General features: G+C 66.4%; 349 protein-coding genes, 1 tRNA gene and 1 pseudogene. 170 read left to right on the top strand and 181 right to left on the bottom strand.

Annotated features, from left to right (window positions below; genetic code table 11):
• Window positions 1-107: 107 nt before the first annotated feature.
• From ACFV4R_RS06800 to ACFV4R_RS06780, 5 genes are all read right to left on the bottom strand, one after another.
• The gene (locus ACFV4R_RS06800) at window positions 108-1,319 is read right to left on the bottom strand and encodes a hypothetical protein (RefSeq protein WP_377201341.1); all 1,212 of its coding nucleotides are present in this window, start codon (window positions 1,317-1,319) and stop codon (window positions 108-110) included.
• Window positions 1,320-1,408: 89 nt separating this feature from the next.
• Entirely contained in the window at window positions 1,409-2,386 is a 978-nt protein-coding gene (locus ACFV4R_RS06795; protein ID WP_377201342.1) for a polysaccharide pyruvyl transferase family protein, read from the bottom strand.
• 265 nt (window positions 2,387-2,651) lie between these two features.
• Window positions 2,652-3,674, bottom strand: a complete 1,023-nt coding sequence (locus tag ACFV4R_RS06790) for a hypothetical protein (RefSeq protein WP_377201343.1) — start codon at window positions 3,672-3,674, stop codon at window positions 2,652-2,654.
• 9 nt (window positions 3,675-3,683) lie between these two features.
• Complete coding sequence (locus ACFV4R_RS06785; RefSeq protein ID WP_377201344.1) at window positions 3,684-4,841, bottom strand: glycosyltransferase; 1,158 nt, start codon at window positions 4,839-4,841, stop codon at window positions 3,684-3,686.
• Window positions 4,842-4,977: 136 nt separating this feature from the next.
• The gene (locus ACFV4R_RS06780; RefSeq protein ID WP_377201345.1) at window positions 4,978-6,600 is read right to left on the bottom strand and encodes a polysaccharide biosynthesis tyrosine autokinase; all 1,623 of its coding nucleotides are present in this window, start codon (window positions 6,598-6,600) and stop codon (window positions 4,978-4,980) included.
• A gap of 224 nt (window positions 6,601-6,824) precedes the next feature.
• On the opposite strand from ACFV4R_RS06780, the gene ACFV4R_RS06775 reads away from it, so the two are divergent.
• Entirely contained in the window at window positions 6,825-8,201 is a 1,377-nt protein-coding gene (locus ACFV4R_RS06775) for a sugar transferase (protein WP_377201346.1), read from the top strand.
• On the opposite strand, the gene ACFV4R_RS06770 is transcribed toward ACFV4R_RS06775, so the two are convergent.
• The 3 genes from ACFV4R_RS06770 to ACFV4R_RS06760 form a co-directional block, all read right to left on the bottom strand.
• Window positions 8,195-9,100 (bottom strand): nucleotidyltransferase family protein, encoded by a 906-nt coding sequence (locus ACFV4R_RS06770; RefSeq protein ID WP_377201639.1) that lies wholly within the window; start codon window positions 9,098-9,100, stop codon window positions 8,195-8,197. The two genes, ACFV4R_RS06775 and ACFV4R_RS06770, sit on opposite strands and share 7 nt — an antisense overlap.
• A gap of 24 nt (window positions 9,101-9,124) precedes the next feature.
• Entirely contained in the window at window positions 9,125-10,699 is a 1,575-nt protein-coding gene (locus tag ACFV4R_RS06765; protein ID WP_377201347.1) for a polysaccharide biosynthesis tyrosine autokinase, read from the bottom strand.
• A 206-nt stretch (window positions 10,700-10,905) separates the two neighbouring features.
• Window positions 10,906-11,349, bottom strand: a complete 444-nt coding sequence (locus ACFV4R_RS06760) for a PqqD family protein (RefSeq protein WP_377201348.1) — start codon at window positions 11,347-11,349, stop codon at window positions 10,906-10,908.
• On the opposite strand from ACFV4R_RS06760, the gene ACFV4R_RS06755 reads away from it, so the two are divergent.
• Together ACFV4R_RS06755 and ACFV4R_RS06750 are read left to right on the top strand one after the other, a co-directional pair.
• Window positions 11,348-12,424: an LCP family protein gene (locus ACFV4R_RS06755; protein WP_377201349.1), complete on the top strand. Its 1,077-nt coding sequence runs from the start codon at window positions 11,348-11,350 to the stop codon at window positions 12,422-12,424. The genes ACFV4R_RS06760 and ACFV4R_RS06755 overlap by 2 nt on opposite strands.
• Window positions 12,425-12,452: 28 nt before the next feature.
• A complete protein-coding gene (locus tag ACFV4R_RS06750; RefSeq protein ID WP_377201350.1) occupies window positions 12,453-12,890 on the top strand; it encodes a VanZ family protein in 438 nt (145 codons plus the stop codon).
• 17 nt (window positions 12,891-12,907) lie between these two features.
• Here ACFV4R_RS06750 and galU read toward each other — a convergent pair whose 3' ends face one another.
• The 3 genes from galU to ACFV4R_RS06735 all read right to left on the bottom strand — a co-directional run bounded on the left by galU (window position 12,908) and on the right by ACFV4R_RS06735 (window position 15,679).
• Window positions 12,908-13,798, bottom strand: coding sequence for a UTP--glucose-1-phosphate uridylyltransferase GalU (gene galU, locus ACFV4R_RS06745; RefSeq protein ID WP_377201351.1), 891 nt, complete (start codon window positions 13,796-13,798; stop codon window positions 12,908-12,910).
• A gap of 89 nt (window positions 13,799-13,887) precedes the next feature.
• Window positions 13,888-15,060 (bottom strand): PqqD family protein, encoded by a 1,173-nt coding sequence (locus tag ACFV4R_RS06740; RefSeq protein WP_377201352.1) that lies wholly within the window; start codon window positions 15,058-15,060, stop codon window positions 13,888-13,890.
• 247 nt (window positions 15,061-15,307) lie between these two features.
• The gene (locus ACFV4R_RS06735; RefSeq protein WP_377201353.1) at window positions 15,308-15,679 is read right to left on the bottom strand and encodes an Hpt domain-containing protein; all 372 of its coding nucleotides are present in this window, start codon (window positions 15,677-15,679) and stop codon (window positions 15,308-15,310) included.
• Between the two features lie 247 nt (window positions 15,680-15,926).
• Here ACFV4R_RS06735 and ACFV4R_RS06730 point away from each other — a divergent pair, with 247 nt between their 5' ends.
• Window positions 15,927-17,156, top strand: a complete 1,230-nt coding sequence (locus tag ACFV4R_RS06730) for a glycosyl hydrolase (protein WP_377201354.1) — start codon at window positions 15,927-15,929, stop codon at window positions 17,154-17,156.
• 65 nt (window positions 17,157-17,221) lie between these two features.
• On the opposite strand, the gene ACFV4R_RS06725 is transcribed toward ACFV4R_RS06730, so the two are convergent.
• The 8 genes from ACFV4R_RS06725 to paaA form a co-directional block, all read right to left on the bottom strand.
• Window positions 17,222-17,371, bottom strand: a complete 150-nt coding sequence (locus ACFV4R_RS06725; protein WP_377201355.1) for an LPXTG cell wall anchor domain-containing protein — start codon at window positions 17,369-17,371, stop codon at window positions 17,222-17,224.
• A gap of 14 nt (window positions 17,372-17,385) precedes the next feature.
• Window positions 17,386-18,573 carry a glycosyltransferase gene (locus tag ACFV4R_RS06720; RefSeq protein WP_377201356.1) on the bottom strand — a complete coding sequence of 396 codons (1,188 nt, stop codon included), beginning with the start codon at window positions 18,571-18,573 and terminating at the stop codon, window positions 17,386-17,388.
• Between the two features lie 269 nt (window positions 18,574-18,842).
• Entirely contained in the window at window positions 18,843-19,625 is a 783-nt protein-coding gene (locus ACFV4R_RS06715; RefSeq protein ID WP_377201357.1) for an enoyl-CoA hydratase/isomerase family protein, read from the bottom strand.
• Window positions 19,626-19,645: 20 nt separating this feature from the next.
• Window positions 19,646-20,884: a 1,2-phenylacetyl-CoA epoxidase subunit PaaE gene (gene paaE, locus ACFV4R_RS06710; RefSeq protein WP_377201358.1), complete on the bottom strand. Its 1,239-nt coding sequence runs from the start codon at window positions 20,882-20,884 to the stop codon at window positions 19,646-19,648.
• Between the two features lie 9 nt (window positions 20,885-20,893).
• Window positions 20,894-21,424 (bottom strand): 1,2-phenylacetyl-CoA epoxidase subunit PaaD, encoded by a 531-nt coding sequence (gene paaD / locus ACFV4R_RS06705; protein WP_377201359.1) that lies wholly within the window; start codon window positions 21,422-21,424, stop codon window positions 20,894-20,896.
• Entirely contained in the window at window positions 21,421-22,344 is a 924-nt protein-coding gene (gene paaC, locus ACFV4R_RS06700) for a 1,2-phenylacetyl-CoA epoxidase subunit PaaC (protein ID WP_377201360.1), read from the bottom strand. The genes paaD and paaC overlap by 4 nt, the downstream gene beginning before the upstream one ends.
• Window positions 22,341-22,736 carry a 1,2-phenylacetyl-CoA epoxidase subunit PaaB gene (gene paaB / locus ACFV4R_RS06695; protein WP_377201640.1) on the bottom strand — a complete coding sequence of 132 codons (396 nt, stop codon included), beginning with the start codon at window positions 22,734-22,736 and terminating at the stop codon, window positions 22,341-22,343. The genes paaC and paaB overlap by 4 nt, the downstream gene beginning before the upstream one ends.
• A gap of 5 nt (window positions 22,737-22,741) precedes the next feature.
• Complete coding sequence (gene paaA, locus ACFV4R_RS06690) at window positions 22,742-23,764, bottom strand: 1,2-phenylacetyl-CoA epoxidase subunit PaaA (protein ID WP_377201361.1); 1,023 nt, start codon at window positions 23,762-23,764, stop codon at window positions 22,742-22,744.
• A 526-nt stretch (window positions 23,765-24,290) separates the two neighbouring features.
• On the opposite strand from paaA, the gene ACFV4R_RS06685 reads away from it, so the two are divergent.
• From ACFV4R_RS06685 to ACFV4R_RS06665, 5 genes are all read left to right on the top strand, one after another.
• Window positions 24,291-25,268, top strand: a complete 978-nt coding sequence (locus ACFV4R_RS06685) for a hypothetical protein (RefSeq protein WP_377201362.1) — start codon at window positions 24,291-24,293, stop codon at window positions 25,266-25,268.
• A gap of 651 nt (window positions 25,269-25,919) precedes the next feature.
• Entirely contained in the window at window positions 25,920-26,681 is a 762-nt protein-coding gene (locus ACFV4R_RS06680) for a phosphatase PAP2 family protein (protein WP_377201363.1), read from the top strand.
• 10 nt (window positions 26,682-26,691) lie between these two features.
• On the top strand, window positions 26,692-27,402 hold the full coding sequence (locus tag ACFV4R_RS06675) for a DedA family protein (RefSeq protein ID WP_377201364.1): 711 nt from the start codon (window positions 26,692-26,694) through the stop codon (window positions 27,400-27,402).
• A 4-nt stretch (window positions 27,403-27,406) separates the two neighbouring features.
• Window positions 27,407-28,078: a response regulator transcription factor gene (locus tag ACFV4R_RS06670; protein ID WP_377201365.1), complete on the top strand. Its 672-nt coding sequence runs from the start codon at window positions 27,407-27,409 to the stop codon at window positions 28,076-28,078.
• Window positions 28,075-29,061 carry a sensor histidine kinase gene (locus ACFV4R_RS06665; protein WP_377201366.1) on the top strand — a complete coding sequence of 329 codons (987 nt, stop codon included), beginning with the start codon at window positions 28,075-28,077 and terminating at the stop codon, window positions 29,059-29,061. Before ACFV4R_RS06670 ends, ACFV4R_RS06665 begins: the two co-directional genes overlap by 4 nt.
• A 118-nt stretch (window positions 29,062-29,179) precedes the next feature.
• Here ACFV4R_RS06665 and ACFV4R_RS06660 read toward each other — a convergent pair whose 3' ends face one another.
• The 3 genes from ACFV4R_RS06660 to ACFV4R_RS06650 all read right to left on the bottom strand — a co-directional run bounded on the left by ACFV4R_RS06660 (window position 29,180) and on the right by ACFV4R_RS06650 (window position 30,989).
• Window positions 29,180-29,524 carry a YciI family protein gene (locus ACFV4R_RS06660; protein ID WP_091722576.1) on the bottom strand — a complete coding sequence of 115 codons (345 nt, stop codon included), beginning with the start codon at window positions 29,522-29,524 and terminating at the stop codon, window positions 29,180-29,182.
• Between the two features lie 120 nt (window positions 29,525-29,644).
• Window positions 29,645-30,403: a phosphotransferase gene (locus ACFV4R_RS06655; RefSeq protein WP_377201367.1), complete on the bottom strand. Its 759-nt coding sequence runs from the start codon at window positions 30,401-30,403 to the stop codon at window positions 29,645-29,647.
• Between the two features lie 169 nt (window positions 30,404-30,572).
• Window positions 30,573-30,989, bottom strand: coding sequence for an MmcQ/YjbR family DNA-binding protein (locus tag ACFV4R_RS06650; RefSeq protein ID WP_377201368.1), 417 nt, complete (start codon window positions 30,987-30,989; stop codon window positions 30,573-30,575).
• 98 nt (window positions 30,990-31,087) lie between these two features.
• Between ACFV4R_RS06650 and ACFV4R_RS06645 the strand changes: the two genes are divergently transcribed.
• Together ACFV4R_RS06645 and ACFV4R_RS06640 are read left to right on the top strand one after the other, a co-directional pair.
• A complete protein-coding gene (locus ACFV4R_RS06645; RefSeq protein ID WP_377201369.1) occupies window positions 31,088-31,345 on the top strand; it encodes a hypothetical protein in 258 nt (85 codons plus the stop codon).
• Window positions 31,342-31,833, top strand: coding sequence for a hypothetical protein (locus ACFV4R_RS06640; protein ID WP_377201370.1), 492 nt, complete (start codon window positions 31,342-31,344; stop codon window positions 31,831-31,833). Before ACFV4R_RS06645 ends, ACFV4R_RS06640 begins: the two co-directional genes overlap by 4 nt.
• A 37-nt stretch (window positions 31,834-31,870) precedes the next feature.
• On the opposite strand, the gene ACFV4R_RS06635 is transcribed toward ACFV4R_RS06640, so the two are convergent.
• Window positions 31,871-32,251: a hypothetical protein gene (locus tag ACFV4R_RS06635; protein ID WP_377201371.1), complete on the bottom strand. Its 381-nt coding sequence runs from the start codon at window positions 32,249-32,251 to the stop codon at window positions 31,871-31,873.
• 236 nt (window positions 32,252-32,487) lie between these two features.
• A complete protein-coding gene (locus ACFV4R_RS06630) occupies window positions 32,488-33,390 on the bottom strand; it encodes a helix-turn-helix transcriptional regulator (RefSeq protein ID WP_377201372.1) in 903 nt (300 codons plus the stop codon).
• Window positions 33,391-33,492: 102 nt separating this feature from the next.
• Here ACFV4R_RS06630 and ACFV4R_RS06625 point away from each other — a divergent pair, with 102 nt between their 5' ends.
• The 4 genes from ACFV4R_RS06625 to ACFV4R_RS06610 all read left to right on the top strand — a co-directional run bounded on the left by ACFV4R_RS06625 (window position 33,493) and on the right by ACFV4R_RS06610 (window position 37,361).
• The gene (locus ACFV4R_RS06625) at window positions 33,493-34,956 is read left to right on the top strand and encodes an MFS transporter (protein ID WP_377201373.1); all 1,464 of its coding nucleotides are present in this window, start codon (window positions 33,493-33,495) and stop codon (window positions 34,954-34,956) included.
• A gap of 74 nt (window positions 34,957-35,030) precedes the next feature.
• On the top strand, window positions 35,031-35,915 hold the full coding sequence (locus tag ACFV4R_RS06620) for an aldo/keto reductase (RefSeq protein WP_377201641.1): 885 nt from the start codon (window positions 35,031-35,033) through the stop codon (window positions 35,913-35,915).
• 42 nt (window positions 35,916-35,957) lie between these two features.
• Window positions 35,958-36,788, top strand: coding sequence for an oxidoreductase (locus ACFV4R_RS06615; RefSeq protein ID WP_377201374.1), 831 nt, complete (start codon window positions 35,958-35,960; stop codon window positions 36,786-36,788).
• 192 nt (window positions 36,789-36,980) lie between these two features.
• On the top strand, window positions 36,981-37,361 hold the full coding sequence (locus ACFV4R_RS06610; protein WP_377201375.1) for a hypothetical protein: 381 nt from the start codon (window positions 36,981-36,983) through the stop codon (window positions 37,359-37,361).
• A 19-nt stretch (window positions 37,362-37,380) separates the two neighbouring features.
• Here ACFV4R_RS06610 and ACFV4R_RS06605 read toward each other — a convergent pair whose 3' ends face one another.
• From ACFV4R_RS06605 to ACFV4R_RS06595, 3 genes are all read right to left on the bottom strand, one after another.
• Window positions 37,381-37,734 carry a hypothetical protein gene (locus ACFV4R_RS06605; protein WP_377201376.1) on the bottom strand — a complete coding sequence of 118 codons (354 nt, stop codon included), beginning with the start codon at window positions 37,732-37,734 and terminating at the stop codon, window positions 37,381-37,383.
• 244 nt (window positions 37,735-37,978) lie between these two features.
• Window positions 37,979-38,413, bottom strand: a complete 435-nt coding sequence (locus tag ACFV4R_RS06600; protein WP_377201377.1) for a hypothetical protein — start codon at window positions 38,411-38,413, stop codon at window positions 37,979-37,981.
• A gap of 229 nt (window positions 38,414-38,642) precedes the next feature.
• Window positions 38,643-38,795, bottom strand: coding sequence for a hypothetical protein (locus ACFV4R_RS06595; protein WP_377201378.1), 153 nt, complete (start codon window positions 38,793-38,795; stop codon window positions 38,643-38,645).
• A gap of 99 nt (window positions 38,796-38,894) precedes the next feature.
• On the opposite strand from ACFV4R_RS06595, the gene ACFV4R_RS06590 reads away from it, so the two are divergent.
• From ACFV4R_RS06590 to ACFV4R_RS06580, 3 genes are all read left to right on the top strand, one after another.
• Window positions 38,895-39,065: a hypothetical protein gene (locus ACFV4R_RS06590; RefSeq protein WP_377201379.1), complete on the top strand. Its 171-nt coding sequence runs from the start codon at window positions 38,895-38,897 to the stop codon at window positions 39,063-39,065.
• 208 nt (window positions 39,066-39,273) lie between these two features.
• Window positions 39,274-40,800: a glycosyltransferase family 39 protein gene (locus ACFV4R_RS06585; RefSeq protein WP_377201380.1), complete on the top strand. Its 1,527-nt coding sequence runs from the start codon at window positions 39,274-39,276 to the stop codon at window positions 40,798-40,800.
• Window positions 40,801-40,902: 102 nt separating this feature from the next.
• Window positions 40,903-41,649: an ABC transporter permease gene (locus ACFV4R_RS06580; RefSeq protein WP_377201381.1), complete on the top strand. Its 747-nt coding sequence runs from the start codon at window positions 40,903-40,905 to the stop codon at window positions 41,647-41,649.
• A 90-nt stretch (window positions 41,650-41,739) separates the two neighbouring features.
• On the opposite strand, the gene ACFV4R_RS06575 is transcribed toward ACFV4R_RS06580, so the two are convergent.
• Entirely contained in the window at window positions 41,740-42,096 is a 357-nt protein-coding gene (locus ACFV4R_RS06575) for an SPW repeat protein (RefSeq protein ID WP_377201382.1), read from the bottom strand.
• 206 nt (window positions 42,097-42,302) lie between these two features.
• Between ACFV4R_RS06575 and ACFV4R_RS06570 the strand changes: the two genes are divergently transcribed.
• The 6 genes from ACFV4R_RS06570 to ACFV4R_RS06545 all read left to right on the top strand — a co-directional run bounded on the left by ACFV4R_RS06570 (window position 42,303) and on the right by ACFV4R_RS06545 (window position 45,702).
• A complete protein-coding gene (locus ACFV4R_RS06570) occupies window positions 42,303-42,632 on the top strand; it encodes a PadR family transcriptional regulator (RefSeq protein WP_377201383.1) in 330 nt (109 codons plus the stop codon).
• Between the two features lies 1 nt (window position 42,633).
• Window positions 42,634-43,005, top strand: a complete 372-nt coding sequence (locus ACFV4R_RS06565; RefSeq protein WP_377201384.1) for a DUF1048 domain-containing protein — start codon at window positions 42,634-42,636, stop codon at window positions 43,003-43,005.
• Window positions 43,002-43,772 (top strand): ABC transporter ATP-binding protein, encoded by a 771-nt coding sequence (locus tag ACFV4R_RS06560; RefSeq protein ID WP_377201385.1) that lies wholly within the window; start codon window positions 43,002-43,004, stop codon window positions 43,770-43,772. The genes ACFV4R_RS06565 and ACFV4R_RS06560 overlap by 4 nt, the downstream gene beginning before the upstream one ends.
• Window positions 43,772-44,536, top strand: a complete 765-nt coding sequence (locus ACFV4R_RS06555; protein ID WP_377201386.1) for an ABC transporter permease — start codon at window positions 43,772-43,774, stop codon at window positions 44,534-44,536. Before ACFV4R_RS06560 ends, ACFV4R_RS06555 begins: the two co-directional genes overlap by 1 nt.
• Before the next feature lie 110 nt (window positions 44,537-44,646).
• Window positions 44,647-45,069, top strand: a complete 423-nt coding sequence (locus tag ACFV4R_RS06550) for a hypothetical protein (protein ID WP_377201387.1) — start codon at window positions 44,647-44,649, stop codon at window positions 45,067-45,069.
• Between the two features lie 3 nt (window positions 45,070-45,072).
• Window positions 45,073-45,702 (top strand): CDP-alcohol phosphatidyltransferase family protein, encoded by a 630-nt coding sequence (locus ACFV4R_RS06545; protein ID WP_377201388.1) that lies wholly within the window; start codon window positions 45,073-45,075, stop codon window positions 45,700-45,702.
• 44 nt (window positions 45,703-45,746) lie between these two features.
• Here the strand turns inward: ACFV4R_RS06545 and ACFV4R_RS06540 are convergent, their stop codons facing one another.
• From ACFV4R_RS06540 to ACFV4R_RS06530, 3 genes are all read right to left on the bottom strand, one after another.
• On the bottom strand, window positions 45,747-46,736 hold the full coding sequence (locus tag ACFV4R_RS06540; RefSeq protein WP_377201389.1) for an alpha/beta fold hydrolase: 990 nt from the start codon (window positions 46,734-46,736) through the stop codon (window positions 45,747-45,749).
• A gap of 41 nt (window positions 46,737-46,777) precedes the next feature.
• A complete protein-coding gene (locus ACFV4R_RS06535) occupies window positions 46,778-47,152 on the bottom strand; it encodes a cupin domain-containing protein (protein WP_377201390.1) in 375 nt (124 codons plus the stop codon).
• 209 nt (window positions 47,153-47,361) lie between these two features.
• Window positions 47,362-48,591, bottom strand: a complete 1,230-nt coding sequence (locus tag ACFV4R_RS06530) for a glutamate--cysteine ligase (protein ID WP_377201391.1) — start codon at window positions 48,589-48,591, stop codon at window positions 47,362-47,364.
• 233 nt (window positions 48,592-48,824) lie between these two features.
• On the opposite strand from ACFV4R_RS06530, the gene ACFV4R_RS06525 reads away from it, so the two are divergent.
• Both ACFV4R_RS06525 and ACFV4R_RS06520 read left to right on the top strand, forming a co-directional pair.
• Window positions 48,825-49,109, top strand: coding sequence for a DUF1540 domain-containing protein (locus ACFV4R_RS06525; protein ID WP_377201392.1), 285 nt, complete (start codon window positions 48,825-48,827; stop codon window positions 49,107-49,109).
• A 222-nt stretch (window positions 49,110-49,331) separates the two neighbouring features.
• Window positions 49,332-50,066 carry a GAF and ANTAR domain-containing protein gene (locus tag ACFV4R_RS06520; protein WP_377201393.1) on the top strand — a complete coding sequence of 245 codons (735 nt, stop codon included), beginning with the start codon at window positions 49,332-49,334 and terminating at the stop codon, window positions 50,064-50,066.
• A gap of 66 nt (window positions 50,067-50,132) precedes the next feature.
• Here the strand turns inward: ACFV4R_RS06520 and ACFV4R_RS06515 are convergent, their stop codons facing one another.
• Both ACFV4R_RS06515 and chrA read right to left on the bottom strand, forming a co-directional pair.
• On the bottom strand, window positions 50,133-50,870 hold the full coding sequence (locus ACFV4R_RS06515) for a GAF and ANTAR domain-containing protein (RefSeq protein ID WP_377201394.1): 738 nt from the start codon (window positions 50,868-50,870) through the stop codon (window positions 50,133-50,135).
• A gap of 132 nt (window positions 50,871-51,002) precedes the next feature.
• Entirely contained in the window at window positions 51,003-52,226 is a 1,224-nt protein-coding gene (chrA, locus tag ACFV4R_RS06510; protein WP_377201395.1) for a chromate efflux transporter, read from the bottom strand.
• 128 nt (window positions 52,227-52,354) lie between these two features.
• Between chrA and trxB the strand changes: the two genes are divergently transcribed.
• The 3 genes from trxB (at window position 52,355) to ACFV4R_RS06495 (ending at window position 54,038) form a co-directional block, all read left to right on the top strand.
• Entirely contained in the window at window positions 52,355-53,332 is a 978-nt protein-coding gene (gene trxB / locus ACFV4R_RS06505; RefSeq protein WP_045729353.1) for a thioredoxin-disulfide reductase, read from the top strand.
• 158 nt (window positions 53,333-53,490) lie between these two features.
• On the top strand, window positions 53,491-53,715 hold the full coding sequence (locus tag ACFV4R_RS06500; RefSeq protein WP_377201396.1) for a hypothetical protein: 225 nt from the start codon (window positions 53,491-53,493) through the stop codon (window positions 53,713-53,715).
• A gap of 89 nt (window positions 53,716-53,804) precedes the next feature.
• The gene (locus ACFV4R_RS06495; protein WP_377201397.1) at window positions 53,805-54,038 is read left to right on the top strand and encodes a hypothetical protein; all 234 of its coding nucleotides are present in this window, start codon (window positions 53,805-53,807) and stop codon (window positions 54,036-54,038) included.
• Window positions 54,039-54,108: 70 nt separating this feature from the next.
• On the opposite strand, the gene nhaA is transcribed toward ACFV4R_RS06495, so the two are convergent.
• Entirely contained in the window at window positions 54,109-55,470 is a 1,362-nt protein-coding gene (gene nhaA, locus ACFV4R_RS06490; RefSeq protein ID WP_377201398.1) for a Na+/H+ antiporter NhaA, read from the bottom strand.
• 144 nt (window positions 55,471-55,614) lie between these two features.
• Between nhaA and ACFV4R_RS06485 the strand changes: the two genes are divergently transcribed.
• Complete coding sequence (locus ACFV4R_RS06485; RefSeq protein WP_377201399.1) at window positions 55,615-55,962, top strand: hypothetical protein; 348 nt, start codon at window positions 55,615-55,617, stop codon at window positions 55,960-55,962.
• A gap of 5 nt (window positions 55,963-55,967) precedes the next feature.
• Here the strand turns inward: ACFV4R_RS06485 and ACFV4R_RS06480 are convergent, their stop codons facing one another.
• On the bottom strand, window positions 55,968-56,804 hold the full coding sequence (locus ACFV4R_RS06480; protein WP_377201400.1) for an alpha/beta fold hydrolase: 837 nt from the start codon (window positions 56,802-56,804) through the stop codon (window positions 55,968-55,970).
• Window positions 56,805-56,995: 191 nt separating this feature from the next.
• Window positions 56,996-57,868: an ANTAR domain-containing protein gene (locus tag ACFV4R_RS06475; RefSeq protein ID WP_377201401.1), complete on the bottom strand. Its 873-nt coding sequence runs from the start codon at window positions 57,866-57,868 to the stop codon at window positions 56,996-56,998.
• A gap of 487 nt (window positions 57,869-58,355) precedes the next feature.
• Between ACFV4R_RS06475 and ACFV4R_RS06470 the strand changes: the two genes are divergently transcribed.
• The 7 genes from ACFV4R_RS06470 to ACFV4R_RS06440 all read left to right on the top strand — a co-directional run bounded on the left by ACFV4R_RS06470 (window position 58,356) and on the right by ACFV4R_RS06440 (window position 67,309).
• A complete protein-coding gene (locus ACFV4R_RS06470; protein WP_377201402.1) occupies window positions 58,356-60,536 on the top strand; it encodes a copper-translocating P-type ATPase in 2,181 nt (726 codons plus the stop codon).
• Window positions 60,537-60,592: 56 nt separating this feature from the next.
• Window positions 60,593-61,213 (top strand): DUF305 domain-containing protein, encoded by a 621-nt coding sequence (locus ACFV4R_RS06465; RefSeq protein WP_377201403.1) that lies wholly within the window; start codon window positions 60,593-60,595, stop codon window positions 61,211-61,213.
• 274 nt (window positions 61,214-61,487) lie between these two features.
• The gene (locus tag ACFV4R_RS06460; RefSeq protein ID WP_377201404.1) at window positions 61,488-62,135 is read left to right on the top strand and encodes a low molecular weight phosphatase family protein; all 648 of its coding nucleotides are present in this window, start codon (window positions 61,488-61,490) and stop codon (window positions 62,133-62,135) included.
• 176 nt (window positions 62,136-62,311) lie between these two features.
• Window positions 62,312-63,451, top strand: a complete 1,140-nt coding sequence (locus ACFV4R_RS06455; RefSeq protein ID WP_377201405.1) for an LCP family protein — start codon at window positions 62,312-62,314, stop codon at window positions 63,449-63,451.
• A gap of 270 nt (window positions 63,452-63,721) precedes the next feature.
• Window positions 63,722-65,419 (top strand): alkaline phosphatase D family protein, encoded by a 1,698-nt coding sequence (locus tag ACFV4R_RS06450; RefSeq protein WP_377201406.1) that lies wholly within the window; start codon window positions 63,722-63,724, stop codon window positions 65,417-65,419.
• 140 nt (window positions 65,420-65,559) lie between these two features.
• Window positions 65,560-66,336 carry a histidine phosphatase family protein gene (locus tag ACFV4R_RS06445; protein WP_377201642.1) on the top strand — a complete coding sequence of 259 codons (777 nt, stop codon included), beginning with the start codon at window positions 65,560-65,562 and terminating at the stop codon, window positions 66,334-66,336.
• Window positions 66,314-67,309 carry an NAD(P)H-hydrate dehydratase gene (locus ACFV4R_RS06440; RefSeq protein WP_377201407.1) on the top strand — a complete coding sequence of 332 codons (996 nt, stop codon included), beginning with the start codon at window positions 66,314-66,316 and terminating at the stop codon, window positions 67,307-67,309. The genes ACFV4R_RS06445 and ACFV4R_RS06440 overlap by 23 nt, the downstream gene beginning before the upstream one ends.
• Before the next feature lie 367 nt (window positions 67,310-67,676).
• On the opposite strand, the gene ACFV4R_RS06435 is transcribed toward ACFV4R_RS06440, so the two are convergent.
• Entirely contained in the window at window positions 67,677-68,099 is a 423-nt protein-coding gene (locus ACFV4R_RS06435) for an Hsp20/alpha crystallin family protein (protein ID WP_056076127.1), read from the bottom strand.
• A gap of 876 nt (window positions 68,100-68,975) precedes the next feature.
• Between ACFV4R_RS06435 and ACFV4R_RS06430 the strand changes: the two genes are divergently transcribed.
• The 3 genes from ACFV4R_RS06430 to ACFV4R_RS06420 all read left to right on the top strand — a co-directional run bounded on the left by ACFV4R_RS06430 (window position 68,976) and on the right by ACFV4R_RS06420 (window position 72,787).
• Window positions 68,976-71,213, top strand: a complete 2,238-nt coding sequence (locus tag ACFV4R_RS06430; protein WP_377201408.1) for a S9 family peptidase — start codon at window positions 68,976-68,978, stop codon at window positions 71,211-71,213.
• A 166-nt stretch (window positions 71,214-71,379) separates the two neighbouring features.
• Window positions 71,380-71,586 carry a DUF2945 domain-containing protein gene (locus tag ACFV4R_RS06425; protein ID WP_377201409.1) on the top strand — a complete coding sequence of 69 codons (207 nt, stop codon included), beginning with the start codon at window positions 71,380-71,382 and terminating at the stop codon, window positions 71,584-71,586.
• A gap of 4 nt (window positions 71,587-71,590) precedes the next feature.
• Complete coding sequence (locus ACFV4R_RS06420; protein ID WP_377201410.1) at window positions 71,591-72,787, top strand: NAD(P)/FAD-dependent oxidoreductase; 1,197 nt, start codon at window positions 71,591-71,593, stop codon at window positions 72,785-72,787.
• A gap of 23 nt (window positions 72,788-72,810) precedes the next feature.
• Here ACFV4R_RS06420 and ACFV4R_RS06415 read toward each other — a convergent pair whose 3' ends face one another.
• Both ACFV4R_RS06415 and ACFV4R_RS06410 read right to left on the bottom strand, forming a co-directional pair.
• The gene (locus ACFV4R_RS06415) at window positions 72,811-73,395 is read right to left on the bottom strand and encodes a GNAT family N-acetyltransferase (RefSeq protein WP_377201411.1); all 585 of its coding nucleotides are present in this window, start codon (window positions 73,393-73,395) and stop codon (window positions 72,811-72,813) included.
• Window positions 73,396-73,402: 7 nt separating this feature from the next.
• Window positions 73,403-74,563, bottom strand: a complete 1,161-nt coding sequence (locus ACFV4R_RS06410; protein ID WP_377201412.1) for an acetate kinase — start codon at window positions 74,561-74,563, stop codon at window positions 73,403-73,405.
• A 111-nt stretch (window positions 74,564-74,674) separates the two neighbouring features.
• On the opposite strand from ACFV4R_RS06410, the gene ACFV4R_RS06405 reads away from it, so the two are divergent.
• The 3 genes from ACFV4R_RS06405 (at window position 74,675) to ACFV4R_RS06395 (ending at window position 76,358) form a co-directional block, all read left to right on the top strand.
• Complete coding sequence (locus ACFV4R_RS06405) at window positions 74,675-75,847, top strand: GTP-binding protein (RefSeq protein ID WP_377201413.1); 1,173 nt, start codon at window positions 74,675-74,677, stop codon at window positions 75,845-75,847.
• Complete coding sequence (gene ykgO / locus ACFV4R_RS06400) at window positions 75,844-75,966, top strand: type B 50S ribosomal protein L36 (protein ID WP_021810741.1); 123 nt, start codon at window positions 75,844-75,846, stop codon at window positions 75,964-75,966. The genes ACFV4R_RS06405 and ykgO overlap by 4 nt, the downstream gene beginning before the upstream one ends.
• 95 nt (window positions 75,967-76,061) lie before the next feature.
• On the top strand, window positions 76,062-76,358 hold the full coding sequence (locus ACFV4R_RS06395) for a hypothetical protein (RefSeq protein WP_377201414.1): 297 nt from the start codon (window positions 76,062-76,064) through the stop codon (window positions 76,356-76,358).
• 70 nt (window positions 76,359-76,428) lie between these two features.
• Here ACFV4R_RS06395 and pta read toward each other — a convergent pair whose 3' ends face one another.
• Window positions 76,429-78,498: a phosphate acetyltransferase gene (gene pta / locus ACFV4R_RS06390; protein ID WP_377201415.1), complete on the bottom strand. Its 2,070-nt coding sequence runs from the start codon at window positions 78,496-78,498 to the stop codon at window positions 76,429-76,431.
• 282 nt (window positions 78,499-78,780) lie between these two features.
• Between pta and ACFV4R_RS06385 the strand changes: the two genes are divergently transcribed.
• The 5 genes from ACFV4R_RS06385 to ACFV4R_RS06365 all read left to right on the top strand — a co-directional run bounded on the left by ACFV4R_RS06385 (window position 78,781) and on the right by ACFV4R_RS06365 (window position 82,716).
• Complete coding sequence (locus tag ACFV4R_RS06385) at window positions 78,781-79,251, top strand: hotdog fold thioesterase (RefSeq protein WP_377201416.1); 471 nt, start codon at window positions 78,781-78,783, stop codon at window positions 79,249-79,251.
• A gap of 7 nt (window positions 79,252-79,258) precedes the next feature.
• Window positions 79,259-80,632, top strand: coding sequence for a phenylacetate--CoA ligase PaaK (paaK, locus tag ACFV4R_RS06380; RefSeq protein WP_377201417.1), 1,374 nt, complete (start codon window positions 79,259-79,261; stop codon window positions 80,630-80,632).
• A gap of 63 nt (window positions 80,633-80,695) precedes the next feature.
• Window positions 80,696-81,340: a TetR/AcrR family transcriptional regulator gene (locus tag ACFV4R_RS06375; protein ID WP_377201418.1), complete on the top strand. Its 645-nt coding sequence runs from the start codon at window positions 80,696-80,698 to the stop codon at window positions 81,338-81,340.
• A 115-nt stretch (window positions 81,341-81,455) separates the two neighbouring features.
• Window positions 81,456-81,761, top strand: coding sequence for a hypothetical protein (locus ACFV4R_RS06370; RefSeq protein WP_377201419.1), 306 nt, complete (start codon window positions 81,456-81,458; stop codon window positions 81,759-81,761).
• A 205-nt stretch (window positions 81,762-81,966) separates the two neighbouring features.
• Window positions 81,967-82,716 (top strand): hypothetical protein, encoded by a 750-nt coding sequence (locus ACFV4R_RS06365; RefSeq protein WP_377201420.1) that lies wholly within the window; start codon window positions 81,967-81,969, stop codon window positions 82,714-82,716.
• 90 nt (window positions 82,717-82,806) lie between these two features.
• Here ACFV4R_RS06365 and ACFV4R_RS06360 read toward each other — a convergent pair whose 3' ends face one another.
• Window positions 82,807-83,214, bottom strand: coding sequence for a VOC family protein (locus ACFV4R_RS06360; RefSeq protein ID WP_377201421.1), 408 nt, complete (start codon window positions 83,212-83,214; stop codon window positions 82,807-82,809).
• 289 nt (window positions 83,215-83,503) lie between these two features.
• Entirely contained in the window at window positions 83,504-85,612 is a 2,109-nt protein-coding gene (gene paaZ / locus ACFV4R_RS06355) for a phenylacetic acid degradation bifunctional protein PaaZ (protein ID WP_377201422.1), read from the bottom strand.
• 114 nt (window positions 85,613-85,726) lie between these two features.
• Here paaZ and ACFV4R_RS06350 point away from each other — a divergent pair, with 114 nt between their 5' ends.
• The gene (locus tag ACFV4R_RS06350) at window positions 85,727-86,164 is read left to right on the top strand and encodes a PaaI family thioesterase (RefSeq protein WP_377201423.1); all 438 of its coding nucleotides are present in this window, start codon (window positions 85,727-85,729) and stop codon (window positions 86,162-86,164) included.
• A 102-nt stretch (window positions 86,165-86,266) separates the two neighbouring features.
• Window positions 86,267-86,974: a DUF4397 domain-containing protein gene (locus ACFV4R_RS06345; RefSeq protein WP_377201424.1), complete on the top strand. Its 708-nt coding sequence runs from the start codon at window positions 86,267-86,269 to the stop codon at window positions 86,972-86,974.
• 65 nt (window positions 86,975-87,039) lie between these two features.
• On the opposite strand, the gene ACFV4R_RS06340 is transcribed toward ACFV4R_RS06345, so the two are convergent.
• Window positions 87,040-89,193 carry a S1 family peptidase gene (locus ACFV4R_RS06340; protein WP_377201425.1) on the bottom strand — a complete coding sequence of 718 codons (2,154 nt, stop codon included), beginning with the start codon at window positions 89,191-89,193 and terminating at the stop codon, window positions 87,040-87,042.
• Complete coding sequence (locus ACFV4R_RS06335; RefSeq protein WP_377201426.1) at window positions 89,190-89,909, bottom strand: tyrosine-protein phosphatase; 720 nt, start codon at window positions 89,907-89,909, stop codon at window positions 89,190-89,192. Before ACFV4R_RS06335 ends, ACFV4R_RS06340 begins: the two co-directional genes overlap by 4 nt.
• Window positions 89,910-90,067: 158 nt before the next feature.
• On the opposite strand from ACFV4R_RS06335, the gene ACFV4R_RS06330 reads away from it, so the two are divergent.
• The gene (locus tag ACFV4R_RS06330) at window positions 90,068-90,955 is read left to right on the top strand and encodes an SGNH/GDSL hydrolase family protein (protein WP_377201427.1); all 888 of its coding nucleotides are present in this window, start codon (window positions 90,068-90,070) and stop codon (window positions 90,953-90,955) included.
• A 26-nt stretch (window positions 90,956-90,981) separates the two neighbouring features.
• Here ACFV4R_RS06330 and ACFV4R_RS06325 read toward each other — a convergent pair whose 3' ends face one another.
• Window positions 90,982-91,590, bottom strand: a complete 609-nt coding sequence (locus ACFV4R_RS06325; RefSeq protein WP_377201428.1) for a GNAT family N-acetyltransferase — start codon at window positions 91,588-91,590, stop codon at window positions 90,982-90,984.
• A gap of 74 nt (window positions 91,591-91,664) precedes the next feature.
• On the opposite strand from ACFV4R_RS06325, the gene ACFV4R_RS06320 reads away from it, so the two are divergent.
• Window positions 91,665-91,898 carry a DUF6480 family protein gene (locus tag ACFV4R_RS06320; RefSeq protein WP_056076498.1) on the top strand — a complete coding sequence of 78 codons (234 nt, stop codon included), beginning with the start codon at window positions 91,665-91,667 and terminating at the stop codon, window positions 91,896-91,898.
• Window positions 91,899-91,922: 24 nt separating this feature from the next.
• Here ACFV4R_RS06320 and ACFV4R_RS06315 read toward each other — a convergent pair whose 3' ends face one another.
• The 5 genes from ACFV4R_RS06315 to ACFV4R_RS06295 form a co-directional block, all read right to left on the bottom strand.
• Window positions 91,923-92,819, bottom strand: coding sequence for a 3-hydroxyacyl-CoA dehydrogenase family protein (locus tag ACFV4R_RS06315; protein ID WP_377201429.1), 897 nt, complete (start codon window positions 92,817-92,819; stop codon window positions 91,923-91,925).
• 6 nt (window positions 92,820-92,825) lie between these two features.
• Window positions 92,826-93,629 carry an enoyl-CoA hydratase/isomerase family protein gene (locus ACFV4R_RS06310; protein ID WP_377201430.1) on the bottom strand — a complete coding sequence of 268 codons (804 nt, stop codon included), beginning with the start codon at window positions 93,627-93,629 and terminating at the stop codon, window positions 92,826-92,828.
• A complete protein-coding gene (locus ACFV4R_RS06305; protein WP_377201431.1) occupies window positions 93,629-94,855 on the bottom strand; it encodes a thiolase family protein in 1,227 nt (408 codons plus the stop codon). The genes ACFV4R_RS06310 and ACFV4R_RS06305 overlap by 1 nt, the downstream gene beginning before the upstream one ends.
• Window positions 94,856-94,976: 121 nt before the next feature.
• Complete coding sequence (locus tag ACFV4R_RS06300) at window positions 94,977-95,651, bottom strand: pentapeptide repeat-containing protein (protein ID WP_377201432.1); 675 nt, start codon at window positions 95,649-95,651, stop codon at window positions 94,977-94,979.
• Window positions 95,648-96,109, bottom strand: coding sequence for an SRPBCC family protein (locus tag ACFV4R_RS06295; RefSeq protein WP_377201433.1), 462 nt, complete (start codon window positions 96,107-96,109; stop codon window positions 95,648-95,650). Before ACFV4R_RS06295 ends, ACFV4R_RS06300 begins: the two co-directional genes overlap by 4 nt.
• A gap of 151 nt (window positions 96,110-96,260) precedes the next feature.
• On the opposite strand from ACFV4R_RS06295, the gene ACFV4R_RS06290 reads away from it, so the two are divergent.
• A complete protein-coding gene (locus ACFV4R_RS06290; RefSeq protein ID WP_045729318.1) occupies window positions 96,261-96,437 on the top strand; it encodes a CsbD family protein in 177 nt (58 codons plus the stop codon).
• Window positions 96,438-96,549: 112 nt separating this feature from the next.
• Here the strand turns inward: ACFV4R_RS06290 and ACFV4R_RS06285 are convergent, their stop codons facing one another.
• Complete coding sequence (locus tag ACFV4R_RS06285) at window positions 96,550-97,605, bottom strand: DNA polymerase IV (protein ID WP_377201643.1); 1,056 nt, start codon at window positions 97,603-97,605, stop codon at window positions 96,550-96,552.
• Between the two features lie 81 nt (window positions 97,606-97,686).
• Between ACFV4R_RS06285 and ACFV4R_RS06280 the strand changes: the two genes are divergently transcribed.
• Complete coding sequence (locus ACFV4R_RS06280) at window positions 97,687-98,445, top strand: dienelactone hydrolase family protein (protein ID WP_377201434.1); 759 nt, start codon at window positions 97,687-97,689, stop codon at window positions 98,443-98,445.
• A 68-nt stretch (window positions 98,446-98,513) separates the two neighbouring features.
• Here the strand turns inward: ACFV4R_RS06280 and ACFV4R_RS06275 are convergent, their stop codons facing one another.
• Entirely contained in the window at window positions 98,514-99,974 is a 1,461-nt protein-coding gene (locus tag ACFV4R_RS06275; RefSeq protein ID WP_056076194.1) for an amino acid permease, read from the bottom strand.
• A 271-nt stretch (window positions 99,975-100,245) separates the two neighbouring features.
• On the opposite strand from ACFV4R_RS06275, the gene ACFV4R_RS06270 reads away from it, so the two are divergent.
• Both ACFV4R_RS06270 and ACFV4R_RS06265 read left to right on the top strand, forming a co-directional pair.
• Window positions 100,246-101,496, top strand: a complete 1,251-nt coding sequence (locus tag ACFV4R_RS06270) for an Nramp family divalent metal transporter (protein WP_268156235.1) — start codon at window positions 100,246-100,248, stop codon at window positions 101,494-101,496.
• A 51-nt stretch (window positions 101,497-101,547) separates the two neighbouring features.
• A complete protein-coding gene (locus ACFV4R_RS06265; protein WP_377201435.1) occupies window positions 101,548-102,309 on the top strand; it encodes a CPBP family intramembrane glutamic endopeptidase in 762 nt (253 codons plus the stop codon).
• Window positions 102,310-102,312: 3 nt separating this feature from the next.
• Here ACFV4R_RS06265 and ACFV4R_RS06260 read toward each other — a convergent pair whose 3' ends face one another.
• From ACFV4R_RS06260 to ACFV4R_RS06245, 4 genes are read right to left on the bottom strand one after another with little or no spacing between them, the layout of a single operon-like run.
• Window positions 102,313-104,133 (bottom strand): hypothetical protein, encoded by a 1,821-nt coding sequence (locus tag ACFV4R_RS06260; protein WP_377201436.1) that lies wholly within the window; start codon window positions 104,131-104,133, stop codon window positions 102,313-102,315.
• A 4-nt stretch (window positions 104,134-104,137) separates the two neighbouring features.
• Window positions 104,138-105,073: a carbohydrate ABC transporter permease gene (locus ACFV4R_RS06255; protein ID WP_377201437.1), complete on the bottom strand. Its 936-nt coding sequence runs from the start codon at window positions 105,071-105,073 to the stop codon at window positions 104,138-104,140.
• A 3-nt stretch (window positions 105,074-105,076) separates the two neighbouring features.
• The gene (locus tag ACFV4R_RS06250) at window positions 105,077-106,021 is read right to left on the bottom strand and encodes a carbohydrate ABC transporter permease (RefSeq protein WP_377201438.1); all 945 of its coding nucleotides are present in this window, start codon (window positions 106,019-106,021) and stop codon (window positions 105,077-105,079) included.
• A 4-nt stretch (window positions 106,022-106,025) separates the two neighbouring features.
• Window positions 106,026-107,297: an ABC transporter substrate-binding protein gene (locus ACFV4R_RS06245; protein WP_377201439.1), complete on the bottom strand. Its 1,272-nt coding sequence runs from the start codon at window positions 107,295-107,297 to the stop codon at window positions 106,026-106,028.
• 228 nt (window positions 107,298-107,525) lie between these two features.
• Here ACFV4R_RS06245 and ACFV4R_RS06240 point away from each other — a divergent pair, with 228 nt between their 5' ends.
• The 4 genes from ACFV4R_RS06240 (at window position 107,526) to ACFV4R_RS06225 (ending at window position 111,104) form a co-directional block, all read left to right on the top strand.
• On the top strand, window positions 107,526-107,966 hold the full coding sequence (locus ACFV4R_RS06240) for a VOC family protein (protein ID WP_377201440.1): 441 nt from the start codon (window positions 107,526-107,528) through the stop codon (window positions 107,964-107,966).
• Window positions 107,967-107,988: 22 nt separating this feature from the next.
• Window positions 107,989-108,942 carry a 1,4-dihydroxy-2-naphthoyl-CoA synthase gene (locus ACFV4R_RS06235; protein ID WP_268156223.1) on the top strand — a complete coding sequence of 318 codons (954 nt, stop codon included), beginning with the start codon at window positions 107,989-107,991 and terminating at the stop codon, window positions 108,940-108,942.
• Window positions 108,943-108,956: 14 nt separating this feature from the next.
• Window positions 108,957-110,147: an AMP-binding protein gene (locus ACFV4R_RS06230; RefSeq protein ID WP_377201441.1), complete on the top strand. Its 1,191-nt coding sequence runs from the start codon at window positions 108,957-108,959 to the stop codon at window positions 110,145-110,147.
• Window positions 110,148-110,222: 75 nt separating this feature from the next.
• Window positions 110,223-111,104 carry a 1,4-dihydroxy-2-naphthoate polyprenyltransferase gene (locus ACFV4R_RS06225; protein ID WP_056076218.1) on the top strand — a complete coding sequence of 294 codons (882 nt, stop codon included), beginning with the start codon at window positions 110,223-110,225 and terminating at the stop codon, window positions 111,102-111,104.
• Window positions 111,105-111,152: 48 nt separating this feature from the next.
• On the opposite strand, the gene ACFV4R_RS06220 is transcribed toward ACFV4R_RS06225, so the two are convergent.
• Entirely contained in the window at window positions 111,153-111,467 is a 315-nt protein-coding gene (locus ACFV4R_RS06220) for a DUF4229 domain-containing protein (protein WP_377201442.1), read from the bottom strand.
• Window positions 111,468-111,529: 62 nt separating this feature from the next.
• Here ACFV4R_RS06220 and ACFV4R_RS06215 point away from each other — a divergent pair, with 62 nt between their 5' ends.
• Window positions 111,530-111,919 (top strand): PLD nuclease N-terminal domain-containing protein, encoded by a 390-nt coding sequence (locus ACFV4R_RS06215; protein WP_377201443.1) that lies wholly within the window; start codon window positions 111,530-111,532, stop codon window positions 111,917-111,919.
• A 5-nt stretch (window positions 111,920-111,924) separates the two neighbouring features.
• Window positions 111,925-112,542, top strand: a complete 618-nt coding sequence (locus ACFV4R_RS06210; RefSeq protein ID WP_377201444.1) for a hypothetical protein — start codon at window positions 111,925-111,927, stop codon at window positions 112,540-112,542.
• Here ACFV4R_RS06210 and ACFV4R_RS06205 read toward each other — a convergent pair.
• The 10 genes from ACFV4R_RS06205 to ACFV4R_RS06160 all read right to left on the bottom strand — a co-directional run bounded on the left by ACFV4R_RS06205 (window position 112,539) and on the right by ACFV4R_RS06160 (window position 126,575).
• Complete coding sequence (locus ACFV4R_RS06205; RefSeq protein ID WP_377201445.1) at window positions 112,539-114,029, bottom strand: dynamin family protein; 1,491 nt, start codon at window positions 114,027-114,029, stop codon at window positions 112,539-112,541. The genes ACFV4R_RS06210 and ACFV4R_RS06205 overlap by 4 nt on opposite strands.
• Window positions 114,026-115,876: a dynamin family protein gene (locus ACFV4R_RS06200; protein WP_377201644.1), complete on the bottom strand. Its 1,851-nt coding sequence runs from the start codon at window positions 115,874-115,876 to the stop codon at window positions 114,026-114,028. The genes ACFV4R_RS06205 and ACFV4R_RS06200 overlap by 4 nt, the downstream gene beginning before the upstream one ends.
• 136 nt (window positions 115,877-116,012) lie before the next feature.
• A complete protein-coding gene (locus ACFV4R_RS06195; protein ID WP_377201446.1) occupies window positions 116,013-117,158 on the bottom strand; it encodes an IniB N-terminal domain-containing protein in 1,146 nt (381 codons plus the stop codon).
• A gap of 163 nt (window positions 117,159-117,321) precedes the next feature.
• Window positions 117,322-119,340 carry a LuxR C-terminal-related transcriptional regulator gene (locus tag ACFV4R_RS06190; protein ID WP_377201447.1) on the bottom strand — a complete coding sequence of 673 codons (2,019 nt, stop codon included), beginning with the start codon at window positions 119,338-119,340 and terminating at the stop codon, window positions 117,322-117,324.
• Between the two features lie 70 nt (window positions 119,341-119,410).
• Window positions 119,411-121,459, bottom strand: coding sequence for an Hsp70 family protein (locus ACFV4R_RS06185; protein ID WP_377201448.1), 2,049 nt, complete (start codon window positions 121,457-121,459; stop codon window positions 119,411-119,413).
• A 201-nt stretch (window positions 121,460-121,660) separates the two neighbouring features.
• Window positions 121,661-122,743, bottom strand: a complete 1,083-nt coding sequence (gene ccsB, locus ACFV4R_RS06180; protein ID WP_377201449.1) for a c-type cytochrome biogenesis protein CcsB — start codon at window positions 122,741-122,743, stop codon at window positions 121,661-121,663.
• Window positions 122,743-124,509 (bottom strand): cytochrome c biogenesis protein ResB, encoded by a 1,767-nt coding sequence (locus ACFV4R_RS06175; RefSeq protein WP_377201450.1) that lies wholly within the window; start codon window positions 124,507-124,509, stop codon window positions 122,743-122,745. The genes ccsB and ACFV4R_RS06175 overlap by 1 nt, the downstream gene beginning before the upstream one ends.
• Window positions 124,509-125,264, bottom strand: coding sequence for a cytochrome c biogenesis CcdA family protein (locus ACFV4R_RS06170; protein WP_015938247.1), 756 nt, complete (start codon window positions 125,262-125,264; stop codon window positions 124,509-124,511). Before ACFV4R_RS06170 ends, ACFV4R_RS06175 begins: the two co-directional genes overlap by 1 nt.
• Before the next feature lie 15 nt (window positions 125,265-125,279).
• Window positions 125,280-125,858, bottom strand: coding sequence for a TlpA family protein disulfide reductase (locus ACFV4R_RS06165; protein WP_377201645.1), 579 nt, complete (start codon window positions 125,856-125,858; stop codon window positions 125,280-125,282).
• A 36-nt stretch (window positions 125,859-125,894) separates the two neighbouring features.
• Complete coding sequence (locus tag ACFV4R_RS06160) at window positions 125,895-126,575, bottom strand: histidine phosphatase family protein (RefSeq protein WP_377201451.1); 681 nt, start codon at window positions 126,573-126,575, stop codon at window positions 125,895-125,897.
• Between the two features lie 202 nt (window positions 126,576-126,777).
• Between ACFV4R_RS06160 and ACFV4R_RS06155 the strand changes: the two genes are divergently transcribed.
• The 3 genes from ACFV4R_RS06155 (at window position 126,778) to ACFV4R_RS06145 (ending at window position 128,958) form a co-directional block, all read left to right on the top strand.
• Window positions 126,778-127,326 carry a YceI family protein gene (locus tag ACFV4R_RS06155; protein WP_015938250.1) on the top strand — a complete coding sequence of 183 codons (549 nt, stop codon included), beginning with the start codon at window positions 126,778-126,780 and terminating at the stop codon, window positions 127,324-127,326.
• 155 nt (window positions 127,327-127,481) lie between these two features.
• Window positions 127,482-127,946: a hypothetical protein gene (locus ACFV4R_RS06150; RefSeq protein WP_377201452.1), complete on the top strand. Its 465-nt coding sequence runs from the start codon at window positions 127,482-127,484 to the stop codon at window positions 127,944-127,946.
• Window positions 127,947-128,058: 112 nt separating this feature from the next.
• Window positions 128,059-128,958 carry a hypothetical protein gene (locus ACFV4R_RS06145; protein ID WP_377201453.1) on the top strand — a complete coding sequence of 300 codons (900 nt, stop codon included), beginning with the start codon at window positions 128,059-128,061 and terminating at the stop codon, window positions 128,956-128,958.
• Window positions 128,959-129,005: 47 nt separating this feature from the next.
• On the opposite strand, the gene ACFV4R_RS06140 is transcribed toward ACFV4R_RS06145, so the two are convergent.
• Entirely contained in the window at window positions 129,006-129,710 is a 705-nt protein-coding gene (locus tag ACFV4R_RS06140; RefSeq protein WP_056076263.1) for a redox-sensing transcriptional repressor Rex, read from the bottom strand.
• 90 nt (window positions 129,711-129,800) lie between these two features.
• Window positions 129,801-130,055, bottom strand: a complete 255-nt coding sequence (locus tag ACFV4R_RS06135) for a glutaredoxin family protein (protein WP_015938254.1) — start codon at window positions 130,053-130,055, stop codon at window positions 129,801-129,803.
• A gap of 88 nt (window positions 130,056-130,143) precedes the next feature.
• Here ACFV4R_RS06135 and ACFV4R_RS06130 point away from each other — a divergent pair, with 88 nt between their 5' ends.
• A complete protein-coding gene (locus ACFV4R_RS06130) occupies window positions 130,144-130,962 on the top strand; it encodes an HAD family phosphatase (RefSeq protein ID WP_015938255.1) in 819 nt (272 codons plus the stop codon).
• Between the two features lie 77 nt (window positions 130,963-131,039).
• Here ACFV4R_RS06130 and ACFV4R_RS06125 read toward each other — a convergent pair whose 3' ends face one another.
• The 11 genes from ACFV4R_RS06125 to ACFV4R_RS06075 form a co-directional block, all read right to left on the bottom strand.
• Window positions 131,040-131,138: a 30S ribosomal protein bS22 gene (locus ACFV4R_RS06125; protein ID WP_003792170.1), complete on the bottom strand. Its 99-nt coding sequence runs from the start codon at window positions 131,136-131,138 to the stop codon at window positions 131,040-131,042.
• Window positions 131,139-131,330: 192 nt separating this feature from the next.
• Window positions 131,331-131,543, bottom strand: coding sequence for a helix-turn-helix domain-containing protein (locus ACFV4R_RS06120; protein ID WP_377201454.1), 213 nt, complete (start codon window positions 131,541-131,543; stop codon window positions 131,331-131,333).
• A 182-nt stretch (window positions 131,544-131,725) separates the two neighbouring features.
• The gene (locus ACFV4R_RS06115; RefSeq protein WP_015938257.1) at window positions 131,726-132,829 is read right to left on the bottom strand and encodes a 3-deoxy-7-phosphoheptulonate synthase; all 1,104 of its coding nucleotides are present in this window, start codon (window positions 132,827-132,829) and stop codon (window positions 131,726-131,728) included.
• Window positions 132,830-133,083: 254 nt separating this feature from the next.
• Window positions 133,084-134,103 carry an acetylxylan esterase gene (locus ACFV4R_RS06110; RefSeq protein ID WP_377201455.1) on the bottom strand — a complete coding sequence of 340 codons (1,020 nt, stop codon included), beginning with the start codon at window positions 134,101-134,103 and terminating at the stop codon, window positions 133,084-133,086.
• 9 nt (window positions 134,104-134,112) lie between these two features.
• Window positions 134,113-134,766 (bottom strand): lactate utilization protein C, encoded by a 654-nt coding sequence (locus ACFV4R_RS06105; RefSeq protein WP_377201456.1) that lies wholly within the window; start codon window positions 134,764-134,766, stop codon window positions 134,113-134,115.
• Complete coding sequence (locus ACFV4R_RS06100) at window positions 134,763-136,235, bottom strand: LutB/LldF family L-lactate oxidation iron-sulfur protein (RefSeq protein ID WP_377201457.1); 1,473 nt, start codon at window positions 136,233-136,235, stop codon at window positions 134,763-134,765. Before ACFV4R_RS06100 ends, ACFV4R_RS06105 begins: the two co-directional genes overlap by 4 nt.
• Window positions 136,235-137,038, bottom strand: a complete 804-nt coding sequence (locus ACFV4R_RS06095) for a (Fe-S)-binding protein (RefSeq protein ID WP_377201458.1) — start codon at window positions 137,036-137,038, stop codon at window positions 136,235-136,237. Before ACFV4R_RS06095 ends, ACFV4R_RS06100 begins: the two co-directional genes overlap by 1 nt.
• A gap of 4 nt (window positions 137,039-137,042) precedes the next feature.
• Window positions 137,043-138,527 carry a rhamnulokinase family protein gene (locus ACFV4R_RS06090; RefSeq protein ID WP_377201459.1) on the bottom strand — a complete coding sequence of 495 codons (1,485 nt, stop codon included), beginning with the start codon at window positions 138,525-138,527 and terminating at the stop codon, window positions 137,043-137,045.
• The gene (locus ACFV4R_RS06085) at window positions 138,524-140,560 is read right to left on the bottom strand and encodes a bifunctional aldolase/short-chain dehydrogenase (RefSeq protein ID WP_377201460.1); all 2,037 of its coding nucleotides are present in this window, start codon (window positions 140,558-140,560) and stop codon (window positions 138,524-138,526) included. Before ACFV4R_RS06085 ends, ACFV4R_RS06090 begins: the two co-directional genes overlap by 4 nt.
• Window positions 140,561-140,565: 5 nt before the next feature.
• Window positions 140,566-141,732 (bottom strand): L-rhamnose isomerase, encoded by a 1,167-nt coding sequence (gene rhaI / locus ACFV4R_RS06080; protein ID WP_377201461.1) that lies wholly within the window; start codon window positions 141,730-141,732, stop codon window positions 140,566-140,568.
• A 93-nt stretch (window positions 141,733-141,825) separates the two neighbouring features.
• Window positions 141,826-142,173: an L-rhamnose mutarotase gene (locus ACFV4R_RS06075; protein ID WP_377201462.1), complete on the bottom strand. Its 348-nt coding sequence runs from the start codon at window positions 142,171-142,173 to the stop codon at window positions 141,826-141,828.
• Window positions 142,174-142,324: 151 nt separating this feature from the next.
• Between ACFV4R_RS06075 and ACFV4R_RS06070 the strand changes: the two genes are divergently transcribed.
• Window positions 142,325-143,338 (top strand): LacI family DNA-binding transcriptional regulator, encoded by a 1,014-nt coding sequence (locus ACFV4R_RS06070; protein ID WP_377201463.1) that lies wholly within the window; start codon window positions 142,325-142,327, stop codon window positions 143,336-143,338.
• Window positions 143,339-143,344: 6 nt separating this feature from the next.
• On the opposite strand, the gene ACFV4R_RS06065 is transcribed toward ACFV4R_RS06070, so the two are convergent.
• From ACFV4R_RS06065 to ACFV4R_RS06040, 6 genes are all read right to left on the bottom strand, one after another.
• On the bottom strand, window positions 143,345-144,019 hold the full coding sequence (locus tag ACFV4R_RS06065; RefSeq protein WP_377201464.1) for a DUF1961 family protein: 675 nt from the start codon (window positions 144,017-144,019) through the stop codon (window positions 143,345-143,347).
• A complete protein-coding gene (locus ACFV4R_RS06060) occupies window positions 144,020-144,721 on the bottom strand; it encodes a rhamnogalacturonan acetylesterase (RefSeq protein ID WP_377201465.1) in 702 nt (233 codons plus the stop codon). It abuts the gene before it with no gap.
• 27 nt (window positions 144,722-144,748) lie between these two features.
• Window positions 144,749-145,621 carry a carbohydrate ABC transporter permease gene (locus ACFV4R_RS06055; RefSeq protein WP_377201466.1) on the bottom strand — a complete coding sequence of 291 codons (873 nt, stop codon included), beginning with the start codon at window positions 145,619-145,621 and terminating at the stop codon, window positions 144,749-144,751.
• The gene (locus tag ACFV4R_RS06050) at window positions 145,621-146,598 is read right to left on the bottom strand and encodes an ABC transporter permease (RefSeq protein WP_377201467.1); all 978 of its coding nucleotides are present in this window, start codon (window positions 146,596-146,598) and stop codon (window positions 145,621-145,623) included. Before ACFV4R_RS06050 ends, ACFV4R_RS06055 begins: the two co-directional genes overlap by 1 nt.
• Entirely contained in the window at window positions 146,599-148,131 is a 1,533-nt protein-coding gene (locus ACFV4R_RS06045) for an extracellular solute-binding protein (protein ID WP_377201468.1), read from the bottom strand. It abuts the gene before it with no gap.
• A 184-nt stretch (window positions 148,132-148,315) separates the two neighbouring features.
• The gene (locus ACFV4R_RS06040) at window positions 148,316-148,987 is read right to left on the bottom strand and encodes a YesL family protein (protein ID WP_377201469.1); all 672 of its coding nucleotides are present in this window, start codon (window positions 148,985-148,987) and stop codon (window positions 148,316-148,318) included.
• Window positions 148,988-149,226: 239 nt separating this feature from the next.
• Here ACFV4R_RS06040 and ACFV4R_RS06035 point away from each other — a divergent pair, with 239 nt between their 5' ends.
• Complete coding sequence (locus ACFV4R_RS06035; RefSeq protein WP_377201470.1) at window positions 149,227-150,504, top strand: Gfo/Idh/MocA family protein; 1,278 nt, start codon at window positions 149,227-149,229, stop codon at window positions 150,502-150,504.
• Entirely contained in the window at window positions 150,504-153,845 is a 3,342-nt protein-coding gene (locus tag ACFV4R_RS06030) for a family 78 glycoside hydrolase catalytic domain (RefSeq protein ID WP_377201471.1), read from the top strand. Before ACFV4R_RS06035 ends, ACFV4R_RS06030 begins: the two co-directional genes overlap by 1 nt.
• A 46-nt stretch (window positions 153,846-153,891) precedes the next feature.
• Here the strand turns inward: ACFV4R_RS06030 and ACFV4R_RS06025 are convergent, their stop codons facing one another.
• The 6 genes from ACFV4R_RS06025 to ACFV4R_RS06000 form a co-directional block, all read right to left on the bottom strand.
• Window positions 153,892-155,178, bottom strand: coding sequence for an ABC transporter substrate-binding protein (locus ACFV4R_RS06025; protein ID WP_377201472.1), 1,287 nt, complete (start codon window positions 155,176-155,178; stop codon window positions 153,892-153,894).
• A gap of 90 nt (window positions 155,179-155,268) precedes the next feature.
• The gene (locus tag ACFV4R_RS06020) at window positions 155,269-156,555 is read right to left on the bottom strand and encodes an MFS transporter (protein ID WP_377201473.1); all 1,287 of its coding nucleotides are present in this window, start codon (window positions 156,553-156,555) and stop codon (window positions 155,269-155,271) included.
• 62 nt (window positions 156,556-156,617) lie between these two features.
• On the bottom strand, window positions 156,618-157,250 hold the full coding sequence (locus ACFV4R_RS06015) for a Poxvirus protein I5 (protein WP_377201474.1): 633 nt from the start codon (window positions 157,248-157,250) through the stop codon (window positions 156,618-156,620).
• A 23-nt stretch (window positions 157,251-157,273) separates the two neighbouring features.
• Window positions 157,274-158,191 carry a carbohydrate ABC transporter permease gene (locus tag ACFV4R_RS06010; RefSeq protein ID WP_377201475.1) on the bottom strand — a complete coding sequence of 306 codons (918 nt, stop codon included), beginning with the start codon at window positions 158,189-158,191 and terminating at the stop codon, window positions 157,274-157,276.
• A complete protein-coding gene (locus tag ACFV4R_RS06005) occupies window positions 158,188-159,141 on the bottom strand; it encodes a carbohydrate ABC transporter permease (RefSeq protein WP_377201476.1) in 954 nt (317 codons plus the stop codon). The genes ACFV4R_RS06010 and ACFV4R_RS06005 overlap by 4 nt, the downstream gene beginning before the upstream one ends.
• 30 nt (window positions 159,142-159,171) lie before the next feature.
• Window positions 159,172-160,461 (bottom strand): ABC transporter substrate-binding protein, encoded by a 1,290-nt coding sequence (locus ACFV4R_RS06000; protein WP_377201477.1) that lies wholly within the window; start codon window positions 160,459-160,461, stop codon window positions 159,172-159,174.
• A 176-nt stretch (window positions 160,462-160,637) separates the two neighbouring features.
• On the opposite strand from ACFV4R_RS06000, the gene ACFV4R_RS05995 reads away from it, so the two are divergent.
• Complete coding sequence (locus ACFV4R_RS05995) at window positions 160,638-162,653, top strand: beta-galactosidase (protein WP_377201478.1); 2,016 nt, start codon at window positions 160,638-160,640, stop codon at window positions 162,651-162,653.
• A gap of 68 nt (window positions 162,654-162,721) precedes the next feature.
• Here ACFV4R_RS05995 and ACFV4R_RS05990 read toward each other — a convergent pair whose 3' ends face one another.
• Window positions 162,722-162,946 carry a hypothetical protein gene (locus tag ACFV4R_RS05990; RefSeq protein ID WP_377201479.1) on the bottom strand — a complete coding sequence of 75 codons (225 nt, stop codon included), beginning with the start codon at window positions 162,944-162,946 and terminating at the stop codon, window positions 162,722-162,724.
• A gap of 414 nt (window positions 162,947-163,360) precedes the next feature.
• On the opposite strand from ACFV4R_RS05990, the gene ACFV4R_RS05985 reads away from it, so the two are divergent.
• A complete protein-coding gene (locus tag ACFV4R_RS05985) occupies window positions 163,361-164,665 on the top strand; it encodes an HNH endonuclease (RefSeq protein WP_377201480.1) in 1,305 nt (434 codons plus the stop codon).
• A 206-nt stretch (window positions 164,666-164,871) separates the two neighbouring features.
• Here the strand turns inward: ACFV4R_RS05985 and ACFV4R_RS05980 are convergent, their stop codons facing one another.
• The 3 genes from ACFV4R_RS05980 to ACFV4R_RS05970 form a co-directional block, all read right to left on the bottom strand.
• A complete protein-coding gene (locus tag ACFV4R_RS05980) occupies window positions 164,872-166,227 on the bottom strand; it encodes an ABC transporter substrate-binding protein (protein WP_377201481.1) in 1,356 nt (451 codons plus the stop codon).
• Window positions 166,228-166,491: 264 nt separating this feature from the next.
• Window positions 166,492-167,433 carry a carbohydrate ABC transporter permease gene (locus tag ACFV4R_RS05975; RefSeq protein WP_377201482.1) on the bottom strand — a complete coding sequence of 314 codons (942 nt, stop codon included), beginning with the start codon at window positions 167,431-167,433 and terminating at the stop codon, window positions 166,492-166,494.
• On the bottom strand, window positions 167,423-168,367 hold the full coding sequence (locus ACFV4R_RS05970) for a carbohydrate ABC transporter permease (protein ID WP_268156156.1): 945 nt from the start codon (window positions 168,365-168,367) through the stop codon (window positions 167,423-167,425). Before ACFV4R_RS05970 ends, ACFV4R_RS05975 begins: the two co-directional genes overlap by 11 nt.
• Window positions 168,368-168,733: 366 nt before the next feature.
• Here ACFV4R_RS05970 and ACFV4R_RS05965 point away from each other — a divergent pair, with 366 nt between their 5' ends.
• From ACFV4R_RS05965 to ACFV4R_RS05950, 4 genes are all read left to right on the top strand, one after another.
• Complete coding sequence (locus tag ACFV4R_RS05965) at window positions 168,734-170,002, top strand: ABC transporter substrate-binding protein (protein ID WP_377201483.1); 1,269 nt, start codon at window positions 168,734-168,736, stop codon at window positions 170,000-170,002.
• A gap of 81 nt (window positions 170,003-170,083) precedes the next feature.
• Complete coding sequence (locus tag ACFV4R_RS05960; protein WP_377201484.1) at window positions 170,084-171,226, top strand: acetylxylan esterase; 1,143 nt, start codon at window positions 170,084-170,086, stop codon at window positions 171,224-171,226.
• A gap of 27 nt (window positions 171,227-171,253) precedes the next feature.
• Window positions 171,254-173,320, top strand: a complete 2,067-nt coding sequence (locus tag ACFV4R_RS05955) for a DUF6807 family protein (RefSeq protein ID WP_377201485.1) — start codon at window positions 171,254-171,256, stop codon at window positions 173,318-173,320.
• Entirely contained in the window at window positions 173,317-174,429 is a 1,113-nt protein-coding gene (locus tag ACFV4R_RS05950; RefSeq protein ID WP_377201486.1) for a M24 family metallopeptidase, read from the top strand. Before ACFV4R_RS05955 ends, ACFV4R_RS05950 begins: the two co-directional genes overlap by 4 nt.
• 276 nt (window positions 174,430-174,705) lie before the next feature.
• Here ACFV4R_RS05950 and ACFV4R_RS05945 read toward each other — a convergent pair whose 3' ends face one another.
• From ACFV4R_RS05945 to ACFV4R_RS05925, 5 genes are read right to left on the bottom strand one after another with little or no spacing between them, the layout of a single operon-like run.
• Entirely contained in the window at window positions 174,706-176,157 is a 1,452-nt protein-coding gene (locus ACFV4R_RS05945) for an aldehyde dehydrogenase (NADP(+)) (RefSeq protein ID WP_377201487.1), read from the bottom strand.
• 58 nt (window positions 176,158-176,215) lie between these two features.
• Window positions 176,216-177,319, bottom strand: coding sequence for a mandelate racemase/muconate lactonizing enzyme family protein (locus ACFV4R_RS05940; RefSeq protein WP_377201488.1), 1,104 nt, complete (start codon window positions 177,317-177,319; stop codon window positions 176,216-176,218).
• Window positions 177,319-178,221: a 5-dehydro-4-deoxyglucarate dehydratase gene (locus tag ACFV4R_RS05935; protein WP_377201489.1), complete on the bottom strand. Its 903-nt coding sequence runs from the start codon at window positions 178,219-178,221 to the stop codon at window positions 177,319-177,321. The genes ACFV4R_RS05940 and ACFV4R_RS05935 overlap by 1 nt, the downstream gene beginning before the upstream one ends.
• Entirely contained in the window at window positions 178,218-179,183 is a 966-nt protein-coding gene (locus tag ACFV4R_RS05930; protein WP_377201490.1) for an NAD-dependent epimerase/dehydratase family protein, read from the bottom strand. The genes ACFV4R_RS05935 and ACFV4R_RS05930 overlap by 4 nt, the downstream gene beginning before the upstream one ends.
• 38 nt (window positions 179,184-179,221) lie before the next feature.
• The gene (locus tag ACFV4R_RS05925) at window positions 179,222-180,634 is read right to left on the bottom strand and encodes a Gfo/Idh/MocA family protein (RefSeq protein ID WP_377201491.1); all 1,413 of its coding nucleotides are present in this window, start codon (window positions 180,632-180,634) and stop codon (window positions 179,222-179,224) included.
• 358 nt (window positions 180,635-180,992) lie between these two features.
• On the opposite strand from ACFV4R_RS05925, the gene ACFV4R_RS05920 reads away from it, so the two are divergent.
• On the top strand, window positions 180,993-182,027 hold the full coding sequence (locus ACFV4R_RS05920; RefSeq protein ID WP_377201492.1) for a LacI family DNA-binding transcriptional regulator: 1,035 nt from the start codon (window positions 180,993-180,995) through the stop codon (window positions 182,025-182,027).
• Window positions 182,028-182,033: 6 nt separating this feature from the next.
• Here ACFV4R_RS05920 and ACFV4R_RS05915 read toward each other — a convergent pair whose 3' ends face one another.
• On the bottom strand, window positions 182,034-182,726 hold the full coding sequence (locus tag ACFV4R_RS05915) for a FadR/GntR family transcriptional regulator (RefSeq protein WP_377201493.1): 693 nt from the start codon (window positions 182,724-182,726) through the stop codon (window positions 182,034-182,036).
• Window positions 182,727-182,793: 67 nt separating this feature from the next.
• On the opposite strand from ACFV4R_RS05915, the gene ACFV4R_RS05910 reads away from it, so the two are divergent.
• Window positions 182,794-184,155, top strand: coding sequence for an alpha-hydroxy-acid oxidizing protein (locus tag ACFV4R_RS05910; protein WP_377201494.1), 1,362 nt, complete (start codon window positions 182,794-182,796; stop codon window positions 184,153-184,155).
• 3 nt (window positions 184,156-184,158) lie between these two features.
• On the opposite strand, the gene ACFV4R_RS05905 is transcribed toward ACFV4R_RS05910, so the two are convergent.
• Together ACFV4R_RS05905 and ACFV4R_RS05900 are read right to left on the bottom strand one after the other, a co-directional pair.
• Window positions 184,159-184,830: an ArsR/SmtB family transcription factor gene (locus ACFV4R_RS05905; RefSeq protein WP_377201495.1), complete on the bottom strand. Its 672-nt coding sequence runs from the start codon at window positions 184,828-184,830 to the stop codon at window positions 184,159-184,161.
• Between the two features lie 77 nt (window positions 184,831-184,907).
• Window positions 184,908-186,119, bottom strand: a complete 1,212-nt coding sequence (locus tag ACFV4R_RS05900; RefSeq protein WP_377201496.1) for an acetoin utilization protein AcuC — start codon at window positions 186,117-186,119, stop codon at window positions 184,908-184,910.
• A gap of 105 nt (window positions 186,120-186,224) precedes the next feature.
• Here ACFV4R_RS05900 and ACFV4R_RS05895 point away from each other — a divergent pair, with 105 nt between their 5' ends.
• Both ACFV4R_RS05895 and ACFV4R_RS05890 read left to right on the top strand, forming a co-directional pair.
• Entirely contained in the window at window positions 186,225-187,658 is a 1,434-nt protein-coding gene (locus ACFV4R_RS05895) for a TrkH family potassium uptake protein (protein WP_377201497.1), read from the top strand.
• A gap of 40 nt (window positions 187,659-187,698) precedes the next feature.
• Window positions 187,699-188,337, top strand: a complete 639-nt coding sequence (locus ACFV4R_RS05890; protein ID WP_171059109.1) for a TrkA family potassium uptake protein — start codon at window positions 187,699-187,701, stop codon at window positions 188,335-188,337.
• 13 nt (window positions 188,338-188,350) lie between these two features.
• On the opposite strand, the gene proC is transcribed toward ACFV4R_RS05890, so the two are convergent.
• The 5 genes from proC to ACFV4R_RS05865 form a co-directional block, all read right to left on the bottom strand.
• Window positions 188,351-189,184 (bottom strand): pyrroline-5-carboxylate reductase, encoded by an 834-nt coding sequence (gene proC, locus ACFV4R_RS05885; RefSeq protein ID WP_377201498.1) that lies wholly within the window; start codon window positions 189,182-189,184, stop codon window positions 188,351-188,353.
• A gap of 213 nt (window positions 189,185-189,397) precedes the next feature.
• Window positions 189,398-190,387: a Ppx/GppA phosphatase family protein gene (locus tag ACFV4R_RS05880; protein WP_377201499.1), complete on the bottom strand. Its 990-nt coding sequence runs from the start codon at window positions 190,385-190,387 to the stop codon at window positions 189,398-189,400.
• A gap of 7 nt (window positions 190,388-190,394) precedes the next feature.
• Window positions 190,395-190,814: an SseB family protein gene (locus tag ACFV4R_RS05875; protein ID WP_377201500.1), complete on the bottom strand. Its 420-nt coding sequence runs from the start codon at window positions 190,812-190,814 to the stop codon at window positions 190,395-190,397.
• A gap of 52 nt (window positions 190,815-190,866) precedes the next feature.
• Window positions 190,867-193,605 (bottom strand): type I DNA topoisomerase, encoded by a 2,739-nt coding sequence (gene topA, locus ACFV4R_RS05870; protein ID WP_377201501.1) that lies wholly within the window; start codon window positions 193,603-193,605, stop codon window positions 190,867-190,869.
• Between the two features lie 134 nt (window positions 193,606-193,739).
• Window positions 193,740-195,389: a methyltransferase gene (locus ACFV4R_RS05865; RefSeq protein WP_377201502.1), complete on the bottom strand. Its 1,650-nt coding sequence runs from the start codon at window positions 195,387-195,389 to the stop codon at window positions 193,740-193,742.
• A gap of 44 nt (window positions 195,390-195,433) precedes the next feature.
• Between ACFV4R_RS05865 and ACFV4R_RS05860 the strand changes: the two genes are divergently transcribed.
• Window positions 195,434-195,937, top strand: a complete 504-nt coding sequence (locus tag ACFV4R_RS05860; RefSeq protein ID WP_377201503.1) for a hypothetical protein — start codon at window positions 195,434-195,436, stop codon at window positions 195,935-195,937.
• A gap of 76 nt (window positions 195,938-196,013) precedes the next feature.
• Complete coding sequence (locus ACFV4R_RS05855; RefSeq protein WP_377201504.1) at window positions 196,014-196,583, top strand: hypothetical protein; 570 nt, start codon at window positions 196,014-196,016, stop codon at window positions 196,581-196,583.
• Window positions 196,584-196,612: 29 nt separating this feature from the next.
• Here the strand turns inward: ACFV4R_RS05855 and ACFV4R_RS05850 are convergent, their stop codons facing one another.
• Entirely contained in the window at window positions 196,613-197,506 is an 894-nt protein-coding gene (locus tag ACFV4R_RS05850; RefSeq protein WP_377201505.1) for a rhodanese-related sulfurtransferase, read from the bottom strand.
• Between the two features lie 116 nt (window positions 197,507-197,622).
• Between ACFV4R_RS05850 and ACFV4R_RS05845 the strand changes: the two genes are divergently transcribed.
• Complete coding sequence (locus tag ACFV4R_RS05845; protein WP_377201506.1) at window positions 197,623-198,315, top strand: GNAT family N-acetyltransferase; 693 nt, start codon at window positions 197,623-197,625, stop codon at window positions 198,313-198,315.
• 84 nt (window positions 198,316-198,399) lie between these two features.
• On the top strand, window positions 198,400-200,787 hold the full coding sequence (locus ACFV4R_RS05840; RefSeq protein WP_377201507.1) for a DEAD/DEAH box helicase: 2,388 nt from the start codon (window positions 198,400-198,402) through the stop codon (window positions 200,785-200,787).
• A 25-nt stretch (window positions 200,788-200,812) separates the two neighbouring features.
• Here ACFV4R_RS05840 and ACFV4R_RS05835 read toward each other — a convergent pair whose 3' ends face one another.
• The 7 genes from ACFV4R_RS05835 to ssd form a co-directional block, all read right to left on the bottom strand.
• The gene (locus ACFV4R_RS05835) at window positions 200,813-201,178 is read right to left on the bottom strand and encodes an Rv3654c family TadE-like protein (RefSeq protein WP_377201508.1); all 366 of its coding nucleotides are present in this window, start codon (window positions 201,176-201,178) and stop codon (window positions 200,813-200,815) included.
• Complete coding sequence (locus ACFV4R_RS05830; RefSeq protein ID WP_377201509.1) at window positions 201,175-201,636, bottom strand: TadE family type IV pilus minor pilin; 462 nt, start codon at window positions 201,634-201,636, stop codon at window positions 201,175-201,177. The genes ACFV4R_RS05835 and ACFV4R_RS05830 overlap by 4 nt, the downstream gene beginning before the upstream one ends.
• Window positions 201,633-201,977, bottom strand: a complete 345-nt coding sequence (locus ACFV4R_RS05825; protein WP_377201510.1) for a DUF4244 domain-containing protein — start codon at window positions 201,975-201,977, stop codon at window positions 201,633-201,635. Before ACFV4R_RS05825 ends, ACFV4R_RS05830 begins: the two co-directional genes overlap by 4 nt.
• A gap of 176 nt (window positions 201,978-202,153) precedes the next feature.
• A complete protein-coding gene (locus ACFV4R_RS05820) occupies window positions 202,154-202,762 on the bottom strand; it encodes a type II secretion system F family protein (RefSeq protein ID WP_377201511.1) in 609 nt (202 codons plus the stop codon).
• Window positions 202,759-203,574, bottom strand: coding sequence for a hypothetical protein (locus ACFV4R_RS05815; protein WP_377201512.1), 816 nt, complete (start codon window positions 203,572-203,574; stop codon window positions 202,759-202,761). Before ACFV4R_RS05815 ends, ACFV4R_RS05820 begins: the two co-directional genes overlap by 4 nt.
• Window positions 203,571-204,869 (bottom strand): TadA family conjugal transfer-associated ATPase, encoded by a 1,299-nt coding sequence (locus ACFV4R_RS05810; protein ID WP_377201513.1) that lies wholly within the window; start codon window positions 204,867-204,869, stop codon window positions 203,571-203,573. Before ACFV4R_RS05810 ends, ACFV4R_RS05815 begins: the two co-directional genes overlap by 4 nt.
• Window positions 204,866-206,065, bottom strand: a complete 1,200-nt coding sequence (gene ssd, locus ACFV4R_RS05805) for a septum site-determining protein Ssd (RefSeq protein WP_377201514.1) — start codon at window positions 206,063-206,065, stop codon at window positions 204,866-204,868. Before ssd ends, ACFV4R_RS05810 begins: the two co-directional genes overlap by 4 nt.
• 129 nt (window positions 206,066-206,194) lie before the next feature.
• On the opposite strand from ssd, the gene ACFV4R_RS05800 reads away from it, so the two are divergent.
• Complete coding sequence (locus ACFV4R_RS05800; RefSeq protein ID WP_377201515.1) at window positions 206,195-207,922, top strand: bifunctional 3'-5' exonuclease/DNA polymerase; 1,728 nt, start codon at window positions 206,195-206,197, stop codon at window positions 207,920-207,922.
• A 169-nt stretch (window positions 207,923-208,091) separates the two neighbouring features.
• A complete protein-coding gene (locus ACFV4R_RS05795; RefSeq protein WP_056078207.1) occupies window positions 208,092-208,283 on the top strand; it encodes a DUF1508 domain-containing protein in 192 nt (63 codons plus the stop codon).
• Between the two features lie 74 nt (window positions 208,284-208,357).
• Here the strand turns inward: ACFV4R_RS05795 and ACFV4R_RS05790 are convergent, their stop codons facing one another.
• The 3 genes from ACFV4R_RS05790 to ACFV4R_RS05780 all read right to left on the bottom strand — a co-directional run bounded on the left by ACFV4R_RS05790 (window position 208,358) and on the right by ACFV4R_RS05780 (window position 211,318).
• Entirely contained in the window at window positions 208,358-209,035 is a 678-nt protein-coding gene (locus ACFV4R_RS05790) for an NUDIX hydrolase (RefSeq protein ID WP_377201516.1), read from the bottom strand.
• 16 nt (window positions 209,036-209,051) lie between these two features.
• A complete protein-coding gene (nth, locus tag ACFV4R_RS05785; protein ID WP_377201517.1) occupies window positions 209,052-209,846 on the bottom strand; it encodes an endonuclease III in 795 nt (264 codons plus the stop codon).
• A gap of 68 nt (window positions 209,847-209,914) precedes the next feature.
• Complete coding sequence (locus ACFV4R_RS05780) at window positions 209,915-211,318, bottom strand: hypothetical protein (protein ID WP_377201518.1); 1,404 nt, start codon at window positions 211,316-211,318, stop codon at window positions 209,915-209,917.
• A gap of 402 nt (window positions 211,319-211,720) precedes the next feature.
• Here ACFV4R_RS05780 and acs point away from each other — a divergent pair, with 402 nt between their 5' ends.
• The 5 genes from acs to ACFV4R_RS05755 all read left to right on the top strand — a co-directional run bounded on the left by acs (window position 211,721) and on the right by ACFV4R_RS05755 (window position 218,153).
• Window positions 211,721-213,745: an acetate--CoA ligase gene (gene acs, locus ACFV4R_RS05775; RefSeq protein ID WP_377201519.1), complete on the top strand. Its 2,025-nt coding sequence runs from the start codon at window positions 211,721-211,723 to the stop codon at window positions 213,743-213,745.
• A gap of 207 nt (window positions 213,746-213,952) precedes the next feature.
• Entirely contained in the window at window positions 213,953-215,263 is a 1,311-nt protein-coding gene (locus ACFV4R_RS05770) for an ABC transporter substrate-binding protein (RefSeq protein WP_172830004.1), read from the top strand.
• Between the two features lie 137 nt (window positions 215,264-215,400).
• Complete coding sequence (locus tag ACFV4R_RS05765; protein ID WP_377201520.1) at window positions 215,401-216,372, top strand: carbohydrate ABC transporter permease; 972 nt, start codon at window positions 215,401-215,403, stop codon at window positions 216,370-216,372.
• A complete protein-coding gene (locus tag ACFV4R_RS05760) occupies window positions 216,369-217,292 on the top strand; it encodes a carbohydrate ABC transporter permease (protein WP_377201521.1) in 924 nt (307 codons plus the stop codon). Before ACFV4R_RS05765 ends, ACFV4R_RS05760 begins: the two co-directional genes overlap by 4 nt.
• A 57-nt stretch (window positions 217,293-217,349) precedes the next feature.
• A complete protein-coding gene (locus ACFV4R_RS05755) occupies window positions 217,350-218,153 on the top strand; it encodes a DeoR/GlpR family DNA-binding transcription regulator (RefSeq protein WP_377201522.1) in 804 nt (267 codons plus the stop codon).
• Between the two features lie 9 nt (window positions 218,154-218,162).
• Here the strand turns inward: ACFV4R_RS05755 and ACFV4R_RS05750 are convergent, their stop codons facing one another.
• Window positions 218,163-219,191: a LacI family DNA-binding transcriptional regulator gene (locus tag ACFV4R_RS05750; RefSeq protein ID WP_377201523.1), complete on the bottom strand. Its 1,029-nt coding sequence runs from the start codon at window positions 219,189-219,191 to the stop codon at window positions 218,163-218,165.
• A gap of 74 nt (window positions 219,192-219,265) precedes the next feature.
• Between ACFV4R_RS05750 and aroQ the strand changes: the two genes are divergently transcribed.
• Complete coding sequence (aroQ, locus tag ACFV4R_RS05745; protein ID WP_377201524.1) at window positions 219,266-219,727, top strand: type II 3-dehydroquinate dehydratase; 462 nt, start codon at window positions 219,266-219,268, stop codon at window positions 219,725-219,727.
• Between the two features lie 16 nt (window positions 219,728-219,743).
• Here the strand turns inward: aroQ and ACFV4R_RS05740 are convergent, their stop codons facing one another.
• A complete protein-coding gene (locus ACFV4R_RS05740) occupies window positions 219,744-220,928 on the bottom strand; it encodes a MarP family serine protease (protein ID WP_377201525.1) in 1,185 nt (394 codons plus the stop codon).
• Between the two features lie 220 nt (window positions 220,929-221,148).
• Between ACFV4R_RS05740 and ACFV4R_RS05735 the strand changes: the two genes are divergently transcribed.
• The gene (locus ACFV4R_RS05735) at window positions 221,149-221,826 is read left to right on the top strand and encodes a Crp/Fnr family transcriptional regulator (RefSeq protein ID WP_009359192.1); all 678 of its coding nucleotides are present in this window, start codon (window positions 221,149-221,151) and stop codon (window positions 221,824-221,826) included.
• A 372-nt stretch (window positions 221,827-222,198) separates the two neighbouring features.
• Here the strand turns inward: ACFV4R_RS05735 and ACFV4R_RS05730 are convergent, their stop codons facing one another.
• From ACFV4R_RS05730 to ACFV4R_RS05720, 3 genes are read right to left on the bottom strand one after another with little or no spacing between them, the layout of a single operon-like run.
• The gene (locus ACFV4R_RS05730) at window positions 222,199-223,110 is read right to left on the bottom strand and encodes an NUDIX hydrolase (RefSeq protein WP_377201526.1); all 912 of its coding nucleotides are present in this window, start codon (window positions 223,108-223,110) and stop codon (window positions 222,199-222,201) included.
• A gap of 14 nt (window positions 223,111-223,124) precedes the next feature.
• A complete protein-coding gene (locus ACFV4R_RS05725) occupies window positions 223,125-223,658 on the bottom strand; it encodes a RidA family protein (RefSeq protein ID WP_015938334.1) in 534 nt (177 codons plus the stop codon).
• A 1-nt stretch (window position 223,659) separates the two neighbouring features.
• Window positions 223,660-223,815, bottom strand: a complete 156-nt coding sequence (locus ACFV4R_RS05720; protein WP_011693223.1) for a DUF4177 domain-containing protein — start codon at window positions 223,813-223,815, stop codon at window positions 223,660-223,662.
• 37 nt (window positions 223,816-223,852) lie between these two features.
• Here ACFV4R_RS05720 and ACFV4R_RS05715 point away from each other — a divergent pair, with 37 nt between their 5' ends.
• The 5 genes from ACFV4R_RS05715 (at window position 223,853) to ACFV4R_RS05695 (ending at window position 231,089) form a co-directional block, all read left to right on the top strand.
• Window positions 223,853-226,168, top strand: coding sequence for a transglycosylase domain-containing protein (locus ACFV4R_RS05715; protein WP_377201527.1), 2,316 nt, complete (start codon window positions 223,853-223,855; stop codon window positions 226,166-226,168).
• Window positions 226,169-226,174: 6 nt separating this feature from the next.
• Window positions 226,175-227,119, top strand: coding sequence for a metallophosphoesterase (locus tag ACFV4R_RS05710; RefSeq protein WP_377201528.1), 945 nt, complete (start codon window positions 226,175-226,177; stop codon window positions 227,117-227,119).
• A 192-nt stretch (window positions 227,120-227,311) separates the two neighbouring features.
• The gene (locus ACFV4R_RS05705) at window positions 227,312-229,120 is read left to right on the top strand and encodes an ABC transporter ATP-binding protein (RefSeq protein WP_377201529.1); all 1,809 of its coding nucleotides are present in this window, start codon (window positions 227,312-227,314) and stop codon (window positions 229,118-229,120) included.
• Window positions 229,117-230,943, top strand: coding sequence for an ABC transporter ATP-binding protein (locus ACFV4R_RS05700; protein ID WP_377201530.1), 1,827 nt, complete (start codon window positions 229,117-229,119; stop codon window positions 230,941-230,943). Before ACFV4R_RS05705 ends, ACFV4R_RS05700 begins: the two co-directional genes overlap by 4 nt.
• Before the next feature lie 69 nt (window positions 230,944-231,012).
• Window positions 231,013-231,089 (top strand) — tRNA-Pro (locus tag ACFV4R_RS05695).
• A gap of 166 nt (window positions 231,090-231,255) precedes the next feature.
• Here the strand turns inward: ACFV4R_RS05695 and ACFV4R_RS05690 are convergent.
• Entirely contained in the window at window positions 231,256-231,480 is a 225-nt protein-coding gene (locus ACFV4R_RS05690; RefSeq protein ID WP_015938339.1) for a hypothetical protein, read from the bottom strand.
• A gap of 133 nt (window positions 231,481-231,613) precedes the next feature.
• On the opposite strand from ACFV4R_RS05690, the gene ACFV4R_RS05685 reads away from it, so the two are divergent.
• Entirely contained in the window at window positions 231,614-232,879 is a 1,266-nt protein-coding gene (locus tag ACFV4R_RS05685) for a helix-turn-helix domain-containing protein (RefSeq protein WP_377201531.1), read from the top strand.
• A gap of 39 nt (window positions 232,880-232,918) precedes the next feature.
• Here ACFV4R_RS05685 and ACFV4R_RS05680 read toward each other — a convergent pair whose 3' ends face one another.
• Window positions 232,919-233,860 carry a phosphoribosylaminoimidazolesuccinocarboxamide synthase gene (locus tag ACFV4R_RS05680; RefSeq protein ID WP_377201532.1) on the bottom strand — a complete coding sequence of 314 codons (942 nt, stop codon included), beginning with the start codon at window positions 233,858-233,860 and terminating at the stop codon, window positions 232,919-232,921.
• Between the two features lies 1 nt (window position 233,861).
• The gene (gene purD / locus ACFV4R_RS05675) at window positions 233,862-235,178 is read right to left on the bottom strand and encodes a phosphoribosylamine--glycine ligase (protein WP_377201646.1); all 1,317 of its coding nucleotides are present in this window, start codon (window positions 235,176-235,178) and stop codon (window positions 233,862-233,864) included.
• Window positions 235,179-235,275: 97 nt separating this feature from the next.
• On the opposite strand from purD, the gene ACFV4R_RS05670 reads away from it, so the two are divergent.
• Genes ACFV4R_RS05670 through ACFV4R_RS05660 form a run of 3 tightly spaced genes read left to right on the top strand, consistent with a single transcriptional unit; the run spans window position 235,276 to window position 238,350 of the window.
• Window positions 235,276-236,862, top strand: coding sequence for a molybdopterin-dependent oxidoreductase (locus ACFV4R_RS05670; RefSeq protein WP_377201533.1), 1,587 nt, complete (start codon window positions 235,276-235,278; stop codon window positions 236,860-236,862).
• 47 nt (window positions 236,863-236,909) lie between these two features.
• Window positions 236,910-237,926: an asparaginase gene (locus ACFV4R_RS05665; RefSeq protein ID WP_377201534.1), complete on the top strand. Its 1,017-nt coding sequence runs from the start codon at window positions 236,910-236,912 to the stop codon at window positions 237,924-237,926.
• 46 nt (window positions 237,927-237,972) lie between these two features.
• A complete protein-coding gene (locus tag ACFV4R_RS05660) occupies window positions 237,973-238,350 on the top strand; it encodes a sterol carrier family protein (RefSeq protein ID WP_377201535.1) in 378 nt (125 codons plus the stop codon).
• On the opposite strand, the gene ACFV4R_RS05655 is transcribed toward ACFV4R_RS05660, so the two are convergent.
• The 4 genes and pseudogenes from ACFV4R_RS05655 to ACFV4R_RS05640 form a co-directional block, all read right to left on the bottom strand.
• Window positions 238,309-239,007 carry a Pr6Pr family membrane protein gene (locus tag ACFV4R_RS05655; protein WP_377201536.1) on the bottom strand — a complete coding sequence of 233 codons (699 nt, stop codon included), beginning with the start codon at window positions 239,005-239,007 and terminating at the stop codon, window positions 238,309-238,311. The two genes, ACFV4R_RS05660 and ACFV4R_RS05655, sit on opposite strands and share 42 nt — an antisense overlap.
• Before the next feature lie 34 nt (window positions 239,008-239,041).
• Window positions 239,042-239,803 carry an SDR family oxidoreductase gene (locus tag ACFV4R_RS05650; protein WP_377201537.1) on the bottom strand — a complete coding sequence of 254 codons (762 nt, stop codon included), beginning with the start codon at window positions 239,801-239,803 and terminating at the stop codon, window positions 239,042-239,044.
• Window positions 239,804-239,847: 44 nt separating this feature from the next.
• Window positions 239,848-240,597 (bottom strand): aspartate/glutamate racemase family protein, encoded by a 750-nt coding sequence (locus ACFV4R_RS05645; RefSeq protein WP_377201538.1) that lies wholly within the window; start codon window positions 240,595-240,597, stop codon window positions 239,848-239,850.
• Between the two features lie 64 nt (window positions 240,598-240,661).
• Window positions 240,662-242,231: pseudogene (locus ACFV4R_RS05640) on the bottom strand (NCS1 family nucleobase:cation symporter-1).
• A gap of 330 nt (window positions 242,232-242,561) precedes the next feature.
• Here ACFV4R_RS05640 and aceE point away from each other — a divergent pair.
• Window positions 242,562-245,327 (top strand): pyruvate dehydrogenase (acetyl-transferring), homodimeric type, encoded by a 2,766-nt coding sequence (gene aceE / locus ACFV4R_RS05635; RefSeq protein ID WP_377201539.1) that lies wholly within the window; start codon window positions 242,562-242,564, stop codon window positions 245,325-245,327.
• A 77-nt stretch (window positions 245,328-245,404) separates the two neighbouring features.
• The gene (gene nboR, locus ACFV4R_RS05630; RefSeq protein ID WP_377201540.1) at window positions 245,405-246,055 is read left to right on the top strand and encodes a nicotine blue oxidoreductase; all 651 of its coding nucleotides are present in this window, start codon (window positions 245,405-245,407) and stop codon (window positions 246,053-246,055) included.
• Here nboR and ACFV4R_RS05625 read toward each other — a convergent pair.
• From ACFV4R_RS05625 to ACFV4R_RS05595, 7 genes are all read right to left on the bottom strand, one after another.
• Window positions 246,044-246,685 (bottom strand): uracil-DNA glycosylase, encoded by a 642-nt coding sequence (locus tag ACFV4R_RS05625; RefSeq protein WP_377201541.1) that lies wholly within the window; start codon window positions 246,683-246,685, stop codon window positions 246,044-246,046. The two genes, nboR and ACFV4R_RS05625, sit on opposite strands and share 12 nt — an antisense overlap.
• A 26-nt stretch (window positions 246,686-246,711) precedes the next feature.
• Window positions 246,712-247,692: an aldo/keto reductase gene (locus ACFV4R_RS05620; RefSeq protein WP_377201542.1), complete on the bottom strand. Its 981-nt coding sequence runs from the start codon at window positions 247,690-247,692 to the stop codon at window positions 246,712-246,714.
• Window positions 247,693-247,745: 53 nt separating this feature from the next.
• The gene (locus ACFV4R_RS05615) at window positions 247,746-250,586 is read right to left on the bottom strand and encodes a molybdopterin-dependent oxidoreductase (protein WP_377201543.1); all 2,841 of its coding nucleotides are present in this window, start codon (window positions 250,584-250,586) and stop codon (window positions 247,746-247,748) included.
• A 2-nt stretch (window positions 250,587-250,588) separates the two neighbouring features.
• Window positions 250,589-251,524: an FAD binding domain-containing protein gene (locus ACFV4R_RS05610; RefSeq protein WP_377201544.1), complete on the bottom strand. Its 936-nt coding sequence runs from the start codon at window positions 251,522-251,524 to the stop codon at window positions 250,589-250,591.
• On the bottom strand, window positions 251,515-252,795 hold the full coding sequence (locus ACFV4R_RS05605; protein WP_377201545.1) for an XdhC family protein: 1,281 nt from the start codon (window positions 252,793-252,795) through the stop codon (window positions 251,515-251,517). Before ACFV4R_RS05605 ends, ACFV4R_RS05610 begins: the two co-directional genes overlap by 10 nt.
• A 97-nt stretch (window positions 252,796-252,892) precedes the next feature.
• Window positions 252,893-254,467, bottom strand: coding sequence for an NCS2 family permease (locus tag ACFV4R_RS05600; protein WP_377201546.1), 1,575 nt, complete (start codon window positions 254,465-254,467; stop codon window positions 252,893-252,895).
• Window positions 254,468-254,473: 6 nt separating this feature from the next.
• Complete coding sequence (locus tag ACFV4R_RS05595) at window positions 254,474-254,968, bottom strand: nucleoside deaminase (RefSeq protein ID WP_045732180.1); 495 nt, start codon at window positions 254,966-254,968, stop codon at window positions 254,474-254,476.
• A 417-nt stretch (window positions 254,969-255,385) separates the two neighbouring features.
• Between ACFV4R_RS05595 and ACFV4R_RS05590 the strand changes: the two genes are divergently transcribed.
• Both ACFV4R_RS05590 and ligD read left to right on the top strand, forming a co-directional pair.
• A complete protein-coding gene (locus ACFV4R_RS05590; RefSeq protein WP_377201547.1) occupies window positions 255,386-256,771 on the top strand; it encodes an 8-oxoguanine deaminase in 1,386 nt (461 codons plus the stop codon).
• A 31-nt stretch (window positions 256,772-256,802) separates the two neighbouring features.
• Window positions 256,803-258,047: a non-homologous end-joining DNA ligase gene (gene ligD / locus ACFV4R_RS05585; RefSeq protein WP_377201548.1), complete on the top strand. Its 1,245-nt coding sequence runs from the start codon at window positions 256,803-256,805 to the stop codon at window positions 258,045-258,047.
• Here ligD and ACFV4R_RS05580 read toward each other — a convergent pair.
• The gene (locus ACFV4R_RS05580) at window positions 258,044-258,229 is read right to left on the bottom strand and encodes a hypothetical protein (protein ID WP_377201647.1); all 186 of its coding nucleotides are present in this window, start codon (window positions 258,227-258,229) and stop codon (window positions 258,044-258,046) included. The two genes, ligD and ACFV4R_RS05580, sit on opposite strands and share 4 nt — an antisense overlap.
• A gap of 355 nt (window positions 258,230-258,584) precedes the next feature.
• Here ACFV4R_RS05580 and pucL point away from each other — a divergent pair, with 355 nt between their 5' ends.
• Both pucL and ACFV4R_RS05570 read left to right on the top strand, forming a co-directional pair.
• Window positions 258,585-259,493, top strand: a complete 909-nt coding sequence (gene pucL, locus ACFV4R_RS05575) for a factor-independent urate hydroxylase (protein WP_377201549.1) — start codon at window positions 258,585-258,587, stop codon at window positions 259,491-259,493.
• Window positions 259,494-259,627: 134 nt separating this feature from the next.
• Window positions 259,628-261,133, top strand: coding sequence for a nucleobase:cation symporter-2 family protein (locus ACFV4R_RS05570; protein ID WP_377201550.1), 1,506 nt, complete (start codon window positions 259,628-259,630; stop codon window positions 261,131-261,133).
• A 92-nt stretch (window positions 261,134-261,225) separates the two neighbouring features.
• Here ACFV4R_RS05570 and ACFV4R_RS05565 read toward each other — a convergent pair whose 3' ends face one another.
• Window positions 261,226-261,981 (bottom strand): IclR family transcriptional regulator, encoded by a 756-nt coding sequence (locus ACFV4R_RS05565; RefSeq protein WP_015938365.1) that lies wholly within the window; start codon window positions 261,979-261,981, stop codon window positions 261,226-261,228.
• Window positions 261,982-262,224: 243 nt separating this feature from the next.
• On the opposite strand from ACFV4R_RS05565, the gene ACFV4R_RS05560 reads away from it, so the two are divergent.
• From ACFV4R_RS05560 to ACFV4R_RS05540, 5 genes are read left to right on the top strand one after another with little or no spacing between them, the layout of a single operon-like run.
• Complete coding sequence (locus tag ACFV4R_RS05560; protein ID WP_377201551.1) at window positions 262,225-263,670, top strand: NAD-dependent malic enzyme; 1,446 nt, start codon at window positions 262,225-262,227, stop codon at window positions 263,668-263,670.
• Window positions 263,671-263,720: 50 nt separating this feature from the next.
• Entirely contained in the window at window positions 263,721-265,319 is a 1,599-nt protein-coding gene (aceB, locus tag ACFV4R_RS05555; RefSeq protein ID WP_377201552.1) for a malate synthase A, read from the top strand.
• A 3-nt stretch (window positions 265,320-265,322) separates the two neighbouring features.
• Window positions 265,323-266,621 (top strand): DUF6986 family protein, encoded by a 1,299-nt coding sequence (locus tag ACFV4R_RS05550; RefSeq protein WP_377201553.1) that lies wholly within the window; start codon window positions 265,323-265,325, stop codon window positions 266,619-266,621.
• Complete coding sequence (locus tag ACFV4R_RS05545; RefSeq protein ID WP_377201554.1) at window positions 266,614-267,426, top strand: bifunctional allantoicase/(S)-ureidoglycine aminohydrolase; 813 nt, start codon at window positions 266,614-266,616, stop codon at window positions 267,424-267,426. Before ACFV4R_RS05550 ends, ACFV4R_RS05545 begins: the two co-directional genes overlap by 8 nt.
• Window positions 267,427-267,453: 27 nt before the next feature.
• Complete coding sequence (locus ACFV4R_RS05540) at window positions 267,454-268,611, top strand: serine hydrolase domain-containing protein (RefSeq protein WP_377201555.1); 1,158 nt, start codon at window positions 267,454-267,456, stop codon at window positions 268,609-268,611.
• Window positions 268,612-268,629: 18 nt separating this feature from the next.
• Here ACFV4R_RS05540 and ACFV4R_RS05535 read toward each other — a convergent pair whose 3' ends face one another.
• The gene (locus ACFV4R_RS05535; protein WP_377201556.1) at window positions 268,630-269,811 is read right to left on the bottom strand and encodes a zinc-dependent alcohol dehydrogenase; all 1,182 of its coding nucleotides are present in this window, start codon (window positions 269,809-269,811) and stop codon (window positions 268,630-268,632) included.
• A 158-nt stretch (window positions 269,812-269,969) separates the two neighbouring features.
• On the opposite strand from ACFV4R_RS05535, the gene ACFV4R_RS05530 reads away from it, so the two are divergent.
• Window positions 269,970-270,557, top strand: a complete 588-nt coding sequence (locus ACFV4R_RS05530; RefSeq protein ID WP_377201557.1) for a hypothetical protein — start codon at window positions 269,970-269,972, stop codon at window positions 270,555-270,557.
• A gap of 59 nt (window positions 270,558-270,616) precedes the next feature.
• Window positions 270,617-270,877: a hypothetical protein gene (locus ACFV4R_RS05525; protein ID WP_377201558.1), complete on the top strand. Its 261-nt coding sequence runs from the start codon at window positions 270,617-270,619 to the stop codon at window positions 270,875-270,877.
• Here the strand turns inward: ACFV4R_RS05525 and ACFV4R_RS05520 are convergent.
• From ACFV4R_RS05520 to ACFV4R_RS05510, 3 genes are all read right to left on the bottom strand, one after another.
• Window positions 270,874-271,581 carry an HAD family hydrolase gene (locus ACFV4R_RS05520; RefSeq protein ID WP_377201559.1) on the bottom strand — a complete coding sequence of 236 codons (708 nt, stop codon included), beginning with the start codon at window positions 271,579-271,581 and terminating at the stop codon, window positions 270,874-270,876. The genes ACFV4R_RS05525 and ACFV4R_RS05520 overlap by 4 nt on opposite strands.
• Window positions 271,581-271,871: a hypothetical protein gene (locus ACFV4R_RS05515; RefSeq protein WP_056078112.1), complete on the bottom strand. Its 291-nt coding sequence runs from the start codon at window positions 271,869-271,871 to the stop codon at window positions 271,581-271,583. Before ACFV4R_RS05515 ends, ACFV4R_RS05520 begins: the two co-directional genes overlap by 1 nt.
• Window positions 271,872-271,989: 118 nt before the next feature.
• On the bottom strand, window positions 271,990-273,798 hold the full coding sequence (locus ACFV4R_RS05510; protein WP_377201560.1) for a glycoside hydrolase family 15 protein: 1,809 nt from the start codon (window positions 273,796-273,798) through the stop codon (window positions 271,990-271,992).
• 70 nt (window positions 273,799-273,868) lie between these two features.
• Here ACFV4R_RS05510 and ACFV4R_RS05505 point away from each other — a divergent pair, with 70 nt between their 5' ends.
• Together ACFV4R_RS05505 and ACFV4R_RS05500 are read left to right on the top strand one after the other, a co-directional pair.
• A complete protein-coding gene (locus tag ACFV4R_RS05505; protein WP_377201561.1) occupies window positions 273,869-274,597 on the top strand; it encodes a DUF72 domain-containing protein in 729 nt (242 codons plus the stop codon).
• Window positions 274,598-274,664: 67 nt separating this feature from the next.
• Window positions 274,665-275,783 carry an App1 family protein gene (locus tag ACFV4R_RS05500; protein ID WP_377201562.1) on the top strand — a complete coding sequence of 373 codons (1,119 nt, stop codon included), beginning with the start codon at window positions 274,665-274,667 and terminating at the stop codon, window positions 275,781-275,783.
• Between the two features lie 26 nt (window positions 275,784-275,809).
• Here the strand turns inward: ACFV4R_RS05500 and ACFV4R_RS05495 are convergent, their stop codons facing one another.
• From ACFV4R_RS05495 to ACFV4R_RS05485, 3 genes are all read right to left on the bottom strand, one after another.
• Window positions 275,810-277,312 carry a glycoside hydrolase family 1 protein gene (locus ACFV4R_RS05495; RefSeq protein WP_377201563.1) on the bottom strand — a complete coding sequence of 501 codons (1,503 nt, stop codon included), beginning with the start codon at window positions 277,310-277,312 and terminating at the stop codon, window positions 275,810-275,812.
• 109 nt (window positions 277,313-277,421) lie between these two features.
• Entirely contained in the window at window positions 277,422-277,799 is a 378-nt protein-coding gene (locus ACFV4R_RS05490) for a hypothetical protein (RefSeq protein WP_377201564.1), read from the bottom strand.
• Between the two features lie 67 nt (window positions 277,800-277,866).
• The gene (locus ACFV4R_RS05485; RefSeq protein WP_377201565.1) at window positions 277,867-278,241 is read right to left on the bottom strand and encodes a J domain-containing protein; all 375 of its coding nucleotides are present in this window, start codon (window positions 278,239-278,241) and stop codon (window positions 277,867-277,869) included.
• Between the two features lie 142 nt (window positions 278,242-278,383).
• On the opposite strand from ACFV4R_RS05485, the gene ACFV4R_RS05480 reads away from it, so the two are divergent.
• The gene (locus ACFV4R_RS05480) at window positions 278,384-278,701 is read left to right on the top strand and encodes a MerR family transcriptional regulator (protein WP_377201566.1); all 318 of its coding nucleotides are present in this window, start codon (window positions 278,384-278,386) and stop codon (window positions 278,699-278,701) included.
• A 6-nt stretch (window positions 278,702-278,707) separates the two neighbouring features.
• On the opposite strand, the gene ACFV4R_RS05475 is transcribed toward ACFV4R_RS05480, so the two are convergent.
• The 3 genes from ACFV4R_RS05475 to ACFV4R_RS05465 are packed head-to-tail and all read right to left on the bottom strand — an operon-like array spanning window position 278,708 to window position 281,049.
• Window positions 278,708-279,520, bottom strand: coding sequence for a phosphatase PAP2 family protein (locus ACFV4R_RS05475; RefSeq protein WP_377201567.1), 813 nt, complete (start codon window positions 279,518-279,520; stop codon window positions 278,708-278,710).
• Between the two features lie 59 nt (window positions 279,521-279,579).
• On the bottom strand, window positions 279,580-280,428 hold the full coding sequence (locus tag ACFV4R_RS05470; RefSeq protein WP_377201568.1) for an NAD-dependent epimerase/dehydratase family protein: 849 nt from the start codon (window positions 280,426-280,428) through the stop codon (window positions 279,580-279,582).
• A 27-nt stretch (window positions 280,429-280,455) separates the two neighbouring features.
• A complete protein-coding gene (locus ACFV4R_RS05465; RefSeq protein WP_377201569.1) occupies window positions 280,456-281,049 on the bottom strand; it encodes an adenylate kinase in 594 nt (197 codons plus the stop codon).
• A 281-nt stretch (window positions 281,050-281,330) separates the two neighbouring features.
• Between ACFV4R_RS05465 and ACFV4R_RS05460 the strand changes: the two genes are divergently transcribed.
• The 7 genes from ACFV4R_RS05460 to ACFV4R_RS05430 all read left to right on the top strand — a co-directional run bounded on the left by ACFV4R_RS05460 (window position 281,331) and on the right by ACFV4R_RS05430 (window position 287,967).
• A complete protein-coding gene (locus tag ACFV4R_RS05460; RefSeq protein ID WP_377201570.1) occupies window positions 281,331-282,074 on the top strand; it encodes an ANTAR domain-containing protein in 744 nt (247 codons plus the stop codon).
• 46 nt (window positions 282,075-282,120) lie between these two features.
• Complete coding sequence (locus ACFV4R_RS05455; protein ID WP_377201571.1) at window positions 282,121-282,564, top strand: response regulator transcription factor; 444 nt, start codon at window positions 282,121-282,123, stop codon at window positions 282,562-282,564.
• Between the two features lie 22 nt (window positions 282,565-282,586).
• Entirely contained in the window at window positions 282,587-283,591 is a 1,005-nt protein-coding gene (locus ACFV4R_RS05450; protein ID WP_377201572.1) for a phosphodiester glycosidase family protein, read from the top strand.
• Between the two features lie 6 nt (window positions 283,592-283,597).
• On the top strand, window positions 283,598-284,722 hold the full coding sequence (locus ACFV4R_RS05445; RefSeq protein ID WP_377201573.1) for a GtrA family protein: 1,125 nt from the start codon (window positions 283,598-283,600) through the stop codon (window positions 284,720-284,722).
• 76 nt (window positions 284,723-284,798) lie between these two features.
• The gene (locus tag ACFV4R_RS05440; protein ID WP_377201574.1) at window positions 284,799-285,482 is read left to right on the top strand and encodes a DUF4956 domain-containing protein; all 684 of its coding nucleotides are present in this window, start codon (window positions 284,799-284,801) and stop codon (window positions 285,480-285,482) included.
• On the top strand, window positions 285,479-286,261 hold the full coding sequence (locus tag ACFV4R_RS05435) for a polyphosphate polymerase domain-containing protein (protein ID WP_377201575.1): 783 nt from the start codon (window positions 285,479-285,481) through the stop codon (window positions 286,259-286,261). Before ACFV4R_RS05440 ends, ACFV4R_RS05435 begins: the two co-directional genes overlap by 4 nt.
• 119 nt (window positions 286,262-286,380) lie before the next feature.
• A complete protein-coding gene (locus tag ACFV4R_RS05430; RefSeq protein ID WP_377201576.1) occupies window positions 286,381-287,967 on the top strand; it encodes a carbohydrate-binding domain-containing protein in 1,587 nt (528 codons plus the stop codon).
• A gap of 80 nt (window positions 287,968-288,047) precedes the next feature.
• On the opposite strand, the gene ACFV4R_RS05425 is transcribed toward ACFV4R_RS05430, so the two are convergent.
• Both ACFV4R_RS05425 and ACFV4R_RS05420 read right to left on the bottom strand, forming a co-directional pair.
• Window positions 288,048-288,890 (bottom strand): alpha/beta fold hydrolase, encoded by an 843-nt coding sequence (locus ACFV4R_RS05425; protein ID WP_377201577.1) that lies wholly within the window; start codon window positions 288,888-288,890, stop codon window positions 288,048-288,050.
• Window positions 288,891-289,009: 119 nt separating this feature from the next.
• Window positions 289,010-289,207: a hypothetical protein gene (locus ACFV4R_RS05420; protein WP_091723105.1), complete on the bottom strand. Its 198-nt coding sequence runs from the start codon at window positions 289,205-289,207 to the stop codon at window positions 289,010-289,012.
• A gap of 99 nt (window positions 289,208-289,306) precedes the next feature.
• Between ACFV4R_RS05420 and ACFV4R_RS05415 the strand changes: the two genes are divergently transcribed.
• Both ACFV4R_RS05415 and ACFV4R_RS05410 read left to right on the top strand, forming a co-directional pair.
• Entirely contained in the window at window positions 289,307-289,684 is a 378-nt protein-coding gene (locus ACFV4R_RS05415) for an ArsR/SmtB family transcription factor (protein ID WP_377201578.1), read from the top strand.
• Between the two features lie 122 nt (window positions 289,685-289,806).
• Complete coding sequence (locus tag ACFV4R_RS05410) at window positions 289,807-290,718, top strand: cation diffusion facilitator family transporter (RefSeq protein ID WP_377201648.1); 912 nt, start codon at window positions 289,807-289,809, stop codon at window positions 290,716-290,718.
• A 20-nt stretch (window positions 290,719-290,738) separates the two neighbouring features.
• On the opposite strand, the gene ACFV4R_RS05405 is transcribed toward ACFV4R_RS05410, so the two are convergent.
• The 3 genes from ACFV4R_RS05405 to ACFV4R_RS05395 all read right to left on the bottom strand — a co-directional run bounded on the left by ACFV4R_RS05405 (window position 290,739) and on the right by ACFV4R_RS05395 (window position 294,208).
• Window positions 290,739-291,923, bottom strand: coding sequence for a fatty acid desaturase family protein (locus tag ACFV4R_RS05405; RefSeq protein WP_377201579.1), 1,185 nt, complete (start codon window positions 291,921-291,923; stop codon window positions 290,739-290,741).
• Between the two features lie 11 nt (window positions 291,924-291,934).
• On the bottom strand, window positions 291,935-293,032 hold the full coding sequence (locus ACFV4R_RS05400; RefSeq protein ID WP_377201580.1) for a ferredoxin reductase: 1,098 nt from the start codon (window positions 293,030-293,032) through the stop codon (window positions 291,935-291,937).
• 141 nt (window positions 293,033-293,173) lie between these two features.
• Window positions 293,174-294,208, bottom strand: a complete 1,035-nt coding sequence (locus tag ACFV4R_RS05395; RefSeq protein ID WP_377201581.1) for an LLM class flavin-dependent oxidoreductase — start codon at window positions 294,206-294,208, stop codon at window positions 293,174-293,176.
• 71 nt (window positions 294,209-294,279) lie between these two features.
• Between ACFV4R_RS05395 and ACFV4R_RS05390 the strand changes: the two genes are divergently transcribed.
• The 4 genes from ACFV4R_RS05390 to ACFV4R_RS05375 are packed head-to-tail and all read left to right on the top strand — an operon-like array spanning window position 294,280 to window position 296,508.
• Window positions 294,280-294,639 (top strand): YnfA family protein, encoded by a 360-nt coding sequence (locus tag ACFV4R_RS05390; protein WP_377201582.1) that lies wholly within the window; start codon window positions 294,280-294,282, stop codon window positions 294,637-294,639.
• Window positions 294,564-295,709, top strand: coding sequence for an L-2-hydroxyglutarate oxidase (gene lhgO, locus ACFV4R_RS05385; RefSeq protein WP_377201583.1), 1,146 nt, complete (start codon window positions 294,564-294,566; stop codon window positions 295,707-295,709). The genes ACFV4R_RS05390 and lhgO overlap by 76 nt, the downstream gene beginning before the upstream one ends.
• A 50-nt stretch (window positions 295,710-295,759) precedes the next feature.
• Window positions 295,760-296,164 carry a YidH family protein gene (locus ACFV4R_RS05380; RefSeq protein WP_377201584.1) on the top strand — a complete coding sequence of 135 codons (405 nt, stop codon included), beginning with the start codon at window positions 295,760-295,762 and terminating at the stop codon, window positions 296,162-296,164.
• A gap of 5 nt (window positions 296,165-296,169) precedes the next feature.
• A complete protein-coding gene (locus ACFV4R_RS05375; protein ID WP_377201585.1) occupies window positions 296,170-296,508 on the top strand; it encodes a DUF202 domain-containing protein in 339 nt (112 codons plus the stop codon).
• 18 nt (window positions 296,509-296,526) lie between these two features.
• Here ACFV4R_RS05375 and ACFV4R_RS05370 read toward each other — a convergent pair whose 3' ends face one another.
• Window positions 296,527-296,925 carry a hypothetical protein gene (locus ACFV4R_RS05370; protein ID WP_377201586.1) on the bottom strand — a complete coding sequence of 133 codons (399 nt, stop codon included), beginning with the start codon at window positions 296,923-296,925 and terminating at the stop codon, window positions 296,527-296,529.
• An 84-nt stretch (window positions 296,926-297,009) separates the two neighbouring features.
• Here ACFV4R_RS05370 and ACFV4R_RS05365 point away from each other — a divergent pair, with 84 nt between their 5' ends.
• Window positions 297,010-297,246, top strand: a complete 237-nt coding sequence (locus ACFV4R_RS05365; RefSeq protein ID WP_045732239.1) for a DUF2630 family protein — start codon at window positions 297,010-297,012, stop codon at window positions 297,244-297,246.
• Window positions 297,247-297,270: 24 nt separating this feature from the next.
• Here ACFV4R_RS05365 and ACFV4R_RS05360 read toward each other — a convergent pair whose 3' ends face one another.
• Window positions 297,271-297,957, bottom strand: a complete 687-nt coding sequence (locus ACFV4R_RS05360) for a DUF2848 domain-containing protein (protein ID WP_377201587.1) — start codon at window positions 297,955-297,957, stop codon at window positions 297,271-297,273.
• A 144-nt stretch (window positions 297,958-298,101) separates the two neighbouring features.
• Here ACFV4R_RS05360 and ACFV4R_RS05355 point away from each other — a divergent pair, with 144 nt between their 5' ends.
• Window positions 298,102-299,490 carry an MFS transporter gene (locus tag ACFV4R_RS05355; RefSeq protein ID WP_377201588.1) on the top strand — a complete coding sequence of 463 codons (1,389 nt, stop codon included), beginning with the start codon at window positions 298,102-298,104 and terminating at the stop codon, window positions 299,488-299,490.
• Window positions 299,491-299,504: 14 nt separating this feature from the next.
• Here ACFV4R_RS05355 and ACFV4R_RS05350 read toward each other — a convergent pair whose 3' ends face one another.
• On the bottom strand, window positions 299,505-300,161 hold the full coding sequence (locus ACFV4R_RS05350) for a GntR family transcriptional regulator (RefSeq protein WP_377201589.1): 657 nt from the start codon (window positions 300,159-300,161) through the stop codon (window positions 299,505-299,507).
• A 32-nt stretch (window positions 300,162-300,193) separates the two neighbouring features.
• Here ACFV4R_RS05350 and ACFV4R_RS05345 point away from each other — a divergent pair, with 32 nt between their 5' ends.
• Entirely contained in the window at window positions 300,194-301,036 is an 843-nt protein-coding gene (locus ACFV4R_RS05345) for a carbon-nitrogen hydrolase family protein (RefSeq protein WP_377201590.1), read from the top strand.
• A gap of 421 nt (window positions 301,037-301,457) precedes the next feature.
• Entirely contained in the window at window positions 301,458-302,831 is a 1,374-nt protein-coding gene (locus ACFV4R_RS05340; RefSeq protein ID WP_377201591.1) for an ammonium transporter, read from the top strand.
• 29 nt (window positions 302,832-302,860) lie between these two features.
• Here the strand turns inward: ACFV4R_RS05340 and ACFV4R_RS05335 are convergent, their stop codons facing one another.
• Complete coding sequence (locus ACFV4R_RS05335; RefSeq protein WP_377201592.1) at window positions 302,861-303,478, bottom strand: PadR family transcriptional regulator; 618 nt, start codon at window positions 303,476-303,478, stop codon at window positions 302,861-302,863.
• A gap of 179 nt (window positions 303,479-303,657) precedes the next feature.
• Here ACFV4R_RS05335 and ACFV4R_RS05330 point away from each other — a divergent pair, with 179 nt between their 5' ends.
• A complete protein-coding gene (locus ACFV4R_RS05330) occupies window positions 303,658-305,841 on the top strand; it encodes a transglycosylase domain-containing protein (RefSeq protein ID WP_377201593.1) in 2,184 nt (727 codons plus the stop codon).
• A gap of 29 nt (window positions 305,842-305,870) precedes the next feature.
• Here ACFV4R_RS05330 and ACFV4R_RS05325 read toward each other — a convergent pair whose 3' ends face one another.
• A complete protein-coding gene (locus tag ACFV4R_RS05325; RefSeq protein WP_377201594.1) occupies window positions 305,871-307,274 on the bottom strand; it encodes an HNH endonuclease in 1,404 nt (467 codons plus the stop codon).
• 395 nt (window positions 307,275-307,669) lie between these two features.
• Between ACFV4R_RS05325 and ACFV4R_RS05320 the strand changes: the two genes are divergently transcribed.
• Entirely contained in the window at window positions 307,670-308,278 is a 609-nt protein-coding gene (locus tag ACFV4R_RS05320) for a GNAT family N-acetyltransferase (RefSeq protein ID WP_377201595.1), read from the top strand.
• Here the strand turns inward: ACFV4R_RS05320 and ACFV4R_RS05315 are convergent.
• Window positions 308,275-308,865: a DUF1992 domain-containing protein gene (locus ACFV4R_RS05315; protein WP_377201649.1), complete on the bottom strand. Its 591-nt coding sequence runs from the start codon at window positions 308,863-308,865 to the stop codon at window positions 308,275-308,277. The genes ACFV4R_RS05320 and ACFV4R_RS05315 overlap by 4 nt on opposite strands.
• 123 nt (window positions 308,866-308,988) lie before the next feature.
• Here ACFV4R_RS05315 and ACFV4R_RS05310 point away from each other — a divergent pair, with 123 nt between their 5' ends.
• Window positions 308,989-311,418, top strand: coding sequence for a beta-galactosidase (locus ACFV4R_RS05310; protein ID WP_377201596.1), 2,430 nt, complete (start codon window positions 308,989-308,991; stop codon window positions 311,416-311,418).
• 99 nt (window positions 311,419-311,517) lie between these two features.
• Here the strand turns inward: ACFV4R_RS05310 and ACFV4R_RS05305 are convergent, their stop codons facing one another.
• On the bottom strand, window positions 311,518-312,015 hold the full coding sequence (locus ACFV4R_RS05305) for an SRPBCC domain-containing protein (protein ID WP_377201597.1): 498 nt from the start codon (window positions 312,013-312,015) through the stop codon (window positions 311,518-311,520).
• A 12-nt stretch (window positions 312,016-312,027) separates the two neighbouring features.
• Entirely contained in the window at window positions 312,028-312,360 is a 333-nt protein-coding gene (locus tag ACFV4R_RS05300) for an ArsR/SmtB family transcription factor (protein WP_377201598.1), read from the bottom strand.
• Window positions 312,361-312,418: 58 nt separating this feature from the next.
• Between ACFV4R_RS05300 and ACFV4R_RS05295 the strand changes: the two genes are divergently transcribed.
• The gene (locus tag ACFV4R_RS05295) at window positions 312,419-313,183 is read left to right on the top strand and encodes a Type 1 glutamine amidotransferase-like domain-containing protein (protein WP_377201599.1); all 765 of its coding nucleotides are present in this window, start codon (window positions 312,419-312,421) and stop codon (window positions 313,181-313,183) included.
• A 54-nt stretch (window positions 313,184-313,237) separates the two neighbouring features.
• Here the strand turns inward: ACFV4R_RS05295 and ACFV4R_RS05290 are convergent, their stop codons facing one another.
• Window positions 313,238-313,969, bottom strand: coding sequence for an ANTAR domain-containing protein (locus ACFV4R_RS05290; RefSeq protein WP_377201600.1), 732 nt, complete (start codon window positions 313,967-313,969; stop codon window positions 313,238-313,240).
• A 73-nt stretch (window positions 313,970-314,042) separates the two neighbouring features.
• On the opposite strand from ACFV4R_RS05290, the gene ACFV4R_RS05285 reads away from it, so the two are divergent.
• The 3 genes from ACFV4R_RS05285 to ACFV4R_RS05275 all read left to right on the top strand — a co-directional run bounded on the left by ACFV4R_RS05285 (window position 314,043) and on the right by ACFV4R_RS05275 (window position 316,027).
• Window positions 314,043-314,762, top strand: a complete 720-nt coding sequence (locus ACFV4R_RS05285; protein ID WP_377201601.1) for a GAF and ANTAR domain-containing protein — start codon at window positions 314,043-314,045, stop codon at window positions 314,760-314,762.
• Between the two features lie 7 nt (window positions 314,763-314,769).
• On the top strand, window positions 314,770-315,132 hold the full coding sequence (locus tag ACFV4R_RS05280) for a hypothetical protein (RefSeq protein WP_377201602.1): 363 nt from the start codon (window positions 314,770-314,772) through the stop codon (window positions 315,130-315,132).
• 175 nt (window positions 315,133-315,307) lie between these two features.
• Window positions 315,308-316,027, top strand: a complete 720-nt coding sequence (locus ACFV4R_RS05275; protein WP_377201603.1) for a GAF and ANTAR domain-containing protein — start codon at window positions 315,308-315,310, stop codon at window positions 316,025-316,027.
• Window positions 316,028-316,183: 156 nt separating this feature from the next.
• Here ACFV4R_RS05275 and ACFV4R_RS05270 read toward each other — a convergent pair whose 3' ends face one another.
• Window positions 316,184-316,447, bottom strand: a complete 264-nt coding sequence (locus ACFV4R_RS05270; RefSeq protein ID WP_377201604.1) for a hypothetical protein — start codon at window positions 316,445-316,447, stop codon at window positions 316,184-316,186.
• Here ACFV4R_RS05270 and ACFV4R_RS05265 point away from each other — a divergent pair.
• The 12 genes from ACFV4R_RS05265 (at window position 316,431) to ACFV4R_RS05210 (ending at window position 323,333) form a co-directional block, all read left to right on the top strand.
• Window positions 316,431-316,625, top strand: coding sequence for a hypothetical protein (locus ACFV4R_RS05265; protein WP_015938411.1), 195 nt, complete (start codon window positions 316,431-316,433; stop codon window positions 316,623-316,625). The two genes, ACFV4R_RS05270 and ACFV4R_RS05265, sit on opposite strands and share 17 nt — an antisense overlap.
• Window positions 316,626-316,874: 249 nt before the next feature.
• The gene (locus tag ACFV4R_RS05260; protein WP_377201650.1) at window positions 316,875-317,630 is read left to right on the top strand and encodes a type II CAAX prenyl endopeptidase Rce1 family protein; all 756 of its coding nucleotides are present in this window, start codon (window positions 316,875-316,877) and stop codon (window positions 317,628-317,630) included.
• A 130-nt stretch (window positions 317,631-317,760) separates the two neighbouring features.
• Window positions 317,761-318,312, top strand: coding sequence for an Asp23/Gls24 family envelope stress response protein (locus ACFV4R_RS05255; protein WP_377201605.1), 552 nt, complete (start codon window positions 317,761-317,763; stop codon window positions 318,310-318,312).
• Window positions 318,309-318,500 (top strand): DUF2273 domain-containing protein, encoded by a 192-nt coding sequence (locus tag ACFV4R_RS05250; protein ID WP_015938414.1) that lies wholly within the window; start codon window positions 318,309-318,311, stop codon window positions 318,498-318,500. Before ACFV4R_RS05255 ends, ACFV4R_RS05250 begins: the two co-directional genes overlap by 4 nt.
• On the top strand, window positions 318,497-318,802 hold the full coding sequence (locus tag ACFV4R_RS05245) for a hypothetical protein (protein WP_377201606.1): 306 nt from the start codon (window positions 318,497-318,499) through the stop codon (window positions 318,800-318,802). Before ACFV4R_RS05250 ends, ACFV4R_RS05245 begins: the two co-directional genes overlap by 4 nt.
• A 96-nt stretch (window positions 318,803-318,898) precedes the next feature.
• Complete coding sequence (locus ACFV4R_RS05240) at window positions 318,899-319,480, top strand: hypothetical protein (protein ID WP_377201607.1); 582 nt, start codon at window positions 318,899-318,901, stop codon at window positions 319,478-319,480.
• Window positions 319,477-320,097: a hypothetical protein gene (locus ACFV4R_RS05235; protein ID WP_377201608.1), complete on the top strand. Its 621-nt coding sequence runs from the start codon at window positions 319,477-319,479 to the stop codon at window positions 320,095-320,097. Before ACFV4R_RS05240 ends, ACFV4R_RS05235 begins: the two co-directional genes overlap by 4 nt.
• 63 nt (window positions 320,098-320,160) lie before the next feature.
• Window positions 320,161-320,391 carry a CsbD family protein gene (locus ACFV4R_RS05230; RefSeq protein WP_045731032.1) on the top strand — a complete coding sequence of 77 codons (231 nt, stop codon included), beginning with the start codon at window positions 320,161-320,163 and terminating at the stop codon, window positions 320,389-320,391.
• Between the two features lie 132 nt (window positions 320,392-320,523).
• Window positions 320,524-321,111 carry an RNA polymerase sigma factor gene (locus ACFV4R_RS05225; protein ID WP_377201609.1) on the top strand — a complete coding sequence of 196 codons (588 nt, stop codon included), beginning with the start codon at window positions 320,524-320,526 and terminating at the stop codon, window positions 321,109-321,111.
• A complete protein-coding gene (locus ACFV4R_RS05220) occupies window positions 321,108-321,689 on the top strand; it encodes an anti-sigma factor family protein (RefSeq protein WP_377201610.1) in 582 nt (193 codons plus the stop codon). Before ACFV4R_RS05225 ends, ACFV4R_RS05220 begins: the two co-directional genes overlap by 4 nt.
• On the top strand, window positions 321,686-322,135 hold the full coding sequence (locus ACFV4R_RS05215) for a hypothetical protein (RefSeq protein ID WP_377201611.1): 450 nt from the start codon (window positions 321,686-321,688) through the stop codon (window positions 322,133-322,135). Before ACFV4R_RS05220 ends, ACFV4R_RS05215 begins: the two co-directional genes overlap by 4 nt.
• Before the next feature lie 88 nt (window positions 322,136-322,223).
• Entirely contained in the window at window positions 322,224-323,333 is a 1,110-nt protein-coding gene (locus tag ACFV4R_RS05210; RefSeq protein WP_377201612.1) for a LacI family DNA-binding transcriptional regulator, read from the top strand.
• A 9-nt stretch (window positions 323,334-323,342) separates the two neighbouring features.
• Here ACFV4R_RS05210 and ACFV4R_RS05205 read toward each other — a convergent pair whose 3' ends face one another.
• Genes ACFV4R_RS05205 through ACFV4R_RS05190 form a run of 4 tightly spaced genes read right to left on the bottom strand, consistent with a single transcriptional unit; the run spans window position 323,343 to window position 328,090 of the window.
• Window positions 323,343-324,737, bottom strand: a complete 1,395-nt coding sequence (locus ACFV4R_RS05205; RefSeq protein ID WP_377201651.1) for a glycoside hydrolase family 32 protein — start codon at window positions 324,735-324,737, stop codon at window positions 323,343-323,345.
• Window positions 324,738-324,789: 52 nt separating this feature from the next.
• The gene (locus tag ACFV4R_RS05200; RefSeq protein ID WP_045731038.1) at window positions 324,790-325,695 is read right to left on the bottom strand and encodes a carbohydrate ABC transporter permease; all 906 of its coding nucleotides are present in this window, start codon (window positions 325,693-325,695) and stop codon (window positions 324,790-324,792) included.
• Between the two features lie 8 nt (window positions 325,696-325,703).
• Entirely contained in the window at window positions 325,704-326,672 is a 969-nt protein-coding gene (locus tag ACFV4R_RS05195; protein ID WP_377201613.1) for a carbohydrate ABC transporter permease, read from the bottom strand.
• Window positions 326,669-328,090, bottom strand: coding sequence for an extracellular solute-binding protein (locus tag ACFV4R_RS05190; protein ID WP_377201614.1), 1,422 nt, complete (start codon window positions 328,088-328,090; stop codon window positions 326,669-326,671). The genes ACFV4R_RS05195 and ACFV4R_RS05190 overlap by 4 nt, the downstream gene beginning before the upstream one ends.
• Window positions 328,091-328,245: 155 nt before the next feature.
• Here ACFV4R_RS05190 and ACFV4R_RS05185 point away from each other — a divergent pair, with 155 nt between their 5' ends.
• On the top strand, window positions 328,246-330,342 hold the full coding sequence (locus tag ACFV4R_RS05185; RefSeq protein WP_377201615.1) for a penicillin acylase family protein: 2,097 nt from the start codon (window positions 328,246-328,248) through the stop codon (window positions 330,340-330,342).
• Window positions 330,339-330,929 (top strand): GNAT family N-acetyltransferase, encoded by a 591-nt coding sequence (locus ACFV4R_RS05180; RefSeq protein ID WP_377201616.1) that lies wholly within the window; start codon window positions 330,339-330,341, stop codon window positions 330,927-330,929. The genes ACFV4R_RS05185 and ACFV4R_RS05180 overlap by 4 nt, the downstream gene beginning before the upstream one ends.
• Window positions 330,930-330,960: 31 nt before the next feature.
• On the opposite strand, the gene ACFV4R_RS05175 is transcribed toward ACFV4R_RS05180, so the two are convergent.
• From ACFV4R_RS05175 to ACFV4R_RS05165, 3 genes are all read right to left on the bottom strand, one after another.
• Complete coding sequence (locus ACFV4R_RS05175; RefSeq protein WP_377201617.1) at window positions 330,961-331,704, bottom strand: hypothetical protein; 744 nt, start codon at window positions 331,702-331,704, stop codon at window positions 330,961-330,963.
• 196 nt (window positions 331,705-331,900) lie between these two features.
• Window positions 331,901-332,941, bottom strand: coding sequence for an NAD(P)-dependent alcohol dehydrogenase (locus tag ACFV4R_RS05170; protein WP_377201618.1), 1,041 nt, complete (start codon window positions 332,939-332,941; stop codon window positions 331,901-331,903).
• Window positions 332,942-333,058: 117 nt separating this feature from the next.
• Window positions 333,059-333,460, bottom strand: a complete 402-nt coding sequence (locus ACFV4R_RS05165) for a cupin domain-containing protein (RefSeq protein WP_377201619.1) — start codon at window positions 333,458-333,460, stop codon at window positions 333,059-333,061.
• A gap of 139 nt (window positions 333,461-333,599) precedes the next feature.
• Between ACFV4R_RS05165 and ACFV4R_RS05160 the strand changes: the two genes are divergently transcribed.
• Window positions 333,600-334,493, top strand: a complete 894-nt coding sequence (locus ACFV4R_RS05160) for a helix-turn-helix transcriptional regulator (protein ID WP_377201620.1) — start codon at window positions 333,600-333,602, stop codon at window positions 334,491-334,493.
• 94 nt (window positions 334,494-334,587) lie between these two features.
• Here ACFV4R_RS05160 and ACFV4R_RS05155 read toward each other — a convergent pair whose 3' ends face one another.
• A complete protein-coding gene (locus tag ACFV4R_RS05155) occupies window positions 334,588-335,718 on the bottom strand; it encodes a PQQ-dependent sugar dehydrogenase (RefSeq protein WP_377201652.1) in 1,131 nt (376 codons plus the stop codon).
• Window positions 335,719-335,858: 140 nt separating this feature from the next.
• On the opposite strand from ACFV4R_RS05155, the gene ACFV4R_RS05150 reads away from it, so the two are divergent.
• The 7 genes from ACFV4R_RS05150 to ACFV4R_RS05120 all read left to right on the top strand — a co-directional run bounded on the left by ACFV4R_RS05150 (window position 335,859) and on the right by ACFV4R_RS05120 (window position 343,354).
• Window positions 335,859-336,746, top strand: a complete 888-nt coding sequence (locus ACFV4R_RS05150) for a hypothetical protein (protein WP_377201621.1) — start codon at window positions 335,859-335,861, stop codon at window positions 336,744-336,746.
• A gap of 519 nt (window positions 336,747-337,265) precedes the next feature.
• Window positions 337,266-338,366 (top strand): ABC transporter substrate-binding protein, encoded by a 1,101-nt coding sequence (locus tag ACFV4R_RS05145; RefSeq protein ID WP_377201622.1) that lies wholly within the window; start codon window positions 337,266-337,268, stop codon window positions 338,364-338,366.
• Window positions 338,363-339,220 (top strand): ABC transporter permease, encoded by an 858-nt coding sequence (locus ACFV4R_RS05140; RefSeq protein WP_377201623.1) that lies wholly within the window; start codon window positions 338,363-338,365, stop codon window positions 339,218-339,220. The genes ACFV4R_RS05145 and ACFV4R_RS05140 overlap by 4 nt, the downstream gene beginning before the upstream one ends.
• Window positions 339,196-340,032, top strand: coding sequence for an ABC transporter ATP-binding protein (locus ACFV4R_RS05135; RefSeq protein ID WP_377201624.1), 837 nt, complete (start codon window positions 339,196-339,198; stop codon window positions 340,030-340,032). The genes ACFV4R_RS05140 and ACFV4R_RS05135 overlap by 25 nt, the downstream gene beginning before the upstream one ends.
• Before the next feature lie 24 nt (window positions 340,033-340,056).
• The gene (locus ACFV4R_RS05130) at window positions 340,057-341,436 is read left to right on the top strand and encodes an LLM class flavin-dependent oxidoreductase (protein ID WP_377201625.1); all 1,380 of its coding nucleotides are present in this window, start codon (window positions 340,057-340,059) and stop codon (window positions 341,434-341,436) included.
• Window positions 341,436-342,830 carry an LLM class flavin-dependent oxidoreductase gene (locus ACFV4R_RS05125; RefSeq protein WP_377201626.1) on the top strand — a complete coding sequence of 465 codons (1,395 nt, stop codon included), beginning with the start codon at window positions 341,436-341,438 and terminating at the stop codon, window positions 342,828-342,830. The genes ACFV4R_RS05130 and ACFV4R_RS05125 overlap by 1 nt, the downstream gene beginning before the upstream one ends.
• Window positions 342,831-342,931: 101 nt before the next feature.
• Window positions 342,932-343,354, top strand: coding sequence for a universal stress protein (locus ACFV4R_RS05120; protein WP_056077786.1), 423 nt, complete (start codon window positions 342,932-342,934; stop codon window positions 343,352-343,354).
• Between the two features lie 157 nt (window positions 343,355-343,511).
• Here ACFV4R_RS05120 and ACFV4R_RS05115 read toward each other — a convergent pair whose 3' ends face one another.
• From ACFV4R_RS05115 to ACFV4R_RS05105, 3 genes are all read right to left on the bottom strand, one after another.
• Window positions 343,512-344,747 (bottom strand): MFS transporter, encoded by a 1,236-nt coding sequence (locus ACFV4R_RS05115; protein ID WP_377201627.1) that lies wholly within the window; start codon window positions 344,745-344,747, stop codon window positions 343,512-343,514.
• Between the two features lie 84 nt (window positions 344,748-344,831).
• Window positions 344,832-345,731: a DUF817 domain-containing protein gene (locus ACFV4R_RS05110; RefSeq protein WP_377201628.1), complete on the bottom strand. Its 900-nt coding sequence runs from the start codon at window positions 345,729-345,731 to the stop codon at window positions 344,832-344,834.
• Complete coding sequence (locus tag ACFV4R_RS05105; RefSeq protein ID WP_377201629.1) at window positions 345,724-346,530, bottom strand: oxygenase MpaB family protein; 807 nt, start codon at window positions 346,528-346,530, stop codon at window positions 345,724-345,726. The genes ACFV4R_RS05110 and ACFV4R_RS05105 overlap by 8 nt, the downstream gene beginning before the upstream one ends.
• 206 nt (window positions 346,531-346,736) lie before the next feature.
• Here ACFV4R_RS05105 and ACFV4R_RS05100 point away from each other — a divergent pair, with 206 nt between their 5' ends.
• Window positions 346,737-347,150 carry an Hpt domain-containing protein gene (locus ACFV4R_RS05100; RefSeq protein WP_377201630.1) on the top strand — a complete coding sequence of 138 codons (414 nt, stop codon included), beginning with the start codon at window positions 346,737-346,739 and terminating at the stop codon, window positions 347,148-347,150.
• On the opposite strand, the gene ACFV4R_RS05095 is transcribed toward ACFV4R_RS05100, so the two are convergent.
• Complete coding sequence (locus ACFV4R_RS05095) at window positions 347,144-347,560, bottom strand: SRPBCC domain-containing protein (protein WP_377201631.1); 417 nt, start codon at window positions 347,558-347,560, stop codon at window positions 347,144-347,146. The genes ACFV4R_RS05100 and ACFV4R_RS05095 overlap by 7 nt on opposite strands.
• 373 nt (window positions 347,561-347,933) lie before the next feature.
• On the opposite strand from ACFV4R_RS05095, the gene ACFV4R_RS05090 reads away from it, so the two are divergent.
• Window positions 347,934-348,536 (top strand): GNAT family N-acetyltransferase, encoded by a 603-nt coding sequence (locus ACFV4R_RS05090; protein ID WP_377201632.1) that lies wholly within the window; start codon window positions 347,934-347,936, stop codon window positions 348,534-348,536.
• 162 nt (window positions 348,537-348,698) lie between these two features.
• Here ACFV4R_RS05090 and ACFV4R_RS05085 read toward each other — a convergent pair whose 3' ends face one another.
• Window positions 348,699-348,968, bottom strand: a complete 270-nt coding sequence (locus tag ACFV4R_RS05085) for a DNA gyrase subunit A (RefSeq protein WP_377201633.1) — start codon at window positions 348,966-348,968, stop codon at window positions 348,699-348,701.
• A gap of 1,361 nt (window positions 348,969-350,329) precedes the next feature.
• Window positions 350,330-351,229, bottom strand: coding sequence for a MerR family transcriptional regulator (locus tag ACFV4R_RS05080; protein WP_377201634.1), 900 nt, complete (start codon window positions 351,227-351,229; stop codon window positions 350,330-350,332).
• A 507-nt stretch (window positions 351,230-351,736) separates the two neighbouring features.
• Between ACFV4R_RS05080 and ACFV4R_RS05075 the strand changes: the two genes are divergently transcribed.
• Window positions 351,737-352,075, top strand: a complete 339-nt coding sequence (locus tag ACFV4R_RS05075; RefSeq protein WP_377201635.1) for a hypothetical protein — start codon at window positions 351,737-351,739, stop codon at window positions 352,073-352,075.
• Window positions 352,076-352,289: 214 nt separating this feature from the next.
• Here the strand turns inward: ACFV4R_RS05075 and ACFV4R_RS05070 are convergent, their stop codons facing one another.
• Window positions 352,290-352,946 carry an alpha/beta hydrolase gene (locus ACFV4R_RS05070; RefSeq protein ID WP_377201636.1) on the bottom strand — a complete coding sequence of 219 codons (657 nt, stop codon included), beginning with the start codon at window positions 352,944-352,946 and terminating at the stop codon, window positions 352,290-352,292.
• Between the two features lie 228 nt (window positions 352,947-353,174).
• Here ACFV4R_RS05070 and ACFV4R_RS05065 point away from each other — a divergent pair, with 228 nt between their 5' ends.
• The 4 genes from ACFV4R_RS05065 (at window position 353,175) to ACFV4R_RS05050 (ending at window position 355,505) form a co-directional block, all read left to right on the top strand.
• Complete coding sequence (locus ACFV4R_RS05065) at window positions 353,175-353,510, top strand: PadR family transcriptional regulator (protein ID WP_377201637.1); 336 nt, start codon at window positions 353,175-353,177, stop codon at window positions 353,508-353,510.
• Between the two features lie 104 nt (window positions 353,511-353,614).
• Window positions 353,615-354,400 carry a hypothetical protein gene (locus tag ACFV4R_RS05060; protein ID WP_377201638.1) on the top strand — a complete coding sequence of 262 codons (786 nt, stop codon included), beginning with the start codon at window positions 353,615-353,617 and terminating at the stop codon, window positions 354,398-354,400.
• A gap of 168 nt (window positions 354,401-354,568) precedes the next feature.
• A complete protein-coding gene (locus ACFV4R_RS05055) occupies window positions 354,569-354,985 on the top strand; it encodes a PASTA domain-containing protein (protein ID WP_377227105.1) in 417 nt (138 codons plus the stop codon).
• Window positions 354,948-355,505 (top strand): GrpB family protein, encoded by a 558-nt coding sequence (locus tag ACFV4R_RS05050; RefSeq protein WP_377201654.1) that lies wholly within the window; start codon window positions 354,948-354,950, stop codon window positions 355,503-355,505. The genes ACFV4R_RS05055 and ACFV4R_RS05050 overlap by 38 nt, the downstream gene beginning before the upstream one ends.
• Window positions 355,506-355,778 lie beyond the last annotated feature (273 nt).

Raw genomic sequence — 355,778 nt, 5'->3', positions numbered from 1 at the left:
CAATTACAAATCGGTTATTCTCATGAGAAGTGCCGTCCGGACGGCGGCATGACACTCATCCGGGAATCCATTTCCCCACGAACCGTGAAGAGCCGCTTTAGGTCCGTTTATGGCTGGCATACCTCTTTGCTGTCCGCTTCCTCCGAAACTCTACTCTTAAGCCAAGACGCCGCCCAGGCCCAACCCCAGATGGCCCGAGCTGCCTCGCCCACGGCTAACCCAACTTGGCTGCCCGCAGCACCAGCAATGACCGACAAGGTCACTACGCCCCCGACGGAAAGCGGTAGTGCCACGACCTTTCCAGTAAACGCGGTCCTAACTCGCCCTGCCGCCTTCAAAATGATGTTGGGACCGGCCGCAAGCCCTGCGGCGGCCGTAGCTATAGCGACGAACGGGAAGACATCGGCAGCCCCCTGCGCGGAATCTCCGAGAAGGAACTCCATCCAGCTAATCGGTATGAGCCAAACAATTGGTATCCAAAGAAGCGTGATGCCTACTGAAGCGCCAGACAGCGCTAGTCCAATATTTCTCACCGATTTATATTTTCTCGCCGCGACTAGTCTATTAGTTTCAGATGCAACTGTGAGGATAAGGCCTCGCGTGAGTAGAAGCACGGGAAGTATCAACATCGAGGCCGCTCGTATCTGTCCAGCCGCAACAGCGCCAAGCATTATAGCGATGAAATAGACGGCACCGGTGGAGACCGCATTTGTCAGCATAAAGTCGCTAGCGAAGAACTTTGACTCATGCCATGCCATTTTATGCCACGCTCTCAGATTTCGCATCCGTAGCCGAGGCTTGAGGAGTGCAAATCCGACCAGGCCGGCGATCCATGAAGCACTGCCCCACGCCAACAGAAATGCAGTGAGCTCCCCGTATACCGATGCAGCAAGCAGAAGAGCGACCGATGCAATAAGGGCAATACCATCTAGAATTGTTGCTAGCTTAGACTTTCCATGTGCCATTAATACGAAGCGAAAATTATCCTGCACAACGAGGCCCAGGAGAGCGAAGGCAAATGCAATCCAAAAGGAATCATTGAGGACTATTCCTGCTACTACAGCAATGATAGAAAACACTGCACCGTAAGCTGCGCTGGCACTCAAACAGGCAGACGTCAGGGCATCTCGATCTTCACCCTCCGCAGCCGAGTGTCGAAAGACGAGAACCTCGGACGTAAGAGCCCGTATCAATCCTTGAATGAAGTAAGCCGAAGTCAAGGCGACGGCGAAGACTCCATAAGCCTCAGCGCTTACTTCCCTAGCAGTGAATATGGTCAAGACCAGGCTTATTGCGCTAGCCAATCCCTGGGAAGCCACTCCCCACACTATACGGGCTACGCGATTATTGGGAGCAGCCTTATCTGCATTACCTGAGCCCTTGTAATGTCGCCCTGCCGAACGTGATTTCATTCTCGAAGACCCGAAAAGTTTACGCTTGATGAGCCAACTACTTCTGGCAGGCGACTTCGAATCGGGCCTTTTGCCGATTCGGGATTGGCAATTAAACCCTTTATTGCCTCCACACATTCAGAAGAAAATCCCGGTCTTGGCTCAAGACAAAGGTGCTTTATTCCCAAAAGATCGTAGAGTCCCTCGACCTTACCCTGTGTTCCTAATGTGATCGTCGGCACTTCAGAACTCAACGCAATCACAGCCAAGTGCATACGACCTGTCACGACAAGTGACGATTGGGTTGCCAGTCGCCTTATCTGCTGTGGGCGCAGAGTCGACTTCACCACATAGACATGGCCCAAAGGAGCGGAAAGTGATTCGGTAAATTTCTCAGTTGCGAGAAGATCATCATCGCCATCTCGAATGACATGTGGAAGGAGCACTACACTGTAGTTTGCACTCAGCAGGAATTCTAGAATCCTTGAATAGTCAGTGCTCAGATCAATTCTTGCAGCAATAAGCCCACTAATATTTAGAAGGGCTATATTGCGACCACCCGCAAGCTCAGTGCGTATCCAGTCGTCCGTCTCAGGAACATCCATTTCACCGCGAAGACTAAAGACCGTGTCGGACGTAGCTTCGAGGCCAGAAACACCGTCACTATCCAGTCGCTCCAAGCTTTGGGGGTCCCGGGCAAGAATTCGGGCGTGTCCACCAATTCGCCGCATGGCAATTTTGGCCGTGTGCTTCGAGTTTGGCGACCAACTGAAGCCAAGGATACGTGCAGGGACGTCCATTAAGATGGCACAGTTAACGGAACTCATCCGGCTAATCGATTGGTCCGGACTATAAACCCCATCCATAATATCGGCGCCAATTACTGAGTAGGACTTTGCTCGCCGCAGTTGCTTACAAAGTTCGATCGTAGCCTTTATGCGTATACCGGGCAATCCGGAGATCAAAGCGGGCACTTCGACAATCTCCAACCTCATTCTGGACTCCTCCGGAATAATTAGACTGCTGGCCGAGGATGTTAGGACGACCACAGGTCCGTCCACGTTTTGAAGATACGTTTCGAACATCGCTTGGTCACCAATATTGCCGCCACCACTTGCCGACAGGAGTACGTGGTGGGTCGGGATAGGTCTCGCTAACCTTGCCACGAGCCCGGCAACTAGCTGATCTGGTTGCCAAATGGCTTCCATGTACGTTCTCGAGGACCGAATCCTTCGAACTAGGTTTCGAATCATCATTCTCCTAAATAAATCGCGGCGGGTCGGCCGGTAGTTTACTGCTCGGCACTGACGGGTTGGGACCAGCTTCGGAATTCAGTGCAGCGGTCCACGACGAATCGACGCGCTGTTTATAGCCAGAGAAGATCTTCTCGGGGGCATCGGGAGCCGCAGCCACTGCCAAGAGGCATTCAAGAACCATTTCGGGCTTGGCATCAGGACGGTAAGTGGCAGCCGCGTACTCTCCGAATACATCTTTTGCGAATGAATTCTCAGGCGAAACACTGATACGCCCGCGTTCAAGCGCCCGTATTGCTATGCCGCTCTGAAAGTAGTTCCTGTACGGAATCAAGACGACGGCGGATCGATCAACCGCCGCATCAAGTTCTGGCTCCGAAAGAAAGCGGCTATCAACTGACCAGCCAGGTATGTCGGTTGGCCACCCGCGACCGTAGATCTTCGGTTCAAGGCCTTTGGCTTTCAGCATCGGCCCCAGCCTTACAAGAAGTTCTACATTGCGCTCAGGCTTGAACTGGCCAGCGACAACCACCTCTCCGCCAAGCGTCGGGTGATTAACTTGCTGGCTAAGTATCGGATGCAGTGCCTTGACCACGGTTAAGCGGGGAAAAAGCTGCGAAGCAACTCGAAACGCATCGTCGGAGTGGACAAGAACTTCCGGTGCCCCCCGACGAGCCCAACTTGCTGCGATAGAGCGACTGATCCGGTCGAATCCAACCTGCTTTCGAATAGGCACCGGGTCATGGAATATTATGAGACTTCGACCTCTTCGAGCGGTCCAGACGATGGGCTCCAGCAGACCCAAGCTTGGCCAGCAATGAATAGTGACAGATCCCGAAGCCGAGCCCTGTCTGGAATTGCGAATTGCGTTTCCCAGCTTCGTTAGTTGCCCGAAAAGTCCAGACTTATCTTCTACGGCGTGCGTGGGCATCACGCTGTGAGCGAGACTGACCCGAGCTAGTGTCTCTGAAAGCTCCAACTCAAAGTGTCGCAGTGCGGCAGGCAGTGGATTACTTATCAAGATCTCCATGTGCCGGTGCTATCCGCGACCGGAGGGTAGGTTGCTGACGCGATTTTCGGAGCCGAGGTTAGGGCCAACCATCGCGGACAACCGGGCGAGCACGTTGTCGTAGCCGGTGCACACAAGTTCCCAACTATAGTGAGTGCGCGCCCTCGCTTCGTTCTTTTCAGCGAACTCCGCCTGGGATGTTGGATTTGCCAGCAGCTCCACGATGCCCGTCGAAATTGCCTCGGGTTGGGGCGTTACATAGAGGGCGCCGTCAGATAGGACTTCCCTGTTGTACACAGTGTCTCTGGCTACGACTGGTGCACCACACGCCATGGCCTGGACAAGTGCGGGGTTTGTGCCCCCTACGCTGTGTCCATGAAAGTAGACGCCGCAGTGTTGCCATAGGGACAGCAGGCGTTGGTCATCGCTGACGTGTCCCAACCACCGAACGTTCTCATAATTCTCAGCTAGTCGTTGAGCTTGTTCGTCGAGCTCGCCGGCATATCCGGATGAACCCACGATGACCACCGGGGACACGCGCTGGAGGGCCTCAACTGCCGCAAAGAACTCGGGGACGGTATTCTCTGGAACGAACCTCGCCACAACGAGCACGTATTTGCCAGCGGTCAGACCAGGCTCGATGCTTAGAGGTTGTGGTATGTCTCCCCCGTAGGGAATCACGACACTGTCGCGCCTAAAGTCAACCTGCCATCGCCGTTGGATCTCCGAAGCATCGGCCACAAGCTCAGTGGCAAAAACCGCCGTCAGCTTGGCAGAAAGTCTAAAGATCGCTTTAGCGAAACGTCCCCACTTGGCACGCTCCCATTCAATGCCATCAACATTAACCACTACAGGTATTCCTCGAAGACGCAATAGCGGCAGCCAGAACCCGTTCGCTACGTTCATGACCAAAGCCACATCGGGTTTTTTCCATGCGGCATGGATACATGCCGTAAGGCCGTAGCTCAGAGTGCTCAGCGATTTACTCTCCACACCCGCGGTTTCGACACTGATGACGCGCGCGTCGCGTTCACTATCATCCGGCGAGGTTGTGTCTTTACGTCCGTAAACGGTGACATCCCAGCCATGGTCGGCAAGAAAGGGCGCCAGTTTCCGCACGGCTGTTTCGAATCCACCGTAGTAACTCGGATACCCTCGGGTTCCAATAATTGCGACTGACTTGGGCATGCTTACCTTTCCATTGAACGAGACTTTGAGCGTGCCAGAAGCAGCCACAAGCCATCTTTGGTATATCTAAGAGCGTCTTATGGGCCTTGAACTTATTTTAGAGGCCTGTTACTGGGTGTAGAGGCACCGCGTTTTCCTACTCAACGCGGGTAGGCTGCCGCCGTAGCCTCGTCGGGTTTCGGTACTGGCCTGGGTTATCCAATGGGGTCCGGTTCATAACGGAGCCTAGTACGCGTGCTCGCACCCTCTCCAGACGATAAATCGCTTGTTCGAGTTGGGCGTACGTAGTGCGACCCGCCGAAACAACAACGACGTAGCCATCGGAGATTGAAGAGAAAACTGCTGCGTCTGTGAAAGGTAGGACCGACGGGGCATCGATAACGACAAAATGGTCAGTTGCCAAACCGCTGATTAGATCAGACATTGACTGCGATCCCAGTAACTCGCTGGGATTGGGGGGAATTCTTCCAGGGCCAAGAGCGCGAAGGTTCGGCTCACTACTCCAGGGTTGCAGTACGTCCTCAACATTGGCTTGACCGCTCAAGACTTCGCTAAGTCCTGGGAGTGAAGCCATTCGGGGCTTGGCTGTGGTCCGACTACGCAAATCGGCGTCTACCAGCACCACGCGTCGCCCGTCCGCAGCAATGGCGCTTGCAAGGTTGGCGGCCACCGAAGATTTTCCTTCCCCAGGGACCGCACTTGTGATAGTCACAACACGAACCGGGCTATCAATGCTTGCAAAGATTATGTTCGTCCTTAACTCCCGAAATACATCAGCAGTTCGATCACGCACCACCCCAAAACCCCCCTCGCCACGCTTACGCCGACGTCCACCACCGTGCACATCCAGAAACGCACGATTCATCGGGATGTTTGCTAATACGGGGAACTCAAATCGTTGCTCAACATCCACCGCATGACGTATCTTACGATCGGTGTGCAGCCTGCAAAGAGACAAAATCATCCCGAGCAGGACGCCCAAAATAGTCGATCCAACCAGCAGCCAGATTAAATGCCTAGGCTCACTTGAGGTGGGCAACATCGCCGGGGAAAGTGGGACGATGGCCACTGAATTTCCTACAGCCCTAGACGAAGAGCCGTCCTCGATCTGTTTCAATTGATCCGTCAGTACATCCAGGTAGGTGTCGGCTAGATTTTTAGCATTCGAAGCGGTGCCGGCCTCGGCAGTAACCTCCAGGATCGTCTCGCTGTCAGCTACCTCGACGTGCACTGCGTCGATTAGCGCCTTCGACGGCCCTTGCAAATTCAGCCGGCTGCTTACCGCCTCGACAACAGCGGGAGATCCAGCCAAGGAAGCATAGAATCTGGCCTTAGATTTTGCCAGGACTTCTCCGGAAACGGCTTGCACTTCGTTCTGTGTCAGTTCTGGCATCACAACGGCTTGGGCCGTGGCCTTGAAGCTCGCCGGTTGTACTGCAGCGTAAGACATTGTCGCAGCAACGCAGACCACGGCTGTCGCAGCCAAACGCCGCCACGACGCAGAAAAGAGCCGGGCATAGTCCGCAACTCTCATTTGAAACCGCGGGTTCGACACAGCGTGTTTCAAGTATTGACTCACGCCTCCCCCATCTGTGCGCGCCCCCCAGCGGTGCGCTTCATCGAAAATTTTACACGCAGCCCGAGGGCGAGCTTTTACTTTGAAGGCCTGTACGATCGGAAAGCCGTTAAACGCTGTGACGCCGCTCATCTGGGCACCAACCGCGCGGAAGGCGTTCCGGCCGGCTGCCTCAGTGAACACGGTAAGAACCCGCCAAGTTAACCGGGCAGTCGGACGTGTTCGAGCGCAGCTTCTCTCCTATATCATTTTCATATTCTTAGCGGCATATTGGGGGCGAGTTGGAAACTTCGGCGGATACGCAGCGTCTTACAGGGGACCGGACCACGGAGGACCCATTATTAGGGAGTCGGCCTTATGACTGGCGGACCAAGGTACGTCGACGAATAGTCGTTTCAGATGCCCTCGTGGTGCTTGTCACTGTCGTTGCCGCCCGATGGCTCCGATTTGGAACCGATGCGGACTTGCCGGATTTCGAATTTTCCGCCTATGGCGCCGTGACGACCTTGCTGGCGGTCGCCTGGATTTCTGCTCTGACAACTACCCAGAGCAGAGCTACATCGATCTTAGGTATCGGCAGTGAAGAGTACCGCAGAGTCGCCAGCGCCACTTTTGGGGTGTTCGGTCTATTGGCCATCATTTCAATGGTTCTTAAATTCGACGTAGCAAGAGGGTACATCGCAATCGCTTTGCCACTCGGCCTGATTGCTCTGTTGGTTTCGCGCAGGCTATGGAGAGCTTGGCTCGTTCGACAGCGTGTGAAGGGACAGTATTGCGATAGGGCGCTGCTGATCGGTCACCGAGTGGAGGTTGGTTACGTAGCGGATCAGATACGTAAACAACCCTCCGCCGGATATCAGGTGATTGGAGCTGTGATAGCCGGCGACGAGAAGCCCAGTGCAGGTGATGCCCACGTCGTGACACCCTCGGGATTGCAAGTCCCAAGTGTAGGGTCGCTGACACGAGTAGTCGACACAGTGAAATCGACTGGTGCCTCGGCAGTGATAGTCGCGGGTCATGTCGGAGACCGAACTTTCCTAAAGTCCTTGGGATGGGAACTGGAGCCCACAGGCGCGTCGTTAGTGTTGGCTAGCCGACTCACCGACATTGCCGGCCCCCGGATCCATTGGCGACCCATTGACGGGTTGCCACTAATGCGAGTGGAACTCCCCCAATACCGAGGAACGAAACACTCCATGAAACGACTGATGGACGTTGTGCTGTCTGCCTTCGGTCTCCTCGTACTCGCTCCGGTATTCGTTGTGGTTGCCCTCCTAATACGAGCAGAAGACAAAGGCCCCATTTTTTTCCGTCAGCCGCGGGTTGGTATCAATGGGCAAGAGTTCCTCATGCACAAATTTAGATCCATGCGCGTCGATGCAGACAGCATGGTTGGTGAACTTGCAGCGCTAAACGACGGAAACGGAAAACTCTTCAAAATTCGGAATGATCCGAGGGTAACCAAAGTGGGAGCTTTCATCCGAAAGTATTCGATTGACGAGCTCCCCCAGCTCTGGGACGTCCTTCGAGGCGCTATGAGCGTCGTCGGCCCGCGCCCTCCGCTTCCGCGCGAAGTGGCCACCTACGAGGATCATATTCACCGACGACTTAACGTTCGGCCCGGAATCACAGGCCTGTGGCAGGTAAGTGGACGATCTGACCTTTCCTGGGCAGAGAGCATACGACTGGATCTCTACTACGTGGAAAACTGGTCACCTGCAGGAGATATCTTGATCCTTATCAAAACGGTTCGAGCTGTCTTGGCTAAAGAGGGAGCCTACTGACGAGGAGGGAGCGGGCCGCGGCCTGACAAGTAAGATGCAACATCTTGGATGAGTGTTGGTCCTCCCTTGATCAGGAACTTCCATCTGTCCCTTTGCATTTCAAACCGTGCACCCCAACTCACGTCGGCTTTAGAGTTGCGCGCCAATATCCCGTCCCGGTGGGGCATCAAAGACCTCCACAGGAGCAGGGGCCTCTGCTTCAGCGGCACAGCCAAGATAGCGAGTATTCGTGCTGCACCCGGTGACCTGGAGAGGATGCGGCGTCTCCACTCGTCTGATGGCAGTGGAATGCTCCCAACCACAGACTCGCCAAAGTGGCGACGGAGAAAGGGAGCCAAAGCGGGTATGGCGCCCATAGCACGAGCCAATTCAAGAATTTCTGCACGATGCGATGACAGATCCATCGAATGAAGGAACTCTAGTTCGTCCTTGCTCCTTTTCGTCCACGGCGTCCTCAATGCGTGCAGAGCTGTTATACATACAGCCAAGGGCATTTTTGGCACTCTAATGGCCCTACCGGCCATCGTTGTCTGATCTGAAGCAGACCACATGGCGTCGAAGACCTTGTAAACATCCGCCTCTAAACCTGGATACCTGAAATGCAAATCGATATCGTTCGGCCAGTTTGGGTGAAATAGCGTGACCGAGTGTTTCGGAAAGGCAACTTCGTCGGGATCCGACGGCCTCAAATCCCAGCCTTTGGCTCGTAGTTCGCGCGTAAATAGCGTAATAGTTTCAGGAAGCACTATGACATCTACATCTGCAGACTCCCGCGACCGACGGACCCCAAGACGCTCACTGTAAGGGCCCTTAATGAAGATGGCTCGAACGTTCGCTGTCTCGGCTATATGACTGACCAGGGCGTGAGCCAACCTAACTGCCTCGTACAAACGAAGCACGCCGCTTTGATCCAACCCACAGACCTAAATTGAACGCCTGTGTCGATCTGGCGCAAAAGTGTGTGGCTCTGCCGTCATAGGAGCTCCTGAGGACGAAATCAGGCGGTCGAACTCGGACAAAGCTGGATTGCTCGGGGTGGGCACCACAGCTAATTCTGGGTCATGTGAACTGTAGGACCCGTAGTAGGAGTATGAATCGGCACCGGACAGCGGAACGCAATTCAAGATCGTTCCCAGTACACGTCCCTTAGCACGCCGCAGATTGCCGATCGAGCGGGTCAATTCATCCTGAGTCGTCTTGCCCGACCTCACAACCACAATTGCACCGTCAGAAAGTCGGGAGAGAATTGCTGCGTCGGTAACCGGAAGCAAGGGCGGCGCGTCGATCAAAACAGTAGAGCTATCACCTAGCAGTTGGAGCAGGGCAGCCATTGCGTTAGAGCCTAGAAGCTCGCTGGGGTTGGGAGGAATGGGCCCGGATCCGAGAACACTCAGGTTATCGAGAGCACCCCACTGCTGCATAACGTCGGATACTTCTGCGCGGCCGCTGAGCACGTCGGTAACACCGACGCCGGGTACTAATTGAAATACGTTCGCCACTGTAGGCCGCCGAAGATCGCCGTCAACTACTACAACGTTTTCTCCTGCTGACGCCATGGCGACTGCGAGGTTGGCTGTTACCGTCGATTTGCCTTCGGAGGGCACCGAGCTAGTTACGACTATTACGCGCGGAGGCCTGTCCACATTGACAAACTTGAGGTTGGTTCTCAGTTCACGAAGTGCCTCGGATATCGCGTTGTTTCCCTTACCACCGTCATGTCCACCGAGGGTCGCAGCGTCGATGACGAAACTTCCGCCGTCCAATCGGTGATCGACGGGGATCGTTCCTATCACCGACACCCCAACCAACCGCTCAACGTCATCTATAGTCTTGATCCGCCTGTCCAGGTGGTTGCGCAAGAAGGCCAGCACAAGCCCCGCAATTAAGCCAGCCATAAATCCCCCGGCCACGTAAATTGGTACGTTCGGAGCAACGGGGGTAGTGGGAACTACTGCCTGACCTAGGGGAACAACTCGAACTGCAGGCTGAATGGGTGCTCCGCCCTCAACTGTCCCCGTCGACTCCAATTCAGCGACTTGTTGAGTTATGCCCCTGACCCAGGCATCAGCAATGCGCTGAGCATCCTCAGGAACGGTGGACTTAGCCGTCACCTTGATCTCAGCACTATCCTGCGGGACGGCGACCGTGATGGATGACAAGAGCGCGTCAGCCGTTGAATCGATCCCCAAGTCCGCGATGACTCGATCAGCAACCAACCTCGATTGCCCCACCGACTTGAAGTTCTTCGCCTTCGACTTTGCTAAGTTGTCTCCCGCCAAGGACAAGCTGAGGTTATCCGCGCCGCCGGCGACCACGATGCCGCTGGAATCCGAAGCGTAAACCCGCGGCTGCAAGATTACCCAGACTGAAGCAGCGAGGGTGCCCATAAGCGCGCATGCCACTATCGACTTCCAGTACGAACGAGCGACCCGCAAGTAATCGGCCAAAGTCAACCCCTGCGTTTGAGTGTCATCCGCCGTTAGCTCCGTACCAATCACGCTGTCGTCCTCCCCCGCTTCGGGCACCCACGGCCCAAGGCAATTACTAATTTTACGTCATGTCGCGGGATCGTTCGTTACGCGCTCAACCGCATCTTCACTTACCACGTATCCTAGCGACGCTTCGGAGGCGTAAAGTAATCGCGGTAAGGTCTGGCAAGCGTTTGACTGGGTGACCTCTGATTACTCGCAAGCACTTGGGGCGGTCACGAGTAGGTTATGTCATCCAAAAATCGCCTTGCAGAAGAGAATTGCTGGCCATAGCCTGAATCATAAGGTTTAATGAATCCGTTTGCCGACAAGTCTTGGAGGAATTCCCGAACTGACTGCCTCACGTCGTCCGCATTGGTTCGGTATAGGGCAGCGGTGCCCTCAACTATCTCCTCCACCGTCGCGGCGCCGTCAATAGAGTTCCATATCACGGCAGCACTCCCTTCGAGAACCACAGGCTGATCGCCTTCCAGGTGGAGCAAAGCAACGCGGGAATCGTGCTCTGACCGAACTTCAGCCACCAGGCAGTTGCGAATCCAAACCGAACTATCCGTCAAAATAACTCCCCAAGTCAGATAATGGCGTCGATATTCACTGAATGTAGGCCGCCGTGGGTTGATATTATCCATCACACCCAACGCCACGATAAAGGAAGTCATGACGCTCCCCAAAACCTTCGTCGAATCAGAACCGAAGTCAACGCGCCAGTCCCGCCAGAAGCCGAAAAGGCCTCGCAAGGGCAGGACAGCACTTGTTGTGATCGCCGTACTAGTGGTGGCCGCGGCCGTGCTCGCTGGAGGTTACCTGTGGAGCTTGGCGAGCGCTTTTGATTCAGCCTCTCAAAAAATAGAGTCTGCCTTCCCCGCAGAGTCTTCCCGACCGCAAAAAGCAGAGCCGCCAGCGGGACAGAAGAGCGCGATCAACATTCTGATTCTGGGCAGCGACAGCCGTGGATCTGCCGAGTTTGACTCGGTGCAAGGCTCTGCGACGGATCAGCGAGCAGATACGCTGATGCTCCTAAACATCCCGGCTGACCGCAAGAACGTCTACACCATGTCAATCATGCGAGATCTATGGGTCCCCATCCCCGGAAAAGGGGAAGCGAAGGTGAACGCCGCTTTGGCTTTGGGAGGGGTACCACTCATGGTGCAAACCGTAGAATCACTTTTCGATCAAAGAATTGATCATGTGGCAATGGTCGACTTTCAGGGCTTCAAAGGTCTAACAGACGCCTTGGGTGGGGTACAAATCAGCGTTTCTACTCCGTTCACATCGACTCACGGGGGATATACATTCACGGCTGGCCCTAACACGATGAATGGTGAACAAGCCCTTGGCTTCGTCCGCGAGCGGTACGCTTTTGCTGACGGCGACTATCAGCGTGTCCGCAATCAGCAGCAGTTCCTGAAGGCTGTGGTCGACAAGACTGCCAGCGCAGACACCCTCACCAACCCCGCGAAGATTTCAGGCGTGGTCTCTTCCCTATCCCCTTACGTAAGCGTAGACAGGGACTTCAACTCCAGTGCCGTGGCGGCACTGGGGCTTGAGCTGAACGGAGTGCGCCAGCAGGACATATCCATGTTCACGCTTCCCACGGCCGGTATCGGAACTTCCACGGACGGGCAATCCATCGTTCTTCCGGACACAGCTGCCATTGCGGACATTTCCGCTGCCCTCGCGCAGGACAAACTCCGCGACTACATCGCAGCCAACAAGCTAGAAAAGGGCAACTGACAGCCCGCGAAACAGGTACGGGGCCTGGATGAATAAAGTACTGTGGCGCTCAGTGCTGGCAGCCATGCTGGCGTTCCTGGCCGTGGTTGCCTATTGGCCCTCCCCGGTGGATCAGCCGGTGCGGAGCCAACTCAACGATGCGCTGGGCTTCCTGCACCGGCATGGTCTGCCGGGATGGTTCAACTATGGCTTCCTAGAGGCATCAGCGAACGTTGTACTCTTCGTTCCCCTGGGCTTCGCGACAGGCCTGGCATTTACCGGGCCCCGTTGGTGGCAGACGGGTGCACTGGGGCTGCTGGTGTCCGGCTGCATCGAGCTAGGGCAGTTGCTGTTCCTCCACGGCCGCTTCGCCAGTCCGGTGGATATTGCAACTAACAGCACCGGTGCCGTGCTTGGCGCGCTGGGAGCTCTCCTGGTACTACGAAGAGCGGGGGCCCGCTGCCTGCTGGCAGCGGATCCCCGCTAGGTCACGAATACAGTCGTTCAGCCCACGAAGTTCTTCATCCAGCTTCTCAGGTCCTCGCCGAACTCCACCCGTTCGGACGCGAGTGTGATGATTGCCTTGAGGTAGCTCAGCTTGTCGCCGGTGTCGAAGCGCCGGCCCTTGAAGACCACACCATAGACGCCTGAACCTTCGCCGTCACCGGCGGCCAGCGTCTGCAGTGCATCCGTCAGCTGGATCTCATTGCCACGGCCGGGCTCAGTCTCTTCGAGAACAGCGAAAACGGAGGGGTGCAGAACGTAGCGCCCGATTACGGCCAGGTTGGACGGGGCCTCCCCCACGGCGGGCTTCTCAACCAAGCTGTTCACCCGCACATACTCCTCACCGTCAACAGCGGCAACGTCCGCGCAGCCATACGCGCTGATCTGGGAGGGATCGACCTCGATGAGAGCGATGACGGATCCTCCGGTTTTCTGCTGAACGTCCATCATGGTGCTCAGGAGGGCTTCGGCCTCGTCAATGAGATCATCACCCAGCAAGACGGCAAACGGCTCCTTGCCGACGTGCTGCTTCGCGCACAGCACCGCGTGGCCCAGCCCCTTCGCCTCTCCCTGACGCACATAGTGAATGGGGCCCAGGTCTGATGCGTATTGAACGGACTCAAGACGCTCCTTGTCCCCCTTAACTTCCAGCACCCGTTCAAGTCCCGGTGCCCGATCGAAGTGGTCTTCCAGGGCCCTCTTGCTTCGCCCCGTGATCATCAGGACGTCATCCAAGCCGGACCGGACCGCTTCCTCCACTACGTACTGGATGGCCGGGCGGTCGACCACCGGCAGCATCTCCTTCGGCATCGCCTTGGTGGCCGGCAGGAAACGAGTTCCCAATCCAGCAGCAGGAATGACGGCCTTGGTAATTGCGTTCCCCTTAGTCATAGCTGAACCATACAAATCAGCGACAAAATAATGCAATCCAGCCCCTCCCGGCAAGCCCCCAAACCTACCGGCTTTCGTCAAACAAATCGTCAGCTACCAACATTGATAAGCCCCAAGGCAGTACGCCCCTCCCAAAACGACGCACCCGGGCCACGGGAAATCAATTCGCGGGACTTCAACTCCTCCAAGACGTCCTCCAGGACTCCTCCGGAGTCCCGCGGGAGACCAAACTCTGCTTCCAGCAACTGCAAGAGCTCTCCTTCGGTAAGGGCCTGCGCGGAGTGCCGCCAAATCGCAGGGCCGATTCCCGTCAGCCGTGTTACGCCCAGGCCGTTCAGGATCAGCAGGTCGCCCTCGCACTCCACCGCATCAATGGCGGGTTTCCGGCGCAACCAGCCTTTGGGGACGTGGTCATCACTTCCAGCGATGTCCGCCGGGGTCCATTTAGCGGCGGCGCACTGTTCGCCAGGCTCTACTGCGAAGAACTCGTCCGATAACGCGACTTCCAGGTCCGCAGCCTCCGAATAGGTGATCCTTCTGACTCCTCCAATCTTTAGGATCAGCTCGCAAAGAGACTGAAGCGGTTTTTCGATAGCCGACTGCGATGACGTCTGAGGAATCAGCTCCACCACGGCGTCCAGCAGCGGTACCCTCGCAATTTCGGGCGTCCGCATTTCCTCCACCCGATCCAAAAGACCGATGGCACGGATGCGCAGATGTCCCCTCACAGGCTTTAGTCCCAACTCGTCGGGGCCTACCTGCCGTTTTGGTTCGCCGCGGCCCCCGGCCACTACAGATAGCGGCTTTGGGTAAGGCAACACGGCGCCGTCGGCCTTGATAGCCACGGTCTCATCTGTCACGTAACCGAAGGTCTGTGCCAGATGAGAGGCTGCCGTAGTTTTCCCTGTCCCCGATTCAGCAACCAGGGCAAGAACCGCGCCGCTGTCATCGGCGACACCGCAAGCGTGCAGCATTGTCATGGCCCCCGCACGCATCTCAATGGCGATCAGGGTGACCTGGGACGTGATCCGCTCGCAGAGGGACGCAAAAGAAGCGGCACGCACCTGCCTGGTATCAGTTCCGACGCCGTGGCGGTTGAAACTGAGTGCAGCTGTAAACGGGAGCCCGTCGAAAGCGTTTTCCACCCGGCCCGGCGGGATCGAGTTGTTGTGCAAGCAGCGCGACCAGGAAGCGGCCCACTGCTGCTGCTGATCCGCCGTGACTGCGTCACTGAAGCTGACAACAAGCGAAATCCCTAACACCTGCAGTCCTACGTGGTTACCCAACGCTACCCCAATCTACGTTCGCGGCGTTCTGTCCGCAGCGAAGGACAGCCTACCGGCATCCCGTCCTGGTGAACACGCACCCGGACAGCGGGACAAAAGATCCACAGCTCGAAACCGCGGATCCCACTTCTCCCGACGTCCGCAGACAATGCGCATTCTAGCGCTCGCTACGAGCCGCCAATTCCGAGAACAAAGATGGTTGGCCTGGGCCAAGGGCACTGCGCTATCGAGGGGGCTGCCGCTGAACTTCTTGAGCGAATCTGGCTCTCAAGACTGCGGCAGTCTGTCCGGCACAGACGCTGGCTTTGTTGAGGAAGTGCTCAAATTCAACGGATCGGGTCGAAGGCCAGCTCACCACTGCAGGGCTGTCGAGGTAGCCCTGGAGTTCCGCTGCCAGGCCAGCAAGGCATTCAGCGCCCACCATCTGGGAAGAGATCTTAAGGCTAAGAACGGCGTCCATGCACGCCTCGTAGTCTGCTGTGAAGACTCCACTGCGCAGTTTTTCGATCCTGCGGGGAAGGTGGGAAAGGAAGTTTTCCAAGAACAGGAGCCAGCCCACATCGTCGTCCAGCTCAAGCCGCAGACGATCAAGCACAGCCGGATCCACCACGCATGGCTCTAGGCCGACAGGCCAGACGCCAACGTCTCTATTCACTGGTTCCTCCTTCCAGATTTGATGGTGACACGCCAAGCCCTCGGGCCGGGCACGCCAAGTTTTTCCGCAGACTTTGATCAAGATCCCATCAATATGCGCGCAGCGGCTCTACGATCAGCGTGTGCCGCCCGGCACATGTGACCGGCAGCGAGCGTTGCTGCCATGACGATTCTGGGGATCGATCGCCGTGTTCAACTTCAAAGCGTTCCTCTCAGCCGGGGCCGCCGCCCTTGGCCTGGCCCTTGCCCTCACCGCGGTCCAGCCGGCGGCAGCGCAGGCTGCCGCGGGCCAGATTTCCCTGAGCCCGGCCACCGGGCCCGCAGGGTCCTCCATCACCGTGACAGGCAGCGGCTTCAAAGCCTCAGCTAGCGGAACGGTGATCATCGGATCCACAACCTTTCCCCTGAAGACCACGGCAGCCGGCACGTTCAGCGCCCCGGCCACCATCCCGGGAACAGCCACGGGCAAGGTCACCGTGACAGCCAAGACCTCGTCCGTGCAGGCTTCCGCCGCATTCACCGTGGCCGCCGCCGCTCCCACGCCGCCGCCGGTCAGCACGGCCAGGCTCCGCTTCGGAGCTGCCACCAACGGCGGCCCCCTGGCCTCGGCCGAACTCAACGAGGTGGCTGCCCTCGCCGGTGAGGCTCCGTCCAGCGTGCTGTTCTACAAGGACTTCCTTCAGCCCGCCCCCATCACCGAGATGAACGCGGTCCGTGCGCGCGGCGCCGTGCCGCTGGTGACCTGGGAGCCCTGGGCCTGGGGCGGTGGCGTCAGCCAGCCCGCGTACAGCCTGGACAGGATCGCTGCCGGCGACTTCGACGCCCACATCGCCCAGTGGGGCCAGGCGCTTGCCGCCTGGGGCTACCCGGTCCAGCTGCGGTTCGCCCACGAAATGAACGGCGACTGGTACCCGTGGGCTGAAAGCGTCAACGGCAACCAGCCCGGCGACTACGCGCAGGCGTGGCGGCACGTCCACGACGTGGTCGAAGCCCAGGGAGCCACCAACGTGTCCTGGGTGTGGAGCCCCAACGTCCCCTACTGGGGATCCACCGACCTCGCGGGCCTCTACCCGGGCGCCGGCTACGTGGACATCGTGGCCCTGGACGGCTACAACTGGGGCACGTCCGCGTCCTGGAGCGGCTGGATCTCCCCGCAGGACCTGTTCGCCCCCGGCATCGCCGAGCTGCGGGCCCTGGCTCCGGGCCTGCCCATCCTCATCGCAGAAACCGCGTCCAGCGAAGCCGGCGGCGACAAAGCCGCCTGGAACACGCAGCTCATCTCCTACCTCAACGCACAGCCGGACGTCATGGGATTTGTCTGGTTCCACATCCAAAAAGAAGCTGACTGGAGGATCAACAGCAGCGCTGCCTCCGCCACTGCCTTCAAAAACGCACTGCAGGCACGCCGCACCTCCTGACGGGTTGCCCGCTGAGAAGGCCACTGGCCCGGCCGGAGTGACCGGCCGGGCCAGTGGCCTGTGCATCAGGGCCTGACTTTGCTGTTCTTGCGCAGCAGCGAGAGCAGGGCCACGCCGATGAGCATCACGCCCAGGGCCGTCAGCAACGAAGAGCCAACGTTCAGGCCGGTGTAGGCCAGGGCTGCTGCTCCGGAGGCGGGAAGGGCTGCATTCATTCCGTACATTGTTTCTAGATATCCTCTGCTGTGTATTGGGCTTCCCAGCGGTCGATTCGCTGCCGGGTGATCTTGGTTTTCAGGACTGCGCACCACGAGGCCAGGAACCAGCCCGAGCGCAGCCACATGAACAGTTCCTGGGGGAAGAAGGCTGCGGCCAGCACAATGTCCTTCCAGTCCCGGTGCGGGATCCGCAGGGCGCGCTTGATGTCCAGCGCCACGAAGAGCACGGGCACCAGCCACCAGAACAGGATGAACTTGAAGACGCCCAGGGCGAGCGAGAGGACCATGACGGCGATCCACAGGGCCTTCAGGAACACTCCCAGCAAACCCATGGCCTGCTGCCCCCAGTCGCGCAGGGTGAGCCGGTTGATGCCCAGGTCCAGCAGGTCCTCCACGGTGCCCACCTGCCACTTCATCCGCTGGCCCCAGAGCGCCTTGATGGTTTTCATCGAGTCGGTGTAGGCGCGGACGTCCGGGGATACCTGGCAGATGTAGCCCAGTTCCCGGATGCGGTACGTCAGTTCGAAATCCTCCACCTGCGAGGTGTACACCCAGGGGCCTTCACGGTCGTCGCGGGCCGCGATCTCCCGCAGGACCGCATTGTTAATGGCGCACCCCGTCCCTGCGAGGACGCTGGTCTGCCGGCGCCGGAGCGCCGTGTCAGTCCAGGTGGCGAATTCCGCTTTCTGCAGCCGGCTCAGGAAGCCGGGGTCCTGCATCGTGAATTTCGACGACGATCCCCCCAGCCGTGCCGAGCGCCGCCCGGCGAACTCCCGCTCCCAGGCCTCGAGGGCGTTGGGCGGCAGCACCGTGTCCGCGTCCAAACAAACCACCACGTCGGCGTCGTACGCGTACTCCGCCCACGCCCGGTTCAGCGCCTCGGACTTGCGGTGCTCCAGCCGCGGCAGCTCCATGACGGTCACCGGGTACTTCCGGGCCTCCTCCGCGGTGCCATCCGTGCACCCGTTGGGCACCACCACCACGAGGTCCGCCGGACGGGACTGAAGCATCAGGCCGTCCAGGGTGGCCCCGATGGAGGCGGCCTCGTTGTACGCCGGCACCAGCACGACTACCCGGAGCAGCCCCTGAACCGGGGCAAGAGCTGAGGCTTCACCCGTGGCGGGGACTGCGGCCTGGTACGCATCCTGGGCAGCGTGGCCGGACGTTCCGGCGGGGTGTGGGAGCAGGGTGGACTGCATGGAGGTCTCCTCGAATGTTGTAAGGCCCCCCATTGGGCCGCACGTTCATTCTTCAAAGGGCCTCTCAACTTTCGCCCCGCCATTCAGTCAAGGTTTTACCAAGGTCTCCTCTGTTTCTTGAGGTTTCAACAAGGCCCTGACCTGCGCAAACATCCGCTATGCCTCATCCTGCCGCCTTCAGGCCCATGCCCTGCCGCCTGTTTTCGGGCAAGAAGATGGCCCCGTGGGAGCTACCCACGGGGCCATGCTTCAGCAGTTACTTGCTCACATCAGCGGCCGTTGAACGTCGGCTCCCGCTTCTCCTGGAACGCCCGGAAACCCTCGGCGTAGTCGTCGGTCTTGCAGAGGCGCGCCTGCTCCCCGTTCTCCTCCTGCATGGACGCCCACAGGCCCAGCCGCTGGTCCCGGATGTGTGCCACCAGCTCCTTGGACGCCACGAACGCGCCCGTGGCCCCGGCAGCCACCCGCGACACAATCTCCCGGGTGGACTCCAACAACGACGCAGCAGGCATGGCCCGGCTGAACATCCCCTGCGCCACCGCCTCGGTGCCCGAGATCAGGTCCGCCGTGTAGATCAGGTCCAACGTGCGGTGCATGCCCAGCCGTTCCGTGAAGTACCAGTGCCCGCCGGAATCCAGTGTGGCCCCCAGCTTGGCGAACGGCGAGCCAAACTTCGCGTTCTCCGCCACGTACACCACGTCCGTGGCCAGCAGCAGTCCCAGTCCCACCCCCAGGCAGGCACCCTGCGCGGCGGCAAACGTCGGTGCCGGGAACGCCGCCATCTTCTTCAGCAGCGGCTCCACCAGACCGCCCAGGTACGCGGCGGCGTCGTCGCTCTCCGGCGTCACCCCGGCAATGTCCCGGCCAGCGCAGAAGGCGCGGCCCTCTCCCCTGAGCAGGAGCGCCCGCACCTCACCGCGTGAGGCGGCGGCAGCAGCGTCGTCGTACGCCTGGGTTAAATCCCGCAGTGCCTGCTCGTCCAGCGAGTTCAGCTTGTGCGGGGCGTTGAGGACAACCTCGGCGATGCCGTTGCTGATGGAAAGGGAAATCATGGGGCTCCTTTAGTAAAGACTTACACGTCGAAGTCGACGGTGACTTCCTTGGACGTGGGGTGGCTCTGGCAGGTCAGCACGTAGCCCTTGTCCAGCTCATCCTGCTCCAGCGCGTAGTTCTCGTCCATGGTCACGGTGCCGGTGACCACCTTGGCCCGGCACGTGCCGCACACTCCCCCGGCGCACGCGAACGGCACATCCGGCCGCACCCGCAGCGCCGCGTTCAGGATCGATTCGCGCGCATGCGTGGGGCTGGCCACGTCGCCCTGCAGGCCGTCCAGCTTGAACGTGATCTTGTACGTCTCCTGGCTCTCATCCACAATGACCGGGCGGCCGGCATTCCCCTCCGGACGGTCCGGCTTGCCGGAGGTGAACAGCTCGAACCGGACGTTCTCCGGCTTCACGCCGCGCTGGGCCAGGGTGTCCCGGCACAGCTGCACCAGCTCGAACGGCCCGCACAGGAACCACTCATCCACATCGTCCGCGTGGATGGCGGTGCCCAGCAGCTGCTGCAGCTTCTCCGCATCGATCCTGCCGGACAGCAGCGGCGCGATCCGCTGCTCACGGCTCAGCACGTGGTGGATGGCCAGCCGCTGCGGGTACTTGTCCTTCAGGTCCGCCAGCTCCTCCAGGAACATCACGTCCATGGCGGCCTTGTTGGCGTAGATCAGGTCGAACCGGGTGTCCGGGTTGGCGGCCAGCAGCGTCCGGGCGATCGCGATCACCGGGGTGATGCCGGAGCCCGCGGCGATGGCCACGAAGCTGCCCGCCTCCCCCGCCAGCTCGGTGGCCATGTCCTGCGGACGGTTCATGGAGTTCATGACGTTCTGCTCAACGGCTTTGCCGTCGCGGCCGTGCTTGGACACGAACGCGCCCATGGGGCTCATCACGTCCAACTCGTCGCCCGCCTTCAGCTCCGCGTTGGCCCACGTGGAGAACAGCCCGCCCAGGTCCTTCTTCACGGCCACGCGGATCTCACTGCTGCCGTCCTCAAAGCTGCGCGGCTCCGCGCAGATGGAGTAGCTGCGGCGCACCTCGTGCGGCTCGCCGTCGGCGTCCGGCAGGGTGGTGCGCAGCGCCACGTACTGGCCGGGCAGGTAGTCGAACTGGCCGGCGAGCTCCGGCGGCACCCCGAAGCTGACCTCGATGGCATCGTCGGTGAGCCGGCGCACCTCCTTCACCGCAAGGGTATGGAAGGACGGACGACGGCGGCCGGTGGCCTGCGCCTCCTCGGCGGCGGTCTGGCGGACAACAGTCATGGCGGTTCCTTAGAGGACTTTGAAGTAGTCGAACGGTTCCTTGCAGTCCTGGCACACATACAGGGCCTTGCAGGACGTGGAGCCGAAGCGGGTGAGTTCCTTGGTGTGCAGGCTGGAGCACTGCGGGCACTTCACGGCCATCTGCAGCCGGATGGGCCCGGCATGCCGCGCTGCATCACTCTTGCCGGTGGGCGGGGCGATGCCGTACTCCCGCAGCTTCGCCTTGCCGGACTCTGTCATCCAGTCGGTGGTCCAGGCCGGGGCGAGGACCAGGTCCACGGTGACGTCCGCGATGCCCTCTTTGGCAAACGCTGTTTTTACGTCATCCCGGATGGCGTCCATGGCCGGGCAGCCCGAGTACGTGGGCGTGATGGTGACGGTGACCTTGTTGTTTGCCACCTGCACGTCCCGCAGGATGCCCAGGTCCTCGATGGTGAGCACGGGGATTTCCGGATCGCACACCGTGGCGGCGATGTCCCACGCGTTCTGCCGCGGGGTCCGGGTCCGGGTTTCGAAGTCCGAAATGTACACGGCTGTCACCAGCTCGCACCGGGATGCTCGCGCGCCAGCACCTGCATCTCGGCCAGGAGGTAGCCCAGATGCTCCGAGTGCCGGCCCTCACGGCCGCCGCCGGGGGCCGCCGGAACGTCCGGCACCTCCAGTTCGGCTTCATTTAGGACTTCGCCCGTGAGGCGGTCAAAGTCCTCTTTCAGGCTGGAAGGCGCGACGGCGGCACCCGCCTGGGCGAGCCTTTCGGTCAGTTCGTCGTCACGGAACAGTTCGGCGACGTACGGCCACATGGTGCGGAGGCCGTGGATCATCCTCTTGCGTGATTCCTCGGTGCCGCCGGCCAGGCGCAGCACCCACTGGGCGCTGTGGTCCCGGTGGTAATCCACTTCCTTCACGGCCTTCGCGGCGATGGCTGCCAGGGTGGCGTCCGTGGATGCGGTGAGGCGGCGGTACAGCTCAAACTGGTAGTAGCTCACCACGAACTGCCGGGCGATGGTGGCCGCGAAGTCCCCGTTGGGCTGCTCGAACAGCTGGACGGACCGGAACTCGTGTTCGCGGCGGAAGTAGGCCAGGTCATCCTCTGTTGTGGGCGAGCCGTCCTCCTTGGTGAGGGCGCCGCCGGCGTAGGTGAGGAAGCTGCGGGCGTGGCCCAGCTGGTCCAGGGCGATGTTGCCCAGGGCGATGTCCTCTTCCAGCTCCGGGGCGCGGGAGATCCAGTGGCCCAGGCGCTGGGCGAGGATCAGGGCGTCGTCGCCGATGCGCAGGGCGTACTCCGCCACGTCCTCGGTGGGCTTGGCCAGGCCGGTTTTGACCTCGAGGGCGATGTCCTCCGGGCGGAGGGCGTTGCCCGGGGTGATCCTGGTGGCGGAGGCGTTGGAGTCGCCGCCGGCTACACCGGTCGAGATGTCGCCGTGGCCTGTTGTCTGTGTGTTCGCTTCGGGGGTGCTCACAGGTGCTTTACCCCTTCGCTCTTGGTGTAGTACGTGGCGTGCCGGTAATCCTTGCCCTGCGGGGACTCGAAGAAGGAACCCTTGGAATCGGGGTCACTGGCGGCGATGGCGTCGGCCGGGACAACCCAGATGGAGACGCCCTCGTTGCGGCGGGTATAGAGGTCGCGTGCATTTCTCAGGGCCATCGCGGCATCCGGGGCGTGCAGGGATCCGGCGTGCACGTGGCTCAGGCCGCGGCTGGACCGGACGAAGACCTCCCAGAGGCCCCAGGCGCTCCTGTCATGGTGCTCCTGTGGTGCCGACTGCTCGGGTGCGGGGCTGACCTTGGGGGCTTCGCGGTTGATTTCTGCGGCGCCGCTTGCGGGGGCTTCCGGGTTGCCGTGGGGGGCCATGGGGCTCATGCTGCGTATTCCTTCTGCTTGTTAACCTGCTTGGCTGCATAAGCCGCGGCTGCCTCGCGGACCCAGGCGCCGTCGTCGTGCGCTTCCCGCCTGCGTTCCAACCGCTGGGCGTTGCAGGGACCGCGGCCGGCGAGCACTTCCTGGAACTCGTGCCAGTCCAGCGGGCCGTGCTCCCACTTTTTGGTGTCCTCGTTGTAGCGGACCTTCTCATCCGGGAGGGTGAGGCCCAGGACCCGGACCTGCTCCACCATCATGCCCACGAAGCGGCTGCGGAGCTCGTCATTGCTGAACCGCTTGATGTTCCAGGCCATGGACTGCTTGGAGTTGGGCGAATCGTCATCCGGCGGGCCGAACATCATCAGCGCCGGGGCATACCAGCGGTTCACGGCGTCCTGCGCCATCTGCTTCTGCGCTGCCGTTCCGTTGGAAAGCTCCAGGAGTATCTCGAACCCCTGGCGCTGGTGGAAGGACTCTTCCTTGCAGATGCGGACCATGGCGCGGCCGTAGGGGCCGTAGGAGGCGCGGCAGAGCGGGACCTGGTTGCAGATGGCTGCGCCGTCCACCAGCCAGCCGATGGCGCCCATGTCCGCCCAGGTGAGGGCGGGGTAGTTGAAGATGCTGGAGTAGCGGGCCTTGCCGGCGATGAGGTCGTCCATCATCTTGTCCCGGCTCTGGCCGAGGGTCTCGGCGGCGCTGTAGAGGTAGAGCCCGTGGCCGGCCTCGTCCTGGACCTTGGCCATCAGGATGGACTTGCGCTTCAGGCTGGGGGCCCGCGAGATCCAGTTGGCTTCCGGCTGCATGCCGATGATCTCCGAGTGGGCGTGCTGGGACACCTGGCGCAGCAGCGTCCTGCGGTAGGCCGCCGGCATCCAGTCCTTGGGCTCAATGCGTGAATCTTCGGCGATGACGCGGTCGAAGTGGGCCTGGCCGGCTGCGTCCGCTTCTTGCTGGGCCGCCTGGGCCTGGGTCTGATCGGCTGTGGGCTCAGCGGGCACTGACTGCAGGTTCTGCGCTGCCATGGTTGCTCCTATGCAATGACCTTCCGGGACGGCGCGGATTTATTTACCGACCGTTCGTTCAGGATATGCGGAAGCGTTTGGGGGCGTCAAGCGTGCCCGGCCTCCCCCCCCCCCCCCCTGCGACGCGCGCTCACTCGTGGCGGCTCCCCCTCCGACGCGCGCTCACTCGTGGCGGCTCCCCCTCCAACGCGCGCTCACTCGTGGCGGCTCCCCCTCCAACGCGCGCTCACTCGTGGCGGCTCCCCCTCCGACGCGCGCTCACTCGTGGCGGCTCCCCCCTGCTATGCGCGCCCCTGCTATGTGCGCTCACTCGTGGCGGCTCCCCCTCCGACGCGCGCTCACTTAGCCGCGCGCCGCCGTCGACCCCCGAATCCGGTTTCGACGCGCATCTTCGTCAGCGCGGACCAAATAGCCGGTGCGTCATCGAGCATGCGTGGCCCTGCCGATTTTGCGCGTCGCCAGCACTTCTCCACATAGCGGCCTGCTCCCATGTTTCCGGGTGCGTTGGGGCTGGCAACCTCGAACCATGCCCGATTTGCCTCCGCTCCTCCTGTCCCGTGACCTCCCGTTCCATGGGCTGTCCCCTGACGATCTGTCCAAACGGGTACGGTCCGGGAGTCTTGTCCGGGTGCGGCACGGTGTGTACACGGATGGGCCTGCCTGGCGCGACCTGGAGGAGTGGGAGCAGTACCGTCTCCGCATCCAGGCCGCGGCCGAGACGTTCCAGAAGCCCGCCGTCTTTTCGAGGCATTCGGCCGCCAGCGTGTGGGGCGTCCCCACCATCGGGGTGCAGCACCCGGTCCAGGCCCTCACATTCAAGAACGACGGCGGCAGGTCGCGTTCCGGAGTTAGCCGCCACTTTGTGCCGCTGGCTGGGCTGAAGATCGTCAGCCGCGATGGCCTGCTGGTCACGGACCGCGTCCGTACCGTGCTGGACTTGGCGGCGTCTGTGCCGTTCACGCACGCCGTGGCACCCATGGACCATGTGCTGCGTCCTGACAAGGGACGCCGGTTGCCGGCCTTGACCAAAGCTGAGCTGGAGGCCGGCATCGGTTCGAACTACTCTGCGGCCGCGGGCAGGAGGATCCGGGCGGTCATCAGTTTTGCGGACCCTGCATCGGGCTCGGCGGGGGAATCGCTTAGCCGGGCTCTGATGCAAGTGGCGGGGTTCGAGGCACCGGTCCTGCGGGCGCCACTTTATGATGCCGCGGGCAAGCTGCTGGGTTACGCCGACTTTTACTGGAAGGGCGCGAAGGTTGTTGGTGAGTTCGATGGCGTGGCGAAGTACGTCAAGGCCGAGTTCCTTGAGGGGCGGACAGCGTCCGAGGCCGTCGTGGCGGAAAAGAACCGGGAGAACCGGATCCGTGCCACCGGGCTGCATGTGGTGCGCTGGGACTGGGCCGAACTCATGAAGCCGGGAGTCCTCGAAGGAAAGCTGGTAGCGGCAGGGGTGCCCCGTCGTCGTACGCGTTCCGGCGCACTTGAGAGGCTGTCCAGGCCATGACCCGCAGCCCCGTTATCGACGCGCATCCTCGTATTCGACGCGCATCCTCGACCGCGCAGGCGGCATATCCGGTGCGCTGACGAATATGCGCGTCGAAAACTCATTTGCGCAGCGGCAGGCGTGCTCCGACGTCGTACGCGTTCCGGCGCCCTCGAGAAACTGACCCGGCCGTGATGCGGATCCCCGTTTTCGACGCGCATCCTCGAGGGCGCACGCGATATATCCGGTGCGCTGACGAAATTGCGGGTCGAAAACTCATATGCGCGGCGGCAGGCGGGCTCCGCCGTCGTACGCGTTCCGGCGCCCTCGAGCCGCTGACCCGCCCACGACGCGCACTCCTGCTTTCGAGACGCATCTCCAAATCCGACCCGCGGCCCTGTTTTCGACGCACACCCTCGTATTCGACCCGCATCCTCGAGGGCGCAGGGGGTATATCCGGTGCGCTGACAAAATTGCGGGTCGAAAACTCATTTGAGCAGCGGAGCCGGGCTCGGGGCTGGCGGACCGGCGGTACCCGGGTCGGCGAAGGAGCCTGCCTCGCCCGAACCCGTCCCGCGGCGGGCACAGGAGTTCTTAAGCCTTTCTTAAGGACGCATTGGGAGGGTTGAACGTGGGCCGGGCAACGGCCTGATCCCCTCCCCAAGGAAGCCAATGCACCAGCCACCAAACAACTCACGCGGTCAACAGCATCCCGCACCCACGGCTTCCCCGGCCGTCGGCACCCGGTTCCGGGCACTCCCCCAGCCCCGCCACTGGCTGCCGGTGGGAGCGCTGCTGTGCGCCGCCGTCGTGATGATTGGCGTGGCGGTGCAGCTGCTGCCCGGAGATACCGCAGCGGAACTGGGCGTCGACCAGACCCTCAGCCTGCACCACGCCGCCGCTCTGACTGCCGTGGCCATGGGGATCAACCTGCTGTTCGGCCCGGTGGCGGGGCTGCTGCTCATCGCCGCAGCCGCACTGGCCATCTGGGTGTTCCGGCGGGACCTGGTCGGCGCAGTGGCGTTCGGCCTCACGGCGTGCTCGGGCTGGGTGGCCAGCGAGGCCTTCAAGCTGATCTTCGCCCGGCAGCGGCCCAACCCGGCGCTGCTGTTCGACCCCCTCGCCCCGGAGACCGGCTCCAACAGCTTCCCCAGCGGCCACACCTGCTTCGCCGTCGCCCTGGCATTCGCGCTGTACTTCATCTTCCGCGGCACCCGCTGGGCAAAGCCTGTGGCCGTGGCCGGTGCGCTGATGGCCGTGGTGGTGGCCTGGTCCCGGCTCTACATCGGCGTGCATTACCCCTCTGATGTGGCGGCGTCCTTCCTGGCCGCGAGCGCCGCTGCAGTCCTGCTCGCCGGGCTCTGGAACCGCTACGCCCCGCAGCTCCTGGAACGCCTGCCCGCCGCCACTATGCGCCCCTCGGGCCGGATCTAAGGGAATAGACATGCACAACATTCTTGCTTTAGGCGTGGTTCACGCCGCCGGTTCACCGTCCCTGTTGGACCCGGCGAGCCTCCTGGAAGGCCTCGGGCCGGCGGCGCTGGGCGTGATCGCGGCGATGGTATTCATCGAATCCGGCGTCCTGTTCCCGTTCCTGCCGGGCGACTCGCTGCTCTTCACAGCCGGGCTCCTCCACCAGCAGCTGCAGCTGGCGCTGCCCGTGCTGATCGGCGTGATCACCGCGGCCGCCATCGCCGGCGACCAGGTGGGCTACATCATCGGGCGGAAGTTCGGCCGCCGCTGGTTCAAGGACGATGCCCGCATCCTGAAAACGGCTCACCTGACCGCCACCGAAGACTTCTTCCGCCGCCATGGAGGCGCCGCCGTCGTCCTCGCCCGTTTTGTGCCCATGGTCCGCACGTTCGCGCCGCTCACCGCAGGGGCCGCCCGCTACCATTACCGGTCCTTCGCGCTGTGGAACATTGTGGGCGCGGCAGTCTGGGCTACGTCCGTGACGCTCCTGGGCACGTGGCTGGGGCACTACGAGATCGTGGCGAAGAACATCGACGTCATTGCCGTGGTGATGGTGCTGGTCTCCGTGGTGCCGTGGGTGGTGGAGTTCCTGAAGCGCCGCCGCAAGGCCGCCGACGCGGACAGCGCCGCTCCTGGCACCGCCACCGCTGACCCCACCGCCGGGCCGGCTGCGAAAGAATAGGCTCATGACAACCGCGGAACGGCTGGCCCTGCTGCTCGTTGAGGACGATCCTGTGCTGGGTCCGCTGATTGCCGAGCTGCTGGATCCGGACTACGCGGTCCGGCTGGCCGCCAACGGGCAGGAAGGCTTGCACCTGGGGCTGACGCAGCCGTGGGATGTGATGGTGATTGACCGCGGCCTGCCCGTGATGGACGGGGTCAGCGTGATCGCGGCCCTGCGGTCCAAGGGTGTGGCTGCACCCATCCTCATCCTCACCGCGCTGGGCGACACGGACCAGAAGGTGCAGGGCCTGGACGCGGGCGCTAACGATTACATGACCAAGCCGTTCGACGCCGGCGAGCTGGCCGCGCGGCTGCGCGCCCTGACGCGGACCTACAGTTCGCCCGGCGGGACGGTGGGCATCGGCACCTGGGAGCTCGATCCGGCGTCGCGCGCTGTACGGTCGGTGTACGGCGACACGGTGTCGCTCACCGCGAAAGAGGCCGAGGTTCTGGCGGCCCTCGCGGCCGAACCGGGCCGGGTGTTCACCCGCGACGAACTGCTGGCGGAGCACTTCCACCCCACGGACCAGCCCGGGGTGATCGACACCTACGTCCACCACCTGCGGCGGAAGATTGACCGGGCGGTGGTGCGCACCGTGCACGGCGTGGGCTACCAGATCGGCGACCCGTCATGACGCCTGCTCCCGCATCCGGCGACGCCGAGACGCTCCGGCGGGCCTCGCTGAAGGTGGCCCTGCGGATCACGGCAGCGTGCGCGGTGCTGGTGCTCTGCCTCCTCGCGGCCGCCACCGCCTTCCTGGTGTACAAGCTCGCCAACCCCGTGCTGCCGGGGTCCACGGCGCCCGGGAAGGCCTACACGTACCTCGATTCGAAGGACCTGATCGAGGGCATGATCCTGGCCGGGCTGGCAGGCGTTGTGCTGGCCGGGGTGGTGGGGTGGCTCAGCGCCCGCAGCGCCATCCGGCCCCTCGGCGAAGCGCTGGCCCGCCAACGGCAGTTCGTGCAGGACGCCAGCCATGAACTGCGCACGCCCCTCACCATCCTGGACACCCGGATCCAGCTCGCCCAGCGCAAGGCCGACCCCGGATCCGAAACCGGGCAGGCGCTGGCGCGGATCAGGGAGGATGCCGGCACCATGACCGGGATTGTGAACGAACTCCTCTTGGCGGCCACCGGGGGTGCTGCCGGGGCTGCCGATCCCGTGGACGTGGCCTCCGTGGCCCGGTCCGTGACCGCTGATCTGCAGGACCTGGCGGAGCAGCAGGGGGTTCGGCTGGGTTTTACCTCCAGCGGTGCACCCTCTGCACGGATTGATCCCGGTTCCCTGCGCCGCGCGGTGCTGGCGTTGGCGGACAACGCGCTCACGCACACGCCCGACGGCGGGAGCATCACCATCAGCGCCTCGGCGGAGGGCCCGTTCGCGGTGCTCCAGGTAACGGACACCGGAACGGGGATTACCGGCGTTGACCCGGACCGGATTTTCGACCGTTTTGTCCGTGCGCCCGGTCCCGGCAACTCCCCGGGCAAGCGGAGCTTCGGGATCGGCCTGGCCCTGGTCCGCGAGATCGCCTCCGGGGCAGGGGGCACGGTGAAAGTGGCCCGGACCGGGCCGGACGGGACCACCATGCGGCTGGCCCTTCCGCTGGCCCGGGACTGAGGTTTGGGCCTTTCCCGACACTCAGGTTCGATTTCGACGCGCATCCTCGACGGCGCACCGGATATAGCCGGGGCGCCGACGAATGTGCGCGTCGAAAATGAAGGTGCGTAGGGGGGTGTCAGCTGGCGGGGTCGTACATGAACTCGCGCAGCTCCTGGGCACACCGGCAGGCCGCCGCAATCTTCGCAGCCCACTGCTCGGCCTCCGCCCGGGTGGGCACTTCCAGCACGGTGAACCCGCCGGTGATGTCCGAGCCCGGGTAGATGTCCGTGCCCGCGGAGCCGTCGGCCTGCACCAGCACGGGCGCGATGTCCTCCGCGATGCCGCCGCCGAAGACGTAGACGCCGGCAGCCTTGGCCTCCTCGATCACAGCGTGGGATTCGGCCACCACAATGGGGAACTCCTCTTCAGTGAGGTTCATGGCTTGGCCCTTGCCCGGAAAGGAAATCAGGTACTTGGTCATGGGTCGATAGTGCCACGCGGCCCCTCACCCGGGAAGGCCCCGATTCTGGCTCCACACGATGGCATCCATGCATGGCCGCCGAAGCACCGCTCCGGGTGTTACGGACACGGACGACGGCGGTCAGTCGCCTGGTGCGAGCGCGTCCGCCCAGGCCTTTTGGTTCCGTTCGACATACTGTGCGGCCGCCCGCCAGTGGGCTCCGTGTCCGTTGACGAACATGTCCGCCCAGGGCTGGAAGCCGGACTGGTGCGAGGACTCCAGGAGCTGGTGCATGGCCGCCGCCCGCCGCGCCATCGCAGCCGGAAGCGCCGCCCGCAAGGAGGCATCGGCGTCGTACCCGTCCACCAAAGCGCGAAGCCTGAGCGCCGCGTCCTGCACCGGCTCGCCTTCGACCAGGAGGCCGAACGACTGCGCCGAATACGCCAGGTCCCACAGCCGGGTGCTCGGGCCGGCACCGTCCCAGTCGATGAACACCCAGCGCTCGCCCATGATGAGGTTCCAGGGCGCGAGGTCATTATGGCACATTAGGTCCGGCTTCTCGGCGGGCAGCAGCATCTCCCAGGAATCCGGGGTGGGGATGGCAAAGGCCTCGCTGGCGTCGTGGATCCTCCGGATCATGCCGCCCACCCGGGCCAGGTCCTCCCTGGCCAGCGGCAGCAGGTCCATGGCCGACTGGCCGTTGATGAACTCGACCACGGCCCGGCCCACTTCGTCGCAGCCCAGCGGCTGGGGAACGTCCACCCCGGCGGTCCGCAGCGCTGCCAGGTAGCCCTGAACTGCGGACGAGGTATCCAGCCAGGGCTTCCGGACGGTGTTTCCTACCCGCACGACGCCTGCGGATGCGTTCCCGCCGGTCAGCTCCTGCTCGTCAGCGCTCACCCGGCCACCCTACCCGGGTGAGGTCGTCCGGAAGGTGCCGGCCGCCGTCGTGCACTCCTGCCCAGTTGCTGGATCCTCACCATTGCGACACGCCCTCAACGGCGGCGCGTTGGACGTGCCGAGCCCGGGTCCCTGCAAGTAAGTGGGCGGGAGTGCACGCCATAACCGCCTATCGGCCGGCGAAGAACTCCGCGGACAGCTTCTTCGGCGCCCGGGTGGCCCAGGCTTCCACGAGGATCTCGGCCAGCTCGTCCCGGGGGATCTCGCCGAGGCGGGATTCCTGCACCAGGACGGCGTTGTACCCGTCGAAGTGCGGGATGGTGAAGAACGGAACGGACGGGTCCTCCACCAGGGCGGCCTTGGCGGCCTCGTCCGGGACCACGATCACCAGCAGGTCCCGGTACTGCTCCCCAGTCTCCGGGTCTATGGCCGTCTTGTGCGGTGCCCGGTACAGCACGAAGCCCCGCCCCTTGGGCCCACGCGGCACCTTGTAGGTGGGCCGGTCACCCCAGGAAATCCCGAGCTCCACCTCCGGCAGGCCGCTGCAGATGGCATCGATGTCTTCGGGTGCGGCCATGCGTTCCATGGCCACAAGGTAGCCCGCCCCGGGGAGGGCGGCAATACCCGCAGCCGCCGATCCCGGTCCTGTAGGCTCGGGGAACCAACGCCTGAGGGGGCAGACGCATGGAACAGGAACGCTTTAGCGACGACACCAAACCACCGGCCCGTGCTAAAAGCTTGGACGAGCAGGTCAACATCAAGTTCACAGCCTGGGCCGCCAGTGTCGTGGCCCTTCTGGTCATGGCGCCGTCCGTCTACCGCCTTGCCAGAGGTGCTTTCGCCGGGTGGGATCTGGCGTTCATCGCTGCAGGCATCGGGCTCATCGCCTTCCACATGGTGCGTTTGAAGCGGCTCCGCAACGGACAGGGCCGCACACAGTGAGCGCTTCACGGACTGCAGGCAAGACCCTGAAGGTACCGCTCATCATCATTCTCTCGATCATCGCGGCCCTGGCCCTTGGGGTGCTGCTGAACCCGCTTCCCAAGCCCGCCAAATTGGCCGTTCTGGACCGTCCTGCCACGTCAGCGGATACCCTCCCGGAGGGTGTGACTCCCGTCCCCGAGGGCGAGCACACGTTACGGCTCGTGGCGGACGCCGACGACATCCGGTACTTCGTCAGCCAGAACACAGACGGAACCACGTCCTGCCTGACGGTGTTCCCGGACAACCACCCCCGCCAGTGGGTCGCCGGCTGCGGCACTGGGACCAACAGCAAGCAGGAAATCGTGCGGATCGGGTCCAATGGCATCGTCAGCGCCGTCCTGGTGCCGGACGGCTACAACACCGCCGAGCTCGAGCAGGGCGGGTTCAAGAAAGTCCACCAGAACGTTTACGCCGCCCGCACTCCGCGCGTTCCGGGCTCGCGCTGAGGAAGCACGACGGCGGCGCGGGACTTTTGAGGTTCCGTTACCGCAGGTAGCTCCCCGGGCCCGGGTAGGCCGCCCAATATTGCGCCTTGCTCACGGCCTCGTCCCCGAGGTACCAGCTGACAACGAAGGGCACCAAGGCCAGCACCGAAACCAGTCCGCCGGCAATGATGCGAACAGGACGGCGGGGCAGGGCGAACATCGAAGCAGCCGCGGTTGCCATTGAGGCAGCGGGTACGGCGACTCCGATAGCCATGATCCATTGGCGCTTGGGAATCTCAGCCTCCCAGTACTCCACCGGGTAGTCGTCGGGGTCCCAGTCGAATCCCGACCCGAACACCATGAACGTCGACAACACCGACAGGAACAGCAAGGTGACGGCAAAAACCATCAGCACGCCGCCATCCAACCGTTTCCCCATGCCAACCATCCAACCACGGCACTGGCCACGCTCCTGACCCGCACCTGACCGGGCGGGACCGCGAAACTGGCCGCCCGCCGTCGTACGCGGTCTTCCGTTGGCGACGCGCACATCCGACCATGACGCGCACATTCGCTGTCGCCCCGGAGATATGGCCTGCGTGGTCGAAGATGCGCCTCGAAATCGAACAGGCGCAGCGAAAACGACCCACCGCAGCGCCGCCGGGACCACTGGGCTCAGGGCCGAAGCTGCTCCTGCGCCCCAAGGGCAGGCCGGGCAGCCCCGTCCAGGCTCCGCTGCGTCGCCGCCCAGCTGGCCAGCATCTTCAGCGCGTCCTCCGACGGCGAGGCGGGCTCGGCCGTGTAGACGTTGATGCGCAGACCGGGATCGGCAGGGAGCTCAAGCGCCTCGTAGGTCAGGTCCAGGTCCCCCACGGCCGAGTGGTGCAGGCGCTTGCGGCCGGTGCGGTGGTATTTGACGTCGTGCTTGGCCCAGCGGGTGCGGAACTCCTCGCTGCGGGTGGAGAGCTCGCCGATCAGGTCCGTGAGGTCCTTGTCGAACGGGTTCCTCCCGGCCGTGGAGCGCAGCACGGCCACGATGTCGTCGGCGCTGCGCTCCCAGTCACGGAAGAAGGACCGCGCTTTCGGGTTCAGGAAGGTGAACCGGGCGCTGTTGGGCGGCGTGACTTCCTCGGCCATCATGTCCTGGTACAGCGCCCGGCCCAGCTCGTTGGAGGCCAGGACATCGCCGCGGTCGTTGCGGACCCAGGCGGGCGCCGTCGTAATGGCATCCAGGATGCGCTGCACGCTGGGCCGCACCGTCTGCGGGCTCCGCTTGCGCCGCACCCGGGGCGCCGCCGCGGACGCCCGGGCCAGGTCGAACAGGTGGGCCGTCTCGGCGTCGTCCAGCTGCAACGCCCGTGCCAACGCCTCCAGGACGCTGTCCGATGCGCCCGACAGGTTCCCGCGCTCCAGCCGGATGTAGTAATCGATGCTCATCCCGGCGAGCATGGCCACCTCCTCGCGGCGCAGCCCCGCCACCCGCCGGTTCCCGCCGTACGCAGGCAGCCCGGCCTCCTCCGGCGTGATCCGGGCACGGCGGGAGGTCAGGAACTTCCGCACGTCGTCGCTGTGTGTCATGGCCTCCACGGTACGCGCCGGCCCCGCCCCGCAAACAGGTACCGGCGCACCCGGAACAACAGGCACTCCCCGCCGCCGCATCATCGCTGTTGCATGGAAAGCATGAATCCCTCTCCCACCGCAACGCGGCCGGCAGCGATCCTGGCGATCATCCTGGCCAGCTACTTCATGATCCTGCTGGACAACTCGGTCATCTTCACGGCGCTTCCCAGCCTGCAGGCAGAGCTGCAGCTCAGCGCCGGTGAACTCTCCTGGATCCAGGACGCGTACACACTGGTCTTCGGCGGCCTCCTGCTCCTCGGCGCCAGGGCCGGTGACCTGCTGGGCCGGCGCCGGGTTTTCGTGGCCGGGCTGGCGGTATTCTCCGTGGCTTCCCTGTTGATCGGACTGGCGCCGACCGCCGGGTGGGCCATCGCGGGCCGTGCCATCCAAGGCGTCGGGGCTGCGATCGTTGCCCCCACGTCGCTGTCGCTCCTGACCGCCAGTTTCGCCGAGGGCCGCGAGCGCACCCGGGCGGTTGCCCTGTACGGTGCCACTGCGGGAATCGGTTCCAGCCTGGGCCTGGTCCTCGGAGGTGCCTTGGCACACTGGATCTCGTGGCGGGCCGGGTTCTTCGTGAACGTGCCCATCGGTGCCGCCATGATCGCACTGGCCCCGCGTTTCATCCCCGAAGCCCCACGGATCCGGGGTCGATTTGATATTGCTGGCGCGCTGACCGCCACCCTGGGCGTCGGCACCCTGGTGTTCGGCATCATCCACACCGCCGAGGCCAGCTGGAACTCGCCCGTCACGCTCACGGCCGTGGGCACCGGCGTCGGACTCCTGCTCGCCTTCGTGCTGATCGAACGCAGGGCCGCGCAGCCCATCATGCCGCTGCGGCTGTTCGCCAGCCGTTCCCGCACTGGCGCGTACCTGGCCCGTTTCCTCTATATGGGCGCCATGATCGGGTTCTTCTACTTCACCACCCAGTTCATGCAGGGCGTTCTGGGCTTCGACCCGCTACAGGCCGGGCTGGGATTCCTGCCGATGACAGCAGTCAACTTCGTGGTGGCCATGGCCATCCCCCGCCTGGTGCACCGCATGCCAGGCTCGGTTCCGTTGCTGGCCGGCATCCTCCTCACGGTCGCCGGAATGTTCTGGCTTAGCCAGGCCACCCCAGGCTCCGGATACGCCGCCGGCGTGGCCCTGCCGATGATCCTCCTCGGCGCCGGGCAAGGCCTGGCCTTCGCTCCACTGACCTCCTTCGGTATTGCCGGCGCACCCGCCTCCGACGCCGGCGCGGCCTCCGGCTTGGTAAACACCTTCCACCAGATCGGCATGTGCCTGGGCCTGGGACTTGCGGTGGCCACTGCCGCCGCGGTTCCCGCAGGGCCCGCGCCCGCGTTCCTTGCCGCCCAGGTCAGCGCCGCCCTAACAGCCGGCAGTATCCTCCTGCTCCTGGGCCTGGCCATCGCGGCTGCGCTTATCGTCCCCGCTGACCTTGCGGCACGGCGGCAGGCGCAACGGACGACGCCGGAGGGCACCGCCCAGCGCGGGGCCGCGTCGCCGGCCGTCCCCGTCCGTTGAACTATGACCCGCAAACAGGTACCGGCGCACCCTCCCACAACCGCACAAACCGAAATACCGTGAAAGGCATGACCATGGAACTAACCCTCAACAACGGCGTCACCATGCCCGCCCTGGGCCTTGGCGTCTTCCAAAGCCCACCGGAACAGACGACGGCGGCAGTCCAGTCCGCGCTCGACGCCGGCTACCGGCACATTGACACCGCCGCCGCGTACGGCAACGAGCGGGAGGTGGGCGAAGGCATCCGCCGCTCCGGCCTGGACCGCTCCGACGTGTTCATCGAAACCAAGGTGTGGGTCAGCGATTACGGCTACGACGAAACCCTGCACGCCTGGGACAAGGCCGTGGGGAAGCTCGGTGTGGAACAGCTGGACCTGCTCATCCTGCACCAGCCCGCACCGGACCGGTTCGCCAAGACCATCGCCGCCTACAAGGCCCTGGAAACCCTGCTCCGGGACGGGCGTGTGCGGGCCATCGGCGTCAGCAACTTCATGCCGCACCACCTCAAGCAGCTGCTGGCCGAAACGGACGTGGTCCCCGCCGTCAACCAGATCGAACTGCACCCCTACTTCGCCCAGCCGGACGTCCAGGCAGCCGATGCGGCCAGCGGGATCCTCACCCAGGCGTGGTCGCCCATCGGCGGCATCACGTTTTACCCCGGCTGGGGTGATGAGAACCGGCGCAACGTCATGGAAGATCCGGCGATTGCCGCCGTCGGGCAAGCGCACGGCAAGTCCCCCGCCCAGGTGATGCTCCGTTGGCACCTGCAGCAGGGCCGCTCAGCCATTCCCAAGTCCACCAACCCGGGGCGCATCGCCGAGAACTTTGACGTGTTCGACTTCGAGCTGAGCGCCGAGCAGCTCGCCGCGATCGACGCGCTGGACTCCGGCGTGCGCAACGGGCCGGACCCGGACGAAGCGCGCCTGGACCGGTTCGCGATGCCCGTCCCCGAAGCCTGATCCCACCCGACACCCCCCGACAAACCCCCGAAAGGAAAACCCATGACAACGTGGCTCATCACAGGATGCTCCACCGGACTTGGCCGCGCCCTGGCCCAGGCCGTGCTCGAAGCCGGGCACAACGCCGTCGTCACCGCCCGTAATGCCGCCTCGGTGGAGGACATCGCGGCGGCCCACCCGGACACCAGCCTGGTCCTCCCCCTGGACGTGACCGACACCGCCCAGGTGGCGGACGCTGTGCAGCAGGCTGAGGCGCGCTTCGGCAGCGTGGACGTGCTGGTAAACAACGCCGGCTACGGGTACCGCGCAGCCGTTGAAGAAGCGGACGACGGCGACATCCGGAGTTTGTTCGACACGAACTTTTTCGGCGCGGTGGACATGATCAAAGCGGTCCTGCCGGGCATGCGCGCTCGGAAATCGGGGGCGATCTTCAACATCTCCTCCATCGGCGCCCGCATCACCCCGGCCGGCTCCGGCTACTACTCCGCTACCAAGGCCGCGCTTGAGGGCCTGTCCGGCTCGCTCCGCAACGAGGTGCAGCCGCTGGGCATCAGCGTCACTGCAGTGGAACCGGGCGCCTTCCGCACCGACTTCGCCGGACGCTCGCTCACACAGTCGGCGACGCCGATCGGAGACTACGCGGACACGGCAGGGAAGCGGCGCAAGGAGAACGACACGATGGACGGCAACCAGGCGGGTGATCCGGTGAAAGCGGCCCAGGCGATCGTCTCGGTGGCGGAATCCGGGAACCCGCCGGCGCTGCTGCTCCTGGGCACTGACGCGTACGGCGCCTTCGGCATGGTGGCCGACGCCCAGCTGGCCGAGCGGGAGCAGTGGAAGGACCTCAGCACCAGCACGGACATTACCGGCTAGGCCCTTAAGTTCCGCCCGCCCCACCCAACTAGGTAGCGCCAAGTGCCGTTTTGAGCCCTCAAAAGGACACTTAGCGCTACCTAGTTGCCGGGGTGCGTCAAGAACCCGTCAAAATCACCGGCAAACTGGCCCCTTTTCCGGCCCCCGGGCGTGTGATGGAGTGCAGGGTTGGCACGGGCAAAGGCAGGGCACATGCGCTGGGACGATCTTCCCCAACACGACAGCGGGGTCCGGTTCGCCGCCCCTCCTGAAGAGGTGGAGGGGTACGGCGGCCGCGGCGTGAACGCCATCGCCCTCCACCCGACGGGCGGATACGTTTTCCTGGACACAGGCGGCGCCGGCTGGTGGGTGGTCTTCCAGCCCGACGATGGTCCGGGACCGCACTGGCAGCAGGGCTCGGGAGACATCCTGGCCTGCAGCGCCGCGTTCGATGAGGTGGTCCACGTGGTGGTGCTGGCCTCGCATATCCGGGGAGCCGACGCCCTGGCTGCCTTCCACTCCGCCATGCCCTCCACCCTCGAAGAAGCCGTGGAAGTGGCCGCCGCGCTCACCACCCCAGCTGGGCCCACATAGTTCCAGGATGACGCCAGGTTCAGCTCGTCCAGCGGAGTGGGAGTGACGCGTTCACCAACAGGAACCCCAGGAGCAACCAGCCAGCGCACAGGAGACTCAGGTCCGGTATGAGGACGTTGTAGTCGATGCCGTTCTCACTGCCAACCTGCCGAACCTTCATCTGGAATCCTGCCACCACCAGGCCGACGGCGATAGCGGCTAGGCCGGCATAAGCTCTGGCGTTGCCTGCCCACCGGCGGTTGACCCACGGTATGAGGCGAACGGGCAGGCCAAGCACAACGAGTGAGACGATAGCGACCGCTGCCACCACGAGACCGCTCAGAGCCAGGCCGACCAAACTCAACAACCCGTCATAGGCGACCGTCAGGGACATCTGGATAATGCACCAGCTTGGCGCCATTACAGCCAAGGCCAGAGTCAGCTGACTGAGCGGCGCCAAACCGGCGCTTCCGTAACGTTGCCTAGGAAGGTCTCCCAGCGTTTGGGATCTCGGCGGTGGTGCCACGAAGTACTGCCAGTTCGCATCCCGGTACTGCGTTTCTGGGCTGACTGGGTAGCGTGGAGGTCCTGGTGGAACACCCCTGTCAGGGTCGTCAGCCTGGCCGTCCATGTCAGCCTTACGCCACTCGGCCTGGGCCACTCCGGCCGCCTAACCGAAACGACGCGTTTACCGCGAGGAAAGTAAGGGCGAAGCATCCTGCGGTGAGCAACCCTGGATGAGGCGTAGTTACATCAAACGGAATGCCGTCTACTTCGCCAACTTGGCGCGCCGAAATGTTAAATCCGGCAAGCAGGAGCCCTGCACCGGCTGCAGCGATAAGAACGTAGAGTCCCCAGTTCCCAAGCCACCAGCTGCTCAGCCGGCGGTTCAGGCGAAGAGGGAGTCCAAGCGCGATGCCTGCCCCCATGACGAAAATGGGCCCAAAGAGGAGCAGGATGATGGCGCCCAAGAACTCATATCCAGCGCTCGCTGGCATCAGGCAGACGAACAAGAGGACGGAAACAAAGGGATAAGCGATCGCCAGTTGCCTGATCGGGGCGATGTCAGGCATGTCTGGAGGTCTCACCCAGACGCCTTGTGCCTGGGCTCTTACGTCAACGTGCACTCGTGTCGGTGCAGGTGAGTCCGCTTGTTCCCCCATCCCGCCATTATGCCGGAGTTGTTTGTCTCGTAGACGGATCGTTCACGGCGCACCGGCTGCCGGTCTTTTGTCCGCTAATGACGGATGCTCCGAACCGGCGTCGATTTCCCGGTGCTTTCTACCCGGAGAGGTGCCCTTGTCAGTCCTCCCCCAAGGGCTCGAGCAAAACGAACTCGACCAGCTCGGGCCCGTCGCCCCAGGTGGCGATTATTTGTCGTGCAGTGTCGTAGTGCTCCTTGAGTGGTGCCTGCTGCTCAACTAGCTGGGACAGGTCGATGATGAAATCCAACATCGGGACGAGTCCACCTCTCTGATTGAATCAACGCATGCTTCTGACACGAAAACTACCTGGTGATCGCCAATGATGTCGCCGTCACCCTTTGACGAATTCATGACTGGGGAGTTAAACGACTTCATCCGTGCCCAGCTCCCCACGGCACTGGAGCATCTGAAGACCGGGCGGCGGCACTTCACGTACAACTCCATCAACGTGCTGCTCGACGCAGATGCAGGCACAGCGACAGTTGAAGACGTGTTGCCGTTGACCGCCAGAGCACAGTGATGCTCGAAGAGCTCCGAACTCCCTTGCGGACAGCTGAAGACTCATAAGCTGCTTGCATACGGAGGCAACACCGCGGCACGCCACAACAGCCGCGCTGACCACCCAACTGGGTAGCAGTTGATGCCGTTTTGAGGGCTCATAACGGCATCAACTGCTACTTAGGTGGGGAACGGGAATCTGCGCGTGCTGCCCCGTGTAGGGTCAACGGGTGGAAACTCAGAGGACTGCGACGCACACGGGCACACCGGATGGATTCAGGAACCGCCGGCAACTGCCGGACTCGGTCGCAGGACCGAACGGGTGGAAGCTCCCGGCCGCACTGGGGCTCCTCGCCTTCTGTGTCGCCTTCGTGGGCCTGTGGATCCCCTCCTTCTGGGACGACGAGATCGCCACCATCTCCGCAGCGCGCCGTTCACCCGGCGAGCTGTTGCTGCTCCTGCAGTCCGTGGACGCGGTGCACGGGCTGTACTACCTGTTCATGCACTTCTGGACGTCAGTGTTCGGATTCTCGGAGGTCGCCATGCGGATCCCGTCGGCCCTTGCCGTGGGGCTGGCGTGCGCCGGAACAACTGTCATCGGCAGCAAGCTGGGCTCACCTACCACGGGCATCGCCGCCGGCCTGGTCCTGGCGTTCCTGCCCCGCATGGTCTGGGCCGGCACCGAGGCACGCCAGTCTGCCTTCACGGCCGTGCTGGCAGTGGCCCTCACCCTTCTTCTGATCCGGGCCTGGGAGTCCAACCGCGTCCTCGACTGGGTGCTGTACGGCCTGTGCGCGGTGGTAGGTGTGTGGATGTTCATGTTCTTCGTCCTCGCCGTGATGGCACATGCAGCGGCAGCCATAATCCTGCGGCGGCGGGTCATCGGCACACTGGTGGCCTCCGCCCTGGCCGGGGCCACGGTGCTGCCGTTCATCCTCCATGCGCTGGGGCAGAAGGCGCAGGTGGACTGGATCCAGAACCGGTCCCTCGCCCAGACCCTCATGACTGCCGCCGTGAAGCAGTTCTTCTACGGTGACGACAGGCCCACCAACAACGCACCGCCGCAGTGGGTCCTGGGGGCCATGCTGGTGCTCGGCGTGCTCGAGCTGGGGCTGGTGGCGTGGGGTATCTGGGCATCCAGGCGCAACGGCCGGCACGGGACGCTCATCGTTCTGGGCCTCTCCATCATCGTGCTCCCGGCCCTGGGGCTCCTGCTGGTCAGCGTGGTGGCCCAGCCGGTCTACGTAGCCCGGTACCTGACCTTCACGGCCCCGGCCTTCGCCCTGCTGGTGGGCCTGGGCATCTCCCAATTGCCCGCCCGGAAAGCCTGGCTGCGCCCGGTGGCGCTGGCCGCCGTCGTCCTCTGCAGCCTGGTTCCCCAGCTGACCATCAAGAGCGTGGTCAACGAACCCGCCGACACCGAGCGCCGCATCGCCGGCATGCTGGACGGGGCACTCCCCCGGCCTGCCGCCGTCGTGTTCGGGGAGCCCTACCTGCGGGACCTCGCGCTCGCCTATCCGGATCGCTTCAACGGCGTGGCAGACCTCTCGCTGGAGGAAAGCCCTGCGGAGTCCGGAACGCTGTGGGGCGTGAACTCACCCGTGCAGGCCGGTGAACTGGCCGGCAGCGGAAATGTCCTCTTCGTTGGCCAGGACGGGGCGCCGGCGGACCTCGCCGCCTTCGCGGAAGCGGGCTGCCGGGAAACGGGCAACCAGCCGTTCGAGCGCATGGTCCTGATTTCCTTCACCTGCTCCTGACCAGCCGCGCTCACCACCCCAACTGGGTAGCGCCAAGCGCCGTTTTGAGCCCTCAAAAGGACACTTAGCGCTACCTAGTTGGGGGCGGGATACGCTGGCCTGATGCCCCACCTCAGCGACCTGCTGCCCACCCTGACGGCGCTCGCCATCCTGGTGGCACTCACGGTGGGCGTCCTCTGGGGCTCACGCACGCCGTCGTACCTCGCCCCCGCTGTGGCCATCCTCCGCGGCGCCGCCCAGCTGGCGCTCATCAGCCTGATCCTGGGCGGCATCATCAGCGACCCGCTGTGGGTGGGCGCGGCGTTGCTGGTCATGTTCAGCGTGGCGGCCACGACGGCGGCGCGCCGGCTGGGCTGGTCGTGGCACCGGTTCGCCGTGGTCGCCGGAACAATGGCGCTGGGCATCACCGCGACCCTCGGCGTCGTGTTCGCAACCGGCGCGATCGACTTCACGCCGCGGTACGTGCTGGCGGTGGGAGGCATCGTCATCGGCAACTGCATGACCATCGCCGTGCTGGCCGGGCGCCGGTTCTACGAGGCCGTCAATGAGCAGTGGGACCAGGTGGAGGGATGGCTGGCGCTGGGTGCCACCGCCGGGGTGGCCACTCTGGCGCAGGCCCGGCAGTCAGTGCATTCGGCCCTGATCCCCTCCACGGACCAGACCAAAACCACCGGCCTGGTCACCCTGCCTGGCGCGTTCGTGGGTGCCATCTTCGGCGGCGCCTCACCGCTGGAGGCGGGCCGGTTCCAGGTGGTGGTGCTCGCGTCCATCATGGCGGCGGGGTCCATCACCGCCGTCGTGCTTCTCCGCTCGCTGCGCGGCGTAAAGGTGCGGCCGGCAGTTCCCTAGGCCCCCGCACATAGCTCCGCCACGGCGTCGGCTGCTGGTGGCGGGCCCAACCCCGCTCCGCGGCGCCCCGGCCATGGCGGAGTGTTTTTGCTAATGCGAGACGCGGTAGGTGTGGCGGACATCGGTGCTGGGCTTGATGGCGGCTGCTGTAACCACCAGCGCCACTCCGCCTGCGATCCACGATGTCAGCGCCGCTCCCGTGGCGCCTGTGTAGGTCCCCAGCCAGGGCGAGAGGACCAGTCCTGCGGCCAGGATTGCCTGGACGTATTCCATGGCCGGCATTCCGGGCATGGCCAGGTTGATGAGGCCGCTGACCACCAGCAGCCCGCCGAAGGCGAGCATCAGGGCCGTGGACATGTTCAGCTGCCGGGTCCACAAGACCGCGACGGCGGTGAAGAGTCCGGCGGCAACCGTTGCCCAGTCCTGCCACCGATACCACTTAGTCACTGAATTTCCTTTCTGTCCGGAACGGCCAGGCCCGCTGCCTGTCCGCCCCGCGGACACTGCTGCCCGCAACTTAAGTCAACGCTTCACGGACGCCATCTTCAAGGGCAGAAAGGCCCGCCGCAAGGGCCCGAATAACCCCTTGCGCCACCGGTACCCAGTGTTACTATGTAGTGGTAGTCAGCAACACTAAGTAGCAGGAGCAGCACATGGGCAAACAGATGACGGAGATGCTCAAAGGCACGCTGGAAGGCATCGTCCTGGCAATCCTGGCCACCCGGCCCGCCTACGGCTACGAGATCACCACGCGGCTGCGGGATCAGGGCTTCGCGGACATCGCTGAGGGCACGGTGTACGCACTGCTGGTCCGCATCGAACAGCGCGGCCTGGTGGACGTGGAAAAGGTCCCGTCCGAGAAGGGCCCGCCGCGCAAGGTGTACTCGCTGAACGCAACCGGCACGCAGGAACTTGCAGAGTTCTGGAGGACGTGGAGCTTCCTCGCAGAACGTATCGAACAGCTCCACCAGGAAGGTTACTGACATGGCCGCCAAATGGATCGAAGCACTCACCGGCCCGCTCGAGCAGAAGAAGCAGTACAAGCAGGCCAAGGCACGCCTCGATGCGCTGCCCGAGCCCTACCTCACCGCCGCCGCGGCCTTCAACAGGTACCTCATGTACTACGGCGGAGTCACCGAAGGCGACACCATGGTGCAGATGATCTCCGACCTCGCCGACCTCTGGGAACGCGCCGCCATCGACGGCACGCCGGTGGGTGACATCGTGGGCAGCGATCCCGTGGAGTTCGCCGAATCGTTCGCCCAGGCCTACGGCGGCAAGCGCTGGATCGACAAGGAACGCGCCCGGCTGATCGAGGCCGTTGACGATGCGAAGAGGAAGGAATCCCGGCCATGACCGCAGCAGCCGTCCCGGAACCCGCCATCCGGGTGCGGGGCCTCGAAAAGTCGTTCAAGGACCTGCAGGTCCTGCGGGGCGTCGACTTTGACGTGGCGCCCGGGACCATTTTCGCGCTCCTCGGCTCCAACGGTGCCGGCAAAACCACCCTGGTGCGCATCCTGTCCACGCTGCTGGCGGCGGACGCGGGCACCGCCACGGTGAACGCGTACGACGTCGGCGCGGAGCCGGCGGAGGTGCGCGGGTCCATCAGCCTGACGGGCCAGTTCGCCGCGGTGGACGAGGTGCTCACCGGGCGGGAGAACCTGGTGCTGGTGGCACGGCTGCGCCACCTGCCCGACCCTGGTGGCATCGCGGACGGACTCCTGGCCAGATTTGCCCTCACCGACGCCGGCAACCGCAGGGCCGCCACCTACTCGGGCGGCATGCGGCGCCGGCTGGACATCGCCATGAGCCTGATCGGCAACCCGCCCGTCATCTTCCTCGACGAACCCACCACCGGCCTGGACCCGCAGGCACGCCTGGAGGTGTGGCAGACCGTCCGGCAGCTTGCGGGCCAGGGCACCACCGTGCTGCTCACCACGCAGTACCTTGACGAGGCCGAGCAGCTGGCAGACCGGATCGCCATCCTGCACCAGGGCACCATCATCCGGAACGGAACCCTCGCCGAACTCAAGAAACTCCTGCCACCGGCGACGGTGGAGTACGTCGAGAAGCAGCCCTCCCTCGAGGACGTCTTCCTGGCCCTCGTTGGAAAGGAACTGTGATGACCGCCCACGTCTTCAGCGACACCCGCGTTCTCACCGGCCGCTCGCTTCGCCACATCCTCCGCAGCCCGGATACCATCATCACCACGGCGGTGACCCCGGTGGCCATGATGCTGCTGTTCGTCTACGTGTTCGGCGGGGCCATCAGCACCGGCACGGGCGGTCCGTACGTCAACTACCTGCTGCCCGGCATCCTGCTGATCACCATTTCCTCCGGCGTGGCCTACACCGCGTACCGGCTGTTCCTTGACCTGCAGGGCGGCATCTTCGAACGGTTCCGGTCCATGCCCGTGGCCCGGCCCAGCGTCCTCTGGGCCCACGTGCTCACCTCGCTTGCCGCCAACTTCGCCGCCGTGGCGATCGTGGTGGGCGTGGCCCTGGTGATGGGTTTCCGGTCCGGGGCGTCCGTGGCGGCGTGGCTCGCCGTCGTCGGGATCCTGGCGCTGTTCACCCTGGCGCTGACGTGGATCGCGGTGATCGCGGGCCTGCTGGCGAAGAGCGTGGACGGGGCAAGCGGCTTCAGCTACCCGCTGATCTTCCTGCCGTTCATCAGCTCGGCGTTCGTCCCCACCGGCTCCATGCCCGGACCGGTGGCCTGGTTCGCCGAAAACCAGCCGGTCACCTCCATTGTGGACACCCTCCGCGCGCTCCTCGCCCAGGAACCGGTGGGCAGCGGCATCTGGGTCGCGCCGGCCTGGCTGGTGGGCATCCTGGCCGTCGCCTACGGGTTCGCGGCGGCCATCTACCGCCGGAAGTCCGCCTGAACCGTGCCGTTGAGATGGTGCCGGTTGAACTGGTTCACCGCGCGGCCCGCAGTGAACCAGTTCGTCGTTTTGGACGTTTTATCAGTGTGGTCCTCCGAATACTGACGGCAGTGGCATTGTTCATCGACGCCGGGGTGCACCTCTTCCTCGCCCCGGGCCATCAGGACGCGCCGCCCGGCGTGATCAGCCAGGGCACCCTGTTCCTGCTCGAGGCCGCCGCCGCCGTCCTGGTGGGGCTGTGGGTGCTGGTCCGCGGCAGGCGCGCCTCCTATGCCGCGGCCCTGGTGGTGGCTTTCAGCGCGTTCGCCGCCGTGGTGCTCTACCGGTACGTTGATGTCCCGGCGTTCGGCCCGTTCCCGGCTATGTACGATCCTGTGTGGTTCTTCTCGAAGACCCTTAGCGCCGTGGCCGAGGGGGCCGGAACCATCCTGGCCGCTGCGGGCCTGGCCCGCAGCAGCCGGCGCCGGCACGGCAGCAACAGAAGCAGTATCCCGGGGGCCGCGCGTCCGGATACTCCACGCCGGGATACTTAGATGGTGGAGACCATCGCAACCTGGCGTCCGACGCCGGCCGACCGGATCACCCTGGTCCGCGCCGCCCTCGCCGCCGCCTGCGCCGTGCTGGCCGTCCCGCCGCTGTTCACGGGGATCGTTCCAGGCGCGGATACCGCCCTGCTCCTGGTGGTCCTGGGCAGCACGGCACTCCTGCTCGACGCCGTGGACGGCCGTGTGGCCCGGCGGACCGGGACCGCGTCGGAGGCGGGAGCCCGGTTCGATTCCGCCACGGACGCCTTCCTGGTGCTGGTCCTGTCCGTGGCCACGGTGACAGTGGTGGGCCTGTGGACGCTGGCTATCGGGGCGATGTACTACGTGGTGGCGGCAGCCGGGCTTGTCCGGCCGCACCTGCGCCAGCCGCTGCCGCGGAGCGCTGCCCGCAAGGTGATCGGCGCCGTCCAGCCGCTGGCCCTGCTCCTTGCCTTGGCTACGGCCCTGATCCCGGGCATGCCGCCCGCCCTTGCTGCCGCGGCGCCGGCCGTGGCACTCCCGCTGCTCCTGTTCTCCTTCGGCCGTGACGTCGTCGCGCTTGAACGGCGCCACCGTGCGTCCGAGAATGCGGTTCCAAAAACGGCCGCGCAGCCGGCACCCGCAGGCGGCCCCGCCACCTGAACCAGAGCTCCAGGCTCTCGGGCCAAAAATTGTCCGTTCGGGACTTATCCGTTCGGGCCGAGGAACGCCCGGATAGCCCCGGCCATCCGCGGCGCCTGCGTCCAGTGCAGGTAATGCCCGCCCTCGAGCGGCAGCACCTGGTGCCGCGCCACGTTACTGAGCAGGTTCTCCGCTGCCGAGACCTTCTCCGCCGTCCGGGCAGTCTTTTCGTCGGCGATGAAGGCCAGGACCGGCAGGTCGTCCGGGTACCTGACGCCCCGCAGCGCCGCGGCGTTGTTGGCGATCCGGGCGGTCTCGTCCTGCACGGCCGGGTTGCCGAAGTTCCAGGACCACATCATGCGCATGCGCTTCAGTTCGTCGTCGGTGAAGGCGCTGCTGTCCGGGTCCACGACGGCGGGGGCCACCGATGCCACGGCCCGCAGCAGCCCGGTGGAGGACAGGGCCTTTGCCCAGTTGATGCCCGGCTGCGGCTCATCGACGGGCCCGTCCCCGGGTTTGGGGATGCTGGCGTCGATGCCGATCACCGCCGCCACCTCGCTGCGGTACCGGTTGGCGTAGTCCAGCAGGTAGAACCCGGAGATGGAGTGGCCGGCCAGGACGTACGGCCGCGGAACGTGCAGCGATGTCAGCGCTTCATGGAGTTCGTTGCTGATGTTCTCGTTGCTCCGCGGGCCGGCCTCCGCATCGCTGTAGCCGTAGCCGAACCCCTCCACCACCATGACGTCAAAGCCGTTGAGCTCGCGGACCAGCGGCTGGAAGTCGAGGCCGGGGGCCGGGGTTCCCAGCCCGCTGAGCAGCACAATTGCCTGGCCCTGCTGTCCGTTCCGCACCACGTTCAGGGTGCCGCCGGCCAACGCCACCCGCTCCCCATATGGCTGGACGGTGGCGCGCTCCCGGGACTCCAGGAACAGGTTCAGCAGCGTGGAGGCCAGGACCAGGCCCACCACGGCGAGCAGGACCAAGCCGGCCCGGCGCAGCCCGCGCCGGGGCTTCTTCCGAAGCCCGGCGTCGGTGGCCTCCCTGAGGGGGAACATTCGCGGACCGGCCGGTGGGCGGGATCAGGCAGTCACCGTCATCAGGCGGGCTTGGCGAACGCGGCGGCGCTCAGGATCTCATAGCCCACGAACGTCTCATCGCCTTCCACCCAGGCGTCATGGCCGGGCGGAATCGCGTAAGCGTGGCCTGCGCTGACGGTAGTCCGGGTGCCGTCGTCCATCTGGACGGTCAGTGTTCCCGAGGTGCAGATGCCCACGTGGTTGACCTCGCAGCTGTCCGTATGGACCACGGTCTTCACCGTCTCGGACCAGCGCCAACCGCGTTCAAAGGTGAGCCGGGCCAAGGTGGTTCCTCCGACGTGCACCACATCCACCACGGTGTTTGGCGGCCGGCGCTTCTCGTCGGGTTCATCGAAGGATTTCGCTTCAAGCGCTGTGGCGGTTTCTCCGGCCATTTCATTCTCCAGACAGGTTCTCCGGTGGGAGCATATTCAACTGTTCGTCCGGGGCGCCGGGGCAGCTCCGGGGATGGCTGGCCCCGGAAGGTTCGACGCCGAGGGTTCAACGCCGGTTTCCACGCCGGGCTTTCAACAGCCGCGCCGGCATCCAGGCCGCACCAATGCAGGCCCCAGCGGTATCAGCGTGCGCCCGGGAGGGGCCACTGTCAATCCCCCGGCAGCCCCCGCCGTGCACCCTGGATTTGGGACCCTACGGTGCAGTTGGCGGCGTCGTCCACCACGTCCTCCAGGTCGCCGGTCCGGTGCAGCACCTCGAGCTGGCGGACGGCTCCGGTGCCGGTGTGCAGGAGCTGGTCCGTCAGGTCTTCCACCCGCTGCAGGTCGCCCATGTCCTCCAACGCCGCGCGGATATGGTGCAGGAGGGAATTGACGACGCCGAGGGCCGGCCCGGGCCTGCTGGTCACCGGATCCAGGAGTTCCCCGCGCAGCCCCCAGCGGCTGGCCTTCCATCCGGCCAGCCGGAGCAGCGAGGTGGGCACCGGCGCGGGGTCGGTTCCGGCCTTCCATTCGCGGGCGGCCGTTTCCACCAGCCCGCGGACAATCCCGGCCAGCAGCACGGTATTCTCCGGCATCATGCAGGCGTCCGCGATCCGCACCTCCACGGTGGGATAGTGCCGGGACAGCCGGGCGTCGAAGTAGATCATGCCCTCATCCATGGCCACTCCGGTGCTCACCATGTCGTGTACCAGCTGGTGGTAGGCGTCCGGGGTGCCCAGGATGTCCAGCGGCCCGGCCGACGGCCACCGGCTCCACACCTGGGACCGGTAGCTGGCGTAGCCGGTGTCCTCACCATGCCAGAACGGGGAGTTGGCGCTGAGGGCTACCAGCACCGGCAGCCAGTTCCGGATCCGATCCAGCACCCCAACCGCCTCGTCGTCAGACTCCACGGACACGTGGATGTGGGTGCCGCAGGTCAGCTGTTCCCGGGCGGTGAGCCCGTACTCCTCCACCATGGCCGCGAACCGGCGCAGCCGCACCGGGTGCGGATCGCTCGGCAGCGGCGAGGTGCCCAGCGCCGCCACCCGGACGCCCACGTCCTCTGCGGCCTGCCGGGCAATGTCCCTCCCCGCCACGATGTCCGCCTGCAGACCGGCGAGGGTGGCGTGCGGCGGGGTGACCACTTCGATCATTTCCTGCTGGAACTCGGCCGTGAGCACCGGCCCGGCACTGGATTCGAACGGTCTGACGTACAAATCCAGCAGCGCGCCCGCCATGGGCACCGCGTCGCCCCGGCCGGGGTCCACCAGCAGCAGCTCCTCCTCTACCCCGAACGTCCTGGGCCCGGGCCGCCCGGCGCCGTTATTCCGGACGCTGCCCGCCGCCGTCGTGCTGCCTTGCCGCCGAAGGTCCTGCCCTGCTGATTCCTGCCCGTCCATGCCAGCCCTCCCGTTGGCCACGCCGTGGGTATCTGCTGGCGGTCGCTGCTTGCCGCCGAGGATTACAGGATAGGCACGCCGTTCAGCCTGCGGGAAGGGGCCGTGCGCTGAAGGGGACAGGCCGGCTGCACGCAATTAGGCAAGACAATTGGGTCTTTTTGATTGGCTCCGGCGGGTCTACGGTGGACAAACGGAGCTGCCCGCCCGGGGTGGCCGGCCAAGGAGGACTTTCCATGACAACGCACGTCGCGGACTGCAGCGTAACGAACTGTTCCTTTAACGACCACACGAACTGTAACGCCGCCGCCATCACCGTGGGCGGGGATGAAAACCACGCCCACTGCGCCACATTCATCGAGGTGGGCGTGCACGGCGGCCTGCCCAAGGTGCTCGCCGACGTTGGAGCCTGCCAGCGCAGCGAATGCGTCCACAACGACCACCTGATGTGCAAGGCATCCGAGGTCCATGTTGGCCCGGGCCGGGACAACGCGGACTGCCTCACCTACGCACACGCCTAGGCCCAACCTTTCGGGCCCACGCACCCGGGGCGGTTCCGCCCCGGGTGCACTGCTGTCCGCCGTCTGCCTCCCGCTGTACTTCCCCCGTGAACGCAGGTACATTCTGGACAGTGACGGGCACCAGGGCCTGTCCTCTCCGGCCCCTTCTGCACAGGCCGGCTCGAGTGGCCGCTGCAGTCCACCGGCGGCAATGGATGCAGACGCGGAACAGGCCTGCAGAGCATGAAGCGCCTACCCCTGGACGACCTCTCGGACACCATCGCACGCATCCGCGGACTGCTGCTGACCGAGGAAAAAGCAAGCCACGCCGTCGCCCTGATGGCCCGGGCCATCAAGGAAACCCTGCCCGGCCACCCGGAGGCGGGGGTGTCCATCCTGGACGCCGGCGGCAACCGGATCAGCAGCGCCGCCACCCACCCCCTCGTGGAGCAGCTGGACGCCGTCCAGTACGAACTCGACGAAGGCCCGTGCCTCACCGCATGGTCCGCGGAGGAGGTGGTGATCGTTGACGACGTCCGCACGGACCAGCGGTGGCCGAACTGGCGCGACGCGGTCCTGGACACAGCAGTCCGTTCCGTTGCCAGCGCTCCGCTGATGGCCGGCGGCCAGGCGCTGGGGGCCCTCAACGTCTACTCCCCACTGCCGGGCCAGTACGGCGGATCCACGGGCCGGATACTCCCCCTGTTCGCCGGAACTGCCGCCACGTTGCTGGCGCACATCCAGGGCACCGAGGTTCCGCTGCGGATGGCCGGCGACCTCAAAACCACCCTCGCCACCCGGGACACCATCAACATGGCCTGCGGGATGCTGATGGAGCGGCACGGCATCGGCCACGATGATGCCCTGGGCCGGCTGATCACCAACGCCCGGAAGTCCGGCACCACCCTGGCGGAGGTCAGCGCTCGATTGGTGGCCGGGGCTGCCGCTCCCTCGTCGCCCGGGAACAACGGCGAGTAAGGCACCGTGGCGGCAGGCCGGCGTCGTACGTTCTGCCGTGCACTATGAGCGCTATGACGTACGACGTCAGGCGTCGAAGTGCGTGCTGACCGTATCGTCGGCGGACACCGAGGCGATCACCCGGGCGGCAACATCGCGGAGCTTGACGTTGCGGGTGCTGGAGGCGGTCTTGAGGATGGCCATGGCCGTTTCCTGGTTGCACCGGTTCTGGCCCATGATGGCTCCGGCCGCGAGGTCGATGGTGGTGCGGGAGGCCATGGCGGCGGCAAGGTCGTCGCGCGCATCCGTCAGATGGGCGATCCGCAGCGCCAGCCGCAGGGACTGGCTGGCTTCCCGGGCAAACCGTTCGGCCAGTGCCACCGAGTGGGCAGGGAACGCATCCTTGCCGTCGGAATAGAGGTTCAGGGCCGCCCGCGCGTCATTGTCCACCGGGATGGGTACCGCCAGAATGGATTTGAGGGTTCCTTCGTTCACCGCCGCCAAGTACTCCGGCCAGCGGCTCTCGTGGTGCAGGTCCGGCACGTGGATGGTGGTGGCCAGGCGGATGGCCGACAGGCACGGGCCGTCATTGAAGGTGTACTGCACTTCATCCATGGCCCTTGCGCGTCCATCGCTGCTGGCCGCCGTTGCAGCCTTCTTCCGCCGCACCACGGTGACGGAACAGGACACCTGCTGCCCTGTCGAGGAGAGTTCCGCTGCGGCCTCAACGGCCAGGTCGTGGAGGAATTCCTCAACATGGGAACTGGTGAGGACCAGTTCGCCGAGGCGCTTGGCTACCGGCTCGTCGGTTCTGTCGTTGGCCATGGAGGGCTTCCTGGTGCTGCCCGGCACAGCCTCCCACGGACCAAACCGGGACCCGAGCCGCCCAGGACCGGACGGCAATTCCAGCCTACTCCCACGGCAACGCTTCGCGGCGGCCCCGCCGGCACCACGGTGTCAGCCGGCCAATGCCAGCAGCACTCCCCCGGCCGCACCCACCAGGACCACTGCCCACGGCGGCGCCTTCCACGCGATGAGCAGCACGAAGCACACCAGGCCCAGGCAGAACGGCCCCGGCCCCGTGATGGCGGTGGTGAACAGCGGGTTGTACAGGGCGGCGGCCAGGACGCCCACCACGGCGGCGTTGGCGCCACGCATCAGGGCCTGCACCCCGGGCCGGGACCGCCACGAGTTCCAGAACGGCAGCACACCGGTGAGCAGCAGGAACCCGGGCAGGAAGATACCGGCGAGCGCGACGGCGGCACCCGCCACGCCGCCCGGACCGTATCCGGACGCCGTGCCCAGGTAGGCCGCGAAAGTGAAGAGAGGTCCCGGCACCGCCTGCGCGGCCCCGTAACCGGCCAGGAATTGCTGGCTGGTGACCCAGCCGGGCTCCACCACGCCGGCCTGCAGCAGGGGCAGGACCACGTGGCCGCCGCCGAACACCAGCGCCCCGGCCCGGTAGAACGCCTCAAACAGGGTGACCCCGGCCGAACCCGTGGCCAGCGCCAGCACCGGCAGGCCCAGCAGCAGCAGTACGAACAGGGCCAGGCAGATGATGCCCGCGGTCCGGCTGACGGGGAAACGCATCTGGCCGGTCAGGTCTGCGGTGCCGCGACGGCAGACCAGCAGCCCGGCCAGTGCACCGATCAGGATGGCCGAAACCTGGCCGAGCGACCCGGCAAGCAGGGTGGCGGACAGGGCCGCGACGACGGCGATCGCCGCCCGTTCCCGGTCCGGGGTGAGGGCCCTGGCCATCCCCCACACGGCCTGGGCCACGATGGCCACTGCCACGATCTTCAGCCCGGTGAGGATCCCGGATCCCACGGCACCCTGGAATAGTGAGGCCCCCAGGGCGAACGCGACCAGCAATGCCGCGGACGGGAGGGTGAAGGCGAGGAACGCGGCCAGTGCGCCGAGGGGGCCGGCGCGGTGCAGACCCATGCCGAAGCCCACCTGGCTGGACGCGGGCCCGGGAAGGAACTGGCATAGTGCCACCAGGTCCGCATATTCCTTGTCGTCCACCCACTTGCGCCGCCGGACCAGTTCGTCGCGGAAGTAGCCCAGGTGCGCGATGGGGCCGCCGAACGAGGTGACACCCAGTTTGAGGAAGACCCGGACGACCTCCCAGGCCGATCCGCGGTCCGTGGTTGACGCCCCGCCTGGCGCCTCGCCGGTCATGGGGCTGCCACGGGAAGCTGCGGTGGGGTCATGGGCCCATTATGCAGCGGATTGACAGGGGCCAATGACCATTGCTCCACTGGAAGGGCGCACGCCCGCGCCGCCCACGCCTGCCAAGGAGAACCCCCATGAGCAACGAACAGCTGATCATCATTGGCTCCGGCCCCGCGGGCTACACCGCCGCCATTTACGCGGCCCGGGCGGGCCTGGCCCCGCTGGTGCTGGCCGGTTCCGTCACCGCGGGCGGTGCGCTGATGAACACCACCGAGGTGGAAAACTTCCCCGGCTTCCCCGGCGGCATCCAGGGCCCCGAACTGATGGACGGGTTGCAGCAGCAGGCCGAGAAGTTCGGCGCAAAGGTGGTGTTCGACGACGTCACGTCCGTGGACCTGAAGGGTTCCGTCAAGCGCGTGGTCACCGGAGCCGGGGAGACCCACGAGGCACCCGCGGTCATCCTGGCCACCGGCTCCGCGTACAAGGAGCTGGGCCTGCCGGAGGAAAAGAAGCTCAGCGGCCACGGGGTGTCCTGGTGCGCCACGTGCGACGGGTTCTTCTTCCGCGAACAGGACATCATCGTGGTGGGCGGCGGCGACTCCGCCATGGAGGAAGCAACCTTCCTGACCCGCTTCGGGAAGTCCGTGACCGTCGTCGTCCGGAAAGGCGAACTCCGCGCCTCCCGCATCATGGCGCAGCGGGCCAAGGACAACCCCAAGATCCGGTTCGAATGGAACTCCGCCATCACCGCCATCCACGGCGACACCAAGGTCACCGGCGTCACCCTGGCGGACACCCGCTCCGGCGAGACCAGGGAACTCGGCGCCACGGGGATCTTCGTGGCGATCGGCCACCTGCCTCGCACCGAGCTGTTGACCGGCCAGGTGGACCTGGATGACGAGGGCTACATCAAGGTGGACTCCCCCACCACGTGCACCAACCTCTCCGGCGTCTTCGCCTGCGGCGACGCCGTGGACCACCGCTACCGCCAGGCCATCACCGCCGCCGGCACCGGCTGCGCCGCGGCCCTCGATGCGGAGCGGTACCTGGCCGCCCTGGACGACGCCTCAAGCATCGCCACCGCCCTCGTGGAGGAACCCACCCACAGCTGACCCGCCCCGGGTCAGGCGGGTCAGCCCGGAAAGTGGTAATAGGAACTCCTTGCCTTCCCAGCATCCATAAGTACACTTAGTACATTCATTCGATGGGCCTGGGAGAGGCGGTCGCTGCTCCCCGGGGAGGGCTCCCACTACAGAGGCGGCAAACCCCTATGTCCGGAAATCCCAAGACCCCACTGTCCATCAATGAGGAAGTGGCGCTCCTGGACCTCCAGCTCCAGGCACTGGAAATCATTGAGGAAATCCTCAGCGGCACAGACCCGCGCGAGGCCGGCGCCCGCGCTTCCCTGGGCCTGTTCGTGGACCGCAATCCGGGCCAGCCGCAGCGCGCGCTGCTTCTGCACATGCTGAGCATCCGGCGCACCAATCCCAACTGACACAGAAATAACACCCCGCGGAAACACTCCTGCAACCTCCCGACGGCAAGCTGTCCTTACGGGGACACAACCAACAGGAGGCAGCCCGCATGGAGGCACAGGGAGTCAGTACCGCTCAGCTCCGCATTGGAGACAACATCGAGGCGTGGCACCGGGGCAAGCTGTTCCACAGCGGCCGGGTGACCGGAGTCGTGCCGGCCCTGGATCTGTTCTGGATCCTGGACGCACGGACCGGCGCGCGCAAGCTGCTGGACCCGGAGGCCCTGGAAATCCGGCACCTGGAGGTACCCGCGGAACCCTTGCTGGGACTCTCCCCGGCCTAGCCGGCCACAGATAAACCGCGACGCCGGCACTCACTCGTGTGCCGGCGTCGTGCGTCCCCGAGGGATTTGACTAGGTGCGGTCCTGGTAGACGTCCGGGATGCCGTCGTGGTCAGAATCCACCGTCTCCAGGTCCTCGGCCTGCCGGTATTGCCGGTTCCGGGTCCGGAGCACCGCGGTGGCCAGCAGCGCGGCAAGCAGTGATGCCGTGAGGATGCCCACCTTGGCGTGGTCGTCGTGCAGGCTGCCCTGCCCGAAGCTCAGCTCGGCCACCAGCAGCGACACCGTGAACCCGATGCCGGCCAACAGGGACACGCCAAAAATGTCCACCCACCGGTAGGAGTCGTCCAGCTTCGCCTTCGTGGTTTTGGTCAGGAGCCAGGTGGTGCCCAGGATGCCGACGGGCTTGCCCAGCACCAGCGCCAGGATGATGCCCAGGGCCACGGGGTCAGCGAGCGCCGAAACGAGCCCATCCCATCCGCCGATGGCGACGCCCGCGGAGAAGAAGGCGAACACGGGCACGGCAATGCCTGCGGAGATGGGCCGGAACCGGTGCTCGAAGATTTCCGCGAGCCCGGGGCCGGCCTCCGGTCCGCCGCTGGCCTGCGACCGGAGCACCGGCACCGCGAAGCCCAGCAGCACGCCGGCAACGGTGGCGTGGATCCCGGAAGCGTGCACCAGTGCCCAGGCCGCGAACCCCAGCGGGAGCAGGATCAGCCAGGCCGCAGCGGCGTGGGTGCCGAAGAACCGGCGGTACTTCTGGACCAGGAACGTGAAGATGCCCAGCGGGACCAGCGCTAGGAGCAGCGGCGCCACTTGGAGGTCGCTGGAGTAGAAGAACGCGATGATGCTGATGGCGATCAGGTCGTCCACCACGGCCAGGGTCAGCAGGAAGATCCGCAGGGCGCTGGGCAGGTGTGACCCGATCACTGCCAGCACTGCCACGGCGAAGGCGATGTCCGTGGCGGTGGGGATGGCCCAGCCGCGGAGCGTGTCCGGGTTGGCGGCATTCACGACGCCGTAGATCACCGCCGGGACCAGCACCCCGCCGGCGGCGGCCAGCACCGGGACGATGGACGTGCTGATCTGGCGCAGGTCACCGGCCACGAATTCGCGCTTGAGTTCCAGTCCCACCAGGAAGAAGAAGACCGCGAGGAGTCCGTCGGCCGCCCAGGCGCCGAGGCTTAGTTCGAGATGCCAAGGTGCATAGCCCACCGTGATGTCCCTGAGGGCGAAGTAGCTGTCCGACGCCGGGGAGTTGGCCCAGATGAGGGCGATCAACGCGGCGGCCACCAGGAGGGCGCCGCCCACGGTTTCCTTGCGGAGGATCTCGCCGATCCGCAGGGCTTCAGCGTAGGAGCCGCGGGCCAGGAAGGGACGGCGGGGCTTGGGTGGGGCCTGGTGCTTATGCGGCGGCTGCGGGGTGGAGGTCACGGCAGGGTCCTGACTTTCGGGGGTCGACGAAACTATGCCGACCAGACTTCCCGGCGCACCTTCGTCCATCCTACCGGCCGGCAACGTCCCCTTCGACGCACGCGGCCCCGCGCTGCAGCCGGAACGCGGGGCGCGTGCCTCCATATGACAAGACCTGCCGGCCCTGAGGATGCGTTCCCGTACGATGCCAACTTCCTGGAACAGGTCGATCCCACCACCCTGCGTTTCCTCGTGGAAGATGCGGGCCGGAAGTTCTATGCAGTGCAGAGTACCGATGGCGCGCAGGCCTGCCTGGCCGTGGTCAACGTGAATCAGCAAGTCAGCGACTACGCAGGATGCGCCGCGGCAGCCGGCAGCTCCAGCAACAGGATCGTGACCGTCAGCGGAACCGACAAAAGACCCGCCGTCCTGGTGCCGGACTATGCCGACGCCGTCCAGCTGGAGTCTGAAGGCCTGAGGCGGATCCACCAGAACGTGTACTTAGGCCAGTAACCGCCCTACTTCGCCAGGAACCGGATCACCACGCTGTTCCACTCCTCCGCGTGGCTCACGTTGCAGCCGTGCGGCGCATCCTTGATGACGTGGACCTCGCTGTCCGCCAGCGCGGCGTGCGTCCGCTGGCCGGACCCCTCGAACGGCACCGTTGCATCGCCGTCGCCATGGATCACCAAGGCCGGGACTGTGACTTCGGCGAGATCGCCCCGGAAGTCGGTCCCGCCGAAGGCCGCCATGCAGGCCAGCGCCGCGTTCTTGTTGGCCTGCCCGCACATGGCGCCGGCTTCCTTACGCTGCACCTCGCTGACCTTGAGGACGCCGTCCACGGAGAAGAAGTCGCGGGTGAACGAATCGTAGAAAGCTGCCTCGTCCTTGACGAGGTCCTCGGCCATACCGTCCGCCTGCTCCGGGGTCAGGGGACCATCCGGGTTGTCGTCCGTCCGCATGAGGTAGGGCGTGACGGCGGAGGCGAAGACCACGCTGCGGATCCTCCCCGGCCCGTACAAGCCGAGGTAACGAGCCACCTCGCCGCCGCCCATGGAGAACCCCACCAGGGTCACGTCCGTCAGGTCCAGTTCCACCAGGACCTTCTGCAGGTCCTCGGCCAAAACATCGTAGTTGTAGCCTGCCGGCGGCTTGCTGCTCAGGCCGAACCCCCTGCGGTCATAAGTAATGGGACGGTAACCCGCCTCCTGCAGCGCCGGGATCTGCTCCTCGAAGGACTTCCCGGAGAGCGGCCATCCGTGGATGAGGACCACCGGGCGGCCCGCTCCGCCGGCATCGTCAACATGCAGATTGGTGTCCTTGAACAGCCCATGATGGGCAGTAACTTCGGTCATGGCTGACCTTCCGATATGCGGTTTCCGGGCCTCGGTTGATGCCCGGACACCAGTCATTCGGCAGCATGCTGACTTTTGGATGGGTGCGGAGGGTAGCCAGGGAACGCACGCCTGTCCGGCGGCGGATTGCCAGGCAGTTCGTCGTTATGGGCTCGTCTGGTGTCAGCCTGTTGGTCTGGGCCCGCTTGAAATCAGCCTGCCTGGCGGCCGGGACCAGGGCGTCCCGCCACAGGACGCGGCGAAGGTCCGGGGACGGCGGGGCGTCCGGCAACTACAGGGGACGGTCCGGGGGCGGCCCGGCGTTCCGGTGCCGCCCGGTGGTCGGGCGCTGCCCGGTGGTCGGGTGCTGCCCCGCGGCCCTTGGCGGCCTGATGTTCCCGGGACTTGTCCCGGTCCCCCAAAGCTGCCGGCGCCCGGTCCGCTATGGCCCTGACGGCCTTGACCAGGTACTCCCGGGCGTCCTCGGAGTTGGCCAGCTGCACCAGTTCCGCCGCCACTGCCACCAGCTTGACGTTGCGGTAGCTGCTGGTGGCCACCAGCAGCTGGAAAGCTTCATCGGAGCCAATGCCGAGCAGGCCCATGAGGATTCCCCTCGCCTGGTCGATCACGGTGCGGGATGCGGTTGCGCCAGCCACCGCATCACGGGCGGTCTGCTCGGTTTCGCGCTGCAGGGTTGAAGTGAGGTCCACCATCACGCCCTCAATCACGCTGACTTTGCCGTCCGGTCCCACGATGCCCTCGCCGGAGGACAGCACCCGCTTGGTTTTGCCCCTGGAGTCGATGATCCGGTGGTACATGCAGAAATACCCGCCGGTCTGGGCTACCTGGGCCACGATGGCCTCGCAGCGCTGCCGGTCCTTGGGATGCTTGTGCGCGAACAGCAGATCCAGGGTGGGGACCACGTCGCCGCGGCGGTATCCGTGGAGTTGGTACATTCCATCGGACCATTCGATAGCCCAGCCATCCACCACGGCCTTGTACGTTCCCGCGACACAGTCGTCGTCCCCCAGCGCACTCGAGTAGGTGTATGGGCCGCGCACGTCCTTCACAAGGGCCACCTCCATGTAGCATCCGGCTCCGCCTGCACAGGCATGCTCTGCCCGTGTGGGCTTTTATACCAGTATGACGGGCGCCAGATTAACTTGATAGGCCGCGCCGGTACTTCCCTCGGTCACAAGCCGCCCGGAAGACCCAACGCGCGCTCACTTGCGGCGGCTCCCACCCCAACGCGCGCTCACTCCCGGCGGCTCCCACCCCAACGCGCGCTCACTCCCGGCGGCTCCCACCCCAACGCGCGCTCACTCCCGGCGGCTCCCACCCCAACGCGCGCTCACTTGCGGCGGCTCCCACCGAGCCCGCTCACCATACCAGCGCAGGGTGATAGCACTCGGGATCCTTTGACACAGATACCCCCTAGGGGTATCCTCGAACTGTTGTCAGTGAAGTGGTATGTCCCGGCCGGCGCCCCCGAGCGCCCCGCTTTCACAGCCGTTCAACCCCAGCGCCTGCTTGTCCACAAGGATTCTTCCTTCGCCAAGAAACGGACCTGACATGCAAGACCATTTCCATCACCATCACGACGGTGGCCGCCAGTCCGCCGGTGCGGTCACCGACGCCCGGGCTGCCGCAGCCCCTGCCGGGCATGGTCCCGGCCACGGGCAAGCTCCCGGCCACGCGCACGCGGCCGTACCCAGGCAGCACGGCACCCACACAGACCACGATGACGCCCACACCGTCCACACGTCCGGCCAGCACGCTGGCCACAGCACAGCCATGTTCCGGAACAGGTTCTGGCTCACGCTGGCCCTGTCGGTTCCCGTGGTCTACTTCAGCCCCATGGTGGGCCACCTCCTGGGCTACATGGCGCCCATGTTCCCGGGCTCGGCCTGGATTCCGCCGGTCCTGGGAACCCTTATCTTCCTCTACGGCGGCCAGCCGTTCCTCAAGGGCGGCCTGCAGGAGCTGAAGGATCGCCAGCCCGGCATGATGCTGCTGATCGCCATGGCCATCTCCGTGGCTTTCGCCGCCTCCTGGGTCACCAGCCTGGGCCTGGGCGGCTTCGACCTCGATTTCTGGTGGGAGCTGGCGCTTCTGGTGGCCATCATGCTGCTGGGGCACTGGATCGAGATGCGCGCCCTCGGATCGGCGCAGGGAGCGTTGGATGCCCTTGCCGCGCTGCTGCCGGACGACGCCGAGCGGGTCACAGCATTCGGTACCGAGACGGTGGCCGTGTCCGAGCTGCTGCCCGGCGACCTGGTCCTGGTCCGCCCCGGTGCCCGGATGCCCGCCGACGGCACGGTTGCGGAGGGCCGCGCCGAGTTCGACGAATCCATGATCACCGGCGAATCCAAGACCGTTCCCCGCGGACCCGGTGACGCCGTGGTGGCCGGAACCGTGGCCACGGACTCCGGTGTTCGCGTCCGCGTCACAGCGGTGGGCGACGATACCGCCCTGGCCGGCATCCAGCGTCTGGTGGCCGAGGCTCAGGCATCATCCTCCCGCGCCCAGGCGCTGGCCGACCGCGCCGCCGCCTTCCTTTTTTACTTCGCCGCCGGAGCGGGTGTGCTCACGTTCATCGCCTGGACCCTGCTGGGCAGCGTGCCGGAAGCGGTCACCCGGACGGTGACAGTTCTGGTGATTGCCTGCCCGCACGCCCTGGGACTGGCCATTCCGCTGGTGATCGCAATCTCCACCGAACAGGCCGCCCGCGCGGGGGTGCTGATCAAGAGCAGGATGGCGCTGGAGCGCATGCGGACCATCGATGTGGTCCTCTTCGACAAGACCGGCACCCTCACCAGGGGCGAACCCGAGCTCCGGGACACCGCCACAACAGGGGCCCTGGATGCCGACGGCCTGCTGTCCCTGGCCGCCGCGGTGGAATCCGACAGCGAGCATCCCGCCGCCCGGGCCATTGTCCGTGCTGCGCGGAGCCGTGGCATCACAGTCCCTGCCGCGTCCGGATTTTCGGCGCTGGCGGGCCGCGGGGTGCAGGCAACCGTGGACGGCCGCACGCTGCACGTGGGCGGACCCGCGCTCCTGCGCGAGCTTGGCGCCGTCGAACCTTCCGGCCTGGCTGAGGCCACGCGCAGCTGGCGGGAGCGTGGCGCATCCGTGCTGCACGTGCTCGACGGCGGACGTGTCCTGGGTGCCGTGAGCCTGGAGGATGCGGTGCGGCCGGAGTCCCGGCAGGCGGTGGCGGCCCTGCAAAACCGCGGCGTCAAGGTTGCCATGATCACCGGTGATGCGCGCCAGGTGGCGCAGGCTGTGGCCGCGGACCTGAACATCGACGAGGTGTTTGCCGAGGTGCTGCCGGCGGACAAGGACAAGAAGGTGGCGCAGCTGCAGGCCCGCGGGCTGAAGGTGGCCATGGTGGGCGACGGCGTGAACGACTCCCCAGCGCTGGCCCGGGCCGAGGTGGGCATCGCCATCGGCGCCGGGACGGATGTGGCGATGGAATCGGCGGGCGTGGTGCTGGCGGGCAACGATCCCCGTGCGGTGCTGTCGATGGTGGACCTCTCCCGGGCAAGCTACCGCAAGATGTGGCAGAACCTGGTGTGGGCCACCGGCTACAACGTCCTGTCCGTTCCGCTGGCCGCCGGTGTGCTCGCCTTCGCCGGTGTGGTCCTCTCGCCGGCCGCCGGCGCCGTGCTGATGAGCGCCTCCACGATCGTGGTGGCGCTGAACGCCCAGCTGCTGCGGCGGCTCAAGCTCAACCCCGCCGAGGTGCGCTGACGCCGCCACCTCCACAAACACTCCCGTTCACTGACTTTCCTGAAGGACGTTCAACCATGACTACGAAAACCAAAACCCTGATGCTCGCCGCAGCCCTCGCAGCTTCCCTGGGCCTGGCAGGCTGCGCCGCCGGTTCCGGAAGCTCCGGCGGAAACACCATGCCCATGAACCACGGCAGCTCGGCTCCTATGTCCAGCATGATGCCGGACGCCAACTCGGACCATAACCAGGCGGACATCATGTTCAACCAGATGATGATCCCGCACCACCAGCAGGCCGTGGAGATGAGCGGCATCATGCTGGCCAAGCCTGGCATTCCGGCGCCGGTGGCCTCCCTGGCTACCCGCATCAGGGACGCGCAGTCGCCGGAGATCAAGCAGATGACCGTCTGGCTGGAGGGCTGGAACGTGCCCACCATGATGGACGACCACTCCGGCCACGGGATGGGCGGCATGGTGGACGACGACGGCATCGCCAAACTCAAGGCCGCCCAAGGCACCGAAGCAGCCCAGCTCTTCCTTGAACAGATGACCGGGCACCACGAGGGCGCCATCGTCATGGCCCGGCAGGAGATCGGCTCCGGCAAATACCCGCAGACCATCCAGCTGGCCCGCGACATCATCAAAGCCCAGGAAGCCGAGATCACCGAGATGAAGGAGCTTCTGGCCGGCCTCTGACCCCGACCCACCGAAACGCCCGCTCACTTCTGGCGGCTCCCACCGAAACGCCCGCTCACCATTCCAACGGGAGGTGAGCGCGCGTTTGCTCCAAAGCAACCAAAGGTGAGCGCGCGTTTGCTCCAAAGCAACCAAAGGTGAGCGCGCGTTTGCTCCAAAGCAACCAAAGGTGAGCGGGCGTGCGGGGTGGGGCGGCCGCCGTCGGGCGTGTGCGTGTTAAGTTGAGATGCACGGACTGTATGGTCCCGGCACCGGCTGGAAAGAGTAACTTCCCTTGGATATCCCCGCACCAGTAAGAATCCTGACCGTCTGCACGGGCAACATCTGCCGCTCGCCCGTCGCTGAACGGCTGCTGCAGACAGGACTCAACCAGGTGGTGCCCGGCGGGTTCGAGGTGGCCAGCGCCGGAACCCGGGCCATGGTGGGCGATCCCATGCAGCCGATTTCGGCGGATATTGTGCGGACCTACGGCGGGAATCCGGACGGTTTTGAGGCCCGGCAGCTGAACTCCAGGATCCTTCGCGGCGTGCACCTGGTGCTCACCATGACCTCCGGCCACCGCGGCGAGGTGCTGCAACAGGACGCGTCGATGCTGAAGCGGACGTTCACCATCCGCGAGTTCGCCCGGATGCTCGACGTACTGGACGGCCGCGCCACGGAAGCCCCCGCCGAGGATCACGGTGACGCAGACGCGCTGGCCGCGAACACCGCGTACTGGCGGAGCCTCCCGGCCCGTGCCGCAGGTGTCCGGCACCTGGCCCTGCCGGCGGATTCCGCGGAGAACGACATCATTGACCCGTACCGGCGCTCCCCCGAGGTGTACCGGCAGATGGAGGACGAACTGGCCCCCGCCATTGTTTCCATCCTGCGGCACGCCCGCCTCAACTCCCCGGCCCGCGGGAACGTCCCGAACTCGCTGTAGCGTCCCGGCGAGCGCTGACAGGCTCCGGCTAGACCGCTGCCAGCACGACGGCGGTACCCGGCTGTGTCCGGCCCGTAACCACCGTGCAGGTGACAGTTTGGCCACGGCTGTAGCCAACCGGGCACCGGCGGGCGGACACTGATCCCACCACAGTCACGGTGAGGTGAGGGGGCACTATGAGCACACCAGGCGGTTCGGACCCATCCGGTCCCGCGGGACCCACGAACCCGGGCACCTCACAGCACGGCCACTGGATGGTGGCGCACGGCCGCCGCCGCTGGATCGCCGCCCTGCTGGCCCTGGTCCTGGTGGCTGCCGCCGTCGTGGCCGTTATCAGCCTCAACCGCGCCGGCAACGTCACGCCGCCGGCCGCCCAGGGCACCGCCACCCCAACCGAAACCACCACCCCCACCCCGTCGGCGACCCCGTCCGAAACACCCCCGCCACCGGCACCGGCGGCTCCTCCGCCGCCCCCGCCCATCGCGGAACTGCCTCCCGGGGCCATGAACGTCCTGGTGATCGGCAGCGACATCCGCGGCGGCACACCGGCAAAAGATGCCGCCGCGCACACGGCAGCCACCGGCGAAGCGCAGGACCACCGGGCGGACACCCTGATGGTGGTCCACGTCCCGGCCGACCGCAGCACGCTCTACCTCATCTCCATCAACCGCGACACGTGGGTGAACATCCCCGGCTACGGCGGCGCCAAGATCAACGCCGGGCTGGAATACGGCGGCATCGACATGCAGACCGCCGCCGTCCAGGAACTGCTGGGCATCACCATCAACCACACCCTGATGCTGGACTTCGGCGGGTTTAAGCTTTTGGTGGACGGCCTGGGCGGCGTCGACGTCAATGTGCCCATCGCGTTCCAGTCCACCATCGAGACCCAGCATGTGTTCCCCGCCGGCATGAACCACCTGGACGGCCAGGCGGCGCTGGAGTTCTCCCGGGAGCGGTACGCCTTCGCCGACGGCGACTTCCAGCGGGTCCGCGACCAGCAGATCATGCTCCGCGCCATCCTGGCCCGCCTCACCGCGGGCGGGGCGCTGAACGACGTCACAGCCGTGCGGTCCCTCGTGGACTTCGCATCCTGCTGCCTCACTGTGGACAAGGGCTTCGACCCCATTCAGGCCGCCATCCTGGCCTATAGCCTGCGGAACCTGGATGCCGGCGCGATCCGCAGCATGACGCTTCCGACGGCGGGGTCCGGGTTCGTTGCCGGGCAGTCGGTGCTGTTCCCGGATTACGGCGGCATTGCAGCGGTGGGCGCAGCCCTGCGGGAGGGCCGGATCGGCGAGCTCGCGAGGGAGTAGGGTCAGGCGCTTCCCGCCGGGCCAGCTTTCGGCGCTGCGCAGATCCGTCACCGACGCGCAGATTCGAGTGCGCGGCCCGTATACAGGGTGCGCCACCGGACTTGCGCGTCGACGCTGAGGGTCCGCGTCGAAGCTGAGGGTGCGCGTCGCAGTCGAATATGGGCGTCGCTCGCGATGATGCGCGTCGATCCGGTGCTGTTCAGCCCGGGCTTACCCGCCGTTCACCTTGCGGAAAAGACCTGTGTGCACGGCGCCGGAAGGGTGGAGGGCATGACTGACATCCCGCGCCGCACCATCGTCAAGGGCTCCGTGCTCGCCGCCGCACTTGCCTCCGCCCCGGCCGCAGCAAATGCCGCAAACGCCGCCACGACGGCCACACCCACCCGGTCACCGGCCGGTGTCGCGTTAGTCCGCAACCGGCTCACGCTTCCCAGCGGCATCGCCACCGGGGACGTCACCTCGGATTCGGCGCTCCTGTGGTCCCGTTCCTCGGAGGCCGGCCGCATGAGGGCGGTGCTCCGGGCAGTGGACGACGGCGGCGCGGTCCTTCGCGGGCGGGGCGCCTTCGAGCGGGTCATCCGCGGGCCCCGGGCCACCCAGGCGTCCGACTTCACCGCGAAGATCCACGCGGGCAACCTCCCCTCTAACACCCACTTCGCCCTGGAGATCAGTTTCGAGGACGACGGCGGCGCCACCGGTGAGACGGTCAACGGCACCTTCCGCACGGCACCGGACAGGGGCGCGGTCAACGGCAAGGGCCGCACCGGTGACACAAGCAACGGAGGCTACGTCCCGGCGTCGTACGCGCAAAGCTTCGTCTGGACCGGCGACACCGCGGGCCAGGGCTGGGGCATCAACGAGGAGATCGGCGGCATGCGGGGCTACCGGGCCATGCACCAGACCCGGCCGGACTTCTTCATCCACTCCGGAGACACCGTGTACGCGGACGGCCCGCTCACCGAAACCGTGGTGGAAAAGGACGGGCAGGTGTGGCGGAACCTGGTCACCGAGGAGGTGTCCAAGGTGGCCGAGACGCTTACCGAGTACCGCGGCAGGCACCGGTACAACATGATGGACGCCAACATGCGGGCCATGTTCGCGGACGTCCCCGTGATCGCCAACTGGGACGACCACGAAACCACCAACAACTGGTACCCCGGCGAAATCCTGGACGACCCCCGCTACACCGTCCGGGACGTCAACACCCTCGCCGCCCGCGGCCGTCAGGCCTGGCAGGAAAACATGCCCATCGCGGACAGCAGCACGTTGTGGCGGCCGGGCACGTTCGACGACGGCGGCCAGTACCAGCCGGCCCGCATCTACCGGAAGATCTCCCGCGGCCCGCAGCTGGACATCTTCTGCCTGGACATGCGCACCTTCAAATCCCCCAACACGGACGGCAAGGAGCAGTACACCACCAACATCCTGGGCCAGGAGCAGGTGGACTGGCTGATCCGGGAGGTCTCGAAGTCCAAGGCGACGTGGAAGGTCATTGCCGCGGACCTGCCCCTGGGCATCATCGTGCCGGACGGTGCCGTGAACCAGGAGAGCCTGGCCAACCGCGACGACGGCGCTCCCCTGGGCCGCGAGCTCGAGATCGCCGGAGTGCTGAGCGCCTTCAAGAGGAACCGCGTGAAGAACGTGGTGTGGCTGACCGCCGATGTGCATTACTGCGCGGCGCACCACTACTCCCCCGAGCGCGCAGCGTTCACCGATTTCGACCCGTTCTGGGAGTTCGTGGCCGGGCCCATCGCCGCGGGCTCGTTCGGACCTAACGCGATGGACGGCACGTTCGGCCCCGAGGTGGTGTTCGCCAAGGCGGGCCGCTTCCCGGGCGAATCACCGCGCGACGGCGAAAACCAGTTCTTCGGGCACGTCCAGCTGGGCGAGGACAACAGTTTCACCGCCAGCCTCCGGAACGCCAACGGCGCCACGGTGTTCTCCAAGGTGCTGGCGCCGGAGCGGTAGGTGCCCGGGGCGGGCATCCCGGCCTTCGACTCCGGCACCGGGGTGCCCCGCCGCCGTCGTCCGTTATCTTTCCGGCCCTGTGGGTACGGCCGCTGGTAGTGTTCCGGATTCGGCGCGGACGCGGACGGGGAGTGACTTTCATGAACGACGACGGACTGACGGAAGCGGTGCAGGAGGCCGGCGCGGTGGAGCTGCTGCTGATCCGGCACGGCGAAAGCGAAGGGAACGTGGCCGCCACCGAGGCACACTTGGCGGGCGCGGAGATCATCGAGGTGCCGGCACGCGATGCCGATGTGAACCTCTCCGATGTGGGCCAGGAACAGGCTGCCGCACTGGGGACGGCCTTGGCGCGGATCGCCGAGGACTGCCGGCCGGACGCCGTGGTGTCCTCCCCCTATGCGCGGGCGCACCAGACGGCAGAAATCGCTGTCGGGACCGCCGGCTGGTCCGTGCAGGTGCAGGTGGACGAGCGGCTGCGTGACCGTGAGCTGGGCATCCTGGACCGGCTGACCCGGGTGGGCGTGGAGACGCGGTACCCGGAGGAGGCCGAACGGCGGTCCTGGCAGGGGAAGCTGTATTACCGTCCGCCGGGCGGGGAGTCATGGGCTGATGTGGCGCTGCGGCTCCGTTCCGTGCTGGCCGAACTGAACAACCTCGGCACCGGACACCGGGTGATGCTGGTCTGCCACGACGCCGTCATCCTGCTGTTCCGCTACCTGCTTGAGGGCATGTCCGAGCAGGAGCTGCTGGACCTCGCGGCCAGCACGTCGGTGCTGAACGCGTCGATGACCCGGTATGTGCGGCCGTCCGGTGCGGGGCCGTGGACGCTGGAGAGCTTCAACGTGGCTGACCACCTGGCCGAGCAGGGCGTCGAAGTCACCGAACATGCCGGGGATGCCAGTGTCCGCCCGCGGTGACACCGGCCCGCAGCTGGTGACGCCCTCGCTGCTGCGGGACTGGCGGCTGCCTGCCCCTGGCGAGGACAAGTATTCGCGCGGCTCCGTACTGGTGGTGGGCGGTGCGCGGAACACCCCGGGGGCTGCGCTCCTGGCAGGTACCGCAGCACTACGGGCCGGTGCAGGGAAGCTGACGCTCGCCGTGGCCGAATCCGTGGCGGTCCACGTGGGTGTCGCCCTGCCGGAGTGTGGTGCCATCGGACTGCCGGAAACCGCTGACGGCTCCGTCACCGCTGAGGGCGTGGACCGGATTTCGGCCAACCTGGACTCGGCTGACGCCATCCTGGTGGGCCCAGGGCTCGACGATCCGGACCTGGCACGGGAGCTTCTTGAGGCGCTCCTGTCCCGCGAAGAGGAAGCCGGTTCTTCAGGGGACGCTGCCGGTGGCGGGCAAGACGGCGGGAAGCACGACGACGGCGGCGCAGGCTCCGGCGCGTCGGGCCGGGAAGGAGGACCCGCCGTCGTCCTTGACGCGTTTGCGCTGGCCGCGCTCGCGGAGCTGGAGGACCGGGTGGCGCCGTGGCGGGGGCGGCTGATCCTGACTCCGAACCCCACCGAGGCCGGCATCCTGCTGGGCCGGGACACTGAGGACCTGGAAACGGACGTGGCCGAAATCGCCCGCAGGTTCGGCGCGGTGGTGAGCTGCCAGGGGCTGATCGCGCGGCCGCCGGGCGTTGGCCCGGAGGAGCCCGGGCTGTGGAAGATCACCACGGGGTACGGCGGGCTGGGGACCTCGGGCAGCGGGGATGTCCTGGCCGGAGCGATCGCCGGTGTGCGGGCCCGCGGAACCACCAGCGCGCAGGCGGCCTGCTGGGGCACGCACCTGCACGCGGCGGCGGCCGACCGGTTGGCCAGCAGGATGGGGCCACTCGGTTTCCTGGCCCGCGAACTCGCCGACGAGCTCCCGGCACTGATGCTGGAGCTGGGCACCTAGATTCTGCCCAGGGCAAGCGATGGCCCCCCGCGTTATCGCGGAGGGCCACCGTATTCGGAGGGGATCACTCGCAACTGCCGATGCGCTACCGGCGCTGTGGCGTTCCTTAACGGCAAACCGCCCAAAACTGGCAGATACAACGCGTTCGGATCCTCCCGGTCCATTCGTTCTACACCGGCGGGCCCGTCACCACAAGGCATCCCCGCCGGTAACTTGGACGGCCCCCGGCCGGAGCCGGAGGCCGCCGCCTCGGGACATCGGTGCACATGCTGCCGGTGCGCTGTCTGGCGCGGTGGCGTGCACAGAGTGGCGAAACGCCCATAGAGGCAGTCAACACAAAGGCCCCAACGTCCCGATCCTGGAAAAACTAGGCTGCGATTTCCTGCTTGGCCCCCTTCATCTCGATTTCGATCTTGCGCGGCTTGGCCTTCTCGGCAACCGGGATCCGCAACGTCAGGACTCCGGCGTCGTAGCTGGCTTTCACGTTTTCCGTGTCCAGGGTGTCGCCGAGGATCAACTGGCGGCTGAAGACACCGCGCGGCCGTTCGGAGGCGATCAGTTCGGTGTTGTTGGCGGCGGGGTCCGGGCGTTCGGCGCGCACTGTCAGCACGTTGCGTTCCACGTCCAGGTCTACGGATTCGGGCGAAACTCCGGGAAGGTCGAAGGCGACCACAAAGTCATGGTCCTCCCGCCAGGCGTCCATCGGCATGGCTGCCGGACGGGCGGCTGTGCCGAGGACCTGCTGGGCCAGCCTGTCCAGCTCGCGGAACGGATCGGTTCGCATCAACATGGCTTCCTCCTCATAAGGGTGGTCCAACACTGTTTAGTTTTTCAGCCGATCTATGGTGGCTGATATAGATTTTTTAGCACCGGTGACACAGGTACGCAAGCCCGTCCGGTGAGTTTTTTTTGGCGGCCAGCGCACGTTCCGGGGCAAGCCGAAGGGGCCCTCCGCAGATCTGCGGAGGGCCCCTTCGACGGGTTGGTTCTGGGGCCTAATCCCGTGTGGGATCAGGGCGGAGAGGTGCCGGCCCCGGGTCGGGAACAGGGAGCGGACCGGGTGGCTCGGGAGTGGGAAACGGGCTGGGCGCCGGCGGGCCGGGGTGGCCGGGCTGCGTGGGATCGGGCGATGTGGGATCCGGGCCGGGCTCCGGCGGGAACGGCGACGGTTCGTGCACTGGCGGGATGGTCATGGATCTTCCCCTCTCACGCTGGGCGGCGCCTGTACCGAGCTAGGTGCCTTGGACTGAACACGATACGCCTGCCTCCTCCGGCCGGACAGGCCGCTCCCCCGCAACGCCCGCTCACATCATGCGGCTCTAACCCCAACGCCCGCTCACATCATGCGGCTCTAACCCCAACGCCCGCTCACATCATGCGGCTCTAACCCCAACGCCCGCTCACTCTCTTCAGAAGAGTGAGCGGGCGTTGGGGTCATAAGCACCACAAGTGAGCGGGCGTTGGGGTTTTAAGCACCACAAGTGAGCGGGGGTTCCAAACCTCAACGCGCGCTGACTCTCCGCCCTCCCCACGTTCCCCCTCCCCACATTCCCCCTCCCCACATTCCCCGGCGCCCAGGAACCCCCGCTGGGTGGAAACGAGAGGGGTTTCTTCCCCGGTAGCGAACGCCGGCCACGGCGGGGTGCCCGATCTATATATTGAGTCCATGACCTCCACTCCGCTGCAGAACTCCGCCAGCACGCCAGCGTCCGCCGCCACCCCGCCCGTGGCCAAGAAGGTGCCCACCGAAAGAACGCACCACGGGGACACCTATGTGGACAACTATGAGTGGCTGCGGGACAAGGAGTCCGCCGAGGTGGTGGAGCACCTGAAGGCCGAGAACGCCTACCAGGAAGCGGTCACCGCCCACCAGGAGCCGCTGCGCGAAGCCATCTTCCAGGAGATCAAGGGCCGCACCCAGGAAACCGACCTCTCGGTTCCGCACCGCAAGGACGGCTGGTGGTACTTCAGCCGCTCGGTGGAGGGCAAGGAGTACGGCATCCAGTGCCGTGTCCGCGCCAATGACACCGATGACAGGATCGCCGACTGGACCCCGCCGGCCGTGGAGCCCGGCGTCGAAATCCCCGGCGAAGAAGTCCTGCTGGACGGCAACGTCGAGGCCGAGGGCCAGCCGTTCTTCTCCGTGGGCGGCACCGCCGTGACGGTGGATGGCACCCTCTACGCCTACGCCGTGGACAACTCCGGCGACGAACGCTTCACCCTCCGGATCAAGGACCTCCGCACCGGCGAACTGCTGCCGGACGTCATTGAAAACATCTTCTACGGAGTGTCCTTCTCCCCCGACGGCAGCCGCCTCTTCTACACCGTGGTGGATGACTCCTGGCGCCCGTACCAGGTGAAGGCGCACGTCCTGGGCACCCCGGTCAGCGAGGACGCGGTGATCTACCAGGAGGACGACACCGCCATGTGGCTCGGTTTCGAGCTCTCCTCGGACCGGCGCTACCTGGTCCTGGGCATCGGATGTTCCGAGTACAGCGAAACCCGGCTGCTCCGCTTCGACGACCCCGCACAGGAAATCACCACCGTCATTTCGCGGGACGAACGCGTCCTGTACGAGGCGGAGCCGTTCCTCCTCGAAGGCCCGGACGGCGTCAAGGCCGAGAAGATCCTCCTCACCCACAACCGCGGCGCCATCAACTCCATGGTGTCCCTGGCGGACCCCGCCGAGCTGGCAAAGCCGCTGGCTGAGCAGGCCTGGCAGACCGTCGTCGAGCATTCCGACGACGTCCGCGTCAACGGTGCCAGCGTCACCTCCACGCACCTCATCGCCTCCATCCGCAAGGACACCATCGAGCGCGTCCAGGTGATGGGGCTGGCCGGGCTGGGCACGCCGGCGCAGCAGGCCCCGGTGGAACCCGCGTTTGACGAGGAGCTCTACACGGCAGGGGTGGGCGGCTCGGACTACGAGGCACCCGTCATCCGGCTGGGCTACACGACCTACTTCACGCCGTCGCGCATTTACGACTTCGTCCTGCCCACCGCGGAGCAGCCCGCCGGCGAGCTGCTGCTGCGCAAGGAAAGCCCCGTCCTGGGCGGTTACGACGGCAGCGACTACGTGGCCACCCGCGAATGGGCGACGGCGGCGGACGGCACACGCATCCCGCTGTCCGTCCTGCGGCACAAGGACATCAGGCAGGATTCGACGGCGGCCGGCCTGGTCTACGGGTACGGCTCCTACGAGCTGAGCATGGACCCCGGGTTCGGGATCGCGCGGCTCTCGCTGCTGGACCGCGGCGTGGTGTTCGTGATCGCCCATATCCGCGGCGGCGGTGAGTTGGGCCGGCACTGGTACGAGGACGGCAAGAAGCTCACCAAGAAGAACACCTTCACGGACTTCGTGGATGCCACGGACTGGCTGGCCGGTTCGGGATGGGTGGACCCTGCACGGATCGCGGCGCTGGGCGGCTCGGCGGGCGGCCTGCTGATGGGCGCCATCGCCAACATGGCACCGGAAAAGTACAAGGCCGTGGTGGCCCAGGTGCCGTTCGTGGACCCGCTCACCAGCATCCTGGACCCGGACCTGCCCCTCTCCGCCCTCGAGTGGGAGGAATGGGGCAACCCGATTACCGACGCTGACGTGTACGCGTACATGAAGTCCTACTCGCCCTACGAAAACGTGCGCGACGTGGCCTACCCCAAGATCGCCGCCGTGACGTCCTTCAACGACACCCGCGTCCTCTACGTCGAGCCCGCCAAGTGGGTGCAGGAACTGCGGAACCGCACCACCGGATCCGAGCCGATCCTCATGAAGATCGAGATGGACGGCGGGCACGGCGGCGCCTCCGGCCGGTACGTGCAGTGGCGCGAACGGGCGTGGGATTACGCGTTCATCGCCGACTCCCTGGGCGCCACGGAACTGCTGCCGGGGGCCGGGCTGAAGTAGGCCCTCCTTAAGTGGAGCGTACGACGGCGGTGCCGCGCCGCCGTCGTACGCCCGCCTTTCGTCCCCGCGCCCGGATGCCGTCCCCTCCACGGGTATCCAGAAATGATCACCATGCTTACTATTGTTGGGCAGTTGTTTTCCGCCGCACGAAGCCGAAGGAGCAGCAATGTCACTCAGCAAGGGAACGCACGTGGAGTGGAACACCTCCCAGGGCAAGACGCACGGCAAGATCGTGGAGAAGAAAACCAGCGACTTCGAACTGGACGGCAACACCCACCGTGCCAGCCAGGATGAACCGCAGTACGTGGTGGAGTCGGACAAGACCGGCGCCCGGGCAGCGCACAAGGCGTCGGCACTGACCGAGAAGAAGTAGCGCCGTGGCCGCTTTGCATGAAGTGGTCATCATTGGCGGCGGCAACGCGGGAGTGTCGCTGGCGGCGCGGCTGGAGCGGTACGGGGTCCGGGACGTGGCGCTCATCGAGCCCAAGGACCACCACTTCTACCAGCCGTTGTTTTCCCACATTGCCGGCGGCCGCGCACAGGCGAAGGAGGCCGTCCGGAGCCAGGCCGCGGTGACCCCGCCCGGCGTGGAATGGATCCGGGATGCCGCCGTGGACGTGGACGCGAATACCAACACGGTCACGCTGGCATCCGGCTCAACTGTCGGGTACGGGCAGCTGGTGGTTTGCCCTGGGCTGCAGTACGACTGGGACGCCGTGCCGGGCCTTGCTGATGCCGTCCATTCACCGCACGGCGCCACCCACTACGAGTTCGAGCTGGCGTCGAAGGCCTGGACCCTCCTCAGCGGCCTTACGTCGGGCACGGCCGTGTTCACCATGCCTTCCGGGCCCATCAAGTGCGGCGGAGCCAGCCAGAAGCCCATGTACCTGGCCTGCGACTACTGGCGGCAACAGGGCGTCCTGGACAAGATCCGGGTGGTGATGGTGCAGCCCTACCCCACCGTGTTCGGCGTGCCGGAGGTGGACCGCGAACTGGACCGGAAGATCGCCGAATACGGCATTGAGCTGCGGACGGACAGCGAACTGGTGTCCGTGAATGCAGCACGCCGGGAGGCGACCATCCGCAACCTCGGCTCAGGCAGCCAGGACACCCTGCAGTACGACGTCCTCAACGCGGTGCCGCCGCAGTCCGCGCCGGACTGGCTGAAAGCCACCGACCTCCCGGCCCCCGCGGACAAGGGCGGTTTCGTGGAGGTGGACCGGCAGACCCTCCGCCACCTGCGGTACCCCAACATCTGGTCCCTGGGTGACGCCGCCGGGACCACCAACTCGAAGTCCGGCGGGGCGCTGCGCAAGCAGACCAAGGTGCTGGCCAAGAACCTGGTGGCCGCCCGGAAAGGAAAGCCGCCCACGCAGAAGTACAACGGCTATTCGGTCTGCCCGTTCACCGTCTCACGCGACACCGTGGTGTTCGCCGAGTTCGACGACAGGTACCGGCCCATGCCCACCATCCCCCGGATCTCCACCTGGAACGAAAGCAAGGCGTCCTGGGTGGTGGACCGCGACGTCTTCCCGCAGGTCTACTGGAACCTCATCCTCAAGGGCCGGGCCTAGGGACCCCCGCGGACGCGGCAGGCCTACCCGGCCGGCCCGTCGGCGGACACCGGCACATCGCCGGCCCGCCACTCGTCGGCGAGGACTGCGTAGATCATCTCCGTGGCCCACTGGTCCTTGTAGAACCACTTGTCCACGTGGCGGCCCTCCAGCCGCATGCCCAGGCGTTGGCAGAGCGCGGCGGAGGCGGTGTTGAGTTCGTCCAGCCGCGCTTCGATCCGGCGCAGGCCAAGCTTCCCGAAACCATAGTCCAGGACCGCTGCCGCCGCTTCGGTGGCGTAGCCCTTGCCGCGTGCCTGCGGTGCCATGGACCAGCCCACTTCCGCCTGGCCGCGGCCCGGGAGCCACTTGAGTACCACTTCCCCCAGCAGGCCCGGCTCCCCTGCGGCTTCTATGGCCAGGCAGAGCCAGTCGCCTTCCTTCTCGTAAACGAAGTTGGCGTATTTCCCCACGTACTCCATGGATTTGGTGTAGCTTTTGGCCGGCCCGGGCAGGAACCGGGCGGTCTCCGCGAGCGAGTGGTAGGCGTGGAAGGCCTCCAGGTCTCCGGCTTCGAAGCGCCGCAGGACCAGGCGGCCGGTACGGATGGGCAGTGCGATGTCCGGCATCGGGGCGCTACCGGCCGGAACCAACGACGGCGGCAGTCGCCTCGGCGATGGCGCGCTCCTCGTCGGTGGGAACCACCAGGACGGGGATGGCGGACTGCGGCGTGGAAATAACGCGCGGTTCCTTGGACCGGGCAGCATTCAGGCCGGCGTCGACCTCTATGCCCAGCGCACCCAGGCGGTCCGCGACCAGCGCGCGGAACTGGTGGGAGTTCTCGCCGATGCCCGCCGTGAACACCAGCGCCTTGGCCCCGCCGACGGCCACGTGGTAGCCGCCGATGTACTTGGCCAGCCGGTAGGACGTGACGGCGAGCGCCATGGTTGCTTTGGCGTCGCCGGCCTCGGAGGCCTCCACCACGGAGCGCATGTCATTGTTGCCGGCCAGGCCCTTGAGCCCGGACTCGCGGTTGAGCATGGAGTCCAGGTCCTCGGGGGTCCAGCCGGCGCGGCCCAGGAACACCATGATGGACGGGTCCAGGTCGCCGGAGCGGGTCCCCATCACCAGGCCTTCAAGCGGGGTGAATCCCATGGACGTATCCACGGAGTGGCCGCCCTGGATCGCCGTGACGGAGGCGCCGTTGCCCAGGTGGGCGATGACGGCGTCGAACTCCTCCACGGGCAGGTCCAGCAACGCGGCAGCACGGCGGGCAACATACTCGTGCGAGGTGCCATGGAAGCCGTACCGGCGGATGCCGTGGTTGGTGTAGAGCTCGTCCGGGACAGCGTAGCGCCAGGCGTGTTCGGGAAGGGTCCGGTGGAAGGCGGTGTCGAACACGGCCACCTGCGGCATGTCCGGCCATTTCCTGGTGATGGCCCGGATGCCCAGGACGTTGGCGGGGTTGTGCAGGGGCGCCAGCGGGTTAAGCCGCTCGATGGCGCGGGTGATCTCGTTGTCGATCAATACCGGCTCGGCGAACCGCTCCCCGCCGTGCACCACCCGGTGGCCCACGGCGCCGAGCTCCAGGTCGCCCAGCTCCTCATGGATGGCGGCTTCCACCTGCTCCAGCGCCTCCGCATGGTCCCGAGGGCCCACGATTTCGCCGTCGCCGTCACCGCCGTTGCCCATGCCGATCTTCTCGACCAGCCCCTCGGTCAGCACCGTCCCGGCGCCCACATCGCGCACCTGGTATTTGAGCGAGGACGAACCGGAGTTGATGACGAGCACGAGCATGCGGGGCCTCCTGGGGCTTGCTTCTGCAGTTCAACCCCCACTATAGGTGGCGGTACTGGGCACCCGACGACAAACTTGTATATGAGAACCATTCTCATTAGAGTCATGACCATGCAACTCACATTGATCAGTTCCCTGGACGCCCTGTGCCGCCAGCAGGCCTGCGAAGCCGCAGCCGCGCAGAACCCTGGCGCTGTCATGGTCCTCCACGACCTGCTGGAAGACGGACTGGTGCTCCGAAGGCTGATCCGCGACCGGGAAATCCTCGAACGCATGGAAACCCACCTTGAGCACGGCTGCCTCAGCTGCACGGTCCGGCTGGATGTTGTTCCCACGGTGGAACGGCTGCTGGAACGCGGCGAGCGGACGGCCATCATCGGCCTCCCGCCGGGAGTATCCCTGGAATCCGCCGTTGGAGCATTGCAGCGCGGGCTTCCCAACGGCGCCGCTATCGCCAATGCCGTCCTGGCGTGCGCCCCGGATGCACTTGAGGACCACATCTGGGACCGCCACACGCTGTTCGAGTCCGGTTTCACCGCCGCCCCGGACGACCACCGCACGCCGGGCGAGTTCCTGCTGGGTGAACTGTGCTTCAGCGACACCGTCCTGTTGGCCGAACCCGACGTGGTTCCCGCCAGCCCTGCGATGCGCCGCCGTGGCCTCCAGCTCATCCCGGAACTGGCACCGCACGCCCACATTGCGGCCGGACCCCGCGACATCCACCCGGGCAGCCATGACTGCCGGGAAGCGCTGGGACGCTCAAACCCCGGCGCGGTGCGCATCCCGGCGTCGTCCGGCGCGTCACCCTTCACCACCGTGGTCCATCGATCAGCACGGCCACTCCACCCGCGCAGGTTCCAGGAGGCGCTGCCGTCCCTTGCGGAAGGATGCACCTGGCTGCGCGGCAGGCTGTGGATCGCCTCCGCACCCAAGCGCCGGATCGCCATCCAGGGCATTGGCCCCCGCGTCTGGCTCGAGAACACAGGCCCCTGGCTGGCGGACCGGAGCCCGGAGGCCCGTGCTCCACTCGAGGATGTGGACGGGCACCTGGACTGGCACCCCGTCCACGGAGACCGATGCACCGTCATCGCCGCAACCGGCGCCGGACTCGACGCCACAGAAATCGCCGCCTTGCTGAGCAAATGCGAATTGACCGACGCGGAGATGGCGGCAGGCTTCGGCAACCTCCCGGACCCGTTCCATCTCGACCCCGAACCGGGCCTGGACCCGCCAGGCCAGCAGGACGAAAACCCGCTAACCCACACCCCAAGGAGTACTCCATGAAAGTAAGAAATTCCCTTAAGGCCCTGAAGAAGATCCCGGGAGCGCAGATAGTCCGGCGGCGCGGCAGAACATTTGTGATTAACAAAAAGAACCCGCGGATGAAGGCCCGCCAGGGGTAAGGCCGCCCCGGATCGCTCCGGCTCTCATTGCCACCCGGGGCGGCGGGGGCCTAGAGTCGGCGGACAGGCTGGACCACGTCGAGAGGACTCTCCGAATGACGAACGACCCCACTTCCAACGAAGAAAACGATCCCACCAACACCGGCTCCAGCAGCACCGCGCCGCTTCAGCCGGGCGAATCCGAAGGGGGCTCGAGTTCCAAGGACCCTGCGGGCGTGGAGGGCGCCAACCCGGCGCTGGACGATACCGGAGACCTCAAGGCTGCCGAAACCGGGGATGCCCCCGAAGCGCCCGAGGACCGTGAGGGCCTGGACCTGACCCCGCAGGGGCTGTCCGATGAGCCGGCCAAGGAAGAGGACGACGACAGCCTCGCCAAGCCGGACAACAGCTAGGCACAACGAACACTCCCGACGGCGGCACCCGGCTTTTTCACCAAAGCCGGGTGCCGCCGTCGTACTTTCCCTAGGCCTGGGCCTGGATGGCCGTGATGGCCACCGTGTTGACGATGTCCTCCACCGTGCAGCCGCGGGAGAGGTCGTTGACCGGCTTCCGCAAGCCCTGCAGTACGGGCCCGACGGCGACGGCCCCGGAGCTCTGCTGCACCGCCTTGTACGTGTTGTTGCCGGTGTTCAGGTCAGGGAAGATGAAGACGGTGGCCTGCCCTGCCACGGACGAACCGGGCATCTTGGATTCCGCGATGGACGCGTCCACGGCGGCGTCATACTGGATGGGCCCTTCGACGGCGAGGTCCGGCCGGCGCTCCCGCACCAGCTCGGTGGCCTGCCGTACCTCATCCACGGCCTCGCCCGAGCCGGAGCCGCCGGTGGAGTAGGACAGCATGGCCACCCTGGGCTCCACGCCGAACTGGGCCGCCGTCTCCGCTGATGCGAGCGCGATGTCCGCCAGCTGCTCCACGTTGGGGTCCGGGTTCACGGCGCAGTCGCCGTACACCAGCACCCGGTCCGGCATGAGCATCAGGAACACCGAGGAGACGATCTTCACGCCCTCCCGGGTCTTCACGAACTCCAGGGCCGGCCGGATGGTGTGCGCGGTGGTGTGCGCTGCGCCGGAGACCATCCCGTCCACCACGCCCAGCTGGACCATCATGGTGCCGAAGTAGCTGACGTCCTGCATGATTTCGAGCGCCTTGGGCAGGTCGACACCCTTGTGGGCGCGGAGTTCGGCGTACTTTTCGGCGAACTGCTGCCGCAGCTCAGAGGTTGCCGGGTCCACGATGTTGATTCCGGTGAGGTCGATGCCGCGGGAGGCCGCCAGCTCGCGCACGTCCGTTTCGGGGCCGAGGACCGTGAGGTCGCAGACGTCGCGGCGGTGCAGGATCTCGGCGGCGCGCAGGATGCGAACGTCGGTTCCCTCCGGCAACACCACGTGGCGGCGCTGGGCGCGGGCACGTTCGATCAGGTCGTGCAGGAACCGCAGCGGAGTCATGCGTTCCGGCCGGGGCAGGTGCAGCCGCTCCATCAGCTCGGCCTCGTCCACGCGCCTCGACCACAGGCCAAGCGCGGAGGCCACCTTGCGGCGGTGCCCGGACCAGATCTCGCTGCGGACCTCGGACACGCGCCGGGCGGTGGTGTAAGTGTCCGCGCTGGCGGCGAAGACCGGGAAGGGTGCCTGGGCCAGGAGCGGGTAGATGTTGGCGTCCGGGGCGAGCCCGCCGGTGAGGATGAGGGCGGAAGCCACTGGGAATTCCGGCGAGAACGACGAGGCCAGGCAGGCCACCATTACATCGGCCCGGTCCCCCGGCACGATCACCAGGGCTCCCTCGTCCAGGACGTTGAGGAAGTTGCCCACGTTCATGGCGGCCACCTTGATGTCCTTCACGTCGCGCTCCATGTCGGCCCGGCCGGCGATCTGCCGGACGCCCAGTGCGGCGGCCACTTCACCGGTGGTGGGGCGGGCGATCTCTTCCAGCTCGGGCAGGACGTAGACGGGACGCTTGGAGGCGCCGGGCTTGATGGCGGCGGCGATGGCCTCGACGTCGTCCGGGTCCGCCCGGTTGACCAGGATGGCCAGCAGCGAGCATTTTTCGGCGGCGAGTTCCTTGCGGGCAACCTCGACGGCGGCGGCGGCCTCCGCGACGGTCCGCCCCTTGGCGCCCACCACGGCCACGATGGGGGCAGCGAGGTTGTTGGCCAGGCGCGCATTGAGGTCGAACTCGACGGCGGCGTCCTGGCCCGTGAGGTCCGTTCCCTCCACGATCACCACGTCGCAGTGCCGGGCAATGTCGGCGAAGATTTCCACGCAGCGGGCGTCGATCTCTTCGCGCTGCCCCTCGGCCAGCAGCGTCCGGACCTCCTCGAAGGTGAGGCCGCCGCGGCAGCGTTCATCCTCCAGGGCGAACCGGGATTTCATCAGGGTGACCATGGGGTCCTCGCTGGCCACAGGGCCCTGGACCACGGGCTTGAAGAAGCCGATCCGGTCCGCGTGCCGGTGCAGGGTGTCCGCCAGGCCGAGAGCCACAAGTGACTTGCCCGAGCCCGGGGTGGTTGCGCTGACGTAGATGCCTTTGGCCATGGTCCGCCCTTTGCTGTTCTTGCTGGTGCCGGTCCTCCCATCCTTGCACCTCCGGCGCCCCAACGAACAAAGATGCGCGCCGCCGTCGTGCGTTCCTGCCCGGCTGCTTTCCTTCCCACCGTGCGGCGCGCCGCGGACGACGGCGTGTCCCCCGCTTTGGCGCCTGGAGCGGCTCAGTAAGTGGGCAGGAAGGCCGTGCCCGGCGGCGCCACCCTTGACACCGGACCCCCTCATGGGATTACCTAATGAACATTCGGTAAATAAAGCTGGAGGCAATGACGCATGGCTGAAGCAACACTCTCCGGGGCCACCCACCCCATCCTGGAAAATGACTACGCCTCCGAGTGGATGGGCATCGAGGTCCTGGCGCTCAGCGACGGCCACGCCACCATCCGGATGACCCTCCGGCAGGAAATGCTCAACGGCTTCGGCATGGCCCACGGCGGAATGATCTTCGCCTTCGGCGACACCGCCTTCGCCCTCGCGTGCAACCCGATCAGCCCCGCACCCGGAGAGGGAAACACCATCACCGTTGCCTCCGGCGTCGACATCAATTTCCTCAAGCCGGCGTTCCGCGGCCAGGTCCTCACCGCCGTGGCAGACCGCCGGTCCAGCGCCGGCCGCAGCGGCCTCTACGACATCCAGATCTTCGCCACCGATGCCCACACCCCCGGCGCGGACCCCGGCACCAGCACCCCGGGCGAGCTCATCGCCGAGTTCCGCGGACGCAGCCGCACCATCCCCAAGAAGTAGGAAAACCATGACCCTGCATGCCCCCGAAACCCCTGCCGCCGCGTCCGTGGACACCGCCGCCACCGGCACCGACGCCGTCCTGGACCGGGAGGAGACCATCTCCCGCGACGAACTCGAGGCGCTCCAGCTCAGCCGCCTCCAGCACACCGTCTCCTACGCCTACGAGCGCGTGCCGCTGTACAAGCGCAAGTTCGACGAAGCCGGCATCCACCCGAACGACCTCCGCGAACTGGCCGACCTCGGCAACTTCCCCTTCACCACCAAGGACGACCTGCGCGCCGAATACCCGTTTGGCATGTTCGCCGTGCCGCAGAACGAAGTAGCCCGCATCCACGCCAGCTCGGGCACCACCGGCCGGCCCACCGTCGTCGGCTACACCAAGCAGGACCTGGCCGACTGGGCCAAGCTGGTGGCCCGCAGCTTCCGTGCCGCCGGCATCCGCCCGGGCATGAAGGTCCACAACGCCTACGGCTACGGCCTGTTCACCGGCGGCCTGGGCGCGCACGCCGGCGCCGAGGCCCTGGGCTGCACCGTGATCCCGATGTCCGGCGGCCAGACCGAACGGCAGATCCAGCTGATCCAGGACTTCAAGCCGGACGCCATCCTGGCCACGCCCACCTACCTGCTCACCATCGCCGATGCCATGGCGCACATGGGCATCGACCCCGCCTCCACCTCTTTGAAGTTCGCCGTTTTGGGCGCCGAGCCGTGGACGCAGGAGATGCGGCACGAGCTCGAGGTCATGATGAACATCAAGGCGTGCGACATCTACGGCCTGTCCGAGGTGATGGGCCCGGGTGTTGCCGGCGAGGCAGTAGAGACGCAGGACGGCAGCCACATCTGGGAGGACCACTTCCGCCCCGAAATCATCGATCCCTTCAACCCCCTGGCGGGCAAGGATAACGTCCTGCGCGACGGTGAACACGGCGAACTCGTCTTCACCTCACTCACCAAGGAAGCCCTGCCGATCATCCGCTACCGCACCAAGGACCTCACCCGGCTCCTGCCCGGCACCGCCCGCCCGGCTCACCGCCGGATGGGCCGCATCACCGGCCGCAGCGACGACATGATCATCCTGCGCGGCGTGAACCTCTTCCCGTCCCAGATCGAGGAAATTGCCCTCCGCATCCCCGAGCTCAGCCCGCACTTCCAGCTCGAGCTCACCCGCCCGGAAGGGCAGCGGATGGACCAGCTGACCGTCCGGATCGAACGGCGGGACGCCGTCACCATTGAGCAGAGCACGACGGCGGCACGCGCCTTGAAAGAGCAGATCAAGATCCACGTGGGTTCTTCGTGCACGGTGGACGTGGTGGATCCCGGATCGCTTGAGCGCTCCAACGGCAAGCTCCGCCGCATCTACGACATGCGGCCCAAGGGATAAACGGAGCCGGCAGGCCCGGGCCCCGGTCCGGGCCGACCGACCGTTCATGAGAAACTAGCCACTATGCCCAGCCAGACCACCAGCACCAACGGCGCAGCCGCCAACGGATCAGCCAAGCGCGGCCGCCCCGGCTACGACCAGCAATCGGTGCTGCGCATCGCCGTCGACGTCTTCAACCGCCATGGCTACGACGCGACGTCCATGGGGATCCTCGCGGACAACCTCGGCATCTCCAAGTCGGCCATTTACCACCACGTGCCGTCCAAGGGCGATCTGCTGAAGCTTGCCCTTGACCATGCGCTGGGCGGGCTGGAGTCCATCCTGGAACAGCCCGAGGCCACCGCAGGTGCCGCCGATGCCCGGCTGGAATTCGTGCTGCGCCGCACCGTGGCGGTCCTTGTGGAGCGCCTGCCGTTCGTCACCCTGCTGCTGCGGTTGCGGGGCAACACCGAGATCGAGCGGGACGCGCTGGAACGCCGACGCACGTTCGACCACAAGGTGGCGGCACTGATTTCCGCCGCCCGGGATGAGGGTTCGCTGCGCCAGGACATCGATCCGCGCACGGTTACCCGCCTCCTGTTCGGCATGATCAACTCCATCGTGGAGTGGTACAAGCCCGGCGGTTCCCTGAGCCCGGAGAAGCTCGCGGACGACGTCATCACCATGGCCTTCGACGGCCTGCACGGGCACGCGACCCCCACCACCTGACCTCGCCGGGCCTTCACTATCACCGGGCACTCCGCAAGTAATAAGGGTGCTTGGTATTTTCCCTGCTTCGAGGCTACGGTGGTAGAAAGCCACTGATTACAGGGAGGTAGGGAAGATGAGCACCCACAAAGAAGAGCCCGAGGCAGGATTCATCATTCCGGATCCGTCCAAGATCCGGGAGGACATCCCCGGGGATGCCGCCGACGAAGCAAACGTCATCCGCTTCAGCGAGGAGCAGGCCCTGATCGAGGAGCAGTCGCACGGCATCCGGCCGGACACCTACAGCGTCCCCGCCGGCGGCCCCACCATGGAAGAGGCCCGCGGCAACATGGACCTCTCCGACCAGAGCGAGTCCGGCAAGGGCACCGGCCGCGAGGATGACAGCAGCGACGACGGGCTGCACGGCGGCGCGGAATCCTGACACTCCCGCACTAAACCCCGGGCGGCAGTCAGCCCGGGCGCACTAACTTCCAGGCCCGGCGATGGGCAGCCCTGCCCATCGCCGGGCCTGTTTTTGCGCCGTAAACTTGGAACACCAACCACGGAAAAGGCCTTGGCATCTCTGCGGCCTAATAAATCCATACGTTATAGTTACTCGTGTTCGCATCACATCATCAGGGGGAATCATGATCAGGAACCGCACTTTTTCGCGCCCATTTACCGTCTTGGGCGTTGCCGCCGTCCTGGGGCTGGGCCTGTCCGCTTGCGCAGCTGAGGCGCCTGCCGCCTCCGAAACCCAGCCCTCAACCGAAGCGACTACTGCAGCGTCGGCGTCACCCAGCAGCTCCGCCAGCGCGTCAGCCAGCGCTTCTGCTGCCGCCCCGGCCGGTGCTTCCGGAACCGCGAAGGACCTTACGGCTCCCGGGACAAAGCTCGGCCTGGGCGAAAAGGCAGTCACCCACACCAACACGGGCAAGGACAAGGCTGACGCCAAGTACACGGAGGCCACCTACACCACCAGCGTCACCAAGATCACCGCTGGTGCCGAGGCCGATCTCGCCGCCCTGAAGGATGCGGCGAAGTTCGCCGGGCAGACGCCGTACTACGTGTTCACCGAACACACCCTGGACAGCCTGAGCAAGCCCTCCGCCGGCATCAGCGAACCCCGCTTGAACGCCCAGCTGAAGGACGGGACGGATGCGCAAAAGCTGATCATCCTCGGCTCCCTGGACCAGTGCCCCACCAAGAGGTTTGAGACCACCGGTTCGAGTGACACCCTGAGCTACAAGGTGGGCAGCACCATGACCTCGTGCCAGGTCTTCCTCGCACCCGCTGGCGACGAGATCGTCTCGGCGGACTACGCCGATTCCGGCTTCAGCTACGCAAGCTCCAGCGACAACCCGTACCGCAAAAACCCGATCGTCTGGTCCAAGTAGGGAGCGGCCCGGCCACCAGCAGGCCGGGCCGTAAACCGACGCAGGGGCGCCCCGATCCGACCGGAGCGCCCCTGCTGCTGTTTATGCTTCCTAGACCTGGTAGTCCGGCTGCCCGTTCAGCCGCTCGTGGACGCAGAGGATGTTGTGCTCGGTGTCCATGAACCACGCGCACTTCTCCGAGTCGGTGGTGCAGATGTGGTTTTCGGTCCGAAGGTTGGGCAGGTCGTAATCCTGGAACCGCACGCCCATGGCTTCCATCTCCCGGACGGTCCGTTCGATGTCCGTCACTTCGAAGCTGAGGGCCGTGTGCTCGGAGTGCTTGCCGTCCGAGACGGGCATCAGCTGCAGCATCGGGCCGCCGTCGGTGCCGAGTAATTCGCTCCCATCGTCTGTCATTCCGCGGTGCGGGAGTCCGAGTTTCCCGGTGTAGAAACTGCGGGCGCGGGCTGCGTCATCGACAGGCAGGATGGTTGTGGCTGTGCTCATTTTAAGGGTCATGTGGCCACCTCCTACGAGGCAGAATCTTACGCCGGGGAGCTGCGAAACACCCTCCCCCTTTTTGCCCAGCACCCCCGCACCCCGCCCAAACCCCCGCTCACTCGTGGCGCCCAAAAACCAAACGCCAGCTCACTTCTGGCGCTTAAGAACCAAACGCCAGCTCACTTCTGGCGCCTAAAAACCAAACGCCAGCTCACCTGGGTGAGCTGGCGTCCGGCGGTAAGACACCACAAGTGAGCCCGCGTCGGAACGAAAGCGACCACAAGTGAGCGCGCGTCGGGGAGGGGGGCTACTTTTCGACGAGGGTAAGGACGTCGTAGGTGGCCACGATCTCGTCGTCCTGGTTGGTGAGGACGGCGTCCCAGGCCACCTCTCCGTATTCGTCCGTTTCCCGCGGCGTGATCTTCTTCGCGGTGAGGGTCACCCGGATGGAGTCGCCGGCGGCAACAGGGGTGATGAAGCGCAGGTTCTCCAGCCCGTAGTTGGCCAGGACGGGGCCCGGCGCAGGCTCCACGAACAGTCCGGCGCCCCAGGCCAGCAGGAGGTAGCCGTGCGCCACGATGCCGGGGAAGAACGGGTTGGCCTCGGCGGCTTCCTGGTTGGTGTGGGCGTAGAAGGTGTCCCCGGTGGTGTTGGCGAAGGCCGTGATGTCCTCCAGGGTGACCTGCCGCAGGTCCGAGCGGACTGCATCGCCGATGTGCAGGGTCGCCAGGTGCTTGCGGAACGGGTGCGTCCCCTCGGTATCCACCGTGAAGTTGCGGTCCGCCCCGGTGTGCCAAACGCCTGTGACGGCCGTGAGCATGTTGGGCGAACCCTGGATGGCGGTGCGCTGCATATGGTGCAGGACGGAGCGGATGCCGCCGAGCTCTTCGCCGCCGCCGGCGCGGCCGGGGCCGCCGTGCACCAGGTGCGGGACGGGTGAGCCGTGGCCGGTTGAGGTGCGGGCGTCTTCGCGGTTCAGCATGAGGACGCGGCCGTGGTGCGCGGCAATGCCGGTAACCAGTTCACGCGCCACGTCGGGATCGTTGGTGCACACGGATGCCACCAGCGAGCCGCCGCCGCGGGCTGCCAGCCGGACGGCGTCGGCGAGGTCCGTGTAGCCCACCACGGAGGAGACGGGGCCGAAGGCTTCCAGCGAGTGCAGCGCCTCGGCTTCGGGGTTGTCCCAGTTGAGGACCACGGGGGCCATGAAGGCGCCGGCGTCCACCACGCCGGTGGTTCCGTCGGCGGAGGTGACCGACGGCGAATCAAGGGTTCCGTACGCGAGCTCACCGCCGGCGTCGAGCATGGACTGCACGGCTGCCCGGACGTCCTCAAGCTGTTCCACGGACGCCAGCGCACCCATGGTGACGCCCTCGGCGCGCGGATCGCCCACCACCACGCGCTCCTGGATGCGCTTGCCGATGGCGGCGGAAACCGCAGCCACCAGCTCCTGCGGCACGATGGCGCGACGGATGGCGGTGCACTTCTGGCCGGCTTTGACGGTCATCTCGGTGACCACGGATTTGACGAAGGCTTCGAATTCCGGGGTGCCCTCCACCGCGTCGGGGCCGAGGATGGCGGCGTTGAGGGAGTCGGTTTCGGAGGTGAACCGGACGCCGCCCTCCACTACGTTCGGGTGCGCCTTCAGGGACTTGGCGGTGGCGGCGGACCCGGTGAAGGACACCAGGTCCCGGTAGTCGAGCACGTCCAGCAGCCCGCGGACGGAGCCGGAGACCAGCTGCAGCGACCCCTTGGGCAGGATGTTGGACTCCACAATGGCCTTCACCACGGCGGCGGCAACGTAGCCGGTGGGGGTGGCGGGCTTGACGATGGTGGGCACGCCGGCGATGAACGCGGGGGCGAACTTTTCCAGCATGCCCCACACCGGGAAGTTGAAGGCGTTGATTTGCACTGCGACGCCGGGGATGCGGGTGTAGATGTGTTCGCCTGCGAAGGATCCGTCCTTGGACAGCACCTCCATGGGCCCGTCCACCACCACCTGCGAGTTGGGCAGTTCGCGCCGGCCCTTGGAACCGAAAGTGAAGAGCACGCCGATGCCGCCGTCGATGTCCACCATGGAATCGATCTTGGTGGCGCCGGTCTGGTAGGAGAAGCCGTAGAAGTGTTCACGGCGGGCGTTCAGGTACTGCGCCAGCTCCTTGAGCTTGAGGGCGCGCTGGTGGAAGGTCAGCCTGCCCAGCTCGGCCTGGCCGGTGGTCCGGCCGAATTCCACGGCCGCCGCAAGGTCCAACCCCTCGGTGCTCACCTTGGCCAGGAGCTCGCCCGTGCTGGCGTCGCGGACCGGGGTGCCAGCGGCGGAGCCGGTTTCGGGCGTCCACCAGGAGTCCATAATGAAGCTGGGCACCGTCTCCACGGTATCGAGCGTGGCGTGGGGCGCTGTGGCAGTGGTGGTCATCGTTGACGGGTCCTTCCAACAAAAGGGGCAGACAAACGGTGAATCATTACTGACCGTCCGTTCGGTAATATAAGTACCATACAGGAATGTCCCCGCAGCGCACTAGGAGAGCACATGAGCGACGCCGCCCCGCACCACTCCCCCACAGAGCATGAACTGTGGAAGATCACCCTCGGTGAGCTCGACGAGAAGATGGGGGTGAAGATCCTGGAGGAGTCCGTGGAGCGGGTGGTCGCCACCATGCCCGTGGAGGGAAACCGGCAGTCGTTCGGCCTGCTGCACGGCGGTGCTTCGCTGGCGGTGGGTGAGGCCGTGGGGTCCTGGGCGGCGGTCATCCACGCGAGCACCATGGGCAAGACGGCGGTGGGTATCGACGTCTCCGCGACACACCACCGCTCCGCCAGGGAAGGCCAGATCACCATCACGGCCACACCCATCCACCTGGGCGGAACGCTGACCACGCATGAAGTGCTCATCACCAACGAGGCCGGCCAGCGGCTCTGCACCCTGCGTATCACCAACCTGATCAGGAAGCACAAACACCAGGCATAAATAAAATGTTCCCCGGACCTGCATCCGTGGACCCAGTTCCCGCGGTATTAAGCGCGTAAGCACAAACAGCCCGGCCACCGGGCATCCTTCAAGGAGTTTGATATGCGCAAAATCAGCTACGCCGCCGGAGCACTTTCACTCGCCGCCTCACTGGCGTTCGCCGCTCCCGCCCAGGCCGGAGGATGGCACCATGATGACGACCCCGCGCTGCTGTCCGTACTTCATGGCGTTCCCGGCCTGACCGTGGATGTGTGGGTCAACGGCGCCCTCACGCTGGATGACTTCAAGCCCGGCACCCTGGCAGGGCCGCTGGAACTGGCCGCCGGCGACTACCAGATCGCCATCACCGCCGCCGACGCCACCAGCGCCGACAATCCTGTCATCGGACCCGTGGACGTGGAGCTCGAAGAAGGCGGCAACTACACCGCCGTGGCCCACCTCAATGCCGACGGGGCCCCCACCGCCACGCTCTTCACCAACGACACCAAGGCTCCCCGCAACGACCGCAAGGGCAAGCTGACGGTCCGGCACGTAGCGGCCGCTCCCGCCGTCGACGTGCTGGCCGGCGGAAAAGCGATCATCGAAGGCCTGAGCAACCCGGACGAGGCCACGCTGAAGCTCAAGGCCGGCACCTACTCGGCGTCGGTGGCTGCAGCCGGCACCACCGATCCGGTGATCGGCCCGGCGGACGTCACCGTCGAGGGCGGGAAGAACACCATCGTTTACGCGTGGGGCAGCCTGTCTGACGGCACCCTGGGCGTGGCAGTGCAGGTGGTTGACGGCACGAACAGGTGGCACGGCCACCACTGACCGCCAGCCAAACCCGCTTTGACGCCGGAGGGGCGGGACGCTTCACGCGTCCCGCCCTTCCGCTGCTATTTGGGGGAACGCTGGCCCCTGCGCCGCACCAGAACTGTCAGGATGATTCCGACGGCGAGCGCGGCGGCCGCTGCGAGGGCCGCGGGCACCAGCCCCGACGGTCCGGTGTTCGCCAGGTTGGCGGGGGACGTACCGGCATCAAAAGGTACGACGACGAGACCGGCGTCCGCTGGCGGTTGCGGTGCCGCGGGGGCGGGCACAGCCGGGGCCGGGTCAGCAGGGACGGCTGGTACGGGTGCCGGGTCCGCGGGAACGACGGGCTGGGGCTGTTCCGGTGCTGGCGGTTCCGCGGGCGGCTCGAGGGCAGGAACACCGGGAACCGGGTTGCCCGGGGAAGGCTGCTCCGGCGCGGGGGGCTCCGCAGCTGCCCGGGCAAACTCAAAATCGACGGCGCCCGAGGTACTGAAGCCGTTGACCGTCTCGGCCGTAAAGCGGAGGGGACCGCTGCCTTCCGGTGCGGTAAAGCTCCAGTTGCCCGCGGCGTCGACAGGGACCTCCACCGGGTCCTTGCCCTCCACCGTGACCTTGACCGTGGAGCCCGCGGCGACAGCGGAGGCGGGGGCTGCCGGGACGTTTCCGCTGATGGCCTGCCCCGATTCATAGGTTCCGCCGGGGACGGGCGAGCTGACCGCCGGCTTGTTAAGGAACAGTTCCAGCTGGTAACCGGGAAGGACAGCCAGGCTTTCCGAGAGGGTGGCGCCGACGGCGAAGTTTGCGGGCACCGGCTCGCCTGGCGCGGGCGGCGCGTCACCGGCGGCGTGCGTTCCCACGGCGTAGTTGCCGCTGACGTAGGGGCCTCCGGAGTCACCGCCGCTGGACTGAACGCCATAGGACAGGAATCCGTGGAAGGCGCGGAGGTCGGTGGGGTCTGCGGCAAAGTCTGGGCCAGGCACCACGTAGATTCCCACGGCGTCCACTGTTCCGCAGGACCAGGCCGAAGTCCGGCCGGAGCGGCAGATGGGCATGCCCAGGACCGGATCGGAGGTGCCGATGATCTTCACATCCGGGCCGGGCTGGGAAGGATCACCCCAGGTGCTGGCGGCGGGCAGCGGATCCAGGCCCTCTGGAATGTTGTGGATCACCGATATGTCGGTGCCCACGTTTCCGGGGTTCTCGGGATCCACGGGGTTCTCGATGATGCGGGAGTTGCCGGGGCCGCCGAACTGACTGAACCCGAACTCGCCCAGCTGGTCCTTCCGGACGAACTGGAACTCCAAGGTTGCCGTTGCCGCCTGCCCGTCCGAGGCGCAGTGCCCTGCGCTGAGGACGGCAGGCAGTCCTGCGGGGTCGAAGGCGGAGAACCCGGTGGAGCAGATCCAGCCGGTATCGGCGATGTAGCCGACGCCGCCGGGAACATCAGCCTCGGGCCTGAGGGGGGCGCCGCCGTCGAGCTCCACGTTGGCGTACCGGGCCACGAAGTCGGCTGGCGAGACCTTGCCGGAGCCGCCGGCCGCCGTCGTTCCGGCAGCAGTTGTTGCGTCAGCCGCCACCGCACCGGACGGCTTGGCCGACTCGGGCGAGTTCAGCGCCCCGGTGCGGATGACGAACTTCCCGTCCGCGGCCATGACTGCCTGCAGGCCTTCGGGGCCGACGTCGCGCACGTATGCCTGGAAGAGCTGCTCTGTGCTGACCGCCAGCTGTGAGCCATCTGTTGTTCCCCCGCCGGACGGTGCTGCACCGCCGTCGGCACGCCGGGCCTGAGAGGCCTCCACGGCGAGGTCCGGAAGGGTCCCGGCCAGCGCTGCCACTTTGGCAAGGAATTCCGGACCGGATCCGGTGACCACTACGTGGCCGTCGGCCAGCCGGATCCCGGCGTAACCGGGGACGTCGCGCAACTGGGCGGCCGCGGCTGCTGCCTGGGCGCCAAGCTCACCGGCCGCGGCGAACTGCTCCCGGGTGAGCCCGAGGTCCCGCTCGACAGCATCATCGAGGGCAGCCTCCGACAGCCCGGAGCCCTGCGGCCCGGCGGCGGGGGTTCCGGCCCCAGGTGTTCCAGCTGCCGGTGTTCCAGCGGCGGGTGCTTCGGGGGACGCCGTGGCTGCGGCCTGGCCATCGGCCGCCCAGGCCGGTGCAGCCACGTAAGCCGACGACGCCAGGATGCCTGCAATGGCACCCAGGGAGAGGTACCTGAGCACTGACGCCGGGGTCATCGGGCCACACCCGCTCCACACAGGGACAGCACTGCGTCGAGTTCGGCGCCGCTGAGTCCGTTCTTCAGGAGGTAGCCACGGCTGTCCAGGGTCCGTACGAAGTCCACCACGGCTTTCCCGCGCTGGTCCAGCAGCGGCGCCAGTTCGTCGTCGGCCAGGTAGCGTTCCCTGTCATGCGGCGGCCCATGGGTCCGGTACCGCTCATTGATGCCGCGCGCTGCCCGCCGGTAGCCCTCGGCGATCTGGTGGTCCGAGTCCCCCGCGAGGTCCTGCACCATGGCCGCCACCAGGCCGCTGCGGTCGCGTCCCGCGGCGCAGTGCAGCACCACCGCTCCCCGGTCTGCGGCCGTTGCAAGGGCGCGAAAGACTGCCACGATCCTGTCCGGGAACAGGCGGGCGTTATCCGCGTAGTAGGCAGGATCGTTCAGGTAGGGCCCGGTCAGCGCGGCGAACTGCTTGTGGTTGGCTTCCTCCGTGGGAGCCGACACCACGGCCAAGCCGTGCAGCGCGGCCGCAGGCACTACCGGATCGGTGTCCCGGCGCCGGGCTTCCGCGGCGTTGCGGAGATCCACTACCGTGCGGACGCCGTCGTCGTAGGCCTGCCGCCAGCCGGCTTCCGTGAGCCATTCCCGCCGGCCCATTCGGTACACGCCGCCGGCAACATGCCAGGCATTGACAGCACCATCCCAGTCTATGGACCCGCCCGCTTTCTCCATCCGCACAGCTAACCACAAGCACGTGAACCCCGCATGTCACAGACGGGTAGAGGGACGGCGAAAGCCGGGTACCGGGCACCGGTGAAACGGGCCGCCGCGTGGCGTACCCTCACAGGTGTCTGTCCCCGGTCCGGGGCCATGTTCAAGGGAGATCAGCGATGGGTACTACAGCATTACGACGGCGGCGCGCGGCTTTCGCGGCAGGCCTCGCCACCCTGGCGATGGCACTCGGCTCCACGGCCCTTCCCGCCGGAGCGGCGCCGCCGATCAAAGACGTTGACCTTGTGGCGGTCGGTGACTCCTACACCGCGGGGATAGGGGCCGGGACCACAACACTCTCGTCTTGCACCCAGACCAACGGCGGGTACGTAAACCTGCTCAGGGCCCTGCCGATCGTGGACGGCAACAGCACGAACGCCGCATGCGCCGGGGCGGTGATCGTGGACAGGGCGTCCGACATTGCACCCAGCGTCACAGAGCAAATTGGGAGTCTGGCGGCCTCCGGAACACTTTCCGTCCGGACCGAACTGGTCACCGTGACCGCGGGCGCTAACGACATCGACTTCACCATGCCGTTGAAGGCCTGCGCAGGATCAACGCCCGACGTCTGTGCGCAGGCAGTACAAGCAGTGCAAGCCAAGTTTCCTGCCATGCGGGCCGACCTGGTGGAAGCCCTGACTGCCATTCGTAAGGCAGCGCCGCACGCCACCATAGCGGTCTTCGGCTATCCGCTTCTCTTCGACCCTGACGGCCTGCCGACGCTGCTGGGCAGGGACGCCCAAAGGCTGGTCAACGCGGGCACTCAAGCCCTCAATGGCGCCATTGCCCAAGCCGCGAATTCCCCGAGGGTGAAGGCCAAGGCTGTGTACGTCGACGTCACGGACGCGTTCGCGGGGCACGCCGTGAACTCCCCATATCCGTGGATCAATTTCGATCCGAGAGACCCCTTCGCCCTGCAGAATTTCCACCCTAGCGGGGCCGGGCATCAGGCCTACGCGGATACCCTTCAAGAAGCTGTCAACCTTAACAAGCTGGCACGGCCTTAGCCGCCACCTCGGCCGTAATCTGGCGCCTACCCGCGCCGGTCCAGGCGGTATTCCAGGCCGGCGCGGACCATGGGCCATTCGTGTTCCAGGATGGAGAACACCACGGTGTCACGCAGCAGGCCGTCGCTGGTCCGGGAGTGGCTGCGGAGGACGCCGTCCTGCTTGGCTCCCAGCCGGGCGATTGCCTCGCGGGACTGGTGGTTCAGCCAGTGCGTGCGGAACTCCACGGCCGGGCAGCCCAGCGTCTCGAACGCGTGCTGCAGCAGCAGGAGCTTGGAATCCGGATTGGTTCCGCTGCCCTGTACTGACGCCGCGTTCCATGTAGAACCGATCTCCACGCGGGGAGTGCCGGCGTCGACATTCATATAGGTGGTCATCCCGATGACCCGGCCCGGACCGCCGGTTTCCGGGTCGATAAGCCGCGTGGTGAACGGCAGCATGGAACCCTGCTCCTGCAACGCCAGGCGGCGCCGGATCTCGGCTGCCATCCCGGCGGGAGACGGTACTGAGGTGTACCAGAGTTTCCAGAGCTCTCCGTCCTCCGCCGCCTGCACCAGCCCGTCATGGTGGGCTGGGTCGAGGGGCTCGAGGATTACGTACCGGCCGGTAAGGGTAAGGGGCTCAAGGAAAGTCACTGCACCAGCCTAGGACCAAACACCGGGGCCGGTTACGCTGGGGAAAGCCCCAGACCGCGAGCAAGGGAGTTAACGTGTCAGGAACCAATCCGGACCCGGAAGACGACAAGATCACAGGCCTGGAACCCGGCGGCGGAGTTCCGCCGGGCGAAACCCCGCCCGGAGAAGGCTCGGTAGCGGGCACTCAGGAACCCCGGCAACCTGGTTCCGGGAGGGGCCAGCAGATTTTTTGGCTTGGAGCCATCGGCGCAGGCGTCCTGCTGTTCCTGCTGTATTTCATCGGGTACATCGTCGGGTTCTTCGACTAGGCGCCGCACCGCTCCAGGGCTGTTCTAGTTGGGCCAGTCGAAGAAACCCTTGCCGGTTTTGCGGCCGAGTTCGCCGCGGGCCACCTTGTCGCGGAGGATCTGCGGCGGGGCGAACCGGTCACCGAGCGTGGACTGCAGGTATTCGGCGATACCCAGCCGCACATCCAGGCCCACGATGTCCGTGGTCCGCAGCGGGCCGGTGGGGTGCTTGTAGCCCAGGACCATGGCGTTATCGATGTCCTCCGCCGAGGCAACGCCTTCTTCGACCATCCGCATCGCCTCCAGCGCGATTGCCACGCCCAGCCGGGAGGACGCAAAGCCCGGTGCATCGTTGACGACGACGGCGGTCTTTCCGAGTGCCGCCACCCACCTTTTCGCCGCGTCGGCGAGTCCGGGTGCGGTGTGTTCGCCGAGCACCACTTCGATCAGGGTGGATGCGGGGACGGGGTTGAAGAAATGCAGCCCCAGGAAATTACCGGGCCGCTGCAGCTCCTTCGCCAGCCCGTTCACGGACAGCGATGACGTGTTGGACGCCAGATACGCCTCCGGCTCCAGCCGTTCCTCGATCCCGCGCAGCGAAGCCACTTTCAAATCCCAGTCCTCGGGTACGGCTTCGACCACCAGCTGCCGGTCCTTGAACGCGTCGTAGTCCACGTCCACGGTCAGCCTGGACGCCATCTCATCCAGGTTCGCGTCCACCACACCGCGCTCGATGCTCTTGGCCGCCGCTGACTCCACGCGTTCGCGGGCAGCCTCGGCGGACTGCTCGTCACGCTCCACCACCAGCACGTCCGCGCCCTTGATCAGGAACGCATGCGCGATGCCCGCACCCATCCGGCCACCACCCAGGACGCCCACGAAATGCGGCAGGTCAGTGGATAGGTCTGCGGGAAGGCCAGAAGGAATTGCAGTGTTGCTCATGGGTTTCTACTTTCCGTCTGCGGTGTCGGAGGATGCAGCCTTCTTGGCCGCGTTGCGGTCCAGGAATTTCTGCATGCGGTCGAACTTGGCCTGCGATTCGAAGAGGATGCCCTGGGCCAGCTGGTCGATCAGCGGGTGCGCTTCAGCCGGGGCATGGAACACGGACTTGGTGATCCGGACAGCGAGTGGGTCCTGCCGGGCGATGCGGTCCGCAAGGCTGTGGGCCGCACCCAGGAGCTCCGCGGAGCTGTGAATCTCGGTGATGAGGCTGACGGCCAATGCCTCGTCGGCGCCCAGCACTTTGCCCGCAAGGAGGATCTGCTTGGCCACCGGCTCCCCCACCAGCTCCTTGAGCCGCCAGCTTGCCCCGGCGGCGGCCAGGATCCCCAGCCCGGTCTCCGGGTTGCCGATCTTCACGTCCGGGGTCCCGATCCGGAAGTCGGCCGCGTAGGCCAACTCGGCGCCGCCGCCCAGGCAGTACCCGTCCACGGCTGCGATGACGGGCATGGGCAGTTTGGCGATCCGTACGAAAATGGTGGAGTTGATCCCCTGCAGGGCATCGTCCCGCCGCCGCTCACGGAGCTGGGCGATGTCGGCGCCGGAAGCGAACACCCCGTCCACGCCGGCGATGATCAGGATTTTGGGATTCTGTTCCAGCGCAGCACAGACGTTGTGCAGCTCATCCACCATCTGCTGGTCGATGGCGTTGCGCACCTCGGGGCGGTTCAACTGGACCACCACACGGTCACCCTGTTCCTCCACCAGGAGCGCGGAGAACTTCCCGGCCGCCAGATCCACTGCGCCCGGCATCAGATCTTCTCCAGCAGCATGGCCGTGCCCTGGCCGACGCCCACGCACATGGTGGCAAGGCCCATCTTGGCGTCCTCGCGTTCCATGCGGCCGAGCAAGGTGATGGCAATCCGTGAGCCGCTGGAACCGAGCGGGTGGCCCAAAGCGATGGCGCCGCCGTCGTTATTCACAATGTCCGGGTCCAGGCCCAGCCGGCGGATGCAGGCAAGGGACTGCGTGGCGAAGGCTTCGTTAAGTTCGACGGCGGACAGGTCACCGATGCTCAGGCCGGACCGCTTCAGGATCTTCTGCGTGGCCGGGACCGGGCCGATGCCCATGATCTCGGGCTCGCATCCGGCTGACGCGCCGTCGATAATCCGGGCACGCGGTGTCAGGCCGAGCCGCTCGATGGCCGCTTCGGACGCGATGATGATCGCGGAGGCGCCGTCGTTCAGCGACGAGGAGTTCCCGGCGGTGACCACCGACCCGCCATGCGCCACGGGCTTGAGCTTCGCCAGCACCTCGGTGGTGGTGCCGGCGCGGGGACCCTCATCGGTGTCCACCACGGTTTCGGCCTTGCGGGTCTTGACGGTGACCGGGACGATCTCGTCCCTGAACCGGCCGGCGCCGATGGCGGCGAGCGCACGTTCGTGCGAGCGGACGGCAAAGGCGTCGGCGTCCTCGCGGGAGATGCCGTCCACCCGCGCCACTTCCTCGGCGGTTTCAGGCATGGCATAGGTCATCTTGCCGTCCCGGGACAATGCGCCGTGCTGGAACCGGGGGTTGGTGAAGCGCCACCCGATGGAGGTGTCGAAGATCTGCCCGGGCTTGGCGAAGGCGGCGCTCGGCTTCTCCTGCACCCACGGCGCCCGGCTCATCGACTCGACGCCGCCTGCGATCACTATGTCCGCGGCGCCGGCTTTGATCATGTGGCTGGCCTGGATGATGGCGCTCAACCCGGACGCGCAGAGCCTGTTGACGGTAATTCCCGGGATGTGCATCGGCAACCCGGCCAGGAGGACGGCCATCCGCGCGACGTTGCGGTTCTCTTCACCCGCGCCGTTCGCGTTGCCAAGGATCACCTCGTCGATGCTGTCCGGATCCAGGCCGGCGCGTTGCACAGCTTCACGGACCACCAGCGCGGCCAGGTCATCGGGCCGGACCGCCGAGAGCGCACCTCCGTACCTGCCCACCGGAGTCCGGACTCCGCCTACCAGGAAAGCCTGGGGACCTGCGCTTGCAGCCATGGAAACACCCTTCACGCGATTAACAGCACTGTCACCGGCGGCCGGCGTGGCGACCTGCGCTACTTACCGACCGTTCGTTCTGTAAATAGTACACGGCAGGCCCGGCCACGCGTAGCCCCACTCAGAGGACGGTGATGCCCAGGTGTGCGGCCAGGAGCGGCGCGAGCAGTCCCAGCTGGTATTCGTCCATGACGACGCCGGCCATGTTGCCGATGCCGCTGACGCTGCGGAAGTCTGCGCCGCGGAGGTCGAAGTCCTTGAGCCTGGCGCCGGTAAGGTCCAGGGCTCCGATGGTGCAGCCCTTCAGCGCCACCCTCGTTGCCGCTGCCGAGCCAAGGTCCAGTTCGTTGATGATGCAGTCGGTGATGAGCACGTCCGTCAGCTTCGCCCCGCGCAGGTTCAGGTAGTCCAGCTTGCCGCCTTCGATCCGGACGGACTGCCACCCTGATTCGTAGAGTTCGGCCGAACCGAGCCGGGGGTTGCTGATCTCAACGTCCCGCCACGTGCTGCGGGCGGCCCGGAAAACGGGAGCGTACAGCTCGCTGATGACAGTGTCGCGGAATCCGGCGCCGCGGAGTTGGGCTTCGTTGAAGGAAACGCCCTGGAGTTCGCACTCTGAGAAGTCGGCGCCGGAGAGCTCCAGCCCGTCGGCGTCCAGGCGGTTGTAGCGGGCACCCTCGTGGCGCCCGCCACGGCGGAAGTCCAGGGTGCGTTCCTCGAGGTCCTCAAGCCGGACCGGCGAAAGCCGCGGGGCGGTGACGGCAGCCTTGGGCCGCCTGGTTCCGGACCCGGTCACTGGGCGGATTCCGCTTTGGCGGCGATGTCCGCCAGGTCCTTGGCGAGTGCTTTGCGGCTTGCCGCCATCCCCAGCCTGCCGAACACCGCGGCGAGGACCCGGCTGACTGCCGTGGGTTTGGACATTTTGGCACCAAAGGTCAGTGTCAGGTCCGTTCCGCCGTCGCGGTGGGCCAGGCTGAACCTGGTGGTGTAATCCGCCCCGCCCTGGGCGGCCTTAATTGTGGTGGTGCGGGGCGGTTCCGCGTTGTCTACCCACATCTCCACGGTTTCAGACCTGCCGAACATCTTCCGTGTCTCCTTCCAGCGGGTGCCCTCGGCGTAGGTACCGTTCGTCAGGAGCTGCACCGCCTCCACCCCGGACAGCGTCCCGGGTGCGTTCCGGATATCCGTGATCACGGCCCACACCGTTTCCGGTGAAGCATGGATGTGCTGGGTCAGGCTGAGGCTTTGGTCCATGACGTCGAGCCTATCGCCGCGGGCGGACAAAGGCAGGGCGGCCGACCGCCCGCGGCGTTCACGCGGCCTGCCGGGCTTGAACTAGTAAGCATGCTTCGTGTTAGTGTGAAAGGGCATTGTTTGGTCGACGGAAACGAAAGGAGGCCACACCATGGGCCTCGGAGACAAGATCAGTAACGCAGCAGAAGATATGGGCGGTAAGGCCAAGGAAGCTGCTGGCAACGCAACCGACAACGACCGCCTGAAGGCAGAAGGCCAGACCGACCAGGTCAAGGCTGATGCAAAGAAGGTCGGCGAAAATGTCAAGGACGAATTCAAGCGCAACTAGTCCTTTACCGGGGCGGCCGCAGCGAACGGCGTGCTGAACCGGTAGACAATGGCGGCGGATCCCCCGGATTCGCCGCCATTTTGCTGCCCCGTCCACATCGACACCTCGTTGTTTACCAGCCACTGCGGGTTGGCGTATGCCCCTGCCTCGAGCCGTCCGGCATGGTCATTTCAGCCCGCAGCCCCAGCAGCCGGATGGGCCGGTCCGGTTCAATCTTGCCCCTGAGGTCGAGGGCTCGGGCCAGCACCTCCCCGGGGTCCGCCGTTTCGGGAATCTTGCGGGCATAGGTCTTGGTGGTGAACGGGGCGTACCGGACCTTGAGCGTCAGCCCCACCACCGGCCGCCCTTCAGCGGAAACATCCTCCAGCACAGCCGCCACCAGTTCCCGGACAGCGTCATCCACCTGCGCCGGTTCTGAGAGGTCGCGCTGGAACGTGGTCTCCCGGCTGTGGCCGCGCGCCACCCACGGCGTGTCATCCACCACCGAGGAACCGTCACCCCGCCCAAGCTGCGCGTACCAAAGCCCCATTTTGGGGCCGAACTCGGGGACCAGAAACTCAGGGTCCACCGCAGCCAGCTGGGAAACCGAGGTGATCCCCAGCGTCGCCAGCCGGCGCGATACCTTGGTTCCCACTCCCCACAGGTCGATGGTGGGACGGTTTCCCATAACGTCCAGCCAGTTCTCCGCCGTGAGCCGGAAAACACCGGCCGGTTTGCCGAATGTTGTCGCCACCTTGGCGCGGACCAGGGTGTCGCCGATGCCCACGCTGCAGTGCAGCCTGGTGGCCTCAAGTACCGCGTCCTGGAGTTGACGGGCGTAGGCCTCGGGATCACTGGACTTTACGCCGACGAACGCTTCGTCCCAGCCGAGCACCTGGACGACGGCGCCGGGCCGGGAGCGCAGCACGCCCATCACTTCCGCCGAGGCCTGGAGGTAGGCTTCCTGGTCCACGGGCAGGATGACTGCGTCAGGAACTTTCCGTGCAGCGATGCGCAGCGGCATCCCGGATCCGACGCCATAGGCCCGGGCTTCGTAGGAGGCGGTGGAGACGACGGCCCGTTCGGTGGGATCGCCACGGCCGCCCACGATCACGGGCTTGCCGGCAAGCTCAGGGCGGCGGAGCACTTCCACGGCAGCGATGAACTGGTCCAGATCCACATGCAGCACCCAGGGTTCGCCCACATGCCCCAGTCTGCCCCGCGCCGGCGCCCGGCACCAGCATTCCCCGCGTGCGGCTAGCCTTGGGCCATGACGAACGTGGACCTGAGCACCGAGAGCATGGCCGCCGGCGGATCGCCCTCGCTGGGTGGCTACCTGGCTGTACCCGAGGGCGAGGGCCCCTTTCCCGCCGTCGTCGTGATCCATGAAGCCTTCGGCCTGGATGACCAGACCCGCCGGCACGCGGACCGGCTGGCGCGGGCCGGCTATCTTGCCCTGGCGCTGGACCTGTACAGCGACGGCGGGGCACGGCGGTGCCTTGTGGGAACCATGCGCGCCATGGCAGCCCGCACGGGCCGGCCCTTCACCGACATCTCCACGGCCCGCACCTGGCTTGCGGAATCACACCTCAGCAACGGCAGGACCGGGGTGATCGGCTTCTGCATGGGCGGCGGCTTCGCTCTGTTGGCCGCCAAGGACGGGTTCCAGGCCGCGGCAGTCAACTACGGACGGCTCCCCAAGGAGCAGGAGGACCTTGTGGATGCCCTGCGCGGCGCCTGCCCCGTCGTGGCAAACTACGGCGGTGCGGACAGGTCCCTGAGAGGAGCGGCAGGGCGGCTCGATTCAGCCCTCGACCAGCTGGGCATCGAGCACAGCGTGCAGGAGTTTCCCGGCGCCGGCCACAGCTTCCTCAATGATGAAGAGATGGGCCCGGCACTCCTGCGGCCACTGATGCGCGTCATGGGCGTGGGCCCGGACCCGGACTCCGCCCCGGAGGCATGGCGGCGGATTGAGGACTACTTCGCGCAGTACTTGAAGGAAGAGGGCCCCGCCACCCCATCGAGTTAACCGGCGGCGGCGGCCCATCCCAGCGAGGGACGGGCCGCCGTCGAACGCTGCTCACAACGTGGGCAAGATCAGCTGAAGAGCTCGCTCTTGGGTGCGTTGTTCTTGACCTTCTGCCAGCCCAGCCAGAGGACCACGGCGAAGAACGGAATGGTGGCCAGGGTCCACAGCCCCAGGTAGAACACCTCGCCGTCCTTGCTGGTCATGGTGTCGAAGCCGATGAGGACCGTGATGACGAGCAGGGCGATGAGTCCGGCCCAGCTGGTCCACGGCGAGCCGGGCATGGGGAGGGTGGAGACGCTCCCCTTCTTCTTCCGCAGCGCGATCTGGCTGGCGAAAATGGAGCCCCAGGTGAAGATCACGCCGATGGAGGCGGTGTTCAGGGCGAGGTCGAACGCGTGCGAACCGCCCAGCCAGATGTTCAGCAGGATGCCCACCAGGTAGACGGTACCGATGGCGAGAATGGCCATGTACGGGACCCGTCGGGTGGACATGCGGGTCAGCCATTGCGGTGCATGGCCGTTGTTGGCCATGGTGCGGAAGATTCGGCCGATCGAGTAAAGGCCCGAATTGCAGGAGGACAGGGCGGCGGTAATGACGATCATGTTCATGACGTCACCCATCCAGCCCAGGCCCATCTGGCCGAAGACTGTGACGAACGGGGATGTCCCGGCCTTGTACTGGTCCGAGGGCAGCAGCATGGCCAGCAGGGAGACGGAACCGACGTAGAAGACGACGATGCGGAATACGACGGCGCGGATCGCCTTGGGAACTTCGCGTTCCGGGTTCTGCATCTCGCCGGCGGTGATGCCCACCAGTTCGATGGCGTTGTAGGCGAAGATGACGGCGTTCAGCACGAGGATCATGACCAGCGCGCCCTTGGGGAACATGCCGCCTTCATCGTGGAACAGGTTGGCCACGGAGGCGTGTCCATCGCCCACCTTGGCGTTGGTGACCACCATGAAGGTGCCCACGGCCAGGAAGATGACAATCGCGGCCACCTTGAGGCAGGAGGCCCAGAATTCGAACTCCCCGAAGGCCTTAACGCTGAAGAGGTTCACAGCCACCAGCAGCACCAGCGCGGCGATGGCGGAGAGTTCAACGGGGACGTTGGGGAAGAAGAACTGGAAGTAGAGGCCGATCGCAATGAGTTCGGCGATGCCGGTCATGGCCCAGTTGATGAAGTACATCCAGCCGGACAGGTAGGCGCCCTTGCGGCCGAACATTTCACCGGCGTAGCTGACGAACGAGCCCGAGGTTTGGCGGTACATGATGAGTTCGCCCAAGGCCCGCATCAGCAGGTAGGCGATGACGCCGGCAATGGCGTAAGAGAAGATAAGGGCCGGGCCGGTGGAGGCGAGGCGGCCGCCGGCTCCCATGAAGAGGCCGACGCCGATGGCGCCGCCCATGGCGATCATGGTGACGTGGCGCCTGCCCAGCGTTTTGCTGTAGCCCTCGGCGCTGAGGGACGGGTCGACGGCGGTGGATGCTGCCGTGCTGTTCTTGATTTCGGGCGGGGTACTTTGAGGCACAACGGTTCCTTGTGGGTTGGGGGTTGGCCGCATCCGGAAGCGAATGATCCAGCTCACATAATTCGGCCTTCAGCCGTTGGGGCGGCCGTTTGTGAGCGTAAGTCTTCGTCTTGCCGAAGCTTCGCGCGGCCTATCCATCGTACAAGATCCATTCGGGTGCCACGTGACGCGCACTACACCAGCTTTGCTACGGCATCCCGTAAAGATACTTTTCGGTATGCCTAAATTTGCTGTATTCTCGTGTCAGTACCGCAACGGCGAGGAGATGATCATGGCAGCACCCACCCTGCAAGTACGCCCGGCCGCAGGCAAGCTGTGGTCACGGCTCCTGCTGCTGGGCCCGGCGTTCGTCGCCGCCATCGCCTACGTGGATCCCGGAAATGTCGCCGCCAACCTCACCGCCGGCGCAAACTACGGCTACCTGCTGGTCTGGGTGCTGGTAATGGCCAACGCCATGGCGGTCCTGGTGCAGTACCAATCCGCGAAACTGGGCCTTGCCACCGGCCTGAGCCTGCCGGAAATCCTTGGCAAGCGGCTGGGAACCCGCTCCCGGCGCCTCTACTGGGTGCAGGCCGAGGTGGTCGCCGGGGCCACCGACATGGCCGAAGTCATTGGCGGTGCCGTGGCCCTGAACCTGTTGTTCGGGCTGCCGCTGCTGCTGGGCGGGGTCATTATCGGCATCGCCTCCATGCTGCTGCTGGCGCTGCAGACGGCCCGCGGACAACGGTCCTTCGAGTACGCCGTCCTGGTGCTCCTTGGAGTGATCGCCGTCGGCTTCATGTCCGGCCTGTTCGTCAACCCGCCCGACGCCGGCAGCGCCCTGGGCGGACTGGTTCCGCGTTTCGAGGGAACGGACACCGTCCTGCTCGCCGCCAGCATGCTCGGCGCCACGGTGATGCCGCACGCCATCTACCTCCACTCCGCGCTGGCACGTGACCGGTTCGGCTTTTCCCCGGACCCGGCCGTGCGGACCCGCCTGATCCGAGCCACCCGGTTCGATGTGCTGGGTGCGCTGCTGCTGGCCGGCGTAGTGAACATCTCGATGCTGCTGCTGGCTGCATCCAGCCTGCGCGGCATCGAGGGAACGGACACCATTGCCGGGGCCCACGCCGCCGTCTCCGCTGCTTTGGGACCAGCCATCGGCGTTGTGTTCGCTGTGGGGCTCCTGGCGTCCGGCCTGGCCTCCACCTCGGTGGGCTGCTACGCCGGCGCAACCATCATGGGCGGCCTGCTGAAAGTCCGGATTCCGCTGCTGGTCCGCCGGGTCATCACCCTCATCCCCGCCCTGGTAATCCTCGGGGCAGGAATCGAGCCGACACTCGCCCTGGTCCTCAGCCAGGTGCTGCTCAGCTTCGGCATTCCGTTTGCACTGATCCCGCTGATCCGGCTCACCGGCAAACGCGAGATCATGGGCATCCACGTAGACTCCCGGGCACTGAAGATCGCCGGCTGGACCAGCGCCACGCTGATCGTGGGACTGAACTGCGTACTGATCGCCCTGACCATCGCCGGGCAATCCTGAAGCCTGATCCCGAAAACGCTCCCGGGGGCGTCCGGAAGCTAGGCTGAAACCATGGCCACCACGCACCGCCGCCCGCCCGCACCACAGCCGGAGCTGTACCGGTTCGCTCCCCTGGACTTCGCCGCGCTGGCCACCTATGTGGCCATTGCCGGCATCTTCACCGTGGCCGGCGAGCTCCTGGCACCGGCGCTTCAGCAACTGGCGCCCTCCCCGGCGGCGGCGTCCTACCTGGTCAACCTGATCTTCTACGGATCCGTGGCAGTCCTGGCGTTCCTGGCCGCCCGGCGGGTAGTCGTAAGGGATCTGAAGGTCCTGGCCACCCGCCCGTGGTTCACACTGCTGATGGTCCCGGCCGCGGTGATCGTGATGATGATCCTCACGGCCGTGGTGGTGGCTGCCGGCGGGGAGGCTCAGACCTCCGCCAACCAGGCCGGCCTGCAGTCGCTGATGCAGCAGGTCCCGGCCTGGCTGATTGTGCCTGTGCTGGTGGTGGTGGGCCCGTTCGTGGAGGAGTACATCTTCCGGCACCTCCTGATCGGCAAGCTCAGCAGGCGGCTGAACATCTGGCTGTGCTGTGCCCTGTCCGTGGTGGTATTCGCCGGCATCCACATCGCCGGCCAGGAGGCCATCACCCTGACGGCGCTGCTGCCCTACCTGGCCATGGGCGCCACCCTGGTGTTCGTCTACGTCTGGACCGGCCGGAACGTGATGTTCTCCTATTTCGTCCACGCTGCCAAGAACCTGCTGGCGGTGGTCTTTATCTATGCCATCCCGCCGGAGCTGTTTGAACAGCTCCAGCAGGCGCAGGCCTGATTCCTAGGGCGCTCCGGCGCTCCCCCGCAGGACCAGGCGGTGGCTGCCGGCGGTCCGTCCCGTGATGAACACCTTGACCCCCTCCGAGGCGTTGGTCCCCGCCAGGTAGCGGTAGTTTTCGCCCGGGTTGTACGCGGGCGGAGTGTCGGGATCAGCCGGCAGGCCCGGCCCGAACTCGATGGTGTCAGCGCCCACCCGGTAACTGCCGGTCCCCTCCACGAGCTGGAAGGCTTCCGGCGTGCCTGACGCCGGGACCACGCCGTCGAGTACTCCCCCGGGCCGGAACGTCAGTTCCAGTGCAAAGGCGGTGTCCGCACCGTCGAAATCCAGCTCCAGGACGGTCTGCCCCGGCCCGGTCCGGACGGTTATGTCCGTGCCCAGCCGGTGGACCACCGTGGGCCTGCCGGGAAAGTCCATGCTGGCGCTGAACCGGCCCTCGTGGCCCAGCGCGTAAACGCCGTCCTCCCGCCTGCGGGCGGCGGGCAGCGGCAGGTAGAAGTTCGCTGAAAGTTCCTCGGACAGCCGGACCGCGGCGCCGTTCCGTACCGTGTGCTGGCTGCGGAACGGGCCCAGGTCGAAGAAGCTGCGGGACAGCCGCACCCCGGAGAGGACTGCTGCTCCCTGTGCGAACCGCAGGAACGTGGGGTTGCTGGCCAGCCCGGACACCACGCCCGGGACCAGGTTGTCGCAGCCGCCGTACACGGTGGTCACCGCGCCCCCGGCCCGGAAACGGTAGGCGCCGCAGGCTTCCAGTGCGGCGTCGGCCGGAGTGAGGGGAACGGGCAGGGTGCTGTCCGGTGCCGCCGCTGCTGCCGTCCCTTCCGGGAGGGCGGCGTGCAGCCAGGGGTCCAGCCGCAGCAGCGCCAGCAGTTTGCCGGGTTCGTGCAGCGGGAGCGTCCCCAGCCACGCGGCCGCCGCGGCAAAGTCCGGGTTGGCATCCTGGTTGGCCAGGCGCCGGTAGAGCGGAAGGAAGGGGGCGGCGTCGAAGTCCATCCACTGGTCCTGCCGGCGGGAGAACACGGACTCCAAAGTTCCGTCCGGGTTGAACCAGGGCAGGAACGCCGTGAGGTTCCGGCGGACATGGTCCAGCAGTTCAGGGCGGCCCGCATGGTCAGCGATGGCCAGCATGGACGGGTTGGTCACGGCCGAGGCGTACAGTGCGCTGCGTTCGGAGTACATGCCGTCCGGCAGCTGGTCGATGCCTTCGGCCAGCCATTCGGTGATCCTGTCCGCGATGTCCTGCCGCGGCTGCAGCGCGTTGATCCTGGCCAGGGCGGCGCTCAGTTCCCAGCGGTGGTTGGGGGTGTGGACTCCCCCGGACACCAGTGCGCCGGTGGCGCGGGAGATGATGCCGGCCAGCCTGGCCTCCGCGTCTGCGAGCGCCTGCCCGGGCGTCTCCAGGTCGCGGATGATGCCCAGTGCGATGCACGCATCGTTGAGGGTGAAGGCGGAATCCGGTGGCGAACAGAGGTTGGTGCCGTCGAACAGGCCGGTGGGGCCCTGCAGCTGTTCGAGCCGGTCCAGGCACCGGCGCATCGCATCACCGGTGCCTGTTGCGGGGGACGTTCCCCCGGCAACGCCCCCGCCGGAGACGACACCGCCGTCCCCGCCGGAGCCGTCTCCGGTGGCAACATCCCCACCGGCGCAGTAGAAGGCGGAGCCGGGCTCCATGGTGACCGCTGCCAAAGCCAGCAGCCTGCCCATGGCGGCGCGGTGTGGAAGGCCTGCGGCGTCGTCGTGCGTGGCCAGGAACGCTGCCACGCTCCTGTCTGCCGCCTCCAGTACCCGGGCGCGGAAAGCCGTGTCAGTTGTTGTTGTTTCCACGGCCCTAGTCCTTCAGTCCGGCGCTGACATCGGCGTTGAGCACGTACTTCTGGAACACGAAGAACACGAACACCAGCGGCAGGAGGGAAATTACCGAGGCACCCAGCAGCACCGGCCAGTCGATGTTCTCCGCGCCAACGATGCTGCGCAGCGCCACCTGCAGCGTGTACCACTTGGGGTCGTTGAGCACGATCAGCGGCCAGATGTAGTCGTTCCAGCGCCATTGGAAGGAGAAGATGGCCAGCGTGAACAGGATGGGCTTGGACAGCGGGAGCATGATCCGGAAGAAGATGGCCAGCTCACTGGCGCCGTCGATTCGGGCGGAGTGCAGCAGGTCGTCGGGGACCGTCAGGAAGAACTGCCGGAACATGAAGACGCCGGTGGCCGTCAGCACGGAGGGCACGATGATGCCTGCCAGCGAGTTGTACAGCCCCAGGTCCCGGATGACCGAGAACGTGGGATTCAGGATGACCTCGGTGGGCAGCATGGTGGTGGCGAGGATGCACACGAAGAACAGCCGGGTGCCCTTGTTGTTGTACTTGGCCAGGGCATATCCCGTGCAGGCGCTGAAGAAGACCGTGAGGACCGTGGTGACGATGGAAACCGTCGCCGTGTTCAGGAAGTACTGGGCGAAGTCCACCCTTTCCCAGGCGTCCACGAACCCCTGGAAGGTCCATTCGCGCGGAATCATGGACAGCGGGTAGCTGAAGAGTTCGCTGCCTGGCTTGAAGGAGCTGAGCAGGAACCAGAGCAGCGGGAACGCATAGATGGCGGCGATCAGCCACGTCACCACGGTGAGCGGGACGGAAGCCTTGGCCCGGGCCTCCCGGTTTCCCCGCGGTTTCCTCCGAGTGTTGGCGGGCGGCGAAGCAGGGGTGTTTCCCGCCCCGATGGCCGCTTCCTCGGCGACGGCGGGAGGCAGGTTGGCAGCTGTTGCCATGGGTCAGCCCTTCTTCCGGTTGAACCGCAGCTGGATCAGTGCGATGGCCAGCAGGACCAGCATCAGCACCATGGAGGCGGCACTGGCGTAGCCCACCTTGGACTGTTCGAAGCCGGTCTTGTAGATGTACTGCACAATCAGGGTGTTCTCCGTGCCCGGGCCGCCGTTGGTAAGTGCCTGGATCATGGCGAACTCCTTCATCGCATGGATGGTGGAGAGCAGGATGACCATGAACGACGTCGGCGCGATGCCCGGGAGTATGACGTGGCGGAAGCGCTGCCACGCGTTCGCCCCGTCCAGCTCGGCTGCCTCCAGCAGGGCCTCGGGAATGTTCTTCAGCGCGGCGATGAAGAGGAGCATGTTGAACGCGGTACCACCCCAGGCCGAGGCGAAGATGACCACCGCGAGGGCCAGGTTGCCGTTGCTGGACCACGGAACGGGGCTGCCGCCCAGGAGGGAGATGACGAAGTTGACGAAGCCGAAGTCCTGGCCGAACAGCCACTTCCAGATCACGCCCACCACGATGGGCGAGATCAGCCAGGGCAGGAAGATCACCATCTTCGCCGCGGTGCGGCCGCGGACGGCCTTGCTGACCAGCAGCGAGGCCACCCCCAGCGAGCACACGTACACCAGCGGCACTGACAGGACGGTGTAGACGAAAGTCCTGCTCAACGCCGCATAGAACGTGCTGTCCGCGAGGAGCTTCTGGAAATTGGCCAGGCCGATGAAGTGAAGCTTGCCCACCCCGCGGTAGTCGGTGAACGAGTACAGCATTCCCAGGGCACCCGGCCAGACAAAGAAGACCAGGAAGAGCACCACGTTGACGCCCACCAGGACCAGCGGGGCGATGACGTAGCGGTTGCGGCGTTTCTGCTGCGACTTGCTCCGGAAAGCCCCTGCGGGGGGCTTCCCGGGAGCCGCAGTAGTGCTGATGGTTGGGTTTGCCACTGGCTTAGGCGCCGTTGTAGAGCTTCACGATGTTGTCCACCGTGGTTTTGGCATCCTGGCTGCCGGAGAGCATCTTCACTGTCTCTTCGCGCAGCGGGTCTCCCGAGAACGGGGTTTCGGAGTACGCCTCGGCCACCACGCGCTTGATGGCGTTGTCGCCCTTGGCGTCGTTCGCGGCGATCTGCTTCTGGTACAGCTCAAAGGACGGCTGCTGGAACTTGTACTCCACCTTGAGGTCCTTGGCCGGCAGGTAGCCGCCCAGCTGTGCGAACTCGGTGTAGTTGGCGTCCTCGTAGAACCAGTCGATGAACTTCTTGGCTTCCTCGTCCGCGCCGGTGTCCTTGAAGGCCACCATGAAGCCGCCGCCAAGGTTGGTGGCGTTGACTTCCTTCTTGGGCAGCGGCACCGAGAGCCACTCGAAGTCCTTGATGTTCTTATTGAAGTCGGCCACCTGCCAGCTGCCGGAGTAGTACGCGGCCACCTGGCCGCTCTTGAACATGGCGTTGCCGTCCTCGCCGCTGAGCCAGACGGACTTGGGCATGGTCTTGTCGTCGTTGATCTTCTGGAAATACTCCAGGGTTTCCACGGCCTTGCTGTCGCCGGCGTACTTGCCGTTCTCCTTGGCGAAGGCGGAACTGCCGAACTCATACATCATGGCGCGAAGGCGGTGACCGGAGCGGTCCATGACAAAGCCGTACTTGGCGCCGGCCTTTTCCCGGACCTCGTTGACGGCGGCAATGAATTCGTCCCAGGTCCAGGTGCCATCGATGGCGGTGGGGTACGTGACCCCCGCCTTATCGAACAGGCTCTTGTTGACGAACAGGCCCACCGCGGTGAGGTCCGAGGGGATGGCGGGGATGATGCCGTCCGGGGATTCCTGCAGGTACTTTTCGTCGATGCCGTGGGACTTGGCGATATCGGAGAGGTCCTGCAGCTGGTTGGCCCACAGCGGGTCGAGGCCGGTGACGCGGGCCAGCGCCGGAAGGTCGTTGGCGGTGGCGGCGTTCTTGAGCTTGGTGGTGATGTCCGCGGTGGGCACGTCCACCACCTCGATGGTGATTCCCGTGGCTTCCTTGTACTTCTTGGCCGCCGCCGCGAACGCGCCGCCCTGGTTCGTGTCACCGGAGAGGACCAGCTGGAGCGTCTTGGACCCGGAGTCCGAGGAGCCGCCCCCGCCGCCGCAGGCCGTCAGTCCGGCAGCAAGGACTGACAGTCCGAATGCGGTCAGGCCGAACTGGCGGCGGGTGATGCTTGAGATTCTTGTCTTCTCTGACAATGGTCTGTCCTGTCTCTCAGTGCTCCTGGCCTTGCAGCAAGGCCTTTGCCGATGGTGAAAGCTAAGCCCATTCCGGCAGCCCTGCCGGCAAGGAAAAGCCTTTCCGGACCCAACTGTGACCTATGTCATGACATATTGTCAAGAGCACTTTTCAGCGTTGTAGATGCTTCTCCATCGTGGGTAGACGTGCCCCTACCGCTGGGGCGCATGCGCCTTTACCGTGGTGGGATGGGACTGAATATCCAAATTGTCATCGACTGCCGCCGGCCGCACCAGCTCGCGGACTGGTGGGCCGAAACCCTCGAGTGGTCGGTTGAGCCGCAGGACGCCGGGTTCATCCGCTCCATGATCGAGCAGGGCTTCGCTACAGAGGACCAGACCACTACCCACCATGGAAACGTGGTGTGGAAGGACGGGGCCGCCATCCGGCCACCGGAGGAAATCGACACCAAGGCACCCAGCCGCCGACTCCTGTTCCAGACCGGTGAGGAGGAGAAGGTGGTCAAGAACCGGGTGCACTGGGACGTCAACCTCGCCGGCCGGGACAAGGACGATGTCCGGAGCGAGCTGGAAGCACGGGGCGCCACGTTCCTGTGGACGGCGCGCCAGGGACCGCATTCCTGGCACACCATGGCGGACCCCGAGGGGAACGAGTTCTGCATCTCCTAAGCACGATTACTAGACTTGGACGGTGAGCAACCAAATTCCCGCCCCGGTGTCCGATGTCTTCGATCCCACCCGCTGGCGGGTGGTAGCCGGTTTCGAGGACTTCCAGGACATGACCTACCACCGCCAGGTGGAGCGGGACGCCGACGGCGGCTGGGTGCGTGACCTGCCCACCGTCCGGATTGCCTTCAACCGTCCCGAGGTACGCAACGCCTTCCGCCCCGGCACCGTGGACGAGCTCTACCGTTCACTGGACCACGCCCGGATGACCCCGGATGTGGCCACCGTCCTGCTCACCGGCAACGGCCCCTCGCCCAAGGACGGCGGCCACTCGTTCTGTTCCGGCGGTGACCAGCGGATCCGGGGCAGGGACGGGTACAGATATGCCGACGGAGAGACGCAGGAGACCATCGACCCCGCCCGCGCCGGCCGGCTCCACATCCTGGAAGTCCAGCGGCTCATGCGCACCATGCCCAAGGTGGTCATCGCGGTGGTCAACGGCTGGGCGGCCGGCGGCGGGCACTCGCTGCATGTGGTGGCGGACCTGACCATCGCCTCCCGGCAGCACGGCAAGTTCAAGCAGACCGACGCCACGGTGGGCAGCTTCGACGCCGGCTACGGCTCGGCACTGCTGGCCCGGCAGATCGGACAGAAGGCTGCCCGCGAAATCTTCTTCCTGGCACGCGAATATTCCGCGGAGGACATGGTCCGGATGGGTGCCGTCAACGAGGCCGTGGACCACGACCGCCTCGAGGACGTGGCCCTGGAATACGCCGCGGACATTGCACGGCAGTCACCGCAGGCCATCCGGATGCTGAAGTTCGCATTCAACCTGGCCGATGACGGCCTGGCGGGCCAGCAGGTCTTCGCCGGCGAAGCCACCCGGCTGGCCTACATGACGGACGAGGCGGTGGAGGGCAAGGAAGCCTTCCTGCAAAAACGGGACCCCGACTGGTCCGGCTTCCCGCACTACTTCTAAGGCAGGAGCGGTACATGAACAGCACCTCCCCCAACACCAGCCACCTCAACATTGAGCCCGTGCTCAAGGCCCTGGCTGCCGCGCTCCACGGCGAGGGTCCCGCCGTCGAACTTTCCATCGGTGCGGACGGCGCCCTCGTGGTGGGCCACATCGAAACACCTGGCTGCGACGACGCGGTGGCAGTGGTCCGCACCTCCGGTTCCACCGGTGCGCCCAAGGCCACGGTCCTGACCGTGGAGTCCTTGGCGGCCTCCTCGATGGCCACGGCGCTGGCGCTCAAGGGCGAAGGCCAGTGGCTGCTGGCCCTCCCCGTGCAGTACGTCGCCGGCATCCAGGTCCTGGTGCGCTCACTGTTCGCCGGGACCCGGCCGTGGGTGATGGACATGTCCGGCGGCTTCACGCCCGAGGCCTTCACAGCCGCAGCCCTGGAGCTCACGGACAAGATCCGGTACACGTCCCTGGTCCCCACCCAGCTGCAGCGGCTCCTTGACGATCCTTCCCCTGACACGCTCGCCGTGCTCCGCCGTTTCAACGCCATCCTGCTGGGCGGCGCCCCCACCCCGCCCGCGCTGCTCGACGCGGCCCGCGAGGCCGGTGTCCGCGTGATCACCACGTACGGCTCGGCGGAAACCTCCGGGGGCTGCGTCTATGACGGCTACCCGCTGGAAGGCGTGTCCGTCCGGGTGGCCCCGGACGGCCGCATCCACCTGGGCGGCGACACCATTGCAGCCGGGTATATCGAGGCCCCGGACGAGGAAACGGGCACCTTCTTCGAAGAGGACGGCGTCCGCTGGTACCGCACCAGCGATATCGGCAGGATCGACGACGACGGCCGCCTCACCGTGCTGGGACGCGCCGACGACATGATCATCACCGGCGGCATGAAGGTTTCCGCCGCGGACGTCCAGGAAAAGCTGGAAAAGTCCGACGGCGTTGCGGCGGCTTTCGTGGCCGGCGTTCCGTCCGAGGAATGGGGCCAGGCCGTGGCCGCCTACGTGGCGCTCGCCGCGGGAGGCGCCACGGGCGACGATCACGCGGGTCCTGCCGCCGACGTCGACGGCCTCCGGGACTCCTGGCACCGGGAACTGGGCTTTGCTGCGCCGAAAACCGTCCTCACCGCGCCTGCCCTGAAGATGCTGCCGAACGGAAAACCGGACCGGCTGGCCATGACTGCCGAACTCAGCGCCCTGCACCAGGGAAAGTAGAGTGGACCTGCACTACTGCGGCGCCTGCCTGCCTGGCATCCTGCCGCTTACACGAAACAACATGAGGTACTGACCGTGGCAACTGCCGCCCAATGGATCCAAGGCGCACGCCTGAGGACGCTTCCCGCCGCGATTGCGCCGGTGCTTATCGGCTCCGCCGCCGCCTATGCGATGGATTCATTCCTTCTGCCCAACGCCATCCTGGCGGCGCTGGTGGCCCTCCTGCTGCAGGTGGGCGTGAATTTCGCCAACGACTACTCGGACGGCATCCGCGGAACGGACGACGACCGCGTGGGTCCGCTGCGCCTGGTGGGTTCGGGGGCCGCCAAGCCGGAACACGTCAAGCGGGCTGCGTTCGCCACGTTCGCCGGCGCCATGGTGTTCGGGCTGGCACTGGTGGTCATCACCCAAAGCTGGTGGCTCATCCTGGTGGGCCTCGGCTGCGTCATGGCCGCCTGGGGCTACACCGGCGGCAAAAACCCCTACGGCTACATGGGCCTGGGCGACGTCTTCGTGTTCGTGTTCTTCGGCCTGGTGGCCACCCTGGGAACCACCTACACCCAGGCCGGGCAGGTCAGCCTGCCAGCCGTCATCGGCGCCATCGGTACCGGGCTGATCGCCACCGCCCTGCTCATGGCCAACAACGTCCGGGACATCCCCACGGACATGCAGGCGGGCAAGAAGACCCTCGCCGTACGGCTGGGAGACAAGCACGCCCGCGAAAGCTACGTTCTGATGCTTGCCGTCGCCATCCTGCTGGTGGTCATCCTGGCTCCGGGGCGGCCGTGGATGCTCATTGTCCTGCTGCTGATCCCGGCCTGCCTCATGCCGGCCTGGCTCATGATCAACGGCCGCAAGCGCAAGAGCCTGATCCCGGTGCTCAAGCAGACCGGGTTGATCAACCTTGGCTACAGCGTCCTGTTCTCACTGGGACTGGTGCTCAGCCACGGCTTCTGAGCCGACTTGTACCGGCCAGGGATAACCCGCCGTGGCCGGCTGGCCGGGTCAGTTGCGGGGCTTGGGGTTCCTGGCGTCATTGTTGATGGCGACGTCCGGATTGGCATCCAGCAGGGCGTCCTCGGCGTTTGCATCCTGGACCTCGCCAGCGGAGCGCAGCGGCTTGGCCTTGCCGGAGAAACGGTGGTGCAGGTTTGCCGTTGCAGCGTCCCGCTGCTTCTGGAAGAAGAGGTAGCTCACGGCGAAGGCGATTACGCCGGCAAAGACCACGGACATCAGTGCGCCCAGCTGCATGAGCATGAAAACGACGAACAACGGCACGAAGAGCGCCAGGCGGATCAGGGAATATTTCAAAAAGGCCACATTCAAGTTTAGCCGCCTCCCGCCCGCAACCCCCTGCGCCTGCGGACGATAGACTTAGTGGCATGCTTCTCCGTGTGGCTTTGGCCGTGGCAGTCCTCGTCATCTTTGTGTATGGCCTCGTGGACGTGATCCGAACCGATGGCCGTCTGACCCGCGGAATTTCCAAACCCGCCTGGATCGTAGTCATGATCATCCTGCCGGTGCTGGGCGCGATTCTTTGGCTCCTCATTGGCCGTCCCCGTGAAGCAGCACCGCAGCAGCCAAGTTACCGCCACCCCACCGCCCCGGACGATGATCCGGAGTTCCTCCGCAATCTCGAGGTCCGCCGCCGCAACGAGGCAGAAGCCGCGCGGCTGAAAAAACTCAAGGACGATCTCGAGGCCAAGGCCAAGGACGCCGACGGTAACAAGGGCAAGCACGAAAACGACCACGATACCGACGGACTGAAGTAGGGCCCATGGCTTACGACCCTGACGGAGAAGAACGGCTGCGCACCACGCCCACCGGAACAGCCCCGCCGTCAGGGCCAGACGCCCAACCCTCGCCGCCTCCCCGCCCGGGGCTGTCCTACGCGGCTCCGGCGCCCATCGCCGTCGTCCCTCCCGTCCCCGGTACCGTGCGGCTTGCCCGGACGATGTGGGTCCTCAGTTTCGTAGCGGGACTGGCCGTCCTGGTGGGGTCCTTCCTCAGCCGCGACGGGCATCTTGAGCGCCTGCGCACGGTGGTGGACGGGATGGCCCCCGGCGGTGATGCGGAGGCCGTCAGCACCGCCAGCGGTATCGTGTTCTGGGGCAGCGTGGGGGCACTCCTGCTGGTGATCCTCCTTGAGGCCGCCCTCCTCGGCGCAATCCTGGCGCGGCACGGCTGGGCACGATGGGCGCTGGTCCCGCTGCTGGCGGTGCATGCCGTGGTGACGCTGCTCGCCACGGCGTTCCTGATGCCGGAAGGCGAGAGCGCCAACTACGTCATGGTGCTCTGGGGAGCCCAGCTGCTCCTCGCCCTGGTGGGACTGGTCCTGTTGTTCCTCCCGGCCTCCAGCGCCTGGCTCAAGAGCCGCCGCACAGCCCGCCGTTAGGCGCTGCGCTGCCGCTGCAGAGCGGATGACTCCGCCAGAACGCCCTCACAGCTGCGGATCACCACACGGCAGGCATCGATGGCCGAACGTTCCGTGAGCGGATTCTCGGCAAGGGCCCGCCACCGCAGCAGGCAGCGCCGGGCCTCGTCGGAAAGCTCATCCGGCGTGGCGGCCGCCTCCAGGCCCAGCCTCACGTGGGTGGCGGCACCCAGTCCGCCGACGAGCCGTTCCGCGTCGGCCGCAAGATCGGGTTTCAGTGGGACACCCGTGGTGCGCAGAATTGCCAGCAGCCGCAGTTCGCGGAATTCATGCGCATTGGCCTGCAGCCGTTCAAGGGAGCCGGAGAGTTCTTCCGTCCCTTCATGCGGACTGGACCGCAGGAGCGCCTCGACCCCCACCAGCGCCGTACGCGCCTTGAGGGCCCCGGCCCGGGCCTGGAACTGCCGCTCCAGCAGTTCCAGCAACGGATCCAGGCCGCTGCGCCGGGCAAGTTCGTGGGCCAGCGGGGTGGGTTCATTGAAGCCGTTGCGGATAAGGACCACGGCCAGCCGGATGCCGAACAGTCCGAACCTGGCAAGCAGCGAAGCCCGGGCCTCCGGGGTCAGCCGTTCGGGTTCGGAGCCGCGGAGGAACCGGTCCGCCGAGAGCATCATTTTTTCCCGGGCCGCACGGTCCAGGCCGGCCAGCAGCTGAAGCGAGGCAAAGTCCTGTTGCCGGAGGCTTCGGGCGGTCTGGGCGAGCAGGCCCGCCACCGGCACCACCCCCAGCGCGAGCTTCCGGAGATTGTGGTCCCGCCGGTACCGTTCGGCGATGTCGCCGGCGGAGAGCAGGGAGTCAATGCGGCCGGCGCCCACCTCATCGGCCCGGGACAGCACGGCCAGCGCGTTGACGGTACCGGACCTGCCCGATTCGGTGTCTTTGAACGATTCCAGGAACCGCAGGTCCGAAGCGTGCATATGCCGCATTAGGTATACGATCGCGTCAGCCTGGGACGGTGCGTCCGCCGGAGTGAGGAAGCCGGTGGCGAGGGCTGACACATCCTCGGAGAGCGACGCGATGCCAGGGGTATCGATCAGCGTCATGGTCCGCAGCGTTGGCGAGGGCCACTCGACCTCCAACCGCTCGGTGTCTTCGGCGCGGACGTTACCCAGGACAAACACCAGCCGACCGTCCACCCGTTTCAGCGGCAACGGCCGCGGTTCGCCGTCGCGCGGGTGAAGCATGATGCGGGGTGTGCGGCCGTACCGGTACCACGTGACGATCCGGGTGCACTCGCCGGTGTCCGTGGGCGCGATTTCTTCGCCGATGATGGCGTTCAGCAGTGTTGACTTGCCGGCCTTGACCATGCCGGCGATGGCAATCCGGAGGGGCTCTGCCAGCCGCTGCCCGTACCCCTCCAGCAGTGCCACTGCAGCGGAGTCGTCAGCGTAGACGTCCAGGGCGTCCCGGACCAGGCCCGCGGCCCCGGCAACGGTATCCGCAGTCATCCGGCCGCCGCCGGCGCCAGGGGCCGGGACGCTGCCACTTCGGCCGCCACCGCGGCCGCTGCCGCGTGCAGGGCGTCCACTTTCTTGAGTTCTGCCTTGATGTCCCTGATCCGTACGTCCTTTTGCAGGGTGAACGTGGTGGCTGCCTTCTGGGCCACGGCCACGGAGTCGGACAGCGACCTGTGGTGTTCCTCGGCGATTTCGGTGAAATGGTCCCGGATGGACCGCTGCACCAGCCGCAGGCGGTCCTTGAGCTGCTTGCCCACCTGGAACGTCACATCATCGATTTGGCGCCTGACCAGTGCCTTGGCCTCGCCCTGCCGCCGCTTGAGCCGGGCATCCCGGTCCTCCCGGTAGGCCTTGCGTCCCAGCAGCAGGCCGGCGCCCACGGACAGCGGGTTGATCAGCGCCATGCCGAAGATCCCGGTCAGCAGGCCGAACATCAGCACACCGCCGTAGGAACCGCGCATGCCGATCAGGACCTTCTGCATGGGGTTGATGCGGCCGGGGTCGAGCGCCGGCATCTCCTCCACGGGGTCCAGGGCATCGCCGGTGTCCGAAACCCGCAGCGCCGGGATCCTTACCTCGTCGGCAGCAAAGTGCTCGGCCACCTGCGAGGCCAGCCAGTGGGCCCGCTCGCTGGTCCACACGAAGGTGTCTGAGATGGCTGCGGCGGAGCATTCCTCCAGCCACTTGGAGAACTCGTTCCACGTGGGCCCGGGGTCGCCCTGGTCAATGGCAGCCTCGGCCTCCCTCTGGATCCGGCGGAGCCTGTCACGGAGGTCGTACTCCATGTCCGCGATGAGGTCGCTGATGCCGTCGCTGAGGGTGATCTGCCAGCGGGCCGAACGCTTCCGGAGATCGTCGGCTTCGGTTTTGGCCAGTTCAAGTCCCGCGATCATTTGGGGCGTGCCGGCGGGATTCTCGAGGGCATCAAGTTCGGACTGCAGGGACAGCCGCAGGTTTTCGGTGACCGAGAGCAGGTCCTGGCTGAGGTGCCTGCGCTGTAGCCGCTCCGATTTGCCCACGATTTCGTTGCGCAGGTGCCGGACCAGCGCCGGGAACCCGGACTCGCCGTTCAGCTCGGCGTCCTGCAGCCGGCTGGCCTCGAGACGGAGGTCCGAGGACACCGGGAAGAGCGGGATGTCCGGTGCAACGGTGTCCAGGCGGGACCGGTCCATGTCCGCCACACGCCGCCACTCCGGATAGAGGTCCGTCTTGGACAGCACACCCACCACGCTGGGGGTGATCCGCATTGCCTGGCGGAGGAAGCGAAGCTCGGGTTCGGTGTATTCCTGGGAGGCGTCGGAGACCAACAGCATGGCATCGGCCGTAGGGAGGGCCGTGAGGGTGGTGAGCGTGTGGGAGGAGCCCATGCCGCCCACGCCCGGTGAGTCGATGACCGTCAGCCCGCCGGTGAGGATCTTCCGCGGCAGGTACACCTCGGCGGCCACCAGTTTCTTGCTGTTGCCTGGATTGCCCTGCTCGGAAACGTACGCGGCGATGTCCTCGATGGGGATGGGCTGGCGTTCAACGCTTCCCTCCTCGCCGCCGTCGGAATCTGCCTTGGGAACAAGGATGGCTGCCGAGGCCGGTTCGCCGTGGCGGACCACTGTGGGCACCGAGGTGGCAATGTCGTCGTCCACCGGGCAGACCGGCGCGTTCACCAGGGCGTTGATCAGCTTGCTCTTGCCCTGCTTGAACTCCCCCACCACAATGACGCGGACGCTCGGGTCCCGCAGCCGTCCCGCGGCCTGCTCCAGGCGTTTGCGGAGGTCGGCGCGGTCTGCCGTCTGGGCCAGCTGGAGGCCGTGCTCCACCAGCTTGATCAGCTGTCCCGCTGTCATCGGTGTTGGTTTTGCCGGTCCTGCTTCTGCCACAGTGTGTCCTTTGCGTCGGGCTCCGGGGTGAAAGGCGGGCTAAGCCGGGGATAGCCCGGCAGGAGGGTTACCCCTCCTGCCGGGCTTTCTGGCCGGACCGGGATCAGAGGATCACGGTGTTGTCCTCGACTTCGATGTCGGTCTCGGAGTTGTCCTGGAAGGAGTCTTCCACCTGCAGCGAGTTGTCCTGGAAGGAATCCTCCACCTCCACCGAGTTGTCCTGGAAGGAGTCCTCGATCTCGACGTCGGTGTTGATGGAGTTGTCCGAGTTGTCGGTGGTGCTGGTCGAGTTGTCGGAGTTGTCCGTGGTGTTGGCGACGTTGTCCAGGGCGACGTCGATATCCGTGTTGGTGGAGTTGTCCGAGTTGTCCTGGAAGGAGTCCTCGATGTCCACGTCCGTGTTGATGGAGTTGTCCGAATTGTCGGTGCTGGTGGTGTTCCCCACGTTGTCCAGGTCGACGTCGATGTCGGTGGAGTTATCCGAGTTGTCCGAATTGTCGTTGTACGAGCCGTTGGTGGAGTTGTCAGAGTTGTCGGAATTATCCGAGTTGTCGTTGAACGAGTCGTCCACGTCGAGGTCCACGTCGGTGTTGAAGGAGTCGTCGATGTCCGTCTCTTCGTTGCCGATATTGACGTCGCCGCCGGCACGGATGGAGTTGTCGGTGGAGTTATCCGTCGAGTTGTCCGAGTTGTCGTTGTAGGAGTCTTCGATGTTGTTGGAGTCATCGACGTCGGCGTCGTCACCGGCAGCGATGGAGCGGTCGCCGGAGGCGATCACGGAATCGTTGTCGAACCACTGCTTGACGTCGCCGTCGGCCCAGATGTTCTGGTTCACGGACTGGTCAACAATGTTGTCCCGGTCATCCACCGTGGAGGTGTAGGAGTAGTTGTTCACGATGTGGTGCAGCTGCTGGATCGCGTGGCCATGGTCATCGTGGTCGTGATCGTGGTGTCCGCCGTTACCGCCGCCGGCGGGGGGCGGGGTCACTGCGCCGGTGCCGCCACCGTTCTGGCCTGTATCGGCGCGGTTGCCGCCGGTGCTGTACTCGCGGTCGAAGCGGGAAGCGTTGACCGTGATGGGGGCGTAGTCCAGCACTACGGGCATTGCGGCATCCACGTCTGCGGAGCATACGCCGCCCAGGCCGTGGTCTTCCAGGACGCGCTCCGGATCATCCAGGAATTCCTGGGCCGCCTGGCGGTCGCCGAAGAGGCTCATCAGGAACTGGACGAGATCATTTGCGAGTGTCATTTCGTGGTCCTCAATCTTCTCTGTATTGCGGATCACCGGGCATCGTTGCCGGGTTGAAACCAACGTACGGGCCCCGTACCGGCCCGGGCATCGGGCCGGTTCCCCCTACCGGCCGGTGTCCCGCCGGGGAACAGCGCCACCATCCGTTAGGGGCATTAGGGGTTTACTCCTGCGGGGGAATTTCGGCGGCCAGGGCGAGCCGCAACCGGGCCAGGAGGTCCGAACGGTTCTCCGCCCCCAGCCGGCGCCGCATCCTGGCAATGTGGTGCTCGGCCGTGCGCGGAGAAATGTAGATGGCCTCGCCGATCTCGCGGTAGGTCTTGCCCTCGAGGACCAGCCGTGCCACCTCTTTTTCCCGCTCGCTCAGGCCCGAGCCGTCCGGGTGCATGCCGTTGCCGGTCTCCGCCGTGGCCGCAGCCCGCGGTTCGCCCGTTCCGGAGCTCCCGTTGCCGGTTGCGTTTCCCTGCGGGTGGAGGTCCCTGGCACAGGACAGCAGGCGCACCATGTCCTTGCGTTCCCCAGCGCGCGCTGCCGCGTGTCCGGCGAGCCGGGCACCCTCCCAGGGCATGCCCATCCGGCCCAGTCCCCGTGCGGCCGCTTCCACATCGGCGGGCTGGAAAGCGCCGGCAAGGACGGAAACCCAGGCCTTGCCGGCACCGGCCAGTACGGCGGCAAGGTGGCTGTTTTTGGCAGCCCGGGCCAGGGCTGTGGCATGCGGCGCCAGCGCGGCGGGGTTTTCGCTTAGGAGTGCTGCCTGCACTGCGGCCCAGTGGAACGGCACGGCCCACAGCGGCGGGCTTCCCAGCCGTTCGAGCAACTGGTTGGCCTCCTCGAAGTAGTGGGCAATCCGCCTCGTCTCCCGGAGACGGGCGGCGGTGATCACCAGTTCACCCCACGGCAGCAGGCTGTAGAGGTCAACCGAGATGTGCAGCATCGCCTCACGGGCACGTTCCCACGCCAGCACCAGCTCGGCGATTTCGCCGTTGCGCCTGGCCAGTCCCACCTCCAGGGCGGCGCGCAGGAATTCATCGCGCGGAACGAGGGGCCAATGGTTGGCCTTGGACGCTTCATTGATGGAGAGCCGCGCGTCCTCGAGTTTGTCCTGCTGCATGGCAGTCCACGCCTGGAGCAGGAAAAGCCTCGGTTTCGCCGCGTTACCGCCCTGGCCCGCAGCGGCGGCTGCCCGGCACACGGTCTCCGCCAGGTAGGGTTCCCCGCTGTGGAGCGCCAGGAGTGCGGCGAGGGCGGCGGGAGTGTCCGGGAGCGGCAGGGCAGAGCCGGCCGCGTTCAGCATGTCTGAGGCGTGGATCAGGATGGGAAGGGCCTGCTGCGGATCCTCGGCGAGGGATTCCAGGATCCCCTTGCCCGTTCCGGCCAGCGCGGCAGCCAGCAGCGTGGGCGATTCCGGTGGAGCGTCGGCACGGAACAGCGCATCCGCTCCGGAACGGTTCCCGCAACCCACCATCGCGACGGCGGCGAGCGGCGCCGAGGACCCCAACCGGTGGGCACCCAGCCAGCTGTAGGCGTCGGCACTGCGCGCCAGCATTCCCCTGTGCGCCCAGACTGCTGCGGCCACGTCCACACCACGGCGGACGTCAGGCGGATCGACGCTCACCAGGAGGGTGTCGATGATCCGGGTGGCTGAGTCCAGGTCGCCGTTGGCGGCAGCCGCCTGGGCACGGCGCGCTGCGGTGCCGGTTTCGTCCGCCCCGGCCAGCAGGGCTTCCTCGTAGAGGCGGCACGCCAGGGCCGGATCGTGTTCGAGGGCCTTGTCCGCGGTATGTTCAAGTTCCGCGGCCACGCGCTGGTCCGCCAGTCCGCCGCGGGCAAGCTCCCGGGCGAAGTCGCCCATCGGTTGGCCGTCCGTGGCGTAGAGGGTGACCAGCTCACGCTGAAGTGCGTGGACCTTGGACGTGGGCGCTGCCGTCAGCAAGGCGTTGCGGGCGGGCCCCACGACTGTTCCGTCCGTGAGTAATCCTGCCTGCTCCGCCTGGCCGATCAGCACATCCAGGCTTTCCACCTCGCCGGCGTCGATCCTGCGCTCCAGGTCCGCAGGCAGCGGCCCGGGAAGGACGAACCCCACGGACAAGGCAAGGAGCAGTTCCCGGACAGCGGCATTTTCACCTTTGAGCTGCATTGACATGGCCTCGGCAGCGTGGGGCGGGGGTTCGCTGTGATTCATTCCTGAATGGTTGAGCCGGGAGCCCAGGAGTTCTGCCGCATCCTGGGGCCGCGGCTGGAAGCTGGCCACCCTAGGCCGCCGGTTCCGTGGTGGGAGCGTCGGAGCCGGCTGCCGGGACTGGGGTGGGGTCCGGGACCGGTGTTGGGTCCGGAGCTGGCGTGGGGTCCGGCGCTGGAGCGCTGCTCGGTGCCGGTGTTTCGGGAACCGGCGGATTCGTGGTCGGATCCGGAACCGGCGGATTCGTGGTCGGGTCCGGAACCGGCGGGTTGGTGGTCGGATCCGGAGCCGGCGGGTTGGTGGTCGGGTCAGGTACGGGCACCACGGTGGCGGGGTCGGTGGGAACAGGTGCCGGCGTACCCGGGGCCGGATCCACCGTCCCCGCTCCGGTGGTGGGCGTCACGGCAGGAACAGCCCCGGTTCCGGATCCGGCGCCTCCTCCGGCGGTCCCGGGAACGGTGCCTGTTCCCGCAGCCGGAGCAGGTCCGCCCGCTGCAGGAGCAGGCGAGCCGTCCGGAGCCTTGGTAGCCGCTGCGGAGGGTTTGCTGGTTGGCGAGGCCTCGACGTTCAGCCCGGGACCGGCGTCGGACTTCTTTTTCTGCACGCCGGCGTCGATGCCTGCCAGCGGCTGGGCGTCACCGGCAGCGCCCGCGGCTGCGGCACCTCCGCCACCGGTCACCGATCCGGTCCCGCCCGCCTGGGCTGGAGGACCGCTGTCGGCGCCGGCTTGGGGAACGAACACCGAGGTGAGGTCGCTCAGGCCGCCCGGGCTCTGGGCAGCGGTGGCGGACAGCACGGTGAACAGGGCGGCCGCAGCTGCGATGGCGGTGAGCCGCACCGTCGGCTTCGGCGCGTGCGCCCCGCCGTGGCTGTGGCCCGGGCCGTGACCCAGCGCTGCAAAGGCGCCGGACGCCGTCGTACCCTTCCGGGACCAGCTGGCCATCCGCGCGGGAATGTGTCCGCCGGTGTCGAGCGGCTCTTCGCCGGACGCCGGTGCCGGCAGCTGCGGGGCCTCCGACAAAGCGGCACGCCCGGCGGCCGCACGGGAAAGCACGGCGGATACCGCCGCGCCGAGGCAGATGGACGATTTGGGATCGGCGTCCACGGCGATGGGGCGGTCCAGCTGCTCTGAGATCAGCTCCGCCACGAGGGGTATCCGTGATGACCCGCCGATCAGCAGGACGGCAGTGAGGTCAGCCGGAGCCAGCTTGAGCTGCGCGAGCGATTCCTCCAGCGCATCCACTGTTTCCCGGACGGGTTCCTCGATCAGGGCTTCGAACTCGGACCGGACCAGGCGTATCTGTTGCTGGTAGCCCGGCAGCAGTACCGGAATGGTGGTCTCGCTGTCCGATGACAGTGCTTCCTTGGCCTCCACGCATTCGCGCCGCAGCCTGGACAGGGCGGCCAGGACATCGGGGTCCGCAGGGTCAAGGTCCGCCAGGGCTCCCCCGGTGTGTTCGGCGACGTAGCGGAACACGGCGGCGTCGAAGTCCGCTCCGCCGAGGTGGTCAATGCCCTCCGGGCGCCCCACCGCTTCAAACCGGTCATCGCCCGCCTTCGTCAGAACGGCGGTATCGAACGTGCCGCCGCCGAGGTCGTAGACGGCGACGGTGCTGCCTTCCTCAACCCGCACCTGCGACGCGTAGTGCAGTGCCGCGGCTTCCGGTTCGGCCAGGAGCGTCACGTCATGCAGGCCCTTGGCCGCCAGCGCTTCACGGACCGCGGAGGTGCGGTGGCTGCCCCACGCTGCCGGGTGGGTGAGGATGATGTCCGACGGCGCTGCCCCCTCGCGCTCGGCCGCCCGGTCCGCCACCCAGCGGGCAACGGTGGCGAAGACCTCTTCGGGGCGGACGGACAGGGTGCCCAGGGCAATGGGCACGGCATCGCCGATGCGGCGCTTGAACTCCCGCACAACGCGTTCCGGGGTTGCGAGCCCGCGGCGTTCTGCCGCCTCCCCCACCAGGACGGGACCCTGTTCGGGGTAGTAGACCACGGAGGGCACTGCGGTGCCCCGAAGGCCCAGCGGCAGGCACTCCGGAACGGGTGGAACTCCCTGGTTGAAACGGACAACCGCGGCTGCGGTGAAACTGGTCCCGACGTCTACGGCGAGAACGTAGGTCATTGCTACCTCGGACAACTGGTGTTTCGCCAGCAAGCTTCATCACAGGCGAACGTCACCAACGTAGCATCACCAACAGGACCCGGAACAGCCCTGTTGGTACATCGAATGGCTATTTACCGGGGCTGCCTCCGGAGTTTTAGCAGTGCCCCGCACAAAAGCCCTGTTCAGGGCCGTAGGAGCCCGGCAGGGCTCCCATGGGTGTCAGAGGCCCGAGTAGGAGTGCAGGCCGTTGAAGAACTGGTTCACGATGGTGAAGTTGAAGACCACGCACAGGTAGCCCACGATCGACAGCCAGGCCGCCCGGGTTCCGGTCCAGCCCCTGGTGGCGCGGGCGTGCAGGTAGCCGGCGTACACCACCCAGATCACGAAGGTCCAGACTTCCTTGGTGTCCCAGCCCCAGAACCGGCCCCACGCCTTCTCGGCCCAGATGGCACCGAACATGAGCGTGAAGGTCCAGCCGATGAAGGCGATGGCGTTGATCCGGTAGGACAGGTTTTCCAGGCTCAGGGCTGACGGGACCAGGCGCATGAAGCCCAGCTTGTCCTCGCCGCCGGCGGCCACGGTCTTCTGCCGGTGAGACTGGACCAGCTGCAGCGCCGACATGGCGAAGGTGAGGGTGAACAGGGCCGAGGACAGCACTGCGATGGAGACGTGGATGATCAGCCAGTAGCTCTGCAGTGCGGGGACCAGGTGGCCCACCGGGGTCCAGTACGCCACCGAAGCGGCCACCAGCATGATGATGGCCAGGCCCACCACGAAGGTGCCCAGGAAGCGGAGGTCGCGGCGGATCAGGACCAGCAGGAACACGGCAACGGCAACAAAGGCACCCGTGGTGAGGAATTCGTACATGTTGCCCCACGGCACGCGGCCGGCTCCGAGCGCCCGGGTGACCACGCCGGCGCCGTGGATCACGGCGCCCAGGACGGTGAGGGCCACAGCAACGCGGGCGGGGGCGCGCCGCGCGGCGGAGTATTTCATGTCGGCGCCGGCGGTGATAATCCCGCCGCCCGCCGGGGTGCCTGAGGCCGCGGACGACGACGGACGCTCGGCCCGGCCGGCCGGCCCGCCGACGCTGGATTCGGCGCGGTTGCCCGCACCCACTGCGGCGGGAACCTTGGCCGGTTCAACGGCCTGTGCGGCCCTGAGGTCGATGGCCTGGAGTGCGCGGCTGCTCTTGGCCAGGTCCCAGGCGAAGGCAATAAAGGCTACGGTGTACGTGCCCGCCGCCAGCAGCATGAAGAGCTCGCTGTACTGGCCCATGGTTTCGTTGATTCCAAACGGCATTACTGGTCCTTTTCGGGCCCTGCGGGGCTAGCTGGGGTGGGGGTGCCTGCGCCATTATCGCCGAGGCTGCTGGGAGTTTGCTGGGACTGCGTGGAATCTTCCTGCCGCTGGCTGTCCTGCTGCGGATCGGCTGCCAGGCCCCATTCCTGGGCCAGCAGGGTGCGTATCGCGGCAGCTTCCCCGGCCAGGCGGTGGTCCTCGCCGCGGGCCAGGAGGCCGTACTCCACCATGGTCCGGCCGTCGTCGTGCGTGCCGGTGCGGACCCAGGCGCGGCGGCGGTTGACGTACAGGGACAGGATCAGGCCGGCCACCGCCAGGAGTGCGAAGATCAGGGCGTACAGCTGGCCGGGGTTGTGGTGGATGTCCACACCGACGTAGCGCTTGACGCCGTCGAAGCTGATGGAGCCCTTGCCGTCCGGCAGCGTGTAGGTGGAGCCGGGTGACAGGGTGATGCCGCCGGCGTCGAGGTTGCGGGCGTTCAGCGGAGTGAGGTCCTTGACGTCGATCTCGAAGACGTTCTGCGGCGAGCCGGTATCCAGTCCAAGGTCGCCGTAGTAGGAGTTCAGTGACAGCTGCGGGTTGAAGAGATCAGGATCACCGCTGAAGGACACGCCCTGCTCCGTAACGAAGGCCGTCGGCAGGAAGAAGCCCTGGAATCCGAGCTGGTCCGGCTTGGCGTCGGGGACCTTGATGACCACCGAGGAGTAGTAGTTGTCACCCTGCAGCTTGGCCACCACCGGGCCCTGCATGGCCACGTTGCCGTCGCCGTCGCGGATGGTCACCACCGGGGCGTAGCCGTTGCCGGTCAGGTAGATGCTGGTGCCGCCCAGGGTGATGGGGTCGTTGACCTTCAGCGTCTCCTTCTTGGCGGGCGCGTCAGGGTTTTCCTTAGTGGTGACGGCTGCCGAGAAGTCGATGGGCTGGCCGATCTTGCCCTGCGATTCACGGTCAAAAGTGATGTCGAACTTGTCCAGCTGCACCGAGTAGGGCTGCAGCTGGCTGGACTGGAAGTTGGTGCCCGGCGTGAACTGGTCATAGCCCACCAGGGTGTTCACGAAGGTGTCGCCCTCCACCAGGATCCGCTGGCCGCTGTAGCCGAAGAGGCCGCCGATGGCCACGGACACCAGGACTCCGATCAGGGAGGTGTGGAAAATCAGGTTCCCCACTTCCTTGGAGAGGCCGCGTTCTGCGCCCAAAGACGGCCGCGCGCCGTCGTCGTCCCTCACCTCAACGCGGTAGCCGCGCTTCCGAAGCAGCCCCGCGGCGCCGTGGATGGCGTCCGACGCCGGGATCCCGGCGTCGGCGGGAATGACCAGCGTGCCGTATTCGGGGAGGCGGGAGAGCCGCTTGGGCGTCCGCGGCGGCTGGGAGCGCATGGCCTTGTAGTGGGCGATGGCGCGGGGCACCACGCAGCCGATCAGGGAGATGAACAGCAGCAGGTAAATGGCGGAGAACCACACCGAGGAGTAGACGTCGTAGAGCTGCAGGCTGTCCAGCAGCTTGCCGTAGTCCGGGTGGTCCTTGATGTACTGCGTGACAACGGAGGGGTTGGCCGGCCGCTGCGGAAACAGCGATCCCGGAACCGCGGCCACGGCCAGGAGCAGCAGCAGGAACAGCGCGGTGCGCATGCTGGTCAGCTGGGTCCAGGCGAACCGCAGCATCTCCTTGGCGCCCAACGCGGGCAGCGCGGCGTCGGCCTTTGCCGCTGACACCTTGTCCGCGTCCGGGGCGGGGGACTTCTTCTTTACGTTCACACGCTCGCTCATCAGATCGGCAACTTCACATCGGTTTGGAACCAGTACTGCAGCTCGGTCACCCAGGTCCCCCAGACGCCGGTGGCCATCAGCACACCCAACACCACCAGGATGCCTCCGCCGGTCCGCTGGATGGCGAGCCGGTGCTTGCGGAAAAATGCCATGACACCCATGCCGCGGCGCACGGCAAGCGCGATCAGCAGGAACGGGATGCCCAGACCAAGGCTGTAGACGAACGCCAGGAAGGCGCCCTTCGCTGCTGACGAGCCGCCGGAAAGGCTGAGCAGCTGGACAGCGGAGTAGGTGGGTCCGATGCACGGTGCCCAGCCCAGGCCGAAGGTCAGGCCCAGCAGCGGCGCACCCCACAGGCCGGCGGGCGGCTTGGCGTGGATCTTGGCGTCACGCTGCAGCCAGCCCAGGCCACCCATGAAGACCACTCCCATGATGATGACCAGCACGCCGAGCACCTGGGTGATCCAGGCGTTCTGGGAGCCGGTGATCAGGGTGCCCAGCTGCCCGAAGGCCCCGCCCAGCAGGACGAAGATCACGGAGAAACCCAGCACGAACAGCCCGATGCCCAGGAACATCCGGCCCCGCCGCTGCTTCTGCAGGTCCACGCCGCTGAGCCCGGTGACGTAGCCCAGGTAACCCGGGACGAGGGGCAGGACGCAGGGAGAGAGGAAGGAGACCAGGCCGGCCAGCAGCGCCACGGGGATGGCGAGCAGGATCGATCCGTTCAGGATGGTTTCGGCGAAGGGGCTGTTCACGGGAACGCGCCGCCGCTACTCAGCCACGGCGGCGGTGATCAGGGCTTTCAGGGTGCCCTTCTGGATTTCCCCGAGGACCCGGGAAGCCACGCGGCCCTGCTTATCCAGGACCAGGGTGGTGGGTACCGCGCCCGGAGGAACCAGCCCGGATACGGACAGCAGCACGCCGCCGTCCTTGTCGTCGAAGCTGGGGTAGGTGAGGTTGAACGTCTTGTCGAACGCTTCCGCGGTTGCCTTCTCGTCGCGGAGGTTGACGCCGTAGAACTGCACGCCCTGGTCCTTGAACTCCTGGTGGAGCTCCTCGAGGATGGGGGCTTCCACCCGGCACGGGGCGCACGCGGCGAACCAGAAGTTCAGGATGGTCACCTTGCCCTGGAAGTCTGCCGGGGTCACCGTGGTGCCGTTGAAGAGGGTGCCGTTGACCTGGATGGCGTCCTTACGGTCCGCGGCGGCGAACTCGGTGACGGACCCGTCGCCGGCCACATAGTTCTTGTTGTCTCCGGCCCTGGCCTGCTTCGCCAGGGCGTCTTCCTGGGCGCAGCCCGAAAGGCCCATGGTGAGCGCGGTCAGGGCGAGGCCGCCGGCAGCCAGCACGCTGCGGCGCGAGGTCAGGTTGTTGTGGGTCACTGCTTAGGCTCCAGGGGTGCTGGCGGCACCGGGAAGAAGGGACGCCGCCGGTTCGCTGTACTGGACGCGCAGGAGGCTGCCGTCGTCGTTGAACACCAGGGACGTGATGGAGGTGAGGGTGCATTCGCGTTTCCGCGGGTCATGCCAGAGTGGTTTGCCCTCCGCGCTGAGGCGGGTGGCCCAGATGGGGAGCTGGTGGCTGACCATGATGGCTTCGGGGCCGTTGGTGCCGTAGTCGCTGCCGGCGAAATCTATGGCGCGCAGGCGTGCATCCTGGACCGCTTCCATGACACGGGCCGCCTGCTGCTTGTACGGCTCGCCCCAGGACGGCCGCAGCGGGTTGACCAGCCGCGGCCAGTGCTTCGGCCGGCGGAGTTCGGCCTTGGTGACCTTCATGCCCTCGAAGTAGTTTTCGGCTTCGATGATGCGTGCGTCGGTGTGGATCTGCAGGCGCAGTGCTTCCGCCGTGGGGGCCGCCGTTTCCTGGGCCCGGTCCAGCGGAGAGGCAGCAAGATAGGTGATCCTGGCGCCGGCTTCCACCCGTTCCCGGAAGTGCCCGGCAAGCATGCGGGCCATCTCCCGCCCCAGTTCGGAGAGGTGGAATTCGGGCAGCCGTCCGTACAGAACGCCGTCGGGATTATGGACCTCGCCGTGGCGGAGCAGATGGACAGTGGCTTGGGGCATGTTTACCAGTTTCTCAAAGATGGCCTGCGATCCGAAATCTTCTACAAAGAGTAGAACTGAAGTTTTTGAAGAAATGTTCCGAAGGCGGGAACAAAAGATGCAAATGCATGTTTATACTGGATGCAGCAAGTTAGTTGAGACTTCAACCGATGAAGCTTCAACAGCAGAACCCCGCAGGCACGCAGACACAAGGAGCATCACCATGGCACTTCCCGCAGACGTCACCACCGGCACCTGGACCCTCGACAACTCCCACAGCGAAATCGGCTTCACCGTCCGGCACGCCGGCATCAGCAAGGTGCGCGGGCAGTTCACCGACGCCACCGCCACGCTCGAGCTCGCCGAGGATGTAGCCCAGTCCAAGATCGCCGCCACCATCAACACCGCCAGCTTCGACTCCGGCGACGCCAACCGCGACGGCCACGTCAAGGGCGAGGACTTCTTCGACGTGGAGAAGTTCCCGGAGATGTCCTTCGTGTCCAACGGCCTGGTGGCCAAGGGCAACAGCTACGAACTGACCGGCGACCTCACCATCAAGGGCGTCACCCGTCCCGTCACCCTCGAAACCGAATTCAACGGCGTGGCCGTTGACCCCTTCGGCAACACCCGCGCCGGCGTCTCTGCAGAGACCACCATCAGCCGCAAGGACTTCGGCCTGACCTGGAACGCCGTCCTGGAGACCGGTGGCGTGCTGGTCAGCGACAAGGTTGCCATCAACCTGGAACTGGCGTTCATCGCCCCCGCCGCATAAGCAGCGGATCCTTCGGGTGAAACCCCGGCGCCGCCCTCAGGGCGGGCCGGGGTTTCCCGTTTAAGCAGCCTCCCTCACGCGGCGCCCGGCCCGGCACATGCGGCGCGGGAGCGCGAGGCCGGGCCACGTACGACGACGGCGCTACAGTGAACGCCATGAGCAACTCCCCCAGCGCTCCCCGCAGCGGGGCTGCCGCGATGTTTTCCCTCGCCGGGCTGCCCCTTGAACTGAAAGTCTCCTTCTGGATCTGGTTTGTGGGCGGTGTCCTGTCCATGCTGGGCGGCCTGCTGGGCATGCTGGCTTCGCTGGTCCTGTTCGCCGCCGCACCGGCGGCCGCCATGGGCGTGGTGGTGCTGATGCTGCTGGCCGCCTCGGTGGGGGCGGCCCAGATGGTGTTCGCGCTCAAGATGAAGGCAGGGCGGTCCTGGGCGCGGGTGGCCCTCACTGTGCTGGCGGCCATCACCCTTGGCCTCGCGGTGGTGAACGGCTCCGCCGGCACCGGCCAGGCCGGGAACTGGGTGGCGTTCGTGGTGGCGCTGGCTGCCACCGTCCTGATGTGGTTGCCCGGGGCGCAGGCCTGGTTCCGCGGAAGTCCGCGCCGGAATACCTCTTCCGAATGATCCCCAAGGGCGGCGGCCGGGGGTACGGTGGTCTTAAGTCATGCTGGGGGTAGGGGCACTGGACCGATCCTCGGCAACCCACCTGTAACCCGACATGAATAGAGGACCGCTCATGAGCACTCCCCCTGTCCCGCCGCCGGGATCCAACGATCCCCACTCCGGCAGTTCAAACACCGGCAACCCGGACACCAACGGCGATGCCGGCAACCAGCCGCCGCGCTTTGGCGAAAACGCCCCGCAGTATGGCCAGAATGCGCCGCAGCAGGGCCAGGGCCAGCCGCAGTACGGGCAGAACGCGCCCCAGTACGGGCAGAACGCACCCCAGCAGGGCCAGCAGTTCGGTTCACAGCCGCCGGCCACTCCGCAATACGGCCAGAACGCACCGCAGTACGGGCAGAACGCGCCGCAACAGGGCCAACAGTACGGCCAGGGCTACGGGCAGCAGTTCGGCCAGAACCCTCCAGGTAACGGACAGCAGTTCGGCCAGTCGCCGTACGGACAGTCCCCCTACCCGTCCGAGCAGCCGCAGGCAGCCGGCAGCAACGGCGTTCCCCAGCTGGTCAACATCTCCTTCTGGCTCCTGCTCGCGGCGGCAGCCATTTTCGTGATCTCCATGCTGACGGGCCTCGGCCAGCTGAACGACCCCGCATTCCGCCAAACGTTCGAAGACCAGATGGAGTCGAGCGGCGCCGCGGGCGTGACGTACGACGACGTCCAGGGCTTCATTGGCGGAACCCTTGTGGTGTTCGCCATCCTCGGCGCCGGCCTGTACTTCCTGGTGGCTTTCTTTGTCCGCAAGGGCAAGAACTGGGCACGCATCCTGGGAACGGTCTTCGCGGGCCTGTCGGTCTTCGGGCTGTTCGGCATCCCCACGTTCGGCACCCTGGGCACCGTCCTGGGCATCGCGGCCATCGTACTGCTGTACCTGCCGGCCTCTGCCCCGTATTTCCGGAAGCAGCAGCCCTTCGCCAACCCTTATGGTGGCGGCTTCAGCGGCCCGTACGGCCGCTGACCCTTTAGTTCCACTCCCGCGGGCGCGGGTTCCGGACCTGCCGTTTTCTAGGCAGTCTGCTCCGGGGCCTGCGCCCGTTGTGCGTGGTAGGCAAGGATCTGCAGTTCGGTGGCCATATCCACCTTGCGCAGGTTGACCCCCTCGGGCACCTGCAGCATCACCGGGGCGAAGCTCAGGACACTCCGCACGCCGGCCGCCACCACGCGGTCGCAGACACCCTGGGCTACGGATGCCGGCAGCGCCAGCACCACCATATTGGCTCCGGTCCGGTGCAGTACCGCCTCCAGGTCCGCGACATCGCTGACCCGCAGCCATCCCACTTCGTTTCCCACCACCATCTGGTCGGCGTCGAAGATGGCCACCACGTCGAATCCCCTGGACTCGAAGCCGCCATACCGGGCCAGGGCCTTGCCCAGGTTGCCGGCGCCCACAATGGCCACCTTCCAGTCGTGCGTCAGGCCGAGTGCGGCAGCGATGTGGCGGCTCAGGTACTGGACTTCGTAGCCCACACCGCGGGTGCCGTAGGAGCCTACGTGGGAGAGGTCCTTGCGAAGGGTGGAAGAGCTCACTCCGGAGGCTTCAGCCAAAGATTCGGAGGACACCCGCTCAATCCCGTCGGCCAGCAGGGTGTTGAGGGCGCGGAGATAGATCGTCAGCCGTGCCACCGCTGCGGGCGGAATCTGCTTGGCTGGCGTACCCGTGGCGTCCGGCAGGTCCGGGACAGCCTGGGGAGTTGAGTCCAGCGAAGTCACCAGCCCCTCCCTTGCATCGCGTTGTGCCTCCACTCTAGAGCCCCTTCGCCGGTGCCAACAAAGCAGGTACCGTCACGTCGGACCGTTCCCCTACTGCGCCATGGCCCGCTGCAGGACGCGTTCCAGCCGGGCTTCGTCGATCTTCCAGAAGTCGCGCTGCACACCGTCCACGAGGACCACGGGGATTTCCTCTGCATAGCGTTCTCGCAGTTCCGGCTGGTTGTCCACCAACTCTTCGCTCCACGTAAGGCCCAGTGCGGCAGTGACCCGGCCGACGGCGTCGCGCGCGTCCTCGCACAGGTGGCAGTTCGCTTTGGTGACCAGGACAACATGGGGTGTGGGCATGCTTTAACGGTAGCGCCGTTGAAGCGCGCCCACACCACGCCCGGCATGCCGACCGCGGCCGCCCGGTGGATTGACTAGACTCAAGTCCATGCCCGAGGAGAAATACGTCGCCGTTGTGACCCGGCCGGTCGCTGCGCCGCAGCCGGGCGAAGCGGCGTTTTTCGATGTGGACAACACCCTCATGCGCGGCGCCAGCCTGTTCCACGTTGCCAGGAAGATGCACCAGCGCGGGGCGTTCACGCTGGCCGAGGCGGCCGGTTTCGCGTGGAAGCAATTCAAGTTCGTGGCCCGCGGCGAGAATATCGACGACGTCCACGCTGTCCGCGATTCGGCGCTCACCCTCGCGGCGGGCATCGCCGTGGACGACATCAAGGCGCTGGGCGAAGAGGTCTACGACGAGATGATCGCCTCGCGGATCTGGCCCGGGGCCAAGGCACTGGCAGAACAGCACCTCAGGGTGGGCCGCCGCGTCTGGCTGGTCACCGCCACGCCGATTGAAGTTGCCACTGTCATCTCCACCCGGCTGGGCCTGACCGGCGCGCTGGGGACGGTGGGCGAGGTCTCGGACGGGATGTATACCGGCAGGCTGGTGGGAGATATCCTGCACGGCTCTGCCAAAGCGGTGGCGGTTCAAGGCATTGCTGACGAAGAGGACCTGGACCTCAAGCGCTGCTGGGCCTACTCCGACTCCTATAACGACATTCCGCTGCTGTCCCTGGTGGGCCATCCGGTGGCCATCAATCCGGACGCCAAGCTGCGCCGCCACGCGCGCGACAACAACTGGCCGGTGTACGACTTCCGCGCCGGCCGCCGGGCGGCAACGTTCGGCCTCAAGGCCGCGACCATGGGCGGCGCCGTGTACGGCCTCTGGAAGGGCTTCGCGAGGATCCGCGGCCCCCGGGCCTGACCCGGCACTTCTGCGGGCAAAAGAAATGCCCGCCACCTCGGAAGGCGGCGGGCATTTCCACGCTGTTCGAAGTATTTCTACTTCTTATTGCGGCGCTGGTGACGAGTCTTGCGAAGCAGCTTGCGGTGCTTCTTCTTGGCCATACGCTTGCGACGCTTCTTGATAACTGAACCCACGAAAGTTCCTTACAAACTAGATGCAGTACCTGTCTGATGGAAAAGGTCCGCGGACAAAGCTACGAACAGAACAACTGACAGATTCTTACAATGACGTAAAACGTTCCTTAACAGGGTACCGCTTCCGGGGCGCGGCTTCTAACCGCCACCGCACTCAACCGGCACGAATACCGGATTTGCGGCGGGACCGGGTCAGCCGGTGCCTGCGTGCCCGTCCACCACGGCTCCCCTGAGGTACTGGTCCACAGCAGTCTCGGGCACGCGGTAGGAGCGGCCAAAGCGGACTGCCGGCATTTCACCGGAGTGGACCAGGCGGTAGACGGTCATTTTGGAGACGCGCATGACCTCGGCAACTTCTGCCACGGTCAGGAACTTCGCGTTCGAGAAGTTCTGTTCTGCGGACATTTCCCTATTTTCCTTTGCTGACGGATGGACAACATTGACCCCAGGTTCGTACCAAATGCGGTGTTCCGATGCTGAGCCATCCACCAACCACCTATCCAGATACTCTAGATGTTCCTGTGGCAGAAGTGAAAGTAGTAGGGTCCCCCTATTTGCCCGGCGCCCCACCCCTCCCTTGGGCCTCCTCAGCCGCGGCGCTTGCGGGCTGAGGCGGCCAGCTGTTCCAGCACCGACGCCGAGACGTCCCACTCCATGCACGCATCAGTGACGCTCTGCCCGTACACCAGCTCATCCCGGCCCGCAGCGTGCTCCACGACATCCAGGTTCTGGGCGCCTCCCACCAGGAAGCTTTCGAGCATGACGCCGGCGATCGCCTGCGCGGCGGGGCCACCCTCTTCGAGCTGCGCACCGATTTCCAGGGCCACTTCCGCCTGGCGGTGGTGGCTCTTGCCGCTGTTGGCGTGGCTGGCGTCCACGATGAGGCGCGGGTTCAGTCCCTTGCCGGCCAGGGTGGCGGAGGCGGCTTCGACGTCGGCCGTCGAGTAGTTGGGGCCCTTGCGTCCGCCGCGGAGGATGACGTGCGTGTCCGGGTTGCCGGCGGTGGCCACCAGCGCCGCCCGGCCGTCACCGTCGATCCCCAGGAACGCCTGTGCTGCCGCAGCGGCACCGCAGGCGTCGATGGCAACCTGCAGGCCGCCGTCGGTCCCGTTCTTGAAGCCGATGGGCATGGAGAGGCCGGACGCCAGCTGGCGGTGGATCTGGCTCTCCGTGGTGCGGGCCCCAATGGCGCCCCAGGAGATGAGGTCTGCCATGTACTGCGGGCTGATCGGTTCAAGGAACTCGGTGGCGGTGGGCAGGCCCAGGGCGGTGACCTGCTGCAGGAAGTGCCGGGCGGTCCGCAGTCCGGTTACCATGTCGTGGCTGCCGTCCAGCCGCGGATCGTTGATCAGGCCCTTCCAGCCCACGGTGGTGCGGGGCTTCTCGAAGTAGGTCCGCATGACGATCAGCAGGTCTTCCTTGTGCTTCTCGGCCTGGCTGACCAGCCGGCGGGCGTATTCCAGCCCGGCCTTGGGGTCGTGGATGGAGCACGGGCCCACGATCACCAGCAGGCGGTCATCCACGCCGTCCATGATGGCGCGGACTTCATCGCGGCCGCGTTCGACGACGGCCGCTGCCTGCGCGTCGAGGGGCAGGTCCGCTATCAGTTCGGAAGGGGTGGGCAGCGGGGTGAATTCGCTGACGCGCAGGTTCGAGGTGGATTGTGCTGCTGCGGCTGTTGCGGTACTCATGTTCGGGTCCTGTTCCAGATGGGAAGCGGGCCCGGATTTCAGAACCCGCCGGAGAAACGGCGGAGGGCAGAGAAATGATCTCTGCCCTGTTGGCTCTGAAGGAAAGTTGGATGCGTGTCAGTTAGACGCGGGCCCCTCCAGAGCCAACGAAAAATACGCATACCAACGGTTAGTCATGGAAAGACCATAGGCTCGCGCCGGCCGAACCGCCAAATCAGTCCCGTCATATGGAGTCCCGGGCTTGCCTGGGACTCCTACCCCAACACCTTGCGGAGGTACTGCAGCTGCCTGATCCACTGGTGTTCCTGGCCACCTTCGTGGTTGTTGAACCGGTAGACCTCGATCTCCTTGGCCGCTCCGGTTCCGGAAGAACCGGCGTCCCCGGCGCCGTAGGCGTTGTAGCTGGCGAAGACCGTGGACGGCGGGCAGACGTCATCCATTTGCGCCACGGAGTAGAGCGCCGGCACGGTTGCCCAGCGGGCCAGGTTGACCCCGTCGAAGTACCGCAGGACTTCGAGGATGGCGTCATAGCGGTCGCGGTGGCGGCCAAGGAACTGGGCGATCTCCGGGTAAGGGCCGCGCGGGGCGATGTCGATGGCGCGTGGGAAGTCCTGCAGGAAGGGGACGTCGGGCAGTGCGGCGATGACGCCGTCGAGCCTTCCGGCGGCGAGGCCCGCGGTGGCCACAACGATGCCGCCGCCCTGGCTGACGCCGGCCAGCACCACTTTGGTGGGGTCGACGGCGGGGTGGGACTGCGCAGCTTCCACGGCGCGGAAGGCGTCCACGTAGACGCGCCGGTAGTAGTAGTTTTCCTTGCTTCCGACTCCCCGCGTCATGAGGCCAGCGTGGGCTACGTCCCCAGCGGAGGGGTGCGGGTCCGGCGTATCGCCAAGGAGGCCCCCGTAACCCTGCCCGCGGGTATCCATGATGAAGTGCGCATACCCTGCTTGGGCCCAGCGGGTGTCCTGGTTGACCAGGCCGCGGCCGCCGGAGTAGCCGGCGTACTGGACCACCACGGGCAGGCGTGCACCCGGTTCGCGGTTTGCTGGCAGGTGCAGCCAGCCTTTGATGGGCGCCCCGCCGTACCCGGCAAACGTGGCGTCGAACGTGTCGATGAGGGTGAGGTAGTTCTCGACGGGTTCGAAGGTGGCCTCCAGCGGAAAGGCCCGCGCCTCTTCGATGGTGGTGTCCCAAAACGCCGCAAGGTCGTTGGGCGCTGTCACGTCGGAGGTGTAGCCGCGGAGCTGGGCCAGGGGAAGGTCAAAGAGGGGCATGGCAAGATCCTATGACGCGGGAAGGTTTCCGGACTGCTTGATGATGATGACATCCAGCCGGCGTGGCCCGTGGACACCTTCGACGCGCTCGAGTTCGATGTCCGAAGTAGCGCTGGGGCCGCTGATCATGGTGAGCGGGCGGGTGCCGTCCAGGCGGCGGAGGGCTTCGGGGAGGATCTGGGTGATGTCGCGGCCGTGGACCACGCAGATGTGGTGGTCCGGGATGAGCGAGATGGCGCGGCGGCCCTGGTCGGGGCTGCCGTCCAGGATGATGGTCCCGGATTCGGCGACGGTCACCGCGCTGGAGGTCACGACGGCGTCGGTTGCGTCGAGTTCGGTGACGGACCGCGCGCCGTGCTCGCCGCCGTCGTGCTTCACCCGCGAAGGTTCGGTCTCCAAGGCGAGCCAGGCCGGGTCCAGCCCCGCGGGCACCACGTAGGAGCCCGCCCCGGCGAGGAGGCCCTGGATGGTGGCCGGAACGGCGGCTTCGTCCACCACCGTCACGCCGGCTTTGTAGTCCTCCAGCCGGTCCACCAGCACATCAATGCGTCCCTGCGCGGTGAGGTCTCCCTCCAACCGGTAGGCCCGCGGAATGTCCGGGACAGCGGGGGCGTCCTGCAGCGCGGTGCGGACGGCGGCGAGGATGTGTTCGCGCGTGCTCATGATTCCTTGTGCTCCTTGGCCCACCAGTCACGGAAGGACTGGGACGGGGGCGCGGGGATGTCGCGGCTCTGGGTCCAGCCGGCGGCGATGCCCGGCAGTTTCTTGATCTTCTTGTCCTTGCCGGCGGCGGCGCGGCCCAGGGGCAGGAGCTTTTCGACGGCGCCCAGCCGGCGTCCGTCGGACAGCGCCCAGGAAGCTGCCTTGAGCCCGACGTCCAGCTGGGACGGGAGTCCGCCGCGGTGTGCGTCCACGTCCTTGCCGCGGAGGTGGACCAGGATGTCCGGGATGTTGATCTTGACCGGGCAGGCGTCGTAGCAGGCCCCGCAGAGCGAGGACGCGTACGGCAGCGAACCGTTTTCCTCCGCTTCGACGCCGGTCATCAGCGGCGAGAGGATGGCACCAATGGGGCCCGGGTACGTTGAGCCGTAGGCGTGGCCGCCGGTACGTTCGTAGACGGGGCAGACGTTGATGCAGGCGCTGCAGCGGATGCAGTGCAGGGCCGAACGGCCAATTTCATCGGCCAGGGCGTTGGTCCGTCCGTTGTCCAGCAGGATGACGTGGAAGGTGGAAGGCCCGTCCCCTTCGGTGACCCCGGTCCAGAGGGACGTGTAGGGGTTCATCCGCTCGCCGGTGGAGGACCGCGGAAGGAGCTGCAGGAACACCTCAAGGTCGGAAAAGGTGGGGAGCAGTTTCTCGATGCCCATGACCGTGATGAGGGTTTCGGGCAGCGTGAGGCACATGCGGCCATTGCCTTCGGACTCCACCACACTGAGGGTCCCGGAGTCCGCGATGCCGAAGTTCGCACCGGAGATCGCCACTTTAGCGGTGAGGAACTTGGCGCGCAGGTGGGCGCGGGCGGCCATGGCGAGACGGCGCGGTTCGTCCGTGAGGTCCGGATCGACGCCGGGCATTTCCTTCAGGAAGATATCCCGGACCTCGGTGCGGTTCTTGTGGATCGCCGGGACCAGGATGTGGCTGGGTTTGTCGTGGTCCAGCTGGACGATCAGTTCGGCCAGGTCCGTCTCGTAAGCGGCAATGCCGTGTTCTTCGAGGTATTCGTTCATGCCGATTTCCTGGGTGGCCATCGACTTGACCTTGACTACTTCGTCCACTCCCTCGGCTTTCACCAGGCGATGGATGATGCGGTTGGCCTCATCGGCGTCCCGGGCCCAGTGCACCGTGCCGCCGCGGGCGGTGACGTTGGTTTCGAAGGCTTCCAGGAGTTCGGGCAGGCGCGCCATGACCGAGGTTTTCAGGGCGCGGCCGGCCTCGCGCAGTTCCTCCCAGTCCGGCAGTTCCCCGGTGACGTTGAGGCGCTTGGTGCGGATGGTGGAGGTGGCGTGCTTCAGGTTGCGGCGGAGCTGGCTGTTGCCGAGCTCCCTTCGGGCCGCCGAGGGGAACTTTTCCTCAGCGAAGAGGTTCCCGGAGCCGGGCCGCAGGCCGGGCATTCCCAGTGCGGTGCGGGACATTATTTGACCACCACTTTCACGGTTTGTCCGGCGGGTCCTGGAACGGTGACGGGTTCGGCTTCGGTGCTGGCGAGGATCTCGGCCAGGTGCAGGGTAGCCACGCCTGAGTCCTCCCGGGAGAGGCCGCCGCCGATGTGCATGAGGCAGGAGTAGTCCCCGCCGGCGCACACGGACGCCCCGGTGCTGCGGATGTTCGCCGTCTTGTCCGCCAGCATCGCCGAGGAAACGTCGGCGTTCTTCACGGAGAACGTGCCGCCGAACCCGCAGCACTGGTCCGCCTCGGGCAGGTCCCGCAGCTCCAGGTCCTTCACGCCGCGGAGCAGGCCGGCCTGCCGGTCGCCGAGCTTGAGCAGGCGCATGCCGTGGCAGGAGGGGTGGTAGGTCACCGTATGGGGGAAGTAGGAGCCCAATTGTTCGGCAGGGTTGGTGACACCCAGGACGTCCACCAGCAGTTCGGACAGTTCGTAGGTTTTCTTCCCCACGGCGGTTGCCCGCTCCTCGAGCCCGGCATCCCCGGCCCGGCGGGCCACCATGGGGTGCTGGTGCTTCACCGACGCCACGCAGGACCCGGACGGCGCCACCGCGACGTCGTAGTCCTCCGATTCGAAAGCCCGGACGTGGTTGGCCACCACGGGCACGGCTTCCTTGAAGTAGCCGCTGTTGACGTGCATCTGGCCGCAGCAGGCCTGGCCCTTGGGAAAGACCACCTCGTGGCCGAGCCGTTCCAGGACCGCCACCGTGGCCTGGGCAGCCCGCGGATACATGCCGTCCACGATGCAGGTGGCGAATAGTGCGATTTTCATGGGTTCAATTCTGCGAGGCGGTAACGGGAAGGCCGGCGGGTTCGTAGCGGTGCAGGCTGGCTCCGGCGGCGATGATCCGGCGCAGCTCAGGCAACCCGCCAGACACAACACGGGCCGCACGGGCCTGCACGAGCACGTTGCCCAGGGCCGTGGCTTCTACCGGCCCCGCGACGACCGGGCGCCGGGTGGCATCGGCCGTCAGCTGGCAGAGGAGGGTATTCTGCGAGCCGCCGCCCACCACGTGCACCACGCCCACCGAGCGGTCCGCCAGGCGTTCGGCGTCGGCCAGGGTCCGGGCGTATCCGGCAGCGAGGCTGTCCATGATGCAGCGGGTGATGGCCGCGGGATCGTCCGGCAGCAGCTCGCCGGTGCGCCGGACTGCCGCCCGGATGCGTTCAGGCATGTTGTCCGGAGCGATGAAGTACGGATCATCCGCGTTGATCTGCGGTCCGCCGGCGGGCAGCGCGGCGGCTGCGGCCAGCAGGGCCGTCAGGTCCGGCTGGAAGCCTTCCGATGCCCAGGCGCGCTGGCATTCGCTGAGCAGCCAGAGCCCACCGATGTTGCGGAGGTAGCGGATGGTGCCGTCCACGCCGCGTTCGTTGGTGAAGTTCGCCTCCCGGCTGGCGTCGGTGAGGACCGGGTGAAGCAGCTCCAGGCCCACCAGGGACCAGGTGCCGGAGGAAACGTAGGCGAAGTCCCCGCCGTCGGCGTCCGTAGCAGCCGGGACTGCGGCGACGGCGGACGCGGTGTCGTGCGAGCCCACGGCCACCACGGGGGTGCCGGAGGGTAGGCCCACCTCTTCGGCAATGGCCGGGAGGAGGGTGCCGAACGCCTCGCCTGGCTGGATCAGCGGCGGGAACAGGTCCTTCCGCAGTCCCAGGGCCGGCAGGAATTCCGTGGCCCACTCCCCCGCCACGGCATCGAACAAGCCGGTGGTGGAGGCGTTGGTGGCCTCGGTCCGGCGGGCGCCTGTGAGCAGGAAGGCGATGAGGTCCGGGATCAGGAGGGCCTGCAGCCCGTCGAGGTCTTTCTCGGTGGCCAACTGGTAGATCGTGTTGAACTGCAGGAACTGCAGGCCGGTGGTGGCGTAGAGCCGCTCCGGGTCCAGTTTCCGGTGGACAGGCTCCACGGCGGCCCGGCTGCGGTCATCGCGGTAGCTGAACGGCTGGGCCACGAGGTTCCCGTCAGCGTCCACCAGGCCGTAGTCCACGGCCCAGGTGTCGATGCCGATGCTGGCAATTCTTTCGCCCTGCCCGGCGGCCACCGTGGCGGCCGTGCGGAGGCCTGCGAGCACCTCCGCGAAGAGGGCGTCAAAGTTCCAGCGGAGGCCGCCGTCGATCTCCACCACACCGTTGGGGAAGCGGTGGACGGTTTCCAGCGACACACCGGACTCCGGTGAAACCCGGCCGAGCATGACGCGGCCGGACGAGGCGCCGATATCGATGGCGGCGAACACACCGCAGTGGACATCGTGTGACAACGTGCTCACCGGAGGAATGCTGCGGCCACTCCGGCGTCCACGGGGATGTGCAGGCCGGTGGTGTGGGACAGTTCGTTGCTGGTGAGGACGGCGGCGGCGTTGGCCACGTGCTCGGGCAGGACTTCGCGCTTGAGCAGGGTGCGCTGGGCGTAGTACTCGCCCAGTTTCTCCTCGTCCACGCCGTAGACCGCGGCGCGCTTGGCGCCCCAGCCGCCGGCGAAGATCCCGGAGCCGCGGACCACGCCGTCGGGGTTGATGCCGTTGACGCGGATGCCGTGCTCGCCCAGTTCGGCTGCGAGCAGGCGCACCTGGTGGGCCTGGTCGGCCTTGGTGGCGGAGTAGGCGATGTTGTTGGGGCCCGCGAAGACGGAGTTCTTGGAGGAGATGTAGATGATGTCCCCGCCCAGGCCCTGGGCAATCATCACCTTCGCAGCGGCCTTGGCCACCAGGAAGGAGCCCTTGGCCATCACGTTGTGCTGCAGGTCCCAATCCTTTTCCGTGGTTTCCAGCAGCGGCTTGGAGATGGACAGGCCGGCGTTGTTGACCACCAGGTCCACGCCGCCGAACGCCAGGACTGCGGCGTCGATTGCCGCCGCCACCTGGGCTTCGTTGGTGACATCCGCCTGGACGCCGATCGCGACGTCCGGTCCGCCGAGTTCCTCAGCCACCTTTTCGGCGTTCTCGAGGTTCAGGTCCGCGATGACCACGCAGGCACCTTCCGCGGCGAGGCGGGTGGCGATGGCCTTGCCGATGCCTGACGCCGCACCGGTCACCAGGGCGATGCGGGTGGCATGCGACTTCGGCTTGGGCAGGCGCGCCAGCTTGGCTTCCTCCAGGGCCCAGTACTCGATCCGGAACTTCTCGGACTCCTCAATGGGGGCGTAGGTGGAGATCGCCTCGGCACCGCGCATCACGTTGATCGCGTTGATGTAGAACTCACCGGCCACGCGGGCGGTCTGCTTGTTCGCACCGAAGGAGAACATGCCCACGCCGGGGACCAGCACGATGGCCGGGTCGGCGCCGCGCAGCGCCGGGCTGGTGTCGTCAGCATGGCGGTCGTAGTAAGCCTGGTAGTCCTCGCGGTAGGCCGTGTGGAGCTCCTGCAGCCGGGCCACCGAGTCCTCGATGGAGGCGTCGGAGGGCAGGTCCAGGATCAGCGGCTTGACCTTGGTGCGCAGGAAGTGGTCCGGGCAGGAGGTGCCCAGCGCGCCCAGGCGCGGGTGCTCGGCGGCTTCGAGGAAGTCGAGGACGACGGCGTCATCGCTGAAGTGCCCCAGCTGCGGTTTGTCCGTGGAGGCCAGGCCGCGGATCACCGGTGCCAGGGCGGCGGCCTTCGCGCGGCGCTCTGCCTCGGGCAGGGCTGCGTAGCCCGGGAGCCTGGCGCCCAAGGGTTCGGCCGTGCCGTTCTCGGCGATGTACTGCTCCGCCTGGTCGATGATCCACAGCGAGTTGGCCTCGGCTTCTTCGCTGGTGGCGCCCCAGGCGGTGATGCCGTGGCCGCCGAGGATGGTGCCGATGGCCTGCGGGTTGGCATCCTTGATCGCGGCGATGTCCAGGCCCAGCTGGAAACCGGGGCGGCGCCAGGGAACCCAGACCACCTTGTCACCGAAAATCTTGGTGGTGAGCGCTTCGCCGTCCACGGCCGTGGCGATCGCGATGCCGGAATCCGGGTGCAGGTGGTCCACGTGCGCGGCGTCCACCAGGCCATGCATGGCAGTGTCGATCGACGGCGCAGCGCCGCCCTTGCCGTGCAGGCAGTAATCGAACGCGGCCACCATCTCGTCTTCACGGTCAACGCCCGGGTAGACGTTCTTCAGCGCGTTCAGCCGGTCCAGCCGCAGCACGGCAAGGTTCTGGGCCTTCAGCGTGCCCAGGTCACCGCCGGAACCCTTCACCCACAGGAGTTCGACGTCTTCCCCGGTGACCGGGTCCTTTTCGGTGCCCTTGGCCGAGGTGTTGCCGCCGGCGAAGTTGGTGTTCCGCTTGTCCGCACCCAGGCGGTTGGAACGCGAAATCAGGTCTTCAACAGTCTTGTTGCTCATAGGAATTAAGCGCCCCATCCGGCTTGCTGGCCGCCTGCGCGGTCCTCGTTGATCTGTTTCTGGTAGCCGCTGGCCTTGTAGGCGGCCATCGGGTCCGCGGGCAGGCCGCGGGATTCACGCCACTCGGCGAGGGCGGGGCGGACGTCCGTGTAGAAGGCATCGTTGAAGATGCCGTTGGCGGCCAGGACGTCCCCTGCGCGCTGGGCCTCGGTGAGGGCAGCGGTGTCGATCAGCAGGGCGCGGGCCGTCATTTCCTGGACGTTCAGCACGGACCGGATCTGGCCCGGGATCTTCTCTTCGAGGTTGTGGCACTGGTCCAGCATGAGAGCCACACCGGACTCCTTGCCGAAGCCACCGCCGCGGATCACCTCGTGCATGATGCGGAAGAGCTGGAACGGATCGGCGGCACCCACAATGAGGTCGTCGTCGGCATAGAAGCGCGAGTTGAAGTCGAACGAACCCAGCTTGCCCAGGCGCAGCAGCTGCATCACGATGAATTCGATGTTGGTGCCCGGGGCGTGGTGGCCGGTGTCCAGGCAGACGAACGCCTTCTCGCCCAGCGCCAGGGTCTGGGCGTAGGACGTGCCCCAGTCCGGAACATCGGTGTGATAAAAAGCCGGCTCGAAGAACTTGTACTCCAGGACCAGGCGCTGCTCGTCCCCCAGGGCGGCGTAGATTTCCTGCAGGGACTCGGCCAGCCGGTCCTGGCGGCCGCGGAGATCATCCTGGCCCGGGTAGTTGGTCCCGTCCGCCAGCCAGATCTTCAGGTCGCGGGAGCCCGTAGCGTGCATGATGCCGATGCAGTCCAGGTGGTGCTCGATGGCTCGGCGGCGCACGCCCTCGTTGGAGGACGTCAGGGAGCCGAACTTGTACTCGTCATCCTGGAAGGTATTGGAGTTGATGGTGCCCAGGCCCACGCCCAGGCCGGCGGCGTACTCCTTCAGGGCGGAGTAGTCATCCACCTTGTCCCACGGGATATGCAGCGCCACGGTGGGTGCCAGGCCGGTCAGCTCATGGACTTTGGCGGCGTCGGCCAGCTTTTCCTGGACCGTGCGCGGCGTGCCAGGCGTGCCGAACACCTTGAACCGCGTGCCTGAATTTCCATAGGCCCACGAAGGGACCTCGATGGCAAGCTCTCCGAGCCTGCCCAGCGCCTTTGCTACGTCATTCATGATGGTTCTTTCCGGTGTCTTGTGCTGCTGTGGTCTGTTGGGTTCTGCCCCGCTGCAGGAGCTGGGTTTGGCTGTAGTTACTGGGGTACGGAACTACTGGGTTGTGGAGCCTGCGGCCGCAAGCTGGCCGTCAAGGTTGAACACTTCCTCCAGGACCTGGAATCCCTCGTCGGGTGCCTGGCCGGTGTTCTCGAACAGAGAGGCCATCTCGGCCTGCCAGCGCGCATTGACCTCGGTCAGGGCCATGCGGGCTCGCACGGCATCGAAGTCGTCGCACTCGACGTAGCCCACCAGGAGCCCGTCGTCCGCCAGGAACAGGGAGTAGTTGTTCCAGCCCGCTTCCTTCAAGGCAAGAAGCATCTCCGGCCACACCGCGGCATGGCGCCGCTTGTACTCGTCGATCAGCGCCGGCTGGATCGAGGACCGGAAGCACACCCTCATCTGGAACTCTCCTGAACTCGCGGATATTTGAATCGTTTCATTGGTACGATTCAAAGTACTCTTGAACCTGAGTAGGTGTCAAGCATTTCCACCCGGCCCCAGCAAATGGCCCGTGGAAGTCAGGGCATCCGGACCAGCAGCTCGGAGAATCATGAACCGCACCGCCAGTATCAAGGACGTTGCCAACCACGCCAGCGTTGCCGTGGGCACCGTCTCCAACGTGCTGAATTACCCGGACAGGGTTTCCCAGCGCACCAAGGAACGCGTCCTGAAGGCCATCGACGAGCTGGGGTTTGTCCGCAACGACGCGGCCCGCCAGCTCCGGGCCGGCCACAGCCGCACCGTGGGGCTGATTGTCCTGGATGTGGGCAACCCGTTCTTCACATCGGTGGTGCGGGCGGCTGAGGATGCCGCCAGCGTCCACGGCAGCGCGGTGCTGCTGGGCGACAGCGGGCACGACGCCGGCCGCGAGGCCAACTACATTGATCTTTTCCAGGAGCAGCGGGTCCAGGGCCTCCTGATTTCCCCCGTTGGCGATGTCACCGAGCGGCTGGACCTCCTCCGCGAGCGCGGCGTGCCCACGGTCCTGGTGGACCGCCTGGCGGACGAGTCCAGGTTCAGTTCGGTTTCGGTGGATGACGACGCCGGCGGGTACCTGGCCGCGCGCCATCTGCTGGACACCGGCCGCCGCCGGCTTGCGTTCGTAGGCGGCCCCACCTCCATCCGGCAGGTATCGGACCGCCTGCAGGGAGCGCAGCGCGCGGTCAAGGAGGAGCCCGACGCAACGCTGGAAGTGCTGGCGTCGGAGGGGATGACCGTCCTGGCCGGCCGCAGCGTGGGGAACATGCTGGTGGAACGCAGGCCGGAGGAGCTGCCGGACGGCATCTTCTGCGCCAACGACCTCCTGGCCCTCGGCGTCATGCAGTCCCTCACCATGACCCATACCTTCCGCATCCCGGAGGACGTGGCGCTGATTGGGTATGACGACATCGACTTTGCCGTCTCGGCAGTGGTTCCGTTGTCCTCCATCAGGCAGCCCACGGAGGCCCTGGGCCGCACCGCCATCGAGCTCCTCACCGAGGAAGTGGAGTCGCAGAACGCCACGCACCGCGCGGTGGTGTTCACGCCGGAGCTCGTGGTCCGGCAGAGCACCGGCAAAGCGTAGGACGCGTCAGCGCAGCTTCTCCACCACCAGGTTCCTGTAGGCGGCCCGCAACGGGGCCATCTGCCGGAACCCGATGCGGCCGCCGCCGAGGACCTTGCCCGAGGAGTCTGTCCACTCGAACAGGGTCAACCCGTTGATGGCAAAGGACACCAGCGGACCGTCCTTCACCACTTCCAGGCGGTAATAGTCCACTGCGTCTTCCGTGGGCGGCAGCGGGTCAGCGCCCTGCGCCACCAGTTCGAATCCTGCACTCTTGCGGAGGTTGCACGTCCGGAAGGCCCGCTCTGATTCGTACTTGTGCCGGAAATACGAGACGTGCAGGGCATCGATGTCCCCCGAATGGTACTGCGGATAGAACCCGGTCCGCGGGGACAGGTCCGGGCTGAAGAGGTCCAGCCCGCCCTGGCCGGCGGCTGCAAAGAACAGCATGGCCAGGCCCGGTTCTTCGAGCGGCCGGAACTCCCAGCTGATGCGGATTCCGTCCGGAAACTCCTCCGGGCACCAGAACGTCCAGTGCGCATGATCGCCGAATTCGGCGTCGTCCAGTGCACCGGACAATTCCAGCGCCCCCGTGTGGGTGCCAAGGTTCAACGGCCCTTCGGCCACCCAGTCCGCGACGTCCGCCGGGCCGCCCAGCGCATTGCTGTACAGCACCCCGGTGCTCCGCGTGGCGGTGCCCACTCAGGCGCGTCCCGCCGTCGTACCTGCAAGGGCCGGGGCGGCGAGCCCCAGTTCCGCAAGCCCGGCTGCCACGTGCTCCGCCACCGTTGCGGCACCTTCCTGGGAGAAGTGCGTGTTGTCCGCCAGCCCGTCCGGCCAATAGGCATGCTCCCCCGGCGCGAAGTGGCAGAACAGTGCCACGGATTCCTCCCGGCCCAGACGGACGTAAAGCTCCCGCGTCCAGGCGTTGAGGTCGATCACCGGGACGCCGAGCTCCAGCCCCAGTTCCCGTACCACCTCGGGGTAGTCCTCCAGGCTTTCCTCCAGCACGTCGCCCATGCCGGCGGACGAAGACGGCGCGTCCCGGAAGTGCCTCCGTTCAACTGAGGTGCACAGCACCGGAGCCGCGCCCAGGGCACGCACCTCCCCCACCATGGTGCGGAGGTTGGCCGCGTAGCCGGTGCGCGCTGCCAGGTGCTGCTTCTTCTGGTCGTTGTGGCCGAACTGGATGAGGACCAGGTCGCCCTCGCCGGCCCCTCCCAGCAGCGCCGTCCACAGCCCTTCCTCGCGGAAGGACTCGGTACTGGCCCCTCCCTTGGCGAAGTTGTGGACCGCTGCCCGCCGGTAGACGTGCGGGGCCAGCTGCGCGCCCCACCCGCTCATGGGGTACTCGTGCGTGGGACAGTTGGCGACGGTGGAATCACCGGCGAGCAGGATCTTCATGGTCAACTTTTCTGTGAGTGGCGGTTTCTAGCCCTTGACGGAGCCGATGAGCATGCCCTTGGCGAAGTGCTTCTGCAGGAAGGGGTAGAAAATCAGGATGGGCAGGGTGGCCACCACGATCACGGCGAACTTGATGCCCTGTTCCGGCGGAATGTAGTTGGGGTCCACGTTGCCGGTTCCCAGCAGGTCCGAGGCCGCGGTGACCTGGCGCAGGTACATCTGCAGGGTCCACTTGGAGTTGTCGCTGAGGTAGAGCAGGGGCGACATGAAGTCGTTCCAGATTCCCACCGCGTAGAACAGGGCGAATGTGGCCAGGACGGGCTTGGACAGCGGCAGCAGGATCCTCCAAAGGATGCCGATCTCCGTGGCGCCGTCCATCTTGGCGGATTCCTCCAGCTCCGCGGGGAGCTCCTGGAAGAAGTTCTTGATGATGATCAGGCTGAACGGGTTGATCGCCGCCGGCAGGATCAGGGCCCAGTAGGAGTTGAGCAGGCCAAGGTCCTTGACCAGGAGGAAGGTGGGGATCATGCCGCCGGAGAACACCATGGCGAAAACCACCAGGGACAGGATGAGCTTGCGTCCCCGGAGGGTCTTCTTGGCCAGCGGGTAGGCCATGGTCACCGTGAACGCCAGCTGCACCAGTGTGCCGACTGCGGTGACCAGGATGGTGGTGATGAGCGCCCTGGTGAAGGCCGGCGTCGAGAAGATGTACTCGTAGGAGCCCAGGCTGAACTGCTCGGGCCAGACGAAGAACGCCCGCCGGGTGATTTCCGCTTCGGTGGCGAATGAGCCGGCGAAGACGTAGACGAACGGCAGCAGGGTGACGATGCCCACCAGGGACAGGAAGACGTAGTTGGCGGCGTCGAACACCCGGCCGCCGGTGGTGTTGTGGATCTTCATTAGAACAGTCCGCTCTGGTTGAACCGCTTGGCCAGCCAGTTGGTGCCGAAGATCAGCACCAGGCCCACCAGGGATTTGAACAGGCCCACCGCGGTGGAATAGGAGTAGGCGCCCTGGGTGATGCCCACGAAGTACACGTAAGTGTCGAAGACATCCGCGACGTCCCGGTTCAGGGCGTTGGTCATCAGGTAGATCTGTTCGAATCCGGTGTTGAGCATCTGTCCGATCGCCAGGATCAGCATCACGATGATGGTGGACCGGATCCCGGGCAGGGTGATGTGCCAGACCCGCCGGAACCGTCCGGCGCCGTCGATGATCGCTGCCTCGTACTGGTCCTGGTCCACCGTGGACAGGGCGGCGAGGAAGATGATGGTTCCCCAGCCAGTGTTCTTCCAGATCTCCTGCAGCACGATCAACGGCCGGAACCAGGCGGGATCGGACAGGAAGTCGATGTTGGTGCCCATCAGGTTGTTCAGGAACTGGAACATCGGGCCGATGTCCAGCGCGAACAGCAGGAAGCTCAGCGACGCCACGATGGTCCAGGACAGGAAGTGCGGGATGTACACCAGGGTCTGGACCGTGCGCTTGAGGATGGAGAGGCGGACCTCGTTCAGCAGCAGGGCCAGCACGATGGTCAGCGGGAACGCGATGCCCAGGTTCAGGAACGCCAGGATCAGCGTGTTGCCCAGCAGGCGCGGGAAATCCGGGTTGGAGAAGAAGTCCTCGAAGTGCTGGGTGCCCACCCACCGGCTGCCGTTGACGCCGAGGAACGGGACGTAGTCCTTGAAGGCGATGGACACGCCGTACATGGGGCCGTAGCGGAACACTGCGAAGTACAGCACGCCCGGCAACAGCAGCAGGTACAGCCACTTGTAGTGCGCGAAGTGGACGGAGAACTTGGCGTTCTTCCGCTCCCGGGCGGGCGGCCTGCTGGCCGTCCGCCCTGAGGCCTCAGCCTCGACGACGGGGGCTGCCATTTACTTGTTGTCCTGCCAAAGCTTGTTGATCTCTTCCTTGACCTTGTTGCCGCCGCTGGTGTCCCAGAGCTTGATGGCGTCCTTCAGCCCCTGCTCATCGAGCTGTCCGGCGAGGTACTTGATCCGGGCGTCGGCCACGATGTTGTCCAGCTGCGCACCCTTGGCCACGTAGGTGGCTGAGACGTACGGGGCGGCAGGGTTGTAGACGGCGCTCTTGAGGTCCTCGGCCATGACTTCGGTGCGCTTGTCGAAGACCTGCTGCTCGTAGTCGCTGGCCTGCTTGACCGGGTAGAAGTTGTTGCCGGCCACGTTCATGCCCAGCTGTGCGTAGCTCTTGATGTCGGTGCTGACTGCCTTGCCCTCGGGGGTTTCAGGCTTGATGGTGGCGGCCTTGCCGTCCTCCACCGTGAAGTTGACGCCTTCGATGCCGTTGTTCAGGAGGGTGGCCACCTCCTTGCCGTTCAGGGTGTTCAGGACCTCAAGGACCTTGTCCAGCTCGGCCTCGGTGCGGACGCTGGACTTAGGGACGGCCAGGAAGCCGGAGTAGCCGTCGGTGGGGTGGGCGTGGAGTTCGCCGTCGGGGCCTTCGAGGTTGCCCACGAAGCCCACCTTGTTCTGGAAGTTGTTGGGATCGGCCTGCTTGAAGAGGTTGACCAGGACGCTGACGCGGGAATCGACGTCCACAATGATGCCGCCCTTGCCGTTGAAGAACGGCTCGTTCCACTTGGTGCCGTCGAACGTGGCGAAGTCCGGGTTGATGAGCTTCTCGTCCACCATCTTCTTTACGAACCGGTTGGCCTCAAGGAACTCGTCCGTCTCGAAGCTGGGGATCAGCTTCCCGTCCTTCTCGGTCCACCGGTTGCCGGCGCCGTACCATTCCTCGATCAGGTCGTACGGGCTGTTGGTGCCCAGGGCGCCCCACTTGGGGATGGTGATGCCCCACGTGTCATTCTGGCCGTTGCCGTCCGGGTCCTGCTCGGTGAATGCCTTGGCTACCTTGTAGAGGTCCTCGGTGGTCTTGGGCGGCTGGAGTCCCAGCTTGTCCAGCCAGTCCTGGCGGAACATCACTGCAGCGCGCATGGGCGCACGGCCACGGTAGACGCCGTAGACCTTGCCGTTGATGCTGGCGTTTTCCTGGATGTCGGGGAACGTGGTCTTCAGGTTCGGGTACTTGTCGAGCTTGTCCGTGAGGTCCCAGAAGGCGCCCGCTTCGGCGTTTTTGACGAAGCCGGGGGTCTTGCCCTGGATGACCATGATCTGCGGGATATCGGAGCCTGCCAGCGTGATGTTGGTCTTGTCCTCGTATGAGGAGTTGGGCGTCCAGTTGATGTTGATGTCCTTGCCGGTGAGTTCTTCCAGCTTCTTCTGGACGGCGCCGTCCGCGCTGGGCGGCTGGGCCTCGAGGAACGGGGCCATGATGGACACGCTGGTAAGGTCCGCGGCAGGTTCATTGCCGCCGCCGCTGCAGGCGGTGAGGGATATGGCGGAGATGGTGACGACGGCGGCCGCCAGGGTGAGTTTCCTACGGATCATGGCTTTTCCTTTTCCACTTCTTCGGGGTTTCGTTGGTCGTTCAGACGAGGTTGATACGTTTCATTCAGGACGTGCAGGCAGGGCGGTGCGGGGTGGGGCTGGTCAGTGGACGGAGCTCCGGCGGACCCACCGAAGCGAGGGTCGGGCCTGGCGACGCGCCGCCAGTCAGCCGGTGGTTAGCCGGTCAAGCCGTGGAGACGGCGACGGGCACGGCGCCGGAAGCGGCCGGTTCGGCGTCGGCGGCAACCGACTCGTCATTGGCGGTGAAGAACCGGTCGCAGAGCCAGCCCGTGGTGTAGAGCCACGCACCGATGCTGAAGAACGGAATGAGCCCGGGGACGGTGGTGCTGGCATACACCACGGCCGCCGAGACGAACAGGAGGATGACCGTCCCGGCGAGGTGCCGCATGGCAAAGCGGGACGAGAGCATCAGGTACTGCCCCAGGGGCAGTTCGTAGCGGGCAAACATCGGGAACACGTAGCAGGCCGCACCCGCCAGGAAGATGGCCGCCACGAAAATTCCGGCCGCCATCAGCTGCGAGAAGAGGTCCCGCCCGCCGGAGAAGAAGTTCCAGTTCATGGCCAGCGCCACTGCCACTGCCAGCAGCGGCAAGGCAAGGATATTGGCGCGGCCGAAGTTCCGGAAATACTCCGCCGCGAACCCGCGCAGCAGTGGAGCCGCTTCCCCCCGGGCGCGTTTGCGCACCAGGATCTGCGCCGCAGCAGTGGCAGGTCCGATCCCGGCAACGCCCAGTCCGAGCAGGGTGAACGCCAGCCACAACAGATTAAGGCAGGCGATCCACAGAAGGGTGTCAAAGAACGAATAGGCCCGAGCGGCGAAGGTTCCGGACAGCATGGCACTTCCCTTCCGTTTCTCCATCGTTGCAGAGGCGAAGGCGCGAGTGGTCCGCGTCACGCCGGTAATCGGTTTCTCGAAAATCTAGACCCAAGCACAGTGCGCGGTCAAGCCATTTTTTGAATCGTTACATAGCTGGACTCTGCTCCTGAAGGTGGCGCACACTAATGGTTGGAAAGCGCTTGCTGCATTACGCCGGCGCGCCTGTAAGCGTGCCCTCGAGGGCAGAATGGAGAACCATGGGAACGTCCGCTGGCACCCATATTTCCGATGTTTCCGCCGATAACATTTCCGCCGGTAGCGCTTCTACCGGTGAGGCGGCGGAACCGGCAGGACTCCGGTCCGGCCCGCAGGGCTCCGGCCCGGCAGCCCGGATCGCGCTGGTAGGAGTGCACGGCTTCGGCACCCACCACCTCCGGAACCTCGGGCGCCTGCAGGCGGCCGTCGCCGTCGAACTGGCGGCCGTCGCGGACCCGCAGCCACCGGCACCCGGCTCCGTGCCGCCGTCGGCCGCGGTCTACGCGGGGCTGGAGGACCTGCTGGCCGCAACGGCCAACCTGGACGTCGTCATTGTGGCAACCCCCATCCAGACGCACGCTCCCCTGGCGCTTGCCGCACTGGCCACCGATGCCGAGCTTTACCTGGAGAAGCCGCCGGTGGCCTCGTTGGAAGACTTCAACCGGCTGTGCGACGCAGCCGCAGCGTCCGGGCACGGCGTCCAGATCGGTTTCCAGAGCCTGGGCTCGCATGCGCTGACGGCCATCGCGGACCTCCTGGCCGCCGGCACCATCGGAAACCTGGAAGGCATCTCCGCCACCGGACGCTGGGTCCGGGACAGGGCCTATTACAAGCGGTCGCGCTGGGCAGGCAAGCGCAGCATCAACGGCGTGGACGTGGTGGACGGCGTGGCAACCAACCCGCTCGCGCACGCAGTGGCAACGGCGCTGCGGATCGCCGGGGCCCGCACCGTCGCTGATGTCGCGTCCGTGGAAACCGAGCTGTACCGGGCCAACGACATCGAGTCGGATGACACCTCCGTGATCCGCATCCGCACCACGGCCGGGCTGCCCATCACCTGCGCCCTGACCATCTGCGCCACCGAATCCGTTGAGCCGTACGTGACCCTCCACGGCTCCGCCGGCACTGCGGCCTTCCACTACACCGAGGACCGGCTGGTGGTGGAAACAGCCTCCGGCAAGACCGAGCAAACCTACGGCCGGGACGACCTCACGGAGAACCTGCTCGAGCACCGCGACGCGGGCACCCCGTTGCTAAGCTCCCTCCTGGACAGCGGGGCGTTCATGCTGGTGCTCGAGGCAGTCCGGACCGCGCCGCTGCCCGCGCCGATCGATCCCGCCTACGTGCAGTGGGAGGGCGAGGGCGAATCCGCCCACGCCGTGGTGGCCAACATCGAGGACGCGCTGGAGCGTGCCGGGCGCGCGCATGCAACGTTCAGCGAGCTGGGACTCCCCTGGGCCACGTCCGCACCGGTCTCCTTCCCGGTTCCTTCCGCCTGATGAACCCGTCAGGCGGCACAGCCCCCACTGCAGCGGACCCAACACAGGAAGCTGCCGGGGCCCTGCTCGCCACCGGCCTCCTGACCGACGGCCTGGCCGAGTGCCTCACGGCGTCCGGCCGGCCAACCTTCAGCTGGCAGCCGGCACAGCCGGACGGCGCCGACCCCTCCCGGGCCAGCCAGACGACGTACGAAGTCTCCGTGCAGGACGCCGGCAGCCGGGAGATATGGAGCTCCGGGGACGTGCCCTCAGCTTCGCAGCGCGGTACGTATGGCGGCCCCGTGCTCGACGACGACGCGGACTATGCCTGGCGAGTGCGCCTTCGCGACGCGGCCGGCGTCCTGGGTGCGTGGTCTGCCTGGCGCACGTTCGGCACCGGGCTTTCGGACTCCGCCTGGGAAGCCGACTGGATCAGGCGCGCACCGGGCGGCCGCGCACCGCTGGAGATCCTGGACAACGCCCTCCGGGTGGCGGGATCCCCCGGGCTGCCCCTGCCGTGCCCTCCGGTCCGCGGCTTCCGGCTGGAGGCAAGGGTGCGGCCCGTGATGGGCTGGGCCGGCCTGATCCTCCGCAGCACCGGTCCGGGAACGGGGCTGCTGCTCGAACTCAACACGGCCGGCGAACTGCTGCTGCGGCAGGTGCCGCAGTGGGATATTCCCGCCGCCTCCGCCCCGGACACTCCTGTCCTGGCCAACGCCCGCGCAGACCGCACCCACACCGTCCGGCAGGAACGCCTTCCCGGCAAGGACCTGGTTCCGGGGACGTGGCAGGACCTCACCGTTACCGATGACGGGCACACCATCCGCGCCTCCCTGGACGGCGAAGAACTGTTGGTGTTCCAAGAGCCCCTCCCGGCCGGTACTTCCGGCAGGATTTTCCTCCACCAGGGGCCGCGGAGCCAGGCCGAGTACGCGTGCCTCCGGGTTTCGGAGGCGGGCACTGAGGCGGGCACCGGCTCCGTCCTGTTGGACCACCGGTTCGATGCCGGAGAACACCACGCAGGCGCTGCCCTGGCGCACTGGCCCCGCACCACCGCTCACCGCCAGCCGGACGAATGGACACTGTTCCGCACCTCGGTCCGGCTCAGTGGCACCGTCCGGCGGGCACGGCTCTACGCCGCCGCCCAGCACCATGCCCAGCTGTCCCTCGCCGGCTCACCCTGCCTCACCACCACATCCTTCGGCTATCCCGGTGAGGGCTATTACGATGCCGCGGACGTGACGGGACTGCTGGCATCCCGGCAGTCCGGCGCTGACGGGCAGGAGGGTGCGGACATTCCGCTGGCGGCCCTGCTGCACTGGTACGGCCCGGGACAGGGACGGGCCGCAGGCCTACCCGGCCTGCTGGTCCGGCTCAGCGTTGACTATGCGGACGGCCGCCGCGACGTGTTCGGTTCGGGTCCGGGCTGGCGCGCCGCCGAGGGCCCGTACGGCCAGGCCGGGTACCGGAACGACGAAGGCGACCCCGTTGAGCACCTGGACGGGCATGCTGCCGCCGCACTGGCCGCCATGCCCCTGCAAGACCTGCCGCCCGCCGTCGGCTGCGGGAGCCACCCAACCCCGGAAAGCCCCGCGCTGCATCCGCGCCGAACTTCCATGTCGGAGGAATTCGTTGCGCCCCGCGCGTTCCTGACGGCCGATGACGGCACTCTGGTGGCGGACTTCGGCCAGGTGCTTCCCGGCCGGCCCGAGGTGGATTTCCTCGACGGCGTGGCCGGCCGCACCGTCATGATCCGGGCCGGCTACAACCTTCGGGGCGACGGCCGGGTGGACACCGGCAAGACGCCCACCCAGAACACCGACATGTCCTTCCCGTACACCCAGGCCGCCGGGCCGCAGCAGTACAGGGCCACCGTGCACCTTGGTTTCCGCTACCTGGAGCTTCCCGGTGTGGACGCCGCGGACGTGTCCCGGCTCGGCGCCGTCGTGGTTCACGGCAGGCACCCCGGCGAAGGCAGCTTCAGCAGCTCGGACCCCACTCTGGACGCTGTGTTCGGACTCCTTCGCGACTCGGCGCTGTACGGCGTGCAGGAGCAGTTCGTGGACACCCCCACCCGGGAAAAGGGCCAGTTCCTGGCGGACGCCGTGAACATCTCCTATGCCACCATGTCTCTTTTCGGCGAGCACGCCTACACGGCGCAGGCGCTGCGGGAGTTCGGCTGGTCGGCGGCCAGGTACTGGACCGCGGGCGAGGACAAGGGCCGGTACAACGCGGTCTACCCCAACGGTGACGGCAAGCGGGACATCCCGGATTTCTCGCTGATGCTGCCGGAGTGGGCGGAGGAATACCACCACCGCACCGGCCACTTCGCCCTGATCCGTGAGCTGCTGCCGCACCTGTGCGATACGGCCGACTACGCGCTGCGGTACATTCCGGCGGAAGGCCCGACGGCGGGACTGGTCACCAGGCTGGGCGGCGGCTCCGGCCCCTACCTGCACGGCATCGTGGACTGGCCGGCGCCGGGGCGTTTCGGTTACGACATGGAATGCGCCGCGAAGACCACCGTCAACGTCCAGGCCTACTCTGCACTGTTGTCCACCGCCCGGCTCTGCGGCTTGGCGGGCGAGCACGAAACCGCCGCCCGCTATGCCGAGGCTGGCCGCACGCTGGCGGCGGCCATCCGTGCCCGGCTGCGGGTGGACGGCGTGATGGTGGACGGGCTCCACGGCGACGGCTCCCCCAGCGCCCATGCTTCCCAGCACGCGGCATCGTTCCCGCTGTCCCTGGGCATCACGGACGCCGAGCGGGCTGAAGCCGACGCCCGGCGGATTGCGGACATGGGGATGCGGCAGGGTCCCCTGACGGTCCACCGGCTGGTGCGGGCGCTGCTGGCACAGGGCCGGACTGACGCGGTCCTGGACCTTCTGACCTCACGCGACCAGCCCGGCTGGGCGCAGCTCCTGGATCGGGGCGCCACCTTCACCTGGGAGGCCTGGGACCTGGAGCCCGGCACCGATTACAGCCAATCCCACGCCTGGTCCGCCTCAGTGGTCAAGGAAATCCTCGAGCACCTGCTGGGCATCCGCTTCCAGTCCCCCGGTGGCGGCGAACTGCTCATCGAGCCGCCGCTGTGCCGGCTGGAGCACGCCCGCGGCAGCGTCCCGGTGGCCAACGGCTACGCGGAGGCCAGCTGGCGCCGCAGGGACGGCCGGGTGGAGCTGGAATGCACGGTCCCCGCGGGCGTCACAGCGGTTGTCCGTTTGCCCGCCGGCACTTACGGAATTAAGGGACCGACGCCGGATGCCGCCGTCGTGCGTTCCCTCCCGGACGGCGCGAACACCGCCGCGACCCGCGACTTCCGCGTGCACACCGGCACCTGGAGCTTCGCACCGCAGTCCTAGCCGAATCCCGCTGGTTGAGCCCCGCCGAAACGGGGCTCAACCCCCGTCAGAGCAGCGCGCTCTTCGCTTCGTCCAGGGCCTTCTTCGCGGCCTCCTGGGGCGACAGCCTGTTGAAGTGCACTTCCAGGGAGTAGCGGGTCAAGGCTTCCACCGCGGCACTGCCTCCGGCCGGCGGAACCGGAACGGCGCCGCCCAGTTCGCTGGAGATCTCGTCGATGAACTTTGCTGTTTTGGCGTCGGCCGGGGTCAGCTTGGACACCACGGCCGCACGGATATCCGAGTTTGCGGGAATGCCGCGGTCTGCCAGCCCGATCTCGCCGGCCTTGGCGTTGTTGGTCACGAAGTCAATGAACTTCTGCGCCTCGGCCGGGTGCTTGGTCCGTGAGCTGGCGGACCAGAACATGGACGACTTATAGAACTGCTGTGCATCCGCTGCCTTGCCGTCCACGCTCGGCGGACGGCGGATTTCCAGGTCCTGCCCTGAGGCCTTGCTGAGGGCGCCCAGCTGGTTTGACCAGTACATGTTCATGGCGAACTTGCCCGTGGAAAGCCCCTGCTGGTCAATCGAGGCGGTGGCGTCTTCGGTGATGACCGATGCCGGCGGGACCGCTTTGGAGTCCCGCATCTTGGCCTGGTATTCGTACCATTCGGCCAGGTCCGACTCATCGAATCCGAGCTTGCCGTCGCCGGTGAACAGTGATTTTCCGTGCTGCCGGAACCACAGGTTGGCCGCGGCGTCGGAATTGACCTGGCCGGTGCCGTACACCTTTCCGCCACTGGCCTGGGTGATCGCGGCAGCCGTGCTGTCCAGCTGATCCCAGGTCCAGGTCTTGTCATCGGGAAGGGCCACGCCGCTGGCCGACACCAGTGCCGGGTTCGCCATCACCACCATGGCATTGACGCCACTGGTCACGGCGTACTGCTTGCCCTCCACCTTGCCGGAATCAGCCACAGGCTGGTCAAACTTGGAAAGGTCAACGTCCTTAAGCTCCAGCAGTGCGCCGCGCCCGGAGTACTCGCCGAGGTATGCGGCGTCCATCTGGATGATGTCCGGGGCATCCTGCGATGCCACCTGGGTGGCCAGCTTGTCCCAGTAGCCGCTCCAGTCGCCGTATTCCCCCTTGACCTTGATGTTGGGGTTCTCGGCTTCGAAGGCCTCGATCAGTTTTTCGGTCATTTTGTGCCGGGTGTCCGAGCCCCACCAGCTGAAGCGCAGGGTCACCGGGCCGTCCGAAGCCTGCGGCGAGCCTCCGCAGCCTGTCAGCGTCAGCGCGAGGACGGCCGCGACGGCAGCAGCTTTGGGCAGCAGGGGCTTTCGGGCGCGAAACATCATCGTTTGTCCTTTGGCGTCGGGATGCTGGTGGCCGATAGAAACCGGTTTCCCACAGCGTAGGTGTGATCCAGCGCACGCGTCAAGGACTGTTCAGGAGTCCGTCAACGCGGCTTCCCGGGCCTTCCCAGCCCGGCCGTGGCGCCACAGCAGGAAGCCGATGGCAGCTGCGGACAGCATCCCCAATCCACCCGTGACCACCAGCCCGGTGCGGACGCCAAACTGTTCGGTGAGCCACCCGGCCAGCAGGCCACCCAGGGCGTGCCCGCCCAGCAACAGCGGCAGGTACAGGGCCATCACCCGGCCGCGGATGGCGGGGCCGGCTTCGAGCTGGACGGCCGTGGCGGCACTCGTCAGGAACAGCAGTGTCATGAGTCCCACCACCACCAACATGGCGATGAACAGGGGAAGCGTGGGCATGAGGGCTGCCACCAGTTGGGACAGTCCGAACAGGCCGGCCGCGGCCACAATTCCGCGGCGGCCCATGTTCCGGAGCCGGGCCGCGAGCAGGGCACCGGCAAGCGCGCCCACGGCACTGACGGTGTTGAAGAGGCCGAAGCCTTCCACGCCGTTGTGCCACACCCGCTCCGCGAAGGCTGCAAGGACCACGGGCCCGTTCATGCCGAAGGCGCCCAGCAGGCCCGCCAGCAGGATGAGGAGCAACAGCCGGGGCCGCTCCCGCACATACGCGAAACCGGCCAGCAGCTGTCCGCGGCCCCGGGCGGGGGGAATACTGGGGAACAGTTCGGCGGTACGGATGGCGGCGATCAGGCCGAGGACCAGCACGCCAATGGCGGCGTTGGCGGCGAAGGCCGCTGCGGGGCCGGCCTGCGCGATCAGCACCCCGCTGAGGGCGGGCCCGGCCATGGCGCCAAGCTGGCTGAGGGCGTTGTTGAGGCCGATAGCTGGACGCAGGGCCGCGTCACCCACCACTTCGTTGACGAACACCTGGCGGGCGGGGCCGTCGATGGCGGAGGTAATGCCCAGGGCGACGCAACTCGCATACACGGCCCACACTGTGATGGTTCCGCTGGCAACCCACGCGGCAAGGCCCAGAGCAAGGACCACGATTACGGACTGGCACACCATCATGATCCGGCGCTTGGGGTACAGGTCCACCACCAGCCCGGACAGCGGCCCGACAATGAGCATGGGTAGAAACTGGAGGGCGACGGCGACGCCTACGGCCGCGGGACTGCCGGTCAGCTGCAGGACCATCCAGTCCTGCGCTAGGCGCTGCATCCAGACGCCTACGCTGCCCGCTACCTGCATGCCCAGGAAGAGCCTGTAGTTGTGTCGGGCCAGCGGCTGGTACCACCGGGGTTGGCTGTCGTGGGAAAGATGGACGGACTGCTCGGAATTCGGGCGGTCGGAAGGCACGTCTGACTCAACTCGGTTGTGGGGCGGAAGGTGTGGTGGTGCGGTTGAGCCGGTGGCGTGGATCAGGCGTGGCGGGCGGAGCGGATTTTGACGGCCGCCGAGGCGAGGATCAGGGTGCCCGGCACCACCACGAAGAGCGCCACGAGCATCCAGACAAACACTGCGGCGCCGAACAGTGCGGCTGCGAGCAGGGCCGATCCGGACCAGTCCTTGACGGAGATGGCTTTGCCGGTTTCGAGCGCGGATGTCCACCGCTCCTTCGCCTGCGCGCGGTCACCCGGGAAATCGGACCAGGCCGCGGCAGTACGCAGCAGCAGGATGGCACCGCCGGCGGCCAGGACCAGGGTGGCAGGGAGCACCACTTCGCGGCCGGGCAGCTGGCCCACCCAGGCCAGCAGCAGGTTCAGGACAATGACGACGGCGGCTCCGGCCGTCAGCGCGCCAAGTTTCCAGCTGCCGGGCAGGGCAGCCCTGAAAGTCCCCCACAGGCCGCGGACGGAATCGTCGCGGCCGTCGAGGTGCCGCTCCAGGTGGGCGATCCCCGCCGCGTAGGCGGCGGGGATGGTCACCAATGGCACGGACAGCACCAGCACCAGCACCCCCGCCAGGAGGGTTTCCGAGAACAGGGCGAACCGGTTCACCGGGATGGGTTCGTGGTGGTTCGATGCTGGTGTGGTGCGGTCCATGATGCTCATTTCCGTCGTGCTCCCTTGTCCTGTTAGCCCTTGAGGCCCTGGGTGGAGACGCCTTCAACAATGTAGCGCTGGAAGATCAGGAAGAAGATCAGCACCGGGAGCAGGGCCAGGACGGACATCGCGATCATGGCGCCGTAGTCAGAGGACTGGGTCTGGTCCACGAAGAGGCGCAGCGCCAGGGGAAGCGGGTACTTCTCCGGGGTGTTCAGGTAGAGCAGCGGCCCTAGGAAGTCGTTCCAGCTCCAGATGAAGGAGAAGATCGAGGTGGAAATCATTGCAGGTTTCATCAGTGGCAGCATGATGGACCCGAAGATCCGCGCGTGTCCGGCGCCATCGATCCGTGCCGCCTCATCGAGTTCAGCGGGCAGGCCGCGCATGAACTGGACCATAAGGAACACAAAGAACGCGTCGGCGGCGAGGAACTTGCCGATCAGCAGCGGGATGTAGGTATCCACCAGGCCCAGCTGCTGGAAGATGATGTACTGCGGAATGATCACCACGTGGAAGGGCAGCAGCAAGGTGGCGATCATCATGCCGAAGAAGATCCCCCGGCCGGGGAAGTTGATCCGGGCGAACGCGTAGGCCGAGACGGACGCGGAGAGGACGGTACCCACCACCGCGCCGATCGCCAGGATCAGCGAGTTGGTGAAGAACTGGAGCGTCGAGACGCCGCCGATGCCTTCCATGGCGGTGGCGAAGTTATCAAAGCTGAAGTTCTCCGACCACAGCGAGGTGTTGGATCCGCCGATCTCCGAGTTTGGCTTGAACGACGAGGCGATCATCCACAGGCCCGGGTACAGCACGATCCCGGTCAGGACGAGGGCCACGATGTGGAAGAGGGTGCTCTTTGCCCGCTTCGCCGCCACGGACTCGGACTTTGGGTTGTACACCGGAGTTCCGGCGTCCGGGGCGGACTGGGTGGGGGTTGCCATGGTTGTCATTTCGAATCACCGCTGTAGTGGACCCAGGACTTGGACGTGCGGAAGAAGATCAGGGTGATGATGCCGACCACGATCACCAGCAGCCAGGCCATCGCCGAGGCGTAGCCCATCCGGAAATCGCTGAAGCCCCGCAGGTACAGGTAGAGGGTGTAGAAGAGGGTGGAACCGGCCGGGCCGCCGTCACCGTTGGAGATGATGTAGGCCGAGGCGAAGATCTGGAACGCGTGGATGGTTTCCATCAGCAGGTTGAAGAAGATCACCGGGGACAGCATGGGCCAGGTGATGTTGAAGAACTTCCGTACCGGCCCCGCGCCGTCCATGGACGCTGCCTCGTAGAGTTCGTTGGGGATCTGCTTGAGGCCGGCGAGGAAGATCACCATCGGTGCGCCGAACTGCCACACCGTGAGCAGGATAAACATCGGCATGGTCATGGACGGGTTGCCCACCCAGCCGCCGAGGTTGATGCCGAAGAAGGACAGGCCCTGGTCCACCGGACCGGAATCGCCGAACATCGCTTTCCACACGATCGCGATGGACACCGAGGCGCCGATCAGGGACGGGGCGTAGAACGCTGAGCGGTAGAAGCCCTGGCCGCGGCGCTTGCTGTTGAGCAGCATCGCTACCGCCAGTGCTGCGGCGAGCTTGAGCGGGGTACCGAAGACCACGTAGCTCACGGTTACGCCGACGGACTGCAGGAACCGTTCGTCCTGGAACAGGGTGGTGTAGTTTTCCAGGCCGATCCACTTGGGCGGCTCGAACAGGTTGTAGTTGGTGAAGGACAGGTAGAGCGAGGAGATCATCGGCCCAACGGTGAGGGCGATGAATCCCAGCAACCAGGGCAACAGGAAGGTGTAGCCGGCGCGGGCATCCACTCCCCGCCGCCGGGACTTGCGCGGCTGCGGGGAGGCGGTCTGCGTCGAACGCCTGCTCAGTGTTGGGCTTTGAGTCACGAGTTCAGTCCGTCAGTTGTGAAGCCTGGATCAGGCATTCTGCTTGATGAGGTCTTCGGCTTCCTTGAACCAGGCGTCGGCGGCACCATTGACGTCCACCTTGCCGTAGTTCAGTTCCGAGGCGATCCGGCCGAACGATGCTTCCAGGGTGCCGAAGCCGACGATGGGCGGCTCGGGTGCGTCCTTGAGGTACTGCTGGATGGACGTCTCGTAATCAACAACGAGCTTGTCCGTGCCTTCGAAGGTGGTGCCGTCGCGCTGGGTCTTCGACGCCGGAACACCGCGGGAGGTCTTGAAGATCTGGCCCACCTCGGGGTCGTTGACCATGAAGTCGATGAACCGGGCGGCTGCGTCCTTGAACTTGGTCTTGGCGCTGGCCACCATCAGCATGGAGGGCTTCAGGAACAGGCCCAGGTTGTCTGCGTCGTCCGAAGGGACCGGAACGAGCTTGAGTTCCTTCGCTCCACTGTCGCCGAGGTAGCCGGCCATGAAGTTGTCCCAGGTGACTTCGGAGGCAGTCGCGTTGGAGCCCATGGGCGACTTGGGCTTGAGCTGGGTCACCCGCTCTTCAGAGATGATGGCCGGCGTTCCGCGGAGGTCTGTGGTGAGGTTCCACCACTTCTTGAGGTCATCCTCGCTGAAGCCGAGCTTGCCTTCGGAGTTGAACGCCTCGATGTTGTTCTGACGGAGCCAGATGTTGAACATCCACCAGACACCGGTGTAATCGGTGGAGCCGAACAGTGCGCCGTTGCTCTTGCTGCCCACATCGGTGAGGAAGGTGTTGAATTCCTTGTAGGTCCAGCTGCCGTCAGGCTCGGCGATGCCCAGGGAAGCCAGCTTGGCGGGATCGTAGTAGACGGCGAAGGCGTTGGTGCTGGTGGGGATGCCGTAGGTCTTGCCTTTGATCTGGCCGGAGGGCAGCAGGGACTTTTCAAAGGCGTCGGTGTTGATCTTGACGGTGCCCAGGTCCAGGAGCTGGTTCCGCTGGCCGTAGTCCCGCAGGTAGGACAGGTCCCACTGCATGACGTCGGGCAGGCCGCCGCCGGCAGCCTCGGTGGCACGCTTCTGCCAGTAGCTGGGAAAGTCCGTGAAGTTGCCGTTGACCTTGATGTCCGGGTTCTTCGACTCGAAGAGGGCAATGGCCTTGCGGGTGCGCTCGGCGCGGTCGTCGTTGCCCCACCAGGTGTAGTTGATGGTAACGGGGTTGTCCGCCGAACCGGTTTGTCCTGAGGTGCTGGATCCGGTTCCGCAGGCCGCCAGGACGCCGGCAGATGCGGTGCCGACGGCTACGGTTGTAAGGAAATGCCTTCTGTTGATCACGGGAGCCTCCTTGCTCAATGTGTGCAATCCCTGATCTCATCTACAACGTAAGTAGTGAGCTGGCTTACACGGCTTCTGAAACGATACAATATCCGCATTCCGGGAATTGGGCAAGCGTTTTCCAATCCGCAGGTTTTCCCATCCCGTTCCACCGGTTCAGCAGACATAGGAGTCCCATGGCAACGCAGGAAATAAACGGTCCGGCCAGCGTTTGGAGCAACGTCGAAGGCCTTGGATTTGGCGGCGACTACAACCCTGAACAGTGGCCCGTGAGCGTCCGGCTGGAGGACCTTGAACTGATGCAGGAAGCCGGCGTGAACTTCCTGAGCGTCGGAATCTTCTCCTGGGCGCTGCTGGAACCGGTTGAAGGCCACTACGATTTCGGCTGGCTTGATGAGGTACTCGACAACCTCGCAGGGATCGGTGTCAAGGTAGCCCTCGCCACCGCAACCGCCGCTCCCCCGGCGTGGCTGGTCCGCAAGCATCCGGAAATCCTGCCCGTCACGGCTGACGGAACCGTGCTGGGACCGGGCTCGCGGCGGCACTACACACCGTCGTCGGCCGCCTACCGGCGCTACGCCACGGGCATCACGCGGGTCCTCGCCGAGCGCTACAAGGACCACCCTGCGTTGGCGCTCTGGCACGTCGACAACGAGCTGGGTTGCCACATTTCCGAGTTCTACGGCGAAGAGGACGCGGCCGCCTTCCGCCGCTGGTTGGAACGGCGCTACGGCACCATCGGCGCCCTCAACGCGTCCTGGGGCACCGCCTTCTGGAGCCAGAACTATGCGTCGTTCGAGGAGATCCTGCCGCCCTCGGTTGCCCCCAGCACACTGAACCCCGGGCAGCAGCTGGACTTCCAGCGCTTCAATTCCTGGGCGCTGATGGACTACTACCGTGAACTCGTGGCCGTGCTCCGCGAGGTGACCCCGGGCGTTCCCTGCACCACCAACCTCATGGCTTCCAGCGCCACGAAATCGATGGACTACTTCGGCTGGGCCAAGGACCTGGATGTCATCGCCAACGACCACTACCTCGTGGCAGCCGACCCCGAACGGCACATTGAACTCGCGTTCAGCGCGGACCTGACCCGCGGCATTGCGGGCGGTGACCCGTGGATCCTGATGGAACATTCGACGTCGGCCGTCAACTGGCAGCCCCGCAACCAGCCGAAAATGCCCGGCGAAATGCTGCGGAACTCACTGGCGCACGTGGGCCGCGGCGCGGACGCCGTCATGTTCTTCCAGTGGCGGCAGAGCTTCGCGGGATCCGAAAAGTTCCACTCCGCCATGGTGCCGCACGGCGGCCGGGACACGCGGGTGTGGCGCGAGGTGGTGGACCTGGGGGCGGCGCTGAAGCTGCTTGAACCGGTCCGCGGTTCCCGGGTGGAGTCCCGGGCGGCCATCGTGTTCGACTACGAGGCGTGGTGGGCCAGCGAGATCGATTCCAAGCCCAGCATCGATGTGAAGTACCTGGACCTGCTGCGGGCGTTCCACCGTTCGCTGTTCCTGAAGGGCGTCTCCGTGGACATCGTCCACCCGTCGGCGCCGCTCGAGGGGTACGACCTGGTGCTCGTCTGCACGCTTTACGCCGTGTCCGACGCCGATGCCGCCAACATCGCCGCGGCAGCTTCTGCCGGTACCACCGTCCTGGTCAGTTACTTCAGTGGCATCGCGGACGCGCAGGACCACATCAGGCTGGGCGGGTATCCGGGAGCTTTCCGGGACCTCCTTGGCGTGCGGGTGGAGGAGTTCCACCCGCTGCTGGCCGGGTCGCAGCTGAAGCTCGACGACGGCACCATCGCTTCGGTGTGGAGCGAGCACCTGCACCTGGCCGGCGCCGAAACCGTTCAGGCTTTCACGGAGTATCCGCTGGAGGGCGTCCCGGCCCTGACCCGCCAGTCCGTGGGCAGCGGCGCCGCCTGGTATCTCGCCACCTTCCCCGACCGCGACGGCATCGATGCACTGGTGGACAGGCTGCTTGCCGAATCGGGCGTCTCCGCTCTTGCCTCAGCTGACGCCGGCGTTGAGCTGGTCCGCCGGCGCTCGGACGGCGGGCAGGGCTTCCTGTTCGCCATCAACCACACCCGCTCGTCCGCCGCCGTTTCCGCCACCGGCACCGACTTGCTGACCGGAGAGCCCTTTGGCGGGTCCGTTCCGGCGGGCAGCATCGCGGTGATCAGGGAGGGCTAGGCACCTTCGCTTTATCTACGTACGACGGCGGCGCCTCCTTAGGCGCCGCCGTTTTGCTTTCGTGTGCGTCAGGGACGGAGGCCTGGACATAACCGACTCTTGGCAGCGTCCTGCTCCAGCCGTACCGTGGCGGCATGTCGATGTTCCTGGATGCGGTCGGGGCTGTCATCCAAGCCCTGGCCGAAGCGGTCGCCGAGCTTCTCTGGCCGGGCGGCGAAGAAAGGCAGCAGGACGAGGACGTCCCGGAACTTAGCCGTTCCGGTCCCGGATGGCAGCACCTGCCGGACGGCCATGGTCGTTCTGCTTCGGGTTGCAGCATCTGCTTCCGGGGGTTTTCCACATAGGGCTTTGGGGCGTCGGAAATGACAGTGGGTGCTGGAAGACTTTGGGTCATGGAGACGGCGGGTGTGGCGGCAGCGGACGCGGGGCATGCCAAAGCCGTGCGCTTTGACGGCGTCCATCCGGCTGCCGGGGACGCGTTTGTTGCCCATGTTTTTTCTCCTGCCCTCGCCAGGTCCGCCAGTCCCCAAACCACTCTCGTCCGGCCGGCCAACGCGCCGGCCATCGTGCCGGCTTCGGCCGCCCGTGTTCCTTCGCCTCCGGGACCCCGCCCGGCCACAGGCCACTCGTCAGGCGATGGTGGCCCGAGTGTGGTTGATGCGTTGGGGATTTTGGCGGTGGTGCCGGTTGCTGGTGATGGTGCGGGGATGATTGATCAGCTTCGGCAGTTGGAGGATGTGAAGGCTGTGGCGGCAGCGAGACAGGCCGAAATCACTGTGGCTTTTGATGCTTCGCAGCGGCGGGAGCAGGCTGCTGCCGGTGTGCCGGCCGGGGAGCAGGGTGCCGGGGTGGGGGCTCAGGTGGCGCTGGCGCGGCGGGAGTCCCCGTCCCGGGGTGGGCGGCTGCTGGGACTGGCGAAAGCCTTGACTGGGATGCCCCGCACGTTCGCGGCGTTCCGGTCCGGGCGGTTGAGTGAGTGGCGCACCACCTTGGTCGTGAAGGAAACCATCTGCCTGTCCGTGGAGGACCGGGCGGGGGTGGATGAGGAGCTCGCCGCCGATACCGGAGCCTTTGATGGTGCCGGGGACCGGACCATCATCTCCGCGGTCAAGGCCGCCGCGTGCCGGCGGGATCCTGCGTCCGAAGCCAGGCGGGCCGCCAACGCGGTGGGTGGACGGACGGTCAGCCTGCGCCCGGCGCCGGACACCATGGCCCGCCTGACCGCGCTGCTGCCGGTGGCCGAGGGCGTGGCGGTCTTCGCCGCTCTCACCAGGGAAGCCGGCACCCTGCGTTCCTCCGGGGACTGCCGGTCGACGGGTCAGGCCATGGCCGACACCCTTGTTGAACGGATCACCGGGACTTCGGGCGGGATCAGCGGGGTCCAGGTCCAGCTCGTCATGACCGACCGGACCCTCCTCCAAGCCGACACCGAACCCGCCCGGCTCACCGGGTACGGCATCGTCCCGGCCCAATGGGCCCGCGAACTCGTCGCCGGAGATCAGCCCGGTTCCGGGCTGGCTGTCTGGGTCCGGCGGCTCTACACCGCTCCCGGCAGCGGGGAGCTCATCGGTTTGGACTCCAAGGCCCGGCTCTTCCCGGCAGGGCTCAAACGCTTCCTCCAGATCCGTGACGACACCTGCCGCACCCCGTACTGCGACGCACCCATCCGCCATCACGACCACATCAGCCCCTGGCACCACGGAGGCGACACCACCGCTTCCAACGGCCAAGGACTCTGCGTAGCCTGCAACCACACCAAAGAAAGCCCCGGCTGGTCAGCTGCAGCAGCCTCCAATCCCGGAGCACGCCACACTGTTCAGCTCCGAACCCCCACCGGCCACACCTACCACTCCACCGCACCACCGCTTCCCGGGACGGCCTTCACCCACGCCAGCAGCCCGGACAAACGTACGGCCACAGCGCGAGCCCCGGCGCGGACACCCGGCAAGCCCCCGCCACCACGACCATCCGTCCAAGTCCTGGGCCGAGTCATCCAAGCCAGCGTTCCCTGACGCAGGAACACGCTGACTGAATTTTCAAGGCAAGCCCGGGAGCGCACGCCCGTGACAGCCCCGGCTTAAACAGCTCCGTCCCGGGAGAAACCAAAGGTTCCTGCCGGGACGGAGCTGCCACCCGCCGTCGGACGCCTGGCCGGAGGAGGCTTCCTGCCAGGCTGCCCAGAGCCGTGTTGGCGGCGTGAAATCTGATTGTTGCGTGGTTAGCTGCTGATGGCCGACTTCATTTCGTCGACGGCCTTCTTGCCTGCTTCATCAGTGGACAGCCGTTCGAAGAGCACCTCGGAGGTGTACCGCTTGATGATCTCCTGGATGGCGCCTGCACCCTTCGGCGGCGGGGCCGGAGCCTCACCGAGCTCGCCCTTGATCTGGTCAATGAACTTGACAACCTTCACGTCGGCCGGGGTCAGCTTGGATTCGATCGCAGCACGGACTTCCGAGTTGGGGTAGACGCCACGGTCGGCCAGGAGGGTCTCGCCGGCCTTGACGTTGTTGGCCAGGAAGTTGATGAATTTGGCAGTTTCCTCAGGGTGCTTGGTCCGGGAAGATGCGGACCAAAACTGGGATGCCTTGTACCAAAGCCCGGCGTCGGCAGATGATCCGGTCTTGGAGGGGAACCGCAGGATCTTCAGGTCCGCACCGGATGCCTTTTCAAGGGCGGGTGCCTGGTTGGACCACCAGAATGCCAGCCCGTTCTTGCCGGTGGCCAGGCCGCTCTGGTCCAGCGGTGCTGCCTCGGCCTCAACCACCTCGGATGCGGACGGTACTGCCTTGTTCTTGCTGAGCTCTTTCAGGAATGCCCACCATTCGCTGATGTCGTTGGGCTCAAAGCCGAGCTTGCCGTCGGAGGTGTAGAGGGACTTGCCGTTCTGGCGGAGCCAGACACCCAGGGAAGCCTCGTCGGTGCCGTAGGCGGCAGCTCCGTAAGTGCCCTTGGGCGACTTCTCAGTCACCTCGGCAGCGATGCGGCCAAAGTCTTCCCAGGTCCACTTGGAGTCGTCCGGCAGCGGAACACCGGCAGCCTCGAACACCTTGGGGTTGGCCAAGATGGTGGCGGCGTTGATGCCGGCAGGAATGCCCGTCAGCCCGTCGTCGCCCTTGCCGGCGTTGAGGGCGGCTTCGTCCAGCTTGGACGTGTCGATGTCGTACTTGGACAGGTCCAGCAGCGCGCCGCGGCTGGAGTATTCGGTGATGTACTTTTCGTCCATCTGGATGATGTCCGGTGCATCATTGGCGGCCACCTGGGTGGCCAGCTTGTCCCAGTACCCGCTCCAGTCGCCGAACTCCGGCTTGATCTTGATCTTGGGGTTCTCTGCTTCGAACTGCTTGATGGCTTCCTGGGTCAGCTGGGCACGCTTATCGCCGCCCCACCAGGAGAACCGGAGCTCGACCGTTCCGTCGGCACTCTGCGGGGCGGATCCCCCGCCGCAGGCGCTGAGGGCCATGACGACGGCGGCTGCCGCGGCGACGGCGCCCGTCTTGCGGAAGCGGCGGGCCGGGCGGGAGGAAGGGGTCTCTGCAGGCTGCCGGGCAGCTGCAGGACGAGGAAATAGCGGCACTGGGTACTCCGATCTTCTTTGATCTGTGGTGCTGGGGATGATGTTCGTAAGTGCTGTGATGCGAGCGGAAGGGCGTTTCCGGGAGCCCGGGAACAGATAAGGGAAAACGCTTTCTAGATGCAATGCTACAAGTGCCTAACTTGTAGTACAAGATGTCCGGGCAAGATCTTTTGTCTCGATTAAGCAGCGGGTCGCCACAGGCAAGGGGAAACGGCCCGCCACAGGGGACGGGCCGTTCGAAGGTACTGCGTGAAGCGTGTGTGGTTATTTGATGCCGGTGGTGGCGATGCCTTTGATGAGGAATCGTTGGCCGAAGAGGAAGACGAGGAAGACCGGGAGCAGGGACACGATGGACATCGCGAACAGTGAGCCCCAGCTGGTGGCGGACTGGGAGTCCACGAAGGCGCGCAGGGCCACGGGGACGGTGAACATGTCCGGGTCCGTGAGGTAGATCAGGGCGCCGAAGAAGTCGTTCCAGGTCCAGATGAACGTGAAGATGGTGGTGGTGGCCAGGGCCGGGACCATCAGCGGCAGGATGACCCGCAGGAAGATCCGGGGGTGGCCGGCGCCGTCGATCCTGGCGGCTTCGTCCAGGTCCTTGGGGATACCGCGGATGAACTGGACCATCAGGAACACGAAGAACGCGTCCGTGGCCAGGAGTTTGGGGACCAGCAGCGGCCAGAAGGTGTTGACCCAGCCGATCTGCGAGAACAGGATGTACTGCGGGACGATGACCACGTGGAACGGGAGCATGATGGTCAGCAGCATGATGCCGAAGAACAGCTTCTTGCCGGTGAACTGCAGCCGGGCGAACGCGTAGGCGGCCATGGAGCACGAGATCAGGTTGCCCAGGATGGACCCGATCACCACGATGGCCGAGTTGATCATGTAGTGGCCGAACGGGTGGGTCAGCGCGGACCAGCCGGAGGTGTAGTTGCTCATCTCCAGGCTGTTCAGCCAGAGGCCGGGTTCGCGGAAGATCAGTTCGTTGGGCCGCAGGGACGAGACGACCATCCACAACAGCGGGTAGATCATCAGGCCGCCGGCGAGGATGAGGATGGCGTGCTTCATCAGTGACTTGGTCCGCTGCGCCCGGCTGAAGGCCAGGGTGCCGCGGGACTCGCGGGGCTTGCGGTGGTTCGTAGGCTTGCCGGATCCTGCGGACTTCTTGTCCGAGTCGGGCAGCGTCTCCAGGTTAGTCGTCATAGAAAACCCAATACTTAGAAGCGATGAAGTTGATGGCGGTGAAAACACCGATGATGAGCAGCAGCACCCACGCCATGGCGGACGCGTAACCCATATCGAACTGGCCGAAGCCCTTCTGGTACAGGTACAGCGTGAAGAACATCGTCGAATCCGACGGGCCGCCGTTGCCGCCCGAGACGATGAACGCCTGCGTGAACGACTGGAACGAACCGATGATCTGCAGGACAAGGTTGAAGAAGATGATCGGGCTCAGCATCGGCATCGTGATCCGCCAGAACTGCTGCAGCGTGGACGCACCATCGACCTTCGCGGCCTCGTAATACATCACCGGGATCTGCCGCAGGCCCGCCAGGAAAATAATCATTGGGGCACCGAACGTCCACACGTGCAGCAGGATGATCGAGCCCAGCGCGGTCCCGGGATCAGAGATCCAGCCCGGACCCTGGATGCCGAACATCGCCAGGACCTGGTTCACCAGGCCGGTGGTGCCGAAGATCTGCTTCCAGAGAATGGCCACCGCAACCGAACCACCCAGCAGGGACGGCAAGTAGAACACCGAACGGTAGAACGGCAACCCGCGCAGGCCCTTATCCAGCACCAGCGCGATCAGCAGCGCCACCGCCAACTGCAGCGGGACACCGACGAACACGTACGTGAACGTCACCCGCAGCGAGTTATGCAACCGCGCATCCGAAAGCATCCGGATGAAGTTATCCGCCCCGGTCCATTCCGGGGGCTGCAACAGGTTGTAGTCCGTGAAGGACAGGTACAGCGACATCAGCATCGGGCCGATAGTGATGGCCACCAGGCCCACCAACCACGGCAACAGGAAAATATAGGCTGCCTTGTTATCGCGGCCGTTGGCCTTCTTCTCCTCGGCAGTGGCCTTGCCCTTCCGCCGGCTGATGGAACTCAGTTCGCTGATCGCGCTCACTGCTGCTCCCCCGCCCCGGGCGTCAGGCCCGCCGCACCCGGCAATCCTGCCGGGCGCGGTGCCCTGGGTATGTGCTTTACGGCCATGTGGTCTCCTTTGGTCATCGTGGCCTCCACGTTGTGGTCATCGCCTGGGCGATGAGTGTCAGCTCCCCCGCGCCGTCCCGGCGCCGGCTTGGAAACCCGCTGGGACCGGCCGCAGGTGGTGCTGAATGAAAAGCGGCTCCGTACCAAAGTAAACGGTTTCTTGACTCCTGTATAGCCCTTTGTTAGTTTTTGAGAAAGCGTTTTCTGTAACGGGCATCACTCAACTCTAGATCACCACTTGAGGGGCAGGACAATGAGGTTTCGTCGGAAGAAGTCAGTAATGGGGGTTGCTGCGGCAACGGCGGTCCTGGCCTTGGCGCTGACGGGCTGCGGCAGCAGTCCGCAGGCCGCAAAGGTGGGCACGGCAGAGGATCCCGTGACCATCCGCTTTGCTTGGTGGGGCAACGATTCCCGCGCCAAGACCACCCTTGAAGTCATCAAGGACTTTGAAGCGGCCAACCCCACCATCAAGGTGCAGGGCGAGAACACCGAGTTCAGCTCCTACTGGGACAAGATGGCCACCCAGATCGCCGGCGGCACCACCCCGGACGTCTTTGCCATGAGCGGCTCCTACCCGAGCGAGTACGCGTCCCGCGGAGTGCTGCTGGACCTTGACAAGGTCAAGGACCAGATCGACACCTCGAAGTTTGCCGACGGCACCGTGGAACTGGGCCAGCTCGATGGCAAGCCGTACACCATCACGGCAGGCGTGAACGCCATGTCCATGGTCCTGGATCCCACGGTGTTCGAAGCCGCAGGCGTACCGCTGCCGGACGACGAAACCTGGACCTGGGACGACTACGTCGATATCGCTGCCAAAATCAGCAAGAACTCGCAAGCCGGCACGTTCGGCACCACGCCGATGTCCAACGATTCGTTCGTAGCCGTCTGGGCACGCCAGAGCGGCGAAGAGCTGTACACGGATGACGGCAAGAAGATGGGCATCAGCGAGGGCACCCTCGCCAAGTGGTTCGAGTTCAACAAGAAACTCATGGAAACCGGCGGCGCACCGTCCGCTTCGCAGACCGTCGAAGACGGCTCCGCCCAGCCGGAACTGACACTCATGGGCCAGGGCAAGCAGGCCATGAAAGTCTCGTGGAGCAACCAGATGACCTCATACTCGGGCGCTCCACTGACCATGGTGAAGCTCCCCGGCGAGAGCAAGCAGCCGGGCACCTGGCTGCGTTCCTCCATGGAATACGCCATCTCGGCCAAGTCGGCCCAGTCCAAGGAAGCTGCGCTGTTCATCAACTATCTGGTGAACAACATGGACGCCGCCAGCAAGATCAAGAGCGACCGCGGCATGCCCGCCAACACCGAGCTGAAGGCCGGCATCACTCCCCTGCTGAAGGAAACCCAGCAGAAGGAGGCGGGTTACCTGGACCGCGTTGCCGAGCTGAACGTTCAGCCGCCCAAGCCGTTCCCGGCAGGTTCCTCTTCCACGCTGGAAGTTTTGAACCGATACAACACCGATGTACTCTTCGGAAAGATTTCACCGCAGGATGCAGCGAAGGGCGTCATCAGCGAGGTCAACTCGAACCTGGGCTAAGCCCGGTACCGGCCGCGGTCAGCCCGACCGCGGCCGGTTCTTCTTCACCCCACGGCATTTCAGCAGACAGGAGGCAGGCCAGTGGCAGCCGATACAAAGGAATCAAGGCCCAGCGCCATCGCCGGCTTTGAGGACTGGCCGGCCTATGTCCGCGATCATCCGCGGTACGCCGCCGCCACCCCTGGCGCGCAGGGCCTTGCAGATGCGCTGGGGGTCCCCGGCGCATCCGGCCGGCCGGACGTCACGGTGCACTGGGAAGTTACGCACGACGACGTCACCACCTCGCAGCTCAGCTGGCAGTTGGGCTTCGGACCGCGGACCACGGGCTGGCTTGCGCGTCCGGCCGGAAGTACGGAAAGCCTGCCCGGCGTCCTGGCCCTGCACTGCCACGGCGGGAACAAGTTCGGCGGAGCAGACCGGCTGGTGGACCTCCCTGACAGCCACCCCTCCGCTGCCGCCGCCCGCGCAGGCCACTACGACGGCCGGGCCCTCGCCTCCGAAACCGCCCGCCAGGGTTTCGCCGTGCTGGCCCATGACTCCTTCGCCTGGGGCAGCCGCCGCTTCGACCTCTCAACCCCACCGTGGCGCACCGCCTCCGCACTGGAAGCGCGGCGGGCGCAATGGCGGCAGGACGGCGTCGTACCCTCCGAGGCGGACCTTTACAACGCGGCCGCCGGGTTTCACGAGGACACCGTCGCCAAGACCGCCGGACTGCTGGGCACCAGCCTCGCCGGCATGGTGGCCCACGACGACCTTGCGGCCCTGGACATCCTCGCCCACCTGCCCGGCGTCGATGCGGACCGCCTGGGCTGCGTCGGCTTTTCCGGGGGCGGCGGCCGGTCCCTGACCCTCGCCGCCCTGAGTCCCCGCATCCGCGCCTCTGTGGTGACCTGCATGATGACCACCTTCGAATCCCTGCTGCCCGCCTACCTGGACGCCCACTCCTGGCTGCTGCAGACTCCGGGCCTGTGGAAGCTGGGCGACTGGCCTGAACTCACGGGCCGCTCCGCCGCCCGGTTCCTGGTGCAGTACGCGCTGGCCGACGAACTCTTCCCGGAGGAGGGCATGCGCCAGGCCCACCGAACCTTGGAAGTCCTGAACGGCGGCGGCCGCTACACCGGAAGTTTCTGGCCCGGCGGCCACGTCTTCACCGCTGACATGCAGGACGAAGCCATCGGATTCCTGGCCGCGTCCCTTGCCCTTGCAGCGTCACCCGCCTCCTGACCACCCCAACCCCACAAGGACCCTTTGATGATTTCGCACTCCACCACCGCGGAACCGGGCAGCCGCCCCGAGGACCGTGCCGCTGCCGGCACCGCAGTCCCCCGCATTGCCCTGGTGGGCGTCCACGGCTTCGGCGAACGACACCTTGCCAACCTGGCCCGACTGGAAGAGTCCGGGGCACTGGAGCTCGTGGCCGTCGCCGATCCCAACCCGCCGGCGCCCGGCCGGCTCAAGGACACAGTGGCCATCTTCCCGGACCTCAACAGCCTCCTGGCAGCGCAGGAAACTGCCGAATCCCGCGCGGATATCGTTATTCTCGCCACCCCCATCCAGACCCACGCCCCGCTGGCCACCGCCGCCCTGGCTGCCGGGCTGGATGTGTACGTGGAGAAGCCTCCGGTAGCCTCGCTCGCACAGTTCAATGACGTCCTTGCCGCTGCGGAATCTGCGGGCCGGTTGGTCCAGGTGGGCTTCCAGAGCCTGGGCTCGCACGCGCTTCCCGCCATCCGGAACCTTGTGGAATCCGGCGGCATCGGCGAGGTGTTGGGCCTCAGCGCCAGCGGCCAGTGGGTGCGGACCAAGGCCTACTTCAAGCGGACCCGGTGGGCCGGCAAGCGCAGCCTGGACGGCATCGATGTGGTGGACGGTGTAGGCACCAACGCGCTGGCCCACGCCGTAGCCACCGCCCTGCACATGGCCGGGGCACACACGCTGGCCGATGTCGCCTCCGTGGAAACAGACCTTTACCGCGCGCATGACACCGAGAGCGACGATACGTCGGTGATCCGGGTCCGGACCGCCCACGGCACTACGCTGTTGTGCACCCTTACCCTGTGCGCTCCTGAGCAGGTGAACCCGTCCGTCACCGTCCACGGCACCCGCGGCGAGATCACCTTCTTCTACACCGAAGACGAGGTAGTGGTCAGCACGCCCGACGGCGAGCGTCGGGAAAAGTACGGCCGCACCGACCTGCTGGAAAACCTGCTCGATGCCCGCTCCAGCGGAGCCCCGCTCCTGTCCGCGGTGGCGGACACGGGCGCCTTCACCTCGGTCCTCGAAGCCATCCGCACGTCACCGGCGCCGGAGCCGATTGATTCCGCGCACATCACGTGGGAGGGCGAGGGCGACGACGCCCATCCCGTGGTGCACGGCGTCGTGGATCTTTTCGACCGCGCCGCCAAGGCGCAGGCTACCTTCGCCGAACTCGGTGTTCCCTGGGCCCGGAAGCTGCCGCCCGTCCGGACCCTGACCGTGGACGGGCACCCAGTGGCCGACTACCAGGACGGCAGCCACATCCGCGCCGTCTCCTCGCCGCGCCCCTACCTTCACCCCGTCCGCACCCTGGCCGGGACCGTGGTGACGGACCACCAGCCGTTGGACCACGTGTGGCACCTCGGCGCCGGCGTGGCCCTGCAGGATGTGGACGGCGTCAACTTCTGGGGCGGCCGCACCTACACCCGGGAAGCCGGGCAGTACGTCTGGCGGCCAGACCACGGCAGCATCGCCGTCACCGGCACAGACGCCGCGCAGGAAGGCCGGCTTGAGGAACGCCTGAGCTGGAACGGGCCCGACGGCGGCCCGGTCCTCGTGGAGGAGCGCCGCTGGAGCTGGTCCGGCGTCAGCGCGTCGGCCTGGCGCCTGTCCCTCGACTTCGCCCTCTCCCCTGCCGGAAACCAGCCGGTCAGCCTGGGCAGCCCGGGTTCCAACGGCCGCTTCGAGGGCGGGTACGGCGGATTCTTCTGGCGCCTCCCGGAATGCGGTGGCGCAACGGTGTGGTCACCGGCCGGAACCGGTGAAGCAGGGGTCCACGGCACGGTGTCCAGGTGGCTTGCCTGGACGGGCACGTTCGGTGCGGGAACGGACCGGACCGGCGACGCCACGCTCGTGTTCGTGGCCCCGGAATCATCCACCGATCCCTGGTTCGTCCGGGTGGACGGCTACCCCGGAGTAGGTCAGTCCCTTGCCTGGGACTCGCCTGTTATCGCAGAACCCGGCAGCCCTGTGCGCCGGAGCATTTCCGTCCTGGTGGCCGACGGCATCCTGGGCACAAACGACATCGAAGCACTGATCACTCAACAGGGGGACCTCTCATGACCCAGACAACAGCTGCACCGCCGCAGGCTGTCCGCACCGCCCCGGCCTCGGTGCGGGACCGCGCTGTGAAGCGCCGTCGGGTGCTGGACATCCTGGACGCTTCGGGCAAGGACGCCCTGCTCCTCACCACGCACACCGCCCTGACCTGGTACCTGGACGGCAGCCGGGTGCACATCAGCCTCGCCGGCGATCCCATCGCCGCGCTGCTGGTGGACCGTTCCGGCGACCATCTGGTGACGTTCAACAACGAAGCCGGACGCATCGCCGCAGAAGAACTGCCCGAAGGCGTGGCCCTCCACAGCGTGCCCTGGTACGGGAACCTCCACCAGGCCGCGGCCGCCGTCGGAAGCGTCCCCGGCGGATCCCTCCTGGCCGAGGCAGACGCCGCCACGGAACTGCGGGCGGCGCGCCAGCAGCTGCTCCCGGCCGAGAGCGACCGCTACGCCCGGCTGAGTGCCGACGTCGCCGCCATCATGACCGATGTGCTGTCCTCGGCACGCCCGGAGACCACGGAGTTCGAGCTGGCGTCGGCGCTGGCGGCCCGGGTGGTTTCCGTGGGCGCCGAGCCCCTGGTGCTGCTGTGCAACGGCAGCGGCCGCAGCGAGTTCCGCCACCCGCTGGCCACCCACGCACCGCTGGGCCGCCGCGCCATGGCGGTCATTTGCGCCCGCCGTGACGGCCTGGTTGCCAACATCACCCGCTGGGTAAGGTTCGACGCCGGCACACCGGAAGAGCGCGACGCCGAGTCCCGCATCGCGGCAGTCGAGGCGGACATTTTCGACGCGACGGTTCCCGGCGCCCGGCTGGACCGCATCTTCACCGAGATCCAGGCCGCCTACACCCGGCACGGCTTCGGCGCCGACCAGTGGGAACAGCACCATCAGGGCGGCCCGGCCGGCTACGCAGGCCGCGATCCCCGGGTTACCGCCGCGGCCACGGACACCGTGGTTCCCGGCCAGGCCTTCACGTGGAACCCATCCGGCCCGGGAGTCAAGATCGAGGACACCGTGCAGCTCACGGAGAACGGGCTCCAGGTCCTGACCGTCGATCCCCGCTGGCCCGCCACCACTGTGAACGGGCTGGACCGCCCCGCGACCCTACAGCTGTAAGGCAAACGCGCGCTCACATCATGTGCTTAAACCCCAAACGCCCGCTCACCAGTGGCCGCCAATTCGGCACCCGGTGAGCGGGCGTTTCGGTTATACCGCCATCAAGCGAGCGGGCGTGTCAGGGATGAGCCGGCGTCGTGTCAACGCTGCCGCTGTAAGGCAAACGCGCGCTCACATCATGTGCTTAAAACCCAAACGCCCGCTCACTAGTGGCCGCCAATTCGGCACCCGGTGAGCGGGCGTTTCGGTTATACCGCCATCAAGTGAGCGGGCGTGTCAGGGAAGCACCAGTTCGCCATCCACGCGGCGCGGAATGCCCAGCGGGTTGTCCTCGCGCAGGGCGGGGTGGAGGACCGTTTCCGGGGCGTCCTGGTAGGCGACGGGGCGCTGGAAGCGGCGGACCGCCGTCGCGCCCACCGAGGTGAACAGGGACGTGGTGGCCGGGTACGGGCCGCCGTGCTGCTGCGCCCAGTTCACGGCAACGCCCGTGGGCCAGCCTTCGAACAGGACCCGGCCGGCGAGCCCGGACAACTGCTCAACGAGCCCACCGATCTCCTCGCCGGGCTGGGCGTGGAGTGTGGCGGTCAGGCTGCCCGGCACCTTGGCCAGGACCGCTGCGAGCTCCTCCTGGTCCGTGTACTCGATCAGCATGGTGGTGGGGCCGAAGCACTCCTCCAGCAGCTGCTCCGGGCGTTCCAGCACCTTCGCGGCAGTGGTGGAGAAGACCACCGGCGCCGCGCCGTTGGCCGCAGCATCCTGGTCCACGGTGCCGCCCACCACGTCCACGCCGTCCACCGACGCAAAGCTGCGAAGGCCGTCCGGGTAGGCCTCGGCGATGCGGCTGGTGAGCATGCCGTGGGCCGGCTTGTCCTTGCTGGCCTCTGCCACGTCCGCGGCGAAGGACGTCCCGGCCGGGATGAACACCAGGCCCGGCTTGGTGCAGAACTGTCCGGCGCCGAGCGTGAAGGAGCCTGCCAGCCCGGTGGCGAGATCGCCGGAGCGTTGTTTCAATGCGGCGGCCGTGATGACCACCGGGTTGAGGCTGCCCAGCTCGCCGTAGAACGGGATGGGCTCCGGGCGGGATGTGGCGAGGTCGAAGAGTGCCCGGCCGCCCGGGATGGAACCGGTAAAGCCGACCGCCTTGATGGCAGGGTCCTGCACCAGTGCCGTCCCCATTTCCCGGCCGCTGACCAGGGCGAAGAGGCCTTCCGGTGCGCCGGCGCCACGGAGGGCGTCAGCGACGATTTCCGCCGTCCGCTCGGACAGCCGCACGTGGCCTGAGTGGGCCTTGACGATGACGGAGCAGCCAACAGCCAGGGCCGAGGCAGTGTCGCCGCCGGCAACGGAGAAGGCGAACGGGAAGTTCGACGCCGAGAACACGGCCACCGGGCCAATGGGCTTCAGGATGCGGCGCAGGTCGGGCTTCGGCGGGGTGGATGACGGGTCCGCGTGGTCGATGATCGCTTCGAGGTAGGAGCCCTCGGTGATGACGCGGGCGAACAGGCGCAGCTGGCCGGTGGTGCGGGCCACCTCACCGGTCAGCCTGGTAGCGCCCAGGCTGGTCTCGGAATCGGCGATCTCCACCAGTTCCGCGGCGTTCGCGTCCAGGGCGTCGGCCACCGCATTCAGCCAGCCGGCCCGCTCGGCGTCGGAAGCCGCTGCCGACGTGCGGGCGGCATCGGTAGCCGCCGCGGTCAGCTCGGACAGGGAAAGCGTTGCAGTTGTCACGTCAGGTACCTGTTCTGTTTATGTACGTTCTTCGTTACATTGCGTGGTTGCTGTGTGCTCACACAACATCCCGGAAACGGAAGCCCAGTCCGGGCCGGTCCGCCAGGGTCACCCTGCTGTCGCTGAACCGGACCGGCGACGGCCCGACCAGGATGCCCAGCTGCTCGAAGGACGCCTCTTCGACGTCCTCCACCAGCGTGGGCTCCGCCAGGGTCAGCGCCAGCTGCCCGGACAGCTCCGGCAGCAGGTGCGGCATCACCTTGATGCTGTTGGTCCGTGCCAGCTCCACGATTCGCCGGAACGGGGTGATCCCGCCAACGCGGATGATGTTGGGCTGGATGATGTCCACCGCCTCCGCTTCAATGAAATCGCGGAACCGATAGATGGTGTGCAGGTTTTCGCCGAGGGCGATGGGCACCGGTGAGTGCTTCCGCAGCCGGCGGTAGGCCCAGAGGTCATCCGCGCGGAGGGGTTCCTCCAGCCAGTCCAGCCCGTATTCGGCAAGCACCTCCAGCGCCCGGAAGGTGGTGGGCAGGTCCCACCGCTGGTTGGCGTCGATCATGAGCCGGCGGTCCGGTCCCAGGACGGAGCGGACGGCGGCCACGCGTTCGGCATCTTCGCGGAGGTCCGGTTTGCCCACCTTGATCTTCACGGCCTGGTGGCCGGCGGCCACCCAGCGTTCGGTCTGTGCCACCAGTTCGTCCAGGGTGTAATGCAGGTTCACCCCTGATCCGTAGACCTCGGCGGACTCCTGCCGCTGGCCGATCAGGCCGGTCACCGAAGTGCCGGCGTTGCGCGCCTGCAGGTCCCACAGGGCAAGGTCGAGTCCGGCCATCGCGATGGTGGTCAGTCCCCCGCCGCCGGCCTCATGCAGCCGCTTCCACACCGCGTCCCACACCGTTTCCGGGTTGGCCGGCAGGCCGGTGACAAACGGGGCGATGTCGTAGTCCAGCAGCGCCTTGACCGCCTGCGGGCCAATGGTGGGGGTCCAGGAAAAACCGAGCCCCGCGCCGCCGTCGTCCGTGTGGATCTCCGTGGCGATCACGTGGTTCTCCGGCGCCTCCGCACCCCAGTGCCGGCGGAGTGGGACGGTCAGGAGCCGGGTGGTCAGCCCGGTGATCCGGGGAACAGTGCGGACGGCAACGGCTGCGGGGGCACTCATCAGCCGGCCAGCTCGTAGCCCCTGGCCAGGATGGCCTTGAGCTCCACCAGCTGTTCCTCGGTGGGATCCACCAGCGGCGGACGGACCGGGCCCACGGGCAGGCCGCCCAGGCGCAGGCCCGCCTTGATCAGCGAGACGCCGAAGCCGGGGGTCTGGTCGCGCAGGCGGACCAGGGGCGCGTAGAAGCCTTCGAGCAGTGCGTTGCGCCGGTCCTCGTCACCGGAGACGTACGCGTCGTAGTAGGCCTTGGCGATCTCCGGTGCCATGGCGAACGCTGCCGACGAGTAGAGCGGAATGCCCAGGCCGCGGTAGGCGCCCTGGGTGAGCTCGGCGGTCAGCAGGCCGTTGAAGAAGGCGAAGTCCTCGCGTCCGGTGGCCTTGACGGCGGAGACGATCTCCTGCGCCAGGCCCACATCGCCCAGTCCGTCCTTGAAGCCGACCACCTTGGGGTTGGCGGCCAGGCGCACCATGGAGGCGGCCGTGAACTTGGCGTTGCCGCGGTGGTAGACGATCACCGGCAGGCTGCTGGCGTCGGCGACGGCCTCGATGTAGGCCACCAGGCCGTCGGTGGGGCCGGTGACCAGGTAGGGCGGCAGGACCAGGAGGGCGTCAGCCCCTGCTTCCTCGGCTGCCTTGGCGGCGGCGAGGGCGTGGCCCAGCGGCCCGCCGGCGCCGGCAACCACGGGAACCTTGCCTGCCACGACCTCGACGGCGGCCGTCACCACGGTGCGGACCTCCTCGATGCTGAGGGCGTGGAATTCGCCGGTGCCGCAGGCGGGGAAGACGCCGCCGGGGCCGAACGGGAGCCGTGAAGCAATGTGCTCCTTGAGCAGGTCCACGTCAACGGCGCCTTCAGCCGTGAACGGGGTGACGGGGAAGAAGAGTACGCCGTCGAATTTCATGATGTCTCCTTGGTTCCGCTGCCGGCGGTCACCAGCGCGGAGGTCTCGTCGTTGAGGGTTTGGTGGGACTTGAGTTCAGTGCGCCAGCTGCGCTTGGGCTGCCAGCCCAGCAGTTCCTGTGCCTTGGCGATGGAGAAGGCGGGGCTGCTGCCGGTGAGGCCGCCGCTGATGGCGTCGCTGCCGGGCAGGAACCGGGGCATGAGTTCCGCCAAAGGCCCGGTGGCCAGGGCATCGGCGGCGCCCACAAAGAAGGTCTCGCCGTTCGGGATGGATTCCATCCTGTCCAGCAGCAGGTCCAGGAACTCCGCCACATCACGGGCGTCCACATAGTTGAACAGGGCCGGCGCGGACAGGGCGGGATCGGCAAGCCGCTCGGCAAGGGTGTGGCCCTGCTGGGTGGGAGCGCCTTCCCATTCCTCAGGGGAAATCACGAAGCAGGGGCGGAACGCCGCATAGCGGATCCTGTCCCCTTGGGCTGCGGCGAACATCTGGACTGTCTGCTCGGCGATGAGCTTGGACAGGGCATAGGCGTTCCACGGCTTGGCCGGCGTGCGCTCATCCAGCGGGAACGACGGCGGGAGCCAGCCCGCGGGCGACCCGTAGCCGAGCACCGTGGGGCTGCTGGCGGTGATGATTTTCGGCACGCCCAGCTCCGTGGCGGCGCTGATGACGGCGAAGGCGAGCCGCGTATTCGTGGCAAAAATGACGTCCTCGGGTGCGCTGAAAGGCACGGCGATCGCGGCGAGGTGGATGACGGCGTCGGGCCTGGCGTCCCGGAGGAGGCGAAGGGCCTCCCCCGGTGCCAGCAGGTCCGCGGTTGCCTGTTCGACGCCCGCCGGCAGCAGCTCGGCCGGCAGGGCGTCGCGGTCCACCGAGATGACGTGGTGGCCGGCTTCGGCGAGCCCCGCCACCACACTGCGTCCCAGCCGGCCGGAGCCGCCGGTGACAAAGATCCTGCTCATGGTTGTTCCTTAGGGTCCGGTAATAGTGGGTGCGGGCATCAGGGGGCGCGCCGGAGGTCGACGCCGAGGTCCAGGTCCTCGATGCGCACGGGCAGTGATGATTCGAGCGAACGGTTGCCGGCGATGCCGACGGAGACGGAGCGGAGTCCGTCCAGGTAGCCGGAGGGCCGGCCCAGCGGGTCCTCGCCGGGGCCGTTGAAGAGGTCGGAGAGGAGGAGGGCGTCGCCGCCGCCGTGGCCGCCTTCGCCGTTGACGATGGGCACCTCGTAGGCAGGCTCCCAGTGGCGCTGGACCACCAGGCGCTCACCGTTGCGGCGGACGGCGTCCTCTTCCTCGACAGGTGTGGCGCTGGGATCAACAACGGTCTTCTTGTCCGTGCTGTGCAGGACGGCGGCGCGTTCCACCACCTCGAGTTCGGCCCGGCCTTCGGTGCCGTTGACCGCCACGCGGTAGCCCTCCCAGGGGCTGTGGGCGTTCAGGGAGTAGCTCAGGCGGGGGCCGCCCTGGTACTCCACCACCAGTGCCAGGTTGTCCTCGATGGTGATGCCGCCGGTGAAGACGTCCTGGTCGCGGCGGTAGCCGTCATAGTGCTCGTTGTCCAGGAAGAGGGCCTTGAGCCGCTCATCTTCACGCAGGTCGAGGGCGAACGGATCGCGTTCGCCGGCGGGGGTGTCCGCAGCCGGGGTGCCGCGCTCGGGCCGGGCGCCGAGTCCCCGCTCCGCAGCGTTCGTGTCGCCGTAGAACTTCAGGCCGCCGGACGCGAAGACCCGTTCCGGGACGTCGTCGATCCACCAGTTGACCAGGTCGAAGTGGTGGGAGGCCTTGTGGATGAGCAGGCCGCCGGAGTTCTTCTTTTCCCGGTGCCAGCGGCGGAAGTAGTCGGCGCCGTGGACGGTGTCCAGGACCCAGCTGAAGTCAATGGAGGTGACTTTGCCGATCACGCCGCTCTGGATGATTTCCTTGAGGGCGCTGTTGCGGGGCGAGTAGCGGTAGTTGAAGGTAACCACCACGTTGCGCCCGGTCTCCTGAACGGCCTGGGTGATGCGGCGGCAGCCTTCGGCGTCGATGGTGAGCGGTTTTTCGACGACGACGTCGGCGCCGGCGCGCAGCCCCTCGACAATGAAGTCGGCGTGTGTGTAGTCCGGCGTGGTGACCACGACGCGGTCAATGTTGTTGGCCTGGACGAACGCCGTCAGGTCCTTGGGGTCGAACGAGGCGATGGGCCCCGGGGCGCCGAGTTCCTGGATCAGCTTCTGGTAGAACTCCACCCGGCCGGGATTGACGTCGGAGAAGGCCACGAGCTCCGCGGTGTCGGCGTGCTTGCCGAAGATGGCGCGGATGTACATCTCGGAGCGTCCGCCGGTACCGATCAGGGCGAAGCGGGCCTTGCTGCCGTTTCCGGGGTGGGCTCCGATGGCCACTGCTGGACTCGATTCGGCTGTGTTGACCATGGGGGTCCCTTTCGAAGACTGGTGCCCGGCCCGTTGGGTGATCCGGGGAGGTGGCGCCGGTGCACTGCAGCACCGCTGAGAAAGCGTTTTCTCGGTTCGCTATAGAATTTGTATCAACAGCAACCTGCTTCCGTCAACCATTATGGGTACTGGGAGAAAGCGTTTTCTACCGCTGGCATGTCCAGCGATCCCGGAAAAGCGGGAAAAGCGTGGGAAAACACGGGAAAACAATAGAAATCGCTTTCCCATCGCGTTATATGCTGTCACTCAACACACCGCCATCAGGCGGCCGGAAGCTGCTGCAGCGCTGGCAACCCGGCCGTGGACCCGAAGTCCGTGGCGCTAGGAAAGGTTCCCTATGGTCAGGAAATCGGCAACCGGCCGAATTGGCATCGCGGATGTCGCCGTGAAGGCGGGCGTCTCGCACGCCACGGTTTCCCGCGTCATGAACGGTAACTACACAGTGGATCCGGAGATTGCATCCCGCGTCCGCGCGGCGGCGGCCGAGCTGAAGTACCAGCCCAACCCCGTCGGGCGCAGCCTGGCGCTGGGCAAGACGGACACCATCGGGATTGTGGTGCCGGACCTGGCCAACCCCACCTTCCAGGCGATCCTCCGCGGGCTGAGCCGCGCCGCCGCCCAGGACGGTTACCGCGTCCTGATCGCAGACTCCTTCGAGGTCTCCAGCGAGGAGGCCATCCTTGCCGGTGAGGCGCGCCGCCGCTGCGACGGCCTTGTCCTGTGCGCGCCCCGCATGACGGATGCCGAGCTGGAAGAGATCGCACCGTCCCTGCACCCGCTCGTGCTGATCAACCGCACCACCGCCACTGCTGGCGTGCCCAGCCTGGTGGTGGACTACGGGCAGGGCGTCCAGGACCTCGCCGAACACCTGGTGGAACTCGGCCACACGCGGCTGGCCTTCCTGGCAGGCCCGCCGCGAAGCGCCTCCAACGGCATGCGACTGCAGGGGCTGGAAACGTTCAAGGCCGCCCACCCGCACGTGGACGTCACCATGCTTGAAGGCGGCTCGGACTTCGATACCGGCCACGAGGCCGTGGATGCGGTCCTGGAGTCAGGCGCCACGGGCATCCTGGCCTTCAACGACCTCGTGGCCATGGGGCTCATGAGCGGCCTGCATGAACGCGGCATCGACGTCCCCGGCGACATGTCCGTCACCGGGTTCGATGACATTCCTTTCGCAAAATACACGACGCCGGCCCTCACCACCGCCGCGGTGCCCATCACCGAACTGGGTGAGCAGGCCTGGCGCCAGCTCCGGGCGCTCATCCGCAAAGAGGAGAACGATGCCCCGGGCAGCAGGTACCAGCCGCGGCTTGAGGTGCGCTCCAGCAGCGGCCCCGCCAGGGCAGCGCGGACTGCTGTCCACGGCTGAGCGGGGTCAGCGGTCCGGGGCCAGCCCGGCTTCCTGGTAGAACCCCTCGATATGGGCGGCCACCAGCCGTGCCGCGGTCCCGCCGTCGGCCGCCCTGATGGCGGCAAGGATGTCACGATGCTCCGTGCGCAGCCGGTATGACATGGCTTCCCAGTCCGGCAGGTTGGCGGTGAGATCGGCCGCGTACCCCTGGATCGATTCCCGCAGCGAACCCATCATGGCGCTGACCACTGCGTTTCCCGCGGCGTCGGCAAGCGCCAGGTGGAACCGCACGTCGAGGGCCAGGAAGTCGTTGACGGGGAGGTTTTCCGCCGCCATGGCCTCCACCAGTGCCGCAGCCTCATCCAGCCCCGGCGCGTCCGGGACGGCCTTGGCAGCCGCCCATGACTCCAGCAGCACGCGGGTCTCAACGATGTCCGCCACCGGCAGGTGCCTGGTGGCCACATGCAGCCGCAGCGCGGAGCCGAGGGCCGTTGCGGGGTCCGAAATCACCACGGTGCCCGCCTCTGGCCCCGATCCCACGCCGGCCCGCACCACCCCCATGGCTTCCAGGACCCGGATGGCTTCACGCACCGACGTCCGCGAGACCTTCAGCTGCTCGGCAAGGCTGCGCTCGGCCGGCAGCCTGCCGCCCACGGCCAGCCTGCCAGCTGAGAGTTCGTTCTCGATCCAGTGCAGGACCAACTGGTGGGTGCGCATGGATGAATAGTACTTGATGTGGTTGGACCACAGCGTTTAGAGTGTGGTTAGACCACAGGAGGACGTCATGACCCACACCATCCAAGCCAACACTCCGGAGGCCACCCCCGCGCCGGAGGCCACGGACATTCCCGCAGCGCAGGCACCTGCCGGGGCTCCGGCGCCGTCCGCCCCCGCCGGTTCCGCGCCCCCTGCCCTGCCTGCGGCGCTGCGCCGCCGGGTCCCCAAGTACTCGGACCTGGCCCCGCTCATGCAGTTCAAGAAGCCGGACTTCAGCAAGGACGCCCGGCTCAAGCGGGCCAGCACCATCTGGGAACTCCGGGACATCGCCAAGCGCCGCACCCCGCAGGCACCCTTCGACTACACCGACGGCGCGGCCGAAGGGGAAATCACCCTCCGCCGCGCCCGCCAGGCCTTCCTGGACATCGAATTCCGGCCGGGGATCCTGCGGAACGTCTCCACGATCGACCTCAGCACGGACATCCTGGGCAAACCCTCCCGCCTCCCGGTGGGCATCGCCCCTACCGGTTTCACGCGGATGATGCAGTCCGAAGGCGAGTACGCCGGTTCCCAGGCGGCCGAGGCGGCCGGCATCCCCTACACGCTGTCCACCATGGGCACGGCCTCCATCGAGGACGTGGCCGCTGCAGCGCCGAACGGCCGCAACTGGTTCCAGCTCTACCTGTGGACGGACCGGGACCGGTCGCTGGAACTCATCGAACGCGCCGCGAAGGCCGGCAATGACACCCTCATGGTCACCGTGGACACCGCCGTGGCCGGGGCCCGCCTGCGCGACGTCCGCAACGGCATGACCATCCCGCCGGCGTTGACCCTCAAGACCGTCCTGGATGCCTCCTACCGTCCCGCCTGGTGGTTCAACTTCCTCACGCACGAGCCGCTGACGTTCGCATCGCTCTCGCGCTACACCGGCACTGTCGCAGACCTCATCAACTCCATGTTCGACCCCACGCTCACGTTCGAGGACCTCGACTGGCTCAGGGAAACATGGAAGGGCAAGCTGGTGGTCAAGGGCATCCAGACAGTGGAGGACGCCCGCCGCGTGGTGGACCACGGCGCCGACGGTGTGGTCCTTTCCAACCACGGCGGCCGGCAACTGGACCGGGCACCGATCCCCTTCCACCTGCTCCCCGAAGTCCGGCAGGCCTTCACCGCGGACAACACCGACGCGGCCATCATGCTGGACACGGGAATCATGAGCGGCGCGGACATTGTTGCGGCCCTGGCCCTGGGTGCCGACTTCACGCTGATCGGCCGCGCCTACCTCTACGGCCTGATGGCCGGCGGCCGCGCCGGGGTGGACCGCACGCTGCAGATCCTGGAAAAGGACATGGCCCGCACCATGGCGCTGCTCGGCGTCAGCCGGATCGCCGACCTGACGCCGGAGCATGTCCGGCTGCTGGGGAAATAGACCCTACTTCTTGCGCCCGAACTTCGGCAGGTTGGGGAGGTTGGCCAGCAGGTCTGCGGCACGGGTGGCGGCACGCCCCACCGACCTCCCGATCTGCTGCGGAACGCTGTCATCGCTGAGCGGCGCCGAGGTACCGCCAGGAATGACGACGGCGGGACTCAGTTCAGCGCCGTCCCGCACCAGGACGTCTGCGGACACAGCGCCGGCGGGAACTGCTTCAGGCGTCCCCTCGCCGACGCTGGCTGGTTCGGCGTCCGCCGATTTGGCGGCAGCAGATGCAGCCGGCGCAGATTCGGCGGCGGCAGTTTCCGATGCAGCAGCGGCCGCGGCCGGCTTGTCCGCGGCTGAGCCGGCGGGCTTCGTGCCGGCTGCAGCTTCGGTCGCGGCAGCGGCTTCAGGCGCCGCGGCGAGGGCGCCGACGTCGAACATCCCCAGCCAGCTGGCCACGCCCTCAAGGGGCTTCCGGTTCAGCGCGTAGTACCGCTTTTGGCCCTGCGCGCGCATGCTCACCAGCTGCGCCTCGCGGAGGACTTTCAGGTGCTTGGAAATGGTGGGCTGGCTTGCTGCCAGTTCCTCCACCAGTTCGCCCACGGCTTTGTCCCCGTTGCACAGCGAAGCCAGGATGTCCCGCCGGGTTGATTCCGCAATGACGGCAAATACGTCGTCTGTCACCATGCCTCCCACCCTAACGACATATACGCCGAAAGGCATCAACTATTTCGGGGTCTGAAGGGAATGGGACGGAGGCCACGTCAGTCGAACCAGGGGTCCAGTCCATGCAGCGGAAAAACGGCCTTGCGGGTGGCCATCACCGTGCGGTCCACGGCGTCGTTGGGGTCGAACCCGACCTCCCAGGAGCGCCACCACAACTCGACATCGTCGCCCATCAGTTCCGGCGCGGTGGCACCGTATTTGGCTTCGACGTAGTCGCGCCAGTCCTGCGGCACCGGGGTGCGGAGGGGCACCGGCCGGCCCGCCGCGATGGCCACCAGGTGGCTCCAGGCGCGGGGCACCACGTCCACCACGTTGTATCCGCCGCCGCCGGTGGCGATCCACCGGCCGCCACAGAATTGCGCAGCAAGGTTCCCGACGGCGGACGCGGCCTCACGCTGGCCGTCCACGCTGAGGTTGAGGTGGGTCAGCGGATCCGTCCGGTGCGAATCGCAGCCGTGCTGGCTGACAATCACCTCCGGGCCGAAGGCGGCCACCACCTGGGGAACCACCGCATAAAAAGCCCGCAGCCATCCCGCATCCCCCGTTCCCGAGGGCAGGGCCACGTTTACTGCCGTCCCCTCGGCCTCCGGGCCGCCGAGCTCGTTGGCAAAGCCTGTACCGGGGAAGAGTGTCATCCCCGATTCGTGCAGCGAGAGAGTCAGCACGCGGGGATCGTTCCAGAAGATGCTTTCCGTTCCATCGCCGTGGTGAGCGTCGACGTCGATGTACGCCACCTTGCGGACGCCGCCGTCGAGCAGCTTTTGCACGGCCAGTGCGGCGTCGTTATAGATGCAGAACCCGCTGGCCCTGTCCCGGGCGGCATGGTGCATGCCCCCTCCGAAGTTGACGGCGTGCACGGCTGAGCCGTCCAGGATCCGGGAGGCCGCCAGCAGCGACCCGCCGGCCAGCCGGGCGGCGGCCTCATGCATGCCGGCAAACGCGGGGTCGTCCTCGGTGCCCAGTCCCCTCGATTCATCAGGGGTGGACGGATCAGCGCTGACCTTCCGCACCGCTGCCACATAGTCCGCCGAGTGGACTGCTTCGAGTTCGCTGTCCGTGGCCACGCCCGGAGCCTCCACAGCCACATGGTCCAGGTCGAACAGGCCCAGGCTCTCCGCCAAGCGGGCTGTGAGCTCCATCCGCGCGGGCGCCATGGGGTGCCCGTGGCCAAAGTTGTACGCCGTCATGTCAGCGCCCCATGCCACCATCGTTGGCGGCGCGGGCTGGCGGAGGCCGGGCAGGTATGTCATCAATCACAGGCTACCTGAGCACAGCACCCCGCCGGCCCCGGCCATGACGGGGCCTTTAGTGGTTTACTACTGGGGGAAGCAGATTCGACCGAGGAAAAGCCACACATGACGCAAAGCCAGTCGAGGCCCCGGACCCCGGCCAGCTGGCACCCCCCAGCGCAGGAGCGGGAGGGCCTCTGGATCTTTACCCGGTTGCGCGACTTCATCGACGACATCGCCAACACCTCCCCCGCCCGGCTTGCCCTCAGCGCATTCGCCGGCGTGTGCCTGGTGTTCACCTTCCTGCTGTCCCTTCCGGTGTCTTCCGCCTCCGGCACAGCCACGCCACTGCACCAGGCCCTGTTCACGGCCGTGTCGGCGGTCTGTGTCACCGGGCTGACGGTGGTGTCCACCGCCGTCCACTGGTCCTTCTTCGGACAGCTGGTGATCCTGGTGGGCATCTTCATCGGTGGTTTGGGCACCCTCACCCTGGCCTCGCTCCTGGCGCTCATGGTCAGCAAGCGGCTCGGCGTGCGCGGCAAGATCATCGCGGCCGAGTCCATGAACAACGCAGGACGCCTGGGCGAGGTGGGCACGCTGCTTCGGATCGTCATCACCACGTCGGTGGTCATCGAAGGCATCCTGGCCCTGACCCTGATCCCCCGCTTCCTCACCCTCGGCGAGGGCTTCTGGCAGTCCGTCTGGCACGGCATCTTCTATGCCATTTCAGCATTCAACAACGCCGGCTTCACCCCACACTCGGACGGCATCGTGCCCTACGAGACGGACTTGTGGATCCTGATTCCCCTCATGGTGGGAGTCTTCCTGGGCAGCCTCGGCTTTCCGGTGGTGATGGTCCTGCAGCAGAACGGGCTGAACTGGAAGAAATGGAACCTGCACACCAAGCTCACCATCCAGGTCTCCTTCATCCTCCTGGCCGCCGGAGCGTTCCTCTGGGCGCTGATGGAGTGGGACAACGCCCGCACCATCGGGCCCATGGGGTTCGGTGACAAGATCACCCATTCGCTGTTTGCCTCCGTCATGACCCGATCAGGCGGATTCAACCTGGTGGACCAGAACCACATGGAATCCACCACCAAACTGCTCACGGACGCGCTGATGTTCGCCGGCGGCGGCTCGGCGTCGACGGCGGGCGGTATCAAGGTGACCACCATCGCCGTCATGTTCCTGGCCATCATTGCCGAGGCGCGCGGTGACGCGGACGTGAAGGTGTACGGCCGGACCATTCCGCAGGGCACCATGCGGGTGGCCATCTCCGTGATCGTTGCCGGTGCCACCCTGGTTTCGGTCTCTGCCTTCCTGCTCCTTCAGATCAGCGGCGCGTCCCTGGACCGGGTACTGTTTGAGACGATTTCGGCCTTCGCCACCGTTGGCCTGAGCACCGGGCTCAGCGCCGAGGTGGCCCCGGAGGGTGTCTACGTCCTCACTGCGCTCATGTTCGCCGGCCGCGTGGGCACCGTGACCCTCGCCGCTGCCCTGGCCCTGCGCCAGCGCAGCCAGCTGTACCACTACCCCGAAGAGAGGCCCATCATTGGCTAGTTCGTCAGAAGCTTCCCGGCGCCCCGCCCACAACGCGCCCGTGCTGGTTATCGGGCTGGGCCGCTTCGGCTCGTCCACGGCCGAGCAACTGGTCAAGCAGGGCCGCGAGGTCCTGGCGATCGAACGGGACCGGAGCCTGGTGCAGAAGTGGGCTCCGCTGCTGACCCATGTGGTGGAGGCGGACGCCACCAACATCGATGCCCTGCGCCAGCTTGGTGCTCAGGAGTTCAGCTCGGCGGTGGTGGGCGTGGGCACCTCCATCGAGTCCTCGGTGCTGATCACGGTGAACCTGGTGGACCTTGGCATCGAGCACCTGTGGGTGAAGGCCATTACGCCGTCCCACGGCAAGATCCTGACCCGGATCGGCGCCAACCACGTGATCTATCCGGAGGCGGACGCCGGCGTCCGGGCGGCGCACCTGGTGTCCGGCCGCATGCTCGACTTCATCGAATTTGACGACGACTTCGCCATCGTCAAGATGTACCCGCCGCGCGAAACGGTGGGCTTCACGCTGGATGAGTCGAAGGTGCGCTCGAAATACGGCGTGACGATCGTCGGGGTGAAATCCCCGGGCGAGGACTTCACCTACGCCCGCCCGGAGACCAAGGTTTCCTCCCGCGACATGCTGATCGTTTCAGGCCACGTGGATCTGCTGGAGCGGTTCGCCGCCCGCCCCTAGGGTTTCGCTCTGATTAGCCGAGCTGCTTGGTGATTTCCGCTGCCCGGTCCGCTGCTGCCCGCGCGCCGGCGGCGATGATGGACGGAATGCCCTGTTCATCGAAGGTGGCAATGGCGCGTTCGGTGGTGCCGTTGGGGCTGGTTACTGACTTGCGGAGCACCGACGGATCCGCGCCGGGCTCTGCGAGCATAAAGCCGGCGCCCGCCACGGTCTCACGTGCCAGCAGCACGGCGAGATCGTGGTCCAGGCCCAGCTCTTCCCCTGCCGAGGCCATGGCCTCAGCCAGGTAGAAGGCGTAGGCGGGGCCGGAGCCGCTGATGGCCGAGAGCGCGTCCACCTGTTCCTCGGGGACTTCGACGACGGTCCCAGCACCCTGGAAGAGGTCCTTCACCTGCTGGAGCTGGCCGGGCGTGCAGTTGGTGCCGGGCGAGACGGAGATGACGCCGCGGCCCAGTTTCGCCGGGGTGTTGGGCATGGTCCGGATGACGGGCTGCCCCGCCGGGAGTGCAGCTTCCAGCTGGGCGATGGAGACGGCTGCGGCCACGCTGACTACGATCGTGTCCGGGGTGAGCGCGGGGCTGATCTCCCGGGCCAGGTCCGCAATGCCCACCGGCTTGACGCCAAGGATCGCGACGGCGGACCCTTTAGCGGCCTGCCGGTTGTTGTCCGGTTCCTCCTCGCCGGCGATCGCGGTGATGCCGTGGTACCGCTCGGCCAGTTCAGCGGCACGCTCGGCCCGGCGGACTGTTGCCACGATGTCTGCCGGGTTGGTGCCGGCTTCCACCAGGCCGCCGAGGATGGCTTCGTTCATGGACCCACAGCCAAGGAATGCAATTCGGTTGCTCATTGCTCCATCATTGCAGGCCGCCCCCATTCACAGGCAACTCCCATGTTCAGTGCAGGGGGCGCACAACTTGCGGTCCTAATGTAGTTAGTACCTCATTGAGGGTGCGAGTGATGCGGCAGGCATGGGGATGTCTGCCAGGGCACCGGCGGTGGCAACAGGTTTTCCCCCATTTTCCTGTTGCCGCCCCGGTGCTTCCGCTTTTAACCGGTTCTTTTAGAAGGTGGGCTGCACGGCCGGCGGCGCGGCGATATGCGGCGCAGGCTCCAGCGGCCCGTCAAACACCAGCTGGTCCAGCCGGCGCAGGATGAGGCCCTCACGCAGGGCCCACGGGCAGATCCGGAGCTTCTTGAACTTGAACAGCTCCAGGGCGGCCTCCGCCACCAGCGCACCGGCCAGGAGTTGGTGGGCCCGCGCCTCGGAGACACCGGGCAGGTGCAGCCGGTCCTCGGCCTTCATGGCGGAAATGCGCTGCGCCCAGACGCCGAGGTCCGTGGCGTTCAGTTCCCGTTTGACGTAGGGGCCGGCTGCGCTGGGCGCTGCACCGGCAATGCGGGCCAGCGACCGGAAGGTCTTGGACGTTCCGGCTACCAGGTTGGCCCTGCCCAGGCCGTCGAACTCGCGGACGGCGGGCTTCAGCGTTGACCGGATGTACCGCCGCAGTTCCTTGACGCTCCTGGCCGAGGGCGGGTCCTCGGCCAGCCAGTCCCTGGTGAGCCTGCTGGCGCCCAGCGGCACCGAGGTTGCGACTTCGGGGAGCTCGTCCTGGCCGAAAGCCATTTCGAACGAGCCGCCGCCGATGTCCAGGTTCAGGATTGGACCGGCGCCCCAGCCGTGCCAGCGCCTGACGGCAAAGAACGTCATGGACGCCTCTTCGCTGCCGGTCAGTTCCTGGAGCGTCACAGTGGTCTCGTGCTTGACGCGCGCCAGGACCTCGGCGCCGTTGGTGGCCTCACGGATGGCCGACGTGCAGAAGGCCAGAAGGTCCTCGGCCTTATGGCGGGCGGCGAACTCCCAGGCTTCCAGGACGAACTCGGTGAGCTCGTGCTGGCCCTCGTCGCTGATGCTGCCGTCCGGTTCCAGGTACTGCACCAGGGACAGTGGCCGTTTGTGCGAGGCGAACGGCAACGGCCGCGCGCCGGGGTGGGCATCCACCAGCAGGAGGTGGACAGTGTTGGACCCGATATCGAGGACGCCTAGCCGCATGGTGACATTATTGCTCGTCAGCGCGCTTGAAGTCGCGCTTGATGTTTGCCACGCCTTCCGGGTTGATCTCGAATCCGTAGGCTGCGCCGGGGTTGATCACCAGGCCCAGTTCCTCGCCGATGTTGGCGATGATGGCCGCGCCCTGGGTTCCCAGCACGTTGGGAGCTGCGTCCAGGTACTGCTGGTCCACCCGGGTGGGGTGCGAGAAGACGGCCAGGACGGGGGCGCCCTCGGAATTACCCAGGACCAGGGGCTCCACCTGTGAGTCCTCGCCCTCGATGCCGTCTGAGCTGATGATGTAGACCTCGCTGTTCAGGAACGACAGGATGACGTCCACTGGGTTCGCGTCGGGCTCGTTGCCCGTGGCGAGCTTTTCCTCGAGGTCGTTAAGCGGCGTGGGATCGGCGATTCCGGTCTGTTCAGTCATTCCCCTAGCCGATCACGATACGGTGGCCGGCGCAAACGCGCCGGCACCGCTGCTACTTCTTGGCCGTTGCCTTCTTCTTGGCCGGCGCCTTGCGGGTGGCGGTCCGCTTGACCGGGCCCTTGGCGCGTTTTTCGGCGAGCAGTTCCACCGCCTGTTCGCGGGTGAGCTCCTCCAGCGAGGTGGCTCGCGGAACCGTGATGTTGGTGATGCCATCGGTGATGTACGGGCCGAACCGGCCTTCCTTCACCACGATGTTCTTTTCGGACACCGGGTCCGGACCGAACTCGGCCAGCGGCGGCACCGCGGCACGGGCACCGCGCTGCTTGGGCTGCGAGTAGATCTCCAGCGCCTGCTCCAGCGTGATGGTGAAGATTTCCTCTTCGGTCTCGATGGAGCGGGAGTCCGTCCCCTTCTTCAGGTACGGGCCAAACCGTCCGTTCTGGACGGTGATGAGGTTTCCTTCGGAGTCCTCCCCCAGTGCCCGGGGCAGGCTCATGAGCTGCAGCGCCTCGTCCAGGGTGACGGACTCAACCGTCATCGACTTGAACAGCGACCCGGTGCGCGGCTTGGCCTTGACCGGCTTCTTAGGCGGTTTGGGCTTGCCGTTCTTGTAGTACTCCACCGGCTGGGCAGCGATCTGTTCCTCGGTCATCTCGGGAATGACTTCGGTGACGTATGCGCCGTAGCGGCCGTTCTTGGCAACGACGGTGTGCCCGGTGTGCGGATCAGCGCCCAAAACGCGTTCCTCCGGCGCCGCCGTCTCCATCAGTTCCACAGCCTTGGCGGCGGTGAGCTCGTCCGGTGCCAGGTCCTCCGGGACGTTGGCGCGCGGGGATTCGACGATCTCGCCGGTCTTGGGATCAACCGTGGCCGCGGAGCTTTCCAGGTAGGGTCCGAACTTGCCCACCCGCAGCGTGATCTGGTCGGTGATGGGGATGGAGTTGATCTCGCGGGCATCGATCTCACCGAGGTTATTCACGATGCTCAGCAGCCCGGGGTCCGAGTCTTCACCGAAGTAGAAGTGCCGCAGCCAGGAAGTGCCCGCGGCCTGGCCGTTGGCGATCTTGTCCAGGTCGCCTTCCATGTCCGCCGTGAACTCATAGTCCACGTAATCCGAGAAGTGCTGCTCGAGCAGGCGGATCACGGAGAACGCGATCCAGCTCGGAACCAGCGCGGAGCCCTGCTTCCGCACGTAGCCGCGGTCCTGGATGGTGGAGATGGTGGAGGCGTAGGTGGAGGGGCGGCCGATGCCCTTCTTTTCCAGCTCCGCCGTCAGGGACGCTTCGGTGTAGCGCGGGGGCGGCGAGGTTTCGTGGCCCACTGCCACGATGTCCGAGGCCTTCAGCGAGTCGCCCTTGGCCACGTTGGGCAGGCGGCGGGCTTCGTCGGAGTCGTCGTCGCCGCGGCTCTCGTCCTTGCCTTCCTCGTAGGCGGCCAGGAAGCCGGGGAACGTGATGACGGTGCCGGAGGCGCTGAACTCGGCATCGCGGCCGGCAGCGTCGCCGCTGACGGCCACGGCACCCAGGCGGATGGTCGCCGTCGAGCCCTTGGCGTCCGCCATCTGCGAGGCGACGGTGCGCTTCCAGATCAGTTCGTAGAGGCGGAACTCGTCGCCGCGGAGCTGGGAGGCAACCTGGGCGGGGGTACGGAAGGAGTCACCGGCGGGGCGGACGGCCTCGTGGGCTTCCTGCGCGTTGGCTGCCTTGTTGGTGTAGACGCGGGGGGAACCGGGGATGTACTCGGGCCCGTAAAGTTCGGAGGCCTGGCGGCGGGCTGCCGTCAAGGCTTCGTCGCTTAGTGCGGAGGAGTCGGTACGCATATACGTGATGTAGCCGTTTTCATACAGGCGCTGGGCGATCTGCATGGTGCTCTTGGAGGAGAAACGCAGCTTGCGGCCGGCCTCCTGCTGCAGCGTGGAGGTGGTGAACGGCGCGGCGGGGCGGCGGGTGTACGGCTTCGTCTCAACGGAGCGCACCGTGAAGGGTGCGTCCTGCAGCCCGGCGGCCAGGGACGCGGCCAGCTCCTCGTTCAGGTGCGCCACGTTCTTGGACGTGAGGACGCCGTCGTCGTTGAAATCGCGGCCGGTGGCAACCTTGGCGCCGTCAACAGAGGCCAGCTTCGCCTTGAACGAACCGGAATCCGCACCGAACTGTCCTGTCAGGTCCCAGTAGGACGCGGCTTTAAAGGCCATGCGTTCGCGTTCGCGGTCCACCACCATGCGGGTAACCACGGACTGCACCCGGCCGGCGGAGAGGCCGCGGGCCACCTTGCGCCACAGGACGGGGGAGATTTCGTAGCCGTACAGGCGGTCCAGGATGCGGCGGGTTTCCTGGGCGTCCACCAGGTCCTGGTCAACGTCGCGCAGGTTGCCCATGGCACGCTGGATGGCTTCCTTGGTGATTTCACCGAAGGTCATCCGGTACACGGGGACCTTGGGCTTGAGGACTTCCAGCAGGTGCCACGCGATGGCTTCGCCCTCGCGGTCCCCATCGGTTGCGAGGTAAAGTTCGTCGGCGTCCTTGAGCGCAGCCTTGAGCTCAGTCACCTTTTTCTTCTTGTCCGGGGACACCACGTAGTAAGGCTTGAAGTCGTGGTCGATGTCGACGGCGAACTTGCCTACCGAGGTTTTCTTCAGTTCGGCGGGGAGCTCCGACGGCTGCGGCAGGTCGCGGATGTGACCAATGGAGGCCTCAACGATGAAGCCCTCGCCGAGGTACTTGGCGATGGTCTTGCTCTTGGCCGGAGACTCCACAATCACGAGTTTCTTGCCGGTTTTGGCCTTGCTTGGCACGGTGCTCCTACAGAAAAAGGTTGCTGGGGCAGATGAGCCCATATTGGCCTAGTTCACCATATTTTGGACAATCCTGCGCATTCATGTGGAAAACGGGGGGTACCAAAAGGGGTGCTGAGACCACGGGTGGAAGGTCAATTTTCGGCCGGCAGGAGGAAGCCGTCGCGGACCAAATTTTCGACGTCCGCCAGCAGCCTCCCGCGGAAGGAACCCTCCCCGGATCCGTCGTCCCCGCTGCCCAGCAGCGCCTCAAGGGCGCCGGCAATCTGGCCGGCGGTCAGGTCGCCGTCGCACGCTGACACGAACCCGGCAAGTTCGGTGCTGAGGAGGTTGGTACGCCGCAGCCCGGCACCCTGCCGCAACAGGATCACGCCCGGGTGCTCGGCACCGGGCCGCTGGTGGCGCTCCTCCGTGACATCGCCGGCCACCAGCAGGTACGCGTCCGCCACAGAGTGCGCCGCCAGCCAGTCGCTGCGTTCGACGGCGGCGCCCAGGTGGGGGCCGACAGGCTGCTCGATGGGGTAGCTGATTTCCTCGAAACGCCGGAGGACGGGCTGCCCGGTGGGAGTTTCTGCCGCCGGGCGCCGGAGCCACACCATGCCGAAGCCGATGCCCTCGACGTTCCGGGAGGCGAAGTCGGCAAGGTACGCCCCATAGGCGTCGCGGTAGTGGTCGCGGTCCCTGCCCTCGGAAGCGTCCTGCAGCCACGTCTCCGCGTACTGTTCGGGGCTGACCTGCTCCCGCTGGATGAACCAGGCGTCGGTGCCGGGCCGGACCCACGACTGGGGACGTTCGTGCCATTCGGTACCGGCTGCCACTTCCCAGTTGCCCAGCATCTGGGCCGTGCCGCCGGGCGCCAGCACCGTGGGAAGGTCCGCCACGAGGGAAGCGACGATTTCGTCGCCAGGCAGGCCGCCGTCGCGGTAGGTGAACTGGTCCGCGGCGTCCTCGCCGGCGCTGCGCGGGGTGATCACGAAGGGCGGGTTGGATACCACCAGGCCGAACTCCTCGACTGCCACGGGCTCCAGGAGTGAGCCGAGCCGCAGGCTCACCCGGTCGGCCAGCCGGCCGGGGTCAACCGAGAGGGCCTCCGCGTTGAGCAGGATGTTGAAGCGGGTGAAGGCCAGGGCGCGTTCGGAAATGTCGGTGGCCGTGACGTGCTCGCAGTGGTGCAGCAGGTGGAAGGACTGTATTCCGCAGCCGGTTCCCAGGTCCAGGGCCCGGGCGGCGTGCCGGCGGACGGTGGTCTGCACCAGGGTGGTGGAAGCCTGCCCGATGCCCAGGACGTGGTCATGCCGCAGGACGCCGGCCTGCTGGTGCGCGGCGAGGTCGCTGGCCACCCACAGTTCGGCGCCGCCGCTGCCGTCTTCATTCTTCTCCCAGCCGTAGGGCCGCAGGTCCGCTTTGGCGGACAGGCGGCCGGTGCCGGGTACGGGCTGCAGCAGCCCCAGCTCTTCCAGGCCTTCCGCACGAATCCCCGGCAGGGCGGCGTCGAGCGTTGCCCTGTCCTGCGGTTCGGCCAGGAGCCAGAGGCGCACGACGGCGGCCAGGGGCGCCGCGGCAGCGTCCTCCCGGACGGCACGGTCCACGGCCAGCATCGCAGGGATGATCTGGTCCCGGTTCAGCGCGGCGGACGCTGACGGACCCAGGAGGCCCGCGACGCCGTCGAGCGTGTAGTCCAGCCGCCGCAGGTCCGCGGCGAGCGCCCGGAGCAGGTGGGGCAGGTCGCTGCGGGGAGCGTCGGGAGTGTTGCCGGCAGTGAACTCAAAGGGGGTTTCAGGCACCGGACAAGTTTAGTCCGGGACGGGACAGCAGGTAGCGTTGAGGCATGCCTTCCAGCCTTCCCTTCCTGGCGCGTGCCCGCATGCGGTCCGCCACCCACCCTCCGGAACGGTCCGGCGGGCCGAAGCTGAAGGCCATTGCGGCCGCTGCTGCCGCGCTGGCTGCCCTGGCCCTGGCTGGTTGCTCATCAGTTGTTTCGGTGGAGAACGCCGATGTTCCGCAGTGGCGCACCACGGCGCTCCCCACGGCCCCGGACTCGGTTCTTGACGACGCCGGCAAGATCCTCAACCGCGACCGGATCGTACAGGGGGCTGCCGACGTCCCCGCGGGCAACTACACGCTGACGGCCACCTGCGACGGCGGCGGAAAGGCCTTCTTCGCGGTATCGCTGAACGGCGCCGCGATCACCGAGGCGGGGGCTGCCTGCAACGGCAGCAAGGAGACGTCCAAGGTTGCGCTCCCCGAAGCGGGCAGGCTCGAAATCAGCACCTCAAGCGTTGATGCGCCGCTCATTTACGCCTACCAGCTGGCTCCGGCGGCAGCGCGTTAATACGGTGGTTCCTGCTCTGGCAGGCGGGCGCCCGCAGGCATAAAGTCGGGATATGCCCAGTGTGCGGAGATTCTCCGTGCCGCGTCCCTTGGGAGCCCCCTGCGGAGCGACACCACGGGCGGCAGCACGGGCGACGCCAGCGCGGAAGCCGGCAGGCGCCGTCGTTGGCGTTGTGCTGGCGGCCGGCCTGGCGCTGGGCGGCTGCGAATACACGTACGACGACGGCCGGAACTACGCCGCGTCGGCGGGGGCAGAGGCGACCGCCGTCCCTGGTCCCCTCTTCACCAGGGATCCGCTGACGCGCGACCCCGTGGGCCAGGATGAGCTGGACGGGTGGGTGGCCCGCACGCTGCCGGCCCCGCAGCCCGCCGTCCACACTGGCGCCGGCGTGCTGGCCGCCGGCGAAGTGCGGTCCGATGCCTCGCCCGCCTTGGGTACAGGGACCTACGCGTTGACCCTGGCCTGCCGGAGCCAGCGCCGCGTGAACTTCACCGTCCGCAGCGACACGCTGACCCTGGTGGATTTGGGCCTGCGCTGCGGCATCAACCGTGAGAACGTCATCTACCTTTCGGCGCCGACTGCCCTGACCGTCACGGTGGAGGCCAGGACCGGGGCCAACTACGCTTTCCGGCTCCGCAAGTTGTAAAGGGGCAGACGGCGGCTGGGCGCAGCCGGTCAGGCCGCGCAGCCCCCGGGGCAGCGGAGGGTTTCCGGGCTGGCGGCGCAGTCCGCGCAGTACAGCGTGAGGGTGCGGCAGCTGGGATTGGAGCAGTTTTCGAACTTGTTGGTAGGCGCCTTGCAGCGGACGCATTCGCCTATGGTTTTGGCTTCGTCGCTGAATTCGAGGTGCATGCGTTTGTCGAAGACGTACAGCGAGCCCTCCCACAGGCCCTGGTCCTTGTAGGCCTCACCATAGCGGACGATCCCGCCGTCCAGCTGGTAGACCTCCTTGAAGCCGCGGTTGACCATGAGGCTGGACAGGACTTCGCATCGGATTCCACCGGTGCAGTACGTGACTACCGGTTTGTCCTTCAGGGCGTCGTATTTGCCGGACTCGAGTTCCTTGATGAAGTCGTGCGTGGTGGCCACGTCCGGGACGATCGCGTCCTTGAACCTGCCGATCTGGGCCTCGAACGCGTTGCGGCCGTCGAAGAAGACCACGTCCTCGCCGGCCTGCTTCCGGGCGTCCACCAGCTGGTGGAGTTCCTCGGGCTTGAGGTGTGTTCCGCCGCCCACCACGCCGCCGGCGTCCACTGTGAGCTCGCCGGGTGCGCCGAAGGAGACGATCTCGTCACGGACCTTGACGCTCAGCCGGGGGAAGTCCTCCGCGCCGCCGTCGGACCATTTCACGTCGATGCCGTGGAAGCCCTTGTATTCGCGGGTGGTCTTGACGTACTGCTTGACCGCGCCGATCTCGCCGCCCACGGTGGCGTTGATGCCGTCCTTGGAGATGATGATCCTGCCGGTCAGGCCGAGCTTCTCGCAGAGGGCACGCTGCCAGAGCCGCACTGCGTCGGGATCCGGGATGGGGGTAAAGCCGTAAAAAAGGACGATTCGGTTCAAAGCCACGTATTTAAGGGTATCTGCCTTTCCACGAACCGTGTCCGCGTCCGCTCCATCACGAATTGCATAAGCTCTGGGGCGTACCCTGTTGCTTGTGATCGGGCTGGCATAGTCTTCATGCCATGAGTCCGGAAACGTTGATTGAAGACATCACTGGCCTTCTTGAAGTGTGGGTGGCGGGCTGGGCCGGCTGCCGCGGGTACCAGACCTCCACCGAGGGCCGCTTCCCCGCCGCGCTCCGGTCCGACACCAGCGGGGAATGGGAATACTTCGCCGCCGACCCCACTGACCAGGAGTTCGCTGAGCTGGCCGCCAGGACCGCGGAAGCCGCGCCGCGGGTCCTGACCATCCTCACCAATGACATTCCCCGGTACACGGCGCTGGCGGCCAGGCACGGGCTGAACGTCACCTCCGATTCCCAAACCATGATGATCGTGGACATGGAAACGCAGGATGCCGAGGACCCCTGGCTCTCCGACGACGACCTGTCCCTGACCACGTCCACCCACCATGGCGTGCACTATGCCGAGGTCAAATCCGGTGAGGCGCCTGCGGCCAGTGGCAGGGTCTTCGTGGTGGGTGAGACGGCAGTCTTCGACAAAATCATCACAGAGCCGGCGTTCCAGCGCCGCGGACTGGGCAGCTTCATCATGCGGGCGCTGGCAGCGCAGGCATTCGAACACGACGTGCAGACGGGGCTGCTGCTGGCCTCCATCGACGGCCAGAAGCTGTACTCCCACCTGGGATGGAGCACTGTTTCGCAGGTACTGATGCTCTCGGCGTCGCACGACGGTTCGGACCTGTCCCTGAGCTGACTCCGCCGACGGTCAGCGCGGAGGTCCTTTACCCCGATGGCGAACCCCGCCGGCGGTGTCCGTGCCGGGTGAAACAATGTTGGGGTGAACCCCCATGACTCCCTGATCCCTTTGCTGGGCCGCGGCCCGGACCCGGAGCAGCTGCGTCATGTCCGGACCATTCCCGCGCGCGCCGCGGTCCATGAGCCGTGGCCGGAGTGGGTGCACCCGGACCTGGTGGCGGCGTACGGCTCGCTGGGGATCGGGGAGCCATACCGGCACCAGGTGGAGGCAGCAGACATCGCCCATGGCGGCGGCCACGTGGTGGTGGCCACCGGAACGGCGTCGGGAAAGTCTCTCGCCTACCAGCTGCCGGCCCTGGACGCCATCCACCGGTCCGAACTGCGGGTGTTGGCCGAGCCCGGGAAGATCCACGACGACGGAGCGGTCACACTGTACCTCTCCCCCACCAAGGCCCTGGCCGCCGACCAGCTGAACGCCATCCGTGCGCTCCGGCTGCCCGCCGTCCGGGCCGAAACCTACGACGGCGACACAGACCCCTCGTCCCGGCGCTGGATCCGGGACCACGCCAATTTCATCCTGGCCAACCCGGACATGCTGCATTTCGGCATCCTGCCCAACCATGCGTGGTGGGCAGGATTCTTCCGCCGCCTCCGGTACGTCATCGTGGACGAGGCCCACAGCTACCGCGGCGTTTTCGGATCCCATGTGGCCAACCTGATGCGGCGGCTCCGCCGGATCTGCGCCTACTACGGGGCCGGCAGTTCCTTTCCTGAGCCGGTGTTCATTGCAGCGTCCGCCACGGCGTCTGACCCTGACACGTCCTTCTCCCGGCTGATCGGTGCACCGGTCAAGGCCGTCTCCCGGGACGCCTCACCCCACGGTTCCACCACTGTGGCGTTCTGGGAGCCTGCGCTGACCGAGTTACGCGGTGAAAACGGGGCGAAGGAGCGGCGCACCGCAGTGGCCGAGACCGCGGACCTGCTGGCCAACCTCGTCTCTGCCCAGGTGCGGACCATCGCGTTCATCAAGTCGCGGCGCGGAGCCGAAACCATTTCGACCATCACCAAACGCCTGCTGGACGAGGTGGATCCCAGCCTCCCGCAGCGGGTGGCCGCCTACCGGTCCGGTTACCTGCCGGAGGAACGCCGGGCAGTGGAAAAGGCCCTGCGGTCAGGCCAGTTGCTGGGGGTTTCCAGCACGTCGGCGCTGGAACTGGGTATCGACATATCCGGGCTGGACGCGGTGCTGGTGGCGGGTTGGCCCGGCACCAGGGCGTCCCTGTTCCAACAGATCGGACGGGCGGGCCGGGCCGGACAGGATGCCATCGCGGCCTTTGTTGCCAGCGACGATCCCCTGGACACCTTCCTGGTGAACCACCCCGAGGCCATTTTCGACGTATCAGTGGAAGCCACGGTCTTCGACCCCGCCAACCCCTATGTGCTGGGTCCGCACCTCTGCGCTGCCGCAGCCGAGCTGCCCCTCGGTCCGGGCGAGCTGGGACTGTTCGGCGGCACCGCCGAGGGGTTGCTGGACCGGCTGGTCTCGCAGGGGTACCTGCGGCGCCGCCCGGCCGGCTGGTTCTGGACCCACCCCCAGAGCGCCGCGGCCATGGTCAATTTGAGGGCCGACGGCGGCGGTCCCGTCAGCATCGTGGACGCGGACACCGGCTCGCTGCTCGGCACCATGGACTCCCCCCAAACCCACTACCAGGCGCACAACGGCGCCGTGTACATCCACCAGGGTGACAGCTACGTGGTGGAAGACCTGAATGAGGAGGACCACTGCGTGGTGGTCCGCCGCGCCAACCCCGATTACTACACCACGGCCCGGGATGTCACCCAGATCGAGGTGCTGGAAACAAAGCGGACCATGCAGTGGGGCGACATCACTGTCCACTTCGGTGACGTGAAGGTCACCACCCAGGTTGTCTCCTTCCAGCGCAAGGCCCTGATCTCCAATGAAATCCTGGGCGAGGAGCCGCTGGAACTCGGGGCAAGGGACCTGTTCACGAAGGCGGTCTGGTTCGTGGTGGACAACCGCTCCCTCACCGCCGCCGGTCTCATCGAGGCCCAGTTCCCCGGGGCCCTGCATGCTGCCGAACACGCCGCGATAGGCCTGCTGCCGCTGGTGGCGTCCAGCGACCGCTGGGACATCGGCGGTGTCTCGACGGCCCTGCACGCCGACACCGGGGTACCCACCATCTTTGTGTACGACGGGCACCCCGGCGGCGCCGGATTTGCGGAGCGCGGTTTCGAAAAGGCCAAGGTGTGGCTGGCGGCCACCCGGGCTGCCATCGAAGCCTGCGAGTGCGAGTCCGGGTGCCCGTCCTGCGTCCAGTCACCCAAATGCGGCAACAAGAACAACCCGTTGGACAAGGCAGCCGCCATCACCCTCCTTGGCGTCCTGCTGAGGGACGCCACAGAGTCCGCGCCGGTTGAACAGCCGGACACAGGATCCCGGCTCACCTAGGTACCCGGCTCGCACCGCAGACAGCCTAGGGCGGCGGTCCGGCACGTGCGCGCCCGGTTGCCGCGCCCAGCATCGATCGTTCCTGCAGTTCCGTCCGGACTTCCAGGGTCTGCCCGGGGCCCTCTACGCAGCTGAGGACCCGTGCCGCGTGCCGGGATGCGACGTCGTTGGCCACGGCGCAGGGCTCGCCTGCCGAGATTCCGCGCAGGGCGTCTGCCCCTGCGAGCGCTGCCAGATCCGCGGCCGACGCGGCACGGCTGGCCTGCACTGCTGACTGGGCCAGCAGCATCACCAGCACGGCTGCCATCAGGACCACCAACGCCAGCCCGGCCGCGAGGATGGTGCCGGATCCCCGTTCCCGGTTGTCGCCAACCAGCCGGCCCGCTGTCACCTGTTTCCCTTTCCGTCAGTGAGGCCGCTGCTCACTGCGGGCGCACCGGCCGTGCGCTCCGCTCGGGTGGACGCCCGGGCAGTGAGGGTCCACGGGATGGATGTTCCCAGCGGGCCTCCCACGCGGTCCGTCACGGTGACGTTGAACCATTCGCCCTCGGCTACCACCGTGGCGGCTGCTGTTCCACCCGCGAGGGTGCGGACGGTCTGCGCCACGGTGGCAGGGTCTTCGCCCCTGGCCAGGGCCCTGGCGCCGGACCGTGCCCCCTCTTCGATCCGCAGCTGCGTGACGCCGGCGGCGGCTCCCGCCAGGAGCATGGCCAGCAGGGCCACCACAACGGGAAGGGTGACGGCGAACTCGGCTGTGACCGCACCCCGGCACGCAGCCGCAGTATTCGCCCGCTGCGGAGCGGCTCCCCGTGCGTCCGGGACACCCGCCACGGCCGGCGCAGCTGTCACGGCAACGCCAGCGCCGTACGGATCAGGTTCAGCAGGAACCCCCGGACTTCATCGCTGCGGAGGATGAAGACCAGCAGGCCCGCGAATCCGACAGCGGCGAGGGTGGCGATGGCGTACTCGGCGGTGGCCATTCCGGCTTCCGACCCCATCAGCCGGACGGAACGCCGCTGGCGGCGGGACGTACCGGACCCGGGCCGCAGCTCCACGACGTTGGCCGGCAGGGTGCTGTCCCGTGCACGGCCGATGGACTGTGGCCCACCGGCGCTGCGGCCTGTGGGAGCGGGCCGGGCGGCGAGTGCGGACGTGCCGGCAAAGGTGTGACGGTGGTGGTTCATGGACATGTGGTTCTTCCTTCCGTAGGGCCGGAGGTTCTTCCGGCTGGTGATGACTCTTCCGGCGCGGGCGGCGGCCGGTAAGGTCCCTGTTTTGGTAAGTGGATAAGCAGTGGCGGCCAGCCGCTGTGGAGGACTGGACAGCGGGCTCCGGCCCGGGGGCCGCTGGACCCCCGTTGCCGCCGTCAGGAGCCCGAGGGCACCAGGGCCAGCAGCACGGGGACCACGCCGAGGCAGATGAAGGCAGGGAGCGAACACAGTCCCAGCGGAATGACGAGCTTGACGCCCAGCGACGCGGCACGCTTTTCGGCGGCCCGGAACCGTTCCCGGCGGAGCCTGGCCGCCTGGGCATAGAGGATGGCCGACGACGGCGCGCCGGTCAGCGCAGCGAAGCCCAGTGCATCCCGCAACTCGAGGATGTCGGGCTGGCGGACGGCGGAGCTGCGCCAGGCCGTTTCCCAGTCGGCACCGATGGCCAGGGCCGAAACCACCGGCCGCAGTGATTCGCTGTACTTCGCCGAGGCGGACAAGGAGACCAGTTCCAGGGCGCGGCCGATGCTGGAACCGGCGTCGAGCATGGCCGCCACGAGTTCCAGCATCATGGCGGTGTCAGCAAGGCCGGGTCCGGCCCGGTTGCGGAGCTCCGGGATTGTTGACGTGCGCCCCGGGCCCGGGCCGTGCAATTCCAGGGTGCGGAGCCGTGCCCGGGCCCTGCCGCGTCCGGCGCAGGCAAGGAACGCTGCGGCGGCAAGGACGGCGAACAGCCCCAATGCCGCGATGCAGGCGCCCGTCACAGCTTCCCGGTTCCTGCGGCAGTTGCCACCAGGCGCGAGGACCAGAGCCTGCCGGCAACTGTCAGGGCCGCGCCGCCCAGCAAGGCAGCCAGGCCAAGGGGCGTACCCAACAGCATGGCAAGCGGGTCAACGCCCAGTGCCATCCCGAGCCCCAGGCCCATCAACGGCAGCCAAGTCAGCAGCGTGACCGTGGCTTTGGGGCCGGCCAGGGCAGTCTGGCGCGCCGCGTCCGCGTCGGCCTCCACCTCGAGCTGGGCCGCAAAGCGGGTGAGCACATCAGCGAGGGGGCATCCGCTGGCCTCGGCGATATCAAAGCAGGCTGCCAGCTCGGACCAGATCCTTGCCTCCCGGCACCCGCCGGAAAACACCTCCGGCAATGCCCGCCTGATGGCCGCTGACACCGGTGTGCCACGCGCCGCGGCACCGCGTGCTGTGGCCAGGAGGGCCAGGGAACCGTCCGACAGCCCAGCCTTGGGCGGACCGGCAGCGGCATCCCCCGCGGATGGTTGCGGGACGTCCGTTCCATAAACGATCCAGAGTTCGTCCCACAGCCTGGCGGGCGTCCGGCCGCCCTTGAGCAGCGCAGCCAGCTGCTGCACCAGGACGGTCAGGGGTGACCCCGCCGGTGCGTTCTTTCCCGACACCCTATGTCCACGGCGCGAGAGTGGTCTGGGAGCGGGCCTGCCCATCAGATTGGATGCCCGGGCGGGCGGCCCGCCCGCGGCACGGCGGAGCCGCGCGGCAGCACCCCGTGGCGGCTTGAGCAGCAGCAGCGCCGCCAGGGAAAGGGTAAGCGCCAGCAGGACAATCACCGGATGTCCTCCGGGTCAATGCCGAGCCGCGCGGCCAGCGCCGGCCACGCGGGCCCGGCGACACCGGCCGCAGTTTCCAGGGCCGGCACTACCGTCAGCCCCTCCGGAGAATCGACGAAAACACCGATGCACGTGACTTCGCGTCCCCGGGGCGTCCGTTCGACGTGGATGGCCACGTCCAACGCGCTGGCTGCCTGGAGCCGCACGCCGTCCGGACTCATCCCTGCCAGCGCACCGAGTGCCGTGAGCCTGGCCGGAACCGAGGCCGCTGTGTTGGCATGGATGGTGCCGCCTCCGCCGCTGTGGCCTGTATTCATGGCGGTGAGGAGCTCCCGGACCTCGGCGCCGCGGCACTCACCCACCACCAGCCTGTCGGGGCGCATGCGCAGGGCCTGCCGTACCAGTTCGCCCAGGTCCACTTCGCCGCCCCCTTCCAGGTTTCCGTGCCTGGACTCCAGGGAAACGATGTGCGGGTGGACAGGATTCAGTTCCGAGGCGTCCTCGATGAGGACGAGCCGCTCCCCCGCCGCACACAGCCCCAGCAGCGTTGATAGCAGGGTGGTCTTTCCGGAGCCGGTGGCGCCGCTGACCAGGAAGCTCAGCCTTTGCTCCACAACCTTCGCCAGTACGTCCCGGACCGGCCGGCTGAACATGCCTCCTGCCTGCAGCTCGTCCATGCCGAAAACGTGCTCGCGCCTGATGCGGATACTCAACAGGGTCCCCGCGGTGGAGACGGGCGGCAAGACAGCGTGGACACGATAGCCGCCCGGCAGGCGGACATCAACGCAGGGCGACCCGTCGTCCAGCCGCCTCCCGCCCGCCGCCACAAGCCTGCAGGCGAGCGCGCGCAGCTGGGATTCGCCCTCGAATGCCACTGCCACACGCTCGATGCCGCGCCCCCGGTCCACCCAAACGGAGTCCGGAGCATTAGCGAAGATGTCCGTCACGGCGGGGTCCCGGGTGAGCTCCTGCAGGGGACCCAATCCGTTCAGCTCCGCGCTGATCCGTTCCACTGCGGCCAGCGCTCCCGCAGTTCCCAGCAGCTTTCCGGTGGCCTGGACCGCGGCGGCCACCCGGGACGGAGTCACAGCCCCGGCCTCGGCCATCATCGTTTCGCGTACCGATTCCAGCAGGCCCGCATCGACAGGACGGCCCCGGGCCTGGGTCCCGCCCGGGTGGGGTCCGCGCCGCTGCCCTTCCAGGATCCGGGCACTTCGCCGGGACCGTGGCGGAAGCGCGGAAACATCGGGAGGTGCCGCAACAGCCCCGGATGCCTCCCTGTCGCCCGGGGTCATACCGGTTCTCCCACGGGCAGCCCGTCACCGAGGGAATCGAGCACCGTGCCGGCGAAGCGCCGCACGCTGCGCCGCCTGCCAATATCCAGGAGCCTGCCGGATTCCACGGCAGCAGCCATGCCCCGCAGTTCGGGCATCCGGCCCAGGACGGGAAGCCCGATGGCGTCGGCGAGGAGCGGGCCGTCAATGGCAGCCCCCGGTTTGCCCCGCACCAGCACCGACGCTTCCACGGGCGGGAATTCCTGCAGCAACCGCACCGCCGCAACCGCAGCCTTTAGCTGGGCCGGGACCACCACAAAGATGCGGTCGCAGTCCCAGGCGAACGTCTTCAGCGGCTCGGCCCGGCGGCCGATATCCACCACCACGAGTTCGTAACCCCGCCGGGCAGCGTCCAGGACACCGGCGGCAGCGGGGGCTGCCACCTGATCGGGCTGTTCGCGGCTGGCGGGCCAGGACAGGAACGAGAAACCCCCGGACACAGGCAGGGAGTCGGCCAGCTGGAGGGGGTCGATGCTGCCCCGGGCGTCGGACAGGTCCGGCCAGCGCAACCCCGGGTAGTCCTCGGCGGCGATGGCCAGTTCCAGCCCGCCGCCCCAGGGATCGCCATCCACCAGCAGTACACGCGCACCCATGCCCGCCGCTGCCTGCGCAATCCAGATGGCCGCCGTGGTGGCGCCCGCACCGCCGCAGCCGCCGGTCACGCCGAGAACCAGGCCACCGGGCCCCGGCGTCCGTGACCGGCTCAGATGGTCAGCCAGCCAGGCAGCGGCATCCGGGAGCACGGCCACGCGTTCGGCTCCAAGCGCGGCGGCCAGATGCCACAGGCTGTCTCCTTCACCGTCCAGGCCGACAAGGACGGCAGGCGCCCGCCGCCGGGGTAGCAGCTCCCGGATGTCACTGCCCACCAGCACCGCCGCCGCCCCGTCCCAGTGACGGCCGCCCTCTGCGGCATCCAGGGCCACGCGCAGGCGTCCGCCGGCGGCAGCAACAATCCGTTCCACCTCGGAGCGGAGGAAAGCCGACGCCGTCACCAGCAGCACTTCCCCGGATGCGTCAGGCAGCCACGCGTCAGTGGACCCGTCCGCTGGTCCGGCGGGTGCACGCGACGAAGGTGCCGGCGGGGAGCCCGGGACATCGCCGCCGGACCCAACAGTGCCCTGCCCCGGCGGTGGAGGAAGTATCTGGTGCCTGCTCATGGAGCCACTCTCCACGCCGCGGCGGCGGCAGGTAAGGTCCGCCGGCGGCTATGTGGATAAGGCTGATGTGGGGCTGGGTGAGGTGTACCGCCGTACGGAAGCGTCCCGCCAAGCGTGCACAATTGGAGCATGTATGTCCTGCTCGCCGCCCACCCCTCCGGGGCCGCGCTGCAGGAACTCACCCAGGCAGGCGAACCCGAGCCGGCCAATCCCGGAGTCCGCGTCGTCAGCACCGGCGACCTTCCCGCCGTCGTCCGCCAGCTGGAAAGCGGCCCCACGCCGCCCCGTTGGATCTGGCACCGAACCCAGGACTGGTACCCGGCGCTGCTGCGGGCCGGCGTGGAACTCGAGCGCTGCTACGACCTCACGCTCTGCGGCAATATCCTGGCCTTTTCGCAGTTCACCGAACACACCGAGTACGCCCGCACGTCGGACAGGACCCCAGTGGACGATACGGTCCTGCCGCCAAAGTCGCTGCTTCCCCCTGCTCCCCCGGCGGACCAGGGCGCCCTGTTCGAGGACCCGGGCAGCGTCCCGCCCCTGCGCCATACCCCGGAAGAGCTGCGGACCGAGTACGCGGCACAGCAGTCCGCCCTGGCCGGTGCCGGCACCGACGGCAGCATGCGCGGCCGCCTGCAGCTGCTGTTGGCCGCTGAATCAGCGGGCGCGATGATCGCCGCCGAGATGCAATACGCCGGGGTGCCGTGGCGGGAGGATCTGCACGAGGAAATCCTGGCTGGCTACCTTGGCCCGCGTCCGCCCGCCGGGCAGCGGCCGCCACGGCTGGAGGCGCTGGCCGGCGATCTGCGGCAACTGCTCGGCTCCCCCACGCTGAACCCGGACTCGCCGCAGGAACTCATCCGCGCCCTGCACCGCAACGGCATCGAGGTGAAGAGCACCAGCAAATGGGAGCTGAAAGACTCTCCCCATCCAGTCATCGGCCCGCTGCTGGAGTACAAGAAACTGTCGCGGCTGCACACGGCGAACGGCTGGTCCTGGCTCGATGCCTGGGTGGCGGGCGGGAGGTTCCGGCCAGAGTACGTGGTGGGCGGCGTAGTGTCCGGCCGCTGGGCGTCGCGGGGCGGCGGCGCACTCCAGATCCCCCGGCAGATCCGTGGTGCCGTGCACGCGGATCCTGGCTACAAGCTGATCGTGGCCGACGCCTCGCAGCTGGAGCCGCGGGTTCTGGTGGCCCTGGCCCGGGACTCGGTCATGGCCGAAGCCGCGCGGGACCAGGACCTTTATGCGGGCATCGCCGCCAAAGGTTTCGGCGGCGACCGCGCCAAAGCCAAGGTGGCCCTGCTCGGGGCGATGTACGGTGCCACGTCCGGCGAATCCGGCCGCCTCATGCCGCAGTTGGCACGGACGTATCCGCGGGCCGTGGACTTCGTGGAACAGGCCGCCCGGGCCGGCGAGGCCGGCGGCACGGTAACCACCCGGCTGGGGCGCAGCAGCCCGCCGCCGTCGGAGCGCTGGTACCAAAGCCAGCGCTCGGCCACCGCTGAGGAACAGCGCCGCGCCGAGTCGATTGCCAGGTCCCGGGGCCGGTTTACCCGCAACTTCGTGGTCCAGGGCTCGGCTGCGGACTGGGCTGCGTGCTGGCTGGCGGAATTACGACGGCGGCTGCGCACCCTCCGCGCGGACGGCACCGGTGCAGGGCCTGGCGGTGGCGGTCCTGAGCTGGTGTTCTTCCTCCACGACGAAGTCATGGTGCACGCCCCGGCGGGCGCGGTGGACGAATGCATCAGGGCGATTGAGGACGCCGCCGGTGCCGCGAAGGACCTCCTGTTCGGTCCCATCCCGGTGGAGTTTCCCGTCAGTGTCGCGGTGGTGGACTCCTACGATCTGGCCAAGTAGGCCTCCAACGCGAACAAGCCAAACCCGGTTTCCTACCCATATGACGGAGAAAGTAACCTACCGGGCAGTAGCTCGACGCACCGCGTGACGCGGATTACAGTCTGTAGCGGCGACTGATGCAGACCGGTCGGACGGCTGATGCGACGACGCACACCAGGGGAGGTCCGGCATGGCGGGCAGATTTGAGATTCACCGGGCAGGAGACGAGTCCTACCGGCTCCGGCTTACGGACGCAGAGGGCAACATTGTTGCCGTTTCACCAAGCTTTAAATCCTTGAACAAGCTGATGGACGGCGTCAACGCAATGCGCGAGAACGCCGCGACAGGAATCGTGGTCGACCTGCGGCAACAGCAGGCCTGACCCATACATAAGGCCTGAAAAGGCCCCAACAACCGGGTGGCCGCGCTCAATGGCGCGCGCGGCCGCCCTAATACCTACACGCTAATGGGGTGCAGCCTGGTGCTGTCCCAGGGCACGGACCAGCCCAGCTGGTCGAAGAGGCCGCTGAGCACAATGCCGGTGAAACCCCACACCACCACGCCGTTCACTGTGAAGGCCGGGCTGTCGAACGAACGCCCGGCCCGGTGGACTGTGGCCATGACCCGGTTGTCCGGGTCGAGCAGATCACGGACGGGGATCCGGAAGACCTGGGCGGATTCTGCATAGTCCATCACGCGCACCGGCGACGGCGACGCCCACCAGCCGAGCACAGGGGTCACCAGGAAGTTGCTGTGGGCCAGGCCGAGCTGCTGCAGGGTGCCCAGGACTTCAACGCCGCCCGAGTCCAGGCCGGTTTCCTCCTCAGCCTCACGGAGGGCTGCCTCCACGGCGGATTCACCCGCATCCAGGCTGCCGCCCGGGAAGGCGACCTGGCCGGGATGCGATCCGAGCGTATGGGCCCGTTCCAGCAGCAGCACGTCGAGATCGGCGGGGGCCAGCGGCTTGCCGGATACCGCGGGGACGTCGTCAAGGGCGCCGAACAGCATCAGGACGGCGGCCCGGCGGGCCAGGCTCGCGTCGACGGTCAGCGCCGCCCACCGCGGGTCCGGGGTGGTGTTGGATCCGGAAGCCGCCCGCCGCGCCAGTCCCAGCAGGTCCTCCCTGGCGCTCACGGGTTTTCCCCGATTTTCAAAGGGGCCGCCGCTGCGACGCCATCCGGATCTCGGCCGCCCGGTGCGTATCAGCCTGCAACTGCTCCAGCAACGCCTCATTGCCCGGCGCGAGCTCATATTTGAGGAGCTTCGCGGCCTTCAACGGATCCAGTTCGCCGAGCCCATAGCTGGGGCACCAGTTGGCCACCGGGCAGGCGCCGCAGGCCGGCTTCCGGGAGTGGCAGACGCGCCTGCCGTGGAATACCACCCGGTGCGAGAGCATGGTCCAGTCCCGCGGCTCGAACAGTTCAGCCACGTCCGATTCAACCTGCACAGGATCGTCCGACTGCGTCCAATTAAACCGCCGGGCCAGCCGCCCGAAGTGGGTGTCCACGGTGATGCCGGGGATGCCGAAGGCGTTGCCCAGGACCACGTTGGCAGTTTTGCGCCCCACGCCGGGGAGCGTGACCAGGTCCTCGATCCGGCCGGGGACCACGCCGTCGTACTCGTCCACCAGGCGGGTGGCAAGGGCCAGCAGGTTCCGGGACTTGGCCCGGAAGAACCCGGTGGGCTTGAGGATCTCCTCGAGCACGGCCGGGTCCGCTTCGGCCATGGCACGGGCGTCCGGGTAGCGTCCGAAGAGCACCGGCGTGACCAGGTTGACGGTGACGTCGGTGGTCTGGGCTGAAAGGACCGTGGCCACCAGCAGCTCAAACGGGTTGGTGAAGTCCAGTTCCGCGTGGGCGTAAGGGTACTTTTCCGCCAGCGCACGGTTGATCCGCCGGGCACGCCGCTTCAGGGCCAGAGCCGACTCGGACGAAACCACCGGCATCCCTGCAGCCTGCCCAGCGGGCACAGCCTGCCCGCCCTTTCCGGCGGCCCGCGGCGCGGCCATGGGGGCTAGCCGCGCTCGATGTTGCTGAGGTCGCGGAGGACTCCCAGGCGTCCGTCGGTGTGCTGCACCAGGAACTCGTGTCCGCGGTCTTCCAGGGCCAGGACCCAGCCGCCGGGCTCGATGACGAAAGCGGGGGAACCGCTGTGCGGATCGAACGCGGTACGGTGCTGTGCCACGGCAAACCAGAAGGCCTCGTGGACGGGGTGTTCGTCCTCGGCATCGTGGCTCGACGGATCGACGGTGGCGCCGATCGGTTCTTCGACCCGGACCTGCTGGTGCACAGCGGTGGCGGCCGGCGGCTCCCACGTGCGCTGCGGAGCGGAGGCAGCCGGGGAACTGCCGGCGTCGTGCGTTGCCGCCTGCTGGCCGGCAGGGGTGGCGGGAACGTTGGCGCGCTGCGTTTCCTCTGCGGCCGGTGCTGCAGCAGGGCGGACGACGTCGGCGGCCTGGGTTGGCGGGCCGGCGTCCACCTCGGGAGCGTGGTCGGCTGCTTCGGGCGCGGTGGATACGGGAGTGCCTGCAGCTGCTCCTGCCGGAGCCGGAGCCGCGGTGGGAACGGCAGCTGTGGCGGGTGCCACGGCGTCCGCCGGGCGTGCTGCCGGTGTGGTGGCTGCCGCCGGCGCGTGGTGCGAAGGCTCAGGCGCATGGTGCGAAGACCCTGGCGTTACTGCGGAGGATCCGGCCCCGGCCCCGCCGAACAGCTTGCCGCCCAGCCGGGACTTGGGGGTGGCTTCATGCTTGTGGTGGGAGTCCGCTTCCGGGTGGGAGACCGTCTTGGCTGCCGCCTCAGGCTTGGGCTGCTTCGGTGCACGGGGCGCCGGTGCGGGTACTGCGGACTCGCGGGCCGCCACGTGTGCCGGCGCTTCGGCGCGGCCCAGGAAGTCGCTGGAGAGATAGGGCACGAACCGGCCCAGGACGGTGGCGACGAACAGGATGATGGAACCGATCAGGCCCACCAGCAGGCTGGGAACATAGGCCCCGGCAACGGAGATGAAGAAGAACGCCACTGCGAAGCATGCGGACACCGAGGCGAACTGGTCAATGGAGAGGGAGCCCACCCGGATCTTTGTGGCGGGCGCCAACCGGCGGGCGGCGAACAGTGCGCTGACAATCAGCGGCAACAGGATTCCGAGGCCCAGGAAGAAGAGGTTGTTCAGGTTCCACAGGTTGTAGCGTGCGCCGAAGATGGGCAGCAGCGAAGCAACGAACAGGACGATAGTGGCGACGAAGACGGTCAGGTCCCGCACGGTGAAGGGGCCAAGCACTGCCTGGTTGGAATCCTTGGCGAGGCGGAACGGCGTCCCGGCGCCGTGAGGCGCGGCCTGCTGGCCTGCCCCGGCGGCGCCGGTCTGGCCGGCACCCGTTTCCGTGGCGGGGCCGGTTTTCTGGCCGTAGCTGGGCTGGTTCATTCTGCTCTCCTTAGCATGGCGGCACGGAACCGGCCTGGGCCGATCCTCGATGTGCCGTCGAAACACCGTTCCCCGGCCGGGCCCGGAGCCCGGCCCGCGGGCCCGAAGTAAAGTCACAATTTCATTTCAGCCTAGTCAACAGCCCGGCTGATCACTAGCTGAAACCGCGGCAGGGGGACCTCCCCGGACTGCCACGGAAACCATTCACCGCACAAAAAATGCCGCTTACGGGCACAACTGTGACAAGGCACACAAGGCCGCGCCGGCAAGAGTTAGGGTGTATTCCGGAACAGCTCTTTGCGGTATGTCCGTGATCGGCCAGTGCCCGGTGTCGTGCTTGCGGCCCTGCACGGCCGTGGCCTGCATCCCGCGCAGCAAAGATCGATGAATGATGAGGTTCACATGTCCCAGGACACTCCAAGCTCCACGGCCACCGTTCCCGCTGCCCCGGCAGGACAGGGTGCACAGCAGGGCGACGCGTTCGAAAACCTGCTGCATGAGACCAGGACCTTCCCGCCCACGCCGGAGTTCGCCGCCAACGCAGTGGCCAAGGCCGGCGATTATGCGGAGGCCGACGCCGGCCGGCCGGCGTTCTGGGCGAAGCAGGCCCGGGAGCTGCTCACCTGGAGCAAAGACTTCGGCGAAGCCCTTGACTGGTCCAACCCGCCGTTCGCCAAGTGGTTCGTGGGCGGCGAAGTCAACGCCGCGTACAACGCGCTGGACCGGCATGTGGAAAACGGCCTTGGCGACCGCGTCGCCATTTATTTCGAAGGTGAACCGGGTGACAGTCGCAGCTACACCTACGCCGAGCTGACCGAGGAAGTGAAGAAGGCCGCGAACGCGTTCGAGTCCCTCGGCGTGTCCAAGGGCGACCGCGTGGCCGTCTACCTTCCCATGATCCCCGAGGCAGTCATCACGCTGCTCGCCTGCGCACGGATCGGCGCGGTCCACTCCGTGGTGTTCGGCGGCTTCTCGGCCGACGCCCTCCGCTCACGCATCGACGATGCCGAGGCCAAGCTGGTGGTCACCGCTGACGGAACGTACCGACGCGGCAAGCCGAGTGCGCTGAAGCCGGCCGTGGACGAAGCGTTATCCCAAGGGGAAGACGCAGCTGGGCACACGGTGCAGAACGTGGTGGTGGTCAAACGTAACGGCCAGGACGTGGACTGGCACGAGGGCCGCGACCACTGGTGGGATGAAACCGTCGGTGAAGCGTCTGCCGAGCACACCGCCGTCGGGCATGACTCCGAGCACCCGCTGTTCATCCTGTACACCTCCGGCACCACCGGCAAGCCCAAGGGCATCCTGCACACCACCGGCGGGTACCTCACCCAGACCGCGTACACGCACAAGGCGGTGTTCGACCTGCACCCGGAGACGGACGTGTACTGGTGCACGGCCGACGTCGGCTGGGTCACCGGGCATTCCTACGTCACCTACGCACCGCTCATCAACGGCGCCACGCAGGTCATGTACGAGGGCACCCCGGACTCACCGCACCAGGGCCGCTGGTGGGAGATCGTGGAAAAGTACAAGGTTTCCATCCTTTACACGGCCCCCACCGCCATCCGGACGTTCATGAAGTGGGGCCGGGAGATCCCGGACAAGTACGACCTGTCCTCCATCCGGGTCCTCGGCTCGGTGGGCGAATCCATCAACCCCGAAGCCTGGATGTGGTACCGGAAGGTCATCGGCGCAGACAAGGCGCCCATCGTGGACACCTGGTGGCAGACCGAGACCGGCGCCCAGATGATCGCCCCGCTGCCCGGCGTCACCGCCACCAAGCCGGGCTCCGCCCAGGTGCCGCTGCCGGGCATCGCCGTGGACGTGGTGGACGAGATGGGTCAGTCCGTGCCGGACGGGCATGGCGGGTTCCTGGTGATCCGTGAGCCCTGGCCGGCCATGCTCCGCGGCATCTGGGGCGATCCTGAACGGTTCAAGGACACCTATTGGTCCCGCTTCGAGACCATGTACTTCGCCGGGGACGGCGCCAAGAAGGACGAGGACGGCGACATCTGGCTCCTCGGCCGCGTGGATGACGTCATGAACGTCTCCGGGCACCGCCTCTCCACCACGGAAATCGAGTCCGCCCTGGTCTCCCACCCCGCCGTGGCCGAAGCCGCAGTGGTGGGCGCCTCGGACGAGACCACCGGTCATGCCGTCGTGGCCTTCGTCATCCTCCGCGGCGACGCCGTGAACAACGGCGACGAAACCGTCCAGGAACTCCGGAACCACGTGGGCAAGGAAATCGGCCCCATCGCCAAGCCCAAGAACATCCTGGTGGTCCCGGAACTGCCCAAGACCCGGTCCGGCAAGATTATGCGGCGCCTGCTCAAGGACGTGGCCGAAGGCCGCGACCCGGGTGATGCCACCACCTTGGCCGATCCCACGATCATGCAGCAGATTGCGCAGTCGCTCAGAAAGTAACACCGGCTTAGTATTTGTCGCAGCACCGGCGGATGGCTCCGTTTACCCCGTATTTCCGGGATAAACGGGGCCATCCGACGTTTGTGACGATTCAAAAATAACAATTGCAAAAGTGTTATTAAGCGTTCTTCCATGTTCTGTTTTGCGAGGTTATAGTCGTACTGATGTGAGGTGCCTCACATGCTGCTATTACTCAAGGGAGAGAACATGGCTTCACCGTTTGATGCGTCCGCAACTGCCTTCCCGAGCAGGCGGAGCATCCTCAAGACCGCCGGCGTTGGCGCTGCCAGCCTGGCCGGCATCCCGTTCCTCGCAGCCTGCACCGGCGGCAGCGCACCGTCCGCAACAGGTACCGATTCCGGCGGACTGACCTTCGGCTCCGGCTCCTCCGACGACGTGCCCAAGCGGGCCTACCAGGCAGTCACCGATGCTTTTACGGCCAAGACCGGCAAGAAGGTCACCACCAACACGGTCCCCCACAACGACTTCCAGAACAAGATCAACTCCTACCTCCAGGGCTCCCCGGATGACACCTTCACCTGGTTTGCCGGTTACCGGATGCAGTACTACGCCGGCAAGGGGCTCCTGGCTCCCATCGACGACGTCTGGGAAACCATCGGCGCGAACTACTCCGACGCCCTGAAGAAAGCCTCCACCGGACCCGACGGCAAGCTGTACTTCGTCCCCAACTACAACTACCCGTGGGGGTTCTTCTACCGGAAGAGCCTGTGGGCCGAGAAGGGGTACGAGGTTCCGGAAACCTTTGACGCCCTCAAGACCCTCGCCGCCAAGATGAAGGGGGACGGCATCATCCCCATCGGCTTCGCGGACAAGGACGGCTGGCCCGCCATGGGCACGTTCGACTACATCAACATGCGGCTGAACGGCTACCAGTTCCACGTGGACCTGTGCGCACACAAGGAATCCTGGGACCAGCAGAAGGTCAGCGCCGTCTTTGACACCTGGTCGGCGCTGCTGCCGTTCCAGGATCCCGGGGCCCTCGGCCAGACCTGGCAGGATGCCGCCAAGTCACTTGAGTCCAAGAAGACCGGCATGTACCTGCTGGGCTCGTTCGTCACCCAGCAGTTCACCGATGCGGCGGTTCTGGCCGACATCGACTTCTTCGCCTTCCCGGAGATCGCCATGGAGGGCCGGGACGCCGTCGAAGCCCCCATTGACGGCCTCCTGCTCTCCAAGAAGGGCGGCGAGAACAAGGCGGCGCGGGACTTCATGGCGTACCTGGGCACACCCGAGGCGCAGGACGCCTACGCCGCAGTGGATGCCTCCAATATCGCCACTGCCAAGGGGACCGACACCTCCAAATTCAGCCCGCTGAACAAGAAGTGTGCCGAAACCATTGCGGATGCGAAGTACATCAGCCAGTTCTTCGACCGTGACGCGTTGCCGGCCATGGCCAACAACGTGATGATTCCCGCCCTCCAGAGCTTCATCAAGGACGGCAAGATGGACGTCAAAAACCTCGAGGCGCAGGCCAAGACCCTCTACGCCGCGCAGTAGCCGCCCACAGCACACCGGCACCGCAGCACTGCAGGACGGACGACGGCGGCGCACGCCCGCCGTCGTCCGTTCCCTTCCAGCGTCCCCACCCAGCAGCACCGCCCCAGCGGCGTCCCACCAGCAGAGGGAAGATTTCCATGAGCAGCACCGCGCAAGAATTGATCCCGCCGGAAGCGCAGGAACCCGGCGGCGGCCGGATCGGCCGGACCAGGGGCGGCCGGGTCCGCCGCCTGACCGGCCGGGACAAAGTGGTCCTGTCGCTGATGGTGGGCATCCCCACCCTGATTGAGCTGGCCCTGGTGTGGCTGCCGACGCTGATGTCCATCGGGCTCAGCTTCACCCGGTGGAACGGGCTGGACCTGGCCGATATCCGTCCCGCCGGCACCGAAAACTACCAGTACATCACCCAGGACTACCCGCCCTTCTGGCCGGCCGTCCAGCACAACCTCATGTGGCTCCTCTTCCTGGCCCTGATCGCTACGCCGCTCGGGCTGCTGCTTGCGGTGCTGCTGGACCAGAACATCCGCGGCAGCAAGATCTACCAGAGCATCTTCTTCGCTCCCGTGATGCTCTCCCTGGCCCTCATCGGCATCATCTGGCAGCTGTTCTACCAGCGCGACAACGGCCTCCTGAACTTCCTCCTCGGCACTGCGGGGACGCCGCAGGCCGTCGACTGGTTCGGGGACTCGTCCGTGAACATCTGGGCCGCCATGATCGCGGCCACCTGGCGGCACGCCGGCTACGTCATGCTCCTGTACTTGGCCGGCCTGAAGGGCGTGGACCCCAGCCTGCGGGAGGCGGCCTCCATTGACGGCGCCAATGCCGTGCAGACCTTCTTCCGGGTGGTGTTCCCGGCCATGCGCCCCATCAACATCGTCATCGTGGTGATCACCATCATCGAATCCCTGCGGGCCTTCGACGTGGTGTACGTGATCAACCGCGGCACCAACGGCCTGGAGATGCTCAGCGCCCTGGTGATCCAGAACCTCGTCGGCGAAGGCCAGGTGATCGGCGTCGGGTCCGCCCTGGCGGTGGTCCTGCTGGTCATCTCCCTCGTCCCCATCGTCTTCTACCTCAGCCGCACCTTTGGCAAGGAGAACAGAGTATGAGCACCACCCCAGCACCCACGGTCCGCACCGGCCGGGCCACGGCAGCTGCCGCTCCGCGCACCGGCAGCCGGCCCAAACGCCACTACGGCACGCATATCTTCCTGCTGGTCATGGCGGTGATGTGGCTGGTTCCCCTGGGCTGGTCGCTGTACACGGCGCTCCGCCCGGTGGCCTCCACGAACGAACACGGGTACTTCAGCTTCGCCGGTGACTTCAACTTCGATAACTTCGCGCAGGCCTGGACCCAGGGCGGGTTCGCCACCTACTTCTGGAACTCCGTCATCATCACCGTCCCCGCCGTGCTGCTGACCCTGTTCCTGGCGTCCCTCATGGCCTTTGCCGTCAGCCGGGTGAGCTGGAAGTTCAACGTCACCCTGCTCATCATGTTCACCGCCGGCAACCTGTTGCCCCCGCAGGTCCTTGCCGCGCCGCTGTTCGAAATGGCCAAGCATTTCGAAGTGCCGTACTCGTTCAGCGATTCCGGGAACATGCTGAACACCTACATCATCGTCATCGCCGTCAACACCGCCTTCCAGATGGGTTTCTGCACGTTCGTGCTGTCCAACTACATGAAGGCCCTCTCGGCGGACCTCACGGAGGCGGCGCTGGTGGACGGCGCCGGCATCTGGCGGCAGTACCGGGAAATCATCATGCCGCTCTGCCGGCCGGCCTTCGCAGCCCTCGGCACCCTCCAGGTCATCTTCATCTACAACGACTACTTCTGGCCGCTGATCTTCATCCAGAGCGGCAACCGGCTCCCGATCACCACGGCCATCAACAACCTGCAGGGCGAGTTCCTGAGCAACTACAACCTCCTGGCGGCGGGGGCGGTGATCACCGTCATCCCCACGCTGGTGATCTACCTGCTCCTGCAGCGCCAGTTTGTTGCGGGCCTGACTCTTGGTTCCAGCAAGGGGTAGACCATCATGGAAGGTGACGGGGAGACCGCTCCCCCACCGCAGCACGAAAGGATCTCCATGCTCCCCGCAGCACGCCACCAGGCAATAGTGGACGTCGTCCAGCGCGAACGGGTTGTCCGCGTCTCAGACCTCGCCCAGCAACTGGGCGTCTCGCTGATGACGGTCCGCCGGGACATCGAACTGCTGGAGGAGGGCGGCAAGCTGGAGCGCATCCACGGCGGCGCCAAGCTGCCCGGCGATGCCAGCACCCACGAGCCCGGCTTCGAGCAGAAGTCCACCCAACTGACAGCGGAGAAGCGGGCCATTGCGGTGGAGGCGGCGGCGCTGGTCCAGGAGGGCATGGCGGTAGGGCTGAGCGCCGGGACCACCACGTGGGCGCTTGCCAAGGAACTGGTCAACGGGCCGCCCATCACGGTGGTCACCAACTCGGTGCGCATCGCCGACCTGTTCCACCACGCCGCCTCCACGGGCCCGGCCCGCTACAGCTCCACGGTGATCCTGATTGGCGGCCAGCGCACGCCCTCGGATGCCCTGGTGGGACCCATCGCCACGAGCGCGCTCAAGCAGCTGCACCTGGACCTGCTGTTCCTGGGTGTCCACGGCATGGACTCGGCAGCCGGGTTCACCACCCCCAACCTCCTGGAAGCCGAGACGGACCGGGCCTTTGTGGCCGCAGCCCGCAGGACCGTGGTGCTGGCGGACCACACCAAATGGGGCGTACTGGGCATCAGTTCCATTGCGTCACTGGAGGACGTGGACGAGGTCATCAGCGATCCCGGGCTCGGTTCCGATGCGCAGCGTGTCCTGCAGGACAGGGTTGGCAGGCTGCGGCTCGCGCCCGCCCTCGGCCAGCCGGCGTAGGGCAGATACTCAGGGGCAGCCGCAGGATTGGCGGACCTGGAGGTCGGCGGGGAAGATGAGGTGTTCGGGGGTGTTGCCCCGGCCGGTGCCGATCAGGGCGTTGACCGCGGCTTCGGCCATGGCCTGTGCCGGTTGCCTGACCGTAGTCAGGGGCGGCCAGCTGTACTCCGCTTCCGCCGACCCGTCGAAGGACGCCAACGCCATATCCTCCGGCACGGACAGGCCCGCCTCATGCAGCGCCCGCAGGATCCCCACGGCCTGCAGGTCCGACGTCGCAAAAATAGCCGTAGGACGCTCCGCCCCGGCCAACAGGCGCTTCCCCGCAGCGTACCCGCCCTCCCGCGTGAACGGCGTCCGCACAATCGGCCCCTCCGGCAGGCCCGCCCCGGCCAGGGCCTGCAACCAGCCCTCCTCACGGCCGTCATAGTAATTGCCCGTGTTCGTCCCCATCGCCAACGCGATCCGCGTATGCCCGTGACCGATCAGGTGCTCCACGGCAGCCCGCGCACCGGCCACCAGATCCACCCCCACACTGTTGAACCCCGGAGCCTCGGCACTGTGGTTCAACAACACCACCGGGACCTCCGCCGACTCAAAGTCCGCCGCCCCGGGTTCCATCAGCACACTCGAGACGATGACACCATCCACCTGCCGCGCCGCAAGGTTACGGACGTTCCGGCGCTCCTTGGCCACATTCCCGTCCGAATTGGTCAGCACCAGGGCATACCCCAACTCGGCCGCGGCCTCTTCCACCGCGTGGGCCAGCAACGAAAAGAACGGATTGCTGTTATCCGGAATGACCAGCCCGATGGTCTCACTCGAGCCCAGCTTCAACGCCCGCGCCGCAGCATTGGGCCGGTACCCCAACCGCCGGATAGCATCCTGGACCTTCGCCTCAGTAGCCGGCGCCACCCGCTTCGGACCACCATTGACCACATAACTCACCACGGCAGTACTGACCCCGGCAAACCGCGCAACATCCTTACGCGTCACAGGCCCCCGAGGCCCCGGCACAGCCGACATGGTCATGGAGTACATGCTAGCTCCAGGCCCGGCAGGATAAGGCACGTAAGAATGCACGGCACGCCGGGCCAGCCGATAGATTGGCAGGCATGACTGAAGCCTCCACCCCGGACACCGGCCGCGGCACCATCCTGGTAATCAACGGCCCCAACCTGAACCTCCTGGGCACCCGGGAGCCTGAAAAGTACGGCACCTCGACGCTCGCCGATGTGGAGCAGCTGGCGCGCTCAGCAGCCGGTGCGCATGGGTTCGCCGTGGAATGCGTCCAGTCCAACCATGAAGGCGTCCTGCTTGACGTCATCCATGCCGCTCGCGAAACGGCGGCGGGCATCGTCATCAACGCCGGCGCCTTCACGCACACTTCCGTGGCACTGCGTGACGCACTCGCCGCCGTGCAGCTTCCCGCCGTCGAGGTCCACATCACCAACGTGCACCAGCGCGAGGAGTTCAGGCACCACTCCTACCTGTCGCCCGTGTGCGCCGCCGTCATTGTGGGCGCGGGCGTTACCGGGTACCGGCTGGCCATCGACTACCTGGCGGAGACCCTCTAGCTGCTTCGGGAGCCAGTTACTTCTGGATGCACTGGCCGGAGGACACCGGCGCGCTCAGCGAGGATGCCTGCGCGGCCACCGGGTTCAGCTCATCCATGGTGATGGCGAAACCCACGTCCGAGTCGGTTGTGGCCTTGGCGAAGATGACTCCGGCCACCTGGCCGTCCGTGGTGAGCAGCGGGCCGCCGGAGTTGCCCGGCTGCACGTCGCCGGCCAGCCGGTAGATGTCTTCGGGGGCCGGGTTGTTGCCGTAGATATCGGGCACCAGGACGGTGGCGATGTCCTGGACGGTAGCCGGCTTGGACTGGAACGGTCCGCCGTGGGGGTAGCCGGAGAACGCGGCGGGGCTGCCGCCGGGAAGGTCTGCCGAGAGGGACAGCGGCTGCGCAGGCAACCCGTCGACGGCCAGCACCGCGAGGTCGTGCCTGCTGTCGAAGTAGACCACGCGCCCGGGGATGGCATCGCCGTCGGGCATCTCCACCACGGGCTGCGACACGCCCGCCACCACATGCGCGTTGGTGACCACGCGGTCCTCGGACACCACAAAGCCGGTGCCGGTCTGGTTCTGGCCGCACTCGTACGCAGTTCCGGCGATGCGCAGCACCGATGCGGCGGCACGGTTAAGTGCCGGCGTATCCGTGCTGGCATTGGGAACGGGAACATTCGGCCCCTGCCCCAGGCCCTCGATCAGGGTGGGGATGCCGTTGCCGATCACCGTGGAGCGCAGCTGCGCCATGGTGGCCTTGACGGGGATGGGAGTCAGTCCGTCGATGAAGCGGATGACCTTGGATTCGGCCAGCTGCTGGGACACCACCGGCACACCCAGGGAGCTGACGCTGAAAGCCAGCATAGACATCACCAGCGCCGAAACCACCACGTTCACGGCGCCGCCCACCAGCCGGTCCACGGCGCGGAGCGGCCGGATGCGTACGGCGCCCCGGACCTGCCGGCCCACCATGGTGCCCAGGCCGTGGCCCAGCACCACCAGTACGACGGCGGCAGCCACGATGGCGGTCAGCCTCCATCCGGAGTCCGCAACGAAGCCGCTGACCAGCGGGACGGCAAAAAAGGCAGCCACGGCGCCGGCTGCGAAGCCGACCAGGCCGCCAACAGTGACGAGGAAGCCGTTACGCAGCCCGTAGACCAGGTAGGACAGCAACGCCAGGATCAGGATCAGGTCCAGGACAGTCAAGCCGACCACGAAGGCTCCTTATAAACAGTTGAAACCTCATTCTAATGGGGGTCCCTGACAATCATCTGTGACGTCATCCCCGTCACAGCGGGCCTCCCGCCCGGACCCGGGCGGCCCCGTCGCAGGCCGTCTTATAGGCGTTTCGGCTGCCAAGTTCGTCACAGAAGCTTGAAAATTCTGAAACAATGGCAAAAGCGCCACAGACGATACTTTTTACTCAGGAGATTTCATGGACATCGAGGTACTGCGCCGAGCACCACTTTTCGCCACGCTCGACGACGACGCATTCCGTCTGCTGACGGACGAGCTCACCGAGGTGGACCTCTCCCGCGGCGCGTCCGTCTTCCGCGAAGGCGACCAGGGTGACCAGCTCTACTTCATCGTCTCCGGCAAGGTGAAGCTGGGGCGCACGTCGCCCGACGGACGCGAGTCGCTCCTGGCCATCCTTGGGCCGGGCGAGCTTTTCGGCGAAATGGCACTGTTCGACCCCAGCCCCCGCACCGCTACGGCCACCGCCGTTTCCGAGACCCGGCTGGCCGGGCTCAAGAACGAGAGCCTGAACAACCTCCTGCGCACCCGCCCCGAGGTTTCCGCGCAGCTGCTGCAGGCCCTGGCCCGCCGCCTCCGCCGCACCAACGACTCCCTGTCGGACCTCGTGTTCTCGGACGTCCCAGGCCGCGTGGCCAAAGCCCTCCTGGATCTCGCAGACCGCTTCGGCCGTCCCGCCACCGACGGCGTGCTGGTGGCCCACGAACTCACGCAGGAAGAGTTGGCGCAACTGGTGGGCGCCTCACGCGAAACCGTCAACAAGGCCCTGGCCGAATTCGTCCAGCGAGGCTGGCTCCGCCTGGAAGCCCGCGCCGTCGTCATCCTGGACATGCAGCGCCTTCGCCAGCGCTCCCGTTAGGCGCTGCGCACCTCAGCGAAACGGAAAAGGCCGCCCTTCCTCAGTGGAAGGGCGGCCTTTTTGCTCCCGGTTGCCCGGACACGCGCGCTCACTACTAGCGGCATCCCGCCCCACGCGCGCTCACTACTGGCGGCATCCCGCCCGACGCGCGCTCACTACTGGCGGCATCCCACGGAACGCGCGCTCACTACTCTTGAAAGAGTGAGCGCGCGTTCGTGATTTACCCGCCACAAGAGAGCGCGCGTTTGCGATTTGCCCGCCACAAGTGAGCGCGCGTTCGTGATTTACCCGCCACAAGAGAGCGCGCGTTCGGGATTTGCCCGCCACAAGTGAGCGCGCGTTCGTGATTTACCCACCACAAGAGAGCGGGCGTTAGCGTTCGCGCTGGGGGTCGCCGGGGGTGGTCTTCGCGGCTTCCACCTCAAGCATCAGCTGTCCGTCCTCTTCCACGAGGGCCGGCTGGTAGACGTGCGCCTTGCGCTTGTAGCTGAGGTAGGCGATGCAGCCGTTGGCCGACGCCATCTTTTCGAGCATGATTTCGGAGCCCGGCACCAGGAGCTTGCCCAGGGTCCGGCCGGTGGTGTTCTCCTGCCCCGCTTCATCGCCGAGGGCCGTGGTGTTCCGTTGTTCAATGACCTGCGCGGCGTTGACCCAGCGGCCCCAGATGCCCTTGCCATCCAGCAGCGTAGGTTCCTGGCCCATGGGGACCGTGGCCGCGAAATAGCGCGTATCGAACCGGCGGTGCGCGAAGTCGGGGGTGCGCCAGTTGACCAGGGACTTCAGCAGGTCTGTCCGCAGCAGAAGCCCACGCTTGTCCAGGACCTGCGCGAGGGTCTTTTCCTGTTCGGCCACGGCAACGCGGGCACGCATCCACTCGGTGGTGGAGGTGGCCTCGACGGTGCTGGACATGTCCGAGCCGGCCAGCAGGATCCCGGTCTCTTCGAAGAGTTCGCGGATGGCGCCCACCACGTGCCGGCGCGCCAGCCCGACGTCGTCCGTTCCCATCTGCTCAGCCCAGTGCTGGGGTGAGGGGCCCAGCCAGCCCAAGGGATCGTCGTCGGTCGTATCCAGCGATCCGCCGGGAAACGCAAGGACCCCCAGCGGCGAGGAACCCGGCCGGTAAGCCAGCCAGGTTTCCAGGCCGTTGGGGGAATCCCGCAGCAGGACTACAGAGGACGCCAGGCGTGCGGCCCGGGGTGTCCGCTCACCATGTTCAAGCCAGCTCTGCGCTGCTCCAACCAGTTCCTCGGGGAGTGCAAAAAGACGGCGGGCAAGCTGTGGCAAGGAAAGGACCGGTCCTAGCTGAATTCGGCGATCAGTTCGACTTCCACCGGGGAGTCGAGGGGAAGAACGGCAACGCCGACGGCGGAACGGGCGTGCTGGCCGGCGTCGCCGAGGACGCGGCCCAGCAGTTCCGAGGCACCGTTGATCACGGCGGGCTGCCCGGTGAAGGTGGGGTCCGAGGAGACGAATCCCACAACCTTGACGATCCGGGTGATCCGGTCAAGGTCGCCGATGACGCTCTTGACGGCAGCGAGGGCGTTGACCGCGCACACTGCGGCGTACTTCTGGGCGTCTTCGGGGGACACCGTGGGCTCGTCGGCGAACGCTTCAGCGCCGGCGGCCACCTTGCCCGTAGCTTCGAGTTTGCCGTTAATAAACGGCAGCTGGCCGGAGGTGTAGACGTGGTTGCCGGAGATGACGGCAGGAACGTAGGAGGCCACGGGGGCGGCAACCTCGGGAAGCGTCAGGCCGAGCTCGGCCAGGCGCTGCTCAACAGCTGAAACGGGGGCTGATTCCGCGCCGGTGCGGGCTTCTGCGGGGGTGCTCATGCTACTGCTTCTCCCTCTTGAGGTAGGCAACCAGTCCGTTTCCGTCAGGTCCGGTGACGACCTGGACGAGCTCCCAGCCGTCCTCTCCCCACTGGTCCAGGATCTGCTTCGTGGCGTGAATAATGAGCGGAATCGTCGCGTACTCCCATTTGGTCATGAGAGAAAGACTAGTCCTTGCCGGTAAAGTGGAAAACATGGCAACTCGTAAGAACCCCTTATTCGACACTGCCACCACCCTCGGAAAGATCCTCCTTTTCCTTGGCGTGAGTGCTGTCTGCGGTGTCCTGGTGGCCGGCCTCCTGGTGCCGGCCGCTGCCGTATCGGGCAGCGCAGCGAGCGGTTCGATCGAGTTCTTCGACACCCTCCCGGCAGAACTGAAGGTCGATCCGCCCAACCAGACCACCAGGATCCTGGCCGCGGACGGCAGCGAGATTGCCAGCGTCTATACGGAAAACCGCACCAAGGTTGCCCTGGACCAGATCTCCCCGTTCATGAAGGAAGCTGTCATCGCCGTCGAGGACAGCCGTTTCTATGAGCACGGGGGTGTGGACACCACCGGCATCCTGCGTGCCTTGGCTGCCACAGCCCGCGGCAACAAGCAGGGCGCTTCCACCATCACCCAGCAGTACGTCAACAACGTGCTGAACGCCAACCTCGCCGCCGAAGGCAACGAGGACCAGATCAAGCTCAACGGCGTTAACAAGGGCGTGGGCGACAAGCTCCGCGAAATGAAGCTGGCCATTGCCCTCGAAAAGGAGTTCAGCAAGGACCAGATCCTTGAGGGCTACCTCAACATCGTCTTCTTCAACCGCGACGCGTACGGCATCGAAGCCGCCTCGCGGTACTTCTTCAGCACCTCCGCCAAGGACCTGACACTCCCGCAGGCAGCGCTCCTGGCCGGCCTGGTGAACAGCCCCTCAGCTTTCGATCCCATCACCAACCCGGAAAGCTCCAAGCAGCGCCGCGACCTGGTGCTTGGCCTGATGCTGAACCAGGGCAAGATCACCAAGGAAGAACACGACGCCGCAGTGGCCACCCCGGTGGAGCCCAAGGTGACCCAGCCCAAGCAGGGTTGTGCGTACGCTTCCTCCGCCCCCTACTTCTGTGACTACATCCTGCACCTGCTGGAGAACAACCCGGCCTACGGTGCCGAACGGGAAGAGCGCCAGCGCCTCATCTACGGCGGCGGCCTGACCATCACCACCACGCTTGACCCCAAGGCCCAGGCTGTTGCCCAGGACCAGGTCAACGCGTCCGCGGGTGCCAACCCCGACAAGTGGGGCGCCGCACTGGTGTCCGTCCAGCCGAACTCGGGCAAGATCATTTCGATGGCCCAGAACACTACGTTCCTGCCGAACCAGGGGTTCGATTCGCAGCTGAACTTCAACGTGGACCAGATGGACAAGGACGGCAACGACCTCAACGGCATCGGTGGTTTCCAGCCCGGTTCCACCATGAAGCCGTTCACGTTCGCGGAGTGGCTCAATGAGGGCAAGTCCATGAACACCGTGGTCAACGCCGCCCAGCGGGTGTACCCGCTGAGCTTCCCGTGGCGGAACTCCTGCGGCAAGGTAACCGGCGGCTACAGCACCGCGCAGAAGAACGCGGGCCTCGGCACCGCCGACGACCTGCAGAACGCCGAGCCTCAGTGGTACCGGAACCTCTCCGTCTTGGAAGGCCTCTACAACTCCATCAACACGGTCACGTTCGCTTCGGCCGCCCAGCTGGACTTCTGCGGTATCCAGAAGGTGGTTGACGCCGTAGGACTCCACAGCGGCCTGCCGTCGGCAGACGGCTCTGAGCCCAACCCGAAGATCGACATGAACCTGCTGGGCAACCTGCTGGGCTCCACCCAGACGTCGCCGCTGACCATGGCCAGCGCGTTCGCCACGTTCGCCAACGACGGCAAGTACTGCGAGGCCATTGCCATCACGTCCGTGACGGACGCCACGGGCAAGCAACTGCCTGCGCAGTCCACCAACTGCCGTGACGCCATCAAGCCCGAGGTTGCCCGCGGCGTGAACTACGCACTGCAGGAAGTCCTGAACCGCGGTTCCGGTTCGCTGATCCAGCCCCGGATCTCCACGCGCACCAGCTTCCCCATCGGCGCCAAAACGGGTACGTCCAACAACAACGGCTCCACCTGGGTAGTTGGCCACACCACCGGCCTCGCCACCGCCACGTGGTTCGGTGACGCGCTGGGCGCGCAGGGCCGTCCTGGCCAGAACATCACGGTCAACGGCAAGTTCTACCAGGGCATTGACGGGTACATGATTGCCGGGCCGATCTTCTCGAACTACATGTCCCAGATTGCCCCGGGCTACGGCACCGATCCTTTCCCGGCACCGCCGAGCAACCTGGTGAACGGCACCACCCGGAGCACCACTCCGGCCACGTCCGCACCGCAGGCCACGCAGGCACCGTCCGCCCCGGCGGCAAGCCAGCCGGCTCCCCAGCCGAGCAACAACGGCAACGGGAATGGCAACGGCAATGGCAACGGAAGAGACTAGCCAGCCATGACCATGGACACGTTGGTAAGCCGCGCCCGGGCAATCGGGCGCGGCTTTGCCGTAACCGCAGGAGCAGGGACAGCGGCCGGGCTGGCCGCTTTCGGGTACGGCCTGTGGGAGAAGAACCAGTTCGTCCTGCGCGAAGAGACGCTTCCCATCCTTCCCCCCGGCAGGGACCCGTTCCGCATCCTGCACCTCAGCGACATCCACTTCGTTCCTGGCCAGGACAAGAAGGCTGCCTGGCTGGGGCAGCTGGCCACCCTCCGGCCGGACCTCGTGGTGAACACCGGCGACAACCTCAGCCACATCAAGGCTGTGGATCCGCTCCTGGCTGCCCTTAGGCCGCTGATGGAGTTCCCGGGCGTCTTCGTCCCGGGTTCCAACGACTACTTCGCACCCACCCTGAAGAACCCTGCGTCGTACTTGATGGGCCCGTCCAAGGCCAAGCCGAAGCCGGTTGCCCTTGACTGGCCGCGGCTGCGCTCCGGCTTCGGAATGGGCGGCTGGGTGGACCTGACCAACCGGAACCAGTCACTGGTGCTGAACGGCATGCGTTTCGACTTCTCCGGCGTCGACGATCCCCACCTGAACCGGGAACGCTACGCCGGCTGGCCCCGCGGGACACGGAACCAGGATGCCAAGGACCACCTCCGGGTGGCCGTTATCCACGCGCCCTACCAACGGGTGCTGGACCACTTCACGGACGAGGGCGCGGACCTGCTGCTGGCCGGCCACACCCACGGCGGGCAGCTGTGCATCCCCGGCTACGGTGCGCTGGTCTCCAACTGCGACCTCCCCACCTGGCGCGCCAAGGGCCTGAACGATTGGCACAGCAACGGACGTACGACGCCGGTCAACGTCTCCGGCGGCATCGGCACCTCGCGCTTTGCTCCAGTCAGGATCGCCTGCCGGCCCGAGGCCGTCCTGCTGACCCTCACCTCCCCCTCCTGACCCGTTGCCCCATCAGATCGGTCACCCATAAAAGGGTTCTGGCGACTCGAGCTGAAGAGGCAAGAGGGATTACGGAATGCAATAAGTCAGCAAGCTGGCCGATGTGCTCTTGATCCTGTGAATCGTCTCACGTGATGGCATAGGGTAGTTGCTACGGGAAACTACATTCGTTTTAGAGCTTTAGAAGCGGGCATGGCGAAGCAAACTCCATTTTTCAGGTCAATCAGCCGTCTCTACCCCCATGTCCGGCCCATCATCCCCCGGCTGCTGCTAGGGCTCCTCTGCGCATTGATGGCAAGCATCGTGGCCCTCACCATCCCGCAGGTCCTGCGGGTGCTGGTCAACGAATCACTGAAGCCCGGCGGCGCATCCGATGCCGTGTGGATCTCGGCCGGCGTCATCCTGGTGCTCGGCGTGGCAGAGGCGGGCCTGGTGGCGTTGCGCCGCCAGTTCGTCATCAACCCCGCCACCACCGTGGAAACCCGGATGCGGGTGTCCCTCTACGACCACCTGCAGGACCTGACCGTATCGTTCCACGACCGGTGGGGTTCCGGGCAGCTGCTGTCCCGTGCAATGACGGACCTGAACTTCCTCCGCCGCTGGATGGCATTCGGCGCCATCATGCTGGTGGTCACCACACTGACGGTCATCATTGGCATCGTGGCCATGTTCTCCATGAGCTGGCAACTGGCCCTGATCTTCCTGGCCGCCGCCGTTCCCATCACCATTAACAGCTTCCGGTTCCGCACCCGGTTCAGCAAGGTTGCCCGGCGCAGCCAGGACCAGGCCGGCGACCTCGCCACCACCGTGGAGGAGTCCGTTCACGGCATCCGCGTCCTGAAGGCCTTTGGGCGCAGCCGGGAGGCGCTGGAGAACTTCAACGAGCAGGCTGAGGAACTCCGCCAGACCGAGATCGAAAAGGCCCGCCACCAGGCGACCTTCACCATGGTGGTCACCCTGCTCCCCGAGCTCGCCCTGGGCGCCGGCCTGGTGGTGGGGGTCATGCTCTGCGCCAGCGGCCAGCTCAGCATTGGTTCGCTGGTTGCCTTCTTCGCCACGGCAGCGGTCATCGCCTCCCCCGTGGAGTTCTCCGGGATGCTGCTGGCCATGGCGCTCACGGCCAAAACCGCCATCGACCGTCACTACGAGGTGATGGACACGCAGAACACCATCACCAGCCCGCCCCAGCCACGCACTCCGGCCACGCTTGCCGGGACGCTGCGCTTCAACAACGCCTCCTTCGCGTTCGAGGACGCCCCGGACAAACCCATCCTGAAGAACATCAACCTTGAGGTCCGCCCCGGGGAAACCATGGCGCTGGTGGGCATCACCGGCAGCGGCAAGAGCGCCCTGATCCAGCTGGTCCCCCGCCTGTACGACGTCAGCGACGGTTCCATCACCATCGACGGCGTGGACCTGAAGGAGTTCGACGTCGGAGAGCTCCGGCGGGTAGTGGGTGTCGCCTTCGAGGACACCACGCTCTTCTCCAATTCGGTCCGGGACAACGTCCTGCTGGGGGCCCGGGACAGGACGGACGACGCACTCGAGGAGGCGCTGGACGTTGCCCAGGCACACTTCGCGCACTCCCTGCCCGAGGGCGTGGACACCCTCATCGGCGAGGAAGGGCTCAGCCTTTCCGGCGGGCAGCGCCAGCGGATCGCGCTGGCCCGTGCCATCGCCGCCCGGCCCCGCGTCCTGGTGCTCGATGACCCGCTCTCCGCGCTGGACGTGCACACCGAGGAACTCGTGGAGGCCCGCCTGCGGGAGGTCTTGAAGGACACCACCACGCTGATCGTTGCGCACCGCCCCTCCACCGTGGCGCTGGCGGACCGGGTGGCCCTGCTGGAGGACGGCCGGATCGCCGCCGTTGGAACACACACCGAGCTGCTGGCAAGCAACGCCCACTACCGCTACGTCATCGCCAGCCTGGACCAGGAGCCGCGGGACCTGGACTCCGAACTGTCGGAGCTTGAGGACCAGGCCGAGGAAGTGACCCGATGAGCACAGCAACGTTCGGTACCGCCAACGAAGACAACGCCCACCTCAGCAAGAGTGACAGCCGGGCAGTACGGCGGCGCTCGCTCGCCCTGCTGCGCTCACTCATCCGCCCGGTCCGGGTACGGTTCTGGCTTACCATCGCCATGGTGGTCCTCTCCCAGGCCGCCCGTGTGGCAGGCCCGGCACTGATCGCCTTCGGCATCGACCGCGCACTGCCCGCCCTGCAGGCCGGAGACAACCTGCCGCTGGTGTTCACCGGCGTCGCGTACCTGCTGGCAGCGGTGGCGACGGCGGGACTCACCGCCCTGTACGTCACCTCCACGGCGCGGCTCAGCCAGGCGATGCTGCTGGACCTTCGGGTGCGCGTCTTCCGGCACACCCAGCGGCTCAGCCTGGAGTTCCATGAGAAGTACACCTCCGGCAGGATCATCGCCCGGCAGACCTCTGACCTCGAGGCGCTCCGCGAACTCCTGGATTCGGGCGTCAGTTCACTGGCCTCCGGGCTGCTGTTCATGGTGTTCACGGCAGTGACCGTCTTCGCCCTGGACTGGCGCAGTGGCCTGCTGGTCCTTGCAGCCGGCGTGCCCATGTTCTTCCTGGCCCGCTGGTACCAGAGGCACTCGCAGATTGCCTTCCGGGAGTCCCGGGTGGTGTCCGCGCGGCTGATCGTGCATTTCGTGGAGACCATGACCGGCATCCGCGCCGTCAAGGCCTTCCGTAAGGAGCGCGAGAACGCGCAGACCTACGGGCAGCTCGCCGAGGATTACCGGAAGGTGACGGTCCGTTCCATCAACCTCAACGGCATCTTCCAGCCGGGCCTGGTGCTGATTGGCAACGTATGCGTGGCGGTGGTGCTGCTGTTCGGCGGCTTCCGGGTCCTCTCCGGGGACCTCGCTGTCGGCGTCCTGCTGGCCCTGATCCTTTCCACCAAACGCTTCTTCCAGCCCGTGGACCAGATGGCCATGTTCTACAACTCGTTCCAGAGCGCGCAGGCGGCCCTCGAGAAGGTTTCCGGCCTGCTGGAGGAGGTCCCCACCGTGCGGCCGCCGAAGAATCCGGTTGCCCTGGAAAACGCCCGCGGCGGGATCGACTTCAACGGCGTGGAGTTCCGCTACGGCTCCGGCCCGCTGGTGGTCCCCCGGCTGGACCTCCACATCCCCGCCGGGCAGACCGTGGCCCTGGTGGGCCAGACCGGCGCCGGGAAGTCCACACTGGCCAAGCTGATCGCCCGCTTCTACGACGTCACGTCAGGGACCCTGACCCTGGACGGGGTGGACCTGCGGGACCTCAGCAGCACTGACCTGCGCCGCAACATCGTCATGGTCACCCAGGAGGCCTTCCTGTTCAGCGGCTCGGTGGCGGACAACATCGCCCTGGGCCGTCCGGAGGCGTCGCGGGACGAAATCGAGGACGCCGCGAAGGCGGTGGGTGCCCACAACTTCATCCTGCAGCTGCCGGAAGGCTATGACACGGACGTCAACAAGCGCGGCGGCCGGGTGTCCTCGGGCCAGCGGCAGCTCATCAGTTTCGCCCGGGCGTTTTTGGCCCGCCCGGCGGTGCTGATCCTGGACGAAGCCACCTCGTCCCTGGACATCCCCTCCGAGCGGCTGGTGCAGAGCGGGCTGGCCCGGCTCCTGGCAGGCAGCGATTCCGCCGGCAGGACAGCCCTGATCATCGCCCACCGGCTGTCCACCGTGGAAACCGCGGACCGGGTGCTGGTGGTCCATGACGGCCGCATTGTCGAGGACGGCGGCCCGGCCGATCTGATCGGCGGCGGCGGACGTTTCGCGGACCTGCATGGGGCATGGAAAGACTCACTGGTCTGAAGTCGCTCCCGATTTCGCATCGGGACCCGGCATCGGCTATTCTTGTAAAGTTGCTTTTGGGCAACGGATCGGGATGTAGCGCAGCTTGGTAGCGCGCTTCGTTCGGGACGAAGAGGTCGCAGGTTCAAATCCTGTCATCCCGACCACACTAAAAGAGGGTCTCCTTGTGGAGGCCCTCTTTTGCTTTACCCGCCACGTTGCCTCAACAGCAAAGATGCCCCCGCACGAGGCGTTGGCTGGGCCGGGTTAAAGAGAACAGCCCCGGAGCAGTGCTCCGGGGCTGTTCCTCGCCTCCTGGGTTGAGGAAGCTGGTTACATCGGGTCCGGCCAGTTGCCAACGTACGTGGTGTACGTGGTACCGGAGGTGTCCTTCTTGGTGTCCTTGACCTTCTTGGACATCGGGTCCGGCCAGTTGCCAACGGCTACCGAAGTACCCGTGGAATCAGCAATGGAACCGGTGGACAGTACGGCCGGAGCCGCAGCAGAAAAAGCAAGGGCACCGGCCAGCGCAGCCGCTGTTGCGATCTTCTTCAACATAAATAGGTTCCTCAATACGAGTCGGATTCGTTACAAAGCCAGCACTGTCCTTGTTGACATACATTGTAAAATGTTTTCCACAGGGACTGTCAAGCATTTGGTGGAAAGACTGTCCGGAAGAGGAGGAAACGCCGTGGGCAACGGATTCGGGGAGAAGCTCCGCGCGGAGCGTCTCGAACGGGGGCTGACGCAGGCTGAACTGGGCAAGGACCTGTATTCACCCAGCTACATCTCACTGCTCGAAACCGGCCGGAGGGAACCCACGGCCGAAGTGATTGAGGAGCTGGCACGCAGGCTGGAGCTGGCACCCAAGGCACTGGAAGCGTGGAGCCAGCCCATCTCGGTCAGCGACGCGGAATACGTCCTTGCCGGGCTGTACGCAAGGCAGGCCTGGGACCTGCGGGACTACCCGCTGGCCGCCAGCCACGCCGCCACCGCCGCGCAGATCGCGCTGGACGGCAGGAACACCAGCGCGTGGTGGAACATGACCTACATGCAGGCGGAATGCCTGATCAAGCAGGGCAACTGGCAGGAATGCCAGCGCATCATGCAGCACCTCCTGGAACACCCCATGGCTACCGAATCAGCCGGCCTCGCTGTCCGTGCCCGCCAGATGCTCGCCGGGATCTGCCAGGGCCAGGGCCAGCTCGGCGCCGCGGTGGACCATGCCTTGGAAGCCGTCAAACTCTGCGCGCAGCTGCCCAAGGGCTCCACCCTCATCATCGGCGCACACCGGGCCCTGATCGGCGCCCTGGCCGAAAGCGGCCGCCTGGACGAGGCCTGGAAGTACTGCCAGGACATGAACGACCATGTGGACGAACACTCCATGTCACAGCTGGCCGGCGAGGTTGCCTGGGTGATCGGCAACGTGGCCTTCATGCGCCACGACTACCAGGAGGGCATCAAGCACCACGAGCGCGCAGCCCGGCTGCTCTCCCCCGCGAACGACATCGAACTGTGGGCCCGGTTCAACAAGGCCTCCGCCGCGGTGCGGCTCTCCTCGGGGATCGTGGAACCGGAAACCCTGTCATCCATCGAGCGGGCCGAGCTGGCCCTGTCCATCGTGGGCGGCAACAAGTCGGACCAGCTGGAGGTTGCCTTCATCCGCGCCCGGTGGCTGTACCTGACCGGGGACATTGTGGCCGCCGTCGAAAAGCTCCGCGAAATCCATGGCGAACGGGCCTCACTGGCCAAGCACACGGCAGGCGAGGTTTCGCTGCTGCTGGGCAAGTCCCTCAAGGCCGCCGGCGAGTCTGAGGAAGCCCTGATCCACCTTCAGGAGGCGCAGAAGGCCTTCAGTGCAGCGGGTGCGGCGGACCGCGTCCAGCAGGCACTGGACGCGGTCCTGGAGATCAAGCTGGCCCAGCGGCGGGCCGCCAACGCTGCGAAGGCCAGCTAGCGCAGCAGCACTCCGCCGGCAGGGGCAGCCGGGCTCCCGTCAGGCGAAGGTCTTGCCCGTGATCTTCTCGTACGCCTCGACGTAACGGCTGCGGGTGCGCTCCACCACTTCGGCCGGAAGTGCAGGCGGCGGCGTATCCGAGGCCCGGTCCCAGCCGGATTCGGCGGACGTCAGCCAGTCCCGGACATACTGCTTGTCGTAGGACGGCTGGGCCTGCCCCGGCTGGTAAGTGCCGGCATCCCAGAACCGTGAGGAGTCCGGCGTCAGGACCTCGTCACCCAGCGTGATGGAACCGGAGACGGCGTCATAACCGAATTCCACCTTGGTGTCAGCCAGAATGATGCCACGCTCCCGGGCAATCTTCTCCGCTGTGGTGTAGATCTTCAGCGTCAGCTCGCTCAGGCGGGCCGCGATGTCGTCCCCCACCAGCGCCACCACTGCGTCGTAGGTGATGTTTTCGTCGTGCTCGCCCACAGCGGCCTTCGCCGACGGTGTGAAGATGGCATGCTCCAGCCGGGACCCGTCCACCAGCCCGTCCGGCAGCGGAATGTTGCAGACGGTGCCGGACGCCCGGTACTCGAGCAGCCCGGACCCGGTGAGGTAGCCGCGGGCGATGCACTCCACCGGGAACATGTCCAGCTTCTTGCAGATCATGGCCCTGCCCTCGACCTCGGCGGGCACGCCTTCTTCGACGGTAGAGCCCAGGACGTGGTGCTCCACGCCCAGCTGGTCGAACCACCACAGGCTCAACTGGGTGAGGATGCGGCCCTTGTCCGGGATCTCGCTGGAGAGCACATGGTCGTAAGCGCTGATCCGGTCGCTGGCCACCACCAGCACGCAGTCCTGGCCCACGCGTTCCTTGACGGACTCATCGGCGGGCTCATACAGGTCGCGGACCTTGCCGGAGTAGACGTGGGTCCAGCCCGGCAGGTCCAAGGTGCTGGCGCTGCTGAAGCCGCGGGATGCGGGAGTTTCGCTCATGCTAGGCCTTCGCTTTCGTGATGGGCAGCGCACCCGTGGCGGCGTACGGCACCTTGATTTCGCCTCGGGCAGCCTTGCGTCCGATGTCGCTACGGAACTGTCCGCCGTCCAGCTGGACCAGTTCCACGCCGTCGTACGCGCGTTCGCGCGCCTCCACCAGGTCACTGCCCAGGGCCACCACCGCCAGGACGCGGCCGCCGGCGGAAACTGTCTTGCCGTCGTCGTCCAGGGCTGTTCCGGCGTGGATGATGTGCACGCCGTCCAATGCCTCGGCCTTCTTCAGGCCGCGGATGCGGTCCCCGGTGCGCGGAGCGTCCGGGTAGTTTTCGGATGCGACGACGACGGCGACGGCGGTGTCCTTGGACCAGCGCAGCTCTTCCGCGGTGTCCAGTTCGCCCTTGGCGGCGGAGAGGAGCAGGGAACCGAGCGGCGTCTTGAGCCGTGCCAGGACGGCCTGGGTCTCGGGGTCGCCAAAGCGGACGTTGAATTCGATGACCCTCGTGCCGCGGGAGGTCAGGGCCAGTCCGACGAAGAGGACGCCGATAAAGGGCGTGCCGCGGCGGGCCATTTCGTTGACGGTGGGCTGGGCCACCCTGTCGATGACTTCCTGGACGAGGCCTTCGGGGGCCCACTCAAGCGGGGTGTAGGCGCCCATGCCCCCGGTGTTGGGGCCTTCGTCATTGTCGAAGATGCGCTTGAAGTCCTGGGCGGGCGAAAGTGCCACGGTGTTGTGTCCGTCGCAGAGGACAAAGAGGGATACCTCGGGGCCGTCGAGGAATTCCTCGATCACTACAGACCCGCCGGCGTCGAAGCAGGACTGGGCGTGGGCCAGGGCCTCCTCGCGGTTGCGTGTGACCACCACGCCCTTGCCGGCGGCGAGGCCGTCGTCCTTGACCACGTAGGGGGCGCCGAAGGTGTCCAGTGCGGACGCAGCCTCTTCGGCGTTGGTGGCCACCAGTGCCATGGCCGTGGGCACACCTGCCTCGGCCATGATCTCCTTGGCGAACGCCTTGGACGCTTCCAGCTGCGCGGCGGCCTTGCTGGGGCCGAACACCGGAATGCCCGCCTCACGGACAGCATCGGACACGCCCGCAGCCAGCGGCGCTTCGGGTCCCACCACCACCAGGTCGACGGCCAGCTTGGTGGCCAGCTTCGCGACGGCGTCGGGATCGCTGCCGTTGATCTTGTATGTGGGGACCAGCTTGCTGATGCCGGCGTTACCGGGCGCTGCATGGACCTCGGACACGTTGGGGTCGGCGAGCAGGGAGCGGACAATGGCGTGTTCGCGGCCTCCGGGGCCGATGACGAGTACCTTCACAGTCTCCAAGGGTACTTTGTGGACCCTGCCCGCTCCTAAGCTGTGTCCTTGCCGCCCCGCTGCCATCCGCGGGGCTGTTCCGCTCCGAACACCTGCCATGACAACGCTACGGAACCGCCTCACTGGACCCGCTCCCCTGGCTGCGCTGGCAGGTGTGGTGGCTGCCGCCGTCGTACTGGCCGTGGCGGAGCTGCTCGGCGCGTTCTTCACCGCCCGCGCCACACCGCTCTTTGCCCTGGGCTCTACATTCATCGATTTCACTCCGGGGTGGCTGAAGGACTTCGCCATCGCCACCTTCGGCACGAATGACAAGGCGGCCCTGTTCGTCGGCATGGGCCTGACCATCACCGTCCTGGCCTGCGTCCTGGGTGTTGTGGCGTACCGAAAGTGGGCATTGGGCGTCCTGGGCGTCCTGTTCATGGGCGCGGTGATCGTGGCGTGCGTGGTGACGCGGGCGGGTGTTTCGGCTGTTGATGCCATCCCCGCCGTCCTCGGGACCCTCGCGGGTGTGGCGGTGCTCCGTTTCCTGGTGAACCGGGTGCAGGCCCTGAAGGCCTGGCCCGAGGCGCCGGCAGACCTGGCGGACGACGCCGATGCACGGGTTGGGAGCGAAGGCAGCAGCCGCCGGAGGTTCTTCGCCGCGGCCGGAATCACCGCCGTTGCCGCCGGCGTCGCGGCCACGGGAGGCCGGCTGCTCGGTGCTGCACGCAGCAACATCGCCAAAGCACGCGACGCGCTTCAGCTCCCTGCACCGGCCACGGCTGCCCCTGCCATTCCCGCCGGCGTCCAGTCCCCCGTGGCCGGTGCGCCGCCGTGGGTGACCCCCAACAACGATTTCTACCGCATCGACACTGCCCTGAGCGTTCCCGAAATCAACGCCGACGACTGGGAGCTGCGCATCCACGGCCTGGTGGAGCAAGAGGTGCGCCTGACATTCCAGGACCTGCTCGACGCCGACCTGATCGAATCGCATGTGACGCTCACCTGCGTCTCAAACCCGGTGGGCGGAAACCTCGCCGGCAACGCCAAATGGCTCGGCCTGCCAATCCGCGAAGTCCTCAAGCGGGCCAAGCCCAAGGACGGAGCCGACATGGTGCTGTCCACCTCGATCGACGGTTTCAGTGCGTCCACGCCGCTGGAGGTCCTGCAGGATGACCGCGACGCCATGCTGGCGATCGGCATGAACGGCGAGCCGCTTCCGCTGGAGCACGGCTACCCGGTACGGATGGTGGTCCCGGGCCTGTACGGGTTCGTCTCCGCCACCAAGTGGGTGGTGGATCTGGAAGTGACCCGCTTCGCCGACAGCAAGGCGTACTGGACCGAGCGCGGCTGGTCCGAGCGCGGGCCCATCAAGACCATGGCGCGGGTTGACGTGCCCAAGTCCTTCGCCAAGGTCCCCGCCGGGAAGGTTGCCGTGGGCGGCACCGCCTGGGCCCAGACCCGGGGCATCACCAAAGTGGAAATCCAGATCGACAATGCGGACTGGGTGGAGGCCACCCTGTCCACCGAGGCATCGGTGGTGACCTGGCGGCAGTGGTCCTACGAATGGGACGCCACGCCGGGCCCCCACTACATCAAGGTCCGCGCCACGGACGGCACGGGCGAAGTGCAGACGGAGCAGCGCGCAGACCCCGTCCCGGACGGTGCCTCGGGCTGGCAGTCCGTAATGGTCACGGTGGAGTGACGCCGCGTCGGCCAGTCCCACCCGGGGGTTCCCCCTAGACTGGCAGCATGCCGCACAATCCCCACGCCACCTTCACCGTGGACTCCGCCGTCGAACTGGCCGTGATCGAGCGCAGCGGCTTTGTGGAGTCCCGGCACATCGGCTCCGCTGTCCTTCTTGCCGCTGACGGATCAGTGGTCACGGAGCTCGGCGACGTCAACACCCCCATCTACGCGCGGTCGGCCCTCAAGCCGTTCCAGGCACTGGCCGCCATGCAGTCCGGCGTTCCCCTGCGGGGCGCCCAGGTGGCCGTTGCCTGCGGCAGCCACACGGGCTCACTGGACCATATGGACGTGGTGGCGGGCATGCTGAAGGCCGCCGGGGTGCGGGAGGACCAGCTGCAGTGCCCCGAAGCGTGGCCACAGGACGAAACCGCACGGAACTGGCTGGTCCGCTCCGAAAAGGGCAAATCCAGGCTGGCCTTCAACTGTTCCGGCAAGCACGCCGCGTTCCTCTGGGCCTGCACCGAAAACGGCTGGGACACGCACAGCTACCTGGAGCCGAACCACCCGCTGCAGCAGCGCGTGCGGAGCGTCATCGAGGAATACGCCGGCGAGAAGATCGCGCACCTGGGCATCGATGGCTGCGGCGCACCGGTGGCGGCCCTGTCCCTGAAAGGCCTGGCGCGGGGGTACTCCCTCCTGGCCAAGGCCCCCGGCGACCAAAGCTCCAACGCCCGCGCCGCCACCATTGCCACGTCCATGCTCGATTACCCGTGGGCCGTACAGGGCCGGGGCGAGGCGAACACCCTGGTGATGGATGAGCTGGAAGTCATAGCCAAGATCGGCGCCGAGGGCGTCCTCGCCATGGCCACCCCGCAGGGTGTCTCCGTGGCCGTCAAGATCCTCGACGGGAACCTTCGTGCCACATCCCTGGTGGCGCTGACGCTGCTGGCCGCGGCCGGCGCCGTGGAAATCCCGGGCGTGGCCAGCGTCCTCGAAAAGGTGGTGGAGCCCGTGCTGGGCGGCGGCCGCCCCGTGGGCAGGATCCGCCTGGGCCCCGCGGTTTCCGCTCTCCTGGACTGACCGACCCCGCACTGAACGAACCGCCACCGGAACTAAGGATGGAACCATGGCAACCGCCCGCCGCCGCGTCGACGTGAAGGAAGGCAAAGCGGCCCTGGACGCGTGGCTGGAAGCGGCCCGGTCGCCGTCGGACGCTCCCCTCGCGCGGAACGTCCTGGCCACTGCCGTGCGCTACACCCTCGAGGAAGTCACCGCCCGGGCACCGGGCAACTCCGTGGAGGTCCGGGTGCCGCCCTTCGGCGTCACCCAGTGCGTGGAAGGGCCGCGGCACACCCGCGGCACACCGCCGAACGTCATTGAGTGCGACGCCGCCACCTGGCTTGCGATGGCCACTGGCGGGCTCGCCTGGGCGGACGCTGTCGAGGCAGGCAAGGTGGCCGCGTCAGGGCTCCGCGCGGACCTCTCCGGACTCCTGCCCCTCTAGGGCTGCGCTGGGCGACGGTTTCGCGGGCGCACTGGCGGGATGCGGCACCGAATTCTGCAACCGGGTGGACAGTGCCGCCACCGCGGCGAAGGCAAACGCTCCAACGGCGATCAGCAGGGACATCACCGCAACCGTGCCGTAGCCGGAACTCCGGGGATCCAGGAACGGGTAGGGGTACCAGCCCACCAGCGGGCCGCGGAGCAGGCTGTAGGCGAGGTACAGCAGGGGAAACGCCAGCCACACCAGCGAGGTCCGGACAGGGATCCGTTCCCGTGGAAGGTCTACCAGCCAGTCGATCACCATGACGGTGGGCACGGTGTAGTGCAGGACCACGTTGACCCACGGGATGGGGGTGTTGACGTCGATGTCGCTCAACAGGAGGCTGTAGGTGATGCCGGTGATGGTCATGTACACCGTGGCGGCACCGCGCAGGAGCTCCAGCCAGCGCGGGCTGGCTCCCTGCCAGGCGTACCAGCCGGCGATGCCCAGGGTCACGAAAGCGATGATGTTGGACTCGATGGTGAAGTAGCTGAAGTAGTTTCCGGCGCTGGCGCCGGGGACGTTCTGCACCAGGTGCAGGAACTGGAAGAGCACCGCCACGAACCCCAGCAGTGCGAACCAGAATCGGAAAAGAGCAAGCCCCCTGTTTGCGGTCATGTGCCGAGCATAGCGGGGCGCGGGCACGGGCCGGTCAGCCGCGGCCGATGAAGGGCATCCCCGCAGCAGTTACCACCACGGAGCCCACGCTGGCCGACGCCGGCATGTTGGCCATCATCAGCACCGCGCGGGCCGCGTCCGCCACCGGAAAGGTCGGTTCCACCCGGCGGGTCCCGTCGGCCTGAAGCGCACCTGAACCCACCCCGATGGTGTCCATGATCTCCGTGGTGGTGTTGCCGATATCGATCTGCCCGCAGGTGATCCCGAACCCGCGGCCGTCCAGTTCGATGCTCTTGGTGAGGCCCGTCATGGCGTGCTTGGTCACCGTGTAGGCGACCGTCCGCGGCCGGGGCGAGTGGGCGGCGATGGACCCGTTGTTGATGATCCTGCCACCCTGCGGTTCCTGGGCTTTCATGGCCCGCACCGCGGCCGCCGCGCACAGCATGGACCCGGTGAGGTTTACGGCCACGGTGGCGTTCCAGTCGTCAACACTGATCTCGTCCACGCTCGCGGCGGGGCCAAACACGCCGGCGTTGTTGAACAGGACGTCCACGCGGCCCCACCTTTGCAGGGTGGCAGCGAAGAGGCGTTCGACGTCGTCCGGACGGGAGACGTCGCACGCCACGACGAACGCGCCGGGATGGTCCGCCGCGGTTTCCTTGAGCGGAGTTTCCCGCCGCCCGGCCAGGACCACCCGGTACCCGTCGGCCAGCATCTGGCGTGCCACCTCCCGCCCGATGCCGGAGCCGGCGCCGGTCACGACGGCCACCCGTCCTTCGGAGTGGGAAATGCTCACTTTTGCTCCTTGTTCTACGGCTGGTTGCTCTGCAGCTGCGTGTTCTACGGCCGCGTGTTCTGCAGCTGTGCGGCGCTGTTCAGCGGCCAGCCTATGACGGTCTTGGGCCGGGGCGCAGCGTAGGTCCGGACCTTGGAGGTTGACAGCCGCATCCGCACCAGCGACTCCGCAATGGCGACGGCCGAGGCCACACCGTCCACCACGGGAACTCCTGCGCGCTGCCGGATCTGTTCGTCCAGCCCTGCCATCCCGCCGCAGCCCAGGACGATCACTTCCGCTTTGTCCTGGGTGACAGCCCGCATGGCCTCGCTGACGATCGCCTCCACGGCCCGCTCCGGATCCTCTTCCAGTTCCAGCACCGCCATACCGCTCGCACGGACCGAGGCGCACCGGGCGTCCAGGCCGGCGAGCTTGAGCCGGTCCTCGATGAGCGGCACGGCGCGGTCCAGCGTGGTCACCACGGAGTACTTGTGCCCCAGGAACATGGCGGTGCTGGCCGCGGCCTCGGTAATGTCCACTACCGGGACATCCAGGAGTTCCTGCAGCCCCTCCCGGCCGTGCTCGCCGTAGCCGGCCTGGACCACCGCATCGAACGGCTCCGGGTAGGACGTTACCGCGTCCATGACGGCGATGGCCGCCAGGTAGCTTTCGAAGTTCCCCTCACAGGAATCGGCGCCGAAGCGGGGCGTGATGCCCACGATCTCTGTGCCCGGCGCGGCAACCGCACGGGCAGAGGCGGCGATGGATTCGGTCATGGACTCGGTGGTGTTGACGTTGGCAACGAGGATGCGCATGGTTGTTTCCTTTGCGGGGCTGCGGTGGTAGGCACTGGTGGTTGAACGACCTGGTGATCGCCGGTCAGTGGGTGCTGGCGACGGCGATGGACTCGCCGTCGCGGTCTTCCAGCCGTTGCGTCCGGTCGGAAACGAAGTAGTACACCACTGCCGCGATGCTTGCCGCGAAGAACCAGGCGAAGGGGGCCACGGCGGCCAGCGCCGGAACGAAGGCGATGCACAGGGCCACGACGGCGGCCGGCACCATGGCGGTGATGGCCCGCGGGTTGACGCCGTTGCGGTAGAAGTAGGCGCCCTCGGGTGACGCGGTGTAGAGCTCGGGGACGTTGACCTTGCCGCGGCGGATCAGCCAGTAGTCGGCCATGACCACGCCGAACAGCGGGCCGAGCAGCGCTCCGAGGCCGCCCAGGAAGTAGAGGATGACCAGGGGGTTGTTGTAGAGGTTCCAGGGCAGGATCACCAGGCCGATGATGGCGCTGACGACGGCGGCCCGGCGGAAGTTGAGCCGCTTGGGGAACAGGTTGGTCAGGGCGTACACGGGGGCAACGAAGTTGGCCATCAGGTTGACGGCGATGGTGAGGATCAGCAGGGCCAGGCAGGCCAGCACCAGGAAGAGCGTGTTCGGGATGGTCTGGACGATGTCCGACGGGCTCTGGATGATGGTGCCGTTGATCTTGAACTGGCCGCCGGCCATGACCACCACGATGGCGCCGAAGAGCAGCATGTTGATGGGGATGCCCCAGAAGTTGCCCCGCACCACGGCGTTCTTGGAGACGGCGGACCGGGTGAAGTCGCAGAAGTTCAGCACGAACGTGCCGTAGATGGATACCCAGAGCGCTCCGCCGGCGAAGATGGTCCTCCACATGTCCAGCCCTTCAAGGGCGTTGTTCGATGACCAGGCGATGGACCCGCCCGCTTCCATGAAGATCCAGATGGCCATGGCTGCCATGGTGGCCAGGATGACGGGACCGGCGAAGGCTTCGTACTTGCGGATCATCTCCATGCCGAAGCTCACGATGACCAGCTGCACCACCCACAGGACCAGGAATGCGGCCCAGCCAAGGGTGGACAGCCCCAGGATGGAGTCCTTGTCCAGGTCGGCCAGTGCGGGGAACATGGCCACGAGCATCACGCGGAACACGACGGAGGCGAGGTAGGTCTGGATGCCGAACCAGGCAACCGCGACGGCGCCGCGGAGGAGGCTGGCGATCTGGGCTCCCCTGATGCCGAAGCTGATTCGGCTCATCACCGGGAAGGGAACGCCGGTCTTGACGCCCATGAAGCCCGAGAGAGTAAGCAGTCCGAACAGCAGCGCCGCTCCGATGCCCAGTGCCAGGAGGATCTGCCAGCCGCCGAGGCCGAGGGCGAACAGGCCGATGGCGAAAGCGTAGTTTCCGAGGCTGTGCACATCGTTGGCCCACAGCGTGAAGATGCTGTAGCTGGTCCAGCTGCGGCCTTCGCGCTTGGTGGGGGGCGAGGTCCACGTTGTAGAGGGTGGGGCTGATGCTCTTGCCTGATGCTGCGCTTGCTGCGTCGCACAGGGCGTCAACGCTGATGGACGGATGGGTGGGAGCAACTGACGGCATTGTCAGGTCCTGGGCCGCGTCAACGCCTGCCGAAGGAGGGGTCTTCATAAGGTGGTCTCAATTCGTTGGGGCTTCCGGGGTGGTGAGTCCGACGTCGGGAGTCAGTCCTGCTGGTCCCCGTCGTTTCTGTTATTCCACTCTGCGGAATCGAGATATTGAATAGTGAAAACCAGCGTATGACCTGGGTCACGTACCGTCAAGGCAATGCCGCCCGCCCGAACAGTCACAAATGGTTGGGAGGGCCCCGGCTGCGGCTATATGCGGAAGTGGAGGGCGGCCGCATTGACCCGGCCCTCAACTCGCAGATAATCTCGTCATACAGAAATGTTTTCTCACAATACGAAAACATGGGCCATTCGAAGATGAAAAGAGGCTCCCGTGGCTGCAGGAGAAGATACCTCCCATATCCTCAGCGGGTTGACTGACCAGCTGCCTGATCGTGATCCGGAAGAGACTGCGGAGTGGGTTGAGTCCCTGGATGCGTTGATCCGGGAACAGGGTACCGAGCGTGCCCAGTACATTATGCGGAGCCTGCTGCAGCGTGCGGGCGCGCAGAGTGTCGGGGTGCCGATGGTGACCACCACCGATTACGTGAACACGATCCCGGTGGACCAGGAAGCACCGTTCCCGGGCAACGAGGAGTATGAGCGCCGGTACCGGGCGTACATGCGGTGGAACGCCGCGGTCATGGTGCACCGGGCGCAGCGGCCCGAGATCGGGGTGGGGGGTCATATTTCCACCTACGCCGGGGCCGCGACCCTGTACGAGGTTGGTTTCAACCACTTCTTCCGTGGCAAGGACGCCCCCGGCGGTGGGGACCAGGTCTTCTTCCAGGGCCACGCGTCGCCGGGCATGTACGCCCGCGCGTTCATGGAAGGGCGCTTGTCCGAGGAGGACCTGGACGGGTTCCGGCAGGAAAAGTCCCGGGCCGGCCATGCCCTGTCCTCGTACCCGCACCCGCGCCTGATGCCGGACTTCTGGGAATTCCCCACCGTGTCCATGGGTATCGGCCCGATGAACGCGATTTATCAGGCCCAGTCCAACCGGTACCTGCACAACCGCGGCCTGAAGGACACCTCCGACCAGCAGGTCTGGGCGTTCCTGGGCGACGGGGAAATGGACGAGCCCGAGTCCCGCGGCCTGCTCCAGCTCGCCGCGAACGAGAATCTGGACAACCTGAACTTCGTGATCAACTGCAACCTCCAGCGCCTGGACGGGCCGGTCCGGGGCAACGGGAAGATCATGCAGGAACTCGAAGCGTTCTTCCGCGGCGCGGGCTGGAACGTGATCAAGGTCGTCTGGGGCCGGGAATGGGATGACCTCCTCACCCAGGACATTAACGGGTCCCTGGTGAAGATCATGAACGAAACCCCCGACGGGGACTACCAGACCTACAAGGCCGAATCCGGCGGGTTCGTCCGCGAACACTTCTTCGGCAAGGACCCCGCCACCAAGGACATGGTCGCGGACCTCACCGATGACCAGATCTGGAACCTCAAACGCGGCGGCCACGACTACCGCAAGGTCTACGCAGCCTACAAAGCCGCCACCGAATTCAAGGGCAAACCCACCGTCATCCTCGCCAAAACCGTCAAAGGCTACGGACTCGGACCCAGGTTTGAGGGCAGGAATGCCACGCATCAGATGAAGAAGCTGACGGTGGAGGACCTCAAGGACTTCCGGGATTACCTCCGCATCCCCGTGTCGGATGAGCAACTGGACGCCGATCCTTACCGTCCTCCCTATTACCACCCGGGTGCCGAGGCCCCCGAAATCGCCTACCTTCACGAACGCCGCAGGGCGCTCGGCGGGTCGGTACCGGAACGCCGTTCGCATCATGAGGCTGTTGAACTTCCGGAAGCCAAGACCTACGAGGTTGCCAAGCGCGGCTCGGGCAAGCAGCAAGCGGCCACCACCATGGCGTTCGTCAGGCTCCTGAAGGACCTGCTCCGCGACAAGAAGTTCGGGCACCGGATCGTTCCCATCGTGCCGGACGAATCCCGGACCTTTGGCATGGATGCGTTCTTCCCCACCGCCAAGATCTATAACCCGGGCGGCCAGAACTACCTCTCCGTGGACCGCGACCTCGTCCTGGCCTACAAGGAATCCCCCGCCGGCCAGCTCATCCACCCCGGCATCAACGAAGCCGGGGCCGTGGCAGCCTTCACCGCCGCCGGCACCGCCTACGCCACCCACGGCGTACCCCTGGTCCCGGTCTACGTGTTCTACTCCATGTTCGGCTTCCAGCGCACCGGCGACGCCTTCTGGGCAGCAGCAGACCAAATGACCCGAGGCTTCATCATCGGCGCCACCGCAGGACGGACCACCCTCACCGGCGAAGGCCTCCAACACGCCGACGGCCACTCCCCCCTGCTCGCATCGACGAACCCGGCCGTCGTCACCTACGACCCCGCCTACGGCTACGAAATGGGCCACATCATCCGCGACGGCCTCGAACGCATGTACGGGCCCGCCGCAGGCGGCGAAGGAACCGGAGCTGGCTCCGACAAAAACCTGATGTACTACCTCACGGTCTACAACGAGCCCATCGTGCAGCCAGCCGAGCCGGAAAACCTGGACGTGCAGGGTGTCCTGGGCGGTATCCACCGGGTCTCGGCGTCGGGCATTGACGGTCCCAAGAGCCAGATCCTGGCCTCCGGCGTGTCAGTCCCCTGGGCGCTGGAAGCCCAGAGAATCCTTGCCGAGGACTGGGGAGTTTCCGCGGACGTCTGGTCCGTCACCTCCTGGAACGAACTCCGACGCGACGGACTCGCCGCCGAAGAAGAAGCCTTCCTCAACCCCGAACAACCCGCCCGGGTCCCGTTCGTCACCCAACAACTCGAAGGCGCCACCGGCCCCGTCGTCGCCGTCTCCGACTACATGAAAGCCGTCCCCGACCAGATCCGCCAATTCGTCCCCAACGAATACGCCACCCTCGGCGCAGACGGCTTCGGCTTCTCCGACACCCGCGCAGCAGCCCGCCGCTTCTTCAAAAACGACACCCACTCCATCGTGGTGAAGGCGCTGCAAATGCTCGCAGCCAGGGGTGACGTTGAGGCAGGCGCACCGGCCTACGCCATGGACCGGTACAAGCTCCTGGACGTCACCGCCGGGACCACCGGTGGTGTGGGCGGCGACGCCTAACCTGAACAACAGATCAGCGGCGGGGCAGCTTCCGTCAGGAAGCCGCCCCGCCGCCGTCGTGTGGCTAGGGTGCAGGTATGGAAGAAGGACGCATGCAGGAGCCGTGGACCACCGGCGTTGTGCTGGCCGCGGGTGCCGGGACACGCTTGGGCCTCGGGCCTAAGGCGCTGCTGCCCTACCGTGGGCGGCCGCTGGTCGAGTCTGTTGCCGGCGCGATGTTCGACGGCGGCTGCCATGACGTGGTGGTGATCCTCGGCGCGGGTGCCGCGGAGGTTGTTGCGGCGGCCGATCTGGGCCGTTTCCGGACCGCCGTAAATCCGGACTGGCAGTCCGGCATGGGCAGTTCCTTCCTGCTCGGCGAAAGGACGGCAGATCCGGCGGACCACCTGCTGGTGGCCCTCGTGGACCAGCCCGGACTCACGCCGGAAACGGTGGCGCGGCTGCTCGCCGCCCACCGCCCGGGCCGGATCACCGCCGCCGCGTACCGCCGTCGGGATCTCCCTGACGACGGTCCACGCAGCCACCTCAGGCCCGGCCAACTCCAGCGCGGCCATCCACTGCTCTTAGACGCTTCGCTGCGGCACGCGGTTGCCGCAACGGTGACCGGTGACGCCGGTGCACGGGGCTTCCTCCGCGCTCATCCGGAACTCGTGGACGAGGTGGATTGCACTGACCAGTCCACCGGCGAGGATGTGGACACACCGGACCAGCTGCGGCTACTGCACTAGCAGCTGCTCCAGCCCGCTTTTAAAACCTGCCCGGCCGCCGTGGGCCGGGTGCCGGATCTTGGGCGCATCCAGTCCGCTCCGGAGCAGGCTGCGATGGGCCACGTTGCCCACGGCCACTATGGTGCGGACCGCGAAGAGCTCCGCCAGGGCCTGCCAGAATAGGGTGCCCAGGGCCGCTTCGGACGGCCGCGGCGTGCGGTTGGTCAGCGGCTGCCCCGGCTTGTGTGGATGCCACGGGAATGCACTCCACAGCAGCGGCAGGACGCCGAGTTCGGCCAGGACTTCCCACATCACGGTTGCCGTGGGTTCCGCCGCAACCCCAGCTGCCTCGGGCGGCAGGACGTATCCCTTGCCGGGCCCGAACAACCCAAAGCTGTTGGCCGGCCCCTCGAAGATGGTCCGGTTGGTGAAGGGCACGCCGGTGATCCGCATGCCCCGGAAGCCCGGCGCCTCGCCCACCAGCAGGATCGATGGGCGGCGTTCCAGCATCTCCTGCAGGTAAAGCTTCAAGTTGTTCCGGCGTAGCGCATTTTCCGGGACGGTGTGGTCGAAGAAGTTGGTCGAGTCAGCACCAGGCTCCACGGCGGCGAGCGCGCCAATGAACGCGTCGACGCTGTCCGCGGGCCGCATGTTACTGTCCGGACCTGGAGTCCCGGCTACCAGCGCGGGTGGATGGCCTCGCGGAAGTAGTGGTCGTAGATCCAGCGGACACCTTCGCCGAATTCATCGGTGACAGCCACGGAGGCGGCGGCAGCGTTCGCCACGGCCTGGTCCACGTTGCGGGCACCCGGGATCACCGTGCTGACGCCGTCCTGTGCGGCGATCCAGGCGATGGCGGCCTGGGCGGTGGTGGCGCCGGAGGGGACCAGCTGTTCGAACTCGGCCACAGCCTTCAGGCCGAGCTGGAAGTCCACCCCGGAGAAGGTCTCCCCCACATCGAAGGAGCCGCCGTCGCGGTTGTAGTTCCGGTGGTCGTTGTCCGCGAACGTGGTGTCCTTGGTGTATTTCCCGGACAGCAGCCCGGACGCCAGGGGGACGCGGGCGATGATGCCCACGCCGGCTGCCTTCGCGGCGGGCAGGACCTCGTCGAGCGGCTTGAGCCGGAACGCGTTCAGGATGATCTGGACCGAGGCTGTTCCCGGGCGCCGGATGGCTTCCAGGGCTTCGTCCGTCCGCTCCACACTGACGCCGTAGTTGCGGATGGCGCCTTCGGACACCAGGGTGTCCAGGGCGTCGTAGACCTCGTTGCTGCTGAACACCGGTGTGGGCGGGCAGTGCAGCTGGACCAGGTCCAGGGTGTCCGTTCCCAGGTTCTTCCGCGAGCGGTCAACCCACTGGCGGAAGTTGGCCAGCGTGTAGTTTTCCGGGCGCTGGTCCATCCGGCGGCCAATCTTGGTGCCCACGGTGATGTCCATCCCGGGGTTGTCGGCCAGGAATTTGCCGATGGCCTGTTCGCTCTTGCCATCGCCGTACACGTCGGCGGTGTCGAAGAAGGTGACACCGGCCTCGGCGGACGCCGCCAGGATGGCCTGGGCCTGGGCCGGGTCCACGTTGCCCCAGTCCGCGCCAAGCTGCCAGGTGCCCAGCCCCACGATGGAGACGTTCCGTCCGGTCCTGCCTAAAATCCGTTGTTCCATCCCCCGACTATATGGGTCGCCGCTTCCGGGCCGGAATTTTACGGGCCGCCTGTTCACCGCACCGGCTGGGAATGGACGTGGTCCGCGGGCACCAGACCGGCTTCCTTCAGCCCCAGGTAGATCCGGTCCCTGGCCATGGGCAGGGACGCGAACCGCACTCCGGTGGCGTTCCGGATGGCGTTGGCCAGCGCGGGCGCTACCGGGTTGAACGGGCTTTCACTCATGGACTTGGCACCGAGCGGGCCGAGCTTGTCGTTGGTATCGGCAAAGTACACCTCGCTCCGCGGCACGTCCGCGAAGGTGGGGATGTGGTACTGCCGCAGGATGTCCGTGGTGACCTTGCCAGCGCGATCCACCACCACTTCCTCGTACAGCGCGGCACCGATGGCCTGGGCAATGCCGCCCTCGATCTGGCCGCGGCACTGCCGGGGGTTGACCACCACACCGGCGTCGGCCGCCTGCACGCTTTGCAGGATCCTCAGTTCTCCGGTCTTCCGGTTCACGGCCACGCGGAAGCCGTGCACGTTGAACGCCACCGACCTCGGGGTTCCACCCCAGCGGCCTTCGGCAGCGAGTTCGACGCCGGCTTCCGCAGCTGCCTGCGCCAGTTCCGACAGTGCCACGGCCGTCCCGTCCACCACCACGGCGTCTCCGTCGAGGACGCAGGCGGAGGCCTGGGTCTGCCGGATGCCCGCGGCAAAGGCGCGGATACGGACAGCCAGTTCCTCTGCCGCAGCAAGGGTGGCTTTTCCGGCCACAACTGTGCCGGCCGAGCCGAACGCGCCGGTATCGTGCTCCACCAGGTCCGTGTCGGACTGCCGCACCGCCACCCGGGCAGCCTCGGTGGACAGGGCGGTGGCGGCAAGCTGGGCGTGGACGGTGGTGGTGCCGTTGCCGAACTCGGCGGTCCCGACGTCGGCCTGGTACGTTCCGTCCGGCAGCAGCCGCAGTCGCGAGTGGGCGAAGTGTCCGCGTGGCGGCACAGTGTCGATCATGGACAGCGCGGCGCCCTCGCCGGTCATCCAGTCCGGTCCCAGCTGGTCCAGCCCGGCCGCCCGGTACCGTTCCAGGCCGCGGTCCAGTGCCCCGCGCACCAGGTCCAGGCACTGGTCCAGCCCGTAGCTGCCGTAGTGCACGTCTTCCTCGGGTTCAGGGTGGGTGGACAGCATGTGGTCGCCTTCGCGCACCATGTTCCGGCGGCGGAACTCGTACGGGTCCATGCCGATGCCGGCGGCGAGTTCGTCCATGGCGGACTCCACCGCGAAAATCATCTGGCTCAGCCCGTAGCCGCGGAAGGCCCCGGCCGGGACCGTGTGGGTATACATGGCGCGGGCGTCCACTTTTTTGTTGTCGCACTTGTACACGGCCAGGGATTCGCCGCAGCCGTGGAACATGACGCCGGGGCCGTGGTTTCCGTAGGCGCCGGTGTTGGTGAGGACGTCCAGCTCAAGGGCAGTGAGGTGGCCGTCCTTGCTGGCCCCGGCCTTGAGCTTGATGGTGAACGGATGCCGCGTGGTGGTGGCGGTGAACTGTTCGGTGCGGGTGAGTTCCAGCTGGACGGGCCGCTTCAGCTTCAGGGCCGCGAGCGCCACGAGGTCCTCGGTGAGGACTTCCTGCTTCCCACCGAAGCCACCGCCCACCCTGCCTGCCACCACATGCACTTTGTCCTCGTCCAGCCCGAATACCCGGCACAGGGTGCGCCGGACCAGGAACGGAACCTGGCTGGAGGTGCGGACCTGGAGCCGGCCTTCGGCATCAACGGAGGCGATGGCCGCGTGGGTTTCGAGCGCCACATGCTGGACCCGCTGGGTTTGGTAGGTCTGTTCGTGGATGAAGTCCGCTTCCGCGAAGCCGCCCGCCACGCTTCCCAGTTCCGAATGCAGCTCCGCCACCACATTGCGGTCCGGCCGGGAGATCCGTGCGGTGGCGCCGTCCTTGTCGCCGTGCACCAGCGGGGCGCCCGGGCGCAGGGCATCCTGCGGCGTGAAGACGGCGGGAAGTTCTTCGTACTCCACCGCGAGCGCCCGGACACCGGCCTCGGCGGCAGCTACGGATTCGGCGGCGACGGCGGCCACGCGCTGCCCGATGAACCGGACCACGTCATCCAGCACGCGGGTATCGTCCGGATCGTCGGTGAAGAGCTCGTGCTGGGCGGTGGAGAAGAGCTGCTCCGGGGCGTCGTCGGAGGTGAAGACAGCCACGACGCCGGGGATCCGGAGGGCAGCGTCCTTGTCGATGGAAACCACCCGTGCGTGGGCGTGCGGTGACCGGAGGATTTTCAGGTGCAGCAGTGCCTGCTGCTGGTCCTGCGGGATGTCCAGTGTGTAGCGGGCCGCGCCGGTGACCACCGCACGGCTGGCGGGGGCGGGGACGTCGTCGCCGAGCTGGCCGGGTTCCGGGTCTGGCTGGCTTGCCCCGGCGATACCCGAGCCTTGACCCTGCGGATCCGGATGCCCCGCGTGGCCGCAGACGGCGTCAGCAATGGCGCGGTAGCCCGTGCAGCGGCAGAGGTTGCCTTTGAGGTTGCGGGGCAGGTTGTCCCGTTGGTCGTCGTCGAACGTGGCGGCTGTCATCACCATGCCGGCGGTGCAGAAGCCGCACTGAAAACCCTGCCGCTCCATGAACTGCTGCTGCACGGGGTGCAGGCCGGGACCGTCGCCGGATGCGGCGGCCAGTCCCTCGATGGTGGTGACCGAGTGCCCCTCGGCGCGGACAGCGGGATAGATACAGCTGTGGACCGGAGTGCCGTCCACGTGGACCGTGCAGGCCCCGCAGTCGCCGCCGTCGCAACCCTTCTTGACGCCCATGTTTCCCTGTTCCCGGAGGAAGGTCCGGAGGCACTGGCCCGGGCGGGGATCCGTTTCGGCCGGTGCGCCGTTAATGTTGATGGCCATGGTCAGGCCCCTTTCGGAAGTGCTGTGGAACCGGCGGCCGGGGTGCTCAGGGGCGGCCAAAAGTCGCCCGAGACGGTGAGGCCCGCCGCTGCTGCGCCCTCAGGTGCTGCCAGTTCGGTACGGATTTCCTCGGCCAGCCGGTAGGTCATGTCCCGGCGCCAGGCAGGGAGGCCGTGGATGTCGTCGTGGTAAAGGTCGGCAGGTATGGCGTCCTCGAGGGCGGCCGCCAGATGGTCGGCGTCCGGGAGAGTGTCGAAGCGCAGCTGCACGGGCCGCTTGGTGGCTGCGGTGACGGTCAGGACCAGGGCGGTGCCGCCGTCGAGCCTTCCAATCAGCAATACCCCGGACCTGCCCAGGTTGCTCAGCGACAGGCGGCGGAAGGCGGTGCGGGATGACAGGGCCGACGCCGGGAGGTGGACGCTGCTGAGCAGCTCGCCCGGTGCCAGGCAGTTTGTGGCGTCCCCAGTCACGAAGTCGGCGATGGGTACGCTGCGGCTGGTGCCGCCGGGGCCCAGGATGGTGGCCACGCCGTCCAGTCCCGCGCACAGCGAGATGACCGGCCCTGCAGGCAGCGAGGTGCACAGGTTGCCGCCCACGGTGGACATGTTCCACACCTTGAAGGAAGCAACGAAGGAGTCGCAGCATGGCCGGACCAGGTCCAGTGCCGGCCAGGGCAGGCCTGCGGCGTCCGGGGATTCCGGGAGGCGGTACAGCTCGGCGATGGTGCAGGTGGCGGCGAGGTCGATCCCGTCGCCGGTGACGGTAACAGGTGCCCAGCCTGCAGCGCCGAGGTCCAGGAGGCGCCTGACCGGCTGGGGCCCGAAGGCGTAGCTGCCGTAGGAGAACAGGACCGTGCCGCCGGCAAGCCAGGCGTCGCCGTCGCGCCACTGTGCGGGGTCCGTGGTGGGGACCACGGCCTCAATGGTGTTCATGTCCATGCGTTCTCCTGCTGGTAAAGGGTGGTGGGCGCCGACGGACCGGCCGTCGAAGCCTGGTCTGGGTGGTGCCCGTGGATGGGCCCGGAACGGTCCCGGAGTGGAATGCCGGTGGCGGCGCGGGTCCGGGCGGCGATGAGCTCGGCCGTGATGGACACGGCCACCTCCGCAGGGGTGACGGCGCCGAGGTCCAGGCCGATGGGTGAATGGAGCTGGGCGATCCGGCCGGGCGGGATGCCCGCACTGAGCAGGTCGTCGACGCGCTGCAGGTGGCTGCGCCGCGATCCCATGGCCCCCACGTAGGCAAGATCGAGGCCGAGGGCCGCTTCCAGGAGCGGACGATCGAACTTGGGGTCGTGGGTGAGGACGGCCGCCACGGTGCGGCTGTCCAGCCTGCCCGCCGCTGCCTCGGCCGCCAGGTACCGGTGCGGCCAGTCCGTGACCACGGCATCCGCGGCGGCGAACCGGGGCTGGCTGGCGAAAGCAGGGCGGGCGTCCACGAGGGTCACGTGGTAGCCCAGGAGCTTGGCGGCGGGGACCAGGGCGGCGCCGAAATCGTTGGCGCCAAACACCAGCATCCGCGGCGGCGCCAGCCGGGATTCCACCAGCAGGGCCGGTCCCCTGGGGCTGCCCGCCGCCCGGTCCGGAAGGCATCCGTCCGGACCGGGCAGCGGAACCAGCCCGGCGCCGCCGGCCCGCAGCAGCGACTGGAGAAGGGCAGGAATTTCCGCCCCTTCACCGGTTCCCGGGGCGGGCAGCAGCGCCGCGAGGTCCGGTGCCGCCGCGCATGCCCTGGCCGGATCCGGCAGGACGACGGCGGCCCCTCCCCCGGCGGCCCCTCCCCCGGCGGCGCCGTCCGAAGGCAGGCGCCGCACCAGAGCAACGGGTTCGCCGGCGCTGCCGCTCGCCAGGTGGATGAGGGCTGCGCGCAGCGGGTGCGGAGTACCGCCTGGCACCGCGGCGGGCACCGGTTCCACGTGGATGTCCAGTTCTCCGCCGCAGGTGAGCCCGGCGGCGAAGGCGTCCGTGGAACTGAAGCCGAAGGTCTTCCGGCGGCTGCCGTCGTCGTCCATGGCTTCCTGCGCCAGCGCCACCACGGCGCCCTCCACGCATCCGCCGGAGAGGCTGCCCAGCACAGCCCCGGACTCTGCAACCAGCATGGAGGTGCCTACCGGCCTGGGCACCGAACCGCCGGCGCCCACAATGGTGGCCACGGCAAACCGTCCGCCCAGGTTGGGCGTCCAGCTGTGGAGGAGGGGAATCAGGTCAAGCATTGCGGTGCTCCTTCTTCCGCGCGGCGGTGGTGTCCATATTGTCGTTCCTCGCAGGTGGTTGGGGAAGGTTGCCGCGGCCGAAGGGCCGCGCGGCGGGTCAGCCGCCCAGCAGGGCGTTGATGGGCCCGCGGGCGAAGTACACCAGGAACCCTGCGCTGACCACCCACATGAGCGGATGGATTTTCTTCGCCTTTCCGGACGCGGCGCCGATGATGGCCCAACTGACGAAGCCCACACCGATGCCGTTGGCGATCGAGTAGCTCAGCGGCATGGTCACGATCGTGAGGAATGCCGGCAGCGCCACCGTGAACTTGGTGAACTTGATCTCGCGGATCTGGGCCATCATCATGGCGCCCACCACCACCAGGGCCGCGGCGGCGACCTCCAGCGGCACCACGCTGGTGAGCGGGGTGAGGAACATCGAGCCCAGGAACAGTACGCCGGTGACCACGGAGGCCAGGCCGGTGCGGGCCCCTTCGCCGATGCCGGCCGCGGAGTCGATGTAGACCGTGTTGGAGGAACCGGACGTGGCACCGCCGGCAACAGCGCCGAAGCCTTCCACGATGAAGGCGGACTTGAGCCGCGGGAACGTTCCGTCCTTGTGTGCGACGCCGGCGCTCTTGGCCAGGCCGGTCATGGTGCCCATGGCGTCGAAGAAGTTGGTGAACACGAGGGTGAAGACCAGCATGGTGGCTGCGAGTCCGCCGATCCTGGCGAACGAACCGAAGAGGTCGAACTGGCCCACCAGGCCCAGGTCCGGAGCTGACACGAGCTGGCCGGACAGGACGGGGGTGTTCAGGTGCCAGCCGCCGGGGTTGGTGGCGCTGGCGGGGCCGATCTTCATGAAGGCTTCAACGACGGCGGCCAGCACGGTGGTGCCGACGATGCCGATGAGCAGGCCGCCCTGGACCTTGCGGGCCACCATGATGCCCATGGCCAGGAGGCCAACGACGAACACGAGCGTGGGTATGGAGGTGATGGAGCCGCCGTCGCCCAACTGGACGGGAGGACCGCCCGCGGTGGGCCGGACGAAGCCGGAGTCCACGAAGCCGATGAAGGCGATGAATAGGCCGATGCCCACGGTGATGGCGGCCTTGAGCTCCTTGGGTACCGCCCGGAAGATGGCGGTCCGGGCGCCGGTGACGCCGAACAGCACAATCAGGATGCCGTTGATCACCACCAGGCCCATGGCTTCAGGCCACGTGACCTCCTGGATCACGGAGACGGCCAGGAAGGAGTTGATGCCGAGGCCGGCTGCGAGGCCGAACGGAAGGTTGGCGATGAGGCCGAAGAGGATGGTCATGACGCCGGCTGTGAGGCCGGTGACTGCCCCCACCTGGGCTGCGGAGAGCCAGCCGCCCGCTACGTCGGTGGGGGCGTTGTCCGCGCTGAAGCCGCCCAGGATCAGGGGGTTCAGGATGACGATGTACGCCATGGTGAAGAACGTGACCAGCCCGCCGCGGAACTCACGGGTCACGGTGGAGCCGCGCCGGGTGATGTGGAAGAAACGGTCAAGGATGTTGTTTGGCGCCGGCGGGGTGCTTCCTTGCCGTCCCCGCCCGGATGCCGTTTGCGTGTCGCGTGCCCCTGTGGGCTCTGCGCTGTTGTCTCCATTCGGGAACAGGGCAGCCTGCTTTTCAGAGGAGTTGTCCAGGATTGTCATGTCAGCCACCGGGCCCTAGTAGTCAATCCTGGATTCGAGCGTGTTCCAGGTGTTGAACGGCTCCAGCGGGGCCGGCGCCTGGGGATCGGCCAGTTCCAGCTTGGAGACCGGCATCAGGGAGTCCCTGTCCTGGTTGTCGAAGTACTCGTAGAAGACGGCGTCGTCGAAGCCCACCGAGGCGGCGTCGTGGCGGTCCGCAGCGAAGACCACGCGCTCCACGCGGGCCCAGAGTGCCGAGGCCAGGCACATGGGGCATGGCTCGCAGCTGGTGTAGAGGACGGCGCCGCTGAGGTCGAAGGTGCCGAGCTCGCGGCAGGCGGTGCGGATGGCGGTGACTTCGGCGTGGGCGGTGGGATCGTTGTCCGCGGTGACGCGGTTGACGCCGTCGAACGTCTTGCCGTCCGCGGTGACGATCATGGCGCCGAAGGGCCCGCCACTGTTGAGGACGTTGGCTGTTGCCAGCCGGATGGATCGGGCCAGGAACTGCTCGGCCGTGACGGTGGTACTCATGATGCGACTTCCTTAGTGCCGGGAAGCCTGAAGCCGCGCAAAGGACCAGAGGAACCAGGTGCGAACGGTTACCAGGCTTCAGCATGTGCTGTGAAGGTTTAGTTGCGCCTGGTAGATAGCTTCCCGGGTTCGGGTGCCCGCCTTTGGCAGAATCGAGATTAGCACCGGTTTGTGGTCCACGCCATAGGTTTCTGGAAATTTAATTTCGCAATGTGAAATCGAGGTTACGTCTTGCTCACAGCCCCGGAGGCCGCCGGTCACATTCCGCGGCCATTGACGCAGGTCACCGCAGTCCCTACGCTGGTGCGGACCCGGACCGCCCGCCGCATGGCAGTTGGCGGCCGGACACCTGGATCAGCAGACAGGGCCTCACTGAGCTGGAACGTGCAGAACTCCGCTCAGACAAGGATGCCTTCCATGACTCTTTCCTCCCCCGCTTTCGCCGCCTCCGATGCCGCCGCCCGGCTCTGGATCCGGAATCCGCTGGCCGCCTTCACTGCCAATTCCCTCGACGCCTCGGGCGGGCTGGTCATCAGCGGCGGCGTCATCAGGGAGGTCCTCGCCGCGGGCCAGCAGCCCTCCGCACCCTGCTCGCAGACGTTCGACGCCGGCAGCCACGTCCTGCTCCCGGGGCTGATCAACACGCACCACCACTTCTACCAAACCCTGACTCGCGCCTGGGGGCCGGTGGCCAACGCTCCGCTGTTCCCCTGGCTGCAGAACCTGTACCCGGTGTGGGCGCGGCTCACGCCGAAGGACCTCGAGCTGGCAGCCACGGTTGCCCTGGCCGAGCTGTTGCTGTCCGGCTGCACCACCGCGGCGGACCACCACTACCTGTTTCCGGCCGGCCTCGAAGACGCTATCGACATCGAGGTGGAGGCGGTCCGCCGGCTGGGCATGCGCGCCACCCTCACCCGAGGGTCCATGACGTTGGGAACGGACGACGGCGGCCTGCCGCCGCAGTCCACGGTGCAGGATCCGGAGGTGGTGCTGGCGGACAGCGAGCGCCTGGTTTCGGAGTATCACGAGCGAGGCGAGGACGCGACGGTCCAGATCGCCCTGGCGCCCTGCTCGCCGTTCTCGGTGACCAAGGAGATCATGGCCGAAAGCTCGGCGCTGGCTGAACGGCTGGACGTCCGGCTCCATACGCACCTGGCCGAGACGCTGGACGAGGAGGACTTCTGCCGGGAACGGTTCGGCCTGCGCACCGTGGACTACCTGGACAGCGTGGGCTGGCTGACGGACCGCGCCTGGCTGGGGCACGGGATCCACTTCAGCGACGATGAGATCACCCGCCTCGGTTCGGCGGGGACCGCCGTCGCGCACTGCCCCACGTCCAATATGCGCCTCGCCTCGGGAACGGCCCGGGTCCTGGAACTGGAGGACGCAGGCGTTCCCGTGGGGCTGGGAGTGGACGGCTCGGCGTCGAACGATGCCTCCAACATGATCCTCGAAGCCCGGCAGGCACTGTACCTGCAGCGCCTCCGCTACGGTGCGGACGTGCCGGTGGAGCGGGCGCTCGGCTGGGCCACGCGGGGCTCGGCGGCGGTACTGGGCCGGAAGGGACTGGGCCAGCTGGCACCCGGGATGCAGGCCGACCTCGCCCTGTTCAAGCTGGACGACCTCCGCTTCTCCGGCAGCCATGACCCCATTGCGGCGCTGCTGCTGTGCGCAGCGGACAGGGCTGACCGGGTGATGGTGGGCGGTCAGTGGCGCGTGGTGGACGGCCGGATCCCCGGACTGGACATCGCCGGGCTGATTGCGGAGCACTCCATGGCAGCACGGAGGCTGGTCAACGGCTGACAGGCTGCAAGCCCGCTGCTAGCGTGGCGCCATGACTCCGTCAAAGACGCCGGCCGAGATCCTGGACATCGAGGGTGTCGAGGTCCGGATCTCGAGCCCGGACAAAGCGGTGTTCCCCGAGCCGGGGCTGACCAAGCTGGACCTGGTGCGGTACTACCTTGCGGTCGCGGAGGGTGCGTTGCGGGGCGCCGGCGGCAGGCCCATGGTGTTGAAGCGGTTCCCGAAGGGCATCGACGCTGAGCCGTTCTTCCAGAAGCGCGTCCCGGAAAACCATCCGCCGTTCATCGACACCACAACCCTGCACTACGCCTCCGGGACGTCGGCAGAAGAAGCAGTCATCCGGGACGCGGCCGGCCTCGCGTGGGTGGTGAATCTCGGCTGCCTGGACCTGAACCCGCACCCGGTCCGCGCCGAGGACCTGGAGCATCCCGACGAGCTGCGGGTGGACCTGGACCCCATGCCGGGCGTGGACTGGTCGCAGATCGTGGACGTCGCCTATGTGGCGCAGGAGGTCCTTGACGACGTGGGGCTGGTGGGCTGGCCGAAGACCAGCGGGTCCCGCGGGCTGCACATCCTGGTGCGCATTGCGCCGGAATGGTCCTACAAGGATGTCCGGCTGGCCGCCGAGACCCTGGCCCGTGAGGTGGAGAACCGGGCCCCGGGCCTGGCCACCGCGCGGTGGTGGAAGGAAGAACGCGGCGAGAGCGTGTTCGTCGACTTCAACCAGAACGCCAAGGACCGCACCGTGGCGTCGGCCTACTCAGTGCGCGCCCTGCCCGACGCAAGGGTGTCCACGCCGCTCACGTGGGACGAGGTCCGTACCGTCCGGCCGGATCGGTTCACGGTTCGCACGGTGCTGGAACGGTTCGCGGAGATCGGCGATCCGCATTCGGGCATTGACGGCGCCGCCGGATCGCTGGACGGGCTGCTGGCGCTGGCGAAGGACCTGGGCCCGGCAGAAAAGGCGCCCCGCGGCGCCAACGGCACCGGGCGCCGGCAATCCCTGATGCCGCTGATCGAGGTGGCGCGCACCAAAACCAAGCCAGAAGCGCTCAAGGCGCTGGACGAATGGAAGTCCAGGCACGCCGTCGTCGTCCAATCCCTGCAGCCGGCGGACATTCTGGTGGACGGGATGCGGGGTTCGAGCTCGCTCTGGTACCGGGTGCGGGTCAACCTGCAGCACGTCCCGGACGCAGACCGGCCGGGCCAGGAAGACCTCATTGCGGACTACGATCCGTGGGCCGGAAAGGAATGGCCCGGCCGCCCAGGGTCCTAGCGCTGCCGGCCGAAGCCCGGGAGGGCGGAAATCCAGCGCGAGAAGCGGCTGGGTTCATGGACGCGGTCCTCCGGAACATAGAAGTCCGGATCGGTGCCGCCGCCGAGGGGGAGGTAGAACTCCGGGACCGTCCGGCCCGCCGTGTCCGCCGGTGCAACTGCCTGGGACTCCTGCTGGTACATCTGATCCACCTCGATTTCTTATTTCGTATTACGGAAAGTAATTTTTGCTATACGAAAAGACTAGGGGGCGCCCTGACGCTGAGTCAATGGTTCCGCGCAGCCGCTTTCGGCCCGTCGGTCACAATCGGATTTTTCAACTTGTGATGTACACCACCGGCTTGCGGGGGTACGCTGTTAGGCAACTCGTGGCGCAGGTCACGTAACCTGGGAGCAGCAGGCAGGGTCGTAATGAGCTGGCATCAATGGATGCCGGCTCTTTTTTGTTGGGTCGGCTCCACCGGAAACGCGCTTGAAATGCGCGCTTAATTTCAGTGATGGAACCTTGGTTCCACTTACCGGAGATTGGGAAAAGACCATGAGCAGCAAGATCATTCTCGGCGAAAACCAGTACGGCAAGGCCGAAGTCCGCGTCGTCAAGATCACCAGGGACACCAACCGCCACGAGATCGAAGACCTGAACGTCACCTCGCAGCTGCGCGGCGACTTCTCCGCGGCCCACCTGGAGGGCGACAACGCCCACGTAGTGGCCACGGATACCCAGAAGAACACCATCTACGCCTTCGCCCGCGACGGCATCGGCTCCCCGGAAGCATTCCTGCTGCGCCTCGGCGAGCACTTCACCTCCAGCTTCGACTGGGTCAACGGTGGCCGCTGGGAAGCCGAGTCTTACTCCTGGAACCGCATCCAGGCCCACGGCAGCGAACACGACCACTCGTTCGTCCGCAACGGCCAGGAAGTCCGCACCGCCGTCCTGGTCCGCGACGGCGCCGACACCCACCTCATCTCGGGACTGAAAGACCTGACCGTCCTGAAGTCCACTGAGTCAGGCTTCGTCGGCTACCCCCGGGACCGCTACACCACCCTCCCGGAAACCACCGACCGCATCCTCGCCACGGACGTTTCCGCCCGCTGGCGCTTCAAGGCCGGCACCGATTTCAGCACCCTTGACTTCAACAAGAGCTACGAGGACGTCAAGGGCCTCCTGCTCGAAGGATTCACCGAGAAGTACTCCCATGCCCTGCAGCAGACCCTGTTCGACATGGGCACCAAGGTCCTGGAGGCCCACAGCGAGATCGACGAGATCAAGTTCTCCATGCCCAACAAGCACCACTTCCTGGTGGACCTGTCCCCCTTCGGGCTGGACAACCCCAACGAAGTGTTCTTCGCAGCCGACCGCCCGTACGGCCTGATCGAAGCCACCGTCCAGCGCGACGACGCCACCGCAGCACCCGCAGCCTGGTCCGGCATCGCCGGCTTCTGCTAAAGCCTGACGCTTTTTGGTGTGGCCGGGCCCGACCCCCAGTGGTTGAGCCCGTCCACACCGACCCACAGCTTCACCTGTTAGCCAGACAACGTTAGCCAGACGATGACGTCTGCCATGAACCAAGAAAGTCTGCCATGAACACCAAGAAGAAACCGGCCGCCGCAGCCGCCGGACACAGCGCCCAGCCAAGCCGCCCGGAAGACCAGCGGCTCCCGCTGGGAAGCACGTTCGCCTACGGCTTCCAGCACGTCCTCACCATGTACGGCGGCATCATCGCCCCGCCCCTGATCATCGGCGCCGCGGCCGGCATGTCCTCACAGGACATCGGCCTGCTCATCGCGGCCTGCCTCTTTGTGGGCGGCCTCGCCACCATCCTCCAAACCATCGGTGTCCCGTTCTTCGGATCCCAGCTTCCCCTGGTCCAGGGCGTATCGTTCGCCGGCGTCTCCACCATGGTGGCGATCGTCCACGGCGGCGGCGGCATCCAGGCCGTCTTCGGGTCGGTCATCGCGGCCTCGCTCATCGGCCTGCTGATCACGCCCCTGTTTTCGAAGATCATCCGCTTCTTCCCGCCCGTGGTAACCGGCACCGTGATCACCACCATCGGCCTGACCCTGATGCCGGTGGCCGCCAACTGGGCCATGGGCGGCAACAGCAAGGCGGACAACTACGGCAGCATGGCCAACATCGGCCTCGCCGCCGCCACCATGGGCATCGTCCTGCTCCTGAGCAAGGTGGGCAGCGCGGCCATCTCCCGGCTTTCGATCCTCCTGGCCATGGTGCTCGGCACCGGCATCGCCTTCGCGTTCGGCATGGCGGACTTCTCCAAGGTGGGCCAGGGCGAAATCGTCGCATTCCCCACCCCGTTCGCCTTCGGCCCGCCCACTTTCGAGATCGCGGCCATCATCTCAATGCTGATCGTCATCCTGGTCACCCTCACCGAAACGTCAGCGGACATCATCGCGGTGGGTGAAATCGTGGGCACCAAGGTGGACTCCAAGCGGATCGGCAACGGCCTCCGCGCGGACATGCTCTCCAGCGCCATCTCCCCGCTGTTCAACTCCTTCACGCAGAGCGCCTTCGCCCAGAACGTGGGCCTGGTGGCCATCACCGGCGTGAAGAGCCGCTTCGTGGTCAGCGCCGGCGGCCTGATCCTGGTGATCCTCGGCCTGCTTCCGGTCCTGGGCCGGGTTGTCGCAGCCGTCCCCACGCCCGTCCTGGGCGGCGCCGGCGTGGTCCTCTTTGGCACCGTGGCAGCCAGCGGCATCCGCACGCTGTCCAAGGTGGAGTACAAGAACAACATGAACCTGATCGTGGTGGCAGCCTCCATCGGGTTCGGCATGATCCCCATCGCCGCACCGTCGTTCTACGACCACTTCCCGTCCTGGTTCAGCACCATCTTCCACTCCGGCATCAGCTCGGCAGCGGTCATGGCCATCCTGCTGAACCTGCTGTTCAACCACCTCAAGGCGGGCAACTCGGACAACCAGTCCGTGTTCGTGGCCGGCACCGAACGCGTGGTGCAGGAACAGGACATCAAGGGCCTGGTGGACGGCGACCGCTTCGAAGGCGGCAAACTCCTCGACTGCGACGGCAAGGAAGTCCGCGTCGAGTCAGCCCAAAAGGCATCGGAGCATTAGCAAAGACGCAGCCAACGACGGCGGCCCGCACCTTTTCGCCAAAGGTGCGGGCCGCCGTCGTCAGTCAGTCAGTTTTGAGGCTTTTGGGTGTGTCAGGTGCGGTTCAACTCGCGGGAGATGGTCTCGGCCGCCTGGCGGAGGACCGGCACGGCTTTGTCGGCGAAGTGCTCGTCCACCCGGGATACCGGCCCGGAGACGGAGATCGCCGTGGGCGTGGGAGCGTTGGGGACGGCCATGGCGAAGCAGCGGACGCCCAGTTCCTGTTCCTCTTCGTCGATGGAGTAGCCACGTTCCCGGATCAGCTTGAGGTCGGCCAGGAGTTCTTCGACGTCGCCGATGCTCTTCACGGTGGGCGTGGGCATTCCGGCACGGGCCACGATGCCGCGGACGGTTTCGTCGTCGAGCTGGGCCAGGATGGCCTTGCCCACGCCGGTGGCATGGGTATGGGCGCGCCGGCCCACCTCGGTGAACATGCGCATCGAGTGGAGCGAGGGCACCTGGGCGACGTAGATGACCATGTCCGAATCCAGTACTGCCATGTTGGAGGTCTCGCCGAGCTGGTCCACCAGGGCCTTCAGCTGGGGACGGGCCACCGCTCCGAGCTGCTTGTTGGCGCCTTCGCCGAGCCGGATCAGCCGCGGGCCCAGGGCGTAGCGGCGGTTGGGCAGCTGGCGGATGTAGCCCAGCGATACCAGGGTCCGCAGCAGGCGGTGGATGGTGGGCAGCGGAAGGTCGGTGGAGGAGGACAACTCACTCAGCGTGACGTCGCCGCCGGCATCCGTGATCAGCTCCAGCAGTTCAAAGACGCGCTCTACCGACTGCACGCCACCGGACGCTTTTTCTGCCATTCCGTTGTCTCCTACGGCTCGGAATCCGACAACTCTTATCCACATCGTGAAAAGAGTGCTTAGAACACCCAACATACATCAAGCGCAGAGTTGCGGGCACGCGCTGGCTCCCACATCCTCCAGTCGCATTCGGAGGGGTTGTATTTCCATCTTGTAGATAATAATATCCATAATACGAAAACATTCGTAGAGAACAGGCTTACCGGAACAGGCCGATGCTCGGCCCCAACAGGAGGACATTCAATGGCGAACCCCAGCCCCGGAAACTCGATCACCCTGCGCGTCGAAGCGCCGTCCAGCTTCAGCGCCACGAGCGAGCTCGCCGCCGCAGTGGGGGCGGCAGGCGCCGCCATCACCGCCCTGGACGTCAGCGAGTCCCACCACGAGACCCTCGTTGTGGACGTCACCTGCAACACCACGGACGACGAGCACGCCGCCCGCGTCAAGGACGCCCTGAACGCGCTCGACGGCGTCACGGTCCAGCACGTCTCGGACCGCACCTTCCTGATGCACCTCGGCGGCAAGCTTGAGGTGGTCCCCAAGGTAGCCCTGCGCAACCGCGACGATCTCTCGCGTGCCTACACCCCCGGCGTCGCCCGCGTCTGCCTGGCCATTGCCGAAGACCCCGCCGCGGCCCGCAACCTGACGGTCAAGCGCAACACCATTGCCGTACTCACCGACGGTTCCGCCGTCCTGGGCCTGGGCAACATCGGCCCTGCCGCCGCCCTCCCCGTCATGGAAGGCAAGGCAGCCCTGTTCAAGCAGTTCGCCAACGTGGACGCCTGGCCGGTCTGCCTGGACACCCAGGACACCGAAGAAATCATCATGATCGCCAAGGCGATGGCCCCGGTGTACGGCGGCATCAACCTTGAGGACATCGCCGCACCGCGTTGCTTCGAGATCGAGAACCGCCTCCGCGAGGAACTGGACATTCCGGTGTTCCACGACGACCAGCACGGCACCGCCATCGTCACCCTCGCCGCCCTGGTCAACGCGCTGCGCGTGGTGGGCAAGACCCTGAGTGAGGTCCGCATCGTCGTCTCCGGCGTCGGCGCCGCGGGCTCGGCCATCATCCAGCTCCTGAAGGCCCAGGGCGCGGAGCACATCGTCGCCGCCGGCCGCTCGGGCGCCATCCACTCCGGCGAAACCTACGGCGACGAACACCGGAGCTGGATTGCCGCGAACACCAATGAGGAAGGCTTCTCCGGCACCCTGCACGAGGCCCTCGTCGGTGCGGACGTCTTCATCGGCGTCAGCGCCCCGCACGTCATCGGCGAGGAGCAGGTAGCCTCCATGGCCGCGGACGCGATCGTGTTCGCCATGGCCAACCCCACACCGGAAATCGACCCCGTCATCGCTTCAAAGCACGCGGCTGTGGTGGCCACCGGGCGCAGCGACTTCCCCAACCAGATCAACAACGTGCTGGCCTTCCCCGGCTTCTTCCGCGGCCTGCTGGATGCCGGAGCCTCGGACATCACGCCCGAAATGCTGGTAGCCGCCGCGGAAGCCATCGCCAGGCGGGTAGCTGACGATGAGCTCAATGCCAGCTACATTATCCCCAGCGTCTTCGATCCCCATGTGGCCGCCGATGTTGCCTCAGCCGTTGCCGCCGCAGCGCACGCCGCCAACGTGGCAACCGCCGCGGTCACGGAACGGGCAGAACCGGAAGCCGCGCTGGCCAACGCCTGATTCACCGCCTGACTTCAGCACAAGTCTTCAGCCTAAGGAAAGGACCAGAAATGGCCATCACTGTCACAGACCCCCTGCCGATCAACCGCGCGGAGGAGATCCTCACCCCCAAGGCGCTGGCGTTCGTGGAGGAACTGCACAACCGGTTCGCCGGCACCCGCAACGAGCTCCTGGCGGCCCGTTCCGCCAAGCGGCAGCGCGTGGCCGACACCGGCAAGCTGGACTTCCTGCCGGAGACGCAGGACGTGCGCGACGGCGACTGGAAGGTTGCGCCCGCGCCTGCGGCCCTGCAGGACCGCCGCGTGGAGATGACAGGACCTGCCTCACCGGCAAAGATGGCCATCAATGCGCTGAACTCGGGCGCCAAGGTGTGGCTGGCGGACCTCGAGGACGCCAGCACACCCACCTGGGGCAACGTCATCGACGCCATCCTGAACCTCCGCGACGCCGCCCAGGGCACCCTCAGCTTCACCTCGGACGAGGGCAAGGAATACAAGCTCCGCACCGACGCGCCGCTCGCCGTAGTGGTGGCCCGCCCGCGCGGCTGGCACATGCAGGAGAAGCACCTCCTGGTCAACGGCGAACCTGCCGTGGGCGCACTGGTGGACTTCGGCCTCCACTTCTTCCACATCGCCAAGCAGCTGGTGCTGAACGGACAGGGCCCGTACTACTACCTGCCGAAGATGGAAAGCCACCTCGAGGCCCGGCTGTGGAACGACGTGTTCGTGTTCGCCCAGGACTTCCTTGGCCTGCACCAGGGCGCCATCCGCGCCACGGTGCTGATCGAGACCATCCCGGCCGCGTTTGAAATGGACGAGATCCTTTACGAGCTCCGGGACCACGCTTCGGGCCTGAACGCCGGCCGCTGGGATTACCTGTTCAGCATCATCAAGTACTTCCGTGACGCCGGCGAGGAGTTCGTCCTCCCGGACCGCGCCTCCGTGGCCATGACCGCGCCCTTCATGCGCGCGTACACCGAGTTGCTGGTCAAGACCTGCCACCGCCGCGGTGCCTTCGCCATGGGCGGCATGGCCGCCGTCATCCCCAACCGCCGCCACCCGGAGGTCACCGCAGCGGCCTTTGAAAAGGTCCGGGCGGACAAGACCCGTGAAGCCAACGACGGGTTCGACGGTTCCTGGGTTGCGCACCCGGACCTGGTGTCCACCTGCCGTGAGGTGTTCGATTCCGTGCTCGGTGACAAGCCGAACCAGGTGGACCGGCAGCGCCCCGACGTTTCGGTCACCGCGGCCGAACTGCTGGATGTCTCCTCCGCCGGGGGCCAGGTCACCGAGGCCGGGCTGCGCCTGAACCTGTACGTCGCGGTGGCTTACACGGCCGTGTGGCTGTCCGGAAACGGCGCAGTTGCCATCCACAACCTCATGGAAGACGCCGCCACCGCCGAGATCTCCCGTTCGCAGGTCTGGCAGCAGATCCGCAACAAGTCCGTCCTCGCCGACACGGGCAACACCGTCACCAAGGACCTGGTGGAGCGGATCCTGGGCGAGGAAACCGAACGGCTCCGCACCGAAGTGGGCGACGAAGCGTTCAGCCGGTACTACCAGCCGGCCAGTGACCTGATCGCTGACATCTGCCTCTCTGACGGCTACACGGACTTCCTCACCACTCCCGCCTACGAGCTGGTGGGCTGAGGCATGGCCGCAACACCCAAACCCTCGCTGTCGGCGGGAGACCTCGCGTCCATCGACGGGCAACTGGCCGCCACCGACCGCCTGCTGGAGCAGAACTACCCCGGCGACGACGGCTCCCGCCAGCCCGTGCACACGGTCTACGTACCCGCGGACCGGTTCACGCCGTCGTTCGCCGCCGACTGGGGCGCCGAGGCCAGGGCCACCGTGGACGCGCACGGCGGCTACGACAAGCTGGGCAGGCTCCTGGGGCAGGAACCCGGCCTCGCCGAAGCGGTGGCCGCACGCGTCGAAGCCAAGCTCGCCAGCGAACCCATCGAGGACCTGCGCCTGGACTTCGAGGACGGTTTCGGGGACAGGGGCGACGACGCCGAGGACGCTGCCGCCGTGGCCGCAGCTTCCGCGGTGGCCCAGGCCGTCGCGGCCGGGTCCGCTCCCCCGTTCATCGGCATCCGCTTCAAATGCTTCGAAGCTGCCACCCGTGCCCGCGGCCTGCGCACCCTGGACCTGTTCGTGTCCGGACTCGCCGCTGCCGGCGAGTTGCCCGAGGGCCTGGTCCTCACCCTGCCCAAGGTCACCACCGTGGCCCAGGTCCGGGCCATGGATTACGCAGTGTCCCGGCTGGAGGACGTCCACTCGCTGCCAGCCGGGCGGCTGCGCTTCGAGGTCCAGGTGGAAACCCCCCAACTGATCCTGGGCCCGGACGGCACCTCCCCGGTGGCGCAGCTGCCGCATGCCGTGCCGGGCCGCATCAGCGGGCTGCACTACGGCACCTACGACTACTCCGCCTCGCTGCAGATCTCCGCCGAATACCAGTCCATGGAGCACCCCGTGGCCGATTTCGCCAAGGAAGTCATGCAGCTGGCCGTTGCCGGCACCGGCATCCGGCTCTCCGACGGGTCCACCAACATCATTCCGGTGGGCGACAACGTGGAGAACGCCTGGCGGCTGCACGGACGGCTGGTCCGCCGGTCCCTGGAACGCGGCTATTACCAGGGCTGGGACCTGCACCCGGCCCAGCTGCCCAGCAGGTTCGCCGCCACCTACGCCTTCTACCGCGAAGGCCTCCCGGCTGCCGCAGCCCGGCTCCGCAACTATGTCGAACGCACCGAAGGCGGCGTCATGGACGAGCCCGCCACCGCCCGTGCCCTGGCCGCCTTCGTCCTCCGCGGCGTCCAGTGCGGCGCAGTAGGTGCCGAAGAGGTCCAGGCGCTTGCCGGCGTCGGGATTCCCCAGCTCACCGCACTGGCGCACCCGCGGCTCGCCACCTCCACCACCTCAGCAAAGGATCTCCTCCATGGGTAAGTACTACTCCCCTACCGGCGGCCTGCCCCCGCAGACGCACCTGACCACCGAACGGGCCATCGTTACCGAGGCCTACACCGTGATCCCCAAGGGCGTCATGACGGATATCGTCACGTCCAACCTGCCGGGTTTCGCGAACACCCGCTCGTGGATCATCGCCCGCCCCATCTCGGGCTTCGCCACCACGTTCTCCCAGCTGATCGTGGAGATCGGCCCCGGCGGCGGAGCGCCCAAGGCCGAGTTCGAAGCCGGCGTCGAAGGCGTCGTGTTCGTGACCCGCGGGCAGGTCAACCTCACCCTCGACGGCGAACTGCACCAGCTCGAGGAAGGCGGCTACGCGTACCTTGCCGCCGGTGCGGAGTGGGGCCTGGAGAACGTTTCGGAGGACGTCGTGTCCTTCCACTGGATCCGCAAGGCGTACGAACGGCTGGAAGGCTTCGAGGCGAAGTCCTTCGTCACCAACGAAAAGGACGTCCAGCCGACGTCCATGCCGGACACCAACGACGCCTGGAAGACCACCCGGTTCACCGATTCCAGCGACCTGGCGCACGACATGCAGGTAAACATCGTGACGTTCCAGCCCGGCGGTGTGATCCCCTTCCCCGAAACCCATGTCATGGAGCACGGCCTGTACGTCCTGGAGGGCAAGGCCATGTACCTGCTCAACAACGACTGGGTGGAGGTCGAGGCGGGAGACTTCATGTGGCTGCGCGCCTTCTGCCCGCAGGCCTGCTATGCCGGCGGCCCGGGCGAGTTCCGCTACCTGCTGTACAAGGACATGAACCGCCAGGTGAAGCTCACCTAAGTACCTCCCCTGGGGGAAAATAAGTCCATGGGTGCGCGCCGGGGCGGCGGATGGATACGGGCGGCCGCTGCCCTGTGCACTGCCCTCCTGATTGGAGCTGCCGGCTGCACCGGCGAACCCCGCCCTCCGGACCCCACGCCGACGGACCCCGACTCGGCTGCCGCTTTCGCCCTTCTTGAAGCCTTCAGCGACCGCATGATCGGCGAAGGTGCACCCGCCGTCCTGATTAATGTCCGGTACGGAGGCAAGGACTGGACGCACGCGGCCGGGGTTCGGAACCTGGAGACCCGTGAACCTGCAACGGCGTCCGACCCCGTCCGCATCGGCGGAATCACCGAATCACTGGTGGCCGTTTCCGTGCTGAAGCTGGTGGCGGAAGGAAAACTCGGCCTCGACGATCCCGTGACCCGCTACCTGCCGGAGTTCGGCAGCGTCCTCCATCCGCCCGGTCCGGTCAGTGTGCGCCAGCTTTTGACCCATGAGTCGGGGGTGCCCGACTTCAGCGATCCACTGCTGGCATCCGGTCCTTGGGATCAGGTCACGGTCCGGAAGGTCAGCCTCGAACAGCAGCTGGCCCTGGCGGCCACCGTCCCGTGGGAGCCGCGGCTGGCACGGATCTTCAACTATTCGCGGACCAACTATGCGGCATTGGCCCTGATCGTCGAACGGCTCCGTGGCCAGGACATCGCACAGGTCCTGGCTACGGACGTAGCGCGTCCGCTGGACCTGGCTGCAACGCGGCTGGGCGGGCCGGCCCTTCCAGGCATGGTCCACGGCTACGTCACGGTGGGCGGCGCGCGGCTGGATGCCAGCTTGCCCGAATGGCAGGCGGAGGCTCCCTCGTCCGGAGCAGTTTCCACCCTGCCTGAGGTGAACCGTTTCTACGCCGCGCTCCTGAAAGGCGAACTGCTCCCGCCGGACAGCGTGACGGCCATGAAGGGCGGCTACCTGCAGTACTACGGCTTTGCGCTGCGCCGCTGGAACAACACCTGCAACAACCGCTTCTACTACGGCCTGCCCGGCGATACCGACGGCTATGGGACCATTGCCATGACCAGCGAGGACGTCAAGACCCAGCTGGCCATGGCGGTGGCTTATCCCCCGGAACCCCCTACCCTGGGGGTCAACCCGTTGATTTCCGAGCTCACGGACGTGTCCCAGGACGCGCTCAACCACCTGTGCTGATCGCGTTCGTGGTGCGGCTCAGGCGCCCGGGTTAAGGACAACCTTGATGCAGCCGTCTTCCTTCTTCTGGAACTTCTCATAGAGTGCCGGTGCCCCGTCCAGGCCCGAGCGGTGGGTGACGAGGTCCATGACGCCCAGCGGATCGGCGTCGTCCTCCACCAGCGGGAGGATGTCATCGGTCCACCGCCGCACGTTGCACTGGCCCATCCGTACCTGGATCTGCTTGTCGAACATGGTGAGCAGCGGCATGGGACTGGCCTGGCCGCCGTAGACGCCGCTGAGGGAGAGCGTTCCGCCGCGCCGGACGGCATCGATAGCCGTGTGCAGTGCGGCGAGGCGGTCAACGCCGGCGGTCTCCATGGCCTTTTGCGCCAGTTTGTCCGGCAGCAGTCCCAGTGCCTGGTGCGCGAATCCGGCCACCGGGGAGCCATGGGCTTCCATGCCGACGGCGTCCACCACCGCGTCAGGGCCCCTCCCGGCGGTCTTCTCCCGCAGTTCGTCCCCGAGGGACTTGGTGTAGTCGAGGGTGTCCACGCCGTGCCGGGCCGCCATGGCGCGGCGTTCCGGGACGGGGTCCACGCCCACCACGTTGAAGCCGCGCTGGACGCCGATCCGGGCGGCGAACTGGCCCACCGGCCCGAGCCCCAGCACTGCAAGGGTGCCGCCGGGCTGCACATCCGCGTATTCCACCGCCTGCCAGGCCGTGGGAAGGATGTCGGAAAGGAACAGGTACCGTTCGTCCGGCAGTTCGGTCCCCACCTTGACGGGTCCGTAATCCGCGTGCGGGACGCGGAGGTACTCGGCCTGCCCGCCCGGCACTGAGCCGTACAGTTCGGAGTAGCCGAAGAGGGCGGCTCCCGAGCCCTTTTCCTTCACCTGGGTGGTTTCGCATTGCGACTGCAGCCCCTGCTTGCACATGAAGCAGGAGCCGCAGGAGATGTTGAACGGGATCACCACGCGGTCACCCTTGCGCAGGTTGGTGACGGCGCTTCCCACTTCTTCCACGATGCCCATGGGTTCGTGGCCGATCACGTCGCCCTTGTGCATGTACGGCCCCAGGACCTCGTACAAGTGAAGGTCGGACCCGCATATCGCCGTGGAGGTGATGCGCACGATCGCATCGGTGGGCTCCTGGATCACGGGGTCGGGTACTTCTTCAACGCTGACTGATCGCTTTCCTTGCCAGGTCAGTGCTTTCACGGTGTTCTCCTTGTCCTCGCGGTCCGGGCCGTGCGCCCTTCATTCGACGCTATCGAATTTCCGGACAAAAAGTAAGCATGCTGATTACTTTCAGTCGCTTGCGGGATCGTCGCCAGGCCTCCCCTGGCATCGGGTAGCATCTGGATACAGTCCACGTAATGCCCCGGGGGGAAGCATTGGAAACTGGCCCATCCGTTGCAACAGCCGAACAAAAACACGCAGCCCTTGCCTACGCAGGCCGCGGCCTCTTCGGCGGCCAAGCGCTGCTTGAGGAACCCGACGACGTCTGCGAACTGCGCGTTGAATCGTGGTTTCCCCAACCCGCCGGAGTAGTGATCGAATTCTGCCTGCAGCGCGGCAACTTCATCGCGATCATGCCCGACAGGATGCAGGTCATCTGGTCGTCCACCGGGACCGGCCAGCTGGGCGGGACCTACCATTTCCGATGGTGGCTGAAGAACCTGAGTCCCATTCAGTGGGTGGCGTTCATCGACTCTTATACGCCGGGCCAGGGGTTCAGCGACCAGCAGATGCGGGGCTTCTTCCGGTACTTCCACCACACCCACACCGCCGTGGACGAAGGCACCGGGTGCAGGTATACCGACACCCTGCGGTTTGCAGGCCCGCTTGGCCCTCGCGTGGACCGCTCGGTGCTGCTGGGGCAGATGCGCAGGACGTTCCAGTCGCGGCATGAACGGATGAACCGGATGCTGTCGGCACTTGTCGACCAGCCCCCGCACTCCTAGCGTAGGAAGGGCCCGCCGGGCTTGCTTCACGAAGACCACGCCAACGGAACGAGGACGCCATGACGCTGTACCAGCCGGAACCGGTCGAGATTTCCACCCGCATGCGGCCCGGCGAATGGACGGAAGCCAGCCTCGAGGAGTTGGTGGCCAGCTACCGGGCCCGGATCGTGGACATGGGTGCCAGCCCGGCCGACGTCGTCACGGACGTTGAGAGGAATGATGACGGTTCCGTGAAGGTGGCCGTGTCCTGGGCCAAACCCGCCGATAACGGCACCGAGAAGGACGCGACAGGCGGCTCTTCCATGGAAACCCCGGGCTAGCTGCCGCGGTTCAGCAGCTTCCCTATGGCGCTGCCGGCCAGGTTCCGCAACAGGTCGGCAGGGTTGTCGTAGACGTCCACCGCGCCGGCGTCCCGGAGCACGTCGGCGCTGATTCCGCCGCAGGTGACCCCCACGGCCGGGATGCCGAGTGCCGTCGCGGCTTTCATGTCCCAGACCGCGTCTCCAACGAAGACAGCATCGGCAGGTTCTACGTCGATCGCTTCCAGGGCAGCAGCCAGGATGTCCGGGGCCGGCTTGCTCTCCTCGGCATCCTTGGAGCTGGTGGCGGCATCGATGAATGCGTCAGCGTCAAGGATTCCCTTCATGACCTGCAGGTCTTTTTCCCGGGCCGATGAGGCCAGGGCGACGGCGAGGCCACCGGCATGGCACTGGGCCAGCAGGTCCTTCGAGCCGTCAAAAGCCCGCAGGGAGGGCCAGTGGGCTGCATACAGTGCGCCGTGGCTGTCCATGATGTCCGCATCGGCGCTGCGGTCCCGGCCCGCGGGCAGTAAGGTGTCCACCAGCCGGTCCCCGCCCATGCCCACGAGGTAGTGGATGGAGGCCATGGGAATGTCGTAGCCGAACTGGCGGAAGGCGCCCCACCAGGAAACGGTGTGGAGGTACGACGAATCAATCAGCGTTCCGTCAACGTCAAAGAGAACCCCCCGGCGGCGTCCACCGGGGGGCGTGTCCTGCTGGCCCATCAGCCCACCGCGGCCCGCCGGGCCTCCGGGGCCTTCTTATGCCGGGCAGCTTCTTCCTTGGGAGTTGCCACCGGCCGGACCCGCTCCCTGATCACCGTTCCGGCACCGTCCAGGCTCTTATCCCGAATCAGGCCCGTCCCTGCAATTTCACGGGCCATGGCCACTCCGGCCACCGCCGCCCGCTTCGTGGGGAAGGTCACCGAGATTGCCATCAGGTGCCCCGCCCCGTCCATCATCCTGACCCTGTAGCCACCGTCAGGGGCATCAACGAGCTCAAAATACCCGGCCATGCGAATCACTCCTCCTCCGTCAGTCACGGCATTGTGCTTGTGGAGCACTCCATGAGGTGTTAGTAAGTCTACTTATCTATTCTGCGAAGGGAAAGTTCAGCCCTGTGCCGGCGCCGCCTCAGCGCCGTCCCGCCGACTCCGGCGGGATAGGGGTGTCACTCCGCCGAACGGTATCCTGATGCAGCTCCAAAGCGCTAGTCACAAGGGCAAAGTGGCTGAACGCCTGCGGGGTGTTGCCCAGCTGCCGGCCGGCCCGGACTGCCCATTCCTCGCTCAGGAGCCCCACGTCGTTGCGCAGCTCCAGGAGCCTCTCGAAAAGTTCGCGCGACTCCTCATGCCGACCCGCGCCGAGCAACGCCTCCACCAGCCAGAACGAGCAGGCGAGGAAGACGCCCTCGCTCCCCGGCAGGCCGTCGTCGCTCTGTTCCGGACGGTAGCGCAGCACGAAGCCGTCCTCGGTCAGCTCGCGCTGGATCGCCTCGATGGTCCCGATGACGCGGGGATCGTCCGGCGGCAGGAAGCCCACGCGCGGGATCAGCAACAGGCTGGCATCAAGTTCCGGGCTGCCGTAGGACTGCACGAAGGTGTTGCGTTCGGCGTCGAATCCGTTGTCCATCACATCCCGGTGGATGGTGTCACGCAGCGCCTCCCACCGTTCAACCGGCCCCGGCAGGCCGGACTCCCTGACGCCCTTCACCATCCGGTCGGCGGCAACCCACGCCATGACCTTCGAGTGGGTGAAGTGCCGGCGAGGTCCGCGCATTTCCCACAGCCCGTTGTCCGGCTGGTCCCAGATGGTCTCCAGGTGGGTCATCAGGGCGCACTGCAGGTCCCAAGAATCGTCCGGATGCTTCAGCAGTGAATTACGGGTCAGCGCCAGGCAGTCCAGCACCTCGCCCCACACATCCAGCTGGAGCTGCTCGGCTGCCGCGTTGCCGATCCGCACGGGCGTCGAGTTCTCGTATCCCCTGAGCCAGGGCAGCTCCAGCTCGGGCAGGCGCCGCTCACCGTGGATGCCGTACATGATCTGCAGGTCAGCAGGGTCCCCGGCCACCGCACGCAGCAGCCATTCCCGCCAGGCCGCTGCCTCGGCGGTGTAGCCGGCGGCCAGGAGCGCCTGCAGCGTCATGGTGGCGTCCCGCAGCCAGCAGTACCTGTAGTCCCAGTTGCGGGGACCGCCTGGCTGTTCGGGCAGGGAGGTGGTCACGGCGGCCACGATGCCGCCGGTTGGTGCATAGGTCAGCGCTTTGAGGGTCACCAGCGAGCGCACCACGGCGTCCTGGTATTCGCCCTGCACCGTGCACTGGGTGGTCCAGCCGCGCCAGAAGGCGAAGGTGGTGTCCAGGACCTTTTCTGCGTCCACGGAGTGCGGACGGCCCACGTGGCTGGGAGCCCACGTGAGGACGAACGGGATGCGCTCCCCGGCGCTGACGGTGAAGTCTCCCACGGTGTGCATGTTCTCGCCGTGCACTTCCGCCGGCGTCACGAAGTAGGCAGCGTCCGGCCCGGCGATGGCGTGGAGCCCATGCTTGTCCCGGCGTACCCACGGAACGATGTGGCCGTAGTCGAACCGAAGGACCAGCTCGCAGTGCATTTTCACGGTGCCGCTGACGCCCTCGACGATCCGCACGATGTCCGCCACGGAGTCCCGTGGCGGCATGAAGTCGATGACGCGCACCGTTCCGTCGGGGGTGTCCCATTCGGTTTCCAGGATCAGGCTTCCGTCCCGGTATCCCCGCCGGGTGCACGGCCCGCCGCTTTCGGGTGCCAGCAGCCAGCGGCCGGCATCGGGTGTGTCAAGCAGCGCACTGAAGCAGGCCGGAGAGTCGAACCTAGGAAGGCACAGCCAGTCGATGGAACCTTCTTTGCTGATCAGCGCCCCGGTTTGAAGGTCGCCTACCACCGCATAATCTTCGATTCGCGCCATGACCTTACCCTGCCACAAACGTGCTCCCCGATCCGGGTAAACCGCAGGGGGCCCGGTGTAGCCTGCAGGGGTGGCAGTCCATATCGGCACCTCAGGCTGGAGCTATGACCACTGGGAAAACGTTCTGTACCCGCCCGGCCTGCCGGCGAAGGACCGGCTGGCCCACTACGTCCCGCAGTTCAGCACCGTGGAGCTGAACGCCAGCTTTTACCGCTGGCCCCGGGACACCACTTTTGCCGGCTGGAACCGCCGCCTGCCCCCGGGCTTCAGCATGTCCGTTAAAGCTCCGCGTGGCCTGACGCACGCGCGGAAGCTGTACCAGCCCGAAGTCTGGGTGGACCGGATTGCCCGCTGCTGGCACGAACTCGGGGACAAGCGGGCGGTACTCCTGGTGCAGCTGCCGCCTCAACTGGAACGGGACGACGCCCGGCTGGATTACTTCCTGGCCGCGGTGCCGGAGTGGATTCGGGTCACCGTGGAATTCCGGCATCCCACCTGGGACTGCCCGGAAGTCCTTGCAATCCTCGAGCGGCACGGCGCCGCCTACTGCATCATGAGCGGAGCCAATCTGCCGTGCCTGCTCCAGACCACTGCCCCGTTCACCTACGTCCGGCTGCACGGGCCTGACCACCAGCACCTCTACGCCGGCTCCTATTCGGACGACGACCTCCACTGGTGGGCGGACAGGATCCGCGGCTGGGCGGCCAACGGGCTGGACGTGTACGCCTATTTCAATAACGACGGCGGCGGGCACGCGGTGCGCAACGCCCGGACCCTGCGCGGCATCCTGGGCGCCTGACGTCATACTGCGCCGCCGGCTCCGGTACGCCCCCACGCAGGCTGCTGCCCTATGGCAGAGTGGAACCATGGACCCGGCGCCGCAGAACCCGACCCAGCCCGCAACCCAGCCCGCTTCCGGGCAGCCGGGACAGATTCCGGTGAGCCGGCCCGAGCTTAGCGGGAACCAGGCCTTCCGCCTGGCCCACCACATCTCTGACGGGTTCAACAGCTTCCGGATCCGGCTCGCCAGGCGCTGGGACTTCGTGCCCCGGACCATTGCCTACCAGGGCTACGGATCCACCAGCCGCGTCCGGGTATTGGGCCGCGTGCTGATGACGCAGAAGCCGCTTCCCGGCAGCAAGGCCGAGCAGGAGGCCAAAAACGCTACCCAGAACGTCCGCGGCTGGCGCGCCTTTACCGGCGTGCCGCTGCAGTTCACCGACGTCGAGATCACCATCGGCGATGTTGTCACCCGTGTGCAGGCGGACCGAGGCGGCCTGGTGGACACCGAGGTGGACGTCCAGTTGTCGCCGGGCTGGCACACAGCGACGCTGCAGGCTGAGGGTACCGAGCCGGCAGAAGCCCTGATCCACGTCATTGCCCCTGACGTGAAGTTCGGCATCGTGTCCGATATTGATGACACCGTGATGGTGACGGCGCTGCCCCGTCCGTTCCTGGCCCTGTGGAACACGTTCGTCCTCAGCGAGCGGGCCCGTATGGCAACGCCGGGGATGGCGGTGCTGCTGGACCGGCTGACCATCGAACACCCCGATGCCCCCGTCATTTACCTCTCCACCGGGCCGTGGAACGCTGCGCCTACCCTGGCCAGGTTCCTGGGCCGCAACATGTACCCGTCCGGCCCGCTGCTGCTGACGGACTGGGGCCTGACGCAGGACCGCTGGTTCCGCAGCGGCCAGGACCACAAACACCGCAACCTGGAACGGCTCAGCAAGGAGTTCCCGGACGTGCGCTGGCTCCTCATCGGGGACAACGGACAGCACGACGAAGCCATCTACTCCGGCTTCGCCTCCGAGAACCCTGACAAGGTGGCGGCCATCGCCATCCGCCAGTTGTCCGTCAGCGAGTCGGTTTTTGCCGGCGGCCACTCCGAGGACGGGGACCACACCGCGTCCAAGGTGCCGTGGATCTACTCCCCCGATGGGGCCGGCATGGCCAAGCAGTTGGGCATGTTGGACCTGCTCTAGGAACCCGCCTCACCTGAAATGTGGCCCTAGGCGGCGTCCTCCGGAATGACGGCCTGGGCGATTGCCGCACTTGCAGCCTGGAACAGGTCCCGCTCTTCGATGAGCTCCTGCAGCCAGAAGTAGGACGCCTTTGGGGTGCGCTCAAGGGTCTCGAAGTCCACGTGCAACAGCCCGAACGGCTGGTTGAAGCCCGCGGACCACTCAAAATTGTCCAGCAGTGACCAGACGTAGTAGCCGCGCAGGTCCACGGACTCCGCTTCGCCCCCGGGAGCGGTGGCGCGCAGGGCCGTCTCAAGGTGGTCCGAGAGGTACTTCAGGCGCCGCTCATCCGGAATGAACCGGGTGTTGGTGGATTTGTCCCGGACGATGATGTCCTCGAAGCTGGCGCCGCCTTCGGTGAGGATGACGGGAGGGAGGTTGGGGTACCGCTCGGCCATTTCCTTCAGCGCCACCCCGATGTACTCGGGCTTCACCGGCCAGCCGTAGGACGTGATATCCGCTTCGGGCCAGGTTTCCACGTGGAACGGCGTGCCGCCGCTGCCTGCCGCGCTCAGGTCGCTGCCCATGGCTTCAGCCATACTGGCCGGGACTGCCCCGCTGCCGGGGCCCACGGCCACCTTGGTGGGCATGTAGTAGTTGAGTCCGTAGAAATCCAGTGGCTGGGAGATCAGCTCCATGTCCTCATCCGGATGGTCGAAGGAGGAGAAGAACTTTGCGGCCCTGATGAGGTCCGGATATTTTCCGGTGAGGACCGGATCCGCATACAGCCGGTTCTGGGCGAGGTCCATGAGCCCGGCGCTGATCCTGTCCAGCGGATTGATGGAGTTGGGGACCATGGGTGAGTAGACGTTGGTCATCCCGATTTCGCCGGGGACCTTGGCGGCACGCAGCGCCTGCACGGCAAGGCCGTGGCCCAGCAGCTGGTGGTGCACGGTGGGGAAGGCACCCAGCATCAGCTCCTTGCCCGGGGAGTGCAGGCCCAGCGTATAGCCGTTGGTGGTGACGGTGGCCGGCTCGTTGATGGTGACCCACCGGGCAACCCGGTCGCCGAATTTTTCCGCGAGGATGGCGGCATACTCCCCCAGCCGGTAGGCGGTGTCACGGTTCATCCAGCCGTCTGCCTCGTCCAGCGCCAGTGGCGTGTCCCAGTGGTAGATGGTGGCCATCGGCGAGATTCCATTGGCCAGGAGCTCGTCGAGGAGCCGGTCGTAGAACGCAAGGCCTGCGCTGTTGGCGGGCCCGCGGCCGGTGGGCTGGATCCTCGGCCAGGCGAAGGAGAACCGGTAGGAGTCCACTCCCAGCTGCTTCATGAGGGCAACGTCCTGCGGCATCCGATGGTAGTGGTCCGTGGCCACCGCATGGCTGTGGTCCTCCACGATCGCGCCGGGCTTGGCGGCGAAAACATCCCAGCCTGCGGGCCCGCGGCCGTCCTCGTCCAGGGCCCCCTCAATCTGGATGGCAGCGGTGGCGACGCCGAGCGTGAACCCCGGGGGAATGATTGCTGCGAGGTCCTTGGCGGAGATGTGCATCGGGCTGCCTTTGTGGTGATCGGCGGATAAGTACGTCTCAGGATGGCACAGCAAAGGCCCCCTGACGAGCAACTGCTGCGGTGCCCGTCAGCGAGCCTGCTGCCGACGGCTACTGGGAGCCGAAGAGGAAATCCTTGGCATGGGCCACTGCCTTCCGGAACGCATCATTGCGCAGCGTGACCAGGTGTTCGGGTTCGCCGTCGGCAGGTTCAAGGTAGGCGGTGTAACCCGGCCTCAGGACCCAGATGTCACCCGCCGGCGGCAGGTAGAAAACGCCGAAGGACCGCTGCTGCCTTTCATCCACGGTCCACACCGGCACCACCGCAAGGGCTGCGCCGGTGGACGGGTTGATCCACTGCGCCCGCGGCACCGGCTCCTCGTGGGCTTCAGGGTCCAGGAAAGGCGCCGTCCCTTTGCCCCACCGCCGTTCAAAGCGCTCATGGAACGCCGGGATCAGGTGTGAATCGTAACGCCGCCACTCGCTCATGCGGCTCTCTCCTTCCTCCTTGTATGTGGTGTTGTGAGTGCGTTGGAAACCTCCCGGTTGCCCGGGGTCAGGCCCACGGCCCGCTCTCCCAACGCACGGGGGTGACGCTGATGATGTCTCCGGGGGTTCCGCCGTTGCCGGGTACCTTTCGGACAGCGACGGGCCGGTCTGTGGACGGCGGATGGCCTGTCGATATGGTCTTGCCCGCCGTTAGAGCCCGCTGCCGGTCATAGGCCGCCCGCCGCGCCGGGTCGCGCAGCACCCCGTAGGCGTCCATGATGCGCAGCAGCTCATCGTCCGGCGCGCACTGGGTGGGATCCGCCGGGCCGACGTCGGGATGGTGGGTGCGCATGAGGCCGCGGTAGGCCCGCGCAATGTCCAGACGGCCGGCGTCGGGCGGCACGTTCAGGATGGCGTAGTAGTCGGGAGGGCCGGCCATCATCGCCCACTCCTTGCAGCTCGTTGGCGGGAAAGGTGTTTCGAGTCTTCGTTCTTACGGTGCAACTTCTATGGTGGCTGATATAGATTTTTTATAGCACCCGTGAAAAACTGAAGCAAGACCGCACCGAGTACCTGGAGGACGCATGGCAGAACCGCAGGACCCGCCTCCCGCGCGGCCCGGTTCCACTGCGGTTTACGCCATTTCGGTAGCGGCCCGGCTCACCGGCACGGGCCAGCAGAACATCCGCCTTTACGAGACCAAGGGCCTGTTGACGCCGGCCCGGACCTCCGGCGGGACGCGGCAGTACAGCGAGGATGACATCGCGGTGCTGCTGCGGATTGGCGAGCTGCTGGAACAGGGCCTGAACCTTGCCGGGGTGGCTATGGTGCTGGAACTTGAGGCTGCGAACCTGAAGCTGCACAGCGCCCTGAAGCGCGCCAGGCAGCGGCCGCCGGGCTGACCAGCCTCAGTCGCGCGGGGTTTCTGCCTTGGACAGCTCCCCCGTGACCCGTTCGCCCGGAACCCTTGCTGTCCGCCAGGTATCCAGGGCAATCACGCCGCCCAGGATCAGCAGCGAGAGCGAAAACGATGCAAGGGTGTCCGTCAGCCAGTGGTAGCCCAGATACAGCCTGCTCACCGACGCCAGCACGATGCCCACACCGGCACCGACGAACCCGAGCACGGTGGCCCGGGTGTTCCTGCGGCGCGAAATGATGAGGAAGGTGCCCACCAGCAGGAAGTCGCAGGCGCCCAGGACGTGGCCGGACGGGAAGGAAAAGGTGTGGTCGATTCCGAAGAGCATCGTGTCCTCCGGCGGGCGGGACCGTTGGACGATGTGGAGGATGATCTGCGAGATGATGACGCCGCTGAGCATGGCTGAAGCCAGGAGGATGGGGCGCCAGGCGTGCTTTGCCGCGAATCCCCACACCACGATGACCACCAGGACGATGATGGGCAGCGCGATGGGGCCGAAGAGAACGGCCAGGAAAATCATGACGGCGGTGAGGGCGCCGGAGCGCTCCGTCAGCAGCCAGTCGCGGACCGGGTTGTCTGCCGCGGACAGGCCGTCCGCCTGCACCACGCTGACCAGGGTGGCGATGAACAGTGCCAGGCCAACCACAGCCAGGATGACCGAGGCACGGTAGAGGCCCCGCCGGTCCTCCGGTTCCACAAAGCGTTCCTCCACGACAAACTTGTCGTGGAAGGCCCGCCAGCGTCCGGTGTTCCTGCCGTCCGCCGTGCGGGACGTTCCGGAGCCTGCTGTTTCGTGCTGTGCCACCGTGGTGTCCGTCCTTGCCGCATGGGCCAATGCCCGGTGAGTAGTGCCTAGGGTGAAGATTATCCCCCGTGATCGCGCCAGCTGTGCCCGGGTTCGAAGCCGAGGAGCCGGCGGGCCTTGTCGATGGACAGCATGGTTTCGTGCTCACCGAGTTCCTTGGTGACCTTGACGGCGGGGAAGACCTCTGCGGCGAGGCTGGCGCTGGACCGGCTCATGACGGTGTCCGCGTTGGCGATGATGAACGCTTCGAACCCGGGTTTTCCGTTCTCGAGTGCTTTCGCAACCGCCTGCGCGCCGTCGCGTCCGTCAATGTAGCCCCAGAGGTTCCACTTGCGGAGCATCGCGTCGGAGTCGAAGGACGGGAACCGCTCGTAGTCTTCGACGTCCATGACGTTGGAGAACCGCAGTCCCACGATGCTGAGGTCCGGGTCCCAGCGGGTCATTTCCACGGCCATCTGCTCTTCAAGCTTCTTGACCAGGGAATACGTGCTTTCGGGCCGGGCCGGGTATTCCTCGTCAACGGGAATGTAGGGCGGGTCGACGTCGAACGGCAGTCCCAGCACCGTCTCGCTGGAGGCGTACACCACCTTCTTGATCCCGGCGCGGCGCGCGGCCTGGAAGACGTTGTAGGTGGACAGCATGTTGTTCTCGAACGTGGCGGCGTCCGGAAGGATGCCCGGCGCCGGGATGGCACCAAGGTGCACCACGGCGTCGAACCCGTCGTGGCGGTCATCCACCCCCAACAAGGCGTCCAGCACCTGGCCGTAGTTGCGCAGGTCCACCACCAGGAGCCCGGGGCTGCGTGTCCCGGCACGGTCCAGGGTCAGGACCTGGTGGCCGTCATCCGTGAGGCGGCGGACCACATGCCGGCCGAGTTTTCCGTTTCCGCCGGTGACGGCAATCTTCATGGGGGTGTCCTTTTCTGGTGGGGCCGGTCAGGTGCGGGGATGGAAAGAGGCCAGGAATTTCTCGACGGCGGCGATCGCCAGGGCGGTGATCTCTCCGGGGTCTCCGGTGCCATCCACGGATACCAACAGTCCGCGGCCCGCATAGGCCGAGACTACTTCATGCGTTTCCGTGTGGTAGAGCTCCAGCCTGCGGCGGAAGACCTCCTCGGTGTCATCCGAGCGGCCCTGTTCCTGTGCCCGCCGGTGCATGCGCTGCTCCAGCTCGGCGTCGGGGGCCAGCAGTTCGATGACCGCATCCAGCGCCCTGCCCTGGTCGGCCAGCATGCTGTCCAGCTCCGCCACCTGCGGCGCCGTACGGGGATAGCCGTCCAGCAGGAAACCGGAACGGACGTCCGTGTCCTGCAGCCGGTCCCTGACGAGCGCATTGGTGAGGTGGTCCGGGACGAAACTTCCACCGTCGAGATATCCCGCGGCCTGGCGGCCAAGTTCCGTTTCCCTGCTCACGTTGCTGCGGAAAATGTCCCCCGTGGAGACGGCCGGAACGTTGAAGTGGCGGGCAAGGTGTTCGGCCTGCGTCCCCTTGCCCGAACCCGGCGGACCGATGATGAGCAGTCTGGTCATGTTCGCGTCCCTCCGGCGAAGTGTCCGTTGGCGTCCGGTTGCCACCGCAGCCGCGGCGACCGCTTCATTCTGCCGGGAACACCCCGTGTCCGCCAGTGGTGGAGATGCGGAAACATGACACTTTCGCCTGCAAAGCCATGTATATACTTCTGGATATCGGTTTAGCAGCAGGCCGTTGGAAAGTTCGTCGATCCAGCGACCTGAACCCCTTCCGGCTTTCCGCCGGCCGGTGTCCATGTTGCCTGGCTCGTTTTGACCTGAGCGAATGGCACCAGAGAATCGTGGCCAGCGAGTCAACAGCTAAGACCGATACATCCATCACTGAACACCTGCACGAGCTGGTCCTCAGCAGCTCCGACGTTGAGGACTTCCTTAATGAACTGGCGCAGGTGTCCGCACGCAATCTTTCCGAACCCGGCGATGAGATTTTGTGCGCCATCGCGCTGCTGCGGCAGCGCAAGCCCGCAACCGTGGCCAGCAGCAGCCCGGAAGCCGCATCGCTCGGCCTCCTCGAGCACCAGTACGCGGAGACGCCCAGCCTGACGGCGTCCGTGGAGAAGGTGACCGTGCATGTGCCGGACCTGGAAAAGGACGGCAGCTGGCCGGAGTACGCCGAGGCCGTCCTCGGCCAGGGCATCCGTTCCGTGCTTGCACTGCCCTTCCGGCTGGAGGGCGAAACCAAGGCCGCCCTGCTCCTGTATTCGCGGCGGCCGCACCGTTTCGAGGGGAGGGCGCTCAAGTTCGCCGAGGATTTCGTCGGCCAGACCTCGCTGGCCCTCCGCCTGGCGGTGCGTTTTGCCCACTACAGCGAGACGGCGGCAAACCTGCGCGCCACCCTTGAATCCCGGACCGTGATCGATATGGCGGTGGGCATCATCATGGCGCAGAACCGGTGCAGCCAGCAGGACGCCTTCGATATCCTCAAGACCGCCTCCAGCACCCGCAATTCCAAACTCCACGAGGTGGCCAGCGCTGTGGTCAACTCCCTGGGCCAGGGGCCGGCGAAGACACACTACGACGGCTAGCCCGGTCACGCTAGACTGATGCCATCTTTTGGCGTGGGGGGCTTCGATGGAACAACAACGTGTCTGCCTTGTGGTGGAGGACAACGACGATATCCGCGGTCTCATCACCGTGGTCCTGACGCGCGCCGGATTTGAGGTGCGGGCAGTGGCGAGCGGTGCCGAGGGCATCGCCGCCGCAGCCGACCCGTCGGTGTCCCTGGTAACGCTGGACCTTGGGCTGCCGGACATGGACGGCCACGTGGTGGCGCGGGCCGTCCGGGCGCTGAGCAAGGCGCCACTGCTGTTCCTGACCGCCCGCTCCGAAGAGGACGACGTCCTGGCCGGGATGGCCTCGGGTGCAGCGGCTTACCTCACCAAGCCCTTCCACCCGCAGGAACTCAAGGACCTGGCCAACAGGCTTTGCCCCGCTGTGCCTGCCCCGGCGGCCTCCAGCCTCGACGCACCCCAGGTTTCACAGGCCAATCACATCAACGGCAAATCCTTCTGCTAACCAGCCTCCGTAGAAATGGGGCATGACATCCCAGCAGACCACCAAACGTAAACCAGGCCGCGTCAGGCGTGCCGTCATCGCCGGGGCCGTAGCCCTCACCCTGTCCGCCGGCGGCGCCACAGCCTGGGCGCTGGACCGGTTCGTGGTCCAGCACGTGGAGATCTCGGACGTCTCCGCGTACGAGGCCAGCCAGGCCGGGACCGCCCAAAGCGGCACTGCCCAGTCCGGCACCACCACGGCTTCCAGCGATGGATCCGGCACCGGCACTGAAGCAGTCACCACGGACACGTCCTACACGTCGGATTCGTCCAACATCAACATCTCCACCGTGACCACCGGCAGCGGCGACAGCACCGTCACTTACTACGTTGCCGACGTGGTGCTCGATGACGCCACCGCCCTGCAGTCCGCCTTCGCCAACGACAGTTTCGGCGAGAACATCACCGAAACCACCTCCGCCATCGCTGAGGCGAACAACGCCATCTTCGCCATCAACGGCGACTACTACGGGTTCCGGGACACCGGCATCGTGATCCGCAACGGCGTGGTGTTCCGCGACGAAGGCGCCCGCCAGGGCCTCGCCTTCTACCGCGACGGCACGGTCAAGGTCTACGACGAAACCAGCACCACCGCCGAACAGTTACTGGCGGACGGCGTCTGGAACACCCTCTCCTTCGGCCCGTCCCTCCTGGACAACGGTGAGGTGGCTTCCGGCATCGAGGACGTGGAGGTGGACACCAACTTCGGCAACCACTCCATCCAGGGTGAGCAGCCGCGCACCGCCGTGGGCATCATCGATGAGAACCACCTGGTGTTCGTGGTGGTGGATGGCCGCAGCCCCGGCTACAGCGCCGGCGTCACCATGACCGGCCTGGCCGAAATCATGCAGGGCCTGGGCGCCACCACCGCGTACAACATCGACGGCGGGGGCTCGTCCACCATGTACTTCAACGGCGGGCTGGTCAACAACCCGCTGGGCGAGAACAAGGAACGCGGCACCTCCGACATCCTTTACATCGCCGGGTAGGCGGCCATGATCATCCTGATCCCGGCCTACGAACCGGACCACCACTTGCCCGCCCTGATCCGCCGGATCCGCGCCGCTGAGCCGTGGACCGCCGTCGTGGTGGTTGATGACGGCAGCGGCCCCGCCTACAAGGACGTGTTCGACGACGTCAACGCCCTGGGGTGCCACGTCATCGGCTACGCACGCAACAGGGGCAAGGGGTTCGCCCTGAAGGCCGGCTTCGGCTTCATCGCGGACAACCTGCCCGGCCATGACGTGGTGTGCGCCGACAGCGACGGCCAGCACACGGTGACGGACATCCTCAGGGTGGCCGGCAAAGTCCATGGGAACGGCAGCGATCCCAGAGGCGCGGCCACCATGGTCCTCGGCAGCAGGAGCTTCACGGGCGATGTGCCTGCCCGCAGCCGCCTCGGCAACACGGCCACCAGGGCACTGTTCACCCTGGCCACCGGCGAGCGCATCCCGGACACCCAAACGGGGCTGCGCGGCTACCCGGCTGCCATGCTCCCGTGGCTCCGGTCCGTCCGCGGCGACCGGTATGAGTACGAGCTGAACCTGCTGCTGGAAGCGAAGAACGCCGGCTACTCCATCCAGTCCCTGGACATCGCCACCGTATACCTGGACCACAACTCCGGTTCCCACTTCCGCCCGCTGGCAGACTCCGTGCGCATCTATGCCCCGCTCCTGAAGTTCCTCGGCTCGTCCTTCGCGGCGTTCCTGGTGGACACCACGGTGTTCCTGCTGCTCACGGTGCTGGTGGATTCGCTGCTCCTGGCCGTGCTGGGGGCCCGGGCGGTGAGTTCCGCGGTGAACTTCCTGGTGAACCGCCATGTGGTGTTCGAACACGGCAGGCAACGCCCGGCCCGGTCCGCGGGGCTCCGCTATTTCAGCCTGGTGGCGGTTCTCCTCGCAGCCAACGTCGCGCTGATCTGGGCCCTTGAAGCCATTGCCGTACCGGCACTGGCGGCCAAGATCCTGGCCGAAATCATGTTGCTCGCCATCAGCTTCTCGGTACAGCAGCGCTGGCTTTTCGCCCGGAAACAAGACCGGCCGGCCTCAGTAGGACCCGCACGCGAAGAGGCCGGGAATGCCGCCGGCAAACCCTCAGCCGAAGCTCATATACCCGGCTAGGTTCCGTCACAGCACCTGCACAGTATGGCCGGGCATCGTAAGAAACAGCCCACCGAAAAACATTCCGGAGAATCCCATGAACCTCATTTTCATCCTCGCCGACCTGGCAGCCATCAGCATCCTCACCTTCGCCCTCTACCTCCGCCGCCACCGCCGGCGCGACCTGGTGGTCTCCTACCTCGGCATGAACGTGGGGGTCCTGGCCGTCGCCACCGCACTGTCCGGTTCGGCGGCCGGCCTGGGACTGGGGCTGGGACTATTCGGCGTCCTGTCCATCATCAGGCTCCGCTCCACCGAACTGGCCCAGCACGAGGTGGCCTACTACTTCTCGGCACTGGCCCTGGGCCTGATCGCCGGGCTTGGCATCGAACCGCTCTGGCTGACCGTTTCGCTGATGGCCCTGATCCTGCTGGTGATGTTCGTGGGCGACCACCCCAAGGTCCTGCCGGCGCACCGCCACCAGACCGTCATTTTGGACCGGGCCATCGCCGAGGACGGGGAGCTGTACGCCCGGCTGGAGGAAGTGCTGCACGGCAAGGTCCACTCCGCCACCATCCAGCAGCTGGACCTGGTCAATGACAAGACCATCGTGGACGTCCGCTACGCCTACTACCCCGCCCCCTACGCCGGCCCTTCCGTCCCGGGAACCCTCACGGGATTTACGACGACGGCGCCCGCCACAGCAGGCACCATCCCCGCCGCTGAGTACATCCCCAGCCCGGAGCAGCTTTCCGGCCACGTCCAGGCAGGCGTGCGATGAACCCCGCGGGCGCCGCCGTCGGGAATCTCCATCTCTTCCCCTCCGTGGGACTGGAGGAACTGAACGCGGAGGCCGCTCTCCAGACCCGCGTTGACCGGAAGTACGTGCTGGCCACCGGGACCGCGCGGCACCTGCTGGCCACCTTCGGGGCGGACATGCGGGTCCTGGAAATGGACGGAGCCCGCAGCTTCGCGTACGACTCCGTCTACTTCGACACCGCCGCCCTGGACAGCTACCTGCTGGCAGCCCACGGCCGGCGCCGCCGCTACAAGATCCGCACGCGGACCTACGTGGACAGCGCCATCAGCTTCCTGGAGGTCAAGACCGAAGGCGCCCGGGAGGCCACCGTCAAAGAACGCATTCCGTACTTGCCCGAGGACCGATCGCGGCTGACGGCTGAGGGGCTGCACTACGTCCGGGAAACCCTGGCCGCCGCGGTGGGGTCCGTCCCCGCCGGAACCCTGGAACCCGTCCTGGAAACGCGGTATCAGCGCACCACCTTCTACCTCCAGGAGTCCGGCAGCCGCGCCACCATTGATACCGGCGTGACGTGGCAGCGGCCGGGCCGGGAACCATGGGTCCTGGACAACGCCGTCATCCTCGAAACCAAATCCGGTTCCACCGCCGGGCCGCTGGACCGGCATCTGTGGGCGGCCGGCGTCAGGCCGTCCCGGATCTCCAAGTTCGCCACCGGGATGGCCGCCCTCCGGCCCGAACTTCCGGCCAATCGCTGGAACCGCACGCTGTCCCGCAGCCTCCCCCTCCGCCCAGCCGCCTGAGAGGCCGCCCCTTCGATCCGCCTGGCTGGGCGCCTGGTTGGCCGCCTGGCCAACAGCACGCTGCCCGGCACACCATCCTGCACGCCTTACCACCCGCTCTCCCCACCCAAGGACACTCCATGAAAAGCCTCCGCACTTACCTTTCCGTCGCCGCTATGGCAGCCGCCATCGGCCTGGCCGGCTGCTCCGTGGCCGGCACGTCCCCCACCGGCGTCACCGGGTCCTCCAGCACCGGTTCCTCCAGCTCGGTCTCCTCCAGCTCGACCGGCACCACCACGGCGGTGTCACTGGACACGCTTGCCCAGGACACCCACTTCGACGGCGACGACCTCACCTGGGATGCCGCCTCCGAAGTAGCCGTAACCTTGGCTGACGGCGCCAGTGCCGTTGCTTCCGGGTCGTCAGCCGGCGTCTCGGTGGACGGCGACACTGTCACCATCAGCGCCGCGGGCACCTACCGACTCAGCGGGTCGCTCACCGACGGCAGGATCGTGGTGGCCGCGGGCGAGGAAGACACCGTCCGCATCATCCTGGACGGCGCCACGCTGGCCAACTCCACGGGATCCCCCTTCGTGGTGAAAAGCGCAGACGAAGCCATCGTCTACCTGGCCGACGGCACCAACAACTCGATCAGCGACGCCGCCACCTACGCCGACCAGGGAACGGACGCCCCCAACGCCGCCCTCTACTCCAAGGCGGACCTCACTCTCGCCGGCCCAGGCACCCTGGCCGTGGACGGCAACTACAACGACGGCATCTCCAGCAAGGACGGGCTTGTCCTGGCCGGCGGCACCGTAACGGTGGACGCGGCAGACGACGGCATCGTGGGCAAGGACTATGCCGTGCTGCTGGACGGCGCCTACCAGGTGACCGCTGCCGACGACGGCTTCAAGTCCGACAACGAGGAGGACGAGGGCCGCGGCTGGGTCCTCATCAATGGCGGCACCCTCGCCGTGACGGCCGGCGACGACGGGGTCAAGGCCTTCAACACCCTCACCATCGCCGCCGGCGACACCACCGTCAAGGAATCCGAGGAGGGCCTGGAGGCCCAGCACATCGTGGTGTCCGGCGGCACCGCCAACATCACCTCCAACGACGACGGCGTGAACGCCTCGGGCGGCAGCAGCACGGCCTCCTCCGGTGCAGGAGCAGGCGGCGGCATGGAAGTGGGCGATTACACCGTGGACATCAGCGGCGGCCTGCTGACCATCAATGCACAGGGCGACGGACTCGACTCCAACGGCAATGCCACCATCTCGGGCGGCACCGTGGTGGTCAACGGCCCCACGAACGACGGGAACGGTGCCCTGGACGTCAACGGCGAACTGGCCGTTACCGGCGGGACCGTGGCCGCTGCAGGCAGCGCAGGCATGGCGGTCACGCCTGGTGAATCGTCCACTCAGTCCGGCGTCCAGGTGACCCTGGGCTCGTCCGTCCCGGCCGGGACCGTCATCCAGATCGCCGACCCGTCCGGGTCCGTGGTGGCAGCGTTCGTCACCACCAAGGCCGCTGCCTCGCTGGTGTACTCCTCAGCGGCGATCACCGCTGGCACCGAATACACCGTCTACACCGGGGGCACGGCAACGGTGAGCGCGGGCCTGGGCGGGGGCTCGCTCGACGGCGCCACGAAGGTGGACACCGTCACCGCCGGCGAATACACGGCGGAGCAGGGCCCCGGCCTCGGGGGCGGCGGCTTCCGCCGGTAAACCCGCAGCTCACGTCCTGCCCATGTCCGGCGACGGCGGTATCCCGCCGTCGCCGGACGTTTTTAACCCAGCCTGGCCAGTCAGCCCTGCTTGGCCAGGAAGCCGAGCAGGGCTTCGTTGACCTCGGCGGCGTGGGTCAGGAGCAGGCCGTGCGGCGCCCCCTCGATTTCCAGGTACTCTGCCTCCGGCAGTGCCTTGGCGAACAGCCGCCCGGTGGAGTCGATGGGCAGGATGTTATCCGCGGTGCCGTGCACGATCAGCGCAGGAACGTCGATCTTGGGGATGTCCTGGCGGAAGTCCGTGATCCAGGTGGGCTGCGCTGCCACGGACGCGGTGGCGCCGGAGCCTGCAGCCACGTTCCAGCTGGCGGTGACGGCCTCCTGGCTGAGGCGGGGTGTGCCCAGGAACGTGTCCGAGTTGTAGAAGTTCTTGAAGAACTCGGTGAAGAACGCATACCGGTCCGCGGTGACGGCTTCCTTCAGCCCGTCGAACACCTCCTGCGGAACGCCTCCGGGGTTGTCGTCGGTCTTGAGCAGGAACGGTTCCAGGGACCCCAGGAAGGCGGCCTTGGCAATGCGCTCCGAACCGTAGGTGCCCAGGTAGCGTGCCACCTCGCCCGTGCCCATGGAGAACCCTACGAGGACGGTGTTGCTGAGGTCCAGCGTTGTCAGCAGGGTGTTGAGGTCCGCCGCGAACGTGTCGTAGTCGTAGCCTTCGGTGGTCTTGCTGGACTTCCCGAAGCCGCGCCGGTCGTAGGTGATCACGCGGTAGCCGGCAGCCAGGAGGGCAGTAGCCTGCCGTTCCCAGGACGCACCGTCCAGCGGGTAGCCGTGGATCAGCACCACCGGCTGGCCGGAGCCGTGGTCCTCGTAGTAGAGCTCGATGTCGGTGCTGTTTTCAGTTCCAACGGTAATGAAAGCCATCGCGGCGAATTCCTTTCGAGACTGATCGGAGCAGGCAGGCGGCATGCCAATACCTGCGCAGTCCCTACTCTAGGACCGCTCCGGCCGTTCTCCTGCAGCCGCGGTGCGGACCTGTCCGCCTACTGGGACGGCTGCGGCAGCTCACAGGTGATCTGCGGGTTGACGCCCATGTAGTTCAGCGGCCCCGCGACGATTGTCACGGCGATGGTGCCTGCTTCTGCGCAGGACCCGGGGGCTCCGCCGAAGTAGCCCCGCTGCCAGGCGGCCACGCCGCCGATGATCAGCCAGATGACGATGAGGGCTCCCACGAATTTCATCTTTCCTCCAAAGGCCGCGCGGCTGTGCGATCCATTATCCGTCGGCGGCGCCCCGGCACCATAGTGCAGGGCATGACCTTTATATGACACTATATGCGCATGAATGCAGATACGAATGGATGCTCGCTGGGAACGGACAGCCAGTACGTGGAGCTGGCCGTGGAGGTCTTTTCCATGCTGGCCGACGCCACGCGGATACGGATCATCCTGGCGCTGCGCGACGGCGAGATGGCCGTGGGTGCACTGGCTGACGTGGTGGGCAAGTCCCCTGCCGCCGTTTCGCAGCACCTGGCGAAAATGCGGCTGGCCCGCATGGTCTCCACGCGCCAGGACGGGACCCGGGTGCTGTACCGGCTGGAGAACGAACATGCCCGGCAGCTCGTGGCCGACGCCATTTTCCAGGCGGAGCACGCACTGGGTGGCGAACCGGCCCACCACAGGCTGCCGGGCAAAGGCGGAGAGGGGCACGCCTCGTGAACGGGCCCGGCCAGCAGGCGGCCCAGCTCACCCACCACGGGCACCAGCACGAACACAGCCACGACCATGACCATGACCATGACCACGGCCACCATCACCACAGCGGCTTCAAGGGCTGGCTGATGGAGCTGTTCGTCCCCCACACGCACGACTCCGCGGATTCGATCGACGACGCGATGGAGGCCAGCACCGAAGGGATCCGTGCCCTGAAAATCAGCCTGTTCGTGTTGCTGGGCACTACCGTGCTGCAGTTCGTGGTGGTGCTGTTCAGCAGTTCCGTGGCGCTGCTCGCGGACACAATCCACAACTTTTCCGATGCCCTGACGGCGGTGCCGCTGTGGATTGCGTTCATCCTGGGCCGGAAGGCGGCCTCCCGCCGCTACACGTTCGGGTTCGGGCGGGCGGAGGACCTGGCCGGGCTCTTCATCGTGGCGGTGGTGGCCCTCTCCGCCGTGGTGGCAGGATGGCAGTCCGTGGACCGGCTGATCCATCCGCAGCCGCTGCAGAACCTGGGCTGGGTGATGGCGGCCGGGCTGATCGGCTTCGCCGGAAACGAGGCCGTGGCGATCTACCGCATCCGGGTAGGCCGCAGAATCGGGTCCGCCGCGTTGGTGGCCGACGGCGTCCATGCCAGGACGGACGGCTTCACGTCCCTGGCTGTGGTGCTGGGTGCCCTTGGCGTCATGCTGGGCTTCCCGCTGGCGGATCCCATCGTAGGCCTGCTGATTTCAGTGGCGATCATGGTGCTGCTGTGGGGAACCGTCCGCAGTATCGGTCGCCGGCTTATGGACGGCATTGAACCTGACCTGGTGTCCCGTGCCGCCGAGGCACTGGAAAGCACTCCGGGAGTTCTTGGGGTGCAGCGCCTGCAGCTGCGCTGGAGCGGCCACCGGCTGCAGGGCACCGCCATCGTGCTGGTGGAGGACGGCAGCCTGTCCTCGGCCCAGGATGTGCTGGACCAGGCGGACCACCGGCTCAGGCACGCCCTGCCGAAGCTGGATGACATGGTCCTCTCACCCGGCAGGCGCGCCTAGAGCCGGCGGCGGTGCTGTGGTCAGGCCTTGGCGGTCTTGCCCGGCAGCGCCAGCTTGAAGATCTTGCCCCAGGTGGATCCGACCTGCTTCAGCAGCGGACCGGTGGTGTACTTCAGGCCGTAGCGCTGGCAGATCTCACGGACCTTGGGGGCGACCTCGGCGTACCGGTTGGAGGGCAGGTCCGGGAAGAGGTGGTGCTCGATCTGGTGCGAGAGGTTACCGGTCATGATGTGCATGAATTTCGATCCGGAGATGTTGGCGGAGCCGATCATCTGGCGGATGTACCAGTCGCCGCGGGTTTCGCCTTCCGCCATTTCCTCCGTGAAGGTGTCCGTGCCTTCAGGGAAGTGGCCGCAGAAGATTACCGCATGGGCCCAGACGTTGCGCACGGCGTTGGCGGTCAGGGTCCCGTAGAGCGCCTGCTTTCCGGAGCCGGTCAGCATGGCGACGGCGGGAGTCGCGGCGTAGTCCTTGGTGAACTGCGTGACCACCTTCTTGCCAAGGGCCTTGAGGTCCTTGAGCAGCGCTTCCTTGGACTTCTTGCCTTCCTTGAACTCGGTCAGTTCGAGGTCGTAGATGGCGATGCCCCACTCGAAGAGGGGTGCAAGGATGGCGTTGTACAGCGGGTTGCCAAGGTTCATCGGCTTCCACGGCTGCTGTTCGTCCATCCGCAGGAGGTTGTATCCGACGTCGTTGTCCTTGCCCACCACGTTGGTCCAGCGGTGGTGCAGGTCGTTGTGGGTGTGCTGCCAGGAGCGCGAGGGGGTGACAAAGTCCCACTCCCAGGTGGTGGAGTGGATGTCCGGGTCCCGCATCCAGTCCCACTGGCCGTGCAGCACGTTGTGGCCGATCTCCATGTTTTCCAGGATTTTGGCCAGGCTCAGCAGGGTAGTGCCGGTGACCCAGGCAGCCTTGTTCTTACCAACCAGCAGGGCCGCACGGCCGGAGATTTCCAGGCCGCGCTGGACCTTGATCACCCGGCGGATGTAGGCGGCGTCTTCCGCGCCCCGCTTGGCCAGGACCTCGTCGCGGATGGCGTCGAGCTCGCGGCCCAGCTCCGCCACCTGTTCGTCCGTCAGGTGGGCAGCCGCAGGCGGCCGTACGGTGGGGCTGCCGGACTCGGCGAGCTTGCCGGGGCGCGTCCTTGAGCTGCCGGCGTTCGTTCCTCCGGTGGAGGCGGCCTTGGTGGGTGAGATGACAGACATTATTCTGCTCCTCAGAGTTCGAGGTTGACGGGTCCGGCGGCTGCCGAGACACACGTTTGGATCAGTTGGCCGGGATCGCCGTGGATTTCCCCGGTGCGGAGGTCGCGGACCTGGCCGGCCAGGAGCGGAGTGAGGCAGCTGTGGCAGATGCCCATCCGGCAGCCGCTGGGCATCAGTACCCCGGCGTCCTCTCCGACGTCCAGGATGGGGGTGTCGCCGTCGGCCTCCACCTCGCGGTCCGAGGCTTCGAAGGTGACCAGGCCGCCGTCGTGCCCCACACCCGCGGCGAAGGTGGTGTTGAACCGTTCGATCATGAGGTTGCCCGCGCTGCCGGCCACCGCAATGTCGGTGCCGGGCGCGGCGGTGGTGAGGGCGGCGCGGTTCCACAGGGCTTCGGCGTCGTCCAGGAAGCTGTCCGGGCCGCAGGCGTAAGCGGCGCGGTCCTTCCAGTCGGGACAGATCTCATCCAGCTGGTTGGTGTTGGAGAAGTCCATCCGGCCCTGCTCGCCGGTGAACCAGTGCGCCAGGCGGAAGTTGGGGAACTGGTCTGCAAGTTCGGCAAGTTCCTCGCGGAACAGGCTGTCCCCCGGCGTGCGGGCGGAATGGACGAGTACGACGTCGGCATCCGGGCGGCGAGGCACCAGCGTACGGATCATGGACATCACCGGAGTGATGCCGCTGCCGGCGGTGACCATCAGCAGAGGCCTGGGGTGCTCGGGCAGGACGAAATCGCCTTGCGGCGGGGCAAGGAACAGGACGTCACCGGGGCGCGTGGTCCGCACCAGCGTGCCGGACACTGCTCCGACGTCCGTCACGGTAATGGCGGGGTCCTTGCCGGCGGCGGCGCTGAGGGAGTAGGAGCGCCAGTGCCGGACGCCGTCCAGCTCGACGCCGATGCGTGCCCACTGGCCGGCCAGGTGCGACTGCCAGCCACGTCCGGGCCGGAAGAAGATGGTGGCCGACTGGGCGGTCTCCTGGACAACCCTGGTGACGACGCCGCGGAGCTGCCGGGCGGAGAAGACCGGGTTGAAGAGGGCCATGATGTCTTCGGGAGCCAAGGGCGTGGTGAGAACCGAAGCTGCTTGGGCCAGCTGTCGTAGCCTGATCATGCAGTCAAGCCTAGGGCGGCGCGAGCCATATTTCTCTCTCTCCGTCATATGACCGTCCTGCAGTCATGCTGGTTGGGGCGCTAAGCCCCCAAGCCGCACCTTAAGGATAACGGCTGGGTCACGGAGATGGTTCCCGCCCGGTCACTGCACGGACGGATTCCAGCCCAGGGATGGTGCAATGTAGCGGGCTACGTTCCCCAAAAGTTTCGCGTTGAACTCCACGCCCAGCTGGTTCGGGACGGTCAGGAGCAGGGTGTCGGCCGCTTGGACCGCGGCATCCGCAGCCAGTTCCTCCGCGAGCCTGTCGGGCTCGCCCACGTAGCTTTTCCCAAACCGCGCCGTAAGCCCGTCGATGATGCCCACCTGGTCCCGGCCGTCGCGGAGGGCGCTGCCGGCGAAGTAGCGGCGGTCTTCGTCGTCCACGATGGGCAGCACGCTGCGGCTGACCGAGATCCTCGGCTGATGCGTGTGGCCGGCCGCCTGCCAGGTATCCCGGAACAGCTGGATCTGTTCCGCCTGGAGTTCGTGGAAGGGCACGCCGGTGTCCTCGGTGAGCAGGGTTGAACTCATCAGGTTCATTCCACGCTCCGCCGCCCAAACGGCCGTTTTACGGGTGCCGGCTCCCCACCAGATCCGTTCCGCCAGGCCGGGCGACTGCGGCTGCACCGGCAGGAGGCCCGTGGCACCACCGGCATAGCGGGGGTCGGCTTCAGCCACTCCCGCCCCCGTGATCGCCTTGCGGAACAGCTCGGTGTGGCGGCGTGCCATGTCGGCGTCGGTTTCGCCGTCCCGGGGCACGTAGCCGAAAGCTGACGCACCCTGGCGGGCTGGCTCGGGTGAGCCCCGGCTGATGCCGAGCTGGAGCCTGCCTCCGCTGATCAGGTCTGTGGCTGCGGCTTCCTCCGCCATGTAGAGGGGGTTCTCATAACGCATGTCAATAACGCCGGTACCAATTTCGATCCGGCGGGTGCGGGCCGCGATGGCAGCAAGGAGCGGAAACGGCGAGGCCTGCTGGCGGGCGAAGTGGTGCACCCGGAAGAAAGCACCGTCCACACCGAGTTCCTCGGCGGCCACGGCCAGTTCGATGCCCTGGACCAGCGCCTCGCCGGCGGTCCTGGTGCGGGAACCCTGGCCGGGTCCCCAATGGCCGAATGAAAGGAATCCTATGCGCTCCATACCTGCCCCAACCTCCGGCTGCCCGGCGGCATTCCCGCGTTGCCGGGATTCCCGGCTGGCATGATGGCCGGGTGGGTATCCCGGAAGAAACTGTCAGCGTCCTCAAGACCATCGTGCTGTTCGTGCTGGCCGCCGTGGCAGAAATCGGCGGGGCGTGGCTGGTGTGGCAGGCGGTCCGGGAAGGCAAGGACTGGTGGTGGGCGGGACTTGGCATCATTGCCCTGGGTGCCTACGGCTTCGTGGCCACCCTCCAGCCGGACGCCCACTTCGGCCGGATCCTGGCAGCCTACGGCGGGGTGTTCGTTGCCGGATCCCTCGCCTGGGGAATGATCTTCGACGGTTTCCGGCCCGACCGGTGGGATGTGGCCGGCTCGGTCATCTGCCTGCTGGGGGTGGCAGTGATCATGTTCGCCCCGCGAAGCGCTGGCTGACCGGGCACAACAGCGGCGTCATCCACTCCGGAATCTATTACACCCCCGGCAGCCTGAAGGCGAGGTTCAGCAAAGCCGGCGCCCAGCAGACCAAAGAGTTCTGCCGGGAGCACGGCATCCCGTACCGCGAGCCCGGGAAGCTGCTGGTGGCCACCACTCCGCTGGAGCTGGAGCGGCTGGCGCAGCTTGAGGACCGTGCGGTGGTCCACGAACTGGCCTGTGAACGGCTGGACGGGCAGGAACTACTCCGGCGCGAGCCGAATGTTACCGGGCTCGGCGCCCTGTTCATTCCCAGCACCGGCATAGTGGACTACCCGGCGGTGGCGCGGAAGCTCGCGCAACTGGTGGAAAAGGCGGGCGGGCAGGTGCGCACGAAGGCCCGCGTCACCGCCATTTCCGAACACACGGACCGTGTGGACGTCCGCACTGAGACCGGGGCGTACTCCTGCCGGCAGCTTGTGGCCTGCGCCGGGCTGCAGTCGGACCGGCTCGCAGAGGCCGCCGGGGTTGATATCGACGTCCAGATCATCCCCTTCCGCGGAGAGTACTTCGAGCTTCCTGCCGAGAAGTCCGGCTACGTCAGCCATCTCATCTACCCCGTCCCGGATCCCGCGTTGCCGTTCCTCGGCGTCCACCTCACCCCCACTGTGCAGGGCACCATCACCGTGGGCCCCAACGCTGTGCTGGGAATGTCCCGGGAGGGCTACCCCAAGTTCTCGGTGGATTTCCGTGATGTGGCCCGCTTCGCGAAGTTCCCCGGGTTGTGGAAGGTGGCCGGCGCCAACGCAGTGACTGCCGTCCGGGAGGTCCGCAATTCCCTGTTCAAGGGCAGCTACCTGCAGGAATGCCGGAAGTACGCCCCCGGGCTGGCCAAGACAGACCTGCTGCCCTACGAGGCCGGGATCAGGGCGCAGGCGGTACGCCGGGACGGCACCCTCATTCACGATTTCCTGCTTGCCGAGACAGACAGGATGATCCACGTCCTGAACGCCCCGTCCCCGGCAGCGACGGCGGCCCTGCCCATCGGGGAACACCTCGCGTCGCAGGCGGCGCAGCGGAGATCCGCGTAGGCAGCAGCCCGCGCCGAGGTCGCGCACAGCGGCGCCGCTAAACTGGCACCGTGACCAACAGCCAGCACGCACCGGGAGACGACGCACCGCCGTCGCGCGGCAAGATCGCCGAACGGCTGCTGCCCGGTGGCGAGGAACCGGACCCCAGGTTCACCCTCGCCAACGAACGGACGTTCCTCGCTTGGATCCGGACCTCCCTGGCCCTGCTGGCCGGCGGCATCGCCATCGAGGCGTTCACCTCGGACCTGTTCCTGGAACCCGTGCGCAAGGGCTTGGCCATCGTGCTGCTCCTGCTGGGCATGCTGCTCAGTGCCGGGGCCGCGCTGAGGTGGCTCCGCGTGGAACGCAGCATGCGGCACAAGGCGCCCCTCCCCCTGCCGCTTATTGTGCCCCTGCTGGCCGGGGCAGGCGCGGTGGCCGCCGCCGTCGTCCTCGTTTTTGTCCTCTGGCGCTGACTCCTGTGGCACCGCAGCTTCCAGCGGGAGATACCCACGGTGATCCGGGCCTGCAGCCGGAACGCACTTCGCTGGCCTGGGGCCGGACCATGCTGGCCCTGGTGACGGCGAGCGCACTCTTCCTGCGTTGGCTGCCGCACCACGGGCTTCCCATCCTGCTGCTGTTCGGGGTTTCTGCCGGGGCGGCCCTGGCCATCTACCTCACGCAGCGCGGGCGGTACGGCGCCAAGTCGCACGGCGTCTCCCGCGAACACGTCGACGCCGACATCACCGCGGTGCTCTGGACGGCTTTCACCGGCATTGCCTTGGGAGTCCTGGGGATCGGTGTGGTGCTCGCCGGGTAACGTGCGGGAAGCCGCCGGCTAGAACATGGGCAGGACGAAGCCGGCCAGCAGCGCCACGGAGCCAATGGCCGTCAGGACACGCCCCAGCACCGAGGCTGTTTTCGCCGTTTCCTCGGGCGGAATGATCTGCCATTGCGTGGGGCGCTTGGGATGGTAGTAAATGGGCAGGGTCTCGCCCACCGCCAGGTCCCTGATGTCGTGGGGCGACATGGGGGCGTTGTGCACCTGGTGCTTACGGTCCAGCCACCTGAAGCCCACACCGGTTTGGTCCGAGTACACCACGGCCTCGGCCACGTCCCAGGGGTGCACGAAGCGTCGCTGGAAGCCCACGTAAAAGAGCAACAGCAAGCCAACGGGCAGGCACATCCACGTCAGCATTTCCAGGATTGGTCCTGCCATATCGAGCACATCGGGCATGACTTTGATGGTACCGCCCGGGGGCTGGTGGCATCAGCACGGACTACGTACGCTGGGGAGACCGGTCCGGACGAAGGGGAAAGCATGAACGACGAAGACATCCTGACGCGTATCCAGGCCCTCGTAGACGAGGAGCATTCACTTCGGGAGGGGCCCGGGGACGGCCAGGCGCCGGACCACGCCAGGCTCCGGCAGGTGGAGATCAGCCTGGACCAGTGCTGGGACCTTCTGCGCCAGCGCCGCGCCAAAAAAGACTCCGGCGAGAACCCCGATGACGCCGAGACCCGTCCCGTCAGCGAGGTGGAGGGCTACAAGCAGTAGCCCTCCACCGGCCCGCCGGCCGGCTTAGCCAATTGGCTCGGGCATTTGCTCCACCACGTAGCTGGCTTCCACTGACAGTCCTGTGACCGGATCGGCCATTTCAACCTTCCAGCTGCGGGCGAACTGGTTCACCCCGCCGTTCATTGCCACTGTTCCGGAAATCAGGACTGTTCCTGGTGCGTTGAGTCCCCGTTCTGAGAGGACTTCGAGCCAGTAGTCCGGCGTCAGCAGCGCCTCCAGTGAGCTGTCCTGGATGAGCGTTTCAGGTGTTTCGCCGTCCCCCACCCACCCCTTGAGCGTGATCTGGTCCAGGTGGTCGCGGACGTTTTCCAGCCACCAGGCGTTCCGGCCCAGAACATCCGGGCTGGCGTTCTTGCTCCACGCCACCCCGTGGACTTCAAGCTCCCGGTCCGTGTGATCGCACGCCACCGTCAGAAGGACGCCCTCGTCGGTAATCACCAGAGCCCATTCCGCTTCCCCTGAGGTGCGGGCGTGCTGGACGCGGACTTCCGTCACCTGCTGGGCGAGGTAGGGGGAAACTGGGTAAAGAGCCGGGGTGGTGTCGGGACCCGGCACTCCCAGTTCCGCCAGTTCCGCGATGTGCGCCTGGACTTCGTCCTGCTCACGCCCAGCGTATCCGGCGTTCAACAGGTGGTTTACCTGCACATTCTTCGTGCTGCCATCGGGGAGTTCAAAGCTGAGAACCGTCATGGTGGGTCCGTCCTTCTCGTAGTGCAGGAAAAAAATTAACAAACCGGAAACCGTAAGGGGTCGCGGATGTACATCCAGTATGCGTAATGTATACATTACATGCCAGCGTGACAGGCGTCACCGTTGAGACCCATGGAGGACAGCATGAGCAAACCCCAACCGGCCAAGGGCGCAGCGTCGCATCCGCCCCAGCCGATCCACCCCAAAGGCCTGTACAAGGCCTTTGCAGCGAGCCTGACCGGCACGGCTCTGGAGTGGTACGACTTCGCCGTCTACTCGGCCGCGGCCGCCGTAGTCTTTCCGATCGTCTTCTTCCCCGCATCCGATCCTCTGACGGGCACTATCCTGGCGTTCTCCACCTACGCGGTGGGCTACGTGTCCCGCCCCGTGGGCGGGATTATCTTCGGCCGCCTCGGCGACCGCATCGGCCGCAAAAAAGTTCTTGTTATCACGCTGATGATCATCGGAGTGGCGACTGTCCTGATTGGAGTCCTCCCCAGCTACGGGAGCATCGGCGTAGCTGCCCCCTTGATCCTGGTCCTGCTCCGGTTCGCCCAGGGAGTGGGCGTTGGCGGCGAATGGGGTGGCGCCGTCCTGCTCTCCAGCGAGTACGGAGATCCGCACCGGCGCGGCTTCTGGGCGTCAGCTGCCCAAGTGGGTCCCCCCGCTGGCAACCTGCTGGCCAACGGAGCTTTGGCGGTGCTCACCCTCGCCCTGTCCGAGGAGCAGTTCCTGAGCTTTGGCTGGCGTGTGGCCTTCCTCGTGTCCGCGTTGCTGGTCGGCTTTGGCCTCTGGATCAGGCTCAAGCTCGAGGACACCCCCATCTTCAAAGCCATCGAGGCGCACGGTGAGCAGCCGCAGGCGCCCATCCGGGAGGTCTTCACCCAGGAACTGCGCCCCCTGATCGCGGCGATACTTTGCCGCGTTGGCCCGGACGTGCTCTATGCGCTCTTTACGGTCTTCACCCTCACCTACGGCATCCAGGCCCTTGGCTATGAACGCAACCAGGTGCTCACCGCCGTGCTGATCGGCTCCGCATTCCAGCTCTTCCTTATTCCCCTCGCAGGCGCCGTCTCCGACCGCTTCAACCGCCGTGCTGTGTACGGGGTGGGCGCAGTTGTGGGCGCCGTGTGGACATTCGTCTTCTTCGGGATCCTGGGAGGAGACAACCAGCCCATGCTGATCATTGGCATTGTCCTGGGCCTGGCTGCCCACTCCTTCATGTACGGACCGCAGGCAGCCTTTATTGTTGAACAGTTTTCCCCGCGCCTCCGTTCGACGGGCAGCTCACTCGCCTACACCTTCGCCGGCGTTATCGGCGGCGCGATTGCACCACTGCTGTTCACAGTGCTCCTGGCCCAGTTCAACAGCTGGGTGCCGGTGGCCATCTACGTTGGGGTGGCTGCTGCCGTGACCGTCGTGGGGCTGGCCCTTGGGCGCGACAACAACACGGTCGAGGACCAGGATTACCGGCTGCTGATGGAGTCCACACCCCGTGAGGGCAGCGGAGCGGGCGTCGGCGGAGCACGCTAGGTTCTTCCGAAGTGTCAGGTGCGCAGGAGGATGTCCCGGGTCACCGCGAGGTGCTCATCGATGGCCTTCTGCGCCCTGGCCGTGTCGCCGGACACCAGGGCGTCAATGATGACCTGGTGTTCGGCGCACACCGCCCTGTGACGGTCACCGGTGCGGAAGAGGGCCGAAACACCAACCAGCACCTGCCGGACATGCAGCTTGCTGTAGGTCTTGGAGATCAGTTCATTCCCGGCAGCATCGATGAGTTGCTGGTGAAAAAGGGTATCGAGGCGAATGAATTCACGGGCGTCCTCTGGCCTTCCAGTATCAGGAATCTCCGACTGCAGGTTGAGCGTTTCCTGCATCAAGGCCGCCGGCACCCGGTGTTCGGCAATGGCAAGCCGGGCAGCGTAGTTTTCCAGCACACCGCGGAGTTCCATGAGTTCGGAAATTTCCCGGCCAGTCACCGCCGGCACATAGGCGCCGCGCTGGGGAATGAGTTCCACGAGTCCGTCCGAGACCAGGAGCAGCAGAGCTTCACGGACGGGGGTCCGGGATACGCCAATCTCGGCCGCGAGCTCAGCTTCGTTGAGGAAGCGCCCCTGCAGCTCCGGATCCACCAGGACGTTCTCACGCAAATGCAAATATGCCTTTTCGCGTCCAGAGGCAGCTGCGCCGGAGTTTTTTCCCATACATTATGTATACAACAGATCGGAGTTCATCCATGCGCCTCGCAGTCGCCCAAATCATCAGCAGCGCCGATACGGCAGCCAACCTGGAGCTCATCCGGGAGTACGCCACGCAGGCCAAGGCGGCCGGCGCGGAGTTGGTGGTCTTCCCCGAAGCCGCGATGCGTGCCTTCGGCCATTCGCTGACCGACATCGCAGAGCCGCTGGACGGCCCCTGGGCGGACAAGGTCCGCACCATTGCCAACGAACTGGACATTGCGATCGTAGCCGGGATGTTCACTCCGGGAAAGGACGGCCGCGTCCGCAACACCCTCCTGGTAACCGGCCCGGGCCTGGACACGTCCTACGACAAGGTGCACTTGTTCGACGCTTTCGGTTTCACCGAGTCCAAGACGGTGGACGCCGGCCAGAGCCCGGTGACGTTTGAGCTAAACGGGACGGTCTTCGGCCTGGCCACCTGCTACGACGTCCGTTTCCCGGCCCTCTTCACGGCAAATGCCCGCGCCGGGGCGCAGGTGAACATCGTCTGCGCGTCCTGGGGTGCCGGCGAAGGTAAAGCAGAGCAGTGGGACCTCCTGGTGCGTGCCCGGGCCCTGGACAGCACCACCTTCGTGGTGGCGTGCGGCCAGGGTGACCCCGAAACCATCGGTGCCGGGCCCGCCGGCAGCGCCCCCACCGGAATCGGCCACAGCGCCGTCATCTCTCCGCTGGGCAGCGCCCCCACCGGAATCGGCCACAGCGCCGTCATCTCTCCGCTGGGCAGCGCCCTGGTTGCGCTGGGCGGAAAGCCGGAACTCGCCGTCGTGGACGTCGATCCCACCATCATCGAGGACGTCCGCACCAAGCTGCCCGTCCTCGCCAACGCCCGCCAGTTCTAGGGGAGATCGCAAAACTCTCCCCCGCCAGCGAACCCCACACGGCGCACCGCATGAGTCCTGCGGTGCGCCGTCGTCGTTTCCACTCTCGCCCCGAAGGGTCCGACGGCGGTGAGTTGCCGTTCACGGGCGGGAAACCTTGACGGATCAGGGCACGACGGCGGGAGCTCACCTTGGGATTCTCCTGTGCACCTTTTGCGGCGGGCCGGCGCAGGTCGCGCAACGTCTGGCGGGACCGCCCCGGTGGGAGTGCGTTTACATTCCTGAAACATTGCTGACACGCGAACTTCACGCAGGCGCGTTTTGTGTAACGCAACGGCAACTTTCCGCAGCATTGGATGAAACACAGGCAACGAAAGATAGACCCCGGGGGAAAGCCGGGGTGGCACATCGCCCCGTTGAATCTCATGCGAAGGGACCACCGGTGGAGATCTCTGCCCAACACGTCTGGCTGCTTATCTCGGCAGCGATGGTACTGCTGATGACCCCGGGGCTCGGTCTCTTCTACGGCGGCATGACCCGTGCCAAGGCCGCGCTGAACATGATCATGATGAGCTTCATTTCCGCGGGCATCGTAGGCGTTGTCTGGGTCCTCTGGGGCTACTCAATGACCACCGGCGACGGTTTCCTGGGCATCTTCGGCAACCCCTTCACCAATTTCGGGCTGCAGAACCTGATGGGCTCCCCGGACCTGATCAAGGCCGGCTACAGCGCAACCTTCGCCATCATCACCGTGGCGCTGATCAGCGGCGCTATTGCAGACCGTGCCAAGTTCAGCGCCTGGGCCGTATTCGTGCCGGTATGGATCACCCTGATCTACTGCCCCCTCGCCTACATGATCTGGGGCGGCGGACTGATGAGCGCCGGCGGTGCAGTGACGGCCATTTTCGGCCAGGTCATCGACTTCGCGGGTGGCGCCGTGGTGGAAATCAGCTCCGGCACAGCCGCCCTGGTGCTCGCCGTCATCGTGGGCCAGCGCCACGGCTTCGCAAAAGACCCCAACCACCGCCCCCACAACCTCCCTTTCATCATGCTGGGTGCAGCCCTGCTGTGGTTCGGCTGGTTCGGATTCAACGGTGGCGCGGCGACCAGCGCCGAACAGGCCGGCCTCATCTGGATCAACACCCTGGTAACTCCGGCCGCAGCAATGCTGAGCTGGCTGGTGACCGAGAAGATCCGCCACGGCCACCCCACTTCCCTGGGGGCCGCCTCCGGCGTAGTGGCCGGCCTCGTGGCGATCACGCCTTCCTGCGCCAACATCAGCCCGGTGGCCGCAATCGGCCTGGGCCTGGTGGCAGGTGCTGCCTGCGCCGTCTTCGTTGACCTCAAGTACCGCTTCGGGCTCGATGACTCCCTGGACGTGGTGGGCGTCCACCTCGGCGCCGGCCTCATCGGCACCCTGGCCCTCGGCTTTATTGCCCTGCCGGCAGCCGGCCAGGGCGGGGGTCTTTTCTACGGCGGGGGTGTGCAGCAGCTCATTGCGCAGACGGCGGCGGTAGTCATCACGCTGCTGGTCTCAGGGCTGGGCACCCTGGTGATCGGCCGCGCCATCAACAAGACCATCGGATTCCGTGTCAGCCACGAAGCCGAGACGGCCGGCGTGGACCTGTCCGAGCACGCCGAGAGCGCCTACGCGTTCAACGAGGTGGGCGCCGACTTCAACCCACTGCGGGCGGTATTCGGCCACATTCCTGCCGGCGGGCACTCCGCAGACGGCCAGGCCGTCGAGGGTTCAGACCGCGAGGTTTCAGGCACCCAGGGCCCGGACCGTCAGGCAAAGGAAGATACTTTCGCCTGACGGCCGCCCGTAGTCCGGCAGCCCCGCCACTAGTCCGCCAGGATTTTGTAGAGCGCGCGCCGGGTCTCGTCCAGCTTCTCGATGGCGGCGGTCCGCTGCTCCTCTGTGACGCCGCTGCGGAACTGGTGGATAACGCCCATCAGTTTGCCGATGCTGTGGTGGAACTCTCGGTCCGATCCTTCCGGGACCGCGTTCCATGCACTGTCCATCTCCTCCGCGTGCCCGGCAACATACTCCCGGCCGGCCTCGGTGAGCGAGAACTCGGTACCGCGGCCTTCACTCATGGCCTCGATCAGCCCTTCGTCCACCAACTGCTGGAGCGTGGGGTAGATGGAGCCCGGGCTTGGTCGCCAGGCTCCTTCGGTCTTTTCGGCGATGGTCTTGATCAGCCCGTAACCATTCGACGGTGACTCCGCCAGGAGCGAGAGGATGGCGGCGCGAACGTCGCCACGGCTGGCCCGCCGCCCCCCACGCCCGAATCCCGGACCGAAACCCGGGCCAAAGCCAGGGCCGAACCCGGGACCAAAACCTGCGCCGAACCCGCCGCCGCCACGGTGACCATGCGGTCCCCGGCGTCCCCTGCCTCGTTCAAACCGGCCCTTTGCGAACTCTGGGCCGGGGAATTTTTCGTCAGAAATGCCTCTCATGATGGCATCCACCTTTCGGTTTTCTTTCTTACGCCGATCTCTTCGGCGATACTTAACGATATGTCGTTAAGTATCGCCGGTCAAGAACTTTTTGTGACCGTATCCTGACCTTCGAAGTTCTGGATCAGCCCATCCCAGCGGCGTAGGCTGGACGCACCTCCAAGCTTGAGGGCTGATAGATGGCGAAGAAGAAGAAGCGCAGAAGCGGTTTCGGCGCCGCTCTGGGACGATTCGTGGGGTTCCTCGCAGCCAGTGCCATGTGTGGCGTGCTGGTGGCCAGCCTGGTTGTCCCGGCAGTTGCGGCAGCCGGAATCGGGGTCAGCAATTCGATCGGATTCTTCGAGGGCCTGCCAAAAGAGCTGACGGTCCAGCCACCGTCGCAATCCACCAGGGTCCTCACCTCCGACGGCCAGCCGATCGCCACGTTCTACGCCGAGAACCGCGTGCGGATTCCACTGGGCCAGATGTCGCCATACATCAAGGACGCCATCATCTCCATTGAGGACAGCAGGTTCTACGAGCACGCTGGAATCGACCCCCAGGGCATCCTCCGCGCAGTGATCGCCAACGTGACGAAAGGGGACCAGCAGGGCGCGTCCACCATCACGCAGCAGTACGTCACCAACGTGGTCAATGAGGCGCGGCTGTCCCAGGACCGGCCGGACGAAGTGGTCCTGAGCGGCCAGAAGGATATGGGCGACAAGCTGCGGGAAATGAGGCTGGCCATCGCCCTGGAAAAGAAGTACAGCAAGGACCAGATCCTCGAGGGGTACCTGAACATCGTCTTCTTCAACAGCGATGCCTATGGTGTCGAGGCGGCGGCACGCTACTTCTTCGGCGCCACCGCAAAAGACCTCACGCTGCCGCAGGCGGCCCTCCTGGCCGGCCTGGTCAACAGCCCCACCTTCTACAACCCGGCCATCAACCCCGAGAACTCGCTGGCCCGCCGCAACCAGGTCCTTGACGAGATGCTCCGGCTGAAGAAAATCACCCAGGGGCAGCATGACGAAGCAAAAGCCACGCCGGTGGAACTCAAGATCACCCCGGAACGCCAGGGCTGCGCCAACGCCGCCATGGCCCCCTACTTCTGCGACTACATCTCCCACCTGATCCTCAATAACCCCGCCTTCGGGCCCCACGAAGTCGAACGCGAGCGCAAGCTGTACCGGGGCGGACTGACGATCGTCACCACTTTGGACAGCAGGCTGCAGGCGGCGGCCCAGGCCCAGGTGGACGGCACAGCGGGCGCAAATCCGGACAAGTGGGGTGCGGCCCTGGTCACTGTACAACCGGGAACGGGCAAGATCCTGGCCATGGCGCAGAACACCGTGTTCCTGCCCGAACCGGGCAAGTTCGATACGCAGCTGAACTTCAACGTGGATGCCCGGGATCCGCAGGGGAATGACCTCAACGGGGCAGGCGGCTTCCAGACCGGTTCCACCATGAAGCCGTTCACCTTCGCCGAGTGGCTCAACGAGGGCAAGTCCCTGACCACCGAAATTGATGCTTCACGACGTGTTTATCCGCTCGGGTTCCCGTGGCGCTCCAGCTGCGGCAAGGTGCTGGGTGCCTATAGCACAGCGCAAAACAACCCCGAGCTGGGTGCGGCGGATGACCTGCAGAATTCGGAGGAGGGCTTCTACCGGAAGATGCCCATCAATTACGGCCTCTACAACTCGATCAATACGGCCACTTTTGCCTCAGCGGCGCAGCTGGATTTCTGCGGCATCCAAAAGATGGTTGACGCAGTGGGCCTGCACAGCGGCCTGGATGGGACACCCATCAACATGCACCAGCTGGGCAACCTCCTCGGAGCCACCGGCGTTGCACCCCTTCACCTGGCCAACGCCTTCGCCACCTTCGCCAACGACGGCCGCTACTGCAACCCCATCGCCCTGCTGGACATCAGGGACGCCACGGGTGGGAAGCTACCCGCCCAAACAACCGAGTGCAGGGATGCCGTGAAGCCGGATGTGGCACGCGGCGTCAACAGCGTCCTTCAGGACGTGCTGGTGAGGGGTTCCGGCTTCTGGATCCAGCCGAAGGTTCACGACAAGTGGCCAACGGCCGCCAAGACCGGCACCTCGAACAACAACGGCGCCACCTGGATTGTGGGGTACACCAGCGGACTGGCCACGGCGTCCTTCTTCGGCGACGCACTCGAAGGGCAGAAACGTGCAGGCCAGAACGTCACCATCAACGGAACGTTCTATCCCCGCCTCGACGGGTACATGATTGCCGGACCGCAGTGGGCCAACTACATGCTCAAGGCAGTCCCGCTGTATCCAGCGGTGCCGTTCCCTGGGCCACCACAGTCGATGATCGGGCCAAGCCCGACGCCCACCCCGGCTCCCAAGCGATAGGACCGCAGGGCTGGCTGCTTAAACCCGCCTCACCCATCAGCCGTTGGTCCGGCCCGGCCGAGCACCTCCACCGCGTTGCGTGTGGCCTCGGCCATGCCAGAGACTGCCACCTTAGGTCCGGATGCGGGTGACATACGGTGGTACGCCGAGTGTTTCGCTTTCTGGCCGGAGGGCTGGTTAGGACGACGGCGGCGGGTCTGTGTCGTGCCCGCGCCTGGGAGGACTGTCGGGTGAGGCACGTGGGTCGAGTGTTTCTGACTATGGGTTCCCGGGAGTGGTGGTGCGGTGGAGTGGTAGGTGTGGCCGGTGGGGGTTTGGAGCTGAACAGTGTGGCGTGCTCCGGGATTGGAGGCTGCTGCAGCTGACCAGCCGGGGTTTTCTTTGGTGTGGTTGCAGGCTTGGCAGAGTCCTTGGCCGTTGGAGGATGTGGTGTCGCCTCCGTGGTGCCAGGGGCTGATGTGGTCGTGATGGCGGATGGGTGCGTCGCAGTACGGGGTGCGGCAGGTGTCGTCACGGATCTGGAGGAAGCGTTTGAGCCCTGCCGGGAAGAGCCGGGCTTTGGAGTCCAAACCGATGAGCTCCCCCGTGCCGGGAGCGGTGTAGAGCCGCCGGACCCAGGCAGCCAGCCCGGAACCGGGCTGATCTCCGGCGACGAGTTCGCGGGCCCATTGGGCCGGGACGATGCCGTACCCGGTGAGCCGGGCCGGCTCGCTGTCGCTTTGGAGGAGGGTCCGGTCGGTCATGACGAGCTGGACCTCAACCCCGCTGACGCCGCCCGGGGTCCCGGTGGTCCGTTCGACGAGGGTATCGGCCATGGCCTGACCCGTCGACCGGCCGTCCCCGGAGGAACGCAGGGTGCCGGCTTCCCTGGTGAGAGCGGCGAAGACCGCCACGCCCTCGGCCACCGGCAGCAGCGCGGTCAGGCGGGCCATGGTGTCCGGCGCCGGGCGCAGGCTGACCGTCCGTCCACCCACCGCGTTGGCGGCCCGCCTGGCCACGGACGCAGGATCCCGCCGGTACGCGGCGGCCTTGACCGCGGAGATGATGGTCCGGTCCCCGGCACCATCAAAGGCACCGGTATCGGCGGCGAGTTCCTCATCCACCCCCGCCCGGTCCTCCACGGACAGGCAGATGGTTTCCTTCACGACCAAGGTGGTGCGCCACTCACTCAACCGCCCGGACCGGAACGCCGCGAACGTGCGGGGCATCCCGGTCAAGGCTTTCGCCAGTCCCAGCAGCCGCCCACCCCGGGACGGGGACTCCCGCCGCGCCAGCGCCACCTGAGCCCCCACCCCGGCACCCTGCTCGCCGGCCGGGACACCGGCAGCAGCCTGCTCCCGCCGCTGCGAAGCATCAAAAGCCACCGTGATTTCGGCCTGCCTCGCTGCCGCCACAGCCTTCACATCCTCCAACTGCCGAAGCTGATCAATCATCCCAGCACCATCACCAGCAACCGGCACCACCGCCAAAATCCCCAACGCATCAACCACGGTAGGGTCACCAACACCCGCGGGACCGGCGGTAGGGGGGACATGGGGAGCCGAGCCAACTGCGGCGGCCCGGGGTGCACCGGCGGGCGCAGGAACCCGGGCACTCGGGGCCTGGACGCCCGCCGGACGGGCGTCAGGAGCAGCCGGAATAGGGGCAATTGAGGCGGGCGCGGAGGTGTCCCTGAAAGCAGACGGCGCAACGGCAACTGCAAACCCCGCCTCCACTGCCGCGCCGCCAACCGTCTCCATGACCAAAGTCTTCCAGCACCCACTGACATTCCCGCCCCCCGCGAAGCCCTATGTGGAAAAGCAATACTTCCGGGACGATCACGGGCACAATGAACGGCGTGGAGAACCTTGAAACAGAGCGGCTGCTTCTCCGGCCCTGGGAGCCCAAGGATGCTGACTTTGTCCTGGATCTATACTCCCGCTGGGAGGTACAGCGCTTCATCGGAAATCCGCCCCGCGTGATGGCGGACCGCAGTGAGGCCGAGGACCGCATCCGGGCGTGGCGGGCCATGGACCATCCGGTCCCGGCGGTCTGGGCCGTGCAGCTGAAAGGGCCAGCCCAACCATCGAACCAGCAAGCAGACCCTGCCCAGCCAAGAATCCCCGGACACAGCCAGCCCGCGCTGGCCGGGACGCTGCTCCTCAAGGCCATCCCGGCGTCGGGCGCTGAACTCCCGCTCCAGCCCTCGGGTGACACGGAGATCGGCTGGCACTTCCACCCGGACCACTGGGGAAAGGGGTACGCCACCGAGGCCGCGGCGGCGGTCCTCAGCTACGCGTTCGCAGGCGGCCTGCCCAAAGTGGTGGCCGTAACCAACCCAGCCAACGCAGCGTCGCAAAGTGTATGCACCAGGATCGGCCTGCTCCACCAAGGGCAGACCAGCAGGTACTACAACGCCCTCTGCGAGCTGTACGAACTGGCCAACCCGGCAGCCTAGCCCGGCCCCTTCCAGAGCCGCTGCCACCAGGAGCGCTCCGGCAAGGGCTCCTCCACCACCTCAGGCGTCCGCGCGGCACGCCTGGCCCGCCACCGCTCCACCTGTTCGTCCACGTCACGGGTCTGTGTGACCACCGGCGGCCCGCCCTGAAGCTGTCGGCGCGCATCAATGACGCGGCGGTTGAAATCCGCCAGAAGGTTGCGGACCTGCTGTTCGGTGTACTGCGCATCCAGCTCAGCGTCCAGCCCCGCATCCTCCGTCCGGAGCAGGATAGCCGGCGGCCCCAGCCCACTGATGTTCTCGCGCTGCAGCAGGCCCTTGACCCACCAGTCGGGATCGTAGGATTCGCCCAGCCCGGGGATCGGCTTGCCGGCGTACTTGAGGTCGTCGAACTTTCCCTGCGCCATCGCGTCCCGGACCAGGTACTCGGCCCGGGCTGAGTCGCTGACTTTGCGGCGCTTCTCCCGTTCCTTGGCGTCAACCGCGTCCAGGGCGGCTTCTTCCTCGGAACTGATGCCCGCCCCACGGTAGGAGCGGACCTCGGCCGCGCGCTCCAGCCGTTTCCGGTATTCCGACGCCCCGCCCATCCGTGTCACCGCCTTGCCTTGGTTGATGCCGTCCTCCCAGTATTTCGAAGCATCCCGCCGGGTTCAACGCCCAGCTGGAACCACGCCAAGAAAACGTTTCCTGAGTGTGGAATACTTCCTCCCATGCCATCACCCTCCAGCGGTTCCCCGTCCGTCCTGCGCGCCGCCCACACGCCGTGGGAAACTCCCCTCACGTTGCCGGCCATGAGCAACACCCTTGACCGGCACCACCGCTACCGCGTCACCAACCGCTACCTTGAGGCCGACGGGCAGCCTGTCCTTCCCGTGTCCGGCGAGCTGCACTACAGCAGGGTGCCGCGGGCACGGTGGGAGGAGCGGCTGCGGCTGATGAAGGCGGGCGGCATCACGGTGGTGGCCACCTACGCATTCTGGATCCACCATGAGCAGACCGAGGGCAAGGTGAGGTTCGACGGCGGCCTGGACGTGGGTGCGTTCGTCCGCCTGTGCGCGGAGATCGGCCTGGACGTGGTGCTGCGCATCGGTCCCTGGTGCCACGGCGAGGTCCGCAACGGCGGTTTCCCGGACTGGGTGCAGGAGGCGCCGGTGCAGCACCGCACCAACGATCCCGCCTACCTGGAACTGGTGAAGGGCTGGTTCGGGCGCCTCGGAGAAGAACTCCACCAACTGACGGGGCCGGACACCAACGTGATGGGCATCCAGCTGGAAAACGAGCTGTATGACCAGCCCGGCCACTTCGTGGAGCTCAAGAAACTGGCCAGGAACGCCGGCCTGACCGCACCCATCTGGACGGCCACGGCCTGGGGTGGCGCGGACCTGCCGGCCGGGGAGGTCCTCCCCCTGTTCGGTGGCTACGGCGACGGGTTCTGGGTGGATGCGGACGCCCCGTGGGATCCCACGTTCCGCGAGCACTACTTCTTCAGCCATGTGTGGGACGATCCGGGCATCGGCGCCGACATCCGCGAGTTCGTGGGTAACGGCGCCGAGGATACAGGCGATACGGGCGGCGGGACTGGCGCAGCGGCTCCTGCACCCCGGACACCCTCGGCCCTGTTCCCGCCGGCCACGTGCGAGCTGGCCGGTGGCATGGCCACGGCCTACCAGCGCCGCCCCTGGCCGCAGGGGCTGGACGTGGCCGCCGTGGCACACAACAAGATCGGCAACGGCTCGGCCTGGCAGGGCTACTACATGTTCGCCGGCGGAATGAACCCTGCCGACGGGCTCCAGGAATCCCAGGAAACCGGCTACCCGAACGACCTGCCCCGGTTCGACTACGACTTCCATGCCCCGATCGGCGCGTCCGGCCGGCTGGCCAGCAGCTTCGCCGCCCTCCGCAAGCAGCACGCTTTCCTGGCAGCCTTCGGCGACCGGCTGGCGCAGATGCCGTCATCCCTCCCCGAGGCCCTGCCGCACGGCATCGAGGACACCACCACCCTTCGCTGGGCGCTCCGGAGCGACGGCACCGCCGGCTTCGTGTTCATCACCTGGCACCAGCCACACCTTCCGCTGGCCACCTACCGCGACGCCCGCTTTGAGATAGCGCTCGACGCCGGCCCGGCCACCTTCCCGGGGCAGCCGGTGGACATCCCGGCGGGCACAGTGGCGCACTGGCCCGTGAACCTCGAGGTGGCCGGCGTGACCATCACTTGGGCAACCGCCTCCCCACTGACATTTCTGGAACCCTCAGCCGAGGACCCGGATTCGCTGCCCACCCTGGTGCTCGCGGCCGAGCCCGGAATCCCCGTGGAACTCTGCTTCGCCGCCGGAACGGAGGTCCATGGCGCTGGAGGATCGGACGCGGCGGGCTCCTACCGAATCCACGGCAGCGAACCCGTAGTGGCCACCGCCCGCTTCGGGGATGCCCGGCTGGACATCCTGGTCCTCCCGGCAGAGGTTGTGGACGCCGCCTGGGTCCTGGGCAGCCCCGTCCAGCGCGAACTGGTCCTTTCCGGCGATCCGGTGTGGCTTGATGGCAGCGGCAACCTGGCGGGCCGGTCCCGGGCCACCCCTGAAGTACTGCGCTACCGCCCGGGGGCACGCTCGTTCGAACCCGCAGCCACACTTTCCACGGTCCAGGAGGTCCCGTCAGTCCAGGCGGCCCCGGCCGTCCTGGCCGCAGGCAGCGTGGACGTGGCCGCGGAGCTGGTCAAGGCGGCCGGCCCTGTCCCCGCAACCTACGGTTCCTCCGCCAACCGGGCCGCGGCGCCGGACCCTGCGGTCATCTCTGAACTGGCCCAGGCACACCGGTTGCCCCTTCCCGGCCAGGCGCTGGCCGGGACGCACACCGAGCTGGAAATCCACTGGGCCGGGGACGTGGCCCGGCTGCTGGTGGACGGCGCGTTGGTGGCCGACAGGTTCTGGGACGGCTCATCGTGGGTCCTTAACGTGTCCGACGCCGGAATTGGGCCCGGCGCCGATGTCACCCTGGAGATCCTGCCGCTTTCCCCCGCCGCCAAGGTGGGGCTCCCCGCCGAGGCGCAGCGGCGGAGGGAAGCGGCGCAGGGCGACCTTGCCGCGCTGGATTCTGTCCGGCTGGTCGGGTGGAACCCCTGGCGGGAGGCCCCGGCGACGTAACCCGCACGGCAGCAGGCCAGTGCACACGGAAGCGGACGACGCCGGGAGGCCCCGGCGTCGTCCGCTTCCTTTTGTTTGCGGCGCAGTCAGCCCGCCGCGTCAGGCGTTGGCGTGCTCGGCGAGGATGCTGTCCATCTGGCCGACGGCCTCCTTGAGGCCTTCTTCCATGCCCATCTGCACCATCTGTTCCAGCTGCTCTTCGGACTCGAAGGCGGAAAGCATGGTCATCCGGGTGCGGTCCCCGAGCTGTTCCAGTGTCACCGTGGCGTGGCTGGTGCCGTGCTCACCGGTGGGCTTGCCGTCGCTGTCCGCGAAGCCGTCGTTGAATTCGAGCTGCTGCGGCGCCTGGATGCTGGTGAACTCCCACCAGCCGTGGAACTTTTCACCCTCGGGGCTGGTCATGTAATAACTGGCTTTGCCGCCGGGCACAAAGTCATGCTGGTAGAACGTTGCCGGGTACGTGGGCGGACCCCACCAGCGCTCCAGCTGCCGGGGGTCCTCGAAGAGTTGCCACACGCGTTCCGCGCCGGCCTCGAACTCGGCAACCAGGGTGAGGCTCAGGGCCTCGAAGTTCTTGTCCGTACTGATGACTGTCATGGCAATGCCTTCCTAACCTTCAGCGAGAATGTCGGCCATCCGGGCGGCGCGTTGCCGCCAGATGTGTTCGTATTCGTCGAGCAGCCGGCGGGCTTTCTGCAGGCCTTCATGATTACCCCGCACAATCTGCTCCCTTCCGCGCTTCTCCTTGGTCACCAGGGAGGCACGCTCCAACACCGCAACATGCTTTTGGACTGCGGCGAAGCTCATGGCGTACAGCGCTGCGAGACCGGAAACCGAGAACTCGCCAACTGTCACCCGGCGAACGATGTCGCGGCGGGTGGAATCGGCGAACGCCTGGAAGAGGCGGTCCAGTTCGGTCTCGCGGAGCTGATCTACAACCATTTGGTTGTACGATAGTCCGCCACTAACGGCGTGTCAATGGTTCTGTATCTTGAGGGGCATGAGCATTTTCCTGGTGGGTGCCGGGCCGGACGCAAAATCTTTCCCTGAAGTGTTTGACAGGTTTGCCGCCGAGGCGGAGCTGAGGGCAGGGCCGGGACGGCGGGCACGCATCGCCGTGGTGGTTCATGACAGCGGGGGCGCCCCGATGACCCGGCTGCCGGATTATGCCGGTCCGCTGCAGGAACGGATTGCCTGCGAGGTGGTTCCCGTCTTGCTCCACGACAGCAGCCCCGCAGATTCCGCGGAGTTCGCCGGTGTGGACGGAGTGGTGGTGGGCGGCGGCATGACTCCTGCCTACCTGCGCGGCGTCGGCAGTGCGTCCCACACGATTATGCAACTGGTGGGAGACGGCGTTCCCTACCTCGGCTTTTCCGCGGGTGCGATGGTGGCGCCGGGACGTGCGCTGATCGGCGGATACCGCGTCAACGGGATCGAGGTTTGCGGCGAGGAGTGTTCCGAGGGCCTGGCTGACCTGGAGTTCCGCCAGGGCCTGGGGATTGCCCCGTTTGCAGTGGACGTCCACGCTGCACAGGCCGGGACGTTGAGCCGGGCCGTGGGCGCCGTGGCGGCCGGGCTGGTGGACCACGCCGTGGCAATCGACGAGGGCACGGCCATCATCCTCGCCGGAGCGGGCGCCGGGGACTACACGGTGATCGGCGCGGGCACCTGCTGGGACATCCGGGGACGCGCTGACCGCGGGCGGGGCCTTGCCGGAGGGTCCGTGGTGGTCACCGCACGGACGGCGGAACCGGCGCGAAACTAACGACGACGGCGCGGGCCGCCCGCCGCCGTCGGACGTCCCTGCCGGGGTGGCCGCCTAGTCGAAGTGGGTCTGGATGGGCCCGCCGGAGAGCTGCGCGATCAGCTCCGTGGCCACATCGCGGAGCTTGCGGTTCCGGTTGCTGGACACCCTGGTGAGGATTTCCATGGCCTCGGCCTGCGAGCAGCGGTTCTGGGCCATGATGACGCCGCAGGCGAGGTTGATGGCTGTCCTGCTTTCCAGCGCCGCCTCAAGATCGTCCGCCCGGTTCTGGGCCGCGTTGAGCCGGACCGAAAGGTGGAAGGTGTTATGCGCCGAGGCCGCGAACCCCAGGGCTTTGGCGTAGACGTCCTCGGTAAACGCGCCCGGCCTGTCAGCGAAGAAGTTCAGTGCCGCGCTTGCGCCGTCGGCGATCCCGAGCGGGACGCCCAACGTACTGTGCACACCGGCTTCGAGCAGCGCCTTGCTGTACGCAGGCCAGCGCTGGTCCGCAGCGACATCTTCAACCAGCACCGGGGACATCTCGCGGATCGCCTCGATGCACGGCCCGTCGCCCAGAGCTTGCTCAAGCCGGTCCAGCTCCACGGCCCTCTCGCTGCTTCCGGCAGCGGTTGCGGGACGACGGCGGACCTTGAGGGTGACCGCACACTCGATCCGGCCGGTGGCGGCCTCGGAGACAGCGGCAGCGGCAATTCCGGACAGGCCGGAAAGAAACTCCACCACGCTTTCGGCGCCCGTGAGGATCTCTTGAAGTTCGTGGACAACGTTGTTGTCAGCCGGATTCGACATGTGCCAATCCTACTGGGACGCGCAATCTGCGGACGTCCTCACCGGCCAAATCGATTGGCATATGCTGGGAGCTATGGCCCACCCGCTTCCCCTTGACGAGCTCAGCATGCTCATTGCACGCATCCGCGGGCTGTTGCTGACGGAGGAGAAGGTGGTGGCTGCTGTCCACTCCCTGGCCCGGGCCGCAAAAGACTCCTTGCCGGGCACCATCGGTGCCGGTGTTTCCCTGCTGGACTCCCGCGGCACCCGCACCAGCAGCGGCTACACGGACAGCATTGTCCAGCAGGCCGATGCCGTTCAGTACCAGCTCGGGGAAGGTCCGTGCCTCACCGCCTGGGCCACCGAAAAGCCAGTGCTGGTCCGCGATGTCCACGGCGAGCACCGCTGGCCGGAATGGCGGCGGGCCGTGCAGCAACTGCCCGTCCGTTCAGTGGTCACCGCTCCCCTGATCGCCGGCAGGGAAGCCATCGGTTCGCTGAAGCTGTACTCCGCCGGCCCCCACACCTACGACGGCTCCAGCGGACGCCTTCTGGAGCTCTTCGCAGCTCCGGCCGCCACCCTCATCGCCCACATCCAGGCAAGCGAAGCTCCGCAGAAGCTCACCGAAGGGCTGCGCCAGTCGCTGTACAGCCGGGACGTGGTGAACCGCGCGTGCGGAGTCCTGATGGAGCGGCAGGGTGTTCCGCATGACGCTGCCCTGCGGCAACTCATCAAGGATGCCAGGGACCAGGGCGCCACCCTGCAGCAGGTGAGCGAGGCAGTCCTTTCCGGGCCACCGGCACCGCGAGGCTAGGAACGGCATGGGCTTCGATCCAAACGAACCTGAACAGCGCCGGCGCCTCCGCGCCGCGATGAAGGCGGCGGACATCCCGTTGCCTGAACTGTGGCTGAAATACTTCAGCCTGTCCGGCGATGCCGGCGAATACGAGGTGGAAGCCTACCTACAGGGGCTCCTGTCACTCCCGGCCATCCAGCGCGACCTGCTGGCGCTGGCCGCCAACGAACTGATCGACGATCTTCCGCGGCCCCGCGCGCCCTACTCCGACGACTTCGAGCCGGAAGCCGCCGGCCCCACGGACGCTGACACCGCGCAGGAGTCCGGCAGCGGTGGGGACGACCCCGGCAGCGGCCCCGACGGCATGGCCCAGGCCCCCGACGCCTAGGGTCTCCGCTCTCCCCCGGATACCGCAATACCCGGGGCAGGCGTAGTGTCGAAAGTAGGAGATTTTCAGGTTCATCACCGAGCCCAGGGGGTCGAATACCAGGGGCTGTCCACAATCGAGTGACAGCCGGCAGTTGCGGGTGCCGCCCGTGGCGCGATTCTGAATAGAGGCCTTCATGGCCCGGTACGACGCATTGACCACTGCCGATGAGTATCAGGACCTCCTCCTTAAGAGCCCCGGATTCACCGAATTCCTCCTGGGACTGGCCACCATCTCCGCCTCACAGCTTGGCGCCGGCAGCATAACGGTTGACTGCACCATCACCGTGGAGCGCGATGGCGCGCCCGCCACGGTTGCCAGCAGCAGCGAGAGGGGCCGCCTGCTGGATGAGACCCAGTACTCGTTCGACGCCGGGCCGTGCCTGAGTGCCCTGCGGCACCAGCGCGCCGTCCTGATCCACGACCTCGGCCACGACGAACGCTGGGGACACTACATGGAGGCCATCGCGGACGTGGGCATCCATTCGGTCCTGGCCTTCCCCATCCTTACCGATCCGTCGTCCCGGGCGGCGCTGAATTGCTACGCGGAGAGCCCTTTCGCCTTCGACGAGGCTGCCGTGAACCTGATTGAGGAGCAGGCCGCGTCCATGTCCCGGATCCTTCGCCTGGCATTGCGGCTGCACGGGCCGGAGGTGTTCCCGGACGGCCTGAGGGCGGAACTGAGGTCACGCGCCATGGTGGATGCGGCCCTCGCCTTGGTCATGATTCAAAACCGCAGTGGCCGGGAGGCCGCGATGGGACTCCTGCAGGCGGCCGCCAGTTCAACCAACCGGAAGCTCAGGGACGTAGCCGGAGACATCCTGGACACAGGAGGCCTCTCCGTCCACACCGACTGACCGGTGTGATGAGTTTCACCTGCAATATTCGGCCATCTGGTTGGGCGGCCCCCGCCGTCCTGTGCACTATGGAAGGGCGGGGCTGGAGATTATCCGGCCCCCAACCCACCTGGTGAAGCGATGATGCGCACCGGTGCGCCCCCGGCCGCCGACGCCTCAGAGCTCGATCAGGCCGTTTTCCCGGCCGCTGGCCGGGCCTGCCATTGAAAGTTCAAAACCGTGACTCCCATGCCCTTGGTTGGGCCCGGTGTGATTGGTCACACCGCGGCCAAACCGGTTGCCATCTCCGGCGACGGCATGCACCATGGAGAAACGGGAATGCGCTTTCCAACCTAGTTGCCTCACCGACGAGGACCCGGCCTGCTCAGCCAGGCCGCCCACCGCAAGAAATGGAAGTTGAATAATGACGTTCGATGCCACTCACTCCGTAACCCTGAAGATCTGGGACAAGGCAGCCCTCCACCACACCCTTGATGCTGCCATCAGCGATCTCTCCTCCCGCCACAACACCACCACCTGCCAGGTGGCCGTGACCTGCAGTGGCCCCAACACCTTCACGCTGAGCCTGCGCAACAGCGGCGCCCTGGCCACCGCCTAGGCAACCAGCACCGCACGGAAGCGGACGACGACGGGCCCCCCGTCGTCGTCCGCTTTCTTTTTGGCCGGCCTCCGGCAGCAGGCGTCCAACCGAGCAGGCGTCCAGTAGAGTCGTGGCAACACCCGCGACCCAAAGGTTTGGAAGATGCAGCCTGGCGGTAAATCCATGCGTATGCCCTCGTCGGATCCCGAAGCCGAGCAGGCTGGGCCGGCACCCGTCCGGGCCAGGCTGGCCGTTGTTCCGGCGGCGATGCTGTCGGCCGCAGGATTCCTCCTTTTCGCCCGCGAAGACCGGATCACCGGGTTCATCCTCCTGGCGGCCGCCCTCGCCCTGGCGGGATTCCTGAGCCGGAAGCTGCTGACCGATCTGTCCCTGATCGCCGTGGGACTGACCGCCATGAGCCTGGTACCCATCACCACCGACATCAGCACTGAGCACATGGCCGTCATGGGGACCGCCATGGTTGTGGCGGTGGGCATCCCATACGCCGTGTCGCGATTCATCACCAGGGACCACGCCATCCGGTTCCCCATCCGGACCGGGAAGCCGTGGACGCGGGCGGAAAAGTGGTACCTGCCGGCTGTCCTGGTGATTGGCTACGCCCTGACGCCCGTGTACATGATCCGGACCGGCGTTTACGAGAACTGGCCCGCGGTCAGTGACGCGGACGGCATTGCCCGGCTTTTCCTGGGCACCAACGTCCTGGGCATCTGGGACGAGCTGTTCTTCATCTGCACTACCTTCACGCTGCTCCGCAGGCACCTTCCGGACTGGCAGGCCAACCTGCTCCAGGCCGTGCTGTTCACCTCGTTCCTGTGGGAACTCGGCTTCCACGCCTGGGCGCCGTTCTTCATATTCCCGTTCGCCCTGCTGCAGGCACGGCTGTTCACGGTAACCAAATCGCTGTCCTACATTGTCAGCGTCCACTTGCTGTTCGACTTCGTGCTGTTCCTGGTCCTGATCCACGCTCACAACCGCGAATGGATCAACATTTTCCTGTACTGACCACCCCTGCCTGAGAAGTGATGCACGTCACACCAAAAAGACCGTGACGATCTCCTGCCGTGTTGCGTCTTACCTGTAACGGCGCAAACCCGCGCCTGCAACAGGACGCCAACCGAGCAGGAGTGACGTAATGACCACGCAGACAAACGCCAGCACGCAGCAGCCCGGCAACGCAGCGCAGAACAACGCAGCGCAGAACAACGCAGCGCAGGCCACCCCCGCACCGGGTAACACCTCGCAGAAGAAGCCGGCAGCTACCCACTCCCTGGGCACGGCCGAAGGCCACGACGGCCGCGGCCGCACCACCGTCGCCGACGGCGTGGTGGCAAAGATCGCCGGCATCGCCATCCAGGAGATCGACGGCGTCCACGCCCTGGGCGGCGGCGCTGCCCGGGCCATCGGAAACCTCCGCGAGCGGGTAGGCCAGAAGGACCTCACCCAGGGCGTGAGCGTTGAGGTGGGCCAGACCCAGGTGGCCGTGGACGTGACCCTGGTAGTCGAATACCCCCACCCCCTCCAGCAGGTGGCGGACAACGCCCGCGACGCCGTTTACTCCGCGGTGGAGGACCTGGTGGGCATGGAGGTCACCGAAGTGAACATCACCATCACTGACATCCACGTCCCGTCCGAGGACAATGACGGCGAGGCTGAAGACGCCGGCCACGAACCGAGGGTGGCATGACCCCGGTCATCGGCGGCGCGGCAGCAGGGGCAGTCCTGGCAGTAGTGGCGCTGGCTTTCGGATTCTGGGGCTTCATCCTGACCCTGCTCTTCATGGGCATCGGTGCGGTACTGGGCCGCGCCGCCGAGGGCCGCCTGGACCTGGCGGCGGTGTTCGACGCCCTGCGCGGCCGCCGCACGTCGTCGTGAACCGCCAGGGCCATACCCGCATCGCCCCGGCCGCCCTCCGGAAAACCGTGGAAGCCGTGACGTGCCAGGCGTTCGGCGTTCCCCAAGCGGACGTTTCCGCGTCACTGCGGGACGATACAGGGAAGCTGGGGGTGGACCTCCTGGTCCGCCTGCCGGCACCAACCCTGCTGGCGCCAGCCCCGGAGGGCCGGCCACCCCTGTTTGAGCAGGCGGAGATTGCCCGGCTGAAGATTTCCTTCATAGGGCGCCAGGTCACCGGCATGGAGCTCGGCAAGATCAACATCAGGCTCGGGGCTGCATGAGCAGCCTTCCCGCGGCGGCACACAGGCTGCCCGCGGCCAGGGCGGCAGCACCAACGATTATCAGCAGCACACCCAGCAACCCACCAGGAGGTCACCGTGGGCACGGCCCGAACCCTTAGCAGGATTGTCCGGCGGGAAACGCACTCATCGCGCGCCGGGCTCTCCGCCGCCACCGCGGTACTCCTCCTGGCCGTCTTCCTGTGGCTGGGCACCGAAAGCGTGCTTGCCCTGCTGGGCCAGGACGTTCTGGTAGCCAGCCCCGGCAGGCTTGCCGATGCTGCGGCCACCGCGCCGCAAACCACGCAATCTGGCGAACTGACCGCGGCCGGGGTTGCCGCCGCCGTCCTGGGCCTCACGTTGCTGGTAGCGGCCCTTAAGGGCGGCCGGAAAGGACGCCGGGCCATGCAGGCCGAACGGGCCGCGGTGGTTGTCGATGACCAGGTCATTGCGGCAGCCGTCTCGCGGCAGGTGCAGCTGACCGCCAAACTCGCCCCCGAACAGGTTGCCACCACCATCAGCCGGGCCCGCGCCCAGGTAGCCATCCGGCCGACGTCGGGCGCTCCCCTGGACCGCGAAGCCGTCACCCGGGCTGCGGCAGCGGAGATCGATTCCTGCCGCCTGGGACGGAAACTCAGCACCGATATCCGCATCGCCACCGAAGGAGCACTGGGACGATGAACCACACCAACCGCGCCCTGAACCGCTTCTTCCTGGCCGCCACTGGACTGGTCCTGCTGGCCGCCGGCACCCTCACCGCGGGTGCGGGCATGGACGCCGGCGTCCGGGACCGCTGGAGTTCCGTCAGCACCAGCCTATTGGGGGGCTGGCGGAACCTGCGGGACACCGCACCCCTGCAGGAACCCCTGGGCAGCTGGTGGGCACTGGCCGTGCCCGCCGTGCTGCTCCTCGGCGCCGCGGTCAGCATCATGTGGCTGACCCGGCAGGGCGGCGGGCGGACCAGCGAGGCAGCCCGGCAGCGGGACCCCGAGCTCGGGGACACCGCCGTCGACATTTCCTACCTCGAATCCGCCGTGGAGGCCGCGCTGGAAGGCAACCGGGCCGTCGTCGGCAGCTCCGTGTCGGCCTGGCGCGGACGCGGCCGGCGCCGCACCACAACCCAAGGACTGCGCATCACCCTGCAGGCACGGCGCGGAGCGTCTCCGCGTGAGGTGGCCGACCTCGCCGAGGCACTGGTCACCGGCATGGAAGCCCTGCTGGGCCATCGCACCACCGTTCTGGTCCGAATAGCAGGTGGAACCAGGACCCGGCTGGCGGGTGCACACCGCACCACCTAGCCAAGGCTGCTGTGTTTCGGACACACAGGAGCGCAACAGGAACACCGAGAGAAGGGCATCATCATGGGACTCGACGACAAGATCAACAACGCCGCCACCAACCACGCGGGCGCCGCCAAGGAAGGCGTAGGCAAGCTCACGGGCAACGAACGGCTCGAGCGCGAAGGCCAGCACGACCAGGCCCAGGCGAAAGTCCAGGAAGCCGGCGAGAAAGTCAAGGACGCTGCCAAGGACATTGGCCACAACCTCAAGGAAGCTGCGGAAAAGGTCAAGGAAAGCTTCCGCAAGGAGTAGCCAGCCCCCGGGCGGCAGGCGCGTTGCAGCCAACCATCGCGCAACGCGCCCTGCCGTCAGTCCGTCCGTCCGGCGCGCACCTCTTTCATGCCTGAGCAGGCAGGCGTGCGCCGATCATGAAAGCAGAGTCAGGTGACAGGAACACCCTTGGTGCGGGACCAGTTGGACCTGGTCCCCGATGCCATCCTGGCCGGCAGGGCAGCCGACGGCGATACAGCGGCTTTCGAGGCCCTCGCCCGCCGGTACGGGCCGCACATGCGGGCATGTGCCCGCCGGCTGACCGGCTCGTACGCCGATGCCGACGATGTGGTCCAGGAAGCGCTGGTCCAGGCCTGGAAGCAGCTTGAATCGTTGCGGGAACCCGCTGCGGTGAAAGGTTGGCTGCTCCGGCTCACGGGCAGCAGGAGCATCGATTACCTGCGCCGGCGCAGGAACCACACCAGCCTGTCGGCGCTGGAAGAGGGCGGAGCAGTGCCGGAACCGGCAGCCGCCGGGCCCGGCCCCGAGTCGTCCGCCGTGGCTGCCTCTGGTACCGAGGCCCTGAAGGCCGCCTTGTCCCGGCTGCCCGAGGAACAGCGCCGTTGCTGGGTACTGAAAGAGTTCAACGGACAAAGCTATGAACAGATTGCGCAGACCCTGAACATCAGCCCAGCCAGTGTCCGGGGCCGCCTTGCCCGGGCCCGGATTGCACTGGTCCGCGAAATGGAAGGATGGCGATGAACATCCCCCACGACACGTTCGACTGCGGGCACACGCTCGAGGAGTTGAGCCTGTACCTGGATACCGGCGAATTCCCCGACCTCCGCCACCTCGAAACCTGCCCGGATTGCCGCAACGGCCTCGACTCGCTGCGCCGGCTCTCCACCGCCGGCAGCGAGTTGTTCAGCAACGACCTCGCCGAGGCCGGCAGCGGGAACGACGACTGGATGAAGAACATCCTGGCCAACCTCAAGCTCGAGCTCCGGCCGGGGCGTTCCATCCCGCTGCGGTCCGAGCACCCGGCGGACACCCTTACCGAAACGGAAGGCTCGGTCCTCGCCCTGGTCCGTTCCGTCACCGACCTTGCGCCCGGGGCCGTGGCAGGCAGGGTCCGGCTTGAGGGGGATGTCACCGTCCCGGGCGAAGCCATCACCGTCAACCTGGACCTTGCCGTCGCCTTCGGCAATCCTCTGCTGGGCAGCGCGGAAGCACTCCGGCAGGACCTCGGGGAAGCCCTGGCCCGGCACACCGAGCTCAACATCGCCGCCATCGACATCACCATCACGGACGTGATCGACACTCCCCGGGAGGAACCATGACAGTGCCGGCGCAGCCACCCGCCGCGAAGCGGGACGAATTTCCGGGCAGCGGGCAGGAAGTGGAACGCGAAAACGGGCAGGCAGGGACACGGGGCACCGCTGCGCCGGCTTCCCTGCGGGCCGCGGTCCTGGGCGTGGAGGGCGTCACTGACGTCTTTCCGTCCCGGCCCCTGTGGCAGCGGCTGCCCGCCGGAGCCCTGTCCCTGCTGCAGCAGGCAGCGGGCCAGCAGGGTGCCGGCCACCAGGGCGCCGGGGATCCCGACGACGGCCCGCTGGTTGAAGCCCGGGCGGACGGCAGTGCCACGGACGTGACAGTCCGCATCGGCGTGGGTGCCGACGCCCGGACTCCGGACGTGGTGCGGGCAGTAGCCGCGGTGGTCCGCGCCCACTTTGCTCCGGCTGAGGTTTCGGTGAAGGTCACCGTGGCGCGCATCTCCCCCGAGTAGCGGGAGCTGTGGACGTGCGGCGGCAGCGCATCCTCACACGCGTTAGGTAAACTGCAGCATCACTGTTGTTTGCCACCAGAGGATCACCATGAATCGCAAGGCCACCGCACTGGACGTCGCCAAGCTGGCCGGTGTTTCGCGGAGCGCTGTCTCCCTGGTCCTCAACGGACGCGGGGACGGCAACGTGGCGCTGGAAAGCCAGCAGCGGATCCGCGAAGCTGCGGCCACCCTGAGCTACACGCCCAACAAGATCGCCCTCAGCCTGCGGAACCGGCAGTCCCGGATCATCGGCATCGTCTCGGACCAGGTGGTCACCAGCCCGTTCGACGGCAACATCATCGCCGGAGCGGACGCTGTGGCCCGTGCACATGGTTTCGTCACCGTGGTGATGGACACCGAGCTGGACGGCTCCCGGGACGAGGGGGCGGTGGAAACCCTGCTGGACCGGCAGGTGGACGGACTGATGTACGTCACGGTGGGCCTGCGTCCGCTGCACGTGCCGGCGAACATGGAGCGGGTGCCGTCCATCCTGGCCAACTGTTTTGACGACCGGCCCGAAGCCGGCGTTGGAGCGGTGATCCCGGACGAGGTCCGCGGCGGGCGGGAAGCTGCCGAGCACGTCATGTCGCTGGGCCACCGGGACATCGCGTTCCTGGCCGGTGACTCGCTCACGCCCGCGGCGCCGCGCCGGATCGAGGGCTACCGGGACGCGTTCCTCCGGGCAGGGCTGCCCGTCAACGAAGCCAGGGTCCTGCAGGTGGGCTGGGACATCGACGCCGGATTCCACGGTGCCATGAAGCTCCTGGACGGTGCCGGGGCCGGCCGCCGCCCCACCGCCATCCTGTGCGCGAACGACCGCCTGGCCATCGGCGTGGTGCTGGCCTGCTACCGGCTGGGCCTGAGCGTCCCGCAGGACATCTCCGTCATGGGCTACGACGACGAATTCCGCGTAGCCAAGTCCATGGTGCCAGCACTGAGCACCATGGCCCTGCCGCTGCGCGAGATGGGCGCAGCCGCCATGACCGCGCTGCTGGGCGATGTCACGCAGCACCGGACGCACGCGGCCGCAGGCAATGAAACAGGCAGTGAAACAGGCAATGAAACAGACGGACCACCAGGCGGCAGCGGCACCGAAACGATGGTGCCCTGCCGCCTGGTGGTCCGCGAGTCCACCGGCCCGGTTCCTACGGAACGCTGAAACCCAACGCTAGGGCTGGCTCAGCTCCCACACGTCTGCCGAGGCGCCGGCCGGAAGCAGCAGCTGCCACTCCTCCCCCGCCGCCGGGTACGCGCGGACGGTGGTGGCCACAGCCCCGGTGCGGTACACCTCCACCAGCGAGGCGTCCACATAGATCCGCAGTTCCTCACCGTCGGCAAGGGGTCCGGTGAAGACGGTCTGTTGCCCGCCTTCGCCCACCAGCAGGAGTTCGACGGCGTCGTCCCCGGCGCCGGCATCCGGGGAGGTGCCGGCGCGGGTCACCACGGCTTCGGCGAACGCCGGCAGTTCCACGCGGCCTTCGGCCGAGCGGGCCACCGGGTCACCGCGGTAGGCCTCGATTTCCGGGGTCGGCGTGACAGCCAGCGTCCCATCCACCACGGAAAGCTCCCGCGGGAAAGTGAGCACTCCGGCCCAGCCTGCGGCGTCGATCTCGTCCTGGCTGCGGCCACGGCGCCCGTCGCGGCCGGGCCCCTCGTTGGCCCAGCCCCACAGCAGGGCGCGATCGCTGAGGGCAACAACCTGCGGGGCGTAGAAGTCCCTGCCCTGGTCTGAGGATCCGCCGTTGCGGGGCGTGAACACCGGCAGTCCCGTGGCGGGGTCCTCGGTGAGTGAACCGATCAGGTGGCCCACACCGTTGGCGTGCTCGTGGGCGTCGCCGGAGAGCCACAGGGAGAACATCATCAGCCACATATCTTGACCGGAGTTATCGGGTACTTGGACCAGCTGCGGGCACTCCCAGATTTCAGCAGGGGTGAATTGCGCTGCCACTGGGTTTTCCGTGGTGAGCCAGATGCCCTGGTACTTCCAGTCGGACAGGTCCTCCACCGTGTAGAGGAGCAGCGCAGCGTGACCGTTGGCCAGGCCGGCGCCCTGCATGGCGTACCGTTTGCCGTTGAAACGGAAAATGAAGGGGTCGCGCACTGCCGTGACGTCTCCGCCGTCGGGCATCCGGGCCGCAACGTGCCCTGTCTGGTCCCAGTCCACAAGGTCCTGCGAACCGCGGGCGATGACCACCTCGGAGTGCCCGCCGTCGCCGCGGACGCCCGAATACGCTGCGGTGGGGACACCGGCGTCGTCCGTCACCACGCCCGTCCAGCAGCCGTACTCGTCCGGCCCGCCCGGCTGGGGGCGCAGCGCTACGGGGTGTTCTTCCCAGCGCACCAGGTCCGCGGAGCTGACGTGCCCCCAGGCGATCCTGTGGTGCCGGGCCGAATCCGGGTTGTACTGGAAGAAGACGTGGTAGCGGCCGTTGATGTAGCTGATGCCGTTGGGATCGTTGATCCAGCCCTGGGCGGGGCGTGGGTGGAACCGCGGGAAGGCTGCATCGGGGTGGGCTGCGGCGACGTCGTCGAAGGAGATGGCGGCGAGGTCCGGGGTGGGCATGGTGGAGCCTTTCAGGGTGGAGGTTGTGTGCCGGTTTGTCATGTGCCGGTGCTTATTTGCCGGTGCCGGCGGTGAGGCCGGCCTGGAGTGCGCGCTGGCCGAACATGAAGACCACCAGCGCCGGGATCATGGACAGGACCACGCCTGCCAGGACCACCGAGATGCTGCCGGTGCCCAAGTTGCCCTGGAGCGAGACGAGGCCCAGCGGAAGTGTGAAGTTCTGTTCGGAGATGGTGAGGATAAGCGGCCGGAAAAACTCGTTCCAGTGGAAGTTGAACGCCAGGATCCCCACGATTGCCATGCCGGGCATGGCCAGCGGCGCGTAGACCGAGCGGAAGGTCCGCCAGGGTGAGGCACCGTCGATCGAGGCGGCCTCGGCCAGCTCCGTGGGCAGTCCCAGGAAGTACTGCCGCATCAGGAAGGTGCCGAACGCCGTCGGGATGGCCGGCAGGATCAGCGCCAGGAGGGTATCGGACAGGCCCATGCCGCGGATCAGCATGAACACGGGCACGATGGTTACCTGCACCGGCACCATCATGGTGGCCAGGACGATGGAGAACAGTGCGCCGCGGCCGCGGAACTTCAGGTGGGCGAAAGCGTAGCCGGCCAGCGCCGCGGACACCATCTGGCCTACGGCGATCAGGCCGGTGACCAGGGCGCTGTTGAGGACCAGGAGGAAGATGTTCAGCTGCTGGAACACCTGGCCGTAGGACGTGAAATCGGGGTTCCAGGGGATGAACGACGGCGGCAGCTTGAAGGATTCCGACGGCGAACGCAGCGAGGTGGACAGCGTCCACAGCACCGGTCCCAGGGTCAGGGCCGCGGCGATCAGCAGCAGGATCACGCGGAGGGCGGTGTTCCAGCTGAACCTGCGCCGGTTGGTGCGGACGGCGGGGAGTCCCGCGGAGAGCCGGGGCGTGGGCCCGGAGGCCAGGCCGTGCTCAGTGGTGGTGGTCATGGCTGGCCTTACTGGTAGAAGACGAATCGTTTGCTGAGCCGGAACTGCGCGGCCGTGATGGCCATGATGATCAGGGTGAGCAGTACGCCGATGGCGGATGCCTGGCCGAATTCGAGCCGCTGGAAGGCCGATTCGAAGATCACCATGACGGCGGTGCGGGTGGAGTCGCCCGGGCCGCCCCGGGTGAGGACGTACGGCTGGTCGAACACCTGGAGGGCGCTGATGATGGCCATCACGGACGCCACCAGAGTGGTGGGGCTGAGCAGCGGAAGCGTCACGTGCAGGTGCTTGCGCCAGCCGGTGGCGCCATCGATCGATGCGGCCTCGTAGGTCTCCACCGGGATGGAAGCCAGGCCGCCGATGAACAGCAGGAACGAGAAGCCGAAGTTCTGCCAGACGTAGACCAGGATGACGACGGCGGCGGACCCGCCGGGGGTGGTCAGCCACGGGACCGCGGGGATGCCCACCAGGGACAGGAGCCAGTTGACCACGCCGAACTGTTCGTTGAAGAGGTACCGCATGAAGATGGATACCGATGCTGCCGAGAGGATCAGCGGGAAGAAGAAGGCGGAGCGGAAGAACACCCGCAGCCATGCCGGCATCTTTTCCTGCACCATGATGGCCAGGGCGAGGGCCAGCCCCAGCTGGAGGGATACGGCCACCACCACGAACACGATGGTGTTCACGAACGACACCCGGACGGTGGGGTCCTGCACCACTTCGGCGAAGTTGTTGAAGCCCACGAAGGACGGTGCCGAGATGATGTCCCAGCGGAAGAAGGCAAGGACCACGGACGCCACGATGGGGATCAGTGTGAACAGGCCCATGCCCAGGATGGTGGGGGCCAGGAAGACCCAGGCCAGCCAGCGCTGGCTGTGGCGGTTGCCGGGGGCGCCTTTCCTGCCCCGGGCAACCGCGGGCTTGTCCGGCCGGGCTGCCTGCCGCGGCCTTTCCCGCGGCGGGATGGTGGTGCTCATGGCTGCCTCCTCAAGGCAATTTCAAGGTCGCGCTGCATCGATGCAAGGGCCTGCTTGAGCTGCTGTTCGTCGCCGCTGACGGCGAGTGAGACGTTCTTCATCAGGGCCGTTTCGACGGCGGCCTGCTGGGGCGGCGCCGGGATGGGGCCGGTGGTGGGGAACCTGTCCAGGGTGTCGTAGAAGACCTTCCAGTGCGCGGGTCCCTTGCCGGCGTAGAGCTTCTCGTTGACCATGGAGCGGCGGGCCGGTGTGGTGGCCGGGTTGGGGAAGATCAGTTCCATGGCCTCGCGGCTGGAGCTGAACTTGATCCATTCCCAGGCGGCGTCCTTGTCCTTGGCGGTCTTCATCATGGCGTATCCGGCGGTGCCGAACTGGTGCCGCTGGGTCTTCCAGCGGGGGAAGAACTGGACGTCGAAGCCGTTTTCGGCCATGCCTGCCTCGTGCAGGCCCTGCACCCAGTAGCCGCCGGCCGGCGTGGTGCCGATCCGGTTGGAGGCGAACAGGCCCACCAGGGAGTTGCCGCCGCCTTCTTCGGGGCGGACACCGAGTCCGTCCTTGACCAGGCCGCGGAGGTAGTCGAAGGATTCGAAGACGCGGTCATCGTTGGCGTTGGGTTCCAGCCACTGGTAGCCGCCGGAACGGAGGCTGCGGGAGGGGTCGGTGGCGTAGAAGCCGTCCCAGAGCCAGTCTCCGCCGGTGGACCGGGTCTCCTTGAGGAAGCTGGTGTCGTTGGCGTAGAGCCATGGCACCACGCCGCCGAAGAGCCGGTTGGTCCAGTAGTACGGGGTGAAGTCCGAGGGGCGGGCCTTGCGCATGGCGGCGAGGTTGCTGCGGAAATCGAGATGCGTCCAGTCGTCCGCCGGGCGGTCCAGTCCAGCTTCCGCGAAGGCAGCGGTGTTGTAGTACATGTTGGCGGCGTTCCAGTCCATGGGGAGCTGGTAGAGGCTGCCCTTGTACATGAACGCTTCCACCAGGCTGGGGTGGACGTCGCTGAAGAACTCCCGCATGTCCGCGGCGTCGCGGCGGATGTATTCGTCCAGCGGGTGGGCCAGCTTCTCGGCGAAGAGCTGGGCTCCTTCGGTGGCCACGTACACCACGTCCGGCGGGGTGCCGGCGGCCACCATGGTGAGGATCTTCGTGAAGAAGTCCTTCCAGTCCACGGCCTGGATGGCCTGGACTTTCACCTTGATGTCCGGGTGGATGCGGCTGAAGGCGTCGATGGCACGCTGGCGGGCGGCGGCGTCCGCTGCGGTGCCGAGGATGGCGATACTGAGGCTGTTGTCCCCGCGGCCGGGGATGTCCGTTCCGGAGAGCCGCGGCCACGACGCCACGGATGCTCCAATGATTCCAGCGCCCAGGGCACCCAAGGCGGTGCGGCGGGTGATCTGCCGCAGTTGCCCGTTGATGGCTCCGGTCATGTCTAATTCCTTCCTAACACGTGTTAGGAACTGTAGACCCGCCACCTAACACGTGTCAAGCGTCACAGAGCAGGCGCCTCCGAAGGTCATCATTTGGGCTGTCCCCACCGGGGCCGTACCCTTCTTAGGATTACCTAAGAAGAAGGATCCTCTCCGTGCCAGTGACCTACCGCGACCCGTGGGGCGTCCCGCATCTTCGCGCCGACTCCGCGGACGAGTTGGCCTTCCTGCAGGGCAGCAACGCCGCAGCCGACCGTTCCTGGCAGATCGAAATGGAGCGCTGGCGGTCCGAGGGCCGCACCGCCGAACACCTTGGCAGTGACGGCCTCCTGTGGGACAGGTTCGCCCGCCAGGCCCGCATCAATGACACTGCCCGCCGCTGCTTCGACAACCTGGACCGGGAAACGCAGCACTGGGTCACGGCCTATGTGGACGGTGTCAACGACGCCCTGTCCCGCGGACGCCGGCAGGCGCAGGAGTTCCGGGACACCGGCACTGAACCCGAATCGTGGGAGCCGTGGACCCCGCTGGGCGTTTTCCTGGTCCACCACATCCTGTTCAGCACCTTCCCGAACAAGCTCTGGCGCGACCATGTGGCCCACACGCTCGGACCGGACGCGGTTGGCCTGTTCAGCATCGAGGCGCCGGTATGGGCCGGCAGCAACGCCTGGGCAGTATCCGGGAGCCTGGCCGCCGGCGGCTCTCCCCTGCTGGCCGGCGACCCGCACCGGCTCATGGAGCTGCCGGGCGTCTACCAGCAGGTACGGCTTGCCTGCCCCGAGTTCGACGCCGTAGGGCTGGCCTTCCCCGGCGTCCCGGGGCTGCCGCACTTCGGCCACGCCGGCGCCGCAGCGTGGGCGGTCACCAACGCCATGGCGGACTATCAGGATCTTTACCGTGAGCAGTTGCGCCGGGACGGCGGGACCCTGCGCGCCCTCGGCCCTGACGGCTGGGAACCGGTGGTCGCGGACCACGAGGAGCAGATCCTGGTACGCGGCGGCGCCACAGAGATGGTCCAAATTGTCGAGACCGTGCGCGGGCCCGTCATCACCAGCGGGTACGACGGCGGCACGCTGAGCCTGCGGATGCCCTCGCGGGTAAGCGGACGGCTGGGTTTCGAGGCCCTCCTGCCGCTGCTGCGGAGCCGCTCCGCAGCAGATGTAGAGGCGGCATTCGGCGCCTGGGTGGAGCCGGTCAACTGTGTCCTGGCTGCCGATTCGGCCGGCGGCGTCCGGCAGTTCGTGGCCGGTGCAGTCCCCGAGCGGAACCATGACAACCGTGTACGTCCGGTGCCTGCCGGGTCCCGCGCGCATGAATGGACCGGCGGCCGGGTGGAGCTGCCGGCCTCGGACGTGGACACGCTTGCGGTCAACGCCAACGACCGCGCGTCCGGCGGGGGCCACCTGACCGGCCTGGAGTTTGCCCCTGCGCACAGGGCAGAGCGGATCCGCGAGCTGCTGGCGGAAGCAGGGAGCGGCCTTAACGCGGGCAGTATGCAGCGCATCCATATGGACAGCAGGCTCGGGTCCTGGCCCGCGCTGCGGGCGGTGTTGGAACGGTGCGGGACCGGTGCGCCCCTGTCGTCGGCAGCGGCGGACCTTCTGAGCAGCCTGCTCGGATGGGACGCTGACATGCGGGCGGACGGTGCCACTGCAGCTGCCTTTGCAGGCTGGCGCTCGGCGTTCGTCCGCGCCCTGGCCTCAGCTCCCCTGCTGGCTCCGCTGGCCAGGCCCGCCGGCCACTCTCCGCTGTTCGGCCCATGGCTGGACCCGGTGTCCAGGGTGGGTTTTGCCTTGGAGACCATTGTGGCGAAAGGGGACGCCGCAGGCCTGGACGTGGCAGCAGCGGCCACCGAGGCCCTCGAGGCGGCGGCAGCATCGCCGTCGTCCGCGGCCTGGGGCCAGACGCACGTTGTCCTGCCGCTGCACGCCTTGGCGGACCACCCGTCCGCCGGTGCGAAGGCACCGCGTGTCCCCATGACCCCGCTGTCAGGTGACACCGGCTGTGTGCTGTCCACCGAAAGCCTGCCGGGGGCCACCGATGCATCGTTCCGCGGACCGGTGGCCCGTTATGTGTGGGATCTCGGCGACCGGTCCCGGAGCAGGTGGGTGGTCCCGTTCGGGACATCAGGCCACCGGGGAGACGCGAACTTCCTCAGCCAGCTGCCGCTGTGGGCCGCAGGCGAACTGCTGCCGGTCATCACGGACTGGGACCAGCTGAGCAGGGAGAACGATGACCAAGGAGAACCATGATGGGCACTGACGCTGCAGGCCGCACCCGCGAGGCCGTCTACGAGGAGGAACTGGAGGGCCTGGGCATGCTCAGGTTGTTCCAGCTGTCGCCGGAGGACGACGCGGACCTGATCCACAGCTGGGTGAGTGAGGAGCGGGCCAGGTTCTGGGGCATGAACGGCTGGAGCCGGGACGAGGTCCGGGATGTCTACCGGTTCCTGGACAGCCTGGACACCCACCACGGCTACCTGATGGTGGTGGACGGTGAGCCTGCCGGCATTTTCCAGACCTACGAGCCGGAGCACGATCCCGTGGGAGAGGTGTACCCGGTACGGCCGGGAGACACCGGCATCCACCTGTTCCTTGCACCCGCCGCAGCGCCGGTGCCCAACTACACGCCGAGGCTGGTAGCGGGGCTGATGCGCTTTGCTTTGTCTGATCCGGCGAAGGACAGGGTGGTGGCAGAGCCGGATGCCCGGAACAGCAAGGCCATCAGGCGGCTGGCCGGCTTCGGTTTCGAACCCGGCGCCATCGTGCAGCTCGCCGAAAAAGAAGCACAGCTGATGTTCCTGGGCCGGGCCGCGTTCGAGGCACGGACCGGGCTGTAACGCCGGACGCGCTATCCCGCCGGAGACTTCCCTAAGTTGCCGGGCGGAGCGACGTGATCATCCGGCGGATGTCCTGGTATTCGGCCGTGTCCATGTACTTCCGGGCTTGCTCCAGGTATGAAAGGTTTTCACCACCCGGAGTTTTGTTGTTCTCCGGGTTGTAGAACGCACCGAACATGGCGGCCGTGGGCGGCCACGTGAAGAACTGGAAGATGGGGCAGGCCAGGTCACCGGTGGGTGCGGCTGAAACCGTAATGCCGTAGGCCGCCGCCGGGGTGTTGGCAGGGCCGGGGGTGCTGCTGTTGCCCCGGGTTTCGAACACAAACCGCGGGACTGTTCCGGCCTGGGCCAGGGCAGGGAGCTGCTGGGACTCGAATTCGGTGTACGGGTACTTCTCCGTGCACGTGGATCCGGTGGCCATGTTGGTCCGCAGCGTCGCCAGCGGTTTCCCGGCCTCGTTGGTGACCTCGGCAAAGGCCCCGCCGCCTTCGGGCAGCTCTCCGGCGGGATCCCTGACGCTCCAGCCGGCGGGGTGGTCGAACACCAGCTGCCCGTCCGCCGTCGTAAACGTCTTCCAAGCGCCCTTCGTTGTGGTGGGCGCCGTGGTCGCGGTGGGCGCCGCCGTCGTGGTGGCAGGGCCTGGCGGCACGGTGCTGACAGGCGCGGTCCCGGAAACGGTGGTTGTCGCAATCGGCGGTGACGCCTGCTGTCCGCAACCACCCACGGCTACGGCAGCCAGGACCACAACGGGAAGCAGCCCGCTGAACGCTTTCATGACACCCTCCCGGGTCTCGGAAATGTCCTTCAATTGTGGGGCTGCATCCCTGTTTTAGACCGGGAGCCGTTCGATTGGCGCCCAACCGTAGTGTCGGATAACGAATAGCCTCCTGCGGCGAGATTCATCCGGACTTTAACGCAAGAACGGCGGCCGCGCTCCTTCCGGAGCGGGCCGCCGTCGCGCGTTTGCTGGGTTAGAGCGTGGCGGTATCGATCACGAAGCGGTAGCGGACGTCCGATGCCAGGACGCGCTCGTAAGCGTCGTTGATCTTCTCGGCCGGGATTAGCTCGATCTCAGCACCGATGCCGTGCTCGGCGCAGAAGTTGAGCATCTCCTGGGTTTCGCGGATGCCGCCGATCATGGAGCCGGCGAAGGACCGGCGTCCGCCGATCAGGGCGAAGGCGTTGACCGGAAGCGGCTCGGCGGGAGCACCCACGTTGACCAGTGCGCCGTCGAGGGTCAGCAGCTGCAGGTAGGAGCTGATGTCGATCGAGGCGCTTACCGTGTTGATGATCAGGTCGAAGTGTCCGGCGAGTTCGGAGAACGTGTTCTCGTCGCTGGTGGCGTAGTACTTGTCGGCGCCCAGGCGGAGGCCGTCTTCCTGCTTCTTCAGGGACTGCGACAGGACCGTCACTTCAGCACCCATGGCGTGGGCGATCTTGACGGCCATGTGGCCGAGGCCGCCGAGGCCGACGACGGCGACCTTCTTGCCGGGACCGGCGCCCCAGTGGTGCAGCGGGGAGTAGGTGGTGATTCCGGCGCACAGCAGCGGGGCGGCGACGTCGAGGTCCAGGCCTTCGGGGATGGTCACCACGAAGTCTTCGGTGACGACGACGTGGGTGGAGTAACCGCCCTGGGTGATGGTGCCGTCGCGGTCAACGGCGCCGTAGGTACCGACGTTGCCCTTGAGGCAGTACTGCTCCTCGCCCTTCAGGCAGTTCACGCACTCGCGGCAGGAGTTCACCATGCAGCCGACGCCGACGCGGTCGCCGACCTTGTGCTTGGTGACCTCAGCGCCAACCTCGGTGACGATGCCGGCGATTTCGTGGCCGGGGGCCAGCGGGTACTGCTGGGGGCCCCAGTCACCGCGCACGGTGTGGATGTCGGAGTGGCAGATGCCGGCGAACTTAATGTCGATCAGGACATCGTGGGGTCCGACTTCGCGGCGTTCGATGGTGGTTGCAACCAGGTCCTCGGTGGCGGACGGGGATGCGTATGCCTTGACGGTGGTCATGGTTCTCCTGTGCTTCTTGGGGGGATCTCTAAAATGCTACCGGCGCAATGCGCCTGGAATCTGCAAAACGGGCCTGCCTCGGTGGCCCTGTTGTACCTAGTACTGGCAGTCCTACCTTCAGCGGCCTTCGAACTGCTCGTCCGTGATGTGCTCGGCCCAGGCGGTGGTGGCGGCAGGGTCATCGTCGTTTTCGAGGATGGCGATGTGTTCCATGAAGGTACCGTTCGCCGAGGCGTGCCAATGCTCCTCCCCCGGCGGTGTGTAGAGGGTCTGGCCGGGGTGTACTTCGATGATGGTGCCGTCACGGCTGCCGAAGCGGGCCACACCCGAGGTCACGTGCAGGTACTGGCCGCGGGCGTGGGAGTGCCAGGCCGTGCGTGCGCCGGGGGCGAAGCGGACCTTGGCGACGACGGCGCGCTGCGCGGGTCCGTTCGGGGCCGCGATGAGGTCCACCCACACGTCTCCGGAGAACTGCTCCGGCGGGTTCTTGACGGTTTCTCGTGCTGGTTCGATGTTCATGGTGTTTCCTTCCGCCTCGGGGCTTTGCTTGGCCTTCCGTCCATCAAACCCGGTCCGCGGAGCGGTAGCGAGGGCCCTGCTGTAACGGGTTATGGCAGACCCTCCTTAGGGCCCGCGCATTAGTCGTAACGTGTCCTGTATGGATAACCGGGCCGAGGTACGGCAATTTCTTTCCACCCGCCGCGGGCGCATCACGCCCGAACAGGCCGGCATTGAACCGTACGGCGGGCGGCGGCGGGTTCCGGGTCTCCGCCGGGAGGAGGTGGCCAGGCTGGCTGGCGTCAGCGTGGACTACTACACGCGGCTGGAACGGGGGAACCTGACAGGGGTCTCGGACAGCGTGCTGGACGCTATCGCCGGAGCCCTGGAACTGGACCGCGCCGAGCACGACCATCTTTACGATCTCGCCCGCACCGCCAACACCTCGGGGCGGAAACGTGCCGGCGGTGCACCGAGTTCCGCCCCGACGGGCGTGCGGCCGGAGCTGCAGTACCTGCTGGACACCATCACCGGGGCTCCCGCGTTCATCGGCAACAACCGGCTGGACATCGTTGCTGCGAACACCCTCGGTTACGCCTTGTATTCGGACATGTACCGGGTTCCCGCCAGGCCTGCGAACCATTCACGGTTCATCTTCCTGGACCCCCGGGCGCACACCTTCTACACGGACTGGGAGCGCGCCGCGAACACCAACGTGGCCATCCTGCGGCGGGAAGCGGGCCGAAACCCGCACGACAAAGGCATTGCGGAACTCATTGGTGAACTGTCAATGCGCAGCGACGAGTTCCGGACGCGCTGGGCTGCCCACAACGTCCGGCGCCACTACGCCGGAACGAAATTCTTCCAGCACCCCGTAGTGGGCTTGCTGGAACTGAATTACCAGGTCCTGGGCCTGGAAGAGGACCCCGGGCACTCCCTGACGGTTTACCCGGCCACCCCCGGCAGCGCCTCGGACCAGGCCCTCAAGCTCCTTGCGTCCTGGGCGGTCACGGAACACATCGTGGAACTCGCGCAGGCGGGCGCCCGGAGCTGAACCACAGCTAAAAGAGGGGTTTGCCGGCTGATCAAATCCGCGGCGCGTTCCCGCCGACCATATTGATCACGGGCCGTATTAATCACAGACCAGATTAATCACGGGTCAGCGGGACTGCGAGGATCCGGTCATCGCCCTGCCGGGGACTGCCGCGGCCGTCGGTGTTGTTGGTGACCACCCACAGCTTGCCGCCCGGTGCCACCGTGACGTCGCGGAGCCGGCCGAACTCCCGTCCGAAGTGCTCCGTGGAGGTGGACGGATCCGAGACCGGAACGGACCGCAGCACCTGCCCGCGCAGGTTGGCGATGAACAGGGTCCCGCCGGAGTGGGCCATCCCGCTGGGGCTGGCCGAGCCTGGCTGCCACTGCTGCACCGGGTCCACGAAGCCGTCCCGGTCCGCGATGCCCTCCACCGTGGGCCAGCCGTAGTTTGAACCGGCGGTGATGATGTTGAGCTCGTCCCACGTGTTCTGCCCGAACTCGGTGGCGAACATGGTTCCGTCATCCGCCCAGGCGATTCCCTGCGGATTCCGGTGTCCGTAGCTGTAAACGAGGGACCCGGGGAACGGGTTGCCGGCCGGGACGGTGCCCTCGGGCGTTATCCGCAGGATCTTCCCGGCGAGCGCATCCCTGTCCTGGGCGTCATCCCGCCGGCCCGCGTCCCCGGTGGTCACGTACAGCATGCCGTCGGGCCCGAAGGCGATCCGGCCGCCGTCGTGGTTGCCAGCCGCCGGTATCCCGTCCAAGAGGGACCGCGGTTCGCCCAGGGACAGCGCGCCACGCGTACCGGTGACTGGGAAGCGTTGGACGCGGTTGCCGTCGTCCGCCGTCGAATAGACGAAGAGGTCGCCTGCGCTGCCCACGGCTATGCCGAGCAGGCCGGCTTCGCCGCGGGCGGCCACCCCGTCCACGGTGCCGATGGACCGGGCCGTACCGTCCGCGGCGAGCTCAAGGATCCGGCCGCTGTTGCGTTCACTGACCAGCGGAACGCCGTCGCGGAACACCACGGACCACGGGGCGGCCAGATCGGAAGCAACCGTCCCCGGATCCCCGGTGATGGCTGCTGCCGTGGGGGATGGAGCGACGGCAGCCGAGGAGGCCGGAGAGGACGGAGCGGGCGCCGACGAAGTTGGGGAAGCCGGCGTTCCTGTTGCAGGCGGAGGCGTTGGGCCCACCGTGCACCCCGCCAACCCCACCAGACTGGCGGCGAGCGCTGCGGAGACCATGAACCGCGCCGACCGGTCAGCGGACGGTGCACTCCCGGCACGCTGATGCGCTTTCACCACAGGCAGGCATGTAGTCATAGCTAGATCATCGCCTGCCTTCAATGGATGCGCATCCCCGACGCCCTACTAGGCTTGCCGTCATGGGGGATACACACGACGACGGTGGGACAAGACTGGCTGCAACGGGCGAGAGTGATGAACGCCAGCCCCGGGCGCTTTCACCTGCGGCGAAGGCCTTCAAGGCTGCGTCACCCTGGATTTGGCGGCTGTGCGGCGGCGCCTTCCTGCTCTTTGCCCTTGTCATGGCGGTAACCATTTTCGGAGATTTCGTAGATGTCCGGACCGTCCGCTGCGATGTGGTGTCTGCAGCACCGAGCACCAGCTCGGGAGGAACCCGCGGCTCCGCCTCCACCGCCGGGGTCCGGCTGGAAACATCGGACTGTGGTCCGGTGCACTACTCCGATGGCGTGTCCTTCGAGAACCGTGACCAGATTGCCGCGTCCATCTCGCCAGGCGCATACGAGTTCGACATGGGATGGTCTTCCCGCGTTTTGGGCGTGGACATGCGGCAAACCATGCCCACAGCCCGCGGGTACCGGGCCTACCACGACTGGATTGTTGACGGCGCGGCGTTCGGCTCGGAAGAGGACGCCAGGAATGCAGCCCTGGCCGCCCTCCGCGCCCTGGACGGGACGAACCACGGAGCGCTCATTGTGGAGTACGGCACCGCCCGGTTCGAAGCCGTTGGCTCAGCCAGTGTGGGATTCGTTTGCCATCGGAACAGCGACGCCGGAAACGCGGACCGGTGGTCGCTGCTGTGGGACTTCGGAGCCGGCGCCGGGTCCTCCACGGGCACCGTCGAGGTGCCCGTCGCGAACGGAACAGCCTCCGTGGCGGCTCGCAACGTGCACACCCTGGACCGCACCGTGGCAGCAGTGGAAGAGTTCTTCGCCGACCCCACGGCAACGCCGCCGGCGCCGGCCTGGGCCACCGGGAACATGGTCGAACGGACCCGGTTGGCCCGTTAGCAGCAGCTTCCGCACCGTCCAGTCACATGAAGCCCCGTTGCGGTTCGTGGCGCAGCGTTGCCTGTTTTGACCCTCCAGCGCGCCAATATTTAGCGCCGTTGCGTCCCGTTGAGCGTCCGCCACAAAGTGCTGGCCAAGCCCCTGACACGCGTGCTTAGGTAGTTCCCACGGTCCCGGCCAGGCCGCTTTGCAGCACGCACCAGCTTCAACCCGCGCCAGCCCAACCCGGCCCTATCAAGGACAGGAGGACCTGATGTCTGATACATCCAGCCGCATGCACCGCAGCACCACTTGGGGTCCGCACTGTTGCCGCCCCCGAATGTCTCCGCTCCGCCGAATGGCAGCAACACGGCGCTAGCTTCGGCCGCAGCCCCACAGATTTCCTTACACCGGGTGCCGGCGCGTCGGGCCTGATTCGTCCGACGCCGGCACTCCCCTTTCATCCTTTTCCCGCCTTCCGGGCCACGAGCTTTGGTTTGCCCTGCCCGGATTTGCCCGCATTCCTTCCGAAAGGCACCCATGTCCTTCGCAGCATCCTCTCCACCTGCTTTCACCCGGCGCCGTGCGCTCGGGGCACTCCTGGCGATTCCCGCCGTCGGGCTCCTCTCCGCCTGCGGCGGCTCAGCCACCGCCGGCGGTGAACGGATCAGCCAGGAGGCACTCGCCCCGCTGGCGGCATCGGTCCCGGCCGGCACCACCATCACAGTGGGCGACCCCAGCATTCGCGTTGCACTGGAACTTTCCGGCCTGAACAAGGAGCTGGAGGGCATCAACGTGGAGTTCGCCAACCTTTCCGGCGGGCCACAGACCACCGAAGCGTTCCGGGCCAACGCACTGGACGTCGGCTCGGTGGCGGACATCCCGCCCATCCACGCCACCTGGACGGGCCTTGACGTGCGCATCATCGCCGCCGTGTACCGCCAGGACGCAGTGAACCACCCCATCTACGAACTCGGCGTCGCACCCGGAGCCGGCATCACGAAGCTGGAGGACCTGCGCGGCAAAAAGGTGGCGTACAGCCCCGGCCAGGCACAGGGCGCCCTGGTGCTGCGCATCCTGGACAAGGCCGGCCTCAAGCAAGAGGACGTGAAGCTCGTGGAATTGCCCAGTACCGGCGACGCCTACGCCTCCGCGCTCTCCAGCAAGCAGGTGGACGCCGCGCCGCTGGGTGGCGTCCAGATCAAGCGGTACCTCGCCAAGTACAAGGCCGACGGTGCCACCACCCTCCGCCACGGCCTCCGGGATGACCCCGGCCACCTCTACTCCCCCGCCGGCGTCCTGGCAGACCCTGCCAAGGCAGCTGCGCTGGCCAAGTATGTGGAGGTGTGGGGCAAGGCCCAGCGCTGGGTGGAGGACCACCCGGAGGAGTGGCTGGAGGGCTACTACGTCAAGGACCAGGGCCTGTCCCGTGAGGACGGCCAGTACCTGATCGAAGCCACCGGCAAGCGGGACATCCCCACGTCCTGGACCGAGGCAATCGAACGCCACCAGCAGACCATCGACCTGCTGTCCCGCGAACAGAAGAAGCCCCAGTTGAAGGCCACGGACCTCTATGACACCCGGTTCGAGGCCATCGGTGGCACGTCCTTCGCCGCGGCCGCCAAGGTGGGTGCCGCGTGAGCGCCGTACTGGAGCGCCCCGCCGTCGAGCCCCACCTGGACCCGGACCTCGACAAGCGTGCGGACGTCCGGCCCACCGGAAAGCGGCTCGGCCCGGGACGGCGCCGCAGGTTCGCCTGGCTCCTGGGTCCCGGTGCCCTGCTGGCACTCTGGACCGTCACATCCGCCACCGGCATCCTCGATCCCCGGATCCTGTCCGAGCCCTGGACCGTGGTGGCCACCGCCGGCGAGCTGATCGCCGACGGCCGGCTCCAGGAGAACCTGGCCATCTCAGCCCAGCGCGCCGGCCTGGGACTGTTCTTTGGCATCGTGGTTGGCGCAACCCTGGCCCTCCTGGCCGGGCTCAGCCGGATCGGGGAAGCTCTGATCGACGGTCCCGTACAGATCAAGCGCGCCATCCCCGGCCTGGCCCTGATCCCCCTGCTGATCCTGTGGTTCGGCATCGACGAGACCATGAAGGTCCTCACCATCACCCTGGGCGTGTTCGTCCCGATCTACCTGCAGACCCACGCCGGGCTGCGCGGCATCGACCTGCGCTACGTGGAACTGGCACAGACCGTGGGCCTGAGCCGGGCCGGCTTCATCCGCAAGGTAGTGCTCCCCGGAGCCCTGCCCGGTTTCTTCCTGGGCCTGCGCTTCGCGGTCACCGGCGCCTGGGTATCCCTGGTGGTGGTGGAGCAGATCAACGCCACCAGCGGCATCGGCTACATGATGGAGCTCGCCCGCACCTACGGCCAAACCAACATCATCGTCCTCGGCCTGGCTGTCTACGGCATCCTTGGCCTTCTCTCCGACGGCATTGTCCGTTTCATCGAACGAAAGGCCCTCTCATGGCAGCGCACCCTGGCGGGCTGACCGCCGTCGCACACCGTCCGTCCACTGCCGCTCCGGCCGGCTCCCGTACCGCTTCCGGCACCGGTTCCACGGTGTCGGTGCGCGGCATGGTCCGCAGCTTCGGGCCCAAGGGCGTCCTGAACGGCGTGGACCTGGACATCGCGCCCGGCGAGTTCGTGGCACTCCTTGGACCCAGCGGCTGCGGCAAGAGCACCCTGCTCCGCGCCCTCGCCGGGCTGGACCACGACGTCCGCGGCAGCGGCGTCATCAGCGTCCCGGACCGGGTATCAGTGGTGTTCCAAGACTCCCGGCTGCTGCCGTGGGACACGGTACTGGGCAACGTCACCCTTGGGTTGAGGGAGCACGACGCCGAGAGCCGGGCACGCCGGGCCCTCGCCGAGGTGGGGCTCGCCGGCCGCGAAAAAGCCTGGCCACACGAGTTGTCCGGCGGTGAGCAGCAGCGCGTTGCCCTGGCACGGTCCCTGGTCCGCGAGCCGCAGCTCCTGCTGGCTGACGAGCCGTTCGGTGCGCTCGACGCCCTGACCCGCATCAAGATGCACGGCCTGCTCCAGGACCTCGTGGCCGCGCACCGGCCCGCGGTCCTGCTGGTCACCCACGACGTGGACGAGGCCATCGCCCTGGCGGACCGGATCGTGGTGCTGGACCACGGCCGGATCGCCACCGTACGCACTGTGGCACCGGAGATCGGATCGTCCGCTGATGCCGCCGGCCACGGAGCCCTCCGCCGCGACCTGCTGACCGCCCTGGGCGTCGAAGCCCCGAATGACCCGGAGCCCGTCCGCACCGCCCAGCCCGCCGTCGTCGGCCGTTAACCCATTCTTTCCAAGGAGCCTCCCATGAGCAGCACGCCCACTGAACCGCAGCGCCACCTCCACCTCAATGCCTTCCTGATGAGCACCGGCCACCACGAGGCCTCCTGGCGGCTGCCGGAAAGCGACCCGCAGGCAAGCACCGACGTGGAGCACTACAAGAACCTCGCCCGCACCGCCGAACGCGGCAAGCTGGACTCGATCTTCTTTGCCGATTCCCCCGTCCTGTTCGGCGAGGTGGGCCGCCGCCCCGCGGGCAAGCTCGAACCCACAGTGCTCCTGACCGCCATTGCCGGGGCCACGGAGCGGATCGGGCTGATCGCCACCGCCTCCACCACCTACAACGAACCGTTCAACCTGGCCCGCCGCTTCGCCTCGGTGGACTGGGCCAGCGGCGGACGTGCCGGCTGGAACGTGGTGACTACGGCCGGCCCGGACGCCGCCCGGAACTTCGGCGTGGACGATCAGCCCGCCCATGCCGTCCGGTACGAGCGTGCCGGCGAGTTCATCGAAGTGGCGCAGAAGCTGTGGGACAGCTGGCAGGACGATGCTGTACTGGCCGACAAGGAAGAGGGTGTCTGGGGCGACGCGGACAGGATCCGCACCGTGGACCATGAAGGCAAGCACTTCAAGGTCCGTGGCCCGCTCAACGTTCCGCGGTCCCCGCAGGGCCACCCGCTGATCGTGCAGGCGGGCTCGTCCGAGGACGGCAAGGAGCTCGCCGCGAAGTACGCGGACGCTGTCTTCACCGCGCACCAGACCCTCGCCGACGCGCAGGAGTTCTACCGCGACCTCAAGGCCCGCACCGCAGCTGCAGGGCGGGACCCGGAAACCATCAAGATCCTTCCCGGAATCGTGCCCGTCATTGGCGCCACCGTGGAGGAAGCCCTGGAGTTGGAGCGTGAACTGGACCGGCTGATCAAGCCCGAGTACGCCCGTATCCAGCTGGCCAAGACCCTTCGGGTGGCACCTGAGGACCTGCCGCTGGACCGCCAGCTGCCGGACAACCTGCCCAGCGAGGATGAGATCGAGGGCGCCAAGAGCCGCTACACGCTGATCGTGCAGCTGGCCCGCCGCGAGCAGCTCACCGTCCGTCAGCTGATCGGCCGGCTCGGCGGTGGCCGCGGGCACCGCACGTTCACGGGCACCCCGGTGCAGGTGGCTGACGCCATCCAGGAATGGTTCGACGGCGGCGCAGCGGACGGCTTCAACATCATGCCCCCGGTGCTCCCCGCCGGGCTGGAAACCTTCGTGGACCAGGTGGTCCCCATCCTCCAGGAGCGCGGGCTGTTCCGCACCGAGTACACCGGGCGGACGCTGCGGGAGCACTACGGCCTTGCCCGCCCGGAGAACCAGTACGCCCATGCGGCAGCTCCGGAGCTCGCCTCGATCGGTTCCGCATTCTGATGGGCCGGCAGCTGAAACTGAACCTGTTCATCTATCCGGGCGGCCACCACGAGGCAGCCTGGCGGCATCCGAAGTCCCACACCGAGCGGCTGCTGGACATCCGGTTCTACCAGGAGCTGGCGCAGCGCGCCGAAGCGGCAAAACTGGACGCGGTGTTCTACGCCGACGGGCCTGCGCTGGAAAGCAATGTCCAGTTCGCCACCCGGTTCCGGATCGAGCCGTTCACGTGGCTGTCCGCCATCGCGGTGGCCACAGAGCGGATCGGCCTGATCGGCACGGCCAGCACCACTTATCTGGAGCCCTACAACGCGGCCCGGCTGTTCGCCTCGCTGGACCACCTCAGCAATGGCCGCGCCGGCTGGAACATCGTGACCACCGGCGCGGAGCGGGCGGCGCAGAACTTTGGGCTGGACGAGCACCCGCCGCACGCTGAACGCTACGACCGGGCGGACGACTTTGTCCGCGTGGTGGGCAAGCTCTGGGACAGCTGGGAGGACGACGCCGTGGTGGCCGATGCCGGCACGGGGGTTTTCGCCGACACGTCACGTATCCACCCGGTGGAGCATGAGGGCAGATATTTCCGCGTGGCAGGGCCCCTGAACACGCCACGCTCCCCGCAAGGCCGCCCGGTGTACGTTCAGGCAGGTTCCTCAGAGGACGGCAAGGCCTTCGCCGCCGAACATGCGGAGGCAGTGTTCACGGCCCACCAGTCCCTGGAGAGCGCGCAGGCGTTCTACGCGGACATCAAAGCCCGGGCGGCGGCGTTCGGCCGGGACCCCGGCCAGCTCCTGGTGCTGCCCGGCATCAGCCCGTACCTGGGCTCCACCGAAGCGGAAGCGAAAGCGTTGAAGCAGGAGTTCGACGAGCTCACCCAGCCGGAATACGGGCTGGGGATCCTGCGGAAACTGCTGGGCATCGACCTGGACGGAGTGCCGCTGGACGGTCCCTTCCCGCCGGAGCTGCTGGCCACCGCGGGCAAAGCCGGCAGCCGCAGCCAGCTGGTCCTGGAGATCATCCGCCGCGAAAACCTCACCGTCCGGCAGGTGCTGCACCGGTTTGCCGGCGCCCGCGGACACTACGTTTTTGCCGGGACTCCCGTGCAGGTGGCGAACGAAATCCAGCGCTGGTTTGAAGGCGGCGCCGCGGACGGGTTCAACATCATGCCGCCGTGGCTGCCCGGGGGCTTCGATGCGTTCGCCGATGAGGTGGTCCCCATCCTGCAGTCACGCGGCCTGTTCCGCACCGAGTACTCCGGCCGGACACTGCGTGAGCACTTCGGCCTGCAGCGCCCCGAAAGCCAATACAGCCGGGGCCCGCACACGCCCGGCCAGCCCGGCGCCGTCCAGCGAAGCCCGCAGCTTCCCAGCCAGCCGCTACTGGGAGCAAACGCATGACCGAATACCGTCACCTCGGTTCCATGCGCCGCCGCCGCATCCGCTGACCCCTCCTTTAGACTGGCCCCTTGACGGTAATGCCCCCGAATGAAGGAGCCCCCATGAGTGGAGTAGTCGTTGTAGGCGTGGATGCCAGCGCATCTGCGCGGAAAGCTGCGGAAGTGGCACTTGACCTGGCGGAGTCGCTCGGAGCGTCGCTGCATGTGGTGACCGGGTTCGAGTCGGAGAGCGCCGAAACCTTTGGTTCGGGCTCTGACCAGGTGACAGTTTTCCGGGGCGACAGCGCGCAGCATGTTGCCGAATCCCTGGGCGCCTCCAGGCCGGGAGTGGAGGTCACCCACTTCGCTTCGCGCGGCAAGCCCGCCGATTCGCTCATCAAGGAAGCCATCCGCCTGGATGCCCGTCTGATTGTGGTGGGTAACCGCAGGATGCGCGGCATCGGCCGGCTCCTGGGCAGTGTGGCCAACAGCGTGGCGCACAACGCCCCGTGCGATGTGTACATCGCCAACACCTACGAGGACTGAGTCTCCAGGCTTCCACGGCAACGCAACGGACGACGGCGGAACCTCCCGCCGTCGTCCGTTGCGCTTTTCCTGTGGTGCCGGTTGATCAGGCCCCGCACGCCCGGCCTGCCCGCCTCGGCAACGTCAGCGTCCGCTTTGAAACCCGCGCGTGGGGCATTCATTCGCCACCCGCGGGACCGGCGGTGGCCCGCGCTGTGAGGAATGCCAGGACCGCCGCGGCCGCAAGAATAGCTGCGCTCACCAGGAAGGTGCTTCCGTAGCCGGCGGAGTCGAAGAGCACGCCGCCCAGGGTTGAGCCGAGGGCTATGGACGTCTGGATGACCGCCACCATCAGGCCGCCGCCCGCCTCGGCGTTGTGCGGCATGGCCTCCGCGATCCAGCTCCACCAGCCCACGGGCGCGGCGGTGGACAGCAGTCCCCACAGGCCCAGAAGAACAACGACGGCGGCAACCGAACCGCCGGAGGGGACCAGCGCCGCAGCGATGGCGGACATGAGGACCGGGATGACCAGCAGGGTCCGGTACAGCCTCTTGCCAAGGAACCGGCCAACCAGGGCGGTGCCCACGAACCCGGCCGCGCCCATGATCAGCAGCACCAGGGACACGGTGGCCACATCAACGCGGGTGACCGTTTCCAGGAACGGGCGGACGTAGGTGAACAGGACGAACTGTCCCATGAAGAAGGACCCGCAGGCGGCCATCCCCCAGGCAACGGTCCGGTTCTTGAGCCCGGCGAAAACCGCGAAGACGCTGGCGGCCGCCGCGGTCCGCTTAACGGGCATGGACGGAAGGCTGATCCACTGCCACACCAGGGCGAGCAGCGTCACCGGGACCAGGCAGAAGAACGCCCCGCGCCAGCCGATGACGGAGCCCAGGTAGCTGCCGAGCGGCGCGGCCAGGACCGTGGCGAGGGCGTTGCCGCCGTTGAAGATGGCCAGGGCACGCGGTACCCGGGATGCCGGGACCAGGCGCATGGCGGTGGCTGCTGACATGGACCAGAAGCCTCCGATTACTACGCCGATGAGGGCGCGGCCGATCATGAACAGCGGATAGTCCGGCGCCAGGGCAACCAGGGCTCCGGACACCGCCATCACGGCCGTCAGCCCCAGCAGGAGCACTTTGCGGTTCAGGGTGCGTGCCACGGTGGAGATTGAGAGGCTGGTCAGGACGGCGAAGACGCCCGAAACCGCAATGCCCTGCCCAACCATTCCTTCGGTGACCTGGAATTCGGCCGCCATCGGCGTGAGCAGGCTGACGGGCATAAACTCCGAGGCGATCAGCGCAAAGACGCAGAGCGACATCGCGAAGACTCCGCCCCAATGGGCACGGTGCTCCTCGGGGACGTGGACCTGTGGGTGCCTTGGGATGCTGGTTTCGGTTGTCTCGTGCGGCATGTGTCCATCAAACCGGGAACTGGATGCCGTAGCGAGGGCCCTGCTGAAACGGGTTATGGCAGGGCCCCCTTCACATCAAAGGGCCTACTTCACCATGGCGGACGACGGCGGAACTTCCCGCCGTCGTTCGCTTTCCCTGTCCGGGGGTGCCGGCTTGTAGACCCAGGCCACCAGCACCACGGAAATGATCATCAGCAGGAACCAGGCCACGAGTTTCTCCAGGCCCACCGGGTGCCAGCCGGCCACCTGGCTGGGATAAAGCCACGCCCCTGACCAGGTGGCGATGTTCTCGGCGAGCCAGATGAACAGCGCCACCAGCAGGAATGAGAGCACCAGCGGCATCCGGAACCGCCGGCGGAACACCCGGAGGTGCATCACGCAGCGGCCGAAGACCACCACGACGGCGGCGAGCAGCACCCAGCGCAGGTCCCAGATGTAGTGGTGGCTGAAGAAGTTGACGTAGATGGCCGCGGCCACGATTGCGGTGATCCACCTGCGTGGGTAGTTGGCGAACCGGAGGTCGAAGAGCCGGTAGACGCGCACCATGTAGGAACCCACGGCCGCGTACATGAAGCCGCTGAAGAGGGGCACGGCGCCGATGCGCAGCACGCCCTCGGCCTCGTAGGACCAGGAACCCACGTCCGTCTTGAACAGTTCCATGCAGGTCCCCACCAGGTGGAACAGCACGATGACCCGCAGTTCCTTCAGGGTTTCGAGTTTGAAGGCAACCATCAGGACCTGGATCACGACGGCGGCGAGGGTCAGGAAGTCGTTGCGGGCCAGCGCCACGCTGTCCGGGTACCAGAGCCGGGCCGCCATGAGCACCGCCAGGAGGGCCGCCCCGAAGATGCAGGCCCAGCCCTGTTTGAGGCCGAACACCACGAATTCTGTGAGCCTGGCTTTGGCGCCGTTGGCGGGCGCGGTGGCGAGGAAGCGGCGGGCACTTTCATCGATCCGCTGCTCAACCGGGGTGGAACTACGCACTGACTCCCTGACGCTTGGCTGACCGGCTGTTCCTGCGGATGTCCTTGTCCAACTCGCCCAGGAGGTAGTCCTTGAGCCCGTGCCGGATCCCCCGGGGAAGCCTGGGGTAGGTCAATGACAGCATCCGCATGGTGCTGTTGAAGCGGCGCTCCCGGCGGTCGTTCCACGGCAGGCCGAAGTCCTGGCGGATCCTGTCCGGCAGGAACCCTGCGGTGAGGAACCGGGCAGGCGGAATGATGGCCCGGTACCAGAGGGCTGTGTGCTTGGGGTAGAGCAGGCCGTGCGCCACCCGGATGCCTGCGGGCCCGGCCTGGAGGGTTGCAATCTGCTGGTCCCAGTAGCGGCCAAACGCGGCCCGGTCCTGCGGCCACATGCCCTCGGGAACCTGCAGGGCGGTGCCGAGCCGCGCATAGTCGCGGTACATCGCATCGGCCGTGCCGGCGTCGAGCGGGCCGTAAATCTTTTCAATGACCGTGCGGGCGGTGTCGTAGAGCGTGGCCACCACCCAGAGCTGGAGCTCGGGATCGTAGGCGCTGTAGCCGGGCGATTCCGCGTTGTCCGGGCGCCGGACCGGCACGTGGGCACGGTTCACCCGGCGGCGGACTTCCTTCACCTGTTCCTCGGTGCCATAGACGATGGCGTAGACATAGGTGAGCGTGCCCTTGAGCCGGTTGACCGGGCGGCCCTCGAAGGTGCTGTGTTCCGCCACGCCGCGTCCCACGGCCGGGTTGGCGAGCTGCAGCAGCAGGGCACGGCCCGCCCCGGCGAGCATGATGCCCTCGCCGCCGAAATCAGCCATTCCCCGAACCATCCCAACAGGCTACCGGAGGTAAACACCACTGTAAGCAGGGGTCGGTACCCGGAAATGCGAGTACCCACCACTCATGTGCTCCGGCCCGGCAGCCACGTACCGTCCCTTGAAAGTCCTGCCGCAGCATCGCGCAGGTATGCGGACAGCGGGAGGCGCATGATGGGCCGTCAGCGGGACGTGCGGGGTGGAGGACCGTGACGCAGGAAGACGGCTACGCGCTGCCGCTGCTGGATAAGGCGGTGTTGGAACGGCTGCGCTCCGACCTGGATGACGACGAAGGGGTGTGGCAGGTCTTCATCCAGGACTTCATCGCAAACCTGCCGCACCGGATCCAGAAGGTGCGCCTGACGTTCACCACCGGCGATGCTCCGGGGGCCCTCGATGCCATCCTGAGCCTGAAGACCTCCAGCCAGATGATTGGCGCGGAGCGGCTGGCCGGCCTGACCCTGGAGCTGGAGCGGGCGCTGCGCAGCGCTGCCCGGGGCAACGGCTCGGCCACCGCCCTCCCCCGGCTGGCGGCGACGCACCTCCGCGGCATCAAGCAGTGCGCGGACCAGACCACCAACCTCTTGCGGGCGCTCCTGCAGGAACGGCCCGGCGGTTACTGACGCGCGTCAGGCCCGCCGTCCAACGTCCCGTCGATCCGGTTCAGCAGGCCGGGCCAGCCGCTGCCCATCCCCTCGTAGGCGGTCCGGCCCATGGGCGTCTCCGGGTTGAAGCCTGCGTGCTCGAAATGGAGCACCGTTCCGTCCGCCGCGGATTCCAGCCGCCAGGTGATGGTGGTGTCCAGCATGCCTTCGGAAAACAGGAAGCTGATGGCGGTGCCCGGCTCCACGGTGAGGACTTCGCACTGTTGCTGGCCCCAGTTGCCCATGTCCAGGGTGAACCGGTGGCCGGCGACGGGCGCGATGTCTCCCGGCGTCCACCAGCGGGCCAACAGTTCCGGTGTGGTCAGGGCAGCCCAGACGGCGTCCTGGGGATGTTCGAAGCGGCGTTCAAGCCGGATGGCGTTGGTCATGGCGAGGGTTCTCCTGGTCCGGGTTCTTAGGGACAGGTCTAGCACGCCGGTACGACACCCGGCCCGCCCAGGCCTGCTCATTTAGCGCCCAGCACACCGATTCAAGCAGACGTTTCGAGACATGGTTACGGGAAATGCCGGGCGCCAAAGGCTTGTGCGATTAGGGGACCTTCACCGGGCAGTTTTGCCGGCGAGGTGGACGGGACACCTCAAGCTGGACAACTGCAAAGACCCAGGTCAGACCTTGGTCGTCGCAGTAAGGGACCAGCTTACGGGCGGGTGAACAAGACCGGCCCAGGGGAAATCGAAACCAATCGTGCCGCCAAGGCATTCAGGTTAGAGTGCCGCTATCCGGCCTGACATGCTTTATGGCATGACTGCTTCCCGCCCTGACCCTCTGGCCCGTTTTGAAGGGACCGTCGTAGTTCTTCGCGCCTTGGAAGAGAAGGACCTGCCAGTCTTGTTCACGGCTATCGGGAGACCCGAGATTTTCGCCGGCGGCTGGGGCGGCGGTATAGGGGCTTATCGTGACGACTTCGAGCAGTGGTCAGAGTTCCTCCGCCAGTGGTTGCCATGGCAGCACTCCAATGTGTACGCCGTATGCCTTCGTTCCGAGGACGACCGGGTTATTGGCACCACCACCTTGGGGGACTTCGACCTGGAAAATGAGTCTGCGCACATTGGGTGGACTGCATATTCTCCCCACTTGTGGGGAAGCGGAGTGAACGCGGACGCCAAGCGGCTCCTGCTGAACGCTGCATTCACCCACGGTTTTGAGCGCGTCCGCCTACAGGCCGATGTACTCAACATTCGTTCACGGGCGGCCATAGAGCGGATAGGTGCACAACCGGAGGGCGTGCTCAGACACGTCCAACGACGGGCTGACGGCAGTTGGCGCGACACGGCCATCTATTCCATACTGCGCGAGGAATGGCCCCACGTGCGCACTCGCCTTGAACAGCGCCTAGCGGCTTAGCAAGGGGTCCTAAACCAGTAACGTCAGGGTAGGCACGAACTTTCGAGAAAGTAAGTGCCCGGCGGAGAATCGGCCAACGGAGTTCATGACGCACTTCATGGCCGCTGAAAGCTGGGATCGATGCCAGGAAGATCAACCGTAAGCTGATCGCGCGCGGCCAGCTCAGCGCCCGTCGGGCAACATCGACCTGAGTTCTTCTGCGCGAGAAACGCTGGCCTGACGCTGGCCTCGTGTGAATCTTCTGGCCTGCAAATCTAGGACTGCCCGGCTCGCCACGGTTCCCACGCCCAACAGTTGACCCACGCGACGGATTGCTTCGTCCACGTCCTCTGAATCCTCAATCACCTGGAAGACATCGTCGCGCCGATCCATCGCCTGCACCAGAGCCTCGAGGATCATCAATTCTTCCCTGTGCCGCTCATCCTGATCCATACGGCGATTCTTGCACGACCGGCAGTCTGTGAAACGGCTCCATCCCGACCGCAAGGGTATGTTTGTCTGCCCTGCGGTGCCCGGTGAGAGATCCTCAAACGGAGGGTGGTTTACCGTTCTCGGAAAGCTGTCTAGGCTCTGGCTATGACGGACAAGGGACAACCGCGACGATCAGCATCGTGGCCATGGACAGAATGGTGGCCCTGGGCCATCGCTCTTGTATTGGTGTCTGCTGTTGCCACTTTTGCGCTCAGCATCGCGAGTCATGGCTGCAATGCCAGCGCAGTTGACGGTACGAGCCTCTGCCGAGACTTCTATCTCATTCCCGCCGATATTCGCCCGGCGTTTATTACTCTTGTAGCGGCGCTTAGCGCTTACCTCGCCTATAGGCTCATTCGGTTAGTGCAACGATCGAGAATGGGAACTGATCTCTAAATACCGTCCTTTGGGGCATCGAAGGTGAAGGCATAGCCATCCGTATACCGATCCCCTACGGGGCGGTGAACCGTGTCTTTTAGCGGGTCGTGGACGAAGATGGCAGCCCATCAGGTCGATCCCTTGGGAGGCTCAGGTTTCTCAGTCGACTTCTTTCGCCTGCCGAGCCATTCCTCGCGATACGCGTCGACTTCGGCGGCCTTCTTGTTGCCAAAGTAGGCTCCGATCAATGGACCGAGCCCGGCCCCTAGACCGATAAACGAGTACTGCCATCCTTGGGTCATCCCGATGGCCCCGCCAATTACGCCCGACAGCCCAAGTGCGAAAAGTAGTGACCTGCCCGTAACGGTCCTGTTCCGTGCCATCTCCGAATCATGCGGTACACCTGTTTATCAAAACAAGAGGGAGCCCGCAGAGCGTGATTCTCTGGCGTCTCAAGCGCCCGTTTGGGGATCCCCTATCGGACGGCCGCACCCTCGGCGAGGGCGAGAAAGCTCCACTGGCCTAGTGTTGGCTTTCTTTTGCGACCGGTCCGAAATCAATGGATCCACTTCGGAGCCTTTTTCGCGGTGCCCACTATCTTGCTCTTGCTACTGATCCCATGGGCCACCGTTGACGCAGCGGCAGCCATCGGACTTGGGGAAATCCGCAAAGACGTCCTTTCCCCGGACTCTGCATCTAACCCGGCCTGGGCGGCCCGCAGCCCACGACCCCAAAACCCGGGACGACGTCCCCAGACGCATTCAATAAGGCCGTAGCCACCGCGAAATCCGCCGATCCCTCAAGCGCTACATAGCCGGAATCCTCTACCGCCAACTCACCACCCTTTACGCCACCGCTGAACCGGCCCTATCCCACATTGCCTGGGCAGACCCTTACCCGGAATAGGAGCGCAGGTTGAGCGCTCCGGGGCCGACAGGCCCTATTTAGGGCGCCGGAGCCGCCGACGCTCCGAGTTGCACAACCAGCTCCATGCAGCGCAGACGGGCAGGGGAGAAGTCGTAGGGCATGCTCCGGATCGTCTGCGCCGCATTCCTGACGCGCGCGCCCGCTGCCGGGTCGGGGCCTTGCGCCGTGTCAGCGTCATCGGGCGGGTGCAGCTCGTCCCAGGTTTCGAAGAGGGCGTCGTCCTCCTCCAGCTGACCGGACTCCGCGATGACGCGCATCAGCGCGGTCTCGAAGGCATGCCGCTCGGCCGCCACCTCCGCAACCCGGGGGTTGTTGACGGCGACCGTGTCGTCAAGAGCTTCCTCGATGGCGTCGACGCGGTCTGACTCCGCCCGCAGTGCCGGATCGAGGGCCAGGGCGAGGAAGCGGCCGGCCTGGACGGCGGCACCGAGTGGACCGAAAACCCGCTCGGTGACCAGCAAGGCGTCCAAGTCGTCTTGGCGCAAGGAGCCCTCAGGTGCGCCCTCGAGGCGGTTGGAGACGAGATCGTCGAGCAACCCCAGCCGGCGGCCAAGGGTCCGCATGCGCTGAACCGAGGCGCGCTTCCGCTGCAACTCGGCCTCCTGCGCGGCGAGGGTATCCTCCAGCCGCGCGAGGACGCTTTCGAACTCGTCCACGTCCTCGGCGCCGCTCTGTACGGTGCCGACAAAGGCATTGCGGATATCGTCAAGGGCGATCCCGGCGTCGGCCATGCGGCGGATCCAGAGCAGCCGGATGATCTCCGAATAGCCATACCGTCGTCGGCCGTCGCTTCCCCGCTCCCGCTCGGGCATCAGACCGATCTGATGGTAGTGCCGGATCGTCCGCGGAGTTACGCCGACGAACGCAGCGGCGTCGCCAATCAGGACCTCCCGGGGCGGGTTCGGAAACGGTTGCATGGCGGACCTCTCGGAGTAGGACTGGACGTGGCTTCCAGCAGATCACATGACGCTGCGGCAACTGCAACCATCTATCACAATCGGATGACTGCTCAGAAGAGCCGCTCGGGTCAGCCAGCGCTTAATGCCCTCAGGCTTGCAGCTCGAACACAGCCACGTGACCGACGGTCCCCGGCCCTGCTGCGACCCCCTTCGAGTGGTCGATGCACCGGCATCCCTCTTGCGGGGTGCGGCCTGGGCTGCAGTTTGCCGCAGCTGGTCGGTGCGGAGATGAGGAAACATCTCAGGGATCGCGGCATCCGCGGCGGCGTCCTGGCGGGGCGCGGGCATGCGACGCGGTAAAGCCGGCCGGGCCGTCCCATATGGGGACCCCTCACCGGTAACTTCGGGGCACCCGTTTGGGAACCGGTTTACGGGCGTAGCCTTAGGTCTCAGTATCGGAACGACGTCGGGTGTGCGCATGGCAGCCCGCTTGTGCTTGGGGCCTCTACAGGGTTGGATCAGGCCATGAACTTTCTCGTGGGGATAGCCGCCGTTGTCATCGGGGCGTTGGGATTCTGGCAGCGAGACAGGATTGCCGAGCTAAATCGCGGCTGGAATCGGCGTATGGGCAAGCCGGGTGAGATAGCTGCAGAAGTTGGAACCGCTAAGTACTTTGGTATTGGCGCCATTTTAATGATTCTGGCGGGAGTGGGCACCATCATTTTTTCGCTGGTAACGGGGCAAATGGGTGGGTCAAGCGACAGAAATACGGCACTCGTAGTCATCATCATCGCCGCTGTGGGGTTCGTCGTGCTCGGCACGGTTTTCGCAGTGATGCTATTCAAACGGCGCTCTAAGCAGTAGGTCAAACACCGCGGCCGCGCTGCCCTGAAGGGGATCCCCTTGCGGTCCGCGCAACCGATAGGACCTTGAAAAGGCCCGGGTTCGTGACGTTCGGCGGTAAATGGCGGCTTTTTCACGGCGCTGTTCGTCGCATGGCGCAGCCCGCACGCGGATCCCTGAACGGCCGCACTCGTGGTTCGATCCGGTAGTGTCTGGCGTTGGCCGAACGTGAGACCTATATCCCCAGGATTAGTTTCGTGAGCCTCTGAGGTTGGCTAATGAAGGGTGAATGGCTCGATTTCAAGCTGACGTTGTTGGTACATCGGCCGGCCATACGTTCCTGGAGGACGGGGCTAAGCGCCTTGTCCTGTTCGCAGTGAATATAGGTGCTCTCGGTGGCTGCCCAAGCAATACGGCTGGGTACGCCACGCCCGTGACCCTGTTGTTGAGGCACGAGGAGTGAGGTTGCCCATGCGCTGTCAGCTTCGGAGCAATCGTCGTACAGAACCTCACGTGCCCGTTCCGGATGGATGCTGGTTGACCCGTCCTCGTTGTGCCGGACGGCGTCGTTGACCAGTGCTGAGGGCCCACCTAACATCGCACCGCTCTCACCGGCTGCCGGTACGAACGCAGCAACATACATGAGGTGTCTGATCCGTTCCAGGCCCGTGATGACAGATCCGCCGTACGAATGGCCAAGGACAATTGGCGTCAGGAAACATCCGTCGACTATCTCCTGTACGACTGCAGTGTCCGCGGCTAGCGAGCCTCTGTGCAGATGAGGAACATGCACGCGGGCCCCTTGGCCGCGCAGATCGTCCGCCAACCGGTCGAAGTGGGCCGGCTGATGCCACAATCCATGGACGAGGACGACTTCGGTCCGCTGATTCATTCAGCCAGCCTACGTTTGGAGACGAAGTTTGCGGGAAGCATGAGAACGCACGAGTCGGTCATTGAGCTAACTGACGGGCCGCAATGAGCAGCCCGTAAGCCGGTCAGTTACCGGACGCGTTTTCGCGTCCGGTGAGGGAGCCCTTACCGGGCAAGCCCTCGGCTTAGGGCTGCCGTTTGGAGATCCAGAGCAACTTGACTTCTAAATCTATATAGCTAGATTTGAGGAATGGAGAACTTGGGGCGGATTACGCCAGCTACTGCGCTGGTCCTCGAGGCGTTGCTGTCGGCCGACAGTATCTGGGGGCTGCAGATTGTCAAAGATGTGGGGAAAAAGCCTGGCACGGTATATCCGATACTCGAACGCCTGGAAGCTGCGGGGTGGGTGAAAGGCGAATGGGATTCGACCGAGACGCGCAAAGGCCCTCGCCGGCGCTACTACCGGCTATTGGCTGAAGCGCAGCCAGTGGCCAGACAGTACGTGGCAACGCAGCAGTCAAAGTCCGCAAACTCTTCGGGCCGACCGTCCCCCGCACTGCTTGAGGGCCAGTGGCTAGGTATATGAGGAATACAGACGGTCTCCTGGCTTTGTGCCTGGCGTTGACTCCCGCTGCCCTGCGGGAGGTCCGCGAGGAACAATGGCGGGCCGACCTGAGAGACGGCCCTGCAATGGGAATTTCCGAGGAGTCACTACTTCTAGCAGCCTTGCGCTCATCGACTGCGGCCAGATTCCAGGACGTGGTTCACCGCGGCGGCGCCTTGCTGTCGCGACTACAAAACGGGGGAAAAATGAAAGTAGCCTTTGGCATCGCCGGCACAGCAGCCGTCATTGCGGCGGTTGGAACAGCCGCAGCAATTCAAGTCAGCCATCCCTCCACGACCGAAACCCCGGACAGGACGTCGGTGGCCTTCATAGCCGTTCCCGGCCCTTCGGTAAACCTCACGCCCGCCTCCGGCCTCGCCCCTGTTAGTGTGGCGGACAAACGGGACATCCGCTGCTACTACCGGGCCGACCTGTCCTCCGAATATCAGATTGAGGGATCAGCGGAGACCCCACGGCGACCCTATATGGGCACCGGTATTGAGGAGGTCGGATTCAATGCCAAAACCAATCTGACGCCCGAAGATCCCAGCTCCGGACTTTTGCAAGTGGCCAATCCGATCAACCAGTGCAGCCGCGTCTGGGATCTTGGAGGAATGATTATGGAAGGAATCAACGACGACCTCGTCCCCGATGACCTCGTTTCCCCGCCGCTGGGAGGCCCGGCCGAGCGGACCTTGACCGAACCCGCGAGGGATCAGAACGGCAACCTGCTCTACGCCGACCCCAATATCCGCACCTTTGGCAACTACATCCCAATCCTCACCGAATGCGTCATCGACGGAAAAGTAAGCGTCATTCCGGGCACAGCCGAAGTCTGCAATGAACTCGGCATCCCATCACTGGCCAAATAGAACCGCCTCACGCTCAAGGATTCTCTACCGTGCGTCACGCCACCTGCCGGTTGCGGGCGATTAGGCTGCGTTTATGGACGTTAAGCCCCATAATTCGTATCTGCGTGTTATCGGCAGGAAAGGTTCGATCTCACCGTTCTGCTGTTCAGGCTCAAAGGAGATGCTGAGATGGTTGAACCTCAGATGCTGCCCGTTCCTGATCTCGTTGGGCAGCCTGTGCACATTGCAGCAGACATCGCGGCGAACGCTGGGTTCGGTCTCGCAGCCGGGGACCCTGATGGGCCAGGACTCCGATCGCGTACATGGCCTGGGCTGTTTTGGGTGACCTCCCAAGATCCGTCCGCAGGGTCGGTCCTAGAGCCCGGGAGCCAGATAAGGATCACTTTCGTTCAGGACGGGCAAGCCCGAAGCGGCGTACCGGAGCAGACGGGTGGGCCGCCCCCCCTCATTGCAAAGTCATGCCGAGGCCGAGCAGGAAGAGTAAGGGGTGTCCGGAGAGACCGCCTTACGGGCGCATACCCGAGTACGAATAGAAGGACCTCCCGTGATGGACAGCTCCAGGCCTCGCCGACCGGATGTTCATGAAGTAGAGCTCGTAGGAGGCATAGAGAAGCGCCACCTCGAGTTGGAGACGTATGACGCTCGTTGGCCCAACCTCTACTTCGATCATCAGCGCCGAATTGAAGACGCGTTGTCCGCAACAGAAGTCGAAATTGAACACGTCGGCTCGACCTCCGTTCCTGGACTGGCTGCGAAACCAATCATCGACATCGTTGTGGCAGTTGCCGACATAACCGCCGAAGAGGACTACCTCGACGCGCTGCTTGAGGCCGGCTACAAGCTTCGAGTCCGCGAGCCCGGGCACCGCCTGGTTCGAACTCCTGCACTAGACGTACATGTGCACATTCTCGAAAAAGAGGATCCGGCCATACGTGACTACATCCTTCTTCGAGACCACCTGCGCACGAATACGGGTGACCGCGCCCTGTATGAGCGTACGAAGCGCGACCTGCTCACTCAGTCCTGGGACAACATGAACGCCTACTCTGAGGCCAAGGGCCCGGTGATTGCGGCGATTTTGGCGCGTGCTCGACGTCACCGGTAACGCCCTACTGAAGGATCCTCAGCGGACTAACCGGCTGACGTGATCGTATTGCGCGTCGACCTGTATGGCGAGCTCTTCATTTGGGATGCCCGTCCACGGGGCAGGGCTAGGGTGGAACGTAGGCGGAAGGGGGCGTTGTGGCCTATGTTCAAGCATCCATGACCGGGGCTGAGAGATTCTGTTAACGCCAACCGAAAATAGGGCCAGTTTTGCCGACTGAAAACAGGGCCACGGGTTGCTGTTCTATTGTGCCTGAAGCTGGGTTCTTGTCTT

It is taken from the genome of Pseudarthrobacter sp. NPDC059871 (assembly GCF_042731175.1).
In the GTDB taxonomy this organism is placed as follows: domain Bacteria; phylum Actinomycetota; class Actinomycetes; order Actinomycetales; family Micrococcaceae; genus Arthrobacter.
Note: the sequence above shows the minus strand (reverse complement) of the source record. Positions and strands in the feature narration are given on the sequence as shown.

Excerpts from the sequence above, each read along its gene's own strand:
- ACFV4R_RS06175 (WP_377201450.1), bottom strand. The coding sequence starts at position 124,509 with ATGAGCGAGCGTGTGAACGTAAAGAAGAAGTCCCCCGCCCCGGACGCG.
- ACFV4R_RS06315 (WP_377201429.1), bottom strand. The coding sequence starts at position 92,819 with ATGAGCAACACTGCAATTCCTTCTGGCCTTCCCGCAGACCTATCCACT.
- ACFV4R_RS05875 (WP_377201500.1), bottom strand. The coding sequence starts at position 190,814 with ATGACTGAACAGACCGGAATCGCCGATCCCACGCCGCTTAACGACCTC.
- ACFV4R_RS05050 (WP_377201654.1), top strand. The coding sequence starts at position 354,948 with ATGGACAGCTCCAGGCCTCGCCGACCGGATGTTCATGAAGTAGAGCTC.
- ACFV4R_RS05760 (WP_377201521.1), top strand. The coding sequence starts at position 216,369 with ATGAGCACCACCCCAGCACCCACGGTCCGCACCGGCCGGGCCACGGCA.
- ACFV4R_RS06305 (WP_377201431.1), bottom strand. The coding sequence starts at position 94,855 with ATGGCTGCAAGCGCAGGTCCCCAGGCTTTCCTGGTAGGCGGAGTCCGG.
- ACFV4R_RS06240 (WP_377201440.1), top strand. The coding sequence starts at position 107,526 with ATGGGACTGAATATCCAAATTGTCATCGACTGCCGCCGGCCGCACCAG.
- ACFV4R_RS05930 (WP_377201490.1), bottom strand. The coding sequence starts at position 179,183 with ATGAGCAGGATCTTTGTCACCGGCGGCTCCGGCCGGCTGGGACGCAGT.
- ACFV4R_RS05965 (WP_377201483.1), top strand. The coding sequence starts at position 168,734 with ATGGGGGTTGCTGCGGCAACGGCGGTCCTGGCCTTGGCGCTGACGGGC.
- ACFV4R_RS05130 (WP_377201625.1), top strand. The coding sequence starts at position 340,057 with ATGAGCAGCACGCCCACTGAACCGCAGCGCCACCTCCACCTCAATGCC.
- ACFV4R_RS06480 (WP_377201400.1), bottom strand. The coding sequence starts at position 56,804 with ATGACCGAAGTTACTGCCCATCATGGGCTGTTCAAGGACACCAATCTG.
- ACFV4R_RS05310 (WP_377201596.1), top strand. The coding sequence starts at position 308,989 with ATGCCATCACCCTCCAGCGGTTCCCCGTCCGTCCTGCGCGCCGCCCAC.
- ACFV4R_RS05430 (WP_377201576.1), top strand. The coding sequence starts at position 286,381 with ATGAAAAGCCTCCGCACTTACCTTTCCGTCGCCGCTATGGCAGCCGCC.
- ACFV4R_RS06185 (WP_377201448.1), bottom strand. The coding sequence starts at position 121,459 with ATGACCTACGTTCTCGCCGTAGACGTCGGGACCAGTTTCACCGCAGCC.
- chrA (WP_377201395.1), bottom strand. The coding sequence starts at position 52,226 with ATGACCGGCGAGGCGCCAGGCGGGGCGTCAACCACGGACCGCGGATCG.
- ACFV4R_RS05250 (WP_015938414.1), top strand. The coding sequence starts at position 318,309 with ATGACCCCGGTCATCGGCGGCGCGGCAGCAGGGGCAGTCCTGGCAGTA.
- ACFV4R_RS05420 (WP_091723105.1), bottom strand. The coding sequence starts at position 289,207 with ATGAAATTCGTGGGAGCCCTCATCGTCATCTGGCTGATCATCGGCGGC.
- ACFV4R_RS06465 (WP_377201403.1), top strand. The coding sequence starts at position 60,593 with ATGACTACGAAAACCAAAACCCTGATGCTCGCCGCAGCCCTCGCAGCT.
- ACFV4R_RS06035 (WP_377201470.1), top strand. The coding sequence starts at position 149,227 with ATGGGAACGTCCGCTGGCACCCATATTTCCGATGTTTCCGCCGATAAC.
- ACFV4R_RS06755 (WP_377201349.1), top strand. The coding sequence starts at position 11,348 with ATGACGCTCCCCAAAACCTTCGTCGAATCAGAACCGAAGTCAACGCGC.
- ACFV4R_RS06425 (WP_377201409.1), top strand. The coding sequence starts at position 71,380 with ATGTCACTCAGCAAGGGAACGCACGTGGAGTGGAACACCTCCCAGGGC.
- ACFV4R_RS06375 (WP_377201418.1), top strand. The coding sequence starts at position 80,696 with ATGCCCAGCCAGACCACCAGCACCAACGGCGCAGCCGCCAACGGATCA.
- ACFV4R_RS05935 (WP_377201489.1), bottom strand. The coding sequence starts at position 178,221 with ATGAAATTCGACGGCGTACTCTTCTTCCCCGTCACCCCGTTCACGGCT.
- ACFV4R_RS06500 (WP_377201396.1), top strand. The coding sequence starts at position 53,491 with ATGTCCGGAAATCCCAAGACCCCACTGTCCATCAATGAGGAAGTGGCG.
- aceB (WP_377201552.1), top strand. The coding sequence starts at position 263,721 with ATGGCCATCACTGTCACAGACCCCCTGCCGATCAACCGCGCGGAGGAG.
- ACFV4R_RS05920 (WP_377201492.1), top strand. The coding sequence starts at position 180,993 with ATGGTCAGGAAATCGGCAACCGGCCGAATTGGCATCGCGGATGTCGCC.
- paaE (WP_377201358.1), bottom strand. The coding sequence starts at position 20,884 with ATGACTGTTGTCCGCCAGACCGCCGCCGAGGAGGCGCAGGCCACCGGC.
- ACFV4R_RS05795 (WP_056078207.1), top strand. The coding sequence starts at position 208,092 with ATGGCGGGCAGATTTGAGATTCACCGGGCAGGAGACGAGTCCTACCGG.
- ACFV4R_RS05545 (WP_377201554.1), top strand. The coding sequence starts at position 266,614 with ATGGGTAAGTACTACTCCCCTACCGGCGGCCTGCCCCCGCAGACGCAC.
- ACFV4R_RS06540 (WP_377201389.1), bottom strand. The coding sequence starts at position 46,736 with ATGTTCCCCCTCAGGGAGGCCACCGACGCCGGGCTTCGGAAGAAGCCC.
- ACFV4R_RS06230 (WP_377201441.1), top strand. The coding sequence starts at position 108,957 with ATGAACAGCACCTCCCCCAACACCAGCCACCTCAACATTGAGCCCGTG.
- ACFV4R_RS06620 (WP_377201641.1), top strand. The coding sequence starts at position 35,031 with ATGGAACTAACCCTCAACAACGGCGTCACCATGCCCGCCCTGGGCCTT.
- ACFV4R_RS06790 (WP_377201343.1), bottom strand. The coding sequence starts at position 3,674 with ATGGAGATCTTGATAAGTAATCCACTGCCTGCCGCACTGCGACACTTT.
- paaZ (WP_377201422.1), bottom strand. The coding sequence starts at position 85,612 with ATGACCACCACTGCCACAGCGCCCCACGCCACGCTCGATACCGTGGAG.
- paaB (WP_377201640.1), bottom strand. The coding sequence starts at position 22,736 with ATGGCCCCCCACGGCAACCCGGAAGCCCCCGCAAGCGGCGCCGCAGAA.
- ACFV4R_RS06100 (WP_377201457.1), bottom strand. The coding sequence starts at position 136,235 with ATGTCCCGCACCGCACTGGGAATGCCCGGCCTGCGGCCCGGCTCCGGG.
- ACFV4R_RS05490 (WP_377201564.1), bottom strand. The coding sequence starts at position 277,799 with ATGAGCGAGTGGCGGCGTTACGATTCACACCTGATCCCGGCGTTCCAT.
- ACFV4R_RS05990 (WP_377201479.1), bottom strand. The coding sequence starts at position 162,946 with ATGGCCGTCCGGCAGGTGCTGCCATCCGGGACCGGAACGGCTAAGTTC.
- ACFV4R_RS05755 (WP_377201522.1), top strand. The coding sequence starts at position 217,350 with ATGCTCCCCGCAGCACGCCACCAGGCAATAGTGGACGTCGTCCAGCGC.
- ACFV4R_RS06605 (WP_377201376.1), bottom strand. The coding sequence starts at position 37,734 with ATGTCCCTGACGGTCGCCTATGACGGGTTGTTGAGTTTGGTCGGCCTG.
- ACFV4R_RS06395 (WP_377201414.1), top strand. The coding sequence starts at position 76,062 with ATGACGAACGACCCCACTTCCAACGAAGAAAACGATCCCACCAACACC.
- ACFV4R_RS05410 (WP_377201648.1), top strand. The coding sequence starts at position 289,807 with ATGGAGCTGTTCGTCCCCCACACGCACGACTCCGCGGATTCGATCGAC.
- ACFV4R_RS06195 (WP_377201446.1), bottom strand. The coding sequence starts at position 117,158 with ATGACACTCGCAAATGATCTCGTCCAGTTCCTGATGAGCCTCTTCGGC.
- ACFV4R_RS05275 (WP_377201603.1), top strand. The coding sequence starts at position 315,308 with ATGGCCCGGTACGACGCATTGACCACTGCCGATGAGTATCAGGACCTC.
- ACFV4R_RS06205 (WP_377201445.1), bottom strand. The coding sequence starts at position 114,029 with ATGACTGCGGATACCGTTGCCGGGGCCGCGGGCCTGGTCCGGGACGCC.
- ACFV4R_RS06145 (WP_377201453.1), top strand. The coding sequence starts at position 128,059 with ATGAGCACTCCCCCTGTCCCGCCGCCGGGATCCAACGATCCCCACTCC.
- ACFV4R_RS05230 (WP_045731032.1), top strand. The coding sequence starts at position 320,161 with ATGGGACTCGACGACAAGATCAACAACGCCGCCACCAACCACGCGGGC.
- ACFV4R_RS05170 (WP_377201618.1), bottom strand. The coding sequence starts at position 332,941 with ATGACCACCGTCAAGGCATACGCATCCCCGTCCGCCACCGAGGACCTG.
- ACFV4R_RS05470 (WP_377201568.1), bottom strand. The coding sequence starts at position 280,428 with ATGAAGATTGCCGTCACCGGCGGAAACGGAAAACTCGGCCGGCATGTG.
- ACFV4R_RS06075 (WP_377201462.1), bottom strand. The coding sequence starts at position 142,173 with ATGAGGGTGTGCTTCCGGTCCTCGATCCAGCCGGCGCTGATCGACGAG.
- ACFV4R_RS05530 (WP_377201557.1), top strand. The coding sequence starts at position 269,970 with ATGCCCCGGGGGGAAGCATTGGAAACTGGCCCATCCGTTGCAACAGCC.
- ACFV4R_RS05525 (WP_377201558.1), top strand. The coding sequence starts at position 270,617 with ATGACGCTGTACCAGCCGGAACCGGTCGAGATTTCCACCCGCATGCGG.
- ACFV4R_RS06630 (WP_377201372.1), bottom strand. The coding sequence starts at position 33,390 with ATGACACACAGCGACGACGTGCGGAAGTTCCTGACCTCCCGCCGTGCC.
- proC (WP_377201498.1), bottom strand. The coding sequence starts at position 189,184 with ATGAGCAACCGAATTGCATTCCTTGGCTGTGGGTCCATGAACGAAGCC.
- ACFV4R_RS05200 (WP_045731038.1), bottom strand. The coding sequence starts at position 325,695 with ATGACCACCACCACTGAGCACGGCCTGGCCTCCGGGCCCACGCCCCGG.
- ACFV4R_RS06635 (WP_377201371.1), bottom strand. The coding sequence starts at position 32,251 with ATGGGGAAACGGTTGGATGGCGGCGTGCTGATGGTTTTTGCCGTCACC.
- ACFV4R_RS06155 (WP_015938250.1), top strand. The coding sequence starts at position 126,778 with ATGGCACTTCCCGCAGACGTCACCACCGGCACCTGGACCCTCGACAAC.
- ACFV4R_RS06365 (WP_377201420.1), top strand. The coding sequence starts at position 81,967 with ATGATCAGGAACCGCACTTTTTCGCGCCCATTTACCGTCTTGGGCGTT.
- ACFV4R_RS05070 (WP_377201636.1), bottom strand. The coding sequence starts at position 352,946 with ATGAATCAGCGGACCGAAGTCGTCCTCGTCCATGGATTGTGGCATCAG.
- ACFV4R_RS05175 (WP_377201617.1), bottom strand. The coding sequence starts at position 331,704 with ATGAAAGCGTTCAGCGGGCTGCTTCCCGTTGTGGTCCTGGCTGCCGTA.
- ACFV4R_RS05065 (WP_377201637.1), top strand. The coding sequence starts at position 353,175 with ATGGAGAACTTGGGGCGGATTACGCCAGCTACTGCGCTGGTCCTCGAG.
- ACFV4R_RS05520 (WP_377201559.1), bottom strand. The coding sequence starts at position 271,581 with ATGGGCCAGCAGGACACGCCCCCCGGTGGACGCCGCCGGGGGGTTCTC.
- ACFV4R_RS05780 (WP_377201518.1), bottom strand. The coding sequence starts at position 211,318 with ATGAACCAGCCCAGCTACGGCCAGAAAACCGGCCCCGCCACGGAAACG.
- ACFV4R_RS06535 (WP_377201390.1), bottom strand. The coding sequence starts at position 47,152 with ATGGCCGGAGAAACCGCCACAGCGCTTGAAGCGAAATCCTTCGATGAA.
- ACFV4R_RS05550 (WP_377201553.1), top strand. The coding sequence starts at position 265,323 with ATGGCCGCAACACCCAAACCCTCGCTGTCGGCGGGAGACCTCGCGTCC.
- ACFV4R_RS06720 (WP_377201356.1), bottom strand. The coding sequence starts at position 18,573 with ATGCAGTCCACCCTGCTCCCACACCCCGCCGGAACGTCCGGCCACGCT.
- ACFV4R_RS06270 (WP_268156235.1), top strand. The coding sequence starts at position 100,246 with ATGGCAGCACCCACCCTGCAAGTACGCCCGGCCGCAGGCAAGCTGTGG.
- ACFV4R_RS05825 (WP_377201510.1), bottom strand. The coding sequence starts at position 201,977 with ATGTCCATGAACCACCACCGTCACACCTTTGCCGGCACGTCCGCACTC.
- ACFV4R_RS06070 (WP_377201463.1), top strand. The coding sequence starts at position 142,325 with ATGAACCGCACCGCCAGTATCAAGGACGTTGCCAACCACGCCAGCGTT.
- ACFV4R_RS05330 (WP_377201593.1), top strand. The coding sequence starts at position 303,658 with ATGGCGAAGAAGAAGAAGCGCAGAAGCGGTTTCGGCGCCGCTCTGGGA.
- ACFV4R_RS05720 (WP_011693223.1), bottom strand. The coding sequence starts at position 223,815 with ATGACCAAATGGGAGTACGCGACGATTCCGCTCATTATTCACGCCACG.
- ACFV4R_RS05365 (WP_045732239.1), top strand. The coding sequence starts at position 297,010 with ATGAACGACGAAGACATCCTGACGCGTATCCAGGCCCTCGTAGACGAG.
- ACFV4R_RS05710 (WP_377201528.1), top strand. The coding sequence starts at position 226,175 with ATGACCATGGACACGTTGGTAAGCCGCGCCCGGGCAATCGGGCGCGGC.
- ACFV4R_RS05450 (WP_377201572.1), top strand. The coding sequence starts at position 282,587 with ATGACATCCCAGCAGACCACCAAACGTAAACCAGGCCGCGTCAGGCGT.
- ACFV4R_RS05950 (WP_377201486.1), top strand. The coding sequence starts at position 173,317 with ATGACCCAGACAACAGCTGCACCGCCGCAGGCTGTCCGCACCGCCCCG.
- ACFV4R_RS06410 (WP_377201412.1), bottom strand. The coding sequence starts at position 74,563 with ATGCTCGTGCTCGTCATCAACTCCGGTTCGTCCTCGCTCAAATACCAG.
- ACFV4R_RS06570 (WP_377201383.1), top strand. The coding sequence starts at position 42,303 with ATGGGCAAACAGATGACGGAGATGCTCAAAGGCACGCTGGAAGGCATC.
- ACFV4R_RS06010 (WP_377201475.1), bottom strand. The coding sequence starts at position 158,191 with ATGACAACCATGGCAACCCCCACCCAGTCCGCCCCGGACGCCGGAACT.
- ACFV4R_RS05105 (WP_377201629.1), bottom strand. The coding sequence starts at position 346,530 with ATGGCTGATTTCGGCGGCGAGGGCATCATGCTCGCCGGGGCGGGCCGT.
- ACFV4R_RS05265 (WP_015938411.1), top strand. The coding sequence starts at position 316,431 with ATGACGTTCGATGCCACTCACTCCGTAACCCTGAAGATCTGGGACAAG.
- ACFV4R_RS06045 (WP_377201468.1), bottom strand. The coding sequence starts at position 148,131 with ATGATCCGTAGGAAACTCACCCTGGCGGCCGCCGTCGTCACCATCTCC.
- ACFV4R_RS06650 (WP_377201368.1), bottom strand. The coding sequence starts at position 30,989 with ATGGAACGCATGGCCGCACCCGAAGACATCGATGCCATCTGCAGCGGC.
- ACFV4R_RS05345 (WP_377201590.1), top strand. The coding sequence starts at position 300,194 with ATGCGCCTCGCAGTCGCCCAAATCATCAGCAGCGCCGATACGGCAGCC.
- ACFV4R_RS05800 (WP_377201515.1), top strand. The coding sequence starts at position 206,195 with ATGTATGTCCTGCTCGCCGCCCACCCCTCCGGGGCCGCGCTGCAGGAA.
- ACFV4R_RS05465 (WP_377201569.1), bottom strand. The coding sequence starts at position 281,049 with ATGACCAGACTGCTCATCATCGGTCCGCCGGGTTCGGGCAAGGGGACG.
- ACFV4R_RS06405 (WP_377201413.1), top strand. The coding sequence starts at position 74,675 with ATGCAACTCACATTGATCAGTTCCCTGGACGCCCTGTGCCGCCAGCAG.
- ACFV4R_RS06715 (WP_377201357.1), bottom strand. The coding sequence starts at position 19,625 with ATGATTTCCCTTTCCATCAGCAACGGCATCGCCGAGGTTGTCCTCAAC.
- ACFV4R_RS05595 (WP_045732180.1), bottom strand. The coding sequence starts at position 254,968 with ATGAGTACCACCGTCACGGCCGAGCAGTTCCTGGCCCGATCCATCCGG.
- ACFV4R_RS05500 (WP_377201562.1), top strand. The coding sequence starts at position 274,665 with ATGGACCCGGCGCCGCAGAACCCGACCCAGCCCGCAACCCAGCCCGCT.
- ACFV4R_RS05080 (WP_377201634.1), bottom strand. The coding sequence starts at position 351,229 with ATGCAACCGTTTCCGAACCCGCCCCGGGAGGTCCTGATTGGCGACGCC.
- ACFV4R_RS06470 (WP_377201402.1), top strand. The coding sequence starts at position 58,356 with ATGCAAGACCATTTCCATCACCATCACGACGGTGGCCGCCAGTCCGCC.
- ACFV4R_RS06085 (WP_377201460.1), bottom strand. The coding sequence starts at position 140,560 with ATGAGCAACAAGACTGTTGAAGACCTGATTTCGCGTTCCAACCGCCTG.
- ACFV4R_RS06555 (WP_377201386.1), top strand. The coding sequence starts at position 43,772 with ATGACCGCCCACGTCTTCAGCGACACCCGCGTTCTCACCGGCCGCTCG.
- ACFV4R_RS05615 (WP_377201543.1), bottom strand. The coding sequence starts at position 250,586 with ATGGCCATCAACATTAACGGCGCACCGGCCGAAACGGATCCCCGCCCG.
- ACFV4R_RS06440 (WP_377201407.1), top strand. The coding sequence starts at position 66,314 with ATGCCAGTGTCCGCCCGCGGTGACACCGGCCCGCAGCTGGTGACGCCC.
- nboR (WP_377201540.1), top strand. The coding sequence starts at position 245,405 with ATGGAAGAAGGACGCATGCAGGAGCCGTGGACCACCGGCGTTGTGCTG.
- ACFV4R_RS05260 (WP_377201650.1), top strand. The coding sequence starts at position 316,875 with ATGCTGTCGGCCGCAGGATTCCTCCTTTTCGCCCGCGAAGACCGGATC.
- ACFV4R_RS06450 (WP_377201406.1), top strand. The coding sequence starts at position 63,722 with ATGACTGACATCCCGCGCCGCACCATCGTCAAGGGCTCCGTGCTCGCC.
- ACFV4R_RS05900 (WP_377201496.1), bottom strand. The coding sequence starts at position 186,119 with ATGACATACCTGCCCGGCCTCCGCCAGCCCGCGCCGCCAACGATGGTG.
- ACFV4R_RS05315 (WP_377201649.1), bottom strand. The coding sequence starts at position 308,865 with ATGGGCGGGGCGTCGGAATACCGGAAACGGCTGGAGCGCGCGGCCGAG.
- ACFV4R_RS06215 (WP_377201443.1), top strand. The coding sequence starts at position 111,530 with ATGCTTCTCCGTGTGGCTTTGGCCGTGGCAGTCCTCGTCATCTTTGTG.
- ACFV4R_RS05085 (WP_377201633.1), bottom strand. The coding sequence starts at position 348,968 with ATGGATCAGGATGAGCGGCACAGGGAAGAATTGATGATCCTCGAGGCT.
- ACFV4R_RS05620 (WP_377201542.1), bottom strand. The coding sequence starts at position 247,692 with ATGGAACAACGGATTTTAGGCAGGACCGGACGGAACGTCTCCATCGTG.
- ACFV4R_RS05610 (WP_377201544.1), bottom strand. The coding sequence starts at position 251,524 with ATGGACATGAACACCATTGAGGCCGTGGTCCCCACCACGGACCCCGCA.
- ACFV4R_RS06210 (WP_377201444.1), top strand. The coding sequence starts at position 111,925 with ATGGCTTACGACCCTGACGGAGAAGAACGGCTGCGCACCACGCCCACC.
- ACFV4R_RS06060 (WP_377201465.1), bottom strand. The coding sequence starts at position 144,721 with ATGAAGATCCTGCTCGCCGGTGATTCCACCGTCGCCAACTGTCCCACG.
- ACFV4R_RS05770 (WP_172830004.1), top strand. The coding sequence starts at position 213,953 with ATGGCTTCACCGTTTGATGCGTCCGCAACTGCCTTCCCGAGCAGGCGG.
- ACFV4R_RS06370 (WP_377201419.1), top strand. The coding sequence starts at position 81,456 with ATGAGCACCCACAAAGAAGAGCCCGAGGCAGGATTCATCATTCCGGAT.
- ACFV4R_RS06265 (WP_377201435.1), top strand. The coding sequence starts at position 101,548 with ATGGCCACCACGCACCGCCGCCCGCCCGCACCACAGCCGGAGCTGTAC.
- ACFV4R_RS05925 (WP_377201491.1), bottom strand. The coding sequence starts at position 180,634 with ATGGTCAACACAGCCGAATCGAGTCCAGCAGTGGCCATCGGAGCCCAC.
- ACFV4R_RS06095 (WP_377201458.1), bottom strand. The coding sequence starts at position 137,038 with ATGAAAATCGCACTATTCGCCACCTGCATCGTGGACGGCATGTATCCG.
- ACFV4R_RS05690 (WP_015938339.1), bottom strand. The coding sequence starts at position 231,480 with ATGTTGAAGAAGATCGCAACAGCGGCTGCGCTGGCCGGTGCCCTTGCT.
- ACFV4R_RS06385 (WP_377201416.1), top strand. The coding sequence starts at position 78,781 with ATGGCTGAAGCAACACTCTCCGGGGCCACCCACCCCATCCTGGAAAAT.
- ACFV4R_RS05880 (WP_377201499.1), bottom strand. The coding sequence starts at position 190,387 with ATGCGGCTAGGCGTCCTCGATATCGGGTCCAACACTGTCCACCTCCTG.
- ACFV4R_RS05370 (WP_377201586.1), bottom strand. The coding sequence starts at position 296,925 with ATGCCCGATGTGCTCGATATGGCAGGACCAATCCTGGAAATGCTGACG.
- ACFV4R_RS05725 (WP_015938334.1), bottom strand. The coding sequence starts at position 223,658 with ATGAGCACCCCCGCAGAAGCCCGCACCGGCGCGGAATCAGCCCCCGTT.
- ACFV4R_RS05235 (WP_377201608.1), top strand. The coding sequence starts at position 319,477 with ATGAACCACACCAACCGCGCCCTGAACCGCTTCTTCCTGGCCGCCACT.
- ACFV4R_RS06580 (WP_377201381.1), top strand. The coding sequence starts at position 40,903 with ATGCCCCACCTCAGCGACCTGCTGCCCACCCTGACGGCGCTCGCCATC.
- ACFV4R_RS05405 (WP_377201579.1), bottom strand. The coding sequence starts at position 291,923 with ATGTCTGTCATCTCACCCACCAAGGCCGCCTCCACCGGAGGAACGAAC.
- ACFV4R_RS05515 (WP_056078112.1), bottom strand. The coding sequence starts at position 271,871 with ATGGCCGGGTATTTTGAGCTCGTTGATGCCCCTGACGGTGGCTACAGG.
- ACFV4R_RS06625 (WP_377201373.1), top strand. The coding sequence starts at position 33,493 with ATGAATCCCTCTCCCACCGCAACGCGGCCGGCAGCGATCCTGGCGATC.
- ACFV4R_RS06495 (WP_377201397.1), top strand. The coding sequence starts at position 53,805 with ATGGAGGCACAGGGAGTCAGTACCGCTCAGCTCCGCATTGGAGACAAC.
- ACFV4R_RS06030 (WP_377201471.1), top strand. The coding sequence starts at position 150,504 with ATGAACCCGTCAGGCGGCACAGCCCCCACTGCAGCGGACCCAACACAG.
- ACFV4R_RS06340 (WP_377201425.1), bottom strand. The coding sequence starts at position 89,193 with ATGACCCCGGCGTCAGTGCTCAGGTACCTCTCCCTGGGTGCCATTGCA.
- ACFV4R_RS06160 (WP_377201451.1), bottom strand. The coding sequence starts at position 126,575 with ATGCCCCAAGCCACTGTCCATCTGCTCCGCCACGGCGAGGTCCATAAT.
- ACFV4R_RS06595 (WP_377201378.1), bottom strand. The coding sequence starts at position 38,795 with ATGTTGGATTTCATCATCGACCTGTCCCAGCTAGTTGAGCAGCAGGCA.
- ACFV4R_RS06200 (WP_377201644.1), bottom strand. The coding sequence starts at position 115,876 with ATGACAGCGGGACAGCTGATCAAGCTGGTGGAGCACGGCCTCCAGCTG.
- ACFV4R_RS06760 (WP_377201348.1), bottom strand. The coding sequence starts at position 11,349 with ATGACTTCCTTTATCGTGGCGTTGGGTGTGATGGATAATATCAACCCA.
- ACFV4R_RS06360 (WP_377201421.1), bottom strand. The coding sequence starts at position 83,214 with ATGACCCTTAAAATGAGCACAGCCACAACCATCCTGCCTGTCGATGAC.
- ACFV4R_RS05910 (WP_377201494.1), top strand. The coding sequence starts at position 182,794 with ATGACCCACACCATCCAAGCCAACACTCCGGAGGCCACCCCCGCGCCG.
- ACFV4R_RS06475 (WP_377201401.1), bottom strand. The coding sequence starts at position 57,868 with ATGGAGGTGGCCCTTGTGAAGGACGTGCGCGGCCCATACACCTACTCG.
- ACFV4R_RS06560 (WP_377201385.1), top strand. The coding sequence starts at position 43,002 with ATGACCGCAGCAGCCGTCCCGGAACCCGCCATCCGGGTGCGGGGCCTC.
- ACFV4R_RS05055 (WP_377227105.1), top strand. The coding sequence starts at position 354,569 with ATGGTTGAACCTCAGATGCTGCCCGTTCCTGATCTCGTTGGGCAGCCT.
- ACFV4R_RS05115 (WP_377201627.1), bottom strand. The coding sequence starts at position 344,747 with ATGCCGCACGAGACAACCGAAACCAGCATCCCAAGGCACCCACAGGTC.
- ACFV4R_RS06190 (WP_377201447.1), bottom strand. The coding sequence starts at position 119,340 with ATGAATCACAGCGAACCCCCGCCCCACGCTGCCGAGGCCATGTCAATG.
- ACFV4R_RS06665 (WP_377201366.1), top strand. The coding sequence starts at position 28,075 with ATGACGCCTGCTCCCGCATCCGGCGACGCCGAGACGCTCCGGCGGGCC.
- ACFV4R_RS05715 (WP_377201527.1), top strand. The coding sequence starts at position 223,853 with ATGGCAACTCGTAAGAACCCCTTATTCGACACTGCCACCACCCTCGGA.
- ACFV4R_RS05440 (WP_377201574.1), top strand. The coding sequence starts at position 284,799 with ATGAACCTCATTTTCATCCTCGCCGACCTGGCAGCCATCAGCATCCTC.
- ACFV4R_RS05445 (WP_377201573.1), top strand. The coding sequence starts at position 283,598 with ATGATCATCCTGATCCCGGCCTACGAACCGGACCACCACTTGCCCGCC.
- ACFV4R_RS06525 (WP_377201392.1), top strand. The coding sequence starts at position 48,825 with ATGACAACGCACGTCGCGGACTGCAGCGTAACGAACTGTTCCTTTAAC.
- ACFV4R_RS06150 (WP_377201452.1), top strand. The coding sequence starts at position 127,482 with ATGAGCAACTCCCCCAGCGCTCCCCGCAGCGGGGCTGCCGCGATGTTT.
- ACFV4R_RS06795 (WP_377201342.1), bottom strand. The coding sequence starts at position 2,386 with ATGAGGTTGGAGATTGTCGAAGTGCCCGCTTTGATCTCCGGATTGCCC.
- ACFV4R_RS05735 (WP_009359192.1), top strand. The coding sequence starts at position 221,149 with ATGGACATCGAGGTACTGCGCCGAGCACCACTTTTCGCCACGCTCGAC.
- ACFV4R_RS05645 (WP_377201538.1), bottom strand. The coding sequence starts at position 240,597 with ATGCGCATCCTCGTTGCCAACGTCAACACCACCGAGTCCATGACCGAA.
- ACFV4R_RS06050 (WP_377201467.1), bottom strand. The coding sequence starts at position 146,598 with ATGGCAGCCCCCGTCGTCGAGGCTGAGGCCTCAGGGCGGACGGCCAGC.
- paaA (WP_377201361.1), bottom strand. The coding sequence starts at position 23,764 with ATGGCAGCGCAGAACCTGCAGTCAGTGCCCGCTGAGCCCACAGCCGAT.
- ACFV4R_RS06435 (WP_056076127.1), bottom strand. The coding sequence starts at position 68,099 with ATGTTGATGCGAACCGATCCGTTCCGCGAGCTGGACAGGCTGGCCCAG.
- ACFV4R_RS06670 (WP_377201365.1), top strand. The coding sequence starts at position 27,407 with ATGACAACCGCGGAACGGCTGGCCCTGCTGCTCGTTGAGGACGATCCT.
- ACFV4R_RS05350 (WP_377201589.1), bottom strand. The coding sequence starts at position 300,161 with ATGGGAAAAAACTCCGGCGCAGCTGCCTCTGGACGCGAAAAGGCATAT.
- ligD (WP_377201548.1), top strand. The coding sequence starts at position 256,803 with ATGACTCCGTCAAAGACGCCGGCCGAGATCCTGGACATCGAGGGTGTC.
- ACFV4R_RS06115 (WP_015938257.1), bottom strand. The coding sequence starts at position 132,829 with ATGAGTACCGCAACAGCCGCAGCAGCACAATCCACCTCGAACCTGCGC.
- ACFV4R_RS05905 (WP_377201495.1), bottom strand. The coding sequence starts at position 184,830 with ATGGTGACAGACGACGTATTTGCCGTCATTGCGGAATCAACCCGGCGG.
- ACFV4R_RS06680 (WP_377201363.1), top strand. The coding sequence starts at position 25,920 with ATGCACCAGCCACCAAACAACTCACGCGGTCAACAGCATCCCGCACCC.
- ACFV4R_RS06280 (WP_377201434.1), top strand. The coding sequence starts at position 97,687 with ATGACGAACGTGGACCTGAGCACCGAGAGCATGGCCGCCGGCGGATCG.
- ACFV4R_RS05400 (WP_377201580.1), bottom strand. The coding sequence starts at position 293,032 with ATGATCAGGCTACGACAGCTGGCCCAAGCAGCTTCGGTTCTCACCACG.
- ACFV4R_RS05540 (WP_377201555.1), top strand. The coding sequence starts at position 267,454 with ATGGGTGCGCGCCGGGGCGGCGGATGGATACGGGCGGCCGCTGCCCTG.
- ACFV4R_RS05940 (WP_377201488.1), bottom strand. The coding sequence starts at position 177,319 with ATGAGTGCCCCCGCAGCCGTTGCCGTCCGCACTGTTCCCCGGATCACC.
- ACFV4R_RS06290 (WP_045729318.1), top strand. The coding sequence starts at position 96,261 with ATGGGCCTCGGAGACAAGATCAGTAACGCAGCAGAAGATATGGGCGGT.
- ACFV4R_RS05435 (WP_377201575.1), top strand. The coding sequence starts at position 285,479 with ATGAACCCCGCGGGCGCCGCCGTCGGGAATCTCCATCTCTTCCCCTCC.
- pucL (WP_377201549.1), top strand. The coding sequence starts at position 258,585 with ATGAGCAGCAAGATCATTCTCGGCGAAAACCAGTACGGCAAGGCCGAA.
- ACFV4R_RS06345 (WP_377201424.1), top strand. The coding sequence starts at position 86,267 with ATGCGCAAAATCAGCTACGCCGCCGGAGCACTTTCACTCGCCGCCTCA.
- ACFV4R_RS06130 (WP_015938255.1), top strand. The coding sequence starts at position 130,144 with ATGCCCGAGGAGAAATACGTCGCCGTTGTGACCCGGCCGGTCGCTGCG.
- ACFV4R_RS06295 (WP_377201433.1), bottom strand. The coding sequence starts at position 96,109 with ATGGACCAAAGCCTCAGCCTGACCCAGCACATCCATGCTTCACCGGAA.
- ACFV4R_RS06645 (WP_377201369.1), top strand. The coding sequence starts at position 31,088 with ATGGAACAGGAACGCTTTAGCGACGACACCAAACCACCGGCCCGTGCT.
- ACFV4R_RS05075 (WP_377201635.1), top strand. The coding sequence starts at position 351,737 with ATGAACTTTCTCGTGGGGATAGCCGCCGTTGTCATCGGGGCGTTGGGA.
- aroQ (WP_377201524.1), top strand. The coding sequence starts at position 219,266 with ATGACTGAAGCCTCCACCCCGGACACCGGCCGCGGCACCATCCTGGTA.
- ACFV4R_RS05300 (WP_377201598.1), bottom strand. The coding sequence starts at position 312,360 with ATGGTTGTAGATCAGCTCCGCGAGACCGAACTGGACCGCCTCTTCCAG.
- ACFV4R_RS05295 (WP_377201599.1), top strand. The coding sequence starts at position 312,419 with ATGAGCATTTTCCTGGTGGGTGCCGGGCCGGACGCAAAATCTTTCCCT.
- ACFV4R_RS05215 (WP_377201611.1), top strand. The coding sequence starts at position 321,686 with ATGACAGTGCCGGCGCAGCCACCCGCCGCGAAGCGGGACGAATTTCCG.
- ACFV4R_RS05355 (WP_377201588.1), top strand. The coding sequence starts at position 298,102 with ATGAGCAAACCCCAACCGGCCAAGGGCGCAGCGTCGCATCCGCCCCAG.
- ACFV4R_RS06675 (WP_377201364.1), top strand. The coding sequence starts at position 26,692 with ATGCACAACATTCTTGCTTTAGGCGTGGTTCACGCCGCCGGTTCACCG.
- ACFV4R_RS06685 (WP_377201362.1), top strand. The coding sequence starts at position 24,291 with ATGCCCGATTTGCCTCCGCTCCTCCTGTCCCGTGACCTCCCGTTCCAT.
- ACFV4R_RS05605 (WP_377201545.1), bottom strand. The coding sequence starts at position 252,795 with ATGCTTGACCTGATTCCCCTCCTCCACAGCTGGACGCCCAACCTGGGC.
- ACFV4R_RS05155 (WP_377201652.1), bottom strand. The coding sequence starts at position 335,718 with ATGGTCTCCGCAGCGCTCGCCGCCAGTCTGGTGGGGTTGGCGGGGTGC.
- ACFV4R_RS05395 (WP_377201581.1), bottom strand. The coding sequence starts at position 294,208 with ATGGAGCGCATAGGATTCCTTTCATTCGGCCATTGGGGACCCGGCCAG.
- ACFV4R_RS06430 (WP_377201408.1), top strand. The coding sequence starts at position 68,976 with ATGACCTCCACTCCGCTGCAGAACTCCGCCAGCACGCCAGCGTCCGCC.
- ACFV4R_RS05560 (WP_377201551.1), top strand. The coding sequence starts at position 262,225 with ATGGCGAACCCCAGCCCCGGAAACTCGATCACCCTGCGCGTCGAAGCG.
- ACFV4R_RS05135 (WP_377201624.1), top strand. The coding sequence starts at position 339,196 with ATGGCAGCGCACCCTGGCGGGCTGACCGCCGTCGCACACCGTCCGTCC.
- ccsB (WP_377201449.1), bottom strand. The coding sequence starts at position 122,743 with ATGCCGTTTGGAATCAACGAAACCATGGGCCAGTACAGCGAGCTCTTC.
- ACFV4R_RS05485 (WP_377201565.1), bottom strand. The coding sequence starts at position 278,241 with ATGATGGCCGGCCCTCCCGACTACTACGCCATCCTGAACGTGCCGCCC.
- ACFV4R_RS06660 (WP_091722576.1), bottom strand. The coding sequence starts at position 29,524 with ATGACCAAGTACCTGATTTCCTTTCCGGGCAAGGGCCAAGCCATGAAC.
- ACFV4R_RS05565 (WP_015938365.1), bottom strand. The coding sequence starts at position 261,981 with ATGGCAGAAAAAGCGTCCGGTGGCGTGCAGTCGGTAGAGCGCGTCTTT.
- ACFV4R_RS05700 (WP_377201530.1), top strand. The coding sequence starts at position 229,117 with ATGAGCACAGCAACGTTCGGTACCGCCAACGAAGACAACGCCCACCTC.
- ACFV4R_RS06615 (WP_377201374.1), top strand. The coding sequence starts at position 35,958 with ATGACAACGTGGCTCATCACAGGATGCTCCACCGGACTTGGCCGCGCC.
- ACFV4R_RS06485 (WP_377201399.1), top strand. The coding sequence starts at position 55,615 with ATGACAAGACCTGCCGGCCCTGAGGATGCGTTCCCGTACGATGCCAAC.
- ACFV4R_RS05220 (WP_377201610.1), top strand. The coding sequence starts at position 321,108 with ATGAACATCCCCCACGACACGTTCGACTGCGGGCACACGCTCGAGGAG.
- ACFV4R_RS06135 (WP_015938254.1), bottom strand. The coding sequence starts at position 130,055 with ATGCCCACACCCCATGTTGTCCTGGTCACCAAAGCGAACTGCCACCTG.
- ykgO (WP_021810741.1), top strand. The coding sequence starts at position 75,844 with ATGAAAGTAAGAAATTCCCTTAAGGCCCTGAAGAAGATCCCGGGAGCG.
- ACFV4R_RS05415 (WP_377201578.1), top strand. The coding sequence starts at position 289,307 with ATGAATGCAGATACGAATGGATGCTCGCTGGGAACGGACAGCCAGTAC.
- ACFV4R_RS05975 (WP_377201482.1), bottom strand. The coding sequence starts at position 167,433 with ATGACGACTAACCTGGAGACGCTGCCCGACTCGGACAAGAAGTCCGCA.
- pta (WP_377201415.1), bottom strand. The coding sequence starts at position 78,498 with ATGGCCAAAGGCATCTACGTCAGCGCAACCACCCCGGGCTCGGGCAAG.
- ACFV4R_RS05680 (WP_377201532.1), bottom strand. The coding sequence starts at position 233,860 with ATGAGCGAAACTCCCGCATCCCGCGGCTTCAGCAGCGCCAGCACCTTG.
- ACFV4R_RS05665 (WP_377201534.1), top strand. The coding sequence starts at position 236,910 with ATGCCGCACAATCCCCACGCCACCTTCACCGTGGACTCCGCCGTCGAA.
- ACFV4R_RS05210 (WP_377201612.1), top strand. The coding sequence starts at position 322,224 with ATGAATCGCAAGGCCACCGCACTGGACGTCGCCAAGCTGGCCGGTGTT.
- ACFV4R_RS06445 (WP_377201642.1), top strand. The coding sequence starts at position 65,560 with ATGAACGACGACGGACTGACGGAAGCGGTGCAGGAGGCCGGCGCGGTG.
- ACFV4R_RS05060 (WP_377201638.1), top strand. The coding sequence starts at position 353,615 with ATGGGAATTTCCGAGGAGTCACTACTTCTAGCAGCCTTGCGCTCATCG.
- ACFV4R_RS05955 (WP_377201485.1), top strand. The coding sequence starts at position 171,254 with ATGATTTCGCACTCCACCACCGCGGAACCGGGCAGCCGCCCCGAGGAC.
- ssd (WP_377201514.1), bottom strand. The coding sequence starts at position 206,065 with ATGAGCAGGCACCAGATACTTCCTCCACCGCCGGGGCAGGGCACTGTT.
- ACFV4R_RS05120 (WP_056077786.1), top strand. The coding sequence starts at position 342,932 with ATGAGTGGAGTAGTCGTTGTAGGCGTGGATGCCAGCGCATCTGCGCGG.
- ACFV4R_RS06590 (WP_377201379.1), top strand. The coding sequence starts at position 38,895 with ATGACTGGGGAGTTAAACGACTTCATCCGTGCCCAGCTCCCCACGGCA.
- ACFV4R_RS05995 (WP_377201478.1), top strand. The coding sequence starts at position 160,638 with ATGGCAACGCAGGAAATAAACGGTCCGGCCAGCGTTTGGAGCAACGTC.
- ACFV4R_RS05915 (WP_377201493.1), bottom strand. The coding sequence starts at position 182,726 with ATGCGCACCCACCAGTTGGTCCTGCACTGGATCGAGAACGAACTCTCA.
- ACFV4R_RS05335 (WP_377201592.1), bottom strand. The coding sequence starts at position 303,478 with ATGAGAGGCATTTCTGACGAAAAATTCCCCGGCCCAGAGTTCGCAAAG.
- rhaI (WP_377201461.1), bottom strand. The coding sequence starts at position 141,732 with ATGAATGACGTAGCAAAGGCGCTGGGCAGGCTCGGAGAGCTTGCCATC.
- paaK (WP_377201417.1), top strand. The coding sequence starts at position 79,259 with ATGACCCTGCATGCCCCCGAAACCCCTGCCGCCGCGTCCGTGGACACC.
- ACFV4R_RS05510 (WP_377201560.1), bottom strand. The coding sequence starts at position 273,798 with ATGGCGCGAATCGAAGATTATGCGGTGGTAGGCGACCTTCAAACCGGG.
- ACFV4R_RS06110 (WP_377201455.1), bottom strand. The coding sequence starts at position 134,103 with ATGCCCCTCTTTGACCTTCCCCTGGCCCAGCTCCGCGGCTACACCTCC.
- ACFV4R_RS05455 (WP_377201571.1), top strand. The coding sequence starts at position 282,121 with ATGGAACAACAACGTGTCTGCCTTGTGGTGGAGGACAACGACGATATC.
- ACFV4R_RS05205 (WP_377201651.1), bottom strand. The coding sequence starts at position 324,737 with ATGCCCACCCCGGACCTCGCCGCCATCTCCTTCGACGACGTCGCCGCA.
- ACFV4R_RS06515 (WP_377201394.1), bottom strand. The coding sequence starts at position 50,870 with ATGGCCAACGACAGAACCGACGAGCCGGTAGCCAAGCGCCTCGGCGAA.
- ACFV4R_RS06055 (WP_377201466.1), bottom strand. The coding sequence starts at position 145,621 with ATGAAGATCCACAACACCACCGGCGGCCGGGTGTTCGACGCCGCCAAC.
- ACFV4R_RS05425 (WP_377201577.1), bottom strand. The coding sequence starts at position 288,890 with ATGGCTTTCATTACCGTTGGAACTGAAAACAGCACCGACATCGAGCTC.
- ACFV4R_RS06600 (WP_377201377.1), bottom strand. The coding sequence starts at position 38,413 with ATGCCTGACATCGCCCCGATCAGGCAACTGGCGATCGCTTATCCCTTT.
- ACFV4R_RS05190 (WP_377201614.1), bottom strand. The coding sequence starts at position 328,090 with ATGACCGGAGCCATCAACGGGCAACTGCGGCAGATCACCCGCCGCACC.
- ACFV4R_RS06415 (WP_377201411.1), bottom strand. The coding sequence starts at position 73,395 with ATGCCGGACATCGCACTGCCCATCCGTACCGGCCGCCTGGTCCTGCGG.
- ACFV4R_RS05495 (WP_377201563.1), bottom strand. The coding sequence starts at position 277,312 with ATGCACATCTCCGCCAAGGACCTCGCAGCAATCATTCCCCCGGGGTTC.
- ACFV4R_RS05625 (WP_377201541.1), bottom strand. The coding sequence starts at position 246,685 with ATGCGGCCCGCGGACAGCGTCGACGCGTTCATTGGCGCGCTCGCCGCC.
- acs (WP_377201519.1), top strand. The coding sequence starts at position 211,721 with ATGTCCCAGGACACTCCAAGCTCCACGGCCACCGTTCCCGCTGCCCCG.
- ACFV4R_RS06120 (WP_377201454.1), bottom strand. The coding sequence starts at position 131,543 with ATGTCCGCAGAACAGAACTTCTCGAACGCGAAGTTCCTGACCGTGGCA.
- ACFV4R_RS05985 (WP_377201480.1), top strand. The coding sequence starts at position 163,361 with ATGATTGATCAGCTTCGGCAGTTGGAGGATGTGAAGGCTGTGGCGGCA.
- ACFV4R_RS06105 (WP_377201456.1), bottom strand. The coding sequence starts at position 134,766 with ATGAGCACGCGCGAACACATCCTCGCCGCCGTCCGCACCGCGCTGCAG.
- ACFV4R_RS05160 (WP_377201620.1), top strand. The coding sequence starts at position 333,600 with ATGGATAACCGGGCCGAGGTACGGCAATTTCTTTCCACCCGCCGCGGG.
- ACFV4R_RS05095 (WP_377201631.1), bottom strand. The coding sequence starts at position 347,560 with ATGACCAACGCCATCCGGCTTGAACGCCGCTTCGAACATCCCCAGGAC.
- ACFV4R_RS06255 (WP_377201437.1), bottom strand. The coding sequence starts at position 105,073 with ATGGCAACAGCTGCCAACCTGCCTCCCGCCGTCGCCGAGGAAGCGGCC.
- ACFV4R_RS06610 (WP_377201375.1), top strand. The coding sequence starts at position 36,981 with ATGCGCTGGGACGATCTTCCCCAACACGACAGCGGGGTCCGGTTCGCC.
- ACFV4R_RS05765 (WP_377201520.1), top strand. The coding sequence starts at position 215,401 with ATGAGCAGCACCGCGCAAGAATTGATCCCGCCGGAAGCGCAGGAACCC.
- ACFV4R_RS06750 (WP_377201350.1), top strand. The coding sequence starts at position 12,453 with ATGAATAAAGTACTGTGGCGCTCAGTGCTGGCAGCCATGCTGGCGTTC.
- ACFV4R_RS05590 (WP_377201547.1), top strand. The coding sequence starts at position 255,386 with ATGACTCTTTCCTCCCCCGCTTTCGCCGCCTCCGATGCCGCCGCCCGG.
- ACFV4R_RS05285 (WP_377201601.1), top strand. The coding sequence starts at position 314,043 with ATGGCCCACCCGCTTCCCCTTGACGAGCTCAGCATGCTCATTGCACGC.
- ACFV4R_RS05305 (WP_377201597.1), bottom strand. The coding sequence starts at position 312,015 with ATGACAGTCATCAGTACGGACAAGAACTTCGAGGCCCTGAGCCTCACC.
- ACFV4R_RS05580 (WP_377201647.1), bottom strand. The coding sequence starts at position 258,229 with ATGTACCAGCAGGAGTCCCAGGCAGTTGCACCGGCGGACACGGCGGGC.
- ACFV4R_RS05750 (WP_377201523.1), bottom strand. The coding sequence starts at position 219,191 with ATGTACTCCATGACCATGTCGGCTGTGCCGGGGCCTCGGGGGCCTGTG.
- ACFV4R_RS05320 (WP_377201595.1), top strand. The coding sequence starts at position 307,670 with ATGAACGGCGTGGAGAACCTTGAAACAGAGCGGCTGCTTCTCCGGCCC.
- ACFV4R_RS05195 (WP_377201613.1), bottom strand. The coding sequence starts at position 326,672 with ATGAGCACCACCATCCCGCCGCGGGAAAGGCCGCGGCAGGCAGCCCGG.
- ACFV4R_RS06350 (WP_377201423.1), top strand. The coding sequence starts at position 85,727 with ATGAGCGACGCCGCCCCGCACCACTCCCCCACAGAGCATGAACTGTGG.
- ACFV4R_RS05895 (WP_377201497.1), top strand. The coding sequence starts at position 186,225 with ATGACGCAAAGCCAGTCGAGGCCCCGGACCCCGGCCAGCTGGCACCCC.
- ACFV4R_RS06725 (WP_377201355.1), bottom strand. The coding sequence starts at position 17,371 with ATGAATGCAGCCCTTCCCGCCTCCGGAGCAGCAGCCCTGGCCTACACC.
- ACFV4R_RS06040 (WP_377201469.1), bottom strand. The coding sequence starts at position 148,987 with ATGCTGTCCGGAACCTTCGCCGCTCGGGCCTATTCGTTCTTTGACACC.
- ACFV4R_RS05860 (WP_377201503.1), top strand. The coding sequence starts at position 195,434 with ATGCCTTCCAGCCTTCCCTTCCTGGCGCGTGCCCGCATGCGGTCCGCC.
- ACFV4R_RS06310 (WP_377201430.1), bottom strand. The coding sequence starts at position 93,629 with ATGCCGGGCGCAGTGGATCTGGCGGCCGGGAAGTTCTCCGCGCTCCTG.
- ACFV4R_RS05480 (WP_377201566.1), top strand. The coding sequence starts at position 278,384 with ATGGCAGAACCGCAGGACCCGCCTCCCGCGCGGCCCGGTTCCACTGCG.
- ACFV4R_RS05290 (WP_377201600.1), bottom strand. The coding sequence starts at position 313,969 with ATGTCGAATCCGGCTGACAACAACGTTGTCCACGAACTTCAAGAGATC.
- ACFV4R_RS05845 (WP_377201506.1), top strand. The coding sequence starts at position 197,623 with ATGAGTCCGGAAACGTTGATTGAAGACATCACTGGCCTTCTTGAAGTG.
- ACFV4R_RS05660 (WP_377201535.1), top strand. The coding sequence starts at position 237,973 with ATGGCAACCGCCCGCCGCCGCGTCGACGTGAAGGAAGGCAAAGCGGCC.
- trxB (WP_045729353.1), top strand. The coding sequence starts at position 52,355 with ATGAGCAACGAACAGCTGATCATCATTGGCTCCGGCCCCGCGGGCTAC.
- ACFV4R_RS05705 (WP_377201529.1), top strand. The coding sequence starts at position 227,312 with ATGGCGAAGCAAACTCCATTTTTCAGGTCAATCAGCCGTCTCTACCCC.
- ACFV4R_RS05655 (WP_377201536.1), bottom strand. The coding sequence starts at position 239,007 with ATGACCGCAAACAGGGGGCTTGCTCTTTTCCGATTCTGGTTCGCACTG.
- ACFV4R_RS05670 (WP_377201533.1), top strand. The coding sequence starts at position 235,276 with ATGACAACGCTACGGAACCGCCTCACTGGACCCGCTCCCCTGGCTGCG.
- ACFV4R_RS06785 (WP_377201344.1), bottom strand. The coding sequence starts at position 4,841 with ATGCCCAAGTCAGTCGCAATTATTGGAACCCGAGGGTATCCGAGTTAC.
- ACFV4R_RS05165 (WP_377201619.1), bottom strand. The coding sequence starts at position 333,460 with ATGAACATCGAACCAGCACGAGAAACCGTCAAGAACCCGCCGGAGCAG.
- nth (WP_377201517.1), bottom strand. The coding sequence starts at position 209,846 with ATGCCGGTGGTTTCGTCCGAGTCGGCTCTGGCCCTGAAGCGGCGTGCC.
- ACFV4R_RS05325 (WP_377201594.1), bottom strand. The coding sequence starts at position 307,274 with ATGATTGATCAGCTTCGGCAGTTGGAGGATGTGAAGGCTGTGGCGGCA.
- ACFV4R_RS06335 (WP_377201426.1), bottom strand. The coding sequence starts at position 89,909 with ATGGAGAAAGCGGGCGGGTCCATAGACTGGGATGGTGCTGTCAATGCC.
- ACFV4R_RS05570 (WP_377201550.1), top strand. The coding sequence starts at position 259,628 with ATGAACACCAAGAAGAAACCGGCCGCCGCAGCCGCCGGACACAGCGCC.
- ACFV4R_RS05145 (WP_377201622.1), top strand. The coding sequence starts at position 337,266 with ATGTCCTTCGCAGCATCCTCTCCACCTGCTTTCACCCGGCGCCGTGCG.
- ACFV4R_RS06015 (WP_377201474.1), bottom strand. The coding sequence starts at position 157,250 with ATGAGCATCATGGACCGCACCACACCAGCATCGAACCACCACGAACCC.
- ACFV4R_RS05360 (WP_377201587.1), bottom strand. The coding sequence starts at position 297,957 with ATGACGGTTCTCAGCTTTGAACTCCCCGATGGCAGCACGAAGAATGTG.
- ACFV4R_RS06520 (WP_377201393.1), top strand. The coding sequence starts at position 49,332 with ATGAAGCGCCTACCCCTGGACGACCTCTCGGACACCATCGCACGCATC.
- ACFV4R_RS05125 (WP_377201626.1), top strand. The coding sequence starts at position 341,436 with ATGGGCCGGCAGCTGAAACTGAACCTGTTCATCTATCCGGGCGGCCAC.
- ACFV4R_RS05810 (WP_377201513.1), bottom strand. The coding sequence starts at position 204,869 with ATGACCCCGGGCGACAGGGAGGCATCCGGGGCTGTTGCGGCACCTCCC.
- ACFV4R_RS05180 (WP_377201616.1), top strand. The coding sequence starts at position 330,339 with ATGATGGGCACTGACGCTGCAGGCCGCACCCGCGAGGCCGTCTACGAG.
- ACFV4R_RS06455 (WP_377201405.1), top strand. The coding sequence starts at position 62,312 with ATGAGCACACCAGGCGGTTCGGACCCATCCGGTCCCGCGGGACCCACG.
- ACFV4R_RS05150 (WP_377201621.1), top strand. The coding sequence starts at position 335,859 with ATGGGGGATACACACGACGACGGTGGGACAAGACTGGCTGCAACGGGC.
- ACFV4R_RS05255 (WP_377201605.1), top strand. The coding sequence starts at position 317,761 with ATGACCACGCAGACAAACGCCAGCACGCAGCAGCCCGGCAACGCAGCG.
- ACFV4R_RS06330 (WP_377201427.1), top strand. The coding sequence starts at position 90,068 with ATGGGTACTACAGCATTACGACGGCGGCGCGCGGCTTTCGCGGCAGGC.
- ACFV4R_RS06530 (WP_377201391.1), bottom strand. The coding sequence starts at position 48,591 with ATGGACGGGCAGGAATCAGCAGGGCAGGACCTTCGGCGGCAAGGCAGC.
- ACFV4R_RS05280 (WP_377201602.1), top strand. The coding sequence starts at position 314,770 with ATGGGCTTCGATCCAAACGAACCTGAACAGCGCCGGCGCCTCCGCGCC.
- ACFV4R_RS06025 (WP_377201472.1), bottom strand. The coding sequence starts at position 155,178 with ATGATGTTTCGCGCCCGAAAGCCCCTGCTGCCCAAAGCTGCTGCCGTC.
- ACFV4R_RS05090 (WP_377201632.1), top strand. The coding sequence starts at position 347,934 with ATGACTGCTTCCCGCCCTGACCCTCTGGCCCGTTTTGAAGGGACCGTC.
- ACFV4R_RS06565 (WP_377201384.1), top strand. The coding sequence starts at position 42,634 with ATGGCCGCCAAATGGATCGAAGCACTCACCGGCCCGCTCGAGCAGAAG.
- galU (WP_377201351.1), bottom strand. The coding sequence starts at position 13,798 with ATGACTAAGGGGAACGCAATTACCAAGGCCGTCATTCCTGCTGCTGGA.